Origin of the sequence: Nocardioides ginsengisegetis (genome assembly GCF_014138045.1) — a bacterium.
GTDB lineage: Bacteria > Actinomycetota > Actinomycetes > Propionibacteriales > Nocardioidaceae > Nocardioides > Nocardioides ginsengisegetis.
This window is the reverse complement of record NZ_JACGXA010000001.1, coordinates 307,501-762,460: the sequence shown is the minus strand read 5'-3', so window position 1 is coordinate 762,460 and position 454,960 is coordinate 307,501. Positions and strand designations below refer to the sequence as shown.

Annotated in this window: 426 protein-coding genes, 1 tRNA gene, 2 rRNA genes, 1 pseudogene and 1 riboswitch (2 of these 431 running past the window's edge); of the genes and pseudogenes, 151 read left to right on the top strand and 279 right to left on the bottom strand. The window is 71.6% G+C overall.

Annotated features, from left to right (window positions below):
- From cutA to FB382_RS03570, 5 genes are all read right to left on the bottom strand, one after another.
- Positions 1-2,067, bottom strand: the 5' portion of a protein-coding gene (gene cutA / locus FB382_RS03590; protein WP_182536875.1) for an aerobic carbon-monoxide dehydrogenase large subunit. 330 nt of this gene lie to the left of the window's left edge; the window shows 2,067 of its 2,397 coding nt (coding positions 1-2,067); its start codon is at positions 2,065-2,067; its stop codon lies beyond the left edge, outside the window.
- Positions 2,064-2,555 carry a (2Fe-2S)-binding protein gene (locus FB382_RS03585; protein WP_182536873.1) on the bottom strand — a complete coding sequence of 164 codons (492 nt, stop codon included), beginning with the start codon at positions 2,553-2,555 and terminating at the stop codon, positions 2,064-2,066. Before FB382_RS03585 ends, cutA begins: the two co-directional genes overlap by 4 nt.
- A complete protein-coding gene (locus tag FB382_RS22755; RefSeq protein WP_182536871.1) occupies positions 2,552-3,367 on the bottom strand; it encodes an FAD binding domain-containing protein in 816 nt (271 codons plus the stop codon). Before FB382_RS22755 ends, FB382_RS03585 begins: the two co-directional genes overlap by 4 nt.
- 27 nt (positions 3,368-3,394) lie before the next feature.
- Entirely contained in the window at positions 3,395-4,783 is a 1,389-nt protein-coding gene (locus FB382_RS03575; RefSeq protein ID WP_182541332.1) for a uracil-xanthine permease family protein, read from the bottom strand.
- A 227-nt stretch (positions 4,784-5,010) separates the two neighbouring features.
- The gene (locus tag FB382_RS03570; protein ID WP_182536867.1) at positions 5,011-6,294 is read right to left on the bottom strand and encodes a PucR family transcriptional regulator; all 1,284 of its coding nucleotides are present in this window, start codon (positions 6,292-6,294) and stop codon (positions 5,011-5,013) included.
- 75 nt (positions 6,295-6,369) lie between these two features.
- On the opposite strand from FB382_RS03570, the gene FB382_RS03565 reads away from it, so the two are divergent.
- The 3 genes from FB382_RS03565 to FB382_RS03555 are packed head-to-tail and all read left to right on the top strand — an operon-like array spanning position 6,370 to position 10,006.
- Complete coding sequence (locus tag FB382_RS03565) at positions 6,370-7,173, top strand: oxamate carbamoyltransferase subunit AllH family protein (protein WP_220481250.1); 804 nt, start codon at positions 6,370-6,372, stop codon at positions 7,171-7,173.
- Positions 7,170-8,615: an AllF/FdrA family protein gene (locus FB382_RS03560; protein ID WP_182536863.1), complete on the top strand. Its 1,446-nt coding sequence runs from the start codon at positions 7,170-7,172 to the stop codon at positions 8,613-8,615. Before FB382_RS03565 ends, FB382_RS03560 begins: the two co-directional genes overlap by 4 nt.
- Positions 8,612-10,006, top strand: a complete 1,395-nt coding sequence (locus FB382_RS03555; protein ID WP_182536861.1) for a YlbE family protein — start codon at positions 8,612-8,614, stop codon at positions 10,004-10,006. Before FB382_RS03560 ends, FB382_RS03555 begins: the two co-directional genes overlap by 4 nt.
- Before the next feature lie 101 nt (positions 10,007-10,107).
- Here the strand turns inward: FB382_RS03555 and FB382_RS03550 are convergent, their stop codons facing one another.
- The 9 genes from FB382_RS03550 to moeZ all read right to left on the bottom strand — a co-directional run bounded on the left by FB382_RS03550 (position 10,108) and on the right by moeZ (position 17,838).
- Complete coding sequence (locus FB382_RS03550; protein ID WP_182536859.1) at positions 10,108-10,437, bottom strand: MGMT family protein; 330 nt, start codon at positions 10,435-10,437, stop codon at positions 10,108-10,110.
- An 11-nt stretch (positions 10,438-10,448) separates the two neighbouring features.
- Positions 10,449-10,979, bottom strand: a complete 531-nt coding sequence (locus tag FB382_RS03545; RefSeq protein ID WP_182536857.1) for a hypothetical protein — start codon at positions 10,977-10,979, stop codon at positions 10,449-10,451.
- Positions 10,976-12,259: a DUF58 domain-containing protein gene (locus FB382_RS03540; RefSeq protein ID WP_182536855.1), complete on the bottom strand. Its 1,284-nt coding sequence runs from the start codon at positions 12,257-12,259 to the stop codon at positions 10,976-10,978. The genes FB382_RS03545 and FB382_RS03540 overlap by 4 nt, the downstream gene beginning before the upstream one ends.
- 11 nt (positions 12,260-12,270) lie before the next feature.
- The gene (locus FB382_RS03535) at positions 12,271-13,248 is read right to left on the bottom strand and encodes an AAA family ATPase (protein ID WP_343055472.1); all 978 of its coding nucleotides are present in this window, start codon (positions 13,246-13,248) and stop codon (positions 12,271-12,273) included.
- Positions 13,245-13,715: a hypothetical protein gene (locus FB382_RS03530; protein ID WP_182536853.1), complete on the bottom strand. Its 471-nt coding sequence runs from the start codon at positions 13,713-13,715 to the stop codon at positions 13,245-13,247. The genes FB382_RS03535 and FB382_RS03530 overlap by 4 nt, the downstream gene beginning before the upstream one ends.
- Positions 13,712-14,461, bottom strand: a complete 750-nt coding sequence (locus tag FB382_RS03525) for a DUF4129 domain-containing protein (protein WP_182536851.1) — start codon at positions 14,459-14,461, stop codon at positions 13,712-13,714. The genes FB382_RS03530 and FB382_RS03525 overlap by 4 nt, the downstream gene beginning before the upstream one ends.
- A 118-nt stretch (positions 14,462-14,579) precedes the next feature.
- The gene (locus FB382_RS03520; protein ID WP_220481249.1) at positions 14,580-15,449 is read right to left on the bottom strand and encodes a hypothetical protein; all 870 of its coding nucleotides are present in this window, start codon (positions 15,447-15,449) and stop codon (positions 14,580-14,582) included.
- A gap of 115 nt (positions 15,450-15,564) precedes the next feature.
- Positions 15,565-16,464: a hypothetical protein gene (locus FB382_RS03515; protein ID WP_182536849.1), complete on the bottom strand. Its 900-nt coding sequence runs from the start codon at positions 16,462-16,464 to the stop codon at positions 15,565-15,567.
- Between the two features lie 156 nt (positions 16,465-16,620).
- Positions 16,621-17,838, bottom strand: a complete 1,218-nt coding sequence (gene moeZ, locus FB382_RS03510) for an adenylyltransferase/sulfurtransferase MoeZ (RefSeq protein WP_182536847.1) — start codon at positions 17,836-17,838, stop codon at positions 16,621-16,623.
- A 229-nt stretch (positions 17,839-18,067) separates the two neighbouring features.
- On the opposite strand from moeZ, the gene FB382_RS03505 reads away from it, so the two are divergent.
- Both FB382_RS03505 and FB382_RS03500 read left to right on the top strand, forming a co-directional pair.
- Positions 18,068-18,700: a TetR/AcrR family transcriptional regulator gene (locus tag FB382_RS03505; protein WP_373994733.1), complete on the top strand. Its 633-nt coding sequence runs from the start codon at positions 18,068-18,070 to the stop codon at positions 18,698-18,700.
- Between the two features lie 73 nt (positions 18,701-18,773).
- Positions 18,774-18,995: a DUF3107 domain-containing protein gene (locus FB382_RS03500; protein WP_125038530.1), complete on the top strand. Its 222-nt coding sequence runs from the start codon at positions 18,774-18,776 to the stop codon at positions 18,993-18,995.
- On the opposite strand, the gene FB382_RS03495 is transcribed toward FB382_RS03500, so the two are convergent.
- Positions 18,992-19,705: a ferritin-like fold-containing protein gene (locus FB382_RS03495; protein ID WP_182536845.1), complete on the bottom strand. Its 714-nt coding sequence runs from the start codon at positions 19,703-19,705 to the stop codon at positions 18,992-18,994. The genes FB382_RS03500 and FB382_RS03495 overlap by 4 nt on opposite strands.
- A gap of 231 nt (positions 19,706-19,936) precedes the next feature.
- Between FB382_RS03495 and FB382_RS03490 the strand changes: the two genes are divergently transcribed.
- Positions 19,937-21,388: a DEAD/DEAH box helicase gene (locus FB382_RS03490; RefSeq protein WP_182536843.1), complete on the top strand. Its 1,452-nt coding sequence runs from the start codon at positions 19,937-19,939 to the stop codon at positions 21,386-21,388.
- Positions 21,389-21,460: 72 nt separating this feature from the next.
- Here FB382_RS03490 and FB382_RS03485 read toward each other — a convergent pair whose 3' ends face one another.
- Both FB382_RS03485 and FB382_RS03480 read right to left on the bottom strand, forming a co-directional pair.
- Entirely contained in the window at positions 21,461-22,132 is a 672-nt protein-coding gene (locus FB382_RS03485) for a L,D-transpeptidase (RefSeq protein ID WP_182536841.1), read from the bottom strand.
- A gap of 4 nt (positions 22,133-22,136) precedes the next feature.
- A complete protein-coding gene (locus FB382_RS03480) occupies positions 22,137-22,961 on the bottom strand; it encodes a ParA family protein (RefSeq protein ID WP_182536839.1) in 825 nt (274 codons plus the stop codon).
- A 61-nt stretch (positions 22,962-23,022) separates the two neighbouring features.
- Between FB382_RS03480 and FB382_RS03475 the strand changes: the two genes are divergently transcribed.
- On the top strand, positions 23,023-23,802 hold the full coding sequence (locus FB382_RS03475; protein WP_182536837.1) for an SDR family NAD(P)-dependent oxidoreductase: 780 nt from the start codon (positions 23,023-23,025) through the stop codon (positions 23,800-23,802).
- Positions 23,803-23,919: 117 nt separating this feature from the next.
- Here FB382_RS03475 and FB382_RS03470 read toward each other — a convergent pair whose 3' ends face one another.
- Entirely contained in the window at positions 23,920-26,877 is a 2,958-nt protein-coding gene (locus tag FB382_RS03470) for a penicillin acylase family protein (protein ID WP_182536835.1), read from the bottom strand.
- 79 nt (positions 26,878-26,956) lie between these two features.
- On the opposite strand from FB382_RS03470, the gene FB382_RS03465 reads away from it, so the two are divergent.
- Positions 26,957-28,525 carry a hypothetical protein gene (locus tag FB382_RS03465; RefSeq protein WP_182536833.1) on the top strand — a complete coding sequence of 523 codons (1,569 nt, stop codon included), beginning with the start codon at positions 26,957-26,959 and terminating at the stop codon, positions 28,523-28,525.
- A 49-nt stretch (positions 28,526-28,574) separates the two neighbouring features.
- Positions 28,575-29,183 carry an RNA polymerase sporulation sigma factor SigH gene (sigH, locus tag FB382_RS03460; RefSeq protein ID WP_182536831.1) on the top strand — a complete coding sequence of 203 codons (609 nt, stop codon included), beginning with the start codon at positions 28,575-28,577 and terminating at the stop codon, positions 29,181-29,183.
- A 102-nt stretch (positions 29,184-29,285) separates the two neighbouring features.
- On the opposite strand, the gene FB382_RS03455 is transcribed toward sigH, so the two are convergent.
- Both FB382_RS03455 and FB382_RS03450 read right to left on the bottom strand, forming a co-directional pair.
- On the bottom strand, positions 29,286-29,903 hold the full coding sequence (locus FB382_RS03455; protein ID WP_182536829.1) for a MarC family protein: 618 nt from the start codon (positions 29,901-29,903) through the stop codon (positions 29,286-29,288).
- Positions 29,900-30,790 (bottom strand): PHP domain-containing protein, encoded by an 891-nt coding sequence (locus FB382_RS03450; protein WP_182536827.1) that lies wholly within the window; start codon positions 30,788-30,790, stop codon positions 29,900-29,902. Before FB382_RS03450 ends, FB382_RS03455 begins: the two co-directional genes overlap by 4 nt.
- Positions 30,791-30,853: 63 nt before the next feature.
- Here FB382_RS03450 and FB382_RS03445 point away from each other — a divergent pair, with 63 nt between their 5' ends.
- Entirely contained in the window at positions 30,854-31,666 is an 813-nt protein-coding gene (locus FB382_RS03445; RefSeq protein WP_182536825.1) for an alpha/beta fold hydrolase, read from the top strand.
- A 6-nt stretch (positions 31,667-31,672) separates the two neighbouring features.
- On the opposite strand, the gene FB382_RS03440 is transcribed toward FB382_RS03445, so the two are convergent.
- A complete protein-coding gene (locus FB382_RS03440; protein ID WP_182536823.1) occupies positions 31,673-32,314 on the bottom strand; it encodes a DUF6758 family protein in 642 nt (213 codons plus the stop codon).
- Positions 32,315-32,345: 31 nt separating this feature from the next.
- Complete coding sequence (locus FB382_RS03435; RefSeq protein WP_182536821.1) at positions 32,346-32,921, bottom strand: histidine phosphatase family protein; 576 nt, start codon at positions 32,919-32,921, stop codon at positions 32,346-32,348.
- A gap of 426 nt (positions 32,922-33,347) precedes the next feature.
- Between FB382_RS03435 and FB382_RS03430 the strand changes: the two genes are divergently transcribed.
- The gene (locus tag FB382_RS03430) at positions 33,348-34,442 is read left to right on the top strand and encodes an IS110 family RNA-guided transposase (protein WP_182536692.1); all 1,095 of its coding nucleotides are present in this window, start codon (positions 33,348-33,350) and stop codon (positions 34,440-34,442) included.
- A gap of 25 nt (positions 34,443-34,467) precedes the next feature.
- Here the strand turns inward: FB382_RS03430 and FB382_RS03425 are convergent, their stop codons facing one another.
- The gene (locus FB382_RS03425; protein ID WP_182536819.1) at positions 34,468-36,432 is read right to left on the bottom strand and encodes a CASTOR/POLLUX-related putative ion channel; all 1,965 of its coding nucleotides are present in this window, start codon (positions 36,430-36,432) and stop codon (positions 34,468-34,470) included.
- Between FB382_RS03425 and FB382_RS03420 the strand changes: the two genes are divergently transcribed.
- Entirely contained in the window at positions 36,362-37,774 is a 1,413-nt protein-coding gene (locus tag FB382_RS03420; protein ID WP_343055471.1) for an MFS transporter, read from the top strand. The two genes, FB382_RS03425 and FB382_RS03420, sit on opposite strands and share 71 nt — an antisense overlap.
- On the opposite strand, the gene FB382_RS03415 is transcribed toward FB382_RS03420, so the two are convergent.
- The 3 genes from FB382_RS03415 to FB382_RS03405 all read right to left on the bottom strand — a co-directional run bounded on the left by FB382_RS03415 (position 37,734) and on the right by FB382_RS03405 (position 40,185).
- Positions 37,734-39,227 (bottom strand): peptide MFS transporter, encoded by a 1,494-nt coding sequence (locus tag FB382_RS03415; RefSeq protein ID WP_343055470.1) that lies wholly within the window; start codon positions 39,225-39,227, stop codon positions 37,734-37,736. The two genes, FB382_RS03420 and FB382_RS03415, sit on opposite strands and share 41 nt — an antisense overlap.
- 107 nt (positions 39,228-39,334) lie before the next feature.
- A complete protein-coding gene (locus FB382_RS03410; protein WP_182536815.1) occupies positions 39,335-39,880 on the bottom strand; it encodes a MaoC family dehydratase in 546 nt (181 codons plus the stop codon).
- 119 nt (positions 39,881-39,999) lie between these two features.
- On the bottom strand, positions 40,000-40,185 hold the full coding sequence (locus FB382_RS03405; RefSeq protein ID WP_125038547.1) for a DUF5302 domain-containing protein: 186 nt from the start codon (positions 40,183-40,185) through the stop codon (positions 40,000-40,002).
- 163 nt (positions 40,186-40,348) lie between these two features.
- Between FB382_RS03405 and FB382_RS03400 the strand changes: the two genes are divergently transcribed.
- Positions 40,349-40,831 (top strand): DUF6174 domain-containing protein, encoded by a 483-nt coding sequence (locus FB382_RS03400; RefSeq protein WP_182536813.1) that lies wholly within the window; start codon positions 40,349-40,351, stop codon positions 40,829-40,831.
- On the opposite strand, the gene FB382_RS03395 is transcribed toward FB382_RS03400, so the two are convergent.
- The 10 genes from FB382_RS03395 to FB382_RS03350 all read right to left on the bottom strand — a co-directional run bounded on the left by FB382_RS03395 (position 40,801) and on the right by FB382_RS03350 (position 52,772).
- On the bottom strand, positions 40,801-41,829 hold the full coding sequence (locus FB382_RS03395; RefSeq protein WP_182536811.1) for a hypothetical protein: 1,029 nt from the start codon (positions 41,827-41,829) through the stop codon (positions 40,801-40,803). The two genes, FB382_RS03400 and FB382_RS03395, sit on opposite strands and share 31 nt — an antisense overlap.
- A gap of 50 nt (positions 41,830-41,879) precedes the next feature.
- A complete protein-coding gene (locus FB382_RS03390; protein WP_125038550.1) occupies positions 41,880-43,076 on the bottom strand; it encodes an acyl-CoA dehydrogenase family protein in 1,197 nt (398 codons plus the stop codon).
- A gap of 122 nt (positions 43,077-43,198) precedes the next feature.
- Positions 43,199-43,432: a hypothetical protein gene (locus tag FB382_RS03385; protein ID WP_182536809.1), complete on the bottom strand. Its 234-nt coding sequence runs from the start codon at positions 43,430-43,432 to the stop codon at positions 43,199-43,201.
- Complete coding sequence (locus tag FB382_RS03380; protein WP_182536807.1) at positions 43,429-44,736, bottom strand: DUF6752 domain-containing protein; 1,308 nt, start codon at positions 44,734-44,736, stop codon at positions 43,429-43,431. Before FB382_RS03380 ends, FB382_RS03385 begins: the two co-directional genes overlap by 4 nt.
- Positions 44,733-46,331 carry a class I SAM-dependent methyltransferase gene (locus FB382_RS03375; RefSeq protein ID WP_182536805.1) on the bottom strand — a complete coding sequence of 533 codons (1,599 nt, stop codon included), beginning with the start codon at positions 46,329-46,331 and terminating at the stop codon, positions 44,733-44,735. Before FB382_RS03375 ends, FB382_RS03380 begins: the two co-directional genes overlap by 4 nt.
- An 11-nt stretch (positions 46,332-46,342) precedes the next feature.
- Positions 46,343-47,419 carry an endonuclease/exonuclease/phosphatase family protein gene (locus FB382_RS21980; RefSeq protein WP_182536803.1) on the bottom strand — a complete coding sequence of 359 codons (1,077 nt, stop codon included), beginning with the start codon at positions 47,417-47,419 and terminating at the stop codon, positions 46,343-46,345.
- Positions 47,416-49,611, bottom strand: a complete 2,196-nt coding sequence (locus tag FB382_RS03365; protein ID WP_182536801.1) for an RCC1 domain-containing protein — start codon at positions 49,609-49,611, stop codon at positions 47,416-47,418. The genes FB382_RS21980 and FB382_RS03365 overlap by 4 nt, the downstream gene beginning before the upstream one ends.
- Before the next feature lie 79 nt (positions 49,612-49,690).
- Positions 49,691-51,079: a phospholipase D-like domain-containing protein gene (locus tag FB382_RS03360; RefSeq protein ID WP_182536799.1), complete on the bottom strand. Its 1,389-nt coding sequence runs from the start codon at positions 51,077-51,079 to the stop codon at positions 49,691-49,693.
- Between the two features lie 160 nt (positions 51,080-51,239).
- Complete coding sequence (locus tag FB382_RS03355; protein ID WP_182536797.1) at positions 51,240-51,626, bottom strand: hypothetical protein; 387 nt, start codon at positions 51,624-51,626, stop codon at positions 51,240-51,242.
- A gap of 9 nt (positions 51,627-51,635) precedes the next feature.
- Complete coding sequence (locus FB382_RS03350; RefSeq protein WP_182536795.1) at positions 51,636-52,772, bottom strand: hypothetical protein; 1,137 nt, start codon at positions 52,770-52,772, stop codon at positions 51,636-51,638.
- A gap of 68 nt (positions 52,773-52,840) precedes the next feature.
- On the opposite strand from FB382_RS03350, the gene FB382_RS03345 reads away from it, so the two are divergent.
- The 4 genes from FB382_RS03345 to FB382_RS03330 are packed head-to-tail and all read left to right on the top strand — an operon-like array spanning position 52,841 to position 56,179.
- On the top strand, positions 52,841-54,127 hold the full coding sequence (locus FB382_RS03345) for a magnesium transporter MgtE N-terminal domain-containing protein (RefSeq protein WP_125038559.1): 1,287 nt from the start codon (positions 52,841-52,843) through the stop codon (positions 54,125-54,127).
- Positions 54,120-54,641, top strand: a complete 522-nt coding sequence (locus FB382_RS03340) for a DUF1003 domain-containing protein (RefSeq protein WP_182536793.1) — start codon at positions 54,120-54,122, stop codon at positions 54,639-54,641. Before FB382_RS03345 ends, FB382_RS03340 begins: the two co-directional genes overlap by 8 nt.
- 44 nt (positions 54,642-54,685) lie before the next feature.
- The gene (locus tag FB382_RS03335) at positions 54,686-55,840 is read left to right on the top strand and encodes an Mrp/NBP35 family ATP-binding protein (RefSeq protein ID WP_182536791.1); all 1,155 of its coding nucleotides are present in this window, start codon (positions 54,686-54,688) and stop codon (positions 55,838-55,840) included.
- Between the two features lie 3 nt (positions 55,841-55,843).
- Positions 55,844-56,179 carry a sec-independent translocase gene (locus tag FB382_RS03330; RefSeq protein WP_125038562.1) on the top strand — a complete coding sequence of 112 codons (336 nt, stop codon included), beginning with the start codon at positions 55,844-55,846 and terminating at the stop codon, positions 56,177-56,179.
- 339 nt (positions 56,180-56,518) lie between these two features.
- Here the strand turns inward: FB382_RS03330 and FB382_RS03325 are convergent, their stop codons facing one another.
- Complete coding sequence (locus FB382_RS03325) at positions 56,519-57,058, bottom strand: hypothetical protein (protein WP_182536789.1); 540 nt, start codon at positions 57,056-57,058, stop codon at positions 56,519-56,521.
- 113 nt (positions 57,059-57,171) lie between these two features.
- Here FB382_RS03325 and FB382_RS03320 point away from each other — a divergent pair, with 113 nt between their 5' ends.
- The 3 genes from FB382_RS03320 to FB382_RS03310 are packed head-to-tail and all read left to right on the top strand — an operon-like array spanning position 57,172 to position 58,974.
- Complete coding sequence (locus FB382_RS03320; protein ID WP_182536787.1) at positions 57,172-57,876, top strand: LysM peptidoglycan-binding domain-containing protein; 705 nt, start codon at positions 57,172-57,174, stop codon at positions 57,874-57,876.
- A gap of 12 nt (positions 57,877-57,888) precedes the next feature.
- On the top strand, positions 57,889-58,398 hold the full coding sequence (locus tag FB382_RS03315) for an Rv3235 family protein (RefSeq protein WP_182536785.1): 510 nt from the start codon (positions 57,889-57,891) through the stop codon (positions 58,396-58,398).
- Positions 58,399-58,416: 18 nt separating this feature from the next.
- The gene (locus tag FB382_RS03310) at positions 58,417-58,974 is read left to right on the top strand and encodes an SRPBCC family protein (protein WP_220481246.1); all 558 of its coding nucleotides are present in this window, start codon (positions 58,417-58,419) and stop codon (positions 58,972-58,974) included.
- Positions 58,975-59,222: 248 nt separating this feature from the next.
- Here the strand turns inward: FB382_RS03310 and secA are convergent, their stop codons facing one another.
- The 15 genes from secA to FB382_RS03235 form a co-directional block, all read right to left on the bottom strand.
- Positions 59,223-62,048, bottom strand: coding sequence for a preprotein translocase subunit SecA (secA, locus tag FB382_RS03305; protein WP_182536783.1), 2,826 nt, complete (start codon positions 62,046-62,048; stop codon positions 59,223-59,225).
- Positions 62,049-62,135: 87 nt separating this feature from the next.
- On the bottom strand, positions 62,136-63,335 hold the full coding sequence (locus FB382_RS03300) for a DNA glycosylase AlkZ-like family protein (protein WP_182536781.1): 1,200 nt from the start codon (positions 63,333-63,335) through the stop codon (positions 62,136-62,138).
- A 45-nt stretch (positions 63,336-63,380) separates the two neighbouring features.
- Positions 63,381-64,037 (bottom strand): response regulator, encoded by a 657-nt coding sequence (locus FB382_RS22750; RefSeq protein ID WP_260430946.1) that lies wholly within the window; start codon positions 64,035-64,037, stop codon positions 63,381-63,383.
- A 142-nt stretch (positions 64,038-64,179) separates the two neighbouring features.
- Positions 64,180-64,797 (bottom strand): ribosome hibernation-promoting factor, HPF/YfiA family, encoded by a 618-nt coding sequence (hpf, locus tag FB382_RS03290; RefSeq protein WP_182536779.1) that lies wholly within the window; start codon positions 64,795-64,797, stop codon positions 64,180-64,182.
- A gap of 467 nt (positions 64,798-65,264) precedes the next feature.
- Positions 65,265-66,005: a phosphoribosyltransferase family protein gene (locus FB382_RS03285; protein WP_182536777.1), complete on the bottom strand. Its 741-nt coding sequence runs from the start codon at positions 66,003-66,005 to the stop codon at positions 65,265-65,267.
- Positions 66,006-66,070: 65 nt separating this feature from the next.
- Positions 66,071-67,813 carry an LpqB family beta-propeller domain-containing protein gene (locus FB382_RS03280; RefSeq protein ID WP_182536775.1) on the bottom strand — a complete coding sequence of 581 codons (1,743 nt, stop codon included), beginning with the start codon at positions 67,811-67,813 and terminating at the stop codon, positions 66,071-66,073.
- On the bottom strand, positions 67,810-69,426 hold the full coding sequence (gene mtrB, locus FB382_RS03275) for an MtrAB system histidine kinase MtrB (RefSeq protein WP_182536773.1): 1,617 nt from the start codon (positions 69,424-69,426) through the stop codon (positions 67,810-67,812). The genes FB382_RS03280 and mtrB overlap by 4 nt, the downstream gene beginning before the upstream one ends.
- Before the next feature lie 24 nt (positions 69,427-69,450).
- Positions 69,451-70,164, bottom strand: coding sequence for an MtrAB system response regulator MtrA (mtrA, locus tag FB382_RS03270; protein ID WP_125038573.1), 714 nt, complete (start codon positions 70,162-70,164; stop codon positions 69,451-69,453).
- A gap of 102 nt (positions 70,165-70,266) precedes the next feature.
- The gene (gene ahcY / locus FB382_RS03265) at positions 70,267-71,697 is read right to left on the bottom strand and encodes an adenosylhomocysteinase (protein ID WP_182536771.1); all 1,431 of its coding nucleotides are present in this window, start codon (positions 71,695-71,697) and stop codon (positions 70,267-70,269) included.
- 371 nt (positions 71,698-72,068) lie between these two features.
- Positions 72,069-73,049 carry a cation diffusion facilitator family transporter gene (locus FB382_RS03260; protein WP_182536769.1) on the bottom strand — a complete coding sequence of 327 codons (981 nt, stop codon included), beginning with the start codon at positions 73,047-73,049 and terminating at the stop codon, positions 72,069-72,071.
- The gene (locus FB382_RS03255; protein ID WP_182536767.1) at positions 73,039-74,148 is read right to left on the bottom strand and encodes an acyltransferase family protein; all 1,110 of its coding nucleotides are present in this window, start codon (positions 74,146-74,148) and stop codon (positions 73,039-73,041) included. The genes FB382_RS03260 and FB382_RS03255 overlap by 11 nt, the downstream gene beginning before the upstream one ends.
- A gap of 87 nt (positions 74,149-74,235) precedes the next feature.
- Entirely contained in the window at positions 74,236-75,267 is a 1,032-nt protein-coding gene (locus FB382_RS03250) for an SIS domain-containing protein (protein WP_182536765.1), read from the bottom strand.
- A gap of 12 nt (positions 75,268-75,279) precedes the next feature.
- Positions 75,280-75,456 (bottom strand): Trm112 family protein, encoded by a 177-nt coding sequence (locus tag FB382_RS03245; RefSeq protein WP_246377082.1) that lies wholly within the window; start codon positions 75,454-75,456, stop codon positions 75,280-75,282.
- Complete coding sequence (locus FB382_RS03240) at positions 75,453-76,829, bottom strand: phosphomannomutase/phosphoglucomutase (protein WP_182536763.1); 1,377 nt, start codon at positions 76,827-76,829, stop codon at positions 75,453-75,455. The genes FB382_RS03245 and FB382_RS03240 overlap by 4 nt, the downstream gene beginning before the upstream one ends.
- 46 nt (positions 76,830-76,875) lie before the next feature.
- Positions 76,876-77,238 carry a DUF3499 domain-containing protein gene (locus FB382_RS03235; protein WP_125038579.1) on the bottom strand — a complete coding sequence of 121 codons (363 nt, stop codon included), beginning with the start codon at positions 77,236-77,238 and terminating at the stop codon, positions 76,876-76,878.
- 49 nt (positions 77,239-77,287) lie between these two features.
- Between FB382_RS03235 and FB382_RS03230 the strand changes: the two genes are divergently transcribed.
- Together FB382_RS03230 and FB382_RS03225 are read left to right on the top strand one after the other, a co-directional pair.
- Positions 77,288-77,752 (top strand): metallopeptidase family protein, encoded by a 465-nt coding sequence (locus tag FB382_RS03230; RefSeq protein ID WP_343055468.1) that lies wholly within the window; start codon positions 77,288-77,290, stop codon positions 77,750-77,752.
- A 731-nt stretch (positions 77,753-78,483) separates the two neighbouring features.
- Positions 78,484-79,578, top strand: a complete 1,095-nt coding sequence (locus tag FB382_RS03225; RefSeq protein ID WP_182536692.1) for an IS110 family RNA-guided transposase — start codon at positions 78,484-78,486, stop codon at positions 79,576-79,578.
- Positions 79,579-79,615: 37 nt separating this feature from the next.
- Here the strand turns inward: FB382_RS03225 and FB382_RS03220 are convergent, their stop codons facing one another.
- From FB382_RS03220 to FB382_RS03210, 3 genes are all read right to left on the bottom strand, one after another.
- On the bottom strand, positions 79,616-81,007 hold the full coding sequence (locus FB382_RS03220) for a DUF5719 family protein (protein ID WP_182536761.1): 1,392 nt from the start codon (positions 81,005-81,007) through the stop codon (positions 79,616-79,618).
- Positions 81,004-83,877, bottom strand: a complete 2,874-nt coding sequence (locus tag FB382_RS03215) for a glycosyltransferase (protein WP_182536759.1) — start codon at positions 83,875-83,877, stop codon at positions 81,004-81,006. The genes FB382_RS03220 and FB382_RS03215 overlap by 4 nt, the downstream gene beginning before the upstream one ends.
- Before the next feature lie 93 nt (positions 83,878-83,970).
- On the bottom strand, positions 83,971-84,225 hold the full coding sequence (locus FB382_RS03210; RefSeq protein ID WP_125038899.1) for a WhiB family transcriptional regulator: 255 nt from the start codon (positions 84,223-84,225) through the stop codon (positions 83,971-83,973).
- Between the two features lie 211 nt (positions 84,226-84,436).
- Here FB382_RS03210 and cofD point away from each other — a divergent pair, with 211 nt between their 5' ends.
- From cofD to FB382_RS03195, 3 genes are read left to right on the top strand one after another with little or no spacing between them, the layout of a single operon-like run.
- Positions 84,437-85,441: a 2-phospho-L-lactate transferase gene (gene cofD / locus FB382_RS03205; RefSeq protein ID WP_182536757.1), complete on the top strand. Its 1,005-nt coding sequence runs from the start codon at positions 84,437-84,439 to the stop codon at positions 85,439-85,441.
- Positions 85,438-86,403 (top strand): coenzyme F420-0:L-glutamate ligase, encoded by a 966-nt coding sequence (gene cofE, locus FB382_RS03200; protein WP_182536755.1) that lies wholly within the window; start codon positions 85,438-85,440, stop codon positions 86,401-86,403. Before cofD ends, cofE begins: the two co-directional genes overlap by 4 nt.
- A 45-nt stretch (positions 86,404-86,448) precedes the next feature.
- A complete protein-coding gene (locus FB382_RS03195; protein ID WP_343055467.1) occupies positions 86,449-87,207 on the top strand; it encodes a DUF3105 domain-containing protein in 759 nt (252 codons plus the stop codon).
- A gap of 44 nt (positions 87,208-87,251) precedes the next feature.
- Here the strand turns inward: FB382_RS03195 and FB382_RS03190 are convergent, their stop codons facing one another.
- Complete coding sequence (locus FB382_RS03190; RefSeq protein ID WP_182536753.1) at positions 87,252-88,331, bottom strand: mannose-1-phosphate guanylyltransferase; 1,080 nt, start codon at positions 88,329-88,331, stop codon at positions 87,252-87,254.
- Between the two features lie 38 nt (positions 88,332-88,369).
- Between FB382_RS03190 and FB382_RS03185 the strand changes: the two genes are divergently transcribed.
- Complete coding sequence (locus FB382_RS03185) at positions 88,370-89,104, top strand: TIGR03089 family protein (RefSeq protein ID WP_182536750.1); 735 nt, start codon at positions 88,370-88,372, stop codon at positions 89,102-89,104.
- Between the two features lie 6 nt (positions 89,105-89,110).
- Here the strand turns inward: FB382_RS03185 and FB382_RS03180 are convergent, their stop codons facing one another.
- The 10 genes from FB382_RS03180 to FB382_RS03135 all read right to left on the bottom strand — a co-directional run bounded on the left by FB382_RS03180 (position 89,111) and on the right by FB382_RS03135 (position 101,734).
- Positions 89,111-92,023: an FG-GAP-like repeat-containing protein gene (locus tag FB382_RS03180; RefSeq protein WP_182536748.1), complete on the bottom strand. Its 2,913-nt coding sequence runs from the start codon at positions 92,021-92,023 to the stop codon at positions 89,111-89,113.
- A 237-nt stretch (positions 92,024-92,260) separates the two neighbouring features.
- Positions 92,261-93,064, bottom strand: a complete 804-nt coding sequence (locus FB382_RS03175) for an ABC transporter ATP-binding protein (protein ID WP_182536746.1) — start codon at positions 93,062-93,064, stop codon at positions 92,261-92,263.
- Positions 93,064-93,975, bottom strand: a complete 912-nt coding sequence (locus tag FB382_RS03170) for an ABC transporter permease (RefSeq protein WP_182536744.1) — start codon at positions 93,973-93,975, stop codon at positions 93,064-93,066. Before FB382_RS03170 ends, FB382_RS03175 begins: the two co-directional genes overlap by 1 nt.
- A complete protein-coding gene (locus tag FB382_RS03165) occupies positions 93,968-95,968 on the bottom strand; it encodes a glycosyltransferase (RefSeq protein WP_182536742.1) in 2,001 nt (666 codons plus the stop codon). Before FB382_RS03165 ends, FB382_RS03170 begins: the two co-directional genes overlap by 8 nt.
- Positions 95,965-97,143, bottom strand: coding sequence for a UDP-galactopyranose mutase (gene glf / locus FB382_RS03160; RefSeq protein ID WP_182536740.1), 1,179 nt, complete (start codon positions 97,141-97,143; stop codon positions 95,965-95,967). Before glf ends, FB382_RS03165 begins: the two co-directional genes overlap by 4 nt.
- Before the next feature lie 55 nt (positions 97,144-97,198).
- A complete protein-coding gene (locus FB382_RS03155; RefSeq protein ID WP_182536738.1) occupies positions 97,199-98,113 on the bottom strand; it encodes a glycosyltransferase in 915 nt (304 codons plus the stop codon).
- Positions 98,110-99,030, bottom strand: coding sequence for a glycosyltransferase (locus FB382_RS03150; protein WP_182536737.1), 921 nt, complete (start codon positions 99,028-99,030; stop codon positions 98,110-98,112). The genes FB382_RS03155 and FB382_RS03150 overlap by 4 nt, the downstream gene beginning before the upstream one ends.
- A 190-nt stretch (positions 99,031-99,220) precedes the next feature.
- Positions 99,221-99,505 carry a GIY-YIG nuclease family protein gene (locus FB382_RS03145; RefSeq protein ID WP_182536735.1) on the bottom strand — a complete coding sequence of 95 codons (285 nt, stop codon included), beginning with the start codon at positions 99,503-99,505 and terminating at the stop codon, positions 99,221-99,223.
- Positions 99,506-99,703: 198 nt separating this feature from the next.
- A complete protein-coding gene (locus FB382_RS03140) occupies positions 99,704-101,056 on the bottom strand; it encodes an LCP family protein (protein WP_246377081.1) in 1,353 nt (450 codons plus the stop codon).
- A 222-nt stretch (positions 101,057-101,278) separates the two neighbouring features.
- Positions 101,279-101,734 (bottom strand): acyl-CoA thioesterase, encoded by a 456-nt coding sequence (locus FB382_RS03135; RefSeq protein WP_246377080.1) that lies wholly within the window; start codon positions 101,732-101,734, stop codon positions 101,279-101,281.
- A gap of 80 nt (positions 101,735-101,814) precedes the next feature.
- On the opposite strand from FB382_RS03135, the gene FB382_RS03130 reads away from it, so the two are divergent.
- Entirely contained in the window at positions 101,815-103,095 is a 1,281-nt protein-coding gene (locus tag FB382_RS03130) for an LCP family protein (RefSeq protein ID WP_182536728.1), read from the top strand.
- A complete protein-coding gene (locus FB382_RS03125; RefSeq protein WP_182536726.1) occupies positions 103,092-103,967 on the top strand; it encodes a crotonase/enoyl-CoA hydratase family protein in 876 nt (291 codons plus the stop codon). The genes FB382_RS03130 and FB382_RS03125 overlap by 4 nt, the downstream gene beginning before the upstream one ends.
- Here the strand turns inward: FB382_RS03125 and paaK are convergent, their stop codons facing one another.
- The 5 genes from paaK to FB382_RS03100 form a co-directional block, all read right to left on the bottom strand.
- The gene (paaK, locus tag FB382_RS03120; protein ID WP_182536724.1) at positions 103,968-105,233 is read right to left on the bottom strand and encodes a phenylacetate--CoA ligase PaaK; all 1,266 of its coding nucleotides are present in this window, start codon (positions 105,231-105,233) and stop codon (positions 103,968-103,970) included. It lies immediately after the preceding gene.
- Entirely contained in the window at positions 105,233-105,661 is a 429-nt protein-coding gene (paaI, locus tag FB382_RS03115; protein WP_343055466.1) for a hydroxyphenylacetyl-CoA thioesterase PaaI, read from the bottom strand. Before paaI ends, paaK begins: the two co-directional genes overlap by 1 nt.
- A gap of 36 nt (positions 105,662-105,697) precedes the next feature.
- Entirely contained in the window at positions 105,698-106,486 is a 789-nt protein-coding gene (locus tag FB382_RS03110) for a sigma-70 family RNA polymerase sigma factor (RefSeq protein WP_182536722.1), read from the bottom strand.
- A gap of 61 nt (positions 106,487-106,547) precedes the next feature.
- Positions 106,548-107,285, bottom strand: coding sequence for a dienelactone hydrolase family protein (locus FB382_RS03105; protein ID WP_182536720.1), 738 nt, complete (start codon positions 107,283-107,285; stop codon positions 106,548-106,550).
- Between the two features lie 639 nt (positions 107,286-107,924).
- Entirely contained in the window at positions 107,925-108,212 is a 288-nt protein-coding gene (locus tag FB382_RS03100) for a hypothetical protein (protein WP_182536718.1), read from the bottom strand.
- 143 nt (positions 108,213-108,355) lie between these two features.
- Here FB382_RS03100 and FB382_RS03095 point away from each other — a divergent pair, with 143 nt between their 5' ends.
- Positions 108,356-112,615 carry an nSTAND1 domain-containing NTPase gene (locus FB382_RS03095; RefSeq protein ID WP_182536716.1) on the top strand — a complete coding sequence of 1,420 codons (4,260 nt, stop codon included), beginning with the start codon at positions 108,356-108,358 and terminating at the stop codon, positions 112,613-112,615.
- An 18-nt stretch (positions 112,616-112,633) separates the two neighbouring features.
- On the opposite strand, the gene FB382_RS03090 is transcribed toward FB382_RS03095, so the two are convergent.
- A complete protein-coding gene (locus FB382_RS03090) occupies positions 112,634-113,806 on the bottom strand; it encodes an acyl-CoA dehydrogenase family protein (protein WP_182536714.1) in 1,173 nt (390 codons plus the stop codon).
- 109 nt (positions 113,807-113,915) lie between these two features.
- Entirely contained in the window at positions 113,916-114,821 is a 906-nt protein-coding gene (locus FB382_RS03085; RefSeq protein ID WP_182536712.1) for an Ig-like domain repeat protein, read from the bottom strand.
- Positions 114,822-115,008: 187 nt separating this feature from the next.
- Here FB382_RS03085 and FB382_RS03080 point away from each other — a divergent pair, with 187 nt between their 5' ends.
- Both FB382_RS03080 and arfB read left to right on the top strand, forming a co-directional pair.
- Positions 115,009-115,422: a CoA-binding protein gene (locus tag FB382_RS03080; protein WP_182536710.1), complete on the top strand. Its 414-nt coding sequence runs from the start codon at positions 115,009-115,011 to the stop codon at positions 115,420-115,422.
- Entirely contained in the window at positions 115,419-115,874 is a 456-nt protein-coding gene (arfB, locus tag FB382_RS03075) for an alternative ribosome rescue aminoacyl-tRNA hydrolase ArfB (protein ID WP_182536708.1), read from the top strand. Before FB382_RS03080 ends, arfB begins: the two co-directional genes overlap by 4 nt.
- An 81-nt stretch (positions 115,875-115,955) precedes the next feature.
- Here arfB and purE read toward each other — a convergent pair whose 3' ends face one another.
- The 6 genes from purE to FB382_RS03045 all read right to left on the bottom strand — a co-directional run bounded on the left by purE (position 115,956) and on the right by FB382_RS03045 (position 120,347).
- Positions 115,956-116,477, bottom strand: coding sequence for a 5-(carboxyamino)imidazole ribonucleotide mutase (gene purE, locus FB382_RS03070; RefSeq protein WP_182536706.1), 522 nt, complete (start codon positions 116,475-116,477; stop codon positions 115,956-115,958).
- Positions 116,478-116,479: 2 nt separating this feature from the next.
- On the bottom strand, positions 116,480-117,640 hold the full coding sequence (locus FB382_RS03065) for a 5-(carboxyamino)imidazole ribonucleotide synthase (protein ID WP_182536704.1): 1,161 nt from the start codon (positions 117,638-117,640) through the stop codon (positions 116,480-116,482).
- A 9-nt stretch (positions 117,641-117,649) separates the two neighbouring features.
- Positions 117,650-117,976 carry a winged helix-turn-helix domain-containing protein gene (locus tag FB382_RS03060; RefSeq protein WP_125039193.1) on the bottom strand — a complete coding sequence of 109 codons (327 nt, stop codon included), beginning with the start codon at positions 117,974-117,976 and terminating at the stop codon, positions 117,650-117,652.
- An 84-nt stretch (positions 117,977-118,060) separates the two neighbouring features.
- Positions 118,061-119,047 (bottom strand): adenylate/guanylate cyclase domain-containing protein, encoded by a 987-nt coding sequence (locus FB382_RS03055; RefSeq protein ID WP_182536702.1) that lies wholly within the window; start codon positions 119,045-119,047, stop codon positions 118,061-118,063.
- Positions 119,034-119,537, bottom strand: coding sequence for a PH domain-containing protein (locus FB382_RS03050; protein WP_182536700.1), 504 nt, complete (start codon positions 119,535-119,537; stop codon positions 119,034-119,036). The genes FB382_RS03055 and FB382_RS03050 overlap by 14 nt, the downstream gene beginning before the upstream one ends.
- A gap of 12 nt (positions 119,538-119,549) precedes the next feature.
- Positions 119,550-120,347: a biotin--[acetyl-CoA-carboxylase] ligase gene (locus tag FB382_RS03045; protein ID WP_182536698.1), complete on the bottom strand. Its 798-nt coding sequence runs from the start codon at positions 120,345-120,347 to the stop codon at positions 119,550-119,552.
- A gap of 43 nt (positions 120,348-120,390) precedes the next feature.
- Between FB382_RS03045 and FB382_RS03040 the strand changes: the two genes are divergently transcribed.
- The 4 genes from FB382_RS03040 to FB382_RS03025 all read left to right on the top strand — a co-directional run bounded on the left by FB382_RS03040 (position 120,391) and on the right by FB382_RS03025 (position 124,631).
- Positions 120,391-122,022 carry a carboxyl transferase domain-containing protein gene (locus FB382_RS03040; RefSeq protein WP_182536696.1) on the top strand — a complete coding sequence of 544 codons (1,632 nt, stop codon included), beginning with the start codon at positions 120,391-120,393 and terminating at the stop codon, positions 122,020-122,022.
- Positions 122,019-122,252 carry an acyl-CoA carboxylase subunit epsilon gene (locus tag FB382_RS03035; protein ID WP_220481242.1) on the top strand — a complete coding sequence of 78 codons (234 nt, stop codon included), beginning with the start codon at positions 122,019-122,021 and terminating at the stop codon, positions 122,250-122,252. Before FB382_RS03040 ends, FB382_RS03035 begins: the two co-directional genes overlap by 4 nt.
- A 151-nt stretch (positions 122,253-122,403) precedes the next feature.
- Positions 122,404-123,891 carry a glycosyltransferase family 2 protein gene (locus tag FB382_RS03030; RefSeq protein ID WP_343055465.1) on the top strand — a complete coding sequence of 496 codons (1,488 nt, stop codon included), beginning with the start codon at positions 122,404-122,406 and terminating at the stop codon, positions 123,889-123,891.
- Between the two features lie 26 nt (positions 123,892-123,917).
- On the top strand, positions 123,918-124,631 hold the full coding sequence (locus tag FB382_RS03025; RefSeq protein ID WP_182536694.1) for a hypothetical protein: 714 nt from the start codon (positions 123,918-123,920) through the stop codon (positions 124,629-124,631).
- A 24-nt stretch (positions 124,632-124,655) separates the two neighbouring features.
- Here the strand turns inward: FB382_RS03025 and FB382_RS03020 are convergent, their stop codons facing one another.
- The 3 genes from FB382_RS03020 to FB382_RS03010 all read right to left on the bottom strand — a co-directional run bounded on the left by FB382_RS03020 (position 124,656) and on the right by FB382_RS03010 (position 128,268).
- Positions 124,656-125,750, bottom strand: coding sequence for an IS110 family RNA-guided transposase (locus FB382_RS03020; protein WP_182536692.1), 1,095 nt, complete (start codon positions 125,748-125,750; stop codon positions 124,656-124,658).
- 264 nt (positions 125,751-126,014) lie between these two features.
- Entirely contained in the window at positions 126,015-127,151 is a 1,137-nt protein-coding gene (locus FB382_RS03015; protein ID WP_182536690.1) for a response regulator, read from the bottom strand.
- An 85-nt stretch (positions 127,152-127,236) separates the two neighbouring features.
- Positions 127,237-128,268 carry a glycoside hydrolase family 6 protein gene (locus tag FB382_RS03010; protein WP_182536688.1) on the bottom strand — a complete coding sequence of 344 codons (1,032 nt, stop codon included), beginning with the start codon at positions 128,266-128,268 and terminating at the stop codon, positions 127,237-127,239.
- A gap of 80 nt (positions 128,269-128,348) precedes the next feature.
- Between FB382_RS03010 and FB382_RS03005 the strand changes: the two genes are divergently transcribed.
- Positions 128,349-130,031, top strand: a complete 1,683-nt coding sequence (locus FB382_RS03005; RefSeq protein ID WP_343055464.1) for a DUF885 domain-containing protein — start codon at positions 128,349-128,351, stop codon at positions 130,029-130,031.
- Between the two features lie 10 nt (positions 130,032-130,041).
- Positions 130,042-130,641 carry a Maf family nucleotide pyrophosphatase gene (locus FB382_RS03000; protein ID WP_182536686.1) on the top strand — a complete coding sequence of 200 codons (600 nt, stop codon included), beginning with the start codon at positions 130,042-130,044 and terminating at the stop codon, positions 130,639-130,641.
- Here the strand turns inward: FB382_RS03000 and FB382_RS02995 are convergent.
- The 3 genes from FB382_RS02995 to FB382_RS02985 are packed head-to-tail and all read right to left on the bottom strand — an operon-like array spanning position 130,586 to position 133,459.
- Positions 130,586-131,164 carry a GtrA family protein gene (locus FB382_RS02995; RefSeq protein WP_182536684.1) on the bottom strand — a complete coding sequence of 193 codons (579 nt, stop codon included), beginning with the start codon at positions 131,162-131,164 and terminating at the stop codon, positions 130,586-130,588. The two genes, FB382_RS03000 and FB382_RS02995, sit on opposite strands and share 56 nt — an antisense overlap.
- Before the next feature lie 45 nt (positions 131,165-131,209).
- Entirely contained in the window at positions 131,210-132,382 is a 1,173-nt protein-coding gene (locus FB382_RS02990; protein ID WP_182536682.1) for an acyl-CoA dehydrogenase family protein, read from the bottom strand.
- 42 nt (positions 132,383-132,424) lie between these two features.
- A complete protein-coding gene (locus tag FB382_RS02985; protein WP_182536680.1) occupies positions 132,425-133,459 on the bottom strand; it encodes a metallophosphoesterase family protein in 1,035 nt (344 codons plus the stop codon).
- Between the two features lie 113 nt (positions 133,460-133,572).
- On the opposite strand from FB382_RS02985, the gene FB382_RS02980 reads away from it, so the two are divergent.
- The 4 genes from FB382_RS02980 (at position 133,573) to FB382_RS02965 (ending at position 137,974) form a co-directional block, all read left to right on the top strand.
- Positions 133,573-134,061, top strand: coding sequence for a cupin domain-containing protein (locus FB382_RS02980; RefSeq protein WP_182536678.1), 489 nt, complete (start codon positions 133,573-133,575; stop codon positions 134,059-134,061).
- Positions 134,062-134,181: 120 nt separating this feature from the next.
- Positions 134,182-135,981, top strand: a complete 1,800-nt coding sequence (locus FB382_RS02975) for an ATP-binding protein (protein WP_182536677.1) — start codon at positions 134,182-134,184, stop codon at positions 135,979-135,981.
- Positions 135,982-135,999: 18 nt separating this feature from the next.
- The gene (locus tag FB382_RS02970; protein WP_182536675.1) at positions 136,000-136,488 is read left to right on the top strand and encodes a PH domain-containing protein; all 489 of its coding nucleotides are present in this window, start codon (positions 136,000-136,002) and stop codon (positions 136,486-136,488) included.
- 7 nt (positions 136,489-136,495) lie between these two features.
- Positions 136,496-137,974: a PH domain-containing protein gene (locus FB382_RS02965; protein WP_182536673.1), complete on the top strand. Its 1,479-nt coding sequence runs from the start codon at positions 136,496-136,498 to the stop codon at positions 137,972-137,974.
- Positions 137,975-137,980: 6 nt separating this feature from the next.
- On the opposite strand, the gene FB382_RS02960 is transcribed toward FB382_RS02965, so the two are convergent.
- Positions 137,981-139,327, bottom strand: coding sequence for a calcium-binding protein (locus FB382_RS02960; protein ID WP_182536671.1), 1,347 nt, complete (start codon positions 139,325-139,327; stop codon positions 137,981-137,983).
- Between the two features lie 105 nt (positions 139,328-139,432).
- On the opposite strand from FB382_RS02960, the gene FB382_RS02955 reads away from it, so the two are divergent.
- Positions 139,433-140,302 carry a phosphotransferase gene (locus FB382_RS02955; protein ID WP_182536669.1) on the top strand — a complete coding sequence of 290 codons (870 nt, stop codon included), beginning with the start codon at positions 139,433-139,435 and terminating at the stop codon, positions 140,300-140,302.
- On the opposite strand, the gene FB382_RS02950 is transcribed toward FB382_RS02955, so the two are convergent.
- Positions 140,299-141,489, bottom strand: coding sequence for a calcium-binding protein (locus FB382_RS02950; protein ID WP_182536667.1), 1,191 nt, complete (start codon positions 141,487-141,489; stop codon positions 140,299-140,301). The two genes, FB382_RS02955 and FB382_RS02950, sit on opposite strands and share 4 nt — an antisense overlap.
- The gene (locus FB382_RS02945) at positions 141,486-142,433 is read right to left on the bottom strand and encodes an SGNH/GDSL hydrolase family protein (protein ID WP_220481241.1); all 948 of its coding nucleotides are present in this window, start codon (positions 142,431-142,433) and stop codon (positions 141,486-141,488) included. The genes FB382_RS02950 and FB382_RS02945 overlap by 4 nt, the downstream gene beginning before the upstream one ends.
- Positions 142,434-142,528: 95 nt before the next feature.
- Here FB382_RS02945 and FB382_RS02940 point away from each other — a divergent pair, with 95 nt between their 5' ends.
- A complete protein-coding gene (locus FB382_RS02940; protein ID WP_182536665.1) occupies positions 142,529-145,915 on the top strand; it encodes a pyruvate carboxylase in 3,387 nt (1,128 codons plus the stop codon).
- Between the two features lie 7 nt (positions 145,916-145,922).
- Here the strand turns inward: FB382_RS02940 and FB382_RS02935 are convergent, their stop codons facing one another.
- Complete coding sequence (locus FB382_RS02935; protein ID WP_182536663.1) at positions 145,923-147,182, bottom strand: SpoIID/LytB domain-containing protein; 1,260 nt, start codon at positions 147,180-147,182, stop codon at positions 145,923-145,925.
- Positions 147,183-147,293: 111 nt separating this feature from the next.
- Entirely contained in the window at positions 147,294-148,478 is a 1,185-nt protein-coding gene (locus tag FB382_RS02930; protein WP_182536661.1) for a SpoIID/LytB domain-containing protein, read from the bottom strand.
- Between the two features lie 80 nt (positions 148,479-148,558).
- On the opposite strand from FB382_RS02930, the gene FB382_RS02925 reads away from it, so the two are divergent.
- Positions 148,559-149,212 carry a hypothetical protein gene (locus tag FB382_RS02925; protein ID WP_182536659.1) on the top strand — a complete coding sequence of 218 codons (654 nt, stop codon included), beginning with the start codon at positions 148,559-148,561 and terminating at the stop codon, positions 149,210-149,212.
- Positions 149,213-149,221: 9 nt separating this feature from the next.
- On the opposite strand, the gene FB382_RS02920 is transcribed toward FB382_RS02925, so the two are convergent.
- Positions 149,222-150,628: an NAD(P)H-quinone dehydrogenase gene (locus FB382_RS02920; protein WP_182536658.1), complete on the bottom strand. Its 1,407-nt coding sequence runs from the start codon at positions 150,626-150,628 to the stop codon at positions 149,222-149,224.
- A complete protein-coding gene (lpdA, locus tag FB382_RS02915) occupies positions 150,628-152,037 on the bottom strand; it encodes a dihydrolipoyl dehydrogenase (protein ID WP_220481240.1) in 1,410 nt (469 codons plus the stop codon). The genes FB382_RS02920 and lpdA overlap by 1 nt, the downstream gene beginning before the upstream one ends.
- A 54-nt stretch (positions 152,038-152,091) precedes the next feature.
- On the opposite strand from lpdA, the gene FB382_RS02910 reads away from it, so the two are divergent.
- The gene (locus FB382_RS02910; RefSeq protein ID WP_182536654.1) at positions 152,092-152,544 is read left to right on the top strand and encodes a gamma-glutamylcyclotransferase; all 453 of its coding nucleotides are present in this window, start codon (positions 152,092-152,094) and stop codon (positions 152,542-152,544) included.
- 112 nt (positions 152,545-152,656) lie between these two features.
- Here the strand turns inward: FB382_RS02910 and FB382_RS02905 are convergent, their stop codons facing one another.
- Together FB382_RS02905 and FB382_RS02900 are read right to left on the bottom strand one after the other, a co-directional pair.
- Positions 152,657-153,562: a type IV toxin-antitoxin system AbiEi family antitoxin domain-containing protein gene (locus tag FB382_RS02905; RefSeq protein WP_182536652.1), complete on the bottom strand. Its 906-nt coding sequence runs from the start codon at positions 153,560-153,562 to the stop codon at positions 152,657-152,659.
- Between the two features lie 208 nt (positions 153,563-153,770).
- Positions 153,771-154,151 carry a VOC family protein gene (locus FB382_RS02900; RefSeq protein WP_182536650.1) on the bottom strand — a complete coding sequence of 127 codons (381 nt, stop codon included), beginning with the start codon at positions 154,149-154,151 and terminating at the stop codon, positions 153,771-153,773.
- Between the two features lie 114 nt (positions 154,152-154,265).
- Here FB382_RS02900 and FB382_RS02895 point away from each other — a divergent pair, with 114 nt between their 5' ends.
- From FB382_RS02895 to FB382_RS23060, 6 genes and pseudogenes are all read left to right on the top strand, one after another.
- Positions 154,266-155,072 (top strand): purine-nucleoside phosphorylase, encoded by an 807-nt coding sequence (locus FB382_RS02895; protein ID WP_182541319.1) that lies wholly within the window; start codon positions 154,266-154,268, stop codon positions 155,070-155,072.
- Positions 155,072-155,869: an NAD-dependent epimerase/dehydratase family protein gene (locus tag FB382_RS02890; protein ID WP_182536648.1), complete on the top strand. Its 798-nt coding sequence runs from the start codon at positions 155,072-155,074 to the stop codon at positions 155,867-155,869. The genes FB382_RS02895 and FB382_RS02890 overlap by 1 nt, the downstream gene beginning before the upstream one ends.
- Before the next feature lie 33 nt (positions 155,870-155,902).
- Complete coding sequence (locus FB382_RS02885) at positions 155,903-156,298, top strand: MerR family transcriptional regulator (RefSeq protein ID WP_343055462.1); 396 nt, start codon at positions 155,903-155,905, stop codon at positions 156,296-156,298.
- An 8-nt stretch (positions 156,299-156,306) separates the two neighbouring features.
- On the top strand, positions 156,307-157,317 hold the full coding sequence (locus FB382_RS02880; protein ID WP_182536644.1) for an aldo/keto reductase: 1,011 nt from the start codon (positions 156,307-156,309) through the stop codon (positions 157,315-157,317).
- 73 nt (positions 157,318-157,390) lie between these two features.
- Complete coding sequence (locus FB382_RS02875) at positions 157,391-157,756, top strand: hypothetical protein (RefSeq protein WP_182536642.1); 366 nt, start codon at positions 157,391-157,393, stop codon at positions 157,754-157,756.
- Between the two features lie 29 nt (positions 157,757-157,785).
- Positions 157,786-158,112, top strand: a pseudogene (locus tag FB382_RS23060) (VOC family protein); the annotation flags it as partial.
- A 140-nt stretch (positions 158,113-158,252) separates the two neighbouring features.
- Here FB382_RS23060 and FB382_RS02865 read toward each other — a convergent pair.
- Positions 158,253-158,687: an SRPBCC family protein gene (locus FB382_RS02865; protein ID WP_182536640.1), complete on the bottom strand. Its 435-nt coding sequence runs from the start codon at positions 158,685-158,687 to the stop codon at positions 158,253-158,255.
- Between the two features lie 69 nt (positions 158,688-158,756).
- Between FB382_RS02865 and FB382_RS02860 the strand changes: the two genes are divergently transcribed.
- On the top strand, positions 158,757-160,424 hold the full coding sequence (locus FB382_RS02860) for a phospho-sugar mutase (RefSeq protein ID WP_182536638.1): 1,668 nt from the start codon (positions 158,757-158,759) through the stop codon (positions 160,422-160,424).
- A 10-nt stretch (positions 160,425-160,434) separates the two neighbouring features.
- On the opposite strand, the gene FB382_RS02855 is transcribed toward FB382_RS02860, so the two are convergent.
- On the bottom strand, positions 160,435-161,016 hold the full coding sequence (locus tag FB382_RS02855; RefSeq protein ID WP_182536636.1) for a hypothetical protein: 582 nt from the start codon (positions 161,014-161,016) through the stop codon (positions 160,435-160,437).
- A gap of 76 nt (positions 161,017-161,092) precedes the next feature.
- On the opposite strand from FB382_RS02855, the gene deoC reads away from it, so the two are divergent.
- The 5 genes from deoC to FB382_RS02830 all read left to right on the top strand — a co-directional run bounded on the left by deoC (position 161,093) and on the right by FB382_RS02830 (position 165,688).
- On the top strand, positions 161,093-162,064 hold the full coding sequence (gene deoC, locus FB382_RS02850; protein ID WP_343055461.1) for a deoxyribose-phosphate aldolase: 972 nt from the start codon (positions 161,093-161,095) through the stop codon (positions 162,062-162,064).
- Positions 162,065-162,069: 5 nt separating this feature from the next.
- A complete protein-coding gene (locus FB382_RS02845) occupies positions 162,070-163,506 on the top strand; it encodes an aldehyde dehydrogenase family protein (protein WP_182536632.1) in 1,437 nt (478 codons plus the stop codon).
- Entirely contained in the window at positions 163,503-164,378 is an 876-nt protein-coding gene (locus FB382_RS02840; protein WP_182536630.1) for an aldehyde dehydrogenase family protein, read from the top strand. The genes FB382_RS02845 and FB382_RS02840 overlap by 4 nt, the downstream gene beginning before the upstream one ends.
- An 88-nt stretch (positions 164,379-164,466) precedes the next feature.
- The gene (locus tag FB382_RS02835) at positions 164,467-165,078 is read left to right on the top strand and encodes an ATP-binding protein (RefSeq protein ID WP_182536628.1); all 612 of its coding nucleotides are present in this window, start codon (positions 164,467-164,469) and stop codon (positions 165,076-165,078) included.
- Between the two features lie 4 nt (positions 165,079-165,082).
- Complete coding sequence (locus FB382_RS02830; protein WP_182536626.1) at positions 165,083-165,688, top strand: hypothetical protein; 606 nt, start codon at positions 165,083-165,085, stop codon at positions 165,686-165,688.
- Here the strand turns inward: FB382_RS02830 and FB382_RS02825 are convergent.
- Together FB382_RS02825 and FB382_RS02820 are read right to left on the bottom strand one after the other, a co-directional pair.
- Positions 165,678-166,148: a DUF3592 domain-containing protein gene (locus FB382_RS02825; protein WP_182536624.1), complete on the bottom strand. Its 471-nt coding sequence runs from the start codon at positions 166,146-166,148 to the stop codon at positions 165,678-165,680. The two genes, FB382_RS02830 and FB382_RS02825, sit on opposite strands and share 11 nt — an antisense overlap.
- On the bottom strand, positions 166,145-167,251 hold the full coding sequence (locus FB382_RS02820) for an adenosine deaminase (RefSeq protein WP_182536622.1): 1,107 nt from the start codon (positions 167,249-167,251) through the stop codon (positions 166,145-166,147). Before FB382_RS02820 ends, FB382_RS02825 begins: the two co-directional genes overlap by 4 nt.
- A gap of 53 nt (positions 167,252-167,304) precedes the next feature.
- Between FB382_RS02820 and FB382_RS02815 the strand changes: the two genes are divergently transcribed.
- The gene (locus FB382_RS02815) at positions 167,305-167,757 is read left to right on the top strand and encodes a MaoC family dehydratase (RefSeq protein WP_182536620.1); all 453 of its coding nucleotides are present in this window, start codon (positions 167,305-167,307) and stop codon (positions 167,755-167,757) included.
- A 65-nt stretch (positions 167,758-167,822) separates the two neighbouring features.
- Here FB382_RS02815 and FB382_RS02810 read toward each other — a convergent pair whose 3' ends face one another.
- From FB382_RS02810 to FB382_RS02760, 11 genes are all read right to left on the bottom strand, one after another.
- Positions 167,823-168,746: a sensor histidine kinase gene (locus tag FB382_RS02810; RefSeq protein WP_182536618.1), complete on the bottom strand. Its 924-nt coding sequence runs from the start codon at positions 168,744-168,746 to the stop codon at positions 167,823-167,825.
- Positions 168,743-169,603 carry an MEDS domain-containing protein gene (locus FB382_RS02805; protein ID WP_182536616.1) on the bottom strand — a complete coding sequence of 287 codons (861 nt, stop codon included), beginning with the start codon at positions 169,601-169,603 and terminating at the stop codon, positions 168,743-168,745. Before FB382_RS02805 ends, FB382_RS02810 begins: the two co-directional genes overlap by 4 nt.
- Positions 169,604-169,669: 66 nt before the next feature.
- Positions 169,670-170,956 carry a thymidine phosphorylase gene (locus tag FB382_RS02800; RefSeq protein ID WP_182536614.1) on the bottom strand — a complete coding sequence of 429 codons (1,287 nt, stop codon included), beginning with the start codon at positions 170,954-170,956 and terminating at the stop codon, positions 169,670-169,672.
- Between the two features lie 20 nt (positions 170,957-170,976).
- Complete coding sequence (locus FB382_RS02795) at positions 170,977-171,387, bottom strand: cytidine deaminase (RefSeq protein ID WP_182536612.1); 411 nt, start codon at positions 171,385-171,387, stop codon at positions 170,977-170,979.
- 4 nt (positions 171,388-171,391) lie between these two features.
- A complete protein-coding gene (locus FB382_RS02790) occupies positions 171,392-172,726 on the bottom strand; it encodes an ABC transporter permease (RefSeq protein ID WP_182536610.1) in 1,335 nt (444 codons plus the stop codon).
- On the bottom strand, positions 172,723-173,931 hold the full coding sequence (locus FB382_RS02785; protein ID WP_182536609.1) for an ABC transporter permease: 1,209 nt from the start codon (positions 173,929-173,931) through the stop codon (positions 172,723-172,725). Before FB382_RS02785 ends, FB382_RS02790 begins: the two co-directional genes overlap by 4 nt.
- Entirely contained in the window at positions 173,928-175,454 is a 1,527-nt protein-coding gene (locus FB382_RS02780) for an ABC transporter ATP-binding protein (protein ID WP_182536607.1), read from the bottom strand. The genes FB382_RS02785 and FB382_RS02780 overlap by 4 nt, the downstream gene beginning before the upstream one ends.
- A 123-nt stretch (positions 175,455-175,577) precedes the next feature.
- Positions 175,578-176,663, bottom strand: coding sequence for a BMP family lipoprotein (locus FB382_RS02775; RefSeq protein WP_343055460.1), 1,086 nt, complete (start codon positions 176,661-176,663; stop codon positions 175,578-175,580).
- A gap of 114 nt (positions 176,664-176,777) precedes the next feature.
- Positions 176,778-177,977, bottom strand: a complete 1,200-nt coding sequence (locus FB382_RS02770) for an amidohydrolase (RefSeq protein ID WP_182536602.1) — start codon at positions 177,975-177,977, stop codon at positions 176,778-176,780.
- A gap of 47 nt (positions 177,978-178,024) precedes the next feature.
- Entirely contained in the window at positions 178,025-179,992 is a 1,968-nt protein-coding gene (locus FB382_RS22745) for a right-handed parallel beta-helix repeat-containing protein (protein ID WP_182536600.1), read from the bottom strand.
- A complete protein-coding gene (locus tag FB382_RS02760; RefSeq protein ID WP_182536598.1) occupies positions 179,989-181,263 on the bottom strand; it encodes a glycosyltransferase in 1,275 nt (424 codons plus the stop codon). Before FB382_RS02760 ends, FB382_RS22745 begins: the two co-directional genes overlap by 4 nt.
- A gap of 175 nt (positions 181,264-181,438) precedes the next feature.
- Here FB382_RS02760 and FB382_RS21965 point away from each other — a divergent pair, with 175 nt between their 5' ends.
- Together FB382_RS21965 and FB382_RS02750 are read left to right on the top strand one after the other, a co-directional pair.
- Positions 181,439-182,422 (top strand): right-handed parallel beta-helix repeat-containing protein, encoded by a 984-nt coding sequence (locus tag FB382_RS21965; RefSeq protein ID WP_182536596.1) that lies wholly within the window; start codon positions 181,439-181,441, stop codon positions 182,420-182,422.
- On the top strand, positions 182,406-183,230 hold the full coding sequence (locus FB382_RS02750; RefSeq protein WP_182536594.1) for a response regulator transcription factor: 825 nt from the start codon (positions 182,406-182,408) through the stop codon (positions 183,228-183,230). The genes FB382_RS21965 and FB382_RS02750 overlap by 17 nt, the downstream gene beginning before the upstream one ends.
- Here the strand turns inward: FB382_RS02750 and meaB are convergent.
- The 4 genes from meaB to FB382_RS02730 all read right to left on the bottom strand — a co-directional run bounded on the left by meaB (position 183,203) and on the right by FB382_RS02730 (position 190,522).
- On the bottom strand, positions 183,203-184,198 hold the full coding sequence (meaB, locus tag FB382_RS02745) for a methylmalonyl Co-A mutase-associated GTPase MeaB (protein WP_182536591.1): 996 nt from the start codon (positions 184,196-184,198) through the stop codon (positions 183,203-183,205). The genes FB382_RS02750 and meaB overlap by 28 nt on opposite strands.
- Positions 184,198-186,360, bottom strand: coding sequence for a methylmalonyl-CoA mutase (scpA, locus tag FB382_RS02740; protein WP_246377417.1), 2,163 nt, complete (start codon positions 186,358-186,360; stop codon positions 184,198-184,200). The genes meaB and scpA overlap by 1 nt, the downstream gene beginning before the upstream one ends.
- 29 nt (positions 186,361-186,389) lie before the next feature.
- Positions 186,390-188,153 (bottom strand): methylmalonyl-CoA mutase family protein, encoded by a 1,764-nt coding sequence (locus tag FB382_RS02735; RefSeq protein WP_182536586.1) that lies wholly within the window; start codon positions 188,151-188,153, stop codon positions 186,390-186,392.
- A 74-nt stretch (positions 188,154-188,227) separates the two neighbouring features.
- Complete coding sequence (locus FB382_RS02730; RefSeq protein ID WP_182536584.1) at positions 188,228-190,522, bottom strand: CDP-alcohol phosphatidyltransferase family protein; 2,295 nt, start codon at positions 190,520-190,522, stop codon at positions 188,228-188,230.
- Between the two features lie 85 nt (positions 190,523-190,607).
- Here FB382_RS02730 and FB382_RS02725 point away from each other — a divergent pair, with 85 nt between their 5' ends.
- From FB382_RS02725 to FB382_RS02690, 8 genes are all read left to right on the top strand, one after another.
- Entirely contained in the window at positions 190,608-191,618 is a 1,011-nt protein-coding gene (locus tag FB382_RS02725) for a zinc-dependent alcohol dehydrogenase (RefSeq protein ID WP_220481237.1), read from the top strand.
- The gene (locus tag FB382_RS02720; RefSeq protein WP_182536582.1) at positions 191,606-192,001 is read left to right on the top strand and encodes a 6-pyruvoyl trahydropterin synthase family protein; all 396 of its coding nucleotides are present in this window, start codon (positions 191,606-191,608) and stop codon (positions 191,999-192,001) included. Before FB382_RS02725 ends, FB382_RS02720 begins: the two co-directional genes overlap by 13 nt.
- Positions 191,998-193,002, top strand: coding sequence for a glycosyltransferase family 4 protein (locus FB382_RS02715; RefSeq protein WP_343055459.1), 1,005 nt, complete (start codon positions 191,998-192,000; stop codon positions 193,000-193,002). Before FB382_RS02720 ends, FB382_RS02715 begins: the two co-directional genes overlap by 4 nt.
- Positions 193,003-193,043: 41 nt before the next feature.
- A complete protein-coding gene (locus FB382_RS02710; protein WP_182536580.1) occupies positions 193,044-193,880 on the top strand; it encodes a lysylphosphatidylglycerol synthase transmembrane domain-containing protein in 837 nt (278 codons plus the stop codon).
- A complete protein-coding gene (locus FB382_RS02705) occupies positions 193,873-194,565 on the top strand; it encodes a dihydrofolate reductase family protein (protein ID WP_182536578.1) in 693 nt (230 codons plus the stop codon). Before FB382_RS02710 ends, FB382_RS02705 begins: the two co-directional genes overlap by 8 nt.
- A 10-nt stretch (positions 194,566-194,575) precedes the next feature.
- Positions 194,576-195,115, top strand: coding sequence for a DUF1697 domain-containing protein (locus tag FB382_RS02700; protein ID WP_182536576.1), 540 nt, complete (start codon positions 194,576-194,578; stop codon positions 195,113-195,115).
- A gap of 69 nt (positions 195,116-195,184) precedes the next feature.
- Positions 195,185-195,460 carry a cyclase gene (locus tag FB382_RS02695; protein WP_182536574.1) on the top strand — a complete coding sequence of 92 codons (276 nt, stop codon included), beginning with the start codon at positions 195,185-195,187 and terminating at the stop codon, positions 195,458-195,460.
- A 119-nt stretch (positions 195,461-195,579) separates the two neighbouring features.
- Positions 195,580-196,038, top strand: a complete 459-nt coding sequence (locus FB382_RS02690) for a MarR family winged helix-turn-helix transcriptional regulator (protein ID WP_182536572.1) — start codon at positions 195,580-195,582, stop codon at positions 196,036-196,038.
- A 29-nt stretch (positions 196,039-196,067) separates the two neighbouring features.
- On the opposite strand, the gene FB382_RS02685 is transcribed toward FB382_RS02690, so the two are convergent.
- From FB382_RS02685 to FB382_RS02675, 3 genes are read right to left on the bottom strand one after another with little or no spacing between them, the layout of a single operon-like run.
- Positions 196,068-196,844 (bottom strand): succinate dehydrogenase/fumarate reductase iron-sulfur subunit, encoded by a 777-nt coding sequence (locus tag FB382_RS02685; RefSeq protein ID WP_182536570.1) that lies wholly within the window; start codon positions 196,842-196,844, stop codon positions 196,068-196,070.
- Between the two features lies 1 nt (position 196,845).
- Positions 196,846-198,729, bottom strand: a complete 1,884-nt coding sequence (locus FB382_RS02680) for a fumarate reductase/succinate dehydrogenase flavoprotein subunit (RefSeq protein WP_220481236.1) — start codon at positions 198,727-198,729, stop codon at positions 196,846-196,848.
- Between the two features lies 1 nt (position 198,730).
- Positions 198,731-199,513: a hypothetical protein gene (locus FB382_RS02675; RefSeq protein WP_343055458.1), complete on the bottom strand. Its 783-nt coding sequence runs from the start codon at positions 199,511-199,513 to the stop codon at positions 198,731-198,733.
- 182 nt (positions 199,514-199,695) lie between these two features.
- On the opposite strand from FB382_RS02675, the gene FB382_RS02670 reads away from it, so the two are divergent.
- The 4 genes from FB382_RS02670 (at position 199,696) to FB382_RS02655 (ending at position 204,337) form a co-directional block, all read left to right on the top strand.
- On the top strand, positions 199,696-200,769 hold the full coding sequence (locus FB382_RS02670; RefSeq protein WP_182536567.1) for a glycosyltransferase: 1,074 nt from the start codon (positions 199,696-199,698) through the stop codon (positions 200,767-200,769).
- An 88-nt stretch (positions 200,770-200,857) separates the two neighbouring features.
- The gene (locus FB382_RS02665) at positions 200,858-201,559 is read left to right on the top strand and encodes a succinate dehydrogenase/fumarate reductase transmembrane subunit (RefSeq protein WP_182536565.1); all 702 of its coding nucleotides are present in this window, start codon (positions 200,858-200,860) and stop codon (positions 201,557-201,559) included.
- Positions 201,560-201,578: 19 nt separating this feature from the next.
- Positions 201,579-203,597 (top strand): fumarate reductase/succinate dehydrogenase flavoprotein subunit, encoded by a 2,019-nt coding sequence (locus tag FB382_RS02660; RefSeq protein ID WP_182541315.1) that lies wholly within the window; start codon positions 201,579-201,581, stop codon positions 203,595-203,597.
- The gene (locus FB382_RS02655) at positions 203,594-204,337 is read left to right on the top strand and encodes a succinate dehydrogenase/fumarate reductase iron-sulfur subunit (protein WP_182536563.1); all 744 of its coding nucleotides are present in this window, start codon (positions 203,594-203,596) and stop codon (positions 204,335-204,337) included. The genes FB382_RS02660 and FB382_RS02655 overlap by 4 nt, the downstream gene beginning before the upstream one ends.
- Positions 204,338-204,444: 107 nt before the next feature.
- Here the strand turns inward: FB382_RS02655 and FB382_RS02650 are convergent, their stop codons facing one another.
- The 9 genes from FB382_RS02650 to FB382_RS02610 all read right to left on the bottom strand — a co-directional run bounded on the left by FB382_RS02650 (position 204,445) and on the right by FB382_RS02610 (position 212,646).
- Positions 204,445-205,518 (bottom strand): serine hydrolase, encoded by a 1,074-nt coding sequence (locus FB382_RS02650; RefSeq protein WP_182536561.1) that lies wholly within the window; start codon positions 205,516-205,518, stop codon positions 204,445-204,447.
- An 88-nt stretch (positions 205,519-205,606) separates the two neighbouring features.
- Entirely contained in the window at positions 205,607-206,029 is a 423-nt protein-coding gene (locus FB382_RS02645) for a rhodanese-like domain-containing protein (RefSeq protein WP_343055457.1), read from the bottom strand.
- Entirely contained in the window at positions 206,026-206,478 is a 453-nt protein-coding gene (locus FB382_RS02640; protein WP_182536559.1) for a cysteine dioxygenase, read from the bottom strand. Before FB382_RS02640 ends, FB382_RS02645 begins: the two co-directional genes overlap by 4 nt.
- A 242-nt stretch (positions 206,479-206,720) precedes the next feature.
- Positions 206,721-206,948 carry an SCO4848 family membrane protein gene (locus FB382_RS02635; RefSeq protein WP_182536557.1) on the bottom strand — a complete coding sequence of 76 codons (228 nt, stop codon included), beginning with the start codon at positions 206,946-206,948 and terminating at the stop codon, positions 206,721-206,723.
- A complete protein-coding gene (locus tag FB382_RS02630) occupies positions 206,945-208,003 on the bottom strand; it encodes a YihY/virulence factor BrkB family protein (RefSeq protein ID WP_182536555.1) in 1,059 nt (352 codons plus the stop codon). Before FB382_RS02630 ends, FB382_RS02635 begins: the two co-directional genes overlap by 4 nt.
- A 1-nt stretch (position 208,004) precedes the next feature.
- Entirely contained in the window at positions 208,005-208,526 is a 522-nt protein-coding gene (locus tag FB382_RS02625) for a 2'-5' RNA ligase family protein (RefSeq protein ID WP_182536553.1), read from the bottom strand.
- 10 nt (positions 208,527-208,536) lie between these two features.
- The gene (trpS, locus tag FB382_RS02620; RefSeq protein WP_182536551.1) at positions 208,537-209,595 is read right to left on the bottom strand and encodes a tryptophan--tRNA ligase; all 1,059 of its coding nucleotides are present in this window, start codon (positions 209,593-209,595) and stop codon (positions 208,537-208,539) included.
- Positions 209,596-209,682: 87 nt separating this feature from the next.
- Positions 209,683-211,065 carry an FAD-binding oxidoreductase gene (locus FB382_RS02615; RefSeq protein WP_182536549.1) on the bottom strand — a complete coding sequence of 461 codons (1,383 nt, stop codon included), beginning with the start codon at positions 211,063-211,065 and terminating at the stop codon, positions 209,683-209,685.
- Between the two features lie 99 nt (positions 211,066-211,164).
- Positions 211,165-212,646 carry a cellulase family glycosylhydrolase gene (locus FB382_RS02610; protein ID WP_182536547.1) on the bottom strand — a complete coding sequence of 494 codons (1,482 nt, stop codon included), beginning with the start codon at positions 212,644-212,646 and terminating at the stop codon, positions 211,165-211,167.
- A 73-nt stretch (positions 212,647-212,719) separates the two neighbouring features.
- Here FB382_RS02610 and FB382_RS02605 point away from each other — a divergent pair, with 73 nt between their 5' ends.
- Positions 212,720-213,871 carry a GNAT family N-acetyltransferase gene (locus FB382_RS02605; RefSeq protein WP_182536545.1) on the top strand — a complete coding sequence of 384 codons (1,152 nt, stop codon included), beginning with the start codon at positions 212,720-212,722 and terminating at the stop codon, positions 213,869-213,871.
- Here the strand turns inward: FB382_RS02605 and FB382_RS02600 are convergent.
- Complete coding sequence (locus tag FB382_RS02600; RefSeq protein ID WP_182536543.1) at positions 213,772-214,989, bottom strand: MFS transporter; 1,218 nt, start codon at positions 214,987-214,989, stop codon at positions 213,772-213,774. The two genes, FB382_RS02605 and FB382_RS02600, sit on opposite strands and share 100 nt — an antisense overlap.
- A 136-nt stretch (positions 214,990-215,125) precedes the next feature.
- Between FB382_RS02600 and FB382_RS02595 the strand changes: the two genes are divergently transcribed.
- Complete coding sequence (locus tag FB382_RS02595; RefSeq protein ID WP_182536540.1) at positions 215,126-215,764, top strand: DUF402 domain-containing protein; 639 nt, start codon at positions 215,126-215,128, stop codon at positions 215,762-215,764.
- A gap of 22 nt (positions 215,765-215,786) precedes the next feature.
- Here FB382_RS02595 and FB382_RS02590 read toward each other — a convergent pair whose 3' ends face one another.
- From FB382_RS02590 to FB382_RS02580, 3 genes are all read right to left on the bottom strand, one after another.
- Complete coding sequence (locus FB382_RS02590; RefSeq protein WP_182536538.1) at positions 215,787-216,374, bottom strand: hypothetical protein; 588 nt, start codon at positions 216,372-216,374, stop codon at positions 215,787-215,789.
- Positions 216,371-216,871 (bottom strand): SigE family RNA polymerase sigma factor, encoded by a 501-nt coding sequence (locus tag FB382_RS02585; RefSeq protein WP_182536536.1) that lies wholly within the window; start codon positions 216,869-216,871, stop codon positions 216,371-216,373. The genes FB382_RS02590 and FB382_RS02585 overlap by 4 nt, the downstream gene beginning before the upstream one ends.
- 67 nt (positions 216,872-216,938) lie before the next feature.
- Positions 216,939-219,149 carry an NADP-dependent isocitrate dehydrogenase gene (locus tag FB382_RS02580; RefSeq protein ID WP_182536534.1) on the bottom strand — a complete coding sequence of 737 codons (2,211 nt, stop codon included), beginning with the start codon at positions 219,147-219,149 and terminating at the stop codon, positions 216,939-216,941.
- Positions 219,150-219,339: 190 nt separating this feature from the next.
- On the opposite strand from FB382_RS02580, the gene FB382_RS02575 reads away from it, so the two are divergent.
- Positions 219,340-220,299, top strand: a complete 960-nt coding sequence (locus FB382_RS02575) for an aquaporin (protein WP_182536532.1) — start codon at positions 219,340-219,342, stop codon at positions 220,297-220,299.
- Between the two features lie 3 nt (positions 220,300-220,302).
- On the opposite strand, the gene FB382_RS02570 is transcribed toward FB382_RS02575, so the two are convergent.
- Positions 220,303-221,031, bottom strand: a complete 729-nt coding sequence (locus FB382_RS02570; protein WP_182536530.1) for a hypothetical protein — start codon at positions 221,029-221,031, stop codon at positions 220,303-220,305.
- 109 nt (positions 221,032-221,140) lie between these two features.
- On the opposite strand from FB382_RS02570, the gene FB382_RS02565 reads away from it, so the two are divergent.
- Positions 221,141-222,130 (top strand): malate dehydrogenase, encoded by a 990-nt coding sequence (locus FB382_RS02565; RefSeq protein WP_125039105.1) that lies wholly within the window; start codon positions 221,141-221,143, stop codon positions 222,128-222,130.
- A 340-nt stretch (positions 222,131-222,470) separates the two neighbouring features.
- Here FB382_RS02565 and FB382_RS02560 read toward each other — a convergent pair whose 3' ends face one another.
- The 5 genes from FB382_RS02560 to FB382_RS02540 form a co-directional block, all read right to left on the bottom strand.
- On the bottom strand, positions 222,471-222,827 hold the full coding sequence (locus tag FB382_RS02560) for a DUF3017 domain-containing protein (protein WP_343055456.1): 357 nt from the start codon (positions 222,825-222,827) through the stop codon (positions 222,471-222,473).
- Positions 222,828-222,864: 37 nt separating this feature from the next.
- Positions 222,865-223,710, bottom strand: coding sequence for a bifunctional methylenetetrahydrofolate dehydrogenase/methenyltetrahydrofolate cyclohydrolase (locus FB382_RS02555; protein ID WP_125039104.1), 846 nt, complete (start codon positions 223,708-223,710; stop codon positions 222,865-222,867).
- Between the two features lie 21 nt (positions 223,711-223,731).
- A complete protein-coding gene (gene purH, locus FB382_RS02550; RefSeq protein WP_182536528.1) occupies positions 223,732-225,300 on the bottom strand; it encodes a bifunctional phosphoribosylaminoimidazolecarboxamide formyltransferase/IMP cyclohydrolase in 1,569 nt (522 codons plus the stop codon).
- Between the two features lie 32 nt (positions 225,301-225,332).
- Positions 225,333-225,424, bottom strand: a riboswitch (ZMP/ZTP riboswitch).
- Between the two features lies 1 nt (position 225,425).
- Positions 225,426-226,061: a phosphoribosylglycinamide formyltransferase gene (purN, locus tag FB382_RS02545; protein ID WP_220481489.1), complete on the bottom strand. Its 636-nt coding sequence runs from the start codon at positions 226,059-226,061 to the stop codon at positions 225,426-225,428.
- A 27-nt stretch (positions 226,062-226,088) separates the two neighbouring features.
- The gene (locus FB382_RS02540; RefSeq protein ID WP_182536524.1) at positions 226,089-227,357 is read right to left on the bottom strand and encodes a cell division protein PerM; all 1,269 of its coding nucleotides are present in this window, start codon (positions 227,355-227,357) and stop codon (positions 226,089-226,091) included.
- Positions 227,358-227,448: 91 nt separating this feature from the next.
- Between FB382_RS02540 and FB382_RS02535 the strand changes: the two genes are divergently transcribed.
- The 3 genes from FB382_RS02535 (at position 227,449) to FB382_RS02525 (ending at position 231,341) form a co-directional block, all read left to right on the top strand.
- Entirely contained in the window at positions 227,449-229,302 is a 1,854-nt protein-coding gene (locus FB382_RS02535) for a SigE family RNA polymerase sigma factor (protein ID WP_182536522.1), read from the top strand.
- A gap of 118 nt (positions 229,303-229,420) precedes the next feature.
- Positions 229,421-229,933 carry an RNA polymerase sigma factor gene (locus FB382_RS02530; protein ID WP_182536520.1) on the top strand — a complete coding sequence of 171 codons (513 nt, stop codon included), beginning with the start codon at positions 229,421-229,423 and terminating at the stop codon, positions 229,931-229,933.
- Entirely contained in the window at positions 229,926-231,341 is a 1,416-nt protein-coding gene (locus FB382_RS02525) for a hypothetical protein (RefSeq protein WP_182536518.1), read from the top strand. The genes FB382_RS02530 and FB382_RS02525 overlap by 8 nt, the downstream gene beginning before the upstream one ends.
- A 115-nt stretch (positions 231,342-231,456) precedes the next feature.
- On the opposite strand, the gene sucD is transcribed toward FB382_RS02525, so the two are convergent.
- Together sucD and sucC are read right to left on the bottom strand one after the other, a co-directional pair.
- Positions 231,457-232,353, bottom strand: a complete 897-nt coding sequence (gene sucD, locus FB382_RS02520) for a succinate--CoA ligase subunit alpha (protein WP_125039097.1) — start codon at positions 232,351-232,353, stop codon at positions 231,457-231,459.
- 19 nt (positions 232,354-232,372) lie between these two features.
- Positions 232,373-233,533, bottom strand: a complete 1,161-nt coding sequence (gene sucC, locus FB382_RS02515) for an ADP-forming succinate--CoA ligase subunit beta (RefSeq protein ID WP_125039096.1) — start codon at positions 233,531-233,533, stop codon at positions 232,373-232,375.
- 154 nt (positions 233,534-233,687) lie between these two features.
- Here sucC and FB382_RS02510 point away from each other — a divergent pair, with 154 nt between their 5' ends.
- Positions 233,688-234,266: a dihydrofolate reductase family protein gene (locus tag FB382_RS02510; protein WP_182536516.1), complete on the top strand. Its 579-nt coding sequence runs from the start codon at positions 233,688-233,690 to the stop codon at positions 234,264-234,266.
- 258 nt (positions 234,267-234,524) lie between these two features.
- On the top strand, positions 234,525-235,532 hold the full coding sequence (locus FB382_RS02505) for a M23 family metallopeptidase (RefSeq protein WP_182536514.1): 1,008 nt from the start codon (positions 234,525-234,527) through the stop codon (positions 235,530-235,532).
- 114 nt (positions 235,533-235,646) lie between these two features.
- Here FB382_RS02505 and pcrA read toward each other — a convergent pair whose 3' ends face one another.
- On the bottom strand, positions 235,647-238,064 hold the full coding sequence (gene pcrA / locus FB382_RS02500) for a DNA helicase PcrA (protein WP_125039095.1): 2,418 nt from the start codon (positions 238,062-238,064) through the stop codon (positions 235,647-235,649).
- A gap of 58 nt (positions 238,065-238,122) precedes the next feature.
- Here pcrA and FB382_RS02495 point away from each other — a divergent pair, with 58 nt between their 5' ends.
- Complete coding sequence (locus tag FB382_RS02495; RefSeq protein WP_182536511.1) at positions 238,123-238,608, top strand: XdhC family protein; 486 nt, start codon at positions 238,123-238,125, stop codon at positions 238,606-238,608.
- A 15-nt stretch (positions 238,609-238,623) separates the two neighbouring features.
- Here the strand turns inward: FB382_RS02495 and FB382_RS02490 are convergent, their stop codons facing one another.
- Complete coding sequence (locus tag FB382_RS02490) at positions 238,624-238,983, bottom strand: hypothetical protein (RefSeq protein WP_182536509.1); 360 nt, start codon at positions 238,981-238,983, stop codon at positions 238,624-238,626.
- A 67-nt stretch (positions 238,984-239,050) separates the two neighbouring features.
- Between FB382_RS02490 and nicT the strand changes: the two genes are divergently transcribed.
- A complete protein-coding gene (gene nicT, locus FB382_RS02485; RefSeq protein WP_182536507.1) occupies positions 239,051-240,148 on the top strand; it encodes a Nickel transporter NicT in 1,098 nt (365 codons plus the stop codon).
- Here the strand turns inward: nicT and FB382_RS02480 are convergent.
- Entirely contained in the window at positions 240,135-241,208 is a 1,074-nt protein-coding gene (locus FB382_RS02480; protein WP_182536505.1) for a DNA glycosylase AlkZ-like family protein, read from the bottom strand. The two genes, nicT and FB382_RS02480, sit on opposite strands and share 14 nt — an antisense overlap.
- A gap of 268 nt (positions 241,209-241,476) precedes the next feature.
- On the opposite strand from FB382_RS02480, the gene FB382_RS02475 reads away from it, so the two are divergent.
- Both FB382_RS02475 and FB382_RS02470 read left to right on the top strand, forming a co-directional pair.
- On the top strand, positions 241,477-242,715 hold the full coding sequence (locus tag FB382_RS02475; RefSeq protein ID WP_182536503.1) for an HNH endonuclease signature motif containing protein: 1,239 nt from the start codon (positions 241,477-241,479) through the stop codon (positions 242,713-242,715).
- Positions 242,716-242,927: 212 nt separating this feature from the next.
- Positions 242,928-243,512 (top strand): hypothetical protein, encoded by a 585-nt coding sequence (locus FB382_RS02470; RefSeq protein WP_182536501.1) that lies wholly within the window; start codon positions 242,928-242,930, stop codon positions 243,510-243,512.
- Between the two features lie 9 nt (positions 243,513-243,521).
- Here FB382_RS02470 and FB382_RS02465 read toward each other — a convergent pair whose 3' ends face one another.
- Together FB382_RS02465 and FB382_RS02460 are read right to left on the bottom strand one after the other, a co-directional pair.
- A complete protein-coding gene (locus FB382_RS02465) occupies positions 243,522-244,214 on the bottom strand; it encodes a LuxR C-terminal-related transcriptional regulator (protein ID WP_182536499.1) in 693 nt (230 codons plus the stop codon).
- On the bottom strand, positions 244,207-245,517 hold the full coding sequence (locus tag FB382_RS02460) for an ATP-binding protein (protein WP_182536497.1): 1,311 nt from the start codon (positions 245,515-245,517) through the stop codon (positions 244,207-244,209). The genes FB382_RS02465 and FB382_RS02460 overlap by 8 nt, the downstream gene beginning before the upstream one ends.
- A 155-nt stretch (positions 245,518-245,672) precedes the next feature.
- On the opposite strand from FB382_RS02460, the gene FB382_RS02455 reads away from it, so the two are divergent.
- Genes FB382_RS02455 through FB382_RS02445 form a run of 3 tightly spaced genes read left to right on the top strand, consistent with a single transcriptional unit; the run spans position 245,673 to position 247,428 of the window.
- On the top strand, positions 245,673-246,884 hold the full coding sequence (locus tag FB382_RS02455) for a PspC domain-containing protein (RefSeq protein ID WP_182536495.1): 1,212 nt from the start codon (positions 245,673-245,675) through the stop codon (positions 246,882-246,884).
- Complete coding sequence (locus tag FB382_RS02450) at positions 246,884-247,216, top strand: hypothetical protein (RefSeq protein WP_182536493.1); 333 nt, start codon at positions 246,884-246,886, stop codon at positions 247,214-247,216. The genes FB382_RS02455 and FB382_RS02450 overlap by 1 nt, the downstream gene beginning before the upstream one ends.
- Positions 247,213-247,428: a PspC domain-containing protein gene (locus tag FB382_RS02445; protein WP_182536491.1), complete on the top strand. Its 216-nt coding sequence runs from the start codon at positions 247,213-247,215 to the stop codon at positions 247,426-247,428. Before FB382_RS02450 ends, FB382_RS02445 begins: the two co-directional genes overlap by 4 nt.
- A 6-nt stretch (positions 247,429-247,434) precedes the next feature.
- On the opposite strand, the gene FB382_RS02440 is transcribed toward FB382_RS02445, so the two are convergent.
- Positions 247,435-248,439, bottom strand: a complete 1,005-nt coding sequence (locus FB382_RS02440) for a glycerophosphodiester phosphodiesterase (protein ID WP_182536489.1) — start codon at positions 248,437-248,439, stop codon at positions 247,435-247,437.
- Positions 248,440-248,531: 92 nt separating this feature from the next.
- Here FB382_RS02440 and FB382_RS02435 point away from each other — a divergent pair, with 92 nt between their 5' ends.
- The 4 genes from FB382_RS02435 (at position 248,532) to FB382_RS02420 (ending at position 253,130) form a co-directional block, all read left to right on the top strand.
- Positions 248,532-249,074, top strand: coding sequence for a YbaK/EbsC family protein (locus tag FB382_RS02435; RefSeq protein WP_182536487.1), 543 nt, complete (start codon positions 248,532-248,534; stop codon positions 249,072-249,074).
- Between the two features lie 36 nt (positions 249,075-249,110).
- Positions 249,111-249,584, top strand: a complete 474-nt coding sequence (locus tag FB382_RS02430; protein WP_182536485.1) for a DUF6328 family protein — start codon at positions 249,111-249,113, stop codon at positions 249,582-249,584.
- Positions 249,585-249,651: 67 nt separating this feature from the next.
- Complete coding sequence (locus FB382_RS02425; RefSeq protein WP_182536483.1) at positions 249,652-251,376, top strand: ABC transporter transmembrane domain-containing protein; 1,725 nt, start codon at positions 249,652-249,654, stop codon at positions 251,374-251,376.
- Positions 251,373-253,130, top strand: a complete 1,758-nt coding sequence (locus FB382_RS02420) for an ABC transporter ATP-binding protein (RefSeq protein WP_220481232.1) — start codon at positions 251,373-251,375, stop codon at positions 253,128-253,130. The genes FB382_RS02425 and FB382_RS02420 overlap by 4 nt, the downstream gene beginning before the upstream one ends.
- Before the next feature lie 19 nt (positions 253,131-253,149).
- On the opposite strand, the gene FB382_RS02415 is transcribed toward FB382_RS02420, so the two are convergent.
- Entirely contained in the window at positions 253,150-253,524 is a 375-nt protein-coding gene (locus tag FB382_RS02415) for a hypothetical protein (protein ID WP_182536481.1), read from the bottom strand.
- A gap of 164 nt (positions 253,525-253,688) precedes the next feature.
- Here FB382_RS02415 and FB382_RS02410 point away from each other — a divergent pair, with 164 nt between their 5' ends.
- From FB382_RS02410 to FB382_RS02400, 3 genes are read left to right on the top strand one after another with little or no spacing between them, the layout of a single operon-like run.
- On the top strand, positions 253,689-257,966 hold the full coding sequence (locus tag FB382_RS02410) for an nSTAND1 domain-containing NTPase (protein ID WP_182536479.1): 4,278 nt from the start codon (positions 253,689-253,691) through the stop codon (positions 257,964-257,966).
- 27 nt (positions 257,967-257,993) lie between these two features.
- Positions 257,994-260,084 carry an acyltransferase family protein gene (locus tag FB382_RS02405; RefSeq protein ID WP_182536477.1) on the top strand — a complete coding sequence of 697 codons (2,091 nt, stop codon included), beginning with the start codon at positions 257,994-257,996 and terminating at the stop codon, positions 260,082-260,084.
- A gap of 42 nt (positions 260,085-260,126) precedes the next feature.
- Positions 260,127-261,155, top strand: coding sequence for an LLM class F420-dependent oxidoreductase (locus FB382_RS02400; protein WP_182536475.1), 1,029 nt, complete (start codon positions 260,127-260,129; stop codon positions 261,153-261,155).
- Here FB382_RS02400 and FB382_RS02395 read toward each other — a convergent pair.
- Positions 261,148-262,494 carry an aldehyde dehydrogenase family protein gene (locus FB382_RS02395; protein ID WP_182536473.1) on the bottom strand — a complete coding sequence of 449 codons (1,347 nt, stop codon included), beginning with the start codon at positions 262,492-262,494 and terminating at the stop codon, positions 261,148-261,150. The two genes, FB382_RS02400 and FB382_RS02395, sit on opposite strands and share 8 nt — an antisense overlap.
- Positions 262,495-262,551: 57 nt before the next feature.
- Between FB382_RS02395 and FB382_RS02390 the strand changes: the two genes are divergently transcribed.
- Positions 262,552-263,130, top strand: coding sequence for an isochorismatase family protein (locus tag FB382_RS02390; RefSeq protein WP_182536471.1), 579 nt, complete (start codon positions 262,552-262,554; stop codon positions 263,128-263,130).
- Between the two features lie 7 nt (positions 263,131-263,137).
- Here the strand turns inward: FB382_RS02390 and FB382_RS02385 are convergent, their stop codons facing one another.
- Entirely contained in the window at positions 263,138-263,539 is a 402-nt protein-coding gene (locus tag FB382_RS02385; RefSeq protein ID WP_182536469.1) for a hypothetical protein, read from the bottom strand.
- A gap of 110 nt (positions 263,540-263,649) precedes the next feature.
- Here FB382_RS02385 and FB382_RS02380 point away from each other — a divergent pair, with 110 nt between their 5' ends.
- The 6 genes from FB382_RS02380 (at position 263,650) to FB382_RS02355 (ending at position 274,089) form a co-directional block, all read left to right on the top strand.
- The gene (locus tag FB382_RS02380; RefSeq protein WP_125039076.1) at positions 263,650-264,798 is read left to right on the top strand and encodes an acyl-CoA dehydrogenase family protein; all 1,149 of its coding nucleotides are present in this window, start codon (positions 263,650-263,652) and stop codon (positions 264,796-264,798) included.
- A 417-nt stretch (positions 264,799-265,215) separates the two neighbouring features.
- Positions 265,216-266,352, top strand: a complete 1,137-nt coding sequence (locus FB382_RS02375; protein ID WP_246377079.1) for an HNH endonuclease signature motif containing protein — start codon at positions 265,216-265,218, stop codon at positions 266,350-266,352.
- A 292-nt stretch (positions 266,353-266,644) separates the two neighbouring features.
- A complete protein-coding gene (locus FB382_RS02370) occupies positions 266,645-267,349 on the top strand; it encodes a calcium-binding protein (RefSeq protein ID WP_182536464.1) in 705 nt (234 codons plus the stop codon).
- Between the two features lie 104 nt (positions 267,350-267,453).
- Positions 267,454-269,559 carry an MMPL family transporter gene (locus tag FB382_RS02365; RefSeq protein ID WP_182536462.1) on the top strand — a complete coding sequence of 702 codons (2,106 nt, stop codon included), beginning with the start codon at positions 267,454-267,456 and terminating at the stop codon, positions 269,557-269,559.
- A 59-nt stretch (positions 269,560-269,618) separates the two neighbouring features.
- On the top strand, positions 269,619-272,162 hold the full coding sequence (locus FB382_RS02360; RefSeq protein ID WP_182536460.1) for a bifunctional FO biosynthesis protein CofGH: 2,544 nt from the start codon (positions 269,619-269,621) through the stop codon (positions 272,160-272,162).
- 100 nt (positions 272,163-272,262) lie between these two features.
- Positions 272,263-274,089 (top strand): serine/threonine-protein kinase, encoded by a 1,827-nt coding sequence (locus FB382_RS02355; RefSeq protein WP_182536458.1) that lies wholly within the window; start codon positions 272,263-272,265, stop codon positions 274,087-274,089.
- Positions 274,090-274,163: 74 nt separating this feature from the next.
- On the opposite strand, the gene FB382_RS02350 is transcribed toward FB382_RS02355, so the two are convergent.
- From FB382_RS02350 to FB382_RS02340, 3 genes are read right to left on the bottom strand one after another with little or no spacing between them, the layout of a single operon-like run.
- Positions 274,164-275,417, bottom strand: coding sequence for a sugar ABC transporter permease (locus FB382_RS02350; protein WP_182536456.1), 1,254 nt, complete (start codon positions 275,415-275,417; stop codon positions 274,164-274,166).
- A complete protein-coding gene (locus tag FB382_RS02345) occupies positions 275,410-276,213 on the bottom strand; it encodes an ATP-binding cassette domain-containing protein (protein WP_125039069.1) in 804 nt (267 codons plus the stop codon). The genes FB382_RS02350 and FB382_RS02345 overlap by 8 nt, the downstream gene beginning before the upstream one ends.
- On the bottom strand, positions 276,213-277,304 hold the full coding sequence (locus FB382_RS02340; RefSeq protein ID WP_182536454.1) for a substrate-binding domain-containing protein: 1,092 nt from the start codon (positions 277,302-277,304) through the stop codon (positions 276,213-276,215). Before FB382_RS02340 ends, FB382_RS02345 begins: the two co-directional genes overlap by 1 nt.
- Positions 277,305-277,482: 178 nt before the next feature.
- Between FB382_RS02340 and FB382_RS02335 the strand changes: the two genes are divergently transcribed.
- Complete coding sequence (locus FB382_RS02335; protein ID WP_182536452.1) at positions 277,483-278,679, top strand: ROK family transcriptional regulator; 1,197 nt, start codon at positions 277,483-277,485, stop codon at positions 278,677-278,679.
- Between the two features lie 35 nt (positions 278,680-278,714).
- Here FB382_RS02335 and FB382_RS02330 read toward each other — a convergent pair whose 3' ends face one another.
- Positions 278,715-279,098, bottom strand: coding sequence for a VOC family protein (locus FB382_RS02330; protein ID WP_182536450.1), 384 nt, complete (start codon positions 279,096-279,098; stop codon positions 278,715-278,717).
- A 189-nt stretch (positions 279,099-279,287) separates the two neighbouring features.
- Here FB382_RS02330 and FB382_RS02325 point away from each other — a divergent pair, with 189 nt between their 5' ends.
- Complete coding sequence (locus tag FB382_RS02325; RefSeq protein WP_182536448.1) at positions 279,288-287,045, top strand: DUF4082 domain-containing protein; 7,758 nt, start codon at positions 279,288-279,290, stop codon at positions 287,043-287,045.
- A gap of 16 nt (positions 287,046-287,061) precedes the next feature.
- Here the strand turns inward: FB382_RS02325 and guaA are convergent, their stop codons facing one another.
- The 5 genes from guaA to FB382_RS02300 all read right to left on the bottom strand — a co-directional run bounded on the left by guaA (position 287,062) and on the right by FB382_RS02300 (position 294,743).
- Positions 287,062-288,639 (bottom strand): glutamine-hydrolyzing GMP synthase, encoded by a 1,578-nt coding sequence (guaA, locus tag FB382_RS02320; protein ID WP_182536446.1) that lies wholly within the window; start codon positions 288,637-288,639, stop codon positions 287,062-287,064.
- 382 nt (positions 288,640-289,021) lie between these two features.
- Positions 289,022-289,543, bottom strand: coding sequence for a hypothetical protein (locus FB382_RS02315; RefSeq protein ID WP_182536444.1), 522 nt, complete (start codon positions 289,541-289,543; stop codon positions 289,022-289,024).
- Positions 289,544-289,570: 27 nt separating this feature from the next.
- Complete coding sequence (locus tag FB382_RS02310; protein WP_182536442.1) at positions 289,571-291,304, bottom strand: GMC oxidoreductase; 1,734 nt, start codon at positions 291,302-291,304, stop codon at positions 289,571-289,573.
- Positions 291,301-292,917, bottom strand: a complete 1,617-nt coding sequence (locus FB382_RS02305) for a succinic semialdehyde dehydrogenase (protein ID WP_182536440.1) — start codon at positions 292,915-292,917, stop codon at positions 291,301-291,303. The genes FB382_RS02310 and FB382_RS02305 overlap by 4 nt, the downstream gene beginning before the upstream one ends.
- A gap of 98 nt (positions 292,918-293,015) precedes the next feature.
- Entirely contained in the window at positions 293,016-294,743 is a 1,728-nt protein-coding gene (locus FB382_RS02300) for a glycerol-3-phosphate dehydrogenase/oxidase (RefSeq protein ID WP_182536438.1), read from the bottom strand.
- Between the two features lie 158 nt (positions 294,744-294,901).
- On the opposite strand from FB382_RS02300, the gene FB382_RS02295 reads away from it, so the two are divergent.
- A complete protein-coding gene (locus tag FB382_RS02295) occupies positions 294,902-295,321 on the top strand; it encodes a pilus assembly protein CpaE (protein ID WP_182536436.1) in 420 nt (139 codons plus the stop codon).
- On the opposite strand, the gene FB382_RS02290 is transcribed toward FB382_RS02295, so the two are convergent.
- Positions 295,310-295,663, bottom strand: a complete 354-nt coding sequence (locus FB382_RS02290; RefSeq protein ID WP_343055455.1) for an MmcQ/YjbR family DNA-binding protein — start codon at positions 295,661-295,663, stop codon at positions 295,310-295,312. The genes FB382_RS02295 and FB382_RS02290 overlap by 12 nt on opposite strands.
- A 59-nt stretch (positions 295,664-295,722) precedes the next feature.
- Here FB382_RS02290 and FB382_RS02285 point away from each other — a divergent pair, with 59 nt between their 5' ends.
- On the top strand, positions 295,723-296,274 hold the full coding sequence (locus tag FB382_RS02285; RefSeq protein WP_182536434.1) for a GNAT family N-acetyltransferase: 552 nt from the start codon (positions 295,723-295,725) through the stop codon (positions 296,272-296,274).
- Between the two features lie 50 nt (positions 296,275-296,324).
- Positions 296,325-297,686: an MFS transporter gene (locus FB382_RS02280; protein ID WP_182536432.1), complete on the top strand. Its 1,362-nt coding sequence runs from the start codon at positions 296,325-296,327 to the stop codon at positions 297,684-297,686.
- Positions 297,687-297,696: 10 nt separating this feature from the next.
- Here FB382_RS02280 and FB382_RS02275 read toward each other — a convergent pair whose 3' ends face one another.
- The 4 genes from FB382_RS02275 to FB382_RS02260 all read right to left on the bottom strand — a co-directional run bounded on the left by FB382_RS02275 (position 297,697) and on the right by FB382_RS02260 (position 300,202).
- The gene (locus FB382_RS02275) at positions 297,697-298,218 is read right to left on the bottom strand and encodes a cupin domain-containing protein (RefSeq protein ID WP_182536430.1); all 522 of its coding nucleotides are present in this window, start codon (positions 298,216-298,218) and stop codon (positions 297,697-297,699) included.
- A gap of 55 nt (positions 298,219-298,273) precedes the next feature.
- Entirely contained in the window at positions 298,274-299,296 is a 1,023-nt protein-coding gene (locus tag FB382_RS02270) for a serine hydrolase domain-containing protein (protein ID WP_182536428.1), read from the bottom strand.
- 33 nt (positions 299,297-299,329) lie between these two features.
- The gene (locus FB382_RS02265) at positions 299,330-299,497 is read right to left on the bottom strand and encodes a hypothetical protein (RefSeq protein ID WP_182536426.1); all 168 of its coding nucleotides are present in this window, start codon (positions 299,495-299,497) and stop codon (positions 299,330-299,332) included.
- 264 nt (positions 299,498-299,761) lie between these two features.
- Positions 299,762-300,202, bottom strand: coding sequence for a VOC family protein (locus FB382_RS02260; protein WP_182536424.1), 441 nt, complete (start codon positions 300,200-300,202; stop codon positions 299,762-299,764).
- Positions 300,203-300,232: 30 nt separating this feature from the next.
- Between FB382_RS02260 and FB382_RS02255 the strand changes: the two genes are divergently transcribed.
- On the top strand, positions 300,233-301,348 hold the full coding sequence (locus tag FB382_RS02255) for a DNA glycosylase AlkZ-like family protein (RefSeq protein WP_182536422.1): 1,116 nt from the start codon (positions 300,233-300,235) through the stop codon (positions 301,346-301,348).
- A gap of 23 nt (positions 301,349-301,371) precedes the next feature.
- Here the strand turns inward: FB382_RS02255 and FB382_RS02250 are convergent.
- The 8 genes from FB382_RS02250 to FB382_RS02215 all read right to left on the bottom strand — a co-directional run bounded on the left by FB382_RS02250 (position 301,372) and on the right by FB382_RS02215 (position 306,337).
- Positions 301,372-301,445 (bottom strand) — tRNA-Gly (locus FB382_RS02250).
- A 75-nt stretch (positions 301,446-301,520) separates the two neighbouring features.
- Positions 301,521-301,724, bottom strand: coding sequence for a hypothetical protein (locus FB382_RS02245; protein ID WP_182536420.1), 204 nt, complete (start codon positions 301,722-301,724; stop codon positions 301,521-301,523).
- Positions 301,725-301,776: 52 nt separating this feature from the next.
- The gene (locus FB382_RS02240; protein ID WP_125039053.1) at positions 301,777-302,010 is read right to left on the bottom strand and encodes a DUF3099 domain-containing protein; all 234 of its coding nucleotides are present in this window, start codon (positions 302,008-302,010) and stop codon (positions 301,777-301,779) included.
- 208 nt (positions 302,011-302,218) lie between these two features.
- Entirely contained in the window at positions 302,219-303,046 is an 828-nt protein-coding gene (locus FB382_RS02235; RefSeq protein WP_182536418.1) for a GIY-YIG nuclease family protein, read from the bottom strand.
- 137 nt (positions 303,047-303,183) lie between these two features.
- On the bottom strand, positions 303,184-303,585 hold the full coding sequence (locus FB382_RS02230) for a PPOX class F420-dependent oxidoreductase (protein ID WP_182536416.1): 402 nt from the start codon (positions 303,583-303,585) through the stop codon (positions 303,184-303,186).
- A 25-nt stretch (positions 303,586-303,610) separates the two neighbouring features.
- Complete coding sequence (locus tag FB382_RS02225; protein ID WP_182536414.1) at positions 303,611-303,985, bottom strand: PH domain-containing protein; 375 nt, start codon at positions 303,983-303,985, stop codon at positions 303,611-303,613.
- 165 nt (positions 303,986-304,150) lie between these two features.
- Positions 304,151-305,869 (bottom strand): DEAD/DEAH box helicase, encoded by a 1,719-nt coding sequence (locus FB382_RS02220; protein ID WP_182536412.1) that lies wholly within the window; start codon positions 305,867-305,869, stop codon positions 304,151-304,153.
- A 78-nt stretch (positions 305,870-305,947) separates the two neighbouring features.
- Positions 305,948-306,337, bottom strand: a complete 390-nt coding sequence (locus FB382_RS02215) for a hypothetical protein (protein WP_182536410.1) — start codon at positions 306,335-306,337, stop codon at positions 305,948-305,950.
- A 347-nt stretch (positions 306,338-306,684) separates the two neighbouring features.
- Between FB382_RS02215 and FB382_RS02210 the strand changes: the two genes are divergently transcribed.
- Complete coding sequence (locus FB382_RS02210) at positions 306,685-307,404, top strand: FxLYD domain-containing protein (protein ID WP_182536407.1); 720 nt, start codon at positions 306,685-306,687, stop codon at positions 307,402-307,404.
- 310 nt (positions 307,405-307,714) lie between these two features.
- Here the strand turns inward: FB382_RS02210 and FB382_RS02205 are convergent, their stop codons facing one another.
- Genes FB382_RS02205 through FB382_RS02180 form a run of 6 tightly spaced genes read right to left on the bottom strand, consistent with a single transcriptional unit; the run spans position 307,715 to position 314,714 of the window.
- Positions 307,715-308,557 (bottom strand): PaaX family transcriptional regulator, encoded by an 843-nt coding sequence (locus FB382_RS02205; protein ID WP_343055454.1) that lies wholly within the window; start codon positions 308,555-308,557, stop codon positions 307,715-307,717.
- Positions 308,554-310,941, bottom strand: a complete 2,388-nt coding sequence (locus tag FB382_RS02200) for a bifunctional salicylyl-CoA 5-hydroxylase/oxidoreductase (RefSeq protein ID WP_182536405.1) — start codon at positions 310,939-310,941, stop codon at positions 308,554-308,556. The genes FB382_RS02205 and FB382_RS02200 overlap by 4 nt, the downstream gene beginning before the upstream one ends.
- Entirely contained in the window at positions 310,938-312,596 is a 1,659-nt protein-coding gene (locus FB382_RS02195) for an AMP-binding protein (protein WP_182536403.1), read from the bottom strand. Before FB382_RS02195 ends, FB382_RS02200 begins: the two co-directional genes overlap by 4 nt.
- Positions 312,593-313,513, bottom strand: a complete 921-nt coding sequence (locus FB382_RS02190) for an acyl-CoA thioesterase (protein ID WP_343055453.1) — start codon at positions 313,511-313,513, stop codon at positions 312,593-312,595. The genes FB382_RS02195 and FB382_RS02190 overlap by 4 nt, the downstream gene beginning before the upstream one ends.
- A complete protein-coding gene (locus FB382_RS02185; protein ID WP_182536401.1) occupies positions 313,510-313,995 on the bottom strand; it encodes a cupin domain-containing protein in 486 nt (161 codons plus the stop codon). Before FB382_RS02185 ends, FB382_RS02190 begins: the two co-directional genes overlap by 4 nt.
- A gap of 50 nt (positions 313,996-314,045) precedes the next feature.
- Entirely contained in the window at positions 314,046-314,714 is a 669-nt protein-coding gene (locus FB382_RS02180; protein WP_182536399.1) for a fumarylacetoacetate hydrolase family protein, read from the bottom strand.
- 57 nt (positions 314,715-314,771) lie between these two features.
- On the opposite strand from FB382_RS02180, the gene FB382_RS02175 reads away from it, so the two are divergent.
- The gene (locus tag FB382_RS02175; protein ID WP_182536397.1) at positions 314,772-315,203 is read left to right on the top strand and encodes a RidA family protein; all 432 of its coding nucleotides are present in this window, start codon (positions 314,772-314,774) and stop codon (positions 315,201-315,203) included.
- 5 nt (positions 315,204-315,208) lie between these two features.
- Here FB382_RS02175 and rnhA read toward each other — a convergent pair whose 3' ends face one another.
- From rnhA to FB382_RS02160, 3 genes are read right to left on the bottom strand one after another with little or no spacing between them, the layout of a single operon-like run.
- On the bottom strand, positions 315,209-315,673 hold the full coding sequence (gene rnhA / locus FB382_RS02170) for a ribonuclease HI (RefSeq protein WP_125039039.1): 465 nt from the start codon (positions 315,671-315,673) through the stop codon (positions 315,209-315,211).
- Between the two features lie 20 nt (positions 315,674-315,693).
- A complete protein-coding gene (locus tag FB382_RS02165) occupies positions 315,694-316,491 on the bottom strand; it encodes a nitrilase-related carbon-nitrogen hydrolase (protein WP_182536395.1) in 798 nt (265 codons plus the stop codon).
- A gap of 4 nt (positions 316,492-316,495) precedes the next feature.
- Positions 316,496-317,602, bottom strand: a complete 1,107-nt coding sequence (locus FB382_RS02160) for a GuaB3 family IMP dehydrogenase-related protein (RefSeq protein WP_182536393.1) — start codon at positions 317,600-317,602, stop codon at positions 316,496-316,498.
- A 57-nt stretch (positions 317,603-317,659) separates the two neighbouring features.
- Here FB382_RS02160 and FB382_RS02155 point away from each other — a divergent pair, with 57 nt between their 5' ends.
- Entirely contained in the window at positions 317,660-318,160 is a 501-nt protein-coding gene (locus tag FB382_RS02155; protein ID WP_182536391.1) for a DinB family protein, read from the top strand.
- 11 nt (positions 318,161-318,171) lie between these two features.
- Here the strand turns inward: FB382_RS02155 and guaB are convergent, their stop codons facing one another.
- Positions 318,172-319,674, bottom strand: coding sequence for an IMP dehydrogenase (gene guaB / locus FB382_RS02150; protein ID WP_182536389.1), 1,503 nt, complete (start codon positions 319,672-319,674; stop codon positions 318,172-318,174).
- Between the two features lie 70 nt (positions 319,675-319,744).
- Complete coding sequence (locus FB382_RS02145; protein ID WP_182536387.1) at positions 319,745-320,644, bottom strand: GNAT family N-acetyltransferase; 900 nt, start codon at positions 320,642-320,644, stop codon at positions 319,745-319,747.
- A 115-nt stretch (positions 320,645-320,759) separates the two neighbouring features.
- Here FB382_RS02145 and FB382_RS02140 point away from each other — a divergent pair, with 115 nt between their 5' ends.
- Genes FB382_RS02140 through FB382_RS02130 form a run of 3 tightly spaced genes read left to right on the top strand, consistent with a single transcriptional unit; the run spans position 320,760 to position 322,993 of the window.
- A complete protein-coding gene (locus tag FB382_RS02140; RefSeq protein ID WP_182536385.1) occupies positions 320,760-321,074 on the top strand; it encodes a YciI family protein in 315 nt (104 codons plus the stop codon).
- A 42-nt stretch (positions 321,075-321,116) separates the two neighbouring features.
- Entirely contained in the window at positions 321,117-321,662 is a 546-nt protein-coding gene (locus FB382_RS02135; RefSeq protein ID WP_182536383.1) for a SigE family RNA polymerase sigma factor, read from the top strand.
- A complete protein-coding gene (locus tag FB382_RS02130; protein ID WP_182536381.1) occupies positions 321,656-322,993 on the top strand; it encodes a hypothetical protein in 1,338 nt (445 codons plus the stop codon). The genes FB382_RS02135 and FB382_RS02130 overlap by 7 nt, the downstream gene beginning before the upstream one ends.
- 80 nt (positions 322,994-323,073) lie before the next feature.
- Here FB382_RS02130 and groL read toward each other — a convergent pair whose 3' ends face one another.
- Together groL and groES are read right to left on the bottom strand one after the other, a co-directional pair.
- Entirely contained in the window at positions 323,074-324,699 is a 1,626-nt protein-coding gene (gene groL / locus FB382_RS02125) for a chaperonin GroEL (RefSeq protein WP_182536378.1), read from the bottom strand.
- A gap of 80 nt (positions 324,700-324,779) precedes the next feature.
- Entirely contained in the window at positions 324,780-325,073 is a 294-nt protein-coding gene (groES, locus tag FB382_RS02120) for a co-chaperone GroES (RefSeq protein ID WP_125039210.1), read from the bottom strand.
- 227 nt (positions 325,074-325,300) lie between these two features.
- Between groES and FB382_RS02115 the strand changes: the two genes are divergently transcribed.
- Positions 325,301-326,458 (top strand): THUMP-like domain-containing protein, encoded by a 1,158-nt coding sequence (locus FB382_RS02115; protein ID WP_182536376.1) that lies wholly within the window; start codon positions 325,301-325,303, stop codon positions 326,456-326,458.
- A 6-nt stretch (positions 326,459-326,464) separates the two neighbouring features.
- Here FB382_RS02115 and FB382_RS02110 read toward each other — a convergent pair whose 3' ends face one another.
- Genes FB382_RS02110 through FB382_RS02100 form a run of 3 tightly spaced genes read right to left on the bottom strand, consistent with a single transcriptional unit; the run spans position 326,465 to position 329,154 of the window.
- On the bottom strand, positions 326,465-327,451 hold the full coding sequence (locus FB382_RS02110) for a cobalamin B12-binding domain-containing protein (RefSeq protein WP_182536374.1): 987 nt from the start codon (positions 327,449-327,451) through the stop codon (positions 326,465-326,467).
- A gap of 12 nt (positions 327,452-327,463) precedes the next feature.
- Positions 327,464-328,069, bottom strand: a complete 606-nt coding sequence (locus FB382_RS02105) for an MBL fold metallo-hydrolase (RefSeq protein WP_182536372.1) — start codon at positions 328,067-328,069, stop codon at positions 327,464-327,466.
- On the bottom strand, positions 328,066-329,154 hold the full coding sequence (locus FB382_RS02100; protein ID WP_125039022.1) for an S-(hydroxymethyl)mycothiol dehydrogenase: 1,089 nt from the start codon (positions 329,152-329,154) through the stop codon (positions 328,066-328,068). Before FB382_RS02100 ends, FB382_RS02105 begins: the two co-directional genes overlap by 4 nt.
- Before the next feature lie 77 nt (positions 329,155-329,231).
- On the opposite strand from FB382_RS02100, the gene FB382_RS02095 reads away from it, so the two are divergent.
- Together FB382_RS02095 and FB382_RS02090 are read left to right on the top strand one after the other, a co-directional pair.
- A complete protein-coding gene (locus tag FB382_RS02095) occupies positions 329,232-329,747 on the top strand; it encodes a SigE family RNA polymerase sigma factor (RefSeq protein WP_182536370.1) in 516 nt (171 codons plus the stop codon).
- A complete protein-coding gene (locus FB382_RS02090) occupies positions 329,744-330,913 on the top strand; it encodes a hypothetical protein (protein WP_182536368.1) in 1,170 nt (389 codons plus the stop codon). The genes FB382_RS02095 and FB382_RS02090 overlap by 4 nt, the downstream gene beginning before the upstream one ends.
- Positions 330,914-330,956: 43 nt before the next feature.
- Here the strand turns inward: FB382_RS02090 and tsaD are convergent, their stop codons facing one another.
- Entirely contained in the window at positions 330,957-332,003 is a 1,047-nt protein-coding gene (tsaD, locus tag FB382_RS02085) for a tRNA (adenosine(37)-N6)-threonylcarbamoyltransferase complex transferase subunit TsaD (RefSeq protein ID WP_182536366.1), read from the bottom strand.
- Between the two features lie 194 nt (positions 332,004-332,197).
- Here tsaD and FB382_RS02080 point away from each other — a divergent pair, with 194 nt between their 5' ends.
- Positions 332,198-333,778 (top strand): HAD family acid phosphatase, encoded by a 1,581-nt coding sequence (locus tag FB382_RS02080; RefSeq protein ID WP_220481227.1) that lies wholly within the window; start codon positions 332,198-332,200, stop codon positions 333,776-333,778.
- 52 nt (positions 333,779-333,830) lie between these two features.
- On the opposite strand, the gene rimI is transcribed toward FB382_RS02080, so the two are convergent.
- The 8 genes from rimI to glmS form a co-directional block, all read right to left on the bottom strand.
- Entirely contained in the window at positions 333,831-334,280 is a 450-nt protein-coding gene (gene rimI / locus FB382_RS02075) for a ribosomal protein S18-alanine N-acetyltransferase (RefSeq protein WP_182536362.1), read from the bottom strand.
- Positions 334,277-334,915: a tRNA (adenosine(37)-N6)-threonylcarbamoyltransferase complex dimerization subunit type 1 TsaB gene (tsaB, locus tag FB382_RS02070; RefSeq protein WP_182536360.1), complete on the bottom strand. Its 639-nt coding sequence runs from the start codon at positions 334,913-334,915 to the stop codon at positions 334,277-334,279. The genes rimI and tsaB overlap by 4 nt, the downstream gene beginning before the upstream one ends.
- Positions 334,916-334,935: 20 nt before the next feature.
- Positions 334,936-336,351 carry a tRNA (adenosine(37)-N6)-threonylcarbamoyltransferase complex ATPase subunit type 1 TsaE gene (gene tsaE / locus FB382_RS02065; RefSeq protein WP_182536358.1) on the bottom strand — a complete coding sequence of 472 codons (1,416 nt, stop codon included), beginning with the start codon at positions 336,349-336,351 and terminating at the stop codon, positions 334,936-334,938.
- Positions 336,348-337,430 (bottom strand): alpha/beta fold hydrolase, encoded by a 1,083-nt coding sequence (locus FB382_RS02060; protein WP_182536356.1) that lies wholly within the window; start codon positions 337,428-337,430, stop codon positions 336,348-336,350. The genes tsaE and FB382_RS02060 overlap by 4 nt, the downstream gene beginning before the upstream one ends.
- Positions 337,427-338,560 carry an alanine racemase gene (gene alr, locus FB382_RS02055; RefSeq protein ID WP_220481226.1) on the bottom strand — a complete coding sequence of 378 codons (1,134 nt, stop codon included), beginning with the start codon at positions 338,558-338,560 and terminating at the stop codon, positions 337,427-337,429. The genes FB382_RS02060 and alr overlap by 4 nt, the downstream gene beginning before the upstream one ends.
- A complete protein-coding gene (locus tag FB382_RS02050) occupies positions 338,557-339,981 on the bottom strand; it encodes an NAD(P)H-hydrate epimerase (protein ID WP_182536352.1) in 1,425 nt (474 codons plus the stop codon). Before FB382_RS02050 ends, alr begins: the two co-directional genes overlap by 4 nt.
- A 285-nt stretch (positions 339,982-340,266) precedes the next feature.
- The gene (locus FB382_RS02045; RefSeq protein ID WP_125039011.1) at positions 340,267-340,620 is read right to left on the bottom strand and encodes a holo-ACP synthase; all 354 of its coding nucleotides are present in this window, start codon (positions 340,618-340,620) and stop codon (positions 340,267-340,269) included.
- 2 nt (positions 340,621-340,622) lie between these two features.
- Positions 340,623-342,467 carry a glutamine--fructose-6-phosphate transaminase (isomerizing) gene (gene glmS, locus FB382_RS02040; RefSeq protein WP_182536350.1) on the bottom strand — a complete coding sequence of 615 codons (1,845 nt, stop codon included), beginning with the start codon at positions 342,465-342,467 and terminating at the stop codon, positions 340,623-340,625.
- 66 nt (positions 342,468-342,533) lie between these two features.
- Between glmS and coaA the strand changes: the two genes are divergently transcribed.
- On the top strand, positions 342,534-343,520 hold the full coding sequence (gene coaA / locus FB382_RS02035) for a type I pantothenate kinase (RefSeq protein ID WP_182536348.1): 987 nt from the start codon (positions 342,534-342,536) through the stop codon (positions 343,518-343,520).
- Here coaA and FB382_RS02030 read toward each other — a convergent pair.
- From FB382_RS02030 to rplM, 4 genes are read right to left on the bottom strand one after another with little or no spacing between them, the layout of a single operon-like run.
- Positions 343,507-344,511, bottom strand: a complete 1,005-nt coding sequence (locus tag FB382_RS02030; RefSeq protein WP_182536346.1) for a GNAT family N-acetyltransferase — start codon at positions 344,509-344,511, stop codon at positions 343,507-343,509. The two genes, coaA and FB382_RS02030, sit on opposite strands and share 14 nt — an antisense overlap.
- A 43-nt stretch (positions 344,512-344,554) precedes the next feature.
- Entirely contained in the window at positions 344,555-345,907 is a 1,353-nt protein-coding gene (gene glmM, locus FB382_RS02025; RefSeq protein ID WP_182536344.1) for a phosphoglucosamine mutase, read from the bottom strand.
- Between the two features lie 22 nt (positions 345,908-345,929).
- Entirely contained in the window at positions 345,930-346,436 is a 507-nt protein-coding gene (gene rpsI / locus FB382_RS02020; protein ID WP_125039006.1) for a 30S ribosomal protein S9, read from the bottom strand.
- 30 nt (positions 346,437-346,466) lie between these two features.
- Complete coding sequence (rplM, locus tag FB382_RS02015; protein WP_125039005.1) at positions 346,467-346,910, bottom strand: 50S ribosomal protein L13; 444 nt, start codon at positions 346,908-346,910, stop codon at positions 346,467-346,469.
- 300 nt (positions 346,911-347,210) lie between these two features.
- Between rplM and FB382_RS02010 the strand changes: the two genes are divergently transcribed.
- Positions 347,211-348,500, top strand: coding sequence for a citrate synthase (locus FB382_RS02010; protein WP_182536342.1), 1,290 nt, complete (start codon positions 347,211-347,213; stop codon positions 348,498-348,500).
- Positions 348,497-349,150: an HAD-IA family hydrolase gene (locus tag FB382_RS02005; protein ID WP_182536333.1), complete on the top strand. Its 654-nt coding sequence runs from the start codon at positions 348,497-348,499 to the stop codon at positions 349,148-349,150. Before FB382_RS02010 ends, FB382_RS02005 begins: the two co-directional genes overlap by 4 nt.
- A gap of 100 nt (positions 349,151-349,250) precedes the next feature.
- Here the strand turns inward: FB382_RS02005 and FB382_RS02000 are convergent, their stop codons facing one another.
- The gene (locus FB382_RS02000) at positions 349,251-349,817 is read right to left on the bottom strand and encodes a hypothetical protein (RefSeq protein WP_182536331.1); all 567 of its coding nucleotides are present in this window, start codon (positions 349,815-349,817) and stop codon (positions 349,251-349,253) included.
- A 136-nt stretch (positions 349,818-349,953) separates the two neighbouring features.
- On the opposite strand from FB382_RS02000, the gene FB382_RS01995 reads away from it, so the two are divergent.
- The gene (locus FB382_RS01995) at positions 349,954-350,172 is read left to right on the top strand and encodes a hypothetical protein (RefSeq protein ID WP_182536329.1); all 219 of its coding nucleotides are present in this window, start codon (positions 349,954-349,956) and stop codon (positions 350,170-350,172) included.
- Positions 350,173-350,372: 200 nt separating this feature from the next.
- Entirely contained in the window at positions 350,373-351,161 is a 789-nt protein-coding gene (locus FB382_RS01990) for an alpha/beta fold hydrolase (RefSeq protein ID WP_182536327.1), read from the top strand.
- A gap of 322 nt (positions 351,162-351,483) precedes the next feature.
- On the opposite strand, the gene FB382_RS01985 is transcribed toward FB382_RS01990, so the two are convergent.
- The 4 genes from FB382_RS01985 to FB382_RS01970 all read right to left on the bottom strand — a co-directional run bounded on the left by FB382_RS01985 (position 351,484) and on the right by FB382_RS01970 (position 355,180).
- Positions 351,484-352,191, bottom strand: a complete 708-nt coding sequence (locus FB382_RS01985) for a hypothetical protein (protein ID WP_182536325.1) — start codon at positions 352,189-352,191, stop codon at positions 351,484-351,486.
- 79 nt (positions 352,192-352,270) lie between these two features.
- Complete coding sequence (locus FB382_RS01980) at positions 352,271-353,062, bottom strand: DUF2127 domain-containing protein (RefSeq protein ID WP_220481225.1); 792 nt, start codon at positions 353,060-353,062, stop codon at positions 352,271-352,273.
- The gene (locus FB382_RS01975) at positions 353,059-354,624 is read right to left on the bottom strand and encodes a long-chain-fatty-acid--CoA ligase (RefSeq protein WP_182536323.1); all 1,566 of its coding nucleotides are present in this window, start codon (positions 354,622-354,624) and stop codon (positions 353,059-353,061) included. Before FB382_RS01975 ends, FB382_RS01980 begins: the two co-directional genes overlap by 4 nt.
- 37 nt (positions 354,625-354,661) lie before the next feature.
- The gene (locus FB382_RS01970; RefSeq protein WP_182536321.1) at positions 354,662-355,180 is read right to left on the bottom strand and encodes a calcium-binding protein; all 519 of its coding nucleotides are present in this window, start codon (positions 355,178-355,180) and stop codon (positions 354,662-354,664) included.
- A gap of 83 nt (positions 355,181-355,263) precedes the next feature.
- Between FB382_RS01970 and FB382_RS01965 the strand changes: the two genes are divergently transcribed.
- The gene (locus FB382_RS01965) at positions 355,264-356,517 is read left to right on the top strand and encodes a S1C family serine protease (RefSeq protein ID WP_182536319.1); all 1,254 of its coding nucleotides are present in this window, start codon (positions 355,264-355,266) and stop codon (positions 356,515-356,517) included.
- Positions 356,518-356,610: 93 nt separating this feature from the next.
- Here FB382_RS01965 and FB382_RS01960 read toward each other — a convergent pair whose 3' ends face one another.
- The 6 genes from FB382_RS01960 to FB382_RS01935 are packed head-to-tail and all read right to left on the bottom strand — an operon-like array spanning position 356,611 to position 361,900.
- Positions 356,611-357,630, bottom strand: a complete 1,020-nt coding sequence (locus tag FB382_RS01960) for a GNAT family N-acetyltransferase (protein ID WP_182536317.1) — start codon at positions 357,628-357,630, stop codon at positions 356,611-356,613.
- The gene (locus FB382_RS01955; protein ID WP_182536315.1) at positions 357,627-359,321 is read right to left on the bottom strand and encodes an ATP-binding cassette domain-containing protein; all 1,695 of its coding nucleotides are present in this window, start codon (positions 359,319-359,321) and stop codon (positions 357,627-357,629) included. The genes FB382_RS01960 and FB382_RS01955 overlap by 4 nt, the downstream gene beginning before the upstream one ends.
- Positions 359,322-359,364: 43 nt before the next feature.
- Positions 359,365-360,411 carry an L-glyceraldehyde 3-phosphate reductase gene (mgrA, locus tag FB382_RS01950; protein WP_182536313.1) on the bottom strand — a complete coding sequence of 349 codons (1,047 nt, stop codon included), beginning with the start codon at positions 360,409-360,411 and terminating at the stop codon, positions 359,365-359,367.
- A gap of 33 nt (positions 360,412-360,444) precedes the next feature.
- On the bottom strand, positions 360,445-360,867 hold the full coding sequence (locus FB382_RS01945) for an arsenate reductase ArsC (RefSeq protein ID WP_182536311.1): 423 nt from the start codon (positions 360,865-360,867) through the stop codon (positions 360,445-360,447).
- Positions 360,867-361,547, bottom strand: a complete 681-nt coding sequence (locus FB382_RS01940; protein WP_182536309.1) for an aquaporin — start codon at positions 361,545-361,547, stop codon at positions 360,867-360,869. Before FB382_RS01940 ends, FB382_RS01945 begins: the two co-directional genes overlap by 1 nt.
- Complete coding sequence (locus tag FB382_RS01935; protein WP_182536306.1) at positions 361,544-361,900, bottom strand: ArsR/SmtB family transcription factor; 357 nt, start codon at positions 361,898-361,900, stop codon at positions 361,544-361,546. Before FB382_RS01935 ends, FB382_RS01940 begins: the two co-directional genes overlap by 4 nt.
- A gap of 80 nt (positions 361,901-361,980) precedes the next feature.
- Between FB382_RS01935 and FB382_RS01930 the strand changes: the two genes are divergently transcribed.
- The gene (locus FB382_RS01930) at positions 361,981-362,454 is read left to right on the top strand and encodes an ArsI/CadI family heavy metal resistance metalloenzyme (RefSeq protein ID WP_182536304.1); all 474 of its coding nucleotides are present in this window, start codon (positions 361,981-361,983) and stop codon (positions 362,452-362,454) included.
- Between the two features lie 7 nt (positions 362,455-362,461).
- Here FB382_RS01930 and FB382_RS01925 read toward each other — a convergent pair whose 3' ends face one another.
- Both FB382_RS01925 and truA read right to left on the bottom strand, forming a co-directional pair.
- A complete protein-coding gene (locus tag FB382_RS01925; RefSeq protein ID WP_182536302.1) occupies positions 362,462-363,064 on the bottom strand; it encodes a class I SAM-dependent methyltransferase in 603 nt (200 codons plus the stop codon).
- The gene (gene truA / locus FB382_RS01920; RefSeq protein ID WP_182536300.1) at positions 363,057-363,893 is read right to left on the bottom strand and encodes a tRNA pseudouridine(38-40) synthase TruA; all 837 of its coding nucleotides are present in this window, start codon (positions 363,891-363,893) and stop codon (positions 363,057-363,059) included. Before truA ends, FB382_RS01925 begins: the two co-directional genes overlap by 8 nt.
- A gap of 196 nt (positions 363,894-364,089) precedes the next feature.
- On the opposite strand from truA, the gene FB382_RS01915 reads away from it, so the two are divergent.
- Positions 364,090-365,736, top strand: coding sequence for an NAD(P)/FAD-dependent oxidoreductase (locus FB382_RS01915; protein ID WP_182536298.1), 1,647 nt, complete (start codon positions 364,090-364,092; stop codon positions 365,734-365,736).
- A gap of 23 nt (positions 365,737-365,759) precedes the next feature.
- On the opposite strand, the gene FB382_RS01910 is transcribed toward FB382_RS01915, so the two are convergent.
- Entirely contained in the window at positions 365,760-366,671 is a 912-nt protein-coding gene (locus FB382_RS01910) for a carbohydrate kinase family protein (RefSeq protein WP_182536296.1), read from the bottom strand.
- Between the two features lie 56 nt (positions 366,672-366,727).
- Here FB382_RS01910 and FB382_RS01905 point away from each other — a divergent pair, with 56 nt between their 5' ends.
- Entirely contained in the window at positions 366,728-367,093 is a 366-nt protein-coding gene (locus FB382_RS01905) for a GntR family transcriptional regulator (RefSeq protein ID WP_182536294.1), read from the top strand.
- A gap of 7 nt (positions 367,094-367,100) precedes the next feature.
- Positions 367,101-368,060 (top strand): ketopantoate reductase family protein, encoded by a 960-nt coding sequence (locus tag FB382_RS01900; protein ID WP_182536292.1) that lies wholly within the window; start codon positions 367,101-367,103, stop codon positions 368,058-368,060.
- Between the two features lie 80 nt (positions 368,061-368,140).
- On the opposite strand, the gene rplQ is transcribed toward FB382_RS01900, so the two are convergent.
- The 33 genes from rplQ to rpsJ all read right to left on the bottom strand — a co-directional run bounded on the left by rplQ (position 368,141) and on the right by rpsJ (position 386,953).
- A complete protein-coding gene (rplQ, locus tag FB382_RS01895; RefSeq protein ID WP_182536290.1) occupies positions 368,141-368,686 on the bottom strand; it encodes a 50S ribosomal protein L17 in 546 nt (181 codons plus the stop codon).
- A 107-nt stretch (positions 368,687-368,793) separates the two neighbouring features.
- Entirely contained in the window at positions 368,794-369,810 is a 1,017-nt protein-coding gene (locus FB382_RS01890) for a DNA-directed RNA polymerase subunit alpha (RefSeq protein ID WP_125038986.1), read from the bottom strand.
- Positions 369,811-369,916: 106 nt separating this feature from the next.
- Entirely contained in the window at positions 369,917-370,525 is a 609-nt protein-coding gene (gene rpsD / locus FB382_RS01885) for a 30S ribosomal protein S4 (protein ID WP_125038985.1), read from the bottom strand.
- Between the two features lie 31 nt (positions 370,526-370,556).
- The gene (rpsK, locus tag FB382_RS01880; protein WP_125038984.1) at positions 370,557-370,964 is read right to left on the bottom strand and encodes a 30S ribosomal protein S11; all 408 of its coding nucleotides are present in this window, start codon (positions 370,962-370,964) and stop codon (positions 370,557-370,559) included.
- A 73-nt stretch (positions 370,965-371,037) separates the two neighbouring features.
- Positions 371,038-371,412, bottom strand: a complete 375-nt coding sequence (gene rpsM, locus FB382_RS01875) for a 30S ribosomal protein S13 (protein WP_125038983.1) — start codon at positions 371,410-371,412, stop codon at positions 371,038-371,040.
- A 228-nt stretch (positions 371,413-371,640) separates the two neighbouring features.
- Positions 371,641-371,754 (bottom strand): 50S ribosomal protein L36, encoded by a 114-nt coding sequence (rpmJ, locus tag FB382_RS01870; protein WP_004008316.1) that lies wholly within the window; start codon positions 371,752-371,754, stop codon positions 371,641-371,643.
- 27 nt (positions 371,755-371,781) lie between these two features.
- Complete coding sequence (gene infA, locus FB382_RS01865) at positions 371,782-372,003, bottom strand: translation initiation factor IF-1 (RefSeq protein ID WP_011757309.1); 222 nt, start codon at positions 372,001-372,003, stop codon at positions 371,782-371,784.
- A gap of 289 nt (positions 372,004-372,292) precedes the next feature.
- The gene (locus FB382_RS01860) at positions 372,293-373,348 is read right to left on the bottom strand and encodes an LLM class flavin-dependent oxidoreductase (protein ID WP_343055452.1); all 1,056 of its coding nucleotides are present in this window, start codon (positions 373,346-373,348) and stop codon (positions 372,293-372,295) included.
- Positions 373,349-373,375: 27 nt separating this feature from the next.
- Positions 373,376-374,356, bottom strand: a complete 981-nt coding sequence (locus FB382_RS01855; protein ID WP_182536288.1) for a TerC/Alx family metal homeostasis membrane protein — start codon at positions 374,354-374,356, stop codon at positions 373,376-373,378.
- An 82-nt stretch (positions 374,357-374,438) separates the two neighbouring features.
- Positions 374,439-375,251 carry a type I methionyl aminopeptidase gene (gene map / locus FB382_RS01850; RefSeq protein ID WP_425490130.1) on the bottom strand — a complete coding sequence of 271 codons (813 nt, stop codon included), beginning with the start codon at positions 375,249-375,251 and terminating at the stop codon, positions 374,439-374,441.
- A gap of 5 nt (positions 375,252-375,256) precedes the next feature.
- Positions 375,257-375,832, bottom strand: a complete 576-nt coding sequence (locus FB382_RS01845) for an adenylate kinase (RefSeq protein WP_182536283.1) — start codon at positions 375,830-375,832, stop codon at positions 375,257-375,259.
- A 1-nt stretch (position 375,833) separates the two neighbouring features.
- The gene (gene secY / locus FB382_RS01840; protein WP_125038979.1) at positions 375,834-377,129 is read right to left on the bottom strand and encodes a preprotein translocase subunit SecY; all 1,296 of its coding nucleotides are present in this window, start codon (positions 377,127-377,129) and stop codon (positions 375,834-375,836) included.
- 176 nt (positions 377,130-377,305) lie between these two features.
- Positions 377,306-377,746: a 50S ribosomal protein L15 gene (gene rplO, locus FB382_RS01835; RefSeq protein ID WP_125038978.1), complete on the bottom strand. Its 441-nt coding sequence runs from the start codon at positions 377,744-377,746 to the stop codon at positions 377,306-377,308.
- 1 nt (position 377,747) lies between these two features.
- On the bottom strand, positions 377,748-377,930 hold the full coding sequence (rpmD, locus tag FB382_RS01830; protein WP_125038977.1) for a 50S ribosomal protein L30: 183 nt from the start codon (positions 377,928-377,930) through the stop codon (positions 377,748-377,750).
- Entirely contained in the window at positions 377,930-378,553 is a 624-nt protein-coding gene (rpsE, locus tag FB382_RS01825; RefSeq protein WP_182536281.1) for a 30S ribosomal protein S5, read from the bottom strand. The genes rpmD and rpsE overlap by 1 nt, the downstream gene beginning before the upstream one ends.
- A 34-nt stretch (positions 378,554-378,587) precedes the next feature.
- Positions 378,588-378,971 (bottom strand): 50S ribosomal protein L18, encoded by a 384-nt coding sequence (gene rplR / locus FB382_RS01820; RefSeq protein ID WP_125038975.1) that lies wholly within the window; start codon positions 378,969-378,971, stop codon positions 378,588-378,590.
- Between the two features lie 2 nt (positions 378,972-378,973).
- The gene (gene rplF / locus FB382_RS01815) at positions 378,974-379,516 is read right to left on the bottom strand and encodes a 50S ribosomal protein L6 (RefSeq protein WP_125038974.1); all 543 of its coding nucleotides are present in this window, start codon (positions 379,514-379,516) and stop codon (positions 378,974-378,976) included.
- 29 nt (positions 379,517-379,545) lie between these two features.
- Positions 379,546-379,953: a 30S ribosomal protein S8 gene (gene rpsH, locus FB382_RS01810; protein ID WP_125038973.1), complete on the bottom strand. Its 408-nt coding sequence runs from the start codon at positions 379,951-379,953 to the stop codon at positions 379,546-379,548.
- A 94-nt stretch (positions 379,954-380,047) separates the two neighbouring features.
- Positions 380,048-380,233 (bottom strand): type Z 30S ribosomal protein S14, encoded by a 186-nt coding sequence (locus tag FB382_RS01805; protein ID WP_011757321.1) that lies wholly within the window; start codon positions 380,231-380,233, stop codon positions 380,048-380,050.
- 1 nt (position 380,234) lies between these two features.
- The gene (gene rplE, locus FB382_RS01800) at positions 380,235-380,807 is read right to left on the bottom strand and encodes a 50S ribosomal protein L5 (RefSeq protein WP_125038972.1); all 573 of its coding nucleotides are present in this window, start codon (positions 380,805-380,807) and stop codon (positions 380,235-380,237) included.
- Positions 380,807-381,169, bottom strand: a complete 363-nt coding sequence (gene rplX, locus FB382_RS01795; protein ID WP_220481223.1) for a 50S ribosomal protein L24 — start codon at positions 381,167-381,169, stop codon at positions 380,807-380,809. Before rplX ends, rplE begins: the two co-directional genes overlap by 1 nt.
- A 2-nt stretch (positions 381,170-381,171) precedes the next feature.
- Positions 381,172-381,540, bottom strand: a complete 369-nt coding sequence (rplN, locus tag FB382_RS01790) for a 50S ribosomal protein L14 (RefSeq protein WP_090849740.1) — start codon at positions 381,538-381,540, stop codon at positions 381,172-381,174.
- 94 nt (positions 381,541-381,634) lie between these two features.
- On the bottom strand, positions 381,635-381,904 hold the full coding sequence (rpsQ, locus tag FB382_RS01785; protein ID WP_125038971.1) for a 30S ribosomal protein S17: 270 nt from the start codon (positions 381,902-381,904) through the stop codon (positions 381,635-381,637).
- Entirely contained in the window at positions 381,901-382,140 is a 240-nt protein-coding gene (gene rpmC, locus FB382_RS01780; protein WP_125038970.1) for a 50S ribosomal protein L29, read from the bottom strand. The genes rpsQ and rpmC overlap by 4 nt, the downstream gene beginning before the upstream one ends.
- Entirely contained in the window at positions 382,140-382,559 is a 420-nt protein-coding gene (gene rplP / locus FB382_RS01775; protein ID WP_125038969.1) for a 50S ribosomal protein L16, read from the bottom strand. The genes rpmC and rplP overlap by 1 nt, the downstream gene beginning before the upstream one ends.
- 5 nt (positions 382,560-382,564) lie before the next feature.
- On the bottom strand, positions 382,565-383,404 hold the full coding sequence (rpsC, locus tag FB382_RS01770; protein ID WP_125038968.1) for a 30S ribosomal protein S3: 840 nt from the start codon (positions 383,402-383,404) through the stop codon (positions 382,565-382,567).
- Positions 383,404-383,829, bottom strand: coding sequence for a 50S ribosomal protein L22 (gene rplV, locus FB382_RS01765; RefSeq protein WP_125038967.1), 426 nt, complete (start codon positions 383,827-383,829; stop codon positions 383,404-383,406). Before rplV ends, rpsC begins: the two co-directional genes overlap by 1 nt.
- A complete protein-coding gene (gene rpsS / locus FB382_RS01760; protein ID WP_125038966.1) occupies positions 383,826-384,107 on the bottom strand; it encodes a 30S ribosomal protein S19 in 282 nt (93 codons plus the stop codon). Before rpsS ends, rplV begins: the two co-directional genes overlap by 4 nt.
- Before the next feature lie 5 nt (positions 384,108-384,112).
- Positions 384,113-384,949 carry a 50S ribosomal protein L2 gene (gene rplB, locus FB382_RS01755; RefSeq protein WP_182536279.1) on the bottom strand — a complete coding sequence of 279 codons (837 nt, stop codon included), beginning with the start codon at positions 384,947-384,949 and terminating at the stop codon, positions 384,113-384,115.
- Positions 384,950-384,976: 27 nt separating this feature from the next.
- Positions 384,977-385,282, bottom strand: coding sequence for a 50S ribosomal protein L23 (gene rplW / locus FB382_RS01750; RefSeq protein WP_125038964.1), 306 nt, complete (start codon positions 385,280-385,282; stop codon positions 384,977-384,979).
- Positions 385,279-385,971, bottom strand: coding sequence for a 50S ribosomal protein L4 (gene rplD, locus FB382_RS01745; protein WP_182536277.1), 693 nt, complete (start codon positions 385,969-385,971; stop codon positions 385,279-385,281). Before rplD ends, rplW begins: the two co-directional genes overlap by 4 nt.
- Positions 385,972-385,973: 2 nt before the next feature.
- On the bottom strand, positions 385,974-386,633 hold the full coding sequence (gene rplC, locus FB382_RS01740; RefSeq protein WP_125038962.1) for a 50S ribosomal protein L3: 660 nt from the start codon (positions 386,631-386,633) through the stop codon (positions 385,974-385,976).
- An 11-nt stretch (positions 386,634-386,644) separates the two neighbouring features.
- Positions 386,645-386,953, bottom strand: coding sequence for a 30S ribosomal protein S10 (gene rpsJ / locus FB382_RS01735; RefSeq protein ID WP_008360994.1), 309 nt, complete (start codon positions 386,951-386,953; stop codon positions 386,645-386,647).
- A 464-nt stretch (positions 386,954-387,417) separates the two neighbouring features.
- Between rpsJ and FB382_RS01730 the strand changes: the two genes are divergently transcribed.
- From FB382_RS01730 to FB382_RS01705, 6 genes are read left to right on the top strand one after another with little or no spacing between them, the layout of a single operon-like run.
- Positions 387,418-388,491, top strand: a complete 1,074-nt coding sequence (locus FB382_RS01730; protein WP_182536275.1) for a hypothetical protein — start codon at positions 387,418-387,420, stop codon at positions 388,489-388,491.
- Positions 388,488-389,093 carry a DUF4129 domain-containing protein gene (locus FB382_RS01725; protein ID WP_182536272.1) on the top strand — a complete coding sequence of 202 codons (606 nt, stop codon included), beginning with the start codon at positions 388,488-388,490 and terminating at the stop codon, positions 389,091-389,093. Before FB382_RS01730 ends, FB382_RS01725 begins: the two co-directional genes overlap by 4 nt.
- 17 nt (positions 389,094-389,110) lie before the next feature.
- Positions 389,111-390,208, top strand: a complete 1,098-nt coding sequence (locus tag FB382_RS01720) for a DUF4350 domain-containing protein (protein WP_182536270.1) — start codon at positions 389,111-389,113, stop codon at positions 390,206-390,208.
- Positions 390,205-391,200, top strand: a complete 996-nt coding sequence (locus FB382_RS01715) for an AAA family ATPase (RefSeq protein WP_125038958.1) — start codon at positions 390,205-390,207, stop codon at positions 391,198-391,200. The genes FB382_RS01720 and FB382_RS01715 overlap by 4 nt, the downstream gene beginning before the upstream one ends.
- Positions 391,200-392,492 carry a DUF58 domain-containing protein gene (locus FB382_RS01710; protein WP_182536268.1) on the top strand — a complete coding sequence of 431 codons (1,293 nt, stop codon included), beginning with the start codon at positions 391,200-391,202 and terminating at the stop codon, positions 392,490-392,492. Before FB382_RS01715 ends, FB382_RS01710 begins: the two co-directional genes overlap by 1 nt.
- Positions 392,493-392,547: 55 nt before the next feature.
- The gene (locus tag FB382_RS01705; RefSeq protein WP_182536266.1) at positions 392,548-395,745 is read left to right on the top strand and encodes an adenylate/guanylate cyclase domain-containing protein; all 3,198 of its coding nucleotides are present in this window, start codon (positions 392,548-392,550) and stop codon (positions 395,743-395,745) included.
- A 6-nt stretch (positions 395,746-395,751) separates the two neighbouring features.
- Here FB382_RS01705 and FB382_RS01700 read toward each other — a convergent pair whose 3' ends face one another.
- Positions 395,752-396,168 (bottom strand): cyclic nucleotide-binding domain-containing protein, encoded by a 417-nt coding sequence (locus FB382_RS01700; protein ID WP_182536264.1) that lies wholly within the window; start codon positions 396,166-396,168, stop codon positions 395,752-395,754.
- Between the two features lie 111 nt (positions 396,169-396,279).
- Positions 396,280-397,275, bottom strand: a complete 996-nt coding sequence (locus FB382_RS01695) for a stage II sporulation protein M (RefSeq protein WP_182536262.1) — start codon at positions 397,273-397,275, stop codon at positions 396,280-396,282.
- A gap of 23 nt (positions 397,276-397,298) precedes the next feature.
- On the opposite strand from FB382_RS01695, the gene FB382_RS01690 reads away from it, so the two are divergent.
- Positions 397,299-398,108, top strand: coding sequence for an RDD family protein (locus tag FB382_RS01690; RefSeq protein ID WP_182536260.1), 810 nt, complete (start codon positions 397,299-397,301; stop codon positions 398,106-398,108).
- Positions 398,109-398,124: 16 nt separating this feature from the next.
- On the opposite strand, the gene FB382_RS01685 is transcribed toward FB382_RS01690, so the two are convergent.
- The 3 genes from FB382_RS01685 to FB382_RS01675 all read right to left on the bottom strand — a co-directional run bounded on the left by FB382_RS01685 (position 398,125) and on the right by FB382_RS01675 (position 401,150).
- Positions 398,125-399,243: a hypothetical protein gene (locus FB382_RS01685; RefSeq protein ID WP_182536259.1), complete on the bottom strand. Its 1,119-nt coding sequence runs from the start codon at positions 399,241-399,243 to the stop codon at positions 398,125-398,127.
- Positions 399,240-399,743, bottom strand: coding sequence for a SigE family RNA polymerase sigma factor (locus FB382_RS01680; protein ID WP_182536257.1), 504 nt, complete (start codon positions 399,741-399,743; stop codon positions 399,240-399,242). The genes FB382_RS01685 and FB382_RS01680 overlap by 4 nt, the downstream gene beginning before the upstream one ends.
- 72 nt (positions 399,744-399,815) lie before the next feature.
- Positions 399,816-401,150 carry an MFS transporter gene (locus tag FB382_RS01675; RefSeq protein WP_343055451.1) on the bottom strand — a complete coding sequence of 445 codons (1,335 nt, stop codon included), beginning with the start codon at positions 401,148-401,150 and terminating at the stop codon, positions 399,816-399,818.
- A 96-nt stretch (positions 401,151-401,246) separates the two neighbouring features.
- Here FB382_RS01675 and FB382_RS01670 point away from each other — a divergent pair, with 96 nt between their 5' ends.
- Complete coding sequence (locus FB382_RS01670) at positions 401,247-401,957, top strand: tetratricopeptide repeat protein (RefSeq protein ID WP_182536254.1); 711 nt, start codon at positions 401,247-401,249, stop codon at positions 401,955-401,957.
- Positions 401,958-402,007: 50 nt separating this feature from the next.
- The gene (locus FB382_RS01665; RefSeq protein ID WP_182536252.1) at positions 402,008-402,406 is read left to right on the top strand and encodes a hypothetical protein; all 399 of its coding nucleotides are present in this window, start codon (positions 402,008-402,010) and stop codon (positions 402,404-402,406) included.
- A 16-nt stretch (positions 402,407-402,422) separates the two neighbouring features.
- On the opposite strand, the gene trmB is transcribed toward FB382_RS01665, so the two are convergent.
- From trmB to FB382_RS01625, 8 genes are all read right to left on the bottom strand, one after another.
- On the bottom strand, positions 402,423-403,145 hold the full coding sequence (trmB, locus tag FB382_RS01660) for a tRNA (guanosine(46)-N7)-methyltransferase TrmB (protein WP_182536250.1): 723 nt from the start codon (positions 403,143-403,145) through the stop codon (positions 402,423-402,425).
- A 135-nt stretch (positions 403,146-403,280) separates the two neighbouring features.
- On the bottom strand, positions 403,281-404,474 hold the full coding sequence (gene tuf / locus FB382_RS01655; RefSeq protein WP_182536248.1) for an elongation factor Tu: 1,194 nt from the start codon (positions 404,472-404,474) through the stop codon (positions 403,281-403,283).
- 70 nt (positions 404,475-404,544) lie between these two features.
- Positions 404,545-406,605 (bottom strand): elongation factor G, encoded by a 2,061-nt coding sequence (fusA, locus tag FB382_RS01650; protein WP_220481471.1) that lies wholly within the window; start codon positions 406,603-406,605, stop codon positions 404,545-404,547.
- 134 nt (positions 406,606-406,739) lie between these two features.
- Positions 406,740-407,210: a 30S ribosomal protein S7 gene (rpsG, locus tag FB382_RS01645; protein ID WP_125038947.1), complete on the bottom strand. Its 471-nt coding sequence runs from the start codon at positions 407,208-407,210 to the stop codon at positions 406,740-406,742.
- Between the two features lies 1 nt (position 407,211).
- Positions 407,212-407,586, bottom strand: a complete 375-nt coding sequence (gene rpsL, locus FB382_RS01640) for a 30S ribosomal protein S12 (RefSeq protein WP_011757353.1) — start codon at positions 407,584-407,586, stop codon at positions 407,212-407,214.
- A gap of 124 nt (positions 407,587-407,710) precedes the next feature.
- The gene (locus FB382_RS01635) at positions 407,711-409,003 is read right to left on the bottom strand and encodes an MFS transporter (RefSeq protein ID WP_182541305.1); all 1,293 of its coding nucleotides are present in this window, start codon (positions 409,001-409,003) and stop codon (positions 407,711-407,713) included.
- A gap of 5 nt (positions 409,004-409,008) precedes the next feature.
- The gene (locus FB382_RS01630; protein WP_182536244.1) at positions 409,009-409,458 is read right to left on the bottom strand and encodes a MarR family winged helix-turn-helix transcriptional regulator; all 450 of its coding nucleotides are present in this window, start codon (positions 409,456-409,458) and stop codon (positions 409,009-409,011) included.
- A gap of 88 nt (positions 409,459-409,546) precedes the next feature.
- Entirely contained in the window at positions 409,547-411,031 is a 1,485-nt protein-coding gene (locus FB382_RS01625) for an NCS2 family permease (protein ID WP_125039204.1), read from the bottom strand.
- Positions 411,032-411,105: 74 nt separating this feature from the next.
- On the opposite strand from FB382_RS01625, the gene FB382_RS01620 reads away from it, so the two are divergent.
- Positions 411,106-411,420, top strand: a complete 315-nt coding sequence (locus FB382_RS01620) for a DUF2530 domain-containing protein (RefSeq protein WP_343055450.1) — start codon at positions 411,106-411,108, stop codon at positions 411,418-411,420.
- Positions 411,413-412,039, top strand: a complete 627-nt coding sequence (locus FB382_RS01615) for a class I SAM-dependent methyltransferase (RefSeq protein ID WP_182536240.1) — start codon at positions 411,413-411,415, stop codon at positions 412,037-412,039. Before FB382_RS01620 ends, FB382_RS01615 begins: the two co-directional genes overlap by 8 nt.
- 4 nt (positions 412,040-412,043) lie before the next feature.
- On the opposite strand, the gene FB382_RS01610 is transcribed toward FB382_RS01615, so the two are convergent.
- Positions 412,044-412,817: a DUF3027 domain-containing protein gene (locus tag FB382_RS01610; RefSeq protein ID WP_182541304.1), complete on the bottom strand. Its 774-nt coding sequence runs from the start codon at positions 412,815-412,817 to the stop codon at positions 412,044-412,046.
- A 107-nt stretch (positions 412,818-412,924) separates the two neighbouring features.
- Between FB382_RS01610 and FB382_RS01605 the strand changes: the two genes are divergently transcribed.
- Complete coding sequence (locus FB382_RS01605) at positions 412,925-414,388, top strand: MFS transporter (RefSeq protein WP_182536238.1); 1,464 nt, start codon at positions 412,925-412,927, stop codon at positions 414,386-414,388.
- Positions 414,389-414,394: 6 nt separating this feature from the next.
- Here the strand turns inward: FB382_RS01605 and FB382_RS01600 are convergent, their stop codons facing one another.
- From FB382_RS01600 to larE, 3 genes are all read right to left on the bottom strand, one after another.
- Positions 414,395-414,790 carry a cold-shock protein gene (locus FB382_RS01600; protein ID WP_125038941.1) on the bottom strand — a complete coding sequence of 132 codons (396 nt, stop codon included), beginning with the start codon at positions 414,788-414,790 and terminating at the stop codon, positions 414,395-414,397.
- Positions 414,791-414,898: 108 nt separating this feature from the next.
- Positions 414,899-415,597: a M50 family metallopeptidase gene (locus FB382_RS01595; protein ID WP_343055449.1), complete on the bottom strand. Its 699-nt coding sequence runs from the start codon at positions 415,595-415,597 to the stop codon at positions 414,899-414,901.
- Between the two features lie 2 nt (positions 415,598-415,599).
- Complete coding sequence (larE, locus tag FB382_RS01590) at positions 415,600-417,033, bottom strand: ATP-dependent sacrificial sulfur transferase LarE (RefSeq protein ID WP_220481222.1); 1,434 nt, start codon at positions 417,031-417,033, stop codon at positions 415,600-415,602.
- Between the two features lie 108 nt (positions 417,034-417,141).
- Here larE and FB382_RS01585 point away from each other — a divergent pair, with 108 nt between their 5' ends.
- Complete coding sequence (locus FB382_RS01585; protein ID WP_182536236.1) at positions 417,142-419,283, top strand: S8 family serine peptidase; 2,142 nt, start codon at positions 417,142-417,144, stop codon at positions 419,281-419,283.
- 77 nt (positions 419,284-419,360) lie between these two features.
- Here FB382_RS01585 and FB382_RS01580 read toward each other — a convergent pair whose 3' ends face one another.
- The 3 genes from FB382_RS01580 to FB382_RS01570 form a co-directional block, all read right to left on the bottom strand.
- A complete protein-coding gene (locus tag FB382_RS01580) occupies positions 419,361-420,710 on the bottom strand; it encodes a TolB-like translocation protein (protein ID WP_182536234.1) in 1,350 nt (449 codons plus the stop codon).
- Complete coding sequence (locus FB382_RS01575) at positions 420,707-421,198, bottom strand: SigE family RNA polymerase sigma factor (RefSeq protein ID WP_343055447.1); 492 nt, start codon at positions 421,196-421,198, stop codon at positions 420,707-420,709. Before FB382_RS01575 ends, FB382_RS01580 begins: the two co-directional genes overlap by 4 nt.
- Positions 421,199-421,266: 68 nt before the next feature.
- A complete protein-coding gene (locus tag FB382_RS01570; RefSeq protein ID WP_281379803.1) occupies positions 421,267-422,889 on the bottom strand; it encodes an AMP-binding protein in 1,623 nt (540 codons plus the stop codon).
- A gap of 126 nt (positions 422,890-423,015) precedes the next feature.
- Between FB382_RS01570 and FB382_RS01565 the strand changes: the two genes are divergently transcribed.
- Both FB382_RS01565 and FB382_RS01560 read left to right on the top strand, forming a co-directional pair.
- Entirely contained in the window at positions 423,016-425,151 is a 2,136-nt protein-coding gene (locus tag FB382_RS01565) for a CARDB domain-containing protein (RefSeq protein ID WP_182536230.1), read from the top strand.
- On the top strand, positions 425,148-425,621 hold the full coding sequence (locus tag FB382_RS01560; protein ID WP_182536228.1) for a hypothetical protein: 474 nt from the start codon (positions 425,148-425,150) through the stop codon (positions 425,619-425,621). The genes FB382_RS01565 and FB382_RS01560 overlap by 4 nt, the downstream gene beginning before the upstream one ends.
- Before the next feature lie 90 nt (positions 425,622-425,711).
- On the opposite strand, the gene FB382_RS01555 is transcribed toward FB382_RS01560, so the two are convergent.
- From FB382_RS01555 to FB382_RS01530, 7 genes are all read right to left on the bottom strand, one after another.
- The gene (locus FB382_RS01555; protein WP_182536226.1) at positions 425,712-427,055 is read right to left on the bottom strand and encodes an MFS transporter; all 1,344 of its coding nucleotides are present in this window, start codon (positions 427,053-427,055) and stop codon (positions 425,712-425,714) included.
- 91 nt (positions 427,056-427,146) lie between these two features.
- A complete protein-coding gene (locus tag FB382_RS01550; RefSeq protein ID WP_182536224.1) occupies positions 427,147-427,908 on the bottom strand; it encodes a 3-hydroxybutyrate dehydrogenase in 762 nt (253 codons plus the stop codon).
- Positions 427,909-427,989: 81 nt separating this feature from the next.
- Complete coding sequence (locus FB382_RS01545) at positions 427,990-429,831, bottom strand: GAF domain-containing protein (RefSeq protein ID WP_182536222.1); 1,842 nt, start codon at positions 429,829-429,831, stop codon at positions 427,990-427,992.
- Between the two features lie 98 nt (positions 429,832-429,929).
- Complete coding sequence (locus FB382_RS01540; RefSeq protein ID WP_182536220.1) at positions 429,930-432,332, bottom strand: immune inhibitor A domain-containing protein; 2,403 nt, start codon at positions 432,330-432,332, stop codon at positions 429,930-429,932.
- 196 nt (positions 432,333-432,528) lie between these two features.
- Positions 432,529-433,611, bottom strand: a complete 1,083-nt coding sequence (locus tag FB382_RS21960) for an RDD family protein (RefSeq protein WP_281379882.1) — start codon at positions 433,609-433,611, stop codon at positions 432,529-432,531.
- A 50-nt stretch (positions 433,612-433,661) separates the two neighbouring features.
- Positions 433,662-434,831 (bottom strand): FHA domain-containing protein, encoded by a 1,170-nt coding sequence (locus tag FB382_RS21955; RefSeq protein ID WP_246377078.1) that lies wholly within the window; start codon positions 434,829-434,831, stop codon positions 433,662-433,664.
- Positions 434,828-435,661, bottom strand: a complete 834-nt coding sequence (locus FB382_RS01530; RefSeq protein WP_246377077.1) for a PP2C family protein-serine/threonine phosphatase — start codon at positions 435,659-435,661, stop codon at positions 434,828-434,830. Before FB382_RS01530 ends, FB382_RS21955 begins: the two co-directional genes overlap by 4 nt.
- Before the next feature lie 87 nt (positions 435,662-435,748).
- On the opposite strand from FB382_RS01530, the gene FB382_RS01525 reads away from it, so the two are divergent.
- From FB382_RS01525 to FB382_RS01515, 3 genes are read left to right on the top strand one after another with little or no spacing between them, the layout of a single operon-like run.
- Positions 435,749-438,022: a helicase C-terminal domain-containing protein gene (locus FB382_RS01525; RefSeq protein ID WP_182536216.1), complete on the top strand. Its 2,274-nt coding sequence runs from the start codon at positions 435,749-435,751 to the stop codon at positions 438,020-438,022.
- A gap of 9 nt (positions 438,023-438,031) precedes the next feature.
- Positions 438,032-438,559 (top strand): CGNR zinc finger domain-containing protein, encoded by a 528-nt coding sequence (locus FB382_RS22740; protein ID WP_182536214.1) that lies wholly within the window; start codon positions 438,032-438,034, stop codon positions 438,557-438,559.
- Positions 438,560-438,586: 27 nt separating this feature from the next.
- A complete protein-coding gene (locus FB382_RS01515) occupies positions 438,587-440,227 on the top strand; it encodes a DNA repair helicase XPB (RefSeq protein WP_182536212.1) in 1,641 nt (546 codons plus the stop codon).
- A 200-nt stretch (positions 440,228-440,427) separates the two neighbouring features.
- On the opposite strand, the gene FB382_RS01510 is transcribed toward FB382_RS01515, so the two are convergent.
- The gene (locus tag FB382_RS01510) at positions 440,428-441,087 is read right to left on the bottom strand and encodes a hypothetical protein (protein ID WP_182536210.1); all 660 of its coding nucleotides are present in this window, start codon (positions 441,085-441,087) and stop codon (positions 440,428-440,430) included.
- Positions 441,088-441,167: 80 nt separating this feature from the next.
- Between FB382_RS01510 and serA the strand changes: the two genes are divergently transcribed.
- Positions 441,168-442,370 carry a phosphoglycerate dehydrogenase gene (gene serA, locus FB382_RS01505; RefSeq protein ID WP_182536208.1) on the top strand — a complete coding sequence of 401 codons (1,203 nt, stop codon included), beginning with the start codon at positions 441,168-441,170 and terminating at the stop codon, positions 442,368-442,370.
- Between the two features lie 19 nt (positions 442,371-442,389).
- Here serA and FB382_RS01500 read toward each other — a convergent pair whose 3' ends face one another.
- Together FB382_RS01500 and FB382_RS01495 are read right to left on the bottom strand one after the other, a co-directional pair.
- Entirely contained in the window at positions 442,390-443,148 is a 759-nt protein-coding gene (locus FB382_RS01500) for a copper chaperone (RefSeq protein WP_220481221.1), read from the bottom strand.
- Positions 443,149-443,196: 48 nt separating this feature from the next.
- Positions 443,197-443,844 carry a DUF1326 domain-containing protein gene (locus FB382_RS01495; protein ID WP_246377076.1) on the bottom strand — a complete coding sequence of 216 codons (648 nt, stop codon included), beginning with the start codon at positions 443,842-443,844 and terminating at the stop codon, positions 443,197-443,199.
- Positions 443,845-443,951: 107 nt separating this feature from the next.
- On the opposite strand from FB382_RS01495, the gene FB382_RS01490 reads away from it, so the two are divergent.
- The 4 genes from FB382_RS01490 to FB382_RS01475 all read left to right on the top strand — a co-directional run bounded on the left by FB382_RS01490 (position 443,952) and on the right by FB382_RS01475 (position 448,879).
- Positions 443,952-444,824 (top strand): oxygenase MpaB family protein, encoded by an 873-nt coding sequence (locus FB382_RS01490; RefSeq protein ID WP_182536204.1) that lies wholly within the window; start codon positions 443,952-443,954, stop codon positions 444,822-444,824.
- A 68-nt stretch (positions 444,825-444,892) separates the two neighbouring features.
- Complete coding sequence (locus FB382_RS01485) at positions 444,893-446,917, top strand: HelD family protein (protein ID WP_182536202.1); 2,025 nt, start codon at positions 444,893-444,895, stop codon at positions 446,915-446,917.
- Positions 446,918-447,011: 94 nt separating this feature from the next.
- Positions 447,012-448,271 (top strand): carboxypeptidase-like regulatory domain-containing protein, encoded by a 1,260-nt coding sequence (locus FB382_RS01480; RefSeq protein WP_182536200.1) that lies wholly within the window; start codon positions 447,012-447,014, stop codon positions 448,269-448,271.
- 101 nt (positions 448,272-448,372) lie between these two features.
- Positions 448,373-448,879, top strand: coding sequence for an HD domain-containing protein (locus FB382_RS01475; protein WP_343055445.1), 507 nt, complete (start codon positions 448,373-448,375; stop codon positions 448,877-448,879).
- Between the two features lie 7 nt (positions 448,880-448,886).
- Here the strand turns inward: FB382_RS01475 and FB382_RS01470 are convergent, their stop codons facing one another.
- The 5 genes from FB382_RS01470 to FB382_RS01450 form a co-directional block, all read right to left on the bottom strand.
- Positions 448,887-449,804: an alpha/beta fold hydrolase gene (locus FB382_RS01470; protein WP_182536197.1), complete on the bottom strand. Its 918-nt coding sequence runs from the start codon at positions 449,802-449,804 to the stop codon at positions 448,887-448,889.
- Positions 449,805-449,825: 21 nt separating this feature from the next.
- Positions 449,826-450,635 (bottom strand): protein phosphatase 2C domain-containing protein, encoded by an 810-nt coding sequence (locus tag FB382_RS01465; RefSeq protein ID WP_182536195.1) that lies wholly within the window; start codon positions 450,633-450,635, stop codon positions 449,826-449,828.
- 185 nt (positions 450,636-450,820) lie between these two features.
- The gene (locus tag FB382_RS01460; protein ID WP_182536193.1) at positions 450,821-451,834 is read right to left on the bottom strand and encodes a tetratricopeptide repeat protein; all 1,014 of its coding nucleotides are present in this window, start codon (positions 451,832-451,834) and stop codon (positions 450,821-450,823) included.
- A gap of 86 nt (positions 451,835-451,920) precedes the next feature.
- Positions 451,921-452,037 (bottom strand): 5S ribosomal RNA (gene rrf / locus FB382_RS01455).
- Positions 452,038-452,215: 178 nt separating this feature from the next.
- A 23S ribosomal RNA gene (locus tag FB382_RS01450) occupies positions 452,216-454,960 on the bottom strand; it runs 387 nt beyond the window's last position.

Sequence of the window (454,960 nt, the reverse complement as noted above, 5' to 3'; positions counted from 1 at the left end):
GATCTGGCCCTCGACGATCATCGGGTTGATCAGGTGGCCGCAGTCGTGGACGACGGCGTACTTGAGGATCGTGATCTCGGCGGTCAGCGGGTCGGTCTCGACGATGACGGCGTGCATGCCGGAGGCGAACGTCGCGCGCTCGGGCGAGTAGAAGTCCTTGCCCTCCAGGCCCGGCTCGTCGTCCTCGGCGACCGGCGGCTTGCCCGGGTCGCCGACGGAGAACTGGGTGGCCGCCTTGGACGCCTCGTCGAAGGCGTAGCGCAGCGGGTTGGACAGCACCGACACGGTGCCGAGGTCGATCGACGTCCCGGGTGAGCCCTTGACGGAGACGACCCCGTCGACGATCTGCAGGTCGGCCGGGTCGGCCTCGAGCGCGTCGGCGGCGATCTTGAGGACCTTCTCCTTCGCCCGCTTGGCCGCGAGGTGGATCGCGGACCCGCTCATCACCGCGGCGCGCGAGGCGAACGTGCCGACGGCGTAGGGCATCCGGCGGGTGTCGCCGGTGACGACCTCGACGTCCTCGAAGCGGCAGCCGAGCTCGTCGGCGACGAGCTGGGCGAAGACGGTGGCGTGCCCCTGGCCCTGTGTGGTCAGGCCGGTCGCGACCTTGACCTTGCCGGAGGTCTCGATGTGCACGTGCGCGCCCTCGTAGGGGCCGACGCCGGTGCCCTCTACGTAGCAGGCCAGGCCGATGCCGACCTTGCGGCCCTGCGCGGCCATCGCCTTCTTGAACGCCGGGAAGTCGTCCCAGCCGACGAGCGCCTTGATCTTCTCCAGCGAGGCCGGGTAGTCGCCGGAGTCGTACTCCAGCTCGCGGCCGTCCTGGAAGATCATCCCCTGGTCGTAGGGGAACTCGTCGGGCTGGATGAAGTTCACCGACCGCACCTCGGTGCGGTCCTTGCCGAGGTAGTCGGCGATGGCGTCCATCGTCCGCTCCATCGCGTAGCAGCCCTGCGGGCGGCCGGCGCCCCGGTAGGGCGTCACGATGACGGTGTTGGTGTAGAGCGACTCGAAGACGACCCGGTAGTTCTGCGGCTTGTAGGGCCCCAGCAGCTGGGTCGAGGTGATGATCGGGACGATCAGGCCGTAGGGCGTGTAGGCGCCGTGGTCGTGCCAGAACTCGACGTCCAGGCCCAGGAGCCGCCCGTCGTCGTCGAAGCCGACCTCGATGTGGTGGGTCTGGGCCCGCTCGTGGGCCGAGGAGATGAAGTGCTCGCGGCGGTCCTCGGTGAACTTCACCGTGCGGCCCAAGGTGCGGGCGGCCAGCGGGACGAGCAGCTCCTCGGGCCACGGGTGGTTGATCTTGACGCCGAAGCCGCCGCCCACGTCGGGCGTGATCACGTCGACCTGGCCGAGGTCGAGCCCGAGCTTGACCGCGACGGCGGCGCGGACGCCGGTCGAGGTCTGCGTGGAGGTCCACACCTGGAGCCGGTTGATGTCGGCGTCCCAGCGGGCCACGGTGCCGCGGCCCTCCATGGGCATGCAGGCGCTGCGTTCGATGGTGAGGTCCAGCTCGAGGCGGTGCGGCGCCTTCGCGATCGCCGCGGGGGCGTCGCCGACGTTCTGCTCGAGCCGGGCGCCGACGTTGCCGGGCACGTCGTCGTGCACGAGGTGGGTGGCGGCGCGCGCGTTGTCGATGCCGACGACGGGCGGCAGCAGCTCGTAGGTGACCTTGATCCGGCCGACCGCGTCCTCGGCGACGTAGCGGTCCTCGGCGACGACGAAGGCGATCGCCTCGCCGACGTGGTTGACCTCGCCGCGGGCCAGGGCGTACTGCGTGCGGCCGTGGGTCAGGGCCGGGTGCGGGATCAGCAGCGGCAGAGGCTCGGCCATCGGGCCGGTCAGGTCGTCCCAGGTCCACACCGCGTGCACACCGTCGATGTCGAGCACCTCGTCGACGTCGATGTCGACGATCCGGGCGTGCGCGTGGGGCGAGCGCAGCACCGCGGCGTGCAGGAGCTCCTCGCTGGAGTCGACCCCGATGTCGTCGACGTAACGGCCGTGGCCGCGCAGGAAGCGCTGGTCCTCGACCCGCTTGACGCCCTGGCCCATCAGCTTGGTGGTCATCGGCTCAGCTCCGCCTGGATCTCGGCGGCGCGCTCGACGGCCTTGACGATGTTCTGGTAGCCGGTGCAGCGGCACAGGTTGCCGGCGATCATGTCGCGGCACTCCTCGTGCGTGGGCGTGGGGTTCTCGCGCAGCCCGGCGGTGATCGTGGTCAGGAAGCCCGGCGTGCAGAAGCCGCACTGCAGGCCGTGGCAGTCCGAGAAGGCCTGCTGCACGGGGCTGAGCGAGCCGTCCGCCTCGGTGAGCCCCTCGACGGTGGTGATCTCGGTGTCGACCGCCGAGACGGCGAACATCAGGCAGGAGCGGGTCGGACGCCCGTCGACCAGGACGGTGCAGGCGCCGCAGACGCCGTGCTCGCAGCCGACGTGGGTGCCGGTCAGGCCGCAGTCGTGCCGGATCGCGTCGGACAGCAGGCGCCGCGCCGGCACCTGCACGTCGTGGGTGGTGCCGTTGATGACGAGGCGTACGTCGTGGAGCTGCTCGGTCATGACTGGTTCTCCTTCGCGGCGCGGACGACGCGGGTGGTGAGCACGCGGACCAGCTGGGCGCGGTAGGCCGCGGTCGCGTGGATGTCGTCGGCGGGGTCGAGGTGCGCGAGCGCGGCCTCCCCCATCTGCTCGAGCGGGACGCCGGTCAGGTCGACCACGGTCGGGACGTCGGCGACGGAGACGTAGCCGACCCGCACCGAGTCGCCGTCGACCAGCGCGGCCACGCCGCACAGGGCGTAGTCGCCGTGGCGGCGGGCGATCTCCTCGAAGGCCACCCCGGCACCGGGCGCCAGCGCAGGGAAGAAGGCCGAGGTCGCGATCTCGTCGTGGGCGAGGGAGGACTCCAGCGGGCCGACGTACAGCTCGTCGGCGGGGATGGTGCGGGTGCCGCGGACCGAGGCCACGTCGACCGAGCCGCCGAGGAGGCTCAGCACGACGGGCATCTCGGCGGCCGCGTCGGCGTGGACGATCGAGCCGACGGTGGTGCCGCGGTTGCGGATGGTCGCGTGGGCGACGTTGGCCAGGGCCAGCGAGACGAGCGGCTGGACCCGGCGTACGTCGGGCGAGGCGAGGACGTCGGCGTGCCGGGCGAGCGCGCCGATGCGCACGCCCGACCCGTCGACGGTGATGTCGGCCAGGCCCGGGAGCCCGTTGATGTCGACGAGCATCGCGGGGGCCGCGAGCCGCATCGACAGCAACGGGACCAGGCTCTGGCCTCCGGCCAGCACCTTGGCGTTCGGCCGGCCGGCCAGGCTCTCGAGTGCTTCGGCGAGGGTCCCCGGGCGGTGGTAGTCGAACGGTGCTGGTTTCACAACTTCCTCAGTGCTTGGTGGTGCGGGTCAGTGCTTGTGTTCGGTGGGCTGGTGCACGGGGTGGTCACCGACGGTGATCACGTTGGTGCCGTGCGTGCCCCGGTTGACCAGGTGGAAGTAGAGGATCACCAGGATCGTGCCGAGGGCGATGCCGCTGAGCGAGAAGTTGTCGGTGAACTTCAGCGTGACGCCGCCGATGCCGGCGATGATGCCCGCGGCGAGACCCACGAGGTTGACCGGGTTGCCGAAGTCGACCCGGTTCTCGACCCAGATCTTGGCGCCGACGAGGCCGATCATGCCGTAGAGCACGACCGTGATGCCGCCGAGCACACCACCGGGGGTGGCGCTGACGATCTGGCCGAACTTGGGGCACAGGCCGAGCAGGATCGCGACCGCGGCGGCCACGTAGTAGGCAGCGGTCGAGTAGACCTTGGTGGCACCCATGACGCCGATGTTCTCGGCGTACGTCGTGGTCGGCGAGCCGCCGAACGCGCTGGCGAGCGCGGTGGCCAGGCCGTCGGCACCGATCGCGCGGCCCACGTAGGGGTCGAGGTCCTCGCCGGTCATCTCCGCGACCGCCTTGACGTGGCCGGTGTTCTCCGCGATGAGGGCGATGACACCGGGCAGCACGAGCAGGATGAAGGTCAGGGAGAAGCTGGGGCCGTGCACGACGGAGACGCCGTCGGACAGGGTGCCGCTGGGGAAGCCGATCCAGTCGGCAGCCTTCACGCCGGCCCAGCTGACGCGGTCGTGCGACACGGCGTCGGGACCGGTCGGGAGCACCGAGGTGATCTGGCCGAAGATGCCGTCGAAGAGCCACGACACGAGGTAGCCGAAGATCAGGGCCAGGAAGACCGCGATCCGCGACCAGAAGCCCGGGAAGAGGACCGCGGCGCACACCATGAACGTGGCGGTGAGCAGCGCGACCCACTGGTCCTGGGGCCAGTAGATCTGGGCCACGACCGGCGCCAGGTTGAAGCCGATCAGCATGACCACGGCACCGGTCACGGCGGGCGGCAGGATCTTGTGGATCAGGCCGGCCCCGGCGAAGTGCACGAGCACGCCCACCAGCAGCAGCACGATGCCGGCGACCATGATCGCGCCGGTGACGTCGGCGGAGTCACCCGCGGGGTTGGAGGTGCGGATCGCCGCCACGCTGGCCACGAACGACGCGCTGGTGCCGAGGTAGCTCGGCACCCGGTTGTTGCAGATGAGCAGGAACAGGATGGTGCAGATGCCCGAGAACATGATGGCGAGGTTGGGGTCGAGCCCCATCACCAACGGGAAGACGAACGTGGCGCCGAACATGGCGACCACGTGCTGGGCGCCGAGGCCGGCGGTGCGGCCCCAGCTGAGCCGCTGACGCGGTCCGACCGGCTCACCGGGGGCCGGGTGGACCACGTCCCACTTGAACATCGTTGACATTGACGTTTTCTCCTCGCTGAACGCTGGGGTGGCCCCGAGGCCCTCAACTTATGAGAGCCATGACACACCCTCGACGGCGACAGATGCCGAAGGAACACCGGTGCCGCTGGCAGGTGTTGTCGGCGCGGCACGGGACCGGATCGGCCTCGCCCGCGCGTCACGCGGGCGGAAAGGTGCTGGCCGGGCTTGGCGGACCAGGGGGGCCACGCCCCGCGACCTCAGCCGGTGATCTCCAGCACGCGCAGTGCCACGGCCACGTCCAGGCGCAGGTGCTGGTCGGCGGACAGCGGCCCGAGCAGCCGCTCGAGCTTGGAGACCCGGTAGCGCATCGTGTTGTAGTGGAAGAACTGCAGGCGCGCGGCCTCGGCCACGTTGAAGTTGGTGTCGAGCAGGACCTGCAGGGTCTCGCGGAGGTCCGCGGCCTCCGTGGTCTGCTCGGACAGCGGCCCCAGCACGTCCTTGGTGAAGGACTTCAGCTCGGCGTGGTCGGGCACCAGCGCGATGAGGCGGTGCAGGCCGAGCTGGTCGAAGAAGGTCGTGGACGCAGGCCCGTTGACCCGGCGCCCCACGTCGACGGCCCGACGGGCCTGGCCGTAGGCGTCGGGGAGCTCGTCGAGCGAGTGGGCGACCCGGCTCACCCCGACGGAGAACGGCCGGCGGCCGCCGCCCTTGTCGCCGGAGACCGCGGTCACCGCACGGCGTACGACGTCGTGGCCCGGGACCGGGTCGTCGTCCCCCTCCGCCAGCGGCAGCAGGGTGACGACCTCGGAGGAGAAGTCGACGGTCGGGATGCCGGTGTCGAGGTTGCGGCTGACCTGGCGCCAGGCCGCGGAGAAGCGCTCCTGCCACTGGCGCCGCTGCACCCGCGAGGCCGCGGCGTCCTCGCCGGTCGGCGGGTCGATCTCGGCCGCCACGACCACGACCGGCCGGCGCAGGTCCCAGCCGAAGGTGTCGGCGTGCTCGGCGACGTACTGCTCGTCGCCGGCCCGGCGCAGGAACAGGTCGCGCAGGAAGTCGCCCTGGTACTTGTTCTCGACCGCGGTCACGGCCTCCTCGCGGGTGAGCAGGAGGGCGGCCACGGCGGCGGCGCGCTCGAGGGCGTGCACGTCGTCGCTGGAGATCTTCTCGGTCGAGCGGACGCACACGAGGCGGGCCAGGTCGGTGCCGCCGGCGGCGACGCGGAGGCCGAGCACCTCGCCGGGGCCCATCGGGACGCCGTCGTTGCCGACCCGCTCGACCCGGATCCGGCCGGTGGGGTCGACGAGGTGGTGCTCCTCGAGCAGGGCCTGCAGGTCCTCGCGGATCGCCTGCGCGCGGACCCGCCCGTCGCTGGAGGTGAACAGCACCCCGACGTCGAGCACGCGGGCCACCTCGGCGGCGATCCCGTCGAGGTTGCCGCCCTCGAGGACGATCTGGGTCAGCCCGGTGTGGAGGGCGTCGACGCGCGCCAGCGCGGCGCTCGCAGCGTCGCGGTCGTTGCTCGGGCTACCGCTTATCAACATGTGCACCCTGTCCGGCCGATCGTTGGCACAACCTCACATCGGCAAACGGTAATCCTCCCCACTAGCGTCGACTCGGTGAGCCCCTCCCCCGGCCTGCCGGCCAGCCTCCCCGTGAGCGCCCCGCCGCGCGTCCGGGACCGGCTGCGGGCCGCCCCCGACGGCCCCGTCCGGGTCGTCCACCGGGGCCGCGACGCCGTCTACGTCGACCTCGACGGCTGGTGCCTCGGGGTGGTCTCCGCGGCCGCCTCGGCGGTGCCCTGCGCGCTCAGGTCAAGAAATGCCGATCTCGGAGCGGTCGCCGGACGCTCGGCGTACGTTCGAGCAGGGGTCCTCCACCTCGACGGCACGCCGCTGGTGGTCGGTCGGGTGCTCCGTGTCTCCGCACCGCGGCTCGATCCTCGGGCCTCCGGCACCACGGCGAGCCCGATCACCCAGGTCATCCCCCCGACCACGGTGGTCGGGCTCGTCGCACCCCTGGGCCTGGTCGGGCGCCCGCTCGGGCTCGACGACGTCGCACACCTCGTCGGCCGCGGCGACGGCCTGACCCCCTCCGGCGACGACCTGCTCTGCGGGTGGCTGGCCGCCCACCGGGCCACCGGCGAGCCGACCCCCGAGGTCGACGAGGCCGTCCGCGCGCTCCTGCCCGCCACCACCCTGCTCTCCGCGACCCTGCTCGACTGCGCCCTCCACGGCGAGGTGCTCCCGCAGTTCTCGGCGTGGCTCGCGGCGCTCGGCACCCCCGCCGAGGCCGACCGGGCGGCCGTCCTCGAGTCCGTCGGGCACAGCTCCGGCGCCGCCCTTCTGTACGGCGCCCGCCTGGCGCTGGCCAGCCTGCCCCGTCCCCCGATCTCGACCCACCCGAAGGAGGTGGCGGCATGAGCCGCCCCGACACCAGCGCCAGCACCAGCCACGTGGAGCTGCGCAGCGGCGCCTACGCCGACTCGGTCACCCTGCTGCAGGTCAGCCGCGCCGTCCAGGGCGTCGACGGCGTCGCCGCCGCCCAGGTCGCGATGGCGACCGGCCTCAACATCGAGGTGCTGACCGAGATGGGCTTCGAGGTCCCCCCGACCGCCACCGCCAACGACATGGTCGTGGCGATCAGGCTGGCCGAGGGCGGCTCCCTCGAGGCGGCCCTGGCGGGCGTCGACCGGGCCCTGGCCGACGCCAACCGCCGCTCGGACAGCACCGCCGAGGTGGCTCCGCACCGCACCACCGCCACGGCCGCCCGGGACACCGGCGACGCGATCGTCCTGGTCTCGGTGCCCGGCGCCAGCGCCCTGGTCGAGGCGATGGACGCGCTCGACGCCGGCCGCGACGTGATGGTGTTCAGCGACAACGTGTCGGTCGAGGACGAGCTCGCCCTCAAGCGGACGGCCGCCGAGCGCGGGCTGCTGGTCATGGGACCCGACTGCGGCACGGCCGTCGTCGGTGGCCTCGGCCTGGGCTTCGCGAACGCCGTCGACCCCGGCCCGGTCGGCATCGTCGCGGCCTCCGGCACCGGCTGCCAGCAGCTGCTCGCCCTGCTCGACCACGCCGGCGTCGGCGTCACGTCGGCGCTCGGCGTCGGCGGGCGCGACCTGTCCTCCGAGGTCCGCGGCCTCGCCACCCGCGAGGCCATGCGCCGCCTCGACGCCGACCCCGCCGTCGAGCTGATCGTGGTGGTGTCCAAGCCGCCGGCCGACGACGTCGCCGCCGAGATCCGGGCGTACGCCGACACGCTGGCCACGCCGGTGTCCTTCGCGCTCCTCGGCGCCGGCCAGCCCGACCTCACCGAGGCCGCCGAGGCCGTCCTGACCCGGATGGGCCGCGAGGTCCCGACCTGGCCGGTCTGCGGCGAGGCAGCTGCCCCGACCGGCGGCACGCTCCTGCGCGGCCTGTTCGTCGGCGGCACCCTCGCCAGCGAGGCCAAGCTGCTCGCGGCGGCCGCGCTGGGCACCGACGCCGGCCACACGTTCGTGGACTTCGGCGACGACGCCTACACCGCCGGGCGCGCGCACCCGATGATCGACCCGACGCTGCGCCTCGACCACCTCGCCAGGGCCGCCGCCGACCCCGACACCGCGGTGATCCTGCTCGACGTCGTCCTCGGCCACGGTGCCGAGCCCGACCCGGGCACCGTCCTGGCGCCCGTCCTCGCCGCGATCGACAAGCCGCTCGTGGTCGCCGTCATCGGCACCGACGGCGATCCGCAGGGCCTCGAGACGCAGGTCCGCGCGCTGGTCGGCGCGGGTGCCGAGGTGCACATGTCCAACGCCCGTGCGACCCGCCGCGCCATCGAGCTCGTCCAGTCCGTGCAGCCCAGCCAGGGAGCCTCCGCATGACCACCACGCCCACCCACGTCATCTCCGCCGGCGCCGACCTCTTCGCCGACGCCGTCGCGGCCCAGGCCGTCGACGTGACGCGCGTCGACTGGCGCCCGCCGATGACCGGCACCGAGTCCGACCTCGCCACGGTCGCGGCCGACCCGCTCCGCCGCGACGCCAACGCCCGTGCCCTGGCCGCGATGCTCGACGTCTCCGCGATGCTGGTCGACGTCGCCCCCGCCTCGGAGGTGCTCGGCCTCGAGCGCGGCCAGTTCCTGCACGCCGGCCCGCCGATCGAGTGGGCCCGCGCGTCCGGCCCGCTCCGCGGCGCGCTCATGGGCGGCGCCGCTCTCGAGGGGCTCGTCGACGACCCGGAGGACGCCGTACGCCTCTTCGAGACCGGCGACGGCGTCAGCCTCGACCCGTGCCACCACCACGCGGCCGTGGGCCCGATGGCCGGCGTCGTGACTCCGAGCATGTGGATGTTCGTCCTCGAGGACCCCGCGACCGGCCGCCGCACGCACTGTTCGCTCAACGAGGGCCTCGGCAAGGTGCTGCGCTACGGCGCCTACTCCCCCGAGGTGCTGACCCGGCTCCGCTGGATGCGCGAGGTCCTCGGGCCGCTGCTCCAGCGCGCGGTCCGCGGCACCGGGCCGGTCGACGTCACCGGCATCCTGACGCAGATGCTGCAGATGGGCGACGAGGCCCACAACCGCAACCGCGCCGGCACCCTGATGCTGCTGCGCGACCTCGCCCCGGCGATGGTGAGCAGCGGCATGGACAGCGCCGACGTGGCCGAGTCGCTGCGCTTCGTCGGCGGCAACGACCACTTCTTCCTCAACCTCGCGATGCCCGCCTGCAAGCTGGCGCTCGACGCCGCCCGGGGCATCGAGGGCTCCACGATGGTCGTCGCGATGGCCCGGAACGGCACCGACTTCGGCATCCAGGTCGCCGGCACCGGCGACGAGTGGTTCACCGGCCCGGCGCAGGTGGCCGAGGGTCTCTACCTCGGCGACTACGGCCCGGACGACGCCAACCCCGACATCGGCGACTCGGCCATCACCGAGACCGCCGGCATCGGCGGCTTCGCGATGGCCACCGCCCCCGCGATCGTGCGGCTGGTCGGCGGCTCGGTCCCCGACGCGCTGGCCACGACCCGCCGGATGCACGAGATCACGCTCGGCGAGAACCCCCGCTGGACCGTGCCGGTGCTGGAGTTCCAGGGCGTGCCCAGCGGCATCGACGTCACCCGCGTCTGCCGCACCGGGATCCTGCCCCAGATCAACACCGGCATGGCCGGCCGCGTCGCCGGCGTCGGTCAGGTCGGCGCCGGCCTGGTCACTCCCCCGGCCGACATCTTCCCGGCAGCCCTGGCCCGCCTGGCCGAGCTGACCCGTTCGCGCAGCTGAGGTCCGCGCAGCCCGGGTGCCGCGGGTGCCCCGGGGGGGCTCAGATCGTTCAATCCGACCGGCAGGCATCTACGAGGTCCAGCCGGTGATCTGAGCCGAGCTCAGCCGATCTCGGGCGGGCGCCAGAACGCCTTCCTGATGTCCACGCTGCCCGACGGGCGCAGCGGCGTGCCCTCCTCGAGGTAGGCCTGCCGCGCCTCGTCGTGGTGGCTGGGCGGCAGCGAGCCGTCAGCACGGACCACGCGCCACCACGGCACCGGACCGCCGTAGGACGCCATGATCGAGCCCACCTGGCGCGGCCCCCCGCCGCCCAGGTGGGCGCCGACGACCTCCGCGATGGCGCCGTACGTCGTGACCCGGCCGCGCGGGACCTGCTCGACGCAGGACAGGACGTGCTCGGCGTAGAGCTCGGGGTCGATCCGGTCGGACACGTGGGTTCCCTTCAGTCCGATTCCTGGCCCGTGAAAGCCACGGTGGCGGCGAGCACGGCGACCAGGGCCGCGGCGAGGCCGACGACCCAGACCCCGGGCGCCTCGTGGCCGCGGACCAGCACGGCCAGCACGTAGAGCGACGGCGCGAGCAGCAGGGCCAGCCCCGACCGGCGCAGCCACAGGAGAAGCAGCCCGCGGTCGACCGGCAGCGCGTCGGGTCCGTAGGCCACGAGGAGGCCGGCGACGTGCGCGGCGAGCAGGAGGGCCGCGGCCAGCAGGCAGGCCGGCTGGAGCCCGTCGCGGAGCCCGAAGCCCCACCAGACCACGACGAGCCCCATCGCCGTGGTCCCGAACGGACCCTCGGGCAGGCCGGCGTAGGTCAGCGACAGGGCCGCGACGATGACCACGAGGAGGACCCGCGGGGCCGTGCCCGCGAGTCCGGTCGCGGCCAGCGCCAGCACCGGGCCCAGCGCCATCGTCGCCCGCAGGGCCCACTGGCCCAGGGACCAGCGGCGCAGGAGCGCCCGGACGTCGTCGATCATCGGGCCCGCACCTGGGGCAGCTGGGAGCGCCGGGCCAGCCGGCGCATCACGTCGTCGAGGGTGCCGGGTCCGCTCCACGGCACGACCGGGCAGCCCATCGAGGAGAGCCGGGCGAGCACCTCCTCGCGCTCGAGCAGCCGCATCCGCCAGGCCAGGTCGGCGATCACCGGGTCGGTCCCCTCGATCACCGACGGGGCCAGCTCGCCGGGCAGGGTGTCGATGACGAGGACGGGCAGGCCGCGGCGGACCAGCATGCCCGTGATCGTGCCCATCAGGTCGGTGAGCATCGGGGACAGCACGATCACGACCGTGCCCGGGGCGACGCCGAGCTGGAAGCGCTCGGAGGAGAGGACGCGCGGCTCCGCGGCGTAGAGCTGGGCGAGCCGGGACTGGATGCGGCGCAGGTGACCGCGCCCGGCGGCCGCGGTGATCGAGGCCCCGGTGCCGCCGACGACCCGCAGACCGACGCGGTCCCCGGTGCGGACGTAGTGCTCGGCCAGTGCCGCGGCAGCCCGGACCGAGACGTCCAGGCTGCTTGCGGATCCGTCGACCCCGCGGGAGATCCCGTGGTCGGCGAGCGCGTCGAGGAGCAGCAGTACGCCGGCGTCCTCCTCGCCCCGGGCGGTGACGACGTGCAGGTCGCCGGTGCGCAGCGAGACCCGCCAGTTGATGCGGCGCAGGCGGTCGCCTGCGTGGAAGGGGCGGATCGCGGCGAACTCGCTGCCGTCCCCCAGCCGCCGGCTCCGGTGCGCGCCGACGAGGCCGATCGGCTGCGGCGCCTCGGCGCGTGAGTCGAAGGGCGCGCGGACCGGCAGCACCTCGAGCTGGCCGCCGACGACCTCGACGGGGCCGAGCCGGAAGCCTGCCCAGGCGCTCGTGACCATGACGTGCTCGTTGCCGAGCGGGCGCCGGCCCCAGCGGCGCGGGCTGACCTCGAGGACGGCGAGCTCGCGCTCGTCGGGGTCGACGCGGCGGGCGACCATCCCACTGGCGGGCCGGACGGCGACGTAGGGGACGCCGGCCACGACCCGGGTGACGCTCTCCAGCTCCGTGGCGTCCTCGAGGGTGAGCCGGGACCGGGTGCCCTGTCCCTCGTGCAGGACGCTGTGGTCCAGCCGGCTGTCGAAGCGCGGCACCACGCTCGGGCGCCCCAGCAGCCCGAGCGCGCCGAACACCAGGAACGGCGCCGTCATCACCATCAGCGCCGGCTCCCCGAAGAGCACCGCGGACGCGAGGCCGATCCCCGCCAGGGACAGGGCCCGGCTCAGGGCCGCGCTCACCCGCCATCCGGTCATGGGCGCCGACTGCCCTCGAGGGTCGTGGGGGTCGCCACCTGGCGCAGCACCTCGGTGACCACCCGCTTGCCGCTCGCCTCGGTCATCCAGAGCTCGGGCTTGACCGTGATCCGGTGCGCCAGCACGGAGGTCGCGACCGCCTTCACGTCCTCGGGCACCAGGTAGTCGCGACCGCGCAGCACGGCGAACGCGCGTCCCATGAGCACGAGCGCCAGCGAGCCACGCGGGGACGACCCGGTCAGCACGTCGGGGTGGCTGCGGGTGGCGGTCGCGAGCTCGACGCAGTAGCGGCCGACGCTCTCGTCCACGCGCACCGTCTCCACGGCCTCCTGCATCGCCAGGAGGCCGGCCGCGTCGGTGGCCGGCTCCAGCACGATCTCCTCGCGCCGACGCTCGAGGCGACGCTGCACGACGTCGTACTCCTCGTTGCTGGTGGGGTATCCGAAGCTGATCCGGACCAGGAACCGGTCGAGCTGTGCCTCGGGCAGCGGGTAGGTGCCTTCGTACTCGATCGGGTTGGCGGTCGCGAGGACGTGGAAGGGCGCCGGGAGCGCGAAGGTCTCGCCCTCGATGGTGACCTGTCGCTCCTGCATCGCCTCGAGGAGCGCGGACTGGGTCTTGGGCGGCGTCCGGTTGATCTCGTCGGCCAGCAGCAGCCCGGTGAACAGTGGCCCCTTGCGGAAGTCGAAGGTGCCCTCGCGCTGGTCGTAGAGGAACGAGCCGGTGAGGTCCGCGGGCAGGAGGTCGGGGGTGAACTGGGCGCGGGCGAAGTCCAGCCCGAGGGCCTGCGCGAAGGACCGGGCCGCCAGCGTCTTGCCCAGGCCGGGGAAGTCCTCCAGCAGGACGTGCCCCTTGGCCAGGACCGCCGCCATCACCAGCATCAGCGGCTCCCGCTTGCCGACGACGGCGGTCCCGACGCGGTCGAGCACCTCGCCCGCCAGCCGGGTCGTCTCGGCCACCTTGATGTCCGTCACAGCTCCTCGATTCTCCTCAGGTAGTCCTCGATCCGGGCCCGGGCGAGCCGGGTCGGCGGCGCGGCCAGGTCGCGCAGCAGGTCGGTGCCGAGCAGCTGCTCGGCGGCGGGGTCGGTGCGCCGCAGGCCGTGCCGGCGCAGCAGGCGCTCGTCGCACAGCGCGGCGAGCCGGAGCTGGAGACCGCGGTCGACGGTCGCGGAGGTCAGGTGTCCCTCGACGAGGCGGACGTACGACGACAGCCGGTGGTCGGCGCCCGGGGGCACCATCGGGCGGACCGGACGGACGTCCCAGCCCGGGCCGCTGTCGCCGAGCGTGTCGCGGACCAGCCCGGCCGCGGCCACGCACAGCGCGACGAGCAGCCCCAGGCGCAGCGCGTGCGGCTCGAAGTCGACGACGGTGAAGACCACCTGGAGCACGGCGAACAGGGTCACGGCGATCGCCACGCGTCCCCACCAGCGACGGTTCACGGACGGCCGCCCACGGAGTGACGGGCCCGGAGCTCGGCGTGCAGGGCGTCCAGGGCCTGCAGCGCGTCGTCGCGGTCCTGCTCGCGCAGGGGGTGGTCGGAGAAGCGCGCCTCGCGGTAGAGCGCGGCCAGCCGGGCCACGTCGTGGGAGCCGGCCACCACCAGGTCGAGCACCCGGAGGGTGAACTCCGAGGAGGTCTCCCAGTCCCGGCGGCGCAGCCCGACCTCGCCGGCCTGGACCTCGAAGCGGTGCCAGCACGCCACGATCGCGTTGCGCGGCTCGCCGTCCAGGAGCAGCGCCCGCTGCCGCTCGGCGTCGCGCCGGATCTCCTCCTCCACGAGCCGTGGCGTCTCGAGCACGTCGAAGTCGGCCTGCAGGACGTCCGCCGGGGGCCGGCGGCGGCCCTGCCACTCGTCGTACAGGCTCTTGAGGGCGAACCCCACGAGCAGGACGAAGCCGGCGACGACCGAGACGAGGAAGACGCTGAGCAGCGCCGAGCCGATGGTCCGGGCGACCGGGTTCACGTCGTGCCGCTGCACCGGGTTGGTCGCCGTGGCGGTCGGGCTGCCGCTGAGCGACTCCAGCTCGGAGGACTGCGTGGCCGTCACCCGGTGGGTCGCCGGGCCGTCGCCGGTGAGCACGTCGCCGGGCCCGATCGTGGCGGCCCAGGTGACCAGCACGGCGACGAGCAGCACGCACCCGACCACGGCCGAGACCGCGGTCGCCGTCGCTCGTCGGGCCCCCATGGCGAGGAACCTACACAGGGTTCGGCCCGAAACTGATCACGTGCCGCTAACACTTCCGGCGGGGGAAGTGCCGGCCCCGGGACCCCGGAGCGGTCCCGGAGCCGGCAGCTCGGGAGGGTCAGGCAGGCGGGCTGAACGGCTTGGTGCCCGGCGTCAGTCGCAGCCCCGCGATCCCCGAGTGGGCCTGGGCGTAGGCCAGCTCCTTGGCGAGGTCGCCGAGGCCGTTGGAGCCGGCGAGCGGCGCGATCGCCACGGTGGAGAGGACGCCGACGGCCCGGCCGGTGGCGTCGAGGAAGCCGCTGCCGGAGTCACCGGGGATGCCGGGCGTCGCGGTGTAGACGTCCCAGCTCCAACCGCCGCCGGACCCACCGAGGGACAGCCCGGTCTTGGGCGAGAGCGCGTCGCCGGGTCGCAGGCTGGACTGGCCCCACGACCAGGTCTGCGTCCCCGCGGGCAGGCCCCCGGTCGACAGGCCCACCGGACCGCCCCAGAACGGCACCGACGGGTTGACCTTGCCGACATCGGCGGCGTCGACCTTCACCAGGGCGAGGTCGTTGTAGGCGCAGGCGTTGGCGCCGGCGCCCGGGACGCGGTGCATCGTGATCCACGAGCTGTAGGCGAGGGTGCCGTGGCCCACGGTCGTGCCGCTGGTGGCGACGGTGGCACCGTTGGCGAACCGGACCGGGGTGCCGAGCGGCACCGAGTCGGTGGTGCAGCCGTTGGTGTCGGTCTGGCCGCCCTTGCCGGCGCAGTGCGCGGCGTAGCCGACGTATACGTCACCGACGGCGTCGGTGAAGACGAAGTTGGCGGTGCACTGGGCGCCGGCGGTGAACATCTGGGTGCCCGGGTGGATCGGCGCGGTGGCCGCGGGGGCCCACCTCGACTCGCGGTGCAGCCTCCCCGCCGTCGCGGGGGCAGCAGTCGAGAGGAGGGTGAGGAGAAGGGCGAGCACGCCCACGGCCGTGGCGAGGATCCGGGAAGGTCGCATGGTCCCCCAACGAACGACGGTCCCGTCCGGCTACGCCGGACGGGACCGTCATTTCTGTGAGACCGGCCGAGGTCGGCCGGGGTTCTGCTCCCCCTGGATCAGAGGCTTCCCTGGATCAGAGAACGGGTGCGAACGGCTCGGTGCCGTTCACGAGGGTGAGGCCGGAGATGCCGGAGTTCGCCTGGGCGAACGCCAGCTCCTTGGCCAGGTCACCGATGTTGTTCGACGCCGGCAGCGGGGCCAGGCCGATCGTGGAGAGGGTGCCGACGGCCTTGCCGCCCTCGGACAGGAAGCCCGAGCCCGAGTCACCGGGGATGCCCGGCGTCACGGAGTAGAGCGGGTGCGACCAGCCGCCGTCGGCCGGGTCGTCGCCGAGGCTCACGCCGCGGTGCGGCGACAGCGGCGAGAGGCCGGCACGGAGGCTGGAGTTGCCGTAGGTCCACAGGTCGTCGCCGGCGGCGGTGCCGTCGGTGTCGATGCCCGTCGGGCCGCCCCAGAACGGGACCGAGGGGTTGACCTTGGCGACGTCGGCCGCGTCGACCTTGACCAGGGCGAGGTCGTTGTAGGCGCAGGTGTTGGCGTCGGTGGTGCCGATCTGGTGCTCGGTGATCCACGAGGAGTAGACGAGCGTGCCGTGGCCGACGATGGTGCCCTCGTCGACGAGCGAGCCGTCGTTGGAGAAGTCGACCTTGGTGCCGAGCGGGACCGAGTCGTTGAGGCAGCCGTTGGTGTCGGTGGCCGAGCCGAGGCCCGCGCAGTGGGCGGCGTAGCCGACGTAGACGTTGGCGGCGCCGTCGGTGTAGACGAAGTTGGCGGTGCACTGGGCGCCGTCGGTGTACATCATCGTGCCGGGGTGGATCAGGGCGGTGGCCGCGGGCGCCCACGCGGTGGTCGCGCTCGCGTGGCGCACCTTGGCCTCGGCCGGCGGGGCGGCGACGAGGGCGGCGGACAGGACGGCCGAGCCGAGCACGGCCAGCGCGCCGCCGAGGCGGCGGGACTTCGATCCAACGGTCATGGGGTGGTTCCCTCCCGATAGGCGTCGGCACCAGGGGTCGCCGACGGCGAGTGTCGTGAAGCACAACGACACACCACCCGACCGGGTTACGCGGGCGTAGTCAATTCTGACTACGCCCGCGCTGGGGTCCAGCAGCGCTCAGGGAGCGCACCGAGGTCAGTACGACGGCTGGCTGGGGTCGATCTGGTTGACCCAGGCCACGACGCCGCCGCCGACGTGCACGGCGTCGGTGTAGCCGGCGCCCTTGACGATCGCGAGCGTCTCGGCCGAGCGCACGCCCGTCTTGCAGTGCATGACGATCTGCTTGTCGCTGGGCAGCTTCTCCAGGGCGGAGCCGTTGAGGAAGTCGCCCTTGGGGATCAGCACCGAGCCGGGGATCTGGTTGATCTCGTACTCATTGGGCTCGCGCACGTCGACGAGCACGAAGTCACGGGTGCCCTCGGAGCGCTCCTTGAGCATGTGCTCGAGCTGGACGACCGAGATCGTCGACCCGGCGGCCGCCTCGGCGGCGTCGTCGGAGATCGCGCCGCAGAAGGTCTCGTAGTCGATGAGCCCGGTGACGGTCGGGTTGTCGCCGCAGAGCGCGCAGTTGGGGTCCTTGCGGACCTTGAGCTTGCGGTACTCCATCTCGAGGGCGTCGTAGATCATCAGCTTGCCGACGATCGGGTCGCCGATGCCGGTGATGACCTTGATCGCCTCGTTGACCTGGATCGAGCCGATGCTCGCGCACAGGACACCGAGCACGCCGCCCTCGGCGCAGCTCGGGACCATGCCCGGCGGCGGGGGCTCGGGGTAGAGGCAGCGGTAGCAGGGCGCGTCGACCGACTGGCCGTTCTCGTCCTCGGCGTGCGGCCAGAAGACCGACGCCTGGCCGTCGAAGCGGTAGATCGAGCCCCAGACGTAGGGGATCTTCAGGAAGTACGCCGCGTCGTTGACCATGTAGCGCGTGGCGAAGTTGTCGGTGCCGTCGACGATGAGGTCGTAGCCCTCGAAGACCTGCAGCACGTTGTCGTTGTCGAGGCGCTCGTTGTGCACCACGACGTTGACGTAGGGGTTGGCCTCACGGATCGAGTCGCGCGCCGACTCCGCCTTGGGGCGGCCGATGTCGGACTGGCCGTGGATGATCTGTCGCTGCAGGTTGGACTCGTCGACCTCGTCGAACTCCGCGATGCCGATCGTGCCGACACCGGCGGCCGCGAGGTAGAGCAGGGCCGGGCTGCCGAGACCGCCGGCGCCGATCACGAGGACCTTCGCGTTCTTCAGGCGCTTCTGCCCGGTCATGCCCACGTCGGGGATGATCAGGTGGCGGCTGTAGCGGCGTACCTCGTCGATGGTCAGCTCGTCGGCCGGCTCCACGAGAGCGGGGAAAGACACTGCAGGCTCCTCGTTGGTTGCAAGGGTGACTGGTGGGGAATCGGGTCGTGCGCAGGTTGCCCTCGCACAACGTCACCGGTCCCCTCCATGTTCCCCGGCCGTGCCGTCCCGCCACGTCCACGTCCCGTCATCCGGACGGACCCAACTGGCGGGTAGGCTGCCTGTTCGCGGGTGCTACCGGCATCCGGGTCATCACATCGAGTCACCAGCCGTGGTCGAGGAGCATGAGTTGAGCGCAGGCCAGCACGACGCCACCGAGGCCCGGCCCCGGGGCGGCCGGATGCCCCGCCGCGAGCGCCGGGTGCAGCTGCTCGAGTCCGCCCTCGAGGTGTTCGTCGCGCAGGGCTTCCACGCCGCCGCCATGGACGACATCGCCGAGCGCGCCGGCGTCTCGAAGCCCGTGCTCTACCAGCACTTCCCGGGCAAGCTCGACCTCTACCTCGCGCTGCTCGACGCCTCGTGCGACACGATCATCGACAACTGCCGCGCGGCCCTGGAGTCCACCCACGACAACAAGCTGCGCGTCGCGGCGACCATGGAGGCGTTCTTCGAGTACGTCGCCGGCGACACCGGCGCGTTCCGCCTGGTCTTCGAGTCCGACCTGACCAACGAGCCGGCCGTGCGCGAGCAGGTCGAGCGGGTCACCACCGAGTGCGCGGCGATGATCGCCCACGTCATCCACGACGACACCGGGCTGCCCGACGAGGCGTCCCGCCTGCTGGCCGTGTCGCTGGTGGGAATGGCCCAGGTCAGCGCGCGGTTCTGGCTGACCGACGCGGGCGGCATCGGCAAGTCCGACGCGGCGGCCCTGGTCGCCGGCCTCGCCTGGCGCGGCATCCGGGGCTACCCGCTCGATCACTGAGCGCGACCGCTCCCGCCACCTGCACCGTCCCTGCACGCACCCCTGACTGAACCCCTGACTGAGGAGGCCCCCCATGGAGGTCAAGATCGGCGTCCAGCACGCCCCCCGCGAGCTCGTCTTCGAGACCGACGAGACGGCCGAGAACGTCGAGAAGCTCGTCACCGAGGCCGTGGCCTCCGGCGGCGTCCTCGCCATCACCGACAGCAAGCACCGCAAGGTGATGGTCTCCGCCTCGAAGATCGCCTACGTCGAGATCGGTGGCGGCGTCGCGGGCCAGGTCGGCTTCCGCTCCTAGGAGTCCAGCCCGAGCTCGGCCATCCGCTCGGCGTGCCGCTCGGTGATCCGGGCGAACATCCGCCCGATCGCGGCCAGGTCGAGCCCGGGCCGGTCCACGCCGCCGGCCAGCAGCGCGGACAGCGCGTCGCGCTCGGCGGCGACCCGCTGGGCCTGGGTGAGGGCCTCCCCCATCAGCCGGCGGCCCCACAGGGCGAGCCGGCCACCGAGCCGGTGGTCCGCGACGATGGCGGCCCGGACCCGGTCGACGACGAAGCGGGAGTGCCCGCCGTCCTCGAGCGTGGCGACCACGAGGTCGCGCGTCTCGGCGTCGAGGTAGGCCGCGATCTCGCGGTAGAAGTCGTTGGCCATGCCGTCGCCGACGTACGCCTTGATCAGGCCCTCGAACCAGTCGGAGGGGGCCGTGTGCGCGTGGAAGAGGTCGATCGCGCTGCGGAACGGCGCCATCGCGGCGAAGGGGTCCGCGCCGAGGGACTCGAGCCGCTCCCGCAGCGGGGCGACGTGGGCGAACTCCGCGGTCGCCATGGTCACGATCGCGACCTTGTCCTCGAGCGTCGGGGCGAGCCGGGCGTCCTCGGCGAGGCGCTCGAAGGCCGAGATCTCGCCGTAGGCGATCGCGCCGAGCAGGTCGACGACGGCCTCGCGGTACTCGGGGTCCTCGAAGGCCAGCGGGCCGTCGGGGTCGACGGTGCCGCCAGTCGATTCAGTCATGCACCGACCCTACCGATAGACTCGCCGTGATCGAGTGCCGCGCCCGCGCTCAGAAGCAGTCCGACCGAGTGCGGTCATCTCGACCTGTATGTGCGCGGCAGACCCGCTGAGATACTCCGTGATCCCGAGTGATCGTTGCCTTCGAGTCCGCCGCATCCGAATCTTCCTCGGCTGAACCCGGCTGAACTCACGAAAGCGACCAAGACACTGACCACGTTCCGAGAGCTCGGGGTGCTCCCCGAGATTTGCGACGCGCTCGAGCGCGCCGGCATCACCACCCCCTTCGCCATCCAGGAGATGACCCTCTCCGTCGCCCTGCTGGGCACCGACCTGATCGGCCAGGCCCGCACCGGCACCGGCAAGACCCTGGCCTTCGGCATCCCCGTCCTGCAGCGCAGCATCGCGCCGCACGACCCGGCGTACGCCGACATGCCGCAGGGCAAGCCGCAGGCGCTGATCGTGGCCCCGACCCGCGAGCTCGCGCTCCAGGTCTCCAACGACCTCCACCTCGCCAGCAAGGACATGGGCCTGCGCGTCCTCACCGTCTACGGCGGCGTCGGCTACGACACCCAGCTCGACACGCTCAAGGACGGCGTCGACATCGTCGTCGGCACGCCCGGCCGCCTGATCGACCTGGCCAACCGTCGCGCGCTGGACCTCTCCCACGTGCACGCGCTGGTCCTCGACGAGGCCGACGAGATGCTGGACCTCGGCTTCCTGCCCGACGTCCAGAAGCTGCTGTCGATGACCCCCGAGACCCGGCAGACGATGCTGTTCTCGGCCACGATGCCCTCCGCGATCGTCACGCTGGCCCGCACCCACATGCGGCACCCGATGAACATCCGCGCCGAGTCGTCGTACGACACCACGATGGTGCCGGCGACCGCGCAGTTCATCTACCAGGCCCACGACCTCGACAAGCCCGAGATCATCGGCCGCGTCCTGCAGGCCGAGGACGCCGGCAAGGTCATCGTCTTCACCCGCACCAAGCGCCAGTCGCAGCGGGTCGCCGACGACCTGTCCGAGCGCGGCTTCCTCGCCAGCCCGCTGCACGGGGACATGGCCCAGGTCGCCCGCGAGAAGGCCCTCGCGAAGTTCCGCGAGGACAAGATCCGCGTCCTGGTCGCCACCGACGTCGCCGCCCGCGGCATCGACGTCGCCGGCGTCTCGCACGTCATCAACTACACCTGCCCCGAGGACGACAAGACCTACGTCCACCGGATCGGCCGCACCGGCCGCGCCGGCGCGACGGGCACCGCGATCACCTTCGTCGACTGGGCGGACCTGCACCGCTGGAAGATGATCAACAAGACGCTCGACCTGCCGTTCGACGAGCCGCAGGAGACCTACTCGACCTCCGAGCACCTCTTCCACGACCAGGGCATCCCGCCGGGCACCAAGGGCCGCATCGTCGACGCCGCCCCGGTGGAGCGCAAGCCCCGCGAGGACCGTGGCGACCGCCCGGAGCGCTCCTCAGGCGACCGCCCCGCGCGCAACCGCAACCGCAGCCGGACCCGCTCGCGGTCCGGTGAGGTCGTCGGCGAGGCCGGCGCGGCCCCCGAGCCCAAGACCGAGGCCAAGACCGAGGGTGGCGAGCGCACCGGCGCCAGCCGCAACCGTCGTCGTCGTCGCTCCTCCGGCGGCATCGGCGGTTCGGGCGCTCCCGCCGCGGACAACGCCTGACCGTTCCGCATGCGACCCCGTCCCGGACTCGTCCGGGGCGGGGTCGTGCTGTGTCCGGGCTGGGTCCGGGGGTCAGGGGGTGACGACGACGGTGGTGCCGAGAGGCGCGAACTTCCACAGCGCGATCGCGTCGGACCGGAGCTGGCGCACGCAGCCGTGCGACTGGGGGGTGCCGAGCTGGGCGGGCGTCTGCACGAGCTTGCCGTCGTCGATCGGGATGTCGTGGAAGCCGATCGACGCGTTGTCGCCGTGGGCGAACCGGACGAAGTACTTCATCGTCCCGGAGTCGTCGATGCCCCACGCCTGCTCCGAGCGCGAGAAGACCTCGTAGGTGCCCGGGTCGAGGTTGTCGGTGAGGCTGCCGGAGACGAGGTAGGTGCGGACGACGTCGTCGCCGCCGTCGACCAGCCACACCCGCTGGCGGCTCTCGCTGAAGACCACGCGCTTGCCGGCCCCCGAGCCCTGCGGCAGCGCGGTGTCGCGCAGCTGCCGCGCGTGCCGTGCGGTCTCGTCGGGCGCCGGCTTGCCGGTCGAGGTCACGCCGGGGTCCGGCTGGGTGACCTGCGCGGCCCGAGCGGCCTGGTGGGCGACCTCGAGGATCGCGCCGGAGGCCTGCGGGGCCCCGGCGGCGGACGGCAGCACGCCGACCCCGCCGAGGGCCGCCACGAAGGTGACCGAGACCGACGAGCACAGCACCGCGATCCGCCCGTAGCGCGGCCGGACCTGGTGCTGGTGTCGGCTCATCGGCTCAGGCCTTGGCCTTCTTCTTCGGCGCGGCCTTCTTGCGCGGCCGCTGGGAGCGGGTCACGAGGTTGGCGGCCACCTCCCGGTAGGCGACGGCACCCTTGTTGCTGCGGCTGGTCGCGAGGATCGAGCGGCCGGCCGCAGGTGCCTCGGCGAACTTGATCGTCTTGGGGATCGGCGGCTCGATGACCTCGAGGTCGTAGGTGTCGCTGATCGTCTCCAGGACGGTGCGAGCGTGGTTGGTGCGGCCGTCGTAGAGCGTCGGCAGCACGCCCCAGACCTCGAGCTTGCGGTTGGTGAACCGGCGTACGTCGTGGACGGTGTCGAGCAGCTGGCCGACGCCGCGGTGCGAGAGCGTCTCGCACTGCAGCGGCACCAGCACGCCCTGGGCGGCGGTGAGCGCTGCGACCGTCAGCACGCCGAGCGAGGGCGGGCAGTCCAGCAGCACCCAGTCGTAGGCGTTGCCGTCCTCGGCCAGCTCCTCCTCGAGGGACTCGAGGGCCGACTTGATGACGTGCTCGCGCCCGGTGCGGGTGAGCAGGTCGGCCTCCGCGCGGGCGAGCTCGATCGTCGCCGGCAGGAGGTCGACGCCGTCGTCGGTCTCGATGATCACCTCGAGCGGGTCCATGCCCTTGGTCAGCACGTGGTGCACCGACAGCTCGAGGTCCTCGGGGTCGATGCCGAGGCTGAAGGTCAGGCAGGCCTGGGGGTCGAGGTCGACCAGGAGGACCTTGTGGCCCATCTCGGCCAGGGCAGCCCCCAGGGAGGCAACCGTGGTGGTCTTGGCGACGCCGCCCTTCTGGTTGGCGATCGCGAGTGTCGTGGTCATTGGTGCATATCATGCCGGACCGGGTTGCCGAGAACGCGACGACACCTGTTTGCTGACACGCATGTCTTCGAACGCCTCCTCCCCCGGGACCGCCCTGATCACCGGCGCGACGGCCGGGATCGGCCACTCCTTCGCCGTCCAGCTGGCCCGCCGCGGCCACGACCTGGTCCTGGTCGCCCGCGACAAGGCCCGCCTGGAGGCCGTGGCCGGCGAGCTGCGGTCGACGTACGGCGTCGCGGTGGAGGTGCTGCCCGCCGACCTGGTCGACCGGGCCGAGCTCGCCACGGTCGAGGCCAGGCTCGCCGACCGGGACCGACCGGTGGACGTGCTCGTCAACAACGCCGGCTTCGGCCTGAAGAAGCGCTTCCGCGACAACACCGTCGAGGAGGAGAACGCGATGCTCGACGTGCTGGTCACGGCCGTGCTGCGGCTGAGCCACGCGGCCCTCGGCGCGATGTCCGAGCGCCGGCGCGGCGGCATCATCAACGTCTCGAGCGTGGCGGCCTTCCTGCCGCGCGGCAGCTACAGCGCGGCCAAGGCGTGGGTGAACTCCTTCAGCGAGTGGGCCCACAACGAGTACCGCGACGAGGGCATCACAGTCACCGCGCTCTGCCCGGGCTTCACCAAGACGGAGTTCCACCAGCGGATGGACGTCTCGCGCGGCTCGGCCCCCGACTTCATGTGGCTCGACGCCGACGAGCTGGTCGAGGCGGCGCTCGACGACCACGCCAAGGGACGCGCCTACTCGATCCCCAGCGCGCAGTACAAGGTCATCGCGACCGCCGCCCGGCTGGTGCCCAACCGGCTGCTGCAGCGGTTCCAGACGCTCGGCCGCAAGTAGGCGGGAACCCCACCCGCCTCAGCCGTCACACCGACCGGGCACTGCCGGACGTTCTGGAGGGTTGCAACCCTCCAGAACGTCCGGGATCACCGGCCCACCGGTGATCCCGACCGCCGGTCACCGATGACCCGTGAACTGCACCACCTGCTGGAACGTCGGGCGGTTCTGCCAGTCGATCCGGCGTACGCCGACGACGCCACCGGACACCGACACGATGTCGTCGAGCGACTTGTCGTAGGTCAGGTCGGCGACGGACGAGACGCCTTGGGTCTCCAGCGCGGCCTGCACGGCCCGGTGCAGGGAGGCGCGCAGGGCCGTCCGGCACTGCGCGAGGGTGCCGCAGTAGCTGCGTGAGTAGTCGCCCCGGACGGGCAGGCCGAGCGTGGCGCGCAGGTCCTTGTTGAGGTAGCCGTACCAGCTGATCCCGTTGAAGGCCGACCCGATGTGCTCGCGCGGGTGGTCGTCGAGCGGCTCGGGGAGGGCGTCGACGTAGGCACCGAGACCGTGGCGCAGCGCGTCCTTCGGCAGCGCGAAGTCGCAGTCGGGCGAGCAGGAGGCCCCGATGTCGTCGGGGTCCCACCAGGTGTCGAAGACGTCGATCGCGGCCTGGTGGTCGTAGCCGCCGGCCCGGTCGCGGTCGACCCGGTGCGCTCCCCCGGCGACCCAGGCCCGCATCGCCCGCACGGCCGCGGCGTCCTGCGGGTCGTCGGGGGTGCCGAGCACCCTGAGCGCGTAGGGCAGCACGTAGGCGCCACGCAGGTCCACGGTCGCGGAGTCGATCATCACGCCGACCAGGTCGCTGCGGCGTACGGGCTTGCCGGCCTTGAGCAGCGCCTTGACCCGGTCGATGAGCGTCAGGGCGCGGTAGACCGGACCGTCGCCCCAGATCTGGGAGGACGAGGAGAAGCCGGGCGCCAGCTTGTTGTTCCAGTTGGCGAGGTAGCCCTGCGCCGGGTTGACCACGTGCGGGTGGGCAGCGAACGGCTCGTAGCCCTGCCAGTCGTAGCGCGGCGAGCCCCAGCGCGGCAGGTCGAGGTCGGTGCCCGGCGCCCGCTTCGGGAGCCGTGCCGAGGAGTAGTAGGCGATGTCGCGGTCGTCGACGTAGAACCAGTTGAAGGTGTACTGGATCCCCGAGGCGGCCTTCATGAAGCTCTGCGCATCGCGCACCCGCGAGGGGTCGTCGAGGTGGATGAACCCGAGCACGGAGTCGGCCTCGTGCATGTACGTCGACCGCTGTCGCACGATCGCCACCGGCTTGCCGTCCAGGGTCGTGCGGAGCCGGACGATGCCGTGGTCGGTGCGCAGCACCAAGAAAGAGATCTGCTGCGGCGAGCCCTGCGCGGCCAGCGAGGGCAGCCCGGTCTCGGTGTGCTCGTAGTTGACCATCGGGCGGCACTTCCCGCGCGCGACGTAGCCCGTCGAGTCGACGGTCGGCCGGCTGCCGTCGACGTTGCACAGCCGCTGGACCACGGTGTCGGTGATGTCGGTGTAGGGCGAGGTGGCCGACCAGGCGTAGTCGACGCCGCGGCCGATCTCGACCACGAAGTTGGTGCCCGCGAAGGCGACCCCGCGCGCCCGGGTGTGCGGGCCGTGCAGCTCCTCCTCCATCAGCAGCTGCGGGGCGTAGTAGCCGGTCTGCGGGCCGAAGACCGCCGTCGGGTGGTGGCCGGCCGAGTGCGCCGCGTCGACGATGAGCGCGTTGCTCATCCCGACCAGCTCGCCCTCCATCGCCCGCTCGAGGCTGCCGTGGATCTGGTGGGCCTCGGCGGCCGGGTCGACGCCGTAGGTCTCCATCATCTGCTGGTGGGCCGGGGTCGGCTTCGGGTCGGTGGTGCTGGCGTTGCCCTGGTTGCCGGCCGCGCCGGGCGGCGGCTCGGACAGCGACCCGTCGGGGTTGACGATCGCGCCGGTGCCGAGCTGCTGGGCCTTCGGGTGCAGGTCGGGAAGCGCCACGCCGGGCAGCCCGGGCTTCACGCCGCCGCTCCCGCCGTACGGCGCCCGCACCGGCGAGGTCACCGGCGCCTCCGGGTCGTTCTTCTCGCGGAAGTCGTCGTACATCCGGCGGCCGGCGGCGTCGCCGTACTTCTCCTGGAGCTGCTGGAGCCAGATCGCGTTGGTGTACTGCCCGCCGCCACCGGTGCCGAAGATGCCGCCGACGAGGGAGGCGATCGAGACGATGTCGGCGCGCGTGTACGGCGCCGGCGGGCGCTGCAGCGCGGCGTACTCCACCGGGCAGTGCTCGCCGTAGCCCATGCCGAGGGCGCCCGGCAGCGGCACGCTGGCGGTGCTGGCGGGGCAGAGCGTGTCCTGCTCGGCGTTCATGCCCTCGATGTAGGCGTCGAGGGCGTGCACCAGCCGGGCAGCCTCGGGCGAGCGCTTGACGAGGTTGGAGATCTGGCGCTCCAGCTGCGCGGGCCGGTACGGCGCCACCGCGAGCTGGGCCGCGTCCTGGGCGATGTCGGCGTCGGTGGGGCCGACGAACTGCGCCATGGTGGCCGCGCCGGTGTGGCGCAGCACGTCGGTGAGGAACATCCGGGTCTCGATGTTGGCCACGCCCGCGCCGTAGGCGAGGTCGGCGTCGGTCTTCCCGGTGATGTGCGGGACGCCGTCCTTGTCCCAGCGGATGGTGACGCCGGGCCGCGGGGTCTCGGTGCGGACCACGTCGTCGGGGTCGACCCCGAGCCGGGCGTCCTTGAAGTAGAGCGGCAGCTTCGCGTCGGTCAGGCTCGCCGGGTCGGTGGCGTTGAGGGCGTCGTACTGCTCGAGCTGGTCGGCGAAGTGTGGCGGGTTGGTCGGCGTCGCGGTCGTGAAGAACGCCTGCGGGTTGGCCAGCCCGGACAGCAGCGAGGTCGGGTCGCCGCCGGCCTGCCCCGGGCCGAGCGAGGCCAGGGTCTGGGCGTCCACGTTGCCGTCGGCGCCGGGCGGCAGGATGTTGAGGACGGTGCCGTAGTCGGGCGCCGGGGCACGTCGGGAGGCGGGCTCGCCGACGGTGGACGCCGAGGTGGGCGCGCCGATCAGGCAGGCGGCCGTGGCCGCGCTGAGCAGGGAGCTGAGGACGACGAGGGACCGGCGCATGCGGAGTTCTTCGCCGCCTGCGAGGCATTTCCTTCCACCGGCCGGGAGGAAATCCGCGGCGGCCGGCGAAGGAGTCCCCATGCGCCGCATCCTCGCCACCGTCGCCGTCGCCGCACTGGCGGTCGCCTCCCCCGCCGCGTCCGCGCCGACGGTCCCGGCCGTGCCGATCCCGCAGGACCCCGGCGCCTCCAGCGTGGTGCCGTTCCTCGGGTCGCCCCAGCCCGCGCACCCGGTCGCCGGCGCCCGCTTCGCGCCCCGCCACCCCCACATGGCGCGCAACGACCGCAGCAACCTGCACGACGACGCCTACCAGTCCGACGCCGGCTGGACGCCCGGCCCGCTCGGCCACGACCCGAGCGTCACCTCGACGCTGTTCACCCAGGAGTGCGCGTCGGTGACCTTCGACGCGCGCGGCCGGCTGCTGACCGTCTGCGTCGGGCTCGCCACCGTCGACCTGCGGCTCCTGGACCCCGACACGCTCGACGTGATCGCGGACTACCCGCTTCCCCCGCGGCCGGCCTCGTCGGCCGAGCACCCGTTCACGGCCTTCGGCGGGGGCGGCTACTTCTACCTCGACGACCGGGACCGGGTCGTCGTGCCGACCTCGGACGGCACCATCGACGTGATCGAGGAGACCGGCGACCCCGACTCCCCCACGCTCGCGCTGGCGAAGCAGTACGACGTGTCCGCGCAGGTCGGCGACTCCCTCATCCTCTCCGCCCTGCCCGACTGGGCGGGCCGGATCTGGTACGTCACCGGCTCCGGCGTCGTCGGCGTCGTCGACCCCGACTCCGGCGCGACCCGGGCCCGGAAGCTGCCCGGCGAGACGATCGGCAACTCGATCGCCGTCGACGAGACCGGCGGCGTGTTCGTCGTGTCGGACAAGGCGCTCTACCGCTTCGAGGCGCGCGACGGCAGCACGCGGCCCACGCCGTACGTCACCTGGCGCAAGCCGTACGACGCCGGCCACCGCCAGAAGCCCGGGCAGAGCCAAGTGGGGTCGGGCACCACGCCGACGCTGGTGCGGCGTGACGGGCACCGCTTCGTCGCCATCACCGACAACGCCGATCCGCGGATGCACGTGCTGGTCTTCCGCGCCGGGCCGCGCGACACAGGCACCCAGCCGGTCTGCTCGGTCCCCGTCTTCCCGCGGCACCGGGGCGACACCGACAACTCCCTCATCGCGATCGGCGGCGCCATCGTGGTCGAGAACAACTACGGCTACACCGGCCCGGAGCAGAACCCGCCGTCCGGCGACCCGGCCCGCAACACCCCCACCACCGTGCCCGGCCTGGCGCGGATCGACGTCGACTACGCGCACGGCACCTGCCGCAAGCGCTGGACCAACGACGAGGTCCGGGTGCCCTCCAGCGTCAGCAAGGCGTCGGCGGCGACCGGGCTGGTCTACGTCTACGAGCACCCGGCGGCCGGCGAGGTGCAGTACGTCGACGGCGAGCCCGCGGCCGGCCCGGAGGACCCGTGGTACCTCACCGCCCTGGACCTGCGCACCGGTAGACGCGTCTGGTCGCGCTTCACCGGCGTGGGCCTGGGCTACAACAACAACTACGCGCCGATCACGCTCGGCCCCGACGGGACGGCGTACGTCGGGGTGCTGGGCGGGCTGGTCGCCGTCCGCGACACGCCCTGACCAAACCTGACACCGCGTCACCTTTTCCCGACGGCCTCGTTGGGCCGGTGTGCCGCGCCCCGAGACCGACGAGGAGCTCGTCCACCGCGCCCAGGCCGGTGACGAGCCGGCGCTCGACGCCCTGCTGCGGCGCCACGAGACGCTGGCCCGGCGCCGGGCCCGCGCCTACTTCCTCATCGGGGCCGACCACGACGACCTCGTGCAGGAGGCGATGATCGGGCTCTTCCAGGCCGTCCGCGACTTCGACCCGGAGGCGGGTGCGTCCTTCCGGTCCTTCGCGGAGGTCTGCGTGGCGCGCCAGGTCGTCAGCGCCGTCCGCGCCGCGACCCGGCACAAGCACGCGGCACTCAACGCCTACGTCCCCCTGCACGCCCCCACGGGCGACGACGACCGCACGATCGGGGAGACGCTGCCGGCCCCGGCGCTGGCCGACCCGGCCGAGCACGTCGTCGCGACCGAGGGCCTGCACGACCTGCGCCGGCAGGTGCGCGGCCTGCTCTCCGACCTCGAGGTCGAGGTGCTGCGCCTCCAGCTCGACGGCGTCGGCTACCGCGACATCGCGGGCCGGCTCGACCGCGGCGCCAAGACCGTCGACAACGCGCTCCAGCGGATCCGTCGCAAGGTGAGTGGGCACTTGCAGGCACTCTCGGTCGCGTGAGCGGGCACTTGCAGGCACTCTCGGTAGCCCGAGCGGGCGATCCGTGCAGCGCGAGCGCCCGGTCACGCCCCTGAGAGTGCCCCCAACAGCCCTCTCGCGATCTCAACCCTGGCCGGCGATGAACGCGCGGACCGCGTCGGCCACGAGCTGGACCGCGATCGCGGACAGCAGCAGACCCGCGATCCGGGTCACCAGCAGGACGCCGCTCTCCCGGATCAGCCGCAGGATCGGCAGCGAGTAGCGCATCGCCGCCCACAGGCAGACGTGCACGAGCACGACACCGAGGGCGACGGCGGCGAAGTCGGGGAACGAGTGGACCTCGCGGGAGAAGACCATCGTGGCCACGATCGCGCCGGGTCCGGCCAGCAGCGGCGTGCCGAGCGGGACGAGGGCGACGTTGGTGCCGACCGCGGCCGTGGGCTCCTGCTCGTTGCCGGTCAGCAGCTCGAGCGCGACCAGGAGCAGCAGCAGGCCGCCGGCGCACTGCAGCGCGGGCAGCGAGATGCCGAGGTACTCCAGGATCTGCTGGCCGAAGAACGCGAAGACCGCGATCACGAAGAAGGACACGGCCACGGCCTGCCAGGCCGCGCGGCGCGAGACCGACGTCGAGCGCCCGGCGGTCAGCGACAGGAAGATCGGCACGGTGCCGACCGGGTCCATGATGACGAACAGCGTCACGAAGACCTCGGTGAGCAGGACGCCGTCGACGATGCCGTTCACAGATTGTTCTCCCGGTTGATCACGAGGGGGGCGGTGCGGGACGAGGCGGCCGCGGCCGCGTCGATGCGCGCGAGGAGGTCGGCGTACTGCTCGGGGTCGGTGGTGTTGCAGCCGAGCTCGTGGTCGACCTTGCCGGCGCCGTGGTGGTCGCTGGACCCGGTCGCGACCAGGCCGAGGTTGCGCGCGATCGCGCGCAGCTTGTCGCGGCTGCGCGGCCCGTGGTCCTGGTGGTCGACCTCGATGCCGGCGAGGCCCAGCGCGGCGAGCTCCTCGAGGGCCGCCTCGTCGGGACGCTCCTGGCCGTGCCGGCCCCACGGGTGGGCGATGACGGTGACGCCCCCGGCCTCGGCGACCACGCGGATCATCGTGCGCAGCGGCGCGGCGTAGCGGTTGGCGTGGGCGGGGCGGCCGCGGTCCAGGAAGCGGGCGAAGGCCTCGTTGCGGTCGGCGACCACGCCCAGGGTGACCAGGGCGTCGGCGACGTGGGGGCGGCCGGCCGCGGCGGAGTGGCCCGAGGCACGACGTACGTCGTCCTCGGTGATGTCGATGCCCAGCGACCGCAGCCGGGCGACCATGGCCGGCACGCGGGAGGTGCGGCCCTCGAGAACCTGGTCGAGCTCGCTGACGAGCTCGGGGTGCGTCGGGTCGGGCAGGTAGGCGAGCAGGTGGACCCCGTGGCCGTCGTGGCGGGTGCTGATCTCCATGCCGCGCACCAGCTGGAGGCCGGTCCGCTCGGCCGCGGCGGACGCGGCGGCCCAGCCCTCGGCGCTGTCGTGGTCGGTGATGCCGAGCACGTCGATGCCGGCCGCCACCGCCGCGTGCACGAGCTCCTCCGGCGACTGCGTGCCGTCGCTGGCCCGCGAGTGGGTGTGGAGGTCGATGCGCACCCGAGAACTCTAGATCCGGAGAGGTTCTGCCCCCGATTCCGCGAGGACTGCCAGACTCCGTGCATGAGCGCCGGATGGGGTCGGGTCGAACGGCCCGACGCGGAGATCTGGTACTACGACACGGCCGAGGACAAGCCGATCATCGTGCTGCTGCACGGACTGGCGGGCTACGCGCGCGAGTGGGGCGCCACCATCGAGGCACTCCGCGACGAGTGGTGCGTCGTGTCGGTCGAGCAGCGCGGCCACGGCAGCAGCACCCGCCGTCCCGACGACGTCAGCCGAGCGGCGTACGTCGAGGACGTGGTCGCGGTCCTGGACCACCTCGACGTCGACACCGTGCCGGTGGTCGGGCAGTCGATGGGTGCCCACACGGCCATGCTGCTCGCGGCCGCGCACCCCGAGCGGGTGGACCGGCTGGTCATGGTCGAGGGCGGTCTCGGGGGCGACTCCCCCGCCGCCACCTCGTCGGTGGGCGACTGGCTGGCGTCCTGGCCGGCGCCGTTCGCCGACCGCGACGAGTTCCTGGCGTTCTTCAAGACCACCCGGATGGTCGCCGAGGTCTGGGCGGACGGGCTCGACGAGCGGGCGGACGGCTTGTGGCCCCAGTGGGACCCGGTGACCCTGACCCGCGCGCTGACCCACGTGCACGAGCGGGAGCACCTCGAGGAGTGGTCGCAGGTGCACGCCCCGACACTGCTGGTGCGGGGCGAGCACGGCTCGCTGCCGGACCGGCAGGTCGAGAGCATGTGCGCGCTGCGTCCCGAGACCGAGGTGGCCGTGATCGCCGGCGCCGGGCACGACGTGCACCTCGAGGCCGTGGAGCCGTGGTTGCGGGTGCTCACCCGCTTCCTCGACCACGGGGACAGCGGGGACTGATCCGCGTCACCACAGGGGCGCCGGGCCCCCGAACGGCATCTCCAGCAGGGGCGGCCCCAGCCCCGACACGTCCCGCAGGATCCAGTCGTCCTGCAGCAGCAGCACCGCCGAGGCGGGCCGCAGCACGATCCAGAGCCACCGGCCGGCGGCCTCGCCGGCGACGACCGACCGGTCGAACTCGCCGCCTGTCGCGCTGATCGAGACCGGCCACAACGGCACCACCTGGTTGTCGATGCGCACCTTGACCGACGGCGGCCCCTCGGCGATGTCGGCCCCCGGGTCGTCGTGCACCGTCCCCGCGGCGCGGGAGCCCAGGCCGGTCCCGGCCTCCTCGGCCACCACGATCATCTCGACCGGACCGTCGAGCTCGCTCGTGCCGCAGGTGACCGTGAGCGTCGCCGCCGTCCGGTCCGGCCCGTCGCCCACGACCGCGAAGTCGCTGACCGTCCAGCCCGGGCTCATCGGCCACGGCAGGTAGGTCGGGAACGACGGCGAGGCGCGGAGGTGGTCGGCGAAGGCGTCGTACGACGCTTCCGGGGGGCGCCAGAGCGGCGAGATCAGACCGTGGTCCGGGCAGGACCAGCCGACGCCCTCCCCTCCGTGGGCCACGGGGGTCGAGCAACGCGGGCAGCCGGGCGCGAGCGCCATGCGTCCACGGTCCAAGCGCTGCAACGAAACGTCAAGAGTTCCAGCGCAGCACCACCGGCGACTCCCGCTCGAAGCCGAGCACCGACACGGTCGCCGTGTCGAGGCGGAAGAGGCGCCCGTCGGTCACCGGCAGACCCAGCCAGCGCGCCGTCAGGGCCCGCAGCGCGTGGCCGTGGGCGAACAGCAGCACCGGCCCGGTCGCCGCTCGGGCCCGCGCCACGACCCGGTCGAGGCGCGCCGCGACGTGCTCCGCGCTCTCGCCGCCCGGGCAGGTCCCGGTCCAGATCGTCCAGCCCGGCACCGTCCGGCGGATCTCCTCGGTCGTCACGCCTTCGTAGTCGCCGTAGTCCCACTCCACCAGGTCCTCGTCGACCTCGGCGTCGCCGTGCCCCGCGAGCTCCGCGGTCACCCGCGCCCGCTGACGGGGACTCGTCAGTGTGAGCGCGAACGGTACGTCGGCCAGCCGCGCCGCCAGCCCCCGCGCGACCTCCTCGCCCTCGGGCAGCAGGGGCAGGTCCGTCGTCGAGGTGTGCCGCCCCGAGCGGCTCCACTCGGTCTCGCCGTGCCGGACCAGCCAGACGGCGTCGTCGCCGAAGATGTCGACCATGCCGCGAGCCTAGGGGTGCTGCCGGGCTGGTGGGTGCGCAGCGGTGAGCCATCAACCGAACCCGATCTGGAAACGGTTCACCACCCACCGCCCGCCCGACCCGACGGTGAAGCATCAACCGAACCGGGCAGGGAAAGGGTTCACAGCTCACCGCTCCGGCCACGCGCGGGCGCCGGTCAGCCCCGGCAGCTGCGCCAGTGAGACTTGTCTCGGTGTCGTGGAGGACGTGCTGACCCGAGTTGCGCCCTGTCGTCGCTGACTGACTTTGAGTCGATTCGATCGCGCGTTCTCCACGACCCAGCTCGATGCGCATTCAGGGCGCGCCGGCCGGGCTCGTGACTTGATAGGAGCCTGGCTGAGGTCTCATCACTGGTTTGTCCGTGACCCGGCTCGGCGCGCTGTCCCTGTTGAAAGGACGGCACCAGCATGACTCACAACCACACACAGATCGAGTCCGCCCAGGTCGGGATCTACGGCGGCGTGGACACCCACCTGGACTTCCACGTCGCGGCCGCGGTCAACGCACTCGGCGCGCTGCTGGGCACCGCGGTCTTCGCGACCACGGTCCAGGGCTATGCCGAACTACTGGCCTGGCTCCGCGCCTGGGGACCACTGGCCCAGGTCGGGGTCGAGGGAACCGGCTCCTACGGCGCCGGCCTGGCCCGTCACCTGCACCGCCACGATGTCGAGGTTCTCGAGATCAACCGGCCCGACCGGGCCAGCCGCCGACGCCGCGGGAAGACCGACGCCTACGACGCCGAGGCAGCCGCCCGGACCGCGTTGGCCGGTCACGCCCGAGCCGCCAAGATCAACACCGGGGCCGTGGAGTCGCTGCGGATGCTGAAGCTGCAACGCGACTCCGCGGTCAAGCAGCGCACCGCCACGCTCAACCAGATGCACCAGCTCAGGGTCACCGCGCCCCAAGAACTCCGCGAACAACTGACCGGCCTGACCAAACACACCCTGGCCACCCACTGCGTGCGGTTCCGCGTCACCCGCGACACCAACAGACTCACCGACCCCGTCCAGGCCGCCAAGAAGGCCCTGCATGGACTGGCCCGCCGAGTCCTGGCGCTCACCGCGGAGATCACCGAACTCGACGCCGACATCGCGGCCCTGACCAGGGCCATCGCCCCGGCCACCAGTGCCGCGGCCGGTGTCGGGGCCCAGACCGTGGCACAACTGCTGATCGCCATCGGCGAGCAACCCGAACGGTTCCACAGCGAGGCCGGCTTCGCCGCCCTCTGCGGCACCAGTCCAATCCCGGCCTCCTCGGGGAAGACCCAACGTCACCGCCTCAACCGCGGCGGGAACCGACAAGCCAACAGTGCCCTGCACATGGCCACCCTCAACCGGCTCTGCCACCACCCACCGACCAGGGCCTACATCGCCGCCCGCACCACCGATGCCAAGTCGGACCCCCACCTGCGCCGCAAGCTCAAGCGCTACCTCGCCCGCGAACTCTTCACCCTGCTGCGACAAGACCTACGAGCCCTCAACACCCCCGACATCGCGGCTTGACGCGTCATAGGAGCATCGACTCGACCTAGTCGTCGGCGAGCACGACCACGCGGTCACCGGCCTGCACACGGAACACGTCGGACTTGGCGGGGTTGACCTTCACCCCGAAGTCGGTGCCCGGGTCGGAGGCGAGCGACATCGAGCGGTAGCCGATCGCGGTCTCGTTGCGGCGTACGGCGCCGGCGACGATGGTGGCGAAGGTGACCTCGTGGCCGGGCTGGACGTACCACTCGGCGGGGCGCAGGTAGATCTCGCTGCCCTCGTTGCCGAGCAGCTCGCTGAAGACCGACTCCAGGCGCTGGTCCTCGGAGAGCTGGGTGACCAGCAGGCTGACGATCTCGCCGCTGACGACGACGTCGTCGACGTGCGCGACCTGGGCGAGCACCCGGTTGCGGTCGTCGAGCATCTCGCTGACGACCGGCGTGAACGTGTCGAACTTTCCGAGGATGTCGCGCACGTGCAGCAGCGTCACGAGGGTGCGGGCGTCGGCGGCCTGGACCCCGAGGTCGTCGGAGTAGCAGAGCACGATGACCTGGTCGAGGCCCTCCACCACGTGCTGGGCGAGCGTCGCCCGGTCGGTGGTGTGGCCGTGCACCACGTGGACGTGGAGGTTGCGCAGCTCGGGGATCTCGGGGTTGCCCAGCGCCGTCAGCAGGGTGAGCGTCGACCCGGCGGGCGCGTAGTGGTCGAGCTCGCGCAGCACGATCGGGGCGCGTTCGTTCCAGCCGATCAGCAGCGCGCTGGTCGGGTGCTCGTCGCGGCCCTCCTCGGTGCCGAGCAGCGCCAGGTCGGGCTGGGCGAGGGAGGACGCCTGGCCCTCGAGCGCGGAGTCGTCCTCGGCCACCACGATCAGCGTCTGGCGGTCGATGAGGGTGTCGGGGTGCGGGTTCAGCTTGGCGACGCCTCCGTCGATCATGCCGATGATCGAGGCGTTCTCGAAGGCCAGCTGCGCCGAGCCGTACGTCGATCCCGCGAGGTCGTGCTCGTCCAGGAAGTAGATCTCGTCCCCGTCGTAGTCGAACAGCTCCACGTAGACCGCGGCCGCGCCCGACTGCCGCGACGTCTGGACGACCAGCTTGGCGACCGTCTCCCGGATGTCGAGCAGGACCGTGCGGTCGGCGCCGACGAGCCGGGCGGCCTCCAGGTTGCGGGGATTGCGGATCTCGGCGACGATCCGCGGCCCCTCGGGCCCCGCGTGCGTCAGCGCGAGCAGGGTCTTGATGACCTCGGCGTCCGGGTCCTCGGACTCCGGCGCCAGCAGGATCACCGAGCGGGCCGTGGTGTGGCTGCTCAGGGCGAGGTCGTCGATGTCCATCGGCGACCCGGACCGGCAGATGATCCGGGTGCCGCGGAGGTCGGGGACCTTGGCGGCGAGCTCGTCCTCCATCTCGACCTTGTCGCGGTCGGCGAGGACGACGATCACGGGCTTGCGGCGGCTCTCGTTGGCCAGCGTGAGCTCGCGGATGATCGTGAAGACCGAGTCGGACCAGCCGAGGACGACCGTGTGGTCCTGCTCGAGGACGATCGAGCGGCCGCGCCGCAGGTCGGCGAGCTTGGCGTCGATGCCGGTGGCGATCACACCGATCAGCGCGCTGACGATGAACAGGCCGCCCAGGGTGAGCAGCAGCATCATCAGCAGGAACGGCCAGGACCCGACGTCGCCCCCGATGTAGCCGGGGTCGAGCGCGTGCAGCAGGCTGTAGAAGAGCTCGTGGAAGAACCCAGTGCCGGTCACGTCGTTCGACCGGAGCCGGAAGATCGTGGTCAGGACCGTGAACACGACGATCAGCACCAGGGTGATCACCGAGAGCCACGCGATGAGCGCGGGGGTCCCCTTGGCCATCGAGTTGTCGAACCAGTAGCGGGCCCGGTCCCCGAAGCGGTGCTCGGCCGGAGCCGCCTTCGCCGCGGCCGGCTTCGTGGAGGTGGTGCCACCCTCCGCCATCGCCCTCGTGGTCCGCTGTCGCAGCTGCTGGCCGGTGCGCGCCATCCGTCCTCCTTGTGAACGTGACGGACCACGAGCGGTCCGAGGAGAATCGTTGCGCACGAGGCCCTCGCCGACACGCCTTTTGACCACACACGCAGGGTCCCGCGAGCAGGTTCTGTGCCACGATCCCGGCATGGCAGTCCCCCGCACCCTCGCCCGGGCCCGACTCGCCGCGGCGAGCGGCTTCTTCGCCCAGGGACTGGTCTTCATCAGCCTGACCAGCCGGCTGCCGGACATCACCGAGAAGTGGGACATCGGCGAGCTGCTGCTGTCGCTGCTGCTGCTCATGATGGTGCTGCTGGCCGGCGCCGGGTCGGTGCTGGCCGAGAAGGTGGCCGAGCGCCGCGACAGCGCCAGCATGCTGCGCCTGGGGCTGCTGCTCGTGATGGCCGGCGTGGCCGTCATCGCGCTGGCCCCCGACCGGGCCGTCTTCGTGGGGGCGATGGCCGTCTACGGCGTCGGGCTCGGCGTGGTCGACGCGACCACCAACATGCAGGCGGTTGCGCTCGAGCACCGCTACGGCCGCCCGATCCTCCCGTCCTTCCACGGCGCGTGGACGCTGGGCGGCGTGGCCGGCGCCGGGCTGTCCCTCGCGACCGGCTCGCTCCCCCTCGGCGTGGTCGCGGCCGTCGCGGTCGTCCCGCTCGCCGTCGTCTTCGCGCCGCTGCTGCCTCGCGTGCAGGCAGTGCCCGACACGGCGGCCGCCGCCGCGGTGCCGTGGCGCCCGATCCTGCTGGTCGGGCTCGGGATGGTGCTCTTCTACATGGTCGACACGGCCACCCAGACCTGGGGCCCGCTGTTCCTCGACGACACCTTCGACACCCCGTCCGGCCTGGTGGCGCTGGCGACGCTGCCCTACCTGGTCGCCAGCGGGATCCTGCGGATCGCCGGCGACGGACTCGTCGCGCGGTACGGCGCCGTGCTGGTCCTCCGGGTCGGTGCCGTGGCCGGCTCGGCGGCCCTCGCGGTGGTCGTCTTCGCCCCGACCTGGCCGGTCGCGGTGCTCGGCTTCACGCTGCTGGGCGCGGGCGTGGCGGTCATCGCCCCGCTGAGCTTCTCGGCCGCCGCCCGCATCGCGGGCGGCGGCCCCGAGGACACCGTGCTCGATCCCGACGCGCGCCAGGCGCGCGTCGACGCGGTGATCGCGCGGTTCAACCAGTTCAACTACGCCGGAGCCCTGCTGGGCTCCGTCATGACCGGGGTGGTCGGCTCGGGCTCGCTGCGGGTCGGCTTCGCCGTACCCATGGTGCTGATCCTGGGGATCGTGCCGCTCGCCCGAGCCTTCGCTCCGGTCGGGACCGGGGTCAGTGCACCCCGGCCATCAGACGTCGGATCGGCTTCGTGAACACCGCGAGCAGCGCACCCACACCGATCGAGATCAGCCCGAGGATGCCGAAGTACGACACCTCGTGGTCGGCGGAGTAGTACTTGCCGAGGTAGCCCGCGAGCACCGAGCCGAGCGCGATCGAGAGGAAGAACAGCGACACCATCTGGGTCCGGAACGCCTCGGGGGCCAGCTTCGTGGCCAGCGAGAGCCCGACCGGCGAGAGCAGCAGCTCGGCGATCGTGAAGACCAGCAGGATGCCGATCAGGCCGAGGAGCGGGGCGCTGTGGGCACCGCCGCCGGCCATCGGGATGAACAGCAGGAACGCCACACCCATGATCGCCGTACCGGCCGCGAACTTCAGCGGCGTCGAGGGCTGCCTGGGCCCGAGCTTGGTCCACATCGCCGCGAAGACGCCGGCGAGCAGGATGATGAAGACCGGGTTGACCGACTGCACCCACGAGACGGGCATCGTCCAGCCGAACAGGTCGCGGTCCAGGCGGCTGTCGGAGTAGATCGTCACGACGGTGAACTGCTGCTGGTAGAGCGTCCAGAACGCGACCGAGGCCACGAACATCGGCACGAAGGCCCACACCCGGCCACGCTCGACGGCGTTGACCTTCTTGCTGGTGACGATGGTCAGGAACAGCGCCACGGCGCCGACGACGGTGGCCCAGATGACCCAGGTCGCGAGGTTCTCGGCGGTGACGAGGCCGGTGAGGACCAGGGCCACGATCGCGAGGGCGACGAGGACCGCGAGGCCGAGCACCTTGGGGAGCTGGCCGGCGGGGAGCGGGTTCTTCACCTCGTGCGCGCTGGCGGGCAGCTTCGTGCGGCCCATCGTGTACTGCACCAGGCCGAGGAACATGCCGATCGCGGCGGCGGCGAAGCCGACGTGGAAGCCGACCTCCTGCTGCAGCAGGCCGGTCAGCAGCGGGCCGAACAGCGCACCCAGGTTGATGCCGAGGTAGAACAGCGAGAAGCCGGCGTCGCGGCGCTCGTCGCCCTCGGCGTAGAGGGTGCCGACCAGCGAGGTCGCGTTGGCCTTGAGGCCACCGGACCCGATGCCCACCATCAGCAGGCCGGCGATCACGCCGGCGTACCCGGGCAGGGCGCTCAGCGCGATGTGGCCCAGCATGATCAGGCAGGCGCTGTAGAACAGCGTGCGCTCCGAGCCGAGCACCCGGTCGGCGAGCCAGGCGCCGGGGATCGTGGAGAGGTAGACGAGGCCGCCGTAGGCCCCGATCACCGCGCTGGCGGTGCCCTCGTCCATCCCCAGTCCGCCCTGGGAGACCGAGTAGTAGAGGTACAGCAGGACGATGCCCTGCATGCCGTAGAAGCTGAAGCGCTCCCACATCTCGACGCCGAAGAGGTTGGCGAGGACGCGGGGCTGGCCGAAGAAGCCGTGGTCTGAAGTGCTGTCGCCGGGGGTGGTGGCCCGGTCGTTCGCGACAGTCTGGATCTGATCAGTCACTCGCTCGACCTTGCCAAAGCCGACACCGGGTCGCCAAACCCAACGGCGTGTGACCAATGTCCCGCCGGGTCTTCACCCGGCGGGATCCGTGCAGGTCAGACGGCGTTTCAGTCGGTCTTGGCGGCGCTGTCGGGGCCGGGCCAGTTCTTGTCCGGCTGGGGCACCGGACGACCGGGCTGCTCGCCGCCGCGCTCGGTCAGGTAGCTGTCCTTGGGCACCATCACCTTGCGGCGGAAGATGCACACGACCTTGCCGTCCTGGTTGTAGCCGATGGTCTCCACGTGCACGACCCCACGGTCGTCCTTGGACTTCGACTCCCACTTGTCGAGCACCGTCGTCTCGCCGTACAGCGTGTCGCCGTGGAAGGTCGGCGCGACGTGGCGCAGCGACTCGATCTCGAGGTTGGCGATCGCCTTGCCCGAGATGTCCGGGACGCTCATGCCGAGCAGGATGGAGTAGACGTAGTTGCCGACCACGACGTTCTTGCCGAACTGCGTGGTCTCCTCGGCGTAGTTCGTGTCGAGGTGCAGCGGGTGGTGGTTCATCGTCAGCAGGCAGAACATGTGGTCGTCGAACTCGGTGACCGTCTTGCCGGGCCAGTGCTTGTAGGTCGCGCCGACCTCGAACTCCTCGTAGCTACGACCGAACTGCATGCCCTGCTCCTGACTGACCGGCGGATACGTACGCGCCCATCCTGCCGAACCCGGCACTCGCCGAGCAGCGTCTGGACGCGTGCGTTATCTCACCCGTGGGAGCAGGGCTCGTTCGTCGCTCAGCTGCCGCCGCCACCGGCCTTGCGCCGGTGCATCTTGGGGGCGCCGCCGACGACCTCGGACCCGTGGGCCTTCTCCTTGACCGGCCCGTCCTGGTGGACGCCCTTCTCCTTGTTGTTCTTGGCGTCGAGGGCCGCGCGCATCTTCGCCTTCAGGTCCTCGTTGCTGCCGTTCGAGTCGGACATGCGTTCCTCCGTTGTTCGGGGCCGGGGCCGATCGGGTGCTGCGCCGGTGTTGCGCTGGTGCTGCCCCCACCCTCGCACCACGGGCAAGCCGGAGTCGACCGCAATTGCCGACCCGGAGTGTCGGCGGCGGGATCCACGAGGGCGGGTGACGCGTCTGACCTGCATGAGAGCCGCACTTCCCGCCGTCGTGGTCACCGTGGCCACCACCTTCCTCCTGTCCGCGTGCGGGCAGGGCACCCCGGTCGCCTCCGACCCCGGCCCGTCGGAGTCCCCCACGCCCACGGCCAGCCCGACCGTCGGCACCTACCCGGCCTTCGCCGCGGCCGACTACGCGTTCACGCTGAAGGTGAGCTGCTTCTGCGCCGACGCCGGGCAGCCGATCAGGGTCACGGTCGCCGGCGGCAAGGTCTCCGGCGCGGTCTGGGCCCGCACCGGTCGCGGACACGTCGAGGGCGACCCGGTCGAGAAGTACCGCTGGATCACCATCAACGACGTCATCGACGCGGCCAACGACACCGGAGCGGCCCAGGTCGACGTGACCTGGCCCGAGGGCCAGGACTGGCCGACGTCGGTCTACGTCGACCAGAGCAAGAACATGGCCGACGAGGAGGTCGGCTACACCGTCTCCGACGTGACGGTGGGCTGACGCCGCTCCCCCGCCCGCAGCACCACGCTCCCGCGCAGCGCGGCGACGGCGGCCGCGGCGATGGCCTCGGCCGGCAGCCCGTCGGGGTCCACTCCGGCGACCGACGTGGGCACGAGGTCGGCGAGGTCGCCGACGACCCGCGCGCCGGACGCGCCCAGCCGTACGACGATCTCGGCCGATCGGTCCCGCAGCCACTCGGGCGGCTCGAAGCCGATGGCCGGGGCGTCGGTGCGGCCGGCCAGCACCCGCTTGGCCAGGCCGAACTTCACCAGCGTGTGGTAGTCACCGGCCGACACCTCGTCCCCGGCGAGGGCCTCGTTGAGCGAGCGCAGCAGCACGGCCGAGGCGGCGTCCAGTGAGGTGTTCGCCGGCCGCACGTCGACGCAGCCCTCGCCGGGGATCCGGGCGGCCGCGCAGAAACGGTCCCACAGCACGCCGGCGGGCGCACCCGGTGGCGGCACGGTCACGATGGTGACCCGGTCGGGGCCGACCGCGGCGACCCAGTTGCCGACGATCCGGGCCATGCCCTGCTGGCGCCAGAACGCCTGGGCAGGTTTGCGCTTTCCGTGGAGGAGGTCGACGTACCCGTGCCAGGTGAGGGTGCCGCCGTTCTGGAGCGCCTCCTGCCACATGGCGGGGACGCCCCGGCCCAGGTCGCGCAGCGTCAGGACGACCTCGACGGGGGTCTCCCCGAACGAGCCCACCACCTCGGCGATCCGCTCGGGCCGCGCCGGCCCGAGGAACTCCATGCTGACCACGGCCGTGCCGTCGTGCTCGGCCACCTCGTCGACCAGGCCACGCCAGCGGCCGGCGGTCGCCGGGCCGGCCTGCTTGCGGCCGAGCACGTCGCTGACGGCCAGCACCTGGTCGCGCCAGACCTGCCCCGGAAACAGCACACCTCCCGCCGCGAGGAGGTCACGGTTGGCGGTGAGGCGCTGCTGGAGGTACGACGTGCCCGACTTCATCAGTCCCACGTGCAGGACCACCCGCTCCGCCATGGCGGCAGGTTATCTGCATGTGGGGCGTCCGGACGGGCACGCCGCGACGGTCAGGCCTTGAGCTTGTAGTCCTTGAGCAGGCTGCGGCCGATGATCATCTTCTGGATGTCGGCGGTGCCCTCGCCGATCAGCATGAACGCGGCCTCGCGGTAGAGGCGCTCGATCTCGTACTCCTTGGAGTAGCCGTAGCCGCCGTGGATCCGGAAGGAGTCCTCGACGACCTCGTTGCAGTACTCCGCGGCGAGGTACTTGGCCATGCCGGCCTCGACGTCGTTGCGCTCGCCGCGGTCCTTCATGCGGGCGGCGCGGACCATCATCGCGTGGGCGGTCTCGACCTTGGTGGCCATCTCCGCGAGGCGGAACAGGATCGCCTGGTGCTCGGCGATCTTCTTGCCGAAGGTCTCGCGCTGCTGGGCGTAGGCGATGCCGAGCTCGAAGGCCCGGTTGGCGATGCCGCAGGCGCGGGCCGCGACGTTGACGCGGCCGACCTCGACGCCGTCCATCATCTGGTAGAAGCCCTTGCCCGGCTCCCCGCCCAGGATCTGGTCGGCCGAGATCTTGTGGCCCTCGAAGATCGCCTCGGTGGTGTCGACGCCCTTGTAGCCCATCTTGTCGATCTTGCCCGGGATGGTGACGCCCTGGGCGGTCTCGCCGAAGCCGGGCTCCTTCTCCACCAGGAAGGTCGTCATGTTCTTGTAGACCGAGTCCGAGCCCTCGTCGGTCTTGCACAGCACCGCGACCAGCGTGGACGTGCCGCCGTTGGTCAGCCACATCTTCTGGCCGGTGATCTCGTAGCCCTCGTCCGTCTTCGAGGCCTTGGTCTTGATCGCCGAGACGTCCGAGCCCAGGCCCGGCTCCGACATCGAGAACGCGCCGCGCACCTCGCCGGTGGCCATCTTGGGCAGGTACTTCTTCTTCTGCTCCTCCGTGCCGTGCTGCATCAGCATGTAGGCCACGATGAAGTGGGTGTTGATGACACCCGAGACGCTCATCCAGCCGCGCGCGATCTCCTCCACGCACAGCGCGTAGGTCAGCAGCGACTCGCCCAGGCCGTCGTACTCCTCGGGGATCATCAGCCCGAAGATGCCGAGCTCCTTGAGCCCGTCCACGATCTCCTGCGGGTACTCGTCCGCGTGCTCGAGCTCGGTCGCGACGGGAAGGATCTTCTCCTCCACGAAGGTCCGGACCGCCTTGAGGATCTCGCTCTGGTCCTCGGTGAGTCCTTCGGTCTCGCAGAGACGACCCATGGTGTTGCTCCTTCGCTCAGGTCCCGGATCAGCCGGGGTACGACGTGCAGGTGGGGCCCGGCGAGGCTACCGGCCGGTAGCCAGCGGGGGCTATGTCCTGGGCCACAACCGGGCTCTGCTGTTCACGAGGCGTCCAGGCCGTGCTCGTCCCGGAAGCGCCGGCGCTGCTGCAGCGGCCCGACCAGGGCCTGCTCCAGCTCGGTCACCTTCGCGGCCAGCGGCTCGGCGAGGGCGGCGTTCTCCGCGACGGCGACGGCCAGCTCGTCAACCCGGCGCTGGAGGTGGATCACCTCGTCCAGGCCGATGCCGGCCACCACCCGCCGGGCGACGGTCCGGGGGCCGGGCACGGGCCTCACAGCGACTCGTTGCGGTAGGCGTTCAGCGCCCGGGCGGTGACCCGGCCGTCGCTGGAGCGCGGCGGCAGCAGCAGCTCGGTGACCACGTCGGTCAGCTCGGCCACGCGCAGGTGCAGCGACCGGCTCTCCGCGACCTGGGCCTCCAGCTCGGCGATCCGCTCCTGCAGCGCGACGGTCCGCTTCTCGACGCGCGGCGCGGTGACCCGTCGTACGACGCCCTTGCCGATCGCCAGGATCCGGGACCCGTCGTCGGCGAGGGCCTCGGGGGTGCCGGCCGCGTCGCGCTCGTGGGTGCGCTCCCGCACCAGGACCAGGAGCCGCACGATCGCCTCGACGGCGACCTCGAGCAGCTCGGCGTCGGTGGCCTGGCCGGGGGTCCGGGCGTCGGGGCGGGTGGCGGTGATGTCGGCGAGGTCGCCCTGCACGTCGTAGCCGGCGGCGCCCAGCGCGGCGACGGCCTCGTCGGCACGGCGGGTCGCGTCGGCGAGCTGCTCGTCGGTGAGCCCGATCGGCTCGCGGCCCAGCGGCGCGAGGATCCCGTGGGCGAGGGTGTCCCGCAGCCAGAGGGCCTGCTCGCGGTTGCCGGTGATCGGCTCGCCCACGTGCTCGTTGACCCGGCGCAGCAGCTCGGCGGCCGCGAGCCCCAGGGACTCGTTGACCCGCTCGACCGCCGGGTCGACGGCCGGGACGTCGATCGCGCAGGCGGCGGCGAACCGGCGCCACAGCTCGGTCTCGTCGCCGGCGTCGCGAGGCACCGTCACGACGTGCACGTGGTCGGCCGGCAGGGTGGCGCCCCACCGGGCGGCGACGCCCGCGGGGTCCATCGTCCGCCAGCCCCACTCGGCGCGGGCGCCGGCCTTCTCGGGCCGCGGCTTCCACTGCTCCAGCGGGGTGGTCAGGGCGAACTTCAGGCGCTCCTGCCAGGCCGAGGGGACGGCCCGGGCGAGGTCGCGAGCGGTGATCACGACGTGGACGTCGAGGCCCTCGAGGTCGGCCAGCGCCGCCTCGACCTGCTCGGCCGACGCGCCCGCGAAGAGCTCGTAGGACAGCACGGCGACGTCGCCCCGCCAGCCGCGGATCTGCTCGACCAGCCGGGACCAGGCCGTCGAGGCACGGGCCGGCAGGGACTCGAGCCGCGGGTCCTCGCGGACCACCATGGCCGCGTGGATGCGGTCGAGGTGGCGGTCGCCGACGACGAGCACCCCGGCGTCGGCCAGGACGCGACGGTTCTGCTCCAGCACGCGCTGGAGGTAGGTGGTGCCGGACTTGGGGGCGCCGACGTGCAGGTAGACGCGCTGGGTCATGCCTGTCCTTCCCGGTCGGCCCGGCTCGCGGGCCACTCGACGATCATCCTCCACCGCGCGGGCGGGCCGCCGTGGGCCGCGGCGCCGGCGGCCTGGAAGCCCTCACGGTGCACGACCCGGCCACCGGCCCTGGTCGCGTCGCCCTCCACGACCCGTGGGTCGACGGGGTGCAGCCGGCCGCCGCCGTGCTCGGCCCGGGCCTCGCCCGCGTCGTGCCGCGACAGCGAGCGGCCCTCGAGGTAGGCCCGCCCCCCGCCGCGCAGGGCCATGGCGGCCAGCCGCCAGAAGTTCTCCGCGCCGTCGGGGTCGAGGGTCTCCAGCAGGTCGCGGGCATAGACCGCCTGCTCGTGCTCACGGTCGCGCGAGACCAGGGCGCCGCGGGTCAGCACGTCACGCAGGTCGTAGAGGTTGAGGGTGTCGAAGGTCGCCGGCAGCTTGCCGCGACGGGCCAGGCGCGCCGGGCGGCGCAGGCTCTGGCGCGCGTAGTCCAGGGCGAGGACGTCGATCCCGCGGGAGGCGAGCAGCAGCGCATCCTCCCCGGTCCCGGCGCCGACCTCGACGACCCGGACGCGGCGCGACTCGCCGGCGAGCCGGCCGGTGATCTGGTCGGCGACCCAGCCGGCGAACTCCGAGGGGCCGTGGCCCTCTTCGCCGGCCAGGTCGGCGAGGTGCCGCTCCCAGTCGCGCCGCTGGCGCATCAACGAGGAGAACCAGCCGTCGAAGCGGGTGGTGATCTCGGGGCCGGGCTCGTGCCGGAAGGACGGGTCCGGGACCCGCCAGTTGGGACCGTAGGAGACGGCGAGCATGGCGTCGGGATCGGCCGGCGCGGGCAGCATGCGGCCCTCGAACATCATCTCGGTGAGCGGCAGGATCGCCGAGCGCGGCACCGGGGTCCGCACGGTGGCGGTCTCGTAGAGCAGGTCGCCGACGTAGAAGCAGGTGTAGATGTCGATGCTCGACATGCCACCGTCGGGCGAGGTGAACACGACGGTGATGAAGGAGCCGGACTTGTTCAGCACGTTCATGCCGTGCCGGCGCAGTGCCCGGCCGATCCGGTGCAGCTCGACGACCATCTCGGCGGGGGTGGGCTGCTCGCTGAGGTAGGCCAGGTCGACGTCGGAGTCGTGGCCGATGACCTTGCCCTCGCGGGCCGCGCCGAGCAGGGTGCCGAAGGCGATCCAGCCCTCGACGCCGCACTCCTGGCGCATCACGTCGAGGATCTGGTCGGTGATGTCGACCATCTGCTCGACCACGCTGGCGTCGCGGCCGGAGAAGGGGCGCTGCAGCAGGCCCCACTTGTCGATCATGACGGGGATGCCGTCCTTGTCGACGAACCGGACCCGGCCCTCGCCGCCGCCGAAGGAGACGTCGCCGGCGAAGAGCTCCTCCTCGCCCGCGACGACGCGCACGGCCGAGGCGCCGTCCAGCCAGCGCTTCATCCGCCTGGGCCACTCGACGTGGGTCTCGCCGGAGCCGTCGGGCTCGGCGGAGAACGACCAGGCCATGTGGTCGTCGAAGTAGACGTCGGCGGACCCCGAGAAGCCCGCGGGGAAGTGGAGTCCCGCGTCGTCGACCCTCGCGCCTGTCTCTGCCACGAGAGGGGAGGCTACGGCACCGAGACCTGCGCGGTGAGCACCGCGTGGTCGGTGATCCGGCGCACCTGCGGGCCCGTGTCGAACCGGAAGCCGGTGAACGCCGTATCGGTCGAGCCGAAGATCCAGTCGACCCGCATCTGGGTCGGCGGGTGGCACACGCCGTCGTTGGAGCCGCCCTGCGCCGCCTCCAGGTCGGTCTGCCCGGTGATCTTGCAGAAGGCTTCGGCGTGCTCGTTGAAGTCGCCCATGATGAAGACCGGGATCCCGTCCTCCTGGCGCAGCTTCTTGATCGCCGCGATCTCGATCGCGGTCGCCTTGTCCCGCTCCCCCTCGCGCCCCTGGGCGTCCTTGGGCGAGTTGTGGATGTTCAGGACGTAGAGCTCACGGCCGGTCGCGAGGTTCTGCAGCCGCACGATCGGCTGCGGACGGGTGCCGCCCATGAACGGCACGGTGATGGAGTCCTCGTAGGTCGCCTTCCACACGGAGGTGTCCCACATGACCGACTGCGGGATCCCCGAGCCGCCGAGCGCGGTGCCGGGCCAGAAGTCGAAGCGGCCGCCGGTGGCCCGGTTGATGGCGTCGAGCTGGTCGGCCTGGAGCTCCTGCATGCCCACGATCGTGGAGCCGTACGACGACAGCAGGGCCGCCGACCACTCGGCGCGGATCCGGCCCGGGGCGAACTCCTGCGCGTCGGCGCCCGGCGCGGTGTGCTGGCTGCCGAGGACGTTGAAGCTGGTGATGGTGAAGTCGTAGGGCTGGGCACCGGCGAGCTTCTGGACCTTGTCGCGGAACTTCGCCGTGCCGGGCAGCACCTTCTGGATCGCGATCTCGCCGCGGTCCTTCAGCGCGTCCGAGGCGATCTCCTCGGGCGACATCGTCGCGAGCTGCTCGGCCGGGATGCTGGTCGGGGCCGAGGGCGCCGGGCCCTGCGAGGCCGGGGGCTCGTCGCCGCGGAAGGTGCCGAGCAGGTTGGCCGCGATGATCACACCGACGATCGCCACGACGCCGCCGACGGTCGCCAGTGCCGTGACGCGCTCGGAGGAGGACCGGGGCTCCTCGGAACCCGGCTCCTGAGGACTCTGCGTCACTGGACCTCCTGTGGCACTGCTTGGTCGACGACGGTGCCGTTGCCGACCTGACCGGCCTCGTTGTTACCCCAGCATGCGGTCACTCCGGTGCTGAGGCCACCACAGACGTGCATCCAGCCGGACTCGACCGACACCCAGGACGAGCCGGACGACACCAGGGTGGGGTCCGAACGCTGCTGGTTGGTCCCGTCACCCAGCTGGGTGTAGCGGTTGGCGCCCCAGCAGTAGGCGTTGCCGGAGTTGTCGAGCCCGCACGTGGAGGCGTCGCCGGTCGAGATGCTGGTCCAGATGTGGCTGCCGTCGACCGGAGCGGGCGAGCGGCTCAGGTTGCGCGAGCCGTCGCCCAGCTGGCCCTTGTTGTTCAGTCCCCAGCAGCTGGCCCGGCCGTCGGTCGTGACGCCGCACGTGTGGGCCCACCCCGCGCTGAGCTGGTACCAGGAGGCGTCGGTGCCGACCTGGACGGGGACGGGCTGCGGGTCGAGGTTGGTGTTGCCGAGCTGGCCGAAGATGTTCTGGCCCCAGCACCACGCGGTGCCGTTGGTGCGGGTCGCGCAGGTGTGGAACCCGCCCGCCGTGACGTCCTGCCAATCCTTGTCGACGCCGACCCGGGTCGGGTAGCCCTTGACCTTCATGGTCCCGTCGCCGAGCTCGCCGCGGCTGTTCTGGCCCCAGCACCACAGGGTGCCGTTGGTGCGGGTGCCGCAGGTGTGGAACCAGCTGGTGCTGACGCTGGCCCACCCCGTCGACGTGCCGACCTGGACGGCGGCGAGCTGCGGCTTGCCGCGGCCGATGCCGAGCTGGCCCCAGTTGTCCAGGCCCCAGCACCACAGGGTGCCGTCGGACTTGACCGCGCAGGTGCTGGCGCCGCTCGTGCTGACCTGGGCCCAGTCGGTGTCGTGGCCGGCCTGCACCGGACGCGTCTGGTAGCCGGTCGAGCCGTTGCCGAGCTGGCCGAAGTTGTTGCGTCCCCAGCACCACACCGTGCCGTCGCTGCGGGTCTCGCAGCTGGATTGGCCCCCGGCGCTCACCGACGCGGACTCGGGCGTCGTGGTGAGCACCACGACCCCCGTCGAGCCGGTCGTGCCGGGGGTGGTGCCGCTGACGACGTACGAGATGTTCCAGGTGCCGGTCTCGGTGGGGGTGCCGGACAGCACGCCGTGCTCGTCGAGGGTCATGCCGGGCGGGAGGTTCTGCGCGTCACCCCACACGACGCCGGCCGCGGCCGCGGGGGCGACGGTGACGCCGAGCTGCTGGCTGAACGGCTGGCCGGTGCGGGTCGTGACCACCTGGATCTCCGGGCGGGGCAGCGGCCACAGGGTCGTGGCGGTCCACAGCCCCTTGGCCGCGCCGCGCACCGCGGCGGCGCCGTCGTCGAAGCGGTAGCTGCGGGCCGCCTTGAGGGCCGCCCTGACCGTGGTCCGGCTCGGGTCGCAGACGAGGTCGCCGGCGGTGCAGACGTTCCAGGTGGAGTACGTCGGGGTGCCGGCCGGGACGTCCGGCTGCGGCGGCGCGATCAGGCGGGTGAGCACGCCCGGGTGCCCGACGGGCGCGGCGGGGGCGCCGACGAGGTGGCTCGCGACGCTGTGCGCGCGGCGGTCGGGGTCGGAGACGAGCGCGGCGCCGACGACGCGGGACAGCCCCTCGGGGCGGTCCTGGAGGCGCAGCAGCACGCGGTGGACCACCGAGGCGCCCTGGGCGTAGCCGACGAGGACGACCTGCTGGTCGGGGCAGGAGTAGGCGGCCTGGTCGAGGGTCTCGAGCATGCTGCTCACCCCGCCGGGGACCGGGTTGCGCCAGGCGCGCGCCCGCTTGGCGTTGACGGCCTTGAGGGCGACGTCGGGGGTGTGCGCGCCCACGAGTGCGGCGGGGTCGGCGCCGCCGAACTCCACGCGGGCCATCTCCACCGAGCGGTCGCCCGCGACGGCGAGCCGGGTGTAGGCCTTGCGGAAGTTGCCGACGGTGCGGCCGAAGTCGGAGCCGTCGGTGGGGCCCTCTCCCCCGCCGTCGATCCCGACGAGCAGGATGTCGCGGCACTGGTCGACCACCGCGGCGGTCCCGGCGCCGAGGACGGCGCGGTCGCGGGTGCGCCCCGGCTCCGGGGTGCCGGCGACGTGCAGGACGGCGGCCACCATGGCCGCGGAGACCAGGGCACCGATGGCCAGGGCAAGCAGCTGCCCGGCCCGTCGTCTCACGCGTCACACCCTAGGTGAGCGAAATGCCAGAACCCGGGAACCGCGACGGCGCGGTCCCCGGGTTCTGGAGATGCCTGGGTCAGTCCAGCTGCATCTTGGCGTAGGGGTCGACGCCGTTGGCGATCGCGCGCTTGAACGCGAGCCGCACCGACTCCGGCTGGCCGGGGTTGTTGCTGAACTTCGGCGGGTTGGCGAAGAGGTAGTCGAACCACTGGCTGTAGGTCGCGCGCACCTTCGGGTCGAAGATCCGCATCACGACCTCGTCGCTGGCCAGGGCGACGCCGGTGTAGTTGGCCGAGCCGTTCCACACGACGTTGGCCGAGGTGTTGCCGTCGTAGACGCCGCTGACCGCGAGGGTCTTCATGTGGAGGTAGCGGTCGTAGACGCCGTCCTCGTCGAAGTCCTGGGCGATCTGCCTGATCGGGACCGGGCCGCGCGTGGTGTGGCGCAGGATGCTGAGCACCTCGTTGCCGAACACGGCGTAGACCATCTTGATGTCGCAGCCGCGCTGCCACATCTGGCGGATCCGCTCGGCTATCGCCTTGCCCCGCTCGCCGTGCATGGAGGTCTGCGCGAACCGCAGCTTGGTGAAGCCGTTGGTGCCGGTGCCGTTGGTGGCGCCCTTGCAGACCATCTTGTTCAGCTCGACGAGGAGCGGGTCCTTGGTGGTGCCGTTGGCGTACTTCGTTCCCTTGCCCTTGTAGGGGTAGAAGTACGACGTGAACCGGCCGTGGTGGTAGCTCAGGAACGGCTGGTCGACGTTCTGGTCCTTGCGCATCTGGTTGAAGACGCCGTTGAACTCGTTGTACATCTCCTTCTTGTTGCGCACGGTGTAGAGGTCGTTCCACTGCGCGTACGTCGCCAGGTCGGTGGCGTTGAAGGAGCCGTACTCGACCACGTGGTTGGCCTTGCCGGCGCGGCTGAACAGGTAGAACTTCACGTGGGCGATGCCGCCCGCGGCCCGGCAGGCGCTGACGCACTCGCGGGTGAAGCTCTCCATGTCCTTGCTGCGGTTGTGCTCGTGGTGCTTGAGCGCGTTGGTCAGCCGCTCGAAGGGCGGGTTGGGGTTGTCGGCGTTGGCGTTGAGCCGGTCGATGACGACGCGGACCGAGACGCCGCGGCGGTGGGCCGCGATGAGCGCGTCGGTGATGTCGGGGCTGCGGAAGTTCCAGGTCGCGATCCGGATCTTCGCGCGCGGCGGCACGCTGTTGATGGTGCGCAGCAGGTGCGTGACGATCGTGCGTCGGTGAGCCCGGTCGCCCAGCGGGTTGTTGACCTTCACGCCGGTCACCGGCGTGTAGTGGTCGGGCGCCGGCGGCGGCTTGGTCGTCGTCTCGCCCTGGCGCAGGGCCACGGAGGCGGTGGTGCTGCTGGTGGCGGTCGGGGCGGCTGATGAGGGGAAGGAGCCGAGCGTCCCCACCAGCAGCAGGCTGCTGGCCAGGACTCCGGCGGCAGTCAGTCGTCGCACGCTGTGGTCACTTCCGTTCCGGTGAGACATCGGGTTAAGGGGTGTCTCCCGGCCGTGCCGGTGAGCGGCGACGATCACGTGGTGCGCTGCGTACCCCCGGCTGGAACTCTAACAGGGGAGACCCTCCGGTCCGCGCTCCGTCGCGCGGGCCCCGGGTGTGTCAGCCGCTGCACTTGCGCAGCGTGTCCTGGTACTTGGCGTCCTGCGCGAACGGCTTCGTCGCGAGGTGCACGGTGCCGTTGCGGACGGCGAAGAAGCGCTCGTCGTAGGTGAACAGCGGCTTGCCGAACTCGCAGTAGCGACCGTCCGGCTTGATCCGCTTGGTGCCCTCGTAGCAGCCCTGGAAGCTGCCAGGCAGGGTCGCGCCCTCGACCCAGACGACCGTGCACTGGGGGGTCGGGAGGTCGGACGACGCGGAGGAGCTGCTGCTCGAGGTCGGCGTGGAGCTGCCCGCAGGGTCGGACGCCGTGGTCGCGTCGTCCCCGCAGGCCGACACGGCCAGCGCGAGCGGCAGGGCGAGTGCGGCCAGTGTTCCTCGCGTCCTCATGGGGCGAGTCTACGCGTCGGGACGGTCTCGCCGGGGCGCCTTGCGCAGCCCCGCGAGGCGTGCGCCCACCCGGCCGAGACGCTTCCGGGGCGGCGTGTCGCGGCGCGCCTCGGCGACCAGTCGCTCGGCCACGCCGGCCGCGTCGAGAGCCGCAAGCGCCGCCGCGTCGACCTCGTCGGGATGCGGCTCACCGGGGCCTGCGAGCACCGGCTCGAGGTCGGCGAGGTCGCCGTGCACCGGGTGGCCGGCGGCCCGGACCCGGTCGAGCACGCGGGCGGTCGCCGGAGCGAGGACGTCCCCCAGCGGGGCCGGGGTCCGGGGCCGCTCACCCGGCTGGCGGGCGAGCACGCCCTCGGCGTACTGCTTCTTGACGATGCGGTGGTAGACGCCGGCCTCGAGGCGCCCGTCCAGCGCCGCGTTGAGCTGGCGCAGGTGCGCGATCTGGAGCGTCCCGAGCGAGGCGTTGGCCCGGTCGGGAGTGTCCGCCTCGACGAGGGCCGCATCGATGCCGGCGGCGTCGGCGAACCGCTCCCACAGCGCCGTACGTCGATCGCCGGGGGCGGGGCACACCACGAGGTGCACGCGCTCCGGCGGCACCGCGGTCGACCAGCGGGCCAGCGCGTCGGCGGCGTCCTGCGCGTGCCAGAAGTGCGGCCGGGCCGGGTCGCCGGGCGCGGTGTCGGCGCGGAACTGGTCGCGCTCGAAGTCGGCGAAGGAGCGGGTGTCGCCGAGCTTGACCTCCTCCTGCCAGTGGGCCGTGGCCTGGCGGCCGAGGTCGCGGGCGGTGACGACGACGTGCACCTCGAGCCCGGCCAGCGGCGCGAGCGCCTGCGCGATCTCCTCGGGCGTGGCGCCGGCGAGCACCTCGTGGCTGATGACGGTCGTGCCCGGGAAGTCGCGGGCCCGGTCGCACAGTGCCTGCCAGGTGCCGGCGACCTGCTCGGCGGTGAGCCCGAACTTCGCGTGGCTGCCGCGCACCTCGACCGCACCGTGGAACATCGCGCCCGGCCGGAGGAACGGGTAGAGCACGCCCGCCTCGCGCAGCACGTCGCGGTGGTCGACGAGCAGGCCTTGCAGGTGGGTGGTGCCGGTCTTGGGCAGCCCGACGTGCAGGACGACGCGCTGGCCGGACAGGCGGGCGCTCACAGCGACATCACGCCGACATGGTGCCACTGGCGCCGGTGTGGGCACCGCGGCCGGTAGCGTGGGGGAACGTGAGCACCACCCCCTCCCGCGTCTTCGCAGCCAAGCTCGTCGGGCTGCCGATCTTCGACCCCCAGGGCGACCAGGTGGGCAAGGTGCGGGACCTCGTGGTGGCGCTCCGCTCGGAGGTCAGCCAGCCGCGGGTGCTCGGGCTGGTGGCCGAGGTCTTCGGCCGGCGCCGGATCTTCGTGCCGATGACGCGGGTGACCAACATCGACAGCGGGCAGGTCTACACGACCGGGCTGCTCAACATGCGCCGCTTCGAGCAGCGCTCCACCGAGACCCTGGTCATCGGGCAGATGCTCGACCGCACGGTCACGATCCCGTCCACGGGCGTGGTGGGCACCGTCTACGACGTCGGGATGGAGCAGGCCCGCAACCGCGACTGGGTGCTCAGCCGGGTCGCCGTGCAGGAGCCGGCCCGCGGCTTCCGCCGCCGCGGCCAGACCCACGTCGTGGAGTGGCGCGACGTCGAGGGGCTGACCCGCCGCGAGGACGCGCAGGGAGCCACCCACCTGATCGCGGCGCTCAACGAGATGCGGCCCGCCGACGCGGCCAACATGATCCACGAGCTGCCCTTCGAGCGCCGGACGGCCGTCGTGGCCGCCCTCGACGACGAGCGGCTGGCCGACGTGCTCGAGGAGCTGCCCGAGGAGGACCAGGTCGAGATCCTCGAGCACCTCGACTCCGAGCGCGCGGCCGACATCCTCGAGGAGATGTCCCCCGACGACGCGGCCGACCTGATCGCCGACCTGCCGCCGGACACCGCCGCCACCCTGCTGAACCTGATGGAGCCCGACGAGGCCGACGACGTCCGGCGCCTGATGTCCTACGCCGAGCACACCGCCGGCGCGATGATGACCCCCGAGCCGGTCATCCTCGGCCCCGACGCGACCATCGCCGACGCGCTCGCGCACGTCCGCAACCCCGACCTGACTCCCGCCCTGGCCGCGCTGGTCTACGTCTGCCGCCAGCCGCTCGAGGCGCCCACGGGCAAGTTCCTCGGCGTCGCGCACATCCAGCGCCTGCTGCGCGAGCCGCCCTCGACGCTGGTCGCCGGCGCGCTCGACGACTCGATGGACCCGCTGCGTCCCACGGCCAGCATCGAGCAGGTGGCCGCCCACCTGGCCACCTACAACCTCGTCGCGGCCCCGGTGGTCGACGACGACGGCCACCTCGTCGGTGCCGTCACCGTCGACGACCTGCTCGACCACATGCTCCCGGAGAACTGGCGCGACCTGGTCCTGCGACCCGGCGACGCCCGCCCCGGCCACCGCCGGGGGGTGAGCCGTGGCTGAGCCGCGCCAGCCCCGCACCCGCCTGGACACGCCCAAGGAGACGCGCCGCCCGCTCGTGCGGAGGCCGGCGTACGACGCGGACGCGTTCGGCAGCTTCGCCGAGCAGTTCGCACGGTTCATGGGGACCGCGCGGTTCCTGCTCTACATGACCGGCTTCGTCCTGGTCTGGGTCGGCTGGAACCTCCTCGCTCCCGAGGACGCGCGGTTCGACAACTACCCGTTCATCTTCCTCACCCTGATGCTCAGCCTGCAGGCGTCGTACGCCGCGCCCCTGATCCTGCTCGCGCAGAACCGCCAGGAGACGCGCGACAAGGTGATCGCCGAGCAGGACCGGCAGGCCAACGCCCGGGCCCACGCCGACATGGAGTTCCTCGCCCGCGAGGTCGCCTCGCTCCGGATGGCGGTCGGCGAGGTCGCGACCCGAGACTTCCTGCGCTCCGAGCTGCGCTCGCTGCTGCAGGACCTCGAGGAGCGCGCCCGCCTCCTGGACGAGGACGAGTCGGCCACCGCGTGACCTGCGGCGGGACGGTTCCGCACGACCATCTACCCTTGGGGATCATGAGCACCCCCTCTCTCGAGCAGGTCAACGCCGCTCTCGCGACCGTCAACGACCCCGAGATCAAGCGCCCCATCACCGATCTCGGCATGGTCGAGTCCGTCGAGGTCGACGAGGGTGGCCTGGTCCGGGTGACGGTGCTGCTCACCGTGGCGGGGTGCCCGCTCAAGGACACCATCAACCGTGACGTGACCGCGGCCGTCCAGCGGGTCGAGGGCGTCACCGGCGTCGACCTGACGCTCGGGGTGATGTCGGCCGAGCAGCGCGCCGGCCTCCAGGAGACTCTCCGCGGCGGCCAGGCCCAGCGCGAGATCCCCTTCGCCCAGCCCGGCTCGCTGACCAAGGTCTTCGCGATCGCCAGCGGCAAGGGCGGCGTCGGCAAGTCCTCGGTGACGGTCAACCTCGCGCTCGCGATGGCCAAGCAGGGGCTCAAGGTCGGCATCGTCGACGCCGACATCTACGGCCACTCGGTGCCCGCCATGCTCGGCGTGGCCGACCACCGGCCGACCCAGGTCGAGGACCTGATCATGCCGGTCCCCACGCCCAGCGGCGTCTCGGTCATCTCGATCGGCATGCTCAAGCCGCGCCGCGACCAGGTCGTCGCCTGGCGTGGCCCGATGCTCGACCGGGCCCTGGTCCAGATGCTCGCCGACGTCTACTGGGGCGACCTCGACGTGCTCCTCCTCGACCTCCCGCCGGGCACCGGCGACGTCGCCATCTCGCTCGGCCAGCACCTCCCGGGTGCCGAGGTGGTCGTGGTGACCACCCCGCAGGAGGCCGCGGCCGAGGTCGCCGAGCGCGCCGGCACGATGGCCTCGATGATGCACCAGCGCGTCGTGGGCGTCGTGGAGAACATGAGCTACCTGCCCTGCCCGCACTGCGGCCCCGAGCACAAGCTCGAGATCTTCGGCTCCGGCGGCGGCGACCGGGTCGCAGCCACCCTCTCGCAGCGGATCGGCTCCACCGTCCCGGTCCTGGGCCGGATCCCGCTCGACACCTCGCTGCGCGAGGGCGGCGACGTCGGCAAGCCGATCGTCGACGCCGACCCGACCGCCCCGGCGGCCGTCGAGCTCAGCAACATCGCCGCCACGCTGTCGGGGCGTGGCCGCGGACTCGCCGGGATGCAGCTCGGCCTCACCCCGACCAGTAAGTTCTGACCCATGTTCGGTGTCGGGCTCCCCGAGATGATGGTCATCGCCTTCGTGGCGGTGCTCGTGTTCGGGCCCGACAAGTTGCCCGACCTCGCTCGCCAGGCGGGTCAGATGATCCGCAAGGCCAAGGAGTTCGCCAACTCCGCCCGTGACGAGCTGCGCACCGAGCTCGGCCCCGAGTACGCCGACCTCGAGCTGCGCGACCTCGACCCCCGCACCATCGTGCGCAAGCACATCGTCGAGGCGATGGAGGAGGCCGACCGGGACGCCCGGTCCTCCCGCCGCCCCGGCCAGCGCCCGCTCGACGAGGGCGAGACCCCGCCGTACGACGCCGACGCGACGTAACCGGTCGAGTCGGCGCAACTGCCGGCCCGGGTCAGCTCGGGTGCGCCGCGTAGCCGTCGGGATCACCGGTTAACCGGTGATCCCGACCGCAGGAGTGCGCACGATCATCACCGAGCGCCCCAAAATGATGATCCTGCGCACATGCGACCCCCAGACCCAGCCAGGGCTCCAGGGCGCCCGCGCATGCGGGCGGCGCGGCGAAGCCGTGCCGACAAGCGCGCCGCCGGCCGACCGTCAGGGTCCCGGAGTCAAGGACGGCGAAGCCGCCGCGCAGCGGACCGAGCGAAGCGAGGGTCCTTGACGCCGGGAGACGGTCGGCCACGCGCGCGGGCGCACCAGCTAGCGGGACTGGACAGCAGCGACCGACTCGAACGCGACGAGCACCGTCCGGGCGCCGGGCCCGTCACCCACGGCCGCCTCGACGAAGTCGGCGCCGACCCGGCGCAGCACGGCCTCGTGAGCGGCACCGTCGACGAGGTGCACCACGCACCGCTCCCCCGCCTCGGCGAGCCGGCGGAGCGCCGAACCCAGGCCCAGCTTCGCGACGGGTGACCACGCCACCTCGGGCACCGAGCGCTCCGAGGCGCCGTGCACCAGCGCGACCGCGGCCGTGCGCACGACCCAGTCCTGGGCGGGCCCGGCGAGCAGGCACCAGCCGGAGGCGACCCGCTCCAGCACGCCGCTGATCCGTCCGACGCCGCGGACGTCGAGGACCACGTCGAGGCCCACCGACGCGGTCAGCCGGCTCTCGAGGGTGACGTGGTGGTACTCCGCCCGGCTGCGGTCGGCCAGCTCCAGCTCGCGCTCCGCGTCGTAGAGCGCCTCGGCCTGCTGCTCGAGGTCGTCGAGCACCGCGAAGAGCTCCTGCTCCCAGCTCATGCGGCGACCCTGCCATCCCCTCCCCTGACGCACAACGCCTGTGCACAACGCCTTGACGATCCGAGTAAAACGGCGTTTCCTAAAGCAAACAGAAGCAAACGCAAGGATCTCGGATGAACCACCACCCTGCGCGTCCCACCCGCTGTGCGACGGTCTGGCTGCTGGCCACGGCCGCGGCCGCCGGCCTGGTGGCCCTGCTCCTGCCCCTCGCCCTCCCGATGGCTCGCGCCGCCAGCCGCGGCGACCTCGCCGGCCGTCCGTTCGACGACCTGCTCGTCGGGCTCTGCGCCGCCGTCGCCGTCCCGGCCACGTGCTGGCTGTGGGCGATCACCACGCTCGCGACCCTCGAGGCGGCCCGGGGAGGCGCCCACGGCGACCCCCACGGCGTCCCCCACGGCGTCCCCCACGGCGTCCCCCACGGCGTACGACGCCTCGTGCTCGCCGCCTGCGGGGTCGCCCTGACCGGGGGCCTGACCACCACCCCCGCCTTCGCGGACACCCCGCAGGCCCCTCCGCAGGACCTGCGGGCCTCGGCGATCGTGGCCCGGGTCGTCAACGGGCTGCCACTCCCCGACCGCGCCACGACCACCACGGTGGTCGCCGCCCACCCGGTCCGACGGTCGGAGTCGGCCGGGCGGGTCACCGTCCACCGCGGCGACACCCTGTGGGGCATCGCCGCCCGCGACCTCGCGCCCGGCGCGAGCGACGCCGACATCAACACCCACTGGCAGGCGATCTACGCCGCCAACCGCGGCGTCATCGGCGCCGACCCCGGACTCATCCATCCCGACCAGCAGCTGCGCCTCCCGCGCGCGTGAACAGGAGCTCCGATGTCCCACCACCGCGTCGTCCCGTTCCGTGGCCCCGCCCCGGTCACCAGCGTCCAGGGCACCCTGGCGCTCGACCTGGTCCCCCGCCACGACCCGCCGCCGCGCCGTCCCGCTCGGGCAACCACGAGCGGCAGCGCCGACGTCATCCCGATCGACCTGCGGCTGCGCCGCGAGGTCGAGGCCTGGGCTCGCCGCTACACCCAGGCGGCCGTCGAGATCGTCGGCGGCGACCGGCCGGTCGCCCAGCTCGTCCGCTGGTCCTCCCGGGAGGTCCACGACGACCTCGCCCGTCGGGCCCTGCTCGTGGCCCGCGCGGGTGGCCACCGCCCGGGCCAGGGCCGGGTCCAGCCGGTCCGGCCGTCGGTCGTCGGCGTGCACACCTGCTTCCTGGACCGCACCACCGTCGAGGTGAGCGCCCATGTCCGCTACGGCGCCCGCTCCCGGGCCGTCGCAGCCCGCTTCGTACACCGCCAGGATCGCTGGCTGTGCACGGCCCTCGAATTTGCCTGACGGGTCGAAGATGGACGCGTGAGACTCGCGCCCGCCCGACCCGACGAGGTGACGGCCACCCGGCCCGGCGACGACATCGTCCCCGGCGACCCGGTCGTGATGGACCGCGGCTGCTCGTTCGACGCGCCGCCCGAGGTGGTCTGGCCGTGGCTGGAGCAGCTCGGCAAGGGCCGGGCCGGGTGGTACCTCCCGATCCGCGTGGAGCAGTTCCTGCCGCCGTCACGGCGGGCGATCCGGCACGTCGACGACCGCTGGCTCGGACTGGAGGTCGGCAGCGTCATCCCCGACTACGGCGGCCGGCACGAGACCTTCACCGTCGCCTCGATCGACCCCCCGCACTCCCTCGTCCACCGCTCGCGGCGCAGTCACACCGACGTCACCTGGAGCCTGACCCTCACCCCCGAGGACGGCGGCACGCGCCTGCACCTGCGGCTCCGCCTCGGGCCCGTCAAGCACCGGCGGCTCGCCGAGGTGGCGGGCGGGTTCTTCGACGCCCTCACCGTCGCCGGGATGGTCGCCGGGCTCCGCGAACGACTGCGCGAGGAATATCGACAGCGGTGTGGGCTCGCCGCGTAGCCAGAGCGGCCCCAGCGGTGAGCCATCAACCGAACCCGACTTGCAAACGGTTCACCACCCACCGCCGGGCCGACCCGGCGGTGAGCCATCAACCGAACCGGGCAGGGAAAGGGTTCACAGCTCACCGCTCCCGCCGCCAGGGCGCCCGCGCACGGGCGCCACACTTATCCCGACAGCAACACGCAAGAAGCAGCAAGGGCCGTGACCGGGATCGGTCACGGCCCTTGCCAGCGTCGCTGGACGAGCGTTCAGCTGATGCGCGCGGTCAGCCCGGTGGGGCCGCCCGGAGCACCGTGGCACTTCTTGAACTTCTTGCCCGAGCCGCAGGGGCAGTCCGCGTTGCGGCTGGCACCGGCGTAGGGGTCGTCGGCGTTGCTGGCCGTGGTGCCCTTGACCTCGACCTCGCCGTCCTCCGACGGGGCGGAGTAGGTCAGGGCTGCGGGCTGCTTGGGACGGTCCAGGCCCTTGGCGTGGATGTGCGGGGCCTCACGAGGCGCCTCGGCGGCGTCGGGCAGCACCCGGCGCAGCGGCTCCTCGACCTCGTCGTCGTCCTCCCAGCCGTCGTCGGTCTCGGTGTCGTCGATGGTGACCTCGAGGTTGAACAGGAACCCGACGGACTCCTCCTTGATGCCGTCCATCATGGCCGCGAACATGTCGAAGCCCTCGCGCTGGTACTCGACGAGCGGGTCGCGCTGCGAGTAGGCCCGCAGGTAGATGCCCTCGCGGAGGTAGTCCATCTCGTAGAGGTGCTCGCGCCACTTGCGGTCGAGCACCGAGAGGACCACGCGACGCTCGAGCTCGCGGAGGATCTCGTCGCCCATCTCGGCCTCGCGGGCGTCGTACGCCGCGTGGGCGTCGGCCTTCAGCAGCGCGATGAGCTCGTCGCGGTCGATGTTGGCGCGGTCGCCGTGCTCACGCTCGAGGTCGGCCAGCGAGATCGACACGGGGAAGATCTGGCGCAGCGCGGTCCACAGCGCGTCGAGGTCCCACTCCTCGGCGAGGCCCTCGGTCGAGCCGAGGACGTAGCCCTCGACGACGTCGTCGATGAAGGTCCGGATCTGGTCCTGCAGGTCCGCGCCCTCGAGCACCTTGCGGCGCTCGCCGTAGATGACCTCGCGCTGGCGGTTCATCACGTCGTCGTACTTGAGGACGTTCTTGCGCGACTCGAAGTTCTGCGACTCGACCTGGCCCTGGGCGTTGGCGATCGCACCCGTGACGCGCTTGTTCTCGATCGGGACGTCGTCCGGGATCTTGAGGACCTGGAGGACCCGGTCGACCCAGTCGGACTTGAACAGCCGCATCAGCTCGTCCTCGAGCGAGAGGTAGAACCGGGACTCGCCGGGGTCGCCCTGGCGGCCGGACCGTCCACGCAGCTGGTTGTCGATGCGGCGCGACTCGTGGCGCTCGGTGCCGACCACGTAGAGGCCGCCGAGCGCACGCACCTCGTCGTGCTCGGTGGCGACCTGGGCCTTGATCTTCTCGACCATGGCGGGCCAGGCGGCCTCGTAGGCCTCGGCGGTCTCGCCGGCGGGCTCGAGGCCCTGCTTGCGCAGCTCGTCGTCGGCGAGGAACTCCACCGAGCCACCGAGCATGATGTCGGTGCCTCGACCGGCCATGTTGGTGGCCACCGTGACGGCGCCCTTGTGACCGGCGAGCGCGACGATCTTGGCCTCGTTGGCGTGCGCCTTCGCGTTCAGGACGGTGTGCGGGATGCCGCGCTTGCGCAGCAGCTGCGAGAGGTGCTCGGACTTCTCGACCGACACGGTGCCGACCAGGACCGGCTGGCCGTTGGCGTGGCGCTCGGCGATGTCCGTGGCGACCGCGTCGTACTTGGCCTCCTCGGTCCGGTAGACGAGGTCGGGCCGGTCGATGCGCTGGACCGTCTTGTTGGTCGGGATCGGCACCACGCCGAGCTTGTAGATCTTGTCGAACTCCGACGCCTCGGTCATGGCCGTGCCGGTCATGCCGGACAGCTTCTCGTAGAGGCGGAAGTAGTTCTGGAGGGTGACGGTGGCGAGGGTCTGGTACTCCTCGCGGACCTCGACACCCTCCTTGGCCTCGATGGCCTGATGGAGGCCGTCGTTGTAGCGGCGGCCGGCCAGCATGCGGCCGGTGTGCTCGTCGACGATGAGCACCTCGCCGTTCATGACGACGTACTCCTTGTCGTTGCGGAACAGCTCCTTGGCCTTGATGGAGTTGTTCAGGAACGAGATGAGCGGGGTGTTGGCCGACTCGTAGAGGTTCTCGATGCCGAGGTGGTCCTCGACCTTCGTGATGCCGTCCTCGAGGACCGAGATGGTGCGCTTCTTCTCGTCGACCTCGTAGTCGACGTCGCGCTCGAGCTTGCGGACCAGGCGCGCGAACTCGTCGTACCAGCGGACCTCGTCCTGGGTCGGGCCCGAGATGATCAGCGGCGTCCGGGCCTCGTCGATGAGGATCGAGTCGACCTCGTCGACGACGGCGAAGTAGTGGCCGCGCTGCACGCACTCCTCGATCGAGCCCGCCATGTTGTCGCGCAGGTAGTCGAAGCCGAGCTCGTTGTTGGTGCCGTAGGTGATGTCGCAGTTGTACGCCGCGCGCCGCTCGTCGGGGCGCATCTCGGGCAGGATCACGCCGATCGTCAGGCCCAGGAAGTGGTGGATGCGGCCCATCAGCTCGGCCTGGTACTTGGCGAGGTAGTCGTTGACCGTGACGACGTGGACGCCCTTGCCGGCCAGCGCGTTGAGGTAGGACGGGAGGGTCGCGACGAGGGTCTTGCCCTCACCGGTCTTCATCTCGGCGATGTTGCCGAGGTGCAGCGCGGCGGCGCCCATCACCTGGACGTCGTAGGGCCGCTGGCCGATCACCCGGCGGGCAGCCTCGCGGACGGTCGCGAAGGCCTCGGGCATGATGGCGTCGAGGGTCTCGCCGTCGGCGAGGCGCTTGCGGAACTCCTCGGTCATTCCCTGGAGCTCGGCGTCGCTCATCGCCGTGAAGTCGTCCTCGATGGCGTTGACGGCCTGCGCGATGGCCTCGAGCTGGCGCAGGATCTTCCCCTCGCCGATGCGGAGGATCTTGTCAAGAATGGCAGGCACGACCGCGTAACTCCTTATGACGACACTGGCGGCGCCACTCTACCCAGCGAGCAAGGCGCGCCCTAACCCAGCGGGCTCAGGGCCCGGTCAGACCCGGAGGAACGGGGCGAGGTCGCCCCGCTGCTGCACCTCGATGTCGTCCAGCGCCAGCCACGCCGCGAGGTCGCGCAGCTCGGCGGAGAGCTCCTCGGCCGTCTCGGCGGGCGCGCCGGGCTCGGCGTACGCCGCCTTCACGACGAGCCGGCCGGCCTTGCGGTCGGCCTTGAGGTCGACCCGCGCCACGATCTCGTCGCCGAGCAGGAACGGCAGGACGTAGTAGCCGTGGACCCGCTGGTCGGCCGGCACGTAGATCTCGATCCGGTAGTGGAAGTCGAAGAGGTGCTCGGTGCGCTCACGCTCCCAGACCACGGGGTCGAACGGGCTGAGCAGCGCCCGGGCGCCGATCCGGCGCGGGACCCGCGCGTCGCGGTGGAGCCAGGCCGGCTTGCGCCAGCCCTCCACGCGGACCGGGGTCAGCTCGCCCGTCTCGACCATGGTGTCGACCGCGACCTTCACGTCGGCCACCAGCATCCGGTAGTAGTCGGCGAGGCTCTTGAGCGTGGCGACGCCGTGGGACCGGGCCGCCCGCCGCGTGAGCTCGAGGTCGGACTCGGTCTTCGAGGGCGTCGGCAGGGCCAGCACGTCGGCGGGCAGGACCCGCTCGGGGACGTCGTAGACCACCTCGAACTGGCTGTTGCGCTCCGCGATGGCCAGGTCGCCGCACATGTAGAGGAAGTCGAGGGCCTTGCGGACCTCCGACCAGTTCCAGCCCCAGTTGTCGCGGGCGCGGGGGCCGCCGTCGTGGAGGTGCTCGAGGTCGCGGGCCGTGCTCGGGCCGCGGTCGCGGACCGCGGCCAGCACGGTCGCGAGCAGGTCGTCGTCGACCGCCTTCCACCACTTGCCGCGCTCGGCGCGGTAGCGGTCCATCCGGTGCTGCATCACCGGCCACAGCTCGACCGGCATGAACGCCTGCACGTGGGCCCAGTACTCGACGAGGCGGCGCGGGCGGGCGGCCGAGGCGCGACGGAGCAGGTCGGTGTCGTAGGCGCCCATGCGGGAGTAGAGCGGCATGTAGTGCGCGCGCTGGAGCACGTTGACCGAGTCGACCTGGAGCACCCCGGTGCGGTCGAGGGTGCGCTGGACGGTGCGCAGGGTCGGCGCCGCGTGCCGCTGGTCGAGGAACCCCTGCGCCGCCAGCGCGATCCGGCGCGCCTGGGCGGTGGTCAGGGTCGGGGGACGCTCGCTCACGCGGCGTACTCAACCACGGGACACCGACAGCGACCCGTCAGCCCGTCAGGGCAGGTCGAGCAGCTTTTCCTTGACGGCGTACATGACCGCCTCCATGCGCGAGTGCAGCTGGAGCTTCTCCAGGATGTTGCGCACGTGGTTCTTGACGGTGTTCTCGCTGATGTAGAGCTGGCGCGCGATCTCGCGGTTGTTCAGCCCCTTGGCCACCAGGCGCAGCACCTCGAGCTCGCGCTCGGTCAGCCGCAGGCCGGGGACGTGGTCGCGCTCGGGGCGCGACATCTGCTTGAACTCGTCGATCAGCTTGACCGCCATCGACGGCGAGATCAGCGACTGCCCGTCGGCGACCACACGAACGGCCTGGGCGACCTCCTCGATCGAGGAGTCCTTGAGCAGGTAGCCCGAGGCGCCGCTCTTGACGGCTTCGTAGAGGTCGGCCTCCTCGTCGGAGACCGTCAGCATGATGATCTTGGCCGAGGGGACGGCCTCCTTGATCGCCAGGCATGCCTCGATGCCGGTGCGCTTGGGCATCCGGATGTCGAGGAGCACCACATCGGGCGCGGAGGTGGACGCGAGGGACGTGCCCTCGATCCCGTCACCGGCCTCGCCGATGACCTCGATGCCCGACTCGATCGCCAGCAGCATCGTCAGCCCACGCCGGAAGAGCTCCTGGTCGTCGACCACGAGCACGCGGATGGGTTCCACATCCGCTTCTTTCACCTGTTCGGCCACCTGCGCATCATGGCACGACCGGGCCCTCCGTGGGTGCCGGACGGGTGACGGGAACGACGGAGCGGGGTGGCCCGATCGGGCCACCCCGCTCACGGGACTCGATTCCGGACCGGTCCTACTCGGCGCCGAGGTCCAGCGAGATCACGCCGTAGTCGTAGCCGCGGCGGCGGTAGACGACCGCGGGACGGTCGTTCTCCTTGTCGACGAACAGGTAGAAGTCGTGGCCCACGAGCTCCATCTCGTAGAGGGCCTGGTCGAGGGTCATCGGGCTGGCCGGGTGGACCTTCTCGCGCACGACGAGCGGTCCGTCGCCGGTGACCGCGATCGGCCCGACGCGACGCTCGGTCACGACGTCCTCGGCGGTCGGGGCCTCGGCGAGGGCACCGTCGGCCAGCGCCTCGCCCACGGAGACGGGGGTCTTGTGCCCGTGGTGCACGCGGCGGCGGTCGGCGGCCTTGCGCATCTGCGAGGCCATCTTGTCCAGGGCGAGGTCCAGGGCTCCCATCTTGTCTTCCGCTGCCGCCTCGGCCCGGATGACCGGACCCTTCGAGAAGGCGGTGAGCTCGACGCGTACGGCGCGGTCGTGCTGCCTGGGGTTGCGCTCGTTCTCGACCTCGACCTGCACCCGCATGATGCGGTGGTCGTGCTTCTCGAGCCGCGACAGCTTCTCCGTGACGTGACTGCGGAACCGATCGGACAGCTCGCAGTGTCGACCCGTGACCACAACTTCCATGTTGAACCTCCCGTTGAACAGTTGGTTGCTAGCGCTCGAGCGGGCCCTCCGTTGGGCAGGCAGCAGCCCGGACCGCGCACGGCCCGCCGCTCGAGATGGAGAAAGGAGTCCGCCCGGCCGACCTGGTCTTCGACCCCACAATCGCCTGCGGAGGGGTTCGCAGCTTCTCTGCCACTACTGCCCTTCTCCCGACGGTCGCCGCATCTGACGGCGATGACGAGGCAGGACTTACGACTAAGCCGCACCGTGATCGGCGGCCCGGACGGACCGGACGCGCCTTACGTGGACCGTTTCGCCTGCGACTGGCATCGGCTTGCCGACCTGACACCCCGAGCCGGGGCGCCTCGTCGACGCAACCACGGACCCGGGCGGACTCCATACACAGACGTTAGAGGGTGTCGCTGTCCGACGAAAGGCCGCCACCTGACAATTCGCTGTGACACGCGGCCGACACGCCCGGCTCCGTCTCAGTCCGTGACCCTGCTGGTGGGCGCGGGCGTCACGGGAACCCGACGCCGGGTGGCCGCGACCGCCGCGACAGCCACCACCGGGAACCCGACCGCCTCGAGCGCCCGCTGGGCCTCCCGGGCGGTCGCGCCCGTGGTGAGCACGTCGTCGCAGACGAGCACGCGGGCGTCCGGGACCCTCCGGGCCAGGCGTCCCAGGGCCGGGCTCGGGCAGTGCATCGACCCGGCCAGGTTGGCGGCACGCTGACCCGCGTCCAGGCCCGACTGGTCCAGCACGCCCGGTCGCTGGCGGAGCAGCGGCCGCGCGAGGGCGACGTACCCGGACGCGCGGAGGAGGCGGGCGGCGCGGGCGGTGACGGCCCGCATCGGGTCGTGGCCGCGGGCCCGGACCGTGGCGGGCCGCGACGGGACCGGCACCAGCACGAGCGGCCCCTCGAGCTCCCCGGCGGCGGCGACCACGGCCTGGGCCAGCAGCCGGGCCAGCGCGGGCCGCAGCCCGAGCATCCGGTGCTCCTTGTGGCCCAGGACCAGGGCGCGGACGGTGCCGGCGTACGGCGCCGCCGCCCACGGGGTCACCAGCCCGGCCGGGGTCGGCGTGGGCCAGGCCGGGTGGGCGTCGGCGGGCAGCAGGGCGGCACAGACGGGGCAGAGCAGCCGGCCGGGGCGCGCGCAGCCGACGCAGGAGCCGCCCAGCAGCAGGTCTGCGGCCGCGTCGAGCAGTCCCCCGTCGGTCCCCGGCACCCCTCGATGCGACCAGAGCGGCGGGCCCGGATCAACCCCGGCGACCGGGCCTGTGGAGGACGGCCTCAGCCGACGTAGTCGAGGGAGGAGACCGACGCGTCGAGGCTGGTGGGACCGCCGACGGCGTTGGTCAGGTCGTAGAGGCTGGCGTTGAACACGGCGTAGAGCGGGGCGCCGGGCACGGCGGAGCCGGCGAGCGACCGCACCTTGCCGTCGAGCGTGAAGGACAGGCTCTCCAGGCCCGGCGGCGAGCCGTCGACCGAGATCGTGCGGACCTGCGCCAGCCGCTGGGTGAGCACGTCGAGCGCCGCCACCGTCGTGGGCGTCTGCCAGGCGATGTCCCCCAGGTGCAGGCGGTCGGGGCCCTCCCACGCGATCCGGTGGGCCCGGGTGGCGCGCAGGAAGCGGCCCTGGTCGTCGTAGAGCAGGCGGCTGATCATCAGGGCGTCACCGCTCCTGCGGTGCACGACGGCCACGAAGCGGGAGCCGTCGCGGGAGACGAGGAAGCTGCGCACGTCCTGGCCGCTGATGTGCGGGACGCGCACCCCCGTCGGTGACTGCCCTTCGACGAAGGACACCCGGGCACCGTCCGCCGCGTCGTCGACCAGCCAGAGCCGGTTGGCGAAGTCCCACGCCGGCCGGAGCAGGTGGCGCGCGCTGCTGACGACCTCGTGGACACCGACACCGGCCGGGCCGCGCACCGGGGCGAGCAGGAGGGCGCGGCCGCCGCCGGTCACCGCGGCGACCCGGGTGGCGTTGAAGTTCACGCCGATCTGCGAGACGCCGTAGTCGGCGGCGCCGAGCGGACCATCGACCGTGTCGAGCCCGTCGGGGGTGCCGGAGACCAGGCGGCCCTCGCGCAGGCCGTAGAGCAGGGAGCTGGCCTGGAAGCCGGTCGGGTCGTACTCGCTGCCCTGGTCGACGCTGAAGGCCCCCACCCCGCCGGGCAGGGTGACGGGCTGGCCGCCGATGGAGATGCGGAAGGCGCGGATCGTGGGCTCCTGGCGCAGCGTCCAGGCGAGCTGGGCGACCATCAGCTCGATCGCCTGGGGGGTCTGCTGGCCGATGTCCCCGCGCAGCGAGATGTCGGCAACGCTCTGGGCGGGCACCGAGAGCACGAGCTTGAGGCCGGGCGGGATGAACGTCCGCGACACCTTCGACAGGGAGCGCCCCGGGCCGCGCAGCAGGCCCTGGATCAGGGCGGTGGCGAGCTTCTCGCCGCGCGGGACGTAGACCGGCTCCGGCACGAGGACGTGGGCGGTGGGGTCGAAGAAGTAGAGGGAGGCCTGGCGGTAGCGCTGCTCGTACCAGGACTCCGGCACCACCAGGGCGTCCGGCGCCTCGGCGATGCGCCACTCGCCGTCGACCTGCTGCATCGGGAACTCGAGGATGTTCTGGTCGTCGGTCAGGGCGCCGCGCCACGAGCCGCGCCCGTCGAGGTGGTCGGCGCCGGGCAGCGTCACCGACACCGTGGCCTGGCCGCGGACCTCGGGGTTGTCGGAGTAGGTGATGGTCTCCTTCTCCGGCGCCCACGTGGAGGCGGCGTCGGGGCTGAGGAACTCCTTGGCCACGTCGGTGCTGATCGGGGTCGCGGTCATGGCGTCGAGGAAGCCGTTGACGATGTCGACCGGGAGCGCTCCCGGCTGCGGCGGCTTGGGGTCGATGTAGATCGGCGGCTCGGCGGGCGAGCTGCCGACCTGCGAGCGCGTCTTGACGACCGGGCCGCTCTCGGGCACCCGGATGCAGCCGGTGGGCAGGGCGAGCACGAGGCCCATCAGGACCGCCGTCACGAGTCGTCGACGCCTCACGAGACCGTCTCCTCGGCGTCGGTGGGGACCAGCGGCAGCGGGCTCTGGCGGAGCGGACCGCCGGCCCGCCGGGGCAGGGTCAGCCGGAACTGCGCGCCGCGGCCCGGGCGGCCCCACGCCTGCAGCCAGCCCCCGTGGAGGTGGGTGTCCTCCAGCGAGATCGACAGCCCCAGGCCGGTGCCGCCGCTGGTGCGGGCGCGGGCCGGGTCGGCTCGCCAGAAGCGGTTGAAGACCATCGCCGACTCCCCCGGCGCCAGGCCGACGCCGTAGTCGCGGACCGCGATCGCCGCGGCGTGGTCGTCGCCGGCGACGTGGACCACGATGCCCGGCTGCAGTCCCCGGGCGTCGGCGTGGTCGATGGCGTTGGTGACCAGGTTGCGCACGATCCGCTCCACCCGGCGTACGTCGGCCTCCGCCAGGCAGGGGTGGCCGGGCGCACGGACCTGCACCTGGACGTCGCGCTGGTCGGCGAGCGCCTTGGTCATGTCGACCACGCGGTGGGCCACGTCGACGAGGTTGACGTCGTCGGTCTCCAGCACGGCGGCGCCGGCGTCGAAGCGGCTGATCTCCAGCAGGTCGACCAGGAGGGTCTCGAAGCGGTCAAGCTCCACCTGCAGCAGCTCGGCCGCGCGGCCCGTGGCGGCGTCGAAGTCGCCCCGGGCGTCGTAGAGGACGTCGCCGGCCATCCGCACCGTGGTGAGCGGGGTGCGCAGCTCGTGGGAGACGTCGGAGACGAACCGGCGCTGGAGCCGGCTGAGCTCCTCCAGCTGGCGGATCTGCCGCTGCAGGTTGCTGGCCATCTGGTTGAACGAGGTCGCCAGCCGGGCCAGGTCGTCCTCGCCGGTGACGCGCAGCCGCTCCTGGAGCTGACCGGCGGCCAGGCGCTCGGCGACCTGGCGGGCGAGCCGGATCGGGGTGACGACCTGCCGGGTGACCAGCCAGGTCAGCCCGGCCACGAGGACGAGGAGCAGGACGGCCGCGGTGAGCAGGGCGCGGGTGACCAGGGCCAGGGTCTCGGCCTGCTCGTCGAGCGGGAAGAGGTAGTAGAGGGTGTAGGTCTGGCCGTCGGACGGCAGCTTCACCTGGGATCCGACCACCACGCCCGGCACCTCGTGGTGGACGCCCTCGGCGTCGGTGGACCGGATCGTGGTGTAGGTCCACGCGCTGCTGGCGATGTCGTCGAAGTGCGCCTCGAGCGAGGCCGGGACGCTCGAGGTGTCCAGGCCCGGGGTGAACTCCGAGCCGCCGTCGGCGATCCGGCTGCCCTGGTCGCCGACCGGGCCGGAGAGCACGACGCTGAAGCCGCGGGTGTCACCACGCTGGATGATCGGCTCGACGAGGTCGAGCTGCTGCGTGGCCGAGCCGGACGAGGCGCTCAGCGCCGCGTCGAGCCGGTTGCTGGCCTCGGTGGTCTCGTCCTGCGCCTCGGTGACGACCGCGCTCACCCGGTGGTCCAGGAGGCCCTCACGGGTCTGGTTGAGGAGGTACCACCCGACCACGCTGACGACCGCCGCCGAGAGCAACAGGGTGCTGACCACGACGCGTGCCTGGATGGACCTGCGCCAGAACGTCAGGCCGCGGCGGACCGCCGCCGGGAGACTGCGCGAGGCCACGGCGGCCTCAGTGCCGCACGGACATCACGCGTTGCCGGCCTTGTAGCCGACACCCCGGACGGTCACGACGATCTCGGGGTTCTCCGGGTCGTGCTCGACCTTGGACCGGAGCCGCTGCACGTGGACGTTGACGAGCCGGGTGTCCGCGGCGTGGCGGTAGCCCCAGACCTGCTCGAGCAGCACCTCGCGGGTGAAGACCTGCCAAGGCTTGCGGGCCAGGCAGACGAGCAGGTCGAACTCCAGCGGGGTCAGGCTGATCGGGACGCCGCGCCGCTGGACGGAGTGGCCGGCGACGTCGATCGAGAGGTCCCCGATCGCGAGCGACTCCTGCGCGGGGGCGTCGTACCGACGGACGCGGGCGCGGATCCGCGCGACGAGCTCCTTGGGCTTGAACGGCTTGACGACGTAGTCGTCGGCGCCCGACTCCAGGCCGACGACGACGTCGACGGTGTCGCCCTTGGCGGTGAGCATCACGATCGGGACGCCGGACTCGGCCCGGATCTCCTTGCACACGTCGATGCCGTCCTTGCCGGGCAGCATCAGGTCGAGCAGCACGAGGTCGGGGCGGTAGTCGCGGAACTCGTCCATCGCCAGGTCGCCCCGCGTGCACATCCGGCTGTCGAAGCCCTCCTGGCGCAGCACGATCGTGAGCATCTCCGCGAGCGACGCGTCGTCGTCGACGACGAGGATGCGTCCCTTCGGGGCGATGTCGGCCGGGGGGCCGGGGGTGTGCGTCATGCCTTCAATCTTGCCAGCAGGGGGTCCGGAATGTGGGCAGGCCCCGTCCCCGGCGCTCCGGGGACGGGACCTGCGGGTCGTGCGGTGGCTACCGGGTGGTGCTCAGTAGCGGTACTGGTCGGACTTGTAGGGGCCCGCCACGTCCACGCCGAGGTACGAGGCCTGCTCGTCGCTCAGCGTGGTCAGCTTGACGCCGAGGGCGTCGAGGTGGAGGCGGGCGACCTCCTCGTCGAGGTGCTTGGGCAGCACGTAGACGCCGACCGGGTAGTCCTGCGGCTTCGTGAAGATCTCGATCTGCGCCAGGACCTGGTTGGTGAAGGAGTTCGACATGACGAACGACGGGTGGCCGGTCGCGTTGCCGAGGTTCATCAGGCGACCCTCGGAGAGCACGATGATCGACTTCTCGTCGGGGAAGGTCCACACGTCGACCTGCGGCTTGACGTTCTTGCGGGTGATCCCGGCGTACGTCTCGAGGCCGGCCATGTCGATCTCGTTGTCGAAGTGGCCGATGTTGCCCAGGATCGCCTGGTGCTTCATCTTCGCCATCTGCTCGACGGTGACGACGTCCTTGTTGCCGGTCGCCGTGATGATGATGTCGGCGACGTCGAGGACGTTGTCGAGGGTGTCGACCTGGTAGCCGTCCATCGCGGCCTGCAGCGCGCAGATCGGGTCGATCTCGGTGACGATGACGCGGGCGCCCTGGCCGCGCAGCGACTCCGCGCAGCCCTTGCCGACGTCGCCGTAGCCGCAGACGACGGCGACCTTGCCGCCGATGAGGACGTCGGTGGCGCGGTTGATGCCGTCGATCAGGGAGTGGCGACAGCCGTACTTGTTGTCGAACTTGGACTTGGTGACCGAGTCGTTGACGTTGATGGCCGGGAAGAGCAGCGAGCCTTCCTTCATCATGTCGTAGAGACGCAGCACACCGGTGGTGGTCTCCTCGGTGACGCCCTTGATCTCGCCGGCGATCTGGGTCCAGCGGTCCTTGCTCTCGGCGAGGCTCTGCGCCAGGACCTGGAAGACGACCTTCTGCTCGTGGCTCTTGGCGGTGGCCGGGTCGGGCGCGATGCCGGACTTCTCCATCTCCACGCCGGAGTGGACGAGCAGGGTGGCGTCGCCACCGTCGTCGAGGATCATGTTGGCGAACTTGCCGTCGGGCCACTGCAGGATCTGTTGGGTGCACCACCAGTACTCCTCCAGCGTCTCGCCCTTCCAGGCGAAGACCGGCACGCCGGCGGGCGCGTCGACGGTGCCCTCCGGGCCGACCGCGATCGCGGCGGCGGCGTGGTCCTGGGTGGAGAAGATGTTGCACGACGCCCAGCGGACCTCGGCGCCGAGAGCGACGAGCGTCTCGATCAGCACGGCGGTCTGGATCGTCATGTGGAGGGAGCCGGCGATGCGGGCACCGGCGAGCGGCTTGCTGTCGCCGTAGCGGGCGCGCATGGCCATCAGGCCGGGCATCTCGTGCTCGGCGAGGGTGATCTCGGTGCGACCGTAGTCGGCAAGGGAGAGGTCGGCGACCTTGTAGTCCATCAGTTGTCTCCTAGTGATGTGGAGCCATCATCTGCGCCGCGCATCTGCGCGCTGTCGGGATCTCCCACGCGGACCGTCTCAGGGTAGGACGCCTCCCGCTCCCGCACGCAATCGTCGCGGGTTGGGTGCGCCGCGTAGCCAATCGCGTCTCGGCGTCAAGGACCTTCGCCCGCTGCGCTCCGCCGCCGCCCCGACCCTGGCGCACCCCCGAACGGCCCCAGCGGTGAGCCCGCAACCGAACCGGGCCCGGAAAAGGTTCACCAGCCACCGCCCGGCCGACCCAACGGTGAGCCATGAACCGAACCGGGCAGGGAAACGGTTCAGAGCTCACCGCTCCCCCACGACTCCAGGGCGCCCGGTCAGTGGTGCGGTCAGTGGCCGGCGGGGGCCGGGGGCTCGGGGCGCTCGGCGGGGACGTGGTCCTCGCGGTAGATGTCGGGCTCGAGGTAGATCACCTGGGCGCTGGCCTCAGCGCCCCGGATGGCGACCTCGGCGGCGTCGATCGAGGCGGCGACCTGCTCCGACGTCACGCCCGGGGGTACGCCGATCTTCGCGGCGACGAGCAGCTCCTCGGGGCCGAGGTGCATGGTCTTCATGTGGATGATCCGCTCCACGCCCGGCGTGGACTCCAGCGCGCCCACGATCCGCTTCTGGACGCCGGCGCTCGCCGACTCCCCCAGCAGCAGCGACTTGGTCTCGACGGCGAGCACCACCGCAACCACGACGAGCAGCAGGCCGATCAGGGCGGTGCCGGCGGCGTCCCAGTACTCGTTGCCGGTGATCAGGCTCAGGCCGACGCCGACCAGGGCGAAGACGAGGCCGAGGAGGGCGGCGAGGTCCTCCAGCAGGATCACGGGCAGCTCGGGCTGCTTGGCGCGGCGCACGAACGTCGCGAAGGAGGCCTGCCCGCGGATCTTGTTGGTCTCGGCGATCGCCGTACGGAAGGAGAGGCCCTCGAGCACGATCGCGACGACGAGGACGGCGACGGGGACGAAGCGGCGCCAGTCGTCGACCGGGTCGACGTGGCCGGCGTGGATCTCGTGGTACTTGTGCCAGGCCTCGTAGAGGGCGAACAGGCCACCGACGCTGAACAGCACGATCGAGACGATGAAGGCGTAGATGTAGCGCTCGCGGCCGTAGCCGAACGGGTGCTCCTCGGTCGCGTCCTTCTGCGACTTCTTGCCGCCCAGCAGCAGCAGGCCCTGGTTGCCAGAGTCGGCCACGGAGTGGATCGCCTCGGCCAGCATCGAGGAGAAGCCGGTCAGGAAGAACGCGACGAACTTGGTGATCGCGATGCCGGTGTTGGCCAGCAGCGCGGCGACGACCGCCTTGTTCCCACCCTCAGAGCTCATGCGCGGAAGGGTATCGGGACCCCTCCTGCTCCTCGACGACCCCGGGGAGCTCGAGCACCTCCTCGACCGCGCCCGCGACCGTCAGGTCGACCGCGTGGCGGGCATGCGCCTCGGCGTAGCCGATCGGGTCCACCAGCGGCTGGAGCCGCCGCGAGACCGGGTGCCAGGCCAGGAACAGCGCGAGCGCGACGGCGCCGAGGGTGGTGGGCACGAGGCCGAGGTAGGGGTGGGCGTCGAGCCAGTCGTCGTACGGCGAGTACTGGAAGCTCTTCACCACGAAGCCGTGGAAGAGGTAGACCACGAGGCTCGCCGAGCCCATCCGCGCGAACCAGCCACCGTTGCGCGGCACCAGCGTGAGGAAGGCCCAGGAGCCGACGGTGCCGAGCAGCAGCACGCCGGTGCGGACGAGCATCGCGTGCAGGTCGCTGTGCTCGAGGTCGCCGTACTGCGAGCGGTAGTAGAGCCACTCGGTGCTGGCCCACACCGGCGTCCAGTGCGCCACCACCAGCAGTCCGACCAGCGTGAGCCCGGCCGCGGCCTTGAGGGCACGGTTGCCGCGCAGCAGCTCGAGGCGCTCGGGGGTGGCCTTGAGGCCGGCGACGAAGAACGGCAGCAGGCCGAGGATGCGCGCCATGTCGAGGATGTCCCCCGCGCGCATGCCGGCGACCAGGCTGATGCCGATCGCGAGCAGCAGCCCACCGGGGAGCCTCTTGAAGATCGGGGTCATCAGCCGCCAGAAGAACAGCGCCGAGAGGTACCACATCGGCCAGTGCGGGTCGGCGAAGAGATCAGCCAGCTCCTCGCCCCCGACGTAGACCCGGAAGAACGCCAGCGCGGCCTCGAACAGCAGGTAGGGCACCACGACGGTCTTGAACAGCGCCCACATCCGCGGCCGGGTCCACTCGAAGGACCGGGAGAGGTAGCCGGTGACGAACACGAACGCCGGCACGTGCCAGGAGTAGAGGAAGTTGTAGAGCTGGTTGTCGACCGCGTTGTCGTCGGGGAACATCGTCCACGCGTGGCCGACCACCACGAGCGTCACCAGCGCCATCTTGGCGTTGTCGAACCAAGGGTCACGGACCTTCGGCTGGCTCGGCATCCCGCAAATCTAGCCGCGCGCGCGTGCTACTCCCCAGTCACCTGCGCGTGATGACGCCCACGGTTTGGCGGGCCGCTGGCGGGGTGGTCAGTCCTCGACGAGACCGAGGCGGAGGTACTCCGCCGCGTAGGTCCCCTGGAGCATGAGCGAGGCGTAGCGGGCGACCTCGGTCTGGGCGTCGGCGGTGAGCGTCTCGACGCGTACGCCGCGGCTCTGGGCGGCCGCCTTCAGCCGGCCCCGGTGCTCGCGGACGACCGGCTCCTCGGCGCCGTCGTCGAGGATGAGCAGCATCGGCCGGAGCTCTCCCCCGCCCTCGGCGAACGGATCGTCGAAGACGTCGCGCTGGCGCGCCGCCTCGATGACCGGGAGCAGGTGCTCGGCGTCGCCGGCCAGCGCCGTGCGGCCGCTGGCGCGGCGGATCGACTCCGCGACGCGGCGGGCCGCGCGGGCGGCCAGGACGGAGCCGCCCCACACGACGGGGTTGGCGTCGGCGAGCGCGATCGCCAGCATCTTGGCGGGGTTGACGGCGAGGTCCCGGTGCGGCGAGCAGGCGACCGCCACGGCGTCCAGCGCCTCCGCGACCTGGTCGGCGTCGGCGCGGGGACCGAGCGAGATCCGGTCGAGGTACTCCAGCATCACCACCGCCGTGGCCAGCTGGTCGCCGGTCACCGCGGGCAGCACGATGGTGTAGCGGCCGGCGGCGTGGTCGGCGACGAGCGAGGTCGGCGGGCAGGCCACCACGACCTGGCAGCCCCGGCGTACGGCCTCGGCGACCGCGGAGGCAGTGCCGGTGTCGTGCCCGTCGGGGGCGAGCACCACGACGAGGTCGAGGCTGCCCGCCCAGCCCGGGAGGGCGGGACCGGGCCAGGCCACGAACGGCACCGGGCACCAGGGCTCGAGCACGGCGCGGAGCAGGCGCGAGTCGGGCCCGGCGGCGATCACGGCCCGCGGGCGGGACTGGTCCTGCCCCAGGGCGACCGCCTCTGCGGCGGCGGCCGAGGCGTCGATGGACTCGCGACGTACGCGCGCCCCGGCCTCCGCCAGCGCGCGGAAGACGCGGTCGGCGTTGGCGAGGGCGGTCTCGTCGTCGAGACGGGACTCGTCGAACCAGGTGGCCATGGGGATCCTCCCTCAGGCCGGCTTGCGCGCCTCGTCGACGAGCAGGACCGGGATGTCGTCACGCACGGGGTAAGCCAGGCCGCAGCCGGTGCACACCAGCTCGGTCTCGGTGGGGGCGAGCGTCGCGTGGCACGCGGGGCACACGATGATCTCGAGGAGTGCGGGGTCGAGGTTCAGCGGCGGGGTCATCGGTCACTCCTGATCAGGCTGAGCACGGTGTCGCGCACGTCGACCATGGTGGCCTCGTCGCGACCTTCGGCATTGAGGCGCAGCAGCGGCTCGGTGTTGGACGGGCGGACGTTGAACCACCAGTCGTCATGGGCCACCGTCAGGCCGTCGAGGTGGTCGATCGTGATACCCGGCTGCCCGGCGTACACGTCGTGGATGTGGGCCGTGACCGTCGCCTGGTCACCGACGGTCGAGTTGATCTCGCCGCTGACGACGTAGCGCTCGTAGTCGGCGAGCAGCTCCGACAGCGGCCGCTCGGTCTCGGCGAGGGCGGCCAGCGCGTGCAGGGCCGCGAGCATGCCCGAGTCGGCCCGCCAGAAGTCGCGGAAGTAGAAGTGGCCGGAGTGCTCACCGCCGAAGATCGCGTCGGTCTCGGCCATCGTCGCCTTGATGAAGGAGTGGCCGACGCGGGTGCGGACGGGCGTGCCGCCGAGCTCCGTGACGAGCTCGGGCACGGCCCGGCTCGTGATCAGGTTGTGGATCACCGTGGCGCCCGGCTCCTTGGCCAGCTCGCGGGCGGCGATCAGGGCGGTCAGCGTGGACGGCGACACGGCCTGCCCGCGCTCGTCGACGAGGAAGCAGCGGTCGGCGTCGCCGTCGAAGGCCAGGCCGATGTCGGCCCCCTCCGCGACGACCCGCTTCTGCAGGTCGACGAGGTTGTCGGGATCGATCGGGTTGGCCTCGTGGTTGGGGAAGGAGCCGTCGAGCTCGAAGTACATCGGGACGACCTCGACCCGGTCCTCGCCCAGCCGGCCGAACACGGCGGGGGCGGTGTAGCCGGCCATCCCGTTGCCGGCGTCGACGACCACCTTGAGGCGGCGGCCCGTGACGGGCGCCAGGGCGACGAGGTGGGCGGCGTAGGCCTCGAGGACGTCGTAGTTCTCGATGGTGCCCTGACGTGCCGACGGGCTCGAGGCCCCGGCCGCCACCGCGTCGCGGATGTCGGCGAGACCGGTCTCCATGCCGATGGGGACGGCGTTGGCGCGACACATCTTGATGCCGTTGTACTGCGCCGGGTTGTGGCTGGCGGTGAACATCGCGCCGGGGTGGCCGAGGTGGCCGGAGGCGAAGTAGAGCTGGTCGGTGGAGGCGAGCCCGATCAGGATGACGTCCGCGCCGGCCTCGGTGGCGCCGTCGGCGAACGCGCCGGCCATGCCGGGCGAGCTGGGCCGCATGTCGTGGCCGACCACGACGGTGCCGGCCCCGACGACCTGGACGAAGGCGCGGCCCGTCGCGCGGGCCAGCTCCTCGTCGAGCTGCTCGGGCACGAGCCCCCGGACGTCGTACGCCTTGAAGATCGCGCCGAGGTTGGCGGGGTCCAGGGTGTCGGCCATGACCGGAGCGTATCGGGCCCCGTCGATGCTCAGGAGAGGAAGGCCGTCACTCGCTGCTGAGGATGCGCAGGTGGCCGCGGCGGCCGGTCTCGCGGCCCGTCTCCTCCGACGGCGCGGGGCGCAGCGGCTGGACCGGCGGACGCGCGGCCTCGCGGACGGCGTCGGCCAGCGCGAGCAGGTCGTCGCTCGAGGGACCCTGGGCGGCCGGGTCCGGGGCGAGGCGCAGCACCTCCCACCCGCGGGGCGCCGACAGCCGCTCGCTGTGGGCGTCGCAGAGGTCGTAGGCGTGCGGCTCGGCGTACGTCGCCAACGGGCCCAGCACGGCGGTCGAGTCCGCGTAGACGTACGTCAGCGTGTTGATCGCTGGACGGCCACAGGCGGTGCGCGAACAGCGGCGGACGGGACTCACGACGCAGACGGTACCCGCCGTTCGCGACTCTCCCGATTAGGCTCGCGGCGTGGATGACGTCAGCCCTGCGACCAGCCCGGCGACCGGCCCCCGCAAGCCGGCCTCGCGCGATCGCCGGGGCCGCGGGATGCGGGGTCCCGCGGTGTTGCCGCGGGTGCCCGGGCAGCCCGAGCTGCGCACCCGGCGGGAGCGCTTCGACGACCTCGCCCTCGGCATCGTCACCGACATCGACGCGCGCTGGCAGGACCGGCTCGGCCTGGTCGAGTACGCCGTCGAGGACGCCCCGCAGATCCCCGACGACTGGGACTCCGGCACCGTCCCGCTGTCCTCGCTCATCCGCGGCACCGGCTCCACCCCCACCCGACTCGTGCTGTTCCGGCGCCCGATCGAGCACCGCTGCGAGACCCGTACCGATCTCGAGGCGATGGTGCTGACGGTTGTGGTCGAGCAGGTAGCCGAGCTGCTCGGGATCGATGCGGAGATGGTGGATCCGCGGTACGAGTCCGACGACTGACTGCGGGCTGATGGGGTGCGCCGCGTAGCCGATCGCGTCTCGCCGTCAAGGAGCTTCGCCCGCTGCGCGGCGCCTTCGGCGTCCTTGACCCCGAGCCTCGCGCGATCGGCTTCAGGCGGCGGTCGGGGCGGGGCTCCGCTTCGCTCCGCCGCCGCCCCGCCCCAGGCGCACCCCTTCACGGCCACAGCGGTGAGCCAGCAACCAAACCCGACCTGGAAACGGTTCACCACCCACCGCCCGGTCGACCCGGCGGTGAGCCCTGAACCGACTCAGGCAGGGAAAAGGTTCACAGCTCACCGCTCCCACCGCCAGAGCGCCCGCGCATGCGGGCGGCGCGGGCGGAGCCCGTGCCGACAAGCGCGTCGTCGGCCGACCGTCCGGGTCCCGGAGTCAAGGACGGCCGCAGGCCGCCGCGCAGCGGCCGGAGCGCAGCGGAGGTCCTTGACGCCGGGAGACGGTCGGCTACGCGCGCGGGCGCCGGTCAGCACGGGCAGTTGCGCCAGTGAGACTTGTCTCGGTGTCGTGGAGGACGTGCTGACCCGAGTTGCGCCCTGTCGTCGCTGACTGACTTTGAGTCGATTCGATCGCGCGTTCTCCACGACCCAGCTCGATGCGCATTCAGGGCGCGCCGGCCGGGCTCGTGACTTGATAGGAGCCTGGCTGAGGTCTCATCACTGGTTTGTCCGTGACCCGGCTCGGCGCGCTGTCCCTGTTGAAAGGACGGCACCAGCATGACTCACAACCACACACAGATCGAGTCCGCCCAGGTCGGGATCTACGGCGGCGTGGACACCCACCTGGACTTCCACGTCGCGGCCGCGGTCAACGCACTCGGCGCGCTGCTGGGCACCGCGGTCTTCGCGACCACGGTCCAGGGCTATGCCGAACTACTGGCCTGGCTCCGCGCCTGGGGACCACTGGCCCAGGTCGGGGTCGAGGGAACCGGCTCCTACGGCGCCGGCCTGGCCCGTCACCTGCACCGCCACGATGTCGAGGTTCTCGAGATCAACCGGCCCGACCGGGCCAGCCGCCGACGCCGCGGGAAGACCGACGCCTACGACGCCGAGGCAGCCGCCCGGACCGCGTTGGCCGGTCACGCCCGAGCCGCCAAGATCAACACCGGGGCCGTGGAGTCGCTGCGGATGCTGAAGCTGCAACGCGACTCCGCGGTCAAGCAGCGCACCGCCACGCTCAACCAGATGCACCAGCTCAGGGTCACCGCGCCCCAAGAACTCCGCGAACAACTGACCGGCCTGACCAAACACACCCTGGCCACCCACTGCGTGCGGTTCCGCGTCACCCGCGACACCAACAGACTCACCGACCCCGTCCAGGCCGCCAAGAAGGCCCTGCATGGACTGGCCCGCCGAGTCCTGGCGCTCACCGCGGAGATCACCGAACTCGACGCCGACATCGCGGCCCTGACCAGGGCCATCGCCCCGGCCACCAGTGCCGCGGCCGGTGTCGGGGCCCAGACCGTGGCACAACTGCTGATCGCCATCGGCGAGCAACCCGAACGGTTCCACAGCGAGGCCGGCTTCGCCGCCCTCTGCGGCACCAGTCCAATCCCGGCCTCCTCGGGGAAGACCCAACGTCACCGCCTCAACCGCGGCGGGAACCGACAAGCCAACAGTGCCCTGCACATGGCCACCCTCAACCGGCTCTGCCACCACCCACCGACCAGGGCCTACATCGCCGCCCGCACCACCGATGCCAAGTCGGACCCCCACCTGCGCCGCAAGCTCAAGCGCTACCTCGCCCGCGAACTCTTCACCCTGCTGCGACAAGACCTACGAGCCCTCAACACCCCCGACATCGCGGCTTGACGCGTCATAGGAGCATCGACTCGACGGGAGCCAGTCGTCAGGGTAGGCCCGGACGGACTCCGGGGATCAGGCCGTTGCGGAGGAGGTCGGTGAGGGGCAGGACGGCCGTGCCGTTGCCGGAGGCCTCGACGGCCGCGACCACGGAGGCCTGGCTCGGGGCGATCGAGACGATGGTGGCCTTCGGGGGCAGCGTGACGATGGTGCCGGCGCCGGGCCGGACCTCGGCGCGGGTGCTGGACAGCTCCTCACCGGAGGCGGACGTCGCCACGACGGTGACCACGCCAACACCACTCGCACCGGCCAGCAGCAGCCGCTTGCCCCCGATGGGGACGACCGCCGCCGTGTCCTCGGTGACCGCCGAGCCAGGGGTGGCGTGCGACAGGTCGCCGCCGACGAAGGAGCGGAGTGTGGCCGTCACAGGAGAGGTGGACTCGACCTGGAGGCCGAAGCCGCCCTTCGTGATCGCCGAGGCGACCTGCTCGGTCAGCGACACCCGCTTGACCGAGCCGGGGGCCAGCCGGATCTCCTTCATGCCCTCGGGGGCGAACACGGAGCGTTCGCTGACGATCTTGAGGCTCACGCGAGTCTCGTCCTCGCCGGGGTTGGTGAGCACGAGGGTGCGCTTGCCGGCGCCGCCGGGGGTGCCGAGCAGGAGCGCGGAGGTGGCGGGGGCGGCCTGGGGGGCGAGCCAGTCGCTGCTCGGCGCGCCGCCGATGACGGCGTAGGTGTCGAGCACGGACGAGGCCAGGCGGCCGCGCGAGGTGACGACGTGCATGGTGAGCTCGTCGCGGCGCGGGACGATCTTGCCGAGGTCGAGGCGGAGGCTGCTGTGGCCGGGGACGGAGACACCGCGGAGGCGGGGTACGTCGATCGTCCCGGCGCGGCCGTAGAGCGTGATGTCGGCGACGGCCGGTCCGGCGTCGGGGTTGACCAGCTCGAGCTGCGAGGTGTGGCCGGCGCCGGCACCGACGCCGGTGAACCACTGGTCGGCCGTGGTGATCGAGCACGGCACCCCGGCGAGCTGCTTGCCGCCGAGGCGGGAGCCGAACAGGCCGGGGGCGAGGTCCCCGTGGCCGTTGACCACGACCGGGCCGTCGCCCGAGCCGGCCGGCGTGGCCCTGCCCTGGGCGACCTGGATGCGGGAGGAGTCCTTGCCGACCTCGACCTCGAGCTCGCCGGAGGCGCCCTTCTCGTCGGTGGAGACCAGGGCGTCGGGCGATCCGGTCACCGGCGAGGGGCACACGACCGAGGCGCTGGTGAGCGGGGTGCGGGTCGGGGCCTGGCGCGACAGGGTCACGTCGCCGGGCTGGACGAGCAGCACGGCGAGGACGGTGAGGATCGGCAGGCCCACGGCCAGCGCCGTGGTCACGTCGACCTTGACGCGCCTGCTCGAGCGCGCGCCGGGGTTGGTGGGTGCGGGGGTGCTCATGACTCGCGCCTCCTGTTGGTCGTCGGGGCGCAGAGCACGGCGACCACCACGATCCCGAGCGCCTGCACGACGAGCAGCACGATCCGCAGCCACGACCGGGGGCCGTCCAGGGCGTGCGGGTCGAGCGCGTGGCTGACCTTCCAGGCCCGCGTGGACCGGTCCTCGGCGCTGGCCTGCACGAGCCCGCCGGACGCGTCGAGGGCGGCCGCGACGTCGCCGTCGGCGGGTGAGGGCAGGACGACGTACTCGATGCCGCGCCGGGCCAGGCTGTCGACGACCGGGGGCGTCGGGCGCGAGGTGAGAGCGCGGACGGTCTTGGTGAAGGCGGGGTCCTCGGCGGTCAGGTCGATGACCTCGTCCTCGCCGAGGGTGACGCCGTCGCCGCGGCGCACGTTGTAGGTGAGGCCGTGGTCGAGGTCGCCGCGGATGACGAGGATGCCGTGCTCGGGTCCGGTCATCGAGCTCTGGACCATGTACTCGGGGATGTCGGCCCCGCCGCCCTCGTCGAGGCGGTCCTGGGTGCCGGCGACGAACCAGCCGAGGCTGGTGAGGGGTACGGCGACCGCGACGGCCGCGACGGCGACGGCGAGCACACGGCGCCACGACCAGTCGGCGCGGGCGACGCGCAGCGCCATGCCCTGCGCGCCGATCATGGTGGCCACCACGAACGTGCCCTGGAGGACCACGACGAGCGCGCCGAGCCCAACGTCGGTGGTGACGGCGGCGAGCGAGAGCTGGAAGGCACCGAGCACGACGGCCACGAGGGCCGTCACGAACGCGACCATCCAGCAGACGATGACGGGGATCCGGGTCACGCGCGGCAGCAGCGCGAGCACGGCCAGCACGAGCAGGACCACGCCCCACCACCACGGCGCGCCGAGGTCGCCCATCCGCCCGGTGAGCAGGTCGCGGGCGTCGACGACGGGCGAAGGGAGCCGTCCGGCCTCGAGCAGCAGGCCCTCCCCCGCCCCGTGGATGACGGCGGGGATCCACCACGGCGACAGCAGGACGGGTACGACGCCGAGCGACGCGGCAGGCGGGCCCCACACCGAGCGGTCGGCCATCACGCTGCGCACGATCGCGAACGCGGCGGCGACGACGACCAGCCCGAGCACGAGGGCCGCCAGCCAGATCACCGGCGCGAAGGCCGTGCCGAGCGCCAGCAGCAGCGACACCCGCCAGGCCGCGCGCCAGCGGCGGTCCGGGTCGGGGTCGGCGAAGCCCAGCGCGGCGTGCGCGAGCCACGGGAAGAGCATGGCGACCACGACGGTGCCGATCCGGCCGTCGCCCCAGGCCCCGGAGACGACCGGGAGCAGGGAGTAGGTGGTGGCGCCCCACAGCAGGATGCCGCGCGGCGCGCCGGCCGGGGCGACCAGGCGGCCGACCACCCGCAGGAACCGCCAGGCGCCCCACAGCGAGACGGGGACGGCGAGGACGAAGATCGTGGAGACGGCCGGTCCGGGTCCGCCGAGCAGGCTGGCGAGCAGGGCCAGGGGCAGCACGTAGGGCATCGGCGGCACGGCGGTGCCACCTCCCAGGGCGTGCCACGAGGAGAGGTGGAGCTCCCACCAGTCGCGGGTGTTGGCCGGCATCGGCGAGAGGCCGCCGCCGGCGACGTCGCCGAACGCCGCGCGGGCGCCGACCATCGCGAGCAGGCCGAAGAGGGTCAGGAACACGGCGACCGGGTTGGTCAGGAAGCGGGCCACCACGCCGGTGTCCTCGGCGAGCATGTCCTCGTCGTCGGGGGCGACCGGCCGGGTCGGGGTGAGCGAGGGCGGAGCGACGGCCGCCTTGGCCTCGCGGCGGCGCTCGGCCACGTCGGAGGCCTGGTTGGTCAGGGCGTTGGCCACGTCGCCGAGGAAGTCGAGGCCGTGGCGGTAGGGCAGCCACGCCGGCGCGAGCAGCGGCTTGACGCTCTCGGGGGGCACCACCGCCTTGCCCCGGCGGGCGCGGCGGGCCTTGAGGATCTCGCGCGGCGAGCCGTAGAGGGAGACCAGCGCGGCCAGCTCGTCGAGGGCCTCGCCGACGGAGCGGACCAGCAGGAAGCCGATCATGCGCAGGAGGGTGCCGAGCCCGAGCCGGAGCAGCTGGAAGGGCAGCGACCGGCCCTGGGAGTTGACCAGCAGCGTGTAGAGCGCGGCCCGGCGCTCCTGGTAGTGCGTGTGGCGCCCGGTGATCGGCGTACGACGGATGCCGCGGTGGGCCGCCTCCGCGTGGAAGACGACGGCACCCGGCACGATGATCGTGCGGTGCCCGGCCGCGGCGGCGCGCCAGCCGAAGTCGACGTCGTTGCCGAAGATCGGAAGCTGGGTGTCGAAGCCGCCGAGCTCCTCCAGCACGCGACGGCGCACCAGCATGCCGGCGGTGTTGACCGCGAGGACGGTGCGGATGTCGTCGTGCTGGCCCTGGTCGTACTCGCCCCGCTCGAGGCCGGTCTCGCGGCGGCCGGTGCCGGAGATCGTGATGCCGAGCTCGAGGAGCCGCTTGAGCGAGGGCCACTCGCGCAGCTTGGGGCCGAGGATGTCGGCGTCGGGGTGCTCGGCCGCGGCGGCCAGCAGCGCCTCGAGGGCGTCCGGCGCCGGGTTGGCGTCGTCGTGCAGGATCCAGATCCACTCCGGGGCCTCGGGGCCCTCCTCGGGGATCTGGTCGAGGCCGTGCCGGACGGCCTGGGGGAACGTCGTGGAGCCGGGCACTGTGTGGGCCGGGCCGAAGGCCTGCCGCAGCAGGTCGGGGCTCTCGTCACGGCTGGTGGTGTCGACCGCGACCACGCGGCGGACCGGGACTGTCTGGCTGCGCAACCCGTCGATGACGGAGGGGAGCCAACGCGCCCCGTCGTGGCTGACGAGCAGCGCGGTCACCGAAGAATTCACGATCCCAGACCATAACGGCCCGGGCCTGAGGGTGGGCCGCCCGTCACGGGCGACCCCCTCACGCGTGTGCGCCCCGTCACCGGGGCGCCCCGCTCAGACTGCGCGCTTCTTCAGCTTGCGGCGCTCTCGCTCGGAGAGACCGCCCCAGATGCCGAAGCGCTCGTCGTTCACCAGTGCGGACTCGAGACAGTCGTCTCGCACCTCGCACGTCAGGCAGACCTTCTTGGCCTCCCTGGTCGATCCTCCCTTTTCGGGGAAGAACGCCTCGGGGTCAGTCTGTGCGCAGAGCGCACGGTCCTGCCAGCCCGCTTCTTCGGCGTCCCCGTCCAGGAGAAATAGTTCTCTCACGGCACTCGCCCTTTCGACCCGGTGTTGCACCCATCCCCGTTGTCCTCGTCGCCCGGTCAGATCGGCAGATGGTAGGGCGACCTGACCTGTTGCGACCACGAAGAACACTGTGGGAATTACATGCCTGTCGTACCCCTCTAGTCAAGCCGCCGTCTGGTATGGGCCGCAACCACCCGATCGGGCTATTGCCGCCGTGCGGCAAGGTATCCACATGCAGAAGATCACGGTGCTCTCCGGGGGTATGGGCGGGGCGAAGTTCCTGCAGGGACTGCTCCACGGCATCGCCTCGGGCACCCTCCCCGGCGTGGCGTCCGACGCCGAGGTCACGGTGGTGGCCAACACCGCCGACGACATCTGGGTGCACGGCCTCAAGGTGTGCCCCGACCTCGACACGGTCATGTACACCCTCGGCGAGGGGATCGACCCCGAGCGCGGGTGGGGACGCCGGGAGGAGACGTGGAGCGCCAAGGACGAGCTGGCGGCGTACGGCGTGGAGCCGACGTGGTTCGGCCTCGGTGACCGTGACCTCGCCACCCACCTCGTCCGCACCCAGATGCTCGACGCCGGCTACCCGCTGTCCGACGTCACCGCGGCGCTCTGCCGGCGCTGGCAGCCGGGCGTGCGTCTCCTGCCGATGACCGACGACCGGGTCGAGACGCACGTCGCCGTCGCCGACGCCGACTCCCCCAGCGGGCGCCGGGTCATGCACTTCCAGGAGTACTGGATCAGGCTGCGGGCCTCGGTCCCCGCCGAGACGCTGGTCTTCGTCGGGCTCGACGACGCCACGCCGGGGCCCGGCGTCATCGACGCGATCACCGACGCCGACCTCGTCGTGCTGCCGCCGTCCAACCCCGTGGTGTCGGTCGGCACCATCCTCGGAGTGCCGCGGGTGCGCGAGGCGCTGGGCGCCACCCGCGCCCCCGTCGTGGGCCTCTCCCCCATCGTCGGCGGCACCCACGTGCGCGGCATGGCCGAGCAGATGCTGACCGCGATCGGCGTCGAGGTCAGCGCCGCGGGGGTCGGCCTGCACTACGGCGCGCGGTCGGCCGGCGGGGTGCTCGACGGCTGGCTGGTCGACGAGGCCGACGCCGAGCAGGTCGGCCGGCTGACCGACGCGGGCCTGGCCTGCGTGGCGGTGCCGCTGATGATGACGTCCCCCGACGCCACCGCCGCGATGGCCGCGGCCGCCGTCTCGCTGGTGACCCCCGTCCGATGACCACGCTGACCGTCGTCGCGCCCGACGGCGCGCCCGAGGTGCGCCCGGGTGACGACCTCGCCGCGCTGCTGCTGCCCCTCGTCGACCTGGTCGACGGCGACGTCGTCGTGGTGACCAGCAAGGTGGTCAGCAAGTCCGAGGGCCGGGTCCGCGCCGGCACCCGCGACGAGGCCCTGCCCGGCGAGACGGCCCGCGTGGTCGCACGGCGCGGGCCGACCACCATCGTGCGCACCCACCACGGCCTGACCATGGCCGCCGCCGGCATCGACGCCTCCAACGTCGAGGCCGGCACGGTCGTGCTGCTGCCCGAGGACCCCGACGCCTCGGCCCGCCGCCTGCGGTCCGCGATCCACGAGCGCACCGGGCTCAACGTCGGCGTGGTCGTCACCGACACCGCCGGCCGCGCCTGGCGCGAGGGCCAGACCGACATCGCCGTCGGCGCCGCCGGGCTGCTGGTCAGCGAGGACTTCGCGGGCCGCGTCGACGGCCACGGCAACGAGCTGGCGGTCACGGCCCCGGCCGTCGCCGACGAGATCGCCGGCGCCTGCGAGCTCGCCCAGGGCAAGCTCGGCGGCCGCCCGTTCGCGGTGGTGCGCGGTCGCTCCGACCTGGTGCTTCCCGCGGGCGAGCACGGCACCGGGGCGGTCGCCCTGGTCCGGGCCGAGGGCGGCGACCTCTTCGGGTACGGCGCCCGCGAGGCCGTGCTCCGGGCGCTCCGCGGCGACGCCGCAGACCGGGCTCCCTTCGGCGCCCCGGCCGCCCCCGCCGAGCTGGCCGCCGCCGTGGCGGCCGTGCTGGGCGTGCCGGCCGCGGAGGCGCCGTACGGGCTGGAGGTGGGGGTGGGCGCGGAGCACGCGCCGGTGCTCGCCGCGCTCGCCTTCGCGCACGGCTGGGAGCTCGTCCCCGACACGGCCGGCGCCCGAGTGGCCGGTCGGGTCGGAGTGCGCCCGGTCACTCCGTAGACTCTGCCCTCGACCCAGACCCGCCAGAACCGAGGAAGCCGACCCGTGGCAAAGAAGCAGGCCAAGTCCGACCGCCAGGCCGTGATCGCGGCGACCCTGAAGAAGCAGAAGACCGCCGACCAGCGGCGCGGCTTCATGATCGTGGGCGTCTGCACGGTGGTGGCGGTGCTCATCGTCGGTGCCGCCGCGTTCCAGCCGATCAAGGACTGGTGGGACCTGCGCCAGTTCAAGGGCAAGGACCTCGCCTCGATCGGCGCCCCGGCCTCGGTCTGCCAGAAGGTGACGACCAAGAAGGCCGACGGCAACCAGGACCACGTGCCGCAGACCCAGACGGTCGACTACAAGGACGCGCCGCCGGCGTTCGGCGCCCACTGGAACGTCGCCGGCCTCGCACCCGCGCCGATCTCGCGCAAGCTCTACACCGCTGACGACCGGCCGGCCCTCGAGGCACTCGTGCACAACCTCGAGCACGGCTACACGATCCTCTGGTACGACGACACCATCGCGAAGAACGACACCGACATGAAGGAGCTGCAGGCGATCGCGGACAAGCTCAGCAGCACCACCAACTACCGCGACAAGTTCATCGCCGCGCCGTGGACCTCAGCCGACGAGGGCGGCGCGAAGTTCCCCGCGGGCCAGCACGTCGCCTTCACCCACTGGTCGGCCGGCGGTTCGGGCAACACCGACACCAGCAAGCAGGAGGGTGTCTTCCAGTACTGCTCGGCGATCTCGGGCGAGAGCCTCAGCGACTTCATGCTGAAGTACCCCTACACCGACTCCCCCGAGCCCGGCGCGATGTGATTGCCGGGTGATCCGGCGCCGGCCTCGCGTGGCCCCTGAGAGGGCTACGTGAGGTCGGCGCGGTCGGCCTCCTTGAGTCCGGCCACCACGTCCTTGACCCGCTGGGCGTGCGCCCGCGTGGTCACCAGCAGGGCGTCCGGGGTGTCCACGACGACGACGTCGTCGAGCCCCACCACCGCCACGACGCGGCCCGACCGCGGGACGACGAGCCCGGTCGCATCCAGGGCGCGCACCAGGGCGTCGTCGCCGAGGACGGTCACGTCCTTGGCCTCGCCCTCCAGCAGCGTGGCGAGCGAGTCGAAGTCGCCGATGTCGTCCCAGCCGAAGCTCGCGGGCACGACGGCCACCCGGCCCGCCGCGGCGGCCGGCTCGGCCACGGCGTGGTCGAGCGCGATCTTCGGCAGGTCGGGCCACAGCTCGTCGAGCCGGGTCAGGTCGGCGGCGATGGTGCGCAGCGTCGCGGCGAAGTCGGGGTGCCACTGCGCCAGCAGGTCCAGCAGCACCCGCGGCCGCACCACGAACATGCCGGCGTTCCACCGGTAGGCACCCGTCTCGAGGTAGCCCTCAGCCACCTCGGTCGACGGCTTCTCCACGAACTCCAGCACCGACCGCGCGCCCGGACGGCCCGCGAGCTCCTCGCCGAGGTGGATGTAGCCGAACGCCGAGGACGGGAAGGTCGGCTCGATGCCGAGGGTGACCAGCCAGTCGTCCCGCGCGGCCTCGACGGCGGTGCGTACGGCGTCGGCGAACCGGTCGGGGTGGGCGATCACGTGGTCGGCGGCGAACGAGCCCATCACCGCGTCGGGGTCCTGCCGCTCGAGCACCGCGGCCGCCAGGCCGATCGCGGCCATCGAGTCGCGAGGCGAGGGCTCGGCCAGCACGGACTCCGGCACCAGCGCTGCCAGCTGGGCCGTCACGGCCTCGCGGTGCGGCCGCCCGGTCACGACCAGGAAGCGCTCCCCCACCAGCGGCTCGAGCCGGTCGTGGGTGTCCTGGAGCAGGGAGCGTCCGGTGCCGGTCAGGTCGTGGAGGAACTTGGGCGAGGAGGACCGGGACAGCGGCCACAGGCGCGTCCCGGCTCCGCCGGCGGGGATGACGGCCCAGAAGCTCTCGATGGCAGGCATGCCGAGGAGCCTAGGGTCTGGGCTCCTAGGGTGGGCGGGTGACCACCTTCGCCACCGTCCTGTCCGGCCTGCTGCGGACCGACCCGGGCCGCCCGCTCGTGACGTTCTACGACCACGCGACCGACGAGCGCGTGGAGCTGTCGGTGACGACGTACGCCAACTGGGTGGCCAAGGCCGCCTCGCTGCTCGCCGACGAGCACGACCTCGAGCGCGGCCAGACGATGTACGTCGACCTCCCGCCGCACTGGCTCACCCCGGTGTTCCTCGGCGCGGCCTGGACCGTGGGCCTCGTCGTGGGCGACGCCGAGGACGCCGACGTGGTCGTGACCGGACCCGACGGGGTCGCCTCGTGGGCCGGCCGGGCCGACGAGGTGGTGGTCCTGGCCTGCTCGCTGCGGCCGATGGGGGTCCGCTTCGCCGACCCGCTGCCGGCCGGCGTCCACGACGTCGGGATCGAGATCTGGGGCCAGCCGGACGCCTTCACGCCGTGGGACCCGCCGACGGGTGACGACGACGCGCTGCCCGGGGTGACCCAGGCCGAGATGTGGAGAACGGCCGCCGCCGGGAGTCTCCTCACCGACGGCGGCCGTCTCCTGTCGGAGGCGAACCCGGCTTCCCCACCGGGGTTCGCCACCTTCGTGGAACCGCTCGCTCGGAGCGGCTCGCTGGTCCTGGTCTCCCACGCCGAACCGGGGTGGCTGGAGGCGACGTACACCTCCGAGCGCGCCACGGCTCGCTTCCCTTGCGCGGACCAGGGGTCCGGGGCCGACTAGCTCCCGCTATCCGGCCAGGTCATAGGCCTGCATCCCCTCACCCATGAAGCGGCGCTTGGCGAAGCCGCTCTCGGTGCCCTGGAAGAGCCACAGGTAGCCCGTCGCCTTCTCGCGGGCCAGCACGTCCGGGTGACCTGTGAGGGACTCGTCGCTGATCCCGATGAACCAGTCGTAGGGCGTGAGGTCCAGGCCCACCGTCTTCGGCGAGGTCAGGCCGCCGGGGCCGTTGCCGGGGTAGAGCGTGAGCCGCGAGCCCTTGCGGAACAGGCTGTCCGGCGCGCCGTCGCCGTCCCAGCGGCCGACCGGGATCTGGGTCCCGGCGTCGATGGCGCCGTGGGCGACGTAGCTCATCTTGAGGCCCGCCAGCCCGTTGCCGGGGTAGATCCGGATGTCGTGCCCGGCCGGCTGCCCCATGAGGTCGGGGTAGCCGTCGCCGGTCATGTCGCCGACCGCGGCGAGCAGGCCGACCTGGCCGAAGCCGGTGCCGATCTGGATCGCCTTGCCGAAGTGGCCGGTGCCGTCGCCGCGACGGAGGTAGAGCACCCCGGTCGTGGCGTTGCGGGTGATGATGTCGCCGAAGCCGTCGCGGTCCCAGTCGCCGGCGTTGAGCAGCCGGTTGGCGCTGGAGACGTCGATCCCCGTGGGGATGGCCGGCCCGAGGTCGAAGGTGCCGTTGTTGGGCAGGATCGCCAGGGTGTTGCCGGTGCGGGTCAGCAGGTCGGGCGTCGGGCCGGCGGTCAGGTCGGCCCCGGCGAGCGAGTCGGGACCCATCGCCCGGTTGACCGGGCCCAGGGCGTGGCCGAACGTGCCGTCGCCGTGCGAGGGCAGGACGTACGCCGGCTCGCCGGCCGCGCGGACCAGCAGGTCGCCCAGCCCGTCGGCGTTGTAGTCGCCGTAGCCGGTGATGGTGTCGTACTTCCCCCAGCTGCCGGCCAGCGGGACCGCGGCGGCGAACGCCTTGGTGCCGGTGCCGGCGTACAGCCACAGCTTGCCGGTCCGGTCGCGGGCCAGCAGGTCGCCGAACCCGTCACCGTTGACGTCGCCGGTCGCCGCCAGCTTGTCGTAGCCGGCGAAGCCGGTGCCGACGTAGCGGCGCAGGAAGCCGCCCTGGCCGCTGCCGAGGTAGGTGTTGAGGGCGCCGTCGGAGGTGCGGCGGGCCACGAGGTCGTTGCGCCCGTCGCCGTTGACGTCACCGACGGCGGTGACCAGGTCGCGCCCCTGGAAGGCCGTGCCCGGCTTGATCGCGGCGCCGAAGCCGCCCTTGCCGTCGCCGGGCAGCACGCGGGACGTGCCGTCGGCCGCCTGCACCAGCAGGTCGCCCTCGCCGTCGCCGGTGATGTCGCCGGTCGGGGTGACGGTGTCGCCCGCGGCCACCTCGACCGGCACGGTCGCGGCGGGCGCGAAGCCCGTCATGCCGCCGGTCGGCAGGATGAACGCCTGGCCGTCGCTGGCCCGGCGCACGATGAGGTCGGGGTTGACCGTCGAGGCGAGGTTGGACTCGAGCTGGCGTCCGGCCCAGCCGCGCTGCGCCTCGGCGGCGAGCTTGCGGATGTCGGGGATCCGGGCGTAGAGGTAGCGGCCCGGGCAGGCGGTCTGGCCGGCGTCGCGGTGGCCGTTGATGGCCTGAAAGTACTTCGAGCCGACCCACTGCTTGGTGCTGGCGGCGTTGACGCCGTGCAGCGACAGCTTCCAGGCGAAGAGGGCGCCGTAGGCCTGCACCATCGCCTCGGACGGCTGCTTGATGTCGTAGTTGCCGATGGCCGACATCGCGAAGGAGTAGTCGTTGTAGCCCAGGGTGTGGGCGCCGACGACGGGGCGGTCGATGCCGCCGTACCGGGCCTCCCAGATGCGGCCGAAGCGGTCGACCACGAAGTTGTAGCCGATGTCGCTCCAGCCCTTGGACTGCGTGTGGTACGCGTAGATGCTCCGGATGATGCCCGGCACCTCGTTGCGCGTGTAGTCGTTGGCGTTGACCGTGTGGTGCACGAAGCCGGCGTGCACCTCGTAGTAGTGCAGCGAGCTCTTGTCGCGCATCGACTCGTCGGCACCCCACTGGGCACGGGAGTAGATGACGGGCTTGGGCGTGTACGTCGCGGCCGACATCGAGATCGCGCCGTCGCTGGACGTGGTGCCGGACGTCGTGTCCACCAACGTGTCGTCGGCGAGCGCCTCGGCCTCGACCAGCGACGCCGGGTCGCCGGTGCTGCCGTCCATGGTGTTGGTGTCGAGCGCGCCGCGCTCGGTGACCGTGCGGGTCGGGGTGCCCGGGTCGATCACGGCGAGCTTCATGTCGGCCGGCACGACGCCGCTCTTCGACAGCGCGCGGATCTGGACCTGGTCGACGTCACCGACGATGACGGGCTCGGTGCCGGGGCGGCTGTGCCGGCCCTCGGCGGAGTTCGGGTCGGGGGCGTGGTCGGCGTCGTAGGGCAGCAGCGACCAGTCGGTCCACGTGTCGCCCGTGCGGGTGCGCAGCTGGAAGCTGAGCGTCTGCTCGGTCATCTGCACGCCGTGCTCCCAGGTGACGCCGATGGCGCCGTAGCCGGTGACCGGCTCCGGGACGCTGGTGACCTGCGTGCTACCCGGCAGCATGCCCGGCTTGCTCCGGGCGTTGGCGGTGACGCGGCCCGGCACGAGGCTCGAGGTCTTGTGACCGGCGGCGGCAGGCGCCGCGGTCAGCGCGACCTCGGTGACGTCGGGGTCGACCGGCGCGGCCGGCAGCACCGACTCCTTGGCCTGGGCCTTCGTGTACGCCGACAGGCTGGCGGCCGGGTGGCCCGCCGAGGCGCCCCGGGAGGGCTCCTCGCGGACGACGTCGAGGCTGATGACGCTGGCGGCAGGGGTGAGGGCAGCCAGCACCAGGCCGAGGGCCAGCAGCTGCTGACAGGCGGTGACATAGCGGGTCTTGCTCGGTGGCATGGGCTGTTCTCCAGTGCGGGGGAAGTTCACACGTTGCGCAACTTTCACATGAGTCACACAGGCACCGGAAGGGAAAGTGAGTAACTACAACCGTGTAATTTCCACTCGACACGCCGCCACTATTCAGATTTGTCAATCCCGCTCAGGCTCACGTGCAGGTAACCGTTGCCCAACGGTGACCTGCACGCAGGCTGGAACGGGGGCTGGAACCGGGGCTGGAACGGGGCGACCCGCAGGTCAGATGTCCGCGCCGACCTCTTCGTCGGCGTCGAACTCGTCGGTCTGGTCCGGCTCGTTGCCGTCGTCCTCGTCGTAGTGCAGGTAGCGGATGCCGGCGTCGGTGTCGCCGTCGAAGCCGACCTTGCCCTGCTCGAGCACGATCACACGGTCGCACATCTTGCGGACCGAGGCGGTGGCGTGCGAGACGTAGAAGAGCGTGCGACCGCTGTCGCGGATCTCCTGCATCTTCTCCATGCACTTCTTCTTGAACGGGCGGTCGCCGACGGCGAGCACCTCGTCGGCCAGGAAGATGTCGGAGTCGACGTGCACGGCGACCGCGAAGCCGAGGCGGGCGAACATGCCGGAGCTGTAGTTGCCGACGGGCGTCTCGAGGAAGCGGCCGATGTCGGCGAACTCCACGATGTCGTCGAACTTCCGCTTGGTCTCCGCCTCGGACATGCCGAGGATGGCGGCGTTCAGGAAGACGTTCTCGCGACCGGTCAGCTGCGGGTGGAAGCCGGCGCCGGTGGCGATCAGGCCGGAGATCCGGCCGCGGGTGAGCACCTGTCCCCCGTCGGGGCGCATGACGCCCTGGACGAGCTTGAGCAGGGTGCTCTTGCCGGAGCCGTTGAGCCCCATCAGGCCGATCGACTCGCCCTGCTTGACCTCGAAGTTCACGCCGTCGAGCGCCTTGAACGTGTCGGAGACGTCCTGGCCCTTCATCATCGCCACGGTCACCTGCTTGAAGGTGCGGTGGTAGCGGAGCTTGAACTCCTTCGTCACGTTGTCGACGACGATGGAGGTGTCGGAGGAGTAGGTCATCAGAGGCGCTCCGGGATGCGGTTCTCGAGCCGCGAGAAGATCAGCTGGGCCACGACCAGGAGCACCGCCGACAGCACCAGCGCGTAGGCACCGTGCTGGAAGAGGTGGTCCGGCATGGCCGGTCCCCCGCTGGCCTGCTTGATCTGCTCGCCCTGGTCGCTGGGGATGCCGACCCAGAAGGCCCGCTGGAAGAGGATGACCGCGTCCGCGATCGGGTTGGCGAGGTAGGCCTCGACGTGCCCGTGGAAGCGCTGCGGGACGATCGAGAAGGGATAGATCATCGGCACGCCGAAGCGCACGAAGTTGGTCAGGATGTTGACCGCGCTCGCGAAGTCGCGGAAGAACACGTTGGCCGCGCTGAACATCAGGGCCAGCGCGGTGCCGAGCATCATGATGATGAAGATCGCCATGAGCCCCGCGAGCAGGCCGATCGCGTCCGGCCGCCAGCCGTAGAGCAGGTCGACGATCAGCAGGATGATGACCTGCGGGACGACGTGGTAGAGCGAGACCAGCATCGAGGCCACGGGGAACATCTCCCGGGGCATCGCCATCTTCTGCACCAGCCCCTTGTTGCGCACGATCGAGCGGGTGCCGGCGTTGAACGTCTCGATGAAGAAGTGCACGACGATCAGCGCGGAGAAGACGTGCACCGCGAAGTGCGGCACCGACTGGTGCAGCTGGAGCAGGTAGCCCATCACGAACCAGTAGATGAAGAACTGGCTCAGCGGGTTGATGTAGGACCAGATCAGGCCGAGGAACGAGCCGGAGTAGCGCGCGCTGACCTCACGGCGTACGAGCAACCGCAGCAGGTAGCGGCGCTGGAACACCGAGAGCAGGCCCATGTTGGCCGACGGCGAGCCGAGCTCGGCGTCGACCACCCGCACGGTGTGGCCGCCCGCGACGTCAGTCATCGGCGCCGGGCTTCCCCTCGGTCCAGGGGCGGAACGTCTCGTCCCACGCCTCGGGCGAGGTGATGTGGGCCAGGCTGGCGCGGTACTGCTCGGCCAGGCGCGGCCACTCACGGCGGTAGCGGTCGTGGATCGCGATCGTGCGCTTCATCAGGTCACGGAAGAGCTCGGGGTCACGCTGGTAGAACGCCGCGGAGGTGCCGTCGTTCATCGAGACGATCGCCGAGTCGTACGACGCCAGCCGGTACCACTTCGCGTCCATCGCCCGGACCTCGGCCTCGGGGTGCTGGCGCGACAGGGCCCGCGGCGGCTTCAGCTGGCGCAGCGGCTGGAGCCCGGCGCTGACCAGGGTGGACAGGCGGCCCGGGATCTCGTTGCCGTCCTTGCCCTTGCGCGGGGGCTTCTCGCGGCGCACGGCCGGGAAGGCGTCGGGGTCGGCCTCGAGCCGGGCGTCGGAGAACTGCTTGCGGAAGGCGTTGACGTCGGCCAGGCGCGTGGCGAGCAGCCCGTGCAGCCCCTCCGGGCCGGCGAGCACGTCCTCCATCGCCATCAGCCGCAGCTCGGCGGTGGAGTACTGCATCGAGACCAGGTGGGCGATCTGGTGGTTGAGGCTCTCGCGCACCATCCGGCCGCCCTTGGGGTAGGGCGAGTGCAGCAGCGCCGCGACGAGGCGGTTGCGGTGGTGGAAGTAGGCCTGCCAGTCCAGCGCGTCGTTCTTGTCGGTCCACGGGACGTGCCACACGGCGGCACCGGGGAACGTGACGGTCGGGTAGCCGGCAGCCTTGGCGCGCAGGCCGAACTCCGAGTCGTCCCACTTCAGGAACAGCGGCAGGGAGAGGCCGATCTCCTCCAGCACCTGGCGCGGGATCAGGCACATGAACCAGCCGTTGAAGTCGACGTCCACGCGCTTGTGCAGCCAGCGGCTCGAGCGCAGGTTGCGGGCGGCGAAGTCCCAGTCGGAGTAGGTGTCCAGCGGCGACTGCCACCAGAAGCGCCACGGCTGGACGATCTCGCCGAAGCTGTGCAGCCGCGAGCGGGAGTAGATCGAGAACATGTGACCGCCCACGATCGTGGGCCGGCGGGCGAGGTCGCCGAAGGTGACCGCGCGGATGACGCCCTCGGGCTCGCAGACGACGTCGTCGTCCATCATCATCGCGTAGGTCGCGGTGCCCTTGCGGACCGACTCGAGCTGGCCGCGGGCGTAGCCGCCCGAGCCGCCGAGGTTGCCCTGCTCGATGATCCGCAGGGTGGAGCCGAGGGACGCCTCCGCCTTGGCGAAGTCCGGGGAGTCGACGACCTTCTGGGTGCCCTGCTCCATGACCAGCACCTGGTCGAGGTAGGGACGCAGCACCTCGTCCTCGCCGAGCTGGCCGAGCAGCTTGGCGCAGAAGTCGGGGCGGTTCATCGTCGTGATCGCGATGTCGACGGTGCCGTGCTGGGCGCGGTCCTCGGGGACCTCCGCGGTCCACTCGGCCGACTCGACGACGGCGTCCTCGTCACCGGAGACGACGTTGTACCAGTACCAGCCGCCGTCGACGAAGGGCTTCAGCGTCAGCTCGAAGGTGAACGTGCCGGAGGCCTGGTCTCCGGTGCTGGCGGAGTCGACGCGCTGCGAGCGGCCGTTGGCCATCGACTTGTAGACGATCACCGACGCGCCGCGGCCGGCGAGCTTGACCGTCAGCGTCACGTCGGTGACGACGGTCCAGCGGCGCCAGTAGCTCGCGGGGAACGCGTTGAAGTAGGTGCCGAACGAGAGCCGCTCCCCCGCCTTGACGCGCATGGCGGTGCGGGACTCGATCTGGTCCGGGTGGATCGCCCGGCCGGTCGAGGTGGACTGCCGGATCGCCGCGTTGTTGAGGTCCTTGGCGGCGCGGTTGCCGCCGACCTCGTACTTGTCGGCGTCGAGCCGGGCCTCCTCGGGGTCGACGTACAGCGCGAGGACGTCGTAGTCACGGTCGAGGGGCAGGATCTGTCGCTGCAGGAGTCGGGTGCTCATTCGTCAACGCCTCCGCTGGTCAGGGCCGCGCCGTCGGCGAAGTGCGGCTTCAGCTTGTTCTCGTACATCGACAGCGCCGAACCGATCGCCATGTGCATGTCGAGGTACTTGTAGGTGCCGAGGCGGCCGCCGAACAGCACCATCGGCTCGGCCTTGGCCAGCTCGCGGTACTTCAGCAGCTTCTCGCGGTCCTCGGCGGTGTTGATCGGGTAGTAGGGCTCGTCGTCGTCCTCGGCGAACCGGGAGTACTCGTGGACGATGACGGTCTTGCCCGAGATGTAGGTGCGCTCGGGGTGGAAGTGCTTGAACTCGTGGATCCGGGTCCAGGGCACGTCCTGGTCGTTGTAGTTCATCACCGCGCAGCCCTGGAAGTCGTCGACCTCCTTGACCTCGGCCTCGAGGTCGACGGTGCGCCACGACAGGCGCCCCTCGGAGTTGCCGAAGTACTCGTCGACCGGGCCGGTGTAGACGATCGGGACCTTGCCCTTGAACTCGTCGGCGACGTCGAAGAAGTCGGTCTCGAGGCGGACCTCGATGTTGGGGTGGTCGGCCATCTTGGTCAGCCAGGCGGTGTAGCCGTCGACCGGGAGGCCCTCGTAGGTGTCGTTGAACCACCGGTTGTCGAAGTTGTAGCGCACCGGGAGCCTGGTGATGATGTCCGCGCTCAGCTTGGTGGGGTCGGTCTGCCACTGCTTGGCGGTGTAGCCCTTGATGAACGCCTCGTAGAGGGGGCGACCGATCAGGGAGATCGCCTTCTCCTCCAGGTTGGTCGCCTCGGCGGTGTCGATCTCGCTGGCCTGCTCCGCGATCAGCGCGCGCGCCTCGTCGGGCGTGTGGCTCTTGCCGAAGAACGTGTTGATCAGCGCGAGGTTCATCGGCAGGGAGTAGACCTGCCCGGCGTACTGGCCGAAGACCCGGTGCTGGTAGTTGGTGAACGACGTGAACCTGTTGACGTACTCCCAGACCTTCTCGTTGGAGGTGTGGAAGAGGTGCGCGCCGTAGACGTGCATCTCGATGCCGGTCTCGGGGTCGGCCTCGCTGTAGGCGTTGCCGCCCAGGTGGTGGCGGCGCTCGAGGATCAGGACCTTCAGGCCCAGCTCGTTGGCGCAGCGCTCCGCGACCGTGAGGCCGAAGAAGCCGGAACCGACGACGACGAGGTCGGGGGTGTCGGACACGGACAAGGGGTGCTCTCCTGACGGTTGGGCCCTCGGGATTGACGCGGCGGCAAGTCTAGCGACGGTGGGGCGGGGGCTCGGGCACGCGACGCATCCCCCGCGCGGAGCCGATGGCCCGGATCACATTGCGCGCCTCGGCCCTGCCGCCCCGGACCGGGCTCAGCAGGACGACGGCGAGCGCGATCAGGTAGGGCTTGAGGCGCACGAGGAGGTTCTCCCCGTAGCGGAAGTGCACGACGAAGAGGTTGCGGAACATGTAGAACCCCTTCCACCCGGCCAGGTCGTGCTGCTGGTCGAAGTCGAGCTGGCGGACCAGCACGGCGTCGCGCACCGCCCAGATCCGGTAGCCGGCCCGGCGGGCGCGGACGGCGAAGTCCACGTCGTCGTAGAAGATGAAGTACGACGGGTCCGGGAACCCGATCGTGTCGATCACGTCGCGGCGGACCATGAACCCCTCGAAGGCGACGTTCTGGATCTCGACCCGCTCCGGCATCGCCGCGCGCGTGCCGAACTCCGTCTCGACCATGCCGGTCTTGGGCTTGATCGCGAGCGGGTTGCGCAGGTCGAAGCGGGTCGCGGCCTTCTCGACCAGGTGTCCGTGGGTGTCCTCGCGGACCGACATCAGGCACGCCTCGTCCTGGGCCATCAGCGTGGCCAGGCAGTCGGGCGCGGGCACGACGTCGTCGTCGACCAGCCAGATCCGGTCGAAGCCGGCCTCGTAGGCCTGCTGCACGCCGAGGTGGAAGCCGCCGGCGCCGCCGAGGTTCTCCGGCATCGTGGTGATCCGCAGCGGCAGGTCGTTGCGGCCCAGCACCTGGGCGGTGTGGTCGCTGCTGGCGTTGTCGATGACGAACACCGCATCCGGGGGGTGCGTCTGCTGGGCGAGCGCGTCGAGCATCCCGACCAGCAGGTCGGCGCGGTTGAACGTGACGATGACGACCGCGACGCTCTCGGGGGTCCCGGGCGTCACCGCAGGAACCTCCGGTGGCCGGTGAAGTCGCCGCGGAGGCCGGCGTACATGGCGCGGGCGCTGAGGGCGAGACGCGCGGGGCGCGGGCGGGTGAAGGTGTAGAACCACACGGTCTTGGCGACGAACATCAGGGCGTGCGGCCAGCCGCGGTAGTCGCGCAGGTTGAGCAGGTTGTTGCGGGCCATGCAGTAGTGCTTGAGGTCGCTCGGGCTGTGGTTGTACGTCGTCCTGCCGAACATCATCGGCGTGCCGAGCTCGCCCACGCTGGGGTGGCACACCCGGGCGTCGACGATCGTGCCGATCCGACCGCCGGCGCGCTCGGCGCGGAGGCGGTACTCGTGGTCGTCGCCCCAGATGAAGAACTCCTCGCGGGGCAGGCCGATCCGGTCGACCAGGTCGCGGGTGACCAGCACGCCGTTGAACGGGATCACCACGTCCCGGATCACGCCGTCGGGGGCCGCGGCGGCGACGTCGGCCATCCGGTGCACGACGCGGGTGCCGCCCGGGAGCCGGATCGGGAAGACCAGGCGGCCGGGGTCGGCCTCGTCGACCACGACCGGGCCCCAGAAGTCGAAGTCCCCGCGGTGGGCCAGCAGGGTGCCCAGCGAGTCGGCGTCGGGGAGCCCGTCGTCGTCCATCAGCCAGGCCAGGTCGGCGCCGACGTCCATCGCCCAGGCGAGCCCGTCGTGGAAGCCGCCGGCGCCGCCGCGGTTCTCGGTCAGGGTGTGGGCCCGGACACCGTCCTGGGCCGCCAGCCACTCCCCCGTGCCGTCGGTCGAGGCGTTGTCGACCACCAGGATCTCGTCGACCCCCGGCACCTCGCGCAGCCGCGCGACCAGCCGCTGGAGCAGCTCGAGCCGGTTGAAGGTGACGACGACGGCGGCGATGCGCGGGCGCACGGTCGGCTGGTCGGTCACGGCTCACACCCTAGGGGGACCGTCGGACATCCCCGAAGTCGTGGTGAGGAGACCCTCACCACGGACGCCGCTGGTGCTCGGTGGTGAGGAGCGAGCGCCAGCGAGCGTCTCGAAACCCCCGAGCACCCGGCACCACACCACTCGGTGGTTGAGGAGCGAGCGCCAGCGAGCGTCTCGAAACCTCCGAGCGCTAGGTACGACGGCGTGCAAGGAACGGCAGCACGTCGAAGTCACCCCGGATGAGGGCTTCCTTCTTCGCCCGACTCCAGCCGGCCAGCTGCTTCTCGAAGGCGAAGGCCGCGCCCACGTGCTCGAACTCCCCCGACCAGACCAGCGTCACCGGCCGGCGTTTGCGAGTGTAAGCCGCGCCTTCGTCCGTGCAGTTGTGCTGCCACACCCGGTGCTCGAGGTTGCGCGTGCTGCCCACGTAGTAGGTCCCGTCACTGCAGCGGAGCATGTAGACGAATGCGGCCATGCCCCAGACCCTGCTGCCCGTCCGCACCGGCGGCAACCAACCCCTGGCTCGCCTGTGGACGGCCGCGTGGATCAGGTGTGGTTTCGAGACGGTTGCCAGCGCAACCTCCTCAACCACCGAATCGCGATCCCCCACCCTCGGAGGTTTCGAGACGGTTGCCAGCGCAACCTCCTCAACCACCGAGGGCAGCAGCCAGGGTCAGCAGGCGGCGCCGAGGTCGTCGGACTGGTTGGCGGCGTAGCCGTCGTGGAGGGAGCCGACCGAGCCGCCGGTGACGACGTCGCCGGAGTGGCTGCGAGCCTTCGTGGGTGCGGGGGCGGTGCCGTCGGCGCGGGCGATCGCCTCCTTGACCTTGCGGTGGATCAGCCCGATGTCCGGCTGGGAGGTGACGATCATCGGGGGCACCAGCGACAGGGTCGAGACCTTCTGGCCCTTGGCCTTCAGCGCCAGCTGCATGAACGTGTCGACCTCGCTGGCCGGGATGTCGGTGGAGATCATCGCGGAGCTCGCCTTGGCGATCTGCTCGAAGTTCCGGACCGCGACCTGCGGGCTGATCTGGTTGAGCATGGCGTTCATGACGCACTTCTGGCGCGCCATCCGCGAGTAGTCGTCCGAGCCGTCGCGGGCCCGGGCGAACCAGAGGGTGTCATGGCCGTTGAGCTTGCGGACGCCCGGCTGGATGTAGCCGGTGACGTCGGAGCCGAGGCCGCCGACCGGGATCGGCGAGCGGACGTTGAGGGTGACGCCGCCGACGGCGTCGACAAGGTCCTTGAAGCCCTCGAGGTTGACCATGGCCCAGTAGTTGATGCGCAGGCCGGTGATGCCCTCGATGGCCATGATCGTGGCGTCGACGCCGGGGTTCTCCGACTTGGGGAACAGCTCGGTGTTGTCGCCGGCCCAGGTGCTGACGCCGTTGAGGTAGTCGGCGTCGAAGCCGTCGGGGAACTGCTCGTCCATGACCGTCCCCTTGCGGAACGGGAAGTTCTCCATGTTGCGCGGCAGCGCGATGAGGACGGTGCGACCGGTCTTCGCATCGATGCTGGCGACGGTCATCGAGTCCGGACGCAGGCCCCAGCGGCCGGCACCGGAGTCGCCACCGAGCAGGAGCACGTTGAAGCGGCCGTCGTGGGCGTCGGTGACGTGGTTGCCGCCGAACATCGTCAGCATGAAGTCGCGCTGGACGCCGACGAGGTGCGCGCCGAACAGCAGCGACCCGGCGACGGAGAGGCACAGCACGCCGTTGAGGCCGACGGCCGCACGGCGGTGCTGGATCGCGAGGCTGAGCGGCTGCCCGATCCGCCAGGCGTCCATGAACAGCCCGGCCCAGCCGATCGCGACGAGCATCAGCGCGAAGCGGAGCAGCCCGAGCAGCACGGTGTTCGAGACGAGGTAGAAGAGGAGCTCGTGCCAGAGCAGTCCGACGGCGAGCGTCAGCACGATCGTGATCGCGGACACGAACCAGATGCGGATCGCCGTACGCCCCACCTTGCGGTTGCCGGCCACGAGCTGGGCCGACCCCGGGAGGACGAGGGTCATCAGCATCAGGGCCATGGCCCGACGGAAGCGCACACGGGCCGCGCGGTCACCCGTCGTGAAACGGGACTGTCCGTGGCGGTCGTGCAACCCGGGGGAAGAAACGGGTGGCATCGAGATGCCTCTCTGCTGGTCGTGCTGTGGGGAAGAGGACGCCGGGGCGTCGGGATCGTGCCCGGCAAGTATCACCAGTCACAGGCGTCACAGAGAGGTACGACGCGCCGACGGCGACCGATCGGCTCAGTCCCCGCGGTGGCGCCCCGACTCGATCTCCTGCCGCTTGGCGAGCCGGTGCGCCCGCCGGATCTCGGCCTCGCGCATCCGGCGCACCTCGTCGGGCGTCTCCGGGACGAGCGGCGGGACCTCCCGCGCGCGGCCGTCCGCGTCGATCGCGACGAACACGAAGTAGGCCGAGGCGACGTGGAGCGCGCTGGTCGAGGGGTCGTTCCACGGCTGGGTCTCGACCCTCACGCCGATCTCCATCGAGGACCGTCCGGCCCAGTTGACCTGGGCGAACGTGCGCACGATGTCACCGACGTGGACGGGCTCGAGGAAGGCCATCTCGTCCATGGCGGCGGTCACCGCCGGACCGCCGCTGTGGCGCTGCGCGACCGCCCCGGCCGTGGAGTCGGCGAGCTTCATGATCTCGCCGCCGTGCACGTTGCCGAGCAGGTTGGCCTCGCGTCCCGACGTCATGATGGCCAGCGACACGCGCGCGTAGGAGGGTGATCGAGGACTCGTATCGGACGGCATGGCGGCACGGTAGCGTCACCGCCATGTCTGACCGTCCCCGTGGCAATGGCGGTCCCGAGGACGGGACTCCTGAGTACAACTGGCTCTACGGCAAGAAGGGCCAGCAGCCCAACGACGCCGACGCGACGCGCGCCGTCCCGCAGCAGCCGCGCCCCGACGAGACCCAGGTCATGCCGGCCGCCTCGAAGGACGCCCGCGGCCAGCAGGCGCCGCGACCGACCGACCCGCCGCGCCAGTACCGCCCGACATCCCGCCCCACCCCTCCTCCGGTCGCGCCCGCGCCGGGTGGGTCCGGCGGCTCCGGCCGCGGCTCCGGCCGCCGGTTCGGCGGGGGCCTGCGTCGCCCCCGGATCCGGCCCGTCCGCTGGGTCATCCTGCTGGTGCTGCTTTACATCGCCTACCTGGTTATCGTGCCGTTCTTCGCGTGGAGCAAGGTGCACAAGGTCTCGTGGGAGCCCGACGGCAAGCGTCCCGACGACCAGCCCGGCACGACGTACCTCCTCGTCGGCAGCGACTCGCGCGCCGGCCTCAGCGCGGCCGAGCGCAAGAAGCTCGGCACCGGCAACGCCGCGGGCCAGCGCACCGACACGATCCTGATCCTGCACACCGGCTCGGGCCCCAACCTGCTGATGTCGATCCCGCGCGACTCGATCGTCGAGATCCCCGGGCACGGCACGACCAAGATCAACGCCGCGTTCGCGTACGGCGGCGCCAAGCTGCTGACCCGGACCGTCGAGCAGAACACCGGCATCCGCATCGACGACTACGTCGAGATCGGTCTCGGCGGCCTGGCCGGTGTCGTGGACGCCGTCGGCGGCATCACCATCTGCCCGACCGAGGACATGGACGACAAGCTCGCCAACCTGCACGTCAAGAAGGGCTGCCAGGAGGCCGACGGCACCACCGCGCTGGGCTACGCCCGCTCGCGGCACACCTCCAACATCGGCGACATCGACCGCGTGAAGCACCAGCGCGAGGTCGTCTCCGCGGTCGGCGACGCGGTCGTGTCGCCGTGGACGTTCCTCAACCCGTTCCGCTACTGGAACCTGCTGACGTCCGTGCCCGACTTCTTCGCCTTCGGCGAGGGCACCTCGACGGTGCGCGCGGCCATGTGGGCCTCGGCGATGACGCACGTCGACGGCAAGAACGGCCTCAGCTGCGTGGTCCCGATCGCGGACCTGTCGGTGCGCTGGGACCCGACGCGCAGCAAGCAGATGTTCAAGTACATCATCGAGGACAAGACGTCCGACATCCCCCAGAGCCTGTGCACGCCGACCGGCCTGCCCAAAGGCGTGACGGGATGACCTCCTACGAGACCCTCGACTGGTCCGTCGACCCCGACGGCATCGCGACCCTCACGCTGAGCCGTCCGGACGCGCTCAACGCGTTCAACGTGACGATGGCGCGGGAGCTGGAGCAGGTGTTCCTGACCGACGCCCGTAGCGACGACGTCCGGGCGGTCGTCGTGACCGGCGCCGGTCGCGCGTTCTGCGCCGGCATGGACCTCTCCGCCGAGGGCAACGTCTTCGGGCTCGACGAGTCGGTGCGGCCGACGCCCGCCGAGCTGCGCGAGCACCTCACGGAGGCGCCGTACCACGACGGCGTGCGCGACACCGGCGGCCGCGTGACGCTCGCGATACACGCCCTCCCGAAGCCCGTCATCGCCGCGATCAACGGCCCGGCCGTCGGCATCGGCGCCACGATGACGCTGGCGATGGACCTGCGGCTCGCGTCGACCAAGGCCCGGATCGGCTTCGTCTTCGGCCGCCTCGGCATCGTCCCCGAGGCCTGCTCGTCGTGGTTCCTGCCGCGGATCGTGGGCGTCCAGCAGGCGCTGGAGTGGGTGTACGCCGCGGACATCCTCACCGCCGAGGAGGCACACGCCGGGCGGCTGCTCCGGTCCGTCCACGAGCCCGACGACCTGCTGCCCGCTGCCCTCGAGCTGGCCCGGAAGTTCGTCGTCGACCGGTCCCCCGTCGCGCTCGCCCTGGCCAAGCAGATGATCTACCGCAACGGTGCCGCTGCCGACCCGCTCGAGGCGCACCTGTCCGACTCGCTGGCGATGTACTGGACCTCGATCGGCGACGGGAAGGAGGGCGTGGCGGCCTTCCTGGAGAAGCGCACCCCCGCCTTCACGGGCAGGGCGTCCGAGCTGCCGGACATCTTCCCGGGCTGATCAGCGCTCGTCACGGATCCGCCGGGCCTTGCCGAGCGACCGCTCGAGCGCGTGCGGCGACATCACCTCGACGCGCGCGGTCACACCGATGCGGTCCTTGATGCGGCGGGCGAGCACGTCGCCCAGCGCCGCGTCGTACAACGGCGTCGCAGCCTCGACCTGGACGGTGAGCTCGTCGAGGTTGCCCGGTCGCGTCAGCACGCAGACGTAGTGCGGGGTGAGCCCCTCGACCGCGAGGATCTGCTCCTCGACCTGGCTGGGGAAGACGTTGACGCCGCGGACGATCATCATGTCGTCGGTGCGGCCGGTGACCTTCTGCATCCGCCGGAACGCCGGGAAGGCCGTGCCGGGCAGCAGTCGGGTCAGGTCGCGGGTGCGGTAGCGGATGACGGGCATCGCCTGCTTGGTCAGGGAGGTGAAGACGAGCTCGCCCTCCTCGCCGTCGGGCAGCACCTCGAGGGTGACCGGGTCGATGACCTCGGGCAGGAAGTGGTCCTCCCAGACGTGCAGCCCGTCCTGGGTCTCCCCCGCCTCCTGCGAGACGCCCGGGCCCATCACCTCGGAGAGCCCGTAGATGTCGACCGCGCGGATCCCCGACCGCGCCTCGACGGCCCGCCGCATCTCGTCGGTCCACGGCTCGGCGCCGAAGATCCCGACCTCGAGCGAGGTGGTCCGGGGGTCGACGCCCTGGGCCTCCATCTCGTCGAGGATCGCCAGGAAGTACGACGGCGTCACCATGATCACGCGCGGCGCGAAGTCCAGGATCAGCTGCACCTGCCGCTCGGTCATGCCGCCACTGACGGGGACCACGGTGCAGCCGAGCCGCTCGGCGCCGTAGTGCGCGCCCAGGCCGCCGGTGAAGAGCCCGTAGCCGTAGGCGACGTGCACGAGGTCCCCCGGCCGGCCGCCGGCGGCGCGGATCGATCGGGCCATCACCTCGGCCCACGTGTCGATGTCCTCGGCGGTGTAGCCGACGACGGTCGGCTTGCCGGTCGTGCCGCTGCTGGCGTGCACGCGAGCGACCTGCCCGCGCGGCACCGCGAACATCCCGAACGGGTAGTTGTCGCGCAGGTCCGCCTTGGTGGTGAACGGGAACCGCGCGAGGTCGGCGAGGGTGTGCAGGTCGTCGGGGGTGACGCCGGCGTCCTCGAAGGCCCGCCGGTAGTGCGGGACGTGTGCCTCGGCGCGGCGGAGCGTGGCGCGCAGCCGCTCGAGCTGGAGCGCCTCCAGGGCCGCCCGGTCCAGGTCCGGGACCTCGCCGGCCATCAGGCCTCCCCTCCTGCGAAGGCGCCGCCGATCTCCCGGGAGCGCCCCACGAACGTCGCGACGACGGTGTCGCCGGCGGTCACGGTCACGTCGTACGTGCCGTCGCGGCCCTCGCGCTCGCGCTCGACGGCGCGGGCGACGAGCACGTCACCGAGATGGGTGGGCGCCCGAAAGCGGATCTCGGCGCCCGCTGCGACGGTGACCCGGTTGTAGGAGTTGCAGGCGAAGGCGAACGCCGAGTCGGCCAGGCTGAAGGTCAGCCCGCCGTGCCCGATGTCGTGGCCGTTGACCATGTCGGGCCGAACGGTCATCCGCACCGTGGCGGTGCCGGGGCCGACGTCGTCCACGACCATGCCGAGGGCCTGGCTGGCCCGGTCGCCGGTCCACATGGCCTCGGCGCTGGCGCGCGCGATCTCCTGCGGGGTCACGCGGTCAGGTTAGCGTCGGGGCGGCCGGCAGAGGTGTCACGCCGCGTCGGGCTCGAGGCCCTCGCGGAGCTTGGCCAGCACCCGAGCCAGGAGCCGGGAGACCTGCATCTGGGTGACGCCGATCTGCGCGCCGATCTCGGACTGCGTGAGGCCGCTGCCGAAGCGGAGCTCGAGGATCCGACGCTCACGCGGGCTCAGGTCGCGCAGCAGCGGGAGCAGCGCGACGCGAGCCTCGGCACCACCGAACGCGGCGTCGGGCCCACCCAGCCGGTCGGTGGGGTCGCCGTCACCGCTGGGCGACGGGGCGTCCAGCGACAGGGGGGTGAAGCAGCCGTTGGCGCTCAGCGCGTCGAGGACCAGCTCGAGGTCGACGCCGAGGTGGGCGGCGAGCTCGGAGGGCCGCGGCGACCGGCCGAGCTGCTGGATCAGCTCCGCCTCGGCGGCCGTCAGGCGCGGCTGGAGCTCCTGGACCGACCGGGGCGGCCGGATCGTCCAGCCGAAGTCGCGGAAGTAGCGCCGGATCTCGCCCCGCATCGTCGGCACGGCGAAGCTGAGGAAGTCGGTCCCCTTGGTGGGGTCGAAGCCGCGGACGGCCTTGGTCAGCCCGAGGTAGGCCACCTGGTCGAGGTCGTCGTTGGCGATGCCCCGGCCGTGGTAGCGCCGCGCGATCTCGGTGGCGACCTCCATGTTGAGCCGGATCGCCTGGTCCTCGAGGGCGGCGCGGGCGTCCCCCTCGGCCGCGCGGGCCTCGACGAGGAGCCGCGTGGTCTCGACCCGCCGCCGTTCCTGGGCGGTGAGAGGTCGTTCGACCACAGGGAGAGTCACGTTGCCGACCCTCGCACGCACTGGTCTGGAGCGGCTCACCCGCGCGGGTGACGGTCCCGGATCAGAGAACGCGGCCGAACAGGTCCCGGAGCGCCTCGAAGTGCCGCTCGGTGGCCGCCTCGTCGTACGGCGCGGTGTCGGCCATCGTGTAGCCGTGCGCCGCGCCGGCGTACACCTCGTTGGTGTGCGTCAGCCCCGCCTCCGTCAGCGCGGCACCGAGGGCCTCGACCGCCTCGGGCGGCATCGACCGGTCCTGGTCGGCGTGGCCGTAGACGAACTCGGCACGGGCGTCCGCGAGCATCCGGTGCGGGCTGTCGGGTCCGTCGGTGACGAGCCCGCCGCCGTGGAAGCCGCCGACCGCGGCGACCCGCTCCCCCGCGAGGCCGGCGGTCCGGGTCGCCAGCCGGGCACCCATGCAGTAGCCGGTCACCCCGAACGGCTCCGTGGCGTGCTCGGCGAGCGCGTCGAGCCAGAGCAGCGCGTCGGGGTCGGAGAGGTCCGGCGTCAACCCGCGCACGCGCGGCATCACGCCCTCGAAGAACTTCTCGCGGTTCGCCGGCACGGTGAGGTCGGTGGTGGGGGCAAGATCGGCGGCCCGACCGTCACGGTGGAAGACGTTGGGCGCGAGCACGACGTACCCCCACGACGCGATCCGGTCCGCCATCTCCTCGATCCGCGGCCGCAGCCCGATCGCGTCGATGTAGAAGAGGACACCCGGGTGCTCCGAGTCGTCGTCGGGGCGGGTCAGGTAGGCCTCGGCGGGGCCTGCGGGGGTGTCGATCTCGATCGTGTGTCCCATGTCGTTCAACTTAACGGGGCGGGTGTCGCCCGCTTCGCGGGCGGGTTGCCGCTGCGCGGGGCTGCCTTCCCGGAACAGTCTCGGCGCGTGGGTGGTGGGGCCGGACGGTCGCTCCCACGTCGACGATGCGAGTCCCTATGCTCGCCGCGTCGCTCGCCACGGCGTGGTTTCCTGCCGGGCCGCCGCTGGGCGGCGCCGCGCCTCCCTTTGACGGGACCTCGCATCGTCGCCGCGTGCGCGCCCGCCCGTCCCCACGGCTCGCCGCCCGGCTCCCGGGCGGGCGGGAAACAAGGTCGGTCGACCACCCGGTCCGCGCTGCCGCAAGACGAGGGACATGCCGCGTCAGCCCAGAACGGGTCAGCTGGCGACCCTTCACCCCCGCCCGCCCGAGAGCCCGGGGACGGCCCGGGGACGGCGGGGCGAGCACGCGGGCCCCTCGCGAGGTCCCGTAAAAGGTCGGCGTGGCGCCGCCGACGGCGAACACGGAAGGAAACCGCCTGTAGCGGCGACACGGCGACCCCAGGGACTCGCGAGGGGACCGTGGGAGCGCCCCGTCGGCCCCACCCCGAAGCCCGACCTCCCGGGAAGGCAGCCCCGCGCAGCGGCAAACCGCCCGCGAAGCGGGCGACACCCGGAGCCTCACCTGTGCTGAACGTGCTTCCACCACTGCGACACCTCCGGGCAGCCCGGGACGGTGTGCGCCCAGGGGCCGCCGACGAAGCGGGGGTCGGGGAGGGACGGGCAGCGGGTGGGGTCGAGGGGGGCGGTCACGGGCGGGGGCGTGCTCTGCTCGACGGGGATCGCCGCGGCCGGCGTGCCGGAGAAGGATCCGGCCAGCAGGGCGGTGATCGCCGCGGCGGCGGCTCCCGCCGAGGCGGAGGTCCAGCTCCAGCGGGGGTGGCGGCGGGTGGTGGTGTGGTGGTTCATGGCGGTGCTCCTCGGTGGTGCGGGGCCGGATGCCCCGGGCATGTCACCGGTGTGCCAGCGCCCGGTTCCGGACCGGGTGCCGTGCGGTATCGGCCCGGTATCGGGCGGGTTGACGACCCCCGGGAACCTGCGACTCTGGACGGGTGGGCATCACGGTCCTCGGTCCCCTGACCGTCGACGGCCAGCCGCGGTTGAGCCCCCGCGACCGGGTGGTCCTCGCCGCCCTGGCCACGGGTGGTGACCGGCCGGTGACCGCCGACCAGCTCAAGGACGCGCTCTGGGGCGACACGGTGCCGCCGTCGGGGACGAAGATCCTCCAGGGCTGCATCGTGCGGCTGCGCAAGGCTCTCGGGCCGGACGCCATCCAGACCTCGCCCGGTGGCTACCTGCTGCGGCTGTCCGCGGACGACGTGGACGCCCGCCGGTTCGAGGTGCTCGTCGAGCGGGGGCGGGAGCTGCTGACCCTCGGTGAGGCCGACCGCGCGGCGTACGTCCTGGGCGAGGCGCTGGCGCTGTGGCGCGGCGACCCGTTCACCGACGTCGAGGGGTGGGACCCGGCGACCGCCGAGGCCGCGCGGCTGGGCGAGCTGCTGCTCGAGGCCGAGGAGCTGCGGGTGGACGCGCTGCTGCGGGCCGGTCGGCACCGTGAGGTGCTCGCGGAGTGCCAGTCGCTGGTGCGGGCCGCTCCGCTGCGCGAGCGCCGGTGGGCGCTGCTCGCCTACGGGCAGTACCTCGCCGGGCGTCAGGGCGAGGCCCTCCGGACGATCCACCAGGTCAAGGTGCTGCTGGCCGAGCAGCTCGGCATCGACCCGAGCCCCGACCTGGCCGCGCTCGAGCAGGCGATCCTGCGGCAGGACGCGTCGCTGCTCGTCGACGACGCCCGCCCGGCCGGCGACGAGGCCTGCCCCTACCAGGGCCTGATGGCGTACGACGTCGGCGACGCCGACTCGTTCTTCGGGCGCGACGACGACGTGGCTGCGTGCCTGGACGTGCTGCGGCGTACCTCCAGCGTGGCGCTGGTCGGGCCGTCCGGCTGCGGCAAGTCGTCGCTGCTGCGGGCGGGGATCGGGGCGGCGCTGCGCCGGCAGGGCCAGACCGTGGTCGTGCTCACCCCCGGGGAGCATCCGATGCAGGCCCTCACGGCGTTGACCGCGGCCGGCGGACGGCGACCGGTGCTGCTCGTCGACCAGTGCGAGGAGGTCTTCACCCTGTGCGCCGACCCGGCCGAGCGGCACGAGTTCCTCGCCGCGCTGGTGCACGAGGCGACCACCGGCACCGTTGCCATCGCCCTGCGCGCCGACCGGCTGGCCGACGTCGCCTCGCACCCGTCCTTCGGCCGGCTCGTCGAGCGCGGCCTGCACCTCGTGGGCGGTCTGGACGACGACGGGCTCCGGGCGGCGATCGAGGGCCCGGCGCGCCAGGCGGGGTTGCTCCTCGAGCCCGGGCTGGTGGACCTGCTGGTCCGTGAGGTGCGCGACGACCCGGGAGCGCTGCCGCTGCTGGCGCACGCGCTGCTGGAGACGTGGAAGCGCCGCGAGGGCCACACGCTCACGGTCGCGGGCTACCAGTCGACCGGCGGCATCCACGGTGCGGTGGCGCAGTCGGCCGAGCGCCTCTATGCCCAGGTCGGCGCGGGTCGCCGTCACCTGCTGCGCGACCTGGTGCTGCGCCTGGTGGCCGCGGGCAGCGAGGGCGAGCCGGTGCGCAGCCGGGTGCCGCGCCGGCAGGTCGCCACCGACGACGAGCACGAGCGTCTCATCGAGATGCTCGTGGCGGCCCGCCTGGTCACCAGCGACGACGGCATCCTCGAGATCACCCACGAGGCGCTCGCCCGCGCCTGGCCGCGGCTGCGCGCCTGGCTCGACGACGACGTCGACGGCCAGCGGATCCTGCACCACCTCACTGCCGCCGCCGACGCCTGGGACTCCCTCGGGCGGCCCGACAGCGAGCTCTACCGCGGGGTGCGGCTGGCCCGCGCCGTCGAGTGGCAGGCCCGCAGCCGCAGCACCCTGACCGCCACCGAGGAGGAGTTCCTCGACGCCGGCCGGCGGGTGGCCGAGCTCGAGGAGCAGTCCGCGGCCGAGCGGGCCCGGGAGCAGGCCCGGCTGATCCACCGCCTGCGCGGGGTGCTCACGGGCGCCGTCGTGGTGACGGTGCTGGCCGTGGTGGCCGGCATGCTCGCGGTCCAGCAGAAGCGGAGCGCCGACGAGAGCTCCGTGGCCGCCACCGACGCCGAGACGACCGCGGTCGCGCGCCGGGCCGGTGCGGCTGCCCTGGTGAGCGACGACATCGACGAGTCGCTCCTGCTCGCGCTGAGCGGCGTGGCACTGCACGACTCCCCCGACACCCGCAGCAGCCTGCTGGCCGCGATGGGGCGCAACCCCCGGCTGATCGCCTCGACCCCGCTGCGCGAGGGTGATCAGATCCTGGAGGTCGCGACGAGCCCGGACGGCCGGTCGGTCGCGACCCTCGACGAGGCCCGCCTCGTGCGCCTGTACGACGCGGGAACCGGCGCGTTCGTCGCCGAGCACCAGGCCGGTGTGCCGCGGGTCGAGTGGAGCCGCAAGTGGGGACGGCGCCTGCTCGCCTTCAGCCCCGACAGCACGTTGCTGGCGGTCGGCGCGACCGCCAACGTGGGGCCACCGGCCCAGCTCCTCGACGCCCGCACGCTGGCGCCCGAGGACCGGCTCCGCGGGCTGCCCGACCGGGGCTGGGAGGTCCGCGACCTCGGGTTCAGCGCCGACGGCAGCCGGCTGGCGGTCGCCCTGCAGCGCAGCCGCGTCGAGGGCACCGGCCTCGAGCCCGTGGCGACGCGCGCGATGGTGTGGGACCTCACGGGCAGCCGGCCCCCGATCACCGTCCGCGTCCCGGCCGTCGACGGCCCGTCGGTCGCGCTCAGCGACGACGGCGGGACGCTGTGGACCAGCGATCCCCTGACCCGGCACGACCTCCGCACCGGGGCGGCCACCGTCGTGGACCACGGAGGATCGCCGCTGACCAGCCTGACCGTCACCCGCGACCCCGACGTACTGGCGGGCATCCGGGACTGGGGCGCCGAGCTCGTCGACACCCGGACGGGCCGGACCCTGTCGACGCTGCCCTCGAGCGGCAACCTGGTCGACCTGCGGATCTCGCCGGACCGTCGCTCGCTGCTCGGGATCTGCTGGGGCGACCGGATCGTGACCGAGTGGGACATCGCCCACGAGCGGCCGTCGGTGCAGGCCGAGTTCACCCTCGACCGGGGCAACGGCGGGTCGGTGGACTACGCGGCCGACGGCTCCTACCTCTTCGCCGCCGCCGCCGGCGGCGAGCTGCTGCGGCAGTGGGACCTCGCGGGCCACCGGCAGTACCTCCCTGTCGTGGACCTGCCGACCCCGGCGCCCAGCGGGTGGGGCGTCCTGGCCCCCGGAGGGCGCTGGTCGACGGTCCTCACCGGGGATGCCTGGAGCTTCCGCGACTACACGACCGGCGCAACCTCGGAGATCCCGATGCAGCCGGGCTACCGGCACACCGTCGGCGCCTGGCACCCGGACGGCGAGCACTACGCCACCGCGACCGGCAAGGACCTGATCGTCTGGGACATCGCCAGCGGGCACCGGGCCCGGAGCACGCGGGTCAGCAGCGGGAAGGTCACCGAGATCGCCTACTCCCCCGACGGCTCCCGGCTTGCCGTGGCCGAGCTGTCGGGTCGGGTCAGCCTGCTGGACGGCGAGACCCTGGCGCCGGTGGGGCGGCCGATCGAGGTCGGCGAGAGCGTGTCCTGGGTGGCGATGCGCCCCGACGACCGGACGGCGGTCGTCCTCATCGGCGGACCGGGGCCGAACGTCTTCTGGACCCGGCAGAACACCCGGTGGGCGCTGCTGGACCTCGAGTCCGGCTCCGTGCTCCGCGAGGGACCGCTGGGCCTGCGCTACAGCTTCTGGCTGGCGGTCTCCCCCGACGGGCGATACGCCGCCGTCACCGGTGGCACCGGCTCGGAGGAGGCGGGACCGACCGGCGCCGCGGGGCAGGTCCTGGTCCTCGACCTCGAGTCCGGTCGTCCGGTGCGTCCGCCCGGGCCCGGCCACGGCGGCATCCCCGGCCAGGCGAGCTTCTCGCCGGACAGCACCCGCCTGCTCACGTCGAGCTTCGACGGCTCCGTGACGCTGTGGGACGTGCGGACCGTGTCGGCGCTGGCCAGCGTCGCCGTGGAGGGCCGCCCCTACCTGGCCGCGGCGTTCCTGCCCGACGGTGGCTCGGCCCGCATCCTCGACCCGTCCACCGGCAGCGCGTGGACCTGGGACCTCGACCCGCAGCACGCCGTCGACGCCGCCTGCCGGATGGCCGGCCGGCAGCTGTCGGCCGAGGAGTGGCGGGCCAGCTTCGGCGACCGGCCGTACGTGTCGGCGTGTCCGGCGACCTGAGGGCGGCCGGACCGAGCGTCAGAGCTCGGACTGGATCCCGGCGAGGAGCTGGCGGGCCATCACGATCCGCTGGACCTGGTTGGTGCCCTCGTAGATCTGGGTGATCTTCGCGTCGCGCATCATCCGCTCGACGGGGTACTCGCGGGTGTAGCCGTAGCCACCGAGCACCTGCACCGCGTTGGTGGTGACCTCCATCGCCACGTCCGAGGCGAAGCACTTCGCGGCCGCGCCGAAGAACGTCAGGTCCTTGTCGCCCCGCTCGGAGCGGCCGGCGGCGGCGTAGGTCATCTGCCGGGCGGCCTCGACCTTCATGCCCATGTCGGCCAGCAGGAACTGCAGGCCCTGGAACTCCGCGATCGACTTGCCGAACTGCTTCCGCTCCTTGGCGTAGCCGAGCGCGTAGTCCAGCGCGCCCTGCGCGACACCGACCGCCTGGGCGGCGATGGTCACGCGGGTGTGGTCCAGGGTCTTCATCGCGGTCTCGAAGCCGGTGCCCTCGGCGCCGATCATCCGGTCGGCCGGGATCCGCACGTTGTCGAGGTAGACCTCGCGGGTCGGGGAGCCCTTGATGCCGAGCTTCTTCTCCGGGGCCCCGAAGGAGACGCCCTCGTCGGACTTCTCCACCACGAAGGCGGAGATGCCCTTGGAGCGCTTGTCGGGGTCGGTGACGGCCATGACGGTGTAGTACTCCGAGACGCCGGCGTTGGTGATCCAGCGCTTCACGCCGTTGAGGACCCAGTGGTCCCCGTCGCGGACGGCCTTGGTCTTCATCGACACCGCGTCCGAGCCGGCGTCGGGCTCGGACAGGCAGTAGGAGAAGCCGCCCTCACCCGCGGCGAGCTTGCCGAGGTAGTGCTTCTTGAGCTCCTCCGAGCCGGAGATCTGCACCGGCAGCGAGCCCAGCTTGTTGACCGCCGGGATCAGGCTGCTGCTCACGCACGCGCGGGCGACCTCCTCGATCACGATCACGGTCGCGAGCGCATCGGCCCCGGCGCCGCCGTACTCCTCGGGCACGTGGGGGGCGTGGAAGTCCGCGGCCAGCAGCGCGTCGTGCGCCTCCTGGGGGTAGCGGGCGTTCTCGTCGACGTCGGCGGCGTACGGCGCCACCTTCGCGTCGCAGACCGCGCGCACCGCCTCGCGGATCGCCTGGTGCTCCTCGGAGAGTGCGTAGAGGGGGAAGTCAGCGCTCATGGGCCGAATCCTACTTCCGGGTAACGGGACGCCGAACGCCCGCCCGGTGCGCGAGGCACCGGACGGGCGTCCAGGGTTGAACGGTGTGATTCAGGCCATCAGGCCGAGGTCACTTGACGGACTTGACCGTCAGCTTCTGCGTGGGCGCCGCGGTGGAGTAGGAGTCGCCCTTGTAGAGGACCTTCAGCGCGTGCTTGCCCGGGGAGAGCTTGCCCATGTTGACCACGGCCTTGCCGAGGCTGTTGAGCGCAGCCTTGCCGAGGGTCTTGGTGCCCTCCTTGACGATGACCATGCCGGTGGGCACGTGGTTGGCGGCGCCAACCTTGGTGACCAGCTTGGCGGCCTTGCTCGCCTTGTAGGGCGTGACGGCCGGCTTGATGCTGGTGAACGCGGCGTTGTTCTTGGTCACCGTGAGGTGCTTGATCGTGGCCGGGGCCGCGGTCGTGCAGTCGACCGGGATGTTCGGGAAGTCGGTGCTGGTGGTCGAGGCGATGAACTGGAACGCGCTCGGCATGGTGATGTCGTACTCACCCGCGGCCGGGACGGCGAAGGCACCGTTGCTGCCGGCGAGGTTGAAGATGGCGCTGCCGTCCGGCTGCACGGCCGGGGGACCCGTCAGGGCCAGGCCCGACACCGGCACGGAGCTCGAGCCGAGCGGGATGGCCAGGGCCGGGGCGCTGACACCGGTCAGGGTGCCGATGCCGGCCAGGGTCTGGACCACGATCGCGGGCGCGGTCATCGTCATGTCGATGGCGTGACCGGTGGAGCTCAGCGCGTCCAGCGCACCGGCCGGGAACGCCAGCCCGGCGGGAAGCGAGCTGACGAGGTCGAGCGGGGTGCTCGAGATCGTGACCGGGAACGTCTGGGCGCCGAGCAGCGGCACCGTGCACGTGTAGTCGTTGGACGCCGACGCCGCGCTGGCGGACGTGGCCGTCGCCCCGACCATGGCGCCCGCGGCGAGAGCAGTGGCGACACCGACGGTCGCCAGGCGCTTTGAAATAGCAGAAATCTTCATCTGGATGCTCCCTCCCGAGCACTCAAGGTGTCGCTACCTCCCAGTAGCAATCACGTCACGCTAACCGGCGAGTCCGGCCCCATGTGTGGATTCGGCGCAACTCGACCAAGCATGCGGGACGGTTCCCAAGGGTGTGGCAAGAATTCGGCAAGTCTTCCGCAAGATGGCCGGCCCCTAGGCTGGGGGCATGGCTGAGTGGCAGGACGCGGAGCACGTCCGCTTCATGCTCGACGACTGCGAGACGTGGGCGGTCGTCGGGCTGTCGGGCAACCCCGACCGCACGGCGTACGAGATCGCGGCGCTGCTGCAGCGGCGCGGCAAGCGCATCGTGCCCATCCATCCGTCCGCGCCCGTCGTGCTCGGCGAGCAGGGCTATGCGACGCTCGCCGACGTGCCGTTCCCGATCGACGTGGTGGACGTGTTCCGGCGCAGCGAGTCGGCCGGCGAGTTCGCTGACCAGGCCGTGGCCGTGGGCGCGCGGGGCGTGTGGTTCCAGCTCGGCGTGATCGACGAGGACGCCTTCCTGCGCACGGCCGAGGCCGGCGTCCCGATGGTCATGGACGCCTGTCCGGCCATCGAGTGGCGCCGACGGCGGACGTGAGCCGCCCCGGCGACGACCTCGCCGTCACGCCGGGACCGGGCCTGCCGCAGGGCCTGACGATCCCGGCCGCCGAGCTGGTCGAGCGGTTCTCGAAGTCCGCCGGGCCGGGCGGGCAGTCGGTCAACACCACCGACAGCCGGGTCGAGCTCGTGTACGACGTCCTGGGCTCCTCGGCCCTGTCCGACCACCAGCGGTCGCGGGCCCTGCGTCGCCTCGGCGGGCAGCTGGTCGACGGCCGGGTCGTGGTGGTCGCCTCCGAGCACCGCTCGCAGCACCGCAACCGGGTCGCGGCGCGCGAGCGGCTCGCCGACCTGCTCCGGACCGCGCTCGCTCCCCCGCCACCGCCCCGACGCCCCACGAAGCCCACGCGGGGCTCGCAGCGACGGCGGCTCGAGGCGAAGAAGCAGCGGGGGCAGACCAAGTCGCTGCGCGGCCGGGTCCGCGGCGAGTAGATCGGGATAGTCCCCACCGCAGTTGTCGTGAAATGGCCCGAACGACAGCAACTGCGGTGGGGACTATCCCGACGCGACTCGCTAGAAGCCGAGCTTGCGCGGGGCGGAGTCGCTGCGGACGACCGCGCCCTTCTCCTGGGCGATGGTACGGAGCTCGGCCTGGAAGTCGACCATCCGCTGCTGCAGGGTCGGGTCGGTCGCGGCGAGGATCCGGACGGCGAGCAGGCCGGCGTTGCGGGCGTTGCCGACGGCGACGGTCGCGACGGGCACGCCGGCGGGCATCTGCACGATGGAGAGCAGCGAGTCCATGCCGTCGAGGTGCTTGAGCGGGACCGGCACACCGATCACCGGCAGCGGGGTGACGGCCGCGAGCATGCCGGGCAGGTGGGCCGCTCCCCCGGCGCCCGCGATGATCACGGAGATCCCGCGGCCGGCGGCGTCGCGGCCGTAGGCCAGCATCTCGTCGGGCATCCGGTGCGCGGAGACCACGTCGGCCTCGAACGCGATGTCGAACTCGGCCAGCGCCTCACCGGCGGCCTTCATCACCGGCCAGTCGGAGTCGGAGCCCATCACGATGCCCACCCGGGGCTGCAGGTCAGACATGGTCACTCGCTCTCGTTGCCGAGGTCGCCGGCGAACCAGGCGGCGGCGTGCCGCGCCCGCTCCAGGCAGTCCTCGAGATCGTCGCCGTAGGCGTTGACGTGGCCGACCTTGCGGCCGGGGCGCAGCTCCTTGCCGTAGAGGTGCACGCGCAGGTGGGGGTCGCGCGCCATGGCGTGCGGGAAGCCGTCGTACAGGCGGCCGACCGAGGAGTCCGGCCCGCCGAGGATGTTGACCATCACCGTCCACCGGGCCCGCGGCGCCGGCGAGCCGAGCGGGAGGTCCATGACCGCACGGAGGTGGTTCTCGAACTGCGAGGTGACCGCGCCGTCCTGCGTCCAGTGGCCGGTGTTGTGCGGGCGCATGGCGAGCTCGTTGACGAGCACGCGTCCGTCGTTGGTCTCGAACATCTCGACCGCGAGGATGCCGGTGACGCCGAGGGCGCCGGCGACGCGCAGGGCGATCTCCTGCGCCTGCCCGGCCAGCTCGGGCGACAGGTCGGGCGCGGGGGCGACGACCTCGCGGCAGATGCCGTCGGTCTGGGTGGAGGCGACGACGGGGTACGCCGCGGCCTGGCCGCTCGGCGAGCGGGCCACGAGCGCGGAAAGCTCGCGCCGGAAGTCGACGAGCTCCTCGGCGAGGATCCGCACGCCCGACGCGGCGGCGGTCGCGAAGGCGTCGGCGCAGTCGTCCGCCGAGCGGGCGAACCAGACGCCCTTGCCGTCGTAGCCGCCCCGGGTCGTCTTGAGCACGCACGGGAAGCCGAAGGCCTCCACCTCGGCGACGGTGGTGACGATCGCGTTGCGCGGGCAGGGCACGCCGAGGTCGGCGAGCCGCTCGCGCATCGCGCCCTTGTCCTGGGCGTGCACCAGCGCCTCGGGCCCGGGGCGCACGGCGAGGCCGGAGTCCTCGAGCGCGTGCAGGTGGTCGGTCGGGACGTGCTCGTGGTCGAAGGTGACGACGGCACAGCCGTCGGTCACCTTCCGCAGCGTCTCGAGGTCGGTGTAGTCGCCGACGAGGTGGTCGGGGATGACCTGGGCGGCGGAGACGCCCTCGGCCTCGGCCAGCAGCCGGAGCGGCAGGCCCAGGGCGATCGCGGGCTGCGCCATCATCCGGGCGAGCTGGCCGCCACCGATGACGGCAAGGGTCGGAGCGAGCTCGGGCACGGGGAAAGGCTAGTGGCCGTCCGCGCGGCGGCCGCCGTCACCCTTCTCGAAGCGCAGCCCCTTGCCGCGGATCGTGGTGATCAGGTGCGGCCGGCGGCTGTCGTCGCCGAGCTTGCGGCGGACCCAGCCGAGGTGCACGTCGATGGTCTTGGACGAGGTCCAGAACGTCGTGTGCCAGACGTCGCGCATCAGCTCGTCGCGGGTCACGATGTCGCCGGCGCGCGAGATCAGCGCGAGCACCAGGTCGAACTCCTTGCGGGACAGGACGATCTCGTCGTCCCCACGCCACGCACGGCGGCTGTCGGGGTCGACCTTGATGTCCTGGACCTGAAACACAAGGACAAGGTAGGAACGCATCGGCAGGCGCGGAGGCTAATTGAGTAAAATCCCCAACCTTTTCCGTACCAGTTCGAGCGCCCGTCAGTGGCGGCGTACGGCGACCGGCTCCACGATCCCGAAGCCCCGGACCGGTCGCGCGGGCAGCAGTCGGGTCTCGAACTGGTCCTCCGGGAGGGCCTCCGCAGTGGCCGCGTCGATGATCACGCGGTTGCGCCGGGCCACCGCGGTGAGCCGGGCGGCGAGGTTGACCGGCGGGCCGAAGACGTCGCCCAGCCGCATCACCACAGAGCCACTGGCCAGACCGACCCGGACGTCGGGCATCCGGGAGTCGCGGCCGACGACGTTGATGATCCCCTCGGCGGTGTCGTAGGCCCGGATCGGGTCGTCGTTCACGAAGAGCACCGAGTCGCCGATGCTCTTGATGATCCGGCCACGCTGGATGGCGACCACGTCGGCGCAGCGGGACTCGAAGAGCTCGACGAGGTCGCCGATCCGCTCCTCGGTGATCTGGTTGGACAGCGCCGTGAAGCTCACGATGTCGGCGAAGCCGACGGTGATGTGCGTGGTGTGGAGGTCCTCCTCGTTGGCACCGAGTGCCTCCATCCGGGCGACGGCGGCCGCCAGGTGTCGCCGCCACGCGTAGAGGAGCAGCTGCTCGAAGGGCTCGCTGAACTCCTCGATGAACCGGAGTGCCGACCCGACCCGGCTCCCGGTCGCCTGGTCGCCGCTCTCGAGCTCCTCGACCCGCTGGACCAGCGAGGCGGTCTCCCAGTCGGCGAGCCGGGCCATCGTCTGGCCGACCGCCCGGGTCAGGTTGACGGCCATGTCGAAGTCGATCAGCCCGGAGGTCACGACACCCTGGAGGGTCCGGACGGCCTCGACGTCGGACTCGGTGAAGGCGGTCTCGGCGCCGTGCTCGGGGAAGCCGAGCGCGCGCCAGAGCCGTTGCGTCTCCGGGATGGTCACCCCGGTCTCGCGGGAGACCTCCTGGGCGTTGAAGACCGGCTGCTCGCCGAGGATGGCGCGTTCGAGCTGGTCCCGGGACGGCGTCGGCTCAGGTGCCGTCATGGTGTCCCGTCGGGTCGTTGAGGTCGTGCAGGAGCTGGTTGAGGCGGCGCTGGGTCTCCTCGACGTGCGGGATGTCGGGCAGCGAGACGCGTCCGTTGGTGCTCGCGTCGCTGATGACCAGCGTGCCGCAGCCGAGCATCCGGTCGACCAGCCCGAGCTCGTAGGCCACGTCGCTGATCCGCGACAGCGGGATGTCGTGGCCCTTGCGCACGATCACGCCGGTGCGGGTGATCAGGCGTCGGTTGGTGATGGTGTAGGACGCGCTGAGCCAGCGGACCACCGGAGGCAGCACCAGCCAGACGACCAGCACCGCGCCGATGCCCCAGGCGACGTACCCGGCGACGTCGTTGTCGATCTTCACGTTGGCGAACACCACCACCGCGAGGATCAGGACGAGCCACAGGAGCGGCGCGAGCAGTGCCTTGGGGTGGGTGCGGGTGCTGATGACGACGGACTCGCCGTCGTTGAGCAGTTTCTGCGAGATGGCCACGCCGGAATCATGTCACTGATCGAGCGCCCGCACATGGATCACGTCACCCGCGCCGACGGTGGTCTCGCCGTCCGCTCCGGCCACCACGAGACGTCCCGCGTCGTCGACGCCCGTGGCCCGCCCGGTCAGCGTCCGTCCGCCCGGCAGGTCGACCCGGACGTCCCGGCCGACGGTCACGCAGGCGGCCTCGTACGCCGGCCGCAGCACCGTCGAGCCCGCCGCCTGCCACGCGTCGTACTGCTGGCGCAGCTGGCCCAGCAGCCCGACGAGCAGCTCGGTCCGGTCGAAGGTGCCGCCGGTGGCCAGGGCCAGGGAGGTGGCGGTGTCGACGGGGAGCTCGTCGGCGGTGGTGCTGACGTTGAGGCCGATTCCGACGACGGCGGCCGCGCCGGTCGGGGTCTCGACCCGCTCGAGCAGGATGCCGGCGACCTTGAGGTCGTCCACGAGCACGTCGTTGGGCCACTTCAGCCCGGCCTCGACACCGGCAGCCGTCACGGCGGCCGAGACGGCCAGGCCGGTCAGCAGCGGCAGCCAGGGCCACTCGGCGACCACGACGGTGGGGCGCAGCAGCACCGAGAACGTCAGGGCTGCGCGCGCCGGGGTCTCCCAGGTGCGGTCGAGGCGGCCGCGGCCGGCGGTCTGGTGCTCGGCCACGACGACCAGCCCCTCCGCGGCGCCCTCACGGGCGCGGTCGGCCAGGATCGCGTTGGTCGAGGCGGCCTCGGGGACCACCTCCACGTCGAAGTCGGGGGCGCCGTCGGCGAGGCGTCGGCTGTCGAGGGGTGGGCGTGCGGCGAGGTCATCGGTCACGGGCACTACATTGGCCCACGAGTCGACGAGGAGGCCACATCACGTGAGTGCAGCACCGGGCGAGGGCACCGAAGTTCCCGCGGACATCGATCTCCACACCACCGCGGGCAAGCTCGCGGATCTCGAGCGACGCCTCGACGAGGCCGTCCACGCGGGATCGGCGAAGGCGGTCGAGAAGCAGCACGCCAAGGGCCGCCAGACGGCCCGCGAGCGGATCGAGCAGCTCTTCGACGAGGGCTCGTTCGTCGAGCTCGACGAGCTGGCGCGGCACCGCTCCACGGCGTTCGGCCTGGAGAAGACCCGCCCCTACGGCGACGGCGTGGTGACCGGCTACGGCACCATCGACGGCCGTCAGGTGTGCGTGTTCTCCCAGGACTTCACCGTCTTCGGCGGCTCGCTGGGCGAGGTCTACGGCGAGAAGATCACCAAGGTCATGGACCTGGCGATGAAGACCGGCTGCCCGATCATCGGCATCAACGAGGGCGCCGGCGCCCGCATCCAGGAGGGCGTGGTCTCGCTCGGCCTGTACGGCGAGATCTTCCGCCGCAACGTGCACGCCTCGGGCGTCATCCCGCAGATCTCGATGATCATGGGCTCGTGTGCCGGCGGGCACGTCTACTCCCCCGCGGTCACCGACTTCACGATCATGGTCGACGGCACCTCCAACATGTTCATCACCGGCCCCGACGTCATCAAGACCGTCACCGGCGAGGACGTCTCGATGGAGGACCTCGGCGGCGCGCGCACGCACAACACCAAGTCCGGCAACGCCCACTACATGGGCGCCGACGAGGCCGACGCGATCGAGTACGTCAAGGCGCTGCTGTCCTACCTGCCGCAGAACAACCTCGACGAGCCCCCGACCTACGACGCCAATGATGGGCAGAGTGCCGACACCGACTTCTCCGACCTCGACCGCGAGCTCGACGTCCTGATCCCGGACTCCCCCAACCAGCCCTACGACATGCACACGGTCATCGAGACCGTGCTGGACGACCAGGAGTTCCTCGAGGTCCAGCCGCTGTTCGCGCCCAACATCCTGATCGGCTTCGGCCGGGTCGAGGGCCGCTCGGTCGGCATCGTGGCCAACCAGCCGATGCAGTTCGCCGGCACCCTGGACATCGACGCCTCGGAGAAGGCCGCCCGCTTCGTGCGGACCTGCGACGCCTTCAACATCCCGGTCCTGACCTTCGTCGACGTGCCCGGCTTCCTGCCCGGCACCGACCAGGAGTGGAACGGCATCATCCGCCGCGGCGCCAAGCTGATCTACGCCTACGCCGAGGCCACCGTCCCGCTGGTCACGATCATCACCCGCAAGGCCTACGGCGGCGCCTACGACGTGATGGGCTCCAAGCACCTCGGCGCCGACATCAACGTCGCCTGGCCAACCGCCCAGATCGCGGTCATGGGTGCCCAGGGCGCGGCCAACATCGTGCACCGCAAGACCCTGGCCAAGATCGAGAAGGAGGGCGGGGACGTCGAGGCCAAGCGGGCCGAGCTGATCGACGAGTACGACACCACCCTGGCCAACCCCTACATCGCGGCCGAGCGCGGCTACATCGACGCCGTCATCTCCCCCCACGAGACCCGGGTCGAGATCGTCCGGTCGCTGCGGCTGCTGCGCTCCAAGAGGGAGACGCTGCCGCCCAAGAAGCACGGGAACATCCCCCTGTGAGCGGGGACGAGCCGGTGGTCGAGCCTGTCGAGACCCCGCTGCTGCGGGTCGTCAACGCCGACGCCACCCCCGAGGAGATCGCCGCGATCGTCGCGGTCTTCGCCTCGCTGGGCGGCCCGGAGGCGCCGCGGGAGCGGCGTACGCCCGAGTGGCAGGCCCACCACCGCAAGGTGCGGCCGTCCTTCGCGCACGGCCCCGGGGGTTGGCGCTCCAGCGGCATGCCGCGCTGACGCTCGGGAAACCCGGCCCCGCGGTCGCCGCTTGCGGATAATGACCGTGAAACTTGCGTCTTTGTTGAGGTGACCCTTGAGGTCGCCCCAGCAGACTCGTGTCCACGAACTCCGACCGTGGACGGCCGGGCGTCGATGAGGAGATCAGAGCGTGGACGCGAACGAGACGCGGTACGACCAGGGGCCGCAGCTCGCCCCGCCCGGGATGGGCGAGGACGCCTACCTGCGCACGCCCGACCCGCACCTGGCCGCCTACGCCGACCAGTTCCTCGACGAGCTGGCCAGCTCCCCGACGTACCGCCCCACCGTCGGCTGCATCATCCCGGCCTACAACGAGGCCGAAACCATCGCGGGCGTGCTCGACTCGCTGCTCCAGCAGACCCGGCTCCCCGACGTCATCCACCTGATCGTCAACAACACCTCCGACGACTCCGTGGAGATCGCCAGCCACTACGCCGGCCCGCACACGCGGAAGACCGAGCTCGGCGAGCAGAGCACGATCATCTACGTCCACGACATCGGCAAGAACCCCGACAAGAAGGTCGGCGCCCTCAACTACGGCTACAGCCTGGTCGAGCACATGGACTACGTCCTGGGCGTCGACGGCGACACCACCCCCGAGCCGGACGCCGTCGAGCACCTCGTCAACGAGATCGCCAGCGACGACCGGATCGGCGGCATCTCCGCGATCTACTCCATCGACGACTCGGCCATCGACGGGCCGGTCGCGAAGTTCCTCATCGCCGGCCAGCGCGCGCAGTTCTCGGCGTTCAACATGCAGAACATGCTCAAGGGCCGCAACATGGCGGTCCTCGGCGGCCAGTTCTCCATCTTCGCCACCCAGGCGCTCCGCGACGTGCTGCGCGACAGCCACCAGCGCACCCCCTGGGTCAACGACAGCGAGGTCGAGGATTCCCTGCTCTCGCTGCAGATCAAGAGCGCCGGCTACCTCACCAAGATCTCCGCCCGGGCCCGCGCCCACGTCGGCGGCATGACCACCCTCCGCTCGCTCGACGCCCAGCAGGTCAAGTGGAACTTCGGCGCCATCGACCTGATGTGGCCCGGCCAGCGCGGCGACACCAAGGGCCAGCCGTTCCACCCCAACCTCCGCCTGCGCTGGTTCGAGCACATGTCGATGGTCATCAACATGACCACCCGCCTGATGTTCTTCCTGCTGCTCTTCGGCGCCCTGTCGATCCACGCCTTCGTGTTCCGGGCGTGGTGGCTGGTCCCGCCGGCCGCGGCGGTGTGGCTGAACTTCCGGGTCGCGCACTCGATGGAGTTCCGCAACAGGCGCGACTATCTCTTCGCCCTGCTGGTGTTCCCGGCCGAGCTCTACATGCTGATCCGGATGGGCCACTTCGTCCGCGCCTGGCTGAAGTTCTTCAGCCGGCAGCAGACCGACAACTGGGCCGCCCAGGCCAAGGCCGAGCGCGGCAAGGGCACCGCGTGGCTCTACCCGTTCGCCGCCCTCGCCGTCTTCTTCGCCGGCGCGGCCGTGGGCTGGCGGTTCGTCCCGATCCAGACCCGCTCCGACATCCTGGCCGTCGGCTGGCCGATCCTCGGCGTCATCACCATCCTTCAGACCTGCTGGATGATCATGAAGGCCATGAAGCGCTACCGCGGCTTCAAGGCATGACCCCCCGACTCTCCCAGGAGCCCTCCATGCCCCGCGCGCGCCTCGGCATCGCCGCCGCCAGTGTCCTGCTCCTGAGCCTCGGTGCGTCCGGCTGCTCGGTCGTCAACGACCTGACCGGGCCCGAGCCCGTGGCCGCCAGCTCGGCGGTCCCGTCGGCCACGCCCACGCCGTACGACTCGCAGTTCACGCGCGACGGCACCTTCCAGTCGCACATCCGGATCGACGGGATGGACTTCGTCTACACGCTCTACCCGACCAAGTCGACGCCCCGCACCAACGAGTGGTACCCGCGGGGCAACAAGTTCTTCTCGTTCACCTTCCAGGCCTACGACCTCAACCGGAAGCTGCGCGACCGGTTCGCCACGAAGCGCAAGGTCTACCTCGAGCACATCGCCGTCACGTCGAAGACCATCACCACCGGCGGCGGCAGGACCCAGCACCCCTACCGGCTCGACGCGGTCGCCAAGGACATCACCTTCGACCCCGAGCCGGTCACCACGCGCTACGGCATGATCATCACCTCACCCAAGGGCGCCTTCGAGCTCCGCAACCAGCGGATCAGGGCGACGTCGCTGGACACCCGCGGGCTGGACCTGATGTTCACCGCCGTGGTCTGGGTCCAGGACGCCCCCGGCTCCGCGCACTTCTCGCGCCGGGAGATCAAGCAGACCGTGCCGATCGCGATCTTCGAGTCGAAGAAGCGGACCTCGGTCGCGTCGATCCCGGTCGACGCCAACTGATCGAGTCGATGCTCCTATGACGCGTCAAGCCGCGATGTCGGGGGTGTTGAGGGCTCGTAGGTCTTGTCGCAGCAGGGTGAAGAGTTCGCGGGCGAGGTAGCGCTTGAGCTTGCGGCGCAGGTGGGGGTCCGACTTGGCATCGGTGGTGCGGGCGGCGATGTAGGCCCTGGTCGGTGGGTGGTGGCAGAGCCGGTTGAGGGTGGCCATGTGCAGGGCACTGTTGGCTTGTCGGTTCCCGCCGCGGTTGAGGCGGTGACGTTGGGTCTTCCCCGAGGAGGCCGGGATTGGACTGGTGCCGCAGAGGGCGGCGAAGCCGGCCTCGCTGTGGAACCGTTCGGGTTGCTCGCCGATGGCGATCAGCAGTTGTGCCACGGTCTGGGCCCCGACACCGGCCGCGGCACTGGTGGCCGGGGCGATGGCCCTGGTCAGGGCCGCGATGTCGGCGTCGAGTTCGGTGATCTCCGCGGTGAGCGCCAGGACTCGGCGGGCCAGTCCATGCAGGGCCTTCTTGGCGGCCTGGACGGGGTCGGTGAGTCTGTTGGTGTCGCGGGTGACGCGGAACCGCACGCAGTGGGTGGCCAGGGTGTGTTTGGTCAGGCCGGTCAGTTGTTCGCGGAGTTCTTGGGGCGCGGTGACCCTGAGCTGGTGCATCTGGTTGAGCGTGGCGGTGCGCTGCTTGACCGCGGAGTCGCGTTGCAGCTTCAGCATCCGCAGCGACTCCACGGCCCCGGTGTTGATCTTGGCGGCTCGGGCGTGACCGGCCAACGCGGTCCGGGCGGCTGCCTCGGCGTCGTAGGCGTCGGTCTTCCCGCGGCGTCGGCGGCTGGCCCGGTCGGGCCGGTTGATCTCGAGAACCTCGACATCGTGGCGGTGCAGGTGACGGGCCAGGCCGGCGCCGTAGGAGCCGGTTCCCTCGACCCCGACCTGGGCCAGTGGTCCCCAGGCGCGGAGCCAGGCCAGTAGTTCGGCATAGCCCTGGACCGTGGTCGCGAAGACCGCGGTGCCCAGCAGCGCGCCGAGTGCGTTGACCGCGGCCGCGACGTGGAAGTCCAGGTGGGTGTCCACGCCGCCGTAGATCCCGACCTGGGCGGACTCGATCTGTGTGTGGTTGTGAGTCATGCTGGTGCCGTCCTTTCAACAGGGACAGCGCGCCGAGCCGGGTCACGGACAAACCAGTGATGAGACCTCAGCCAGGCTCCTATCAAGTCACGAGCCCGGCCGGCGCGCCCTGAATGCGCATCGAGCTGGGTCGTGGAGAACGCGCGATCGAATCGACTCAAAGTCAGTCAGCGACGACAGGGCGCAACTCGGGTCAGCACGTCCTCCACGACACCGAGACAAGTCTCACTGGCGCAACTGCCGGCCCGTACGACGTCGAGTCGGTCAGACGGGCTCGGCGAGGCGGTAGCCGACGCCGCGCACGGTCTCGATGAAGCGCGGGTTCTGGTCGTTGTCGTTCAGCTTGCGGCGCATGCTGGCGATGTGGACCTCGACGGAGCGCTTGTCGGCCTCGTTGACGAAGTAGGACGTGACGTACTGCTGGCCACGCATCGTCAGGACCAGGTCGGCCTTGCTGCGCACGCGGCGGCCGGTGCTGAGCAGTGAGGCGAGCAGGTCGAACTCGGTGCGGTTGAGGTCGATCGATCCGCCGCCCACGGTGACGACGCGGGTCTCCTGGTTGAGGGCCAGGCCGTTGAAGCGCACCCACGAGCCGTCGGGGCGCGGCACGCCCTCGCCCTGCAGGGCGGGCGGCACCGGCTGGCTGGCCTGCACGGGCGGGGTGGGCTGGGGCGCCTGCTCCGGCACGGGAGGCGCGTACGCCGGCTGGGGGGTCGACTGCGGGATCGGCTGGGGGATCGGCTGGGGGACGACGGGCTGCGCGGGCGGCTGGTGGGCCGGCGGCTGCTGGTACGCCGGCTGCGGAGCGGGCGGCTGGACGGGCTGCTGCACGGGAACGGGCACGGGAACGGGCGCGGCACGGTGCGGCGCGTTGGCCGTCAGGTCGCGGGCTGCACGGGCCGCCCACGACTCCTCCTTCACCGGCTCGGGAGCCGGCGGCGGCGGGACGGCGGCCGGCGCGGCGACGGGCGACACCGGGCTGTCGTCGGCTCCCTCGGACCAGCCGGAGGGGGTCTCCTGGCGGGCCCGGGGGCGGCGCAGCATCGAGTCGGCGCGGGCCCGGAGCTCGCGCGGGCGGAAGGGCTTGACGAGGTAGTCGTCGGCGCCGGCCTCGAAGCCCTGCACGACGTCGATCTCGTCGCCCAAGGCAGTGATCATGATCAGGTAGGTGTTGCTGAACTCGCGCAGCCGCTTGGCCGCAGCGAAGCCGTCCATGCCCGGCATGTTGACGTCCAGCGTGGTGATCAGGGGGTTGTGCGTGCGGACGGCCTCCACACCCTCGTAGCCGTCCTGGGTGACGACCGTCCGGAATCCGGACTGCGTGAGCACGATGTCGATGAGATCGCGCACGTCGGGGTCGTCCTCGATGATGACGGCGACCCAGTCCTCCCCCACTCCCATGGGGGGATGCTAACCAATGGCGGGCGGGCACCGTGCGCGGCACCGCTACTTGAGCACCGCCTGTTACCCAACTGTGGAGAAGTCCTCACCACCCGGAGAGCCGGGCCATCTCCAGGGCGCGCTGCGGCCAGAACTCGCCGGCGGGTGGTCCGCCCCCGCAGTCGCCGTCGCTCTCGCCGGGCGGCTTGACCCACAGGAACGCATCGAGGCCGGTGCCGTCGTCCACGAATCCCGGATCGGTGCCGACCGCCCGACGGGCCGGGTTGCACCAGTTCTTCGTGGAGCCGTTGCCGTTGCGGCCCGAGTCGATGACGTAGTGGGCTCCGCCGAGCAGCTTCGCGATCCGGGTCGCGTAGGCCCGCTCGTCGTCGTCGGTCTGGTAGTTGGCCACGTTGGTGGCGAAGCCGCGGACGCTCCCGACGCCCGACCGCTCCAGCAGCCGCGCGACCGCGGCGGCGGGCACCCAGTCGGAGTGGCCGGCATCGACGTACGTCGTGACGCCGGCGGTGCGCAGCCGGCCCACCGCGTCCTTCATCAGGCGGACCCGCTGGTCCTCGTCGTGGCACTCGATCGACGCGGCCAGTGCGTCCGGCTCCAGGACGACCGCGACCCGGTCGGCGGCGGCCGCGGCCGTCGCGATCTCCTGCACCCACGGGCCGTACTGCTCCTCGCTGAGCCCGCCGCTGGAGTACTGGCCGCTGCAGTCGCGGTCCGGGATGCCGTAGACGACGAGCACCGGGACGTTGCGGGCCGCGTCGGCCGCCGTCACGACCTCGGTCACGTAGGCGCCGACCCGGCCGGGTGGGTACTGCTCGGGGGTCAGCCAGATGCCCGCCGGGATGGCGGCGAGCCGCTCGAACACCGCCGCCGAGGCGGTGTCCCCGTCGGCGGTCGCCTGCGCGGCGGCCTGGGCGGCGCGGGACTGCGGGTCGACGTACTGCGGGCGCTGGCCGAAGGGGTTGACCTCCTGGGCGCCGAGGCGCCACGGCCCGAGATGGTGGCTGCGCGCGAAGAGGAACGCGCCGAACCCGGCGACCAGGGCGAGGACGAGGACTCCTGCGAGGGCGACGGCCAGACGTCGACGCGGCGTCGCGGCGTCGGTCACGCGGTCGGTCACACGGTCGTCCCCCCACTGGGCCGGCTGGATCTGGCCGCCATCATGCCCGACAGCCCGTGACAGCCCGTAGGCTCGCCCGCGTGACGAACGACCGACGCGTGGACGCGATCTCCGACCGATTCGTGGACGACTACACCGCCCTCGACCCGCTCGCAGCGACGTACTTCGGGGTGGCGGGCCAGGACGACCGGCTCACCGACCTCTCCCCCGACGGCTTCGCCGCCCGGGAGGAGCTCACCCGGCGGGCGCTGGGCGAGGCCACGGCCACCACACCCGTCGACGAACGCGAGGCCGTGGCCCGCGACGCGTTCCTCGAGCGGCTCGGGCTCGACGTCGACCGGATGGACGCCGGGCTGGTGCGCGCCGACTTCTCCGTGCTCACCAGCGGGCTGCACGAGATCCGCCAGATCTTCGACCTGATGCCGACCGAGGGCGAGGAGGCGTGGGTCAACATCGACGGACGCCTCGCCGCGATCCCCGCCACCCTGCAGGACTACCGGGTCACGCTGGCCGAGGAGGCGTCGAAGGGCAACGTCGCCGCCGCGCGCCAGTACGCCGAGGTCGCGACCCAGGTCAGCAACTGGACCGGGCAGACCGGCGAGGGCGGCGACTTCTTCGCGGGTCTCATCGCCCGCAGCGGGACCGACGGCGCCCTGCGCGCCCAGCTCGACCAGCACGCCGCGGGCGCCGCCCGGGCGTTCGCCGACTTCGGGCTCTTCCTCGAGGACGAGATGGAGCCGCGCGGGCGGGCGAAGGAGGCGGTCGGCCGCGAGCACTACGCGCTGGCCTCGCGCTACTTCCTCGGCGCGACCGTCGACCTCGAGCAGACCTACGCGTGGGGCTGGGACGAGCTCAAGCGGCTCGCCGACGACATGGACGCGACCGCCGACCGGATCCTGCCGGGCTCGAAGGTCGCGGAGGCCGTCGCCCACCTCGACGCCGACCCGGCGCGCCGGATCCACGGCCGCGAGGCCTTCCGCGACTGGATGCAGCAGCTGGCCGACCGCACCATCGAGGAGATGGCGGGCGTCCACTTCGACATCCCCGACCCGGTCCGCCGGATCGAGTGCTGCCTGGCCCCCACCAACGACGGCGGCATCTACTACACCGGCCCCTCCGAGGACTTCGAGCGTCCCGGTCGCATGTGGTGGTCGGTGCCCGACGGCATCGACGACTTCGCCCCCTGGCGCGAGGTGACCACCGTCTTCCACGAGGGCGTCCCGGGCCACCACCTCCAGGTCGCGCAGACCGCCTACCGCAGCGACGTGCTCAACCGCTGGCAGCGGCTGATGTGCTGGGTCAGCGGCCACGGCGAGGGCTGGGCGCTCTACGCCGAGCGGCTGATGGACGACCTCGGCTACCTCGCCGACCCCGCCGACCGGCTCGGCATGCTCGACGGCCAGAGCTTCCGCGCCGCGCGGGTCATCGTCGACATCGGGATGCACCTCGAGCTGGAGATCCCCCGGGACAACCCGTTCGGCTTCCACCCGGGCGAGACCTGGACGCCGGCGCTCGGCCGCGAGTTCATGGGCGAGCACTGCCAGATGGACCCGGCGTTCATCGACTTCGAGGTCAAGCGCTACCTCGGCTGGCCCGGCCAGGCTCCGTCGTACAAGGTCGGCGAGCGGATCTGGCTCGAGGCCCGCGACGCCGCCAAGGCCCGGCAGGGCTCGTCGTTCGACCTCAAGGCCTTCCACCGCGCCGCGCTCGACCTCGGCTCGCTCGGCCTGGACCCGCTCACCGCCGCGCTGGCCCGGATCTGAGGTGCCCGCGGTGACGACGTTCGTCCTGGCCTCGGCCTCCCCCGCCCGGCTCGCCACGCTGCGCAGCGCCGGCGTCGAGCCGGTCGTGATCGTGTCCGGCGTCGACGAGTCCCAGCTCGACGGGCTGCCGCCCGCCGAGCTGGCCCTCCAGCTCGCGGAGCTCAAGTGCGCCACCGTCGCCGCCCGCGAGGACCTCCCCGAGGACGCCCTCGTGCTCGGCTGCGACTCCGTCCTCGAGCTCGACGGCGACGCGCTCGGCAAGCCCGACGACGCCGACGACGCCGTACGCCGCTGGCGGGCCATGCGGGGTCGTTCCGGCGTGCTGCGCACGGGTCACTGCCTGCACGACACCGCCACCGGCAAGGTCGTCGCGGCCACGGCCTCCACGACCGTCCACTTCGCCGAGGTGACCGACGAGGAGATCCACGCCTACGTCGCCACCGGCGAGCCGCTGTGGGTCGCCGGCGCGTTCACCGTCGACGGACTCGGTGGGGCGTTCGTCCGCGAGATCGAGGGCGACCACCACAACGTGGTCGGCGTCAGCCTGCCGTTGCTCAGGGAGCTGGCGGCTGAGCTCGGCCACTCGTGGACCGATCTGTGGTCTCGCTGAGCGGGAGCCCGTCGGCCGGGGTGTCGAAGACCTCGTGCGGGTTGGTGTGCGGGTGGTGCGGCAGCGAGAGGTGCGGCAGGTGCACCGGCCGGCGGAACACGAACGTCCGGAAGAGGTAGAACCGCGCCCCGAGACCGAGCGCCAGGCCGACCACGTTGGCCGAGATGTTGTCGGAGAACGGGTCGTCGAGGCCCAGCAGGTTGCGGCTGACCCACAGGCACCCGATCGGGAGCGACATGGTGGCCACGTTGATGACCACGTAGGCCAGCCGGCCGCCGTCGGCCTGGCGGGGCGGACGGTCGCGGAAGGCCCAGTTGCGGGCGCCGCGGTAGCTGATCACCATGCCGACGGTGTTGGCCACGACGTAGGCGATGATCACGTGGTCGGCGAGCAGCGCGCGGTGGCCGGTGTTGAAGCCGTGCACCAGCAGGTTGAAGAGCACGAACGCCACCGCCGTGGCCAGCCCTCCGACTGCGAGGAACCGGCCCACCTCAGCGAGAACTCGCTGCCACCGGCTGCCCATGGGGTGAAGGCTAGCCGCTCAGGCCCACGAGATCTGTCAGGCCCGTCACTCGACGGGCAGGCCGAGCCCGCGCGCGATCAGCATCCGCTGCACCTCGGAGGTGCCCTCGCCGACCTCGAGCACCTTCGCGTCGCGGTAGAAGCGTGCGACGGGGTACTCCTCCATGAAGCCGTAGCCGCCGAAGACCTGGGTCGCGATCCGGGTCGCGGTGACCGCCGACTCGGTGGAGTAGAGCTTGGCGACCGCTGCAGCCTGCTTGAACTGCTGGTACGGCGCCCCCGCGTCCTTCATCGAGGCCGCGCGGTAGGTCAGCAGGCGGGCGGCGTGCAGCATCGTCTCGAGGTCGGCGATCTGGAACGCGACGCCCTGCTTGCGCCCGATCGGGCCGCCGAACGTCTGGCGCTCCCCGGCGTACTGGAGGGACATGTCGAGGCAGGCCTGGATGCAGCCGACCGACAGGGCCGAGATCGCGACCCGGCCGTCGTCGAGGGTGGCGAGGAACTGCGCGTAGCCGCGGCCCTGCTCGCCGAGCAGGTTGGCCGCCGGGACGTGGGCGTCCTCGAAGGAGAGCGGGTGGGTGTCCGAGGCGTGCCAGCCGAGCTTGTCGTAGGCCTTCTCGGCGGTGAAGCCCGGCGTGTCGGAGGGGACCATGATCGCGGAGATCTCGGGCCGGCCGTCCTCGCGCGTGCCGGTGCGGGCGGTGACCGTGACGAGGCTGGTGATCTCCGAGCCCGAGTTGGTGATGAACTGCTTGGAGCCGTTGACGACCCACTCGTCGCCGACGAGCTCGGCCTTGGTCTTGGTGGCGCCCGCGTCGGAGCCGGCGCCGGGCTCGGTCAGGCCGAAGCCGGCGAGCTGCTCGCCCGCGACGAGCGCCGGGAGCCACTGCTCCTTCTGCGCGTCCGTGCCGTAGGTCAGGATCGGGTTGATGCCCAGGCCGACGCCGGCCTGCAGCGTGATCCCCATCGACTGGTCGACGCGGCCGATCTCCTCGATCGCGACGCAGAGGCTGGTGAAGTCGCCGTCCTCGCCGGCACCGCCGTACTCCTCAGGGGCGGTGAGGCCGAACAGCCCGAGCTTGCCCATCTTCTGCACCACGTCCACCGGGAAGTGGTGGTCGCGGTCCCACTGCGCGGCGTGCGGGCCGATCTCGGCCTCCGCGAACTCGCGGACGCTGCGGCGGAACTCTTCGTGCTCTCGGGACAACTCGAACGTCATGGCACCCATGCTAGCCCGAATGGTTAGCGGTTGTTAACCGCCTCAGGAGGCGTAGGGGACCCGCTCCCAGCTGAGCAGCGGCGTGCCCGGCGCCCCCACCGTCACCCGCAGGTAGTCGGTGTTGTTGCTCGAGCCGTCGACGGTCACCCGGGTCAGGTTGTCGGCCGCGCCGTGGACGTTGTACGTCGTGAGCCAGGCCGAGCCGGTCGCCAGCGGCCGGTCGGTGTTGTAGGCGTGGCTGTCGCCGTCGAGCAGGTAGACCGGGCCCGAGAAGGCCGCGGCCTCGTCGACGAGCGCCTGCACCCACGGGCGGAAGGCGCTGATGTCGTTGTCGGTCGGCGTGTAGGTCGGGTCGAACATGTCCGCCTGCTGCATCACCACGACGCCGCGGTCGTGGCGGGCCCGCGCGGTCGCGAACGCCTGGCGCAGCTCGTCGATGTCGGCGGCCGTGCGGCCCTGCACCGCCTGCCGCTGCTCGGGCGTCGGCTCGGTGTTGCCGAGGCCCGACCACGGCTGCAGCCCGTTGTTGCTGCCGGTCACGTTGGCGGTCAGGAAGGTCAACCCGGCGCGGCGGTAGCGGACGTTCTCCGGGAAGCCGCGGTCGGCCTGCGAGGTCACCGGGAACGTCTCCCGGCCGAGGGTGCGGCCGGGGTGGTCGAAGAAGACCGCGCGCACCTTCGCGAGCCGCTCGAGCGGGTTGTAGGCGCCGTTGTTGGTGCGGTGGCAGTCGGTCCACTCGTTGTCGCCCGGCGTGTAGACGAGCGGGTCCTCGAACGTGTCGAAGTCGGAGCGGATCAGCGCGAAGTAGTCGTCGCTGCAGACGGTCGAGCCGTTCTTGATGTCGCCGAGGTGGACGACCGAGCGGACCGCCGGGTCGCGGTTGATCTGCTGGATCCAGCGCGGGAACGCCGCGATCTGGGCGTCGCCGTACGGGACGTCGCCGATCACCGCGAAGGAGTACGCCGCGTCGCCCGAGCCGCTGCCCGCGCGCGGGTCGGCGGGGGCGGCGCCGGCCGGGGCGGCCACCGCGGCGAGGGCCAGGAGGGGGAGCACGACGAGGGTCCGAGTCAGGCGCATGCCGCGAACCTGCCTCCCCGTGGTGAACCGCGGGAGACGCCCGGATGGCACGTGCCTGAACCCCGTGGGCCAAACCCGTTGAGCGCTCGGCCCCGCGGTCCTAACGTCGCTCCATGTCCTATCCCGACCCCGTCTACCTCGGCAGCGGCGGCGAGGCGACCTCGCGCTTCCGGCCGGCCGACACCGCCCCCGAGCTGCCACGCCCGGGCGGCGCCGCGAGCTACCTCGCCACCGGCGCGACCACCGACGGACGCTTCGGCCTCTACCGCTGGGACATGGGTCCGGAGCCGGCCGGCGCCAACCCACACTTCCACCGGACCATCAGCGAGTCCTTCTTCGTCCTCTCGGGCGTGGTCCGGCTCTACGACGGGAGACAGTGGGTCGACGCGCACCCCGGCGACTTCGACTACGTCCCCGAGGGCGGGCTGCACGGCTTCCGCAACGAGTCGGGCGAGCCGGCGTCGCTGCTCATCCTCTTCGCGCCGGGCGCGCCCCGCGAGGCCTACTTCGAGGGTCTCGTCGCCTTCTCGGAAGGCCGCTGGAAGCCGAGCCACGAGGAGCTCCAGGCGTTCCTCGAGGAGCACGACAACCACTACGTGTGAGGCACGGGACCCCGTGGGCCAGGTGCGGGTGGTGAGACCTGGCGAGGTCGCGGAGTGGGGTGGCGATACCCTGCCCCGCGGAGTCCATTCCGTGTAGATCCTTCAGGGCAGGAGTGTCAGGTGCCGGAGAGCAAGCCGCTGCAGAAGGTCCTCATCGCCAACCGCGGCGAGATCGCCGTACGCGTGATCAGGGCCTGCAAGGACGCAGGCATCGGGAGCGTGGCGGTCTACGCCGATCCCGACCGCGATGCGCTCTTCGTCCGCCTCGCCGACGAGGCGCACTCCCTGGGCGGCGCGACGCCGGCCGAGTCCTACCTCGACATCGCCAAGATCATCGCGGTCGCCGAGAAGTCCGGCGCCGACTCGGTCCACCCGGGCTACGGCTTCCTCGCCGAGAACGCCGACTTCGCCCAGGCCGTCATGGACGCCGGGCTGATCTGGATCGGCCCCCCGCCTGCCGCGATCGAGGCGCTCGGCGACAAGGCCAAGGCCAAGCACATCGCCGACAAGGCCAACGCCCCGCTCGCGCCGGGCACCAAGGACCCGGTCAAGGACGCCGACGAGGTCGTCGCGTTCGCCAAGGAGAACGGCCTGCCGGTCGCCATCAAGGCGGTCTTCGGCGGCGGCGGCCGCGGCCTCAAGGTCGCCCGCACGATCGAGGAGATCCCCGACGCCTACGAGTCCGCGGTCCGCGAGGCCGTCACCGCGTTCGGCCGCGGCGAGTGCCTGGTGGAGAAGTTCCTCGACAAGCCGCGCCACGTCGAGACCCAGTGCCTGGCCGACCAGCACGGCAACGTCGTGGTCGTCTCGACCCGCGACTGCTCGCTCCAGCGCCGCAACCAGAAGCTCGTCGAGGAGGCGCCCGCGCCGTTCCTCACCGACGCACAGGTCAGCGAGCTCTACGAGTCCTCCAAGCGGATCCTGCGCGAGGCCGGCTACTACGGCGCCGGCACGTGCGAGTTCCTGGTCGCCCAGGACGGCACGATCTCCTTCCTCGAGGTCAACACCCGCCTCCAGGTCGAGCACTGCGTCTCCGAGGAGGTCACCGGCATCGACCTGGTCCGCGAGATGTTCCGGATCGCGGCCGGCGAGGAGCTCGGCTACGACGACCCCGAGATCCGCGGCCACTCCATCGAGTTCCGCATCAACGCCGAGGACGGCGGCCGCAACTTCATGCCCGCCCCCGGCACCCTGACCCGCTGGCACGCACCCGCCGGCCCGGGTGTCCGCCTCGACGGCGGCTACGACCAGGGCGAGACGATCCCGGGCTCGTTCGACTCCCTCATCGCCAAGCTCATCGTCACCGGCCGCGACCGCACCCAGGCCCTCGAGCGGTCGCGCCGCGCCCTGGACGAGTTCGTCGTCGACGGCATGCCCACCGTCATCCCGTTCCACCGCGCGGTGACCCGCGACCCGGCCTACGTCGGCGCCTCCACCCCCACCGGCGAGGGCGAGTTCACCGTCTACACGCAGTGGATCGAGACCGACTTCGACAACCAGATCGAGCCCTACGCCGGCGACACCGCCGAGGCCGACGAGCCCGGCGAGCGCCACAAGGTGGTCGTCGAGGTCGGCGGCCGGCGCCTCGAGGTCGTCCTCCCCGCCGGACTGGGCGGCATCTCCGCCAGCGGTGGCGGCGGTGGTGGTGGGTCGAAGGGGAAGCCCAAGCGCGCCGGCGGCAAGAAGTCCGGCGCCGCAGCCTCCGGTGACTCCGTGACCAGCCCGATGCAGGGCACCATCGTCAAGATCGCCGTCGAGGAGGGCCAGCAGGTCGCCGAGGGCGACGTCATCGTGGTCATGGAGGCCATGAAGATGGAGCAGCCCCTCAAGGCCCACAAGGCCGGCACCGTCACCGGCCTCCAGGCCGAGGTCGGCGCCACGGTCACCAACGGCGCGGTCATCTGCGAGCTCAAGGACTAGGTCTCTAGGCTCCGGTGCATGACGGAGTCGAACCTGCGTGAGCCGGGTCAACGGGTCAGCCCGAATGCCCGGCTCATGTGGTTGCTGGGGGCCTGCGTGCAGAGCGCGCTGGTCCTGTTCCTGGTCGTCAGCGCCGGCACGTGGTGGGGCTGGTTCGACCTGCGCTGGTGGCAGCTCGCCGTGCTCGTCGCCGTGCTGGCGACGTACGTCGGCGTCGTGCCCGCGTGGCGCTACCGCGTCCACCGCTGGGAGGTCACCGACACCGCGGTCTACACCCAGACCGGCTGGTGGGCGCGCGAGCGGCGGATCGCGCCGATGTCGCGGATCCAGACCGTCGACTACGCCGAGGGCGCGATCGCGCGGCTGTTCGGGCTGGCCAGCGTGACGGTGACGACGGCCTCCTCCAAGGGCGCGCTCGAGATCGCCGGGCTGGACCGGCTGCGGGCGCGGGCGCTGGTCGACGAGCTGACGCTCAAGGCCGACGCGGTCGCGGGCGACGCGACGTGAGCGCCCCGTGAGCGACGAGCTCGCCCGCGACGACCACTGGCAGCGGCTGGACCCGCGGATGCTCCTCGTGCACCCGATCCGCGAGCTGGTCCGCTTCCTGCCGGTGCTCATCGGCATCTTCGTCGCGGGCACGGCCGCCGGTGGCGGCGACGCGCCCTGGCACCTGGTCGGCGTCGGCGTGCCGGTCGGGCTCGGCGTGCTGCGCTACCTGACGACGAGCTTCCGGATCACCGCTGGCCGGGTCGAGCTGCGCCGCGGCCTCCTCAACCGGCACGTGCTCTCCACCCGGCTCGACCGGGTCCGCACCGTCGACCTCACCTCCTCCCCCATCCACCGCGTCCTCGGCCTGACGACCGTGCGGATCGGGACGGGCACGTCCTCGACCGACGAGGAGGATCGCCTCGACCTCGACGGGCTGCCGATCGGACGAGCCCGGGACCTGCGGCTGGCGCTGCTGCACGTCGCCACCGGCGCGGACACGGCGTCGCCCGAGGAGGCTCCGCGCGAGCGGATCGTGGTGCGCTTCGACCCGTCGTGGCTGCGGTTCGCGCCGTTCACGAGCTCGGGCCTGGTCATCGCTGCCGCGGCGATCGGCGCGACCAGCCAGGGCGTCAACGCGCTGGGCGGCTGGGACCGGATCAACCTCGGCGGCGTCGTCGACACGACGTCGCGCCTCTCCCCCTGGGTGGCGCTCCCCCTGGGGGTCGTCGTCTTCGTCGTGCTCGTCTCGCTGCTGTCGGTGGGCGGCTACGTCGTGACCAACTTCGGCTTCACCCTCAGCCACGCCGCCGGCGCCTGGCACCTGCACCGCGGACTCCTCACCACCCGCGAGACCAGCCTCGACGACGAGCGGGTCGCCGGCGTCAGCGTGTGCGAGCCGCTCGGCCTGCGCGCCGTCGGTGGCGGTCGCGTCGCCGCGATCGTCACCGGTCTCGACCGCAAGCAGCAGGGCAGCTCCGTGCTGGTGCCGCCCGCGCCTCGGGACGTCGTGCGCGAGGTCGCCCGGCAGGTGATCGGGCGAACGGCTCCCATCGACGCGCCGCTGGTGGGACACGGTCCCCGCGCCCGGACCCGCCGCTACTCCCGGGCCCTGCTCCCGGCCCTCACCCTGGTGGCGACAGCCGGCGTGCTGGTCGCGACGGCCGGCGCCCCGTGGTGGCTGCTCGTCGTCTCCCTCGCAGCGCCGGCGCTGGCCGTCCCGCTCGCCGCCGACCGGGCGGCGGGGCTCGGGCACACGCTCGTCGACGGGTACGTCGTGGCGCAGTCCGGCAGCCTCAACCGGCACCGCCGCGCGCTCGCCACCGAGGACGTCATCGGGTGGAACTTCCGGGCGACCTGGTTCCAGCGGCGGGCCGGGCTCACCTCACTGGTGGCCACGACCGCCGGCGGCGACCAGGCCGTGCCGCTCCTCGACGTCCCCGAGGACGTCGCGGTCGACCTGGCCGAGGCGGCCCTGCCCGACCTGGTCGCGCAGTTCCGGGCCTGATCCGACTCAGCGCAGGTGGCGCGCCGCGAGCAGGTGCCGCAGCTGGGGGACCGCCGCGAAGACCCCGCCGGTGAGCACACCGGCGGCGCGCGTGGCCGTCCGGAACGGCCCCGGGTCGGCCTTCGCCGGGCACTCGCCCTGCTCGTAGTTCAGGCAGGTGTCGTCGCCGCCGCCGCCCTCGACCCGGTCGGTGCCGTCGCCGGCGTCGATCACGTCGTCGAAGCGGTCGGCGTAGACCTCGTCGTCGCCGCCCAGTGTGCGGGCGTTCAGCGGACCGCCCTGGGCGAGGACGAGGTCCTTGAGGTCGGTGCCGACGTAGTTCCAGCGGGCCCGGCCCAGGAGCTGCGCGCCGTCGAAGCCCGCGGCGCGGGTGACGCCGTCGTGGTCCGTGCCGACGACGCTGACGGTCTCCGTCCCGAGATCGGCCGTGACGACCGGGCGCTTGTCCCCGAACGACACCGAGATGACCTCGAGGAGGTTGAGCCCGGCGCCACCGTCCAGGAGGCTCGGCGCGCCCAACCCCGCGGGCAGGAAGACCTGGTCGGCGCCCGCGCCCCCGGTCACGATCGACCCGGAGCCGGACGACGGTGCGAGGATGTCGCCACCCGGGCCCCCGGCGACCACGTCGTCGCCTGCGAACCCGAAGGCCACGTCGACACCGCGTCCACCGTCGAGGGAGTCGTCGCCCTGACCGCCGCCATCGAGCAGCACGTCGCTGCTGCCACGACCCGAGACGGAGTCGTCGCCCTTGCCTCCCACGAGGAAGTCGGGACGTGCCGAGCCGAGCAGTACGTCGTCGTACGCCGAGCCGATGACGCCGAGCGGGCCGTCGCCCAGGATCGTGTCCTCGCCGGCCCCCGTGGCCGTGCCGGCCGCGAGGTCGACCCGGACCGGTCCCGCCGCGTGCTTGAAGGTGACCGCGTTGGGACGCACGAACGCCAGCATCCCCGTCCGGGCACCGGCTCCGGGAGCCAGCAGGTCGTCGCCGCGGCCGCCGTCGACGAGGTCGCCCTTGACGATCGTGAGGCCACCCTGCTTGACCTTCCGGCGCAGGTCGAGGCCGCCGTAGAGCGCGTCGTCGCCGTCGCCTCCCCTGAGCACGTCGGAGCCCACGCCGCCGCAGACGATGTCGTCGCCGGGACCCCCGAAGATCCGGTCGTTGCCGTCGAGACCGACGATCACGTCGGGGCCGTCGGTGCCGACGATCCGGTCGGAGCCCGGGGTGCCGACCATGGTCGCCGCATGGCCGTGGCAGGTCGGGGTCGAGGTGGCCTGGGCGGCGGTGCCAGCCAGGACGATTGCGGGGACGACGGCAGGGGTGACGAGGGCGAGCGCGAGGACGCGGTTGACCATGGAGTTCTCCCGGGAATGGTGCCGACCGGAGCGGCCGCGCGCGCAGATCCTAGGGCCCCGAGCCCCGCTCAACGAGTCCGGGGCACCTGCGACAGGATGGCCCGCGTGCTGACCGCCGAGGGCCTCGACCTGACCGCCGCACTCGCCTGGGCCACGACCACGACGGGCCCCCTCGCCGACACGCGCGAGCTGTCCGGCGGCTGGACCTCGACGATGCTCCGGCTGGTCCCCGACCAGGGAGATCCGGCCGTCCTGAGGCTGATGACCCGGGAGCCGTGGCGCACCCACGCCGAGGGGCTCACGACGCGCGAGCACGACGTCCAGCGCCTGCTCGAGGACGCCCCGGTGAGGGCCCCGCGCAGCCTGGCCCTCGACGCCGCCGGCGTCACCTGCGGCCACCCGGCACACCTGATGACGCTGCTCCCCGGCCGCGTCGACCTCGACCGCGTGGACGACGGCTCGCTGGAGCGGCTCGCGGACGTGCTCGCCACCATCCACGACGTCCCCGCCACCGTCGACGTCCGCACCTACCAGTCCTGGGCGTGGCAGGCGAAGTACGTCGTGCCGGACTGGGCGACCGACCCCGGGCCGTGGCGGGACGCGTTCGCGCTGCTGCGCACCGGCCCTCCGGCGTACGAGCCGTGCTTCATCCACCGGGACTTCCAGCTCCGCAACGTCCTGTGGTCGGGCGAGGAGGTCACCGGGGTCGTCGACTGGGTGGAGACGTCCATCGGCCCGGCCTGGCTGGACGTGGCCCACTGCTGCACCAACATCGCGCTCGGCCACGGCAGCGCGGCGGCCGACCGGTTCGCCGAGGCCTACGCCCGGCGCGCGGGTCGCGAGCCCCAGCCGTACTTCGACGTGATGGACGTCGTCGGCTTCCTCCCGCCACCGGGCCGCGAAGGCTTCGTCACCGACGCGGGTGAGCGTCTCCGGCTCGAGGAGCGGCTGGTCGCGGTGCTCGAGCGGGTCTAGCGCACGACCTCGCACGACGTACGTCGCTCGACGCCGACGCACGTGTCGCGCCCCTGCCCGCCGAGGGCCCGGTCATGGCCGGCCCCGCCGTCGAGCAGGTCGGCCTCGGCCCCGCCCTCGAGGTAGTCGTCGCCGCCGAGGGTGTGCGCGGTGAGCCGGGCACCGAACGGGTCGAAGACCTGCACCACGTCGGGCCCCGCAGTGCCCCGGAAGTCCCAGTGGGCGCTGGCACCCAGCCAGTACTTCTCGAACCCCGCAACGGGCCCCGAGCCGGCGTCGACGACGACCCTGGGTCGCGTCCCGCTCGGGTCCGGCCTCAGCAGGACGAGGGTGTCGGTCCCCGAGTCGCCGCGCGCGAACGCGCCGGGCGCCATCGCGACCTGCAGGAAGTCGTTGCCGCGCTGGCCGCGCACCGAGACGCCGGCAGTGCCGTTCGTGACGTACTGGTCGCGGCCCGATCCGAGCAGCACCCGGTCGTGGCCCGACCACGCGGTGACCATGTCGGATCCCGCGCCGGTCTGCACGACGTCGGCGGAGCGCTGGTCGCTGGTCCCCCGGTCGGGATGGATGTCGTCGTCGCCGGCACCCGCGTAGATGACGTCGGAGCCGCCGGCCGCATGGATCCGGTCCCGTCCCGGCGAGCCCTGGAAGGTGTCCGCGTGCGGGGACCCGACGACCAGCGGGCTCCCGGTCAGCACGAGGGTGTCGTGGCCGAGCCCGGTGGCGCTGCCGGTGACGCCGTCGCCCAGCTCGACCGTGACCCCGCGCGGTGCGTCGCCGAAGCGGAGGCTGTCCCGGTCCGGGTGGTCCGAGGAGTCGTAGCCCGGGTCGAGGTGGTCGTTCCCGGGCCCGCCGAAGAGCGCGTCGCCGCCCAGGTGCTCGTCGGGGTCGGAGTCCTCCAGGCCGCCGAGGAGCCGGTCGGCCCCGGGGCCGCCGCGCAGCTGGTCGGCGCCGTCGTCGCCGCAGATCACGTCGTCGCCCGCCAGGCCGTCGATGGCGTCTCCCCCGCCGAGGCCGGCGATCACGTCGTCGCCCGCCGTGCCGACGATCATGTCCGGACCGTCGGACCCGACGATCGTGGCCGTCAGCCCGTCACAGGTCGCCGTCGCCGCCATCGTGGGCGCGACAGGAAGCAGCAGTCCGGCGGCCAGCACGCCGGCGGCCAGCAGGATGGCCCGCCCGCTCACGGCGTCACCGGGTTGAGCACCACCGAGCCCGCGGGCGGCGCCGCGTCGCCGGCGACGTCGGGGACGACCTGGCCGGTGATCGACCGGAAGACCGCCCGGCCCATCTCGCGCTCGCCCACCTGGAAGGGGTGGAAGTCCAGGGCCACGTTGAGCTTGGCGACGCTGCCATTGATCCACGCGTCGCTGCCGCAGGCGTCGTGGCCGCGGGTGGCCGGGTAGAGGTTGACGTAGGTCGCCCGGTGGTCGGCCGCGGCCTGCTGCAGCGACGTGTTGAGCAGCCACTCGATGCGGCGGCCCCAGGCGTAGTCACCGGTGGCGAAGGGCACGGCGTCACAGGTGCCGGTGAGCGGCAGCAGCCGCGGGTAGCCCACGACGTACACCGCGGCGTTCGGGGCCGCCCGGTGGACGGCGATCAGCACGTGGGCGACGAGCCGCTCGATGTCGCGGGCGTCGCGCAGCTTGGTGTCGACCCCGTCCCTGGTGGTGAAGTGCTCGCGGCAGGGGCTGCCGGTCGGGTCGAGGTGCCGCACCTGCTGGCAGGTGGAGATCATCGAGCCGAACAGCCCGTGGTCGTTGCCGCCGATGCCGATCGTGACCAGGTCGGTGTCGGCCGACAGCGCGCTCAGCTGCGCGGCGGGCGCGTCGCCGAACACGACGGCCTGACGGGTGAAGAAGTCGTCGGTGCGGGCGCCGGAGCAGGTCATGTCGCGGTAGGTCGCGACGCCGAGGAAGCCCGCGAGGTAGGCCGGGTAGTTGTTGGTGGACCTGAAGCAGCCGACCGGGTCCTGCCGGATCACCGGGATCAGCGGGCCGGCGCTGTAGGAGTCGCCCAGCGCGACGTAGTCGATCGGGTCGGGCTCCGCGGCCTGGGCACCGCCCGCGGGCGGTGCGTAGCCGGCCCAGACGACGAGCAGGATCAGTGCGGACAGGGCGCGGCGCAGCATCGGTGTGGTTCCTCCCGTGGATCGACACCCCTCCCGGTGTCTCGCAGGAGCGTACGCCGTCCCCTACCGGCAGGTACGTCGCTAGCCTCGTGCGCATGTTCACCAAGGTGCTCGTGGCCAACCGCGGCGAGATCGCGATCCGTGCCTTCCGCGCTGCCTACGAGGTCGGCGCGCGGACCGTGGCAGTCTTCCCGCACGAGGACCGGTGGTCCGAGCACCGGCTCAAGGCCGACGAGGCCTACGAGATCGGCGAGCGCGGCCACCCGGTGCGGGCCTACCTCGACCCCGAGGCGATCGTCGCGGTCGCGGTGCGGGCCGGTGCCGACGCGGTCTACCCCGGCTACGGCTTCCTGTCGGAGAACCCTGCCCTCGCCGAGGCGTGCGCCAACGCCGGGATCACGTTCGTGGGCCCGACCAGCGAGGTGCTCGAGCTGACCGGCAACAAGGCCCGCGCGATCGCGGCGGCCAAGGCCGCCGGCGTACCGACCCTGGCCAGCGTCGAGCCGTCGACCGACGTGGACGCCCTGGTGGAGGCCGCGAACGAGCTGCCCTACCCGCTCTTCGTGAAGGCCGTCGCCGGTGGCGGTGGCCGGGGCATGCGGCGCGTGGACGACCCGAAGGACCTGCGCGAAGCGGTCGAGACCTGCATGCGCGAGGGCGAGGGCGCCTTCGGCGACGCGACCGTCTTCATCGAGCAGGCCGTGGTCGACCCCCGCCACATCGAGGTGCAGATCCTGGCCGACGGCGAGGGCAACGTCATCCACCTCTTTGAGCGCGACTGCTCCGTGCAGCGGCGCCACCAGAAGGTCGTCGAGATCGCCCCGGCGCCCAACCTCGACCCGGAGCTCCGCGACCGGATGTGCGCCGACGCGGTGCGCTTCGCCCGCGAGATCGGCTACCGCAACGCCGGGACCGTGGAGTTCCTGCTCGACCCCGACGGCAACTACGTCTTCATCGAGATGAACCCCCGCATCCAGGTCGAGCACACGGTCACCGAGGAGGTCACCGACGTCGACCTCGTCCAGTCGCAGCTGCGGATCGCCTCGGGCGAGACGCTCGCCGACCTCGGGCTCTCCCAGGACACCGTGACGCTGCGCGGCGCGGCGCTCCAGTGCCGGATCACCACCGAGGACCCGGCCAACAACTTCCGCCCCGACACCGGCAAGATCACGACCTACCGCTCCCCCGGCGGCGGCGGGGTCCGCGTCGACGGCGGCACCGTCTACACCGGCGCGGAGGTCTCGGCCCACTTCGACTCGATGCTGGCCAAGCTGACCTGTCGCGGCCGGACGTTCGAGAAGGCCGTGGAGAAGGCCCGTCGGGCGGTGGCGGAGTTCCGGATCCGGGGTGTCTCCACCAACATCGCGTTCCTCCAGGCGGTGCTCGAGGACCCCGACTTCGCGGCCGGCAACGTCACCACGTCGTTCATCGAGACCCACCCGCAGCTGATGAACGCCCGCGGCAAGGGCGACCGCGGCAGCAAGCTGCTCAACTACCTCGCCGACGTCACGGTCAACCAGCCGCACGGCCCGGCGCCGGTCAGCATCGACCCGGTCACCAAGCTGCCCCCGACCAACCTCGACGTGCCGGCCCCCGACGGGTCGCGGCAGCTGCTGCTCGAGGTCGGGCCCGAGGAGTTCGCCCGGCGGCTGCGCGCCCAGGACCGGGTCGCGGTCACCGACACGACGTTCCGCGACGCCCACCAGTCCCTGCTCGCGACGCGGGTCCGGACCCGTGACCTGCTCTCGGTCGCCGGCCACGTCGCCCGCACCACGCCCGAGCTCTGGTCGGTCGAGGCCTGGGGCGGGGCGACGTACGACGTGGCGCTGCGCTTCCTCTCCGAGGACCCGTGGGAGCGGCTGGCCGCGCTGCGCCAGACCGTGCCCAACATCTGCCTCCAGATGCTGCTGCGCGGGCGCAACACGGTCGGCTACACGCCGTACCCGACCGCGGTGACGCAGGCCTTCGTCGAGGAGGCCGCGGCGACCGGCATCGACGTCTTCCGGGTCTTCGACGCCCTCAACGACGTCGAGCAGATGCGCCCGGCGATCGAGGCGGTGCGCTCCACCGGCACCACGGTCGCGGAGGTCGCGCTCTGCTACACCGGCGACCTGTCCGACCCCGACGAGAAGCTCTACACGCTCGACTACTACCTGCGGCTGGCCGAGCGGATCGTCGACGCCGGCGCGCACGTGCTGGCGATCAAGGACATGGCCGGCCTGCTGCGGGTGCCGGCCGCGCGGACGCTGGTCACGGCCCTGCGCGCGGAGTTCGACCTGCCGGTGCACCTGCACACCCACGACACCCCCGGCGGCCAGCTCGCGACGCTGCTCGCGGCGATCGACGCCGGGGTCGACGCGGTCGACGCGGCCAGCGCCTCGATGGCCGGCACCACCTCCCAGCCGCCGCTCTCGGCGCTGGTCTCCGCGACCGACCACTCCGACCGCGAGACCGGCCTGTCGCTGGAGGCGGTCTGCGCGCTGGAGCCCTACTGGGAGGCGACCCGCCGCGTCTACGCGCCCTTCGAGTCCGGACTGCCGTCGCCCACCGGCCGGGTCTACACCCACGAGATCCCCGGCGGCCAGCTCTCCAACCTGCGCCAGCAGGCGATCGCGCTGGGCCTGGGCGAGAAGTTCGAGCAGATCGAGGACATGTACGCCGCGGCCAACGACATCCTCGGCAACGTCGTGAAGGTGACCCCCTCCTCCAAGGTCGTGGGCGACCTGGCCCTGCACCTGGTGGCGGTCGGCGCCGACCCGGCGGAGTTCGCGGACAACCCCGGCAAGTTCGACATCCCCGACTCGGTCATCGGCTTCCTCAACGGCGAGCTCGGCGACCCGCCCGGTGGCTGGCCCGAGCCGTTCCGCACCAAGGCGCTCGAGGGCCGCACCTGGAAGGCGCCCGCCGCCGACCTCACCGCCGACCAGGCCGAACGGCTCGCCGGCGGCAGCAGCACCCGCCGGCGTACGTTGAACGAGCTGTTGTTCCCCGGCCCGACGCGGGACTTCAACGAGGCCCGCGAGACCTACGGCGACGTCTCGGTGCTGCCCACCATGGACTACCTCTACGGGCTCCAGCAGGGCGAGGAGCACGAGGTCGAGATCGACGAGGGCAAGACCCTCATCCTCGGCGTGCAGGCCATCAGCGACCCCGACGAGCGCGGCTTCCGCACGGTCATGGCGACCATCAACGGCCAGCTCCGGCCGGTCAGCGTGCGCGACCGCAGCGTCGCCTCCGAGGTGGCGGCCGCCGAGAAGGCCGACACCTCCAAGCCCGGGCAGGTGGCCGCGCCGTTCCAGGGCGTCGTGACGATCGTGGTCGCCGAGGGCGACCAGGTGGCCGCGGGCGACACCGTCGCCACCATCGAGGCGATGAAGATGGAGGCCTCCATCACCGCGCCGATCGCCGGGAAGGTCGAGCGGCTCGCGCTGCCCGGCACCCAGGCCGTCGACGGCGGCGACCTGGTGCTCGTGCTGGCCTGAGCCGGGGTCAGCGGCGCGAGGCGGCGAGCCGGTCGACCGAGAAGTCGGTCCGGCTCTCGTGCCGCGCGGCGGTGCGCGGCGCGACCCGGAACGTCACCCAGGTCGAGCGCAGGCCGAGCTCGGCGCGGAACGTGTCGCCGGAGACGGTCACCCGGCCGGCCGAGCCGACCAGGGTGATCGAGACGATCCGGCCGCCCCAGTCGCCGTTGCCGTCGCGCCGGGTCACGACGATCTTCGTCAGGTTGCCGATCGCCGGCCAGGTCCGCTCGAGGAGGTCGTCCTGGACCTTCTCGCACCAGGTGTGGACCGGGTTGCCCGACCAGCCGTCGTAGGGGTCCTGGCGGGCGGGCAGGTAGGACACCGAGCCGGCCGAGGTCCAGCCGCCGCTGCTGGAGCCGAACTGCGTGAACGCCGGCTCGCCGCCGGCGGTCAGGATCTTGCCGCGGGTGTCGTCGACGGCCTTGTTGGAGGCGGGGTACTCCGCGTCGTACCCGCCGTAGACCTGGCAGGAGTAGGTGTCGCAGAGCTGGTACGTCGACCCGTGCGGGTGCTCGCGCTCGTAGGCCGCATAGGTCCGGGCGGCGACGGCCTGGGCCCGGACGGCCTCGGTGCTCCACGACGCCGGGATCTCTTGGGGCACCACGCCCTTGATGTAGCTCTCCAGGGTCAGGTCGTTGACGATGTCGCGCTCGGTCGAGCCGGGCGTCGGGATGGCGGCCCGGAGCCGGCCGCGGTAGGCGCGGGTGCCGTCGGGAGTGACCAGGCTGATCGGGTCGCCCCCGGCGTAGAACTCGCCGGCGCCCTGGAGGTCGGCGTAGCCGTGCCACCGACTGGTCTTGTAGGAGACGCGGTTGTCGCCGTTCGGGGCCGTCGCGATCCGCCAGCGGCTTGCCCCGTTGTCGGGCAGCGGCGCGCGGTCGCCGGTGGCGGCGTCCTTGATGGTCAGGCCCGGTCGCGCCAGCACCTCGAGGGTGTTGCTGGTGGCGCCGGTGAGCAGCACGGTGACCCGGCCGGTCGCCTGCCCCCAGTCGGTGCCGGGGTAGTAGAACTCGACGATCTTCGCGTAGCCCAGGCCCTGCCGCGCGGCCCCCTCGGCGCCGTACTGCGACATGCCGTGGCCGTGCCCGTAGCCGTGCCCCTTGATGGTGATCCAGGCCTGGGCCGGGACCTTCCAGGTGTCGCCGGTGCCGGCGTGCGCCGGGACGCCGATCGCCGCGGCGGCCAGGGCGCCGGAGAGCACCAGCGCGAGGCTGCGGACGGGTCGCATCAGGGTGCTCCGGTGGCGTGTGTGACGGCAGGGACGGGTGTGAACAATGAATCGCACCACGGCCGTCCGGCGAGCCGCAATTCCTCCCGGAGAACTACTGATCTGTAATTCTCAGCCCGGCTGGACGTCGGTGATCTCGAAGAGGGTGGACCGCAGCCCGAGGTTGCGGCGGAAGCTCTCCCCCGTGACGGAGTAGGTGTCCCCTTTCGCCGTGGTCAGCAGCACCGTCTCGACCCGGCCGCCCCGCGGTCCCTTGCCGTCGCGGGTGTTGATCTGGAGGTCCGTCAGCTGCTCGATGTTGTAGGCCTGCTCGATCTGCGCGTCGGTGACGGTCGCGGTCCAGCCGTAGTAGTCCGGCGAGGTGCCCTCGTAGGGGTCGGGCTGCGCCGGCAGGTAGGGGAACTGCCCGGCCACCGTGTAGCCACCGTTGCTGGCGGAGAACTGCGCGAAGGCCAGCCCGCCCTGGTAGGTCAGCACCCGGTGCGCGGTGGCGGTGACGGCGGCGTCTGAGGTGGGGTACTCCGCCGTCGCGCCGCCGTAGGCCTGGCACGCCGCGGTGTCGCACAGGTCGTAGTCGGGGTTGGCGGTGTGGGCACGCTCGTACGCCGCGTAGGTGCGTGCCGCGACCGCCTGGGCCCGGAGCGCCTGCTGCGGCCAGCGCGACGCCGCGACCTCACTGGGCACCACCCCGCGCACGTAGGCCTCCAGCGGCAGCACGTTGACGGTCACCCGGCGGCCGTCGTGGTGGGTCGAGCGGAGGGCGCCGCGGTAGGCCCGGGCGCCGACCGGCGAGCGCAGCGTCACCGGCTTGCCCCCGGCGGTGAGCTCGGCGTCGCCGCTGATGGTGCGCACCGTGTGCCAGGGGCTGGTCCCGCTCGCGCGGTAGGCGACGAGGCTCTTCCCGCCGGTCTGCTTGACCCGCCACGTCCGCGCGGCCTTCTCGGTCAGGGCGAAGACCTTGCCGGACCGGACCGCCCGCACCTCAAGGCCGTCGCGGTCCTCGACCACCAGGTCGGCGTCGCGGTCGCCGCTGATGAGGACCGTGATCGTGCCGCCGGCCGAGCCGGCGTGCGTGCCGGGGTAGTAGAAGTCGAGGATCTGCTGGGCGGTCAGTCCCTGCCGGGCCGCGCCGTAGGCGCCGTACTGCGACAGGCCCTTGCCGTGGCCGCTGCCGTCGCCGGTGATCGTGATCGTGGCCGGGCTCGGCACCGTCCACGGGTCGTCGGCGAGCGCGGGCGCGACCCCGACGAGCAGGAGCAGGGTGGTGGTGAGCAGGACGAGTGGGCGGCGCGGCATGTGGTTCTCCCCCGAGAGTGGACGCGAGCGTCGATCCGATCATGCCGTTTGCCTGCTTGGCAATCGGGCACGATGGGCGCATGGTGTGGTTCCTCTCGGCCCGCAAGGAACGCCGGCTCGCGATCATGGAGGAGTTCCGGCAGGCCCGGAGGCTCGCCGACGAGGACGTCACGGTCCTCGGTGAGCAGCTCGCCGAGCTGCACGTCGACACGTTGACCACGGAACTCGACGACGACATGCGCCGCGACTACCAGGACGCCCTCGACGCCTACGAGCGGGCCAAGGTCGCGTTGCGCGAGGCGGCCGAGACCCAGGACGTCGTACGCGTGACGTCGTTGCTCCAGGACGGCCAGTTCGCGCGGGCCTGCGTGCTCGCCCGCCGCGACGGCACCGAGCTGCCGCAGCGCCGCGAGCCGTGCTTCTTCAACCCCCAGCACGGCCCCGCCGTCACCGACGTGGCCTGGACCCCGCCGCACGGCGTCGAGCGCGAGGTCGCGGTCTGTCGGCTCGACGCCAACCGGCTGAGCGCCGGCGAGCAGCCCGACGTCCGCCTCGTGCGGGTCGGCGACCGCTACGTGCCGTGGTACGCCGCCACCGACGAGCGCGGGCTCTTCGTCGCCGCGGTCGCCTCCGTGGCGGTCACGGGCGTGCCGCCGGGCCTGATGGCGGAGGTCGACGCGCGTCGCGCCTCCAACAACATCTCCGGGATGACCGGCGGCGGCCTCGGGATCTGAGCGCGCGGCTCAGACGTGGTGGAGGCGGCGGGCTGCCTCGGCCACCGACCCGCTCATCGACGGGTACACCGTGAACGCCTGGGCGAGCTGGTCGGCCGTCAGCGACTCGGCCACCGCGATCGAGACCGGGTGGATGAGCTCGCTGGCCCGCGGCCCGACGACCACTCCCCCGACGACGATGCCGGTGCCGGGTCGGCAGAACAGCTTGACGAAGCCGTCGCGGACGCCCTGCATCTTGGCGCGCGGGTTGCCCGACAGCGGCAGCATCACGACCTCGGCCACCATCTCGCCGGAGTCGACCGACTGCTGCGACCAGCCGACCGTCGCGATCTCGGGGGCGGTGAAGACGTTGGAGGAGACCTTCTTGAGGTCCAGCGGGTGCACCGTGTCGCCGAGGAAGTGCCACATCGCGATCCGGCCCTGCATGGCGGCGACGCTCGCGAGCATCAGCACGCCGGTGCAGTCGCCGGCGGAGTAGACGCCGCGGGCCGACGTACGGGACACCCGGTCGACGTTGACGAAGCCGCCGTCCTTGAGGACGACGCCCGCCTCCTCGAGGCCGAGGTCCGCAGTGTTCGGGATCGAGCCCAGGGCGAGGATGCAGTGCGATCCCTGGACGGTGCGGCCGTCGGTCAGGGCGACCGTCACGACGTCGCCGTCGCGGGTCACCGACTCCATGCGCGACTTGGAGAGCACGTTCATGCCGCGACGCTTGAGCACCTCCTCCAGCACGGCGGCGGCGTCGGCGTCCTCGCCGGGCAGCACGCGGTCGCGCGAGGAGACGAGGGTGACGTCGATGCCGAGGGCGAGGTAGGCGCTGGCGAACTCCGCACCCGTGACGCCCGAGCCGACCACGATCAGCGACGTCGGCACCTCGGTGAGGTCGTAGACCTGCTCCCAGGTCAGGATCCGCTCGCCGTCGGGCTGGGCGGTGGGCAGGGTGCGCGGCGCGGCACCGGTCGCGACCAGGATCGCGTCGGCGTCGAGGCTCTGCTCGGTGCCGTCGACCCTCGTCGCGATGACCCGGCCGGGCCCGTCGAGGCGGCCGCGGCCCTGGACGACCTCGACCCCCTCCTTCGCCAGGCGACGCGCGATGTCGTCGGACTGGTCGGCGGCGAGCTTCTTGACCCGGGCGTTCACGCGAGCCAGGTCGACGCGGATCGTGGTGGCCGCGTCGCCCTCGTGGTCCTCGAAGTTGACCCCGAGCTCGGCGGCGGCCGAGACGTCGGTCATCAGCTCGGCCGTGGCGATCAGGGTCTTGCTGGGCACGCAGTCGGTGAGGACGGCCGAGCCGCCGAGCCCGTCGGTGTCGACGACCGTGACGTGCGCGCCGAGCTGGGCCGCGACCAGGGCGGACTCGTAGCCGCCCGGGCCGCCGCCGACGATGACGACGTGCTCGTCGCTGGTGTGGCCCATCAGAAGTTGATCATGTGGCCGGCGATGCCGTGGATGGCTTCCTTGACGGACTCACCCAGGGTCGGGTGCGCGAAGATGTTGCGCGCCACCTCGTCAGCCGTCAGGTCCCACTGCTGCGCCAGCGTCAGGGCCGGGAGCAGCTCGGTGACGTCGGGGCCGATCAGGTGGGCGCCGATGATCTCGTTGTACTCCGCGTCGGCCACGATCTTGACGAAGCCGGCGGTGTCGCCGAGCCCCTGCGCCTTGCCGTTGGCCGAGAACGGGAAGGTCGCGGTCTTGACGTCGTACCCCTTCTCCTTGGCCTGGGCCTCGGAGTAGCCGAAGGAGCCGATCTGCGGCTGGCAGTAGGTGGCGCGCGGGATCATGTCGAAGTTGATCTCCTGCGTCTCGGCGCCGGCGATCGTCTCGGCCGCGACGATGCCCATGGCCTCGGCGGCGTGGGCCAGCATCATCTTGCCCGTGACGTCGCCGATGGCGTAGACGCCCTCGACGTTGGTGCGGCCGCGGGCGTCGACCGCGATGGCGCCGCGGTCGGTGAGCTCGACGCCGGCCTTGTCGAGGCCGTAGCCCTCGACCCGCGGGGCGAAGCCGAAGGCGGCCAGCATCTTGTCGGCCTCGAGGACCTCCTCCTTGCCGTCCTTGCTCACGGTGACCTTGACGCCGGAGCCGGTGTCCTCGACGTTCTCGACCTTGGTCGAGAGCAGCACCTTCACGCCGAGCTTCTTGTAGTGCTTGAGCAGCTCCTTGGACACGTCGGCGTCCTCGGTGGGGACCATCCGGTCGAGGAACTCCACGATCGTCACGTCGACGCCGAAGTTCTTCATGACGTAGGCGAACTCGACGCCGATCGCGCCCGAGCCGCCGATGATGATCGAGCCGGGGAGGTTCTCGTCGAGGATCTGCTCCTCGTAGGTGACGACGTTCTTGCTGGCGCTCATCCCGGGCAGCATCCGGACCTTCGCGCCCGCGGCGACGATCAGGTTGTCGCAGGTGTAGGACGTCGTCTTGCCGTCCTTGTCCTGGACCTCGACGGTCTGCTTGCCGTCGACGGCGCCGTGCATCGTGCCCCAGCCGTCGATCTCGGTGATCTTGTTCTTCTTCATCAGGAAGTGGACGCCCTTGACGATGCCGGCGGACACCTGACGGCTGCGCTTGTGCGTCGGGCCGAACGACATGGAGGCGTCGCCCTCGATGCCGTACTTGTCCTTCTCGTGGGTCAGGACGTGGGCGAGCTCGGCGTTCTTGAGCAGCGCCTTGGACGGGATGCACCCGACGTTGAGGCAGACACCACCCCAGTACTTCTCCTCGATCACGGCCACGGACTGGCCGAGCTGGGCTGCGCGGATGGCCGCCACGTATCCACCGGGGCCGGCACCAAGGACGAGAACGTTGAAGTGGGTCACGCCCATCAGCCTATGAGTTGCGGCCACCCTGCTCCAAGGCAGGGACTAACGTTCGGTCACGTGACGCTGTACGCGGCCTACGGGACCAACCTCGATCCCACCCGGATGGGCGAGCGCTGCCCCCACTCCCCGCTCCAGACGACGGGGTGGCTGGAGGGCTGGCGGCTCACGTTCGGGGGCGAGGAGCACGGCTGGGACGGCGCCCTGTCCACCATCGTCCAGGACCCCTTCGACCAGGTCTTCGTCGCGGTCTACGACGTCACCCGCGAGGACGAGTCCCAGCTCGACGGCTGGGAGGCCGCCGACCTCGGGCTCTACCGCAAGACCAAGGTCCGCGTCTCGACCCTGGCCGGCGAGATCGTGGTCTGGACCTACGTCCTCGACGCCTACGAGGGCGGCCTGCCCTCCGCGTCGTACCTCGGGGTCCTCGCCGACGCCGCCGAGGCCGCCGACGCCCCGGCCGACTACGTCGCCGCCCTGCGCCGGCGCCCCTGTCGCTCGACCGGCCTGTAGGGCGGGCCGGCCACCGGTCGGGATCACCGGTGGACCGGCGATCCCGGACGTTCCCGAGGGTTGCAACCCTCCATTACGTACAGGAGTGCCCGGTCGCTGTGACTCATGTGGCTCAAGCGGCAGCCGGGTAGAGCGCCCGAAGGATGCGGGCGGCGAGACGCTCGGGGTCCTGAAGGTCCGCCCACGTGATGCGGATGCAGCGCCAGCCCGTCAGCTCCCGGATCCGGTCTTCCCGGAGCTTCTCGCGGACCACGACGCCCGACGGGTCCTGGCCATCCGCCCCGCCCTGGTACTTCACCAGACCATCGAACTCCAGGAACACTCCGAGGTCCGGCCAGGCGAAGTCGACCCGGGCGACGACACGTCCCCCGTCGCGGATCTCGTACTGCGGCACCGGTGCCGGCACGCCGTGCCGGAACATCGCGTACCACGCACGCACCTCACCAGGAGACTCGAGCCGGTCGTCGATCAGCCGCAGCACGAGGTCGGTGCGGAGCGTTCGGGGCCACATCTCCATGCCGCGTTCGTAGCGGCCCCGCAGCTCGTCGACGCTCGTCTCGCCGGCACGCACGAGGTGTGTGGCGACGACGAGACACTCCTCCGCCCCGGCCACGGTCGTCAGGTCGAGCACCGTCCTGCACGGGCTGGTCACGGGTACGCCGTTGCGCTCGACGATGTCTTCAGGCAGGAGGAGTCCCGCGTGCTGGCAGACGCCGCGCTCCCGGCGTCCCGAACGGCGATCGCGCCGGGTGACGTGCACCGTCGACAGATCGATGTTCCAGACAGGCACGTCGTACTCCGGCAGGGCCGAGGAGTGGGAGAGGAGCACGTCCGTCTCGGCCTGCCTGAGCACCGCGCGGGCGACCAGGGCGTGCCGCCCGACCGGGTCGAGCGAGTGGCACAGGGCGGCGTCGGCGTAGGCCCCGCGCCGTACCCGTGTCAGCGCGCCCTCACGGACGGCCCGGGCGATTGCCTTGTCGTTCCATCCGTCCGCCAGGAAGTCACGACGCAAGGTCACGCGGAACTTCTCGGGTGCAGTGGGTGGTCGCATCATGAGGATCTGATCCCCGGCCGGCGGACCGCCGAACCAGCGACGTCTCGACCCTGTGGAGAACCGCTCGCGGTGGCCGGGTTCTGGAGGTTTGCAGGACGTTCTGGAGGGTTGCAACCCTCCAGAACGTCCGGGATCACCGGTGGACCGGCGATCCCGACCACCGCCCGCCCGGCTACTCCCCCGTGTGGCAGACGGCCTCCACGTTGTTGCCGTCGGGATCGCGCACGAACGCACCGAAGTACCCCTCGTGGTACTCCGGCCACAGGCGCGGCTCGTGGAGCACCTCGGCCCCCTGGGCGACGGCGTGGGCGAAGAACTCGCGCACGGCCTCCGCGTCCTTGGCCCGGAAGCCGACATGGATCTCGCGGTTGGGTCCCGAGGCAGGGCCCTCGTCGGGCTGGGCGCTGATCCAGAAGTCGGGCGCCTCGTCGCCGTACCCGATGGCCACGCCGAAGTCGAGGACGCGTCGGTAGCCCAGGACGCCGAGCACGTCGTCGTAGAACGCGGCCGACCGGGCGAGGTCGGAGCAGTTGATGCCGAAGTGATCGATCATGTCCCGATCCTGCACCGAGATCCCGGAAGTTGCTCCGACTCGACGTCTCCAACGCCGGCAGTTGCGCCGACTCGGCAGTACGCCGCGTGCCCACTAGAGTCGGCCGACGTGACGATCGCGACCCAGACCACGGATCCCTTCGAGCTGGCCCAGCAGGCCGCCGCCCGCCTCGCCGAGCTGACCGGTGTGGAGAGCCACGACGTGGCCCTCGTCCTGGGGTCGGGCTGGCTCCCGGCCGTCGACGCGCTGGGCGAGGCGACCGCGGAGATCGACACGACCGACCTGCCCGGCTTCAACGCGGCCGCCGTGGCCGGCCACTCGGGCAAGATCCGCTCGATCCGCTCGGGCGACAAGAACCTGCTGGTCTTCCTGAGCCGCACCCACTTCTACGAGGGCAAGGGCGTCCGCGCCGTCGTCCACCCGGTCCGCACCGCGGCCGCGGCCGGCTGCCGCGCGATCGTGCTGACCAACGGCTGCGGCGGCCTCAAGGAGACCTGGACGCCCGGCACCCCGGTCCTGATCAGCGACCACATCAACCTGACCGCGACCTCCCCGATCGAGGGCGCCAACTTCGTCGACCTGACCGACCTCTACTCGCCGCGCCTGCGCGCGCTGTGCCAGCAGGTCGACCCGTCGCTCGACGAGGGCGTCTACGTGCAGTTCCCCGGCCCTCACTACGAGACCCCGGCGGAGATCAGGATGGTCCGCAACATCGGCGGCGACCTCGCCGGCATGAGCACCACCCTCGAGGCGATCGCGGCCCGCCAGTCCGGCATGGAGGTGCTCGGCATCAGCCTGGTCACCAACCTCGCGGCCGGCATGAGCGGCGAGCCCCTCAACCACGAGGAGGTCCTCGAGGCCGGCAAGGCCGCCGCCTCCCGCATGGGCGACCTGCTCGGCCAGATCGTCCCGCAGATCTGATGCGCCTCCTGGTGACCGGCGCCGCCGGGTCCATCGGCACCGTCCTCACCGACGGCCTGACCGACCGCGGCCACGAGGTCGTCGGCCTGGACCGGGTGCCCGCCCCCGACGGGTACGTCGGCCCGTGGCACCTCATCGACTGCGCCGACCCCGACGCGGTGGCCGCGGTCTTCGCCGAGGAGCGCGTCGACGCCGTCGTGCACCTGGCCGGCTACCCCGGCGAGGGCAGCCTCGCCGAGTCGCTGCGGTCGCACACCGTCACCACGGCGGCGCTCCTCGACGCGATGGTCGAGCACGGCGTGACCCGTCTCGTGTACGCCGGCTCCAACCACGCCGTCGGCCGGACCCCGCGCACCGACCTGCTCACCACCGCCGAGCGCCCGCGGCCAGACACGTTCTACGGCGTCGGCAAGGTCGCGGCCGAGGCCGTCATGAGCCTGTACGCCGACCGCTACGGCATCGACGCGGTCTCCTGCCGGATCGGCTCCTTCCTGCCCGAGCCGGAGACGGTCCGCAACCTGTCGACGTGGCTCTCCCACGACGACTGCGTGCGGATGGTCGAGGCGTCGCTGACGGCCACCAGCCCCGGCTTCGCGGTGCTCTACGGCATCTCCGCCAACACCCGCGCCTGGTGGGACCTCGAGCCCGGTCGGGCGCTGGGCTACGAGCCGCAGGACGACGCCGAGAACTGGGCCGACCGGATCGCGGCCCGCGACGAGGACGCGAGCGAGGCCGCGCACGTCGGCGGAGCGTTCGCGACCGAGACGTTCTACCGGCCGGCGTTCGACCGGTCTTGACCTGGAGTGCACTCCAACCCTGACACTGGGGTCGTGAGCTACTCCATCGCCGAGGCGGCGCAGGTCAGCGACCTGACGCCCGACACGCTGCGCTACTACGAACGCGACGGCCTGATGCTGCGCCCGGTCGGGCGCTCCGCGACGGGCCACCGCCGCTACACCGACGGCGACCTGCGCTGGATCAACCTGCTCACCTGCCTGCGCGGCACGGGCATGCCCATCCGCGACGTACGCCGCTACGCAGACCTGGTCCGGCAGGGCGACGGCAACGAGCAGGCGCGGCTCGACCTGCTCCGCGCCCACCGGCAGCACGTCCTCGCGCAGCTGGCCGAGGTCCAGGAGCACCTGGGCGCGATCGACCGCAAGATCGGCATCTACGTCGACAAGATCGAGACGGGGCTTGACCTGGAGCGCACTCCAAGCGTTTGAGTGGGGGCATGACCCAGCAGACGTCTCTCCAGCAGCGCACTCTCGGCACCGCCTCGCCCCTCACCGTCTCGACCCTCGGCCTCGGCTGCATGGGCATGTCGGAGTTCTACGGCACCGGTGACGAGGCCACCGGGATCGCGACCATCCACCGCGCGCTCGACCTCGGCGTGACCTTCCTCGACACCGCCGACATGTACGGCCCCTTCACCAACGAGCAGCTCGTCGGCAAGGCCATCCGGGGCCGCCGCGACGAGGTCCAGCTCGCCACGAAGTTCGGCAACGAGCGGCTCCCCGACGGCACCCGCGTCGGCATCAACGGCAAGCCGGAGTACGTCCGGGCCGCCTGCGACGCCTCCCTGCAGCGCCTCGGCGTCGACCACATCGACCTCTACTACCAGCACCGCGTCGACCAGTCCGTCCCGATCGAGGAGACGGTCGGCGCCATGGCGGAGCTGGTCGAGGCCGGCAAGGTCCGCCACCTCGGCCTGTCCGAGGCCTCGCCGGCCAACATCCGCAAGGCGCACGCGACGCACCCCATCACCGCCCTGCAGACGGAGTACTCCCTCTTCACCCGCGACCTCGAGGACGAGATCCTCCCGACCGTGCGCGAGCTCGGCATCGGCCTGGTCCCCTACTCCCCGCTCGGTCGCGGGATGCTCACCGGCGCGATCACCAAGGAGTCCGGCGCCGTCGGCGAGGGCGACTTCCGGCGTTCGGCGTACTTCCCGCGGTTCGCGGGCGACAACCTCGACGCCAACCTGGCGCTGGTCGACAAGGTCCGCGAGCTCGCCGCCGCCCACGGCTGCACGCCGGGCCAGCTGGCCCTCGCGTGGGTGCTCGCCCAGGGCGACGACGTGGCGCCGATCCCGGGCACCAAGCGGGTCGCCTACCTCGAGGAGAACGTCGGCGCCACCGACGTCGACCTCAGCCCCGCCGACCTCGCGGCGCTCGAGGCCGCCGTGCCGCGCGACGCCGTCGCCGGCGACCGCTACGGCGACATGAGCCACATCGACTCCTGACCCGGTCGGCATGCATGCCCCGGGCCCGACCGGTTACGGGCCCGGGGTACGCAACCGCGAGAGGAAGGTCGCCATGGCCACGTACGACGAGTCCCCCGAGCCCGACGGGCGCACCGACGGAGCCGTGCCGGCCGACATCCAGGCCGAGCGCGAACGCCGCCTCGACCCCGCCAACCGGCCGGAGAACGCCGAGGTGGACAACACCGGCAAGACGCTGCCGACCGTCGAGGAGTTCAAGGAGCTCAACGCGGGCGAGGACGTCGAGGGCGCCGCCGGCAGCTCCGACCCGGGTGCGGCGTTCCGCCGGATCCAGCCCTCGGAGGAGGAGATCGCCGAGATCGAGGCCGAGCGCGAACGCCGGCTCGACCCCGCCAACCGGCCCGCCAACGCCGAGGTCGACTACACCGGCGAGAACATGCCGGACGTCGCTCGGGACTGACCGTCCCCACCGCCCACTAGCCTGCCGCCATGGTGGACTGGCAGCTGACGATCGACGCGAACGACCCCGCCCGCATGGTGCAGTTCTGGGCGCCGGTGCTGGGCTACGAGGTGCAGCCCCCGCCCGAGCCCCATGCGTCCTGGAAGGCCTACTACCTCTCCCTCGGGGTCCCGGACGACGAGCTGCCCGACAGCGACTGGTCCGACCGGATCTGGGACCCGACGGGCGCTGGGCCGCGGATCTGGTTCCAGATCGTGCCGGAGGAGAAGGCCGGCAAGAACCGCCTCCATCTCGACATCTTCCCCACCGGCCGGGACCGGACGCTCTCCCTCGAGCGGCGCCGGGTGATCGTCGAGGCCAAGGTCGCCGAGCTCGTCGGCCGCGGCGCCCGGGTCCGCAACCGCAGCACGGACCTCGAGGGCTCCCGAGGGCGTCGACCACTACGGCGTCACCATGCTGGACCCCGAGGGCAACGAGTTCTGCGTGGCCTGACGGATCAGCCGGCCAGCCGGTCCCGCAGGCCGTCGAGGCAGCCGGCCATCATCCGATCGTGGTTCCAGGCGAGCAGCGGCCGCCCGACCCGCGACGCCATCCCCAGCCAGCGCCCCGCGACGCGGACGTCCTGCTCGAAGTCCATCCGGGTGCCGCCCTCGATCGGCGTCAGCAGCCAGCGCACCCGGCCCGTGAGGTCCCCGGACGTCTCGATCTCCAGGTGCCGCGGCTCGCGGTGCACGGCGTGCAGCACCAGGTCGAGGGTGTAGGGCAGCGCCGAGCGGCACAGCACCCGCGCGTCGTCGGGGCCCAGGCTCGCCACGGCCCGGACCTGCGGCCACCACTCGGGGTAGCGCTCGAGGTCGAGCAGCACGTCGCGCACGCGGTCGGGATCGGCGGCCACGGTCCAGGTGCCGCGGAAGGAGTACGACGGGCTCACTCCCCCATCATGGCGGGCCCCTGCCGGCGGTTTCCTCCGAGGGCCGGCGCACCCAGTAGCGTGCGCCCCATGACCTCTCCGGACAACGACGTCCTGCTCGACCGTGCCCGCGCCTGGGCCGCCGAGGACCCCGACGGCCACACCCGCGCCGAGCTGGAGCGGGTCATCGCCGACGTCGAGGCCGGCGGCGACCCGGCCGACCTCGCCGACCGCTTCGACGGCACCCTCGAGTTCGGCACCGCCGGCCTGCGCGGCGCCCTCGGCGCCGGTCCCAACCGGATGAACCGCAGCGTCGTGCTGCGCGCCGCGGCCGGCCTCGCGGCGTACCTCCGCGACCAGGACCGCGAGCCCGGCCAGGGTCGCGAGCCCTCGGTCGTGATCGGGTACGACGCCCGCCACAACTCCGACGTCTTCGCCCGTGACACGGCCGAGGTGATGACCGGCGCGGGCTTCCGGGCCCACGTCCTGCCGCGCCCGCTGCCGACCCCGATCCTCGCCTACGCGATCCGCGAGCTCGGCTGCGTCGCCGGCGTCATGGTCACCGCGAGCCACAACCCACCCCAGGACAACGGCTACAAGGTCTACCTGGGCGACGGCTCCCAGATCGTGCCGCCCGCCGACTCCGCCATCGCCGACCGCATCGCGGCCGTGGGGGCGCTCGCCGACATCCCGCGCGGCGCCCCGGGCACCGTCCTGGGCGACGAGATCGTCGACCGCTACCTCGACACCGCCGCCGAGCTGGCCGGCGACGGACCGCGCGACCTCGAGATCGTCTACACCCCGCTGCACGGCGTGGGCGGCACCTCGGTCGTCCAGGTCCTCGAGACCGCCGGCTTCGACGCGCCGAGCGTGGTCGAGCAGCAGGAGCACCCAGACCCCGACTTCCCGACCGTCGCGTTCCCCAACCCCGAGGAGCCGGGCGCGATGGACCTCGCCATGGCGCTGGCCGAGCGCCAGGGGGCCGACCTGGTCGTGGCCAACGACCCCGACGCCGACCGCTGCGCCGCCGCCGTCCCCGGCCCGCACGGGTGGCGGATGCTGCGCGGCGACGAGGTCGGTGCGCTGCTCGCCCACCACCTGCTCCGCTCCGGCCGGAAGGGCACCTACGCGACCTCGATCGTGTCCTCCTCGCTGCTCGGCAAGATGGCCACCGCGGCCGGACAGCCCTACGCCGAGACGCTGACCGGCTTCAAGTGGATCGGCCGCGTCGACGGACTCGCGTTCGGCTACGAGGAGGCGCTCGGCTACTGCTGCGACCCCGAGCACGTGAAGGACAAGGACGGCGTCTCAGCGCTGCTGCTGCTCTGCGAGATGGCCGCCGGCGCCAAGGCCGAGGGTCGCACGCTGCTCGACCTGCTCGACGACATCGCCGCCGAGCACGGCCTGCACGCCACCGACCAGCTCTCGGTCCGAGTCACCGACCTCGGCGAGATCGCCGCGGCCATGGACCGGCTGCGCAGCACTCCCCCGACCCGGCTCGGGGGCCTCGCGGTCGAGCGCGTCGACGACCTCTCCCTCGGCTCGGCGGACCTCCCGCCGACCGAGGGCCTGCGCTACCACCTGGCCGAGGGTGCGCGCGTGATCGTGCGGCCGAGCGGCACCGAGCCCAAGCTGAAGTGCTACCTCGAGGTGGTCATCACCGTGAACCCCGACGACGGGGTCGAGGCCGCCCGCTTCGCCGCGGTCGGCCGGCTCGACGCCCTGCGCGGGGACATCAAGGCCGCCGCCGGGATCTGAGCGCGACCGCTCAGGCCACGAGGGTCGCCACGAAGGCGACCAGGCTGCCGACGAGCACGCCGATCTCCGGCCAGGCGAGCGCCCGGTGGACGTCGTCGGCGAGCGCGGCCTGCTCGGGCGTGAAGCGCTGGATGCCGTGGCGGGCCCGGGCATCCTCGACGAGCCGGGTGATCCGGTCCTCCACGAAGACGGGGTAGGACTCGGTGGCGCTGGGCCGCTCGCTGGACCGGTTGGACTTGATCGTCTGCCGCCATGAGTGACCGATGGCCGACGAGACGTAGCGCGAGTCGCCGACGCCCACCGCCAGGACCTGGCGCACGACGACGGTGTCGATGGCGGCGAGCGGGATCGACACGGTGTCGAGCATGTTGCGCAGAACCAGCGCCTCAGGGGTCGCCCACACCCGGGGCCGGAGCATCGCGGCCCACACCAGCACGCCGAAGACGAGCGCGCCCGTCACGACCGCCGCGGGGAAGCCGTGGTCACGGTCCACGATGCCGATCACGACGATCGCGAGCACGCCCACGAGGGCGATCACGCCGAGGATCCGTCCACTCGTGGCGGCGAACTTCTCGACCTCGTGCTGCGTCATGCGTGATCTCCGTCGATCGCCGGGGTGTCCGACTGGTGGATTCTGTCCCTCGTCGCGACAACCCTATGCTGGACCGGTGACAAGCACCCCCACCCCCACGGCAACGGCGCCGCAGGCGGACTTCTCGGACATCACGCGTTCGGATGCCACGCTGCGTCGCTTCCTGCACGGTCTGCCGGGCGTCGACCAGGTCGGCGCCGAGGCACGCGCCGCGGCCCTCGGCACCCGCTCGATCAAGACGACGGCCAAGGACTACGCGATCGACCTCGCGATCCGCATGGTCGACCTGACGACCCTCGAGGGCCAGGACACCCACGGCAAGGTCCGTGCGCTCGCCGCCAAGGCGATGCACCCCGACCCGGCCGACCCGTCCTGCCCCATGACGGCCGCCGTCTGCGTCTACCCCGACATGGTCGCCACGGCCAAGGAGGTCCTCGGCACCAGCGGCGTCAACGTCGCCGCGGTCGCGACCGCCTTCCCCAGCGGCCGTGCGGCCCTGGACATCAAGCTGGCGGACACGCAGGACGCCGTCGAGGCCGGCGCCGACGAGATCGACATGGTCATCGACCGCGGCGCGTTCCTGTCGGGCCGCTACAAGGCCGTCTTCGACGAGATCGTCGCGGTCCGCGAGGCCTGTGGAGACGCGCACCTCAAGGTCATCTTCGAGACCGGTGAGCTCCAGACCTACGACAACGTACGCCGCGCCAGCTGGCTCGCGATGATGGCCGGCGGCCACTTCATCAAGACCTCCACCGGCAAGGTGCAGCCCGCCGCGACCCTCCCGGTCACGCTGGTGATGCTCGAGGCCGTTCGCGACTTCCGCGAGGCGACCGGGCAGATGATCGGCGTCAAGCCCGCGGGCGGCATCCGCACCACCAAGGACGCCATCAAGTACCTCGTGATGGTCAACGAGGTCGCGGGCCAGGACTGGCTCGACCCGGACTGGTTCCGCTTCGGCGCCTCCACGCTGCTCAACGACCTGCTCATGCAGCGCACCAAGATGACGACCGGTCGCTACTCCGGTCCCGACTACTTCACCCTGGACTGATTCCCATGAGCTCCCCCTTCGAGTACGCCCCCGCCCCCGAGTCGCGCTCCATCGTCGACATCAAGCCGTCCTACGGCCTGTTCATCAACGGTGAGTTCGTCGACGGCCACGGCAAGGCGTTCAAGACCATCAGCCCCTCGACCGAGGAGGTCCTCTCCGAGGTCGCCGAGGCCGACGAGGCCGACGTCGACGCCGCCGTCAAGGCCGCCCGCCGCGCCTACACCCGCGTCTGGTCCAAGATGCCCGGCCGTGAGCGCGCCAAGTACCTCTACCGGATCGCCCGGATCATCCAGGAGCGCGGCCGCGAGCTGGCCGTCCTGGAGTCGATCGACAACGGCAAGCCGATCAAGGAGTCCCGCGACGTCGACGTCCCGACCGTCGCCGCGCACTTCTTCTACTACGCCGGCTGGGCCGACAAGCTGGAGTACTCCGGCTTCGGCAACGGCAACCCCCAGCCCCTCGGCGTCGCCGGCCAGGTCATCCCGTGGAACTTCCCGCTGCTCATGCTCGCGTGGAAGATCGCCCCGGCGCTGGCGTGCGGCAACACCGTCGTCCTCAAGCCCGCTGAGACGACGCCGCTGACGGCGCTGCTCTTCGCCGAGATCTGCCAGCAGGCCGACCTGCCGCCGGGTGTCGTCAACATCGTCACCGGCGCGGGCGAGACCGGCCGGGCGCTGGTCTCCCACCCCGACGTGAACAAGGTCGCGTTCACCGGCTCCACCGATGTCGGCCGCGCGATCGCCAAGGCCGTCGCGGGCTCAGCCAAGAAGGTCACCCTCGAGCTCGGCGGCAAGGCCGCCAACATCGTGTTCGACGACGCCCCCATCGACCAGGCCGTCGAGGGCATCGTCAACGGCATCTTCTTCAACCAGGGCCACGTCTGCTGCGCGGGCTCGCGCCTGCTGGTCCAGGAGTCCGTGGCCGACGAGGTGCTCGAGCGCCTCAAGCGCCGGATGTCCACGCTGCGCGTGGGCGACCCGCTGGACAAGAACACCGACATCGGCGCGATCAACTCCGCCGAGCAGCTGGCCCGCATCCGCGAGCTCAGCGACATCGGTGAGGCCGAGGGCGCCGGCCGCTGGTCGCCCGCCTGCGACCTGCCGAGCAACGGCTTCTGGTTCCCGCCGACGCTGTTCACCGGCGTCACCCAGGCCCACCGGATCGCCCGCGAGGAGATCTTCGGCCCGGTCCTGTCCGTCCTGACCTTCCGCACGCCCTCCGAGGCGATCGAGAAGGCCAACAACACGCCGTACGGCCTGTCGGCCGGCGTGTGGACCGACAAGGGCTCGCTCATCCTGCACATGGCCAACCAGCTGCGCGCCGGCGTGGTGTGGGCCAACACGTTCAACAAGTTCGACCCGACCAGCCCCTTCGGCGGCTACAAGGAGTCGGGCTACGGCCGCGAGGGCGGCCGCCACGGTCTGGAGGCCTACCTCAAGTGAGCGACACTCGCATCGACGTCCGCAAGACGTACAAGCTCTACATCGGTGGCGCCTTCCCCCGCTCGGAGTCGGGCCACTCCTACGTCGTCAACGACACGAAGGGGACGTTCGTGGCCAACGCCGCCCTCGCCTCGCGCAAGGACGCCCGTGACGCCGTCATCGCCGCTCGCAAGGCGTTCGGCGGCTGGTCGGCGAAGACCGCCTACAACCGCGCGCAGATCCTCTACCGGATCGCCGAGGTCATGGAGGACCGCCGCCCGCAGTTCGTGGAGGCGCTCCGCCAGTCCGAGGGGCTCACCGCGGCCCGCGCGCAGAAGGCGCTCGACGAGGCCATCGACCGGCTCGTCTGGTACGCCGGCTGGGCCGACAAGATCACTCAGGTGGTCGGCGGCGCCAACCCGGTCGCCGGGCCGTTCTTCAACCTCTCGACGCCCGAGCCGACCGGTGTGGTGGCCGTCCTGGCCCCGCAGGAGTCCTCGCTCCTCGGCCTGATCAGCGTGGTGGCGCCCGCGATCGTCACGGGCAACACCGTGGTCGTCGTGTCGTCCTACGCGCGGCCGCTGCCCGCTGTCACGTTCTCCGAGGTGCTGGCCACCTCCGACGTGCCCGGCGGCGTGGTCAACATCCTGACCGGCTCCGCGGCGACCATCGCCCCGTGGCTGGCCTCGCACATGGACGTCAACGCCATCGACCTGACCGGCGTCGCCGGTGACGTCGAGCTCGCGACGGCGCTCGAGGTGGCCGCGGCCGACAACCTCAAGCGCGTGCGCCGTGCCCCCGCGGCCGAGCCCGACTGGTCGGTGGACCCGGGCATCGACGCGATGACGACCTTCCTGGAGACCAAGACGGTCTGGCACCCGATCGGCGTCTGACCGATCCACCCCGCACGACCGACGGCCCCGGCAGATCCTGCCGGGGCCGTCGTCGTGCCGGGGGTGCGGATTGGGGCAGAATGTCCCGGTGCGCGCCCGGGTGATCGTCCTCGCCGGCCCCTCCGGGGCCGGGAAGTCCCGTCTCGCTCACCGGATCGGCCTGCCGGTGCTGCGCCTCGACGACTTCTACAAGAGCGGCGACGACCCCACGCTCCCCCGCATCACCGAGGGCGCCAACGCCGGGCTCGTCGACTGGGACGTCCCGGAGTCCTGGCTGCCGGAGGACGCGATGGCCGCCATCACCGACCTGTGCCGCGACGGCGTCGCCGAGGTGCCGGTCTACGACATCGCCCACGACGGTCGCTGCGGCTGGCAGAAGCTCGACCTCGAGGGCCACGAGCTCTTCGTGGCCGAGGGGATCTTCGCCCAGGAGGTCGTCGGGCCCTGCCGCGACGCCGGGCTGCTCGCCGCGGCCTACTGCGTGCGCCAGCATCCCGTCGTCACGTTCTGGCGGCGGCTGACCCGCGACCTGCGCGAGCACCGCAAGCCGCCGCTGGTGCTGGTCCGCCGCGGCCTGGCGCTGCTGGCCGACCAGCGGCGGGTGGTGGCGGGTGCGGTCGAGCGTGGCTGCGTCGCCGTCACCCCCGACGAGGCCTACCACGCGCTGCGCGACCTCGCGGCGACCGACGTCCCCTGGTGACCCGGTGACCGACGCCGGCGCGGAGCTGTTCCGGGAGCGCCTGGCGCAGCCGGACCAGCGCTCGTGCGGCGCGTCCGTGCTGGTCGTGGCGCGGATGCTCCTCGACCCGGCGTACGCCGCGCTCGTGGCGACCGGCCGCCACCCCGGCACCGGCTTCGCGCTGCCGGGCACGGTGGCCAGCCGGTTCCGCTACGAGGTGCTCGGGATGCACGAGCGCGTGACCGGGATGGTGGACGCGGCCGGCCACCTCCAGCTGCCGTGGCCGCGCGCGATCGGGACGCCGCCGTGGGCGGTGGCCCACCAGCTCTCTGCCACGTCAGGGCCCGGCCACTCGGCCGTCCGCTACGAGGTCCACCAGGTCCGGACCTCCGGAGCCGAGGTGTACGACGACCTGGTCGCCGCCACCTCCGGCCACCGGCCGGCCGCGCTGTACGTCGGCAATGCCTGGCTGCCGCGGCACGTGGTGCTCGTCCTGGGCGAGGTCCAGGGACGGCTGCGCTGCTACGAGCCGGCCGCCGGGGCGCTCGTCGACGTGGACCGTGCTGCGTTCGCGACCCACCGGCTGGGGCTGGCCGGCTGGGACCAGGCGTGGTTGGTCGTCAGCCCGTGAACACCACGAGGGTCAGCACGCCCCATGCCGCCGGCAGGAGCAGGGCGAGGGCGAGCAGGACCCGCGCGATCGCGAACGACGTGAGGCCGGCGCCGTGGGCCTCACCCTCCACGTCGGCGAGCTCGACGCGCCGCGGCCGCCTCGGGTCGTAGCGGACCGTCACCTCGTCGTCGACCCGCGGGGTCGGCGGCTCGATGCCGGTGATGGTGTCGGTCTCGATCTCCTGGCCGTCCACGGTGAAGCGGACCTCGGTGAAGTAGATCGTCAGCGGCTCCCCCGCGACGGCGACGTCCTTGGGATGCACGGCGGTCACCACGGCCGTCGTCGCCACGGCCCGGTCCGCGAAGGCCGTCGCCGCCCGTCGCTGGAGGAAGCCCCGCACCACGAACCCGAGCCCCAGCACCAGCGCGACGACGGCGGCGGCCAGCGTGAGGTAACCGGGCCCGGGGTGGAGGGTCATGACGCCGACAACGCCGACAACGCCGCGTAGCCGGGCTTGACGACCTCGTCGATGATCGCGAGCCGTTCGTCGAAGGGCAGGAAGGCCGACTTCATGGCGTTGATGGTGAACCAGCGCAGGTCGTCCAGGGTGTAGCCGAACGCCTCGACCAGCGACCACATCTCGTCGGTCATCGAGGTCTGGCTCATCAGCCGGTTGTCGGTGTTGACGGTGACCCGGAAGCGCAGCCGCGTCAGCAGCCCGATCGGGTGCTCGGCGATCGAGGTCGCGGCGCCCGTCTGGATGTTGGAGGCGGGGCACATCTCGAGCGGGATCCGCTGGTCGCGGACGTAGGCGGCCAGCCGGCCCAGCTCGACGGTCCCGTCCTCGGCCACCTTGATGTCGTCGATGATCCGGACCCCGTGGCCGAGCCGGTCGGCGCCGCACCACTGGATCGCCTGCCAGATGGACGGCAGGCCGAAGGCCTCGCCGGCGTGGATGGTGAAGTGGGAGTTCTCGCGCTGGAGGTACTCGAAGGCGTCGAGGTGGCGGGTGGGAGGGAAGCCGGCCTCCGCGCCGGCGATGTCGAACCCGGCGACGCCGCGGTCGCGCCACGCCACGGCCAGCTCGGCGATCTCCATGGAGCGGGCCTGGTGGCGCATCGCGGTCAGCAGCTGGCGTACGACGATCCGGCCACCGGCTGCGGCCGTTCCCTCGTCGAAGCCCTGCTGCACGGCCGCCACGACCTCGTCGAGGGTCATCCCCTGCTCGACGTGCTGCTCGGGGGCGTAGCGCACCTCGGCGTACACCACCCCGTCGGCGACGAGGTCCTCGACGCACTCGCGGGCCACGCGGGTGATGGCCGGGCCGTTCTGCATGACCGCCACGGTGTGGTCGAAGGTCTCGAGGTAGCGCTCCAGGGAGCCCGAGTCGCTCGCCTCCTGGAACCACCGGCCCAGCGACTCCGCGTCATTCGCCGGGAGCTCGTGGCCGATCTCCGCGGCGAGCTCGAGGACCGTGGCGGGGCGTAGCCCTCCGTCGAGGTGGTCGTGCAGCAGCACCTTCGGCGCCCGCAGGACCTGGTCACGGGTGGGGACGGTAGGTTCCGTCGTGGAGGCGTTCATGGCCTCATCCTTCCATCGAGGCCCGCCTGCTGACCGAAAGAGACGGAGTCAACATGCGCGTGTTCACCACCCTGGACGAGGTCGCGGCCGCGACCGGCGAGGAGCTCGGCACCTCCGAGTGGGTGACGATCGACCAGGAGCGCGTCGACCAGTTCGCCGAGGCGACCGGTGACCACCAGTGGATCCACGTCGACGTGGAGCGCGCGAAGGACGGCCCGTTCGGCGGCACGATCGCCCACGGCTACCTCACCCTCTCGCTCGTCCCGTGGCTCGGCAGCACCGTCTTCTCCCTCGAGACCCCCGGCGCCAAGCTCAACTACGGCGTCAACAAGGTCCGCTTCCCCAACCCGGTCCGGGTCGGCTCGCGGATCCGCAGCACCATCACCGTCGGCGAGGTCACCGACCTGCCCGCCGGCAAGCAGCTCACCCTCAAGCACGTCATCGAGATCGACGGCGAGTCCAAGCCGGCGTGCGTCGCGGAGAGCGTCGTCCTGCTGCTGCCGTGAGGGTGTGGTGGTGACGCTCCACCATGTGAAGGTGTCGCAGCGTCACTTCTCATGGTGGAGCGGCGTCACCGTCGGGTGTGGAGCCGGACGTGGGTGCCGGAGCGGTCGTTGCCGACGTCGACGGCGGTGCACAGCTGCCGCGCCAGCCACAGCCCGTAGCCGTGGTCCGAGGGCTCGGCCGGTGGCAGCACGCCCGTGAGCGGGTCCAGCGGCCCCCGGCCGCCGTCGTGGACGTGGCAGACCCAGGTGGCTCCCTCGTCGTACATGTGCAGCCGGACGGGTGGTGCGCCGTGCAGCAGGGCGTTGGTCAGCACCTCGGTCACGGCCAGCGCCACGTCGTCGACCACAGTGGAATCGAGGCCGGCCGCAGTGCCACGCGCGTGGACCAGCCGTCGCGCAGCGGCGACGTCGGCGCGGGATGCGCAGTCGAGCGTGATGGCCCCCGGGGGCGGTGGGACGACCCTGGCCAGGTCGGCGAGCAGGTCACGCGGATCGTCGAAGCTGGCGTTGGGCTCCGGGCCGTCCATGGCGCGCACGGCGCCGTGGGTGCGCCAGCCGATCTCGAGCAGGTGGGGCGGGAGCGAGCCCGCGTCGTAGGGGCAGAGCAGGTCGACGTCGTGCTCGGCGAACACGACGTTGACGGCCGCCTCGAGCCGTCGGTAGTCGAGCAGCTCGGCCGGTGTCCGCTCGACCAGCGTCTGCTCGGCGATCACCGACGACCGGACGCCGGGCGCATCGGCCGCGAAGTCGATCAGGACGCGGTAGGCATTCCACTGGGGCGCATAGGCGACCGTGTCCTCGACGAACCTGACCTCATCGGCATCCCGACCCAGGACGGCCCGCAGCGCGTCGACGCGACGCGGGGGCGCCATGACCAGGCCCCGGTGCCCCTTGCCGAGCCCCTCGCGGAGGAACGCGCCGGCACCGGCGGCGTACTGCTGGGCGTCGCCGTAGAACAGGGACGTGTGCGTGGCGGGAGACGGGCTCATGACTCCAGCCTCAATCGGTCGTGGTGGAGTCCTGCGACGTCCAGGATGCGTCGGACGACGGCCGGGACACCGTGCAGCGCCAGCCACCCGGTCTCGGGCAGGCTCGCCGCGACCGAGCGCAGCCGGGACACGGTGCCGAGGTCGGCGAAGGCCAGTCCGTGCAGGTCGACGTGCATCCGGGGCATGACGGCCGCGCGCGACACGAGCACCCGGTGGAGCAGCTCGTGGTTGGAGATGTCGACCTCACCACTGATCCGGACGCCCCAGGGCTCGTCCACGGCCAGGAACCTGGCCAGCGGGCTCTCCGCCACCTCGGGGGCGAGGCCGGCGTGCTCACGCGTGAGCAGCTCCCGGTATTCCTCGTCGAGGGTGCCGGCGTCGTAGAGGCACACCGAGCTCACGCCCAGCTCGCGCTGCAGGCCCGTGCAGAGGCGCTCCCAGTTGAGGGCCTCCTCGGAGGACCCGAGCAGCGGAGCCAGGTCGTCCATCTCGGCGGCCACTCGCAGCCCCGGAAAGCCGTCCTTGCGGGCCTGGTCGGCCGCGGCCCGGAAGCCGTCCGCAACCGCGTCGAGGTCGTCGGGCCGACGGGTGCCGTAGGCGTCTGCGAACGAGAGGAGTCGGAGCTGCCCGGAGGCGACGGCGTCGCGGGCAGCCAGGTCCGGGAGAGCGTCGAGGAGCGCCTGGGCGCCGTCGTCGGTCGTGACGTAGAGCAGCTGGTCGCCGGCGGAGAGGCCGTGCCCGACGAACGTGGCGGCGATCCTGGTCAGCTCCCCGGGGTCGCGGTGGAAGGCGCACAGATGGGTCCCCGGCGGGAGGGCGCCCAAGGACGCGCTCGATCCGTCGTGCCCTTCGCTCATGCGCTCACTCTAGATCGCCGACCGGCGAAACGGGGCGATGAATGTGTGGCCCCGGTGTGCCCGCGGTCAGGCGATCCGGTCGATGACCAGCGGGCCCGGCGTGTACGTTGATCCGGCGGGCGAGATGTCGTAGCCGCCGTCGAGCGAGGCCAGGGCCCGCTCGAAGCGCTCCGGCTCGTCGGTGAGCAGCGTGAACAGCGGCGCGCCTTCGGTGACGTCGTCGCCGGGGCGCGCGTGCCAGATGACACCCGCACCGTCCTGCACGGCGTCGCCCGCCTTGGCGCGGCCGGCGCCGAGGCGCCAGGCGGCCATGCCGACGGCCATCGCGTCGAGACGGGTGAGCACCCCGGAGGCCGGCGCGGCCACGACGTGCGACTCGCGCGCGGTCGCCATCGGGGCGTCGGGGTCACCGTCCTGGGCGCGGATCATCGCCTTCCAGGAGTCCATGGCGCGGCCGGAGGCGAGCACCTCGGCCGGGTCGACGTCGGTCACGCCGGCACCGGCGAGCATCTCGCGGGCCAGGGCCAGGGTCAGCTCGACGACGTCGGCCGGGCCGCCACCGGCGAGGACCTCGACCGACTCGGCGACCTCGATCGCGTTGCCGGCGGTGTGGCCCAGCGGGGTGGACATGTCGGTGAGCAGCGCGACCGTGCGCAGCCCGGCGTCCTGGCCGAGCGAGACCATCGTCGAGGCCAGCTCGCGGGCCCGGTCGACGTCCTTCATGAAGGCGCCGGTCCCGACCTTGACGTCGAGCACCAGCGAGCCCGTGCCCTCGGCGATCTTCTTGGACATGATCGAGGAGGCGATCAGCGGGATCGCCTCGACGGTGCCGGTCACGTCACGCAGCGCGTAGAGCTTCTTGTCGGCCGGGGCGAGCCCGTCGCCGGCGGCACAGATGACCGCGCCTACCGACTCGAGCTGGGCGAACATCTCGTCGTTGCTCAGCAGCGCGCGCCAGCCCGGGATCGACTCGAGCTTGTCGAGGGTGCCACCGGTGTGGCCCAGGCCGCGGCCCGAGAGCTGCGGGACCGCCACGCCGCACGCGGCGACGAGTGGTGCCAGCGGCAGGGTGATCTTGTCCCCCACGCCGCCGGTGGAGTGCTTGTCGGCGGTCGGGCGGGACAGCGTGGAGAAGTCCATCCGCTCCCCCGACGCGATCATCGCGTCGGTCCAGCGCGAGATCTCGCGGCGGTTCATCCCGTTGAGCAGGATGGCCATCGCCAGCGCGGACATCTGCGCGTCGTCGACGGCACCGCGCGTGTAGGCGTCGATCACCCAGTCGATCTGGCTGTCGCTCAGCTCGGCCCGGTCACGCTTGGCCAGGATCACCTCGACGGCGTCGTGCTGCGGCATGGTTCCCTCTCGAAGGTGGTTCAGGTCAGGTCGTCGGGCCCGAACGCGTCGGGGAGGACCTCGTCCATCCGGCGCACGCCCGACACGGTCAGCAGCAGCAGGTCGCGCCCGCCCTGCTCGAACAGCAGCTGGCGGCAGCGGCCGCACGGCATGATCACGTCACCGGCGCCGTTGACGCACACGAAGTGCGTCAACCGCCCGCCGCCCGTTGCGTGCAGCTGCGAGACGACCCCGCACTCCGCACACAGCACGACGCCGTACGCCGCGTTCTCGACGTTGCAGCCGACCAGCAGGCGCCCGTCGTCGGCCAGCGCCGCGGCGCCGACGTGGAACTTGCTGTAGGGCGCGTAGGCGCGGGCGGCGACCACCACCGCCGCGGCCTTGAGCTCGTCCCAGTCGACGTCGCCGACGGCGGGCCCTGTGTCCGGCACGTCGTCAGCTCTTGGTGTAGGGCTCGCCGTCGGCGGCCGGCGGGCGGACCCGACCGACGAAACCGGCGACCGCGATGATCGTGGCGAGGTACGGGGAAGCGCGCAGCAGCTCCGGCGGCATCTTCCCGAGGAAGGCCAGCTGGCTCTGCAGGGTCCACATGAAGCCGAAGAACAGCGCGGACAGCGACGCCCACACGGGGTGCCAGCGGCCCATGATCACCGCGGCCAGCGCGATGAAGCCGTTGCCGGCCGAGGCGTCCTGGTCGAAGGACCCGGTCGAGCCGACGGTGAACCATGCGCCACCGAGGCCGGCGAACACGCCGCCCAGGAGGACGGCCTGCCAGCGCACCCGGTTGACCTTGATGCCGACGGTGTCGGCGGCCTTGGGGTGCTCGCCGACCGAGCGGACCCGCAGGCCCCACTTGGTCTGGAACATCAGCACGGTCACGAAGACGACCGAGACGTACATGATGTAGACGAGCAGCGTCTGGTTGAACAGCGTCGGACCGAGCACGGGGATCTTCGTCAGCGTCTCCGCGACCGGCGACAGGATCGGCATGTTGGCGTCCGGCATCGGCGCGAGGATCAGCGGCTCGTTGAGGTAGCCCTTGATCTTCGGGTCGTCGGGGATCTGGCTGAGGAGGAAGCTCGTCAGACCGGTCGCCAGCGCGATCAGCACGACGCCCAGCACGACCTGGTTGACGTGGTAGCGCATCGCGAAGACGGCCAGCAGCGAGGCGATGGCGACGCCGGCGAGGATGCCGCCGACCAGGCCCATCTCGGCGCTGTAGAACATGCTGGAGAAGACCGAGGCGAAGAAGGCGCCGGTGAGGAACTGGCCCTCGATGGCGATGTTGATGACGCCGGCGCGCTCGCACAGGCAGCCGGCCAGGGCGCCGAACACCAGGGGTGTGGCGAGCTTGACCGTGCCGGGCAGGGGGTTGGCGATGACCAGCGTCGTCTGGTCGGCATAGGACCAGACGATGAAGCCCACGAAGAAGGCGATGCCGACGAGGATCGAGATGACGGTCCCGAGGACCCCGCGCGGGATCCGGTTGACCGCGGCCAGCAGCAGCGCGATCACCGAGATGCCCAGGCAGCCCCACACGAGGTTGAGGCCGTTGAGCTCGGTGCCCCGGTCGTCGGCGGTGACCCGCTCACCGGTGATGTACTTGACCGTCGGGTCGTTGATGTCGAGCGCGAACCACAGCAGCAGCGCGGCCACGATCGCGAAGACCACGACGAGCTTGACCTGGCGCCGGACGTCGGCCCGGTCGCGGACGTCGACGACGTCGACCTCTCCCGGGCTGTCCTGCTCGGTCACGACTGCGGCGCTCATCCGCCCCATCCCTTCGCCATCACGGTCTTGTTGGAGTCGGTGTCCTTCATCCGCAGCATCCCCTGCACGAGGGCGGGAGCGGCGACGAAGAGGACGATCAGCGCCTGGAGCACCTGGGTGAGCTCCTTGGGCGTGGACGCGGCGCTGGCCTGCATGGCGACGCCGCCGACGCTCAGCGCGCCGAAGAGCAGGCCCGCGAGCACGGTGCCGAGCGGCGTGGCCCGGCCGAGCAGCGCGACCGTGATCGCGTCGAAGCCGATGGTGCCGGCCATCGTCGGGCTCAGCGAGTCGTGGTGACCCAGGATGCCCATGGTCGCGGCGAGGCCGGCGAGGCCACCCGCGATGACCATCGCGGTCGTGTAGACGGCCGGGACGTTCATGCCGGCGGTGCGCGAGGCGTCGGGGTTGGCGCCCACGGCGCGCATCTCGAAGCCGAGCGTCGAGCGGTTGAGCAACCACCACACCAGGCCGGCGGCGAGGAAGGCCACGATCACGCCGAGGTGCAGGTTGCCCACGGTCGGGAAGGTCGCGGAGTCGAAGACCGGCGGCGACTGGGTGTTGTCGCTGCCCGGGCGCTGGAAGGCGTTCTTGCCCAGGCAGTAGATCAGCAGGGCCGAGGCGAGGTAGTTGAGCATGATCGTGGTGATCACCTCGTGGGCGCCGGTGCGGGCCTTGAGGACACCCGCGATCGCGCCCCACAGGGCGCCGCCCGCGACGCCGGCGAGCAGCGCGACGAGCAGGTGGATGCCCGGCGGCAGGTGCCAGGTGAAGCCGACGTAGCCGGCCGCGAGGGCACCGAGCAGCAGCTGGCCCTGGGCGCCGATGTTGAACAGGCCGGCGCGGAAGGCCAGCGTGACGCCGAGGCCGGCGCAGATCAGCGGCGCCGAGCGGACCAGCGTGATGCCGATGGCGTGGCCGGAGCCGACCGAGCCGGTCAGCAGCGCCCAGTAGGAGTTGCCGACGGCCGAGCCCGCCTCGCGGAAGAAGTCCCACGGGTAGGAGAAGAAGTAGGGCAGCGACTTGATGACGGCCTCGTTGGAGAAGGCGATCAGCACCGCGCCGATCACCAGGGCCAGCGCGATCGCGGCGAGCGTCGTCCGGACCGAGGGCAGCCAGTCGGCGGCCGCCATCGGCGGCCGCTTGGCGGGCGCCTTCGGCTGCTCCGGGGCCTTCGCCGGCTCGGGGGTGGTCGTGTCGGTGCTCATGCGGAAACCTCCTCGGCCTCGGCCGGGCCGTGGGCGCCGGCCATCATCAGGCCGATGTCCTCGCGGGCGATGTCGGGGGTGACGGTGCCGACGATGCGGCCGTCGTACATCACCGCGATCCGGTCGGAGAGCGCGAAGATCTCGTCGAGCTCGGTCGACACGATGATCACGGCGGTCCCGTTGTCGCGCGCGGCGATGATGCGCTTGTGGATGAACTCGATCGAGCCCACGTCGACGCCACGCGTCGGCTGGGAGGCGATCAGGACCTTCAGCGGGCGGGAGAACTCCCGCGCCACGACGACCTTCTGCTGGTTGCCGCCGGACAGCGAGCTGACCGAGGACTCCATCGACTCCGTGCGGATGTCGAACTCCTCGATGCGCGCGGCCGCGTTGGCCTCGAGCGCGTCGAGCTTGAGGGCGAGCCCGCGGGAGAACTCGTCGTTGCGGTAGAGGTCGAGGACGAGGTTCTCGCGGACGCTGAACGCGCCGACGTAGCCGTCGTGCGAGCGGTCCTCGGGGATGTAGCCGATGCCGTCCTCGAGGCTCTCGCGCGGGCCGTGCTTGCGGATGTCCTTGCCCTCGAGGGTGATCTCGCCGGCGTCGGGCTTCATCAGGCCGAGCAGCGACTTGATCAGCTCGGTCTGGCCGTTGCCCTGGACCCCGGCGATGCCGAGGACCTCACCGGCGCGGGCCTCGAAGGAGACGTCCTTGACGACCTGCACGCCGCGGGGGTCGACGACGGTGACGTTCTTGACCTGGAAGACCGACTCGCCGGGCTCGGCGGCGGCCTTGTCGACGGTCAGCTTCACCGAGCGGCCGACCATCATCTCGGCGAGCTCGGCCTCGGAGGCGCTGGGGTCGGCGGTGCCGACGACCTTGCCGCGCCGGATCACGCTGATCCGGTCGCCGATCGCCTTGACCTCACGGAGCTTGTGGGTGATGAAGATGATCGAGGTGCCCTGCGCCTTGAGCTCGCGCATGATGCCCATCAGCTCGTCGATCTCCTGCGGCGTCAGCACCGCGGTCGGCTCGTCGAGGATCAGCACCTTCGCGTGGTTGGCCAGGGCCTTGATGATCTCGACGCGCTGCTGCACGCCGACCGGGATGTCCTCCACGAGGACGTCGGGGTCGACGGCGAGGCGGTAGGTCGAGGAGAGGTCCCGGACCAGCGAGGCGGCGGCCTTGCGGTTGAGGAACCCCAGGCCGCGCGTCTGCTCGCGGCCGAGCATGACGTTCTCGGCGACGGTGAAGACGGGGATCAGCATGAAGTGCTGGTGGACCATCCCGATGCCGGCGGCGATGGCGTCGCCCGGCGAGCTGAAGCTCACCGGCTCACCGTCGATCAGCAGCTCACCCTCGCTCGGCTCGAGGAGCCCGTAGAGCATGTTCATGAGGGTGGACTTGCCTGCGCCGTTCTCCCCGAGCAGGCAGTGGATCTCCCCCGGTTCGATCGTGAGGTCGATGTGGTCGTTCGCAGTGAAGGACCCGAACCTCTTCGTCAGCCCCCGGATCTCCAGCTTCATCGCTCTCCTTTGAACGGTGGTGGGGTGGCTCGCCACCCCGGTGTGCTCTCGCTGAGCCTAGACGCGGAAAGCCGGGTCGGTAACTTACCGACCCGGCTCTCAGCGTGTGTGATCGGGTGAGGGTCAGCCGACCTTCAGCGAACCGTCGATGATCTGCTGCTTGAGGTCATCGATCGCGCTCTTGGTGCTGTCGTCGATCAGCGAGTCGGCGTCGTGGTAGGGGGCCAGGCCCACACCACCGTTGGCCAGCGTGCCCACGAAGACCTCGTTGGAGAAGTTGCCGTCCACGGCGTCCTTGATGGCCTGCTCGACGGCGACGTCCATGCCCTTCATGACCGAGGTCAGCAGCACGTCGCAGTACTCGGCGGCCGAGACGCAGCCGTCGGTGTCGACCCAGATCGCGTGGATGCCCTTGTCCTTGGCGGCCTGGAGGCCACCGAGGCCGGCGGGACCGGCGACCGGGAAGATGATGTCAGCGCCCTGCTGGATCATGCCCTCGGCGACCGACTGGCCCTTGGACTTGTCGTCGAAGGTGTTCAGGAACGAGCCGTCCTTGCCGTTCCAGCCGAGCAGCTTGACGTCCGCGCCGTTGTCGGCGTTGTACTTCTCGATGCCCTGGCGGAAGCCCTCCATGAAGATGGAGACGGTGGGGATGTTGAGGCCACCGAAGGTGCCGACGATGCCGGACTCGGACTGCGACGCGGCGAGGTAGCCGGCCAGGAAGGAGGGCTCGGCGGTGTTGAACGTCAGGCCCTTGAGGTTCTTGGCGGGCTTGGCGTAGCCGTAGTCGACGATCGAGAAGTCGACCTTCGGGTTGGCCTTGGCGGCCGCCTCGGTGGCGTCACCGAGCAGGAAGCCGACGGTGGTGATGGAGTTGCAGCCCTGCTTGACCAGCGCGTCGATGTTGTCGGCGTACTCGGAGTCGGAGTTGGACTCGACCTGGGCGGTCTGCACGCCGAGGTCGGCCTTGGCGTCCGTCAGGCCCTTGAGCGAGGTCTGGTTGAACGACTTGTCGTCGAAGCCGCCCGAGTCGGAGACCTCGCAGGCCTTGAAGTCGGGGTGGCTCTCCGCCGGGGCGGAGCTGCTGGTCGACTCCGTCGGCGAAGCACTGGGGCTGTCGCTGGCGTTGTCCGACGGACGGCTGCCACAACCGGCAAGGACGAGTGCAGCGATGCCAACCATCGCGGCGGTGCGTGCCGTGTGCTTCACGGCGGCCTCCTGAAATGTGGGTGATGGTGCGTCAGCCGTTCCCGACGCACGCCGAGTCACCCTAATGGCCATGTTCGGGACACGTATGGGCAAAAGGTGACGAAACCCGAACCGTTACCTGTCAGTGACCAACGCATGGACGGCGGCGCCAGCCAGCACCTTCGCGCCGATGCCGGTGGCCCGCTCGTCGACGCGGAGGTTGCCCTGGTGGAGGTCGTACGACGGCCCGCCGGGCGTGCGGGTGCCGAGCCGGGCCATCGCCCCGGGCACCTGGTCGAGGTACCAGCCGAAGTCCTCGCCGCCCAGGCTCTGGTGGGCGATCACGTGGCCGTCCTCCCCCAGCACGTCGTGGACGGCCTGGGAGAAGACCTGGTGGGCGACCATCTCGTTGACCACCGGCGGGACGCCCTGCTGGTAGTCGACGTGCGCGACCACGCCGTAGGGGCGCACGATGTCGTGGACCAGCTCGCGGACCAGCGACTCGCACTCGGCCCAGACGACCGCGTCGAGGATCCGGACCGTGCCGGCGACGAGGCCGCGGTCGGGGATGACGTTGGCGGCCGCGCCGGCCGTGACGATGCCCCACACGAGGCTGACGCCCGAGCGGGGGTCGAGGCGGCGCGAGAGCATCGCCGGCAGCTCGGTGATGACCTTCGCCAGCGCGAAGGTCAGGTCACCGGTGAGGTGCGGCCGCGACGTGTGCCCGCCGGTCCCCTCGAGGCGCACCTCGAGGCGGTCGGCGGCGCTCGTGAGCGGGCCCAGCCGGAGACCGACCTGGCCGAGCTCGACGCCGGGGTCGCAGTGCAGGGCGAAGACGCGCTCCACGTCGTCGAGGGCGCCCAGGCTCATCAGGTGCAGGGCACCGCCGGGCATGACCTCCTCGGCGGGCTGGAAGAGCAGGCGCACCCGTCCGGGCAGCAGTCCCCGGGCGTGGACCTCGGACAACGCCAGCGCGGCCCCGACCAGGGCGGAGGTGTGCACGTCGTGGCCGCAGGCGTGGGCCACGCCCGGGACGGTGCTGCGCCAGGGGTCGTCGGTGGCGTCGTCGACCGGGAGGGCGTCGAGGTCGGCCCGGAGCGCGACCACGCGGGGACCCTCGCCGATCTCTGCGACGACTCCGGTCTGCGGGAGCCGGGACACCCGCCAGCCGGCCTCCTCGAGCCGGTCGGCCACGAGCGCGGTCGTGCGGGTCTCGGCCCAGGACAGCTCGGGGTGCGCGTGCAGGTCGCGGCGCAGCTCGACCAGCTCCGCGTCGTACTTCTCCACGACGGAGTCGATCAGGGCCGGAACGTTCACGGGGGCATCGGCAGGCATCACGGGAAGGTTAGTTGACGGTCGGGGCCACCACGCCCCGGTGTGTCTCAGGTGACCGCGTCCGCGAGCTCCCGGTCGGCGTCGACCGCTTCGGCGAGCCACTCCGACACCCGCGACGTGGGCAGCCGCAGGGCGCGCGCCACCTGGGCGGGCGAGTAGCCGGCCTCGGTGGCCGCCGCCACCGCGAACGCGCGGGCGTCGGCGAAGTGGCGGCCCGCGAGCACGCCGGGTCGGCTTTCGCCGGCGGCCGGTGCGGGCCGGGGGGCCGCCGGTCGAGGTGCCGGGGCCGGGATGTCCGGTCCGGCGCGAGCCGTGCCGCCCGAGGCGGCGTCGTACGACGCGATGGCGACCCGGCCCTGGGAGACCAGCGCGCGCTCGAAGAGCCGGCGCAGCTCGCCCTGCTGGCGCCGGCGGCGCAGCACGAAGGCGAGGCCGAGCAGGGGCAGGACCAGCACGCCGAGCATGGGGAGCGCGGCGGAGTGGGCCTCGGCCCACAGGAAGGCGGTGGGGCGGTAGGTCCACGAGCCGCCGGGCTGCTCGTCCATCGTCACGGTGGCGCCGTCGCGCCCGTCGACCGCGCCGGAGCCACGACCGTCGATGGTGTTGGCCCCGAGCACGATCTCGGCGTGCCGGCCAGACGCCCGCACGCCGTGCCCGGTGCCGACCGTGATGGCGTTGTCGTCCAGCGCGAGCGTGCTGTCGGTGACGTCGACGGCCACGGAGGCCCCGGTGACCGTGGAGCCGCTGAGCCGGGCGCCCCGGACACCCCCGGTGAGCACGAGGCCCGACCGCTCGCGGGAGTCGAGGGTGGAGTCGCGCACGTCGAGCCCGTTGGACGCGCCCTCGACGACCAGTGCGGAGCGGTCGCCCGTGAGCGTGCTGTCCTCCAGGCTGACGTGGTCCATCGACCGCACCAGGGCCGCTCCCCAGGCGTTGCCGGCCAGGCGCGCCCGGGTCACGCGCAGGCCGCCGTAGTTGCCGATCGCGTAGCCGGCGGAGTTCGGGCCGTCGGCGAGCGGGGAACCGTCCACGCGCAGGCCGTACTCCCCCGAGCGGTGCACCGTCAGCCCGACGAGGGTCACGTCGGAGGTGCCGTTGGAGACGCTGACCCCGTCCTCACCCGGCCGGGTCACCGTGACGCCCCGCAGCACGGCGGACGCCGAGCGGTTGGTGATCTCGACGCCGTGGCGCTCGGGTCGCACCACGTCGAGGTCGCGCACCACCACGTGGTGCGCCCCCGAGGCGTAGAAGCCCATGTGCACGTCGCCCGCGCGCACGTGCGTCACGCGACCGGAGGCCACGGTCTCGGCGGTCCCGGTCAGCGCGAGCCCGGACGTGCGTCCGCTCCAGAAGCCCAGGTGGTCCACGCGCACCCGGTCGACCTGCAGCGTGCCGTCCTTGACCAGCACGTAGGCGCGGCCGTCCGCGGTCTCGTCGTCGGCCGCCTTGGCGCGCGCGTCCCACCCCTCGACGGTGAGTGGAGCGCCGGGCTCCCCGGACAGCGCGATGGAGCCGCCCCACGCGACCAGGCTGGTGAAGCGGTCGTGGCCGCTGACCATCCGCAGCGTGGTCCCGGGCGCGTGCAGCACGAGGTGCGCGCCGCGGCGCGCGACGACCGGACGCACGAGCACCAGCCCGGTGGGCGAGGTGCGCACCATCGCGCCGCGGTCGACCAGGTCCTGCACGCCGTACGGCGCCCGCCGGGTGCCGAGCACGAGCGTCCCGTCGACCCAGCGCACGAGGTCCGTCCGGCCGACGCTGATCGCGCGGAGCCGGGCGTCCTCCCGGCCGAGCAGGTCGGCCTCGTGGCCGAGGTCGACCGGGGCGTCGACCCGGGGAGTCGAGGCGGCGGGAACCTTGTCGGGGGGCGCCATCTGCTGCCGCGCCAGCGCGATGGCGGCGGCGAGCGAGAGCAGCAGCGCGAGGGCGACGAACCGGATGACGTGGCGGACCCACCGCGGGACGGTGTCACCCCGCTCGTCGTGGGTGAACAGCACCGGCTCCTGCGCGGTCACGGGACGGCCACCGACTCCCCGACCTGCTCCTCGACCTGCTCCCCGACCGGCTCCCTCGACAGGCTGGCCTCGCTCTGGCCCTCGCCGCCGATGCTGTCGGCAGACCGGGTCAGCCAGCCCTGCCTGTTCATCGTGCAGAAGGCGTAGAGCTTGATCGGGCCGGCGATGAAGAGGACGACGAGCGTGATCAACGGCAGGATCCAGAGGTCCTCGGGCCGGCGCCACAGGTGGGAGAGGCCGCGGATGCCGCGGCCGACGAACAGCCAGACGACCGCGACCCCGAGCGCGGTCCAGTTGCTGCCCCAGTCGACGGCGACGACGACGTATGCGACGGCGAGCGTGCTGCTGACCGGGGTCAGCAGGATCTGCATGACGGTGATCTGCGAGATGATCGGGACCTTGAAGATCCAGCCGTTGCGGATCGCGGTGAGGTAGCAGCGGTAGGAGTTGCGGCTCCACCGCACGCGCTGCTTGACGAAGGCGCGGAACGTGTCGGGGAACATCGACAGCGCCCGGGCACTGTCCTGGTGGGCGACGCGGAAGCCCTGCGAGAGCACCAGCCACGTGAGCCGGCCGTCGTCCCCGGCCACGCACTCGCGGCCGAGGAAGACCTCGTGCTCGAGGTCCTCGATCCGGTCCTTGATCACCGACCAGCGGTAGGCGCTCGTGCGCCCGGACGCGCAGATGACGCCGCCGAAGCGGCCCATCGCCGGCGCGTAGTCGTAGTAGCGCAGGTCGATGATCCAGTCGGCGACGCGGCGCCAGATGCTGGTCTTGGGCAGGTAGACGTTCTGCCGGGTGCTGACGGCGCCGACCACGGGGTCCAGGAACGGCATCTGGATGGCGTCGTGCATCCCGTCGTCCCACACCGTGTCGGAGTCGACGAAGATCACCAGGTCGGTGTCGACCATCCGCATGCCACAGCCGAGCGCGGAGCGCTTGCCCCGGTGCCGGAACATCACCACCTCGACCCGCGGGTCGCCGATCGCCTCGATCCGCTCCTGAGCCTCGGTGTCGGCCACGTCGAGCACGATGATGACCCGCGAGGGGTCCTGCCGCAGCCAGGTGCCGAGGCAGCGCACGAGGACGGCGGGGTCCTCGTGGTACGACGGCACCACCACCGTGGTCGTGGTGCGGTAGTCGTTCACGGTGGGCCGGGCGGTCGCGGACAGGAGCTTGCGGACCAGCCAGAAGCCCCAGGAGACCATCCCGATGATGCCGAACGGCAGGAACCACGTCGGGTCCTCGGCGAGCGAGGGCACAGCATGCATCGCGCCCCAGCCCTCCCCTGTGGGGACCGACCACGGTCCCGAGCGGTTTTCGACCCCGAGCGCGGCGGGACGACCCGCGCCCCTCCAGGGGAGATCGTAGGGCGCGACAGGGGCAGCCTTCAGGATTTCAGCCAGATGCACGCGGACCGCGTCGTGGGCTGTGAGACTGCACCGCGTGCCCCGTCGCCGGCTAGTGGTGCCCCTCGCCCTGTTCCTCGGGGCCACGGCTGCCTGCTCCGCCGGGGACGCCACTCCGCCGTCGGCCGGGCCATCGGCCGTGCGGGGCTGTCCCTCCGGCGCCGAGGTCCTGTCCTCGGCCGAGGGGCTGCGCCGGGCGCTGGCCACGGCCGGTCCCGGCGACGCCTTCGCGCTGGCGCCCGGCCACTACGACGGGAACTTCGACGTCACCCGCTCCGGCACCGGGGCGTCCCCGATCCGCCTCTGCGGGACGCGCGACTCGGTGCTCGACGGTGGCGGCACGGACCACGGCTACACGCTGCACCTCGACGGGGCCTCGCACTGGGAGCTGCGCGGCTTCGCCGTGACCGGCGGCCAGAAGGGCGTGGTGCTGGACGGCTCGTCGGGCAACGTGCTCTCCGGGCTGCGCGTGACCGGTGTCGGCGACGAGGCCGTGCACCTGCGGTCCGGCAGCAGCGACAACCTGCTCGAGCGGTCGTTCATCGCCGACACCGGGCTGCGGGAGCCGGCGTACGGCGAGGGCATCTACGTCGGGTCCGCCGAGGGCAACTGGTGCGACGTGTCGGCGTGCGAGCCCGACCGGAGCGACGGCAACCGGCTGGTCGGCAACACCGTCACGCGCACCAGCGCGGAGGCGGTCGACGTCAAGGAGGGCACCACCGGCGGCACCCTGGCCGGCAACCGGCTGACCGGCCCCGGCGCGGACTCGGCGGTCGACCTGAAGGGCAACGGCTGGACGGTGCGCGGCAACCGGGTCGTGACCGGGCACGGTGACGCGGTCCAGGTCCACGTGGTGCTCGACGGCTGGGGCCGGGACAACCGGATCGTCGGCAATGAGATGACCGCACCGCGGTACGCCGTGTCCCTGGTCGGAGCGGCCCGGGACCATGGCAACGTCGTGGGGTGTGCACAGGTGGCCGGTGCCGCCGGAGGGGAGAACAGCAATGTCCGCTGTCGCTGAGCCGGGGGTCGTGCTGCCCGTCGCGGTCGTCATCGAGGACGAGCACGACGTCGCCCACCTGCTCGAGGTGATCCTGAGCCAGGCCGGCTTCCGGGTCGTGGTCACCCACGACGGGGACGCCGGGGTCGAGGCCGTGCGGACCTACCGGCCGCAGCTCACGACCGTCGACATCTCGCTGCCCGGCGTCGACGGTCTCGAGGCGACCCGCCGGATCCGGGAGTTCAGCAGCACCTACATCGTCATGGTCACCGGGCTGGCCGGCGAGGACGACATCATCGGCGGATTCGGCGCCGGCGCCGACGACTACGTCGCCAAGCCGTTCCGGCCCCGCGAGCTCCGCGCCCGCTTCATGGCCGGGCTGCGGCGGCCACCCGGACGACTCGGCACCGGCGCTCCTGAGCCGGAGCCGGAGCCCGCTCCGGCCACGGCGAACCCCTCCCCCGAGCCGGCCCCTCTCGCGGGCGTGCGCTTCACCGGCGAGTGGGTCGAGCTGCGCGGGCTGGCGCTCAACCCGCACCAGGGCCTGCTCACCGTCGACGGGCGGGCGCTCGAGCTGGACCGCCTCGAGTTCGACCTGCTCGAGATCCTGCTCTACTCCGGCGACCGGGCCCGCTCGTCCGGCGACCTCGCGATGAGCCTGCGCGGCGAGACCTACCTCGACTCCAGCCAGGTGGCCGAGCACGACCGGCGGCTCGTCACCCACGCGATGGCCAGCCTGGTCGCGCGGCTGGCCGACAACCGGCCCGACCCACGGTGGATCGAGCAGCTGCCCGGCGGCGCCTACCGGCTGGTGCCGCCGGTGTCGTAGGCCGCGAGGATCCGGTCGGCGGCGACCGTGGCGGGCAGCTCCCCCGCCAGGACGCCGTCGCGCACCTCGTCGCGGATCGCGCGCACACCCGGGGAGTCGCGGAGCCGCTGGGCGAGCTCGTCGCGGACCAGCGCCCAGGTGAACTCCAGCTGCTGGCGGGCCCGCTTGTCGTGCAGCCCCTCGGCCCCGAGGTGCTCGCGGTGCGCGATGACGCGCTCCCAGAGGTCGTCCACCCCGACGTCGTTGAGCCCGGAGCAGGTGACGACCGGTGGCGCCCACTCCCCCTTGCCGCGCACGAGACGCAGCGCGCCGGCCAGCTCGCGGGCCGCGGCGCGGGCCTCCTGCTCGCGGTCACCGTCCGCCTTGTTGACCGCGATCACGTCGGCGAGCTCGAGGATGCCCTTCTTGATGCCCTGGAGCTGGTCGCCGGTGCGCGCGAGGGTGAGGAAGAGGAACGTGTCGACCATCCCGGCGACGGTGACCTCGGACTGGCCGACGCCGACGGTCTCGACCAGCACCACGTCGTACGACGCCGCCTCGAGGACCGTCATCGCCTGCACGGTCGCGCGGGCGACGCCGCCGAGGGTGCCGGCCGACGGCGACGGCCTGATGAAGGCGTTCGGGTCGGCGGCGAGCCGAGCCATCCGGGTCTTGTCGCCGAGCACGGAGCCGCCGGTGCGCACGCTGGACGGGTCGACCGCGAGCACGCCGACCCGGTGCCCGGCGGCGGTCAGCCGCGAGCCGAGCGCCTCGATGAACGTCGACTTCCCGACGCCGGGCACGCCGGAGATCCCGACCCGCACGACGTCCCGCGACGTCGCGGCGGTGCTCAGCTCGGTGAGCAGCGCGCGTGCCTGCTCCCGGTGCTTCGCGCTCGAGGACTCCACGAGCGTGATCGCCTGGGACACGGCGGCGCGCCGCCCCGCCCGGATGCCCTCGACGAGGCCGGCGACCTTGTCGTCAGTCATCAGTGACGGAGCTGCTCCCGCAGCTTGGCCAGGAGGTCGAGCGCGGACTCGGCGATGACCGTGCCGGGCAGGAAGACCGCGGCCGCACCCATCTCCTGCAGCGTCGGGACGTCGTCGGGCGGGATCACGCCACCGATCACGACCATGATGTCGGGACGGCCCTGCTCCTCCAGCGCCGCCTTCAGCGCGGGGAGCAGCGTGAGGTGGCCCGCGGCGAGCGAGGAGACACCGACGATGTGGACGTCGGCGTCGACCGCCTGCTGCGCGACCTCCTCGGGCGTGGAGAACAGCGGGCCCACGTCGACGTCGAAGCCCATGTCGGCGAAGGCGGAGACCACGACCTTCTGGCCGCGGTCGTGGCCGTCCTGGCCCATCTTGGCGACCAGGATGCGCGGCCGGCGGCCCTCGGCCTCGGCGAACTCGTCGGTGGCGTCGAGGACCTGCTGCACCAGCGTGCTGCCCGCGGATCCCGCCTCGTCCCTGAACACGCCGCTGATCGTACGGATCGTGGCCTGGTGGCGGCCGTAGACCTTCTCCAGCGCGTCGGAGATCTCACCGACGGTGGCCTTCGCACGGGCCGCGTCGACGGCCAGGGCGAGCAGGTTGCCGTCGAGGGACGCCCCGGTGGTCGAGCCTGTCGAGACCGCGCCGCGGTCGGCGGAGTTGGTCAACGCCTCCAGCGCGCGGCGGACGTCGTCGTCGTTGCGCTCGGCCCGCAGCCGCTCGAGCTTGGCGACCTGCTGGCGGTAGACGTCGTCGTTGTCGACCTTGAGGACCTCGAGCTTGTCCTCGGCGGCGAGCCGGTAGGTGTTGACGCCGATGACCTTCTGCGTGCCGGAGTCGATCCGGGCCTGGGTGCGGGCCGCGGCCTCCTCGATGCGCATCTTGGGGATGCCCTGCTCGATCGCCTTGGCCATGCCGCCGGCCTGCTCGGCCTCCTGGATGTGGGCCCAGGCACGCTCGGCGAGGTCGTGGGTCAGGCGCTCGACGTAGTAGGAGCCGGCCCACGGGTCGATCGTCCCGGTGGTGCCGCTCTCCTGCTGGAGCATGAGCTGGGTGTTGCGGGCGATCCGCGCCGAGAAGTCGGTCGGCAGCGCGATCGCCTCGTCGAGGGCGTTGGTGTGCAGCGACTGGGTGTGGCCCTGGGTCGCGGCCATCGCCTCGATCGCGGTGCGGCCCACGTTGTTGAAGACGTCCTGGGCCGTCAGCGACCAGCCCGAGGTCTGGCTGTGGGTGCGCAGGCTGAGCGACTTGGGGTTCTGCGGCTCGAAGTCGCGCACCAGCCGGGCCCACAGGGCGCGAGCGGCGCGCATCTTGGCGACCTCCATGAAGAAGTTCATGCCGATCGCCCAGAAGAACGACAGCCGCGGCGCGAACTGGTCGATCGTCATGCCGGTGTCCAGGCCCGCGCGGATGTACTCGACGCCGTCGGCCAGCGTGTAGGCCAGCTCCAGGTCGGCCGTGGCTCCGGCCTCCTGGATGTGGTAGCCGGAGATCGAGATGGAGTTGAAGCGCGGCATCTTCGCGGCGGTGTAGCTGAAGATGTCGGAGATGATCCGCATCGACGGCGCCGGCGGGTAGATGTAGGTGTTGCGGACCATGAACTCCTTGAGGATGTCGTTCTGGATCGTCCCCGCGAGCTGTTCCGGCTTCACCCCCTGCTCCTCGGCCGCCGCGATGTAGAGCGCCAGCACGGGCAGGACCGCGCCGTTCATGGTCATCGACACCGACATCTCGTCGAGCGGGATGCCGTCGAAGAGGGTGCGGGTGTCGTAGATCGAGTCGATCGCCACGCCGGCCATGCCGACGTCGCCGCGGACCCGCGGGTGGTCGGAGTCGTAGCCGCGGTGGGTCGCGAGGTCGAAGGCGACGCTCAGGCCCTTCTGGCCGGCCGCGAGGTTGCGCCGGTAGAACGCGTTGGACTCCTCGGCGGTGCTGAAGCCGGCGTACTGGCGGATCGTCCAGGGCTGCGTGGTGTACATCGTCGGGTAGGGCCCGCGCAGGAACGGGCTCAGGCCCGGGAAGGTGTCCAGGGCGTCCAGGCCCTCGAGGTGCTCGGGGCCGTAGACCGGGAGGATGTCGATCCCCTCCGGGCTCGTCCACGCCTGCCCACTGCCATCGTTGGTTGAGGAAGGCGCGCCAGCGCCTGTCTCGAAACCCAGGGGCAGTCCGCTGAAGCTCTTCGGGATCGTCACTGCAGGTGTCCCCTCGTGCGGGTCAGGAAGTCGAGGGCGTCCACGCCCATGGCGGCCGCGTCGTCCGCGTAGTCGGTCGGCTTGCCGGCGATCACCACGTGGGTGGCCCCGGCACCGCGCAGCGCGGCGGCGGCCTCGGCGCCCCACTCGGCGTACGCCGCGTCGCTGCCGGCCAGGCACACGACCGGCTGTCCGGCGTACGCCGCCACGAGCTCGGCCACGTCGGCGGTCGCGCCGGCGACGTCGACGGCGATGCCGCCGGCGGCCAGCAGGTTGGACGCGAAGGTCGCGCGGGCGGTGTGGGCCGCGATCGGGCCGAGGGTGGCCAGGAAGACGTGCTGGGCGATCGGCTCGTCGCGCAGCGCCTCGAAGCTCGCGCCGTAGCGGCGGACGTTCGGCGCCATGGTGTCGGCGGGCCGCTCGGGGAGCGTCTCGCCGAGGTTGGGGAACTCGGTGACGCCGGTGATCGGGCGCTTGCGGCGGGCGATCTCCTGCTCGCGGCGGGCGACGGTCTGCTCGACCATCGCGTCGAGGGACTCACCGTCCTCCAGGCGCCCGAAGATCTCCCAGGCCGCGCGGGCCAGGTCGTCGGTGAGCTTCTCGACGGCGTAGGAGCCGCCGGCCGGGTCGGCGACCGTGGCGACGTGGGACTCCGAGATCAGCAGTGCGCTGGTGTTGCGCGCGATCCGGCGGCCGAACGCGTCGGGCACGCCCAGGGGGCTGTCGAAGGGCAGCACGGTGACGGCGTCCGCTCCCCCGACGCCTGCGGCGAACGCGGCGACGGTGGTGCGGAGCATGTTGACCCAGGGGTCGTACTTGCTCATCATCGGGCGGCTGGTCACCGCGTGCTGCCGCTGCACCCGCCCGCCCGAGCCGGTGGTCGAGCCTGCCGAGACCTCGCTGAGCTCGAGCACCCGCGCCCAGAGGCGCCGGGCCGCGCGCAGCTTGGCGATCGTGGGGAACTGCTCGGCCGTGGCGGCGTAGCGGAACTCGACCAGGCCGGCGGCGTCCTCGGCCGAGATCCCGGCGTCGGTCAGGGCCCGCAGCACCCGCACGCCCGCCACCAGCGAGTGCGCGAGCTCCTGGGCGTCCGAGGCCCCGCGGTCGTGGACCTTGGTGGCGTCGACGACGACCCCGAGCACGCCGGCGTCGAGGGCCAGGCGGGCGACGGCGACCAGCTCGGCCTCGTCCGCCCCGGCGTCGGCGCCGAGGTTGGTGCCCGGAGCCGGCGTGGTGCCGCGCTCCTTGAGCAGCGAGAGCAGGGCCCCGGCCGCGACGAGCGGCGCCGACGGCGCGTCGAGGACGACCGGCGCGAGGTCGAGCAGGACCTCGTTGAGCAGCGTCCTGAGGTCGGTGTCGGCGTCGACCGTGAGCCACAGCGAGGAGACCCCGCCGTTGAGGTCGACCAGCGCCGCCTCGTTGGCCGCCTTGGCGTCCGCACCCGAGAGGTGGGCGCGGATGTCCCAGTCCCCGCTGCGCTCGGGGCGTCCGGAGGTCTGCAGGTCCTGCAGCAGGTCCGGGGTCCCGAGCGGGGTGACGGCGATGCCGTCCAGCGTCGTGCGGGTCAGCTTCTGCCAGACCAGGTCGTCGGGGTCCTCGTCGGTCATCCGTCGCGACTTGCGCAGCACCGCGGCGGTGCTGCGCTCCCAGTCGGTGACGGACCAGTCGTCCTCGGGCGACGCGAGCCGGAGCGAACCCTGGTCGGGCTCGAGCTCCGTGGGCTCGGCGAGGCCGCCCTCGACGGCGGAGTCGTCAGTCATGGTGCGAACGATAGGAGGGCCTGCTGGGCGCGGCCACACTGTGTGACTTTTTCGTCGGTGCGTTCGGGTGCCGGTCACCGGCCGTAGGCGGTGAGGAAGCGGTCCCGGAAGGCGTCCATCCGCCAGACCGGGGCAGTGGGCGAGGGTCGCAGCCCGTCCTGCCAGCCCCAGCCGGCGATCCGGTCCAGCACGGCGGGGTCGTGCGCGACGATCGAGACAGGCACGTCGCGGCCGGGGTCCGCGCCCGTGACGTAGGAGTGGGGCTGGTGGTCGCCCAGCACGACCAGGACCAGGTCGGGGTCGGGCTGGTCCGCGACGAAGGACACCAGCGCCCTCAGGGAGTACTCGACCGACCGGCCGTACGCCGCGCGCACCCGCTCGGGGTCGCGGAAGAGGACGTCCGCGGAGGGGCCCTGCTCCGGCATCCCGGCGTACACCGACCCGTCCCCGACCCGTGCCCACGGCACCATCCGCGGCAGCGGCGTCCAGGGATGGTGGCTGGAGACGAGGTCGACCTCGGCCATCACCGGCCGCCGGTCCGATCCCGTCAGCTCCAGGCGGCGCAGGGCCGCCAGGGTGTACTGGTCGGGCATCGAGGCATACCCGAACGTGGGCCCCCGATAGCCCACGTCCCGGGAGTCGTACATCTGGTCGAAGTGGTAGAACGCCTGCCCCTGCGCCCACTCGTGGGTGTCGGCGGGGACGTCGGAGACCGTCCGCCACCCGGCGCGGCGGAACGCGTCGCTCAGGGTCAGCCGGTCGGAGGTCATCAGCTGGTCGTAGCGCTGCTGGCTGTCGACCCACAGGCCCGACTGGAGGCTCGCGTGCGCCAGCCAGCTGCCCGCGCCGAACGTGGGTGAGGTGAGGAAGGCGCTGCGGGCGGAGAAGCCGGCCGCTCGCAGCCGCCGGGTCCCGGCGTCGAGGACGGCGTCGACCCCGGGCGCGTACGTCGTGCCCTGGACCGCGACCCGGCCGTAGCTCTCGACGAACACCAGCAGCACGTCCTTGTCGCGCAGGCCGGCCAGCATCCCGTCGTTCTCCGTCGCGAAGGAGTCCGAGCCGATCTCCCGCGCGAACGTGCGCCGGTCGGCCAGGTCGGCCCGCACCTGGGCGACGGCGTCGACGGCCTGGTGCGCAGCGCTGGTCGAGGCGAGCTGGACGCCCGCGACCGCGAGCAACGCCCACGCGACACCGAGCGCGAGGACCGCACGCGCCGATCCTCGGCGGTGCCGGTGGACCGACCCGGCGACGCGCAGCGTGCTGGCGGGGAGGCCGACCGCGAGGGCGACCAGCAGCGCCCCCGCCCCGACGGTCACCGCCAGGGCGGCGGAGCCGCCGATCGAGTCGCGGAGCACGCCGAGGCCGGGGCCGAGGTAGTACCAGTCGTTGAGCACGTCGAAGGGACGGTCGAAGACCACGCGGAACCCCATGTCGAGGAGCCGGAGGACGACCAGCGCGGCCAGGATGAGCCCCACGACGACGGCCACCGGCCGGCGTGCGACGCCCGGAAGGAGCAGGGCCACCACCACGACCACGAGGCCCTCGATCGGGACCCGCAGCAGCCCGGCCGGGGTGAGCAGGTCGACGGTGTCGGGCAGCACCAGGGCCGCCCAGACCACGAGGAACGCGAACCCGGTGACCACGCGGTCGGTCGCCGGTGGCCGGAGCGCCAGCCGGCGCAGGTCGTGCACCTGGCGGCCGAAGGACTCGGCGAGCAGCATTGCCGCGACCGCGAGCGCCACCAGGGTCACCCGGTCGGGCAGCACCTCGGCCGCCGCGACGGCCAGCACGACGCCCTGGACCGCCGCCACGACCCGCGCCCAGCTCCGGCGCGGGAGCGGCGCCCGCAGCCACGGCCAGACCCACGTGGCCGCCACCAACGCGTAGCGGGCCAGGCCGATCCCCAGCACCCACCAGCCCGACGTCCGCGCCACGTGGAGGCTGAGCACCAGGATCAGGAACGCGTCGACCTCCATGTCGAAACGGGCCCCGAAGTCCGACGCGGTCCCGGTCCGCCGGGCCACCGGGCCGTCGACGCCGTCGAGGACGAGCGCCGTGGCCGCGAGTGCCACCAGGGTGATCCGGAGGGGGGCGGCGTCGCGCCCCGTCGCCGCCTCCGCCACGAGGGCGGCCACCGCGGCGGCGAGCAGCCCGCGCGCCAGCGTCACCCGGTCGGCCGGCATCAGCCCCGGCCGGTCGTGCCGTCCCATGGCCGCGGCGAGGAGACCCAGGAGGCCCACGCCGCACGCCAGGCCCACGCTCCAGGCGACCGGGCCCAGACCGACGGTCGCGGTGAGCCCGCCGAGGAGCACGACCAGTCCCGCGAGCGCGCTCGCGGGACTCGCGGGGGTGGTGTGAACCCGATGCACTGGTCCTCCGTGTCTCCCAGGGGTACGACTGTCACTACGAGGAGGATGGCGTCCCGGTTCACCCGGGCGGGAGCGGAGGGCATCGATGACGCCGATGACGAGCGGGGAGCGGGCGTTCTGGGTGCGCGAGCCCGGCCACGGCGAGATCCGGCCGGTGTCCGTGCCGCCCGCCGGCCCCGGCGAGGTCCGCGTGCGCACCCTCCGGTCGGCGGTGAGCCGCGGCACCGAGAGCCTGGTCTTCCGGGGCGGTGTCCCGCCGGACCAGCACGCCGTGATGCGCGCCCCCTTCCAGGACGGCGACTTCCCGGGCCCGGTGAAGTACGGCTACCTCAGCGTGGGACGGGTCGAGGAGGGTCCGCCGGCGCTGCTCGGCCGGACGGTGTTCTGCCTGCACCCCCACCAGACGGCGTACGTCGTCCCGGTCGAGGCGGTGACGGTCGTCCCCGACGACGTGCCCCCGGCCCGGGCGGTGCTGGCCGGCATGGTCGAGACGGCCGTCAACGCCCTGTGGGACGCCGCCCCGCTCGTCGGCGACCGGGTCGCGGTCGTCGGCGCGGGGCTGCTCGGCTGCTGCGTCGCCCGGCTGCTCACGGGGATCCCCGGCGTCGAGGTGACGCTGGTCGACGTGGACGCGGGAAGGCGGGGCGTTGCCGACGCGCTCGGCGTGGGCTTCGCCGGTCCCGGTGAGGCCGCCGGCGAGCGCGACCTCGTCCTGCACGCCAGCGCGACCGCCGCCGGGCTGCGGACGGCGATCGACCTCCTGGCGCCGGAGGGCACGGTCGTCGAGCTCAGCTGGTACGGCGACGCACCGGTCGAGGTGGCGCTCGGGGGCGCGTTCCACACGCGGCGGCTCACCCTGCGCGCCAGCCAGGTCGGCACCGTCTCGCCCGCGGTGCGCGGCCGTCGTACGACATCGGAACGGGTCGCCCTCGCGCTGGACCTGCTCCGCGACCCGGCCTTCGACGTGCTGCTCACCGGCAGCTCGCTCTTCGACGAGCTGCCCGACGTGCTCGCGCGAATCGCGGCCGGCGACCTGCCCGGGCTCTGCCACGGCATCGCCTACGACTGCCCCGAGGAGGAGCCATGTTCAGCGTGACCGTCCGCGACCACATGATGGTCGCCCACAGCCTGCCCGGCGAGGTGTTCGGACCCGCCCAGCGCCTGCACGGGGCGACGTACGTCGTCGACACGACCTGGTGCAGCCCGACCCTGGACGCGGACGGCCTCGTGGTCGACATCGGGCTCGCCACCGAGCAGCTGCGCGAGGTGCTCTCCGCCTTCACCTACCGCAACCTCGACGACCTGCCCGACCTCGCCGGCACCCCCACCACGACCGAGGTGATGGCCCGCGTGGTCGCCGACCGGCTCGCCGAGCGGGTGGCCGCGGGCGCACTCGGCGCGACCGGGCACCTGACCCGGCTGGTGGTGACCCTGCACGAGTCGCACGTCGCGTGGGCGAGCTACGAGCGGGCGCTGTGACGACGGTCCACGTGCTGATGCCGCCGGGGGTCGCCGACCCGCGGCGACCAAGTGGCGGCAACCGCTACGACCGGCGCGTCTGCGAGGGGCTGGAGGCCCTCGGCTGGCGGGTCCGCGAGCAGGCCGTCGACGGGGCCTTGGCGTCGGCGCTGTCCCGCATCGCCGACGGCGAGGTCGTCCTGGTGGACGGCCTGGTCGGCTGCGCGACGCCGGACGCGCTGGTGGCCGAGGCCGACCGGCTGCGGCTGGTCCTGCTGCTGCACATGCCGTTCGACGGCGGGGCGGCCGAGCTCCTCCGTCGCGCGGTCGTGGTCACGACGAGCAGCTGGACCCGGGGGCACCTCCTCGCGCGTGACGGCCTCGATCCCGGCCGGGTCCACGTCGCGGAGCCCGGCGTCGACGCCGCGCCGGCGGCCCCGGGCACCCCGGACGGCGGGCGGTTGCTGTGCGTCGGCGCCATCACCACCGCGAAGGGCCACGAGGTCCTGCTCGCTGCCCTGGCCCGGGTCGCGGACCTCCCCTGGAGCCTGCGGGTGGTGGGAGCGCTCGACCTGGAGACCGGCCTGGTGGACCGCCTGCGGGCTCAGGCGGCAGGTGACGGGATCGGCGACCGGGTGAGGTTCACCGGCCCGCTCACGGAGCCCGACCTCGACGAGGCGTACGCCGGCAGCGACCTGCTCGTGAGCGCCTCCCGTGCCGAGAGCTACGGCATGGTCGTCACCGAGGCGCTCGCCCATGGGATCCCCGTGGTGGCCGCCGGGGTGGGCGGGGTGCCCGAGGCCCTCGGCGGCGCCGACGCGGCGACCCGGCCGGGCGCGCTCGTGCCCGCCGACGATCCCGATGCCCTGGCCGGGGTCCTGCGTCGCTGGCTGACCGAGCCCGGCACCCGGGACCGCTGGCGCTCCGCGGCCCGGCTGCGGGCGGGATCGCTCCCGCGCTGGTCCACGACCACCGCCCGGGTCGCCGAGGCCCTGGCCCAGGCCCGGAGCGGGTCGGGGTGAACCCGGACCGGCGCAGCGACGTACCACTGGTGGGAGGACCGATGACGATCGACGCGCGATGGTGGCGCCGGGCCCGCCTGCTCGGCGGCGCCCTGGTCCTGGCCGCCCTCGTCGTCCGGGTCGGCACCGGCCCGTTCCTCGAGGGGCTGAGCAGGGCCGACCCCGTCACGCTGGCCTGCGCCGTCGCGCTGACCCTGCTCACCACGCTCTGCTGCGTCTGGCGGTGGCGGGCCGTCGCCCGTCGTCTCGGCGTCGACGTCCCCATGCGCGACGGACTGGCCGCCTACTACCGCTCCCAGCTCCTCAACGCGACGCTGCCGGGTGGTGTCGTCGGCGACGTGCACCGGGCGGTGCGGCACGGTCGCGATGTCGGCGACCGGCGCCGCGGACTTGCCTCCGTGGCCGTGGAGCGGGCGGCCGGGCAGGGCGTGCAGGTCCTCGTCGCCGTGGCTGTGCTGGGCGTCGTCCCCTCGGCGCTGCTCGTGCTCCTCCTCCTCATCGTGGTCGTCGGCGGCCTCCGGGCCGGCTGGCGCACAGCGGGTCCGGTCCTGCTGGCGTCGGTCCTCGCCGTGGTGGGGCACGTCGTGGTCTTCCTCCTGGCCGCACGCGCGGCCGGCGTCACCGCGCCGCTGACGACCCTGCTGCCGCTCGCCATGCTGGTCCTGCTCGCCGCCTCGATCCCGATCAACGTCGCCGGGTGGGGACCGCGTGAAGGGATGGCCGCCTGGGCGTTCGGGGCCGCCGGTCTGGGAGCGGCAGCCGGGGTCACCACGGCCGTCGTCTTCGGCGTCATGGCCTTCGTCGCGACCCTGCCGGGGCTGCTGCCGCTGCTGGCCGCCCCGGCCCGGCCGGTGGTGGAGGTGGGCTCCCGTGCGTGAGCGCCCCTACACGCTGCTCAGCTGCGCCATCTCGCTCGACGGCTACCTCGACCGCGCGTCGGGACCCCGGCTGATGCTCTCCAACGACGCGGACTTCGACCGGGTCGACGCCCTGCGGGCCCGGTGCGACGCGATCCTCGTCGGCGCGCGCACCATCCGTCGCGACAACCCGCGCCTGCTCGTACGCGCCCCCGAACGCATCGCCCAGCGGACGGCTCACGGGATGTCGCCCTCCCCCGTCAAGGTGACCGTGAGCGAGCACGCCCGGCTCGACCCCTGCGCCGCGTTCTTCACCGCCGGCGAGGCCGAGAAGCTCGTCTTCTGCCCCACCGGAGCCACCGCCGGGGCACGCGCCCGGCTGGGGGACGTCGCCACCGTCGTCGACGGCGGGCGGCACGTCGACATGGTCGGCCTCAGCGAAGACCTCCACGACCGCGGGGTACGCCGGCTCATGGTCGAGGGCGGGTCGTCGGTGCACACGCAGTTCCTGACCGCCGGCCTCGCCGACGAGCTGCACCTCGTCATCGCCCCGTTCTTCGTGGGCGACTCGCGGGCACACCACTTCGTCGGCGACGGCCAGTTCCCCTGGTCCCCCGACCGCCGCGCCCGGCTGGTCGAGACCCGGCAGATCTACGACGTCGTGCTGCTCCGCTACGCCCTGTCCGACCGGTTCACCGACCTCTAGCGTGGCCGCCATGGCCACCGCCGTCGCGTTCTTCCGCAACCTCAACCTCGGGCAGGGCTGGGCGCCCAACCGGACCCAGCTCGAGGACGCATTCGCCGCGACGGGCGCCACCGGGGTGCGCAGCGTGCGGAGCAACGGCACCGTCGTCCTGACCCACCCGGCGCCCGCACGGGCCGCCCGGGAGGTCCGGACACGGCTGCGGGAGCTCACCGGCTACGACGACGTGGTCGTCGTACGTCGTGCCGCGTGGCTGCGGGAGCTCGTCCGGCACACCCTCGCCCTCGGGCTGCCGGAGGACGTGCCGGTGGAGGTCGCGTTCTTCGACGCGGGCCGGGTCCTGCCGGTCCCGCTCCCGTGGACCTCGCCCGACGGCCGGCTGCGGATCGTGGCGGGCGACGGCCGCCACGCGGTCACGACGTTCCACGACGACTCCGGGCGCGGCAGCAACGCCACCGTCGTGCTCCAGGACCTCACCGGCGTCCGGGTCACCTCGCGCGGTCTCGACACGGTCCGGCGGGTGGTGGACCTGCTGCCCGGGAGTTTTACTTGACTTCTAGTAACTAGAGGTCTAGTAATAAACGTGTCGGGCAATCACCACCGAGAGAGAGGAAGGACCGACATGACCACACTCGCAGTGCGACACACGGTGCAGGACTTCACCACCTGGAAGGCCGGGTTCGACGGGCATGACCAAGCGCGTCGTAGCCACGGGTCAACCGGCTACCGAGTGCTCCAGGACGGCAACAGCGTGCTGGCCCTGATCGAGTTCCCCGACGCGGCGGCCGCGCAGGCCTTCCAGACCGACCCGAAGCTGGGCGAGGTCATGGCCAGCGCCGGCGTCATCGGGGCACCGGACATCAGCACCTGGTCCGAGGCATCCCGGGAGATGTACTGAGCACGGGGCGAACCTCCGGCCAGAAGGGCTCCCGGTCCGGGAGCCCTTCACAGCGTCACGTCGCGACCGACTTCGAGCGCGAGTTCCCGGGGGGCAGCGAGTCAGCGAACTCCTGCGCCATGGCTCTGGTCCACACGGGGGACAGACTTCTCGCGCTCATCGACCAGGCCCTCCGGCACCACCGGCTGTCCAGGGCCGGGCGCGAGGCCCTCGCCGTCCTCGACGGGGCCGGGCAACCCCTGTCGCCGACCGCCATCGCGGAGCGGCTCATCGTGACGACGGCGAGCATCACTTCCCTGCTCGACACCCTGGAACGCCGTGGGCTGGTCGAACGCCGGCCCGACCCCACCGACCGGCGAAGGCTGCTGATCGTGATCACGCAGGACGGGAAGGCCATCGTCGACCAGTTCCTGCCGGAGGTCGTCGCGCTCCAGACGGCCGCGCTGGCCACACTCACCGAGCCACAACGCCGACAGCTCGTCGAGCTGCTGGCCACGGTCGGGGCCACCATGACCACCCTCGACGCCGACGAGGTCATCCGCGCGGTGGCACCCCGGGGCGTCCCGCGGCGCGTCTGACGCTGCCGAGCCAGATCGCTGGCTCCCCCTCAGACCTCGGTGCGCCCGTCGTTGTCCTTGCTGCGGATCCCGATCCTGGCCCCGAGCCAGACCAGCGGGTCGAACTTCCGGTCCACCACGCGCTCCTTCATCGGGATGATCGCGTTGTCGGTGATCTTGATGCCCTCGGGGCAGACCTCGGTGCAGCACTTGGTGATGTTGCACATCCCCAGCCCGGCCGCGCCCTGCGCGAGCTCGCGCCGGTCGTGGGTGTCGAGCGGGTGCATGTCGAGCTCGGCGTACCGGAGGAAGAAGCGCGGGCCCGCGAAGGCCGGCTTGTTCTCGTCGTGGTCACGCACGACGTGGCAGGTGTTCTGGCACAGGAAGCACTCGATGCACTTGCGGAACTCCTGCCCGCGCTCGACGTCGACCTGGGCCATCCGGCGCTTGTTGTCGGCGTCGCGCGGCGGCGGCGCGAACGACGGCAGCTCCTTGGCCTTCTCGTAGTTGAACGAGACGTCGGTGACCAGGTCGCGGATGACCGGGAAGGTCCGCATCGGCGTGACCGTGATCGTCTCGGCCGGGTCGAAGTCGGAGAGCCGGGTCATGCACAGCAGTCGCGGCCGGCCGTTGATCTCGGCGCTGCACGAGCCGCACTTGCCGGCCTTGCAGTTCCACCGGATCGCGAGGTCCCCGGCCTGGGTGGCCTGCACCCGGTGCAGCGCGTCGAGGACGACCTCCCCCTCGGACACCGCCACGGTGTAGTCGCCGAGGTCGCCGCCCGTCTGGTCGCCGCGCCAGATCCGCATCTTCAGGTCGTAGCCCATGTCAGCTCTTCTCCTCGAAGTACTTCTTGAGCTCGTCCGGCATCACCGGGAGCGGCTTCTCGTGCAGGTCGACCCCGGTCCCCTCGGCGTTGAGGTTGACCACGAGGTTCTTGGTGCCCCACTCGGCGTTCGGGCCGGGGAAGTCGTCGCGGGTGTGGCCGCCGCGGGACTCCTCGCGGGCCAGCGCGGCCTTGGCGATGCACTCACTGACGATCAGCATGTTGCGCAGGTCGATCGCGAGGTGCCAGCCGGGGTTGTACTGCCGGTGCCCCTCGACCTTCATCGACTTCGCGCGCACCTTGAACGCCTCGACCTCGGTGAGCGACTCCTCGAGCTCCGCGGCGGTCCGGATGATGCCGACCAGGTCGTTCATGGACTGCTGGAGGTCGGACTGGATCGTGTAGGGGTTCTCCCCGCCCTCGACCTCGAAGGGGGCGAGCGCGCTCCGCTCGGCCGCCTTCACGTCGGCCTCGTCGACCCGCGGCCGGTTGTCGCCCAGCGAGGAGGCGTACGCCGTGGCCGCCTCGCCGGCCCGCTTGCCGAAGACCAGCAGGTCGCCGAGCGAGTTGCCGCCGAGCCGGTTGGAGCCGTGCATGCCGCCGGAGCACTCCCCCACGGCGTACAGGCCGGTGACCGCGCTCTCCTGAGTGTCGGCGTCGACCTCGACACCGCCCATCACGTAGTGGCAGGTCGGGCCGATCTCCATCGGCTCCGCGGTGATGTCGACGTCGGCCAGCTCCTTGAACTGGTGGTACATCGACGGCAGCCGCTTGCGGATGAACTCGGGCATACGCCGCGAGGCGATGTCGAGGTAGATGCCGCCGTGCGGTGTGCCGCGGCCGGCCTTGATCTCGGAGTTGATCGCCCGCGCGACCTCGTCACGGGGCAGCAGCTCGGGAGGTCTGCGGTTGTTCTTCTTGTCGTCGTACCACCGGTCGGCCTCCTCGACGGTGTCGGCCGTCTCCGCCTTGAAGAACTCCGGGATGTAGTCGAACATGAACCGCTTGCCCTCGGAGTTCTTCAGGATGCCGCCGTCGCCGCGCACCGACTCCGTGACGAGCAGCCCCTTCACCGACGGCGGCCAGACCATGCCGGTCGGGTGGAACTGCACGAACTCCATGTTGATCAGGCTCGCGCCGGCCCGCATCGCGAGCGCGTGGCCGTCGCCGGTGTACTCCCAGGAGTTGGAGGTCACCTTGAAGGACTTGCCGATACCGCCGGTCGCCAGGATCACCGACGGCGCCTCGAAGAGCACGAACCGGCCGGACTCGCGCCAGTAGCCGAACGCGCCGGCAATTCTCCCCGCCTGCCCTGAGCCTGTCGAAGGGTCCTTCATCAGGTCGGTGACCGTCAGCTCCATGAAGACGTCGATGCCCAGCGCCACCGCCCGCTGCTGGAGCGTGCGGATCATCTCCAGGCCGGTGCGGTCGCCGACGTGGGCGAGGCGGGCGTACTTGTGGCCGCCGAAGTCGCGCTGGGAGATCAGCCCGTCGTCGGTGCGGTCGAACAGGGCGCCCCAGTCCTCGAGCTCCATCACCCGCTCGGGGGCCTCCTGCGCGTGCAGCTGCGCCATCCGCCAGTTGTTGAGCATCTTCCCGCCACGCATCGTGTCGCGGAAGTGCACCTCCCAGTTGTCCTCGGGCCACCGGTTGCCCATGGCGGCCGCGATGCCGCCCTCGGCCATCACGGTGTGCGCCTTGCCCAGCAGGGACTTGCAGACGATGGCCGTCCGGGCACCGGACTCGTGGGCCGCGATCGCGGCCCGCAGGCCGGCACCGCCGGCCCCGACCACCACGACGTCGTACTGGTGGCGCTCCATGCCGCCGGCCGACTCGCCGGACATCTCGTTGCCGGTCATGGGGTGCCGCGTGGAGGACTCGGTCATGTCAGAAGAACCTCGGGTCGTCGAAGACGTTGGTCGCGAGCAGGTAGATGTAGAGGTCGACCAGCGCGACGGAGAACAGGGAGTACCACGCGTAGCGGGCGTGGTTGGTGTTGAGCTTCGAGACGAAGGTCCACATCCGGTAGCGGACCGGGTGCCTGGAGAAGTGCCGCAGCCGGCCGCCGGTGATGTGCCGGCAGGAGTGGCACGACAGCGTGTAGAGCCAGATCAGCACCACGTTGGCGACCATCAGCACGGTGCCGAGGCCCATGTGGATGCCGTCGGACTCGCCCTCGGCCGGCCCGAAGGCCAGGATCGCGTCGTAGCTGAGGATCAGCGCGACCACCACGGCGGCGTACCAGAAGTAGCGGTGGATGTTCTGGAGGATCAGCGGGAACCGCGTCTCGCCCGAGTAGGCGCCGTGCGGCTCGGCCACCGCGCAGGCCGGCGGGGAGAGCCAGAAGGCCCGGTAGTAGGCCTTGCGGTAGTAGTAGCAGGTCATCCGGAAGCCCAGCGGGAAGATCAGGATGACCAGCGCTGGCGACAGGCTCCACAGGCTCAGCGGCTGCCCGAAGTCCGAGGACCCGCTCACGCAGGAGTCGGTCAGGCAGGGCGAGTAGAACGGCGAGAGGTAGGGCTCGGCGTAGTAGTGGTGCCCGGCGAAGGCCCGCCACGTCGCGTAGACGACGAAGGCCGTGAACACCACGAAGGTCGCCAGCGGCGTGAGCCACCACCGGTCCGTCCGCAGGGTCTTGACGCCGATACGGGCCCTGGTGGGCCCGTTCACTCCTGTAGCCGTACGAGCGTCTGTCGACGCCATCGCCACCTCCGCTGGTCGGGTGCTGGAGGTGAGTCTGCACAGGTTGGGGCCAATGTGAAAGGGGCCACACCGCCCCGTCTCAGCGACAGTTCACGCCGACGTCACGGCGAAGCAGCGTGCGCGTCGCCTGCACCGCCCACGCTGGGAGCATGAGGATCGCACTGGTCACCGAGACCTTCTACCCGGCGGTGGACGGCACCACGACGACCGTGAAGGCCGTGGCCGATCACCTCATCGACACCGGTCACGAGGTGCGGATCATCGCGCCCGGGCCGGGTCTGTCGACCTACCGGCGCTGCCCCGTCGTGCGCACCCGCCCGCTGGAGAAGCCGGGCAGCCAGGTGCGCGACGCGCTCGTCGACTTCGCCCCCGACCTGGTCCACGTGACCTCGCCGGGCACGATCGGCCGCAAGGCCCTCAAGCACGCCCGCCGGCTGGGCATCCCCTCGGTCGTGGTCGAGCAGTCCTCGGTCCTCGACGAGACCGCGGACCACTGGCGCAGCAAGGTCGCCGACCGCGCCGACGCCGTCGTGGTCACCTCGCCGTGGATGGTGCAGCGGATGACGGAGTTCGGCGTCGCCGCCGACCTCTGGACGCCGGGCGTGGACACCGCCGCGTTCGCCCCGCAGCTCCGCGACCCGTGGCTGCACGCCAGCTGGTCCCGCGCCCGCTCGGCCAGCGGCCCGCTGGTCGTCGTGGGGTACGTCGGCTCGCTGCACCGGCGCCACGACGTACGCCGGCTGGCCGAGCTCGCGGCCGTGCCCGGCATCCGGCCGGTGATCGTCGGCGACGGCCCGCAGCGCGGCTGGCTGCAGGGCCGGCTCCCCCGGGCCCGCTTCACCGGCGCTCTCGAGACCGGCGACCTGACCGTCGCGATGCCCTCGCTCGACGTCCTGGTCCACCCGGGCCGCCACGAGACCTGCAGCCACGCGCTGCGCGAGGCCGCGGCGAGCGGTGTGCCCGTCGTGGCGCCGCGCTCGGGCGGCGCGCCCGACGTCGTGCGCAGCCTGGAGACCGGGCTGCTCTACGACCCCACGGACCCGCACGGGCTCCGCCGGGCCGTGGCCGCGGTGGCTGCGGACCCGCACCGCGGGCTGCTCGGCGACCGGGCCCGCGAGCTGGCCTCCGGACGCACCTGGCACGACGCCGTGGACGAGCTCGTGGCGGGCACCTACGCCCGGCTGGCACCCGTCGTACGGCCCCTTGCCGACGCCCACGCGTGACAAAACCGCGGCAACCGCCCGGTAACCGGGCATATGTCACACTCCCCGCGGCATGGGGCACGGCCCCCGGACGGTAGCGTGGCCTTTCGTGGCAACGACGACCCTTGTCAAGGGAGCGCGCTCGACGCGCTCGACCATCGCACTCAAGCTCCTGATGGCCGTCAGCGGCATCATCTTCATCGGGTTCGTGCTCCTGCACATGTACGGCAACCTCAAGGCCTTTGCCGGCCATGACGCCTACAACGAGTACGCCGAGCACCTGCGGACCATCGGCGAGCCGATGCTTCCGCACTCGGGTCTCCTGTGGGTGATCCGGCTGGTGCTGATCGTGGCGCTCGTGGTGCACGTCTACTCGGCAGCGGCCCTGTGGAAGCGCGCCAAGCGCGCCCGCACGGTCCGCTACCAGGTGAAGAAGAACCTCGCGTCGTCGTTCTCCTCGCGCATGATGCGCTGGGGCGGCCTGACGCTGCTGCTGTTCATCATCTGGCACCTGCTGAACTTCACCGTCGGCAAGGTCAACGTGCAGGGCGGTCCGACCAACGACCCCTACAACCTGCTCGTGGACAGCTTCGACACGTGGTGGCTGACGCTGATCTACCTGGTCGCGATGGCCGCGCTCGGCCTGCACCTGCACCACGGTGTGTGGAGCTCCGCGCAGACCCTCGGCCTGACCAACAACGCGAAGGCACGGCGCAACGCCAAGGGCCTCGGCTGGATCATCGCCGTGCTGATCGCCGGCGGCTTCTCGCTCGTGCCGATCTTCGTCCTCGTCGGCGTCATCTCCAAGTAAGGACTCGCACATGACCGACATGCCGGACACCACCCTCACGTCCGACCCCTCGCACGACGGACCGGGCGCCCAGAGCGACGACGCCGCGGGCTACTACACCCCCGGTGCCCCGATCGCCGACACCAAGGCGCCGGGCGGCCCGATCGCCGACCGCTGGCAGACCCGCAAGTTCGAGGCCCGCCTGGTCAACCCGTCCAACCGCCGCAAGCTGTCGATCATCATTGTCGGCACCGGCCTGGCCGGCGGCTCCGCCGCGGCCACGCTCGGCGAGGCCGGCTACAACGTGAAGTCCTTCTGCTACCAGGACTCCCCGCGCCGCGCGCACTCGATCGCGGCCCAGGGCGGCATCAACGCCGCGAAGAACTACAAGGAGGACGGCGACTCCGTCCACCGCCTCTTCTACGACACCGTCAAGGGCGGCGACTACCGCTCGCGGGAGTCCAACGTCTACCGCCTCGCCGAGGTCTCGACGAACATCATCGACCAGTGCGTCGCGCAGGGCGTCCCCTTCGCCCGCGAGTACGGCGGCCTGCTGGACAACCGCTCCTTCGGCGGCGTCCAGGTCTCCCGCACGTTCTACGCCCGCGGCCAGACGGGCCAGCAGCTGCTGCTCGGCGCCTACCAGGCCCTCGAGCGCCAGGTCGCGGCCGGCACGGTGGAGACCTTCACCCGCCACGAGATGCTCGAAGTGATCATCGTGGACGGCAAGGCCCGCGGCATCATCGCCCGCGACATGGTCACCGGCGAGATCGAGACCCACCTGGCCGACGTGGTCGTGCTCGCCAGCGGCGGCTACGGCAACGTCTTCTACCTCTCCACCAACGCGATGGGCTGCAACGTCACCGCGTCGTGGCGTGCACACCGCAAGGGCGCCTACATGGCCAACCCCTGCTACACGCAGATCCACCCGACCTGCATCCCGGTCTCGGGCGCGCACCAGTCGAAGCTGACCCTGATGTCGGAGTCGCTGCGCAACGACGGCCGGATCTGGGTGCCCAAGAAGGCCTCGGACTGCGAGAAGGACCCGCGCGACATCCCCGAGGAGGACCGCGACTACTACCTGGAGCGGATCTACCCCTCCTTCGGCAACCTGGTCCCCCGCGACATCGCCTCGCGGGCCGCGAAGAACGTCTGCGACGAGGGCCGCGGCGTCGGCCCGGCCGTCGAGGGCGTGCGCCGGGGTGTCTACCTCGACTTCAGCGCCGCGATCGAGCGCCTGGGCCGCGACGGCATCGAGGAGAAGTACGACAACCTCTTCGACATGTACGCCCGGATCACCGGCGAGGACCCCTACTCCACGCCGATGCGCATCTACCCGGCCGTGCACTACGTCATGGGCGGCCTGTGGGTCGACTACGACCTGATGTCGAGCATCGAGGGCCTCTTCGTCACCGGCGAGGCGAACTTCTCCGACCACGGCGCCAACCGCCTCGGTGCCTCGGCGCTGATGCAGGGCCTCGCGGACGGCTACTTCGTCCTCCCCCACACGATCCGCGACTACCTCGCGGACGGCCCGTTCGAGCCGGTCCCGGCCGACCACCCGGCGGTCGTCGAGGCCGAGCAGGCGGTGCGCACCCGCATCGACACGTTCATGAACAGCAACGGCACCCGCAGCGTCGACTCCTACCACCGCGAGCTCGGCAACATCATGTGGGAGTACTGCGGCATGGAGCGGACCGAGGAGGGCCTGAAGAAGGCCATCGACCTCATCCGCACCCTCAAGGACGACTTCTGGCGCAACGTGAAGGTCCTCGGCAGCGCCGAGAGCCTCAACCAGTCGCTGGAGAAGGCCGGCCGCGTGGCCGACTTCATCGAGCTCGGTGAGCTCATGTGCATCGACGCGCTCAACCGTCGCGAGTCCTGTGGCGGCCACTTCCGTGGCGAGTCGCAGACCGAGGACGGCGAGGCGCTGCGCCACGACGACGAGTTCGCCTACGTCGCGGCCTGGGAGTTCGCCGGCGACGGCGAGGCGCCGATTCTGCACAAGGAAGAACTGATCTACACGGCCATCGAGATGAAGCAGCGGAGCTACAAGTGAGACTCACCCTCAAGATCTGGCGCCAGGCCGACGCGGCTTCCGAGGGCGCCATGCACACCTACGAGATCGATGACGTGTCCGAGGACATGTCGTTCCTCGAGATGCTCGACGTCCTCAACGAGGAGCTTCAGGCCAAGGGCGAGGAGCCGGTCGCGTTCGACTCCGACTGTCGCGAGGGCATCTGCGGCATGTGCGGCCTGATGATCAACGGCCAGGCCCACGGCCCCGAGGTCACCACGACCTGCCAGCTGCACATGCGCTCCTTCAAGGACGGCGACGAGATCGTCATCGAGCCGTGGCGCGCCGACGCGTTCCCGGTGGTCAAGGACCTCTGCGTCGACCGCGGCGCGTTCGACCGGATCATCCAGGCCGGCGGCTACATCTCGGTCAACACCGGTTCGGCGCCCGAGGCACACGCCACCCCGGTCCCCCGCGACGACGCGCTGCGCGCGTTCAACGTGGCGACCTGCATCGGCTGCGGCGCCTGCGTCGCCGCCTGCCCCAACGGCTCGGCCTCGCTGTTCATGGGTGCCAAGATCACCCACCTCGGCGAGCTGCCCCAGGGCCAGCCCGAGCGCGACACCCGCGTCGTGGAGATGGTCGGCCAGCACGACCACGAGGGCTTCGGTGGCTGCACCAACATCGGCGAGTGCACCGCCGCGTGCCCCAAGGAGATCCCGCTCGACGTGATCTCCCGCCTCAACTGGGACCTGCACGCCGCCATGCGTCACGGCCTGTAGGTCGAGTCGGCGCACCTGCCGCGCTCAAGACCTTCGAGTCGGCGCACCTGCCCGGGACTCCTCCGGCAGTTGCGCCGACTCGACTCATTTCAGGGGGTCAGTCGTCGTCAGTCGAAGGTGGCCACGATGCCGTCCTCGACGAGGCTGATCAGCGCGCTGTCGGCCACGCCGAGACTGGTCGGGTCGGCGAGCCGCAGCTCGGTGGCAACGGCCACCACCAGGTGGCGGCTCGGGACGACTTCGATCAGTTGACCGCCGCTTCCCACCGCCCGGAACACGGGGTCACCGTCGACCTCCCCGGTCCACCACAGGTAGCCGTAGCCCTCTCCTGAGCCCTGGGCAGGCACCTGCGTCGTGGTGGCGTCGTGCACCCAATCGGCGGGAACCAGCTGCCTGTCCTTCCAACGGCCCTCAGCGAGGTACAGCAGCCCCAGGTTCACCATGTCCTTCGGACGAAGCTTGAGCAACGCCCATCCCAGGTTGAGGTCCTGCGGATCGACCGGCCAGGCGAAATCGGCCTTGTCGTAGGCAGCCACGCTGGATGCCTTCGGGGGTAGCTGGGCAGCCGGCCTGCTGTCGATGCCCAAGGGGTCGAAGAGCCTCGAACGTGCGTAGGTCAGGACGGACATGCCGGTCGCCTCCCGGAGGACGGCCGACAGCAGGTGAGCGTCCCCGTTGGAATAGGCGAAGTCCGCCCCCGGCGGGGAGACGGGGTTGGCCAGGATGCTCCGCACCCAATCCTTCGATCCGGTGAAGTCGGTGACCGTCGGGCTCATGGGGTTGCCGAAGCCCGCGGTCATCGTGAGCACCTGCCGGAGGGTGGTGGCGGCGATCGCTGGCGACATGTCGGAGGCATACGCGGGCAGCAGCTCGCCCAGAGTCTGGTCGACGCTCTGGATCAGTCCTTCGCCGATGGCAATGCCGACCAGGGTCGACATCACGCTCTTGGTGACGGACTGCGTGTTCCAGTAGGCCTCCCCCGACGTCCCGTAGTACTCCTCGAAGACCATGTCACCGTCGGCATGCACGACGATGGCCCGCACCTGGTCGAAGCCGTCGATCAGCGGCGCGAACTCGGCGATCCCGTCGGCGATCTCCGCGTGGCTCGGCAGCGGTCGGGCAGACGGCGGCGACTCGGTGCACGCGAGCAGCGTCACGAATCCGAGGATCACCAGTGCCACACGAGGCAGACCCTGTCGGGGCATCGCACTCCCCCTTCCGGACCCGTCTCACGGTTCCACGCGCGAATGCCGCCGTCAACGAGTCAGGTCATGGGTGGGGGTCGGCTGCGACGGGCAGGCCCGCCTCCCGCCACGCGGCGAAGCCCCCGACCACATCGGTGGCCCGGTGGATCCCCAGCTGCTGCAGCGCATGGGCGGCCAGCGACGAGGTGTAGCCCTCCTGGCACAGCACGATCACCCGGGCGTCGTACGACGCCTCCGGGACCCGCGCGTCGCTGCGCGGGTCGAACCGCCACTCGAGCACGTTGCGCTCGATCACCTGCACCGGCAGCCCAGGGTCCACCTCGCCCTCCGCCCGGCGCTGGGCGGCGGGCCGGATGTCGACGAGGAGGGCGTCTCCGGCGAGCAGCTCCCGGTGCGCCTCGGCCGCGTCGACGCGGTCGAGGTGGGAGCGGGCGTCGGCCAGCATCTCGTCCACGCCGTCGTAGCGGGGCGTCTCGTCACCGCTCACCAGCCCTCACCGGCCCTCTCGACCCCGATCGCCTCGATGCGGTCCCCCAGGAAACGGTAGCGCGTCATCGCCTCCAGCCGCGGGGAGTAGGCGTGCAGGGACACCGCCGGCCTCGCGGAGGTGTTGCGCACGTCGTGGACGTGGTCGGGGGCGAACTCGCGGGCGTCGCCCACGCCCAGGCGGCAGACCCGGAGCGCCCCCAGCCAGCTGTGCTCGACCAGCGTCCCCTCCAGCACGACGAAGGCCCCGGACGCCGGTCCGTGGTCGTGCCAGTCGGTGCTGGATCCGGCGGGCCAGGCGATCAGCCACATGGTCACGTCGTCGTGTGACGGCAGCTGGAGCCAGGACCTCTCGGTCGGGTGGCGCTGGACCAGGTCGAGGAGGCCGGGGTCCCGGGCCTGGGCGCGCAGGGTCTCGAGCAGGGGAAGCGTGACGGTGAGGTCGGACATGCGACCAATGTATATCAACTACATAGACTTACACCGCTAAGACATCTCACATGTCCTGACTGCGACGACATCACGGCCAAGGGCCCGAGTGCGCACGATCATCATTTCCGCGCGCCCCGTGATGATCCTGCGCACGCAGGAGGGAGGAATCGCCGGTGAACCGGCGATTCCGACCCACACAGCTCCCCCAGCCACCTCACCCGCGACCGCGCGGCGCCGGAGAGCGCCGGAGTCGGCAGGAATCAGGAGGACCGCGTCGCCCGGAAGGCCTTCGCGGCGAGGGCGCCGAGGACGCCAGCGATGACGAGGTCCACGACGATCAGGATCGTGTGGGCGACCCAGTAGCCGGTGGGGTGGGACTCGCCGCGGGAGTGCGCCGCCGAGAGGTTCTTGGCGAACGTCAGCCAGATGAGGACGTTCCAGAGGGCCACCACGAGGAGCAGCCAGGCGTGCTTGCGTTCGAACTTCACGAGTCCTTCTTCCGGAGTGCGGCGACGAGTCCGAGCGCGGTCACGCTCCCGGCCGCGAAGGGGCCGACCCAGGACCGGCCGGGCGCCGCCATCGTGGCCTCCTGCGGGACGTGGTCGACGGTCACCGGCGGCGACGGCGGGCCCTGCACGGGCTCGGCCGGGTCGGCGACGCGCTGGGCGCGCGCCTCGGGCGTCGTGTGCGCGAAGGCGGCGGCGTAGAGGACGACGCGCGAGAAGTAGTTGATCCAGACGAGCAGGATCAGCGCGATCCCGAAGGCCTGGAAGGCCGGCTGGCCCTTGGTCGAGGCGAGGAGGTACTGCGAGGCCTGCTTCAGCACCTCGAACAGCACCGCCCCGAGCAGGGCGCCCCGCCACAGGGAGCGGCTCGGCGTGGGCGGCTCGGCGAGCAGCTTGAACATGAGGAAGAACAGCAGGGTGTTGGCGGCCAGGCCGAGGACGACGGTGACCAGTCCGACCAGCCAGCCGAGCTCGGTGCCGAGGCCCAGCCAGTCCAGCAGGTTGCCCGAGAAGCCGCGGGCGAAGCCGGCCACCGCGACCGTGACCAGCAGCACCAGCCCGATCGCGACCAGGGTGAGCAGGTCACGCGCCTTGCCGCGCACGAACCCGGGCTGTTGCTTGGCCGGCAGCTCGAACACCACGGTCAGGGCGTCGCGCAGCGCCGAGACCCAGCCGAGGCCGGAGTAGAGGACACCGAGCACGCCGACGAGCCCGGCCCAGCCGGAGAAGGTGCGGATGTTGGCCAGTGAGATCTGGCCCTTCTGGTCGCCGATCAGACCGGGCAGCACGGACTCGATCGCGTCGCGGAGGTTGTGGTTGGCCGCCGGGTAGACCCACGACACGTAGCCGACCACGAACACCGCGAGGGCCAGGATCGGGAAGAAGGACAGGAAGCCGAAGTAGGTCACCGCGCCCGCCTGCTGGCCGGCCTTCACCGCGCCGTAGTGCTGCTGCATCCGCACCGCGTGGTCGACGGAAGGTCGACGGCGGCGCAGCTCGGCCAGTCGGGCGGTGGCCCGTTCCTTGAGTGATGCCATGTCAGGAGCGTGCCCCGCAGAGCGGGAAGTCACGCGTCGGCTGCCAGCCGATCTCCTCGTCGTGCACGTAGAGGTGGAAGTCGTCGACGTCGAAGGTGCAGTCGAAGCCCGCGAGCTCCTCGAAGGCCCGGTCGAGCAGGTCGTCCGCCAGGTGGTGGGCGACGGTGACGTGGGGGTGGTAGGGGAAGGAGATCTCGACGTCGAGCGGACCACGGCGTACGGCGGCCGCGAGCTGCTCGCACTGGGAGATGCCCTCGACCAGGGTCACGAAGACGACCGGCGAGACCGGGCGGAAGGTGCCGGTGCCGCGCAGGTGCACGCAGAAGCCCTCGGTCTCCCCCGCGACGTCGGCGAGGTGCTTCTCGATCTCGGTGAGGTCGTCGTCGGTCACGTCGGTCGGCGGGACCAACGTGATGTGCGTGGGGATCATCGCCGCGGTCGTGTCGCCGACAGCCGTGCGGTAGTCCTGGAGCTCGGTGGCCCAGGGCTCCGGGATCGCGACGGCTACTCCGATGGTCGGCATCTGGAAGACCCTACTGGCTCGCGGCGACGAAGCCGACCCGCTGGTAGACGTCGCGCAGGGTGGCCTCAGCCACCTCCCCGGCCTGCTGGGCGCCACGCTTGAGCACCTCGGTGAGGTAGGCCTGGTCGTCCAGCAGCTCGAGGGTGCGCTCGCGGAAGGGCGTCACGAAGTTGACGACGATCTCCGACAGGTCGCCCTTGAGGTCGCCGTAGCCGCGGCCGGCGTACTGCTCCTCGAGGTCGCTGATCGCCTCGCCCGTGAGGGCGGAGTAGATCGTGAGCAGGTTGCTGACGCCCGGCTTCTTGTCGGTGTCGAAGCGGACCTCGGCCTCGGAGTCGGTGACGGCCGACCGGATCTTCTTGGCGCTGACCTTGGGCTCGTCGAGCATCTCCACGATGCCGGCGGGCGAGGACGCGGACTTCGACATCTTCGACGTCGGATCCTGCAGGTCGGCGATCTTGGCCGTGGCCTTGAGGATGTAGGGCTCGGGCAGCCGGAAGGTCTTCTTGTAGCGGTGGTTGAAGCGCTGCGCGAGGTCGCGGGTCAGCTCGAGGTGCTGGCGCTGGTCCTCGCCCACGGGCACGAAGTGCGGGCGGTAGAGCAGGATGTCGGCCGCCTGGAGGACGGGGTAGGTGAACAGCCCGACGGAGGCCGCGCCCTCGCCGCCCTTGGCCGACTTGTCCTTGAACTGGGTCATCCGCCGCGCCTCGCCGAAGCCGGTCAGGCACTGCAGCACCCAGCCGAGCTGGGCGTGGGCCGGGACCTGGCTCTGGATGAAGATCGCCGAGCGGTCCGGGTCGATGCCCATGGCGAGCAGCTGGGCCGCGGCGCGCAGGCACCGCTCGCGCAGCACCTTGGGATCCTGCTCGACGGTGATCGCGTGCAGGTCGGCGATGAAGAAGAAGGGCTGGTAGTCCTGCTGGAGGTCCACCCACTGGCGCAGCGCGCCGAGGTAGTTGCCGAAGTGGAACGAGTCCGCGGTCGGCTGGATCCCGGAGAGCACACGCGGCCGGGCCGTCGCGGAGGCTGCCGCGGACACGGCGACCTGGGTTTCGGTCGTGGTGGACATGGCCGCCATTGTTCACGATCCGGCCGCGCCCGACCCGTGCGGGGTCTGGCGCGGGCGCGGGCGCGCGCGACGGTCTCGGCGGCGGGGTCAGACGGTGGACGCGGCGGGTGCCGTCGCGGGGACGATGTTCTGGTTGTGGCAGAACACGTTGGTGGGGTCCCAGACGGCCTTGATCTGCTGGAGCCGGGCGTACTTCTCGGGCCCGAAGGCCGCCTCGACGCGGCCGACCCCCTCGTCACCGATGAAGTTCAGGTAGGCGTTGCCGGTCGTCCAGGGCTGCATCGCGGCCACGAGGCGCCGGGTGAAGTCGATGTTGGCCTGGTCCTGGGCGTGGTCCGGCTCCCACATCGAGAGCAGGTGCAGGTTGAACGGCGCCTGCCGCTGGCCGAAGGCCATCGCGTCCTCCTCGACACGGGCCAGCACGCCGCCCCCGGCGACGACGATCATCTGGCTCATCGGGGAGACCGGCGGCTGGGAGTGGGAGACGAACGCGTCGATGGCCTCGTCGGGGAACTCGGCGAGGAAGTCGCCGCTCCAGTAGTTGTGCATGCCCGCCGGGTTCCCGGGGTCGAGCAGCTGCTGCACCGCGACGTACGGCATCGGCTGGAGCAGGTCGACCGCCGGGGGCCCGAACTCGCGCATCGGGGCCAGCACGTGCTCGGCCTCGTCGAGCGGGCCGGCGTAGCAGATGATCACGCCGACGGCCGGCTTGCCGCGGGCGGGCTCGGGCACGAAGTCGGCCGGCGGGGCGGTGATGAGGGCGACGCCGCTGCCGAGCGCGTCGGGGCCGTCGGTGACGAAGTCGCGCCAGAACGCGAGCACCTCGCGAGCCATGTGGCCGGGGTAGAGCAGCATGCCGCCGAGCACGATCGGGCCGACCTCGTGCAGGCGGAACGTGAAGTGGGTGACGATCCCGAAGTTGCCGCCGCCTCCGCGGATCGCCCAGAACAGGTCGGGGTTCTCCTTCTCCGAGGCCATCACGATCCGGCCGTCGGCGGTCACGATCTCGGCCTCGAGCAGGCTGTCGCAGGTCAGGCCGGCGTAGCGCTCGATCCAGCCGCTGCCCGAGCCGAGCGCGAGCCCCCCGACACCGGTCGTGGACACCCGGCCCCCGGTGACCGCGAGGCCGTGCTCCTGGGTCGCCGCGTCCACCTCGCCCCAGCGGGCGCCACCGCCGACCCGGAGCTCGCGCCGCTCCGCGTCGACCGCGATGTCGTCGATCAGCCGCAGGTCGAGGCAGACGCCGTCGTCGATGACGGCGGAGCCGGTGACACTGTGCCCGCCGCCGTAGACCGAGACCGGGAGGCCCTCGGCCCGGGCGGCCATCAGCCCCGCGGCCACCTCGTGCGCGTTCGTGCAGCGAACGATCCGTGCCGGCCGGCGGTCGATCATGCCGTTGAAGACCCTCCTCGCCTCGTCGTAGCCCTCGTCGTCGGGGGTCAGGGTCGGGCGCGTGGTCGGGATCTCCATGGGGCTCTCCTCCGGGTCGGGGTCGGCCTCCATTGCAGGGCGTGGCGCGAAGGCCCGGCAATGACCCGAACGTGCCACCCCGATCGGGTGGTGCCCGACTCAGGCCGGGTGCACGACCACGCGCACCGCCTCGGCGCCGGCATCCTGCGCCACCACGAGCGTGCGGGCCCCGGCGCGCGAGACGACGTGCCCGCCGGTGACGCGCACGGCGTACCCGCTCCTGTAGACGTACGCCGGCACCGAGATCGTGGTGCGGCTGCCGGCGGCGAAGCTGCCGGAGCCGCCTGCCCGCGCGGTCGACCACGCGGCGCGGAAGACCCGGGACTGCCGCGCGAACGAGTACGCCGTCGGCGTGCCGGCCACCGCGAGGGGGTGCGGGACGACCAGGGAGCGCATCTTGGCCCAGTCGACGTTGCCTCCCCGCGGCGCCTTCGACGGGTCGAGGACCAGCGCCTGGGTGGCGCCCGGGCCGGTGGTGGTCGGGTCCTCGCACCCGCAGTAGGCCCAGTACTGCCAGCCGGTCAGGTGCGCGGCCGCCCGGTCGACCATGGTCGTGATCGTCGACTGCTTGGTCGTCGCGCCGAACTCCGTCAGCAGCGGCGCGTCCCCGCTCGCGGCCACGTGGTCGTCGGCGTTGGTGAAGACCAGGTCGTCGAAGGTGCTGCAGCCCTCCTGGCCGCCGCTCTCCCCCGTGCCGGCGTCGGCGGTGAGGCAGTAGTCGTGAAAGGAGAAGCCGAGCCGGCTCCCGGTCGGGGTGACCGAGGTCTGGGAGCCGTTGTTGAACAGGACCTGCGGCTCGTAGAAGACCGCCGTGCGCCGGTCGACCGCGCGGATCGCGTCGATCGAGCGCTGCGTGAAGGTCTGCAGGGTGGCGTCGAAGGCGGGGCACCCGGCGGGGTTGGCGCACTGCTGCCAGCCGGTGCCGGGCCACGGCTCGTTGAAGAGGTCGACACCCAGGACCCGCGGTGTCCCGGAGAAGTACGACGTCACGTGGGCCCAGGCCGCGGCGTACCGGTCCTGGAGCCCGACGCCGCCGGGACCCGGGTCGTTGGCCCAGAAGTGGTCGAAGGCGCGGTTGAGGGCCTGCATGCCGAAGTAGTTGTAGGGGAAGCCGGTCTGCGGCTGCGCCGGCAGGCCGTCGTCCTGGACGGCCCAGTCGGGAGCGCCCTCGCCCTGGAAGCGCTCGTTGAACAGGTCCTGGTGGAAGTCGAGCAGGGTCCAGATCCCGGCGTCGGCCAGCAGGCGGGTGGTGTGCCGGACCCGCGCGAGGTAGGCGTCGTCGTACTGCCCCGGCTGCGGCTCCACGGCCTTCCAGATCAGGCCGAGCCGGACCGTGGTGAAGCCGTGGTGGGCGAGGAAGCGTGCGTCGTCACGGCCGAAGCCGGTCTCGTCGGGGGCGTAGGAGCCGCGCTTGTAGACCATGTTGAGCCCGTGCAGGACCAGCACGCGTCCCGCGGGGTCGAGGATGAAGCGGCCGTGCGGCCGTGCGCGCGACGGACCGCCGTCGGCGTGGGCCGGCACCGCTGTGAGGGCGAGGAGGCCGGCCACCAGGGCAGCGAGGGCGAGACGGACTGGGCGCATGGGCAGCCAACGAGCGGGGACCCCGCGGGGTTATCGGTTTGCCCCGAACCCCCGGCGTTGGCAGGGTTCGGCCATGACGACCGCCCCCACGCTCACCGACGGCACCGTGACCCTCCGCGCGCACCGGGCCGACGACATCCCGGGCGTCTACGAGCAGGGCACGGACCCCTTGTCACAGCGGTGGACGACGGTGCCGGTGCCCTACGAGCACCAGCACGCCGCGGGCTTCGTCGAGGAGGTGCTGCCCGCCGGCTGGCGCGAGGACACCGAGTGGGGCTTCGCGGTCGAGCACGAGGGCCGGTACGCCGGCACGATCTCGCTGCGCAACCGGGACTCCGGCCGAGCCGAGATCGCCTACGGCTCGCACCCGGCCGCCCGCGGCACCGGGGCGATGGAGCGCGGGCTGCGGCTGCTCCTCGAGTGGGGCTTCGCGGAGAAGAGCCTGGACACGGTCGTCTGGTGGGCCAACCACGGCAACTGGGCCTCGCGCAAGGTCGCCTGGCGACTGGGCTTCTCCGTCGACGGGACGGTCCGCCAGTGGCTGGACCACCGCGGTGAGCTGACCGACGCGTGGGTCGGCACCCTGCTCCGCGGCGAGGCGATGGCGCCGCGCACCACGTGGCTCGACAACCCCGTGGTCGAGGGCGAGAGCGTCCGGCTGCGGCCCTTCACCGAGGCCGACGTGCCGCGGGTGGTCGAGGGCATCGGCGACCCGCAGGTGCAGTACTGGCTGGCGTTCATGCCGCGCGACCCCGACGAGGCCGCCGGCCGCGCCTACGTCGACCGGGTGACCGAGCGGCTCGCCACCAACCACACGATCACGTGGGCCTTCTGCGACCCGGCCGACGACCTGCTGCTCGGCGTCGTGGGGCTCTACCGCATGGAGGATCCCGAGCTGGGCTACTGGACGCACCCGGACGCCCGCGGCCGCGGCCTGACCCAGCGGGCGGCCGCCCTGGCCGTCGACCACGCCTTCGGCACCCTCGGCCTCGACCGGCTCGTGGCCTACGCCTCGGCCCCCAACGTCGCCTCGCGGCGCGTCCTGGAGGCCGTCGGCATGCGACCCACCGGCGTACTGCGTGATGCGGCAAGGACCGGGGCCGGTGAGGTCGTGGACCTGGCGGGCTACGACCTGCTGTCGCGGGAGTGGAGGGCGGCCGAGGCCAGGATGACGACGAGCCCCCCGACGGACAGCGCGACACCGACCAGCGCCGGGGCCCGGTAGCCGTAGCCGCCGGCGATCACGAGCCCGCCGAGCCAGGCGCCCAGCGCGTTGGCGACGTTGAGGGAGGCGTGGTTCATCGCCGCGCCCAGGGTCTGGGCCTCGCCGGCGACGTCCATGAGGCGGAGCTGGAGGTTCACGACGAGCACCGAGCCGAGCACGGTGATGAGGAAGACGACGGGCAGCGACCACCAGCCGTGGGGCGCGGCGAACCAGAACAGCAGCAGGACGGCGCCCATGCCCACCGAGCCGATCAGCAGCGAGCGGAAGATCGACCAGTCGGCGAGCTCGCCGGCCACCCAGGTGCCGGCGACCATGCCGAGGCCGAAGACGAACAGCGCGACCGGGATCGAGGACTCCGACAGGCCGCCCACGCCCGTCAGCGTCGGGCTGATGTAGGTGTAGACCGCGAACATGCCGCCGAAGCCGACCGCGCCGGCCAGCAGGGTCAGCCAGACCTGCGGCGTGGAGAACGCCTTGAGCTCACGGCGCCCGGTCGCCTCGGGGTCCCCGGGGCAGGCCGGCACGAAGGCGAGCACGAGCGCCACGGTCAGCAGCGACAGCGCCGCGACGCCCCAGAAGGCCGAGCGCCAGCCGAGGTGCTGGCCCATCCAGGTCGCGGCGGGGACGCCGACCACGTTGGCGACCGAGAGGCCGAGCATGACCAGCGCGACGGCGCGGCCCTTGCGCTCGGGCGGGGCCAGGCTGGCCGCGACCAACGACGCGACGCCGAAGTAGGCGCCGTGGGGCAGGCCGTCGAGGAAGCGGGCCGCGAAGAGCAGGTGGTAGTCGGTGGCCAGCGCGCTGGCCGCGTTGAAGACCGCGTAGGCCAGCATCAGCGCCACCAGCAGCCCGCGTCGCGGCCACTTGGCGCCGAAGAAGGCGAGCACCGGGGCGCCCACGACCACGCCCAGCGCGTACGCCGAGATGACGTGGCCGGTCGACGGGATGGAGGCACCGACGCCGTCGGCGATCTCGGGCAGCAGCCCCATCGTCACGAACTCCGTCGTGCCGATCGCGAAGCCGCCCATCGCGAGCGCGAGCACCGCGAGGAGGAAGTGGGACGCGCGCGGCTGCCGGGTCTCGGTGGGGGCCAGCTCGGTGGTCGCGGTCGTCGTCATCGTCACTCTCGGCTTGTCTCTGGGGCGTCACCAGTCTCCAAGGAGCGGCGCCGCCGGCCTATTCCTCGGACAGCTGCCGTGTGACCACAACGACCACTAGTCCGCGGATGACCGCGTTCGACTATCGTCCGCGGGCGTGAGCCTCTCGGACGCCCGCCCCTCCGGCACGCCCCCGTTCTGGGAGCCCGGCACGCAGATCATGTGGCGCTACGGCGACCCGACCGCCCCCCACTGGGCGACGCCGATGACGGTGGTCCGCGACGACGCGGACGCGCTCGTCGCGTGGCTGCCGGCCGGGACGCCGATCCTCAAGGTGGCCAGGGCCGACGGGCTCGACTTCCGCGGGCACCCCTCGACCATGTTCACCGCCGAACGCGCCCAGGCCGTCGGCACGTGGGACGACTACGACGTCCTCCGGGTCGCGCCGACCGGCCGGCCCTGGTCGGTGTGGGCGTTCTTCCCGGCGGGCGAGGCGTCGTTCGAGGGGTGGTACGTCAACCTCGAGGACCCGCACGTCCGCGACGCGGACACGACGTACTCCAGGGACCACGTCCTCGACGTCTGGGTCGATCCCGACCGCACCCACAGCCGCAAGGACGAGGACGAGCTGGTGCTCGCCGTCGAGCAGGGCCGCTACTCCCCCGACGAGGCCGCCCGGATCACCGCCATGGCTGCCGAGGTCGAGGCGGTCATCCGCGCCTGGGGGCCGCCGTTCTGCGACGGTTGGGAGACCTTCCGACCGGACCCGTCCTGGCCGGTGCCGCAGCTGCCCTGAGGGCGGTCGCGACCGGGGTCGGTCAGTCGACGACGGTCGGCGCCTGCCGGACCAGGAACGACTTCTGGTCCGCCGGGATGCAGAGGTCGTCGCCCGACCAGGACGCGGGGTCGAGGAAGGTCCCGCCCAGCTCTACCCGGTCGCCGACCTCCGCCACGACCTCGCCGCGGCCGTCCAGGAGCGAGAAGCCGGACCCGTCGTGGACCAGACCCTCGTAGCCGTCCGGCCAGAACACCGGCACCACGGCGTCGCCGCTCTCGAGGACCAGGCAGCGGTCGTCGTGGGTGGCGACCAGCCGTCCGGTGAGGACGGTGAGCTTCAGGTCGTGGGCGCCGCCGAGCACCTCCGGCCCGGTCGGCAGGAACACCGGCACCTCGTCGCGCCGGTAGTCCTTCGTCGGCGCGGCCGGCCCGGCCCCGTGGTGGCCCGCGACCACCTGCGCGACTCCCACGCCGACGCCAGCGGAGAGGACGACCGCGGCCGCGGCCCCGGCGACGAACGACGTACGACGCCTCCGCGCGCGACGCCCGATCGCGGCCAGCGGGACCGGCCCGACCTCGACGCCCGAGGCGCCCTCGTCCAGCAGCCGGCGCAGCGTGTCCTCGCTCATCGTCCCTCTCCTCTCACGAGCTGGCCCAGGGACGGGTCCGCCTCCAGGACGGCCAGGCCGCGCGCGGCCCGGCTCTTCACGGTCCCCACGGGGATGCCGAGCGCCGCGGCGACCTGTGCCTCGGTCAGGTCGGCGTAGTAGCGCAGCACCAGCACCTGTCGCTGGGGCAGGGCGAGCTGCCGCAGCGCGGCGCGCAGGGCGTCGCCGCTCGCGCGCTCCTCCGCGCCGTCCGCGACCGACGGCTCGGGGAGCTCCGCCGCGGGGCTCTCGCCCCACCAGCGCCGGCGTCGGCTGTCGGTCAGCGTGTTGATCAGGACCCGGTGCACGTAGGCATCCGGGTCCTGGGCGCGACTCACCCGCGCCCACGCGAAGTAGCACTTGGCGAGGGCGGTCTGGACGAGGTCCTCGGCAGCGTGGGGGTCTGCCCCCATCAGCACCGCCGACCGGACCAGGCGCGACCAGCGGGCCGCGGCGTACTCCTCGAAGGTCCCGATCATGCCCACGAGACGAAGCGGGCCCGGGAAATGGTTCCCGGGCCCGCTTGCGTGTTCATCGACGTGGTGCTCAGAGGCTGGCGAGCGCCTCGTTCAGCGTCTGCGACGGGCGCATGACCTTGTCGGCCTTGGCGTCGTCGGGCTGGTAGTAGCCACCGATGTCCGCGGGCGAGCCCTGCACGCCGTTGAGCTCCGCGACGATCGTCTCCTCGTCACCGGCGAGCCGCTCGGCCAGCGCCTTGAAGTCGGCGGCCAGCTCGGCGTCCTCGGACTGCGCCGCGAGCTCCTGGGCCCAGTAGGTCGCGAGGTAGAAGTGAGAGCCGCGGTTGTCGATGCCGCCGATGCGACGCGTCGGCGACTTGTCCTTCTCCAGGAACGTGCCGGTCGCCTTGTCGAGCGTGTCAGCGAGGACCTTGGCCCGCGCGTTGTCGGCGTAGCCGGCGAGGTGCTCGAACGACGCGGCCAGCGCGAAGAACTCGCCCAGGCTGTCCCAGCGCAGGTAGTTCTCCTTGACCAGCTGCTGCACGTGCTTGGGCGCCGAGCCGCCGGCGCCGGTCTCGAACAGGCCGCCGCCGTTCATCAGCGGGACGACGGAGAGCATCTTCGCCGAGGTGCCGAGCTCGAGGATCGGGAAGAGGTCGGTGTTGTAGTCGCGCAGCACGTTGCCGGTGACCGAGATGGTGTCCTCGCCCTTGCGGATCCGCTCCAGGGAGTACGCCGTGGCCTCGGCCGGCGCCATGATCTCGATCGTGAGCCCGTCGGTGTCGTGCTCCGGGAGGTATTCGTTGATCTTGGCGATCAGGTTGGCGTCGTGGGCGCGGTGCTCGTCGAGCCAGAAGACGGCCGGCGAGCCGGTGGCGCGGGCGCGGGTGACGGCGAGCTTGACCCAGTCGCGGATCGAGGCGTCCTTGGTCTGGCAGGCGCGCCAGATGTCGCCGGGCTCCACGTCGTGCTGGATGAGCACGTCGCCGTTGGACGCCACGACCTGGACCTGGCCGGCGGCCGGGACCTCGAAGGTCTTGTCGTGCGAGCCGTACTCCTCGGCCGCCTTGGCCATCAGGCCGACGTTGGGCACCGAGCCCATCGTCGACGGGTCGAAGGCGCCGTGGGCGCGGCAGTCGTCGATGACGGTCTGGTAGACGCCGGCGTAGGAGGAGTCCGGGATCACCGCGAGGGTGTCGGCCTCCTCGCCGTCGGGGCCCCACATGTGGCCGCTGGTGCGGATCATGGCCGGCATCGAGGCGTCGATGATGACGTCGGAGGGGACGTGCAGGTTGGTGATGCCCTTGTCGGAGTCGACCATGGCCATCGCCGGGCCGTCGGCCAGGCCCGCCTCGATCGCCGCCTTGATCGCGTCGCCCTCGGGGAGCGAGGCGACCGAGCCGAGCAGGGCGCCGAGCCCGTCGTTGGGCGAGATGCCCGCGGCGGCCAGCTGCTCGCCGTACTGCTCGAACAGCGTCGGGAAGAACGCCTGCACCACGTGGCCGAAGATGATCGGGTCGGAGACCTTCATCATCGTGGCCTTGAGGTGCACCGAGAACAGCACGTCCTCGGCCTTCGCGCGGGCGATCTGCTCGGTGAGGAAGCGGCGCAGGGCGGCGACGTTCATGAACGTGCCGTCCACGACCTCGCCGGCCAGCACCTTCACGCCCTCCTTGAGGACGGTCTCGGTGCCGTCGGCGGCGACGTGCTTGATCGTCAGGGAGTCGTCGGCGGGGATCACGACGGACTTCTCGTTGGAGAAGAAGTCGTCCTTGCCCATGGTGGCGACGTTGGTCTTCGAGTCGCTGCTCCAGGCACCCATGCGGTGCGGGTGGGCCTTGGCGTAGTTCTTCACCGACGCCGGCGCGCGGCGGTCGGAGTTGCCCTCGCGCAGGACCGGGTTGACCGCGGAGCCCTTGACCTTGTCGTACTTCGCGCGGGTCTCCTTGTCCTCCTCCGACTGCGGGTTCTCCGGGTAGTCGGGGAGGTCGTAGCCCTTCTCCTGCAGCTCCTTGACCGCGGCCTTGAGCTGCGGGATGGAGGCGGAGATGTTGGGCAGCTTGATGATGTTCGCCTCGGGCTTGGTGGCGAGCTCGCCGAGCTCGGCGAGGGCGTCCTCGACACGCTGCTCGTCGGTGAGGCGCTCGGGGAACTGGGCGAGGATGCGCCCGGCGAGGGAGATGTCGCGCGTCTCGACCTCCACACCGGCCTTGGCGGCGTACGCCTGGATGATCGGCAGGAAGGAGTACGTCGCCAGCAGGGGCGCCTCGTCCGTGTGCGTGTAGATGATCTTGGCCATGGGTTTCGCGACTCCTGAACGGTCTGCGGATGCCTAAAAAGTTGCTTGACGTCAAGATACCTGACGGGTGGTCCGGAGGCCGGACCCGCCCAGCCTCGCACCCGGGCGTGATCCCGGCAACGGGCCGTTCACGGGACTACGATCCGAGGTGTTCCCCGGACTCGCGGGGACCCGGTCACAGGGGGTCGGCATGGCAACCACGTCCACCACAGCGCAGAAGGTCGCGGCCGAGGTCCTCGGCACCTTCGTCCTCGTGTTCATCGGCTGCGGCACCGCCATCGTCAGCGGCGACTACGTCGCCACCGGCCTCGCCTTCGGCGTGGCCGTGCTGGTCATGGCCTACGCCGTCGGCCGGGTCTCGGGCGGCCACTTCAACCCCGCCGTCTCGGTCGGCGCCGCGATGGGCGGGCGGATCGCGTGGAGCGAGGTCGTCGTGTACGTCGCGGCGCAGCTCGCCGGCGCACTCCTCGCCGGCACCGTCCTCTTCACGCTGCTGCAGGGGCTGGAGGGCTTCACCGCCGAGGGCCACTTCGCGCAGAACTCCTACGGCGACCAGGGCAGCGGCTACGCCTGGTGGGCGGCGTTCCTGCTCGAGGCCGTGCTGACCGCGATCTTCGTCTGGGTGATCCTCGCGGTCACCGACGCCCGCAACGAGCACCCCTCGATGGCCCCGCTGACGATCGGCCTCACCCTGGCGATCATCCACTTCGCCTCGATCCCGCTGACCGGCACGTCGGTCAACCCGGCCCGCTCGATCGGGGTCGGCGTCTTCGCCGGGACCGACGCGATCGTCCAGCTGTGGCTCTTCATCCTGGCCCCGCTGCTCGGCGCCGCGGCCGCGGGAGCGACGTACGCGATGTTGTTCGGGCAGGTCGACGAGCCGGTGCCGGGCTCCGGGCTCACGTTCGGCCGGCGGGCGCCGGCGGCCGTGCCCGGGTACGGCGCTCCCGACGCCTACCAGCAGGAGTGGAACCAGCAGGCCGCCGCGCCGGTGACCCAGCAGGAGCAGGCGTGGACGGTCGAGCAGGCCGCCGCGGCCGGCTGGCAGTGGAACGCCGCCGCCCACCAGTGGGAGCGCATCCCGGGCTACGACGAGGTCTGGCCCGGCGAGGGTGACGGCGGCACGCAAGTCCGTCCGCCCGCGGAGTAGCGCTCAGCCGCTGGCGACGAGCTCCACGAGCTCGGTGCCGCCGGCCACGGTCTCCTGGAAGACCAGCCCGACCCCGGCCGCGTAGTAGGCGCGCCGGACCAGGCCGGTCTGGTGCGGCGTCGTCTGCTCCACCTCGAGCAGGTCGTCGAACGAGCCGGCGGGCACGTCGCGCTTCGCGTCCAGCGCCAGCACCTCCGCCCGGTCCTCGGCAGTGCCGGGGCCGGCGTCCACGACGAACCCGTCGCCGAGCCGGGGGTGCGCGGGCATCGCGAGGCCCGCCTCGGCGCCGGCGACACCGGCCTCCCAGTCCCCGGCGATCCCGAAGAACCACACGTTGCCCAAGTTGTCCCGGGCGTAGTAGCGCTCGTGGGAGGACACGACCCGCTGCGCGGTGTCGACGAGCTCGTCGCTCACCACCCGGGTGGTGACCCCGTCGACGACGCGGGTCCGGTCGGTGACCGTGACCCGCTCGACGTAGGTGTCCTGGAGCTCGTGGCGGCGGTAGGTCCACACCCGTCCGGGCTCGAGCGGGAACCACGGGTTGGCCGCGGACTCGTCGGCGTCGGGGTCCACGAAGTCCGAGGGGTCCGGCATCGGGGTCGGGATCGTCAGCTCGTCCACGCCCGTCGGTGCGACCGTCGGCGGCCCGCCCGCGCACGCCGCGAGGCCGGCGGGCAGCACGAGGAGGAGGGACAGCGCAGCCAGCACGCGTCGTACGCCGGAGCCGTTCATGGGCGCCAGCATGGCGCATGCACACCTGTCGAACCCTCCGTCGCCGGGGGCGCGACACGCTGCTAGCGTCGCCGGGGAACCACCCAGCCTTTGTCGACAAGGAGTCGTCGTGAGCTCTACCCCCCTCAAGGTGGCCGTGACCGGCGCCGCCGGCCAGATCGGTTACAGCCTCCTCTTCCGCCTCGCGAGCGGTTCGCTGCTCGGGGCCGACCGCCCGATCGAGCTGCGCCTCCTGGAGATCACCCCCGCGCTGAAGGCACTCGAGGGTGTCGTGATGGAGCTCGACGACTGCGCCTTCCCGACGCTCGCCGGCGTCGAGATCGGTGACGACGCCGAGAAGATCTTCGACGGCGTCAACCTCGCCCTGCTCGTCGGCGCGCGTCCGCGCGGCCCGGGCATGGAGCGTGGCGACCTGCTCTCGGCCAACGGCGCGATCTTCACCGCGCAGGGCAAGGCCCTCAACAACGTGGCCGCCGACGACGTACGCATCGGTGTCACCGGCAACCCGGCCAACACCAACGCGCTCATCGCGATGACCAACGCCCCCGACATCCCGCAGGAGCGGTTCTCGGCGCTGACCCGCCTCGACCACAACCGCGCGATCTCGCAGCTGGCGGCCAAGACCGGCGCGTCCGTGACCGACATCAAGAAGATGACGATCTGGGGCAACCACTCGGCCACGCAGTACCCCGACCTGTTCCACGCCGAGATCGGCGGCAAGAACGCCGCCGAGGTCGTGGGCGACCAGGACTGGCTGGAGAACACCTTCATCCCGACCGTCGCCAAGCGCGGCGCCGCGATCATCGAGGCCCGGGGCTCGTCCTCGGCCGCCTCGGCCGCGTCCGCCACCGTCGACGCCGCCCGCGACTGGCTGCACGGCACCCCCGAGGGTGACTGGGTCTCGATGGCGGTCGTCTCCGACGGCTCCTACGGCGTGCCCGAGGGCCTCATCTCGTCGTTCCCGGTCACGACCAAGGACGGCGACTGGTCGATCGTCCAGGGTCTCGACATCGACGACTTCTCGCGCGCCAAGATCGACGCCTCCACCGCCGAGCTCGCCGACGAGCGCGCCGCGGTCACGGAGCTCGGCCTGATCTAGGTTCGTCCGCTCTGACGCGACAGGGCCGTCACCGATCAATTGAACGGTGACGGTCCTGTTGTGCGTCCGGGGTGGTCCCTACGCCAGCAATGGAACGATTGCGACCGCGACCCAGGGCCGGTCGACCGCGTGGCGGTGAGCTGTGAACCGTTTCCGCGCGAGCCCGCTCGGGAGCGGTGAGACAGCAACCGTCCGAGCGTCGGTTTCGGTTCACAGCTCACCGCTCCCCCGCGATCCCGCCCACGTTCGGTTCACAACACACCGCCCCCGGGAGACGGCCGGCTACGCGCGCGGGCGCCAACCGAGCGCGAGCAGTTGCGCCGGCTCGACGACGGGTCGGTCAGAGGCCGGGCTGGTTGGGGATCGTCGTGGCGAGGAAGATCAGCGCCGCCCCGACCCCGGCCAGCAGGATGCAGTCGAAGGCCCGGTGCCGGACGGCGAGCATGCCGGCGTCCTTGCTGGGCAGCACGAGCCGGAGCAGGGCCGCGAAGATCAGCGCACCGGCGACCCAGCGCGTGCCGAGCCGCCAGTTGCCGGTCCACACGATCCCGATGCCGACCGCGGTGATCGCGAGGACCACGAGGTAGAAGATGCCGCCGATCGTGGAGGGGTAGCGCCGCCCGTCGATCGGGAACAGCTCGGGCTCGTCGAGGGGTACGTCGAGCGGTGGGACCAGGTCGGGCTCGGTCTGCTCCACGGGTTCGGGTGACTCCTCGGGATCGGTCACGGGCGGGTCAGCCTGCGGCCTTCTCGGCCATCTGCACGATGTTGGACAGCAGCATGGCGCGCGTCATCGGACCGACGCCGCCCGGGTTGGGCGAGACCCAGCCCGCGGTCTCCCACACGTCGTCGGCGACGTCACCGGCGATCTTGCCGTCGACCCGCGAGACCCCGACGTCGAGCACCGCGGCGCCCGGCTTGACCATGTCGCCGCGGATGATGCCGGGCACGCCGGCGGCGGCGACGACTATGTCGGCGGTGCGCACGTGGGCGGCCAGGTCGCGGGTGCCGGTGTGGCAGAGGGTCACCGTGGCGTTCTCGGAGCGACGCGTGAGCAGCAGGCCGAGCGGGCGGCCCACGGTCAGGCCGCGACCGACCACGACGACCTCGGCCCCGGCGATCTCCACGCCGTGCCGACGGAGCAGCTCGATGCAGCCGACCGGCGTGCAGGGCAGCGAGCCCTCCTCGCCGAGCACGAGCTTGCCGAGGCTCACCGGGTGGAGCCCGTCGACGTCCTTGTCGGGGTCGACGCGGGACAGCAGGGCGAACTCGTCGAGCCCGGTCGGCTGCTGCACGAGGAAGCCGGTGCAGGCGGGGTCGGCGTTGAGGCGGTCGATCTCGGCCTCGACCTCGGCCTGGGTGGCCGTGGCGGGGAGGTCGACCCGGATGGACTCCACGCCGATCTCGGCGCAGTCCTTGTGCTTGGCGCCGACGTACCAGTGCGAGCCCGGGTCGTCGCCCACCAGCACGGTGCCGAGCCCGGGCACGATGCCCTGCTCGCGCAGCTTGGCGACGCGTTCGGTGAGCTCAGCCTTGATCGCCTTGAGGGTCGCGGTGCCGTCGAGCTTCTGTGCAGTCACGGGGGTCATCCTGTCAGTCGCTCAGTGGAAGAAGTGCCGGGTGCCGGTGAAGTACATCGTCACGCCCGCGGCCTTGGCGGCCTCGATCGTGAGCTCGTCGCGCACCGACCCACCCGGCTGGACGATGGCCGTCACGCCGGCGTCCATGAGGATCTGCGGGCCGTCCTCGAAGGGGAAGAAGGCGTCCGAGGCCGCGACCGAGCCGGCGGCCCGCTCCCCCGCCCGCGAGACCGCGAGCTTGCAGGAGTCGACGCGGTTGACCTGGCCCATGCCGACACCGACCGAGGCGCCGTCCTTCGCGAGCAGGATCGCGTTGGACTTCACCGCACGGCACGCCTTCCAGGCGAAGGCGAGGTCGGCGAGCACCTCCGGCGAGGCCGCCTCGCCGGCGGCCAGGGTCCAGGAGGAGGGGTCATCGCCAGGGGCGTCGACGCGGTCGACCTGCTGCTGCAGCACTCCCCCACTGACCTGGCGGAACTCGAAGGCGGGCCCCTCGGACCGCTCCGCCGCACAGACCAGGATCCGGATGTTCTTCTTGCCCTGGAGCACCTCGACGGCGCCGTCCTCGTACGCCGGCGCCACGATCACCTCGGTGAACACCTCGGCCACCTGCCGGGCCATCTCGACCGACACCGGGCGGTTGACCGCGATCACGCCGCCGAAGGCCGACACGGGGTCGCACTCATGGGCCCGGCGGTGCGCCTCCGCGACGTCGGCGCCGACCGCGATGCCGCACGGGTTGGCGTGCTTGATGATCGCCACGGCCGGCTCGTCGAAGTCGTTGGCGGCACGGCGTGCGGCGTCGGTGTCGACGTAGTTGTTGTAGGACATCTCCTTGCCGTGCAGCTGCTCGGCGCCCGCGAGCCCGCCCGTGCCGTCGGTGTAGAGGGCAGCCACCTGGTGGGGGTTCTCGCCGTAGCGCAGGTCCGCGGACTTGGTGAAGGTGGCGCCTGCGAACTCCGGGAAGCACGACTCGCCCTCGGGCTCCATCAGGGTCGAGCCCATCCACGAGGCCACCGCGACGTCGTACGCCGCGGTGTGGGCGAAGGCCTCGGCGGCCAGGCCCTTGCGCTGCTCGAGCGTGAAGCCGCCGGCGGCCGCGGCCGCGAGCACGTCGTCGTAGCGGTCGGGCGAGGTCACGATCGCGACCGAGGGGTGGTTCTTGGCGGCGGCGCGGACCATGGAGGGGCCGCCGATGTCGATCTGCTCCACGCACTCGTCAGGCGTCGCGCCGGAGGCGACGGTCGCCGTGAACGGGTAGAGGTTGGACACGACGAGGTCGAAGGGCTCGACGCCGAGGTCGGCCAGCTGCTTGACGTGGGACTCCAGGCGGCGGTCGGCGAGGATGCCGGCGTGCACGCGCGGGTGCAGCGTCTTGACCCGGCCGTCGAGGCACTCGGGAAAGCCGGTGAGGTCCTCGACCTTGGTGACCGGCAGGCCCAGGCCCTCGATCAGCTTCGCGGAGCCGCCGGTGGAGACCAGCTCGACACCGGCGTCGTGCAGCCCGCGGACCAGGCCCTCGAGGCCGGCCTTGTCGTAGACCGAGACGAGCGCCCGCTTGATCGGGATGCGTGCGTCGGTGGCAGTCATGTACTTCTCCTCATCGAGTGGTTCGTTGTCGATGAGGGCACCCAGGCGTTCGATGCGCGCTCTTCCCCGGTCTCCCGGGGCACTCCCTGGTGGTGGCCCACCTGCGCCAGTCGTGAAGCCCCAGCCTAGTGGACGGGGGCGCCGTACCTCACCTTGCGGCCCTCGATCCGGAATCCCTCGCGGGACATCCGGCCCACGGCGTCGACGAGCATCTCCCGCTCGGCGCCCTTGATGCGTTCGTGCAGCGACTCGACGGTGTCGTCGTCCTCGACGGCGACGACCGTCTGGGCCAGGATCGGCCCGGTGTCGACCCCGGCGTCGACGATGAAGAGCGTGGCGCCGGTGACGCGCACGCCGTAGTCCAGCGCGTCCGCGGCCCCGTGCATGCCCGGGAACGACGGCAGCAGCGCCGGGTGGGTGTTGACGTAGCGGCCCCCGAACCGCGCCAGGAAGTGCTCGCCGGCCAGCTTCATGAAGCCCGCGGAGACGACGAGGTCCGGCTCGAAGCCGGCCACGGTCTCGGCCATGGCCCTGTCCCAGCTCTCGCGGCTGGAGAACTGCCCGACCTTCTTCACGAACGTCGGGACGCCGGCCCGCTCGGCCCGGGCCAGTCCCTCGATGTCGTCACGGTCGGCGCCGACGGCGACCACGCGGGCGCCGTAGGAGGGGTCCGCGCACGCGTCGAGCAGGGCCTGGAGGTTGGTGCCGGCGCCGGAGACGAGCACGACGAGGCGCGCGGGAGAGGTCGACACGCCCGGCAGTCTAGCGACGGCGCGGGTCGCCCCGGTCTACGCGGTCTCGGCCGCCGACAGCCGGGCCGCGCGACGCTGCCACCACGTCATGGCGAGGCCGCCGAGGAGGCCGCCGATGCCGAACGCGGTGATCGCGTGGACGAGCACGTCGAAGGCCAGCGGCCCGATGTCACGCATCCGCCCCGGCCCGACCGCGCCACCGGACAGCCCGGCGAGGCAGGCGAACAGGACACCGGCCACGACCCCGCCGACACAGCCGCGCAGGGCGCCCTCCTCCCAGCGCAGGGTGGGCAGGCGGCGCTGGGTGCGGGCCGCCGCCACCGCGGCGGTGAGCGGGGGCAGGGCCATGAGGTACGGCGTCCACGCGCTGCTGCCCGCGTCGGGGAGGGCGGCCAGCATCGGGAACATCGGCAGCGGGCCGAGCACCACGACCGCGGGCGAGACGAGCGTCTGCGCCCCGACCGCGAAGCCCGGGCCGAGCAGGTAGGAGCCGGAGAAGGCGACGGCGTTGGGCACCACCACCGACATGAGGCCGATCAGCAGGGTGGCGTCGCCGGCGTCGGCGTGAAGCTGCGAGAGCACGTTGGCCGCGGAGCCGAAGTCGACAGCCAACGCGGCCACGAAGACGACGGCCGAGACGAGCAGGTAGGCGCCCAGGATGCGGAGCGCCGTCGAGGCTCCGGCGCGCAGCGACATCGGCAGGAACGACGCCCAGATCGCGGCGCGGCCGGAGCCGATCGCGATGGCGGGTCCGCCGAGCAGCAGGCACAGGAGGATCGCCCAGAGCACGACGCGGCCGATCGAGGGTGCTGTGTCGGGCGAGGAGGCGAGGCGGGCCGTGACGATCGCGGTGGCGACGTACCCGATGGTGAAGAAGGCGGTGGCCACGGGCACCGTCCAGTCGCGTTCGCCGTCGGCGATGCGGTCGGCGTCGGGCCCGTGGCCGGAGACCGAGTCGCCCACGCGGTGGCCGATCCGCCAGACCGCCCACGCGCAGAGCAGGGTCAGGCCGAGCGGCACGGCGGTGATCGCGACGTGCTCGACGTGGATGCCCGAGCCGTGCGCCATCAGCCACCCGAGGGCGCCGGTCCGCAGGCCGTCCCGGGGCGTCCCGTGGGCGCCGGCGTCGGTGACGAACCAGCCGACGACGCCCACGGCCAGGCAGACCAGGAGCAGGCTCGCGGCCGCAGCCACCCCGCCCAGCGTGGCCAGCAGGACCAGTGGTCGGCGGTGTCCCGCGTCGGTCCCGGAGTCGCGGGAGGGACGGGTGGACGCCGTGGTCGACCGAGGGAGCAGCGAAGTCATGGCCCCGCCATCATGACCCGGGCTGGAAGGCGATCCGCGCTCCCACGCCGGTTGGCCCGGCCCCCCGCAACTCCCGTACCGTGGACGGGCCATGAGGAATCCCGACCAGTTCGACGCGTTCTACAAGGACGCCCGTTCGCGGCTGCTCCTGCAGACCTACGCGCTCACCGGAGACCTCGGCGCCAGCCGGTCCGCCGTCCGGGACTCCTTCGTCGTCGCCTGGCACCACTGGCGCAAGATCACCCGTCAGTCCGACCCGGAGACCTGGGCCCGGCCGCACGCCTGGGCGCACGCGCAGCGTCGGCACACCGCCCGCATCTGGCACCGCGAGAAGGGCCTGGACCCCGAGGTCAAGGCCACCCTCGACGCGCTCGGCAAGCTGCCGGTCACCCAGCGCAAGGCGCTGCTGCTCAACCACCTGACCAACCTGCCGATGGGCGAGATGGCCCGCGAGGTCGGGCTCCCCCTCGACGAGGCCGAGCGCACCCTCCAGAACGCCGCCGCGCAGTTCGCGGTGCACCGCGACGTGCTCACCACCGGCATCCAGCCCCTCTTCGAGCCGCTCCGCGAGCACGTCGAGGACACCCGCTGGCCGCGGGCCACGATCATCCGGCGGGCCGGGGCCGCGCGCCGGCGTACGCACACCGCCGTCGGGGCGGCCCTCGCCGTCGCCGTGCTCGTCGTCTCCGGGAGCCTGATCACCGACACCGCCGGTGTGCACCCGACGCTGTCGCGCGACGGGGCGGGCCTCACCGACGCGACCTTCGACCACCGCGCCCCCTCCGCGGACGCCCCGCGCGCGGAGGTGCCCCAGGAGGCGATGCTGACCGCCGACGAGGTCGGGTCGTTCGCCCACAGCCGGCACTGGAAGGTCACCTCCACCGACGACAACACCGCCGGCGACGGGATCGTGCTGCCCTGCCAGCAGGAGCGGTACGCCGACCCAAAGGGCACCGCCGCCCTCTTCCGCCGCTTCCAGGCCCCGGGCAAGGGCAAGGCCCCCGGCTCCACGGCCGGCCAGGAGGCCGAGGTCTCCGCGACGGAGGACCGCGCGAAGGCCGCCTACGACAGTGCGCTCGGCTGGTACGCCGGGTGCACCGACGAGCGCGCCCAGCTGCTGTCCACCCGCCGGGTCGGCCAGGTCGGCGACGAGGCCATGCTGTTCGTGCTGCGCGACTGGGACGCCCCGGTCACCACGACGGTCGTCGGCGTCGCCCGCACCGGCGTGCTCACCACCACGACGCTGACCAGCGTCCCCGGCGACGCGACGCCGGACTTCGGCGCCAGCGCCCGGATGCTCGCGACGGCCGTCGGCGGCCTCTGTCACCTGCCCGGTGCCGGCGCGTGCGCCGAGGACGGCCCGAAGCTCGAGGTCGTCGCCCCGCTGCCGGTCGGCCAGGTCCAGGCCATGCTGGGCGAGGTCGACCTGCCGCCGGTCAACGGGATCGACAAGCCGTGGGTCGGCACGGAGCCGCGCAAGGCCGTCTCCAACGCGGCCTCGACCGGCTGCGACCAGGCCGACTTCAACTCCGCCGGCATCTCCAACAACGTGACCCGGACCTTCCTCGTCCCGGGCGCGAAGCTCGCCGACGCCTTCGGGCTCACCGAGACCGTGGGCTCGCTGCCCGAGAGGCGCGCCCGGGCCTTCGTCGAGCAGGTCCGCACCCGGCTCGCCGCCTGCCACGACAAGAACCTCGGCACCGACGTCACCCGGATCGCCCAGGCCGCCACGAAGGGCCAGGACCTCACGGTGTGGCGGGTGACGACCGAGCTCAGCGACAAGTCCAAGGTCGACTTCTTCATGGGCATCGCCCGCGACGGCACGTCGGTCGCCCAGGTCGGCTTCGTCCCGGACGGCCGGGCCACCATGCCGCCGGCGACGTTCGTCAACCTGGTCCGCCGCGCCCTCGAGCGGCTCCCGGAGCTCCCCGCGCCGAAGTCCTGACGGACCCCGCTCGCACGACCCCGCCCGGGTGCGGAAGATTTCTGCCGATTCCGTGCAACCGTGGGTGCACCCGGTGCGTATCCCTCCCGACACCACACACCGGACGGGGAACGAGGAGATGGACGAGCGCGAGTTCGACGACTTCTACACCGCGTCGTTCGAGCGGATCACGGCCCAGGTCTACGCCATGATCGGCAACCGCGACGAGGCGCAGGAGTGCGTCCAGGAGGCCTTCGTGCGGGCCTGGGCCCATCGGCGCACGCTGAAGAAGGCCGAGTACCCCGAGGCGTGGGTGCGCACCACGGCGTACCGCCTGGCGGTGAGCCGCTGGCGGCGTACGACGCGTGGCCGCCGCCCCGCCGACCGCGCCGTCGCGCTGCCCACGGCCGCCGCACCGCCGAGCGAGGCGCACGTGGCCGTCGTCGCGGCGCTGAAGAAGCTGCCCGAGCCGCAACGCCGTGCGCTGGTGCTGCACCACATGTGCGACCTGCCCGTGCAGGCCGTGGCACACGAGATGGGGGTGCCCGAGGGCACCGTGAAGGCCCGCCTCAGCCGCGGCCGCGCGGCGCTGGCCGCTCTGCTCTCCGACGACACCAACGGTGGCCTCCAGGAAGGAGCAAGCCATGTCTGACCCCTTCGAAGAGCTCCGCCACCTCCAGCAAGGAATCGACGTGAACCCGCTCCCCGCCTCCGAGGTGCGCCGCCGGGGTGACCGGATGCGGCGCCGCAACACGGCCGTGGCCGTCGCCGGCGGCATCGCCGCGATCGCCCTGGTCGCCGTCCCGCTGTCCATCGCCGCGGGCGGCAGCAACCACTCCGCGCCCCAGCCCGGCCCTGCCACCACCAGTCCCTCGGCCTCGGCCGACGCCGGCGCCAAGGTCTCCTGGCGCCAGAGCATCCCGGCCGACTTCCCGCTGACCCAGGGCTTCCCGAAGACCAACGGCAACGACGGCTCGCCCGTCACCGTCCAGAAGCCGACCGACGTCGAGGTGTTCCCGCCCTGCCTGGGCTACGGCACCCAGCGCTCGGCCCCGGCGCCGACGGCCGACCGGGCCAGCGTGACCTACCTCGGCGAGTCCGAGGACCGTCGCGAGGCGGTGCTCGCGGTCTATGACGACGAGGACGCCGCGATCGCAGCGATGCAGCAGCTCGAGGACGACGTCGCCGGCTGCCCGAGCCAGACCCACCAGGGCACGACGTACCTCTTCGACGCCGTCCCCTCCGACTACGGTGACCAGTCCTTCACCTGGATCGCGCGGGTCGAGCAGGGCGGCGAGCTCAGCTCGGAGCTCACGGTCGTGCAGAACGTGCGGGTCGGCAACGCGATCCACGCGCTGTCCTACTACGGGGCCGGCGGTGCGACCCAGCAGGTCATCGACTACACCCGCCAGCTGATGGCCACCGACTCGGCGCCGGTGCTCAGCGACCTGTGCATCTTCGCCGCGAACCCCTGCGCCGAGCCGCCCCAGGGCGCCACGGCCATCCCCGCGGACTTCCCGATCCTCGACGGCTACCCGGAGGACAGCCAGGCTGAGAGCGAGTCCTACGGGCGCTCCGGCCCGGACACCGCGCAGCCCGCGCTCCGTCTCGAGGCCTGCGGGACGAAGTCCCCGGCGCCGGAGGCCACCGCGACGCTGACCGGCGGCTGGACCAACCCCGAGGACTTCCGGACCCGCCAGCTGGTCACCTTCGCGACGCCGGCCGCCGCCGCCGCGTGGGTGCGGTCGCTGACCGGGCTGTGGGCCGACTGCCCCGAGGAGCAGACCAGCGACGGCTACACCACGGTCCGCACGGTCCTCGAGGGCGAGGAGCACGCCACGCTCGTCACGCAGTACCGGCAGCAGGGCGGCTTCACCCCGGGTCTCATGGTGACCACCCTCGTGCAGCGCGGCAACGCCGTACTCCTCTCGGAGACCTACAACGAGGGCGGCGCCGGCCAGCACCCCGACCAGGAGGTCAACTTCCAGGTCGACGAGGGCCTCTCGTCGGTGCAGGGCATCGTCGACGCGATGTGCCTCTACATCGACCGGGGCTGCTGACAGGGCACTGGGAGGGACTCTGAAATGGCCGAGAGGGCACTTCGTGCGGCATCAGCCGCAGGAAGTGCCCTCTCGGTGCGTTGAGAGTCGACGCGAACGCCCTCTCACGCGTGGATCAGAGGTTCTGCAGGATCTCCCGCATCAGGGCCGCGGTCTCGGACGGCGTCTTGCCGACCTTCACGCCGACGGCCTCGAGGGCCTCCTTCTTGGCCTGCGCGGTGCCGGACGAGCCCGACACGATCGCACCGGCGTGGCCCATCGTCTTGCCCTCGGGGGCGGTGAAGCCCGCGACGTAGCCGACGACCGGCTTGGTGACGTGGTCCTTGATGTACGCCGCGGCCCGCTCCTCGGCGTCGCCGCCGATCTCGCCGATCATCACGATCGCCTTGGTGTCGGGGTCCGCCTCGAACGCCTCGAGGGCGTCGATGTGCGTGGTGCCGACGATCGGGTCGCCGCCGATGCCGATGGCGGTCGAGAAGCCGAAGTCACGCAGCTCGAACATCATCTGGTAGGTCAGCGTGCCGGACTTCGACACGAGGCCGACCGGACCCGAGCCCGAGATGGTGGCGGGCGTGATGCCGGCCAGCGCCTCGCCCGGCGTGATGATGCCGGGGCAGTTGGGGCCGATCATCCGGGTGGACTTGCCCTGCAGGTAGGACCACACCTCGGCGGTGTCCTGGACGGGCACGCCCTCGGTGATGACCACGAGCAGGCCGATGCCGGCGTCGATCGCCTCGATGCAGGCGTCCTTGGTGAAGGCCGGGGGCACGAACGCCACGGACACGTCCGCACCGGTCTCGCTCATGGCCTCCTTGACGGAGCCGAACACGGGGAGCTCGACGTCGTTGCCGTCGGCGTCCTGGTGGGTGACGGTCGTGCCGGCCTTGCGGGCGTTGACGCCGCCGACGACCTGGGTGCCGCACTTGAGCATCAGGGCGGTGTGCTTGGTGCCTTCGCCGCCGGTGATGCCCTGGACGATGACCTTGGAGTCCTTGTTCAGGTAGATAGACATGTTGTTCTCAGTCCCGTTCTCAGGCGTTCGCCAGCTCGGCGGCCTTGTCGGCCGCACCGTCCATCGTCGCCACGAGGGTGACCAGCGGGTGGTTCCGCTCCTCGAGGATGCGACGACCCTCCTCCACGTTGTTGCCGTCGAGGCGCACGACCAGCGGCTTGGTGGCCTCGTCGCCGAGGATGTCCAGCGCGCCGACGATGCCGTTGGCGACCGCGTCGCAGGACGTGATGCCACCGAAGACGTTGACGAACACGGACTTGACCTGCGGGTCGTGCAGGATCACGTCGAGGCCGTCGGCCATCACCTGGGCGGACGCGCCGCCACCGATGTCGAGGAAGTTGGCGGGCTTGACGCCGCCGTGGGCCTCGCCGGCGTACGCGACGACGTCGAGGGTGCTCATCACGAGACCCGCGCCGTTGCCGATGATGCCGACGGCGCCGTCGAGCTTCACGTAGTTGAGCCCCTTGGCCTTGGCCTTCGCCTCGAGCGGGTCGGCCGCGGCCTTGTCCTCGAACTCGGCGTGGTCGGCGTGCCGGAACTCGGCGTTCTCGTCGAGCGAGACCTTGCCGTCGAGCGCCTCGAGCTTGTCACCGGCCAGGCGGGCCAGCGGGTTGACCTCGACGAGGGTGGCGTCCTCCTCGACGAAGACCTTCCACAGGTTGAGCACGGTCGTGACGGCCTGCTCGGTGAGGACCTCGGGGAAGCCGGCCTCGGCCACGATGGCGCGGGCCTTCTCCTCGTCGACGCCGGTGCCCGGGTCGATCGGGATCTGCTTGACGGCGTCGGGGTTGGTCTTCGCGACCTCCTCGATCTCGACACCGCCCTCGACGCTCGCGATGCAGAGGTACTGGCGGTTCGCGCGGTCGAGCAGGAAGGAGAAGTAGTACTCCTCCTCGATGCTGGCGGCGGGCGCGATGAGCACCCGGTGGACCGTGAGGCCCTTGATCTCCATCCCGAGGATGGCCGTGGCGTGCGCCTCGGCCTCGTCGGGGGTCTTGGCGAGCTTGACACCGCCGGCCTTGCCGCGGCCGCCGGCCTTGACCTGGGCCTTGACGACGCACACACCGAGCTTCTCGGCGGCGGCGCGGGCCTCGGCGGGCGTGGTCGCGACAATGCCAGGGGTACCCGGCACGTCATGCTTGGCGAAGAGCTCCTTCGCCTGGAATTCCATCAGATCCACTGATTCACCCAGTTCTGTTCGAAGCTGCCGGTCGTTGGACTGCGACCGCACGTATCTCCCCGGCACCTTAGTCCCGACCGCTCGCGGGCGACGAGGCCGGGACTGTCGACGTGACGCACGGCATACGGCCGTCGAATCGGCGTAGCGTCGGCGCATGGCCCGGGTCGTCTACTTCACCGCCTGCACCCTGGACGGCTTCATCGCCGACGCCGACAACGGGCTGGACTGGCTCTTCGAGGTGCCGCACGCCGAGGACGACGGCGACTGGGACGCCTTCATCTCCCGGATCGGTGCGCTCGTCATGGGGGCGACCACCTGGGAGTGGCTGCTGGCACACGAGGACGTCCTCGGCGTACGAGGTCCCTCCGCGTGGCGCACCTACTACGACGACCGTCCCGGCTGGGTCTTCAGCCACCGCGACCTGCCGATGGCTCCGGGGCTGACGACGCTCGTGTCCGGGGACGTCCGACCGGTGTACGACGAGATCTGCGCCCGGCTCCCCGCGGACGGCCCGGGCAGCGACATCTGGGTGGTCGGCGGCGGCGACCTGGTCGGCCAGTTCGACGACGCCGGCCTGCTCGACGAGCTGCACCTCGGACTCACGCCGGTCACGCTCGGCGCGGGAGCCCCGCTGCTGCCGCGGCGCATCACCTCGGCGCGGATGTCGTTCCGCAGCGTGCACCAGGCGGGCCAGCGGGTGCGACTGGTCCTCGACGTCGTGCGCGGCTCCTGAGCAACAGGTCCCCGGACGGACTACCCGTGTTGGTTGACACCACCCGAACGGACTAGTTCGAACGCGCCAGGCGGGCGTGAGTCTCGCCACGAGGCGTGTCCGCTGGGCGATGACGGCACCTCCGGACACGCCGCATTCCGCCTGAATTTGCCTCAGATCGCCGGAAATGGCCCGATCGGGCCCCTCGTCGGGCACACTCCTCGACTGGTCCTGATTTTCAGGGTCGTGACCCGTCCGTTACAGTCATGGCTCGCTGAAATGACCCCCCCGACGACCAGCGGAGCACTCTTCATGGGCAACCACCGAGCGGAACGCCGCGGCTCCAGCCGCCGTCCCTCGGAGACCCCGACCGCTGAGCTCCCGGTGGTCGAGGCGGTCGCTCCGGCCGCCCCCGCGCGGTCCCGTCGGGCCGCCGTCGAGGCCACCACCGCCAGCCGCCGCGCCACCGAGCAGGCTCCTGCCAGGCCGGCCGCGGGCAAGCGCCGTGCCGAGAAGGTCTCCCCGCGCCGCTCCGGCTCGCGCGGCCCCCTTTTCCGCGGGCTGCCGTCCGCCCCCATCCTCATCGGCATCACCGCCCTGGCCGTCTCGGCCGGCGGCGCGGTCGTCGCAGCCGACCCGGCCCTGACCGGCTCGGACACCGCGCGCCTGAGCCAGGCCAGCGCGCTGAGCGGCCTGAGCGGCACCGACTCCAGCAGCCTCCTCGACGGCCGCAAGGCCACCGTCAGCCGTGACTCGCGCCGCGATGCGCAGGCCGACGCCGCCAACGCCGAGCTCGTGCAGCAGGCCGAGGCGCAGATGAAGCAGCGCAACGCCGCGCTCGCGCAGTTCGCCAAGCTGGCCGAGGCGCAGGCCGCCAAGCTCAAGCTCAACGCCTGGGTGCTGCCGGTGCAGGGCTACCACCTGACCGCCCGCTTCGGCGAGTACAGCGGCCTGTGGTCCCACTTCCACACCGGCCTCGACTTCGCGGCGCCCAGCGGCACCCCGATCGTCGCGGTCGCCGGCGGCGTCGTCACCTCCACCGGCTACGACGGCTCCTACGGCAACAAGACCGTCATCACCCTCGACGACGGCACCGAGCTGTGGTTCTGCCACCAGACGTCGTACGCCGTGAGCGAGGGCGAGACCGTCCGCGCCGGCCAGCTCATCGGCTACGTCGGCTCCACGGGCAACGTCACCGGCCCGCACCTCCACCTCGAGGTCCGCCCCGGCGGAGGCGACCCGGTGGACCCGTACCAGGCGCTGGTCGTCCACGGCCTCCAGCCCTGATCTGAGCCGCGCCAGCGGATCAGATCGTTGGTGGTTGAGCAGCGACCGCGGCTGAGCTTGCGAAGCCGCGACGGAGCGTGTCGAAACCCGGTGGGATGCCCGGGGCGGTGACCGCTACAACTTCTCCACCGGCGCGTAGCGCAGCAGCAGCCGCTTGACGCCCTCGGACCCGAAGTCGATCGACGCGACGGCCTTCTCGGCGACCCCCTCGAGCGCGACGACGGTGCCCATGCCGAACGAGTCGTGGATGACCCGGTCTCCGGGCTCCAGCGACGGGATCGCCCGGGCCGGCTTGGCCTTCGAGGCAGCGTCCGCACGCAGGGCCGCGGAGGAGAAGTTGCGGCGGCCGGCGGCGGTGGGCTCGCCCATCCGGACCGAGCCGGACAGGTCGGGCCGGCCCCAGCGGGTCTGGGAGGCCTCGGTGCGGCGCCAGTCCACGAGGTCGATGGGGAGCTCGTCGAGGAAGCGTGAGCCGGGGTTGTGCGAGGGCGCGCCCCAGGCGGAGCGGACGACCGCGCGGGAGATGTAGAGGCGCTCGCGGGCGCGGGTGACGCCGACGTAGGCGAGCCGGCGCTCCTCCTCCAGCTCGGGCTGGTCGCCGAGCGCCCGCGCGTGCGGGAAGACGCCGTCCTCGAGACCGGTCAGGAAGACGACCGGGAACTCCAGGCCCTTGGCGGTGTGCAGGGTCATCAGGGTGACCACACCGGCGTCGTCGTCGGGGATCTGGTCGGTGTCGGCGACCAGGGCGACCCGCTCGAGGAAGTCCGAGAGCCCGGGCGCGACCTGACCGGCGTCGACGTCCGAGGGGTCGGCGGACGGGCCGGCGACGGGGTCGTCGGAGAACTCGCGGGCGACGGCCACGAGCTCGGCGAGGTTCTCGACGCGGGTCTCGTCCTGCGGGTCGTCGGAGGCCTCGAGCTCGGCGAGGTAGCCCGAGCGGGACAGCACGCTCTCGAGCACCACGTCGGCACGCTCCCCCGCGTCGACCATCGACTGGAGCTCCTCGACCATCGCGACGAAGCCGCGGATGTTGGTCAGCGACCGGGTCGCCAGACCCGGGGCGTCGTCGGCACGGCGCAGCGCCTCCCAGAAGGTCAGCCGCTCGCGCTCAGCCAGCGCCTGCACGCACTCCACGGCGCGGTCGCCGATGCCGCGCTTGGGGGTGTTGAGGATCCGGCGCAGCGAGACCTGGTCGGCCGGGTTGACCAGCATCCGGAGGTAGGCCAGCGCGTCGCGCACCTCGCGACGCTCGTAGAAGCGCACCCCGCCGACGACCTTGTAGGGCTGGCCGGTGCGGATGAACACCTCCTCGAACACGCGTGACTGGGCGTTGGTGCGGTAGAAGACCGCGACGTCGGCGGCCTTGTGGGCGCCCTCGTCGGTGAGCTTGTCGATCTCCTCGGAGACGAAGCGGGCCTCGTCGTGCTCGTCGTCGGCGACGTAGCCGACGATCCGCTCCCCGTCGCCGGCCTCGGACCACAGCCGCTTGGGCTTGCGGCCCTTGTTGTGCCCGATCACGGAGTTGGCGGCGTTGAGGATCGTCTGGGTGGAGCGGTAGTTCTGCTCCAGCAGGATCGACGTCGCGTTGGGGAAGTCCTGCTCGAAGTCGAGGATGTTGCGGATGTTGGCGCCGCGGAAGGCGTAGATCGACTGGTCGGCGTCACCCACGACCATCAGCTCGGCCGGCTCGACCCGCTCCTGGGGCTCGTCGCCGGCGGCGACCGGCTCCTCCATCTGGTCGGCACAGAGCTGGTGGATGAGGGCGTACTGCGCGTGGTTGGTGTCCTGGTACTCGTCGACGAGCACGTGCCGGAAGCGGCGCCGATAGGTCTCGCGCACCTCCGGGAACTGCTGGAAGAGGTGGACGGTCATCATGATCAGGTCGTCGAAGTCCAGCGCGTTGGCCTCGGTCAGCCGGCGCTGGTAGAGGGTGTACGCCGCGGCGTACGTCTCCTCGAGCTTGTTGTGCGCGTCCTTGGTCGCCTCCTCGGCGTCGCGCAGCTCGTTCTTGTGGTTGGAGACCCAGTGCAGCAGCGCGTTGGGCTGGTAGCGCTTGGGGTCGAGGTCGAGGTCCTTGGCGACCAGGGCCATCAACCGCTTCTGGTCGGCGGCGTCGTAGATCGAGAAGTTGGACTTGAAGCCGAACTTGTCGATCTCCTTGCGCAGGATCCGCACGCACGCGGAGTGGAACGTCGAGACCCACATGATCCGGGCGCGCTTGCCGACGAGATCCTCGACGCGCTCCTTCATCTCAGCCGCGGCCTTGTTGGTGAAGGTGATCGCCAGGATCGAGCCGGGGTGGGCCCGGCGCTCGGAGATCAGCCACGCGATGCGGCGGGTGAGCACCCGGGTCTTGCCCGAGCCGGCACCGGCGACGACCAGCAGCGGCGCCCCCTCGTGGACGACCGCGGCACGCTGCGGCTCGTTGAGCCCCTCGAGCAGCTCCTCGCGGGACGGACCGCGGCGCGTGGTCCGGGGCTCGTCGGTCGCGGTCAGGTGCTCGAGGCCGGGGATCGGGAAGGGGGTGCTCATCTCCCGCCCAACCCTACGTGCCATGACGGACAGCCGGATCGGGCGGATACTGCCCCGTATGACGCAAGCGACGAACGTGCTGGTGGTCGGCGACGGACCCGTCGCCACCGCGCTCGTGCCGATGCTGGAGACCCTCGGCTGGTCACCCGTCGTCGCGACCACGATGGAGGAGGTGTGGACGGGCCTCGCGGGCGTCGATGCCGTCGTCGTGCTCAGTCACCACGACGAGGTGGACGCGCCGGCCATCAAGGCGGCACTGACGTCCGGGACGGCGTACGTCGGGGCGATGGGCTCCCGCAAGACCCAGGCCCGCCGCCGGGAGTGGCTCACGGAGCACGGCGTGACCGAGGCGGACCTGGCCACGCTGCGGGCGCCGATCGGTCTCGACATCGGCGCCGACGAGCCGGGCGAGATCGCGGTCTCGATCCTCGCCGAGATCGTCGCCGTACGACGGGGCGCCGCCGGCGCGGGCGCGATCAGCGGCCGTGAGGGCCCGATCCACCCGGACCTGGATCCGGGCACGGCCTTCTGCCCGGGAGGCTGACCGCGCTCCTGTCCGTCAGGACGAGTGGACCGGCGACCAGAAGAGCGCGACGGCGATGTTGGCCAGCGTGAGCAGGAGGATCCCGGCCCACAGGCCCTGCGGGATCCGCTCCTTGCGCATGTTGGCCATGACCAGCACCAGGATCACCAGGCCGATCGCGAACTTCACCGCGATCTTGGCGTGGTTGACCGGGTCGTCACCGGACTCGAGCACGCCGACGAGCAGCAGGCCGGCGAGGAACGCCGTGCCGATGCCGTCGCGCATGGGGGCGTTGACGACCTTCTCGGGGAGCCGGGCCTGGACCAGCAACCCACCGAGGAGTGCGGCGAAGCCGACGATGTGGAGGAAGAGCAGCACCAGCCGGAGCGTTTCCATGGCCAGATCCTAGGGGTACGCCGACCTCCTTATTGCACATTGTTTGCAAGTGGGTACGCTGGGCAACATGACGCCCACGACGATCGACCGCCCGGTCCGTCGGCCGCTCTCGGCCGGCGAGAAGCGCAGTCTCGTCCGCACCCTCGGCTTCGTGCTCCTGCTCCACGTCGTGGGCTGGGGCCTGCTGGTGGGCGTCGTCGCGCCGCACGACTACGAGGTCGGGGGCAAGGTCCTCGGCGTCGGCCTGGGCCTCACTGCCTACACGCTCGGCATGCGGCACGCCTTCGACGCCGACCACATCGCCGCGATCGACAACACCACCCGCAAGCTGATGGCCGAGGGCAAGCGCCCGATGAGCGTCGGCTTCTGGTTCAGCCTTGGCCACTCGTCGGTCGTGTTCGTGATGGTGATGGGGGTGGCGCTCGGCGTCCGCGCCCTCTCCTCGGGCATCAACGACCAGAACTCCGCGCTCCAGCAGCTCAGCGGCGTCTGGGGCACGCTGATCAGCGGCGGGTTCCTGCTCGCCATCGGCCTGATCAACCTCGCCGCGCTCATCGGCATCGTGCAGGTCTTCCGGTCGATGCGCCGCGGCCACTTCGACGAGGCCGAGCTCGACCGCCAGCTCGACCAGCGCGGCTTCCTCAACCGCATCCTGGGTCGCGTCACCCGGGCGGTCACCAAGCCGTGGCACATGTACCCCACCGGCTTCCTCTTCGGCCTCGGCTTCGACACCGTCACCGAGATCGGCCTGCTGGTCATCGCCGGCGGCGCGGTCGCGGCCAGCCTGCCGTGGTGGGCCGTGATCACGCTGCCGATCCTGTTCGCGGCCGGCATGAGCCTGCTCGACACCCTCGACGGCGCCTTCATGACCGTCGCCTACGGCTGGGCCTTCGCCCGCCCGGTGCGCAAGATCTACTACAACATGACCGTCACGGCCCTCTCGGTCGCCGTCGCCCTCATCATCGGCGGCATCGAGATCGTCGGCCTCCTCGCCGACAAGGCGGGCGTCACCCACGGCCCCCTCGCCGCGGTCGCCCACGTCGACCTCGAGTACGTCGGCTACGGCATCGTGCTGCTCTTCGTCGTCACCTGGGCCGCCTCGGTCGCCATCTGGAAGCTCGGGCGGATCGACGAGCGGTGGAGCGCCCACCTCACCCGCAGCTGATCTCCAGCTCCAGCTCGAGCCAGTCGGCGAGGTCCTCGATCTCCTCACGCACCTCGGCCGCCAGCCGCTTGCCGAACGGCTCGTCCTCGTGCACCGCATCGACGCGCAGGACCCCGGCCCGGCGGTCCGCTGTCGCGTCCAGCTTCCCGACCAGCCGGTCGCCGTGCAGGATCGGCATCGCCCAGTATCCGAAGCGCCGCTTGGCCGCCGGCTTGTACATCTCGAGCTGGTAGTCGAACTCGAACAGGTCCTCCATCCGCTTGCGGTCGAAGACCAGCCGGTCGAGCGGGGACAGCAGGACGGTGCGCCCGGTGAAGGCGTCGTCGAGGTACGACGGGTCGACGCGCCACGTCCCGCGCAGCCCCTCGACGACGGCACGCTCCCCCGCCTGTCCGGCGCGCCGGGCGATCCCCAGCGAGCGCAGGTGGCGCTCGTCCCGGATCCGCAGCGCCTTGTCGAGCGGGACCACCGGTACGTCCGGATAGACCCGCTCGGCGAGGTCCCAGAGCCGGTCGCGACCCTCGTAGCCGGCGGCCGCCACCTCCCCGCGGCGGACCAGCAGTCCGAGCAGCATCCGCACGTTGCGGTCGTTGTTCCAGCCGCTCGACTCCCACGGCAGCACGGTCGTGTCGGGCAGCGCGCTCGAGGGCAGCGGCCCCTCGTCGTACAGCTTGTCGAGGATGTCGCGGCGACACCCGTCGTTGGTCTCCAGCCAGTCTCGGGCGTCGCGCTGCCACTCGATCAGGTCCCCGGTCCCCGGCCACACCGCCATCTCCGCCCGGAAGAGCGCGATGTCCTCGGCCGGCCGGAGCATCCCCTGCAGCTCGATCAACGAGCCCGCGGCCACCGCGTCCTCGAGGTCACCGCGCCGGTGCTCCGCCCCCAGCCGCGACCACACCACCAGGTCGGCGCTCGGCGCCACCGCCGCCGTCGGGTCGGCCTGGAGCACCGTCAGGTGGCGAGCCACCTCGTGCAGACCGGTGGGGCGGGGCAGGTCGAGCAGCTGGGCGCGGACCGCGATGCGCCGGGCGTCGGCGCGGGTCAGGTGGTGCACGTCCATCCCGACATTCTCGCTTCGCTGGTTGACGTGGGGACCTGTTCGCCGACGTTGGGTGCGGGGCCTCGCGCCTTCGGCGCGTATTTCTTTGACTTCCGTGGTCACCGCAGGGTTCGCACGAGGTGCCTCCGGGCCCTGATTCCTTGCTTTCGGCTTCTTCACTCGACCGTTCGATCGAGGCTTCAAGATTCTCTCGATTCTTTACCTTTCTCTAGTCGAAATAGAGGCTCTGGCCTGCGGTTTTGTCGGTGGTCCCTGCTGGAATTGACCCATGACAGCGATGGTCACCCAGCCGCCTCGACACCAGGTGTCGCGAGCTGTCGAGGCCATGCAGTCGCAGCTTGCGGAGCTGGCGGATGTCTCGTTGTGGTCGATGTCGCCGGACGAGTCCGCTGCCACCCTCACGGCGGCGACCCGGCTGTCCGCCCAGCTCGCGGAGCTGGAGATGCGGGTCGCCGAGCACGCCAAGACCGTCGGGGTTGGGGAGTCCGTCGGGGCGACCTCAACCTCGAACTTCTGGGCGCACGCGACCAACCAGACCCGTACTGCGGCGCACGGGAAGATGCGCCTCGCGGTCGCGCTCGCGGCGCGGCCCGCGTTGCGTACGGCGGTGGCCGCGGGCGACGTCCTCGTGGAGCAGGCGAGGGTGATCGTCGATGCGGTCGAGGTCCTCCCGGTCGAGCACCGCGACGAGGCCGAGGCGATGCTGATCAAGTTCGCCGCCGAGCACGACGCCAAGGCGTTGAAGAGGCTGGGCCGACGGATCCTGGAGCTGCTGGACCCCGAGGCCGCCGAGGCCCACGAGGCCAAGCAACTCGAGGACGAAGAACGCGAGGCCGCCCGGTCCACGAAACTCACCATGACCGACGACGGGCACGGCAAGGTCCATGGCCGGTTCACGCTGCCGTCCGCGCAGGCCGCGATGTTGAAGAAGGCGCTGCTCGCGTTCGCCGCCCCGAAGCACCGGGCCGCCGTCGACGGTTCAGTTGGCGAACGGCGGCCCAGTGCGGAGCGGATGGGGCAGGCGTTCGTCGAGCTGATCGAGCGCTACCCGACCAAGAAGCTCCCCAAGGCGGGCGGCGTCAACGCAACCGTCGTGGTGACGATGGACATCTCCACCCTGATGGGCGGCCTCAAAGCAGCCTCCTTGGACACCGTTGAGCGGATCACCGCCGGCCAGGCGCGGCGGCTGGCCTGTGAGGCCGGGATCATCCCCGCCGTGCTCGGCGGCAAGTCCCAGGTGCTGGACCTGGGCCGCAAGCGCCGCTTCCACACCGAGTCCCAACGGATCGCGATGGCCATCGAACAGGGCGGCTGCAACGCCGAAGGATGCGACTGGCCACCAGGCCTGTGCCACTGCCACCACGAAATCCCCTGGCACCTCGACGGCGAGACCTCCGTGGAGAAGGGCATGCTCCTCTGCCCCCACCACCACGCCCGGGCCCATGATCCGAAGTTCACGATGACCAAACAGGCCGGCGGGAAGGTCGCCTTCACCAGGCGGACATAGACCGCTCTCCCCCTGTCCTCACGTGGTCGCCGACAACGGCATGGTGAACGGCTGGACCCCGCGCGCGTCGGTGCACGGCGTCCTCGACTGAGCGCCGCTCTGGTCCAGAAGGGCGATCTTTCGCGGGACCCGTCCGGGCGCCGGCCGGGTCAGATCAGGCCATGTCCCCGTCCGGGACGGCGCGTGTAGGAAGGGTCGAAGGAGGTAGAGCCATGACCAGAATCCGCGTGGCCGTCGTCGCCACGATCGCAACTGTTGCCGCCGCCCCCGCACTCCTGCCCATCCAGGCGGAGGCCAAGATCTTCGCCAAGGACCGCTTCCACGACGTCTATGTGTCCGACCCCTACGACTGCGACGGCACCCCCGCCATCGACTCCGGCGACGTCGTCGGCCACGTGACGGCAGTCCTGAAGGGGAACAGCAAGTTCCCGTTCTTCCGGCTGCACGTCGCCGGCACCGGGGTGACCACCAACACCGACACGGGTGGCACCTACACCAACATCTTCGCCGTCAACAACATCGACCAGAAGATCGTCGACAACGGCGACGGCACCATCACGATCACCGGCCAGTCCCAGGGGAGCTCCCGTTACTACGACCAGTACGGCAACTTCGTGCTCAAGGACCCCGGCATGATCCGGATCTCCGTCGTCATGGACTACCACGGGACGCCGGGCAACCCCGACGACGACACCGAGGTGCCCGGCACGTTCCGGATCGTGAAGCCGTCGACCGGGAACTCCGACTTCTCGACGCGTGACTTCTGCGCCGACCTGCGCCAGTTCACGACCCCGTAGCAGCGGGGATCAGAGGAGCCGCCGGTCCGAGGCCCAGCGGGTGAGCTCGTGGCGCGAGGACAGCTGGAGCTTGCGCAGCACGTTGGACATGTGGGTCTCGACGGTCTTGATGGAGATGAACAGCTCCTTCGCGACCTCCTTGTAGGCGTAGCCGCGCGCGATCAGCCGCATCACCTCGCGCTCCCGCTCCGTCAGGCGGTCGAGGTCCTCGTCGACGGCGGAGACCTCGATGGTGCCGGCGAAGGCGTCGAGCACGAAGCCCGCCAGCCGGGGGCTGAAGACGGCGTCGCCGGTCGCGACCCGCTGGATCGCCTGGACGAGCTCGGGGCCGGTGATGGTCTTGGTGACGTAGCCGCGGGCTCCCCCGCGGATCGTGCCGATCACGTCCTCGGCGGCGTCGGACACGCTGAGAGCCAAGAAACGCGGCGGAACCCCGGACGTCGACATCGTCGGGGACGTCGCCAACCTCCGCATCACCTCGACACCGCCGCCCCCGGGCAGGTGCACGTCGAGGAGGACGACGTCGGGGTGGTGCTCGGCGATCGCGGCGACGGCCTCGTCGACGTCCGCCGCCTCGGCGCGTACGTCGATCTCCGATGCCCCGGCTGACTCGAGCTCGGCCCGGACGCCGCGGCGGAACATGCCGTGGTCGTCGACGATCACGATCGTCACCGGGCCCACCGGGGTCGGTGCGTCAGTCATCGGAGTCCTCCTGTCGGGGCGCCTCGGCGCCGGGGTGGCGGGGCAGGTGCAGGCGCACCTCGGTGCCCTCGCCCGGGGTGGACCGCACCTCGGCACTGCCGCCGTGTCGGTCCATGCGGTCGATGATGCTGTGGCGGACGCCGTAGCGGTCGGCGGGGGTGTCCGCGGGGTCGAAGCCGTGGCCCCGGTCTCGCACGAACACGTCGACGGCGGTGGGCGTCACCTCGGCGTAGACGTCGACCCGGCCGGTGCCAGCGTGCTTGGCAGCGTTGGTGACGGCCTCGCGGGCGGCCGAGACCACCGCCCGCAGGCTCTCGTCGAAGTCGCAGTCGCCGACCGTGACCACGTCGACGGTGACGCCGTGGGCGTCCTCGATCGCGGCCGCTGCGCCCCGCAGCGCGCTGGCCAGGGTCGAGTCGTCGGTCGACTCGCCGGCGTAGAGCCAGGACCGGAGGTCCCGCTCCTGGGCGCGGGCGAGACGGGCGACGGTCGTGCCGTCGTACGCGTTCTTCTGGATCAGCGCCAGGGTCTGGAGGACCGAGTCGTGCAGGTGCGCCGCCACGTCGGCCCGCTCCTGGGTGCGCACGCGCTCGGCCCGCTCCGCCGTCAGGTCGGAGGCGAGGCGGTAGACCCAGGGACCCACCACGATGCCGATGCCGACGACCCCGAGCGCCGCCGCGACCGTGACGTCGCGCGCCATCGCGAGCGAGCCACCGCGGAAGGCGAACAGCGAGAGCGCCGTGATGACCATGCCGACCCCGGCGGCGAGCCGCGCCCAGGCGGCCCAGCCGCCCGAGCCGAGGACCACGCGCACCGGGTCGATCCGGCCGGTCGTGTCGAGCCACCGCTCCCGCTGTGCCTCGTCGGCCTGCCGCCACAGCAGCGCGACGCCGACGACGCCGATGAAGAGCGGCCAGAAGACCGCCCCCTGGCCCAGCACCGCCTCGGCCAGCAGGATCAGGCCGAAGCACAGCGCCGCGACCGCGACCGCCGGACCGGCGTCGGCGAGCCGGCGGATCCGGCCCGGCCGCATGCCGGCACGGCTGGCGCTCTCCAGGCCCGGGGCCCCGGTGTCGAAGCGGCTGTCGGACGGCAGCACGAGCCAGAGGCCGGCGTACAGCGCGATGCCGAGGCCGCCGAGCACGCCGGAGACGACGAAGAAGATCCGCACCCAGAGCACCGGCACGGCGAGGTGCCGCGCGAGGCCCCCGGCGACGCCGCCGATCATGGGGTCCTGCGCGTTGCGCGTGGCGCGGCGGGTGGCGCGGTTCGCGTCGGCCGCGGTGGGTGCGGTGGTCGTCATCTCGCCGCAATCGTCACACAGCGCGGGGCCGCCAACCATGAGGCATGACCCCGAGACGACCCTGACCGCCTCCCGGGGTCGAGCCGGGCCGAACGGCCCACAGATCAGGTATTTCCCCGATGGTGCGCGGACCCGCGGCGGACGAGGCTGGTGCCATGACAACGACACCGCCCGATGCACCCTCCGGCCCGGCGCCCGGCGCCGACCACGGACCCCGCGTCAACCGCGACGACGTCCGTGACCTGAGCCGCCTGCGCCGCACGGTCGACGACCGCAAGGTCGCCGGCGTGGCGGGCGGCATCGCACGTCACCTCGACATCGACCCCCTGGTCGTGCGGGTGACGTTCGTCGTGACGGCGTTCTTCGGCGCCGGGCTGATCTTCTACGGCGCCTGCTGGCTGCTGCTGCCCGAGGAGGGCAGCCCGCGCCGGCCCTTCGGCCTCGACGACCGCAGCCGCGCCGTCGCGCTCATCATCGGTGGCGTCATCGCGGCGCTGACGCTGATGGGCAACACCTGGTCGGGCGTCTGGTACCCGTGGCCGCTCGTCATCATCGCCCTCGCGGTGCTCTTCTTCCTCACCCGGAAGAACCGCCGGCCGTCGGTGCCGCCCGCGGCCGGGCCCACGCCGTACGCAGCGCCGTACGAGGCCCCCAGCCCCGCGCCGTACACCGCGCAGTACGCCGTCCCGCCGAGCGCCCCGCAGTACTCCGACATCCGCTGGGTGCCGCCGGCCTCCACCGTCGCCCCGGTGCGGCCGTGGCCGCCGAAGCGGCGTGGGCCGATCCTCTTCTGGTTCACGCTCGCGCTGATCGCCCTGGCCGAGGGGACCCTGGGGATCGTGGACGTCGCCGGCCTGCACGTCGTGCCGTCGGCCTACCCGGCGCTGGCCGTCGCGATCACCGGCGTGATGCTGCTGGTCGGTGCGTTCTTCGGACGGGCCGGGGGCCTGATCCTGGTCGGCCTGATCGGTGCGGCCGCCCTCGCCGGCACCACCGCGGCCGGTGAGTTCGACGGCACCCAGCTGCACCCGACGCCGACGTCGTCGGTCGCCCTCCCGGACGGCTACGAGATCTCCAACGGCGAGGTGGTCCTCGACCTCCGGCAGGTGCGTGACCTCGGAGCCCTGGACGGCCGCACCATCTTCCTGGACGCGAAGTTCGGCCGGATCGAGGTCATCGTGCCTCCGGGCCTGAGCACCTCCGTCACCGCCCGTGTCCACGGCCCCGGCGACATCCAGCTCTTCGGCGAGGAGTCGGGCGGCATCGACGTCCAGATGTCCCGCACCCACGAGGCCGCCCGCCAGGGTGCGCCCCAGCTGACCATCGACGCCGAGCTCAGCGTCGGCTCGATCGAGGTGCACCAGTGATGAAGGAGCAGACCATGGACACCGACCAGCTCGGGCAGCCCGAGCGCATCTCCGGCCGCCACCCCGTCAGCATCGGCCACCTCGTCATGGGCCTGGCCTTCGTCGGACTCATCGGCGTCTGGGCGCTGGTCCAGGGCGACGTCGTCCAGGGCGACGACATCCGCTGGCTGCTGCCGGTCCCGTGGGTGGTCGCCGGCTTCGCCGGACTCATCGCCACGACCATGACCAGCCGCGACCGCTGGTCCAGCCGCAGCACGGGTTGGGTGGGCACGAACGACACCACCGACCCGACCACCGAGACCACCCCCATCACCCACGAGGAGACCCGATGACCACCCAGCCCCAGCCGTCCCCGATCCCCACGCGGCGGCTCGTACGCCGCACCGACAACCGGATGATCGGCGGCGTCTGCTCCGGCGTCGCGGACTACCTCGGCATCGACGTCACGCTCGTGCGGGTGCTGACCGTGCTCGGCGCGATCTTCGGCATGGGCTCGCTCGTCGTGGCCTACGCCGTCATGTGGCTGCTGCTGCCCGAGGAGTGAGCCCGGTCAGACCAGGACGCGTGCCGCCTCGACCCAGAGGCGGCGCGCTTCCGCCACGGTGTCGCTGGCGTCGGTGAACACGCCGTCGACACCCGCCTCGAGGAACGCCCGGGCCTCGCCGAGGGCGTTGCCGCGGACTCCCGCGGAGCCCGGCACCCGGAAGTTGGTGCCGAGGAAGTGGTTCTCGTCGCGGAGCGTCCACACGTGCACGACCAGCCCCGCGGCGTGCGCGTTGCCCACCAACGTCGACGGCTCCCCCGTCGCCCCCGTCGCCGGGTCACGCGGCAGCACGAGGTCCTTGTGGACGCCCACGCCGGCGGCGTACGTCGCGATCGTGGCCAGGCCCGCGCGGGTGAGCATCCCGGCGTCCGGCGCGTCGACCAGCTGGATCAGCGGCAGCTCGGTGCGCCGGGCCAGAGCCCGCAGGTTGCCCTCCTCGAACGACTGCAGGAAGACCCGCGAGCCCGGGTGGTCCAGGCCGTGGCGTCGCAATGCCGCGAGCATCGGCTCCTCGAGCGCCAGCCCCAGACCGGCGAAGTACGACGGGTGCTTGGTCTCCGGGTAGACGCCGATCCGGCGGCCGGTGCGACGGGACTCCGCGGCGACCAGCTCCAGGATCTCGTCGAAGGTCGGGACCTCGAACAGCCCGTCGTACCGGGTGTTGCCGGGGCGCAGCTCGGGCAGCCGCTCGGTGGCGCGCAGGGTCTTGAGCTCGGCGAGCGTGAAGTCCTCGGTGAACCAGCCGGACACCACGACCCCGTCGACGCTGCGGGTCGCCCAGCGGTCGGCGAACTCCGGGTGCTCGGCCACGTCGGTCGTGGCCGCGATGTTGTTCTCGTGACGCGCGACGAGCACCCCGTCGCGCGTGGAGACGAGGTCGGGCTCGACGTAGTCGCAGCCGAGCGCGATCGCGAGCCGGTAGGAGGCGAGGGTGTGCTCGGGCCGGTAGCCGCAGGCCCCACGGTGGCCGATCACCAGGGGCAGCTGCTCGGGGAGACGGCGGGTCGTCATGACCTCCAGCGTCCGGGGGCATCGTGACGGTGCGACGGGGTGCACGTGAACCCCGGGTGACCATCGGGGGACGAGCCCGTCAGGATGGGCGGGTGACGATCCCGAGCCTCGGCACCCTGACGTCCCTGCCCGTCCTCGAGCACCTCGACCTCGTCGGTGCACCCGTCGCGGCCGCGCTCCGCACCTGGCCCGGCGCCGCGGAGGTGGCGGTGGTCGAGATCGACCCCGACCTCGCCGACACGGCCGCGATGACCGAGGCCTACGGCCTGTCGATGCTCGACAGCGCCAACTGCGTGGTCGTCGCCGGCCGCCGCGGTGGCGAGGAGCGGGTCGCGGCCTGCGTCGTACGCGCCGACACGCGCGCCGACGTCAACAGCCTCGTCAAGCGGACCCTCGACGTGCGCAAGGCGTCGTTCCTGTCCACCGACCGCGCCGTCGAGGAGTCCGGCATGGAGTACGGCGGCATCACGCCGGTCGGCCTGCCCGACGACTGGCGGCTGCTCGTAGACGCGCGGTGCGTCGACATCGACGTGGCGATCGTCGGTGCCGGGGTCCGGAGCTCCAAGCTCCTCCTGCCCGGGCGGCTGCTCGCCGAGATCCCCGGCGCCGAGGTGGTCACCGACCTCGGCGTGTGACCCGCGGCGGAGCCCGATCAGGTCCAGACTGTCGCCATGAGTGACGACCAGGGTGATGCCGAGGAGACCGACAAGGAACGTCTGGACCGCAAGTGGGAGGAGCTCCTCCAGGAGCTCCGGGTGATGCAGACCGGGGCACAGCTGACGGCTGGCTTCCTGCTCACGCTGCCGTTCCAGCAGAAGTTCGCCACGCTCGACGACTTCCAGCGCACCCTCTACCTCTTCCTTGTCGCGGTCGCCGCCCTCACCACCGCCACCGTCATGGGGCCGGTGGCCGTGCACCGGCGACTCTCCGGTGAGCACGTCAAGGAGCGCGTCGTCGTCACCGCGCACCGGCTCGTCCACGTCGTGCTGCTCGGCGTCTCGACCCTGATCGCCGGCATGGCGCTGCTGATCTTCGACGTCGTGGTGGACCGCTGGGTCGCGGTCGCGGTGGCCGGCGCCCTCCTGGCCTACCTGGTCACGGTCCTCGTGCTGCTGCCCGCACGGCTGTCGGACGAGAAGTTCTGACCCCACCGCCGACCGGTCGGCGATAAACGATTCGCTCCGACCACCTGGAGATCCGTACCGTTCGAGGGTGCGCCAGCTCCCCCTCGACCATCCCGGCACCGCCGACCACCGGTCGCCGGGGCGGTTCCTGCTGTGGATGGCGAAGGGGCAGTGGCACACCCTTGCCCTCGGCATGTTCTTCGGCATCGTCTGGATGAGCTCGCAGGCGGTGCTGCCGGCCGTCATCGGCCGCGCGATCGACCGCGGCGTCGCCGCCCGGGACGGCTCCGAGCTGCTCAAGTGGGCGACGGTGATGTTCGCGATCGGACTGGTCCAGGCGGTCAGCGGCATCATCCGGCACCGGTTCGCGGTGACCAACTGGCTCACCGCCGCCTACCGGACCGTGCAGCTCGTCGGTCGCCAGACCGTCCACCTCGGCGGCACGCTCCCCCGCAAGGTCTCCACCGGCGAGGTCGTCGCGATCGGCACCAGCGACCTGTCCCACCTGGGCCAGGTCATGGACGTGTCCGCACGGTTCGCCGGCGCCGTCGTGTCGTTCCTGCTCGTGTCGGTGATCCTGCTGTCCACCTCGGTCACGCTCGGCCTGGTGGTCCTGGTCGGCGTACCCCTCCTGATGCTGCTCGTCGGGCCCCTGCTCTCCCCTCTCCAGGAGCGCTCGGCCACCCAGCGCCACCTGATGGGCGAGCTCTCCAACACCGCCAGCGACATCGTCGGCGGCCTGCGTGTGCTGCGCGGGATCGGCGGCGAGCAGGTCTTCCACGACCGCTACCGCCGCGAGTCCCAGACCGTACGACGCGCCGGCGTCGAGGTCGCCCGGCTCCAGTCGGTGCTCGACGCGCTGCAGGTCTTCCTGCCCGGCGTGTTCGTCGTGCTGGTCGTCTGGCTCGGCGCCCGCTACGCCGTCGAGGGCCGGATCACGCCCGGCGAGCTGGTCGCGTTCTACGGCTACTCGGCGTTCCTGATGATCCCGCTGCGCACCGCCACCGAGTACGCCAACAAGATCATCCGCGCCCGGGTCTCGGCGCGGCGCGTCTGCCGGGTCCTCGCCCTGACCCCCGACGTGGTCGACCCGGAGGTCCCGGCCGCGTCGCCGCCGCCCGGCTCCGACCTGCTCGACGCGCGCACCGGCCTCCACGTCCGCGCCGGCCGCCTGACCGCCGTAGTCAGCGAGCAGCCCGACGAGTCGGCCGCGCTGGCCGACCGTCTCGGCCTGTGCGCCGCCGTGGTCGACGACGAGGTCACGCTCGGCGGGGTGCCGCTCACGTCGCTGCTGCGGGCCGAGGTCCGCGACCGGGTCGTCGTCTCCGACACCGGCGCCATCCTCTTCTCCGGACGCCTCGGCGACCGGCTGGACACCACGGGCACCGGCACGGTCGACCGCGCGCTCGACACCGCCTCGGCCGACGACATCCTCGAGGCCCTGCCCGACGGCCTGGACACCCTGGTCGCCGAACGCGGCCGGACGTTCTCGGGCGGCCAGCGGCAGCGGCTCGTGCTCGCGCGCGTGCTCACGGCGGACCCCGAGATCCTCGTGCTGGTCGAGCCGACGTCCGCGGTCGACGCGCACACCGAGGCCCGGATCGCCTCACGGCTGCGCGCGCACCGCGCCGGCCGCACGACCGTCGTGACGACGTCGAGCCCGCTGATGCTGGACGCCGTCGACGAGGTCGCGTTCCTGCGCGACGGGCGGATCGTCGCCACGGGCACCCACGGCGACCTGCTCGCGACCAACCCCGACTACCGGATGGTCGTCACCCGCGAGTCCGCCGACCAGATGGAGGCGGTCCGATGAGCGTGGGCACCAAGCTCCCCGTCGCGGACACCCGCGCCGTCCGGCGGTACGCCGCCCGGCTGGCCCGCCAGCACCCGCGGATGCTCTGGGGCGCGGTCGTCCTGCACGTCGCGGCCGCCCTGACCGGGCTGGCCGCCCCGCGGCTGCTCGGCAACCTGGTCCAGGAGGTCCAGAGCGGCACGACCACCGGCCACGTCGACCGGATCATGCTGTGGCTGGCCGGCTTCCTCGTCGCGCAGACGGTGCTCACCCGCTACGCCCGCTACGTCAGCACGGTGCTGGGCGAGCAGGTCCTGGCCGAGCTGCGCGAGGACTTCGTCGGCAACACCCTGGCCCTGCCCGTCGGGGTCGTGGAGTCCGCCGGGTCGGGCGACCTGCTCACGCGCACCAGCCGCGACGTCGACCAGCTCGGCTGGTCGGTGCGGATGGCGCTGCCCGAGTGGGTGATCGCCGTGATCACCGCGATCGTCACCTTCGTGGCCGCGATCAGTGTCGGCTGGTGGGTAGCCCTCCCCTGCCTGCTCGGCGTCCCGCCGCTCGTGATCGGGCTGCGCTGGTACCTCGCTCGCGCCAAGGACGGCTACCTCCGGGAGAGCGCGTCGTACTCCGCCATCAACGCCACCCTCACCGAGACCGTCGAGGGCGCCCGCACGGTCGAGGCGCTGGGCCTGGGCGACGAGCGGGTCCGCGCCATCGACGACGACATCCGGGAGTCCTACGCGGCGGAGCGCTACACGCTGTTCCTGCGCACGGTGTTCTTCCCCAACATGGAGATCGCCTACCTGATCCCCACGGTCGCCACGCTGCTCTTCGGCGGCTGGCTGCACATGCACGGCCACGCGTCGCTGGGCGACGTCACGGCCGCGACGCTCTACGTGCAGATGCTGATCGACCCGGTCGACCGGATCGTCTCGATCCTCGACGAGCTCCAGATGGGTGCGGCGTCGCTGGCGCGCCTGCTCGGCGTCGCGCAGGTGCCCGACGACCGCGAGGTCTCGGGCTCGACCCCCGACGGCGAGCAGCTCGACGCCTCCGACGTCCGGTTCTCGTACGTCGACGGGCGCGACGTCCTGCACGGCGTGGACCTGTCGGTCGGCGTCGGCGAGCGCATCGCCATGGTCGGCCCGTCGGGTGCGGGCAAGTCGACCCTCGGCCGGCTGCTCGCCGGCATCCATCCCCCGCGGACCGGCCAGGTGACCGTCGGCGGGGTCGGCCTGGTCGAGCTGCCCCTGGCCGACCTGCGCGGGCACGTCGCGCTGGTCACCCAGGAGCACCACGTCTTCGTCGGGACGCTCCGCGAGAACCTCGCGCTCGCGGCTCCCCCGGGAGCCACGGACGACGACATCCGGGCCGCCCTCGCGGCCGTGGACGCCCTCGACTGGGTCGACGCGATGCCGGAGGGCCTGGACGAGGTCGTCGGCTCGGGCGGGCGACCCGTCACGGCCGCGCAGGCCCAGCAGATCGCCCTGGCCCGACTGGTGCTCGCCGACCCGCACACGCTCGTCCTCGACGAGGCGACGTCGCTGATCGACCCGCGCGCCGCCCGCCACCTCGAGCGCTCGCTGGCGGCGGTGCTGCACGGCCGCACCGTCATCGCGATCGCCCACCGGCTCTTCTCGGCGCACGACGCCGACCGGGTCGCGGTGGTCGAGGACGGCGTGATCTCGGAGCTCGGCTCCCACGACGAGCTCGTCGCGGCGGGCGGGTCGTACGCCGCCCTCTGGGACAGCTGGAACGGCAAGCACCAGGCCTGACCCGGGGCGAGGGTCGGCATCAAGGCAGGTAGTCGAGGTTCAGCCGGATCACGTGGTCCGGCTCGTCCCGGTAGCCGCCCGAGAGCGAGCCGGTGGCCACGCGCTCGGCCACGGGGTCCGACACCTGCGTGAGGCAGGTCGGCTGCGGGCCGTCCAGCCCGGTGTTCCAGTGCGGCTGGAGGATGAAGCAGGGACGCTCGACCCCGGTCGTGGCGGCGGAGGAGAACGGCACCAGCGAGGCCGGGGCCTCGGAGCGGGTCGTCTCGACCGGCATGGCCACGGCCACCGGCGTGGAGAGCGCGACGAGGGCGACCGCCGTCGCCCCGAGCGATCCGGCTGCGGCCGAGGGGCACCACCAGGTGCGGGACTCGGCGGCGAGTGAGTAGCGGTTCATGACTTTCCCCTGTCGGAGTTTCTGTCGGGCCGGACGGTCTGGCCGGCCTCACCCACTGGTCTGACACCCCCCGGTTCCACGACCTCGCCGCATCGGTATCGCCCTGGTATCGCCGCCCATCCGCGTCATTGACGGGCGGTCTGGACGGGGTCGACGGTGGACGAGTGGGAATCGCGGTTCTCGGCCCGCTCTCCGTGGACGGTGCCGAGCGCATCGGCCGCCGCGACCGGGTCGTCCTCGAGACGATGGCGACGCGCCTCGGTCGTCCGGTCAGCGCCGACCTGCTGATCGACGCGCTGTGGGGCGACACCCCTCCCAGCTCGGCCCACAAGGTCCTGCAGGGCTGCATCGTGCGGCTACGGAAGGTGCTCGGCCCCACCGCGATCACCACCTCCGACCACGGATACGTGCTCGTCCTGCCGCCGGACCAGGTCGACGCCCGACGCTTCGAGCGGATCGTGGTCCGTGCACGGGAGCTGCTGTCCCTGGGCGAGAGCGACCGGGCCGGATTCCAGCTGACCGAGGCGCTCGCCCTGTGGAACGGGGACCCCTTCGCCGACCTCGACGGCTGGGCACCTGCGGAGGCCGAGGTCCGGCGGCTGGTGGAGCTGCACCTCGAGGCAGAGGAGCTCCGGGTCGACGCGCACCTGCGGTCCGGGCGCCACGGGCACGTCCTGGCCGAGGCCCAGACGATGGTCCGGGCGGCCCCGCTGCGCGAGCGCCGCTGGACGCTGCTCGCCCTCGCGCAGTACCAGGCCGGCCAGCAGGCCGAGGCGCTGCGCACCCTCCACCGTCTCCGCAGGGTCCTGGCCGAGCAGCTGGGCATCGACCCCGGCCCCGACGTCGCGGCGCTGGAGCAGGCCATCCTCCGGCAGGACGCGGCGCTGCTGACGGAGGGACCGGTCGTCACCAACGGCGAGTGCCCCTACCAGGGGTTGATGCCGTACGACGTGGACGACGCGGACCGGTTCTTCGGCCGCGCCGAGGACGTGGCCGCCTGTCTGGGCGTGCTCGCCCGCACCCCGGTGCTCGCCCTGGTCGGACCCTCGGGGTCGGGCAAGTCGTCGCTGCTCCGGGCCGGGGTGGCAGCGGCTCTGCACCGCGACGGCCGCGCCACCCGCCTGATCACCCCGGGCCGGCACCCGATGCGGGCACTGACGGCCGCCGACGGACTGCCCCGCGGGACGGTCCTGCTGATCGACCAGTTCGAGGAGGTCTTCTCGCTCTGCGCGGACCCGCACGAGCAGCAGGACTTCCTCCAGGCCCTCGTCGACGAGGCCGCCGACCGGACGATCGCCCTCGCGCTGCGGGCCGACCGGCTCGCCGACCTGGCCGCGCACGCGTCGTTCGCGCGGCTCGTGGAGCAGGGCCTCTACCTCGTCGGCGGTCTCAGCGAGGCGGGGCTGCGCGAGGCGGTCGAGGCCCCGGCCCGCCAGGCGGGGCTGATGATCGAGCCGGGCCTGGTCGACGTGCTGGTGCGTGAGGTCGAGGACGACCCCGGGGCCCTCCCCCTGATGTCGCACGCCCTCCTGGAGACCTGGAAGCGGCGCGAGAGCAACACGCTCACGGTGGCCGGCTACCGGGCGTCCGGCGGCATCCACGGAGCCGTCGCCCAGTCGGCCGAACGGCTCTACGGCCAGATCGAGCCGGGGCTCCGGCACCTGATGCGCGACCTGGTGCTCCGGCTCGTCGCCCCCGGCCACCAGGGCGAGCCCGTCCTCAGCCCCGTCCCCACCCGTCAGGTCGCGACCGACCCGGACATGATGCGGCTCATCGACATGCTCGTCGCCGCCCGTCTGGTGACGAGCGGCGACGGGGTCCTCGAGATCACCCACGAGGCACTCGCCCGCGCCTGGCCGCGACTCCGGTCCTGGCTCGACGACGACGTCGAGGGGCAGCGGATCCTGCACCACCTCTCCGCCGCCGCCGACGCGTGGGAGACGCTCGGCCGCCCGGACAGCGAGCTCTACCGCGGCGTGCGCCTGGTGCAGGCCCGGGACTGGCGGCGACGTGGTTCGATCGCCCTCACGGAGGTCGAGCGGGACTTCCTGGAGGCCTCCCGGGCCACCTCCGAGGCCGAGGCCGACCTCGCCGCCGAGCACGCGCGGCGGCAGGCGCGCCTCATCGGTCGGCTGCGGCTGGTCCTGGCCGGCGCCGTCGTCCTGCTCGTGCTGGCGCTGGCGGCCGGCGGCGTCGCCGTCGTCCAGTCCGACCGTGCGGGCCGCAACGCCACCACCGCCGTACGCGCGGAGGCCACGGCACAGGCGGCCGCGCTCTCGGCGCGCGCCCAGCGCGCCGGCGCCCAGGCCGTGGTGACCGAGGACATCGACCTCGCGCTCCTGCTCGGCGTCGCGGGAGTCCGCCTGCAGTCGTCACCTCAGACCCTCAGCAGCCTCACCCAGGTCCTGGCCAGGCGACCCGCGTTGGTGCGGTCCTGGCACCTGGACGGCGCCGAGGCGCTCGCGGTCGACATCAGCCCCGACGGCCGCCGCGTCGTGACCGTCGACGCGACCCACGAAGTGCGCCTCGTGGACCTGGCCACCGGCCACCAGGTCGCCACCCGCCAGGTCGGGGCCCCGCGCACCGAGATGGAGCAGATCCGCAACGTCGAGTTCGCCCCCGACGGCCAGATGGTCGCCGTCGCCAGCACGGCCCTGAGCCGGCACCCCGTCGTGCTCCTGCGCGGCAACGGCCTCGCCCCTGTCGCCCCCGCGCTCCCCCGGGTGCCCGGCGGGCCCTGGCGGGTCACCGACCTCACCTTCAGCCGGGACGGCACCACCCTCGCGGCCGTCCTCGTCCGGGTCACCCGCGGGGACCGCGGCGGTCCTGTCACCGCAGTGGTCTGGCACCTGAGGTCGCAACGACCGCCCACGCTCGTCGACCTCACGAGCCATTGGGGCTGGGCCTCGGTGGCGCTCAGCCCGGACGGTCGGCTGCTCTACTCCGCCCCCGGTCTGGCGGTGCACGACCTGACCACCGGCGCGGTCCGCCCGCTCGCGTCGCTGGACTTCGACCCGGGGGACGGTGACGGTTCCGGTCTCGAGGTCAGCCCCGACGGTCGGTTCCTCGCGGTCGCCCTGGGCACGACCCGGGCGGTGGCCCTCGTCGACGCCCGGACCGGCCGCGTGCGGCGGCAGGTCCGGACCACCGCCGAGGTCGACGTCGTCCGCTTCGACCGGTCCGGCGAGCGCCTGCTGACGACGACCTGGCCGGATCGGGAGACCACCGTGTGGGACACCCGCTCCGGGGCACGGGTCGCCCAGTTCCCGCTGGGCTTCGGCGCCGGTCCGGCCGTGGCGCTGACTCCCGACGGCGCCACCGTCGTGAGCGGTGGCCACGACCACGCGCTGCGCAGCTGGGACGTCGACGGCGACCGTCGCTTCCTCCGGCGCATCCCGGTGCAAGGCCTGCCGTGGACCGCGACCAACCGGGAGGGCGCCTGCTTCGCCACCCCGTCACCCTCCGGGGGGTACGTCGCCTTCGCGCTGTGCCGTGGGTCGGCGCCGCGTCAGACCTACGTGCTGCTCGACGTCGCCCGGCGACGCGCCCACACGGTCCGGGCCGCCCGTGAGGGCTTCTCCTTCGGTGGGGGCAGCTGGTCGCACGATCGCTACGTCAATGCCGACGGGGGCACGGTCGAGCTCTTCGACGGGCGCCGGGGCCGCCTCGTCCGTTCCTTCCGTCCCGGCGGGCCGCGGGTCGTCGAGACCGACTTCTCCCCCGACGGCAGTCGCCTGGTCGTGGCCGAGCTCGACGGACGCATCTCGATGGTCGGCGCCGACACGCTGTCGCCGCTCGGCAAGCCGGTCGACCTGGGCAAGCACGTGTGCTGTGTGGCCGCCGGGCCGGACGACTGGACGGCCTTCGTGCTCATGGGTGGGCCCAGTCCCGACCCGCTGTGGAACGACCCCTCGACGGAGTGGGCGCTCGTCGACCTCGAGCACGGCACCAGGCTCGCGACCGGACACCTCTCGATGGGCAACGGGATCTGGGCGGCGTACTCCCCCGATGGTCGCTACGCGGCGGCGACCGGCTTCGACGGCGAGGTCGAGGTGATCGACCTCCACACCCACCAGCCCGTCCGTCCACCCCTGCGGGTCCACGACGCAGGTGTCTTCTGGGGCGCCTTCTCGCCTGACGGCTCCCAGCTGGTGACCACCGGGGCCAACGGCTCGGTCGTGGTGTGGGACAGCGCGACCGGCACCCCGGTCAGCGAGATCACCGCCCCCAACAGGTTCCTGGTGTCCGCCGAGTTCCGCCCCGACGGCCACTCTCTGCTGGTCGCTCCCTGGTCCGGCGACCCCGCGGTCTACGTCTGGGACCCCAGCGCCCAGCACGCCATCGCGTTCGCGTGCCGGGCCGTGGGCCGCGACCTGTCCGGTGCGGAGTGGCAGGAGTACTTCGGGGACGAGCCCTACCGCTCGACCTGCCCCACACCCTGACCCGACCCCCTTGGGTACGGTCTGCGCGTGGCGAACCGGGTGCGCGGAGACATCCAGGGCCTGCGCGCGGTCGCGGTCCTGACCGTCATCGCTGCCCACGCCGGCATCCCGGGCCTCACCGGCGGCTACGTCGGCGTCGACGTCTTCTTCGTCGTCTCGGGCTACCTGATCTCGCGCCTGCTCTTCGCGGAGGTCGAGCGCACCGGCCGGCTGAGCCTCGCCGGCTTCTGGGCCCGCCGGGCCCGCCGGATCCTGCCCGCCGCGACCCTGGTGACCGTCGTGACCCTGGCCGCCTCGCTGGTCTACCTGAGCCTGGTCGACGCCCGCCAGGTGGTGACCGACGCGGGCTGGGCCACGGCCTTCGCCGCCAACCTGCACTTCGCCGCCGACGGGGTCGACTACTTCGCCCAGGACCAGGGCCCCTCACCGCTCCAGCACTACTGGTCGCTGTCGGTGGAGGAGCAGTTCTACCTCGTCTGGCCGTTGCTCCTCGCCGCGGTCGTGCTCACCGCGCGGGGCGAACGACGCCGCACCCCGCTGCCCCGCCGGGACCTCGCCGTCGTGCTGGCCGTCGCCACCGTCGCGTCGTTCACGTGGTCGGTCGTGCAGACCGGCAGCGACCCGGTGGCGGCCTACTTCTCCACGCTGACGCGCGCCTGGGAGCTCGGCCTGGGCGCCCTCACCGCGCTCGTCGCGCCGCGGCTCGTCCGCGCGCTCAGCCCGAGGGCGCTGGCCCTGCTCACCGGCGCCGGGCTCGCCGCGATCGCGGTCGCCTGCCTGACCTTCACCACGGCCACGCCGTTCCCCGGCTCCGCGGCCGCCCTCCCCGTCGTCGGGACCGCTCTGGTGCTCCTCGCCGGCGCGGGACGGCACGAGCCGACCCCCAACCGCTGGCTCGGCCTCCAGCCGCTCCGGACCGTCGGGGACTGGTCCTACTCGCTCTACCTGTGGCACTGGCCGGTGCTGGTCCTCGCCGAGCGCCACCTCGGCCGCTCCCTGACCGGCCTCGAGACCGCGTCGGCGCTGCTGGCCACGTTCGCGCTCGCGGGAGCGACGTACACGTTCGTGGAGACGCCGTTCCGCACCGGCCGCCCCGCCCGGGTGCTGACGGTGCCGCGGGCCGTCGCGCTCTACCCCGCCTGCGTCGCGCTGGTCGCGGTCGCCTGCACCGGCTCGTGGTGGTGGACCGAGTGGCGCGGCGGCGAGCTCGGGCACGACCCGGCCGTCACCGTCGGGGAGTACGGCGCCCCGCCGGGCGCCGACCGGACCGTCGCGTTGGTCCGGGCCAGCGTCCTGGCCGCCCGCGACCACCGGCCCGTGCCCAGTGACCTGACGCCTGACGTGCTCAGCCTGCGCGACTCCGTGGCCGACGTCGGCGACTGCGACTACACGGACTTCCCCGACACTCGGGACCTGTGCCCTCGCGGGAACCCCGACGGGGAGCGCACCCTCGTCGTCACGGGTGACTCGCACGCCCGCGCCTGGATCCCCGCCTTCGAGGAGATCGCCCGGCACGACGGCTGGAAGGCCTACTACCTCGTCAAGCCGCAGTGCACGGCCGCCCGCGTGACCGTCGGCGACCTCGAGGAGGGGAAGCCGTGGGCCGACTGCGACGAGTTCCACGACTGGGTGCTGCAGCAGGTCGCGGACCTCGACCCCGACCTCGTCGTCGTCGCCTCCTCTCCTCCGGTCAACGGCGTCTGGGTCGACGGCAACCACCTGCTGGAGGAGGGCGCCGTGAGCCGCGTCCTGACCGCCGGCTACGACGAGCTCTTCGACCGGCTCACCGACCTGGCCCCCCACGTCGCCCTGATCCGCGACGTGCCCAAGTCGCCCGAGGACCCGGCGACCTGCCTGACCACCGGCGACCCCGACCTCGGCGACTGCCTCTTCCGGCCGCTGGACCGGTCCCGGACCCTCGGCGCCGTCCCGGTCCGCCGCGCCCGCGCCCACGGCGTGGAGGTCACCGACCCGACCCGCTGGCTGTGCTGGGACGGCTCCTGCCCGATCGTGGTCGGCTCGACGATCACCTACCGCGACGTCGACCACCTCACCACCGAGTACGCCGCCACCCTGGCCGAGCCGCTCGGCCGTGACCTCGGTCTCTGGAGCCGGTGAACCCATTGCCACTGTGACAGCGCCGGTGTCAGAGTGACCGCCATGAAGCTCTCGATGCCCCTGACCTACGCCGGCAACCCGCGCGAGACCGCCGACCAGCTGGCCGGACTCGAGAAGGCCGGCCTCGACCGGATCTGGGTCGCCGAGCCCTACGGCTTCGACTCCCCCACGCTGATGGGCTACCTGGCCGCGAAGACCGAGACGGTCGAGATCGCCGCCGGCATCCTGAACATCTACTCCCGCACCCCGGGCGCCCTGCTGCAGACCGCGGCCGGACTCGACAACGTCTCCGGCGGCCGCGCCGTCATCGGTCTCGGTGCCTCGGGCCCGCAGGTCATCGAGGGCTTCCACGGACTCCCCTACGACAAGCCGCTCGGCCGCACCCGCGAGATCCTCGACATGCTCCGCCGCGGCCTGCGCCGCGAGGCGCTGACCAGCGACGGCATTTACAAGATCCCGCTGCCCGCCGACCAGGGTCTCGGCCTCGGCAAGCCCCTCAAGCTGCTCAACAAGCCCGAGCGCGCCGACGTGCCGCTCTGGGTCGCCGCCCTGGGCAGCAAGAACGTCGAGATGACCGCCGAGTGCGCCGACGGCTGGCTGCCGTTCCTCTTCCACCCCGACAAGGCCAAGGACGTCTGGGGCGAGGCCATCGCGGCCGGCGTCGCCAAGCGCGCCCCCGAGCTCGGGCCGCTGCAGATCAGCGCCGGCGGCATGGTCGCGATCGGCGAGGACGTGAAGGGGATGCTCGACTTCATGCGCCCGATGTACGCGCTCTACGTCGGCGGCATGGGCGCCCGCGGCAAGAACTTCTACAACGAGCTCGCCTGCCAGTACGGCTACGAGAAGGAGGCCAAGGAGATCCAGGACCTCTACCTCGGCGGCAACAAGCGGGACGCCGAGGCCAAGGTCCCGCTCGAGTGGCTGGAGGCGGGCAACCTGGTCGGCCCCGCGTCATACGTCAAGGAGCGGATCGCGGCCTTCCAGGAGGCCGGCTGCACCGAGCTCTCCGTCATCCCCGCCTCCGACGACCCGGCCGCCACCGTGGCGCAGGTCAAGGAGTGGATCAGCTGACGGTGCGGATCAGCTTCTTGTTGACGAACTCGTCGATGCCGTAGCGGCCCAGCTCCCGGCCGAAGCCGGAGCGCTTGACGCCGCCGAACGGAAGCTCGGCGCCGTCCAGCAGCACCCCGTTGACGAACACCATGCCGGCGTCGATCGCGTCGGCGACGCGGGCAGCCTGCTCGGCGTCGCTGGTGAAGACGTAGGAGCCGAGGCCGAACGGGGTGTCGTTGGCGATGGCGACGGCCTCCTGCTCGGACGCGGCCCGGAACACCGTCGCGACCGGGCCGAAGAGCTCCTCGCGGTAGGCGTCGTTGTCGGCGGTGACGCCGGTGAGCACCCCGGTCGGGAAGAACGCGCCCCGGCGTGCTCCGGACGACGCCAGGGACGCGCCCTGCGCGACGGCCCGGTCGACCTGCTCCTGGAGGCGCTCGGCAGCGGCGACCGACGACAGCGGCGCGATGCCCTCGGCGTACGCGAGGACGGCGGCGGTGAACTTCTCCACGAACGCGTCGTAGAGGTCGTCGACCACGATGAAGCGCTTGGCGGCGTTGCAGGACTGCCCGGTGTTGTCCATCCGCGCGGCCACCGCCTGCTCCACGACCGCGTCGAGGTCGTCGGTCGACAACAGGATGAACGGGTCGGACCCACCGAGCTCGAGCACGACCTTCTTCAGGTGCCGGCCCGCGACCTCGGCGACCGCGGCGCCCGCGCGCTGGGAGCCGGTCAGCGAGACCCCGGCGACCCGGTGGTCCGCGATGATGGCGGCGGCCTGGTCGTTGCTGGCGTAGACGTTGACGTAGGCGCCGGCCGGGAAGCCCGCGTCGTCGAAGATCCGCTGGAGCGCCGCCGCCGACTCGGGACACTGCGGTGCGTGCTTGAGCAGCACGGGGTTGCCGATGCACAGGTTGGGCCCGGCGAACCGGGCCACCTGGTAGTAGGGGAAGTTCCACGGCATGATCCCGAGCAGCACGCCGTACGACGACTTCCGGATCAGCGCGTCCCCCTCCCCGTGGAGCAGCGCGATCGGCTCGTCGGCCAGGAGCGCCTCGGCGTTGTCGGCGTAGTAGGCGTGGATGGCGGCGCTGAAGGCCACCTCGCCGCGGGCGTCCTGGAGCGGCTTGCCCATCTCCCGGACGATGGTCGCGGCGAGCTCGCCCTGGCGCTCGAGGTGCAGCTCTGCGACGCGCCGTACCAGCGCGGCGCGCTGGGCCACGATCGTCGTCCGCGACCAGTCGCGCGAGGCGGCCGCCGCAGCGGCGAGGGCCACCTCGATCTCGGCGTCCGTGGCGGTCGGGTACTCCCGGACGACCTCGCCGGTCGCCGGGTCGGTCACGGCGTAGTCGCTCACTTCTTCGCCCCCTTCACGCGCGGGTCGATGCCTCGAGATTACGCCTAGAGTGGGGGCGTGACCGACCCGTACGCCGGCTGGGCACTCATCGTCGTCGACGCCCAGCAGGGCTTCGACGACCCGGTCTGGGGCGCCCGCAACAACCCGGCCTGCGACGACAACATCGCGGCTCTCGTCGACGACTGGTCCAGCCACGGCCGGCCGCTCGTCTACGTCCGCCACGACAGCACGGAGGAGGGGTCCGCGCTCACCCCGGGCACGCCGGGTAACGACCTGCGCGACTACCTCGGCCGCGCCGAGCCCGACCTGCTGGTCTCCAAACAGGTCAACTCGGCCTTCCTCGGCAGCCCTGACCTGCACGCCTGGCTGCTCGAGCAGGAGGCGGCGGGGATCGTCGTCTGCGGCATCACCACCAACCACTGCTGCGAGACGACCGTCCGGATGGGCGCCAACCTCGGCCATCCCGTGCTCTTCCCCATCGACGCGACCTTCTGCCACGACCGGCGCCACCCCGACGGCACCCTCCTGTCGGCCGACGAGCTCAGCCGGGCGACGGCGGCGAGCCTCCACGAGGAGTTCGCCAACGTGACCACGACCGCCGAGGTCCTCGCCGGGCGCGCCCGCCCGATCGACTGATGCGTCGTCAGTCGCCGGTCGGCAGCGACTCCGGGTCGACGCCGCGGCGTACGAAGACGACGTAGGTGTGCGTCCCCTCGCGCAACCCGATCACAGCCCGCGTGGGATCGACCCCGTCGAGCTGCCACACATCGGTCGCGCCGAACCCCTCGAAGGGGTCACCGCCGCAGGTCGTGACGTTGCACGCCGGGTACGTCGAGTTGCCGACCTCCGCGAGGATCGCCGGCCGGTCGACCGGGCGCCACTCGTCGTAGAGCCGCCCTCCGAACAGGAGGTCGGCGCAGGGGCCGGTCGGTGTCGGCGGGGTCGGGCACGAGCTCGTCGAGCTGTCCGAGGCGCACGACGCCGCGAGCAGGGCCGTGGCTGCCGCGACGGCCCGGCTGACGCGCGAGGGACGACGCCGGTCCATGTCCCCTTCACGGTAGACCCGGCAGGGCGACGCGGCCGAACACCTCCTTGAATGCTGACAGTGGAACTGTCACAGTGGTTCCGCCCACCCCTGCATCCTCCGGAGGACCCATGAGCAAGCCGACGTCGATCTTCGAGCAGGAGCACGAGGACTTCCGGCGTACCGTCCGCGCCTTCCTCGACAAGGAGGTCGTGCCCTTCCACGACCAGTGGGAGGCCGACGGCCAGGTCAGCCGCGAGGTCTGGACCAAGGCGGGCGAGGCGGGGCTGCTCTGCTTCGACGTCGACGAGGCCTACGGCGGCATGGGCGCGAAAGACTTCCGCTACAACATGGTCGTCAGTGAGGAGATCTCGCGGGTCGGGGCGAGCGGGCTCGGCTTCGCCGTGCACACCGACATCATCGTCCCCTACATCAGCAGCCTCGGCACCGAGGAGCAGAAGCAGCGCTGGCTCCCCGGACTGGTCAGCGGCGAGCTGATCTCGGCGATCGCGATGACCGAGCCGGGCGCCGGGTCCGACCTGCAGGGCATCCGGACCACCGCGGTCGACAAGGGCGACCACTACGTCCTCAACGGCTCCAAGACCTTCATCTCCAACGGCATCATGAGCGACCTGGTCATCGTGGTCTGCCGCACCAACCCCGACGCCGGCCACCAGGGCATCAGCCTGCTCGTCGTCGAGCGCGGGATGGCCGGCTTCGAGCGCGGCCGCAACCTCGACAAGATGGGCCTCAAGGCCCAGGACACCTCCGAGCTGTTCTTCGACAACGTCGAGGTGCCCAAGACCAACCTGCTCGGCGAGGAGGGCTCGGGCTTCATCAGCCTGATGGTCAACCTGCCGCAGGAGCGGATCTCGATCGCTGCGATCGCCGTCGCCGCCTGCGAGCACGTCCTCCAGCTCTGCCTGGACTACGCCAAGGAGCGCGAGGCGTTCGGCCGGCCGATCGGGAAGTTCCAGCACAACCGCTTCCTGCTGGCCGAGATGGCCACCGAGGTCCACATCGCCCGCGTCTTCGTCAACGACTGCGTGCTCAAGCTCAACGCCGGCGAGGTCGACACCTCGCTCGCCTCGATGGCGAAGTGGTGGACCACCGAGCTGCAGAAGAAGATCGTCGACCAGGGCGTCCAGCTCCACGGCGGCTACGGCTACATGATGGAGTACCCCATCGCCAAGGCGTACGTCGACAGCCGCATCCAGACCATCTACGGCGGCACCACCGAGATCCAGAAGGAGATCATCGGCCGGTCCCTCGGCATCTGACTTTCGCTGGTTGAGGTGCGAAGGCGTGCAACGCCTGAGCCTCGAAACCCGGTGAGCCAAGGTGGGGCCTTGAGTGGGGCTAGCGCGCCGACGCTTCGCTGCGGGACGTCGCGCCTTCGGCGCGTATTTCCAGAATTTGGGTGGTCACCGCAGGGTTCGCACGAGGTGCCTCCGGGCCCTGATTCCTGGCTTTCGGCCGCCTGGCTCGACCGTCGTGATCCAGGTTTCAAAATTCTCTCGATTCTTTACCTTTCTCGATCGCAAATAGGGGCTCTGGCCTGCGGTTTTGTCGGTGGTCCCTGCTGGAATTGATCCATGACAGCGATGGTCCAGCAGCCTCCTCGACACCAGGTGTCGCGCGCTGTTGCCGCTGTCCACGCAAGCTTGGACGAGGTCTCGGATGCGTCGTTGTGGTCGATGTCGACGGAGGAGGCCGCCGCGACTCTGGCTGAGGCCACCCGGATGGTCGCTCGGGCGCAGGAGATCGAGATGCGGGTCGCCGAGCACGCCAAGACCGTCGGGGTTGGTGAGTCGGTCGGGGCGACCTCGCCTTCGAACTTCTGGGCGCACGCCACCCACCAGACTCAGACCGCCGCGCACGGGAAGATGCGGCTAGCCGTCGCGCTGGCGGCGCGGCCGGCTCTGCGGACGGCGGTCGCCGCTGGGGACGTGTTGGTCGAGCAGGCGCGGGTGATCGTGGACGCCGTGGAGGTCCTCCCGGTCGAGCATCGCGACGAGGCGGAGGCGATGTTGATCACGTTCGCCGCCGAGCACGACGCGCAGGCGTTGAAGAAGCTGGGCCGGCGGATCCTGGAGTTCCTGGACCCCGACGCCGCCGAGGCGCACGAGGCCAAGCAGCTCGAGGACGAGGAGCGCGACGCGGCCCGGTCCACCAAGCTGACCATGACCGACGACGGACACGGCAAGGTGCACGGCCGGTTCACGTTGCCCTCGGCGCAGGCCGCGATGCTGAAGAAGGCACTGCTGGCGTTCGCCGCACCCAAGCACCGGGCCGCCGTCGACGGCGGCCTCGGTGAGCGCAGGCCCAGTGCCGAGCGGATGGGGCAGGCGTTCGTCGAGCTCATCGAGCGCTACCCGGTCAACCGCCTGCCCAAGTCTGGCGGGGTGTCCGCCACGGTCGTGGTGACGATGGACATCTCCACCTTGATGGGCGGCTTGAGGGCGGCGTCGCTGGACACGGGTGAGCGGATCACCGCCGGCCAGGCCCGCCGGCTCGCGTGCGAGGCCGGGATCATCCCCGCCGTGCTCGGCGGGAAGTCCCAGGTGTTGGACCTGGGCCGCAAGCGCCGCTTCCACACCGAGTCCCAACGGATCGCGATGGCCATCGAACAGGGCGGCTGCAACGCGGAAGGATGCGACTGGCCACCAGGCCTGTGCCACGGCCACCACGAAATCCCCTGGCACCTCGACGGCGAGACCTCCGTGGAGAAGGGCATGCTCCTCTGCCCCCATCACCACGCCCGGGCGCACGACCCGAAGTTCACGATGACCAAACAGGCCGGCGGGAAGGTCGCCTTCAACCGAAGGACATAGGCCGACGTACGACCAATCTGTGAACCTTGATCACGACGGTCGAGCCAGGCGACCGAAAGCCGGCAAGCAGGGCCCGGAGGCACCTCGTGCGAGCCCTGCGGTGACCACGTAAGTCTCTGAACCGCGCCGCAGGCGCGGCCACCTGCACCCGACCCTCTACGTCACCGCGTCCCCAAAACAGGTCACCCGCGAGCGATCGCCGCTCAGCCTCCCCTCATGTCTGATAGGCGTCACAGGTCGCGCTTGGCCACGGACGTGGCGGATGACGGAGGAATCACAGAGGGAGACGCTCATGCACAAGGTTGCCGCAGGACTCGCCGCAGCGACGCTGCTGCTGCTCAGCGCACACGTCACCGGGGTCGCCAGCGCCGAGGGCACACCGGTCTGTGGACCGCCCGGTGGTGAGCTCCCCGCCACGATCGTGGGGGCAGGCGTCATCAACGGCACCAGCGGCGACGACGTCATCGTGGCGAGCGCCGGGAACGACGTCGTGAACGCCGGTGGTGGCGACGACGTCGTGTGCGGCCAGGGCGGCAACGACGTGATCAGCGGTGGCATGGGCAACGACACCCTCATCGGGGACGACCCGCTCACCACGGACCCGTCGGTCCCGTCGAACGGGGCGAACGACGACACGCTGAGCGGCGGTCAGGGTGACGACTTCCTGGCCGGCCTGGGCGGCAACGACACACTGGACGGTGGCATGGGCGCCGACGAGATCATCGGGTTCGGTGGTGTCGACACGATCAACGCCGGTCCCGGTGATGACGAGGCCTTGGGTGGTCCGCTCAACGACGTGATCGCCGGCGGTCCGGACAACGACACCCTCTACGGCAACTTCGGCAGCGACAACATCGCCGGAGGTCCGGGCGACGACTTCATCGACGGCGACAACCCGAACCCCGGCACTCCGCCCTTCCCGCCCGGCGGCAACAACGACGTCTGCAGCGGCGGTCCGGGCACCAACGTCGTCCAGAACTGCGAGGTGACCTCCTGACGGGGAGCCGGCAACGGCTCCACCGATGAGTCGAGGTCACAGTTCGGGTCTGATCAGGGAAAACCCCGATGCCGACTGTCCCCGCCCCGTGATGGAGTTCTCCCATGCATCGTCAGATCGCCGGCAAGCTCACCGGCAGAGTCACCAAGTGGATCGTCCTCGTCGCCTGGATCATCATCTTCGGCGTCGCCGGCGGCTTCGCCTCGAAGCTGACCGATGTCCAGAACAACGAGGCCTCCTCCTGGCTGCCCGCGTCGGCCGAGTCGACGCGCGCGCTGGAGAAGCTCGCCCCCTTCCAGGACCAGAACGACATCCCCACCGTCCTCGTTTACACCCGCTCCGGCGGCCTGACCCCCGGCGACCTGTCCGCGATCAAGGAGCAGGTCGCCGAGATCCAGGACATGAAGGGCGTCGTGGGCCAGGTCCAGGGCCCGATCCCGTCCCAGGACGGTGAGGTCGCCCAGACCGTCGTGACCTACAACTTCGGCCAGAACGGCTGGAACGACCTCCCCGCCACCGCCGACAAGCTCCGCGAGATCATGGCGATCGACGGGGTCACCACCCACATCGCCGGTCCCGGTGGCCAGGCCGCCGACTCGGCCGAGGCCTTCGCCGGCATCGACGGCACCCTGCTGTTCGCCACGCTCGGCGTGGTCATTCTGATCCTGCTCTTCACCTACCGCAGCCCGGTCCTCTGGCTGCTGCCGATCATCAGCGCCGTCTTCGCCCTGTTCACCTCCGAGGCGGTCATCTACTTCCTTGCCAAGTACGCCGACCTCACCGTCAACGGCCAGTCCCAGGGCATCCTGACCGTCCTGGTCGTCGGCGCCGGCACCGACTACGCCCTGCTTCTCGTGGCCCGCTACCGCGAGGAGCTGCGCCGCCACGAGGACCGGCACGAAGCGATGGCCTTCGCGCTGCACCGCGCGGCCCCGGCCATCTTCGCCAGCGCCGGCACCGTCGTGGTCGGCATGCTCTGCCTGATGCTGGCCGAGATGAACTCCACGGCCGGCCTCGGCCCGGTCAACGCGATCGGCGTCGGCATCACCCTGCTGGTGATGGTCACCCTGCTGCCCGCGCTGCTGGTCATCTGCGGCCGCTGGATCTTCTGGCCGGCGCGCCCCCACATGGGCTCGGCCGAGCCGACCGCCTCGGGCCTGTGGGCACGCGTCGGACGCCGGATCTCCCCGCGCCCGCGCGCGGTCTGGGTCGGCACGACCGTGGTGCTGCTCGTGGCCTGCCTGGGCCTGTTCAAGCTCGACGCCCACGGCCTGTCCACCGAGGACCAGTACACCAAGGAGTTCGACTCGGTGAAGGGACAGAAGGTCCTCATCGAGCACGGTCTCGTCGACACCTCGACCCCGATCATGGTCGTCGCCAACGCCGACAAGGCCCAGGACGTCGCCGCCGCGATGGCCACGGTCCCCGGGCTGAGCACCCCCGACACCTCGGTCCCGCCGGTCGACGGGGTCGCCCTCGTGACCGCCACGGTTCCGGGCGACGTCGCCGCGCAAGCGGCCTTCGACAAGGTCACCGAGGTCCGCACCGCGGTCCACGGCGTGAGCGGGGCCGACGCCCTCGTGGGCGGCACGTCCGCGCTCTACCTCGACATCGAGAAGGCCTCCACCCGCGACAACAAGGTGATCATCCCGGTCGTCCTGATCGTCGTGATGCTCATCCTGATGGTGCTGCTGCGGGCCCTGCTCTCGCCGCTGCTGCTGATGCTGACCGTGGTGCTGTCCTTCGGGGCAGCGCTGGGCATCTCCACGCTGCTGTTCGAGTACGTCTTCGGCTTCAACGGCGCCGACGCCTCGTTCCCGCTCTTCGTGTTCGTCTTCCTCGTCGCCCTGGGCATCGACTACAACATCTTCCTGATGACCCGGGTCCGCGAGGAGACGATGACCAAGGGCACCCGCCAGGGCTCGCTGATCGCCCTGTCGGCCACCGGTGGCGTGATCACCTCGGCCGGCCTGGTGCTCGCGGCGACCTTCGCCGTCCTCGGCTCCATCCCGCTGGTGTTCCTCGCCGAGATGGGCACCGCGGTCGCGCTGGGCGTCATCCTCGACACGATGATCGTCCGGTCGGTCCTGGTCACCGCGCTCAACCTCGACCTGGGCAGCAAGATCTGGTGGCCGAGCAAGCTCGATCGCGGCGACCAGCCGACCGAGGTCACCGCACCCGTCGACGAGTGGGAGCCCGCCTCCCGCTGACCAGACCAACCTGCGGGCCCGGGGGTCCACCTCCCGGGCCCGCGGTTAGCCTGAGCACGATGAGCGAGCAGCCGACTCCCCAGCAAGTACGCCGGGCGTTGGCGCGCGCCGAGCGCGGTGCCGCCCTGGACGTCGCCGAGGCCACCGTCCTGCTGGCCACCCGCGGTGAGGACCTCGACCGGCTGACCGCGGCCGCCGCGCAGGTCCGTGACGCCGGGCTGGCCGGGGCCGGTCGCCCGGGGGTCGTCACCTACTCTCCCAAGGTCTTCATCCCGGTCACGAAGCTGTGCCGCGACCGCTGCCACTACTGCACCTTCGTCGAGTCGCCGGGCCAGCTGAAGCGGGCCGGGCACGGGATGTTCCTCTCCCCCGACGAGATCCTCGAGATCGCCCGCCAGGGCGCCGAGCTCGGCTGCCTCGAGGCCCTCTTCACCCTCGGCGACCGCCCCGAGGACCGCTGGCCCGAGGCCCGCGCCTGGCTCGACGAGGAGGGCTACGACTCCACGCTGGCCTACGTCCGTGCGATGGCGGTGCGGGTGCTCGAGGAGACCGGCCTCCTGCCCCACCTCAACCCCGGCGTCATGTCCTGGGAGGAGATGAACCGCCTCAAGCCGGTCTCCCCCTCGATGGGGATGATGCTCGAGACCACCTCGCGCCGGCTCTTCGAGGAGAAGGGCGAGGCCCACCACGGTTCCCCCGACAAGGATCCCGCCGTCCGGCTGCAGGTGCTGGAGGACGCCGGTCGGCTCTCGATCCCCTTCACCACCGGGCTGCTCGTCGGCATCGGCGAGACGCTGACCGAGCGGGCCGAGACGATCTTCGCGCTGCGCGCCACGCTGAAGCGCTACGGCGCGGTGCAGGAGGTGATCGTCCAGAACTTCCGGGCCAAGCCCGACACCGCCATGCGGCACGCCGACGACCTCGCCCTCGACGACTACCGCGCCGCCATCGCCGTCACCCGCCTCGTCCTCGGGCCCAAGGCGCGCGTCCAGGCGCCGCCCAACCTGGTCGACCTCTCGGAGTGCCGCGCCCTACTCGGTGCCGGCGTCGACGACTGGGGCGGCGTCTCCCCACTGACCCCTGACCACGTCAACCCCGAGCGGCCCTGGCCCAGCCTCGACCGGCTCCGCGACATCACCGCCGAGTGCGGTTTCGAGCTGCGCCCCCGGCTCACCGTCCACCCCGAGTACGTCGTCCGCGGCGAGCCGTGGCTGGACCCCCGGGTCTCCGCGCACGTGGCCGCACTGGCCGACGAGGACGGGCTCGCGCAGGTCGGCGTACGTCCGGTCGGGCTGCCCTGGCAGGAGCCCGACGGCGGGTTCGCCAGCGTCGGACGCACCGACCTGCACGAGGCCGTCGACCGTGAAGGACCCGGCGGGGGCCGCACCGAGGACCGCCGCTCGGACTTCGGCAACGTCTACGGCGACTGGGACTCGGTCAAGGACGCCGCCGCCCTGACCGGTGGACCCGCCGTGCTGCACGCCGAGGGCCGCGAGGCCCTGGCCGCGGCCGAGCGCGACCCGGGCAACCTCGCCGACGAGCACGCCCTCACCCTGATCACCGCCGAGGGAGCCCTCCTGGAGCAGGTGGTCCGACTGGCCGACGACCTGCGCCGCGACACCGTGGGCGACGACGTCACCTACGTCGTCAACCGCAACATCAACTTCACCAACGTCTGCTACGTCGGCTGCCGCTTCTGCGCCTTCGCCCAGCGCCGCACCGACGCCGACGCGTTCTCACTGTCGCTCGAGCAGGTCGCCGACCGCGCCGAGGAGGCCTGGCAGCTCGGCGCCACCGAGGTCTGCATGCAGGGCGGCATCGACCCCGAGCTGCCCGGCACCGCCTACTTCGACCTCGCCACGGCCGTGAAGCAGCGCGTCCCCGGCATGCACGTGCACGCCTTCTCCCCCATGGAGATCGTCAACGGCGCCACCCGCACCGGCCTGTCCTTCGAGGACTTCCTCATCAAGGCCCGCGAGTCCGGCCTCGGCTCGATCCCGGGCACCGCCGCCGAGATCCTCGACGACGAGGTCCGCTGGGTGCTCACCAAGGGCAAGCTGCCCACCCGGACCTGGGTCGAGATCATCAGCACCGCCCACCGGGTGGGCATCCCCACGACCAGCACGATGATGTACGGCCACGTCGACAACCCGCGCCACTGGGTCGGCCACCTCCGGGTGCTCTCCGGCATCCAGGACACCGCACGCGAGCACGGCAACGCCGGCTTCACCGAGTTCGTGCCGCTGCCCTTCGTGCACCACTCCGCGCCGATCTACCTCGCCGGCGTCGCCCGCCCCGGCCCCGGCCACCGCGACAACCTCGCCGTCCACGCCCTGGCCCGGATCCTGCTGCACGGCCGGATCGACAACATCCAGACCAGCTGGGTCAAGCTCGGCGTCGACGGCACCCGCGCCATGCTCCGCGCCGGCGCCAACGACGTCGGCGGCACCCTCATGGAGGAGACCATCTCCCGGATGGCCGGCTCCGAGCACGGCTCGGCCAAGACCGTCGAGGAGCTCACCGAGATCGGCGCCGGCATCGGCCGCCCGGTCCGCGAACGCACCACGACCTACGGCTCGCCGGGGTCGCTGCCCTCGCGCTGAGCGTCGAAACGGGGCATCATGCGGGAGCCCGGCGAAAACAACGTAAAATCCGCCGGGTACATGGGGGCGGCACGCCGCCGACGACGGGGCTGAGGCGGGGATGGCGGGATTTCCTAAGGCGGGCGACGAGTACGGCGGTCGCTACCGCATCGTGCGCCAGCTCGGGCACGGCGGCATGGGCGTGGTCTACGAGGCCGTCGACAAGGTGCTCAACCGGTCGGTGGCGCTGAAGATCGTGCTCCCCTCGTTGCCGGACCGCGAGGACTACCAGCAGCGGTTCGCCCGGGAGGCCAACGTGCTGGCCCGGATCCGCTCGCGCAACATCGTGGGCATCCACGAGTACGGCGAGCACGACGACACCGTCTTCTTCGTGACCGAGCTCTTCCCCGACGGCGACCTGCACAGCTGGATCGCCCGGAACGGTCCGCTCGACCGCCGCGCCGCCCTCTCCCTCGTCGCCCAGGTGTGCGAGGCGCTCGCCGACGCGCACGCCCACGGCGTCATCCACCGCGACGTCAAGCCCGGCAACGTGCTGCTGTGGAGCCGGCCCGAGGGGCTGATCCCCTACCTGTGCGACTTCGGCATCGCCGTGGACGGCCAGGACGAGAAGCGCGCCAGCCTGACCCGCACCGGCACCCTGATCGGCAGCCCCGCCTACATGGCGCCGGAGCGGCACTTCGGGCACGCCGCCGACGAGCGCGGCGACATCTACTCCATCGGCTGCCTGCTCTGGGCCGCGTTGACCGGCGACGCGCCCTACAGCGGCACCGACTTCCAGATGATGAACGCCCACATCAACGGCCAGGTCCCGCAGCTCGACACCGGCCACCCCGTCGACGACCGCATCGACGCCGTCCTGGCAGGCGCGCTCAACAAGGACCCGGAGCGCCGTACGCCGTCGGCGGCCCAGCTGCGCGCCGAGCTGCTGGCGATCATCAAGGACATCGACGCCGCCGTCGTGCCGCTCCCGATCCCGCCCCAGCAGGCCGCCGGCGCACCCGTCGACCAGGACGAGGACCGCACCCGCGCCACCTCGATGCCGCTGGTCGACGTCCCGGCCGAGCCGATTGCCGAGCTGGCCGCCGCACCGATTGCCGCCGAGCCGGCCGCCGAGCCGCCGCTCGACAGCACCGTGATCCGCGACCTCCCCGCAGTGCCGCCGGTCGTCCCGCCCGGGCCGCCGGCGCAGCACGCCGCGACCGCGTCGCGGGGTCGCCGCTGGCTGGTCCCCGCCCTGGTCGCCGCGGCACTCGTGGCCGTGGGGACCACCGCGGTCGTCGCCGCCGCGGGTGGCGACGACGAGAAGGCTCCGACCTCCAGCGAGCCGACGACCAGCACCTCCCCGTCGCCCTCGGCATCGACGCCGGTGACCCCGCTCGCCGCTCCGAAGCCGCCGCAGGTGCGGGCTGCCCCGGCCTACCGCTCGGTGGCCTTCGTCCTGGCCGCGCCGAAGGCGAAGGCCGGGCTGCACCCCGTCGTCCAGGTCAACACCGGCGACGGCTGGACCGACGCCTCCGGCAAGCGGGTCACGGTCCCGACCCGCCAGGGCGGCGACCGCGGCTGCCTGTCGGCGCGCACGACGGTGGCCGACGGCGACCAGCAGGCGGCCAGCGACCCGGTGCGCGCCTGCGGCACCGCCGCGCCCCGCGTGGTCCGGCTGGTCCGCACCGCCGACGCGTGCAGCAACGGCACCGGCTGCCACTGGTACAACGTCTACGCCGAGGGCTTCGCCTCCGGCACCTCACCCAAGGCGTTCATCTACGACAGCCCGGGTCACCCCTGGTGCGACTGCACGTTCAACCCGATCCGGATCGGCAAGGACGGCCGCGGCGCGCAGGTCCACGAGTGGCAGGTCGCCCCGGGCGCCTTCGCGCGGAACGTCACGCTCTCCATCGACGGCGTCACCCAGGTCGTCTACGTCCCCTGACCCGCCCGGACGCACCGAGGCCACCCGCGCTTCGCAGCAACGGGTGGCCTCGGGACTGATGACCTCGGGGTCGGTCAGCCGCGTCCGCTCGAGGAACGGATCCGGCGCGACACCGAGTCGATCGCCACGGCCAGCAGGAGCACGGCACCGGTCACCATGAACCGGACCGAGGAGTCCACGCCGACCAGGTTGAGGCCGGTCTGGATGGCCTGCAGCACGACGATGCCGAGCAGGGCGGAGTACGCCGAGCCGCGGCCACCGAAGAGGCTGGTGCCACCGATGACGGCCGCCGCGATGGCGGTCAGGTTGGTGTCAGTCGTGCCGGACGCCTGCGAGACCGAGGTCTGCAGACCGGCGGCCAGCAGGCCACCCACCGCCGCGAGCATCGAGCACAGGGCGAAGACCGAGAAGTAGACCCGGCCCACCTTGATGCCCGAGCGGCGCGCCGCCTCGACGTTGCCGCCGACCGCGAAGACGTGCCGTCCCCAGCGGGTCCGGCGCAGCGCGAAGTCCATGGCCACCACGAGCAGCACGAAGAACAGCCAGAGGTAGCTCCAGCCGCGATCGATGTTGATGTAGTAGGTCAGGAACCCGAGCCCGGCACCGAGGAGCACCGTCTTGAGCACGATCAGCGGCACCCACGGAGTGCTGAGGCCAGCCTGGGCGCGGGTGCGCGAGCCCCACAGCTGAGCGCCGAGGAAGGCCAGCGTGATGAGCGCGACCAGGAGGTACGACACCGGGTGCGAGACGAACTTGAAGCGCGTCCACTGCACCAGGAACCCGTCCGAGGGCAGGTTGATGGTGCCGTTCTTGCCCAGCACGTAGAGCAGCAGGCCCTGGAAGCTCAGCAGTCCCGCGAGGGAGAAGACGAACGACGGGACGCCGACCCGCGTGTAGAGCACGGCGTAGAGCGCACCGATCGCGAGGCCGATCAGGATTCCCGCGATCAGCCCCAGCACCGCCGAGTGGCCCTTCTCGACCGTCAGCACGGCCATCGAGGCGGCTGCGAGGCCGCTGACCGAGCCGACCGACAGGTCGATCTCGCCCAGCAGCAGGACGAGCACGATGCCGAGGGAGATCGTCCCGACGGGCGCCGCGAACTGCATGATCGAGACCAGGCTCCGCGAGGAGAGGAAGACCGGCTCGGCGGAGTAGAAGCCGATGCAGATCACGATCAGGCCGACCACGACCGGCAGGCTGCCGAGCTCGCCGGACTTGAGCCGGTCGAGCAGCACCTTGGCGTAGCCCGCGAAGCCCTCGGCCTTGATCAGCCGCTCGTCGGTGAGGTCGGTCGCGACCGCCGGGGCGGGGGTGTCCGTGTCAGCCATCGTGGCTCTCCTTCCGGCGCTCGGCACGAGCCGCCACGACGTTGTCCGAGGCGCCGGTGATGGCGGCGACCAGCTGTTCGGTAGACGCCTCCTCGACGCGGAACTCCGCCGCGTTGCGACCCAGGCGCATGACGACGATGCGGTCGGCGACCGCCTGGACGTCGGCCATGTTGTGGCTGATCAGGATGACCCCGAGCCCCGTCTCGCGCAGCCGCTCCACGAGGTTGAGCACCTCCGCGGTCTGGGCGACGCCCAGGGCGGCCGTCGGCTCGTCGAGCATGACGACCTTGGGGTTGCCCACGAGGCTGCGGGCGATGGCGACGGTCTGGCGCTGACCACCGGACAGTGCGGCGATCGGGATCCGGACCGAGGGGATCTTGGCAGACAGGGTGCGCAGCAGGCGCCACGCCTCCTTCTCCATCTCGACCTCGTTGAGGACGTGGGCGTTGGCCCGCTCCTGGCCCAGGAACAGGTTGGCCACCACGTCCAGGTTGTCGCACAGGGCGAGGTCCTGGAAGACCGTGGCGATCCCGAGCGCCTGGGCCTGTGAGGGCCCTCCCACCGAGACCTTGCGGCCGGCGAAGGTGATGTCGCCGCCGTCGGGCTGGTAGACGCCGGAGATCACCTTGACCAGCGTGGACTTGCCGGCACCGTTGTCGCCCACGAGGGCCACGACCTCACCGGCCCGCACCTCCATGTGCACGTCGGTCAGGGCCTGCACGGCGCCGAACCTCTTGTTCACGCCGGTCAGGGACAGGACCACGTCCCCGACCGGCGCTTCCGTCATGGTGCTCATCAGGAGATGCCAGCCGCCTTGCAGGCGTCGGCGTACTCGCTCGTGCAGATGTCCGAGGCGGAGTAGAAGCCGTCCTTGATGACGGTGTCCGCCACGTTGTCCTTCGTCACCGCGATCGGGGTGAAGATGAACGACGCGACGCCGTTGTAGTCGCTCTGGTCGATGCCGGTGTCCGTGGTGCTGCCGACGTCGTCGCCGTTGGCGAGCTTGACGGCCACCTCGGCGGCCGTGTTGGCCTCGATCGGGATCGGCTTGTAGATCGTCACGGTCTGCTCACCGGCGATGATCCGCTGCACGGCAGCGAGTTCGGCGTCCTGACCCGTGATGGGCGGGAGCGCGTCGGCGGGGACGCTGGCACCGGTCAGCGCGGCGACGACGCCGCCGGCCTGGCCGTCGTTGGCGGCGTAGACCCCGTTGATCTCCTTGGGGTCGTACTTGCTGAGCTGGTCGGTGACGAACTTCTGGGCGTTCTCCGGGCTCCAGTCGGGGTTGTCGTACTCCTGGAGGATCTTCACGCCGCTGGCGTCGATCACCGAGTGGGCGCCGGCCTTGAACTGCGCGGCGTTGGGGTCGGAGGGGGCACCGTTGAGCATCAGGATGTTGCCCTTGTTGCCCATCGCGTCGACGAGGGCCTGGCCCTGCATCTTGCCGACGGTCTCGTTGTCGAAGGACATGTAGTAGTCCGCGCCCTCGATGAACCGGTCGTAGGCGATGACCTTCGCGCCGGAGTCCTGGGCGGACTGGACCATCGCGCCCGCGCCGGCACCGTTGACCGGGTCGAGGACGATGACGCTCGCGCCGTCGCTGATGGCGGTGTCGACCTGCTGGGACTGCTTGGTCTCGTCCTGGTCGGCGTTGTAGTAGGTCACGTTGCAGTCGCTGCAGAGCTTCTTGACCGCGGCCTCGAAGAGCGGCTTGTCGAACGCCTCGTAGCGGGTGGTCTTGGACTCGGGGAGGAGCAGGGCAATGGTCTTGCCGGAGTCGCTGCTGCCGCTCTTGGTGGAGTCGTTGGCGCCGCAGGCCGCGAGCCCACCGGTGCCGATGATGAGCGCGAACCCGAGGGCTGCGACGCGGTGAAGGGGTGTGGACACGTATCTCTCCTCGACTGGGGGCCGGCGCGGCGGCGCATGCCCGACTGATCTGGGTCCGAGTGTTGACCGTCACATGCTTGTCGTCAAGACGTGAACGCAAAAATGATCATTCCGGTACATGGAGCGAGTTATTCATCACGTCTTGACCACAAGGCCGTCGTGCGTCATGGTTCCTGCCATGCGTCATCACCGCACCGACGCGGCGCCCGGGTCGACCTCCACGCTGCGTACGGCGAACCAGCAGCGGGTGCTCGACGTACTCCGCAGCGGGTCCGCCCCGGGCCCCACGGCGGACCTCACCGGGGGCGACTTCACCCAGGCCGAGCTGGCCCGGGTGACGGGCCTGGCCCCGGCCACGGTCTCCAACATCGTGCGGGAGCTGGTCGCGTCCGGGCTGGTCGAGACCGAGGCCGGCAGCGGCCGACGGGGGTCGGCGATCCGGCTGGCCCGCGCCGCGGGCATCGTGGGAGGCGTCGACTTCGGGCACAGCCACGTCGCCGTGGCGATCGGCGACCTGACCGGACGTCTGCTCGCCGAGGAACGCCAGCCCCTCGAGCAGGGCCACGCCCACATCGAGGCCCTCCGGCTCGCCTCGTCCATGCTCGACGCGATGACCTCGAAGTTCGACCCTGCCGGACCCATCCGCCACATCGGCCTGGGCCTGCCCGCGCCGGTCACCAACGACGTGGTCCGCTCCTCCGCGATCTTCCCCGGCTGGGACGGCGTCAACACGCGGGCCGCCGCCGAGGAGCACTTCGGGATCCCCGTGCACGTCGAGAACGACGCCAACCTCGGCGCGCTCGCCGAGCACCGCCAGGGCGTCGCGCGCGGCCACGACAGCTCGGTCTTCGTGAAGATCTCCTCCGGCGTCGGCGCCGGCATCATCATCCACAACGAGCTGTTCCACGGCTCGGGAGGCACCGCCGGCGAGATCGGCCACCTCACCCTCGACGACGCCGGCCCGCTGTGCCGCTGCGGGAGCCGCGGCTGCCTCGAGGCCTACGCCTCCACCGGCACCGTGCTCGCCATGATGGCCGGCCAGCTTCCCGACGCGACGCTCGACGACCTGCTCGACGCGGCCCGCACCGGCAACGTGTCGGCCCAGCGCGCCCTCGAGGATGCCGGGCTCCACCTCGGCAAGGGCATCGCCTCGGTGGTCAACCTGATCAATCCCTCGGTCGTCGTCATCGGCGGCGACATGGCGCGCGCAGGCGACCTCCTGCTGGAGTCCGCCCGGATCGGCCTGCGCCGGCACGCGCTCGACTCGGTCGCGCTCACCCCGATCCTGGCCAGCGAGCTCGGGGAACGCGCCTCGCTCGTGGGCGCCGTGCTGCTGGCCGCGGAGCGGACGGTCCTCGTCGTCGAGCACGCCTGAGGCGGGGGTTTCGAGACGGTTGCTGCGCAACCTCCTCAACCAGCGAGAACGATCTCGACCTCGAAGCCCTCGGAGCTCTCGAGGTAGAGCGCCGTGTGCTGGTCGCCGCCGGCGTGCGGGTAGCGATCGGCGAACAGTTCGTGCCAGCCGTGCGAGGAGGACTCCGCGCGCATCCGGTCGAGGAGCGTGCGGTCCTCGACGGTGAAGGCGAGATGGTTGATGCCGGCGCGCATCCGGTCGAACGGCGCGTCGACCTGGTCCGGGGAGCGCTCCATGAACAGGTAGGTCCCGTCGGGGTGCGCCCAGGAGCGGCCGTCGTCGGAGACGTCCCACTCGAGCTCGCCGAGCAGCCACCCCCACTCGGCAGCAGCGACGACGGGGTCGCCGACCCACAGGTCGAGGTGGTGGAGGGCCCGCATGCGGGCCACTCTACGGAGACTGTCCTTCATCTTCGGTAATCCACCGGCCGAGCCCGTTTCGAGGGCGTTTCCGCTCCTACGCTCCGGCGATCAGCGGAGTTCTTCCCGCGCCGCCGGCGCACGCCGGACGACGCTCACGACGCACATCGGGGCGGGGAGCCGAGGGACCGTCAGTCAGTAGGTGCGCACATGCTCATGACCCGGACGCGCAGGCAAGGGACCACCCCACGACGCACCCGCCGACGGGCCGCGACCTGGCTGGCCGTCCTCGCCGGCGCCCTGGTCACGGCGTTCCTCACCGTGATCCCCGCGCAGGTCGCGGTCGCGGCGCCCTGCGACGCGCCGGTCGTCAGCCCCGTGGCGTGCGAGAACACCAAGACCGGCAACCCGCAGAGCGAGTGGGGCATCACCGGAGCGGGCAGCGGCTCGATCCAGGGCTTTGCCACCCAGATGAGCGTCAACGTGGGCGAGACCGAGGGCTTCAAGATCGACACCCCGGCGACGTCGTACCGCCTCGACATCTACCGGATGGGCTACTACGGCGGCATGGGCGCCCGGCTGGTCGCGACGGTCAACCCGACCACGATCGTGACCAACCAGCCCAACTGCCTCAACGACACCACGACCGGCCTGATCGACTGCGGCAACTGGACCCAGAACGCGTCGTGGACCGTGCCGGCCACCGCGGTCTCGGGCATCTACTTCGCCAAGCTGAACCGCACCGACGGGACGGCCGGGGCGAGCCACGTCTTCTTCGTGGTGCGCAACGACAACTCGAGCTCCAAGATCCTCGTGCAGACCTCCGACACGACCTGGCAGGCCTACAACCAGTACGGCGGCAACAGCCTGTACGTCGGCTCCCCCGCCGGGCGCGCCTACAAGGTCAGCTACAACCGGCCGTTCACGACCCGCGACACGAGCCCCGAGGACTTCGTCTTCAACTCGGAGTACCCGATGGTGCGCTGGCTGGAGTCCAACGGGTACGACGTCAGCTACACCTCCGGGGTCGACACCGCCACCCGCGGGGCCGAGCTCCTCGAGCACAAGGTCTTCATGTCCGTCGGGCACGACGAGTACTGGTCCGGCCAGCAGCGCGCCAACGTCGAGGCGGCCCGCGCCGCCGGGGTGAACCTCGCGTTCTTCAGCGGCAACGAGATCTTCTGGAAGACCCGCTGGGAGCCCAGCATCGCGGGGCCGAGCACGCCGAACCGGACGCTGGTGACCTACAAGGAGACACACGCCAACGCGCCCATCGACCCGCAGGACCCGACCACGTGGACGGGCACCTGGCGCGATCCACGCTTCAGCCCGCCCGCTGACGGCGGGCGGCCGGAGAACGCCCTGAGCGGGACGATCTTCACGGCCAACTGCTGCGCGATCAACATGGTCGTCGGGTCGGCCGACGGCAAGATGCGCTTCTGGCGCAACACGCGCGTGGCAACGCTGGGCACCAACGCGACCACGACGATCGGGTCCAGCGTGATCGGCTACGAGTGGGACGAGGACGCCGACAACGGGTCTCGCCCCGCGGGTCTGTTCCGCGTCTCCCAGACGACCGGCAGCGCCCAGGTGCTGCAGGACTACGGAAGCAACTACAGCAACGGCACCGCCACCCACGCGATGACGATGTACAAGGCGCCGAGCGGCGCCCTCGTCTTCGGTGCCGGCACCATCCAGTGGCCCTGGGCCCTGGACGCCAACCACGACCGCGGCTCCGCGGCCGCCGACACCGCGGCCCGCCAGGCGACGGTCAACCTGCTGGCCGACATGGGCGTCCAGCCCACCACCCTGCAGAGCGGCCTGGTCGCCGCGACGGCCTCGTCCGACACGACAGCGCCAACCTCGACGATCACCGGACCGGCCAACAACACCAACGTGCCGGTGGGCGCCCAGATCACCGTGACCGGCACCGCGGCTGACACGGGCGGCGGCCGCGTGGGCGGCATCGAGGTCTCCAGCGACAACGGGGCGACGTGGCACCGCGCCACGGGCCGGGAATCGTGGACCTACTCGTTCACACCGCCGTCGGCAGGCACACTCAACATCCGCAGCCGAGCCGTGGACGACAGCGGCAACATCGAGGCCCCCAAGGCCGGAATCACCGTGACGGTCGGGTCCAGCGGCGGCCCGGTCAGTTGCCCCTGCTCGATCTGGCCCAGCACCGCGACCCCGGCGGGCACCGACCCCGACACCAGCTCGGTCGAGCTCGGAGTGAAGTTCCGCGCCTCCCAGGACGGCTTCATCACCGGGATCCGCTACTACAAGGCCTCGGCATCCACCGGCACGCACGTCGGCACCCTCTGGAGCGGCACGGGCACCAAGCTCGCCACCGTCACGTTCACCGGGGAGACGGCCAGCGGCTGGCAGCAGGCGACGTTCTCCTCCCCCGTCCCGGTCACGGCCAACACCACCTACGTCGCGTCCTACTTCACCCCCTCGCGGTACGTCGTCAGCGGGGCCTACTTCGCCAGCTCACCGGTCATCAACGGGCCCCTGACCGCGCTCCGCGACGGCTCCGACGGCGGCAACGGGCTCTATCGCTACGGCAGCACCGCCGGCCAGTTCCCCACGAGCACCTACAACAGCGAGAACTACTGGGTCGACGTCGTCTTCCAGCCGGGCACCGACACCACCAAGCCCACGCTGACCGGCCGGACCCCTGCCGCCGGCGCGACCAACGTCTCGGTCGGTGCCACGCCGACGGCCACGTTCAGTGAGGACGTCACGCAGGCGTCGATCGCCTTCACGCTCAAGAACCCTGCGGGCACCACGATCGCCGCGACGACGGCCTACGACGCGGCGACCCGCACGTCGACGCTCACGCCGAGCGCCGCCCTGGCACCGTCCACCACGTACACCGCCACCGTGAGCGGTGCGAGCGACGCCGCGGGCAACGTGATGGACCCGGCCACCTGGACGTTCACCACGGCGGCCGCCGACACCACCAAACCCACCCTCACGGGCCGTACGCCGGCTCCCGGCGCCGCCAACGTGCTGGTGACGACGGCGGCGACGGCGGTCTTCAGCGAACCGGTCACGGCCGGGTCGATCACCTTCACGCTCAAGAACCCGGCCGGCGTCGCCGTCGCGGCCACGACCTCCTACAACGCCGGCACCCAGACCGCGACGCTCACGCCGAGCGCCTCGCTGGCGACGAGCACGACCTACACCGCCGCGGTCAGCGGCGCGACCGACCCGTCGGGCAACGTGATGGACCCGGTGAGCTGGACCTTCACGACGGCGCCGCCGAGCAGCAACAACTGCCCCTGCACGATCTGGCCCAGCACCGCGACCCCGGCGGGCACCGACCCCGACACCAGCTCCGTCGAGCTCGGAGTGAAGTTCCGCGCCGCCCAGGACGGCTTCATCACGGGCATCCGCTACTACAAGGCCTCGGTATCGACCGGCACCCACGTCGGCACCCTCTGGACCGGCACGGGCACCAAGCTCGCCACCGTCACGTTCACCGGGGAGACGGCCAGCGGCTGGCAGCAGGCAACGTTCGCGAGCCCTGTCCCGGTGACAGCGAACACCACCTACGTCGCGTCCTACTTCACCCCCTCGCGGTACGTCGTCAGCGGGGCCTACTTCGCCAGCTCACCGGTCATCAACGGGCCCCTGACCGCGCTCCGCGACGGCTCCGACGGCGGCAACGGGCTCTATCGCTACGGCAGCACCGCCGGCCAGTTCCCCACGAGCACCTACAACAGCGAGAACTACTGGGTCGACGTCGTCTTCCAGCCGGGCACCGACACCACCAAGCCCACGCTGACCGGCCGGACCCCTGCCGCCGGCGCGACCAACGTCTCGGTCGGTGCCACGCCGACGGCCACGTTCAGTGAGGACGTCACGCAGGCGTCGATCGCCTTCACGCTCAAGAACCCTGCGGGCACCACGATCGCCGCGACGACGGCCTACGACGCGGCGACCCGCACGTCGACGCTCACGCCCAGCGCCGCCCTGGCGGCGTCCACCACCTACACCGCCACCGTGAGCGGAGCGAGCGACGCCGCGGGCAACGTGATGGACCCGGCCACCTGGACGTTCACCACGGCGGCCGCCGACACCACGAAACCCACCCTCACGGGCCGCACGCCGGCTCCCGGCGCCGCCAACGTGCTGGTGACGACGGCGGCGACGGCGGTCTTCAGCGAACCGGTCACGGCCGGGTCGATCACCTTCACGCTCAAGAACCCGGCCGGCGTCGCCGTCGCGGCCACGACCTCCTACAACGCCGGCACCCAGACCGCGACGCTCACGCCGAGCGCCTCGCTGGCGACGAGCACGACCTACACCGCCGCGGTCAGCGGCGCGACCGACCCGTCGGGCAACGTGATGGACCCGGTGAGCTGGACCTTCACGACGGCGCCGCCGAGCAGCAACAACTGCCCCTGCACGATCTGGCCCAGCACCGCGACCCCGGCGGGCACCGACCCCGACACCAGCTCCGTCGAGCTCGGAGTGAAGTTCCGCGCCGCCCAGGACGGCTTCATCACGGGCATCCGCTACTACAAGGCCTCGGCATCGACCGGCACCCACGTCGGCACCCTCTGGACCGGCACGGGCACCAAGCTCGCCACCGTCACGTTCACCGGGGAGACGGCCAGCGGCTGGCAGCAGGCAACGTTCGCGAGCCCTGTCCCGGTGACAGCGAACACCACCTACGTCGCGTCCTACTTCACCCCCTCGCGGTACGTCGTCAGCGGGGCCTACTTCGCGACCTCGGCCACGACGCGTGGCCCCCTCACAGCGTTGCGGGACGGGACGGACGGCGGCAACGGGCTCTACCGCTACGGCAGCACCGCCGGGTCGTTCCCCAACAACACCTACAACAGCGAGAACTACTGGGTCGACGTCGTCTACCAGGACAGCGCGACGGACACGACCCCGCCGAGCCTGGTGGCCCAGACCCCGACCCCGGCCGCAACAGGCGTGCCCACCAACACGCAGGTGACCGCGACCTACAACGAGCCGGTCAAGGTCGGCAGCGCCACCGTCGCGCTGCGCAACCCGGCCGGAACGCTCATCCCGGGCACCACGACGTACGACACCAGCGGGACCCGGGTGGTCTTCGAGCCGGGGACCGCCCTGCAGGCCTCGACGACGTACTCCGTGCAGGTCACCGGCGTCTCGGATGCCGCCAACAACGTGGCGCCGACGGCGAGCTGGTCGTTCCAGACGGCCGCACCCGCCCCACCGGCGCCCGACCAGGGCCCGGGTGGCCCGATCGCCGTGGTCACGAGCAGCACGGCGCCGATCTCGACCTACCTCGCCGAGATCATGCGCGGGGAGGGTCTCAACGAGTTCTCGACCATGGGCGCGGCCGCGCTCACCGCCGCCAACCTGGCCGCGTTCCGGGTGGTGGTCCTCGGCGACGTGCCCGTCACCGATGCGCAGGTCACCGCCCTGAGCGACTGGGTGACGGCCGGCGGCGACCTGATCCTGATGCGCCCGGACCCCCGGTTCCTGTCTCTCGCCGGACTGACCGCGCAGACCGGCAGCGTCTCTGACGGCTACCTCGCCGTCGACGCCAGCACCGCGCCCGGCGCCGGGATCACGACCGACACCATGCAGTTCCACGGGACCGCCAACCGCTACGCGCTCTCGGGAGCCACCACCGTCGCGACCCTCTACACGACGGCCACCGCGTCGACCGGGCTGCCGGCCGTCACCTGGCGCACCGTCGGCACCAGCGGGGGCCAGGTCGCCACCTTCGCCTTCGACCTGGCCAAGTCGATCGTGCAGACCCGTCAGGGCAACCCTGCCTGGGCGGGGCAGGAGCGGGACGGAACGTCGCCGGTGCGATCCGACGACCAGTACTTCGGCGGTACGAGCACCGACTGGGTCAACCTGTCCAAGGTGCAGATCCCCCAGGCGGACGAGCAGCAGCGGCTGCTGGCCAACCTGATCACGGTGATGAGCCGCGACAAGCTGCCGATGCCGCGCTTCTGGTACTTCCCCGACACGACCAAGGCCGTCGTCGTGGCCACCGGCGACGACCACGGGAACGGCGGCACGAAGGGTCGCTTCGACGCCTACCTGGCGGCCAGCCCGCCCGGCTGCTCGGTGGCGGCCTGGACCTGCCCGCGGTTCACGTCCTACATCTACCCGTCCACCCCGTTCACCAGCGCCGACGCATCGGCGTACACCGCCCAGGGCTTCGAGGTCGCCCTGCACCCGCAGAACCAGTGCAACGACTACGGGACCCTGACCGACCTGCAGGGCACCTACAGCGCAGACCTCGCCGCCTGGCGTGCGAAGTACACGGGCATCGCCTCGCCGACCACGAGTCGCTACCACTGCATCGTGTGGAGCGACTGGTCCTCGCAGCCCAAGGCGGAGCTCGCCAACGGCATCCGGCTGGACACGAACTACTACTACTGGCCCGGCACGTGGGTGCAGGACCGGCCGGGCTTCATGACCGGCTCCGGCATCCCGCAGCGCCTCACCGACACCGACGGGTCGCTCATCGACGTCTACCAGGCACACACCTTCATGACCGACGAGTCGCAGCAGAGCTACCCGGCCACACCCAACGCCCTGCTCGACCGGGCGCTCGGCCCGCTCGGCTACTACGGCGCATTCACGGCCAACGTGCACACGGACTACTCCACGACCTACGAGGACAGCCAGCTGCTCGCCTCCGCCCAGGCCCACGGCGTGCCGGTCATCACGGCGCGCCAGCTGCTCACCTGGACCGACGGTCGCAACGGCTCGTCGTTCGGCAACCTCGCCTGGTCCGGCGGCAACCTGACCTTCACCATCGCCGTCGGGACCGGGGCTTCCCGGTTGACCGCGATGCTGCCGACGACCGGACCCGGTGGCCTCCAGATCGCCACCCTGTCGCGCGGCGGCACGTCCGTCGCCTTCACGAAGATGACGGTCAAGGGTCAGGAGTACGCCGTGTTCCCGGCCTCCGCGGGCTCGTGGACGGCGACCTACACGACGACCGGCTCCCTGACGGCGGGCCCCGCCCGGGTCACCGCCACGCGCGAGACCGGGGCGACCGTTGCCTGGTCGACAACTCGGGCCGCGACCTCCACCGTGCTGGTCGGCGCGGGCGCCGGCTCGCTCTCACCGGTGGAGCGGGCCGACCGCACCACCCAGCACCGGGTCGTCCTCTCCGGGCTGCGACCCGGGGCCACCTACCGCTACCGCGTGGTCTCGCGGCTGCCCAACGGCACGACCCGCGCCTGGCCCGCCTACGGCCGGCCCGCCGCGACGTTCCGCACCAGGGCCGTGGACACGCTCGCACCCACCATCAGCAGGCTGCGCACGATCTCCCTGCCCGACGGCACGGCCCGGGTCAGCTGGCAGACCTCCGAGCCGTCGGACTCGCTGGTCAGCTTCGGGCAGACCGCGCTCCCGCTGCTGGGAGCCGAGACCCGGCGCGACGGCGAGCTGGTGCGGCGGCACACGGTCGTGCTGACCGGCCTCGACCCGAGCGCGGCGTACTGGCTGTCGGCGGAGTCGGCCGACGCCGCCGGGAACAGCGCCTCCACCTCGGTGGTCGCGCTGGACACCGGCAAGGCCGGGGTCGCGCTGCAGTCGAGCCAGTTCCTCACCGGGACGCTCAGCGGCGACCTGCGGCTCGGCGACGGCGGGTTCGGCGCGCTGACCCTGCCGGGCGGCGGGCGCGGCACGTTCGAGTCCACCACCCAGGACTCGCGGCTGAAGGGCGACTGGCGCCAGGCGCTCGTCGAGGACTCCGGCGCCACCGGGGCGCGCACCGTCGTGGCCGTTCGCACCGGCAGCTCACCGGAGCCCAACGGCTCGTGGACCGGCTGGCGGACCGTCGCGACCGACGGCTCGACCTTCCGCTCCCCCGGCCGCTACCTGCAGTTCCGGGTCACGATGGTCGCGCCGACGGGCACGGCGTACTCCGTCACCGCCGTCGGCTTCACCCACGACGGCACCCCGCCGGAGGTGGTCGGCGAGGGCGACTAGGCCGACCGAGAGGGGGTCACTCCCACTCGATGGTGCCCGGCGGCTTGGAGGTGACGTCGACAGTGACGCGGTTGATCTCGGCGACCTCGTTGGTGATCCGCGTGGAGATCCGCTCCATCACCTCGTAGGGCAGGCGGGCCCAGTCGGCGGTCATGGCGTCCTCGGAGGTGACGGGCCGCAGCACGACCGGGTGGCCGTAGGTGCGGCCGTCACCCTGCACGCCGACGGAGCGTACGTCGGCCAGCAGCACCACCGGCATCTGCCAGATGTCGCGGTCCAGGCCGGCACGCGTGAGCTCCTCGCGGGCGATCGCGTCGGCCTCGCGCAGGATGTCGAGCCGGTCGCGGGTGACCTCGCCGATGATCCGGATGCCCAGGCCGGGGCCGGGGAACGGCTGGCGGTGCACGATCTCGGCGGGCAGGCCGAGCTGCTCCCCGACGAGACGGACCTCGTCCTTGAAGAGCGTGCGCAGCGGCTCGACGAGCTCGAACTCGAGGTCCTCGGGCAGGCCGCCGACGTTGTGGTGGGACTTGATGTTGGAGGTGCCGGCGCCGCCGCCCGACTCGACCACGTCGGGGTAGAGGGTGCCCTGCACGAGGAACGCGACCTTCTCGCCCTCCTGCGCCGCGGCGCCCAGCACCTCGGCCTCGGCGGCCTCGAAGACGCGGATGAACTCGCGGCCGATGACCTTCCGCTTCTCCTCCGGGTCGGTCACGCCGGCCAGCGCCGTGAGGAAGCGGTCGGAGCACTCCACGACGTGGAGCTTCACACCGGTCGCGGCGACGAAGTCGCGCTCGACCTGCTCGGCCTCGCCCTTGCGGAGCAGGCCGTGGTCGACGAAGACGCAGTCGAGCCGGTCGCCGATCGCGCGCTGGACGACCGCCGCGGCGACCGCGGAGTCGACGCCGCCGGACAGTCCGCAGATGGCCCGGCCCTCGGTGCCGATCTGCTCGCGGATCCGCTCGATCTGCTCCTCGACGATGTTGACCATCGTCCAGGTCTGGCGGCAGCCGGCGATCCGGTGCAGGAAGTGCTCGAGGACCTGCTGGCCGTGCTGGGTGTGCATGACCTCGGGGTGCCACTGCACGCCGGCCAGTCCGGCCGCGACGTTCTCGAACGCCGCCACCGGGGTGACCGTGGTCGAGGCCAGGACCGTGAAGCCCTCGGGGGCCGCGCTGACCGAGTCGCCGTGGGACATCCACACGGTGTGCTCGGCGGGGATGTCGGCCAGGAGCGTGCCGGGCTCGGAGACGGCGACCGGGGTGCGGCCGTACTCGCGCGCGCCGGTGTGGGAGACCTCGCCGCCCAGGCCGCGGGCCATCAGCTGGAAGCCGTAGCACATGCCGAACACCGGGGTGCCGCTCGTGAAGATCGAGGGGTCGATCGACGGGGCGCCCTCGGCGTACACGCTCGAGGGTCCGCCCGACAGGATGATCGCCTTCGGGCGGCGGGCCAGCATCTCCTCGACGGGCATCGTGTGCGGCACGATCTCGGAGTAGACGCGGGCCTCGCGGACGCGGCGGGCGATCAGCTGGGCGTACTGCGCCCCGAAGTCCACCACGAGGACGAGGTCATGGTCGGGGAGGTCCGTCATGGGCCGACTCTATCGGCGCGGGTGGCTCCGCCTCGAACCGCGCCCGGCGTGATCCGTGCCGCTCCGACCCCACCGATTGGTTTCGAGACGGCCTGGACAGCCCGTCGCTGCGCTCCGGCCTGTCCGGGCCTCCTCAACCTCCCGCCCTGGTCCATGCCTGTGCGCTGGCGCGCTCAGGCAAGGGGGCGTGAAAACTAATCAGGGCCCGACCGGGGAGGGAGGGTGGTCGGGCCCTGATCGTCCACGCATCTGATGGACAGTGCCTGGACCTGGGAACCCGGCCTACTGGGAGGGAGCATGACTGCCGGGTTCGCAGGCTCAACGAGCCGTCCGGACGGGGGTTACGGGATGTTCTAGACAGGTTTTCGGTGACGGGTGTGAGTCAGCCGACAGGCACGAGCGGGTCGCGCGAGGACTGGACCATCAGCACGATGAAGCAGACGAAGACGGTCAGCCCCGCGAGCACGAGCAGGACGACGGCCGGGGTCGATCCGGGGCCTGCCGTCCACGCGACCAGCGGCACCAGGACCGTCAGCGCCACGTCGGCCCAGCGGATGGTCTGCGCCCCCGAAGCCCGGTGCGGGACGAGGGCGATCAGGGCCGTGCACACCGCGAAGACGAAGCCGGTCGAGGCGACGTACGACGCCACCGAGAGCACCGCACCACTGACCCCGACCCACGACGGGAGCGAGACGAGGAGCGCGAGCCCGGCGGCCCCGGCCGCCCACCGGAACCCGGCGTGGCGGGAGGCGAGACGCAGGGCCGCCATCAGCGCCAGCGCCCACCCGATCGGGTCCGGCACCAGGTCGAGCCCGTTGATGTTGAAATCGATCGCGACCAGCCCCATGCCCCAGGCGGCCATGAGCAGCGGTCGCAGCGGGCGTGCGTCAGTCGTGTCCCCCATGGGGCGGGATCATGCCACGCGGACCCCTCAGCTGACCCCGACGATCGGCAGCCGCAGCGCGCCGGGCGCGCTCTCCGGCACCGCCGGGCGCGCGGGCGCCACCGGCTCGATCCGGACGTACGTCGCTCCCAGCTCCGGACGCTGGTCGGCGTCACCCTTGTTGGGCCAGAACGACATCGCCCGCTCGGCCTGCGCGGTGATCGTCAGCGACGGGTTGACCCCGAGGTTGGCGGTGATCGCCGACCCGTCGGCCACGTGCAGGCCGGGGTGTCCGTAGACGCGCTGGTAGGGGTCGATCACGCCCGTCTCGGCCGAGTCGCCGATGGCGCAGCCGCCGATGAAGTGGGCTGTCAGCGGCATGTTGAAGGGCTCGCCGATGTTGCCGCCGGCGGTGCCGCCGAAGACACCGGCCATCCGGCGTACGGCGTCGTTGCCGGCGGGGATCCACGTCGGGTTGGGGGCGCCGTGCCCCTGCTTGGACGTCATCCGCCAGCGGCCGGTGAGCGGGTTCTTCTTGGGGTACGTCGTGATCGAGTTGTCCAGGCTCTGCATGACCAGCGCGATGACGGTCCGCTCGGACCAGTGCTTGAGGTCGTAGAGGTCGCGGACGTTGCCGCGTTGGGTCCACAGCTCGCGCAGCCAGGTCTTCCAGCGAGGCCGGTCGCCGTCGCCGTCGGTGAGCACGGTCTGCATCATCGCCATCGTGTTGTGGCCCTTGCCGTAGCGCACGGGCTCGATGTGGGTGTGCTCGTCGGGGTGGAAGCTCGAGGTGATCGCGACGCCCTGGGTGTAGTCCGTGGTGTCGGACTTGGGCGCGATCGCCCCCAGGATCGACTCGGAGTTGGTGCGGGTCAGGTGGCCGAGGCGGTCCGAGAGGCCGGGCAGGTCCCCGTCGGCCTTCATGGCGTGCAGGAGCTTCTGGGTGCCGAGCGAGGCGGCGGCCATCACGACGTGCTGGGCGGTGAGGACCCGGGTGTTCTTGGCGGTGGCGCGCCGGGCCTTGGTCCAGCGGACGTGGACGTCGTAGCCGCCCCCGGACGACTCGGCCCGCGGCACGAGCCGGGTGACCGTGGTCATCGGCAGGACCCGGGCGCCGTTCTTCTCGGCGAGGTAGAGGTAGTTCTTGACCAGGGTGTTCTTGGCGTTGTGCCGGCAGCCCGACATGCACTCGCCGCAGTTGAGGCAGGTGTTGCGGGCCGGGCCCTCGCCCCCGAAGAACGGGTCCTCGACCTTCTCCCCCGGCGCCTGGCCGGGACCGCCGAAGAACACGCCGACGGGGGTCGGGTGGAAGGTCTCCCCCACGCCCATGTCGTCGGCGACCTGCTTCATCACCTTGTCGGCGTTGGTGTGGACGGGGTTCTCGACGACGCCGAGCATCCGCTTGGCCTGGTCGTAGAACGGGGCGAGCTCGGAGCGCCAGTCGGTGATGTGGGCCCACTGGCGGTCGGTGTAGAACGCCGGGAGCGGCTCGTAGAGCGTGTTGGCGTAGACCAGCGAGCCGCCACCGACACCCGCGCCGGCCACGATCATCGTGTCGCGGACCGCGTCGATGCGCTGGATGCCGTAGCAGCCGATCGCGGGCGCCCACAGGTAGCTCTTGAGGTCGGTGGTGCCGGTGGAGAAGTCCTTGTCCTCGAACCGCGCGCCGGCCTCGAGCACGGCCACCCGGTAGCCCTTCTCGGTGAGCCGCAGCGCGGTCACGGACCCGCCGAAGCCGGACCCGATGACGATGACGTCGTAGTCGAACTCGGTCTCGCTCATGCTCGTCCCAGCTTCTTCATCAGGCGGAGGTTGGCGGTCATCACCTTCGCGTAGGTCTCGTCGGACATGCCCAGCATCGGGGCGAAGCGGACCAGCCGCTGGGTGGCGACCGACTGCGACTCGGTGTAGCGCAGGATCCCCTCGCTGCCCTGGCGGCGGCCCATGCCGGACTCGCGCATGCCGCCCATCGGGCTGTCGATGCTGGCGAAGGTCGCGCCGAAGGCCTCGTTGATGTTGACCGTGCCGCACTTGATCTCACGGGCGATCGCCCGGGCCCGGGCGCCGTCCTGGCTGTAGATCGAGGCGTTCAGGCCGTAGGACCCCTCGTTGGCGCGGGCGACCGCGTCGGCCTCGTCGTGGAAGCGGTAGAGCGCGATGACCGGCCCGAACGTCTCGTGGCCGAAGCAGGTCATGTCGGGGGTGACGCCCTCGAGGATCGTCGGCTCGTAGAAGAACGGCCCGAGGTCGGGTCGGGCCCGACCGCCGGCGAGCACCCGCGCGCCCTTGGCGACGGCGTCGTCGACGTGGGCGACCACCGTGTCGAGCTGGTCCTGGGAGATCAGCGACCCCATGTCGTTGCCCCAGTCGAGCGTCGCGCCGAGCGTCATCGCCTGCGTGCGCGCGACGAACCGCTCGACGAACCGGTCGTAGACCTGGTCGGCGACGAACATCCGCTCCACCGAGACGCACAGCTGGCCGGCGTTGGAGAAGCTCGCCCGGACGGCGCCCTCGGCGGCCTTCTCCAGGTCTGCGTCGCGGAGCACGAGGAGGGGGTTCTTGCCGCCGAGTTCGAGCGAGCAGCCGATCAGCCGGTCGGCGCAGCCCTTCGCCACGATCTTGCCGGTGGCCGTGGAGCCGGTGAAGCAGACGTAGTCGGCGCGCCCGATGATCGACGTACCGACCTTGGAGCCGGGTCCGGCGACGACCTGCCAGAGGTCCTTCGGGAAGCCCGCCTGCTCGAGCAGCTCGGCGGCCAGCAGCGCGGACAGCATCGTCTGCGCATCGGGCTTGGCGACCACGGCGTTGCCGGCGAGCAGGGCCGGGAGGCCGTCGCACAGCGCCATCGTGAAGGGGTAGTTCCACGGCGAGATGATGCCGACGACGCCCTTCGGGATCCGGTTGAGCTCGACCCTGGTCAGGCCGGGGACCACGCCGAGCTTGCGCTGGGTGTCGAGGTGGTCGTGGGCCGTGCGCGCGTAGTAGCGGGCGGTCAGCGCGATGTGCAGCGGCTCGTCGAAGGCGTGCTTGCGGGCCTTGCCGGACTCCCACACGATCAGGTCGATGATCTCGTCCTGGCGGTCGAGCACGAGGTCGTGCAGCCGCATCAGGATCGCGCTGCGCCGGTCGATCGGGGTCCGCGCCCAGGCCTCCTGCGCACGCCGGGCCCGGCGGAACGCCTCCTCGACGTCGGCGTCGCTGGACTGCGGGATGTGCGCCAGCGGGGCGCCATTGAGCGGCGAGCGCACCTCCACCGTCTCGCCCGTGGTGGACAGCACCCGGCTGGTCAGGGCCGCGGTGCGCGCGGGCTCCAGCGCGTACGACGCCGTCGGGTCGTGCTCGGGGTCGTGCGGGCCCTCGACGAGGGGGCCGGAGGAGGGGGTGGGGTCATTCATGTACCGAGAGTATGTGACCCGGGTCTCGCTCACTACCCTCCGGTAGCCAACTGAGACGATTGACACATGGGCTTGATCTGTCAAGCAAACCCGGTGGGCTACACGATGTCCGGCGCCTGCACCCGCGCCTCGTCGGCCTCCCGGTCGGTGCGCTGCTCCTGGGAGACCCGCTCGGCCTCGACCCGCCGCAGGTAGTGGTCGACCTCCTCGGCGGTGCGCTCCTCCGACCAGCCCAGCACCTCGGCCATCAGCCGGGCGGCCGGCGCGGCCGCCTTCACTCCGCGGTCGAAGGTCTCGATCGAGATCCGGGTCCGGCGGGTCAGCACGTCGTCGAGGTGGCGGGCCGCCTCGTGGGTGACGGCGTAGACGACCTCGGCCGCGAGGTAGTCCTCGGCGCCCTCGAGCGGCAGGCCCAGCACGCGGCGGGACGCGATCAGGTCGAGGACGTCGTCGACCATCCCGCCGAACCGGCCGAGCAGGTGGTCGATCCTGGCCACGTGCAGCCCGGACCGCCGGGCGAGCAGGACCCGCTGGTTGGACCGGGTCTCGAAGTCATCGGCCCCGACCAGCGGCACCCGGTCGGTGATCGAGTCACGCACGGTGATGTTCACCGTGGTCCGCAGGGAGTGTCCCGCCGCGTCGATCGCGTCCCGGGCCATCACGCGGTAGGTGGTGAGCTTGCCGCCGGCGATCATCACCAGCCCCGGGACCGGGGTGACGACGGTGTGCTCCCGCGAGATCTTGGAGGTCGGCTCGGACTCGCCGGTGAGCAACGGGCGGAGGCCGGCGTACACGCCCTCGACGTCGTCGTGGTCGAGGGGCTCGCGCAGGATCGTGTTGACGTGGGCGAGCACGTAGTCGATGTCGGTGCGGCTGGCCGCCGGGTGGGCCTTGTCGAGGTCCCACGGGGTGTCGGTGGTGCCGATGATCCAGTGCCGGCCCCACGGGATCACGAACAGCACCGACGTCTCGGTCCGGGTGATGAAGCCGGCGTCGGAGCGGATCCGGTCGCGCGGCACCACGAGGTGGATGCCCTTGGAGGCCTGCACGTGCAGGGCGCCCCGGCCGCCGACCATCTCCTGGATCTCGTCGGTCCACACGCCCGCAGCGTTGACCACCACGCGGGCCCGCACCTCGAGCTCGCGCCCGGACTCCAGGTCCACGGCGCGTACGCCGACCACGCGCTCCCCCTCGCGCAGGAAGCCCGTGACCTTGACCCGGGTCGCCACGTGGGCGCCGTGCTTCGCTGCGGTCCGGGCGATGGTCACGACCAGGCGGGCGTCGTCGACCTGGCAGTCGTAGTAGCGGATCGCCCCTGTGAGCTTGTCGGCCTTGAAGTCGGGAGCGATCCGGGCGACCTGCTTGCGGAAGAGGTGGCGGTGGCGCGGCAACCCCATCTCGTACTTGCCGAGCATCGCCATCGCGTCGTACAGCGCGAGGCCGGCGCCGACGTAGGGGCGCTCCCAGCCCTTGTGGGTCAACGGGTAGAGGAACGACACCGGCCGGACCAGGTGCGGCGCGAGCCGGGTGTAGAGCAGGCCGCGCTCCTGGAGGGCCTCGCGGACCAGCCCGAAGTCGAGCATCTCGAGGTAGCGCAGGCCGCCGTGGATCAGCTTGCTGCTTCGCGAGGAGGTGCCGCTGGCGAGGTCGCGCTGCTCGAGCAGGCCGGTGTTGAGGCCGCGGGTGACCGCGTCGAGGGCGGTGCCGGCGCCGACCACTCCCCCGCCCACGACCAGCACGTCGAGCTCCGTCTCGCCCCCGGTGCCGGTCATCGTGGCGATGGCCGCGTCGCGGGACTCGGGGCTCAGTGCGCTCGAGTGCGTCATGCCGCCAGTCTCGCAGGCCGGCGTGGCGGGGAGGTGTCGTGCGGGCCGCGGGTGCACGTGATCGTTCAATTGCTGGGAAAAGCACCTGTTCGCGGCCGAACCAGGTGCCAAACCGTTCAATTGCGCGATCACGACCGGCACCCGCGCACACTGGACGCATGATGACCCGCGAGCTCGCGCTGGCCCTCAGGGACGCCGGCGTGGAGTGGGCGCCCGCGAAGGGTGACCGCTTCGTCGTCTTCGACCGCGACTTCGACACCGACGTCTTCGTTGTCAGCGACATGGTCATCGAGGTGCTCGACGTCCCGCAGGGCCGGCAGGTGCTCGCCTTCAACGGCACGACCGAGTGGGCGCTGGACAGCTTCGAGGCCGAGGTCGCGGTCTGGGTGCCGCGCGAGGACCAGTTGCGCGACCTGCTGGGCGAGGCGTTCGTGTCGCTCGAGAGGCTCGACGGTGCGGCCGACGGCTTCGCCGTGACCGTACGCCGCGGTGCCGGCCTCGAGCGCCACGTCGACGTCGACGCGGAGTCGGCGTACGCCCGAGCGGTGCTGGCCGTGCTCGACGGCTCAGCGCGGTAGCCGGTCGGCCCGCTCCTCGACGAGCGCCGCCGGCGCGGTCAGCCGCCACGCCTCGAAGGTGAGCTCGGCCAGCTCGTCGCGCTCGACCCCCTCGAGGTGGACCACGACCCACCCGAAGCCGGCGGTGGTGAACTGCACCTCGAACGTCTCGGGCCGCTCGGCCACCAGCGCCAGCTGCTCGGCGATCGTCTGCTTGAGGCCGATGGTCCGGGTCGGCTCCCAGACGTAGCCGAAGGTCCTGCTCCCGATGCCCAGCCGCCAGTAGCGGCCGTTGTCCTCGCGCGTCGCCCCGGGCAGCTGGTCGAGCAGGGCGAAGGCGTCCTGGAGGGTGCACCCGGTCACCGGGCCATCCTCGCACCGGCTCCGGGAATCCGGTTGCCGCGGCTGCCACCATGGGCCGCATGGCGCTGCCCACCCCCACCCTGCAGACCGACCGCCTCCGGCTGCGTCCCTTCGAGGACGGCGACGCGGGCGACCTGTGGGCGCTGCACAGCGACGCCCACGTGCTGCGCTACTGGGACTCCCCGCCGTGGACCGAGCCCGCCCGGGCCGAGAGGTTTCTCGCAGCGTGCCGGCAGATGGCGGACGACGATGCCGGGGCGCGGCTGGCCGTGGAGCGCGTCGCCGACGGGGTGTTCCTCGGGTGGTGCAGCCTCAACCGCTGGAACCCCGACCACCGCAGCGCGTCGCTCGGCTACTGCTACGGCGAGGCCGCGTGGGGCCATGGCTACGCGACGGAGGCCGCGGGCGCCCTGCTCGACTGGGCCTTCGCGACGCTCGACCTCAACCGCGTCCAGGCCGAGACCGACACCCGCAACCTCGGCTCGGCGCGGGTGCTGGAGAAGCTCGGGTTCCTGCGCGAGGGCACCCTCCGCGAGGACTGCGTCGTCGACGGCGACGTCTCCGACTCGTGGGTCCACGGGCTGCTGCGCCGGGAGTGGCGGGCTTCCTGATCCGGAAACTCGGGCGACAAGCCACCCCACTTTCCGGACAATTGCACCCGATGTTCACCGCACTCCTCCGCCACGCGCGCCCGCCGTCCCCGCTCGCCGGGCGACTCTCCGCCCAGTCCCTCCTCTTCGCCCTCGGCGAGGGCACGTTCATGACCGGATCGGCGGTGTTCTTCACCCAGATCGTCGGGCTGAGCGCCGCCCAGGTCGGCCTCGGCCTCACCATCGCCGGCATCGCCTCGTTCCTCGCGGCCCTGCCGATGGGCAAGCTCGTCGACCGGTTCGGGCCCAAGAAGATGTGGGCCGTCAGCGCCACCGGCCAGGCGGCGATGTTCTCGGTGTGGCCCTTCATCCACGACTTCCACGGGTACGTCGCGATGGCGGTCGGCATGGAGGTCATCGGCGCCCTGGGCGGGGCCGCGTTCGGCACCTACACGATCGACGTGCTGCCGCCCGACGAGCGGGTGAAGTCGCGGGCCTACATGTACTCCGCGCTCAACGTGGGCTTCACCTTCGGATCGACGGTCGGCGGCGTCGCGCTGGCCTTCCACTCCAACAACGTGCTGCACATGCTGCCGTGGTTCACCACCCTCGCGTTCCTGGTGAACGCCCTCGCGATCACCCGGCTGCCGCGGGCCACGCACGACGACCGCACCGCCGACGAGCGCAAGGTGAAGGTCCCCGGGCCGGGGCCGCTGCGCAACCCCGGCTGGCTGCTGACGGAGTTCTTCACCGGGGTCTTCTGGACCAACCAGGTGCTGCTCAACGTCGTCATCCCGCTGTGGCTCGTGCAGGAGACCGATGCCCCACGCGTGCTGCTGGCCTTCCTCTTCGGCACCAACACGGTGATGTGCATCTTCCTGCCGATGGCGGCCGCCCGCGGGGTCAAGGACCTGCGAACCGCGCTCAAGGCCGTGCGGATCTCCTCGTCCTTCTTCGTGCTGTCCTGCCTGATCACGCTGGCCACCCACGACACCGTCGGCCTGCTCACGATCGCCCTGGTCTGGCTGGGTCACGTGACCGTGACCGGTGCCGAGCTCTACCTCTCGGCGGCCAGCTGGACGTTCGAGGCCGAGCTGATGGACCCGCGCCAGCGCGGCGCCTACCAGGGTGCGGCCGGTCTGAGCGCCACCCTCGGCAAGGTGTGGGCGCCCGCCGTCTACACGTTCCTCGCGATCAACTGGGGCGCCGCCGGATGGCTGGTCATCGCCGGGGTCATCGCGCTGGCCACGATCGGGGTGCACCCCTCGACCCGCATGGCGCGACGCTTCCTCGAGAAGCACGTCCCCGCCGACGTGCTGGCCGACGCCCGTGCGTCGTCGCCGGAGGCCGAGGAGGGGCTGGCCGTCGGGCCGCCGTCGCTCATCGACACCGACGCGCCGGTCCCGGACCACGAGCCCGACCCGGTCCACTGACCGGCAGGCGTCAGGAGCCGGGGATCAGCCGGCTGACGCCGACCAGCACGCGGAAGGCCGCGCGCTGGAGCGGCACGGGCGGGCCGGCGAGGTAGAGGTCGTGGGCCAGCCCCAGCCGAGCGCTGGTCGTCAGCGGGGGCATGCCCTTGGCGTTCATCCGGCCCTCGCGGGCCAGGCGGAAGAAGTCGTCGAAGAACTGCTCGATGCCGGCGCCGGGCGTGAAGGTCAGCCGGACCCGCGCCCCGGCACCGCCGTACGGCGCCCACGAGTGCGGCGACCCGGGAGGCACGACGACGCTCTCCCCCGGCCCGCTGACCGTCTCGACGCCCGCGCAGCGCAGCAGGATGCGGCCCTCGACGACCTCGAACTTCTCCTCCTGCGAGCGGTGGATGTGCTCCGCGGCCAGGAACGCGGCCGGGCTCAGCTCGAGGTCCATCTCGGCGAGTGCGCCGCCGGTCTGCTCGCTCGTGCGCACGAAGGTGATGCGCTCGCCGGACACCGGATTCTCGATCGCGTCGCCCGCCCTCACCATCCGGCGAAAGTAGCAGCGCGTCGGGGCCTGACTGTCGATCGCGGAAACCCCGGGGTCAGCTGCCGAACCAGTCCCGGAGCACCCGCACGATCGGCCAGGCGCCGTCGGTCCAGTTGGAGATGACCGTCCAGGTCACCGACGACGCGGGGTCGTGCAGGCTCGCGAACGACACGCCCGCGTCGTACCCCTCGAGCCAGACCTGGTCGCCCGTCGCGTGCAGGTGGAAGCCGAGGCCGTAGCGCCGGTGGTCGCGCGAGCTCACGTAGGACAGGTCCGGCCAGTGGCTGCGCGGTCGCACCATCTCGGCGAGGGTTTGCGGAGAGACGATCCGGCCGGCGACGAGGGCCGTCCAGAAGCCGCGGAGGTCGGTGACCGTCGAGTAGATGCCGCCGTCGCCGCTCCCGCGCACCGGCAGGTGGAGCCCGTTGGTGCGCAGGCCGTCGACCGAGAGGTAGCCCCGGGCGGCGCGTCCGGGCAGCTCGTCGGAGCGGAGGAACGCGGTGTCCACCATGCCCGCGGGCTCGCAGACGAGGGTCCGCACCAGGTCGGGGAACTCAACGCCCGACGCCCTCTCGGCGAGCAGCGCGAGCAGGACGTAGCCCGCGTCGTTGTAGGCGAACCGCGCGCCTGCCGGGAACACGGTCGGGTGCCCCTCCAGCACCGCGACGTACTGCTCGGTCGTCGCGAGCTCGTGCACCGGCACCGGCATGAGGTGGTCGCTGAGGTCGGCGCCGTCCTCGTCGAGGTAGTCGCCGATCCCGGACCGGTGCGCCAGCAGGTGCTCGACCGTCACGTCGTCGGCCACCAGCGGCAGGTCGTCGCCGAGCAGCGAGCGGGCGGTGGTGTCGAGCCCGAGCGTCCCGCGCTCGACCAGGCTCATCACCACCAGCGCCGTCAGGCCCTTGGTGCCGCTGGCGATCCCGAACTGGGTGTCCACCGTGTTGCGCACCCCGTGGGCGCGGTCCGCGAATCCGTACGCCGCGCAGAGCTCCGTCTCGTGCGCGCGGTCCACGCGGACCACCCCGGAGAACCAGCCGTCCTCCGCCGCCCTGTCCACCTCGTCGTGGAGCGACTGCATGGCGTTGACGTTACCCACAGGGCAGGCGGCGCCTCAGGCGTGATGGCCCCGCTGGCGGTTGCGGAAGGCCACGATCGCGACCAGGGCGATCCCCACCGTGATCGTGGCGATCCAGAAACCGGGCGCACCGACGTCGGCGATGAGCAGGAAGGCGCCCGCGAGCATCAGGACGACGGCGATTAATGTCAGTGTCTCGTTCACGGCGAACACCTCCGGAGGACTTCGTTCCTACCCCTTCAGGTTGCGGGGCGGCGTCGCTGGTGACCAGATGCTTTGGTCCCGGAACCGCGAACACCGCCACGATCCGTGACTAGGTTCGCGGGATGGATGACGGGACCCAGCCGGACGAGAAGCAGATGCGCGCGTCCTTCCCGGCCGTCTGAGGCCCGGCGGCCCGGCCCGATCGGCAGGATCGTGGAGTCTGCGGCGTACCGGGTGCGCCGCAGACTCCACGATGACGGCACCTCAGCCGATGCGCTCGGCCAGCGACACGATGATGCCCTCGGGGCCGCGGACGTAGGCCATCCGCCAGGTGTTCTCGTACTCACCGATGCCGCCGACCAGGCCGTAGCCGTCGGCGGCCAGTTTCTCGACGGTCGCGGGGAGGTCGTCGACCTCGAACGAGACGTTGCGGATGCCCAGCTCGGTGGCCATGGCGTCGGGCGAGCCGGGCTGGTGGTCGGGACGGACGAAGGTGGCGAGCTCGATCCAGGTCCCGCCGCCGGGCGCCTGCAGCCCGACGATCTCGGTCCGTGAATCCGGGATGCCGCACACCGTGTCGAGGAACTCGCCCTCGACGAACATCCTCCCGGTGACCTCGAGCCCCAGCCCGACGAAGAACTCCGTCACCAGGTCGAGGTCGGCGACGGTGATGCCGACGTGGTCGAAGCGCTTGATGACTCCCATGGGCCCCATCCTCGGTGCGAGGCTGCGCAGATGAGCGCATCGACACAGGCCTCGATCACGTGGGCGCAGGCGCTGGCCTGGCGGCTGGAGCGGCACCTGCTGGATCCCGTCGGCGACGGGTCCGTCGCCGACGTCGTACGTCGTCTCGGTGCGGTGCTCTCGATGGACGACGCGCTGGCCGAGCTGGCGGTCCGCACCCGCCAGAAGGAGTCGGAGCCGGGCGAGTTGGCGGCGGCCCTCGTCAGTGGGGAGGTGATCCAGGCCTTCTCGTTCCGCGGGTCGATGCACTACCTCTCCCCCGAGGACGGCGGCCTCTACCTCGCCCTGCGGTCGGCCGGCCGGCAGTGGGAGCTGCGGAGCTGGGTGGAGTACTACCGCCTCGGCCCCGCCGACTGGCCCGACTTCCGCGCCGCCGTGCGCGCGGCGCTGGACGACGGGCCGCTGACCGTCCCCGAGCTCGGCCAGGTGCTGGCGACGAACCCGGCGTACGCGCACCTGGCGCCGGTGTTCGAGGAGGGCGCGGGCACCCTGGTCAAGCCGCTGTGCTGGCAGGGGGACGTGAGCCTGGGCCCCCGCCGCGACGGGCAGCGCACGCTCCAGCGCCTCGACGCCAACCCGCGCTGGCAGGGCGTCCCCGAGCTCGACGACGCGGGTCCGCGGGCCGTGCTGGCGTACTTCCGGACCTACGGTCCGGCGACGACCGACAACCTCCACCACTGGCTGGGCGAGGGGCTGAGCGCGGGACGCAAGCGCCTCACGACCTGGTTCGCCGGGCTCGGCGACCGGCTGGTCGCGGTCGACGTCGAGGGCACGACGGCGTACGTCGCGCGCGAGGACGTCGACAGCCTGCTGGCCGCGACTCCCTCGGAGGCCGTGCGCTTCCTCCCCGGCCACGACCAGTGGCTGATGGGCCCGGGCACCAAGGACGTGCACGTCACCCCGCCGTCACGACGGGACCTGATGACCCGCAAGGCCAACCCGGTCGTCGTCGGGGGCGTCGTGTGCGGGACGTGGGCACGGACCGGCGACGACCTCACGGTCACCTGGCTCGACGAACGAGCACTCCCCCGCGAGGCCGTCGAGCGGGAGGCCGACCGGCTGGGAGCGATCCTAGGGAGGGAGCTGCAGCTCCGCCTGACGACGTAGGCGCTGCGAGGCTCTGCAAGAAGTGGAGCGGACGCGAGGATTTGAACCTCGACCCCTTCCCTGGAAGGGAAGCGTGCTGCAACTACACCACGTCCGCGTGGGCCAGCCTCTGACGACGCTGACGCGTCCGAAGTATGCCCCACCCGCAGGACCCGCCGAGCGGCGGCCCGGATCAGTGTCGCTTCTGGATCAGTGCGACATAGGCCAACGCCACACCGAGACCGGCGACGATCGGACCGAACGAGTGGGCGGCGCCCGTGCCCGCGAAGGTCCAGATCGCTCCGAGGACGATCATCGCCAGCGCGACCAGTGACCACAGGATCTTGATCGCGACGTTCGAGCTGCCGTAGCGGTCGCCCAGATCTGGCTTGTTCATCGCGGCAACGCTAGCCCAGTCAGCCAGGTCAAGCGCCGTCGACCGCTCGTCGTCAGCGGTCCTCGCCCCAGTTGGCGACGATCACGGCGATCGGTGGGAGCACGGCAGCGACGACCGACATGGCCACGGCTGCCGTGGTCGACCACAGCCGGACCAGGTTCCACGCGAGCACGATCAGCACCAGGCAGGTGCCCATCAGGGTGAAGTACCACCGTCGGCGGCGGCGCAGCCGCTCGCTCTGCGGTCGGCGCACCCCGGCGGCCGTGATGCGTTGGCGTCGTCTCATCGCCTCCACCTTGCCACTCTGGTCGTCAGGAACGCTCGACCCAACGAGCTCGCCATCGGGAGATCGCCCGGACCTGGTTTCGGGGCGTTCGGCGCAGGACACTTGAGGTGGTCGGACGGAGGGAGCTGCGGATCCAGCACTCCGTGTCCGCCTGAGGGCCGCGGCGGACCGACGCGGGTCGCACGATCGGCCCGTCGTGGGCAGTCAGTCAGTTCTTGTTGTGTCCCAGCGATCGCGCATGGAGCACGTCCTTCCAGTACGACTCGCGCTCGAGGACGTGGTCGTCGTCGGTGCGCATCGACCAGTACTCCAGGAGTGCGAACCGCATGTTGGTCCGGTAGTACTCATCGCCCTTCTCCTCGAGCAGTGCCTTCAGCCCGACGTTCCCGCCGTGCAGCGTGGAGGCGTACGTCGCCCACCGTTGCCAGATGCCGGTGTCGCCGTACGCCGAGCCGACGTACCGCTGCCCGGTCTCCCTGTCGTGGATGACGTAGACGCCCTTCATGCTCTCCAACGCGATCCGCCAGTCGGCCCGGGCCTGACTCACCACAGCCTGGAGATCGGCGAGGCTGTGGTTGATCCGATCGTGCCCCGGGAACGGGTCACCGGCGAACGGCTCCTCGAGGATCGACGCCACTGTCATGGTGGGCAGCACGGACTCCATCGTCCGGCGAATGTTCCGACCGGACCTCTTGTGGCGGATCCACAGGCGGCGGACGAACGGGCCCATCAGGTCCTCACGCAGCGCCACGGTGTACGCGCGAGCGTGCGGCGTGGGCCTGCGCTCCAGCACCTCCCAGATCCCACCGAAGAGCCACAGCGTCGCGTCATGCTTGTCCTGGGCCACCGAGAAGATGAACTCGCGATTGAAGTCGTCCTTCACACTCCGCCAGGAGTTCCACCCCTGCCACTCCTCCTGGTTGCTCGCCAGGACGTCGATCGGGTGCTTGACCTGGTTCCAGACGGCGAAGTGCACCTTGTGCTGCTTCGGCTCGAAGCCCTCGGGGAGCAGCGCGGTCAGCGGGATGGCCTCCATGAGGCGACCGTAGCGGGGTGCAGCTCTGCGCCAAGGCTGACGTGGTTCGGGCTGCCGTGGCGGCCGCCCAGATCTGGCTTGTCCATCGCCTCAACGCTGGCGAAGCCAGCGAGGTTCACCCAATCACCTGGCCCCACCTAGGGCTTCCGGATACGGATCCCGATCGATGCCTCGGATCCCCGGAGCCGGCTGAACAGACCGCCGATCGTGCCCATGACCCGATACTTCCGGTTGACGATTCGGCGCACGCGGGGAGTGTCGGCGTGCTCGAGCACCTCCGCCAGGCCGGCGACCAGCGGGGCGCCGTCCTTCACACGGCCGCGCACGTCGCACGGCTGAAGGCTGACCGCTGGGTTGTTGCGGATGCGCTTGACCTTGAATGCCGTCGCGTCGGAGATGAAGTAGAGGTCGTCGCCATCGGGAGCGATCCACACCGGTGTCGAGACCGGCGTGCCGTCCTTGCGAAAGCTCGTGAACGAGACGTACGACGCGCGTCCGACCTCCACCCATGACTGGGGATCCGGGCTCTCGGCCTCCATCAGCTTGTTCCTTGAGCAGCAAGCGCTACTGCAACACGGCCCACGCGATGAGCTTGTCGAGGCGCCGGATGTCGAGCTTCTTGTGAAGCTTGACCTTGATGTGCCCGGCCCGAGTCCACAGCTCGAGCTCGGCATCGCGATCCAGCATGCCGCCGGCGTTCTCTGAGGACCACATGTTGATCGCGCTGTAGGGCAGCGAATAGATCTCCACCTTCTTGCCCGTCATACCTTGTGCGTCGCGGACGATGAGGCGCTTGGTCGTAAAGACGGCGCTGTCACGAAATGTCTTGAAGGCCGCCACCGCCTTTTCGCCCTCGACGAGCAAGTCGTTGACGTCACCGGGGACTGGAATCTCTTCGACCAGCGTCCAAGCCGTGATCGTGCTGACACTCGTGTCCACGTGCAAACAACTCCTCGTGCCCGAGAATGGGATACGAAGAACGTATCCGAACTGAGTGCACCTGTCTTCATGTACTCATCCGTGCAGCGGGTGCGCAGCTCGCCCGCCAACTGCGTGAGGTCTCCACACTGCTGGTGAGGGCTTCGTCAGTCGAGCCCGGCCCAGTCAGCCCTCGGTCAGGCTAGTGGCGGGGAGCCAGTCGGCTCCGAGGAGCTGGGCCAGGTCGACGAGACCGGTGGTGTCGCCGCCCACGGTGTCGGATGCCGCGGCGATCCGCTCCACCATCACCTTGCCGACCTGCTCCTCGACGGTGCCCTCGGCGTACGCGATGTGCCACGGCGAGACCTGGTGGTCGCGGTGGGTGCGGCCGGTCACCTGCCGTCCGGCGATGCCCGAGAAGCGGGCCTGGTGAAAGACACCGACCCGCGGCTCCGTGCTCGCCCGGCGGCCGTCGGCGAGGGTCTCGCCGGCGTGCAGGCTGATCGAGGCGACGGTGGTGAAGACGCAGACCTTCGCCTGCCCGGTCTGGAATCGGAGCCGCTCGGCCTCCGGGTCGAAACGGTCGCGGCCGTAGATCGTGGCGACGTCGATGCCGGAGTCGCGCAGCCGGTCGGCGATCGGGTCGGCGGCGGTCGTGACGAACTCGACCGAGCACGCCACCTGTCGCTCGGCCTCGACCTGCTGGGCGATCCAGGCGACCGTCGAGTCGACGCGGATCAGCCCGGCCTTCTGCCGGAAGCGCAGCAGCGCGGCCCGCCCCTTCGCCACGTTGCGGCCGCGCCGGGCGATGTCCATCTCGCGACAGAACTCTCCCCATTCGGCCTCGTACGCCGTGCGCTCAGCCGGCGTGAGCGCCACGGGCATGCCGGAGATCGGCACCGGCCCCCACGGCGCGGCCCGGTGCAGCATCGCCGGGGGCCGCTCCTCGTCGAGCCAGCCGCGCACGAGCTTGAGGTCCGCGGCGCGCCGTGCCGGATCGGTGGTCCACGTCGCGCCGTACCGTCCCTGCTCCACCCCGACGCCGTGGCGCTCGAGCGCGCTGGCGAACGCCTGCCCGGGCTGCGTCGCCGAGGTCCACTCCTTCATCGACTCGCCCAGCACCTGCGCATAGGCCGGAGCAAGGTACGGCAGCTCAAGCGGCGTGTGCCCGGGCGTCGCGGTGGTCGCGATGACGAACGGCGCCTTGTCGTGCGGCCGCCCGTGTCCCGAGATCCGCGCCCAGAGCTTCCACCGCTTCGTCGTCGTACGACGCAGGGCATGAGCCTCGTCCGCGATGATCACGTCCCACGCGTGGTCCTTGACCTTCTCCAGCCGGTCCCACGTGATCACGACCCACTCCAGGCCGCCATCCCCCAGGGCCGTGATGGTGCGGCACCAGTGGCCGATCGTGATCGCGGCGGGCCGGTCGGCCACGACGAGCACCCGTCGCGCAGCGCGGAGGTCACCCACCGCCGTCGCCCCGAGGACCGCGGCGATCGTCTTGCCCACGCCGGGCTCGTCGGCGAGCAGGAACTGCCGTCCACCCGCCGCGGCGCGCGCCGCGATCGCATCGGCCGCTTCGAACTGGATCCTCCGGGGCTCGAGCGCGTCGGTCGGCTCGGGGCTGGGCGTCGGATCGTCGGGATTGAGGGTGTTCTCGATGAACCGACCGAGCGTGTAGGGCCCTGGAGCGTAGGGCGCGAGGTGCGCGGGCAGGACGCGCCCGACGTAGAGGTGGGTCTTGACGGCAGGGTGCCATGTGGCGCCGTCGACCTGCGTCCCGTAGGGGACGTCGAGCACCCACAGCCGCTCGCCCGGCCCCGCGTACGGCAGCGGCCGCTGTCGCGTCCCGCTCCGGCGCGCTGACGCGCTGCGTCGACGAGCACTGGCTGCGCGACTGGGCATCCCCGGACGCTATCGGGGTATCCGAGTCGAGGAGACCCGGCTCGCCCACGTCCGTTGCGCGGCGAAGGCGCTGATTGATCAGACGGTCGCGGGCGGGGTCTCTGGGGTCGACGGCACGAAGGCCGACGTCTGGTTGACCACCCCGGCGGCCTGCTGGCGCACAGCCCAAGCGTTGTTGAGGGCCTGGGTGCCGCGCTTCATCCGCTTCTTCGCACCGATGAAGGGCCAGCCGTTGAGCAGGAAGCAGAGGATGGGCGACTCGCGGTGGCCAGACCCAGCGGCGGCGAGGGCGTTGTTCATGCGGTCCACCACGCCGTAGTTGGCGAACGGAGAGAAGAACCAGGCAAACATGAACCCAGCGCCACCAGCACCGAGCAGCCGGTTCGTCTCCGCAATCCACTTGGCGCGGGCAATGCCGAGCGTAAAGACGGTGACGAGGGTGCCAGGGAAGTCCTTCAGATGCGTCATGCGGTCGAAGGTAGGGCGAGGCCGAGGCGACTGTCCGACGAACGATGAATGTGTGTATCGCTGTCTAGGCCCGCCGCGTCAGGTCACGAAACGTCCGCTCGTCAGCAGAGTGGTGCTGCTCAATTACGCCGAATGGCGGCGGAATGCTTCGTCTACCGGTGCGGCGGAATGGGGCAGTTCAGCGGGTCCCGATTCGTGCAGCAGACCCTCGGTCCGATCGGTCGGCGTAAGGAGTCGAGCATCGACGAGTGCGCTGCGGGCCTTGGCGTCACATGCGCACCGTTGCGGCGCCGCCTGGCTTCTTCAATCGCGATCGCAGTGTCAGTGGCGCACGTTAGCCTGCGCCCATGCGCCTCCGCCTTCTCGCTTGCCTTGTCGTTGTCGTCTCGCTGTTCGGTGCGTGCGCCAGCAGTAACGACGAGCCCACCTCGCAGTCTCCTGCTGGTAGCGACGGCGGCGAGCAGAACGCGTCGTCGGGTGAAGAAGACGACTCGTCGCCGGCGGTGGAGATCCTGGACTCCGGTTTCGGCCAGTCGGACATCACCGCCGAGGCGATGGTCATCGTGACGACCGACAGCGAAGCAGCACTTGGTGAATCAGTCACCGTGTCGGTCAACTTCCTTGACGCGAAGGGCCAGATCCTCCAGACGGAGGAGCAGATCGAGAGTTTCAACTGGGTCGGGCAGGAGCTCGCGCTCCCGGTCACGCCGTACGACATCAACCCCAAGCAGAAGATCGCCAGCATCGAACCGTCGGTGTCCTTGAGCGACTACGGAATGTCGCAGGAGCCGAAGGCCCCGCTCCCCGTGCTGGACGCGACCGAGGTCAAGAAGGGTGAGTACGGCGGTTACACGGCGTCGTTCGCGTTCACGAACGAGACGGACACCGATCTTCGGAACCTGCGCGTCGGCGTGGTCTGCTATGACGCGAGCCAGAAGATCATCGGCGGCACATCGACCTACCCCGAGCTGGCGCCGGCTGGCAAGACCATCCGGATCGACGCGGACCCGACTGTCTCGGCCAAGCCTGCGACGTGCAAGGCGTTCGTGAACTACGACGTCAGCTGAGCCGCGAGGACCAGTGCGGGTTCGCTACTCCCGGGGTTTCAGGACCCGCAGAGTGAGCGATGTGGTCGCCGGGGTCGCGACACCTGACCCGGGTAGTTGAAGAGCAGCTAGTGGCCGCCAGGTCTGTGGGGCGTGAGCTTCATCCGCGGCCGCAGTGCGGCGAACTGACGCGGTTGCGTCGTGCGCCGCCATCGCCTTACAAGGGCGTCCGAAGGGCCGACCCGCGAGGTCAGCTCGCGACGCCGGAGGCCGAGGCCTCCTCGGCCGCCTCGGCCGCCTCGGAACGAGACGAGGGGACGAACGGTGACCCTCACTCGGGCGTGGTCCCGAGAGCCGGCCAGTGGGTGCGGGCATGGACCAGGGCGGGCCGCTCCAACGTCGAGACGAGCCTCTCGAACACCGCAGTCGCCTGGGGGCCGTGCCAGCTCGATGCCAGGACCTCGGCGGGAAGTCCGGGGTCCATGTAGGGCAGCTTGCGCCACTGGTCCAGCGCCTGGAGGTAGGTGACGAAGGCGGATGCCTGGTCGGGCTGCCTGCGCTCGGCGGCGGCGACGCCCGGTTCGTACGTCGCGACGAACTCGCGATACGCCTCATCGATCGCCGCCAGGTCCCAGCTGCCGTAGAGGAGCGCGGTGAGGTCCTGGGTGCCGTGGTAGGCGCCGACGAAGACGGCGGTGTAGGCCTCCAGGCCGAGCTCGGCGACCGCGCGTTCGGCGGCAGCACGCATCCGGGCGGGCGCGATCCACAGCGCGGTGCCGACGTTGCCGAAGCCGAGCGACGACAGGTGGGCGCGAAGCTGTTGACGCTTTGCCCGCATGGTCTCCGGCACGCCGAAGTGGACGATGCACCAGCCGTCGGCGAGGTCGGCCGGGGTGCGTGCATGCCAGATCACCTCGTCCCCGGCGGCCAGCGTGTCGAGAGCGGCGGTGGTGAGGGCGTAGCCGCGGGCGCCGTCGCGCGCCTCGGACGCCAACCAGCCCTTGCCCTTGAGCCGGTGCACCGCGGTGCGGACGGCAGGCGCGTCGAGCCCGGCCTGGGTGAGCAGCTCGACGGTGCCGGCGATCGGCATCCACGACCCCAGCGGCCGCACCACCGCTCCCAGGAAGGTGATCACGGTGGAGCGGGACTGGCGGTTGGGCTGGGTGGCACTCACGTCCGCACCGTGCCCTCCGGGGTCCAACGGAGGTGCACCCGGTTGTCCTCGCCCTCGCGGAGCAGCTGGAGCCGCGGCGGGATCTTGTCGGTGCGCGAGGTGGGCGGGCGCCGGCGACCCGCGGCCCACATGTCCGGCCAGTCCGCGCCGGGGCCGGCGTACTCCTGCTCGGCGGCGGCGTGCAGCGCCCAGTTCGGGTCGTAGAGGTGAGCGCGTCCCAGCGCGCACAGGTCGGCGCGCCCGGCGAGCAGGATCGAGTTGACATCGTCGTAGCTCGAGATCGCGCCGACCGCGATCACCTTCACCCCGGCGGGGGCTGCGACCCGGTGGCGGATCTTGTCGGCGAACGGGGTCTGGTAGGACCGCCCGAAGGCGGGCTTCTCGTCCTTGCTGACCTGGCCCGTGGAGACGTCGATCGCGGCGGCACCGTGCTCGATGAAGGCGCGCGCGATCTCGATCCCGTCCTCGTCGGTGTTGCCGTCCGGCATCCAGTCGGTCGCCGAGATGCGGACGGTGACCGGCACGTGGCCGGGCACGGCCGCCCGGACGGCGTCGAAGACCTCGAGCGGGAAGCGAAGCCGGTTCTCCAGTGAGCCGCCGTAGTCGTCGGTGCGCTGGTTCGAGACGGGCGAGAGGAACGAGCTCAGCAGGTAGCCGTGCGCGGCGTGCAGCTCGATGAGGTCGAAGCCGGCCTGCACCGCACGCTCCGCCGAGGCGACGAAGTCGGTGAGGACGGCATCGAGATCGGCGCGGGTGGCCTCGCGCGGCACGTGGCAGCCGGCACCGTAGGCGATCGGCGACGGCGCGATGACCTCCCAGTTGCCCTCGTCCAGGGGCTCGTCCATGCCCTCCCACATGAGCTTCGTCGAGCCCTTGCGGCCGGAGTGGCCGAGCTGCATCCCGATGCGCGCGGTCGTTCGCTCGTGGACGAACGCGGCGACCCGGCTCCACGCGTCGCGCTGCGCGTCGTTCCAGATCCCGGGGCAGCCGGGACTGATCCGGCCCTCGGGGGACACACACGTCATCTCCGTCATCACCAGGCCGGCGCCGCCGAGTGCCTTCGAACCGAGGTGCACCAGGTGGAAGTCGTCGGGCATCCCGTCGGTGGCGGAGTACATGTCCATCGGCGAGAGGATGACGCGGTTCTTCAGCTCGAGATCGCCGATGCTCACCGGCTGGAACATCGCCGGTGCTCCGTCCTCGCCGTGCTGGCTGCGCGCGAACTCCGCCTCCATCCGCGCCGCGAAGTCGGCGTCGCGCTCCCGGAGGTTCTCGAAGGTGATCCGTCGGGACCGGGTGAGCAGGTTGAACACGAACTGCGCGGGGGCCTGGTCGGCGTACATCCCGATGTTCTCGAACCACTCCATGGACGCCTGGGCAGCGCGCTGGGTCGACTCCACGACCGGCTTGCGCTCGGTCTGGTAGGCCTCCAGCGCCGCCTCCAGCGTCGGGTGCTCGTGCAGGCAGGCGGCGAGGGCGAGGGAGTCCTCCATGGCGAGCTTGGTGCCGGAGCCGATGGAGAAGTGGGCGGTGTGCGCAGCGTCGCCGAGCAGCACCACGTTGCCGTCGTGCCAGCTCTCGTTGCGCACGGTGTGGAAGTTGAGCCACTTGGAGTTGTTGGTGAGGATCTCGTGGCCCTGCAGCTCGTCGGCGAAGATCGCGGCGATCCGCTCGACGGCGTACTCGTCGGACGTGCCGGGCGGGAAGGTCTCGGACTCCGTGCGGTCGAGTCCTGCGCGACGCCACACGTCCTCGTGCATCTCGACGATGAAGGTCGAGCCCGACTCGGAGAACGGGTAGCCGTGGATCTGCATGGTGCCCCACTCCGTCTGCACGACGTTGAACTGGAACGCCTCGAAGACCAGGTCGGTGCCGAACCAGATGTACTTGTTGTGCCGCCGGTCGAGCGAGGGCCGGAACCGGTCGGCGTACTTGGTGCGGATCTGGGAGTTGAGCCCGTCGGACGCGAGCACCAGGTCGTACGACGACCGCAGCTCGTCGGGGTCGGGAGTCTCGGTGCGGTAGTGGACGGTCACCCCGAGCTCGGCGACCCGCTCCTGGAGGATCTGGAGCAGCTCCTTGCGCGACATCGCCGCGAAGCCCTGGCCGCCGACGGTGAAGGACTGCGTGTCGCCCGCCCTGTCGGTCACGGCGACGTCGATGTCTGTCCACCGCGCGAAGCGCTTCTCCATCCGCTCGTGCACGACTCGATCGGCGCCTTCGATGCTGCCGAGCGTCTCGTCGGAGAACACGACGCCGAAGCCGAAGGTGTCGTCAGGGGCGTTGCGCTCCCACACGGTGATGTCGTGCGCGAAGTCGAGCGTCTTCATCAGCGTCGCGAAGTAGAGGCCTCCGGGTCCGCCACCGGCGATGGCGATCTTCATGCCGACCCCTCCGGTCCCTCGGACTGGGCCATCTGGCGCAGCTTGAAGTGCTGGAGCTTCCCGCTGGTGTTGCGCGGCATCGCGTCGAGGAAGCGCACGTCGCGGGGGTACTTGTAGGGGGCCAGCCGGCCCTTGACGTGGTCCTGGAGCTCGGTGACCTTGCCGGCGTCCCCCTCGACGCCCTCGCGCAGCACGACGAAGGCGCAGACGATCGCCCCGCGCTCCTCGTGGGGGGCCGCGACGACCCCGACCTCGACGACGTCGGGGTGGGTGGCGAGCGCCTCCTCGACCTCCGGGCCACTGATGTTGTAGCCCGATGAGACGATCATGTTGTCGGTGCGCGAACGGTAGAAGTAGTAGCCGTCGGCGTCGCGGACGAAGGTGTCACCGGTGACGTTCCACCCGTTGACGACGTAGCCGCGCTGGCGCTCGTCGTCGAGGTAGCGGCACCCGACCGGACCGATGACGCCGAGCCGGCCCTCCTGTCCGTCGCCGAGCTCGTGGCCATCGAGGTCGAGAATCGCGGCACGGTAGCCGGCGACCGGCCTTCCGGTGGCGCCGGGGCGGATGTCGTCACCGGCGGCCGAGATGAAGATGTGGAGCATCTCGGTGGCGCCGATCCCGTCGATCACCTTCAGGCCGATCTCCTGCTCGATCCGCTCCCACGTCGCCTGTGCCATGTGCTCGCCGGCCGACACCGCGACCCGCAGGCCGCTGAGCTTCTCGATGCGGCCCGAGGCGAGGATCTGCTTGTACGCCGTCGGCGCGGTGGCCAGCGCGGTGACGCCGTGCTCGGCGACCAGGTCGGCGAGCTGTGCCGGCGTGGCCGACTCGGTGAGGAGCGCGCACGCCCCCGCCCGGAGCGTGAAGACCACGAGCATCCCGAGCCCGAAGGTGAAGGCGAGCGGGGCGGTGCAGGCGACGAGGTCGTCGGGCTCGAGCCTGAGCACGGCGCGGCCGAAGGTGTTGTCGATCGAGAGCACGTCGCGGTGGAAGTGCGTCGTGATCTTCGGGACGCCAGTCGTGCCGGAGGTCGGGCCGAAGAGGGCCACGTCGTCGGCGGCCGTGTCGACGGCGTCGAAGTCGCCGGGGTGGCCCTCGAGGCGACGGGTGAGGTCGTCCTCGTCGTCGCCTCCGTAGGCGACGACGACCAGGTCGGGTGCGACGCTGTCGCGCACCGTGTGCACGTCGTCGACGAAGCGGTGGTCGACCAGCGCCAAGGCCGGCCGGGTCTTCTGCACGATGGGAGCCAGCTCGGTCGCGCGGAGCGCGGCCATGGTGGTGACGACGATGCCGCCGGCCTTGAGGACACCCAGCCAGGCGGCGACGGTCCACGGGTTGTTGGGAGAGCGGAGCAGGACGCGGTTCCCGCTGACCAGACCGAGGTCGTCGACCAGCACGTGGGCGATCTGGTTGGTGCGGGTCAGCAGCTGGCTGTAGGTCCAGACCTCTCCGTCGGGCGTGCGCAGGGCCGGCCGATCGGGTCCGTGCCTGGCGATGACCGCATCGAGGAGCTCGGCGCCGGCGTTGAGGCGGTCGGGGTAGTGCAACCAGTCGGTGGTGAACTCCAGCGTCGGCCACTGGTCGGCCGGCGGCAGGTGGTCGCGCGCGAAGGTGTCGGCGTAGCCCGATGGGCCCAGGTTCGGCGCGCTCATCGGCCACTCCCGGCGCGCAGCATGCCCTCCTGGACGACGGTCGCGACGAGGGTGCCGCCGGTGTCGAAGAAGCGGCCGACGGCGGAGCCGCGGCCGTCCTCGACCGACATCGCCTCCTGCGCGTAGAGCAGCCAGTCACCCATCGACACCGGCCGGTGGAACCACATGGCGTGGTCGAGGCTGGCGGTCACGAGCCCCTCGTCGGCCCAGGCGAGTCCGAGGACCCGCAGGGCGGGCTCGAGGATCGTGTAGTCGCAGACGTAGGCGAGGGCGGCCGTGTCGCGCTGGGCCTCGGTGAGCCCCTCGACCGGGCGCAGGGCGTCGTACGGCTTCACCCAGATCGCCTGGTGGGGCGACTGCCCGCCCTCGACGGTGAGGTAGACCGGCCCGGGGACGTGGCGCATGTCGAAGCTGCGCCCGCTCGACCAGTAGGTCTTCGACGCCCCGGTCATCGTGCCGCCGGTGCGGCCCTCGAGGCAGGCGGCCGAGGTCGGCAGCTCGTCCGGGCCCGGCAGGTCGGCGGGGGCGGTCGCCTGGAAGCTGCCGCTCGGCTCGCCGGCGGCGAAGCTCGCCAGGCAGACGTAGACCGGCTTGCCGTTCTGGAAGCCGCGGACCTGGCGGGTGCTGTAGCCGCGGCCGTCGCGCAGCAGCTCGACCTCGTAGCGGACCTCGGCGCCGATGTCGACGGGCCGCATGAAGTAGGAGTGCATCGAGTGCATGGACTTGCCGTCGGTCACGGTGAGCGAGGCGGCGACGAGCGCCTGGGCGACCATGTCGCCGCCGTAGGCCTTGGGCCACGGGCAGGGCTGGGTGGTGGCCGTGAACGCGCGGTCGAAGACCTCCGCCTCGCACTCGCGCAGCGCGACGGCGTCGGTGAAGGTCCGCGAGGTCGGCGCCGTGGTGGACCTGGCGCTCACGGGCGGTCCGCCCAGTCGGGCAGGTCGGCGTCGTCGACCTGCGGCAGGTTGACGACGATGTTCTCCGGCGTCCGGGCGGTCATCCAGGTGAGCGGGTTGTTGCGATCGAGGTTGCACTCCACGTGGGGCATGAACGGCGGGACGAAGACCCAGTCGCCCTCCGACATGTCGAGGTAGTCCTCGAAGCGCTCGCCGAAGTAGATCCGCGCCCGGCCGGAGAGCACGAAGCCACCGGTCTCGGCCTCGCCGTGGTGGTGCGGGACCGAGCGGTAGCCGGCCAGGTTGCGCACCTGGCCGAACCACAGCTTCGTCGCCGGCGTGTGCTGGATGCTGACGCCGCTGACGCGGGTGGCGCCCTCGCTCTGCCCGGTGAGGTCGGGCTCCTGGCCGGCGCGGGTGACGAACGGGACGACGAGCCCCGACTCGTTGGCGTACATCGAGGCGTCGCCTTCGAGCACGTAGTTGTCGAGGTTGGGATCCATGGGAGTCCTGTTCTGTGCTGGATCTGGGCGGACGCTGGTCGAGCCGGGTGTCAGCCCGTGAGGCGGACGGTGTTGGTGAGGGTCCCGATGCCGGGTATCTCGGTCTCGACGACGTCGCCGTCGGCCAGGAAGGTCGGCGGGGTCATGCCCATGCCGACTCCCCCGGGTGTGCCGGTGAGGACGACGTCGCCGGGGCGCAGCACCGTGAAGGTCGAGATGTAGGCCAGGAGATCGGGGCAGTCGAAGACGAGCGTGCGGGTGTTGCCGCGCTGGCGCTCCACGCCGTTGACGCGGCAGATCACCTCGACGCCCTCCTTCGGGTCGAGGGCGTCCGGCGGGACGACGACGGGGCCGATGGGCGTGGTGGCGTCCCAGGCCTTGCCCTGGAACCACTGGATCGTCCGGTTCTGCCAGTCGCGCACGGAGATGTCGTTGGCGACGGTGTAGCCGCCGATGGCCCGCTCGGCCTCATCGCGGCTTGCGCCGCGGATCTCGGCCCCGACCACCACGGCCAGCTCGGCCTCCCAGTCGACCTGGACGCTGCGAGGAAGCACGATGTCGGCGCCGTCGGGGAGGAGCGTGTCGGCGTACTTCGCGAAGAGCGTCGGGTGGGTCGGGAGCTCGCGGCCCATCTCGGTGATGTGGTCGGCGTAGTTGAGGCCGCAGCAGATGACCTTGCCCGGGGAGGCGAGAGGGAGGGCGTGCGCGCCGGACGACATATTTCATTCTGCTCACGAACGTTGCGCGATTGTCAATAGACGTCCTAGTGTCCCGGCATGGCCTCCCACCTCGCGCCGATTCCCGTCAATCCCCCGTCGCTGCCGGTGCCGAGCGGCTACTCCCACGGCACGTTGAGCGGGAACACGCTCTACCTGGGAGGGCAGACGGCGCTCGACGCCGACATGCGCATCGTCGAGGGCGGCATCGTCGAGCAGTTCCGCCAGGCCTTCGGCAACGTGTTGACGACGCTGCGCGAGGCAGGCGGGGTCCCGGAGGACTTGGTCTCGATCACGATCTACCTCACCGACATCCCCGACTACCAGGCCCACGGCCGGGAGATCGGTGCCGTGTGGCGCGAGCTGGCCGGGCCGGTCTATCCCGCGATGGCGGGCATCGGCACGACGGCTCTGTGGCAGCCGGAAGCGCTCATCGAGATCCTCGGCGTTGCCGTCATCCCCGACGAGCGGTTGTCGCGTCCGGCAAGCTGACCGAGTCAGCTCGCGACGCCGGAGGCCGCGGCCTCCTCGAGACCCTTGGCGGCGAGGCGGTCGGCGCGCTCGTTGCCCTCGTCGCCGGCGTGGCCCTTGACCCAGTGCCACTCGACGGTGTGCTTCTCACAGGCGGCCTGGAGCTGCTTCCAGAGGTCGACGTTCTTGACCGGCTGCTTGGCCGAGGTCATCCAGCCGTTGCGCATCCAGCCCGGCACCCACTTCATGATGCCGTTCCGGACGTACGTCGAGTCGGTGTAGAGGTGCACGACGACCGGCCGCTTGAGCATCTCGAGGGCCCGGATCGGAGCGGTGAGCTCCATCCGGTTGTTGGTGGTCTCGCCGGGGTCGCCGCCGCACAGCTCGAGCTCGTGCGGGCCCTGCCGGAGCAGGGCGCCCCAGCCACCCGGACCCGGGTTGGGGACGCACGCGCCGTCGGTGTGGATGACGACCTCGTCCTCGCTGCTCACGGGCGTGATCCTCCCACGCGTCAGGCGCGTTCCCGCACCCGCGGGCCGAGCGTGGCGCGCCGGTCGGCGTGCATCCGGCGCACGGCGCGGGTCTCCTCGACCAGGGCCGGGTCGAGGTCCGCGATGGCCAGCCCCTCCTCGGTGTCGAGGCGGGCGAGCGGGCGGCCCTCGGGGTCCAGGACGACCGAGCCGCCGATGAAGTCGTAGGGCCCGCAGCGGCCGGTCATGGCGGCGAGCACGACGTACATGCCGTGGTCGAGGGCGCGGGCCGCCAGGGCCGTGTCGCGACGGTGCGCGCTGCCCGGGAAGAACGCGCTGGAGCTGAGGTAGCCGACCGCTCCGGCGTCGGCCGCGTCGCGGGCGTGCTCGGGGAAGGAGCTGTCGTAGCAGATCGACAGGCCCAGCTCGAGGCCGTCGACGGTGATCGAGGCGCCGTGGTCGCCGGGCACGAAGAAGGGGGTCTCGTCGGCGTCGAGGTGCTGCTTGTCGTACGGCGCGGTCACCTCGCCGCCCGGCCGGACCACCAGCATCGAGAGGGTCTTGGCGGACCCGCGGGCCAGCGGCGTGCTGGCCACGACGACGGCGCCGGTCTCGGTCGCGGCCTCGCGTAGCGGGTCGAGCCAGGAGCCCTCGAGGGCCGGGACCTCACCCAGGAAGACGCCCGGGTCGTAGCCGGTCAGGAACGCCTCGGGCAGCAGCACGAGCCGCACGTCCTGGCTGCCGGCGAGCCGGACCAGCCGGGCCGCGGTGGCGACGTTGGCGGGCACGTCCCCCGAGGTGCAGGTGGCCTGGGCGGCGGCGACCCGCAGGACAGTCACGCCGTCACTCGACGACGACCTCGACCCGCTGGAACTCCTTGAGCTCGGTGTAGCCGGTGGTGGCCATCGAGCGCTTGAGCGCGCCGATGAGGTTCATGGTGCCGTCGGCGACGCGGGAGGGGCCGAAGAGGATCTCCTGGAGCGTGCCGACGGTGCCGAACTCCACCCGCTCGCCGCGCGGCAGCTCGCCGTGGTGCGCCTCGGCGCCCCAGTGGAAGCCGTGGCCGGGGGCGTCGGAGGCGCGCGCGAAGGGCGAGCCCACCATGACCGCGTCGGCGCCGCAGGCGATCGCCTTGGCGATGTCGCCCGAGCGGCCGATCGAGCCGTCGGCGATGACGTGCACGTAGCGGCCGCCCGACTCGTCCATGTAGTCGCGGCGGGCCGCGGCCACGTCGGCGACGGCCGAGGCCATCGGCACGGCCACGCCGAGCACGGTGCGGGTCGTGTGGGCCGCGCCGCCGCCGAAGCCGACCAGCACGCCGGCGGTGCCGGTGCGCATGAGGTGCAGCGCGGCCTGGTAGGTCGCGCAGCCGCCGACGATGACCGGGACGTCGAGCTCGTAGATGAACTCCTTGAGGTTCAGCGGCTCGGCCTGGCTGGAGACGTGCTCGGCGGAGACGGTGGTGCCGCGGATGACGAACATGTCGACGCCCGCCTCGACGACGGTCTTGAAGAACTCCTTGGTGCGCTGGGGGGACAGCGACCCGGCCACGGTGACACCGCCCTCGCGCATCTCCTTGAGGCGCTCGGTGATCAGCTCGGGCTTGATCGGCTCGGCGTAGATCTCCTGCATCCGGCGCGTCGCCTCGGAGCCACGCAGACCGGAGACCTCGTTGAGCAGGGGCGTGGGGTCGTCGTACCGCGTCCAGAGACCCTCGAGGTTGAGCACCCCGAGGCCGCCCAGCTTGCCGAAGGCGATCGCGGTCTCCGGCGACATCACCGAGTCCATCGGCGCGGCCATGACCGGGAGGTCGAAGCGGTAGGCATCGATCTGCCAGGCGACGCTGACCTCCTCCGGGTCGCGGGTGCGGCGCGACGGCACGATGGCCACGTCGTCGAAGGAGTAGGCACGGCGGGCGCGCTTGGCACGGCCGATCTCGATCTCTGTCACCGACACAGCCTAGCGAGGCGCCGCCCCGGCACGGCGCCCGCTTCGTAGGGTGGTGACGTGACCTACACCTGGCATGCGGTCGACGGCCGCCTCGCCGAGCTCTGCGACGAGTGCGGCTTCGACGCCCGCGACCTCACCGACGGCCGCGACGAGACCGAGCGGCTGATCACGGCGTACGCCGACCTCGAGCGCCTCCTCGCCCACCCCGACGCCGACCGGAGGCCGGAGCCCGAGACCTGGTCGGCGCGCGAGTACGTCGACCACTGCGTCGAGGTGTGCGGCGCGCTGTTCGAGTACGTCGCCCAGGTGCTCGGCACGCCCGCGCCCGCCACTCCGGCCGACCTGGCCGGGTGCCGCGACCTCGTCACCGCGACCGTGCCACCGCTGACCGGGGACGAGCGGGCGGCCGTGCTGCACGACGTCTACCGGCAGCCGGTCACCGTCGAGTGGGTGGTGCGCCACCTGCTCCACGACACCGAGCACCACGTGCTCGACCTGCGCCGCGGCTACGCCAAGCTCGGCATGGCAGACCACCCCGAGGTGTCCTTCCGCGGCTGAGCCGCAGCGGCTCAGCGACCGGTGTAGTTGGGGGCCTCGACGGTCATCTGGACGCCGTGGGGGTGGCTCTCGGTCAGCGAGGCGGAGGTGATCCGCACGAAGCGGCCCTTCTCCTGCAGCTCGGCGATGGTGCGGGCGCCGGTGTAGAACATCGACTGGTTGAGCCCGCCGATCAGCTGGTGGCTGACCGCGGCGAGCGGGCCGCGGTAGGCGACCTGGCCCTCGATGCCCTCGGGCACGATCTTGTCGTCGCTGGTGACCTCGGCCTGGAAGTAGCGGTCCTTGGAGTAGGACTTCTTGCCGCGGCTCGACATCGCGCCCAGCGAGCCCATGCCGCGGTAGGACTTGTACTGCTTGCCGTTGACGAAGACCAGCTCGCCCGGCGACTCCTCGCACCCGGCGAGCAGCGAGCCGAGCATCACGGAGTCGGCGCCGGCCACGAGGGCCTTGGCGATCTCGCCGGAGTGCTTCATGCCGCCGTCGGCGATGAGCGGCACGCCGGCGGGCTTGGTCGCCAGGCTCGCCTCGTAGACCGCGGTGACCTGCGGGACGCCCACGCCGGTCACGACACGGGTGGTGCAGATCGAGCCCGGTCCGACGCCCACCTTGACGGCGTCGGCGCCCGCGTCGACGAACGCCTGCGCGCCCTCGCGGGTCGCGACGTTGCCGCCGATCACCTGGACGTGGCGGGTCGCCGGGTCGGTCTTGAGGCGCTGGACCATGTCGAGCAGCATCCGGACGTTGCCGTGGGCGGTGTCGGCCACGAGCACGTCGACCCCGGCCTCCACGAGCGTGGTCGCGCGCTGCCAGGCGTCGCCGAAGTAGCCGATCGCCGCACCGACGAGCAGGCGCCCGTCGGCGTCGTACGACGCGTTGGGGAACTGCTCGGACTTCACGAAGTCCTTGACCGTGATCAGGCCGGCGAGGCGGCCCTCGTCGTCGACCAGCGGCAGCCGCTCGCGCTTGTGCTTGCGCAGCAGGAGCGTCGCCTCGTCGCGGTCGATGCCGACCGGGCCGGTGATCAGCGGCATCGGGGTCATCACCTCGTCGACCTTGGTGGTGGCCCACTCCGCGACGGGGGTGAACCGCAGGTCGCGGTTGGTGATGATGCCGAGCAGGCGCATGTCGGGGTCGACGACGGGGAGGCCGGAGACGCGGTATTCGCCGCAGATGCGGTCGAGCTCCTCCAGCGTCGCGTCGGGGCCGATCACGACGGGGTTGGAGATGATGCCGGTCTGGGTCCGCTTGACGAGGTCGACCTGGTAGGCCTGGTCCTCGATCGAGAGGTTGCGGTGGAGGACGCCCACGCCACCCTGGCGGGCCATCGCGATGGCCATCCGCGACTCGGTGACGGTGTCCATCGCGGCGCTGATCAGCGGGACGTTGATCGAGATCTCGCGGGTCAGGCGAGTCGTGGTGTCGATGTCCGCGGGCGCGAGGTCGGAGTGACCCGGCAGCAGCAGGACGTCGTCGTAGGTCAGGCCCAGGGCGGCGAACTTCTCGGGTACCTCCATGCGCAGATCCTACGGGGCACCCCCGCAGCTCAGGGAGCCGCCATGAGCACGAAGCCCGCGATCGGCGCGCTCAGCGCCGGACCGGGCGCAGCTCCCTCACGGGCACCCGCACGGTCAGCACGTCGGCGGCCATCCGGATCCGGCCGCGGAGGCCCGCCGCGAGCACCATCGGCAGCACCGCCTGGTTGTCGGCGCGGGTGGTCAGCACGATCTCCGAGGCCCCCATCGTGTTCGCGAGCCGTGCCGCCTCCACGAGCAGGCGGGTCCCGATGCCGCGGCGCTGCCAGGCGGGGTCGACGCGCAGCGTCACGGGCCGCACCTCGGGGTCCTCGACGGGCGGCCGCACGACGGCCAGGCCGACCGGCGTGCCGTCGATGAGGGCCGAGACGGCGTCGCCCTCCACGACGTACTCCGGAGTGGCGCCGGCGCCGACCCGGCGGCCCAGGGTCGGGGCCAGCGCGGACTCGCGGCCGCGGGCCAGCACGTCGCTGACCAGGTCGGCCATCGAGGCGCCGCGGGCGTGCTCGGTCGCGGTGAAGGGCGCCGTACGGCGCACCTGGACCTGGACCTCCCCCACCGTCATGTCCATGACGTCCTGGACCGGGGTGAGCGTGCCCTCGACCGGGTCCGCCTCGGCGTCGAAGAGCAGGGCGACGATCTCGGGGAAGGACGCGGGCTGGGCGAGGATCTGGCGGGCGGCCTGCACGTAGCGGGTCGGCTGGTCGGTCAGGGCCGCCTCGGTGCACGGCGAGGCACTCACCGACTGCCCGCCGGAGGCCTCGATCAGCTCGGCGATCTCCGGCAGCCCCCAGGCGTCCGGCACGCGCAGCACGAGCTCGTCGGTCACCGTCTCGATGCCGGGGAAGATCTGCAGGCCCAGGATGTTGACGCCCGCGGCGCCGCAGCTCTGCGCGAGCACGGCCAGGGCGCCCGGTCGGTCGGGCAGGGTGGTGCGGACTCGCCACAGCATGGGTGATCTCCCCCTCGAGACGCGCCGGCGCCGGTCGCCGGTCGACCCAGCGAGCCTGACCCGGACGTGTTGCCGGATCGGGTCCGCGGTGTTTCGGCGGTGGAACAATGGCCGGATGGCCGAGTGGATCTACTTCCTGCACCCTCCGCGGACCGACTTCGCCGAGACGATGACCGAGCAGGAGGGCGAGGTGTTCGGCGACCACTTCAGCCACCTCCAGCAGCTGCTCGCCGACGGCGTGCTGGTGCTGGCCGGCCCGACGCTGGGTCCGACCAACACCGGCATCACGGTCTTCGAGGCCCCGGACGAGGACGCGGCCCGCGCCATCATGGAGTCCGACCCCGCCATCGCGCGCGGGGTGGTCACCGGCGAGCTGCGGCCGTTCCGGGTCTCGCTGCTCCGGGATCGCGTGCAACCGATCGCCGACTGACCTCGTTCAGAGGGACATGGAGACTCGGGGGAAGAACCGCTGATGAGGCGCAGGGACGAGGCCGGGGACGAGGCGTTCACGGAGTTCGCGGCCGCCTCGCGGGCCCGGCTGCGCCGGACGGCCTACCTGTTGTGCGGCGACTGGGACCGCGCGTCGGACCACGTCCAGGAGGGCCTGGTCCGCGTGTACGTCGCGTGGCCGCGGCTGGTGCGCAACGGCGGCGAGCTCGCCTACGCCCGCAAGGCCGTCGTCAGCGCCTTCCTGGACTCGGCCCGGCGCCGGTCCAGCACCGAGCTGCCGGTGGCCGAGCACCACGAGGGCGCGACGCCCGACGACGTGGCGGGCGCGGTCGCCGACCGGGCCGCCCTGATGGCCGCCCTGGCCCGGCTGCCCGAGCGGCAGCGGGCCTGCGTGGTGCTGCGCTACTTCGAGGACCTCGACGTGCACGCCACGGCGATCGCCCTCGGCTGCAGCGAGGGCACGGTCAAGAGCCAGACGTCCCGGGCGCTCGCCAGTCTCCGGTCCATGTTCGAGGCGGCGGCCCGCGACGAGCTCGCGGTCGCCGGAGAGAGGAGCCTGCCGTGGTGAACGAGCTGCGCACGCTGTTGCGCGAGAACGTCGAGCACGCCCCCGAGGACCACGCCGACCTCGGCGAGGTGCTGCGCCTGGGCCGGTCCCGCGTACGCCGCCGGCGGACCCTGGTCGGCTCCGGGGCCGTCTCGGCCGTCGCCGTCGCGGGTCTCGTGACCGCGCTGGCGCTCGGCGGTCCCGGCACCGACCACGCCACCGGACCAGCCTCGCGGCCGTTGCCGGACGCGCCGACCACCAGCCTCGCCGACGCGGTCCCGGCCGTGGCCGGACGCGACTACACCGAGCTGGCGTCGTACACCAACGACAACCTCGACGCCGACAACGGGCAGTACTTCGACGGCGTCACCGACGACGGGCTCATCCTCTTCCGCGACGGGCCGCGGTCCGACCAGCTGCGGCCGCGGTTCGCGCTGCTCGACCCCGCGACCGGGACCAAGGACTGGCTGCCGGACCTGCGCATCGGCCAGACCCAGACCTGGCCGGCCGAGCTCGGGTCCGACCGCCTCATCCTCGTGGGTCCGTCCGGCAGCAAGGCCTCGACGCTGACGGCCTGGGTCTTCGACCGCGGCAGGCGCACGTGGTCGGAGCTGACCTGGCCCGGCCTGCCCGCGGTGGGCTTCCCCGGAGCGGCCCAGGTCGGCCCCGACGAGCGCCTCTACGTCGGGGTGCCCGCCACGCAGGGCAAGATCCCCGAGGGCGGCTGGCCGACCCAGGCGGGCGGCGACGCCGAGGACGCCGACGCCCAGGGCGACTCCTTCGAGCTGTGGTCGGTCTCGCTGACCGACGGCTCCGACGCCCGCGACGAGGGCCTGCGCTTCGGCGAGCTGGCCTTCACGCCGCACTCGATGGTGTGGACCGACCGCAGCAACGGCGACGCCGGGCAGGTGCACGTGCGCGACCTCGCGACCGGCGAGGAGCACGCCTTCGACCCGCACTCCGGCGACCGGTGCAACCTGCTCGGCTTCGGGGCGACCGACGACCGGGTGGTGCTCAGCCAGTACTGCGGCACCTACGGCGACGTCCGCGACGACCGGGTCCAGGTGCTCACCACCGACGGCGACCAGGTCGTCACGATCCAGGACAGCAGCATCGACGGCATGCTGGCCGGGGCCGGCGGCGACGGCAGCCTCGTCGAGATCACGGCGTACGAACGCGGCCAGGCGGGGACCTACATCTACGACCTCGCGTCCGGGCGGCTGCTGCGGATCAGCGACGCGATGGCGAAGTGGGGCAACGGCGGTCCGGCACCGGACGGCACGTTCCTGTGGTGCACCCCGACCAACCGCGGCCACGGCCAGGTGCAGCACGTCGGAGAGCTGACCCCCTGACCCGACCCCTGAAATGACACCGACCCGTCGTCAGCTGACGACGGGTCGGTGTTGTGTCGCGTCAGGACGCGACGGGTGGATCAGTGGCCGTGGCCGTGCCCGTGGCCGGCGCCCGCGGGGGCGTCGTCCTCTTCCTCGGGCTTCTCCACGATCAGCGTCTCGGTCGTCAGCAGCATGGCCGCGATCGAGGTCGCGTTGACCAGCGCGGAGCGGGTGACCTTGACCGGGTCCAGGACGCCCTGGGCGACCAGGTCGCCGTACTCCTCGGTGGCGGCGTTGTAGCCGTTGCCGATGCCGAGCTCGCGGACCTTGGAGGTGACGACGTAGCCGTTGACACCGCCGTTCTCGGCGATCCAGCGCAGCGGCTCGTCGGCGGCCTTGCGCACGATGCGCACGCCCGCTGCCTCGTCGCCGGTGAGGCCGAGGTCGCCGTCGAGGACGGAGACCGCGTGGATGAGCGCGGAGCCACCGCCGGGGACGATGCCCTCCTCGATCGCGGCGCGCGTCGCGGAGACGGCGTCCTCGATGCGGTGCTTCTTCTCCTTCAGCTCCACCTCGGTGGCGGCGCCGACCTTGATCACGCACACGCCGCCGGCCAGCTTCGCGAGGCGCTCCTGGAGCTTCTCGCGGTCCCAGTCGGAGTCGGTGTTCTCGATCTCGGCCTTGATCTGGTTGACGCGACCCTCGACCGCGGCGGCGTCACCGGCGCCGTCGATGATCGTGGTGTTGTCCTTGGTGATCACGACGCGACGGGCCTGGCCCAGCACCTCGAGACCGACCTGGTCGAGCTTGAGGCCGACCTCGGGGGCGATGACCTGACCACCGGTCAGGGTCGCGATGTCCTGCATCATCGCCTTGCGGCGGTCACCGAACGCGGGGGCCTTGACGGCGACCGCGTTGAAGGTGCCGCGGATCTTGTTCACGACCAGGGTCGAGAGGGCCTCGCCCTCGACGTCCTCGGAGAGGATGAACAGCGGCTTGCCGGCGGCGATGACCTTCTCGAGCAGCGGCAGCAGGTCGGAGATCGCGGAGATCTTGCCCTGGTGCAGCAGGATGTAGGGGTCGTCGAGGACGGCCTCCATGCGCTCGGGGTCGGTGACGAAGTAGGCCGAGATGTAGCCCTTGTCGAACTGCATGCCCTCGGTGAACTCCAGCTCGGTGCCCATGGTGTTGGACTCCTCGACGGTGATCACGCCGTCCTTGCCGACCTTGTCGAAGGCCTCGGCGAGCAGGTCGCCGATGACGCTGTCGCGGCTGGAGATCGTGGCCACGGAGGCCATGTCCTCGCGGGACTCGACCTCGCGGGCCGCCTCGCGCAGCGCGTCGCCGACGGCCTCGGCCGCGGCGTCCATGCCCCGCTTGAGACCCATCGGGTTGAAGCCGGCAGCCACGGCGCGCAGGCCCTCGTGGACCATCGCCTGGGCCAGCACGGTGGCGGTGGTGGTGCCGTCACCCGCGACGTCGTTGGTCTTGGTGGCGACCTCCTTGGTGAGCTGCGCACCGAGGTTCTCGAACGGGTCGTCCAGCTCGATCTCCCGCGCGACGGTCACACCGTCGTTGGTGATCGTGGGGGCGCCCCACTTCTTGTCGAGGACGACGTAGCGGCCCTTGGGGCCGAGCGTCACCTTGACGGCGTTGGCGAGCTTGTCCACGCCGCGCTCGAGCGAGCGGCGGGCGTTCTCGTCGAACTCCAGGATCTTGGGCATTGGTCTCCTCTAGAAACGAGTTCGGGTCGTGCCGCCCAGGGTGCGCAGGAGCGCACCGTGGGCAGCACGACCCGGCGAAATCAGGAAACGACGGCGAGGACGTCGCGGGCGCTCAGGATGAGGTACTCGGCGCCGGCGTACTTGACCTCGGTGCCGCCGTACTTGCTGTAGATGACCTTGTCGCCGACGTTGACGTCCAGCGGGACGCGGTTGCCGTTGTCGTCGATGCGACCCGGACCGATGGCCAGGACCTCGCCCTCCTGGGGCTTCTCCTTGGCGGTGTCCGGGATGACCAGGCCGGAGGCCGTGGTCTGCTCGGCGTCGAGGGGCTTCACGACGAGGCGGTCCTCGAGGGGCTTGATGTTGACCGACACGATGTCGACCTCCACTTTCTCCACTTGTCTGACTCTGGGTGAAGGCGCGGGACGCGCCTCCGGACGTTGGGGCCTGCTGGGAAGGGCGCCGTCGCGGGGGTCGCTCTTCGTCGCAAGCACTGGCACCCTCATGGCGAGAGTGCCAGATCAGACGTTAGCACTCGCCCCAGCGGAGTGCCAGAGAAGCCCACCTGAACGTTCGCCCAACGCTCTGCGAGGATCGCCTCGTGGACCTCGACGACTTCCGGTGGCTGCTGACCGACGACGGCCAGCAGCTGCTCGCCCGCGCCGCCGACGCCCCGGCCGACCCCCTGCACGCCCAGACCCAGCTCCGTCGTACGGCGGATCCGGGGCACGTCGCCGCCGCGCTCACCCAGGTCGGGCTTCGTCGGAAGGCGGAGGCGAAGTTCGGCGACCTCGCGGCCCGGATGTACTTCACGCCGGACGGCCTCGAGCAGGCGACCCGGCTGCCGGTCGCCACGCACCGCTCCGCCCGGTTGCAGGCCGCGCAGATGGAGACCCTCGTCGACCTCGGCTGCGGCATCGGCGGCGACCTCATCGCGTCCGCCCGCGCCGGCCTGACCTGCGCCGGCGTGGACCTCGACCCGGTGCGCGTGGCCGTCGCCGAGGCCAACCTGGCCGCCCTCGACCTGCCGGGCGCGGTCATGGTCGCCGACGCCACCGGGGTCGACCACTCCCCCTTCGACGTGGCGTTCGCCGACCCGGCGCGACGCACCGGACGCGGCCGCACGTTCGACGTCGACGACTGGACCCCGCCGTGGCCGTTCGTCGAGGGGCTGCTGCGCCGCGACGCCTGCGTCAAGGTCGCGCCCGGCATCCCGCACGCGATCATCCCCGCCGGGGTCGAGGCCGAGTGGGTCAGCGACCACGGCGAGGTCAAGGAGGCCGCGCTCTGGTCAGGCCGGCTGGCCACCACCGAGCGCCGGGCCACCGTCATCGGCGACGGTGGGCTGGCCACCCTCACCGAGGAGGACGACCCGGGCGCCGGCGTGGTGCCGGTCGGTCGCTTCCTCTACGAGCCCGACGGCGCCGTGATCCGGGCCGGGCTGGTCACCGCGGTCGCCGCCGGGGTGCAGGGCGGCCTGGTCGACGCCCACATCGCCTACGTCACCTCCGACGAGGCCATGCGCACGCCCTTCGCCCGTGGCTACGAGGTGCTCGAGGAGCTGCCCTACCGCGAGAAGGCACTCCGGGCCGCGCTCCGGGAGCGCAACGTCGGCGCCCTGACCATCAAGAAGCGCGGCGTCGAGGTCGTGCCCGAGCAGCTGCGCAAGCGGCTCGACCTCTCCGGCGACGAGACCGCCACCGTCGTGCTCACCCGGGTCGCCGGGAGCGGCACGGCCCTGCTCGTCCGGCCGTTCTGAGGGCTTCTATGCCGAGGCCAGCAGCAGCCGGGCCATCGGGTGGCCGCGGACCCGGCCAGCGAGGGTGTCCCAGGTCAGCTCCATGACCGTGGGCGGGGCGTCGCGGCGCGTGAGCATCCGGGCCATCCACTCCCGCACCTCGAGCATGATCGTGTCGTCCCCGGTCACCAGCGCCGCGCCCAGACAGCCGACCAGGTGGTCGACGTTGCTCTCGTAGTCGGTCCACCAGTCCGGGGTGCCGCCCTCGTCGCCGACCCGGCGGCGTACCTGCCGGACGACGTACGCCGCCAGCTCGGGCCGGGCGTCCTCCAGCCAGGCGCCCTCGGCCTCGCCCGGCACCGTCTCGAGGTCGGGCAGCCGTGGGAGGCGGGCGGGCAGCCGGTCGAGCACCTCGACGACGGCCTCGATGCTGGGGGCGTACGCCGTGGCCCCGAGCGAGCGCGCCCGGCGGGCGTCGAGGCCGAACGCCTGACCGCCCACGACCACGGGCACCCCGAGCGCACGGAGGCTGACCAGCATGGACTTCTGCGTGCCGAGGGCCGACGTGAGCGACCCGCTGAACAGGACGGCGCGCGGGCCGAGGTCCAGCACCTCGCTCAGCAGCGAGGACGGCTCGGGGTCGGCGCCGAGGTAGTGCACGCGGTGGCCCTCCATCCGCAGCCCCTCGGCCACGACGAGCGCCGGCAGGGCGTGCCGCTCGCCGGGGAGGCAGGACACCAGGAGGGCGCGCCCGTCGAGGGTCGGCGACCTCGAGGTGACCGAGGCCAGCCAGTGCACGAGGCTCTCGCTGACCGCCGTGGCCTCGTGCTCCTGGGCCACCGTCCACTCGCCCTCGAGCCAGAGCTCGCCGATCCGGTGCTGCGCCTCGAGCACGAACTCGTCGAGCACCTCGCGCGGTGCGGCCCCCTCGTCGAGGGCTCGCTGGATGAAGGTGATCGCCAGGTCGCGATCACCTTCCGCGAGAGCCGTCCAGTAGTCATCCCACCCGGACATGGGCCCACTGTGTCAGAGTCCCGACGCGCGCTCGGCCCCAATTGTGGTGTCGTCGCCGTGCCCGGTGTGGACGACGGTGTCGTCGGGGAGGGCGAAGAGCCGGGCCCGGATCGACTCCTTGATGAGGTCCTCGTCGGAGAAGGACCGCCCGGTCGCCCCCGGACCGCCCTGGAAGAGGGTGTCGCCGGTGAAGACGCAGCCCAGCTCGGGGGCGTGGAAGCAGACCGCGCCGGGCGCGTGGCCCGGCGTGTGGATCACCCGGAGCGGGGTGCCGCCGACGGTCAGCTCGAAGCCGTCGGCGAGGTCGAGGTCCCACAGGTGGTCGGTGTGCGTGAGCTCCCACAGCGGCCGGTCGTCGGGGTGCAGCATGATCGGCGCGACGACCCGCTCGCGCAGCGCCGGCGCGACGCGCACGTGGTCGTCGTGGGCGTGGGTGCACAGGATCGCCTTGACGGTGCGGTCGCCGACCACGTCCATGATCGCCTCGACGTCGTGGGGCGCGTCGATGACCACGCACTCGCGGTCGTCGCCGACCACCCAGATGTTGTTGTCGACCTGGTGCGTCTCCCCGTCGAGGCTGAACGTGCCGGACACGACCGCGTGGTCGACGCGGGTCACTTGAGGATCACCACGCTGCGGAGCACGTCGCCGTCGTGCATGCGCGCAAAGGCGGCCTCCACGTCGTCGATGCCGATCTCCTCGGTGACGAACGCGTCGAGGTCGAGCCGGCCCTGCTGGTAGAGGTCGACGAGCATCGGGAAGTCACGGCTGGGCAGGCAGTCGCCGTACCAGCTGGACTTCAGCGACCCGCCGCGGCCGAAGACGTCGATGAGCGGGATGTCGGGGAGCGTCATGTCCGGCGTCGGGACGCCGACCAGGACGACGGTGCCGGCCAGGTCGCGGGCGTAGAACGCCTGCTTCCAGGTCTCGGGACGGCCCACGGCCTCGATCACGACGTCGGCGCCGTGGCCGCCGGTGAGCTCCTGGATCGCGGCGACCGGGTCGGTCGTCGAGGAGTCGACGGTGTGCGTCGCGCCCATCTCGGTGGCCTTGGCGAGCTTCTTGGGGTCGATGTCGACGGCGATGATCGGGCTCGCACCCGCCAGCGCCGAGCCCGCGACGGCGGCCACGCCGACACCGCCGCAGCCGATGACGGCCACGGACTTGCCGCGCGTCACCTGGCCGGTGTTGATCGCGGCGCCGATGCCGGCCATCACGCCGCACCCCAGCAGGCCGACCGCGGCCGCCCGGGCCGACGGGTCGACCTTGGTGCACTGGCCGGCGGCGACCAGGGTCTTCTCGGCGAACGCGCCGATGCCCAGGGCCGGCGAGAGCTCCGTCCCGTCCTCCAGCGTCATCTTCTGCGTGGCGTTGTGGGTGGCGAAGCAGTACCACGGCTCACCCCGGTCGCACGCCCGGCAGTCACCGCACACCGCGCGCCAGTTGAGGACCACGAAGTCGCCGGGCGCCACGCTGGTCACGTCGTCACCCACGGCCTCGACCACGCCCGCGGCCTCGTGGCCCAGCAGGAACGGGAAGTCGTCGTTGATGCCGCCCTCGCGGTAGTGCAGGTCGGTGTGGCAGACCCCGCAGGCCTGCACCTTCACCAGCGCCTCCCCCGGGCCCGGGTCCGGCACGTTGATGGTGGTGACCTCGACCGGCTGACCCTTGCCGCGCGCGACGACGGCCTTGACCTGCTGCATGCGTGCTCCCTCTCGTCGGTGGCTTCCCATGCAACCGTAGGGGCAGGGTGTGCGTGTAGGCGGGTGTGGAGGTCAGGGTGGCGGCTCGGTCCGACTTCGAGGAGTGGCTCGTCGCGCGCGAGCCGTCCCTCCAGCGGCTCGCGCTCCTGCTCACCGGCGACCCGCACTCCGCGCAGGACCTCGTGCAGACCTCGCTCGCGAAGCTCTACCTCGCCTGGGACCGGCTCGAGGACCGCGAGCACCTCGACGGCTATGCCCGCCGGGTCCTGGTCAACGAGCACCGGAGTGCTTGGCGGCGCCCATGGCGGCGGCGCGAGGTCGTCACCGCGGAGGTGCCGGACGTTCCCGCGTCGTCGCGCAGCGGCCCCGACGTGCATGCCGAGGTGTGGGCGTTCGTCGCCACCCTGCCGCCGCGGCAGCGGGCCGTGCTGGTGCTGCGCTACTACGAGGAGCTCACCGAGGCCGAGACCGCCGACGTCCTCGGCATCTCGGTCGGCACCGTGAAGTCCCAGGCCAGCCGCGCCCTCGCCGCGCTGCGGTCCCGCCTCGCGGACCACCCCGAGATCGCGCACCCCGGACAGGAGGAGTCATGACCGACCCCGCCGAGCGGCTGCTCACCGAGGCGCTCCACCGCCGCGCCGACCACGCGTCGTACGACGTGACGGGGGTGGGTGACGTCGCCTCCACCGCGCGGGGAATCCGGCGCCGCCAGCTCCGCAACCGGACCGTCCTCGCCGCCGCGGCCGTGCTGGTGGTGACCGTGCCGACGGCGGTGTTCGTGCGCGGCCACGGGGCGTCGCCGGCGCCCGGACCGACGCACCCGGTGCCGTCCTCGATCGACCTGCGCGACCTCGCCCGAGGTCCCGCCCCGCGGATCTCCTACGTCGAGGGGCACGACTTCATCGGGACCGACGGGTCCCGGCACGCGCTGCCGATCGCGGGCGGGATCACCGCGATCACGCCGTACCACGGGGGCTTCCTGGTCGCCGATGACCACACGGTCGGGGCGTCCGTGGGGCTGCACCAGTACGACGGGCAGGGGCACGAGATCGCCTCGTCCTGCACCACGGGGTCGCCGGTGCTGAGCCCCGACCAGCTCGACGCCGTGTGGGTGCGGTTCCCCTGCTCGGAGGCCACCGGCAGCCCCTCCAGCGTGGTCGTGCGCGGCATCGCCAGCGGCATGGGTGACGGCGAGACCAGCCAGGACACCGGCCTGTTCGCGCGGGTGGTCGGCCTGCTGGGCGAGCGCGTCGTGCTCACGGTCGACTCCGGCGACAGGGGCGCCTTCGTGACCGACCTGCAGCGTCCGCCGGTGCGGATCCCCGGGCTGGCGAGTGCCGGTGGCGTGAGCCCGACGACCGGCCAGGTCTCCGGGCAGGTCGTCGGCGACACGTCGACCGCCGTGGTCGTCGACCCGGACACCGGCGCCGTGGCGTGGCGCGCGGAGCACACGGTCCTGCAGGGGTTCAGCCCCGACGGCCGGCACGTCCTCGGACTCGTCGACCACGGCAGTGGCTTCTGCTGCCAGGCGGTGTACGACGCCGCCACCGGCCACCCGGTCACCGACGTGGAGGGCATCCTCAACCGGATCGGGGCGACCAGCGTGCCGGTCACCTGGGAGGACGACCGCCACCTGCTCGCCGGCGTCTTCGACGGCCGCCGGGTCGTGCTCGTCCGGATCGGCCTCGACGGCTCCCTCGAACGGGCCGGCACTCCCGTCCCGGCGTCCGAGCAGTTCGTGCTGGCGGCGACTCCCTGACCGTGCGACGCCGCTTCATGGTGACGCGGGCAGCCGACGGGACTCAGCCCGCCAGCACCTCGGTGACGGGCATCGACGAGTCGGCGGGCAGGTCGAGCGAGGACGGCGTACGACCCCGGGCGACCATCTCCGAGCCCAGCGCGGCCACCATGGCGCCGTTGTCAGTGCAGAGGCCCGGCCGCGGCACCCGCACCCGGATCCCGCGGGCAGTCGCGCGCTCCTCGGCCATCGCCCTGAGCCGGGAGTTGGCGGCGACCCCGCCGCCGATCAGGATGTCCTCGATCCCCTCGCTGACCGCGGCGTCGATCGCCTTGCGGGTCAGCACGTCGCAGACCGCCTCCTGGAACGACGCCGCGACGTCCTCCACCGGCACCGGTTCCCCCGCCCGCTCGCGTGCCTCGACCCAGCGCGCGACGGCGGTCTTGAGACCGGAGAAGGAGAAGTCGAAGCGGTGCCGCTCCAGGTCCCGGCGCGAGGTCAGCCCGCGCGGGAAGTCGATGGCCACCGAGGACCCGGACCGCGCCGAGCGGTCGATGTGCGGGCCGCCGGGGAACGGCAGCCCGAGCAGCCGGGCCACCTTGTCGAAGGCCTCACCGGCCGCGTCGTCGATCGTCGCTCCCATCGGCTGCACGCCGACGGTCACGTCCGAGACCCGCAACAGCGAGGAGTGCCCACCGCTGACCAGCATCGCCAGGCAGGGCTCGGGCAACGGGCCGTGCTCGAGCTGGTCGACGGCCACGTGCGAGGCGAGGTGGTTGACGCCGTAGATCGGCTTGCCGAGCCCCAGCGCCAGCGCCTTGGCCGCCGCCACACCGACGAGGAGCGCGCCGGCCAGGCCGGGACCTGACGTCACGGCGATCGCGTCGACGTCGTGCAGCCGGATACCGGCGGTCTCGCAGGCCCGCTCGATCGTGGGGACCATCGCCTCGAGGTGTGCCCGCGAGGCCACCTCGGGCACGACGCCGCCGAACCGCGCGTGCTCCTCGACGCTGCTCGCCACGGCGTCGGCGAGCAGGGTGTGGCCGCGCACGATGCCCACGCCGGTCTCGTCGCAGGAGGTCTCGATCCCGAGCACCAGCGGTTCGTCCATGGGTGCATTGTGCCGACTTCTCCGAATCCGTTCCCAACGGCCCCCATCGGGATTAGGTTGTGCGCGTTTCTGTCGGCATCCACCTCCATCGGAGCAACTCCATGCGACTCTCGGGACACACCCGAACCCGCGCTGCCCTCGCAGCCACCGCATCCGCCGCCCTCCTCATCGGTCTCCCCGCCACCGCGGGCGCCATGACGGACGACTCGACCCTGACGCCCGCCACGCACTTCGTGATGGCGGCCGACGGCTCGAGCGGTCTGACCGCTCACGGCAAGGGCATCCCCAACATCGACTCGGTCAAGTCGACGATCCGCACCTACTACGGCGTCGCCAACCCGTCGAGCCCGAGCGCCAACGGCATCGCGAACAGGGCCTCGTCGCCCTACATCACCGAGATGCAGGCCATCGAGGCCCACATCCTCGCCAACATGCCCACGGCTCCCGCGCCGCACCTCGCCGTCGTCTTCGACGCCGACGACACGACGCTGTGGACCTACGACATGGAGGACGGGGCGATGCACTTCAACTTCGACCCGAAGCTCCAGAACGACGAGTGGGTGCAGAAGGCCAAGTTCCCCGCCACCCCGGGCATGGTCGACTTCGTGGCGGCCGTCCAGGCCAAGGGCTACGACGTCTACGGCATCACCGGTCGCACCAACGACCAGGAGGCCGCGACCCTCACCAACCTGACGAACGTCGGCTACACCGCGTTCAACGCCGACAACTTCTACACGAAGTGGACCGCCCAGCCGGGCGGCGTCGCGCTCCCGCAGCCCGACTACGTCAACTGCGCCGCCGACAGCGACCCGGTCAAGTGCTCGACGGTCGAGTACAAGGCCGCGACCCGCAAGCACATCGAGAGCCTGGGCGAGACCATCGTCCTGAACATCGGTGACCAGTGGTCCGACCTCCAGGGCGGCCACGCGATGAACTCCGTCAAGCTGCCGAACCCGACGTACTACCTGCCGAGCCTCGACGTGGCCGACGCCCCGGCGACCGACGCGCAGATGACACCGAAGACCGAGTTCGACATGCTCCCCGACGGCTCCAGCGGCCTCACCGTGGGCGGCGAGAACATCCCGAACATCGACTCGGTGAAGTCCACGATCCGCACCTACTACGGCGCCCCGGCCGGCATCGCCAACACCGAGACGTCGCCGTACATCTCGGACCTGACCAACATCGAGAACCTCTGGACGAAGCGGCTCACCAACCGCTGCGCCCGCGGAGTCGCGCACGGCACCAAGCCGGCCGTCGTCTTCGACGCCGACGACACCACGTTGTGGACCTACAACATGGAGGACGCGGCGATGCACTTCAACTTCGACCCGACCCTCCAGAACACCTGGGTCCAGGAGGGTCGCTTCCCGGCCGTCCCGGGCATGCCCGCCGTCGTCAACGCCGCCAAGGCCGCCGGCTGCAAGATCATCGGGCTCACGGGTCGCAACAACGCCCAGCGCGTCGCAACCCTCGACAACCTGGCGAAGTACTACTACGACGACAACGACAACCCGCTGTTCAAGTCGCAGTACTACTTCACGAAGTGGAACAGCGCCACGGGCGACACCCAGCCGGCCTACGTCGACTGCGCGCAGGACGCCGACGCCACGAAGTGCTCGACCATCGAGTACAAGTCGTCGACCCGCAAGTACGTCGAGGACCACTTCGGCTTCCACATCATCGCGAACTTCGGTGACCAGTTCAGCGACCTGATCGGTCAGCACGCCGACAACGTGATCAAGCTGCCGAACCCGACGTACTACCTGCCGTAAGGCACCCGGCACCACCCAGCACCATCACGAACGACAGCACCAGGTGACGGCGTCACCGCCCCGGTCCGAGAGCCTTCTCGAGGACCACGGCGGTGGCGCCGTCGCCGTAGTAGCGGGGCCGTCGTGCCAGCTCGGCGAAGCCGCGGGCGGCGTAGAACGCCAGCGCGCCGGCGTTGTCCTCGCGCACCTCCAGCAGCAGCCGCTCCGCACCGCCCTCGCGCGCCAGGGCCACGACCGCGTCGAGCAGCTCGCTGGCCAGCCCCGTGCGTCGTACGCCGGCATCGACCGCGATCCGCTGCAGCTCCGCGACGTCGGCGACGACGCTGGCCACCGCGTGGCCGACGAGGGTGCCGTCCAGCTCGGCGACGAGGTAGTGGACGGTCGGCAGCCGGTCGTTGATCCCCTCGGCCACCAGCCCCTCGGACCAGGCGTCCGCGCCGAGGTTGTCCCGCTCGAGCTCGGCGACGGCCTCGACGTCCCGCGGCCCGGCGGGACGGATCACGAGACTCTCTTGGGCTTGCCCGGGGCGACCGCGTCGGGACGGCGCAGGTACATCGGCTCAGGGTCGTGCAGCTCGGCGCGCTCCTCGGTCACCACGCGGGCCAGCCAGCCGGCGCTCGGCCGGGTCGGGCCCATCGGGGTGCTGAACGCGTCGGGGTAGAGCAGGGCGCCCTCGCCCACGGCCGGAGCCGCGGTCGCCACGTCGGCCGGCCGCTCGACCACGGGACCGTCGATGCGCCGGCCGTCCTCGTCGTAGTGGGCGAGGTAGACCTCCTTGCGCCGGGCGTCGGTCGCGACCACGAAGTCGCCGACGACCGCACCGGTGTCGGCGGCCTCGACCGCCAGCACGTCGAGCGAGCACACGCCGTAGACCGGGATGTCGAGGACGAAGCCGAGGGTGCGGGCGGTGACCAGCCCGACGCGGAGGCCGGTGAAGGGGCCGGGGCCGATGCCGACGGCGATCGCAGTGAGGTCCTGGCGGACGATGCCGGCGCGCTCGAGGGCGTCGGCGATGAGCGGCGCGAGCTGCTCGCCGTGCTTCATCGGCCGGTCCGAGCTGAGCTCGACCACGACGTCGTCCCCGTCGTGGAGGGCGACGCTGACCAGGGGCGTGGCGGTGTCGAAGGCGAGCAGCACGGGACGAGGCTAACGGGAGGCTAGGCGGGCTCGGAGGCCGACTCGACCGCGATCTGTGCCAGGTGGGCGTCGATGGCGGAGAGCCCGGGGAGGTCCGAGGCGAGGTCCCACGCGGTCATCTGGTCGATCTCCTCGTGCGGGGCGAGCTTCGCGACCGCGTCGAGGGTGGTCCGGTAGAGGGCGGCGAACTGGATCGTCCGCTCGTGGCCGACCTGGACGGTCGCGACACCCACGAAGTCCACGTCCGCTCCCGGCGCCATGCCGGTCTCCTCACGGAACTCGCGTACGGCGGCGTCGCGCGGCGTCTCCCCCGCCTCGATCTCGCCGCCGGGCAGCTCCCACTCGCGCCGCCAGGCGTTGTGCACCATGACGACCCGGCCGTCGTGCTCGGCGACCATCAGCGACAGCGGCAGCGGGATCGTGGGGTCGAGGTCGCCCAGCTCGGACTCCTCGCAGCGGAAGAAGTCGAGGAGGAGGTTCTCGTTGAGCTTCTCGGCGAGCGGCGGCCGGTGGGTGCCGGGCACCTCCATCTCGTACCAGCGGGGCCCGATCGGGGTCATCAGCACGCGGCGCGGGTCGAGGTCCTCGCCGTCGGGCTCCTCGTCGGCGAGGGCCCGGATGATCCGGATCTCCAGGCGCGACTCGGCCAGCCCCTCGGCGACGCCCTCGCCCCACTCGACCACGGTGACGACCTCGTCGAGAGAGGTGTCGAGGTCGAGGTCGTCCAGCTCGTCGATCCCGGCGAGCCGGTAGGCGTCGACGTGCACGAGCCCCGGCCCGGACTCCAGTGACGGGTGCTCACGGGCGATCACGAACGTCGGCGAGGTGACGTCGCCGCGCACGGCCAGGCCAGCGCCGATGCCCTGCGTGAACGTCGTCTTGCCCGCGCCGAGCTCGCCGCTGAGCACGATCAGGTCGCCCGCGCGCAGCTGCTCGGCGAGCGCCACGCCCAGGTCGCGCATGGAGTCGGGGTCGGGCGCGTCGAAGATGAAGGTGCGCAGCGGGCGCCGCAGCTCGACGTTGGGCGGGTCGCGGTAGACCTCGCGGAAGCCCTGCCGCTCCCAGAAGCGCCGGGTCTTCGGCAGCTCCTCGCGGGTCACCACCGTCAGGTCGTCGTAGCCGTCGGCCGCGTCGACCGCCGCGTCGATGAGGACCCGGGCGATGCCGTGCCCCTGCGAGGCGGGGGTGACGCCGAAGCGGCGCAGGTACATCGTCGTGCCGACGGGGTCGAGCACCAGCGCGCCGACGTCGACCCCGCGGTGGGTGACGAGGATGCCGCCGTCCCCCGCCTCGAGCATCCGGGCCAGCGACTCCTCGGTCTCCGACAGCGCGGCGGCCGGCGGGTCGAGCGGAGGCCGTGCCGCGAAGGCCGCGCGGATGACGGCCACCAGTCGGCCGGCCGACTCGGCACCGACGCGTCGTACCTCCAGACTCACGGCAGCTCCACCGTCGCCGCGGCCGCGGCGATGAGCTGGTCGAGGGCCGCGTTGACCTGGTCGTGGCGCTCCAGGATGACCATGTGGCCGGCGCCCTCGCACTCGAGGAGGCTCGCGCCGTCGATGAGCGACTGGAGCTTGCGGCTGTGCCCGACCGAGGTGAGCCGGTCGGCGGTGCCGCAGATGATCGTCGTCGGGATCTCGCCCAGCACGTCCACGGCGTGGAACTTGTCGAGCGACCGGAAGCTCGGGAAGAACTCCGCGACCACCTCGAACGGCGTCGCGGACAGCATGCCGTCGACGAAGTCGACGTACGACGCCGGGACGTCGTCGCCGAACGCGAACCCGTCGGTGACCACCGTGGCCACGGCCTTGCCGATCCGGCGCAGGCCGTCGACGGCGCGGTGCCCGCGGGCCAGCGTGGCGACGACCCGGTGGGTGAGCTCGCCGCCGAGCGGCACCGGGATCATCGGGAAGAGGATGCGGTGCGGGTCGAGGCCGCCGGCCGTGGTGGAGATCAGGCCGGCGCCGACGATCCGGTCGCCGAAGAGCTCGGGGTAGTGCTCGGCGAAGGCGATGATCGTCATGCCGCCCATCGAGTGGCCGACCAGCACGATCGGGCCCTCGGGCACGACCTCGTCGATGATCCGCTTGAGGTCGTGGGCGAGCTGGTCGATGGTGGCGTGGCCCAGCGTCGAGCGGCCCGAGCGGCCGTGTGAGCGCTGGTCGTAGAAGACGGTCCGGACCAGCCCGCGGTAGGCCGCGCGCTGGAAGTGCCAGCAGTCCAGGTTGAGGGCGTAGCCGTGGCAGAACACGACGGTCAGTGGCGCCTGCGCGGGCTCGCCGCGGCGCGGGGCGGTGCCGCTGTCGTCGTGCTCGTCGACCTCGACGTGCAGCGGGACGCCGTCGTCGGCCACGACGGTGCGCGGCTTGGAACGCAGGCTCCCGAACTCGAAGGTCTCCCCCGCACCGCGGCGCGCGATGACCCGGCGCTGCCGGGCGACCCCGACGGCGGTGCCGGCGGCCGCGACGCCGAACGCGCCCGCGGCCACCCCCAGGATCCTGCGCCTGACGCTCATCCGGGCTCCTCCTGGTCGACGTACGTGCGGGTCATCCGGCCTCCGATGCGGGTGACGATCTCGTAGGAGATGGTGCCGCAGGCCTCGGCCCAGTCCTGGGCGGTGGGCGCGCCGTCGCGGCCGGTGCCGAAGAGGACGACGTCCTGCCCGGCCGGGGGCAGCTCGCCCCCGAGGTCGACGACGAACTGGTCCATGCAGATCCGGCCGCGGACCGGTCGGCGCTTGCCGGCCACCCAGGTCTCGGCGACGTTGCTGGCGTGGCGCGGGACGCCGTCGCCGTAGCCGACCGGCACCAGGCCGACGGTCGTGGCGTGGTCGGCCACCCACGTGTGGCCGTAGGAGACGCCGGCGCCGGTGGCGACGTGCTTGACCATCGCGAGCCGGGCGCGCACGGTCATCGCGGGGACGAGGCCGAGGTCGCTGGTGTGGCCGGGCGCGGGGTCAAGGCCATAGGACGCGAGCCCACACCGGACCAGGTCGAAGCGTGCCGAGGGCCGCAGCAGGGCGCCCGCGGAGTTGGACAGGTGGCGCACCTCGGGCCGCAGGCCGGCCTCGTCGGCGACCGCCAGCGCGTCGCGGAAGGCCCGCTCCTGGGCGTCGTTGGCGGGGTGCTCGGGCTCGTCGCTGCACGCGAAGTGGGACCAGATGCCGGTGACCGTCCAGATCCGGGCGTCCTCGCCCGCGCGGGCCTCCGCGACGACGTCTGCCCACCGGTCGGCGGGCGCCCCGCCGCGGGACAGGCCGGTGTCGACCTTGAGCTGGACCCGGGCCGGCCGGCCGACGGCGACCACCGCCATCCGGATCTCGTCGAGCTCGGCGACGGAGTAGGCGGTCACGTCGACGTCCGCCTCGATCGCTGCGGCGTAGTCCTCGCCCGGCACGCCCAGCCAGCACAGCACCGGACCGGTGTCACCGGCGGCGCGCAGCGCAAGGGCCTCGTCGATCGTCGCGACGCCGAGCCAGTCGGCGCCGCCCTGCCGGGCCGCGGCCGCGACCTGCGCCATGCCGTGGCCGTAGCCGTCGGCCTTCACCACGGTCATCATGGCGACCCCGGTGGCCGCCTTCAGCGTCGCCACGTTGTGCCGCACCGCCGCCAGGTCGACGACGATCTCGGCGCGTGCGGGGGTCATAGCGGTCGATTCTCCCATCCGCCCGATCCGGCCCCGATCAGGTCTCGCACCACGTGCGGCACCAGCCGCGCCACGTCGCCCGCGACGAGCGGTCCGCCGCCGGACGCCAGGGTCGCGGCGGCGCCGTGCAGCCAGGAGCCGACCGACGCCGCGTCGTACGGCGTGAGGCCGGCGGCGAGCAGCGCGCCGATGAGCCCGCCGAGCACGTCGCCGGCGCCGGCGGTGGCCAGCCAGGGCAGGCCGGTCGTGGTCACGCGGACCCGGCCGGCGGGGGTGGCGACGAGCGTGTGGCGGCCCTTGAGCAGCACCACGGCGTCGTACCGCTCGGCAGCGCGGCGGACGTGCGCGAGCGGGGCGACCTCGATCGCGGCACGGTCGGCGCCGGTCATCGCGGCCAGCTCGCCGGCGTGTGGGGTCAGGACCGCCGGGACGCCGAGGGGGCCGTCGACGTGGGCGAGGGCGTCGGCGTCGACGACGAGGGGTACGCCGTCCTGGCGTGCTGTTGCGAGGGCGTCGCCGGCGCTCTCGCCGCCGCCCGACCCGACGACCCAGGCTTGGACGCGACCCTCCCCCACGACCTCGGGATGCGCCTCGCGGACCCGGTCGGCGACCTCGCCGACGTAGCGGACCATGCCGCAGAGCCCGGTCGAGGCGCCGGCGACACTGAGCAGACCCGCGCCCGGATAGGCGGCCGAGCCGGCGCGGATCCCCACCACGCCGCGGGTGTACTTGTGCGCGTCCGGATCGGGACGCGGGATCAGCTGGGCGACGTCGGCGGCCTGCAGCGCCTCGACCGGCGCCTCGGGCAGGTCGAGGCCGATGTCGACGAGGTGGACCGCCCCGCAGGCCCGGCTGGCCGGGTCGACCAGGTGCGCGACCTTGTGCGTCCCGAAGGTGACCGTGACCGCCGCCTCGACGTGCGGTCCGTCGAGCTCGCCGGTGTCGACGTCGACCCCCGACGGCACGTCGACCGCGACGATCGGCACCCCCGCGCACGCGGCCAGCGCCTCGACCGCGTCGGGTCGGAGCCCGGGCCGTCCGCCGATCCCGACGATCCCGTCCACCACCACCTCGGGTCGTGCTGCTGAGAGTGCGCCGGGGCGCTCGGTGGGCGGCACGACCCGACCGCCGGCGGCCCGGAACGCCGCCAGGCCGGCCTCGTGGACCCGCTCGGAGAGCAGCACCGCGTCGACGGCCGCACCCCGCCGGGCGAGCAGCGCGCCGGCGTACAGGGCGTCCCCGCCGTTGTCGCCCGACCCCACCAGCAGCCGCACCCGTCGACCGTACGCCGATCCCAGCAGGTCGATCACCGCGTAGGCGAGCCCGGCCGCGGCCCGCTGCATGAGCGCGCCCTCCGGCAGCTCGGCCAGCAGCACGGCCTCGGCCGCCCGGACCTGCTCGACGGTGTGCGCGCGCCTCATGCCCCCAACCTAGCGAGAGGGCTCTTGGGGGCAATCTGAGACCCGCGACAGGGCACCCAGGGGCACTCTCACTCCCGCGAAAGGGCGATCCGGGGCACTCTGAATCCCGCGAGGCGGCACTTCAGGGCACTCTGAATCCCGCGACACGGCACTTCCCGGAACGATCAGTGCCCCCAAGTGCCCTCTCGGCCCGACCGGAGTGCCTCGAAGTGCCCTCTCGACCCGCGCTGAGTGCCCCCGAATGCCCTCTCGGCCGGCACGGAGTGCCCCCAGCTGCCCTCTCGCTCAGGACTCGAGGACCACCATGGCCGACGCGATACCGGCGTCGTGCGAGAGGGACAGGTGGACCGAGACGACACCCAGCTCGGACGCCCGCGCGAGGACGGTCCCCCGCAGCTCGAAGCGCGGCCGCCCCGACGACTCCGAGACCACCTCGGCGTCGTGCCAGGCCATGCCAGTGGGGGCGCCGAGGGCCTTGGCCAGCGCCTCCTTCGCCGCGAAGCGCGCGGCCAGGGACGCGATCGGCCGCTCCCGCTCGGCCGGGGTGAACAGCCGGTCGCGGAGGCCGGGGGTGCGGGCCAGCGACGCCTCGAACCGACCCAGGTCGGCCACGTCGATCCCGACGCCGATGACGGGCACGCCTACTCCACCGTGACGGACTTGGCGAGGTTGCGGGGCTGGTCGACGTCGTGGCCCATCGCGGTGGCCAGCTCGCAGGCGAACAGCTGGAGAGGTACGACGGCCACCAGCGGCTGCAGCAGCACGGGCACCTTCGGCAGCCGGATCAGCACGTCGGCGTACGGCCCGATGGCGTCGTCGCCCTCCTCGACCAGGCAGATCGTCCGGGCACCGCGCGCCCGCACCTCCTGGATGCCGCTGATCATCTTGTCGCGCAGCTGGTCCCGACCCTGGGGAGGTACGACGCAGAGGACCGGCAGTCCGTCCTCGATCAGCGCGATGGGACCGTGCTTGAGCTCGCCGGCCGCGAACCCCTCGGCGTGGATGTAGGCCAGCTCCTTGAGCTTCAGCGCCCCCTCGAGGGCGACCGGGTAGCCCGCGTGCCGGCCCAGGAACAGCACCGACCGGGTCTCGGTGTGCTGGCGGGCCAGCTCATAGACGGCCTCGGCCCCGTCGAGCACCTGCTGGATCTGGTCCGGCACGCGGTCGAGCTGGTCGAGGATCTCGGCGATCTCGTCGCCGTAGCGGGTGCCCTTGACCTGGGCGAGGTAGAGCGCGAGCAGGTAGCAGGCGACCAGCTGGGTCAGGAAGCCCTTGGTCGAGGCGACGCCGATCTCCGGGCCGGCGTGGGTGTAGATCACCGCGTCGGACTCCCGCGGGATCGTCGAGCCGTTGGTGTTGCAGATCGCCAGCACCCGCGAGCGCTGGAGCCGCGCGTGCCGGATCGCCTGCAGGGTGTCGGCGGTCTCGCCGGACTGGCTGATGGCGACGACGAGGGTGGAGGCGGTGAGGATCGGGTCGCGGTAGCGGAACTCCGAGGCCAGCTCGACCTCGACCGGGATCCGGGTCCAGTGCTCGATGGCGTACTTCGCGACGAGGCCGGCGTAGAACGAGGTGCCGCAGGCGATGATGATGACCTTGTCGACGTCGCGCAGGTCCTGGTCGGACAGCCGCATCTCGTCGAGGTGCAGCAGTCCGGCGGCGTCCCGGCGCCCCAGCAGCGAGTCGGCGACCGCCCGCGGCTGCTCGTGGATCTCCTTGCGCATGAACCAGTCGTGGCCGTCCTTCTCGGCGGCCGACAGGTCCCAGTCGACGTGGTAGCGCCGGCCCTCGGCCGGGGTGCCGTCGAAACCGGTCACCGACACCCCGGAGCGCCTGATCGTGACGACCTGGTCCTGGCCCAGCTCCAGCGCCTCGCGGGTGTGCTCGATGAAGGCGGCGACGTCCGAGCCGAGGAAGTTCTCCCCCTCGCCGATCCCGACGACCAGCGGCGAGTTGCGGCGCGCGGCCACCACGCAGGACGGGTCCTCGGCGTCGACCGCCACCAGCGTGAAGGCGCCCTCGAGCACCCGGCAGACGTTCTGCATGGCGGTGGTCAGGTCGTGCCCGGACCCGAGCTCGATCTCGAGCAGGTGCGCGGCGACCTCGGTGTCGGTCTCGGACTCCAGCTCGTGCCCCGCGTCCTCGAGGCCGGTGCGCAGCACGTCGAAGTTCTCGATGATCCCGTTGTGCACCAGCGCAAGCCGGCCGGTCCGGCCGAGGTGGGGGTGCGCGTTGACGTCGTTGGGCGCGCCGTGGGTGGCCCAGCGGGTGTGGCCGATGCCGGCCGTGGACTCCGGGAGCGGGCTGTCCACGATGGCCTTCTCCAGGTTGGCCAGCTTGCCGGCGCGCTTGGCCGAGGCGATCGAGCCACCGACGACGAGGGCGATGCCGGCGGAGTCGTAGCCGCGGTACTCCAGCCGTCGCAGGCCCCCCACCACGACGTCCTGTGCCTGCTTCTCACCGACGTAGCCCACGATTCCGCACATGGTCGCGAGTGTATCGACGCCGGACCGGACGCCGTTCCGCCCGCAGCGGCTGCAACAATCTCCCGCATGTCTCCCCACGGCGGCGCCCCCCACGGTGGGCCCGAGGACAACGGCCGCGAGACGTCGCCGTACATCGAGCTGGACCGCTCGGCCTGGGCCGCGCTCGCCCAGGAGACCGAGAACCCCCTCACCCCCGAGGAGATCGCGCGGCTGCGCGGCCTCGGCGAGGAGCTGAGCATCGAGGAGGTGCAGGAGGTCTACCTCCCGCTGTCCCGGCTCCTCAGCCTGTACGTCGAGTCCGCGGGCAAGCTGCACCGCCAGCAGGAGGACTTCCTCCACCGCCAGACCCCGCCGCGCACCCCGTTCGTCATCGGCCTGGCCGGCTCCGTGGCCGTCGGCAAGTCCACGACGGCGCGCGTGCTGCAGCAGATGCTGGCCCACTGGCCGGCCCACCCCAACGTCGCGCTGGTGACCACCGACGGCTTCCTCTACCCCAACGCCGAGCTCGAGCGCCGCGGCATCCTGCAGCGCAAGGGCTTCCCGGAGTCCTACGACCGCCGGGCGCTGCTCCGCTTCGTCGTCGACATCAAGTCGGGCAAGGACGAGGTCGAAGCGCCGACCTACTCCCACCTCGTCTACGACGTGGTGCCCGGCGAGAAGATCACCATCAAGCGGCCCGACATCGTCATCATCGAGGGCCTCAACGTCCTCCAGCCCGCGCGCGTCCGCGAGGACGGCAAGACCGGCCTGACGCTGAGCGACTTCTTCGACTTCAGCGTGTACGTCGACGCCGGCACCAGCCACATCCGCGACTGGTACGTCTCCCGGTTCCTGCGCCTGCGCGAGACCGCCTTCCGCGACCCGGGCTCCTACTTCAGCAAGTACGCCGCCCTCACCGAGGACGAGGCGGTCGCGGAGGCCGAGCGCATCTGGGACACCATCAACGGCCCCAACCTCACCCAGAACGTCCTGCCGACCCGGTCCCGCGCGACCCTGGTGCTGCGCAAGGACCGCGACCACTCGGTGCGCTACATCCGGGTCAGGAAGCTCTGACCTTCTTCTGCACGTCCAGCAGTCGCTCGACGATCCGGTAGCCCATCCGCTCGTTGATCGCGTTCATCCAGGCGTTGACGTCGGCGTTGGTGGTCTCGATCGACCCGCAGTCCGGGAAGAGCTCGCGCACCCGGCGGTGCGTCGCCAGCTTCATGCCCAGCCCGAGGGCGTGCCCGCGGTGGCCGGGCAGCACCAGCGTGCCGCCGATCCGCCCCAGCCGCGGGTCCTGGCGGGAGACCCCCACCTCGGTGAACCCGCACAGCGACCCGTCCGGCGCCACGGCCACGCCCACCACCCAGGCCCGGTCGGTGTCCCGCGTCCGCGCCTCGTGCTCGCGCAACCGCTCGGGCGTCCAGTTCGCGGCCTCCAGGTCGAGGTCGCCCGCCGGGACCTCGCCGATGAACGCCCCCAGCATCGTGCAGACCCCGTCGACCCATTGGTCGGGCGTGACGTCCTCGAAGACCTCGATCCGGTAGTCGCCGAGCCGGGCCGCGACGTCGGCGTCCAGGGCCGCCCACCCCGCCGTGTCGTCGAGGTCGACGAGCTTGGTCTCCTCGCGGCTCGCGACCGGGTAGGCGTGCGCGGCCGCGAACGGCACGCCCGCACCGTCGCCGTCCACCGGTGTCGGCACGCTCATGAAGTACGTCGAGCGGCCGGCCGACGCGGCCCGCTCCTCGAGCTCGGTGAGCAGGGCGGTCCCGATCCCCCGCCGGCGCTCGGCGGGGGCGACGTACACCTCCAGGTCGGCGAGGTGGGTGTTGTCGGTCAGGAAGCACACGAGCCGCCCGGCGCCGACCGCGCGGCCGTCCACCTCCGCCAGGAGGAACACCTGGTCGATGTCCGTCCGCGCCTGCGACCAGGTCACCTGCGACACCTCCCACGAGGCCCACGCGGGGAAGGGCCGCTCCGCTGATGCGGCCGCCCCCACCTCCCACCAGGCGTGCAGCGCGGCCGGGTCCTGGGGCGTGATCTCGCGGATCGTGATGGTCACGGGCCACGACCCTAGGGGTCCGCCCCGCGCCCCCGCGACCGGATTACGCCAGGCTCAGCTGGCGCTTGACCACGTCGGCCAGCCGGTCCGCGACCGCCTGCGCCTCGTCCTGCGTCTCGGCCTCGACCATCACGCGCACGAGCGGCTCGGTGCCGCTGGGCCGCAGCAGGATGCGGCCGCTGTCGCCCAGCGCCGCCTCCTCCTCGGCCACGGCGGCCGCGACGACCGCGTCCTCGTCGGTCCGGCTCTTGTCGACGTCGGTGACGTTCACCAGCACCTGCGGGAGCCGGGTCACGACGCCGGCCAGCGACTGCAGCGACTGCCCGGTCGCGGCCATCCGCTCGAGCACGTGCAGCGCCGTCAGGATGCCGTCGCCGGTCGTGGCGAAGTCGCTCATGATCACGTGGCCGCTCTGCTCCCCGCCCAGGGAGTAGCCCGAGACCCGCATGGCCTCCAGCACGTAGCGGTCCCCCACCTTGGTCTGGCGGACCCCGAGCCCGGCGGACTTCATCGCCTTCACGAAACCGAGGTTGCTCATCACGGTGGCCACGACGGTGTTGCGGACCAGCCGACCGCTCTCGGCCAGGGCCAGCGCCAGGACCGCGAGGATCTGGTCGCCGTCGACGACGTTGCCCTCGTGGTCCACCGCCAGGCACCGGTCGGCGTCGCCGTCGAGGGCGAAGCCGGCGTCGGCGCCGTGCGCGAGCACCGCCTGCTGGAGCGGGCCGAGGTGGGTGGAGCCGCACCCGTCGTTGATGTTGAGGCCGTCGGGCTCGGCGTGGATGGCGATCACCGTGGCGCCGGCCGCCTCCAGGGCCCGCGGCCCGGCCTCGAAGGCCGCGCCCTCGGCGCAGTCGAGGACGACGGTCAGCCCGGTCAGCGGCCGCGTGATGGTCTGGTCGAGGTGGGCGGCGTACTCGTCGACGGCCGTGGGGTGCGGGCGGACCCGACCCACGGACCCGCCGGTGGGCCGGTCCCAGTCCTCGTGGAGGTGGCGCTCGATCTCGGCCTCGATGGCGTCGTCGAGCTTCAGCCCGCCACGGGCGAGGAACTTGATGCCGTTGTCGGGCATCGCGTTGTGCGAGGCCGAGAGCATCACGCCGAGGTCGGCGCCCAGCGAGCCGGTCAGATGGGCGACGCCGGGCGTCGGCAGCACCCCCAGGAGGAGTACGTCGACCCCCGCGGAGGCGAGTCCGGCCACGACGGCCGACTCGAGGAACTGGCCGGAGATGCGCGTGTCCCGACCGACGACGGCGAGCGGGCGGTGGCCCTCGAACTCGCCCCGGTCGGCCAGGACACGGGCGGCGGCAACGGAAAGGTCCAGGGCCAGCTCAGCGGTGAGAACACCGTTGGCCAGGCCCCGGACCCCGTCCGTGCCGAAGAGTTTGGGTGACATGCGACCCAAACTATAGAACTGGTTAGCGCTTGCTGAACTGCGGCGCCTTGCGGGCCTTCTTGAGACCGGCCTTCTTGCGCTCGATGACGCGGGCGTCACGCGTGAGCAGCCCGGCCTTCTTGAGCGAGGGACGGTTGGCCTCGACGTCGATGGCGTTCAGGCAGCGGGCCACGCCGAGGCGCAGGGCGCCGGCCTGACCGGTGATGCCACCGCCGTGGATGCGGGCGATGACGTCGAAACGACCCTCGAGCTGGAGGTTCGCGAACGGCTCGTTCACGACCTGCTGGTGCAGCTTGTTCGGGAAGTAGGAGTCCAGGGTGCGTCCGTTGACGGTCCACACGCCGGTGCCGGGGACGATGCGCACGCGGGCGACCGCCTCCTTGCGACGGCCGGTGGCCGCAGCGGGGGCGATGGTCGCGGGGCGGGCGGGAGCGTCGGCCGACGGCGCGCTCTCGGAGCTGTAGGCAACGCCCTGCTCGTTGGTCTCGAAGGTCTCCTCGACCTCGGTGCTTTCGGTGGTCTCAGCCACGGTATTCCTCACTCAGTCTTTCTTCGCGGATTACTGGGAGACCTGGGAGATCTCGAAAGGGACGGCCTTCTGGGCCTGGTGCGGGTGGTTCGGACCCGAGTAGACCTTCAGCTTCTTCAGCATCTGGCGGCCGAGGCGGTTCTTGGGGAGCATGCCCCAGACGGCCTTCTCGATGGCCTTGCGGGCGTCCTTCTCGAGGACCTCGCCGATCGGGGTGGCCGAGAGGCCGCCCGGGTAACCGGAGTGGCGGTAGGCCATCTTCGTGGTCTTCTTCGTGCCGGAGAGGGAGACCTTCTCGGCGTTCACGATGATGACGAAGTCACCGGTGTCGACGTGGGGGGCGAACATCGCCTTGTGCTTGCCACGCAGCAGGTTGGCGGTCTGGACGGCGAGACGGCCGAGGACCACGTCCTCGGCGTCGATCACGAGCCATTCGCGCTGGATGTCAGCGGGCTTGGGGCTGTACGTACGCACGGCTGTTGAACCTTCTTCGTTCGTAGGGCCCGGGGGAACGTCTCTCCCGGGTGGTGGTGCGGCGGCTTCTGACGAACACGGCCCGGCTTGCCAAGGATCTGGCTTCCGGGGCTGCACCCCGACGTCACAGCAGTTGGTCGGGACGCGGCAGGAGTCGCGACCGTCAAATGTACGGGCACGCGTGGGCACGGGTCAAAACGAGGTGCAGCCCCCAGCACAGCCGGTCCGGGAACGGCCCACGTGCGCACAGTGCGGACACCGGATTCGCCCGGCGTGGCGACGCCGACTAGGTTGGGGCGCGTGACTGATTCCCTCACCGTCCGCGACAACCGCACCGGACAGGAGTACGACGTCCCGATCGTCGACGGCACCATCAAGGCCGCCGACCTGGGCAAGATCAAGGCCGCCGAGGAAGCTCCCGGCCTGGCTGTCTACGACCCGGGCTTCGTGAACACCGCATCGTGCCGCAGTGCCGTCACCTTCATCGACGGCGACAAGGGCATCCTCGAGTACCGCGGCTACCCCATCGAGCAGCTGGCTGAGAAGTCCAACTTCCTCGAGGTTGCCTATCTCCTGATCCACGGCGCGCTGCCCACCAAGGTGGAGTACGAGACCTGGGTCCACGAGATCACCTACCACACGTTCGTGCACGAGAACGTCAAGAGCTTCATGGAGGGCTTCCGCTACGACGCCCACCCCATGGGCATGCTGATGGCCTCGGTCGGCGCGCTGTCGACGTTCTACCCGGACGCCCGCAACATCACCGACGCCGAGAACCGGCACATGCAGATCGTCCGCATGATCGCCAAGATGCCGACGCTGGGTGCCTGGTCCTTCCGCCACGCGCAGGGCAAGCCGTTCGTCTACCCCGACAACGACCTGGGCTACACCGCCAACTTCCTCTCGATGCTGTTCAAGATGAGCGAGCGGAAGTTCGAGGCGGACGAGCGCCTGGTCAAGGCCCTCGACGTGCTCTTCATCCTGCACGCCGACCACGAGCAGAACTGCTCGACCAACGCGGTCCGCTCGGTCGGCTCCTCGCAGGTCGACCCCTACTCCGCGGTCGCCGCGGGCGTGGGCGCCCTCTACGGCCCGCTGCACGGTGGCGCCAACGAGGCCGTGCTGCGGATGCTGCGCCGGATCGGCTCGAAGGAGAACATCCCCGCCTTCATCGAGGGAGTGAAGGCCGGCAACGAGAAGCTCATGGGCTTCGGTCACCGCGTCTACAAGAACTTCGACCCGCGCGCGACGATCATCAAGAAGGCCTGCGACGACGTCTTCGAGGTCACCGGGGTCAACCCGCTCCTGGCGATCGCCAAGGAGCTGGAGAAGATCGCGCTCGAGGACGAGTACTTCATCAAGCGCAAGCTCTACCCCAACGTGGACTTCTACTCCGGCCTGATCTACGAGGCCTTCCAGTTCCCGCCGGAGATGTTCACCGTCCTCTTCGCGATCGGCCGCACCCCGGGCTGGCTGGCCCAGTGGCTCGAGCTGGTCCAGGACAAGGAGCAGAAGATCGCTCGTCCGAAGCAGATCTACACGGGTGACCGGACCCTCGACTTCGTGCCGGCCTCCGAGCGCTGGGCGTGACCCCAGGCTCCACCCCGTCCACCACGACCCCCGTCGGCTCGCCGGCGGGGGTCGTGTGGGATCTGGGCAACGTCCTCGTCGACTGGCAGCCCCGGCTGGCCATCGCGGCGGGCGTCGGCGAGGAGGAGGCCGCGCGCTTCCTGGCCGCGGACGACTTCGACTTCCACGCCTACAACCACGGCCCGGACAGCGGCCTGGACTGGGACGAGGCGGAGGCCGAGGTCGCGCGGACCCGTCCGCACTGGCTCGAGCACGCCCGCGCCTACCGCCGGCACTTCCCCGCCTCCCTGGCCGGCGAGGTTCCCGGGTCGGTCGACCTGGTCCGTGAGCTCGCCGCGGCCGGGGTCCCGATGTGGGGCCTGACCAACTGGTCGGCCGAGCTGTTCCCCCACGGCCGCGCCGCCCACCCCTTCCTCGACGAGCTCCTGCTCGACGTCGTGGTCAGCGGGGAGGAGGGCGTCGCCAAGCCCGACCCGGCCATCTTCGAGGTCGTACGCCGGCGCACGGGGCTGCCGCTGCACACCCTCGTCTTCGTCGACGACCGGGCCGACAACGTCGCGGCCGCCGACGCGGCGGGCATGGACGCGCTGCTGTTCACCGACGCCGCCCGGCTCCGCGTCGACCTGCGCGAGCGCGGCCTGCCCGTCTGACAACTCCCGGGACCTGCCCTCAGTGCGTGTGTCCCATTTCCCGGGTGATTGAGCCCGTGAGAAACGCACTCTATGCCGATGAGCGGATGCTGCCGCGCAGTTAGGAGTAGGTGACAGCGGCGTGCAAGCGAGTGCTGTCTGTGCCCCGTCGCCACAGCCCTGACCTGTCGAGCCGGTAACTGATTGTGGCTGACCTCAGCACATAGATGCCGGGCACTTCGGGCGTTAGGACGGCCACGAGTTGGTCCTGGCCGCCCATGAGCGTGCCGTCGACGGCTGGGATGCAGTCGTACTTCGCCGACGGTCGTTCGTCTCCGAAGCCGACTGAAAGGTGGCCACCGTCGTCGGTTGCGATGGCCGTGCAGCGCAGCACCTCAATCGTTGCTTCGGTCTCATGCCGTTCGTCCAAGCGAACATCAACAGAACGCAACGTCAGCACGCCTTCCGATGGAAAGTGGCCGGGAGCCGTCAGTTCAGCCGTCCAGACGACCCCGGTTCGATAAGGCCGTGGGTCGGCTTCGACCGACGCGCCGTACGCGGAGGGCAACGCGTCGGGATGAGTCCACCACCATCCCGCGCCCACAAGCACGGCGACACCAACAACCGTGCTTGCGACTGGCCGCCAGATGGCCCGCGTCTTGCTCGGCGGCTGCTTGATGTCGGTCATGCTGTGGCAACGAAGCAACGTCGACCGAAATACGCACGCTCATGCTGCAGAGCGTGCGCTCGGAGATGCACGCTCCTGCCGCGATGCAAGCGGACGAGCCGATGACTGGGCGCGACCGCTGCGTATGCTCAGTGGCGTGGAGTCTGACCGCCCAACCCGCTCCCGCCTGACCATTCTTGGGATGGTTCCCATTGTGGTGCTTCTGGTGAGTTTGAACGTCGCGCCTCGACTAGCCGGCCTGCTAGGGCTATCGAAGGCGCTCGGCATCATCGTCGCGGGTGTCCTCACGGTCGTCGGATTCTTCGTCTCTCGCGCCATCCTTCGACGCGAGTTCTCGCAAGGTGAGTCGGCGTAGAGCCAGCATCCATTGCTCGCTCCCGAACGCACGCTCCTGCCGCGATTCGCCCGATCGAGCAGTAGAGCGCCCGTGACCGCCACGGCACGGACGGCCCACGCAGTCCTGTACACGCGATTGAGGTCATGCGAGCGGTACGTCCCCGCGAGCAGCGGGTCTCCGGCTGCGGCGCGGTCGTGACGCGGGGTAGCGTCGAGGCCATGGACACCGTCGAGGTGGACGGACTCCGCTTGGCGTACCGCCGTACCGGTCACGGTCGAGCAGTCGTGTTCGTGCATGGCGGGGCTGAGGACGGCCGTGTCTGGGCACCACAGCTCGACGCACTCTCAGACGAGTTCACGGTGATCGCCTGGGATGAGCCCGGCGCCGGTGGATCCGACGACGTGCCCGACGGGTTCGGCCTGTCCGACTACGCCGACTGCCTCGCCGGGCTGATCCGCGCGCTCGGCGTCTCCCCGACGCCGGTGGTCGGACTTTCGTGGGGCACCACCGTGATCCTCGAACTGTATCGACGCCACCCCGAGGTGGTCCGCAGCATCGTCCTGGCCGACGGGTACGCCGGGTGGCGCGGGTCCCTGGGCGCTGAGGAGGCCGATGCCCGATTGGCCGGCGTGTGCGCGGCGCTGGCTCAGCCGGAGGAGCGGTTCGATCCGACGCTGCCCGGACTCTTCGCGGCTGATCCACCTGCACGGTTCGTGCCCTTGCTGGAGGCGATGGCGGCTGACGTCCGACCCAGCAGCATCTTGACTGCCCTGACCGCGATGGCGCGGGCGGATCTCTCGCATGTCCTGCCGACCGTCGGGGTGCCGACACTGCTGATTTGGGGTGCGCTCGACGCACGGTCACCACTGTCGGTGGCGTACGAGTTCGAGCGTCGGATACCCGGAGCGAGTCTGGCGGTCATCCCCGATTGCGGACACGTCAGCAACCTCCAGGCACCGGGACCGTTCAACGATCTGGTTCGCGGCTTCCTCCAACGCCATGGCTAACTGCTGAGCCACCGAGCATGCGGACCGGGCCACTTCACTGCATCTTGTGTTCTGCTCTTGGCTCGGCCATGTCGTCTCACCCTCCGCGATGGACGCACGGATCTGCCGCGATCCGTGCCCGAAACGCCCGAGACGAGGGCACGTCACGTAAGACCGACGGAGGTAACGGCATCGGCGGCGGCACGGCTGAGCGTCGACCGCGCTTCGAGGAGCTCGTTTCCTCTGTTCGTCGACGGCGCGGCGATCCGGAACTGCCGCGCTCCGCCCTGCCATGGCTCCCTCTGTGTCGCCAGCACAGTCCAACCGAATGGGACACACCCAGTCAGAAGGGCATCGTCACGACGACCCAGACCAGGGGCAGGAAGACAAGGGCCAGCATGAGGGCCGGGAAGCCCGTCACCCGCCGGTCCGGGCCCTCCGGGACCGGGTCGCGCGGACGACCCAGCACGAGGTACGCCGGCACGCCGAACGGCGGCGCCAGCGCCATGGTCCAGAACCAGCCCCATCGGGTCGCCCATCGGGGCTCGGGACCGCGGGCGAGCAGCACGAGGGTGAGCGCGACGAGCGCGAACCCCGAGATCGCGACCCAGTCCGGCACCCACCACTTGCCCAGGGTGGACCCGGCGTAGCGCACCGGCACCCGCGTGACCTCGACGTCCGGGGACCGCTGCGCCAGACGCTCACCGATGTCCTGCCGCACGACAGGCACGCCGGAGGGCAGGTCTCCCCCCGCCGCATCGCCGGGACTGCGCTGGACGACCTCCGCGACGTACGGGACGAAACCGCTCCGCCAGCGCACCTGCTGGGTGGCGAAACCGGTCGACCCGGGACGCAGACCCCCGGCGACGGTGACCTCGTGGACGTGGCCGTCCGCGATCGCCGCCGCGAGGTGGTCGATCGAGGACTCCCGCTCACCGAGGGCGAGCGTCACGCACGCGACGACGGTCCAGCCGACCGCGAGCAGGACGCGCAGCACCAGGAAGAGATCGACGGGACGACGCCCCCGCGGGACGAGCACTTCCGTGGTCACGACTCCCCCAGCACGCGCAGCCCCGGACGACGCCCGAGGTCGGAGCGAGAGCCTAGGCAACGGGGAGTCGCCAACCCAATCAGCGCGCCCGCGGGGCGTCCACGGAGGCCCGCTCGACCTCCAGCAGCGACGCACTGTGCCGCTCGGCCTCGAAGGCCTCCTTGCCGCCGCGGAAGCCGAAGAGCCGCTTGGTCCACAGCAGGTAGAAGACGGCGAAGAGGTTGAGCACCAGCGCGCCGATCTTGAACGGCGTGACCGTGTGCAGCAGCTCGTAGACCTCCAGCGGGATCAGCGCGGACGTGCCGACCATGGCGACGTACTCGCCCCAGCGCTGCATCGACCAGAGCCCGACCGCCTCGAGCAGCTGCAGCGCCCCGTAGGCCGCGACGCCGAGGATGACCAGCTTCAGGGTGGAGTGCTGCGCCTTCAAGGCCTCCTCGATCAGCTTGACCGGGCCGGCGTTCTGCAGGTCGATGCCGGCGCGCTCGGCCAAGGGCTGGAGTCGCGGGAGGTACTCCGCGAACACCTGCTGGAGCGAGTCCTTCGCGCCGTCGAAGCGGTAGATGCCGTAGGCGAGCGCGACGAGGAGGACCCCGCGGACCAGCCGCTCGGCGGCCAGCAGCCGCAGGATCACGGCGTCCTTGAGCGCCTTGTCCTTGAGCACGATCGGGGCGTCCTCGGCCGGGCCCGAGCCGTGCGGCGGCCCGGGCACGAAGTCCTCGCAGCGCAGGCACCGCCAGGCCTCCCCCACCGCGGTCTCGGTGTGCAGGCGTTCGGCGAGGTCCTTCTCGTCGGGCTTGTAGGTGACGTGCCCGCGGATGCCACAGGAGCGCAGGCTCCAGCTGAAGTGGCGCAGCGGCCGGAGGTTCACACGACCGTCCGGTCGTGGCCCTGCCAGTAGGGCGCCCGGAGCTCCCGCTTGAGGATCTTGCCGGTGGGGTTGCGCGGCAGCGCGGGGATCACGTCGACCGTGCGCGGGCACTTGAACTTCGCCAGGTGCTCGCGGCAGTAGGAGATCAGCTCCTCCTCCGTGGCCTCGGCGCCCGGGTGGAGGGAGACGACCGCCTTGACCGACTCGCCCCAGGTGTCGTCGGGGACGCCGATCACGGCGACCTCCATGACGGCCGGGTGCTCGGCCAGGACCCGCTCGATCTCGGGCGAGTAGATGTTCTCCCCGCCGCTGATGATCATGTCCTTGAGCCGGTCCTCGACGTAGACGTAGCCCTCGGCGTCGACCTTGCCCATGTCGCCGGTGCGGAACCAGCCGTCGTCGGTGATCACCTTGGCGGTCTCCTCGGGCTTGCCGAGGTAGCCCTTCGTGAGCTGGGCGGTGCGCAGCCAGATCTCGCCGTGCTCGCCGACCGGCAGGTCCTCGAGGGTGGCGGGGTCGACGATCCGCAGCTCGCAGCCGGGGATCGGCCGGCCGGCCGAGACCAGCCGCTCGGGGTGCTCGGCGTCGCGGTGGGCCTCGGGCAGCAGCTGGGTGGCCACACCGGACACCTCGGTGAGGCCGTAGACCTGGATGAAGTCGGTGTCGGGCCAGGCCTCCATCGCCGCGCGCAGCAGCGGCAGCGGCATCGGCGAGGCGCCGTACGTGTAGGTCTTGAGGGCACCGAACAGCTTCACCGCGTCGGGGCCGGCCTGCAGCACCTGGGCGAGCACGGCGGGCACGAGGAACGTGCGGTTGGCGCCGGCCAGGATCGCGCCGGCCAGCGAGGCGCCGTCGGGGTCGCGGGTCATGACGCTCGGGATGCCGTCGTTGATGCCGAACAGGACGTAGGACGAGCCCCCGACGTGGAAGAGCGGCATCGCGACCATGCTCTTGTCGCCGGGCTCGAACTCCCAGCCGTCGTGGGCGTTCTGGGTGTGCGCGACCATGTTGGCGTGCGTGAGCATCACGCCCTTGGGGTGGCCGGTGGTGCCGCTGGAGTACATCACCAGGCACACGTCGTCGGGGTCCACGTCGGCCGGCCGCGAGACCGGGGTGGAGGCGGCCAGCCATGCTTCGTACTCGTCGCCCTCGGCCCCGTCGGGCGTCACCTCGATGACCTTCTCGACGTGGGTCAGCCGGTCGCGGATCTTGTCGACCAGCGGCATCAGCTCGGTGCCGACGATCAGCACCCGCGCGCCGCTGTCGTTGACGGCGTAGTCGACCTCCTCGCCGGCCAGCCGCCAGTTGATGATCGCGTTGGCCGCCCCGAGCGACCCTGCCCCCAGCGACGTCTCGACGCAGGCCGGGTGGTTCTTGTCGAGGAACGCGACGACGTCGCCGCGCCCGATCCCCAGCGCCTGCAGGCCGCCGGCGTTGCGGCGCACACGGTCGTTCCACTCCGCCCACGTCCACGTGCGGGAGCCGTAGGTGATCGCCTCACCGTCGGGCTCGGCGCCCGCCCAGTGGGCGAGGCGGTCGTCCATGAAGCGCGGGGAGTCCATGGGGCCCGATTGTGTCCGGCGCCACACCGCCGCACAACTACCCGGCCGGGATCACCTTCACGTGCTCGCAGTCCTTGCGCTTCGCGCCCGGGCTCGGCTGGTTGAAGATGACCGTGTCCTCCCCCGCGCCGCACTGGATCTCCATGCCGTCGCCGGCGTACGACGCGAAGAACCTGTCGTCCCCGGTGTCGCCGAACGCCGTGTCGTTGCCGGTCATGAAGATGACGTCGTTGCCGGCCCCTCCGTGCACGAAGTCGGCCTGGTCGTCGTGGCCGGTGTTGATCCGGTCGTTGCCGTCCTGGCCGTTGAGCACGTCGGCGCCCGGGCCGCCCTTGACCTTGTCGTCGTCGGTGCCCCCGGCCATGGTGTCGGGACCCTGGAGCCCGTAGAGCCGGTCGTTGCCGGCGAAGGCGCGGATGCTGTCGGCGTGGGCCGTGCCGCGCAGCACGTTGTCGTGGTCGTCGCCCCGGACCACGGCGGCCTGCGCGGCGGCGCCGTACGCCGTGGTCGCGAGCAGGACGGCGCACCCGAGCGCTGTTGCGAGTCTCTTCGTCATGCCCGCCAGCATCGCCCGACTTCTTCGGCGACGCCAAGGGCGGTCTCAGGAACGTCACAGGCACGCCGGACAAGGTTCATGACATGAACGACACCCCCTCCGTCCCGCCCGCGGGCGATCGGCCCGACGACACCTCGCGTTACGCGCACCCGGTCTTTCCCCCCAGCGGCCCGCCGGCCCCGGCAGCCCCGCCCCCGACCGGGACCGTCACCGAGAAGCGACCGCGCCGTGGCGCGTTCGCCGCGTCCGTCGTGGCCGCATCCCTGCTCGTGGGCGGGGCGGCGGGGGTGGGCGGCGCCGCCGCCTGGACCTCCTGGCACCCGGCGGACGGCACCACGTCGTCCTCGTCGAGCGCCCCGACGAGCTCGCAGGTGGTGGACACCCCTTCGTCCTCCAGCAACGAGAGCGTCGAGCAGGTGGCCCAGCAGGTGCTGCCCTCGGTGGTGAAGATCGAGGTCTCCGGCCCCCAGGAGTCCGGCTCGGGCTCGGGCATCATCCTGAGCTCGGACGGCCAGATCCTGACCAACAACCACGTGGTCGAGATCGCCGGCAGCTCCGGCTCCATCACCGTGTCGTTCAACGACGGGTCGTCGGCCAAGGCGAAGGTGCTCGGCACCGACCCGCTGACCGACACCGCAGTGATCCAGGCCGAGGGCGTCGACGGGCTCACCCCCGCGACGATCGGCAAGTCCGGCGACCTCGCGGTCGGCCAGAGCGTCGTGGCGATCGGCTCGCCCTTCGGCCTCGAGTCGACGGTCACCAGCGGCATCGTCAGCGCCCTCAACCGTCCCGTCGACGTCGGCTCCGACGGCCAGGGCAACAGCACCGTCTATCCCGCGGTCCAGACCGACGCGGCGATCAACCCCGGCAACAGCGGCGGCCCGCTGGTCGATCTCCACGGGCACGTCGTCGGGATCAACTCCTCCATCCAGACCTCGTCCTCCTCTGCCACCGAGCAGGGCGGCTCGATCGGCCTCGGCTTCGCCATCCCGATCGACGAGGTGATGCCGATCGTGCAGCAGATGATCAAGGGCGAGACGCCCACGCACGCCCGGCTCGGCATCTCCGTCTCCGACGTGCGCAGCAACAGCGACGTCTCCGAGGGTGCCCAGGTCCAGGAGGTCACCAGCGGCTCGACGGCCGACAACGCAGGCCTGTCGTCCGGCGACGTGATCACCAAGGTCAACGACGAGCCGATCACCGGCGCCGACTCCCTCGTCGCGACGATCCGGTCCTTCCGGCCCGGCGACGACGTCACCGTGACCTACGACCACAACGGCGCCACCAAGACGGTCAAGCTCGCGCTCGACTCCGACGCCAACACGAGCAACTCCTGAGCCAGCCGGTCCAGCCCACACCTGGACCGGTCCCCCAGATGTGACGGGGGTCCCGCGGCCATCGGTCCGTCTCCCGCCGGCCGCGGGACCCCGTCACGCCAGCTTCTTCTCGAACTCCCCGAGCCGCGCCACCGGCCGGTAGCCGAGCATCTCGTTGACGCCGATCATGTGCGCGTTGACCTCGGCGTTGTACGTCGTCAGCCGGGTGACGCCCGGGCACTCACGCTGCAGCAGGGCGAGGTTGGCGGCCTTGACCGCCAGCCCGAGCCGGTGCCCGCGGTGCGCGCCGGCCACGAGCGTCCCCCACTGGTAGGCGCGGTCCGGCTCGTGCACCGTGGTCGCGATGTCGGTGTAGGCCACGACGGTGCCCTCGGCGTCCAGGGCGACGCTGTTGTACTTCGTGCGGCCCTGCCTGGCCACCATCTCCTCGTGGACCCGCATCTCCGCGACGTCCACGACCTCCGGCTCCAGCTCCATCTCGCCGGTGGGTGCCTCGGTCATCAGGGTGGTGGACAGCGCGAGCCAGCTCTCGGCCAGGTCGTCGGGCACCGGTCCGACCCACGACCGCAGCGTGTACGCCGCGTGGTGACCCGCCGCGCTCGCGGCGAGCTCGTCCAGCAGCCCGTCGGCGACCGGCAGGTCGAGCTGCCGCTGCACGTCACCGAGCATCAGCGTGTAGTCGTGGGCGACGAGGAACTCCCGTCCGGGGTCGCCCTCACCCTCGGCGCCGGACTCCAGCCCCCACGAGGTCTCGGCCCCGATCACGGTCCGGCCCTCGGCCAGCGCCAGCTGCTCCAGGTGGGCGAGCATGGCCGCCCCGTGGCCGCTCCGTCGGTCCCCGGGGGCCACGTCGACGGCGAGGTAGGCACGGTCCAGGTTGTCGCGCAGCGGCATCGCCAGCCAGCCGGCGCTGACCAGTCGTCCGGCCGACCACCCGGCGTACACGGTGTTGGAGCGGAGCGTGCTGGGCGCCTGCACCTGGGCGCGGAGCTCCTCGCGCTGCCACGGCGAGGCCCAGTCGCCCCGCCCGTGCAGCTGGGAGGCGAGGTAGACCTCGTGCCAGGCGTCGAAGGCCGCGTCGTCGTGGGGGTCGACGGGTCGGATGTCGCTCATCGGGCTCGCTTCACTCTCGCCTCGTCCCACACGGGACCGTTGGACTCGTAGACCTCGCCGTCGGCGCCGTAGACCAGGAAGCGGTCGAAGCCGCGGGCGAACCACCGGTCGTGGGTGACCGCCAGGACCGTGCCGTCGAAGGCCTCGAGGCCCTCCTCGAGCGCCTCGGCGGACTGGACGTCGAGGTTGTCGGTCGGCTCGTCGAGCAGCAGCAGCGTGGCGCCGCTGAGCTCGAGCATCAGGATCTGGAACCGCGCCTGCTGGCCACCGGACAGCGACTCGAACTTCTGCTCCGAGGCGTGCGCGAGCTCGTAGCGGTCGAGCACGCGCGCGGCAGCCTCCCGGCCCAGGCCGGCGCGGCCGTTGGCCGAGCCGTCGCCTCGGTGCAGGATCTCGAGCAGCGTGCGGCCCATCAGCTCGGGGTGCTCGTGGGTCTGGACGAACCAGCCCGGGCGCACGCGGGCGCCGAGCTTGGCCTTGCCGGTGTGGTCGACGTGCTTGACCACGACGTCGCCGACCGGCCGGTGCTCGACGTCGGGGTCGCTGCCGCCGGCGGCCAGGAGCCGCAGGAAGTGCGACTTGCCGGAGCCGTTGGACCCGAGCACGGCGACCCGCTCGCCGTACCAGACCTCGAGGTCGAACGGCTTCATCAGCCCGGTGAGCTCCAGCCCCTCGCAGACCACCGCGCGCTTGCCGGTGCGGCCGCCCTTGAGCCGCATCGAGACCTGCTGCTCGCGCGGCTGCTCGGTCGGCGGACCGGCCTCCTCGAACTTGCGCAGCCGGGTCTGGGCGGCGCGGTACTGCGACGCCATGCCGTCGTTGTACTCCGCCTTGATCTTGTAGTGCAGCACCAGCTGCTTGAGCTTGGCGTGCTCCTCGTCCCAGCGCTTGCGGAGCTCCTCGAAGCGCGCGAAGCGGTCCAGGCGCGCCTGGTGGTACGACGCGAAGCCGCCCGGGTGCGTCCACACCGTGTTCCCCGCGGCGCCCAGCTCGACGGTCACCACGCGGGTGGCGGTGTTGTTGAGAAGCTCCCGGTCGTGGCTGATCATCAGGATCGTCTTGTCGGACTCCCGGACCCGCCCCTCCAGCCAGATCTTGCCCGGCACGTCGAGGAAGTTGTCCGGCTCGTCGAGCAGCAGCACCTGGTCGGGGCCGCGCAGCAGGAACTCCAGCACCAGCCGCTTCTGCTCGCCGCCCGACAGGGTCTTCAGCGAGCGGTACTTCGCGCGGTCGTAGGGCAGCGCCAGCGCCGCCATCGAGCACACGTCCCAGGTGACCTCGATGTCGTAGCCGCCGGCGTCGGCGAACTCCGAGAGCGCGTGCGCGTAGGCCATCTGCGTCTTCTCGTCGTCGGTCTCCATCAGCGCCAGCTCCCAGCGCTCCACGTCGGCCGCGGCCGCCCGGACGCGTGGCGGGGAGACGCTCAGCAGCAGGTCGGCGACCGTCGGGTCCTCACCCAGGCCGGCCCCGACCATCTGCCGCATGACCCCGAGCCCGCCGCTGCGCGTGACCGCGCCGGCGTGCGGCACCAGGTCGCCGGTGATGATCCGGAGCAGGGTCGTCTTGCCCGCGCCGTTGGCCCCGACGAGGGCGACCTTGGCCCCCTCGCCGACCCGGAACGACACGTCGTCGAGCAGCACCCGCCCGTCGGGGAGCTCGTACCGGACTCCGGCGACATCCACATGACCCACGTCGAAGGATTCTCCGTCATGGGCGGTGGCGCTGGCGAACCGTTTAGTCCTCGGTCGCCTTCGCCCAGAGGTTGATGCCGGCCTCGACCGCGTCGTCGTCGATCGCCTGGAGCTCCTCGGCGGTGAACGCCGGCCCCGACAGCGCGTCGAGGTTGGTGTCGAGCTGCTCGACCGAGCTGGCGCCGATGACCGCGGAGGTGACGCGGGGGTCGCGCAGCGCCCACTGCACCGCCATCTGGGCCAGCTTCTGCCCACGTCCGGCCGCGATCTCGTTGAGGCGGCGCACGTGCCCGAGCGTTTTGTCGTCGAGGTGGTCGCCCGGGATGGTCGAGCCGGTCCGCGCGGCCCGCGAGTCGGCCGGGATGCCGTCGAGGTAGCGGTCCGTCAGCAGGCCCTGCGCCAGCGCCGTGAAGACGATGCAGCCCATGCCCTGGGCCTCGAGCTCGTCGAGCAGGCCGCCCTCGATCCAGCGGTTCAGCAGGGAGTACGACGGCTGGTGGATCAGCAGCGGGGTGCCCAGCTCGCGGGCGATGGTGGCCGCCTCGCGCGTCTTGTCGGCCGAGTAGGACGAGATGCCGGCGTACAGCGCACGACCGGAGCGCACCGCCTGGTCCAGCGCCATCATCGTCTCCTCGACGGGGGTGTCGGGGTCGAAGCGGTGGCTGTAGAAGATGTCGACGTAGTCCAGCCCCATCCGGGCCAGGGACTGGTCGAGCGAGGCGAGGACGTACTTCCGCGAGCCGCCGCCCTGGCCGTAGGGGCCCGGCCACATGTCGTAGCCGGCCTTGGTCGAGATCACCAGCTCGTCGCGGTAGGGCGCGAGGTCGTCCTTGAGGTAGCGACCGAAGTTCTCCTCGGCGCGGCCGTAGGGCGGGCCGTAGTTGTTGGCGAGGTCGAAGTGCGTGACCCCCCGGTCGAAGGCCCGGCGCAGGATCGCGCGCTGGTTGTCCTCGGACCGGTCGTCGCCGAAGTTCTGCCAGAGGCCCAGCGAGAGCGCGGGCAGCTGGAGTCCGCTGCGGCCGGTGTGGCGGTAGTGCATGCCGGTGGCGGCGGTGTCGTAGCGGTCCTCGGCGGCGGTGTAGCTCGTCATGGCGCCCAGCCTGCCACCCGCCGCCGGCGCGGATCAGGCCGGGAGCAGCTCGCGGACCAGCGCCTCGACCCGGGCCCGGATCTCGTCGCGGATCGGGCGCACGGCCTCGATGCCCTGCCCGGCCGGGTCGTCGAGCTTCCAGTCCTCGTAGCGGGTGCCGGGGAAGACGGGGCAGACGTCACCGCAGCCCATCGTGATGACGACGTCGGAGACCTGGACCGCCTCGTCGGTGAGCACCTTCGGCGTGGCCGCGGTGATGTCGATGCCCTCCTCAGCCATCGCCTCGACGGCGACCGGGTTGATCGAGTCGGCGGGCGCCGAGCCGGCCGAGAGCACATCGATGCGACCGGCCCCGAGGTGCTGCAAGTAGCCGGCCGCCATCTGGGAGCGACCGGCGTTGTGGACGCAGACGAACAGGACGGTGGGCAGGTCGGTGGGGTTGGCGGTGGGGGCCATCAGGCGCCTTCCTCGGTGGGGAGCGTGGGATCGGGGTGCAGCAGGAGGACCAGGCCGAGCCCGAGGGCGCCGCCGACCAGCTGCATGAGGACGAAGACCGGCACCGACCCCGGCGCGATGCCGGCGAAGGTGTCGGACAGGGTGCGGGCCACGGTGACGGCGGGGTTGGCGAAGCTCGTCGAGCTCGTGAACCAGTAGGCCGCGGTGATGTAGCCGCCCACGGCGTAGGCGACGCTGTCGCTGCGGCCGCGGCGGACGCTGCCGAAGATGACGGCCACCAGGCCGAGGGTCGCGACCACCTCCCCCAGCCACAGGCCGCCCCCACTCCGGTCGTGGGTGGCGACGGTGACCGCGTCGAGGCCGAACATCAGGTTGGCGACCACCGCGCCCACCGCGCCGCCGACGAGCTGCGCGACGACGAGGGCGACGGCGTCGGAGGTCGTGACGAGACCGAGCACCCGCTCGACCAGGGTCACCACCGGGTTGAACGCCGCCGAGACGGGCTGGAGGGCCAGGATCAGGGCGACCAGGGCGGCGCCGGTCACCAGGCTGTTCTCGAGGAGCTGGAGGCCCACGTCGTCGGGCGAGAGCCGCGTGGCGGCGATGCCCGAGCCGATGACGGCCATGACCAGGAACGCCGTGCCGACCAGCTCGGCCGCGGCGCGTCGTACGAGCGTCACCGGGCGACGCCGCCGAGCAGGAGGCCGACGTCGGAGAGCGCCGTTGCGTTGAGCCGGTAGTAGACCCAGACGCCGCGCTTCTCGCGGTCCAGGAGCCCGACCTCGTGCAGCACCTTGAGGTGGTGGCTGATCGTGGGCTGGGACAGGTCGAAGGCGTCGTTGAGGTCGCAGACGCACGCCTCGCCGCCCTCGTGGCTGGCCACGATCGAGAGCAGTCGCAACCGCACCGGGTCGGCGATCGCCTTGACCAGCGGCGCGATCCGCTCGGCCTGCTCGATCGAGAGCGGCTCGGAGGTGAGCGGTGAGCAGCACGCCACCGTCTGCACCGGCGTCAGCTCGAGTGAATTCGACATGCGTGAATATTGACAGACGTCGATATGTTGTTGCAAGGTGAGAACACATCGACAGTCATCTATGTCTCAGTGGAGGAACCATGTCCCGCATCCAGCTCGCCCTCAACGTCGAGGACCTCGACGCGTCCATCGCCTTCTACACCACCCTCTTCGGCACCGCCCCGGCCAAGACGAAGCCCGGTTACGCCAACTTCGCGATCACCGAGCCGCCGCTGAAGCTGGTCCTCATCGAGAACCCCGGGCACGGCGGCTCGGTCAACCACCTCGGCGTCGAGGTCGCCGACACCGACACCGTCGACGCCGAGCAGTCGCGGCTCGCCGCCGCCGGGCTCGCCTCGGTCGACGAGCGCGACACGACCTGCTGCTACGCCCGCCAGGACAAGTTCTGGGTCGAGGGTGCCCCCAACGGCGAGCGGTGGGAGGTCTACACCGTGCTCGAGGACTCCGCCACCTTCGCCGCCGAGCCGGCCGAGGACGCCGAGGGAGCCACCTGCTGCGGCACGGAGCGGGCCGAGGAGGCCGAGCTCCAGCCGACCGCCACGGCCTGCTGCTGAGGCCGGGTCAGTCGCCGGCCCGGCGCGTCTCCAGCACCCGGAACCCCTTGGCCGAGGCGAGCCGGGTCGTCGGGAAGCCCTGCTCCCCCAGCCAGCGCTGGAGCGAGTCGGCACCGAGGTTCTTGCCCACGACCATGACGGCCCGGCCGCCCGGCGCGAGCCGCGGCAGCCAGGTCAGCAGCAGCTCGTGGAGGGCCTCCTTGCCGATCCGGATGGGGGGGTTCGACCAGATCTCGTCGTACGTCGCTCCCGCGTCGACACCGTCCGGCGTCGAGGCGGCGTAGCGGTCGGCGACGCCGAGCGTCGCGGCGTTCTCGTTGGCGAGCAGGACCGCCCGCTCGTTGACGTCGACGGCCGTGACGACCGCGTCCGGCACGGCGACGGCGACCGCCAGGCCGATCACGCCGTAGCCGCAGCCCAGGTCGAGGACCCGCCCGGCCGCCGGCGGCTCGGTCTCGCGGAAGAGGATCGCCGTGCCGATGTCGAGGCGGCCCTGAGCGAACACCCCCGAGCCGCTCACGAGCGCCAGGTCGTGGCCCCACACCTGCGCCGAGACGGGTGCCCGCTTGAAGGCCACCGACGGGTCGGCGCTGAAGTAGTGGTCATCCATGGGGCGCTCCTCGCTTGGCGCGGGTCTGGTCGGCACGGCCGGCGAGCTCGGCGTCCGCGGGGTAGCCGACCTCCTCCAGGGTCAGCCCGTGCGCGTGCACGACGGCCACGGCGGGGTCGCGCCGCCCGGCAGCCAGCACCTCCTCGGCCCACGCGACCGGCCGGCGCCCCTCGCCGACCGCCAGCAGGCAGCCGACCAGCGCACGGACCATGCTGTGGCAGAAGGCGTCGGCGACGACCGTCGCCTCCAGCACGCCCGGCTCGGTGCGGACCCAGGACAGCTCGAGCAGCGTCCGGATCGTCGTGGCGCCCTCGCGCTTCTTGCAGAACGACGCGAAGTCGTGGTGCCCGACCAGCAGCGCGGACGCCTCGTTGAGCGCCTCGAGCGAGAGCGGTCGGGGCCAGGCCAGCACGTGCGAGCGGACCAGCGGGTCGAGCCCGGCCGGGTCGTCACACACGCGGTAGACGTAGCGCCGCCACAGTGCGGAGAAGCGGGCGTCGAAGCCCGGGGCGGCCTCCGCGACCGCGCGCACCCGGACGTCCGGGTCCAGGATGCCGTTCAGACGACGCAGCAGCGCCTCGAGCGGTGGCTCGCCGGAGCGGCCCGCCGCCACCGCGAGTGCCTCGGGGTCGACGTCGACGTGCACGACCTGCCCGCGCGCGTGGACCCCGGTGTCGGTTCGTCCGGCGCAGACGACGGCGACCGACGGCACCCGCAGCACCGTGGCCAGGGCCTGCTGGAGCTCGCCCTGGACGGTGCGCAGCCCCGGCTGGCCGGCCCATCCGTGGAAGTCGCCCCCGTCGTAGGCAAGGTCGATCCGGATCCGCACCCGGAGATTCTGTCAGGCGGCCTCCGGCGCGTCTCCCCACCCCGTGGCCTGCTGCGCGCCGCCCCCCGGGCGCCTGGACTGCGTTGTCGTCAGTCGCCGGGACTCCGTCCCGCCTCCCTCCTCCGCCTTGCCAGGCACTCCAGGGGACGACGCTCGCGACGGCCGAGGGTGGGGAGGCACGCCCTAGGCTCGCGACATGCAGCCCGCGCTGATCCTGATGTCGGCCGAGCACGCCGACTTCCTCCTCGACGAGTTCGGCCGCTACGCCCGCGACTACGACCTGCACACCGCGACCGACGTGGCGGGGGCCGAGGCGATCGCGCGCCGGATCCGGGAGAAGGGCGGTCAGGTCGCGCTCTTCGTCTCCGACTCGGCCCCGCAGGACGCCCCCGTGTTCGAGGCCTTCGCCCGGTGGCGGCAGGTCGTCCCGACCGCCCGCCGGATCGTCGCGGCCCACTGGTCGCGGTTCCTCACCGACGCCGACAGCCTGCGTGCCGGGCTCGCCAAGGGCAAGTTCGACGCCTACCTCCTGATGCCCCGAGGCGTCCGCGACGAGGAGTTCCACACCGCGGTGTGCGAGCTGCTCAGCGACTGGGGCTCGACGGTCGCCGCTCCCGAGGTCGACACGGTGCAGATCGTCACGCCCGGAGGCGACGCGCTCACCGGCGCGATCCGCGACTTCCTCGACCGGATGGGCATGCCCAACCGCGTCTACGCCCCCGACAGCGACACCGGCCGCGCGATCGTGGAGCGGTACGACGGCGAGCCGGCGTACCCCCTCGTCGCGGCCATGCAGCGCCCACCCATCGCGCCGCGCACGGTCCGCGACGTGGCCATCACGATCTACGGCCAGCCGGCCGACATCGACGTCGAGGCCGTCGTCGACCTGGCCATCGTCGGCGGAGGTCCGGCCGGGCTCGCGGCGGCGGTCTACGGCGCCTCCGAGGGGCTCTCGACGGTCGTCCTCGAGGCCGAGGCGATCGGCGGCCAGGCCGGCACCAGCTCGATGATCCGCAACTACCTCGGCTTCCCGCGCGGCATCTCCGGCATGCGACTGGCCCAACGCGCCCGCAACCAGGCCATCCGGTTCGGCACCCGCTTCTTCACCGGCTGGGAGGTGCTGGCCCTCGAGCCCGGCGCCGACGGCGCGCCCCACGTGCTCCGCACCGACGGTGGGGACGTGCGCGCCCGCGCGGTCGTGGTCGCGACCGGGGTCTCCTACCGCAAGCTCGGCGTGCCCGCGGTCGAGGAGCTCACCGGCCTCGGCGTCCACTACGGCAGCGCGATGACCGCGGCCCGCGAGATGGAGGACTACGACGTGGTGGTCGTCGGCGGCGGCAACTCCGCCGGCCAGGCCGCCATCCACCTCGCCCGCTTCGCCCGGTCGGTGACGATCCTGGTCCGCAGGCCCGGGCTGGCCGAGACGATGTCGCAGTACCTCATCGCCGAGATCGAGCACAGCCCGCGCATCACGGTGCTCCCCTGCTCCGAGGTCGTGGACGGCGGCGGCGAGGGACGTCTGGAGTGGCTCGGGGTCCGGGACACCACGACGGGCGACGTACGCCGCCTTCCGGCTCGCGGGCTGTTCCTCCTGCTGGGCGCCGAGCCGCACTGCGACTGGCTGCCCGACGAGGTCGTCCGCGACGCCAAGGGGTTCGTGCTGACGGGCCGCGACGTGCCGAGGGAGCGCTGGGCCGACGGGCTGCCGCCGGCCAACCTCGCCACCACGCTGCCCGGCGTCTTCGCGGTCGGGGACATCCGGTCCGGCTCGATGAAGCGGGTCGCGGCGGCCAGCGGCGAGGGCGCCTCGGTGGTGCCGCTGGTCCACACCTGGCTGGAGTAGTCCCAGCCTCGATCCGCGGCGGGTCAGCCCAGCTCGTGGCGGAAGGGCGGGTCCGCCCCGGGCCGGGACACCGTCACGGCGGCCGCGCGGGCGGCGTGGGCCAGCACGTCGGCGACCTCCTCGGCGGCCAGGTCGCGCAGCGCCTCGCGCAGCGCCCCACCCAGCCGGCCGCGCTCCCACAGCGCATCGACGAGCGCCGCCCCGAAGGTGTCCCCCGCCCCGATCGTGTCCGCCACGTCGACCGGCAGCGAGGCGATCTCGATCTCGCCGTGGTGGCCGACCCAGGTCGCCCCCTCGCCGCCGCGAGTGACCACGACCGCGGCCGGACCGCGGGCCAGCAGGTCCCGGGCCGAGGACACCGGGTCCTGGCCGGGGTAGAGCGCCTCGAGGTCCTCGTCGGAGGCCTTCACGAGGTCGGCCACCGACACCATCCGCTCGACCCGGGCCACCAGGTCCGGGCCGGTGCCGGTGATCGCGGGCCGGGCGTTGATGTCGTAGCTGATCGTCGCGTGGGGCCGCAGCCGCTCCAGCAGCGCCAGCACGTCGTCGGCCCCGGGCAGCAGCACGGCGCCGAGCGAGCAGGTGTGCACCACGAGCGGCGGAGCGGCGTCGGCGATCGGGTTGAGCCGCCACTCGAGGTCGAACTCGTAGCGCGCGGCCCCGTCGGGGCCGATCGTCGCCAGCGCGGTGGACGTGCGGGCCACGGCAGCCGGGTCCACGGCCAGCACGACGCCGGCCGCCGTCAGGTGGTCCACGATCAGGCGGCCGTGAGGGTCGTCGGCATAGCTGGTCGCGAACCGCACCGACCGGCCGAGCCGCGCCAGGGCGACGGCGACGTTGGCCGCGCTCCCGCCGGCGTACTCGACCGTGCTCCCGTCGGACCCCCGGACGATGTCGACCAGGGACTCACCCACCACCAGCACGTCGTGTTCCATGGGGAGTTGTCTATCGAATCTCGGCCCCGGGCGGAACCGCGCGTAGGGTCCGTCTCATGCACGTCGCTCCCCCGGACCCCGCGTCGGACCGGCCGCCCTACGAGCAGCTCCGGGTCCAGATCGCGCGGCGGGCCGCCTCGGGCGAGCTGGCCCCCGGGACCCGCCTGCCCACGGTCCGGGCGCTCGCCGCCGAGCTGCACCTCGCGGCCAACACGGTGGCCCGCGCCTACCGCGAGCTGGAGTCCGACGGGGTCGTGGTCACCGAGGGCCGCCGCGGCACCTCCATCGCCCCGTCCCGCGTCGCCTCGTCGGGGCAGGCCGGCACCGCGGCAGCGTCGTACGCCCACACCGCACGCCGACTCGGCCTCGGGCTGGAGGAGGCCCAGGACCTCGTCGCCCGCGCCTGGCCGAGCGGCCGGTGAGGCGCCGATGAGGTACGTCGTCCTCGGCGCCGGTGCGGTCGGTGGCGTGATCGGGGCGCGGCTGCACCTGGCCGGGGTGCCGACGACCCTGGTGGCTCGCGGCGCCCACCTCGACCGGGTCCGCGACCAGGGCGGCATGGTCCTCGACACCGCGGACGGCCGGCTCCTGGCCGATGCGCCGGTCGCCGGCAGCGCGGCGGGCGTCGCCTGGACCGACGACACCGTCGTCCTGCTCGCCGTGAAGTCCCACCAGACGCCGGCGGCCCTCGACGACCTGGTCGCCCACGCACCGCCCTCGACCCCCGTCGTCTGCGCGCAGAACGGCGTCGCCAACGAGGCGGTCGTGCTGCGCCGGATGGAACGCACCTACGGCATGTGCGTGATGCTGCCCAGCACCCACCTCGAGCCGGGCGCGGTCGTCCAGAAGTGCCACCCGGTCCCCGGCATCCTCGACCTGGGCCGCTTCCCCACCGGCAGCGACGAGGTGGCCGAGGCGGTCGCGGCGGACCTCCAGCGCGCGGGGTTCGAGTCCGTGCCGCGGCCCGACATCATGGCCTGGAAGCATCGCAAGCTGCTGATGAACGTCGGCAACGGGGTCGATGCCGCCTGCCTCCCCGACGGCGACGCCGAGAAGCTGGCCGACCTGGCCCGCGACGAGGGCGAGCGGGTCCTGGCCGCCGCCGGCATCCCGGTCGTGACCGACGCCGAGGACCGCGCCCGTCGGGGCGACACCCTGCGCCGCCGTACCGACCGTCCGCCCGCCGGCGGCTCCACCTGGCAGAGCCTCACCCGCGGCCTCGGCACCGTCGAGACCGACTACCTCGCCGGCGAGATCGTGCTGCTGGGCCGCCTGCACGGCATCCCCACACCCGTGAACGCCCTGGTCCAGCAGGTCACCGCCGACCTCGCCCGCCGCCGCGGCCCGGCCCGCAGCATCCCCGCCGCGGACCTGCTCGCGCGCTTGTGACGCAGGGTCCTCCCCGGCATGCAGAACGGCCCGCCACCCTCGCGGGTGACGGGCCGTTCGACTGACTCAGAGCGAGATGCTCAGGCCTTGTCCTCGGTGTCCTCGGTGGTCTCCTCGGCGGGAGCCTCCTCGGCGGCCGGGGCCTCGGTCTCGAGAGCCTCGGTCGGCTCGGCCTCGGTGACGACGTCCTCGGCCGGGGCCTCCTCGACGGGGGCAGCCGGAGCAGCCTCGGTCTTGGCGGGCTTGGCAGCCTTCGGGGTCGGCTTGTAGGCCTCGGTCACGAGCTCGATCACGGCCATGGGGGCGTTGTCGCCCTTGCGGGGACCGATCTTCGTGATCCGGGTGTAGCCACCGGGACGCTCGGCGAAGGTCGGCGCGATCTCGGTGAAGAGGATGTGGACGACACCCTTGTCGCGGATGGTCTTGAGGACCTCGCGGCGGTTGTGCAGGTCGCCCTTCTTGGCCTTGGTGATCAGCTTCTCGGCGTGGGGGCGCAGGACGCGCGCCTTGGCCTCGGTGGTCGTGATCCGGCCGTGCTCGAACAGCGCGGTCGCCAGGTTGCTGATGATCAGCTTCTGGTGGGCGGGGCTACCGCCGAGGCGCTTGCCCTTCTTGGGAGTAGGCATTGCTCTCTCTTTTCTCTCCGGCCGTGTCAGGTACCGGGGTAGACGACCGGCGGGCGCCGGTCGGTTTGGTGGGAGGGGAGGCCGGCCGGCCTCCCCTCACCGGGTGATCAGTACTGCTCGTCCTCGACGAAGGCGTCGTCGTCGTCGTCGCCGTACGCCGCGAGGGCAGCGTGCGGGTCGAAGCCGGGCGCGCTGTCCTTGAGGGACAGGCCCATCTCGACCAGCTTGGCCTTGACCTCGTCGATCGACTTCGCACCGAAGTTGCGGATGTCGAGCAGGTCCTGCTCCGAGCGGCTGATGAGCTCACCCACGGTGTGGATGCCCTCGCGCTTGAGGCAGTTGTAGGAGCGGACGGTCAGCTGCAGGTCCTCGACCGGGAGGGCGAGGTCGGCCGCGAGCTGCTCGTCGACGGGCGACGGGCCGATGTCGATGCCCTCGGCCTCGACGTTGAGCTCACGGGCCAGGCCGAACAGCTCGACCAGGGTCTTGCCGGCCGAGGCGATCGCGTCGCGGGGACGGATCGACGGCTTGGTCTCGACGTCGATGACGAGCTTGTCGAAGTCGGTGCGCTGCTCGACTCGGGTGGCCTCGACCTTGTAGGTCACCTTCAGCACGGGGCTGTAGATCGAGTCGACCGGCATCCGGCCGATCTCGTTGTCGGCACCCTTGTTCTGGACGGCCGAGACGTAGCCGCGGCCACGCTCGACGACCAGCTCCATCTCGAGCTTGCCCTTGTCGGACAGGGTCGCGATCTTGAGGTCGGGGTTGTGCACCTCGACGCCGGCCGGCGGGGCGATGTCGGCAGCGGTGACGTCACCGGCACCGGACTTGCGCAGGTACATCGTGACGGGCTCGTCGTGCTCGGAGGAGACGACCAGGCCCTTCAGGTTGAGGATGACCTCGGTGATGTCCTCCTTGACGCCCTCGATCGTCGAGAACTCGTGGAGCACGGTGTCGACCTTGATGCTCGTGACCGAGGCACCGGGGATCGAGGAGAGGAGGGTACGACGCAGCGAGTTGCCGAGGGTGTAGCCGAAGCCGGGCTCCAGCGGTTCGATGACGAACCGCGAGCGGAACTCGTCGACGGACTCTTCCGACAGAGTGGGGCGCTGTGCGATGAGCACTGATTCTTTCCTTTCCGGGCCCACCCGCTATTTGACGGACCCGAACTGCGTGGTTGAAAAGGAAGCGGAGCACCGCGCCGGTCTGCGACCGGCGCGGTGACCCGGATTACTTCTTGGAGTAGTACTCGACGATCAGCTGTTCCTGGACCGGGATGTCGATCTGGGCCCGGACCGGGAGCTGGTGCACGAGGATCCGCATGCGCGTCGGCAGCGCCTCGAGCCAGGCCGGGACGACGCGCTCGCCGTGGGTCTCGCGAGCCACGATGAACGGGGTCATCTCCAGCGACTTCTCCCGGACGTCGATGACGTCGTGGGCGGTGACCTGGAAGGACGGGATGTCGACCTTCTTGCCGTTCACCTTGAAGTGGCCGTGGACGACCAGCTGGCGGGCGTGGCGACGCGTGCGGGCGAAGCCGGCGCGGTAGACCACGTTGTCGAGGCGGCACTCGAGCAGCTGCAGCAGGTTGTCACCCGTCTTGCCCGCACGACGCGAGGCCTCGACGTAGTAGTTGTGGAACTGGCGCTCGAGGATGCCGTAGGAGATACGCGCCTTCTGCTTCTCACGAAGCTGGAGGAGGTACTCGCTCTCCTTGATGCGGCCGCGGCCGTGCTGGCCGGGGGGGTACGGGCGACGCTCGAAAGCCTGGTCGCCACCAACGAGGTCGACACCGAGACGGCGCGACTTCTTGGTCATGGGGCCGGTGTAACGGGCCATAGCTCAAAGTCTCCTGTTCAGTCTCGGGTGATCAGACGCGACGGCGCTTGGGCGGCCGGCATCCGTTGTGGGGCGTGGGCGTGACGTCCTGGATGGTGCCGACCTCGAGGCCGATCGCACCCAGCGAACGAATCGCCGTCTCGCGGCCCGAGCCCGGGCCCTTCACGAAGACGTCGATCTTCTTCATGCCGTGCTCCATCGCCCGACGACCCGCGGCCTCGGCGGCCATCTGCGCGGCGAACGGGGTGGACTTGCGCGAGCCCTTGAAGCCGACGGTGCCGGCCGAGGCCCACGAGATCACCGCACCAGTGGGGTCGGTGATCGTGACGATCGTGTTGTTGAACGTGCTCTTGATGTGGGCTTCGCCCTGAGCGACGTTCTTCTTCTCCTTGCGACGCACCTTCTTGGCGCCGGCCGCTGCGCGGCTCTTGGGAGGCATTCAGTTTCTCCTGGGGTAGCTGGAAGCTGTGAGTTCGAGTGAGGGGCTCAGTGGGTCGCCGTGAGGCGAGCCGTCACTTGGCCTTCTTCTTGCCGGCAACCGTGCGCTTCGGGCCCTTGCGGGTGCGAGCGTTGGTCTTGGTGCGCTGACCGCGGACCGGGAGGCCCATGCGGTGGCGACGACCCTGGTAGCTGCCGATCTCGATCTTGCGGCGGATGTCAGCCTGGACCTCGCGACGGAGGTCACCCTCGATCTTGAAGTTGGCTTCGATCGCGTCGCGGAGCTTGACCAGCTCTTCGTCTCCCAGCTGGTGGACGCGGAGGTCCCCGCTGACGCCGGTCTCGGCGAGCAGCTGCTGGGCGCGGGTACGGCCGATGCCGTAGATGTAGGTGAGTGCGATCTCGATCCGCTTGTCACGCGGAAGATCCACACCAACGAGGCGTGCCATTGACTGGCCCTTTCTTGAAGAGCGGTGCTCTTCGGTTTTCACAGAGGTTTCTGGTCGTGTCGCGCCCCGCCCCTCGTCGGGCGGGCTCCGGCCTTCTGCTCCGGAGGTGGTTCGGTCTCGTCCACTCGGTGGTCGAGCTTGTCGAGACCTAAGCGATCACGTTGAGGTGTGTTCAGTTGTGCAGGATCCGGTGGTCGAGGAGGTTGCTCTGCAACCGTCTCGAGACCCTCAGCCCTGGCGCTGCTTGTGGCGCGGGTTCTCGCAGATGACCATGACGCGGCCGTGGCGACGAATCACCTTGCACTTGTCACAGATCGGCTTCACGCTCGGGTTGACCTTCACGAGGAGGTCCTTTCAGGTGTCGGCTGCTTACTTGTAGCGGTAGACGATCCGACCCCGGGTGAGGTCGTACGGCGAGAGCTCCACCACCACGCGGTCCTCGGGGAGGATCCGGATGTAGTGCTGGCGCATCTTGCCGCTGATGTGGGCGAGAACCTTGTGCCCGTTGCTCAGCTCGACGCGGAACATGGCATTCGGCAGGGCCTCCACGACGGTGCCCTCGATCTCGATCACGCCTTCTTTCTTCGGCATGTCCTCCACAATCTGTTGTTCGGACGGCCTCAGGAAGAGAGCCGACGGTCTACCGTTCCTTGCACCGGACCGGTGTCGACCGGATCCGGGTGGCCCGGGAACCTCCGGTCCGGGGACCGGTGGACCTCGTGAAGCCGCTGTGTGGTCCTCATTCCCGGGCGCACGACCGAACCCTCGAATGAGCGTTCTGGTTGTGGTCCGGGCAGCCGCGAGGCGCCACGCAACAGACCCACGTTGGGCCGACACGCCAGTTTAGTGGGAAACGGCCCGGAAACACGAATCGGTTCCGCTAGGCACCCGCAGCGGCCAGCAGGCGCAGGGTCTGCTCGCGGGCGGGGCTCCGGCCGGGTTCGGTGCCGGTCCAGCTGCCCGCGACGGGGTGGACCATCACCTCGTCCACACCATACGTCGCGGCGAGCATTTCCAGTCGATCGCGGGCGCTCGCCGGGTCGCCGATCACCCAGCGGGACCGCATCGCGTCGAGCAGGCCCCGGTGCGCCTGCGGCACCTCGACCTTCTCGGCCTCCTCGACGAGCTGCTGCGGAGCGAGCCGGCCCCCGGTGCGCAGGGCCAGCATCGCGAGCAGCTGCGGGAGGGCCAGACGGTCGGCATCCTCCTGGGTGTCGGCGACGACGGCGTTGACGGTCAGGAAGGTGCGCGGCTCGGCCAGCTCGGCCGAGGGACGGAACTGCGACCGGTAGAGCTCGAGCGCCTCGGCGGTCCCGCTCCCGCTGAAGTGGTGCGCGAAGACGTACGGCATCCCCTTCTCGGCCGCCAGGCGGGCGGAGTAGTCGGAGGAGCCGAGCAGCCAGATCGTCGGGACGGACGTGGCGAGCGGCGTGGCCCGCAACGGGTGGCTGCGGCCCTGGACCGCCACCTGCACTCCCCCGGCGTCCATCATGGCCAGCACGTTGTCAACGTACTCGGGGAAGCGCGTGACCGCCTCGTCGCTGACGCCGCCGGCGCCGTGGCGCAGTGCGTAGCTGGTGACCGGGTCGGTGCCGGGGGCACGGCCGATGCCGAGGTCGATCCGGCCGGGGTAGGCCGCCTCCAGCAGCGCGAACTGCTCGGCGACGACGAGCGGCGCGTGGTTGGGCAGCATCACGCCGCCGGACCCCACCCGGATCCTCGAGGTGGCGCCCGCGACCATCCCGATCAGCACCGGCGGGTTCGTGGCGGCCACGGCCGGCATGTTGTGGTGCTCGGCGAGCCAGTAGCGGTGGTAGCCGAGATCGTCGGCCGTCCTCGCCAGGGCCAGGGTCGCGGCCAGCGCGTCGCCCGTGGACTGGTCGCTGCGGACCGGCACCAGGTCGAGCACGGACAGGGTCAGGGGTCGGGTGCTCACCCCGACCCAACCCCGTCGCCGGAGTGGCTATTCCGAGCGCGCGACGGCGCGGTCCCTCAGCACGCTGGCGACGGTCGTGACGGCCAGGGTGCCGACGATCACGAGCAGCGACACCCAGATCGGGATGTCGGGCGCCCACTCGATGTGGTGGCCGCCGTTGATGAACGACAGCTCGTTGTCGTGCATGGCGTGCAGGATCAGCTTCAGGCCGATGAAGAGCAGCAGGAACGCCAGTCCGTAGGACAGGTAGACCAGGCGCTGGAGCAGGTCGCCGATCAGGAAGTAGAGCTGGCGCAGGCCCATCAGCGCGAACACGTTGGCGGTGAAGACGAGGTAGGGCTCGCTGGTGAGGCCGTAGATCGCGGGGATCGAGTCGAGCGCGAACAGCAGGTCGGTCATGCCCAGCGACAGGACCACGACGAACATCGGCGTGAAGACCCGCGAGCCGTTGATCCTGGTCGAGAGGTGCACCCCGCTCCACTCGTCGGTCATCGGCACGTGCCGGCTGGCCCAGCGGACGATCCGGGGCTGGTCGTACTGGTCGCCGTCGTGGTCGTCGTCGCGGGCGAGCTTGACCGCGGTGTAGACGAGGAAGAGCCCGAAGAGGTAGAAGATCCAGCTGAACTGGCTGATCGCCGCCGCGCCCAGCCCGATGAAGATGCCGCGCAGCACGAGCGCCAGCACGATCCCGATGAGCAGGGCGGTCTGCTGGTACTGCCGCGGGACGTTCAGCTTCGCCATGATCAGGATGAAGATGAACAGGTTGTCCACGGAGAGGGAGTACTCCGTGAGCCAGCCGGCGAAGAACTCTCCGCCGTACTGGGCGCCCGAGAACCACCACACACCGAGGCCGAAGACCACGGCCAGCACGACGTACATCGCCAGGTGCCGGCCCGACTCCCCCATCGTGGGCTCGTGCGGACGGCGCCCGATCACGAACACGTCGACGAGCAGCAGCGCCGTCGTCAGGAAGACGGTGGACCACCAGATCCAGGGAGCAACATCCACGGCGTCGGCCTCTTCAAGGTCGGTGTCGGGTCAGGGGGAGGAGCCGGCCAACCTGCCGACTCCCTGCAATCGCTCCCCCAACCTACCTGCCGCCCCAAGGGACCCCGAGCGCCGCGAGGGCGGCCTCGCCGCCGTCGAGCGCGGTGAGCACCCAGGTGCCCTGCGGGGTTAGCGTGAACGTGTGCTCGAAGTGCGCGGCCCAGGTGCCGTCGGCGGTGATGACCGTCCACTCGTCCTCGAGCACCTCGGTGTCCTTGGTGCCCAGGGTGATCATCGGCTCGACCGCGAGCGCCAGGCCCTCGACCAGCTTGGGGCCCTTGCCCGGACGGCCGTAGTTGGGCACGTTGGGCGGCTGGTGCATCTGGGAGCCGATGCCGTGTCCGACGTAGTCCTCCAGGATGCCGTAGCGACCCTGGGAGCGGACGTGCCGCTCGACGGCGTGGGAGATGTCGGTGACCCGACCCCCGAGGTGCGCGGCGGCGATGCCGCGCCACATGGCCTCCTCGGTGACCCGCATCAGCTCGGTCACCTCGGCCGGGACGGTGCCCACCGGGACCGTGATCGCCGCGTCGCCGTGCCAGCCGTCGACGATGGCGCCGCAGTCGATGGAGATGACGTCGCCCTCGGCCAGCATCCGCTCCCCCGGGATGCCGTGCACGACCTCGTCGTTGACCGAGGCGCAGATGGAGCCCGGGAACCCGTGGTAGCCCTTGAACGAGGGCGTGGCCCCCGACGACCGGATGTTGTCCTCGGCGATCGCGTCGAGCTCACCCGTGGTGATCCCGGCGCGCACGGTCGAGCGCATCAGCTCGAGGGTCTGCCCCACGACCAGGCCGGCGCGACGCATGGCGTCGATCTGGTCGGGGGTCTTGATCTCGATCCCGCGGTCCAGCAGTCCCATCAGCTCTGGGCGACGGTGTCCAGCGCCGCGAAGATCCGCTCGGTGACGTCGGCGACCTCGCCCATGCCGTCGACCTCGATGAGGAGGCCGCGGCCGCGGTAGACGTCGATGAGCGGCTCGGTCTGCTCGGTGTAGATCTCCTGGCGACGGCGGATGACGTCCTCGGTGTCGTCCGCGCGACCCTCGACCTCGGCGCGCTGGAGGAGCCGCTGCACGATCTCCTCGGCGTCGACGGTCAGGACGACGACGGCGTCGAGGGAGTGACCGGTGAACTTGATCATCCCGTCGAGCTCCTCGACCTGGGCGAGCGTCCGCGGGTAGCCGTCGAGCAGGAAGCCGGGGGCGGCGTCGTCCTCGTCGATGCGGTTGCGCACCATCAGGTTGGTGACCTCGTCGGGGACGTACTCGCCGGCGTCCATGTAGCCCTGGGCCTTGACGCCGAGCGGCGTGCCCTGCGAGACGTTGGCGCGGAAGATGTCTCCGGTCGAGATCGCGGGGATCCCGAAGTGCTCGGCCACGAACTTGGCCTGGGTGCCCTTACCGGCCCCGGGCGGGCCCATCATGATCAGCCTCATGTCAGCGCAGGAATCCTTCGTAGTTGCGCTGCTGGAGCTGGCTCTCGATCTGCTTCACCGTGTCCAGCGCGACGCCCACCATGATCAGGATGGAGGTGCCGCCGAACGGGAAGTTCTGGTTCGCGTTGATGAACACGAACGCGATGAGCGGGATGAGGGCGATCAGACCGAGGTAGAGCGCGCCGGGCAGCGTGATGCGGGACAGGACGTAGGACAGGTAGTCCTCGGTCGGCTTGCCCGCCCGGATCCCGGGGATGAAGCCGCCGTACTTCTTCATGTTGTCCGCCACCTCTTGGGGGTTGAAGGTGATCGAGACGTAGAAGTAGGTAAAGAAGACGATGAGCAGGAAGAACGACAGCATGTAGAGCGGGTGCGAGCCACGGACCAGGTAGTCGTTGATCCACGTGACCCACTTGGAGTCGCTGTTCTGGTTGAACTGCACAGCCATGGCCGGCAGGTAGAGCAGCGACGAGGCGAAGATGACCGGGATGACGCCGGCCTGGTTCACCTTGAGGGGAATGTACGTCGAGGAGCCGCCGAACATCTTGCGTCCCACCATGCGGCGGGCGTACTGGACCGGGATCCGGCGCTGTGCCTGCTCGATGAAGATGACCGCGGCGATGATCACGAGACCGATCGCGATGACGACGGAGAAGACCCACCAGCCCTTCTCCTTGCCGACCGCCCACAGGGAGGTCGGGAAGCGGGAGACGACCTGGGTGAAGATCAGCAGCGACATGCCGTTGCCGATGCCCCGCTCGGTGATGAGCTCGCCGAGCCACATGATCACGGCGGTGCCGGCGGTCATGGTGACGACCATGACGAGGAAGGTCTCGGTGCCGTTGCTGTGCAGCAGCGGCTTCTGGCAGCCCTGGAGCAGGTTGCCCGAGCGGGCCAGCGCCACGATGCCGGTCGCCTGGAGCAGCGCCAGGCCCAGCGTGAGGTAGCGGGTGTACTGGGTGATCTTGGTCTGGCCGGACTGGCCCTCCTTCTTGAGGGCCTCCAGCCGCGGGATCACCACGACGAGCAGCTGCAGGATGATGCTCGCCGTGATGTACGGCATGATCCCGAGCGCGAAGATGGTGAGCTGGAGCAGCGCACCACCGGAGAAGAGGTTGATCAGGCTGTAGACGCCCGAGTTGCCCACGTCCTTGATGCAGGACTGGACGTTGGCGACATCGACGCCCGGCGTCGGGATCTGAGATCCGAGCCGGAAGATCGCGATGATCAGCAGGACGAACAGCAGCTTCTTGCGCAGGTCCGGAGTCCGGAATGCGTTCGCGAACGCGGCTAGCACGAGATCCTCTTTCTCCAAGCGGGGTGCGGCCCTCGCACGTCACCCGCGAAGACCCGGGGAAGCCTAACAGGCTCCCCACAGGGTCCGATGGTGCCCAGATGAAGCAGACGGGGCGCGGCCGGCTCACGCCGCCCGCGCCCCATCGGTGCTGTCACTGAAGCCAGGTCAGGAGACCGTCACACCACGGTGGTGGTGCCGCCGGCCGCCTCGATCTTCTCCTTGGCCGAGCCGGAGAACGCGTTGGCGCTCACCTCGACCTTGACGGACAGGTCGCCCTGGCCGAGGACCTTGACCGGGTGGCCGTCGCGCACAGCGCCACGGGCAACCAGCTCGTCCACGGTCACGACGCCGCCCTCGGGGAACAGCTCGTTGATGCGGTCCAGGTTGACCACCTGGAACTCCACCTTGAAGGGGTTCTTGAAGCCCTTCAGCTTGGGGAGACGCATGTGGATCGGCATCTGGCCACCCTCGAAGGCGACCGGAACCTGGTAGCGAGCCTTGGTGCCCTTGGTACCGCGGCCCGCGGTCTTGCCCTTGGAGGCCTCACCACGACCAACACGGGTCTTGGCGGTCTTGGCCCCGGGGGCGGGACGCAGGTGATGCAGCTTGAGCGTCATGTCACTCCACCTCCTCGACCGTCACGAGGTGACGGACGGTGTTGACCATGCCCCGGATCTCCGGGCGGTCTTCCTTGACGACGACGTCACCGATGCGCTTGAGACCGAGCGTCCGCAGGGTCTCGCGCTGGTTGGACTTGATGCCCACGGTGCCGCGCTTCTGCTGAACCTTCAGCTGAGCCATCAGGCCGACACCTCCTGGGAGACACCAGCCGGGATCTCCAGGCGCGCCTTGAGGAGCGCCGCCGGGGCGACGTCCTCGACGGGGAGACCACGACGGGCGGCCACGGCCTCGGGCTGCTCCAGCATGCGGAGAGCCTCGACGGTGGCGTGCACGATGTTGATCTGGTTCGACGAACCGAGCGACTTGCTCAGGATGTCGTGGATACCGGCGCACTCCAGGACGGCACGCACCGGACCACCGGCGATGACGCCGGTACCGGGCGCGGCCGGGCGCAGCATGACCACGCCGGCGGCCTTCTCACCCTGGACGGGGTGCGGGATGGTGCCCTGGATGCGGGGGACGCGGAAGAAAGCCTTCTTCGCCTCCTCGACACCCTTGGCGATGGCGGCGGGAACTTCCTTCGCCTTGCCGTAGCCGACGCCGACCAGACCTTCACCGTCACCGACGATCACGAGGGCGGTGAAGCTGAAGCGACGACCACCCTTCACGACCTTCGCAACACGGTTGATCGCAACGACGCGCTCGATGTTGGCGGTCTTGTCAGCACCCTGGTTTCCGCGACGGTCGTCGCGGTTTCCACGGCGCTCGCCACCCGAACGCTGTCCGCGCTGGGCTCCGCTCATGAGTGTTTCCTCTTCTCTCTCTCGCGTACTGCGATCAGAACGTCAGGCCGCCCTCGCGGGCGCCATCAGCAAGGGCCGCGATGCGGCCGTGGTACTTGTTGCCTGCACGGTCGAAGACCACACCGGCGACGCCGGCGGCCTTGGCGCGCTCGGCGACGAGCTCACCGACCTTCTTGGCCTTGGCGGTCTTGTCGCCCTCGAAGGACCGGAGGTCCTTCTCGGTGGTCGACGCGAACGCCAGGGTCTTCCCGACCAGGTCGTCGACGACCTGGACGGTGATGTGCTTCGAGGAGCGCGTGACCACGAGGCGAGGGCGCTCGGCAGTGCCGGACACCTTCTTGCGGCCACGAACCTGACGACGCAGGCGCGACTTCACCCGAGCAGCGGTGTGCTTGTTGTTGTTCAGCGAGATCGCCATGGTCACTTACCAGCCTTTCCGACCTTGCGGCGGATGTGCTCGCCGGCGTAACGGACGCCCTTGCCCTTGTAGGGCTCGGGCTTGCGCAGCTTGCGGATCTTCGCGGCGGTCTCGCCGACGAGCTGCTTGTCGATGCCCTGGACGCCGAGCTTGGTCGGGCCTTCCACGGTGAACGTGATGCCCTCGGGCGCGTCGAACACGATCGAGTGCGAGTAACCGAGCTGGAACTCCAGCTGGGTCGGGCCCTTCGACAGGACGCGGTAACCGACGCCCACGATCTCGAGCTTCTTCTCGTAGCCGTCGGTGACACCGACGACCATGTTGTTGATCAGCGTGCGGGTCAGGCCGTGCAGCGAGCGCGACTCACGCTCGTCGTTCGGACGCTTGACCTCCAGGATGCCGTCCTCGCCCTTCTCGACGGTGATCGGCTCCGCCACGGAGTGCGACAGGGTGCCCTTGGGGCCCTTGACGGTCACGAGGCTCTCGGCGATCGCGACGTCCACACCGGACGGGACCGGAATGGGGAGCTTGCCAATGCGCGACATAGCTGTGTTTCTCCTTCTCGGTCTCGTCGTTACCAGACGTAGGCGAGGACTTCCCCACCCACGCCCTTCTGGTTGGCCTGGCGGTCGGTCAGCAGGCCCTGGCTCGTCGAGATGATCGCGACACCCAGGCCGCCGAGCACCTTCGGGAGACCCGTGTGCTTGGCGTAGACCCGGAGACCGGGCTTGCTGATGCGGCGAACACCCGCGATGGAGCGCTCACGGTTGCGGCCGTACTTGAGGGTGATGGTCAGCGTCTTGCCGACCTCGCCCTCGGCCGGGTCCGTCACGTCGTACGACGTGATGTAGCCCTCCTGCTTCAGGATGTCGGCGACACCCTGCTTGAGCTTGCTGTACGGCATGGAAACCGCGTCGTGGTACGCCTGGTTGGCGTTGCGCAGACGAGTGAGCATGTCTGCGATCGGGTCAGTCATCGTCATGGCCGCGAGGCCCTTTCTCCACCGTGGTTTCGCACCTGAACCTCAGGTGCGACCTGCAGCGATCGTTGGTTGTGAAAAGAGTGGAAGTTCGAGGTCACCAGGAGGACTTGGTGACGCCCGGCAGCTCGCCCCGGTGCGCCATCTCCCGCAGGCAGATGCGGCACAGGCCGAACTTGCGGTAGACGGCCTTGGGCCGGCCGCAACGCTGGCAGCGCGTGTAGCCACGCACCGCGAACTTCGGCTTGCGGGCGGCCTTGACCTTCAGTGCGGTCTTCGCCATGTCAGTTCTCCTTGAACGGGAAGCCGAGCTGCTTGAGCAGCGCGCGGCCCTGGTCGTCGTTGGTCGCGGTGGTCACGACGGTGATGTCCATGCCGCGCGAACGGTCGACCTTGTCCTGGTCGATCTCGTGGAACATGACCTGCTCGGTCAGACCGAACGTGTAGTTGCCACGGCCGTCGAACTGCTTGGGCGAGAGGCCGCGGAAGTCGCGGATACGCGGCAGCGCGAGCGACAGCAGGCGGTCCAGGAACTCCCACATCCGGTCGCCGCGCAGCGTGGTGTGCGCACCGATCGGCATGCCCTCGCGCAGCTTGAACTGCGCGATGGACTTGCGGGCCTTGGTCACGAGCGGCTTCTGGCCGGTGATCGCGGTGAGGTCCTTGATGGCACCCTCGATCAGCTTGGAGTCGCGAGCAGCCTCGCCGACACCCATGTTGACCACGATCTTGGTCAGGCCGGGAACCTGCATGACGTTCTTGATCTCGAACTCCGCCTGCAGCGCGGGGAGGATCTCCTCGCGGTAGCGGGTCTTGAGCCGCGGGGTCACCGCGGCGGAGGCCTGGGTCTCGGTCATCAGATTTCCTTGCCGGTCTTGCGCGAGATGCGGACGCTGCGCGTCGACGTGTACGTCGAGCCGTCCGGGCGGCGCTTGGTGACCTCGTCACGGCGGAAGCCGATGCGGGTCACGCCGTCGCCCTCGACGAGCATGACGTTGGAGACGTGGATCGGAGCCTCGGCGGTGATGATGCCGCCGGTGTTGCCGGCGCGACCGCCCTGGTTCACGACCTTGGTGTGCCGCTTGATGCGGTTGACGCCCTCGACGATCACCCGGTTCTCCTCACGGAGCACCTGGATGACCTTGCCCTCGGCACCCTTGTCCTTGCCAGCGATCACCTTGACGGTGTCGCCCTTCTTGATGTTCACGCTCTTGGCCATGTTCAGAGCACCTCCGGTGCGAGCGAGATGATCTTCATGAACTTCTTCTCGCGCAGCTCGCGGCCCACGGGGCCGAAGATGCGGGTGCCACGCGGCTCGCCGTCGTTCTTGAGGATCACCGCGGCGTTCTCGTCGAAACGGATGTACGAACCGTCGGCACGGCGGCGCTCCTTGACGGTGCGCACGATGACGGCCTTGACGACGTCACCCTTCTTCACGTTGCCACCGGGGATCGCGTCCTTCACGGTGGCGACGATGACGTCGCCGATACCGGCGTAGCGCCGACCCGAGCCACCGAGAACACGGATGCAAAGGATTTCCTTCGCACCGGTGTTGTCGGCGACCTTGAGTCGCGACTCCTGCTGGATCATTGTCTCTCCTGGTTGTCGAGCCGGTTCTCAACGCATCACGTGCTGTTGAGCCTGGCCGAACTGATGTGGTTGTCCTCGCCGCAAGGCGAGAGGGTTACTTCGCCTTCTCGAGGATCTGCACGACGCGCCACCGCTTGGTGGCGGACAGCGGACGCGTCTCCATGAGGAGGACGCGGTCACCGATGCCGCACTCGTTCTGCTCGTCGTGCGCCTTCAGCTTGCTGGTGCGGCGCATGACCTTGCCGTACAGCGCGTGCTTGACGCGGTCCTCGACGGACACGACGACGGTCTTGTCCATCTTGTCGCTGACGACCAGGCCCTCACGGACCTTGCGAGCGTTGCGCTCGACTGCCTGCTCGCTCATGCGGCACCATCCTCATTGCTGGAGCCCGGGGTGGTCCGGATGCCGAGCTCGCGCTCACGCACCACGGTGTAGATCCGGGCGATGTCCTTCTTGACCGTGCGAAGCCGGCCGTGGCTCTCCAGCTGGCCGGTGGCCGCCTGGAAGCGGAGGTTGAACAGCTCCTCCTTGGCCTCGCGGAGCTTGGCCTCGAGGTCGATGTTGGTCATCTCGTCGAGCTCGTGGGCGAGGGTAGCCATCAGAATTCACCCGCCTCTCGCGAGATGAAGCGGCACTTCATCGGAAGCTTGTGCATCGCGCGGCGCATGGCCTCGCGGGCAACTTCCTCCGAAACACCGGAAAGTTCGAACATGACGCGGCCGGGCTTGACGTTCGCCACCCACCACTCGGGGGAACCCTTACCGGAACCCATGCGGGTCTCGGCGGGCTTCTTGGTCAGCGGGCGGTCGGGGTAGATGTTGATCCACACCTTTCCACCGCGCTTGATGTGGCGGGTCATCGCGATACGCGCCGACTCGATCTGACGGTTGGTCACGTAGTGACCCTCGACCGCCTGGATGCCGAAGTCGCCGAAGGCGAGCTTCGTGCCACCCTTGGCCGCACCGGTCCGCTTGGGGTGGTGCTGCTTGCGGTGCTTGACACGACGGGGCATCAACATGGGGCTCAGGCCTCCTTACCGGAGTCAGCGGCGGGAGCAGCGGCCTCGGCCGGAGCCTCGGTCGCCGGAGCGTCGGTGCCACGGTCCGAACGGGTCGGACGGTCGCCACGCGAGCCACGGCTGGGGCGCTCGCCGCCACGCTCGTTGCCACGGGTCGGACGGCCGCCGCGACCGGGGACACCGGCGCGAGCAGCGGCCTGGGCCTGGCGCTCGGCACGGGAGCCGGACACCTCGCCCTTGTAGATCCAGACCTTCACGCCGATGCGGCCGAAGGTCGTGCGGGCCTCGTAGAAGCCGTAGTCGATGTCGGCACGCAGCGTGTGCAGCGGGACGCGGCCCTCGCGGTAGAACTCGGTGCGCGACATCTCGGCGCCGTTGAGGCGGCCCGAGCACTGGATCCGGATGCCCTTGGCACCCGAACGCATCGAGGTCTGCATCGCCTTGCGCATGGCACGACGGAACTGCACGCGGCCGGACAGCTGCTCGGCGACGCCCTGGGCAACCAGCTGCGCGTCGATCTCGGGGTTCTTGACCTCGAGGATGTTCAGCTGGACCTGCTTGCCCGTGAGCTTCTCGAGCTCGCCACGGATGCGGTCGGCCTCGGCGCCACGGCGACCGATCACGATGCCGGGACGCGCGGTGTGGATGTCCACACGGACTCGGTCACGGGTGCGCTCGATCTCGACCTTGGAGATGCCGGCCCGCTCCATGCCCTTGGAGAGCAGCTTGCGGATGGCGACGTCCTCGCCGACGTACGACTTGTAGAGCTTGTCGGCGTACCAGCGGGACTTGTGGTCCGTGGAGATGCCGAGGCGGAAGCCGTTCGGGTTGATCTTCTGGCCCATCAGGCCTTCCGTCCCTTCTTCAGTGCCACGGCACCGGCGGGCTGAACCGCCAGGGTGATGTGGCTCGTGCGCTTGTTGATGCGCGTCGCGCGGCCCTGGGCACGCGGACGCCAGCGCTTCATGGTCGGACCCTCGTCCACCTGGGCGACGGAGACGACCAGGTCGCCGGCGTCGAGACCCTCAGTGGTCTCGGCGTTGGCGATCGCGCTCTCGAGCACCTTGTAGACGGTCTCCGAGGCGGCCTGCGGCGCGAACTGCAGCAGGGCCAGGGCCTCGTCGACGTGCATGCCGCGGACCATGTCCACGACCCGGCGGGCCTTCATCGGCGTGATCCGCACGAAGCGGGCGGACGCGAAGGCTCCCGGCTGGTCGCCGAGGAGAGACTCGCGGCGCGCGCTGACGCGGTTGCGCTCAGTGGTGCTCATCGACGACGTCCCTTCCTGTCTTCCTTCACGTGCCCGCGGTAGGTGCGGGTGGGAGCGAACTCCCCGAGCTTGTGGCCGACCATCGCGTCGGTCACGAACACGGGAACGTGCTTGCGACCGTCGTGCACGGCAATCGTGTGACCGATCATGTCGGGCACGATCATGGAACGGCGCGACCAGGTCTTGATGACGTTGTGAGAGCCCTTGTCGTTCTCCGCGTCCACCTTCTTCTGCAGGTGGCCGTCGACGAAGGGGCCCTTCTTCAGGCTGCGAGGCATCTCGTTTACTTCCTACCCTTGCCGGACTTGCGGCGACGGATGATCTGGGAGTCGGAGGCCTTGCGCTTGCGCGTGCGGCCCTCGGGCTTGCCCCAGGGGGACACGGGGTGACGTCCACCGGACGTCTTGCCCTCTCCACCACCGTGCGGGTGGTCGACCGGGTTCATGACGACACCGCGGACGGTCGGGCGCTTGCCCTTCCAGCGCATCCGGCCGGCCTTGCCCCAGTTGATGTTCGACTGCTCGGCGTTGCCGACCTCACCGATGGTGGCGCGGCAGCGCACGTCGACGAACCGCATCTCGCCCGAGGGCAGACGCAGGGTGGCGCGCGAGCCCTCCTTGGCGACGAGCTGGGCGCTGTTGCCGGCCGAGCGGGCGATCTTCGCACCGCCACCGGGACGCAGCTCCACGCAGTGGATCGTCGTACCGACGGGGATGTTGCGCAGCGGCAGGTTGTTGCCGGGCTTGATGTCGGCGCCCACGCCGGACTCCACGGGGGTGCCCTGCTCCAGGCCCTTCGGCGCGATGATGTAGCGCTTCTCGCCGTCGGCGTAGTGCAGCAGCGCGATGCGCGCGGTGCGGTTGGGGTCGTACTCGATGTGAGCGACCTTCGCCGGGACACCGTCCTTGTCGTAGCGACGGAAGTCGATGATGCGGTAGGCCCGCTTGTGACCGCCACCCTGGTGCCGGGTGGTGATCCGGCCCTGGTTGTTGCGGCCGCCCTTCTTGGGCAGCGGACGCGTCAGCGACTTCTCCGGAGTGGTCCGGGTGATCTCGACGAAGTCGGCCACCGAGGAGCCACGACGGCCCGGGGTGGTCGGCTTGTACTTGCGGATAGCCATGTCTTCAGTCCTCAGTCAGGAGCCCGGTCAGGAGACCGGACCTCCGAAGATGTCGATGCGGTGGCCCTCAGCGAGGCTGACGATCGCGCGCTTGGTGTCGGCACGCTTGCCCAGGCCGTTCTTCGTGCGACGCGTCTTGCCCTGGCGGTTGATCGTGTTCACCGAGGTGACCTTGACGCCGAAGATCTTCTCGACCGCGATCTTGATCTCGGTCTTGTTGGCGTCGGGACGCACGATGAAGGTGTACTTGTTGGCGTCGAGGAGGCCGTAGCTCTTCTCGGACACGACCGGCGCGAGCAGGATGTCGCGGTGGTCCTTGTGCAGGGTGCTCACTTGGAGGCCTCCTCGTCAGTCACAGCGTCGGCGGCCGGAGCCTCGACGATGCTGGCCTTGCGCTCGGTCGCCGAGGCGGTGCCGGAGACGAGTGCGTCGTACGCGCCCTTGGTGAAGACCACGTCGTCGGACACGAGCACGTCGCGGGTGTTGAGCTGGTCGACGGCGACGATGTGGACCTGCGGCGCGTTGCGCAGCGAGAGCCAGGTGATCGCGTCGGTGCGCTCGAGCACCACGAGGACGTGGGCACGGGTCGAGATGTCCGCAAGAGTGGCCAGCGCCAGCTTGGTCGACGGCTTGTCGCCGGAGACCAGGCTGTCGACCACGTGGATGCGGTCGTTGCGGGCGCGGTCGGTGAGGGCACCACGCAGGGCGGCGGCCTTCATCTTCTTGGGGGTGCGCTGGTCGTAGTCGCGCGGCTTGGGGCCGTGCACGACGCCACCGCCGGCGAACTGCGGAGCGCGGGTCGAGCCCTGACGGGCGCGGCCGGTGCCCTTCTGCTTGTAGGGCTTGCGGCCACCACCGCGGACTTCACCGCGGCGCTTGGTGGAGTGCGTGCCCTGACGAGCAGCAGCCTGCTGCGCGACGACGACCTGGTGCATCACGGCGATGCTGACGTCGACGTCGAAGATCTCGGCGGGGAGGTCGACCTTGACGGTCTTCGCACCCTTGGCGGTCTTGGTAGCCATGCTCAGGCCTCCTGAGTCTTCTTGGCGGCCGAGCGGAGCACGACGAGACCACCCTTGGGGCCGGGAACGGCACCCTTGAGCAGGATCAGGCCCTTCTCGGCGTCGACCGCGTGCACGGTGACGTTCTGGGTGGTGACGGTGTCGTTACCCATCCGGCCGGACATGCGCATTCCCTTGAAGACGCGGCCCGGCGTGGCGCAGGCACCGATGGAACCGGGCTTGCGGTGGTTGCGGTGCGCACCGTGCGACGCGGACACGCCGGAGAAGCCGTGACGCTTCATCGTTCCGGCGAAGCCCTTGCCCTTGCTGGTGCCGGTGACGTCGATCTCCTCGCCAGCGGCGAAGGTGTCGACACCGAGCTCCTGGCCCACCGAGTAGGTGGAGGCGTCAGCGGTGCGGATCTCGACCAGGTGACGACGCGGGGTCGTACCGGCCTTGGTGAAGTGACCGGCCTGCGGCTTCGTCACCTTGCGGCCCTCGATCTCGCCGAAGCCGACCTGGACGGCGTTGTAGCCGTCGGTCTCGGGCTGGCGGACCTGGGTGACCACGTTGGTGCTCGCGGCGATCACGGTCACGGGGACGACGCGGTTGTTCTCGTCCCAGAGCTGGGTCATGCCGAGCTTGGTGCCCAGCAGGCCCTTCACGTTACGTTCGAAAGTCATCTCGTCAGACCTCAGAGCTTGATCTCGATGTCGACACCGGCAGGCAGGTCGAGGCGCATGAGCGAGTCGACCGTCTTCGGCGTGGGGTCGATGATGTCGATGAGGCGCTTGTGGGTGCGCATCTCGAAGTGCTCGCGGCTGTCCTTGTACTTGTGGGGCGAGCGGATGACGCAGTACACGTTCTTCTCGGTCGGCAGCGGCACAGGGCCGGCGACCTTGGCACCCGTGCGGGTGACGGTGTCCACGATCTTGCGCGCCGAGGTGTCGATCACCTCGTGGTCATAGGCCTTGAGCCTGATGCGGATCTTCTGTCCCGCCATAGGTCTCTCTCGTCCTTAGTCAGTCTGTACCGGGTGGTACCGCGTGCTGTGCCTTCTCGACAGGCCCCCGGGTGAGGCCCTGCCGCCCTGCTCCGCCCGTGAAGCGCCAGCCTTTCGGCCGACCCCCGCGGTCGGGCGTGTCGCACCTGGTGGAACTGAAAAGGCGCAACACAAGACCGCGGTCCTGCTTCATTCGTTGTGGGCGCCCGACGGGTTCGTCGGGCTCATCGGGTCTCCCCCTGCATCGCTGCAGGAACGGTGCGGCCGCACGCCAACCACCGATTCAGTCCAGGAGACGCGATTCAGTAGTCAAGATGTGCCGCACTCCGACAACCCGCCGGAGCAACCGGACTATCTTGGCAGACATCCCGCCTCAGGCCAAATCCGATCGGTGGCGCCCGAAAGGGCCCGACCTGACAGGATGTGGGCCCGCCGGAAAGGCGCACGTCACGAGGGGGAATCCTATGTCCGGGCACGAGTGGTACCCGCCTCCGGGAGGCAGCACCCCGGGCCAGGAACCGCCCCCGCCGCCGCCCCGCTGGGGGCCGCCCGTCGGCCCGCCGCAGCCGGGCTGGGCGCCCGGGATGCTCGGCGCCGCGCACAAGCCCGGCGCCATGCCGCTGCGACCGCTCGGGCTCTCGGACATGTACGACGCGGCGTTCCGGATCATCCGGTTCAACCCGAAGGCGACCGTCGGCAGCGCCGTGCTGGTCGCCGCGGTGTCGATGGCGATCCCGGTGCTCGTCACCGCGGTGCTGACCTGGACCGTCGACCTCTCCCTCGACCGCACCGACGGCTCGACCTCGACCGCCGACATCGCGGGGCTGATCGGGTCCTTCGGCTCGCTCGGGCTCGGCTCGATCCTGCAGACGATCGGCCTGGTGCTGGTCACGGGGATGATCGCCCACGTGACCGCAGCGGCGGCGATCGGCCGGCGCCTGACCCTCGGCGAGGCGTGGGCCGCGACCCGCGGCAAGCGCTGGCGCCTGATCGGGCTGACCGTGCTGCTCGGGTTGATGGTCACCGGGATCTTCCTGGTCTACGCGCTCAGCTGGGTGCCGGTCGTCCTCTTCCTCAAGACCTGGCAGATCGTGGTCTACGGCCTGGTCAGCGTGCCGCTCTTCCTGGCCGGCATGTGCTGGTTCTGGATCCGCGTCTACTACCTGCCCGTCCCCGCGCTCATGCTCGAGGACGTCGGCATCGGCGGGGCCATCGGTCGCGGCTTCCGGCTGACCCGCAGGCAGTTCTGGCGGACCTTCGGCATCGCCCTGCTGACCGTGGTCATCGGCCAGATCGCCGGCGGCATGCTGGCCATGCCGGTCTCCCTCGTCGGGCAGGGCATCCTCGCGGGCGCCGGGTCGACGAAGTTCGCCGTGCTCGGCCTGGTGCTCACCAACGCGCTGACCTCGGTCATCTCGGCCGCCTTCGTCGCCCCGTTCACCACCGCGGTGGCCTCCCTGCAGTACCTCGACCAGCGGATGCGCAAGGAGGCGTACGACGTCGAGCTGATGACCCGGGCAGGGCTGACCGCCTCGTGATGCTGCCCGCCCCGCCGCTGGACCCCTCGGCCGACGAGGCCCGGTCCTGGCTGCGCCGCGAGCTGCTGCACGCCGAGTACCACCGCACGAACGTCGTCGAGCAGGTGATCGGCTGGCTGCAGCGCCAGGTCGGGCGCGGCATCGACGCCGCGTCGCAGGCCCCGCCGCTGTCGACGTTCGCCGCGATCGTGGTCTTCCTGGCCCTCGCGCTCGGGCTGGGCTGGCTGGTGTCCCGGGCCCGGCGGGCTCCGCAGGCGGAGCCGGAGTCGCGGTCGGTGCTGACCGACGAGGCCGTGACGGCGGCCGAGCTGCGCCGCCGGGCCGAGGAGGCCCTGGCGCAGGGCCGCCACGAGGACGCCCTCGTCGACGGCTTCCGGGCCCTCACGGCCCGGGAGGTCGAGCGGGGACGGCTCGATGACGCCCCCGGCGCGACCGCGCACGAGGTCGCCGGGCAGCTGGGATCGACGTACCCCCTGCAGCGGGAGCGGGTGGACGGCTCCGCGCTGCTGTTCGACTCGGTGCTCTACGGCCACCGGTCGGCCACGGCCGACCAGGTGGGCGGCGTGCTGGCGCTCGACGACGAGCTGGCGGCGGTCCGGTGACCCGGGCCGGCACATGGGTGCGCGAGCGACGTACCTCGTTCCTGATCGCGGGTGGGCTCGTGGCCGCGGTGGTCGTGGTCGTCCTGCTCGGCTCGGGCGTGCGCACCACCACGCCGCTCGACCCCGACAACCCCGACCCGGCGGGCGCCCAGGCCCTGGCCCGGGTCCTGGCCGACCACGGCGTCGACGTGTCCGTGGCGCGCGGCGCCGACGCGCTCGACGCCGCCGACACCGGGCCCGGCACGACCGTGCTCGTCACCTCGACCGAGCAGCTCGGCGCGAGCACGACCCGGCGGCTGCTCCGCGCGACCGGCGACGCCGACCTCGTGCTCGCCGGCCCGGGGCCGGGCACGACCAAGGCGTTCGGCGTGAGCCAGCTGCCCTACCAGGTCTCGCTCGGCTCCCCGCGTGCCGCGGACTGCTCCGACCCGACGTACGACGGGCTGCGGCTGCAGGTCGACCACGCCCTGGAGTACCCCGTCGACGGGGGCTGCTTCCCCGGGAAGCACGGCACGCTGCTGGCCGAGGCCCGGCCGGGCGTGGTCCTGCTGGGCGCCGCCGACGCGCTGGACAACGACGAGATCCTCCGGGCCGACAACGCGGCGGTGGTGCTGCGCCTGCTGGGCGGGCACGACCGGCTCGTCTGGTACGTCCCGAGCGTCGACGACCTCGTCGGCGACGACGGCGTGAGCCTCCAGACCCTGCTCCCCCGCTGGATCCGGCCCGGGCTGTGGCTCGGCGCCATCACCGTGGTGGCTCTGGTGCTGTGGCGGGCGCGCCGGCTCGGGCCGCTGGCCACCGAGCCGCTGCCGGTCGTCGTGAAGGCCATCGAGACCACGCGGAGCCGCGGCCGGCTCTACCGCAAGGCCGGCGACCGCACCCACGCCGCCGAGGCGCTGCGCAGCGCCGCCCGGACCCGGGCCGCCGAGCGGCTCCGGCTCGGCCATCCCGATCCCGCCACGCTCGTCCGTGACGTGGCCCGGCACACCGGTCGCCCGGTCGCCGACGTCGAGGCCCTCCTCGGGCCGGGCGCGCGAGCCCCGGGCAACGACCACGACCTGATCGCCCTGGCCACCCAGCTGGCCGCACTCGACAGAGAGGTACGCCGTTCATGAGCGAGCAGCCATCCCCCACCACCACCGTGGCAGCCCCTGCCGGCGAGGCGGCCCGCGAACGGCTGGCCGCCGTCCGCGCCGAGGTCGCCAAGGCCGTCGTCGGGCAGGACGCTGCGGTCTCCGGCCTGCTCGTGGCGCTGCTCTGCGGCGGTCACGTGCTGATGGAGGGCGTGCCGGGCACGGCGAAGACCCTGCTGGTGCGGACCCTGGCCGCGTCGCTGTCGGTGGACACCCGTCGGGTGCAGTTCACCCCCGACCTGATGCCCGGCGACATCACGGGGTCGATGGTGATCGACAGCCGGCAGGGTGAGCTGACGTTCCGCGAGGGGCCGGTCTTCACCAACCTGCTGCTCGCCGACGAGATCAACCGGACGCCGCCGAAGACCCAGTCGGCGCTGCTCGAGGCGATGGAGGAGGGTCAGGTCTCGGTCGACGGGGTCTCGCGTCCGCTGCCGCGACCGTTCCTGGTCGCGGCGACCCAGAACCCGGTCGAGTACGAAGGCACCTACCCCCTGCCCGAGGCACAGCTGGACCGGTTCCTGCTGAAGGTGGTGCTCCCCATCCCGGAGCGCACCGCCGAGCTCGAGATCCTGCGGCGGCACGCCGACGGCTTCGACCCGCGCGACGTCGCGGGGGCCGGCGTACGCGCCGTGGCGGGGGCCGACGACATCGCGGCCGGGCGGGCAGCCGTCGGGCAGGTGCAGGTGTCCCCCGAGGTGGCCGGCTACATCGTCGACATCGCCCGGGCCACGCGCGACTCCCCCTCGCTCAGCCTGGGCGTCAGCCCGCGCGGCGCCACCGCGCTGCTCCGGGCCGCGCGGGCCTGGGCGTGGCTGACGGGGCGCGACTTCGTGACGCCCGACGACGTGAAGGCGCTCGCGCACGCCACCCTGGTGCACCGGCTGGGGCTGCGGCCCGAGGCCGAGCTCGAGGGTGTCGACGTCGGCCAGGTGCTCGCCAGCGCCCTCGGCTCGGTGCCGGTCCCCCGCTGATGGCACTCTCCGGCCGCGTCCCCCTCCTGCTCCTCCTGGGCCTGGTCCCGGTGGTGCTGCGACCGTCCCTGGGCACGGTCTGGCTGTGGGTGCTCGCGGTCGGGGTCGCGGTCCTCGTCGACTGGGTGGTCGCGCCGCCACCGGCGTCGGTCACGATGCACCGCCGGCCGGTGGGCACGGTCCGGATGGGGCACCCGACCGAGACCCTCGTGGTGGCCACCAACGACGGTCGCCGCACGGTGACCGCCCTGGTCCGGGACGCGTGGCAGCCGACCGCCGGCGCCAGCGACAACCGGCACCGGGTCCGGCTGGGGCCGGGTGACCGGGTGCTGCTGCGCACGCCGCTGCAGCCCCGTCGGCGGGGCGACCTCCGCGCGATCGGTGTGACCGTCCGCAGCCGCGGACCGCTCGGCCTGGCGGCACGGCAGCGGACGATCGAGGTCGCCGGCGCGGTCCGGTCGCTGCCGCCCTTCGAGTCCCGCAAGCACCTGCCCAGCCGACTCGCCCGGCTGCGCGAGCTCGACGGCCGGGCGGCGGTCCGGGTGCGCGGGCAGGGAACGGAGTTCGACTCGCTCCGGGAGTACGTCCGCGGGGACGACGTGCGCTCGATCGACTGGCGGGCCAGCGCCCGCAACCGCAACGTCGTGGTGCGGACCTGGCAGCCCGAACGCGACCGGCGGGTGGTGCTCGTGCTGGACACGTCGCGGACGTCGGCCGGCCGGGTCGACGACGTGCCGCGCCTCGACTCCGCCATGGACGCCGCTCTGCTGCTCGCCGCGCTCGCCGCCCGGGCCGGCGACCGCATCGACTTCGTCGCCGGCGACCGCCGGGTGCGCTCGCGACTGCGGTCCGCCGGGGCCCGGGACGTATCTGCCAACCTGCAGGAGGCCATGGCCGACCTGGAGCCGGTGATCGCCGAGGCCGACTGGACCTCCCTGGCGGGTGCGGTGACCGGCTTCGGCCGCCAGCGGGCCCTGGTCGTCCTGCTCACGCCGCTCGAGCCGTCGGCCGTCGAGGAGGGGCTGCTGCCGGTGCTCCCGGCGCTGACCCGGCACCACCGGGTGGTGCTGGCCTCGGTCAAGGACCCGGCGCTGGAGCAGCTCGCCGCGACGCGCGGCACCGTCGACGAGGTGTACGACGCCGCCGCGGCCGAGCAGGTCCTGGTGCGGCGCCGGCACACGGCCGACCTGCTCCGGGCGCTCGGTGTGGACGTCGTCGACGCCGACGCGGAGCGGCTGCCGCCGGCGCTGGCCGACCACTACCTCGCCCTGAAGGCTCGCGGCCTGCTCTGAGGCCGAACTCCGACAGGGGACGCCACGGGCGGCGTTCGGGCCTACGATCCGATGCATGGCGGTCGGGCAGCCACCGGACCCCGGTGGTCTCAGCTGTGCCCAGTGCGGGGAGGAGCTCCCCGCGAAGGCGCGCTTCTGCCTGTCCTGCGGCACGCCGGTCCCGACCGGCGCCGAGCGGGAGACCCGACGCACCGTCACGCTGCTCTTCACCGACGTCACCGGCTCGACCGCGCTGGGCGAGGAGCTGGACCCCGAGGCCTACCGGGGCGTGATGACCCGCTACTTCGAGGTGGCCCGGGCGGCCGTCGAGCGGCACGGCGGGACGGTCGAGAAGTTCGTCGGCGACGCCGTGCTGGCCGTCTTCGGGGTGCCGGAGGTGCGGGAGGACGACGCCCTCCGTGCGGTCCGGGCGGCCCAGGAGCTCGGCGAGGCCGTCGCGGCCCTCTCGGACGACCTGGCCGCGGAGATCGGCGTACGACTGGTGATCCGGACGGGCGTCAACACGGGCTCCGTCGTCACCGGTGCCGCCCGGGCCGGTGGCTCGTTCGCCACCGGCGACGCCGTCAACACCGCGGCCCGCCTGGAGCAGGCCGCTCCCCCGGGCCGGATCCTGCTGGGTGCGGACACGTGGGCGCTGGTGCGGGACGCCGTCGACGTGGAGCCGGCCGAGCCGGTGCTCGCGAAGGGCAAGTCGGAGCCGGTCGCGGCGTACCTCCTGCGCGAGGTCCTCGACGTCGAGCGAGGACGCCGACGTCACCAGGACGCCCAGCTCGTGGGCCGCCTGCAGGAGACGCGCGCCCTCGACGACGCCCTCGAGCGCACCCTGAGCAGCGGCCGCAGCCACCTGGTGACCGTGCTAGGACCGGCCGGGATCGGCAAGTCGCGGCTGGTGACCGAGTTCCTCGCCCGGGTCGGGGACCGCGCGGCCGTCGCGTCCGGGCGCTGTGTGTCCTACGGGCAGGGCATCACCTACTGGCCGCTCGTGCAGGCCCTCCGCGGCGCGCTGCACCTCAGCGGCACGGAGTCCGACGAGATCACCCGGCACGCGCTCGAGCAGGCGCTCACGGCGGCCACCGACGGTGCCGACGTGGCCGACCTCCTGATGCCGCTGCTCGGCAAGTCCGGCACCCCGGGCGGCACGTCCGACACCGTCTGGGCCGTACGACGCCTCCTCGAGGAGCTCGCCTCCCGGCATCCCCTCGTGCTGACCGTCGATGACCTGCACTGGGCCGAGCCCACCCTCCTCGACCTGCTCGAACGGGTCCGCGACGAGGTCGCCGACCTGCCCCTCCTGCTGCTCTGCCAGGCTCGCCCCGAGCTGCTCGAGGACAACCCCGGCTGGGGGTCGGGGGCCCTGAACTCCCTGACGTTCGGGCTCGACCCGCTCACGCCGAGCGAGACCGACGAGTCCGTCGCGGCGCTGCTGGGTGCCGACCTGCCCGGGGGCCTCGGTGACACCGTCGCCGCGTGGTCGGGAGGCAACCCGCTCTTCGTGGAGGAGATCGTCGCGCACCTGGTGGAGTCCGGCGTGCTCGCCCGCGACGGGGACGGCTCCTGGCTGCTGACCGGCGAGCTGAGCCTGACCGACATGCCGCCGACCGTTGCGGCCCTGCTCGCCTCCCGGCTGGACCGGCTCCCCGCCGAGGAGCGGGACCTGCTCGAGCGGCTGTCGGTGATCGGCCTGGAGTTCAGCACCGAGGACGCGACCCTGCTGGTCGAGCCCGACGCCGTCGCCCACCTGGGCACGCGGCTGGCCTCGCTCGCCCGCCGCGACCTGCTGCGCCGGGTGCGCGGCACCGGCGGCGACACGTGGGCCTTCAAGCACCTCATGGTGCGCGACGCGGCGTACGACGGGTTGGCCAAGTCCCTGCGCGCGGAGCTGCACGAGCGCTTCGCCACGGGGTTGGAGGCCGGGGGCGACCAGGCGGCCGGTGAGACGATGACGTTCGTGGCCCACCACCTCGAGCAGGCCGCGCGCTATCGGCGCGAGCTCGGTGCGCGGGGGCCGGAGGTGGAGGCACTCGTCGACCGGGCCACGACCGCGATGGCGCGCGCGGCCCGCCTGGCCCGCGACCGGGAGCAGCACGAGGCCGGGGCGACGCTGCTCCAGCGGGCGCTGGAGCTGCGCCCGGCGACCTCGGCCCAGCGCCGTGACCTCCTCGAGCGACTCGCCGAGCTCCAGCAGGACCTGCTGGAGCTGGAGAAGCTCGAGCCGACCCTCGCCCTCCTGGAGGCGGAGCTCGACGAGACCGCCACGGACCTCGACCGTGCCTTGTTCACCACGCTGCGGCGCCTGGTCACCATGGATGCCAGCGGCGCGATCGACCCGGCCGAGGTGGTGGAGGCGGCCGACGCGCTCGTCGCCCTGGCCCGGGCGGCCGACAACCCCCGGCTGGTGATCCGCGGCCTGCGCGCCAAGGCCGACACCTGCATGATGCGAGCGAGGTGGGGCGAGGCGGCGGAGATGGTCGAGGAGATCCTGCACTTCGGTGAGCCCGAGGACGTGCGGATGGCGCACATGCAACGCGGAGCCGCCCTCTTCTACGGCCGCGCCCCGCTCCGCGCGGCCGCCGCGGTGATGGACGGGCAGGCCACGCACGGCGGCCTGACCGAGCGCGCCCTCGTGCGTGCCGAGTGCATGCGCGCCATCGTCGAGGCCGCGGCCGGCTCACCGGGGGCCGGGGCCATCTGTGCAGCGGCCCTCGCCCGGATCGACGCATTGGAGGCCGATGGCCGATCCTTCGCGCACCCCTTCCTCGCGCACGCCTACTTCATCAACGACGACCTGGACAGCGGGATCGCGTTCCTCCAGCGGGTGAACGACGAGTTCCGGACGCTGGGCGACCTGTCCCACGCGTCGACGTACATCGCGATGCAGTGCGCCGCGATGCTCGAGCGGGGCGACCCGGTCGAGGTCGTCGCGCCGCTCGTCGAGGAGGCGGAGCGCTACACCGCGGAGCACGACATCATCTCGGTGGTGCTGCTGGACTGCACGCGCGCGATCGTGACCGCGCGATCGGGCGACCTGGACGCGGCGTGGGCCGTTGCCCGGGAGACCCTGGAGCTGGTCGACCGGACCGACCAGGCCTGGCAGCAGGCCGACTGTCGCCGCTGGCTCAGCGAGGTGCCGCGGCTGCGCGGGGACCGCGACGCCGAGCGGCGGCTGCTCGAGGAGGCGCGAGAGCTCTACCGGGTCAAGGAGATCACGCTCTACGACCCGCGGCTGGCGGCCCGGATCGCGGAGCTGACCTGAGGGTCGTCAGGCGGACTCGGCCTCGCGGAGCCGGGCGCACAGCAGCTTGAGGAGCTCGGCGGCGAACTTGGCGTCGTCCTCGAGCATCTTCTCGAACACGACGTGCTGGACCGCGAGCGTCGTCATCGGGGTGACGGCCGTGACCGTGGCCGAGCGGCGCTTGCCGTCGATCATGCTGATCTCGCCGAAGTAGTCGCCCTCACGCAGGGTGCGCTTGCTCTCGCCCCGCAGGGACACCTCGGCCTCGCCGGAGACGATCAGGTGCAGGGCGAGCGCGCCCTCGCCCTCGGTGGCCACCTCGCGGCCGGCCTGGTGGTCGACGGTGCGGGACTGGTCGACGAGCTTGGCGACCTTGCGCTTGCTCAGGCCCGCGAAGATGGGGAGTGCGGCGAGCTTGGACTCGAGCTCGGACTTGTCGCTCATGGGTTCCCTCTCGAAGTCGGCCGGGACACGGTGCGTTGCGCGCGAACCTATCCCGCTCCGCTCGGCACGGTCCAGAGAACCGCCGGACTGGCACCAAGCGGCAACCACCCGTCAGGACTGCGTGGCGACCCGGTCCTCGAGCAGCGCGGCGTCGAGGTCCCCGGTGTGCCCACGGTTGTACGCCGACCTGCCGACGACGAAGACGTAGGCGAGGAAGCACGACTCCGCGAGCACCCCGATGCCGATGCGCGCCCAGGTCGGCAGCGGCGAGGGGGTCACGAACGCCTCGATCAGGCCGCTGACGAACAGCACCGCCACGAGTCCGAGCGCCACGGTGCCGGCCGTGCGTCCCTCACGCGCCAGCGACTGGCCGCGCGTCAGCTCGCCCGGCTCGACCCACGACCAGAAGAGCCGCAGCCCGACCCCGCCGGCGACGAAGACGGCGGTCAGCTCGAGCAGGCCGTGCGGGAGGATCAGCCCCCAGAAGTGCCCGCCCTGGTGGTGCCGGGTCATGATCGAGCCGATCACCGCCAGGTTGGCGATGTTGCGGAACAGCGCGATGACCACCGGGAAGCCGAGCACCCCCATCGCCAGGCACAGCGCGGAGACCCAGGCGTTGTTGATCCAGACCTGCGCGGCGAAGTGCCCGGCGGCGTACTCGCTGTAGTAGCCCTCGAAGTCGTGGTTGACCAGCTGGTCGATCTCGGCCGGCGACAGCATGCTCTGCTCGACGTTGGGGTGGTCGAGCAGCCACAGCATCATCACCGCGGTGACCGCGACGTTGGCCGCGAGCGTGCCGAGCCACCACCAGCGCAGGCGGTAGAGCGCGGCCGGGAAGCGGTGCACGAAGAAGCCGGCCAGGCCGTGCCAGGTGCTGACGCGGGTGCCGGCGGCGCGGTTGCGGGCGCGGGCGAGCAGCGAGGAGAGGTGCGCGATGAGCGAGGCGTCGGGTGCCGAGGTGCGCACGACCGAGAGGTGGGTGGCGACCTGCTGGTAGCGCTCGACGAGCTCGTCGCTCTCCGCGCCGGTGAGCCGGCGCTTGCGCGTCAGCTTCTCCAGGCGCTCCCACTCGTGGGCGTGCGCCAGCACGTAGGCATCCAGGTCCACGTCGTCACCCTATTGTGGGACCGATGTCGACACCGGAGTTCGCGACGCTGACGACCGACGACCTGGTGACGGGCGAGGCGGTCGCCCTCGACCTGCCCCCCGCCGGGCTCGGCCCGCGGATCGCGTCCGGCCTGATCGACGTGGTCGTGACCGTGCTGCTGCTGGTCGGGGTGGTGCTGCTGCTGACCGTGGCCGCGCTCCAGACCGACGAGGCGCTGCTGTGGGTCGCGTTCGTCAGCACCATGATCCTGGTCTTCCTGGTCTTCCCGACCACCGTCGAGACCGTCACCCGCGGCAAGTCGCTGGGCAAGTGGGCGTTGGGCCTGCGCACCGTGCGCGACGACGCCGGCCCGATCTCCTTCCAGCACGCCTTCGTCCGGGCGCTGATCGGGGTCGTGGAGATCTACCTCTTCTCCGGTGCCCCGGCGTTCTTCTCGGCCCTGCTCAGCGGGCGGGGCAAGCGGCTCGGCGACTACGCCGCCGGCACCTACGTCGTGCGCGAGCGGGTCCGGCTGCGACTGGCCCCGCCGCCGCTCATGCCGCCGCCGCTCGCGCAGTGGGCCGCCGGCGCCGACATGGCCTCGCTGCCGACCGGGCTGGCGCTCGCGGTCCGCCAGTTCCTGTCGCGGCTGCCGCAGATCGACCCGGCGTCGCGCGCGTCCCTCGGCGGGCGGCTGGCCAACCAGGTCAGCGAGTACGTCGCTCCCCCGCCGCCGCCCGGCACGCCGCCGGAGGCGTTCCTCGCGGCGGTCGTGGCGTCCCGCCGTGAGCGGGACCGGGCCCGGCTGGCCCGTGAGGCCGACCTGCGCGCCCGGCTGACCGCTCGCCGGTGAGCCCGACCCCGACGGGTCAGCCGGCGTCCGGGACGGTGAGCTGGTCCTGGGAGCCGAGGGTGAGGGTGCCGGTGGGGTCGTCGTACCGCTCGGTGCACTGCCGAGCCGCCACCGAGCAGTCGAGGAGGACGTGGTTGCCGGTGCGCGCCTGGCTGGTCGCGACCACCAGGAAGCGGTCATCGTCCTGCCAGGACATCTCGACCGGGGTCAGGTCCGCGTCGAGCGGGACGATGACCGCGGTGTCGAAGACGCGGTGCGAGGACTGGCGGACCACGGCGAGACCGTGCCCGTCGGGCGTCACGAACGACCCGTCGGGCGCCAGCGCCCCGCCGCCGTCGAAGTGCGCGGCCGGCTGGGGGGCGTCACCGTCGCCGACCCACCAGAGCTCGGTGCCGTCGTACGTCGCGACCGCGAGGACGTCGGCCGCCAGCCGCGCGGACAGCGGGTCGCCCTGGGTGCGCACCCCCCACGACTGGTCGGGCGTCCGGTAGGACAACCGGTCTCCCTCGTCCTCGACCCAGGCGGTGCCGTCGGTGGCGGCCAGCTGGCTCTGCTGCGAGAGCAGCGGCACGGTCTCGAGGTCCGTGTCGCCGCCGATCCGACGGACGTGCAGGGTGTTGCCGAGGTCGACCCACGCCACGAACCGCCCCGTGGCGTCCACCCAGGCACGCTGGACCGGCTTGCCGTCGGCGAGGCTGGTCGTCTCCCCCAGCGACCCGTCGTCGGCCAGGTGCCGGACCACGAGGCCGCTCTCGTCGTCGACGAGCACGGCGCCCTGGGGGCCGGTGCCGAGCAGCTCCTCGTAGCGCGTGTGGTCGTCGCTGTAGCCGCCGTCCTGCGGCGGCACGAGGGTGGTCAGCCGGTTCTCGACCAGCGTCACGGCCGTGCCCATGTCCGTGGCACGGCCGGTGGGGGCGGTCGCGACGGGAGTGCTCGGCGCGGGCGCGCTGCCGTGGACGACGCTGCCGACGACCGTGACGGCTGCGACCGCGGCGACGGCGGCCAGCCCACGGCTCGCCGTACGGCGGCGGCGCTCGGCGCGCACCCGCCGCTCGAAGGCCAGCCGGTCGATCGGCGGCGCCGGGACGGCGTGGGCGACCTCGGTCAGGGACTCGCGGATCTCGGTGGTGGTCATGACATCTCCTCGACGAGGCGCAGCTCGGGCAGGGCGGCACGGAGCCGCTTCAGGGCGTGGTGGGTCTGGCTCTTGACCGAGCCGATCGAGCAGCCGAGCTCGCGCGCGGTCGCCTCCTCGGTCAGGTCCTCGACGTAGCGCAGGACCAGGGTGGCGCGCATCCGCGGCGGCAGCCTGCGGATCTCCTCCCAGAGCGCGAGGTGGTCCGCCCGCACGTCGAGGCCGCCGCCGTGGCCGGCGTCGGGCAGCTCGTCGGTCGCGATCTCGCGACCGCGGCGGCGCCACCGGCTGGTCAGATCGTGCACCATCGCCTGCCGGACGTAGGCGTCGGCGGCGCGCTTGTCGCGGATGCCGTCCCAGCGCACGCAGGTGCGGGCCAACGCCCCCTGGAGCAGGTCCTCCGCCTCGTGGCGGTCCCCCGTCAGGAGGTACGCCGTGCGGTACAGCGGCGTCCAGCGCGCCGCCATGAACTCGCTGAACTCGATCCGTGGTCCTGCCATCCGCGTGATTCCTCCCCGAGGTCCGGTGCCGTCAGGAGAGAAGACCGTCGACGGCCCGGAAAGGTTGAGAACCTACATCGAGTCGGTCACGCAGTCGCCGACCTCGGCGTCCTCGTGGGCCGGCGCCACCTCCACCGGCCGCCGCGGGATCGTCAGGCACACCACGGCCGCGGCGACGCAGAGCCCGCCGGCGGTCATCCAGGCCGCGAAGTAGTCGCCGTTGACCTGGCGGACCCAGCCCGCGAAGCTCGCGGCCACGCCGGCCCCGACCATGTGGCTGGCGAAGACCCACCCGAAGACCACGCCGGCCTTCTCCACCCCGAAGTGCTGGCGGCACAGCGCCACCGTCGGGGGCACCGTGGCCACCCAGTCGAGCCCGTAGAACAGCACGAACAGGAACAGGCTCGGGTGCACGTGCGGCCCCAGCAGCGCGGGCACGAAGAGCAGCGAGAGGCCACGGAAGAAGTAGTAGCCGAACAGCAGGTAGCGGCTGTCGACGCGGTCGGTGAGCCACCCGCTGGCGATGGTGCCGACGATGTCGAAGACACCGATCAGCGCCAGGAGGCTCGCGCTCGTGGTCTCGGGCATGCCGTGGTCGTGGGCAGCGGGGATGAAGTGCGTGCCGATCAGCCCGTTGGTCGACCAGCCGCAGATCCAGAACGTCGCGAACAGCGCCCAGAAGGTCCGCGACCGCGCACTCTCGGCCAGCGTCCCCAGCGCGACCCGGGCGGCGCCGCGCTCCACCGCCGGCGCGGGCGGCGGGGTCCAGCCCGCGGGGGCGCCGTACGGCGTGGTGCCGAGGTCGGCGGGGTGGTCGCGCAGCACCAGCCAGACCAGCGGGGCCAGCAGCAGCGCGAACGCCGTCACGAGGCCGGCGGCCCAGCGCCAGCCGGGCCCGTCGGCGAGGTGGGCGATGGCCGGCAGGAACACCAGCTGGCCGGTCGAGCTCGCGGCCGAGAAGACGCCCACGACCAGGCCACGGTGCGCCACGAACCACCGGTTGGCCACGATCGCGCCGAACACCAGCGCCAGCGACCCGGTGCCGATCCCGACCGCGAAGCCCCAGAGCACCCACAGCTGCCAGGCCTGCGTCATCACCAGGGTCAGGCCGGACCCGAGCGCCACGAGCGCGAGGCTGGCCGCCACCACCCGGCGTACACCGAAGCGCTCCATGAGCGCGGCGGCGAAGGGCGCGGTGAGTCCGTAGACCACCAGGTTGAGGCTGACGGCCCCGCTGGTGGTGGCCCGGCTCCAGCCGAAGTCGGCCTCGAGCGGCTCGAGCAGCGCCCCCGTCGAGGACCGGAAGCCGGCCGCGGCGATCAGCGCGCCCATCGTGATGGCGGCGACGAGCCAGGCCCGGTGGAGACCGCGCGTGGGAGACGGGGACATCGGGGCGTGCACGGTCACCCGGCGATCCTAGGGACGGCAGCTCTCGGCCAGGAGCCCACCGGCAGCCACCGGGCGCCGAGTTCCCGCCAGCCTCCGGCTGTCAGGATGGTCGGCATGATCGACCCGACGCCCCTGTGGGACTTCGACGACCCGACCGGCTCCGAGCAGCGCTTCCGCGCCGAGGCGGAGGCTGCCGACCCCGAGGACCGCCTGGTGCTGATGACCCAGGTGGCGCGGGCCCTCGGCCTCCAGGAGAAGTACGACGAGGGGCACGCCGTCCTCGACGACCTCTCCCCCACCGAGGACGAGGTCGCGGTCCGGATCGTGCTGGAGCGTGGCCGGCTGTTCCGCTCGGCCGGCTCGCCCGACGAGGCGCGGCCGTCGTTCGAGGCGGCCGTGGCGACCGCGTCGCAGGCCGGGCTCGAGGCGCTGCACGTCGACGCGCTGCACATGCTGGCCCTGGTCGCCGACCCCGCCGAGCAGCTCGCCGTCAACGAGCGTGCCCTGGCCGTCGCCCGCAACGCCTCGGACCCGGCGGCGCGCGACTGGGACGCCTCCCTGCTCAACAACATCGGCATGGTCCACGCGGACGCCGGGCGCTGGGGGGAGGCGCTCGACGCCTTCGAGCAGGCCCTCGCCGCGCGCGAGCGGATCGGCGTGGAGACGCGCACCCGCACCGCCCGCTGGATGGTCGCCTGGGCGTTGCGCAACCTCGGCCGCACCGAGGAGGCGCTGGCGATGCAGCGGGCCCTCAAGGCCGACCTCGAGGCCGCCGGGCAGCACGACCCGTACGTCGACGAGGAGCTCGCCCTGCTCGAGGGCTGACCCGGCCCGATCCGTTGCCGGTGGGCGGTGGCGGACGTACCGTTTTCGGCATGGGCTCCACCGTGGGCGTCCTGGTCCTCGTGGCCTTGCTGGTGGCGCTGCACGTGGGTGTCGCGCACAGCGAGGACGTGGCGCGCGCCTGCGGGCGGCTGAACGACCGGCTCCACCGCGCTCGTCGCCCCGAGCCGGCGGGGCGCCCGATCGAGCTGATCGCCGTGGATGCCCGTCGGCTACGGGTGCGCTACCGCTACCCGCCCCGGGGGCTCCGGTTCGCGAAGTACGAAGGACTGCGGTGCGCCTACGACGCGGTCCTCGCCGAGGCGTGCCGGGCGCTGGGCCACGAGCACCTCTTCGACGTGCTGCCCCCGGGCAGCGAGCGCGACGCCGAGCGCTGCCGGATCGAGCTCCTGCTCGACGACTTCGGATTCCACCTGGACGACGCGGCCTAGGGCTCCCGAGAGCGCGTCACACCCTGCGGTAGCAGAGGTCGGTGATGTCGCGGCCCTTGTCGAGGCCCTTGCGCTCGAAGCGGGTCAGCGGCCGCTCGTCCCAGCGCTCGGTGACGCCGCCCTCGAGGAGCGGCTCGGCGTCGAGGACCTCCACCATCTGCTCGGCGTAGTCGGCCCAGTCGGTGGCCAGCCGCCACTCGGCGCCGACCTCGAGGCGGCTGGCGACCACGGCCGCGAACGTGGCGTTCACGAGGCGGCGCTTGTTGTGCCTCTTCTTGTGCCACGGGTCCGGGAAGAACGTCCACACGCCAGCCAGCGAACCGGGCTCGAAGAGGTGCTCCATCGACCACGCGGCGTCGACGCCGATCATCCGCACGTTGTCCAGGCCCGCCTCGCCGACCTTGCCCAGGGTGTCGGCGATGCCCGGCACCCAGACCTCGATGCCCAGCACGTTGGTGCCGGGGCGGGTCGCGGCCAGCGCCGCGGTCGACTCCCCGATGCCGCAGCCGATCTCGACGACGAGCGGGGCCTCGCGGCCGAACCACGCGGTGAGGTCGAAGTCGTCGCGGTCCACGACGTCGTCCGGGACCCACCACGCCTCGTGGTGGGCGTCCCAGGCCGCCTGCTGGTTGGGGGTGAAGCGGCTGCCGCGCCGGGAGTAGCTGAGGACCTCACGCATCGGCCGGCCGTCCTCGGTCAGCTTGTGGTGGGGGCGCGCGGGGCGCACTCGCTCGTTCATCGGTCCCATTCTCCTCGGGGCGCGGGGCACAGCAGGGGCAGGCGGGGGGGCATGCAGAACGGCCCCGGACCGAGGTCCGGGGCCGTTCTGGTGGATCAGCTGGTGGTCTCGACAGGCTCGACCACCGGGGTCAGATCACTTGGTGATCTTGGTGACCCGGCCGGCGCCGACGGTGCGGCCACCCTCGCGGATCGCGAAGCGGAGACCCTCGTCCATGGCGATGGGCTGGATGAGCTCCACCGACATCTCGGTGTTGTCACCCGGCATGACCATCTCGGTGCCCTCGGGCAGGGTCACAACGCCCGTCACGTCCGTCGTACGGAAGTAGAACTGCGGACGGTAGTTGTTGAAGAACGGCGTGTGGCGGCCGCCCTCCTCCTTCGAGAGGATGTAGACCGAGGCCTCGAAGTTGGTGTGCGGGGTCGTGGTGCCCGGCTTGATGACGACCATGCCGCGCTCGATGTCCTCGCGCTTGGTGCCACGAAGCAGGAGACCGACGTTCTCGCCGGCCTGGCCCTCGTCGAGCAGCTTGCGGAACATCTCGACACCGGTGACGGTCGACTTCTGGGCCTTCTCGCGGATGCCGATGATCTCGACCTCCTCGTTGACCTTGACGATGCCGCGCTCGATACGACCGGTGATGACGGTGCCACGGCCGGTGATCGTGAAGACGTCCTCGACCGGCATGAGGAACGGCTTGTCCGTCTCACGCGCGGGGGTGGGGATGGCCTCGTCGACCGCGTCCATGAGCTCCATGATCGAGTCGCCCCACTTCGCGTCGCCCTGGAGGGCGGGGAAGGCAGCAACGCGGACCACGGGGATGTCGTCGCCCGGGAACTCGTACTCGGAGAGGAGCTCGCGCACCTCCATCTCGACGAGCTCGATGAGCTCGTCGTCGTCGACCATGTCGCACTTGTTGAGCGCCACGACCAGGGCCGGCACGCCGACCTGGCGGGCGAGCAGCACGTGCTCACGCGTCTGCGGCATCGGACCGTCGGTGGCGGCGACAACGAGGATCGCGCCGTCCATCTGGGCCGCGCCGGTGATCATGTTCTTGATGTAGTCCGCGTGACCCGGGCAGTCCACGTGCGCGTAGTGGCGCGACTCGGTCTGGTACTCGACGTGCGCGATGGAGATGGTGATACCGCGCTGGCGCTCCTCGGGGGCCTTGTCGATGTCCTCGAACGCCGAAGCAGCGTTGAGGTCCGGGTGCTTGTCGTGCAGCACCTTGGTGATCGCCGCGGTCAGCGTCGTCTTGCCGTGGTCGATGTGACCGATGGTGCCGATGTTGACGTGCGGCTTGGTCCGCTCGAACTTCGCCTTAGCCACTGTGGGCTCCTCCTGGTGTGGTTGTTACTTGACTCGTACTTGCAAGGGGTGGTGCCGAGGGTCCGGACGATTACTCGCCGCGCACCTTCTTGATGATCTCGTCGGCGATGTTCGTCGGAACCTCGGCGTACGAGTCGAACTCCATCGAGTACGAAGCCTGGCCGGAGGTCTTGGACCTCAGGTCGCCAACGTACCCGAACATCTCGGACAGCGGCACGAGGGCGTTGATGACCATGTCACCGTGACGCTCCTCCTGTGCCTGGATCTGGCCGCGGCGGCTGTTGATGTCGCCGATGACCGTGCCGAGGAAGCTCTCGGGGGTGGTCACCTCAACGGCGAACATCGGCTCCAGCAGCACCGGCTTGGCCATGCGTGCGGCCTCCTTGAAGGCCTGGTTGCCGGCGATCTTGAACGCGAGCTCGGACGAGTCGACGTCGTGGTAGGCGCCGTCCTCGAGCGAGAACTTCACGTCGACCATGGGGTAGCCGGCGAGAACACCGAACTCCATGGCGTCCTGGCCGCCCTGGTCGACCGAAGGGATGTACTCCTTCGGCACGCGACCACCGGACACGTTGTTCTCGAACACGTAGCCGGCACCCGTGCCGGTCTCCGGGTCGATGTTGGGGCCGAGGGAGATGACGACCTTCGCGAACTGACCCGAACCACCGGTCTGCTTCTTGTGGGTGTAGCTGTGGTTCTTGACCTCCTTGCGGACGGTCTCGCGGTAGGCCACCTGCGGCTTGCCGACGGTCGCCTCGACGCGGAACTCGCGCTTCATGCGGTCGACGAGGATCTCCAGGTGGAGCTCGCCCATGCCGGCGATGATCGTCTGGCCGGTCTCCTCGTCGGACTTGACCGTGAAGGTCGGGTCCTCGTCGGACAGGCGCTGGATCGCCATGCCCAGCTTCTCCTGGTCGGACTTCGTCTTCGGCTCGATGGCGACCTCGATCACCGGGGCCGGGAACGTCATCGACTCGAGGATGACCTGGTTCTGCGGGTCGCACAGCGTGTGACCGGTCTTGGTGTCCTTGAGGCCCATGACGGCCACGATCTGGCCGGCGCCGACCGACGCGATCTCCTCACGCTTGTTGGCGTGCATCTGGTAGACCTTGCCGATGCGCTCCTTGCGGCCGTTGACCGAGTTGACCACGGTCGAGCCGGCCTCGAGCTTGCCGGAGTAGACGCGGACGTAGATCAGCTTGCCCAGGTGCGGGTCGGAGGCGATCTTGTACGCCAGGCCGGAGAACGGCTCGTCGTCGGAGGGCTTGCGGACGATCTGCTCGTCCTCGTCCTTCACCGAGTGGCCGATGATGCCCTCGATGTCGAGCGGGGACGGGAGGTACTTGACGACCGCGTCGAGCAGGGGCTGGACGCCCTTGTTCTTGAACGCGGTGCCGCACAGGACCGGGTTGAGCTTGTCGGCGAGCGTGGCGCGACGGATCGCAGCCTCGAGCTCCTCGACGGTGAAGTCCTCGCCCTCGAGGTACTTCTCCATGATGGCGTCGTCGGCCTCGGAGAGGGTCTCGAGGAACTTCTCGCGGTACTCGGCGGCCTGCTCGGCCATCTCCGCGGGGATCTCCTCGACGGTGTAGTCCTCACCCATCGTGGTCTCGCCGCGCCAGGTCAGGGCGCGCATGCCCACCAGGTCGACGACTCCGAGGAAGTCCGACTCGGCACCGATCGGCAGCTGGAGGACCAGCGGGGTGCTGTTGAGGCGGTCGACCATCATGTCGACGCAACGGAAGAAGTCGGCACCCGTGCGGTCCAGCTTGTTCACGAAGCACATGCGGGGCACGGAGTACTTGTTGGCCTGACGCCACACCGTCATGGTCTGCGGCTCGACACCGGCGACACCGTCGAACACCGCCACGGCGCCGTCGAGGACGCGCAGCGAGCGCTCGACCTCGGCGGTGAAGTCCACGTGGCCGGGCGTGTCGATGATGTTGATCTGGTGGTTCTTCCACCAGCAGGTCGTCGCGGCCGACGTGATGGTGATGCCGCGCTCCTGCTCCTGCTCCATCCAGTCCATCGTGGCCGCGCCCTCGTGGACCTCACCGATCTTGTAGGTGATACCGGTGTAGAAGAGGATGCGCTCGGTGGTGGTGGTCTTGCCGGCGTCGATGTGCGCCATGATGCCGATGTTGCGGACCTTGTTGAGGTCCGTGGTGATGTCGACAGCCACTGTGGTCAGCGTCCTTAGAAAGTTTGTGGAAAGTCAGGTGGAGCGGGACGGCGCACCGCACGGGTGAACCGCCCCGCCCGTGGTCACCAGCGGTAGTGCGCGAAGGCCTTGTTGGACTCGGCCATCTTGTGGGTGTCCTCGCGCTTCTTCACAGCGGCACCAAGGCCGTTGGAGGCGTCGAGGATCTCGTTCATGAGGCGCTCGGACATCGTCTTCTCGCGACGGTCCTGGGCGTAGCCGACGAGCCAGCGCAGCGCGAGCGTGGTGCCGCGCGTGCCCTTGACCTCGATCGGGACCTGGTAGGTCGCGCCACCGACGCGGCGGGACTTGACCTCGATGGCCGGCTTCACGTTGTCCATCGCACGCTTGAGCGTGACGACGGGGTCGGTGCCGGTCTTCTCGCGGCAGCCCTCGAGCGCGGTGTAGACGATGCGCTGAGCAACCTGCTTCTTGCCGTCCATCAGGACCTTGGAGACGAGCTGGGTGACCAGCTGCGACCCGTAGACCGGGTCGACGTCGATAGGCCGCTTGGGAGCGGGACCCTTGCGCGGCATATCAGCTCTTCTCCTTCTTCGCGCCGTAACGGCTGCGGGCCTGCTTGCGGTTCTTCACGCCCTGGGTGTCGAGCGTGCCGCGAATGATCTTGTAGCGAACACCGGGGAGGTCCTTCACACGACCGCCGCGGACGAGCACGATGGAGTGCTCCTGAAGGTTGTGACCGACACCCGGGATGTAAGCGGTGACCTCGACGCCACTCGACAGGCGCACGCGGGCGACCTTGCGGAGAGCGGAGTTCGGCTTCTTCGGGGTGGTGGTGTAGACGCGCGTGCAGACGCCGCGACGCTGGGGCGAACCCTTGAGGGCAGGCGTCTTGTTCTTCGACACCTTGTCCTGGCGGCCCTTGCGGACCAACTGCTGAATGGTGGGCACCTTGTTGGTTCCCCTTCTTTTCCTCTAGTCAGAACCCGACGCCTTGCCGGGCACGATGATGAAGCGATCTGTGTGCCTGAAGTGAGTGCTGGACGCCTCTCGGCGACCACGATCTGGCCGCTGGCTATTTCCGAGCACGCGCAACGGTCTGGTTGTCCCAGACACGAGGAAAGAGATTACTCGGGCCTGCGTCGGGGGTCAAAACGCGCCGACCGCGCAGGTAGAGCAGTCCGGAGACGCCCGCGCCGAGCATCGTCAGGGCCCCTCCGACCAACAGCGTCCAGCGGGCCCCGAAGGCCTCCCCGACCCAGCCGATCAACGGCGATCCGAGCGGCGTGCCGCCGATGAAGATCATCATGTAGAGGGCCATCACCCGGCCGCGCATCCCGGCGTCGGTGTGCAGCTGCATGAACGCGTTGGCGCTGGTGATCATGGTCAGCGCACTGATCCCCAGGAGCGGGCACAGCAGCGCGAAGACGACGTACGACGGAGCGAGGCCGGCCACCACCTCGACCGCGCCGAACATGATCGCCGCGCCCACCACGAGCCGGTGCCGGACCCGCTCGCGGCGGGCCGCGATGAGCGACCCGGTGAGCGAGCCGATCGCCATGAACGTGCCGAGCAGGCCGTACTCCGTCGAGCCCTTGTGGAACACCTGGGTGGCCATCAGCGCCGAGGTCATCTGGAAGTTGAGCCCGAAGGTGCCGGTGAAGAAGACGATCCCGAGGATCAGCAGCAGGTCGGGCCGGCCCCTGACGTAGGCGACGCCGGCGAGGATCTGGCCCTTCTCGCGCTTCACCAGGGCCGGGGTCGCCAGCCGGGACGCGTCGAGCGTGTGCAGGGTGAAGATCGGGGCGGCGTAGCTCAGGCCGTTGAAGAGGATGACGAGCCCGGTCGCCCCCACTCCCCCGCCGAACGCCGCGATCAGCACGCCGGCGACCGCCGGGCCGACGATGCGGGCGGCGTTGAAGCTCGCCGAGTTGAGGCCGACCGCGTTGGTCAGGTCGTCGTGGTCGACCATCTCGGACACGAACGACTGGCGCGCCGGGGCGTCGAACGCCGCCGCCGTGCCGAGGACCAGGGCGAGGACGTAGACGTGCCAGATCTGGACGGTGCCGGTCAGGGCGAGCGCGGCCAGCACGAGGGCCGGGACGGCCATGCCGAGGTTGGTCAGCTGGAGCAGGCGGCGCTTGGGGATCCGGTCCGCCACGAGGCCGGCCCACGGCGAGAGCAGGAGGAACGGCAGGAACTGCAGACCGGTGGTGATGCCGATCGCCGTGCCGGAGTTGTCGGTGAGGAGGAGGACCAGCCAGTCCTGGGCCACGCGCTGCATCCAGGTGCCGACGTTCGACACGACACCACCGGCGGCGTAGCGCCGGTAGTTGGCGTTGGAGAGCGAGCGGAAGGTGGGGCTCAGGCCGATCAGTCCTTCTGGGCGAGTCGTTCGAGGATGGGGGCGGCGGCGCGGAGGACGGCGCGGTCCTCCGGGGAGAGGTCGGTGAGGCGGCGGGCCAGCCACGCGTCGCGGCGGGCGCGGTCGGCCAGGACGGTCGCGCGGCCGGAGTCGGTCAGCGTCACCAGCACCTGGCGGCCGTCGGTCTCGTGGGGGCGGCGGGCGACGTACCCGTCCCCCTCGAGGCAGTTGACCGTCCGGGTCATGCTGGGCGGCTGCACCCGCTCGTGGCCGGCCAGCTCGCCGATGGTGAGGTCCCCGGCGCGGTAGAGCGCCCCCAGGACGGCCATCTGGTTGAGGCTGAGCTCGTTGTCGGGGTGCCGCTCGTTGGCGAGCCGGCGACGCAGGCGCATCACGGACAGCCGGAGCTCCGACGCCAGTCCGGCGTCGGTGCGGGCAACCTTCTCCACGGTGGGCATGTCGTTACCTTAACTCATTACCCTTGCTAAGTATTCCAGCGAAGAGAGCGCCCCGCGGCCGCCGCGGGGCGCTCTCGTGGGCTCGGGGTCAGCTCAGCCAGTCGGTGATCGGGCTGATCGCGAAGTAGACGACGAAGAGCGCCGCGACGACCCACAGGAGCGCGTGGACCTCGGAGGCCTTGCCGCGCACCAGCTTGATCAGGACGTGGGCCAGGAAGCCCGCGCCGATCCCGACGGTGATCGAGTAGGTGAACGGCATCAGGACGATGGTGAGGAACGCCGGGATGGCGACCTCCAGGTCGTCCCAGTCGATGCCCTTGACCTGCTGCATCATCAGGAAGCCGACCAGGACCAGGGCCGGGACGGCGGCCTCGGACGGGATCATCGCCACGAGCGGCGCGAGCAGGATCGAGAGCAGGAACAGCACGCCGGTGACCACGGAGGCCAGGCCGGTGCGGGCACCCTCACCGACGCCCGAGGCCGACTCGATGTAGGAGGTGTTCGACGAGACGCCCGCGGCGCCGCCGGCCGCTGCGGCGATGGAGTCGACGACCAGGATGCGCTGGCTGTGGGGCGGGGTGCCCTCCTCGTCGAGCAGGCCGGCCTCGGCGCCGATGGCGGTCATCGTGCCCATGGTGTCGAAGAAGTCGGCCAGCATCAGCGTGAAGATGAGCAGGACCGAGGTGACCACGCCAACGGACTGGAACGAGCCGAGCAGCGAGAAGTGGCCGAGGGTGTCGAAGTGCGGGGTGTCGAAGACCTTGTCGGGGAAGCTCGGGACGCTCAGGCTCCACCCGAGCGGGTTGTCCGAGGACTTCTGGCCCAGGTCGCCGATCGCCTCCACGACCACCGCGACGACGGTGGTGGCGATGATCGAGATCAGGATCGCGCCCTTGACGTGGCGCACCCACAGCGTGATGACCAGCAGCAGGCCGACGATGAAGACCACGACCGGCCATCCGGCCAGCTCTCCGGTGGGGCCGAGCTGCACCGGCGTACCGGCGCCGGGACGGACGAAGCCCGCGTCGACGAAGCCGATGAGCGCGATGAACAGGCCGATGCCGACCGAGATCGCGACCTTGAGGTGGGCCGGCACCGCGTGGAAGACCGCCTGCCGGAAGCCGGTCAGAACGAGGACCAGGATGAGGAGGCCCTCGATCACGACCAGGCCCATCGCGTCGGCCCAGGTCATCTGGGTGGCGATGGAGAACGCGACGAACGCGTTGAGGCCCAGGCCCGTGGCCAGCGCCAGCGGGTAGTTGGCCACCACGCCCATGAGGATCGTCATCAGGCCCGCGACCAGGGCGGTGCCGGCCGCGATGATCGCGAGGTTCTCGCCGTGGCCGGTGCCGCCGCCGAGGAACTTGCCGTCGGCGTCGGCTGCGAAGCCGAGGATCAGGGGGTTGAGCACGATGATGTAGGCCATCGTGAAGAAGGTGACGAGGCCGCCGCGGACCTCGCGCGCGACGGTCGAGCCGCGCTCGCTGATGTGGAAGAAGCCGTCGATGCCGGTGGCCCTGGGGCTGCTGCTGACCGCTGCGTCGGTCTCGCTCTGGTTGGTCACGCGCGGCATCTTGGCACGACGACGTTGCACGACGCATGCCCGCGACGTTTCACGGACGTGACCGGTCGACTAGCGTGCATCCCGTGGAGCTCCGCGACGACCAGCCGACCCAGCACGAGATCGGCAAGCGCACGTTCATCGTGGCCGATGTCGAGCCCCTCGACGTCGACGGGGTCCGCACGGTCGAGGTCGGCGTCGCGCTGTGGCTGATCGGCTTCATCGCCCTGCTCCCCTTCTACTCTCGCCTCGAGGACTCCGGCCGCCTGTGGTGGCTGTGGACCTGCCTGGCCGGCTTCGGGCTCGGCCTCTTCGGCCTGGAGTACTGCCGGCGCCGCCGCAAGGTGCGCACCGAGATGCGGGACGAGCCGCGCGACGGGCTGCCCGGGGACGATGTCTGAGTCCGAGCCCCGTCCCGGTGCGGCGCCGCTGACCCGCTGGGCCGTGGGCGGCGCCGGCAACGACGGCTACGGCCGGATGTTCGGCGAGCTGGTCTCGGCGGGGACCGACGTCGACGGCGAGGCCCGGCTGGCCGACGCCCTCCTCCCCCGGGACGCTCGTGTCCTGGACGCCGGCTCGGGGATGGGCCGCGTGTCCGCCGCGCTCGCCGCCCGCGGGCACCGGGTGGTCGGGATCGAGCCCGATGCGGCCCTGGTGGCGCAGTGCCGGCACACCTTCCCCGGGCTCGAGGTCGTGGAGAGCGACATCCTCGGCGTCACGGCCGAGCAGCTGGGCCTGTTCGACCTCGTGGTGTGCGTCGGCAACGTGATGATCTACCTCGCAGACGGCACCGAGCGGGCCGTGCTGGCGCGGCTCCGGTCGCTGCTGGCACCCGGTGGGCGGATCCTGGTCGGCTTCCACCCGGTGGACGGTCCCACCAACAGCCGGACCTACCCGCCGGAGGAGTTCGTCGCCGACGCCGAGGCGTCGGGACTGCGGGTGGACCTGCGGTTCGGGACCTACGAGCTGCACCCGCCCCTGGAGACGTACGCCGTGTGGGTGCTGTCGCCGGAGGCGTGACGGGTCAGAACTGCTCGAGGTCGTCGAGCGTGATCGTGTCGACGACCGGCTCGGGCAGCGGCACCGGCTCGTGCTTCTTGGCCAGCCGGACCTCGGAGTGGGCGCCGCAGCCGTGGTCGAGGGAGACCACGCGACCGTCGTCGTTGGCGTCACCGTTGGCGCAGACGCCGAACATCTCCGAGAGGGGTCCCGCGATCCGCATCAGGAAGCCGCACGTCGTGCAGCTGTCGGGAGCCGACTGGGCGAGCGGGGCCTGCGGGCCGCCGTCGCCGTCGTACCACCGCTGCGCGGCGAGCTCGCGACCCTCGAGCGACAGCGTCCGGACCCGGCCGAGGCCGAGGTCCTGGGCGACCCGGCGGACCTGGGCCTGCTCGTCGGGGTCGAGCGGGTCGTCGCCGAAGGAGTAGGTGGGGACCAGACGCGGGTCGTCCTCCTCGACGGGGAGGAGGTCGCCGGGCGAGAGGTCGCCGGGCTTGATCCGCTCGCGGTAGGGCACCCACTCGGGGGCGACGATCGCCTCGTCGCCGGGGATCAGCACGACCTCGTCGACGGTGACGGTCTTCTGCCGCGGCGCACGGGCGATCGTGACCGACCAGCGCCAGCCGACGTATCCGGCGCGCTCGCAGGCGAACAGGTGGGTGACGAGGCGCTCGCCCTCGACCACGTGGCCGAGGTGGGCGCCCACGTCCGCGGCGTCGACCTCCTCGAGGAGGGCGGCACGGGCCGCGTCCACGGCCGCGACGGCTGCGGTGTCGGGCTTGGCGCGCACGATGGTCATCACGGGCGAAATCATGGCCCATGACCGGGTGCGCTGTCAGGTCGGGGCGGTTCGCGGCCCTCGTGTTGCTGGCCGTGGGTGTCGGTCGCAGGGGGCAGGATAGGGACATGACGACGTCCCGCCCCGACTCCTCCGCCGAGGAGCAGCGCTGGCGGGACCCCCATCCGACCCGGCCCGACGAGGCCCCGGATCCCACCGTGCGGGTCGGGCGCGCCGACCGGGCGAAGGCGGTCGGCCGCGGCCTCGGGACCGGCGCCAGGGCGGCCGGCAGGGGCCTGCGTGGCGTGGCGCGGGTGACCGGCCGGGCCGGCGGCTTCACGCTGCGCCAGGCCCGACGGGCGGCCCGGGCCGAGGGCGCCGGCGACTCGGGGCTCTTCCGGCTGATCGAGATGCACGCCTTCAACACCGCCGGCGACGCCGCCCTGGCGATCTCCCTCGCCGGCACGCTCTTCTTCCAGGTGCCGACCGGCGAGGCGCGCGGCCAGGTGGCGCTGTTCCTGGGCCTGACGATGCTGCCGTTCGCGATCGTCGCGCCGCTCATCGGCCCCTTCCTCGACCGCTTCAGCCACGGCCGCCGGTGGGCGATCGGCGCGACGATGGCGATCCGGGCCTTCCTGTGCTGGGTGCTGGCCACCGCCGTGATCGACAAGTCGGCCTGGCTCTTCCCCGCCGCCCTCGGGGCGCTGGTCGCCTCGAAGGCCTACGGCGTCACGCGGGCCGCGGCCGTCCCGCGGCTCGTGCCCGCGAGTTTCACCCTGGTCAAGGCCAACGCCCGGATCTCGCTGTCCGGCATCGTCGGCGCCGCCGTGTCCGCGCCGATCGCCGGCCTGGCCTCGACCTTCGGACCCGAGTGGTCGCTGCGCTACGCCTTCGTGCTGTTCGTGATCGCCACGGTGCTGGCGATCCTGCTGCCGCCCAAGGTCGACGTCAGCCAGGGCGAGGTGCGCCTCGCGCTGGGTCCGGGGCCGAGCTCACGCACCGCGTCCTCGACCAAGGTCCGGGCCCACGTGCCGCCGGCCGTGGCGTTCGCGCTCCGCGCCAACTGCGGGCCGCGCTGGCTGTCGGGCTTCCTCATCATGTTCATGGCGTTCCTGCTGCGCGAGAACCCCATCGGCGACTGGCGACCCGAGGTGCTGCTCGGCATCGTGGTCGGCGCTGCCGGGCTCGGCAACGCCGTCGGGATCGGGCTCGGCTCGGTGCTGCGCCAGGTCAACCCGGCCGTCACGGTGGTGCTGGCCCTGGCCGCCGACGCCGTGCTGGTGCTGCTCGCCGCCCTGTTCTACGGCGTGGTCACCGTCGCGCTGCTGGGCCTCACCGCCGGACTGGCCCAGTCGCTGGCCAAGCTGTCGCTGGACGCGACGATCCAGCGCGACGTGCCCGAGCGGGTGCAGTCGAGCGCGTTCGCACGCTCGGACACCACGCTCCAGCTGGCGTGGGTCCTGGGCGGCTTCCTGGGCATCGCCCTGCCGCTGTGGCCCCGGCTCGGCCTGGGGGTGGCTGCCGCCGTGCTGACCGCGTGGTTCGTGTTCGTCCTGGTCACGCGACCGCGGTCGGTCGCGGCCCGAGCCTGACCTGCGTCAGAGCTCGAGCTCGTCGGCCAGCGCGCGGAGCAGCTTGGCCGTCGGCTTCGCCGTACGCGCGTCGGGGTGACGACCGTGGCGGTAGCCCTCGCCGACGTCGTCGAGCAGGCGGATGAGGTCCTCGACGATCGAGACCATCTCCTCCGGCTTCTTGCGGCGGGCCGCCGACTGGCTGCGGGAGACCGAGGCCGGGGCGTCGATGATCCGGACCTGCAACGCCTGGTCGCCGCGGCGGCCCTGGGCGATGCCGAACTCGACGCGGGTGCCGGCCTTGATGGTCGTGGTGCCCTCGGGCAGCGCCTCGGAGCGGACGTAGACGTCGGGGCCGCTGTCCTGGGACAGGAAGCCGAAGCCCTTCTCGGCGTCGTACCACTTCACCTTGCCAGTGGGCACGGTCTCGACCTCACAACCTGCTCGTGCGCGCGGCCGGGTGCCGCGTGCGACGGCAAAGCCTAGGGGACGCCGCTGTGGGTGGCGAACGGGATTGCCCCCGGGGCCGGCTCAGAGCAGGCGCGGGGCGAGCGTGCCGGCGCCGACGACGAGCCCGGCGAGGTTGGCGGCCAGCATCAGCAGCATCCAGACGACCGCAGGGACGTGGGTCAGCCGGGCGACCTGGTCGGGGTCGGAGGTGCGCGAGCGGCGCCGGTCGGCGAGCAGCTCGACCAGCGGGCGGGGCGCCGCGAGGAGCAGCAGCCACGCGATCAGGTAGGCCACGACGGACTGCTGGTCGGGCTGGGCGTACCAGCTGACGAGGCCGACGGCGCCGCCCGTGACGAGCACCGCCAGGACGCCGTACAGGTTGCGCACCCAGAGCAGGATCAGCACCAGCAGGGCGACCAGGCCCCAGAGCAGGGCGACGCTGTGCCCGGCGGCGAGGAGCAGGGCCGCGCCGAGCCCGAGCAGGCCGGGCGCGAGGTAGCCGGCCAGCAGCATCACGACCATGCCGGGGCCGCGGGGCTTGCCGCGGGTGACGGTGACGCCGGAGGTGTCGGAGTGCAGGCGGATGCCGGTGAGCTGCCGACCGACGAGTACGCCGATCGCCGCGTGGCCGGCCTCGTGCACGATGGTGACCCCCATCCGCACGCGCGGCCAGGTACCCGGCGCGAGGACCAGCGCGAGGGCGACCAGACCGGTCAGCAGCACGACGGTCGCGGACGGGACGGGCTGCTCGGCCAGGACCCGGTGCCAGATGCGCTCCACGGTCAGCGGAGGGCGTCGTTCAGGGAGCCGGAGCGGAAGCCGCGGGCGTCGACGGCGGCGTCGGGGAAGCCGATCGCGCGGGCCGCGTCGAGCACGGCGGCCTCGAGGGCCGGGGCGAGCGGGAGCAGGGCGGCGTCGATCTCGATGCTGGCCCGCCCCCCCAGGTCGCGCACCCGCAGGTTGAGCAGGCCGGTGCCGGCGAGGGCCGCGCGGACGGCGGCCTCGGCGCGCTCGACCCGGGCGAGACGGTGCGGGGTGACCTCGATGCCGTAGGCGACCCGGCTGGACAGGCACGCGGCCGCGGGCTTGTCCCACGTCGGCAGGCCCCAGGCCTGCGAGGCGGCCCGGATCTGGTCCTTGGTCAGGCCGGCGTCGCGGAGAGGCGTGATGGCGCCGCGCTCGGCCGCCGCGCGAATGCCGGGCCGGAAGCCCGCGACCGCGTCGTCGGCGTTGGTGCCGGTGGCGACATGGGCGATGCCACGCTCGGCGGCGATGGGGGTGAGCACGTCGAGCAGCTCGGCCTTGCAGAAGAAGCAGCGGTCGCCGGCGTTGGCGCGGTAGCCCTCGCGCTCCATCTCGTGGGTCTGCGGGGTGAGCACGTCGACGCCCAGCGACTCGGCGAACGTTCGGGCCGGGTCGCGCTCGACCTGCGGCAGCGAGTCGGAGTAGCCCGTCGCGGCGGCGACGCGCTCGGGACCGAGCGCCCGGACGGCGGCGGCCAGCAGGAAGGCGCTGTCGGCGCCGCCGCTGTAGGCGACCAGCACCGAGCCCCGTTGCTCGAGGTCGGCGAGCAGGGCGCCGACCCGGCGCTCGAGGAGGTGGGCGTCGAGCCAGGCCGGGAAGTCGGCGAGGTCGTCGAGCACGACGTGGGTGCCGGCGGCGAGCAGCTCCTCGCGGGTGCACCCGCCGGTCAGCACGCTCACGCTGGTCACGCCCGCGGCGAGCGCGCCCTCGACGTCGTGGACGTGGTCGCCGACGTAGATGCTGGCGCCCTCGCGGCGCAGCGCGTCTGCCTTGCCGACGCCCCAGACCCAGCCCTCGAGGTGGTCGACGTCGAGGCCGAGGTGGTCGACGTGGCGGCGCGCGTTGGCCGGGAACTTGCCGGTGACCACCACGACCCGCCCGCGGTGGCGTCGTACGGCGGCGAGGGCGTCGTGCGCGCCGGGCAGGGCGGGGACGGACTCGATCGCGTGGTCGGGGTAGAGCTCGCGGAAGCGGTCGGACGCGCTCGGGATGCGCTCCTCGGCGAGGTGGTCGGCGAGGAGGAGGTCGAGCGGCGGACCCAGCTTGCTGGTCATCTGCTCGACCGGGAAGTCGACGCCGAGCTCGCCGCCGAGGGCGACCAGCACCCGGGCGAAGCCGGGCACCGTGTCGATCAGGGTCATGTCGAGGTCGAACCCCACCACCAGCGGCTCGGTCGAGGGGGTCTCCTGCATGGTGTCAGGGTAGGCAGGAGCGTCGAAGGTGACCCAATCGACTGCCACGTCGTTGTCGGGTGGGTCAGAATGTCGGCTTCGATGCGGATGGGACGGAAGGGGAACGTGGTGGGACGGACCGGGCTGGTGGCTGCGGGTGCGGCCGCGCTGGCCTGCGCCCTCCTCGGTACGTCGATCGCCGTGTCCGCACCGGCCGGCGCGGCCCACGCGGCCCCGGCCACCCGCGACGCCCTCTACCTCGTGACCCTCGACGGACCCGGCACCGCCGGCTACCGCGGGGTCGTGCCGGTCGGGATCGAGCAGCTCGCGATGCGTCACCAGCAGGACGTGGTGCTCGCCTCGGTCGGCTCGCCGGCGCCGGTCTACCGGTGGACGACCGCGCTCAACGGCTTCGCCGTGCGACTCACCCGCGCCGAGGCCGAGACGCTGAACACCCAGCCGCACGTCGCCCTGGTCGAGAAGAACTCCGTCCGCCGGCTCGCCGGCACCGCGAGCCACACCGCCTCCGGGATGGTGGGTCCGGGCCGCCAGCGCGGCGGCGCAGGCGTGGTGATCGGCGTCGTCGACTCGGGGATCTGGCCGGACAGCCCGCTCTTCTCCTCCGTGCCGCGGCTGGGCCACCGGCCTGCCGGGTTCACCGGCGGCTGTGACGGGGCCACCGACTTCCCGGCGTCGTCGTGCAACCGCAAGCTGGTCGGGGCGCGCTGGTTCGTCGAGGGCTTCGGCGCCGACCGCGTGCGGTCCTCGGCCTCGCTGTCGCCGCTCGACGACGACGGGCACGGCACCCAGGTCGCCTCCATCGCCGCCGGCAACGCCGGGGTCTCGGTCGAGGTCAACGGCCAGCGGCTGGGCAGCTACGGCGGCGTGGCACCGCAGGCGCAGCTCGCCGTCTACAAGGCCTGCTGGACCGCCCCGGACCCCGACGACGACGGCTGCGCGACCGCCGACCTGGTCACCGCCATCGACAAGGCGACCGCCGACGGTGTGGACGTCCTCAACCTCTCCGTGGCCGGCTCGCCCGGCCTCGACACCGTCGAGCGGGCCCTCCTGGGTGCGGCCGAGGACGACGTGGTCGTCGTGGCCGCCGCCGGCAACGGCGCCCGCACCTTTGCCGCCCACACGACGCCGTGGGTGACCACTGTCGGTGCCACCACGGGTGACGTGCGCCGCGGTCGCGTGCACCTGGCGCCCGGCGGGCCGACCTTGACCGGCGCGATGGCATCGACCCGCGGCACCCGCCCGGCCCGGCTGGTCCTCGGCGCCGACGTGGCCGCCCCCGGCGCGAGCCGGCGGGACGCGCGCGTGTGCACGCCCGGGAGCCTCGACGCCGCGCGGGTGGCCGGGGCTGTCGTGCTGTGCGAGCGCGGCGAGATCGGCCGGGTCGACAAGTCGCTGGCCGTCCAGCGCGCCGACGGCGTCGGCATGGTGCTGGCCAACGTCCGGCCCGGGTCCGTCGACGCCGACTTCCACAGCGTGCCGACCGTGCATGTCGACCGGGTCGCCGGCCGGACCTTGCGCCACTGGCTCGCAGCCCACCCCCAAGGTCGCGTCTCGCTGCAGCCCCTTGGCACCGAGGAGGCCCCGGTGCGGGTCACCCCCTGGTCGAGCGGCGGCGACCCGACCGCCGGTCTGCTGAAGCCGGACGTCGTGGCACCGGGAGCCGGCGTACTCGGTGCGGTGCCGCCGTCGGTCCACGGCACCCGCTGGGACTTCACGTCCGGCACGAGCGCGGCCACGGCGTACACCAGCGGAGCGGCGGCCGTGCTCCTCGCCCGCCACGACTGGTCGGCCGACGTGGTCCGGTCCGCGCTCGCCACGACCGCGGCGCCCGTCGACCGCGCGCCCACCCTGCTACGCGAGGGCGCCGGCCGGGTCCGCCCGCTCGTCGCCGACCGGCCGGGCGTCGCCTACGCCGTCCGCCCCGGCGACTACCGGCGCTGGCTCGACGGGCGGCTGATGTCGCGGGCGGTCAACACCCCCTCGCTCGTCCTCGCCGGCACGGCGCGCGTCGCCCACCGGACGATCACCAACATCGGCGCGCGGCCGATGTACTTCTCGAGCGCCGTCGCCGGTTTCACCCGGCACGCCGTCCGGGTCACGCCCGCGGCCGTGCGGCTCGGGCCCGGCGAGAGCGTCACCTTCACCGTCCGCGTCTCGGGACCCGGCGTCTCGCCCCTCGACGACGGCTGGATCACGTGGGCCGGGGCCGACGGGTCGCGCGCCCGGATCCCGGTGCTGGTCACGCGCTGAGGCTGGCGGCGACCGGTCGGGATCACCGGTCCACCGGCGATCCCGGACGTTCCGGAGGGTTGCAACCCTCCAGAACGTCAAGGAGTGCCCGGTCGGTGGGACCCGTGTGACGCGTGTGGTCCTCGACGCCGCCTCCGGAGCAGGACCAGCCCCGTCGCCAGGACGAGGGCACCAACCAGGGCTTCGGACGTCTCGCGCCAGTGCCACGACAACCAGCTGGTGGAGTCGCCGAAGAGCCATCCCCCGACGCCCCGATGGGGTGCCCCGGTGAGCGCGTCGGTGGCCCACACCGAGCACGTCACGTGCAGGCGTGGGTCGGCGAGGACGGTCACGCCGCCGTTGACGGAGACCAGCGCCGCGTCGCGGTAGCTCTCGGCTGCGGGCACCTGGAGCTCGTCACCCCACGACGGCGGACAGTCGGCGGCCCCGTCGACCACCGCCGGCATCGTCCCGCGCAGGTGTCCGGTGGTCGGGCCGGTCAGCGAGTAGAAGCGGATCTGGACGCCCTCCTGCGCCAGGTCCGCCCCCAGGGCGAGGGTGCCGCCGTCCGGAGAGATGGAGGCCGATGTGGTGGCCAGGTGGCCGGTGTCCCCGTCGACGGTCACGGGGACGGTCCGCGGGTCGTGCCCCCGCCGGTCGGTCACGATCGCCTTCAGCCCGGTCGCGGGGACACCCGACCCGTCGCGCCACGCCAACCAGACCAGGCGACGCGGCCCCTGCCAGCCCACCACCGAGACGTGCTGCGGGGAGGGGTAGCGCTCCTGGACGCTGCGCAGACGCCCGTCGACGTCCAGCACGACGGCCGCGGGGTTGGGCGGTGTCATCATGAACCGCCGACGGGCCGGGACGAGCACCTGCCGCGAGTCGGGCGACCACACCATCCGCGCACCCTCGGCGACGATCCACTGGCTGTTCGAGCCGGCCAGCCCCACGTCGTGCGACGAGGTGCTGCCCGTCGTCAGGTCGGTGACCTCGATGCCCGCCTGCCCGTAGCCGGTGTCGAGCCACGCAACGTAGCGACCGTCCGGGGAGATCGCCGGCGCGACCTGCGTGCCGGCGTGGTCCATGCGCCGCAGCGCACCGTCGGGCGAGACGACGTACCAGGTGCCGCCCGAGCGCAGGAGCCCCGCGCCGAGGCCGTGCACGTCCGACCACGACCGGGTCCACTGAGGCCGGTCGATCCGGGTCGGGTAGGACCCGACGCCGCCCCGCGGAGAGGCATCGGTGGGTCCCGGGTCGAGGACGCGCGGGACCCCGGCCGCGACCGCCGAGACCAGCGCGAGGACCGCGGCCGCCGTGGCCACGACACCTGCCCGACGACGGTTGCGGCGACGGGCACCGGCTGCCCAGGCGCCGCGTACGTCGGGCGCCACGTGGGTCGGGACGTCATCGACCAGGTCGTCCAGCCGGGTGCGCAGATCGCTCATCGGCGTACCTCCTCGATCAGGTCGGGCGCGAGGGCACGCAGCCGCTCGAGCGCCACGCGGGTCTGGGACTTCACGGTGCTGACGGAGCAGCCGAGCACGGCCGCGGCCTGCACCTCGGTGAGGTCCTCGTAGAAGCGCAGCGAGACGACGGCCCGCTGCTTCGGCGTGAGGCGGAGGAGCGCCTCGCGCAGCACCAGGCGGCGTTCGAGGTCCGGCCCGCTGCCACCGAGCTCGGGGTGGGCATCGGTCAGGACCTCGCGCGGCCGGGCCCGGCGACGACGCCACCGGTCGATGGCCAGGTGGTGCATGACCTGCCGGGCGTAGGCGTCCGGCGCACCACGGCGGCTCACCCTGCGCCAGCGGTCCGCCACCCGGGCGAGCGTGTCCTGGACGAGGTCCTCGGCGAGGTGCACGTCGCCCGTGAGGAGGTACGCCGAGCGCGCGAGCGACGCACCACGCGCCAGCACCCAGGCCTCGAAGTCCTCCACACCCCTATCCACGCACGAAACACTCGCCGCGGGTGGGGGTTCGCGCCCGGCAGTTGCGTCGACTCGACTCAGAGGCCGAGCTTCGTCGCGGTCTCCTCGCGCATCTGGACCTTGCGGATCTTGCCGGTGACGGTCATCGGGAACTCCTCGACGACCATGACGTAGCGCGGGATCTTGTAGTGGGCCAGCTTGCCGGTCGCGAAGGCCCGGACCGCGTCGGCGTCGAGCGGAGTGGCGCCAGCCTTCATCTTCACCCAGGCGCAGAGCTCCTCGCCGTACTTCTCGTCGGGGACGCCGATCACCTGCACGTCCTCGATGTCGGGGTGGGCGTAGAGGAACTCCTCGATCTCGCGCGGGTAGATGTTCTCGCCGCCGCGGATCACCATGTCCTTGATCCGGCCGACGATGTTGCAGTAGCCGTCCTCGCGCATCTCGGCGAGGTCGCCGGTGTGCATCCAGCCGTCGGCGTCGATCGCCTCGGCTGTCTTGTCCGGGTCGTCCCAGTAGCCCAGCATCACCGAGTAGCCGCGCGTGCAGAACTCCCCGGGCTCCCCGCGCGGCACGGTCTCGCCGGTGACCGGGTCGACCACCTTGATCTCGACGTGCGGGTGGACCCGGCCGATGGTCGACGTACGCCGGTCGAGGTCGTCGTCAGCCCGGGTCTGGCACGAGACCGGCGAGGTCTCGGTCATGCCGTAGGCGATGGACACCTCGGCCATGTGCATGTCGTTGACGCAGTGCTTCATCACCTCGACCGGGCAGATCGAGCCGGCCATGATCCCGGTGCGCAACGAGGTGAGGTCGTGGTCCGCGAAGGTCGGGTGGTTCTGCATCGCGATGAACATCGTCGGCACGCCGTAGACACCCGTGCAGCGCTCGGCCTCGATCGTGCGGAGCGTGACCTCCGGGTCGAAGCCGGGCGCCGGGATCACCATCGTCGCGCCGTGGCTGGTGCAGCCGAGGTTGGCCATCACCATCCCGAAGCAGTGGTAGAAGGGCACCGGGATGCAGAGCCGGTCCTGCTCGGTGAAGTTGATCAGCTCGGTCGTGAAGTAGCCGTTGTTCAGGATGTTGCGGTGGCTCAGCGTCGCGCCCTTGGGCCGGCCGGTCGTGCCCGAGGTGTACTGGATGTTGATCGGGTCCTGCGGCGACAGCGTGGCCATCCGCTGGGCGAGCTGCGCGGCGTCGACCGACTCCCCCTCGGCCACGATCGCGGCGAAGTCGTCGGTGTCGACGTAGACCGTCCGCTCCAGCGAGGGGCACTCACCCGCGACCTCCTCGACCATGCCGCGGTAGTCGCTGGTCTTGAAGCCGGTGGCGGCGAAGAGCATCCGCATCCCCGACTGGTTCACGGCGTAGGCAAACTCGTGGGTGCGGTACGACGGGTTGACGTTGACCAGGACGATGCCGGCCTTGGCCGTGGCGTACTGGACGAGCGTCCACTCCGCGCAGTTGGGCGCCCAGATCCCAACTCTGTCGCCCTTCTCGAGGCCGGCCGCGATCAGCCCGCGCGCCAGGGCGTCGACGTCGCGGTCCAGCTCGGCCCAGGTCCAGCGGCGGCCGCTCGCGACCTCCACCAGGGCCTCCCGGTCCGGATGCGCCGCCGCGGTGCGGGCGAAGTTGTCCCCGACGGTCTCCTCGAGCAGTGCGGGCTCGGTCTCGCCCCGGGCGTAGGACTCCATGGCCACCATGCGCAGAGCCTAGTCAGCGCCCGGTCCGCCGGGCGAGCGTGACGTCGACGGGTTTCGCTCGTTGCCCGGACGGGCACCATCTGCGGTGCTCGCCCTCCCCCGCCGTGCTCTCGGAAGGACCCGTCCGTGTTCGGTCGCCCCCACCTCTCCTCCCCCCGCGTGCGGCTGCTGGCCGCCACCGTCCTCCTCGCCGGGGCCGCCGGCAGCGCGGGCACCGCTGGCACCGCCGACGCGGCGACCCCCACCGAGGGGACGCTGACCGACTCCGGCTCCCCGGTCACCTGGACCGGCGGGCCCTTCGCCACCGACAACGCCTCCGCGCTGGTGCTGTCGCCGCCCCAGTGCGACGCCCTGCTCGACCCCTGTGACGACTTCACGCTGCACGTCTCGACGCCCGCGGGCTACGGCACCGACCACGCGCTCAAGGTCAGCGTGAGCTGGGCCGACCCGAGCGCCGACTTCGACGTCTACGTCCTCGACGCCGCCGGTGACGTCGTCGGCTCGGCCGCCTCCGTCGCCGACCCCGAGACCGTCAGCGTGCCGCCGACGAGCGGCGACTACACCGTCCGGGTCGTCCCCTACGCCGCCACCGGCTCCACCTACTCCGCCAGCGCGTCGATGGTGGCCACCACCGGTGGCACCGGCGGCGGCACGGGCGGTGGCACGGGCACGGGCACGGCCGGCGCCGGACCGGCGTACGACACCTTCGCCGCCCCCGCGTCGTTCCCCGACGCGAACAACGCCGGCGAGCCGTCGATCGGCGACAACTGGAACACCGGCACCACGACCTACCAGTCCAGCCTCTCCACGTACGCCGTCACCTGGGACGACACGACCTCGCCGGCGACCCCGCACTGGTCCGACGTCTCGGCCAACGCGGGCAACGGCTGCCCCCAGGGCTCGACGATCAGCCTCGACCCGATCCTGTTCACCGACCACGCCACGGGGCGCACCTTCGAGTCGCAGCTCACCGGCGTCGACTCCTTCACCTGCTACACCGACGACGACGGCGCGACCTGGCACCCCAGCACCGGCGGCGGCATCCCCAGCGGCGTCGACCACCAGACTCTCGGCGGCGGCGCGTTCTCGGCCAACGGCGTGGGCGCACTCCCCACCTCGAGCTACCCGAACGCCGTCTACTACTGCTCCCAGGACATCGCCACCGCCTTCTGCGCGGTCTCGCGTGACGGCGGGACCACCTTCGGCGCGGGCGTTCCCACCTACAGCCTCCTGGACTGCGACGGGCTGCACGGCCACGTCAAGGTGGCCCCCGACGGCACGGCGTACTTCCCCAACAAGGCGTGCGGCGCCAACCAGGCCGTCATCAGCTCCACCGACAACGGGACGACGTGGACGGTCAACCCGGTCCCGGGCACGACCCCGAGCGACTCCGACCCGAGCGTGGCCACGGGCGCCAACGGCACGCTCTACTTCGGCTACGTCGACGGCAGCGGCGTCCCGGGCGTGGCTGTGAGCCACGACCAGGGCAAGACCTGGACCGACCGCCAGGACGTCGGCACCGCCTTCGGCATCAAGAACGCCGTGTTCCCCACCATCGTGGCCGGTGACGACGACCGCGCCGCGTTCGCCTACCTCGGCACCCCGACGGGCGGCAACTACCAGGACCAGGCCAATTTCCACGGCGAGTGGCACCTCTACATCGACACGACGTACGACGGCGGCAAGACCTGGGTGACCAGCGACGCCACCCCGAACGACCCGGTCCAGGTCGGCTCCATCTGCACCGGCGGCACGGCCTGCGGCAACGACCGCAACCTGCTCGACTTCATCGACGTCACGACCGACGACCACGGCCGCGTCGAGGTCGGCTTCGCCGACGGGTGCATCAACGCCTGCGTCACCGACCCGCAGCACGTCGGTCGCGACGCCTACGCCACCATCGCCCGCCAGGCCGGCGGCAAGACCCTCGACGCGACCTACGACCCGGCGACGACCAACGTGACGCTCTCCTCGCTGACGGTCACCAAGCAGAGCGACGGCCGCTTCAGCGCCCTGGTCGAGCTGACCAACACCGGGAACCGCGCCCTCAGCGGGATCCAGGCCGAGGTCCTCGACGGTCGCAAGCAGGTCGGCATGACCCCCGCGACCACGCTGGCCCCGGGCGAGTCGCGCACCTTCACGGTGACCTGGAAGCCCAGCGGGACGCGCAGCCACACCGTGACCGCCGTCGTCGATCCCACCAACACGTTGGTCGAGACCAACGAGACCGACAACAAGGTCGCCCAGTCGGTGCTGCGATGAGGGGTGGCTCCCGCCTGCTGGCGGCGCTGGCGACGGCTGCCCTCCTGGCCGGCACCGCGGGCTGCGGCTCGGACTCCTCGCAGGAGAGCGACAAGGACGCCGGGGAGAAGTTCTCCAGCGTCGCCGACCAGTCGACCTGCCTGGCCGACGCCACGGCCGCGGCGACCCCCTGGCCCGACGGGTTCCCGGACGACTGGCCGTTCCCGGCCAGGACCACGGCGTACAACGTCGAGGACCGGGGCGCCGACGGCGTCATCGTCACGGCCGTCACGGGCAGCGTGTTCAAGGACGTCCTGGCATTCATGAACAAGGACGTCGCCGACGCGGGCTACGAGGTGGAGTCCGGGGAGACCGAGGAGCACGACGCCGAGGCCGAGTGGACCGGCAACGGCTATCGCGGCCGCTGGGCGATCCGGGAGTCCGCCCAGTGCCCCGGCGAGACCGTCATCCAGGTGCTCTCCACCCACTGACCCGTCGCTCCTTCACGCAGAAACGCGCCGACCCGTCGTCAATTGACGACGGGTCGGCGCGTGTGACCGTCAAGAAACGACGGGTCGGCGTTACTTGAGGACGCGGTCGTGGCGCAGCGAGGACGCCTTCGTCTCGTGGGCGAAGAGCACCGCGACGATGGTCAGCGCCGAGGCGATCGCGACGTAGATGCCGACCGCGGTGGTGTTGCCGTCGTTGACGTCGCCGAGCAGCTTCAGGGCCAGGATCGGGGCCAGCGCGCCGGCGAAGATCGAGGCGAGCTGGTAGCCGACCGAGGCGCCGGTGTAGCGGACCGAGGTGCCGAAGAGCTCGGAGAAGAACGCCGCCTGCGGGGCGTACATGAGCGAGTGCAGGATCAGCCCGACCACGACGCCGAGCAGAATCTTGGACGGCTCCTTGGTGTCGAGCAGGTTGAAGAACACGAACGTCCAGATCGCCACGCCCACCGCACCGGCGAGGTAGAGCGGCCGGCGGCCGACCTTGTCCGAGAGCGCACCGAACGCCGGCACCACGAAGAACTGGATCGCCGCACCGATGAGCAGCGCGCGCAGGATGACCGGCTTGTCCACCGCGATGTAGGTCGTGGCGTAGGTGATCGAGATGACCGTGAAGATGTAGTAGCTGATGTTCTCGGCCAGGCGCATGCCCATCGCGACGAAGACCTCGCGCGGGTACTCCTTGATGACCTCGAGGATCGGCAGGCCGCGGTCCTTCTTCTCGACCTGGTCGGCGACCTCCTGGAAGACCGGCGACTCCTCGACGGTCAGGCGGACCCACAGGCCGACCGCGACGAGCACGGCGCTCAGCAGGAACGGGATGCGCCAGCCCCAGTCGAGGAAGGCGGACTCGGACTGCACGGCCGCGAGGACCCACAGCACACCGGTGGCGAGCAGGTTGCCCAGCGCCACACCGGCCTGCGGCCACGAGGACCAGAAGCCGCGCCAGCCGTCGCTGCCGTGCTCGGCGGCCATCAGCACCGCGCCACCCCACTCGCCGCCGACCGCGAAGCCCTGGAGCAGGCGGCAGAAGACCAGCAGCATCGGGGCCGCGATGCCGATCGAGGCGTACGTCGGCAACAGGCCGATCGCGAACGTCCCGATGCCCATCATGAGCAGCGAGGCGACCAGCATCTTCTTGCGGCCGACCCGGTCACCGAAGTGACCGAAGACGACGCCGCCGATGGGCCGCGCCACGAAGCCCAGCGCGTAGGTCATGAAGGCGTACAGGGTGCCGGTGGTGCCACCGATCTGGCCGAAGAACACCTCGCCGAAGACCAGCGCGGCGGCCGATCCGAACAGGAAGAAGTCGTACCACTCGGTCGCGGTGCCGATCAGGCTGGCGAAGACGACCTTGCCGACGGAACGGCTGCCGGAGCCGGTCCCCCGGTCCTCGGTCGGGATGGTCTGGGTGGTCATGCGGTGGTCCTTTCGAATCCTGCACGGGTGATGGGTGCTGCGGTGCTGCGGGAAGTGCGGGTGGTGCGGGTGGTGCGGGGCCTGGGTGGTCCTACTGGGCGGTCCAGCCGCCGTCGAGGAGGAAGGAGGAGCCGGTGACCGACGCGGCGTTGGTGCCGCAGAGGTAGGCGACCATGTCGGCCACCTCCTCGGGCTCGACGAGCCGCTTCACCGGGGTGCGGGCCAGCAGCACGTCGTCGAGGACGTCGTCCTCGGCGATGCCGTGGGTCTCGGCCTGCGCCGCGATCTGCCCCTCGACGAGTGGGGTGCGCACGTAGCCGGGGCAGACGGTGTTGCTCGTGACGCCCTTGCCGGCGGCCTCCAGGGCGATCACCTTCGACAGGCCCTCGAGGCCGTGCTTGGCGCTCACGTAGGCGGCCTTGTACGGCGACGCACGGTGCCCGTGGACGCTGGAGACGTGCACGATCCGGCCGAAGCCGCGGTCGTACATCCCCGGCAGCAGCCGGCGTGCGAGCCGGAACGGCGCCTCGAGCATCAGCTTCTGGATCAGCACCCACTGGTCGGGGTCGAAGTCCTCGATCGCCGCGACGTGCTGGACGCCGGCGTTGTTGACCAGGATGTCGGCCTCGACGTCGAGGGCGTCGATCGCGGCGCCGTCGGTCAGGTCGATCGCCCGGTGGTCCCCGCCGATCGAGGCCGCCACCTTGGCCGCTCCCTCGTCGTCGCGGTCCAGGACCGTGACGGCGGCGCCGAGCTCGGCGAGCTTGGTGGCCACGGCGGCGCCGATGCCGCTGGCGCCCCCGGTGACGAGGGCGGTGCGGTGGGCGAGCGGTGTGACAGCGGTCTCCTGCATGCCCGCCACGCTAGGCGCGGCAGCACAGCACCGCCCATGTGCGCGCAACACACCATTGGGCCCGATCAGTGTCCCCGAGGGCTACCCGTCGCCGTGGCTGCGGCGCAGCCGATGGACCCGCAGCGCCAGCTGCAGTTCCAGCCCGCGGCCCGGGTCGCGCCAGTCGGCCCCGAGCAGCTCCCCGATCCGGTCGAGCCGCTGCACGACGGTGTTGGGGTGCACGTGCAGCGCCTCCCCGGTGTCCTTGACCCGGCTGCCCGAGGCGAACCACGCCTCGAGCGTCTCCAACAGGCTGGTCCCGCGCTGGGTGTCGTAGGAGAGCACGGGGCCGAGCGTCGTCTCGACGTACGCCCCCAGCTGCTCGGGGCCGTTGTCACCGAGCAGCAGCCGGGTCAGGCCGAGCCCGGCGGGATCGCTCACGTCACCGGTCCGGCCCAGGGTGACCAGCGTGTCCAGGCAGCGCCGTGCCTCGGCGTACGACGTCGGCAGCGTCTCCGGGTCGGCCGCCTCCACGCCCACCGTGGCCACGCCACCCGCCTCGGCGACCGCGTCGGCGAGCCGCTGCCCCACGGCGACCGGGTCCGCGCCGGGGACGAGCAGCACGACGGCCCCGCGATGCTCGCCGGCGAGGCCTCGCAGCTGGGCGGCGAGCCGGGAGGCGACCCGGACGCCGGCGTGCCGCTCGAGCCCGCCCGTGGCCGCGACCGCGAACGCCAGGGGCGCCTCGAGGACGACCCGCTGCCGGCGGGCCCGCTCCCGCAGCTGCAGGGCCGGCGCGTCCCCCTCGACCAGGTCGATGAGCAGCTCGCCGCCGAGGCGCTCCTCGGTCTGGGCGACGGTGCGGGCGAAGAGCAGCACCAGCGCGGTGACGAGGGCACCCCGCTCGAGCGTGCGCCGCTCGGCCAGCTCCAGGGGCCGGTCGTGACCGTGCAGGACGAGAGTGGCGAGGTGCTCGGTGCCGGCCAGCGCCGCGGCGACGTACGACGCCCCCGCCGCGACCGACCGGCCGGACGTGACCGCCTCGGCGACGGCGTCCTGCCAGCCCTCCGGTGCCGCCTCGCCCGCGAGCAGCTCACCCGTGTGGTCGTGGACGGCCAGCCGGGCCCCGAGGACCTCGGCCAGCACGCGCGCGACCTCGTCGACCCCACCCTCGTGCAGCAGCAGGTCCGTGAGCTGGTCGTGGGCGCTCGCGGCGCTCTCCACGGCCGCGGTGTGCGCCCGCATCGTCTGGTTGGCCTCGTCGATCTCGGCGAACAGCCGGGCGTTCTCCAGGGCCACCGAGGCGTGCGCGGCGAACGACGTCAGCAGGCTGACCTCCGCGGGTGGGAACGGGCGCACGGTCCGGTGCACGGCGAGCAGGGCTCCGATCACCCGGCCGTCGACCACCAGCGGCACCCCGAGGATCGCGCGGATCCCCTCGCCGTCGACCGCGGCGTCGATGTAGCCGCGGTGCAGGAAGCGCAGGTCGGACTGGTAGTCCTCGGTGAAGTACGGCGCCCCGGTCTGCGCGACCAGGCCGAGCAGGCCGGTGCCGAGCGGCAGCCGCAGCGTGCGGAACTCCTGGGTGAGGGCGCCGTCGGTCACCCTCATGTACGACGCCCCCTCCTCCTCGTCGTTGAGCGAGAGGTAGGTCATGTCGGCGTTGAGGAGCTGCCGGGCCCGGCGGACGATCGCGGCCAGGATCGCGTCGACGTCGCGGATCGCGGTCAGGTCGCTGGCGGTGTCGTAGAGCGCGGACAGCTCGGCCTCGCGGGCCCGCTGCCGGGCGATCAGCTCGCGCAGCCGCAGCGCGACGTCGCACTGGCGCCGGATCTCGGCGAGCTCCTCACGGCCGGCCCCGGACCGCTCCGCCTCGGCCACCACCTCGTCGAACGCCGCGCGCGGTGCCTGGCTGTGCAGGAGGTCGAGGAAGGAGCCGGACACGGGGCGAACGTACGCGAGCGCGGCCACACATGCGACGGACCCCGCCGATCCGGAGGGATCGACGGGGCCCGTCGGTGGTGCGGTGGATCAGTCGTGCGTCAGCTCGAGGTGCCGACCCGGACCGTCATGGTGCCGTTGTCGGCGACCTTCAGGACCCGGATGGTGGTGCCGGTCTTCGGCACGTTCACCGAGAACCAGCCCGGCTGGTAGAAGCCCGGGTGCGGGCTGCCGCCGTGCTCGTCGCTGTCGAACCACCAGTCCTGCATGTCGTCGAACAGCGGCTGGGCCGACTGCGCTGCGAGGGTGTAGGCCTCACCGTTGATGTGCAGGGTCTGCTTCTTGCTGTACGCCAGGCCGAACGTGGAGTCGGCGGTGTTGGCGCGGGTCCGGGCGATGCTGCCGTCCGGGTAGTGGTTGAGCATCGTGTGCGCGTCGACCGGCAGGATCTCGCCGCCGCCCGGGTGGTCGCCCACGTTGTTGTCGGTGTACGACGTGTCCCAGTACGAGATCAGGGCGCCCGGGTTGAAGTGGAAGAACTCCACCATGTTCGGCTGGTGCGCGGCGTCCTTGAAGTTGTACAGGTGCTTGAGCAGCCTGTCGCGGCCGACGTACTGGCGGTTGTCCACGAAGTAGGCGTTGAGGTACGACGCCGACTCGCTGCCGCTGGTCGTCTTGAAGCCGTCCATCGTCCAGCCCTCGTCACCGGTCTCGGCGGTGCCGAGGTCGGTGCCGTCGATGGCGATGTTGTCGACCTGGAAGCCGGCCAGGGCGACGCCACCGTCGGTGGCGTAGCGGAACCGGATGGCGTTGGTGCCCGCGGGCACGTCGGCCGTCAGGTCGACCCAGGCGCCGTCGGTGGTGCCGGAGATGCCCGTGCCGTCACCGGCGCCGGACTGGTCCTCACCGGTGAAGCTCTGGCTGGTCGGGATGGAGGCCCAGGTGGCGCCGCCGTCGCTGGAGGTCTCGAGGTAGGCGTAGTCGTAGCCCTCCTCGATGTCGTAGCGGACCTTCGCGGTGAGGGCACCGCCCGCGGTGACGTCGCGCGTCATCGTGTTGTTCAGGTCGTCGCCCGAGCCGCTGAAGTAGTAGCGCTCGCCGCAGGTGTCGCACGGCGCGCCCAGGTCGGTGACGACCGTCTTGTTGGGCAGCAGCACGACCAGGCCGTTGGAGGCCGAGCCCGTGGTGGACTGGCCGGGACGGATGACGTGCGTCGAGGTGTGACCCGCGCGCTCCACGTCGTAGTCGAGCCAGCCGAGCTGGAACTTCTCCCAGGCGCCGAACGGCATGGGCCGGTCACCGATGCCGGTGTCGCCCGGCGCGGTGCCGCGGGACTGGCTCATCAGCGACCAGAACTCGACGCTGTTGGACGCGCCACCGGTGTTGCCGGAGGTGTCGTAGAGGTCGGGCAGGCCGAGGTCGTGGCCGAACTCGTGCGAGAAGACCGACAGGCCGCCGTTCTCGGGCTGGATGGTGTAGTCACCGACCCAGACGCCGGTCGGGTTGTTCGGGATCTCGACCTTCGCGCCGTTGGGGTCGGAGATGCCACCCGAGCCGACGTTGACGCCGCCGAACTGGGCGCCGTCCGTCGGGCCGGTGCCGAACGGGGAGATCTGGGCGTACCAGCGGTGCGACCAGATGGCGTCCTCGCCGTACGTCGGGTCGCCGTCCGCCTCGTCGCCGCCCGCGTGGACGATCTGGAAGTGGTCGATGTAGCCGTCGGGCTCGTCGAAGTTGCCGTCGCCGTCGAAGTCGTAGCGGTCCTGGTGGTCGAACGTCTTCAGGTAGCTCTGGATCCGGGTCATGGTCCAGCCGTCGTCCAGCTTGGCCTGGGTCCACTCGGCCAGGGCGTCGCGGATCAGGAACCAGGTGTTGTTGCAGACGATGCCGCCGCAGACGTTGCGGCCGTAGCGGGCCTCGTTGAAGGGCACGCGCACCCAGTCGGCGACCTTGCCGTCGACGGTGTACTTGCCGTGCGACTCCTGGCTGTAGAAGCTCGCCATCCGGTTGAAGTACATGTCCTGGTAGTGCGACTGGTTGTAGTCGCTCTGCCAGTTGGTGGAGTTGTCCGTGGTCCGGTCCGGACGCGGGATCTGGTTGTGGCGCGGGCCGTTGACGCGCAGGGCGTCGGAGTCGCCGTCGGGGTAGGCCGAGTGCTCGGTGTCACCGAACTCCGCCAGGACCACGAAGATCCGGTCGGTGCCGTGCTGCGCGACGCGGCCGTAGGCGTTCTTGCCCACCTTGACCGAGTCGCCCGTGCTCCGGCCACCGGAGCGCAGCTGCTTCTCGAGGGCCGCCTGGTTGCGGGCCTCGAACTTCTTCTGCCACGGGCGCGTCAGCGAGTCGGAGCCCACCTTCACGCTGGCCGCGTCGGCCTGGGCGTTGCCCGGGGCGGCGTGCGGCGCGGCGGACGTGGCGCCCGCCTCCATCGACGTCAGCGGCAGCGTGATCGCCGCGCTGATCAGAGAAGCCGTCGCGAGCGCGACGAGCTTGGTCCTTCTCATGCATGCCTCCCGTTGAGCCGCTGGTCGCGGCAATGAGCACAACATCCCGAAATCGCGATCCGTCCCCCGCACCCCACGGATCTCAGGGGTGACTCAGGTCACGGATGCCGGAGCAGTTGACTCCGAAAAGGCCGCATGCAGAACGCTCGCCACGGCATCGTTATCGCTTCGTTACCGAAGTGTCCGAAAGCCGGAGTCAGGCCTCGCGGGCCACCGTCATCGTGCGGTCGCCGAAACGGACCCGGTCGCCGTCGACCAGGGTCGTCGGCTTGCCGGCCGCGAGCTCGCGGGTCACCCCCTGGCGCAGCAGGATCGAGCCGTTGGTGGAGCCACGGTCCATCACGACCAGCACCCCGTCGGCCGCGACCTGGAACTGCGCGTGGGTCTTGGAGAGCGACATGTCGCTGCTGCGCAGCGGCACGAGGTGGCGCACCGGCTCACCCGGGCGCGGCTCGGGACGCCGGCCGACCAGGGCCAGGCCCTCGACGAGGAACGACTCCCCCGAGTCGAAGGAGACCCGCCACCGGGCCAGCGCCTTCCCGTCGGTGCGGATGACCGTGCGCTCGGCCGTGGGCGGGCCCATCGCCGCCGGCGGGAGCGGAGGCGGAGCGGTGGGCGGCGTCGACGGCGGGGCCACCAGCGGCTCGCCGATCTGGAGCTTCCGGGCGGGCGGTGCCGCCGGGGGTGCGGCCGGCGGCAAGGGCGGCGGCTGCGGTGGCTGCTGCGGCTGCTGCGGCGTACGCGTCCGTGGCCGCGACGGCGTCGGGACCGGGGCCGCCTGGGGAGCGGGGACCAGGCGCATCGCGGTCAGGTTGACGATGTGCCGCGGCCCGCTGGGGGTCTCCTCGACGAGCTCGGGGATCGGGCGTACGTCGACCACGATCCCGTGGGTCAGGTGGTCGTGCCAGCCCCGGCGCTGGCGCCCCGGGTCCATCACCGCGGTCCAGGCGAGGGTGGCGACGCCCAGGCCGAACGTCGGCAACGTCGAGATCCCCAGGACGAGCTGGCGCAGCAGTGCCGCGGGCACGCCGATCGGCGCGCCGGTCGCGTCCGAGACCACCCGCAGGCCGAGGGCGGCCTTGCCCGGCGAGGTGCCCCGCAGTCCGAGCAGGACCGAGAAGCCCAGCCCCACCAGCAGGACCACGGCGAGGATCACCGCGACGCCCGCCCCCACGTGGTCGCGGTCGATGAGGAGTCGCCAGGCCACCACGGCGGCGAGCCCGTCGAGCGTCCACGCGATCAGCCGGTCGAGGGTGAAGGCGTAGAAGCGTCGGTCCAGCTCCGCGGCCGGGAACGTCGAGGCCTCGGGGACGATGTCGGTCAGCGCGCTCAGGGGTTGCTCACCTGGATCGAGACCCCGTCGCCGAGGTCGATGACGGCGCCCGGGATGAGCTGGACGGCGATGCCGGGCTGGAGGTTCTCCGGCGGCAGGCCGGGCTGGACGACGACGGTCCCGTTGGTCGAGCCCATGTCGGTGACGACCGCCGAGCCGTGGTCGACGCCGGAGCCGGGCCGGATCTCCAGGTGGGTGGAGGAGATCTCCTGGTTGGGGCTCGGCACGGTCACCAGCCGGGGTTGCTCGGTCGAGGTGAACCGTCGTGCCTCGGGGGCACGACCCACGAGGACCGCGCGGTCGACGTCGACGGTCTCGCCGCTGGAGAAGGTCAGCCTGGCGACCGGACGGGAGGTCACCGGGGGCGCCGGCGGCTGGCCGGGGATCCCGGGCTGCGGGCGACCGAGCTCGTCGGCGTCCCAGCCGACCGCCTGGGTCTCGCCGTCGTGGTCGCCGTCGTGGGTGGGAGGTTCGGCCGGGAGCGGGGGGAAGCCGGGGAGCCACGCCTCGGTGGCGGGTCCGTCCTCGGGCTCCGGCTCGGGCTCCGGCTCGGGCTCCGGCTCGGTCTCCGGCTCGGGCTCCGGCTCGGGCTCCGGGTCGAACGGCGACTCGACGACAGCCACCGCGTCGGTGTCCGGCTCGTCGTCGGCCACGGGCACGGGCTCGGGCTCGGGCTCGGGCTCGGCACGGTGCTCGCCCGCCTGCACGGCGAGGTGGGGCGGCTGGTCCACGCGGCCGACCCGCACCAGGCCGCCGCCGATCACCAGGTCCACGCCCCCGGCGCCGCCCTCCGCGTCGGCCACCTCGACGACCATTGCGGTGACGCCGCGCAGCGACCGCTCCACCCAGGTGCTGGCGCTGGAGCCCTCGACCACGACGGGGGCGCCCTCGACGGTGAACGTCGCCGTGGCGGCGCCCCGGAGCACCACCTTGGTCTCGCCGTCGCCCTCGCTGACCAGCACGAAGCCCGGGAGCTCGCGCAGGCCCGAGGCGATGAGCGCGTCGAGCGCCTCGTCGAACCCGGCACCGGCGTCCAGCAGCTCCCAGAGCGCGGCGACGCGCGGCTTCTCGGTCGGGGGCAGGATCACGGTCGCGTTCGCGCCGAAGATGCCGAACCAGTCACCGGGTCGGTAGGACCGGGTGGTGGCGTCGTGGTCCTCGCTCATGGCAGGGCTCCCAGCTTCTGTTCGAGACTCACTCGCTGGCGCTCGGAGTCGTAGGAGGTCGCGGTCATCAATCCCACCACATCGACGACGACCGCCGTCGCGTTGTCCTTGCCACCGGCCTGCACCGCAGCGGCCACCATCCGGTCGGCCGCGTCGCGGGGGTCGGAGACCTCCCCGAGGATCGCCGCGATCACGTCGTCCTCGATCATCCCCGTCACGCCGTCGGAGCACAGCACGAGCCGCTCGACCGAGGCCAGCGGGAAGAGGAAGTAGTCGGCCTCGACCCGCTCGGGCCCACCGAGCGCCCGCGTGATGACATGCCGTTCGGGGTGGGTGGCGGCGTCGTCGGCGGTGATCGCCCCGGCCTCGACCAGCTCCTGGACGACGCTGTGGTCGACGCTGACCTGCTCGAGCAGGCCGTCGTTGAACCGGTAGATCCGGGAGTCGCCGAGGTTGGCCAGCAGCCACTTGGGGCCGTCGTCGTCCTCCACGAGGAGAGCGACGACGGCGGTGGTGCCGGCGTGGAAGCGTGAGGCGCCGCGGGCGCGCTGGGCTGCGCCGTACTCCGCGATGCGGTCCTGGCAGGCCGCCAGCGTGGACGCGACGACGTCGGCGCCGCGACGCGGGTCGTAGCCCGCGTCCGCGAGGCGCCCGAACTCCTCGACCACGATGGCGCTCGCCACGTCGCCGCCCTCGTGCCCACCCATCCCGTCGGCCACGACGAACACCGGCGGCGCGGCGAGGTAGCTGTCCTCGTTGACCTCGCGCACCAGTCCGACGTCGGTCGCCGCTCCGTGATGGAGCTCGACGTTGCTCATCCCCGTTGCCATCCCACCTCCTGAGTGGGCGGCAGCGTAGGCCTTTGAACACCGGCGAGGAACAGGGCGCGCCCCCGGATCCCTAGTAGCGTGGGAGGGATGTCCGGATCTGCCGCCCGAGACGGGTTCCGCACCCTCGCCGACCAGCTGCGCGCCTGGTCGGACGATCGGCTGTCCCGACTGCTCGTCGAGCGTCCCGATCTCGCCACTCCGGCCCCCCACGACTTCGGCCAGCTCGCCTCGCGAGCGGCCACCCGGTCTTCGTTGCTGCGTGCGCTCGACCACCTGACGCGTCTCGAGCTCTGCGTCCTTGATGCCCTCGTGGTTGCGGGTCAAACCACATCGGAGGAACTCGCCTCGATCGTGCGGGCCGCGCCCGAGGCCGTCGAGGCGGCTGCCGAGCGGCTGCTCGCGCTCGCCCTGGCCTGGGAGTCACCCCAGGGGTTGCGCCCGCTGAGCGGCGTGGCCGACGGGCTGATGGGCAGTCCTGGCGTGAGTGGCCTGCGAGCGATGTCGGCCGAGCCTCCGTCCGACGTGGCGAGCCTGCTCGGGGAGCTCTCGGAGCCCGCGCTCGCACTGCTCCGGCACGTCGCCGACCACGGGGGCGAGGCCACGACCGGCACCGCCCGGCACACGGTCCTGCCGGAGGACGCCGCGACGCCGGCCGAGGAGCTGCTGGCCCGGAGGCTGCTCGTGCCCCGCGGCGGTGGTGTCGTGGTCCTGCCCGGCGAGGTGGGCATCGCGCTGCGCGGCGGGCGTACGACGACCGAGCCCGTCGACGACCTGCCCGAGCTCATCACCAGCGACCGCGACCGGGCCCAGGTCGACCGGACCGCAGCCGGGGCGGCGTTCGAGGCCGTGCGGCGGATCGAGCTGCTGCTGGACCAGTGGGGCAGCACGCCCCCGGGCGAGCTGCGCAGCGGTGGCCTCGGCGTGCGCGACCTGCGGGCGACCGCGCTGGCCCTGCACGTCGACGAGCCGACCGCCGCCCTGGTGGTCGAGGTCGCCCACGACGCCGGTCTGCTCGGCACCACGTCCGACCCCCAGGGCAACCCGGTCTGGGTCCCGACCGACGCCTTCGACCTCTGGACGGCCAAGCCGATGGCCGAGCGGTGGGCGGCGGTGGTCCGAGCCTGGCTCGACAGCCCGCGGATGACCGGGCTCGTCGGGCAGAAGGACCCGGCCGGCAAGACCTGGAACGCCCTGTCCCCCGAGCTCGCCGGCATCACCCAGGTCGAGAGCCGCCGAATGACCCTCGAGGCCCTGGCCGACCTGCCGCCGGGCCAGGTGCTGGCCAGCGGGACCGGACTCCCCTCCCTCGTCGCCCGGGTCGAGTGGCTGCGGCCGCGCCGGCCCCGCACCCGCGCGGACCAGCTCGTGTGGGCCGTCACCGAGGCGGCCACGCTCGGCGTCACCGGCCTGGGCGGGCTGGCGTCGTACTCCCGCTCGCTGCTGGCGGGCGACACCGCGGAGGCCGTCGCGACCCTCGCGGACCTGATGCCCGCCCCGGTCGACCACGTCCTCATCCAGGCCGACCTCACCGCCGTCGCACCCGGGCCGCTCGAGTCGTCGCTCGCGCGGACCCTCCAGCTGCTGGCCGACGTGGAGTCGCGCGGCGGTGCGACGGTCTACCGCTTCACGCCCGGCTCCGTCCGCCGTGCCCTCGACACCGGCTGGACGGCCGTGGAGATCCACGACTTCGTCGGGACGGTCTCCCGCACCCCCGTCCCGCAGCCGCTGACCTACCTCGTCGACGACACCGCCCGGACCTTCGGCACGGTCCGGGTCGGGCACGCCGAGGCGTTCCTGCGGGCCGACGACGAGCACGCCCTGACCGAGCTGCTCCACCACCCGAAGGCGGCCACCCTGGGGCTGCGCCGGCTGGCCCCGACGGTGCTGATCTCGACGACGCCGATCGAGGTTCTGCTGCCCCGGCTGCGCGACCTCGGCGCGGCCCCGGTCGTGGAGGCGGCCGACGGCTCCGTCCGCGTCGCCCGGCCCGACCTGCTGCGGGCCCGGACCCGCCGGGACCGCCGCGGCAGCGCCGTCCGGGCGGCCCACGAGAGCGCTCACGTCTCCCAGGTGCTGACCGCCGTGCGGGCCGGCGACCGCGTCGCCGCGACCCGGCCGGTGGCGCCCGCCGCGGCGCTGACCCCGAGCGGCTCGATGGCCGCGCTGCGGGAGGCGGTCGAGGCCGGGGCGACCGTCCTGATCGGCTACGTCGACAACCACGGGTCCAGCTCGGACCGCCTCGTCGACCCCCTGCGCGTGGAGGGCGGGCAGCTCACCGCGCACGACCACCGCAGCGACGACACCAGGACCTTTGCCGTGCATCGCATCACGACCGTCAAAGTCGTGGACACCCAGCCGTAGAATCGGGTCGTGGATTTCATCCGGTACGCCGAGGCGTCGGCCAACCTCCTCAACACGGAGATCGACGACGTCGACGCCCTCGTCGGGCACCTCGTGGGTCGTGAGTGGCTGCACGAGTCGTGCACCGACCGCGACTGCATGCTGCTGCGCAAGTTCCAGCGCGAGCTGCGGCCGGTCTTCGAGGCCTCCGGCGCCGGCGACACCCAGGGCGTGATCGACGGGCTCAACGAGCTGATGGTCCGGCACCCGATCACCCCGCGCATCTCCGACCACGACCCGTCCGACCTGCACCTCCACGTCGCCACCGAGTCCGCCTCGGTCGCCGAGCTGCTCGTGGGTGAGTCCCTGCTCGGCCTCGCCACCCTGGTCTGCGACCTCGGGCCGTCGCGGCTCGGCGTCTGCTCGGCCACCCCCTGCACCAACGTGTACGTCGACACCTCCCCCAACCAGTCCCGGCGCTACTGCTCGGACCGGTGCTCCTCGCGGGCCAACGTCGCGGCCTACCGCGCCCGCCAGAAGGCCGTCGCCACCGCGTGACCCGCGACTCCGTACGCTGGGCCACCTATGAATGACGGCCCGCTCATCGTCCAGTCGGACAAGACGCTCCTGCTCGAGATCGACCACGAGCGCGCGCCCGACTGCCGCAAGGCGATCGCGCCGTTCGCCGAGCTCGAGCGCTCCCCCGAGCACGTGCACACCTACCGGCTCACGCCGCTCGGCCTGTGGAACGCCCGGGCCGCCGGCCACGACGCCGAGCAGGTCGTCGACACCCTGCTCGAGTACAGCCGCTACGCCGTCCCGCACGCCCTGCTGGTCGACGTCGCCGAGACGATGGCCCGCTACGGCCGGCTGCGCCTCGAGAAGCACCCCGTCCACGGCCTGGTCCTGGTCTCCAACGACCGGCCGGTGCTCGAGGAGGTGCTGCGCGCCAAGAAGATCGCCGGGATGCTCGGCAACCGCATCGACGACGACACCGTCGTCGTGCACGCCTCCGAGCGGGGCAACCTCAAGCAGGCGCTGCTCAAGCTGGGCTGGCCGGCCGAGGACTTCGCCGGCTACGTCGACGGCGAGGCCCACCCGATCGCCCTCGACGAGACCGCCTGGCACCTGCGCGACTACCAGCGCGACGCCGCCGACTCGTTCTGGCACGGCGGCTCCGGCGTGGTCGTGCTCCCCTGCGGCGCCGGCAAGACGCTGGTCGGTGCGGCCGCCATGGCCCACGCCCAGGCCACGACCCTGATCCTGGTCACCAACACGGTCTCGGCCCGCCAGTGGAAGGACGAGCTGGTCCGGCGCACCTCCCTGACCGAGGACGAGATCGGCGAGTACTCCGGGTCCGTCAAGGAGATCCGGCCGGTCACCATCGCGACGTACCAGTTGATGACCACCCGCCGGAAGGGCGTCTACTCCCACCTCGAGCTGCTCGACGCCCGCGACTGGGGGCTGATCGTCTACGACGAGGTGCACCTGCTGCCCGCGCCGATCTTCCGGATGACCGCCAACCTGCAGGCCCGGCGCCGGATCGGGCTGACCGCGACGCTCGTGCGCGAGGACGGGCGCGAGGGCGACGTGTTCTCCCTGATCGGCCCCAAGCGGTACGACGCCCCCTGGAAGGACATCGAGGCGCAGGGCTGGATCGCGCCCGCCGACTGCATCGAGGTCCGGGTCACGCTGCCGACCAACGAGCGGCTCGTCTACGCGACCGCCGAGCCGGAGGAGCGCTACCGGCTGGCGTCCTGCACGCACCACAAGATCGATGTCGTGCGCGAGCTCGTGGCCGCCCACCCCGGCCAGCCGACGCTCGTCATCGGCCAGTACATCGACCAGCTCGACGAGATCGCCGCCGCCCTCGACGCTCCCGTGATCAAGGGCGAGACACCGGTCAAGGAGCGGCAGCGGCTCTTCGACGCGTTCCGCACGGGTGAGGTCGGGCTGCTGGTGGTCTCCAAGGTCGCCAACTTCTCCATCGACCTGCCCTCGGCCGAGGTCGCGATCCAGGTGTCCGGGTCCTACGGGTCGCGCCAGGAGGAGGCCCAGCGCCTCGGCCGGCTGCTCCGCCCCAAGTCCGAGGGCAAGACCGCCCACTTCTACACGATCGTCTCCCGCGACACCGTGGACGCCGACTTCGCCCAGAACCGGCAGCGGTTCCTCGCCGAGCAGGGCTACGCCTACCGGATCGTGGACGCAGAAGACCTGCCTGCCTGAGTCGGTGGATCGGTGCGCCGCCGAGCCCCGAACTGCCCAGCGGTGAGCCATGAACCGAACCCGACCTGGAAACGGTTCACCACCCACCGCCCGGCAGACCCGCCGGTGAGCCTTGAACCGAACGGGGCAGGGAAGGGTTCACAGCTCACCGCTCCAGGCGCCCGCGCGCGGGCGCCACAGTGACCGGCAGTTGCGCCGACTCAACCGGCGGACACGATGTCGTTCTCCAGCCAGGGCGCACCGGTCCCGCCGACGGGGTGGCTGCGGACGACGATGCCGGTGACGGCGTCCAGCGCGACGTCGTACGCCGACGGGTAGTCGCGCCCGCGCCAGGCGGCCGGCACGTCGTCGTCGGACGGGAAGTCCGCCCGGAGACCGGCCTCCGACCACAGCAGCTCGCAGCAGTTGCCACCGCACCGCGGGTCGTAGCCGAGCCGCGGCACGAGCCGCGCCGCCCACGCCTCGCGACCGGCCACCTCGACGACCCGCAGGTCCGACACGTCCACGTGGTGCGACAGCTCGACCGGGTCGAGCATCGCCAGCCACGAGTAGTTGGTCCAGTAGAGCCCGTCACCGTGCTCGCACGCGGCGTACGTCGAGTCGCCCGGACGCGTGGCCACCAGCCCGTCCGGGCGGAACGTCGCCCCGGCGGGCGGCGACCACGGGCCGCTCGGGCGATCCGTCTGCCCGACGAGGGTCCGCGGCACGGGCGCGCCGTCCGGGCCCACGAGGCGCACCCCGTCGGGCCGCGTCAGCCAGGCCTCGACCGTCCCCGCCCACGACGACCGGTGCCGCAGGTGCACGGCCGTCCAGCGCCACGGCGAGGACCGGGCGAGGGCGTGGAAGGCGTCGGGGTGCACACCCTCGATGGTGCCCCAGCGGGTGTCCGTCCGTCGTCGCGATATCGGGGCGGCCGCGCATCCCACCTAGGCTGACGACCGTGAAGGTGCTGCTGCTCGAGAACATCCATCCGCTCGCCGTCGAGGTCCTGGAGGCCCGCGGCTTCGAGGTCGAGCTGCGCGCCGGCTCCCTCAGCGAGGACGAGCTGGTCCACGCCCTGTCCGAGGGCGTCGCCATGCTCGGCATCCGGTCCAACACCAAGGTCACCCAGCGGGTCCTGGACAGCGCCCCCGACCTGCTGGCCGTCGGCTGCTTCTGCATCGGCACCAACCAGGTCGACCTCGACGCGGCCGCGGCCCGGGGCGTCGCGGTCTTCAACGCGCCCTACTCCAACACCCGCAGCGTCGTGGAGCTCGTGATCGGCGAGATCATCGCGCTGGCCCGCCGCCTGCCGGAGAAGACCCAGCGCATGCACGACGGCGTCTGGGACAAGTCGGCCAAGGGCAGCCACGAGGTGCGCGGCCGCACCCTGGGCATCGTCGGCTACGGCAACATCGGCACCCAGCTGTCCAACCTCGCCGAGGCGCTCGGCATGCGGGTCATCTTCTTCGACACCGCCGACCGCCTCGCCCACGGCAACGCCCGCAGCACCGCCACGCTCGACGACCTGCTCGCCGAGGCCGACGTCGTCAGCCTCCACGTCGACGGCCGCCCCGGCAACGCGGGCCTGTTCGGCGCCGAGCAGTTCGCCAAGATGAAGCCCCGGAGCCTGTTCATCAACGCCGCCCGCGGCATGGTCGTCGACGACGTCTCGCTGCGCGAGCACATCCTGTCCGGCCACATCGCCGGCGCGGCCCTCGACGTGTTCCCGGTCGAGCCCAAGGCGCAGGGCGACGAGTTCGAGTCGGCCCTCCGCGGCCTCGACAACGTCATCCTCACCCCGCACGTCGGCGGCTCCACCCAGGAGGCCCAGGAGGAGATCGGCTACTTCGTCGCCACCAAGCTCGCCGGCTTCGCGCTGGGCGGCAGCACGGCACTGACGGTCAACCTCCCGGAGGCGCAGGCCCCCGAGCTGACCGAGGGCTTCCGGGTCGGCTACCTCCACGTCAACGTCCCCGGTGTGCTCGCCGGGGTCAACCAGCTGCTCGCCGACCACGGCGTCAACGTGCGCGCGCAGTACCTCTCCACGCGCGGCGAGCAGGGGTACGTCGTCACCGACGTGACCGAGCCGCTCCCCGAGGAGACCCTCGAGACGCTGGCGAAGTCCGAGCACACCATCTGGCTGCGCACCTGGACGTCCTGACCGGGCTGCCGGCCATTCGTCAGCCGACGGCCGTTGCGCCCATCATCGGCGTGCCGCCCATGTCCGGCGCCTCGTAGAGCCCTGCGGCCAGCGCCGGCCGGAAGGCGACGGCCAGGGCCAGCGCCAGCGCGAGGACGCCCACCACGCGGCTGAACCGCTGCCCCCACGCCCAGGTCTTCTCGGCGAGCACCACCGCGGTCAGGACCAGCATCGCGACCGGGTTCATCAGGCCGACCACGATGAGCACGACCATCAGCGCCCAGCAGCAGCCCAGGCAGATCGCGCCGTGGTCGAGGCCGACCCGCAGCTCGCGCAGCCGCCCCCGGTAGCCGCCGTACTTGAAGAGGTAGCCCAGCGGCGAGCGGCAGCGGGCGAGGCAGCGCTCCTTGAGGGGCGTGAGCTGGTAGGCGCCGGCCGCCGCGAGCGCCACCACCGCGACCACGCGCGCGGCGTTCGGGCGGTGGGCGGCGAGGTCGCCGCCGGCCCGGACCAGGACGTACGCCGGGAGGCCGGCCAGCGTCCACACCAGCAGGTAGCCGGCGGCGAGCTCGGCCACCCGCGCGGAGCGGTTGCCGGTGAGCGTGCGCGTCCAGAGTGCGGCGAAGGGCGCCACGGTCGGCAGCATCATCGCCGCCATCATCAGGCCCCAGACCAGCACGAACCCGCCGAACGAGAGCCCCATCGTGCCCGGCATCCCCTGCATCTCCGGGGCGACCTGGGCCACGCCCACCCAGCCGACGGCCGCGGCGAGGAACAGGAGCGAGGACGACAGCGTCACCTGCCTCAGCGTCGGTGCGGAGGCGGGCACCGTGGGCGGGGCCATCGCTCAGGCTGACCAGGAGAAGGGCGCGCTGTGCCCGTTCTTGCCCTCGTTGGCGAAGTCCAGCCCGAACACCGAGACCCGGGAACGCGTCGCGCTCGCCACCGTCAGCGTGGAGTTGGCCGGGTGGAACATCCCGGTGAGCATCTCGACGTCACCGTCCGGCAGCAGCTGCGGCGCGACGAAGTCCTCGATCTCGATGTCGATGAGGTCGCCCACGTGCAGCGAGTGCCGTCGGCCGTCGTCGACGTACTCGATGGCGGCGGTCTCCATCCCCATCATCTCGCCGACCAACGGCGCCAGGCCGGCCATCGGGCCGCCCGCCTGCCCGCCGAACACGGCTCCCAGCGCCGACGCCTGCTCGGCCGAGGCCTTCGCGTCCATGACGACACCGAGGCGCCAGTTGCCCTCAGCCATCACCTGGGGGGTGTCGGCGACGACCACCACCGTCCGGTCGCCGACGTCCAGGCCGTCGACCTCACCCCGGTCGACGTGGAAGGCGAGCACCACCCGGCAGCGTTCCTGGTCGGCGGGTCTCGTCAGCCCGGACGTGGTGCACGGGCATACCATGTCGCACGAGCAGTTCTCGAAGTACGTCCCCTGCAGCGTCCAGGCCATGGCGCCTCCCTCGTGGTTCGCAAGCAGGACCAGCATGTTGGGGGCCTTCCACCACGGTCAATGACCCGGACGGGCTCGCCCGGGACCCGGTCCTTGGCCCCATCGGTCAGGATGGCGGTGTGACTCCTCCGGGGCTGGGTGCCGTGCGCACCGCACGCGAGCGGCTCGGCCACGCCCTGTTCCTGCGCGTCGCCGGCCCCGACGGAGCCGTGCATCGCGAGCGCATCCACGGCCGCCCGGGCCCGCGCTGGTTCGAGCCCGGCAGCCCGATCACCCGGGTCCACGGTGACGCGTCGATGTTCGTCGGCGGCATCCGCGCGATCCTGCTGCAGACGCTGCACCCGGCGGCCATGCAGGCGGTCTCCGACCACTCCGGCTACCGCGGCGACATGTGGGGCCGGCTGGCTCGCACCAGCCGCTTCCTCGCGGTCACCACCTTCGGCACCGCCGACGACGCCGAGCGGGCCGTCGCGGCGGTCCGTGCCATCCACGAGCGGGTGACGGGCACGATGCCCGACGGGACGCCGTACGCCGCCTCCGACCCGCACCTGCTCGCGTGGGTGCACGCCGCCGAGGTCGAGAGCTTCCTCCTCGCCCACCAGGTCTACGGCCGGCACCCCCTCGACCAGGCGGAGCGCGACACCTACGTCGCCCAGGCCGCGGAGGTGGCACGCCGCCTCGGCGTGGTGGACCCGCCGACCACCGAGGCGGAGCTCGCCGCGGTGATGGCCGCCTTCCGGCCCGAGCTGCGCGGCACGCCGGCCGCCCGCGAGGCGGTCGCGCACGTCGTCCTCAAGCCGCCGCTCCCGCTGGCCGCGCGGGCGCCGTACGCCGTGCTGGTGGCCGCCGCCATCGGGCTGATGCCGCGATGGAGCCGGCGGCCGCTGCGGCTGCCGTGGCTGCCCGTGTCGGAGCGCACCGTCGTCCGTGCGCTCGGCACCGCCGCGACCTCGACGATCCGGTGGGCCATGTCGCCGGCGCGCGAGGACGTCCGGGCCCTGCAGCAAACCCGGTGACCCTCGCGCCGCCGACCTGTTAGCGTCACGGTCCCCCCACCCACGACCGCGACCGCGGAGGTTCCTGCATGTCCGCCGACCCGTCCGCCGACCCCGAGCTCCTCGCCGAGCAGGCCCACCTCGCGGAGTCCCGGCGGCAGCTGACGCGGATGCGCGAGCGCACGGAGTCGATGGACTCGGCCGCCGCCGGCGACTGGGTGAGCCGCGAGTACCTCGAGTCGACGTTCGCGCTCCGGATGAAGCAGCTCGCCGACGACCCGACGATCCCGCTCTTCTTCGGCCGCCTCGACTTCGGCTCCGACGACGGCGAGTCGTTCCACATCGGGCGCCGGCACATCTCCGACCCGACCGGCGAGCCGATGGTGATCGACTGGCGGGCGCCGGTGAGCCTGCCGTTCTACCGGGCCTCGCGGACCGAGCCGATGGGGGTCGGGCTCCGGCGCCGCTACGGCTACCAGCATGGCCGCCTCACGGCGTACGAGGACGAGGACCTGGCCGGCGGCGAGGCCGAGGACTACTCCGCGATCCTCGAGGCGGAGATCGAGCGGCCGCGCGTCGGGCCGATGCGCGACATCGTCGCCACCATCCAGCCCGAGCAGGACGTCATCGTGCGCTCCGACCTGTCCCTGTCGATCTGCGTGCAGGGCGCGCCGGGCACCGGCAAGACCGCGGTCGGCCTGCACCGGGCGGCGTTCCTGCTCTACGCCCACCGCGAGCAGCTCACCCGCCAGGGCGTCCTGGTCGTCGGTCCCAACGCCAGCTTCCTGCGCTACATCCGCGACGTGCTGCCGGCGCTCGGCGAGATCGACGCCAAGCAGGCCACCATCGAGGAGCTCGTCTCCGAGCGCCACCCCGTCCGCGGCGAGGACTCCGCGGCGGTCGCGACACTCAAGGGCGACGCCCGGATGGCCGAGGTCCTGCACCGCGCCCTGTGGTCCCACCTCCGCCCGCCCACCGACGGCCTCGTCGTGCCGCGCGGCGCGCGGCGCTGGCGGGTCGCGAGCTACGAGGCCGAGGAGCTGGTGGCCTCGCTGCGCGCCCGCGGGGTCCGGTACGGCGCCGCGCGGGCGATGGTGCCGCAGTCGCTGGCCCACCAGGTGCTGGTCAGGATGGAGCTGGCCGGGGACTCCCCCGACGACCGCGTCCAGAACGCGGTCGCGCGCAGCAAGCCGGTCAAGGACTACGCCAACCAGCTCTGGCCGGCCGTCGACCCGGCCCGGCTCGTGCACCGGCTGCTCGCCGACGCCGACTTCCTCGCGGCGGCCGCCGACGGGATCCTCGACGAGGACGAGCAGGCCGCCCTGCTGTGGGACAGGCCGAGCAAGGCCCCGGGGTCGGCCCGCTGGTCGCTGGCCGACACCGTGCTCCTCGACGAGGCCGCCGACCTGGTCGAGCGGACGCCCTCGGTCGCGCACATCGTGGCCGACGAGGCGCAGGACCTCTCGCCGATGATGCTGCGGGCGCTGGCGCGGCGTTCCTCCACCGGCTCGCTCACCGTCCTGGGTGACCTCGCGCAGGCCACCACCCCGTGGGCGACCCGTTCCTGGGCTGAGGCGCTGGGCCACCTCGGCAAGCCCGACGCCCACATCGAGCAGCTCACCCGCGGCTTCCGCGTGCCCGGCGAGGTGATCGAGTACGCCGCCCGCCTGCTGCCCCACATCGCCCCCGACCTCGAGCCCCCCACGTCGGTGCGCCGCTCCCGCGGCGACCTCGAGGTCGTCGACCGCGACCCCGTCGAGGCCGTCCGGGCGGCCGTGGCCCGCGAGGGCAGCGTGGGGCTCATCGCCCCCGACGCGGCCGTGCCCTCCCTCGCCGCGGCGCTCGGCGAGGCCGGGATCGTGCACACGCTGCTCGGCGAGGAGGGGGACGTCGACGCCCACCTCGACCTGGTGCCGGCCAGCCTGGCCAAGGGGCTGGAGTTCGACCACGTCGTACTCGTCGAGCCGGAGGCGATCGTGGCCGGCGAGCACGACCGGGTGACCGGCCTGCGTCGGCTCTACGTGTGCCTGACCCGGGCCGTCACCTCGCTGGTCGTGTGCCACACCCTGCCGCTGCCCGAGGAGCTCGGCGCTCCCGCCTTGCAGGATTCCTGAAGAGATCTTGCGGTCGCGGCCCGAGTCCGCGACCTACGATGTGGGGGCCGATCGGGTGCCGTGGGGTCCCGACGCCCCACCTCGGAGTCCTCCCATGTCCTTCCTCGCCCGCCGCGGCGGCGCCGTCCTGCTGGTGCTCGTCGGCCTCCTGGCGTCGCTCGTGCTCGTGGGTGTCTCACCCGCCACAGCCGCCACTGGGCAGGTTCGGGGAGTCGTCTACGGCCCGCAGAAGATCAACCTGCACGTGCAGATGCTGTGGTTCACCAAGGACTGGAAGTTCCTGGGGAAGGCGAAGGTCCCGTCGACGAACATCTATTCATTGACGCTGCCGGCGGGCAGTTACCACCTGCAGTTCGTTGATCTCCGGCCCAGTTACGACATCAACAAGTACGCACCGTCGGACATCTTTGTCACCGTTCGGGCCGGTAGCCCGACCCAACATGACGTGAAGATGCACCGCGGCGCCGCAATCACGGGCACCGCAAAGGGCGGCGACCACCGCATTCTCCCCGGGGCACGTCTGGTGGCGGCGAACACCCACCAGCAGTCCTATGAGACCAAGGCCAACGGGCGGGGACAGTGGGCGATCGGCGGGCTCCCCGACGGCAACTACTCCGTGTTCACCTTCGACAGGGATCGGATCTGGGTCGGCAAGAGCCTGTGGGTTCCGAAGATCGAGCGTGGCCAGATCCGCAACGTCAGTGTCACCCTGAAGCAGCACGGCGGTCGGCTGCTGGTCGACCTCCATCAGGGCGACGGGCGGCCCATGCTGGGCAAGTTCTTCGTCACGGCCGTGAGCAAGGCGTCTGGCCAGTTCTGGACCGAGCAAGCCAAGGGCGGTGAGGTCTCGTTCGACGACCTGTATCCGGGCAAGTACAAGCTCGTTGCCCCCGGGCACGGTCGATATCTCGCACAAACGGGCACGATCCAGGGCGCCTACGTCAAGGCCGGCGGTTCCGACCTCGCCAGCACGTTCACCTGGACGCGGCTGGGCGCCAAGGTGCAGGGCATCGTCGTGGACTATGAGGACCCGTCCTACCCCCTGTCCGGCGCCGAGGTGATGCTCTTCAACGCCGACGGCGACAAGCTCGGCAGCACCACCTCCAACGCCAACGGCTTCTTCAGCTTCGGTGGCCAGCTCGACACACAGGACGGCCTCAAGGTGGTCGCCGGCCCCGGTCCCTATTCCGACTATCTCGGCGAAGAGCCGCACCGCTGCAAGTTCGGCCACCGTACGAGCGACGCATTCGCCGTGACACGTGGTCAGACCAGCGACATTGGCGCTGTCGAGCTGCCCCACCTCCCGGCGGCGCAGCAGACGAACCCGAGCTGCGACCCCTCGGACGGCTCCTGAACCCCGGGGACCTCACGGGCTGGTGGCCGCTGGCCACCGCCTCCGACCTGCGTGACCGCCTGGTCGCGGCCTGGTCCGAGCCGGGCCGCAGCTACCACGACGTGCGCCACCTCGCGGAGGTCTGCACCCGCCTCGACGAGCTCGGGGCCGGCGGTGAGTCCTTCGACCGGCTCGCGGTCCTGCTGGCGGCGTGGTTCCACGACGCGGTGTACGACGGGCAGCCCGGCGCCGAGGAGCGCTCGGCGCAGTGGGCCGAGACCGCCCTGCCGGAGGCGGCCGTGCCCGCGACGGTCGCGACCGAGGTCGCCCGCCTGGTCCGGATGACCGAGAACCACCGCCCCGCGGATGACGACCCCGACGGCTGCGCCCTCTCCGACGCCGACCTGGCGATCCTCGCGGCAGCACCGGAGCGCTACGCGGAGTACGCCACCGCGATCCGGCAGGAGTACGCGCACGTGCCCGACGACGCGTTCCGCGCCGGCCGAGCCGCGATCCTGGCTGACCTGCTGGCCAAGAGGCACCTCTTCCACACCACCCACGCGCGCGAGCGCTGGGAGGCGACGGCCCGCGCCAACGTCGCGGCGGAGCTCGAGCGACTGCGCGCCTGACCCCGGCTCAGCCGGAGGCGGCCGCCCGCCGCGGGCCGAGGTCCATCAGCGTGGAGATCACCTGCTCGGCGATGCCGAGCCCGCCGAGGTGGCTCTCGCCGTCGATCACGCTCATGGTGGCGTCGGGCAGCCGATCGACCAGGTGCTGCCCGTGCCGGAACGGCACGATGTGGTCGTCGTCGCCGTGCCACCAGCGCACCGGGACCCGCACGTCGGCGGCCGTGAAGCCCCAGTGGCGCGTGAACAGCAGCAGGTCGTTGAGCGGCGCCGAGGTCTGGAAGCGGCTTCCGTTGAGCAGGTCGTCGAGGAACATCGCCTTGAACTCCGGTCGCGCCAGCAGGTTGCGGTCGCCGGGCGGCTGGAGGGCGGCGTAGAGGTCGAGGCCCGGCCCGGCCAGCGGGCGCACCAGCCGGATCGCCTGGGTCAGGGCCACGCCGAGCGGCACCCGCGCGACCCGGAGGAGGGGCGCGGCCCACACGGCGAGCTGGATGACCCCGCCGTCCGCGGCGTCGACCCCGCGGGTCGGAGCGACCCCGCCGAGCACCCCGACACCGTGGACCCGATCGGGCAGGGCAGCGCCCGCGGCCAGGACGTAGGGACCACCGCCGCTCAGACCGATCAACCGGACCGTGTCGACGGCCAGCGCGTCGAGCAGGATCTCGAGGTCACCGGTCCAGTCGAGGACGTCGGAGTAGAGGTGCGGCGTCGAGGACCCGATGCCGGGACGGTCGATCCCGATGATCCGCAGACCGTGGCGCTCGGCGTGGGCCCGCGCCTCGAGCGGGATCTGCCGCCGGGCGCCGGGGGTGCCGTGCATCCACACGATCGCGGGGCCGCGGGGCGAGCCGTACTCGGCGAAGCTCAGCCGGCGGCCCCCGCGCACGGCAACACTGCCCTCGAGGGCGGGACGCTTGACGTCGACCATGCGGCCGAGTGTGACACGGAGTTACACCCGCCGGAGGTCATCCCGGCCGGTGGGCAGCCCCAGGCTCGCGCGAACGGAGCCGGGATCGACCACGTGGGTCCGGGGGTCGCGCACCGCGCCGAGCAGCAGTCCGTCCCCGACCACGAGCGGGCCGTCGACGACGTCGAGCACGAGGCAGGTGATGTTGTCCTTGCCCCCGGCGACCAGCGCCGACTGGGTGAGCACGGCGGCGGCGGAGTGCGGGTCGTCGAGGAAGAGCACCTCGGCGATCCTCAGGTCGGTCACCAGGTCGGTCAGCCCGTCGCTGCAGAGCAGCAGGCGGTCGCCGGGCCGCACGTCGAGGTCCACCACGTCCACCTCGGCCGGCGGCACCGCCGGGTTGCCGTCGAGCGATCGCAGCACGACGTTGCGCCACGGGTGTCGCCGGGCTGCCGAAGCAGACAGCTGCCCGCTGTCGACCATGTGCTGCACCCACGTGTGGTCATGGGAGAGCTGGGTCAGGGCGCCGTCGCGGAAGAGATAGGCGCGGGAGTCGCCCACGTGGGCGAGCAGCACGCGCGTCCCGTCGCAGACCACGGCGGTGGCGGTGGTCGCCATCCCGTCGCGCTCGGGGTCCTGGCGCACGCCGAGCCGGAGGTTCTCCACCGCCGCGACGAACGCCTCGCGGACGATGCTCTCGAGGTCGTGGCCGAAACGGGCCAGGGCGGTGGCGCTGACGACGTACGCCGTGGTGGCCGACGCGACCTCACCGGCCGCGGCTCCCCCGACACCGTCCGCGACCAGCGCGACGTAGGGACCGACGAACGCCGAGTCCTCGTTGTGCGGCCGCACGCGGCCCACGTCACTGACTCCGGCTCCCGAAAACCGCAGCATCCGACCTCCTCGAGGCTGAGTTGGCAGTAGACCCTGCCACCTGCACGGCGGTCAAGGCTCGACGCGACGCTCACGCACCCTGCCCGCCCGGGCGGGTGCTCAATCCTCGGTGGGACGACAGAAGTCCCCGGTTGGTTGCCGAGTCAGGCCTGCTTCTTCTCCAGGGCCTCGGCACGGTCGGCGGCGTCGGTGATCTCGTCGCTGTCGATCGCGTGAGTGCGGTGGAACCACATCAGTGCGTCGTTCTCCCGACCGGCCGCCTCGAGGGTGTCGGCGTAGGCGTAGCGCAGGCGGACGACCCACGACGCGCGGCTCTTCGACATCAGCGGTGCGAGCTCGAGCGTGCGGAGTGCGGCGTCCAGCTGCCCCATGTCGCGGCGGGCGCCGGCCTCGACCAGCGTCATCTCCGCCTTCGCCTCGGGGACGAAGTTGGCCACGGACGGGCTCTTGGCCAGCTTGAGCGCCTGCTCGGGGTGGCCCAGCGCGCGGTGGCAGTCGGCCATGATCGGGAGGTACTCGGTGGCACCGTTCATCCGCTTGGCCGCACGCAGCTCCGCGAGCGCCTCGGCGTAGTGACCCGCGGCGTACGCCGCCTCGCCGGTCGCCTCACGGACCACCGCGAGTCGCGGGGCACGCGAGCGGGCGGCCAGCGTGTGCTGGTAGGCCGTCTCCGGGTCGTCGTCGATCAGGGTGCCGGCGGCCGCCAGGTGGCGGGCGACGCGGGCGGCCAGCTTCTCGGGCAGGCCCTTGAGCTGACCGGTGATGGAGCGGTCGAGCTCCTTGCCGGTGATCTCCTCGGGCAGCTCGGGTCCGTCGTAGCGGGCCTGCGCCTCGGTGCGCGACTCCTGCTTGTCGACGGGGCGCTTCCAGTCGTTCTTGCGGCCGGGGCGGTCGCCGCCCCTGCTGTTGTCACGACGATCGCTGCCGCGCGCGTCCTTGCGGTCGTCGCGCCGGTCGTCCCGGCGGTCCGGGCGCTCACCGGTGCGGCTGGGGCGGGAGTCCTTGCCGGCCGGCCGCGAGTCCTTGCCGACGGGGCGCGACGAGCGCCCCTGGCCTCCCGAGGCTCCGCGACCGGAGGGCGCCCCTCCGCTGCGCCCGCCCGACGACGGACGGCCTCCGCCACGTGCGGGACGCTCGTTACGACGATCCTCGGCCACGACTCTTCACCTCTCGAACGGGACAGATCACGACTACCCCTGAAATAGCGTAGAGGCCACCTTGCGGTGGCCTCTACGAAGTGTATGTCCGGCGGCGTCCTACTCTCCCACAGCCTCTCGGTTGCAGTACCATCGGCGCTGAAAGGCTTAACTTCCGGGTTCGGGATGGGACCGGGTGTTTCCCTTTCGCTATGGCCGCCGTAACTCTTGCGGTGACCAGTCCCGGGTACGTTCACCGGTTGACTGGTCTCCAAGCCATTATTTTTTTGAGTGTTGCATGTGGATCTACATGGAGATCTCTCTCCAGGTGATCTGATTCGTGGACGCGAACATCGCAGCAGCTAACAATTGTTAGTCGTTGTGGTTTCAGTAAAGTGAGTGTAAGACAAGCCCTCGGCCTATTAGTACCGGTCGGCTGGGCATTGCTGCTGTACACCTCCGGCCTATCAACCCAGTGTTCTGCTGGGGGCCTTACCCACTTACGTGGTGGGAAACCTCATCTTGAAACGTGCTTCCCGCTTAGATGCATTCAGCGGTTATCACTTCCGAACGTAGCCAACCAGCCGTGCTCCTGGCGGAACAACTGGCACACCAGAGGTTCGTCCATCCCGGTCCTCTCGTACTAGGGACAGCCTTTCTCAAGTTTCCTGCGCGCGCGGCGGATAGGGACCGAACTGTCTCACGACGTTCTAAACCCAGCTCGCGTGCCGCTTTAATGGGCGAACAGCCCAACCCTTGGGACCTACTCCAGCCCCAGGATGCGACGAGCCGACATCGAGGTGCCAAACCATCCCGTCGATATGGACTCTTGGGGAAGATCAGCCTGTTATCCCCGGGGTACCTTTTATCCGTTGAGCGACGCCGCTTCCACCTGCTGGCGCCGGATCACTAGTTCCGACTTTCGTCCCTGCTCGACATGTCTGTCTCACAGTCAAGCTCCCTTGTGCACTTACACTCAACACCTGATTGCCAACCAGGCTGAGGGAACCTTTGAGCGCCTCCGTTACATTTTAGGAGGCAACCGCCCCAGTTAAACTACCCATCAGGCACTGTCCCTGATCCAGATAATGGACCTAGGTTAGACATCTAGTACGACCAGAGTGGTATTTCAACGTTGACTCCACAAACACTGGCGTGAATGCTTCACAGTCTCCCACCTATCCTACACAAGCCGAACCAAACACCAATACCAAACTATAGTAAAGGTCCCGGGGTCTTTCCGTCCTGCCGCGCGTAACGAGCATCTTTACTCGTAGTGCAATTTCGCCGAGTCCACGGTTGAGACAGCGCCCAAGTCGTTACTCCATTCGTGCAGGTCGGAACTTACCCGACAAGGAATTTCGCTACCTTAGGATGGTTATAGTTACCACCGCCGTTTACTGGGGCTTAAGTTCTGAGCTTCGCTACCGAAGTAGCTGACCCGTCCCCTTAACCTTCCAGCACCGGGCAGGAGTCAGTCCGTATACATCGTCTTACAACTTCGCACGGACCTGTGTTTTTAGTAAACAGTCGCTTGGGCCTGGTCTCTGCGGCCCTTCACGCTTCCCCAGCAAGTGGGTACACGATCCGGGCCCCCCTTCTCCCGAAGTTACGGGGGCATTTTGCCGAGTTCCTTAACCATGGTTATCTCGATCGCCTTGGTATTCTCTACCTGATCACCTGAGTCGGTTTGGGGTACGGGCGGCGCATAGCTCGCTAGAGGTTTTTCTCGACAGCATAGGATCATCCACTTCACCCATACGGGCTCCCCATCACATCTCAAGCTCGACATCAAAGTCAGAGATCCGGATTTGCCTAGATCTCGCCCTACATGCTTAGCCGTACACAACCATCGGTACGGTTGGACTACCTTCCTGCGTCACCCCATCGCTTGACTACTACCAGTTCGGGTCCCACGCTCTGCCACATCCGCTCACCCCGAAGGGATCGCTAAACGTGGTTTCGGATGGTTAGCATCACCAGGTTCGTCATGGGCGCTACTTTGCCGGTACGGGAATATCAACCCGTTGTCCATCGACTACGCCTGTCGGCCTCGCCTTAGGTCCCGACTTACCCAGGGCAGATTAGCTTGACCCTGGAACCCTTGATCATTCGGCGGAGGAGTTTCTCACTCCTCATTCGCTACTCATGCCTGCATTCTCACTCGTGTGGCGTCCACGGCTGGATCACTCCGCCGCTTCACCCCCCACACGACGCTCCCCTACCCATCCACGCACCTGAACCAACCCTCAAGGGGCGGCTTGGCTAACGCATGAATGCCATAGCTTCGGCGGATGACTTGAGCCCCGCTACATTGTCGGCGCGGAATCACTTGACCAGTGAGCTATTACGCACTCTTTCAAGGGTGGCTGCTTCCAAGCCAACCTCCTGGTTGTCACTGCGACTCCACATCCTTTTCCACTTAGTCACCGCTTAGGGGCCTTAGCTGATGGTCTGGGCTGTTTCCCTTTCGACTACGGAGCTTATCCCCCGCAGTCTCACTGCCACGCTCTCACTTACCGGCATTCGGAGTTTGGCTAACGTCAGTAACCTTGTAGGGCCCATTAGCTATCCAGTGCTCTACCTCCGGCAAGAAACACGTGACGCTGCACCTAAATGCATTTCGGGGAGAACCAGCTATCACGAAGTTTGATTGGCCTTTCACCCCTATCCACAGGTCATCCCCTCAGTTTTCAACCTAAGTGGGTTCGGTCCTCCACGCGGTCTTACCCGCGCTTCAACCTGCCCATGGATAGATCACTTCGCTTCGGGTCTTGATCGTGCTACTCAAACGCCCTATTCGGACTCGCTTTCGCTACGGCTTCCCCACACGGGTTAACCTCGCAACACAACGCAAACTCGCAGGCTCATTCTTCAAAAGGCACGCCGTCACCCCCACTTACGTGTAAGGCTCCGACGGATTGTAGGCACACGGTTTCAGGTACTATTTCACTCCCCGCCAGGGGTACTTTTCACCTTTCCCTCACGGTACTTGTCCGCTATCGGTCATCAAGGAGTATTTAGGCTTAACGGGTGGTCCCGCCAGATTCACACGGAATTTCAGGGGTTCCGTGTTACTTGGGATACCGCTCGACAGTCACAGACTTACACTTACGGGGCTATCACCCTCTACGGCGCCACTTTCCA

What these genes read in the sequence shown, in the direction of transcription:
- trpS (WP_182536551.1), bottom strand. Translation starts at nt 209,595, where the DNA reads ATGTCCACCACGACCGAAACCCAGGTCGCCGTGTCCGCGGCAGCCTCC.
- FB382_RS02710 (WP_182536580.1), top strand. Translation starts at nt 193,044, where the DNA reads ATGACGATCGACGCGCGATGGTGGCGCCGGGCCCGCCTGCTCGGCGGC.
- rpsC (WP_125038968.1), bottom strand. Translation starts at nt 383,404, where the DNA reads ATGGGCCAGAAGATCAACCCGAACGGCTTCCGCCTCGGCATCTCCACG.
- FB382_RS02240 (WP_125039053.1), bottom strand. Translation starts at nt 302,010, where the DNA reads ATGAGACGACGCCAACGCATCACGGCCGCCGGGGTGCGCCGACCGCAG.
- rplE (WP_125038972.1), bottom strand. Translation starts at nt 380,807, where the DNA reads ATGACCGAGACCCAGGCCTCCGCCGCGGTGACCCCGCGGCTCAAGACC.
- FB382_RS03405 (WP_125038547.1), bottom strand. Translation starts at nt 40,185, where the DNA reads ATGTCCGACTCGAACGGCAGCAACGAGGACCTGAAGGCGAAGATGCGC.
- ahcY (WP_182536771.1), bottom strand. Translation starts at nt 71,697, where the DNA reads ATGGACTACAAGGTCGCCGACCTCTCCCTTGCCGACTACGGTCGCACC.
- FB382_RS01470 (WP_182536197.1), bottom strand. Translation starts at nt 449,804, where the DNA reads ATGGTCGACGTCAAGCGTCCCGCCCTCGAGGGCAGTGTTGCCGTGCGC.
- FB382_RS01605 (WP_182536238.1), top strand. Translation starts at nt 412,925, where the DNA reads ATGACGACGTCCCGCCCCGACTCCTCCGCCGAGGAGCAGCGCTGGCGG.
- FB382_RS02195 (WP_182536403.1), bottom strand. Translation starts at nt 312,596, where the DNA reads ATGAGCGCGCCGAACCTGGGCCCATCGGGCTACGCCGACACCTTCGCG.
- FB382_RS02785 (WP_182536609.1), bottom strand. Translation starts at nt 173,931, where the DNA reads ATGAGCACCGACACGACCACCCCCGAGCCGGCGAAGGCCCCGGAGCAG.
- purH (WP_182536528.1), bottom strand. Translation starts at nt 225,300, where the DNA reads ATGACTGCCACCGACGCACGCATCCCGATCAAGCGGGCGCTCGTCTCG.
- mgrA (WP_182536313.1), bottom strand. Translation starts at nt 360,411, where the DNA reads ATGACGAGCTACACCGCCGCCGAGGACCGCTACGACACCGCCGCCACC.
- FB382_RS02370 (WP_182536464.1), top strand. Translation starts at nt 266,645, where the DNA reads ATGCACAAGGTTGCCGCAGGACTCGCCGCAGCGACGCTGCTGCTGCTC.
- FB382_RS02815 (WP_182536620.1), top strand. Translation starts at nt 167,305, where the DNA reads ATGCGCGTGTTCACCACCCTGGACGAGGTCGCGGCCGCGACCGGCGAG.
- FB382_RS02805 (WP_182536616.1), bottom strand. Translation starts at nt 169,603, where the DNA reads ATGAGCGAAGGGCACGACGGATCGAGCGCGTCCTTGGGCGCCCTCCCG.
- FB382_RS02760 (WP_182536598.1), bottom strand. Translation starts at nt 181,263, where the DNA reads ATGCATGCTGTGCCCTCGCTCGCCGAGGACCCGACGTGGTTCCTGCCG.
- rpsS (WP_125038966.1), bottom strand. Translation starts at nt 384,107, where the DNA reads ATGCCTCGCAGCCTGAAGAAGGGCCCCTTCGTCGACGGCCACCTGCAG.
- FB382_RS02970 (WP_182536675.1), top strand. Translation starts at nt 136,000, where the DNA reads ATGACGGAGTCGAACCTGCGTGAGCCGGGTCAACGGGTCAGCCCGAAT.
- trmB (WP_182536250.1), bottom strand. Translation starts at nt 403,145, where the DNA reads ATGAACGAGCGAGTGCGCCCCGCGCGCCCCCACCACAAGCTGACCGAG.
- FB382_RS03410 (WP_182536815.1), bottom strand. Translation starts at nt 39,880, where the DNA reads ATGCAGTTCGGTCGTAGCTACGAGGAGTTCGAGGTCGGCGCGACCTAC.
- FB382_RS01485 (WP_182536202.1), top strand. Translation starts at nt 444,893, where the DNA reads ATGTCCGCCGACCCGTCCGCCGACCCCGAGCTCCTCGCCGAGCAGGCC.
- glmS (WP_182536350.1), bottom strand. Translation starts at nt 342,467, where the DNA reads ATGTGCGGAATCGTGGGCTACGTCGGTGAGAAGCAGGCACAGGACGTC.
- FB382_RS03545 (WP_182536857.1), bottom strand. Translation starts at nt 10,979, where the DNA reads ATGATCGACGACGTCCGGGCGCTCCTGCGCCGCTGGTCCCTGGGCCAG.
- FB382_RS03390 (WP_125038550.1), bottom strand. Translation starts at nt 43,076, where the DNA reads ATGGGTCGTCTCTGCGAGACCGAAGGACTCACCGAGGACCAGAGCGAG.
- FB382_RS01685 (WP_182536259.1), bottom strand. Translation starts at nt 399,243, where the DNA reads ATGACCACCACCGAGATCCGCGAGTCCCTGACCGAGGTCGCCCACGCC.
- FB382_RS01495 (WP_246377076.1), bottom strand. Translation starts at nt 443,844, where the DNA reads ATGCTGGTCCTGCTTGCGAACCACGAGGGAGGCGCCATGGCCTGGACG.
- FB382_RS02860 (WP_182536638.1), top strand. Translation starts at nt 158,757, where the DNA reads ATGACCTCTCCGGACAACGACGTCCTGCTCGACCGTGCCCGCGCCTGG.
- FB382_RS01900 (WP_182536292.1), top strand. Translation starts at nt 367,101, where the DNA reads ATGAGGTACGTCGTCCTCGGCGCCGGTGCGGTCGGTGGCGTGATCGGG.
- cofE (WP_182536755.1), top strand. Translation starts at nt 85,438, where the DNA reads ATGACCACGCTGACCGTCGTCGCGCCCGACGGCGCGCCCGAGGTGCGC.
- FB382_RS02820 (WP_182536622.1), bottom strand. Translation starts at nt 167,251, where the DNA reads ATGAACGCCTCCACGACGGAACCTACCGTCCCCACCCGTGACCAGGTC.
- FB382_RS02345 (WP_125039069.1), bottom strand. Translation starts at nt 276,213, where the DNA reads ATGAGCACCATGACGGAAGCGCCGGTCGGGGACGTGGTCCTGTCCCTG.
- FB382_RS02540 (WP_182536524.1), bottom strand. Translation starts at nt 227,357, where the DNA reads ATGACTTCGCTGCTCCCTCGGTCGACCACGGCGTCCACCCGTCCCTCC.
- FB382_RS02925 (WP_182536659.1), top strand. Translation starts at nt 148,559, where the DNA reads ATGGTGTGGTTCCTCTCGGCCCGCAAGGAACGCCGGCTCGCGATCATG.
- FB382_RS02470 (WP_182536501.1), top strand. Translation starts at nt 242,928, where the DNA reads ATGACCAGAATCCGCGTGGCCGTCGTCGCCACGATCGCAACTGTTGCC.
- fusA (WP_220481471.1), bottom strand. Translation starts at nt 406,605, where the DNA reads ATGGCGCACATCGACGCCGGCAAGACCACCACCACCGAGCGCATCCTC.
- FB382_RS02880 (WP_182536644.1), top strand. Translation starts at nt 156,307, where the DNA reads ATGACCCAGCAGACGTCTCTCCAGCAGCGCACTCTCGGCACCGCCTCG.
- alr (WP_220481226.1), bottom strand. Translation starts at nt 338,560, where the DNA reads ATGACCCCCGCACGCGCCGAGATCGTCGTCGACCTGGCGGCGGTGCGG.
- rplQ (WP_182536290.1), bottom strand. Translation starts at nt 368,686, where the DNA reads ATGCCTACTCCCAAGAAGGGCAAGCGCCTCGGCGGTAGCCCCGCCCAC.
- FB382_RS03380 (WP_182536807.1), bottom strand. Translation starts at nt 44,736, where the DNA reads ATGACCCAGCGCGTCTACCTGCACGTCGGCGCCCCCAAGTCCGGCACC.
- FB382_RS03425 (WP_182536819.1), bottom strand. Translation starts at nt 36,432, where the DNA reads ATGGCGCGCACCGGCCAGCAGCTGCGACAGCGGACCACGAGGGCGATG.
- FB382_RS03090 (WP_182536714.1), bottom strand. Translation starts at nt 113,806, where the DNA reads ATGAGCGCTGACTTCCCCCTCTACGCACTCTCCGAGGAGCACCAGGCG.
- rplR (WP_125038975.1), bottom strand. Translation starts at nt 378,971, where the DNA reads ATGGCGATCTCGCTGAACAACAACAAGCACACCGCTGCTCGGGTGAAG.
- FB382_RS02995 (WP_182536684.1), bottom strand. Translation starts at nt 131,164, where the DNA reads ATGGGCAGCCGGTGGCAGCGAGTTCTCGCTGAGGTGGGCCGGTTCCTC.
- FB382_RS02940 (WP_182536665.1), top strand. Translation starts at nt 142,529, where the DNA reads ATGTTCACCAAGGTGCTCGTGGCCAACCGCGGCGAGATCGCGATCCGT.
- FB382_RS03355 (WP_182536797.1), bottom strand. Translation starts at nt 51,626, where the DNA reads ATGAGGACGCGAGGAACACTGGCCGCACTCGCCCTGCCGCTCGCGCTG.
- FB382_RS03485 (WP_182536841.1), bottom strand. Translation starts at nt 22,132, where the DNA reads ATGAGCCGACACCAGCACCAGGTCCGGCCGCGCTACGGGCGGATCGCG.
- rplP (WP_125038969.1), bottom strand. Translation starts at nt 382,559, where the DNA reads ATGTTGATGCCCCGTCGTGTCAAGCACCGCAAGCAGCACCACCCCAAG.
- FB382_RS01805 (WP_011757321.1), bottom strand. Translation starts at nt 380,233, where the DNA reads ATGGCGAAGACCGCACTGAAGGTCAAGGCCGCCCGCAAGCCGAAGTTC.
- hpf (WP_182536779.1), bottom strand. Translation starts at nt 64,797, where the DNA reads ATGGAAGTTGTGGTCACGGGTCGACACTGCGAGCTGTCCGATCGGTTC.
- rplC (WP_125038962.1), bottom strand. Translation starts at nt 386,633, where the DNA reads ATGACTTTCGAACGTAACGTGAAGGGCCTGCTGGGCACCAAGCTCGGC.
- FB382_RS02530 (WP_182536520.1), top strand. Translation starts at nt 229,421, where the DNA reads ATGGACGAGCGCGAGTTCGACGACTTCTACACCGCGTCGTTCGAGCGG.
- FB382_RS02230 (WP_182536416.1), bottom strand. Translation starts at nt 303,585, where the DNA reads ATGGAGGCCGAGAGCCCGGATCCCCAGTCATGGGTGGAGGTCGGACGC.
- FB382_RS01665 (WP_182536252.1), top strand. Translation starts at nt 402,008, where the DNA reads ATGGGCTCCACCGTGGGCGTCCTGGTCCTCGTGGCCTTGCTGGTGGCG.
- FB382_RS01625 (WP_125039204.1), bottom strand. Translation starts at nt 411,031, where the DNA reads ATGCCGCGCGTGACCAACCAGAGCGAGACCGACGCAGCGGTCAGCAGC.
- FB382_RS03335 (WP_182536791.1), top strand. Translation starts at nt 54,686, where the DNA reads ATGAGCACCCCCTCTCTCGAGCAGGTCAACGCCGCTCTCGCGACCGTC.
- FB382_RS02360 (WP_182536460.1), top strand. Translation starts at nt 269,619, where the DNA reads ATGAGCGAGCAGCCGACTCCCCAGCAAGTACGCCGGGCGTTGGCGCGC.
- FB382_RS02585 (WP_182536536.1), bottom strand. Translation starts at nt 216,871, where the DNA reads ATGATCGGGACCTTCGAGGAGTACGCCGCGGCCCGCTGGTCGCGCCTG.
- FB382_RS01670 (WP_182536254.1), top strand. Translation starts at nt 401,247, where the DNA reads ATGATCGACCCGACGCCCCTGTGGGACTTCGACGACCCGACCGGCTCC.
- FB382_RS02280 (WP_182536432.1), top strand. Translation starts at nt 296,325, where the DNA reads ATGTTCACCGCACTCCTCCGCCACGCGCGCCCGCCGTCCCCGCTCGCC.
- FB382_RS02510 (WP_182536516.1), top strand. Translation starts at nt 233,688, where the DNA reads ATGGCCCGGGTCGTCTACTTCACCGCCTGCACCCTGGACGGCTTCATC.
- FB382_RS02300 (WP_182536438.1), bottom strand. Translation starts at nt 294,743, where the DNA reads ATGACGCACTCGAGCGCACTGAGCCCCGAGTCCCGCGACGCGGCCATC.
- FB382_RS02450 (WP_182536493.1), top strand. Translation starts at nt 246,884, where the DNA reads ATGAAGGAGCAGACCATGGACACCGACCAGCTCGGGCAGCCCGAGCGC.
- FB382_RS02090 (WP_182536368.1), top strand. Translation starts at nt 329,744, where the DNA reads ATGACCGACCCCGCCGAGCGGCTGCTCACCGAGGCGCTCCACCGCCGC.
- rplF (WP_125038974.1), bottom strand. Translation starts at nt 379,516, where the DNA reads ATGTCGCGCATTGGCAAGCTCCCCATTCCGGTCCCGTCCGGTGTGGAC.
- FB382_RS02200 (WP_182536405.1), bottom strand. Translation starts at nt 310,941, where the DNA reads ATGAAGATCGCCATCGCCGGTGGCGGACCCGGAGGCCTCTACTTCGCG.
- FB382_RS01965 (WP_182536319.1), top strand. Translation starts at nt 355,264, where the DNA reads ATGAACGACACCCCCTCCGTCCCGCCCGCGGGCGATCGGCCCGACGAC.
- FB382_RS03515 (WP_182536849.1), bottom strand. Translation starts at nt 16,464, where the DNA reads ATGACCGTTGGATCGAAGTCCCGCCGCCTCGGCGGCGCGCTGGCCGTG.
- FB382_RS03240 (WP_182536763.1), bottom strand. Translation starts at nt 76,829, where the DNA reads ATGGCCGACACCCTGGACCCCGCCAACCTCGGCGCGATCTTCAAGGCG.
- FB382_RS02610 (WP_182536547.1), bottom strand. Translation starts at nt 212,646, where the DNA reads ATGCGCCCAGTCCGTCTCGCCCTCGCTGCCCTGGTGGCCGGCCTCCTC.
- FB382_RS01705 (WP_182536266.1), top strand. Translation starts at nt 392,548, where the DNA reads ATGGCGGTCGGGCAGCCACCGGACCCCGGTGGTCTCAGCTGTGCCCAG.
- lpdA (WP_220481240.1), bottom strand. Translation starts at nt 152,037, where the DNA reads ATGGGCGTGACCCACTTCAACGTTCTCGTCCTTGGTGCCGGCCCCGGT.
- FB382_RS02330 (WP_182536450.1), bottom strand. Translation starts at nt 279,098, where the DNA reads ATGCGGGCCCTCCACCACCTCGACCTGTGGGTCGGCGACCCCGTCGTC.
- FB382_RS02935 (WP_182536663.1), bottom strand. Translation starts at nt 147,182, where the DNA reads ATGCGACCCGTCCGCAGCCTCGCGCTGGTGCTCTCCGGCGCCCTGGCC.
- FB382_RS02235 (WP_182536418.1), bottom strand. Translation starts at nt 303,046, where the DNA reads ATGGAGGCCATCCCGCTGACCGCGCTGCTCCCCGAGGGCTTCGAGCCG.
- FB382_RS02310 (WP_182536442.1), bottom strand. Translation starts at nt 291,304, where the DNA reads ATGAGCGAGACCGAGTTCGACTACGACGTCATCGTCATCGGGTCCGGC.
- FB382_RS02930 (WP_182536661.1), bottom strand. Translation starts at nt 148,478, where the DNA reads ATGCCGCGCCGCCCACTCGTCCTGCTCACCACCACCCTGCTCCTGCTC.
- FB382_RS03255 (WP_182536767.1), bottom strand. Translation starts at nt 74,148, where the DNA reads ATGCCGAGCCAGCCGAAGGTCCGTGACCCTTGGTTCGACAACGCCAAG.
- FB382_RS02175 (WP_182536397.1), top strand. Translation starts at nt 314,772, where the DNA reads ATGGCCTCCCACCTCGCGCCGATTCCCGTCAATCCCCCGTCGCTGCCG.
- rpsG (WP_125038947.1), bottom strand. Translation starts at nt 407,210, where the DNA reads ATGCCGCGCAAGGGTCCCGCTCCCAAGCGGCCTATCGACGTCGACCCG.
- FB382_RS03260 (WP_182536769.1), bottom strand. Translation starts at nt 73,049, where the DNA reads ATGAGCTCTGAGGGTGGGAACAAGGCGGTCGTCGCCGCGCTGCTGGCC.
- FB382_RS02640 (WP_182536559.1), bottom strand. Translation starts at nt 206,478, where the DNA reads ATGTCCGACCTCACCGTCACGCTTCCCCTGCTCGAGACCCTGCGCGCC.
- FB382_RS02985 (WP_182536680.1), bottom strand. Translation starts at nt 133,459, where the DNA reads ATGCGCCTGACTCGGACCCTCGTCGTGCTCCCCCTCCTGGCCCTCGCC.
- larE (WP_220481222.1), bottom strand. Translation starts at nt 417,033, where the DNA reads ATGCAGGAGACCCCCTCGACCGAGCCGCTGGTGGTGGGGTTCGACCTC.
- FB382_RS01550 (WP_182536224.1), bottom strand. Translation starts at nt 427,908, where the DNA reads ATGCAGGAGACCGCTGTCACACCGCTCGCCCACCGCACCGCCCTCGTC.
- purE (WP_182536706.1), bottom strand. Translation starts at nt 116,477, where the DNA reads ATGTCTGACCTGCAGCCCCGGGTGGGCATCGTGATGGGCTCCGACTCC.
- FB382_RS02810 (WP_182536618.1), bottom strand. Translation starts at nt 168,746, where the DNA reads ATGAGCCCGTCTCCCGCCACGCACACGTCCCTGTTCTACGGCGACGCC.
- FB382_RS03320 (WP_182536787.1), top strand. Translation starts at nt 57,172, where the DNA reads ATGAACCACCACCCTGCGCGTCCCACCCGCTGTGCGACGGTCTGGCTG.
- FB382_RS02505 (WP_182536514.1), top strand. Translation starts at nt 234,525, where the DNA reads ATGACCCCCCCGACGACCAGCGGAGCACTCTTCATGGGCAACCACCGA.
- FB382_RS03330 (WP_125038562.1), top strand. Translation starts at nt 55,844, where the DNA reads ATGTTCGGTGTCGGGCTCCCCGAGATGATGGTCATCGCCTTCGTGGCG.
- rpmD (WP_125038977.1), bottom strand. Translation starts at nt 377,930, where the DNA reads ATGGCTCAGCTGAAGGTTCAGCAGAAGCGCGGCACCGTGGGCATCAAG.
- FB382_RS02960 (WP_182536671.1), bottom strand. Translation starts at nt 139,327, where the DNA reads ATGGTCAACCGCGTCCTCGCGCTCGCCCTCGTCACCCCTGCCGTCGTC.
- FB382_RS02630 (WP_182536555.1), bottom strand. Translation starts at nt 208,003, where the DNA reads ATGGCATCACTCAAGGAACGGGCCACCGCCCGACTGGCCGAGCTGCGC.
- FB382_RS01970 (WP_182536321.1), bottom strand. Translation starts at nt 355,180, where the DNA reads ATGACGAAGAGACTCGCAACAGCGCTCGGGTGCGCCGTCCTGCTCGCG.
- FB382_RS01935 (WP_182536306.1), bottom strand. Translation starts at nt 361,900, where the DNA reads ATGTCGAATTCACTCGAGCTGACGCCGGTGCAGACGGTGGCGTGCTGC.
- rpsE (WP_182536281.1), bottom strand. Translation starts at nt 378,553, where the DNA reads ATGAGCGGAGCCCAGCGCGGACAGCGTTCGGGTGGCGAGCGCCGTGGA.
- glmM (WP_182536344.1), bottom strand. Translation starts at nt 345,907, where the DNA reads ATGTCACCCAAACTCTTCGGCACGGACGGGGTCCGGGGCCTGGCCAAC.
- FB382_RS02670 (WP_182536567.1), top strand. Translation starts at nt 199,696, where the DNA reads ATGAGGATCGCACTGGTCACCGAGACCTTCTACCCGGCGGTGGACGGC.
- FB382_RS03495 (WP_182536845.1), bottom strand. Translation starts at nt 19,705, where the DNA reads ATGACTGAATCGACTGGCGGCACCGTCGACCCCGACGGCCCGCTGGCC.
- FB382_RS02305 (WP_182536440.1), bottom strand. Translation starts at nt 292,917, where the DNA reads ATGAATGACCCCACCCCCTCCTCCGGCCCCCTCGTCGAGGGCCCGCAC.
- FB382_RS03575 (WP_182541332.1), bottom strand. Translation starts at nt 4,783, where the DNA reads ATGTTCAAGTGGGACGTGGTCCACCCGGCCCCCGGTGAGCCGGTCGGA.
- FB382_RS03445 (WP_182536825.1), top strand. Translation starts at nt 30,854, where the DNA reads ATGAGCGCCGGATGGGGTCGGGTCGAACGGCCCGACGCGGAGATCTGG.
- FB382_RS02475 (WP_182536503.1), top strand. Translation starts at nt 241,477, where the DNA reads ATGACAGCGATGGTCACCCAGCCGCCTCGACACCAGGTGTCGCGAGCT.
- FB382_RS03140 (WP_246377081.1), bottom strand. Translation starts at nt 101,056, where the DNA reads ATGGCCCTGATGCTGATGACCCTCGTCCTCCCGGGGTCGGCCCAGCTC.
- FB382_RS02605 (WP_182536545.1), top strand. Translation starts at nt 212,720, where the DNA reads ATGACGACCGCCCCCACGCTCACCGACGGCACCGTGACCCTCCGCGCG.
- FB382_RS02695 (WP_182536574.1), top strand. Translation starts at nt 195,185, where the DNA reads ATGACCACACTCGCAGTGCGACACACGGTGCAGGACTTCACCACCTGG.
- FB382_RS03145 (WP_182536735.1), bottom strand. Translation starts at nt 99,505, where the DNA reads ATGGCCGCATTCGTCTACATGCTCCGCTGCAGTGACGGGACCTACTAC.
- FB382_RS03555 (WP_182536861.1), top strand. Translation starts at nt 8,612, where the DNA reads ATGACCACCACGCCCACCCACGTCATCTCCGCCGGCGCCGACCTCTTC.
- FB382_RS03125 (WP_182536726.1), top strand. Translation starts at nt 103,092, where the DNA reads ATGACCTCCTACGAGACCCTCGACTGGTCCGTCGACCCCGACGGCATC.
- FB382_RS03475 (WP_182536837.1), top strand. Translation starts at nt 23,023, where the DNA reads ATGTCTTCGAACGCCTCCTCCCCCGGGACCGCCCTGATCACCGGCGCG.
- FB382_RS01615 (WP_182536240.1), top strand. Translation starts at nt 411,413, where the DNA reads ATGTCTGAGTCCGAGCCCCGTCCCGGTGCGGCGCCGCTGACCCGCTGG.
- FB382_RS03250 (WP_182536765.1), bottom strand. Translation starts at nt 75,267, where the DNA reads ATGGCCACCTGGTTCGACGAGTCCCGTCTCGACGACGAGACCGCCCTC.
- rpsK (WP_125038984.1), bottom strand. Translation starts at nt 370,964, where the DNA reads ATGCCTCCCAAGAGCCGCGCAGCGGCCGGCGCCAAGAAGGTGCGTCGC.
- FB382_RS02790 (WP_182536610.1), bottom strand. Translation starts at nt 172,726, where the DNA reads ATGAGCGCCGCAGTCGTGACCGAGCAGGACAGCCCGGGAGAGGTCGAC.
- FB382_RS03130 (WP_182536728.1), top strand. Translation starts at nt 101,815, where the DNA reads ATGTCTGACCGTCCCCGTGGCAATGGCGGTCCCGAGGACGGGACTCCT.
- FB382_RS01905 (WP_182536294.1), top strand. Translation starts at nt 366,728, where the DNA reads ATGCACGTCGCTCCCCCGGACCCCGCGTCGGACCGGCCGCCCTACGAG.
- FB382_RS02575 (WP_182536532.1), top strand. Translation starts at nt 219,340, where the DNA reads ATGGCAACCACGTCCACCACAGCGCAGAAGGTCGCGGCCGAGGTCCTC.
- FB382_RS02680 (WP_220481236.1), bottom strand. Translation starts at nt 198,729, where the DNA reads ATGACCGAGTCCTCCACGCGGCACCCCATGACCGGCAACGAGATGTCC.
- FB382_RS02890 (WP_182536648.1), top strand. Translation starts at nt 155,072, where the DNA reads ATGCGCCTCCTGGTGACCGGCGCCGCCGGGTCCATCGGCACCGTCCTC.
- FB382_RS03100 (WP_182536718.1), bottom strand. Translation starts at nt 108,212, where the DNA reads ATGAACCACCACACCACCACCCGCCGCCACCCCCGCTGGAGCTGGACC.
- FB382_RS02420 (WP_220481232.1), top strand. Translation starts at nt 251,373, where the DNA reads ATGAGCGTGGGCACCAAGCTCCCCGTCGCGGACACCCGCGCCGTCCGG.
- rpsM (WP_125038983.1), bottom strand. Translation starts at nt 371,412, where the DNA reads ATGGCACGCCTCGTTGGTGTGGATCTTCCGCGTGACAAGCGGATCGAG.
- FB382_RS03480 (WP_182536839.1), bottom strand. Translation starts at nt 22,961, where the DNA reads ATGACCACGACACTCGCGATCGCCAACCAGAAGGGCGGCGTCGCCAAG.
- FB382_RS02000 (WP_182536331.1), bottom strand. Translation starts at nt 349,817, where the DNA reads ATGACCGACATCAAGCAGCCGCCGAGCAAGACGCGGGCCATCTGGCGG.
- FB382_RS02430 (WP_182536485.1), top strand. Translation starts at nt 249,111, where the DNA reads ATGAGTGACGACCAGGGTGATGCCGAGGAGACCGACAAGGAACGTCTG.
- FB382_RS03135 (WP_246377080.1), bottom strand. Translation starts at nt 101,734, where the DNA reads ATGACGTCGGGACGCGAGGCCAACCTGCTCGGCAACGTGCACGGCGGC.
- FB382_RS02580 (WP_182536534.1), bottom strand. Translation starts at nt 219,149, where the DNA reads ATGGCCAAGATCATCTACACGCACACGGACGAGGCGCCCCTGCTGGCG.
- FB382_RS03525 (WP_182536851.1), bottom strand. Translation starts at nt 14,461, where the DNA reads ATGGGGGCCCGACGAGCGACGGCGACCGCGGTCTCGGCCGTGGTCGGG.
- FB382_RS02590 (WP_182536538.1), bottom strand. Translation starts at nt 216,374, where the DNA reads ATGAGCGAGGACACGCTGCGCCGGCTGCTGGACGAGGGCGCCTCGGGC.
- FB382_RS01610 (WP_182541304.1), bottom strand. Translation starts at nt 412,817, where the DNA reads ATGACCATCGTGCGCGCCAAGCCCGACACCGCAGCCGTCGCGGCCGTG.
- FB382_RS02990 (WP_182536682.1), bottom strand. Translation starts at nt 132,382, where the DNA reads ATGACGTTCGAGTTGTCCCGAGAGCACGAAGAGTTCCGCCGCAGCGTC.
- guaB (WP_182536389.1), bottom strand. Translation starts at nt 319,674, where the DNA reads ATGGAGGTACCCGAGAAGTTCGCCGCCCTGGGCCTGACCTACGACGAC.
- FB382_RS02570 (WP_182536530.1), bottom strand. Translation starts at nt 221,031, where the DNA reads ATGAACGGCTCCGGCGTACGACGCGTGCTGGCTGCGCTGTCCCTCCTC.
- FB382_RS03085 (WP_182536712.1), bottom strand. Translation starts at nt 114,821, where the DNA reads ATGAAGATTTCTGCTATTTCAAAGCGCCTGGCGACCGTCGGTGTCGCC.
- FB382_RS02700 (WP_182536576.1), top strand. Translation starts at nt 194,576, where the DNA reads ATGGCCACCGCCGTCGCGTTCTTCCGCAACCTCAACCTCGGGCAGGGC.
- FB382_RS01960 (WP_182536317.1), bottom strand. Translation starts at nt 357,630, where the DNA reads ATGAGCGACATCCGACCCGTCGACCCCCACGACGACGCGGCCTTCGAC.
- FB382_RS01690 (WP_182536260.1), top strand. Translation starts at nt 397,299, where the DNA reads ATGTCGACACCGGAGTTCGCGACGCTGACGACCGACGACCTGGTGACG.
- FB382_RS02220 (WP_182536412.1), bottom strand. Translation starts at nt 305,869, where the DNA reads ATGCCCAGTCGCGCAGCCAGTGCTCGTCGACGCAGCGCGTCAGCGCGC.
- FB382_RS02535 (WP_182536522.1), top strand. Translation starts at nt 227,449, where the DNA reads ATGAGGAATCCCGACCAGTTCGACGCGTTCTACAAGGACGCCCGTTCG.
- FB382_RS03430 (WP_182536692.1), top strand. Translation starts at nt 33,348, where the DNA reads ATGACTCACAACCACACACAGATCGAGTCCGCCCAGGTCGGGATCTAC.
- rpsH (WP_125038973.1), bottom strand. Translation starts at nt 379,953, where the DNA reads ATGACGATGACTGACCCGATCGCAGACATGCTCACTCGTCTGCGCAAC.
- FB382_RS02295 (WP_182536436.1), top strand. Translation starts at nt 294,902, where the DNA reads ATGATGACCCGCGAGCTCGCGCTGGCCCTCAGGGACGCCGGCGTGGAG.
- FB382_RS01570 (WP_281379803.1), bottom strand. Translation starts at nt 422,889, where the DNA reads ATGGTGGCCATGGAGTCCTACGCCCGGGGCGAGACCGAGCCCGCACTG.
- FB382_RS02440 (WP_182536489.1), bottom strand. Translation starts at nt 248,439, where the DNA reads ATGACGACCCGCCGTCTCCCCGAGCAGCTGCCCCTGGTGATCGGCCAC.
- FB382_RS01730 (WP_182536275.1), top strand. Translation starts at nt 387,418, where the DNA reads ATGTCCGGGCACGAGTGGTACCCGCCTCCGGGAGGCAGCACCCCGGGC.
- FB382_RS02140 (WP_182536385.1), top strand. Translation starts at nt 320,760, where the DNA reads ATGGCCGAGTGGATCTACTTCCTGCACCCTCCGCGGACCGACTTCGCC.
- FB382_RS02600 (WP_182536543.1), bottom strand. Translation starts at nt 214,989, where the DNA reads ATGACGACGACCGCGACCACCGAGCTGGCCCCCACCGAGACCCGGCAG.
- FB382_RS02350 (WP_182536456.1), bottom strand. Translation starts at nt 275,417, where the DNA reads ATGGCTGACACGGACACCCCCGCCCCGGCGGTCGCGACCGACCTCACC.
- tsaD (WP_182536366.1), bottom strand. Translation starts at nt 332,003, where the DNA reads ATGGACGAACCGCTGGTGCTCGGGATCGAGACCTCCTGCGACGAGACC.
- FB382_RS03055 (WP_182536702.1), bottom strand. Translation starts at nt 119,047, where the DNA reads ATGACGGCACCTGAGCCGACGCCGTCCCGGGACCAGCTCGAACGCGCC.
- FB382_RS03570 (WP_182536867.1), bottom strand. Translation starts at nt 6,294, where the DNA reads ATGTTGATAAGCGGTAGCCCGAGCAACGACCGCGACGCTGCGAGCGCC.
- FB382_RS02980 (WP_182536678.1), top strand. Translation starts at nt 133,573, where the DNA reads ATGTCCTATCCCGACCCCGTCTACCTCGGCAGCGGCGGCGAGGCGACC.
- FB382_RS01700 (WP_182536264.1), bottom strand. Translation starts at nt 396,168, where the DNA reads ATGAGCGACAAGTCCGAGCTCGAGTCCAAGCTCGCCGCACTCCCCATC.
- FB382_RS02825 (WP_182536624.1), bottom strand. Translation starts at nt 166,148, where the DNA reads ATGACCCTCCACCCCGGGCCCGGTTACCTCACGCTGGCCGCCGCCGTC.
- FB382_RS02060 (WP_182536356.1), bottom strand. Translation starts at nt 337,430, where the DNA reads ATGAGCGTCAGGCGCAGGATCCTGGGGGTGGCCGCGGGCGCGTTCGGC.
- FB382_RS02480 (WP_182536505.1), bottom strand. Translation starts at nt 241,208, where the DNA reads ATGGACGTGCACCACCTGACCCGCGCCGACGCCCGGCGCATCGCGGTC.
- FB382_RS02365 (WP_182536462.1), top strand. Translation starts at nt 267,454, where the DNA reads ATGCATCGTCAGATCGCCGGCAAGCTCACCGGCAGAGTCACCAAGTGG.
- guaA (WP_182536446.1), bottom strand. Translation starts at nt 288,639, where the DNA reads ATGACGGACCTCCCCGACCATGACCTCGTCCTCGTGGTGGACTTCGGG.
- FB382_RS03560 (WP_182536863.1), top strand. Translation starts at nt 7,170, where the DNA reads ATGAGCCGCCCCGACACCAGCGCCAGCACCAGCCACGTGGAGCTGCGC.
- infA (WP_011757309.1), bottom strand. Translation starts at nt 372,003, where the DNA reads ATGCCGAAGAAAGAAGGCGTGATCGAGATCGAGGGCACCGTCGTGGAG.
- FB382_RS02770 (WP_182536602.1), bottom strand. Translation starts at nt 177,977, where the DNA reads ATGCCTGCCGATGCCCCCGTGAACGTTCCGGCCCTGATCGACTCCGTC.
- FB382_RS03500 (WP_125038530.1), top strand. Translation starts at nt 18,774, where the DNA reads ATGGAGGTCAAGATCGGCGTCCAGCACGCCCCCCGCGAGCTCGTCTTC.
- FB382_RS02900 (WP_182536650.1), bottom strand. Translation starts at nt 154,151, where the DNA reads ATGATCGATCACTTCGGCATCAACTGCTCCGACCTCGCCCGGTCGGCC.
- FB382_RS02625 (WP_182536553.1), bottom strand. Translation starts at nt 208,526, where the DNA reads ATGCCGACCATCGGAGTAGCCGTCGCGATCCCGGAGCCCTGGGCCACC.
- FB382_RS02285 (WP_182536434.1), top strand. Translation starts at nt 295,723, where the DNA reads ATGGCGCTGCCCACCCCCACCCTGCAGACCGACCGCCTCCGGCTGCGT.
- FB382_RS02255 (WP_182536422.1), top strand. Translation starts at nt 300,233, where the DNA reads ATGAGCGCATCGACACAGGCCTCGATCACGTGGGCGCAGGCGCTGGCC.
- nicT (WP_182536507.1), top strand. Translation starts at nt 239,051, where the DNA reads ATGACGCCCACGACGATCGACCGCCCGGTCCGTCGGCCGCTCTCGGCC.
- rplB (WP_182536279.1), bottom strand. Translation starts at nt 384,949, where the DNA reads ATGGCTATCCGCAAGTACAAGCCGACCACCCCGGGCCGTCGTGGCTCC.
- FB382_RS02750 (WP_182536594.1), top strand. Translation starts at nt 182,406, where the DNA reads ATGTCCGCTGTCGCTGAGCCGGGGGTCGTGCTGCCCGTCGCGGTCGTC.
- FB382_RS03395 (WP_182536811.1), bottom strand. Translation starts at nt 41,829, where the DNA reads ATGGCGGAGCGGGTGGTCCTGCACGTGGGACTGATGAAGTCGGGCACG.
- FB382_RS01555 (WP_182536226.1), bottom strand. Translation starts at nt 427,055, where the DNA reads ATGACCACCCAGACCATCCCGACCGAGGACCGGGGGACCGGCTCCGGC.
- FB382_RS01525 (WP_182536216.1), top strand. Translation starts at nt 435,749, where the DNA reads ATGTCCGGATCTGCCGCCCGAGACGGGTTCCGCACCCTCGCCGACCAG.
- FB382_RS01515 (WP_182536212.1), top strand. Translation starts at nt 438,587, where the DNA reads ATGAATGACGGCCCGCTCATCGTCCAGTCGGACAAGACGCTCCTGCTC.
- FB382_RS02495 (WP_182536511.1), top strand. Translation starts at nt 238,123, where the DNA reads ATGACGCAAGCGACGAACGTGCTGGTGGTCGGCGACGGACCCGTCGCC.
- FB382_RS03165 (WP_182536742.1), bottom strand. Translation starts at nt 95,968, where the DNA reads ATGAGCACCCGACTCCTGCAGCGACAGATCCTGCCCCTCGACCGTGAC.
- FB382_RS02660 (WP_182541315.1), top strand. Translation starts at nt 201,579, where the DNA reads ATGCCGGACACCACCCTCACGTCCGACCCCTCGCACGACGGACCGGGC.
- pcrA (WP_125039095.1), bottom strand. Translation starts at nt 238,064, where the DNA reads ATGAGCACCCCCTTCCCGATCCCCGGCCTCGAGCACCTGACCGCGACC.
- rplD (WP_182536277.1), bottom strand. Translation starts at nt 385,971, where the DNA reads ATGGCTACCAAGACCGCCAAGGGTGCGAAGACCGTCAAGGTCGACCTC.
- FB382_RS03585 (WP_182536873.1), bottom strand. Translation starts at nt 2,555, where the DNA reads ATGACCGAGCAGCTCCACGACGTACGCCTCGTCATCAACGGCACCACC.
- paaK (WP_182536724.1), bottom strand. Translation starts at nt 105,233, where the DNA reads ATGGCCGGCGAGGTCCCGGACCTGGACCGGGCGGCCCTGGAGGCGCTC.
- coaA (WP_182536348.1), top strand. Translation starts at nt 342,534, where the DNA reads ATGTCTCCCCACGGCGGCGCCCCCCACGGTGGGCCCGAGGACAACGGC.
- FB382_RS02385 (WP_182536469.1), bottom strand. Translation starts at nt 263,539, where the DNA reads ATGGACCGGCGTCGTCCCTCGCGCGTCAGCCGGGCCGTCGCGGCAGCC.
- FB382_RS03175 (WP_182536746.1), bottom strand. Translation starts at nt 93,064, where the DNA reads ATGACCTACTCCTCCGACACCTCCATCGTCGTCGACAACGTGACGAAG.
- FB382_RS02455 (WP_182536495.1), top strand. Translation starts at nt 245,673, where the DNA reads ATGACAACGACACCGCCCGATGCACCCTCCGGCCCGGCGCCCGGCGCC.
- FB382_RS03435 (WP_182536821.1), bottom strand. Translation starts at nt 32,921, where the DNA reads ATGGTCGACATCTTCGGCGACGACGCCGTCTGGCTGGTCCGGCACGGC.
- FB382_RS02180 (WP_182536399.1), bottom strand. Translation starts at nt 314,714, where the DNA reads ATGTCGTCCGGCGCGCACGCCCTCCCTCTCGCCTCCCCGGGCAAGGTC.
- FB382_RS02215 (WP_182536410.1), bottom strand. Translation starts at nt 306,337, where the DNA reads ATGACGCATCTGAAGGACTTCCCTGGCACCCTCGTCACCGTCTTTACG.
- FB382_RS02920 (WP_182536658.1), bottom strand. Translation starts at nt 150,628, where the DNA reads ATGGGCCACACCAGCGACGAGCACGTCGTCATCGTCGGCGGCGGCCCG.
- rpsQ (WP_125038971.1), bottom strand. Translation starts at nt 381,904, where the DNA reads ATGAGCGAGCAGGCAGTCGAGCGCAACGCTCGCAAGGTCCGTGAGGGC.
- sucD (WP_125039097.1), bottom strand. Translation starts at nt 232,353, where the DNA reads ATGTCTATCTACCTGAACAAGGACTCCAAGGTCATCGTCCAGGGCATC.
- FB382_RS01710 (WP_182536268.1), top strand. Translation starts at nt 391,200, where the DNA reads ATGGCACTCTCCGGCCGCGTCCCCCTCCTGCTCCTCCTGGGCCTGGTC.
- FB382_RS02100 (WP_125039022.1), bottom strand. Translation starts at nt 329,154, where the DNA reads ATGCAGCAGGTCAAGGCCGTCGTCGCGCGCGGCAAGGGTCAGCCGGTC.
- FB382_RS01680 (WP_182536257.1), bottom strand. Translation starts at nt 399,743, where the DNA reads ATGGCAGGACCACGGATCGAGTTCAGCGAGTTCATGGCGGCGCGCTGG.
- FB382_RS02735 (WP_182536586.1), bottom strand. Translation starts at nt 188,153, where the DNA reads ATGACTGACGACTCCGCCGTCGAGGGCGGCCTCGCCGAGCCCACGGAG.
- FB382_RS02465 (WP_182536499.1), bottom strand. Translation starts at nt 244,214, where the DNA reads ATGACTGACGCACCGACCCCGGTGGGCCCGGTGACGATCGTGATCGTC.
- FB382_RS01845 (WP_182536283.1), bottom strand. Translation starts at nt 375,832, where the DNA reads ATGAGGCTGATCATGATGGGCCCGCCCGGGGCCGGTAAGGGCACCCAG.
- FB382_RS01910 (WP_182536296.1), bottom strand. Translation starts at nt 366,671, where the DNA reads ATGGAACACGACGTGCTGGTGGTGGGTGAGTCCCTGGTCGACATCGTC.
- rplX (WP_220481223.1), bottom strand. Translation starts at nt 381,169, where the DNA reads ATGGCCAAGAGCGTGAACATCAAGAAGGGCGACACCGTCAAGGTGATC.
- FB382_RS02445 (WP_182536491.1), top strand. Translation starts at nt 247,213, where the DNA reads ATGACCACCCAGCCCCAGCCGTCCCCGATCCCCACGCGGCGGCTCGTA.
- FB382_RS03190 (WP_182536753.1), bottom strand. Translation starts at nt 88,331, where the DNA reads ATGCCTGCCATCGAGAGCTTCTGGGCCGTCATCCCCGCCGGCGGAGCC.
- FB382_RS02720 (WP_182536582.1), top strand. Translation starts at nt 191,606, where the DNA reads ATGTTCAGCGTGACCGTCCGCGACCACATGATGGTCGCCCACAGCCTG.
- FB382_RS03105 (WP_182536720.1), bottom strand. Translation starts at nt 107,285, where the DNA reads ATGGGACACACGATCGAGATCGACACCCCCGCAGGCCCCGCCGAGGCC.
- FB382_RS01540 (WP_182536220.1), bottom strand. Translation starts at nt 432,332, where the DNA reads ATGAGAAGGACCAAGCTCGTCGCGCTCGCGACGGCTTCTCTGATCAGC.
- meaB (WP_182536591.1), bottom strand. Translation starts at nt 184,198, where the DNA reads ATGACTGACGACAAGGTCGCCGGCCTCGTCGAGGGCATCCGGGCGGGG.
- FB382_RS02780 (WP_182536607.1), bottom strand. Translation starts at nt 175,454, where the DNA reads ATGAAGCTGGAGATCCGGGGGCTGACGAAGAGGTTCGGGTCCTTCACT.
- rplN (WP_090849740.1), bottom strand. Translation starts at nt 381,540, where the DNA reads ATGATCCAGCAGGAGTCGCGACTCAAGGTCGCCGACAACACCGGTGCG.
- FB382_RS02145 (WP_182536387.1), bottom strand. Translation starts at nt 320,644, where the DNA reads ATGCTGTGGCGAGTCCGCACCACCCTGCCCGACCGACCGGGCGCCCTG.
- FB382_RS01715 (WP_125038958.1), top strand. Translation starts at nt 390,205, where the DNA reads ATGAGCGAGCAGCCATCCCCCACCACCACCGTGGCAGCCCCTGCCGGC.
- FB382_RS01930 (WP_182536304.1), top strand. Translation starts at nt 361,981, where the DNA reads ATGTCCCGCATCCAGCTCGCCCTCAACGTCGAGGACCTCGACGCGTCC.
- rpmC (WP_125038970.1), bottom strand. Translation starts at nt 382,140, where the DNA reads ATGGCTACCCTCGCCCACGAGCTCGACGAGATGACCAACATCGACCTC.
- FB382_RS02460 (WP_182536497.1), bottom strand. Translation starts at nt 245,517, where the DNA reads ATGACGACCACCGCACCCACCGCGGCCGACGCGAACCGCGCCACCCGC.
- FB382_RS03020 (WP_182536692.1), bottom strand. Translation starts at nt 125,750, where the DNA reads ATGACTCACAACCACACACAGATCGAGTCCGCCCAGGTCGGGATCTAC.
- FB382_RS01560 (WP_182536228.1), top strand. Translation starts at nt 425,148, where the DNA reads ATGAGGGGTGGCTCCCGCCTGCTGGCGGCGCTGGCGACGGCTGCCCTC.
- FB382_RS02490 (WP_182536509.1), bottom strand. Translation starts at nt 238,983, where the DNA reads ATGGAAACGCTCCGGCTGGTGCTGCTCTTCCTCCACATCGTCGGCTTC.
- FB382_RS01945 (WP_182536311.1), bottom strand. Translation starts at nt 360,867, where the DNA reads ATGGCCCCCACCGCCAACCCCACCGACCTGCCCACCGTCCTGTTCGTC.
- FB382_RS01630 (WP_182536244.1), bottom strand. Translation starts at nt 409,458, where the DNA reads ATGCCCACCGTGGAGAAGGTTGCCCGCACCGACGCCGGACTGGCGTCG.
- FB382_RS03400 (WP_182536813.1), top strand. Translation starts at nt 40,349, where the DNA reads ATGAGAGCCGCACTTCCCGCCGTCGTGGTCACCGTGGCCACCACCTTC.
- FB382_RS03470 (WP_182536835.1), bottom strand. Translation starts at nt 26,877, where the DNA reads ATGCGCCGGTCCCTCGTCGTCCTCAGCTCCCTGCTCAGCGCGGCCACG.
- FB382_RS02800 (WP_182536614.1), bottom strand. Translation starts at nt 170,956, where the DNA reads ATGCCGCAGCACGACGCCGTCGAGGTGATCCTGGCCAAGCGTGACCGG.
- cofD (WP_182536757.1), top strand. Translation starts at nt 84,437, where the DNA reads ATGCAGAAGATCACGGTGCTCTCCGGGGGTATGGGCGGGGCGAAGTTC.
- FB382_RS01480 (WP_182536200.1), top strand. Translation starts at nt 447,012, where the DNA reads ATGTCCTTCCTCGCCCGCCGCGGCGGCGCCGTCCTGCTGGTGCTCGTC.
- mtrA (WP_125038573.1), bottom strand. Translation starts at nt 70,164, where the DNA reads ATGACGCACACCCCCGGCCCCCCGGCCGACATCGCCCCGAAGGGACGC.
- rplO (WP_125038978.1), bottom strand. Translation starts at nt 377,746, where the DNA reads ATGACGCTCAAGCTGCATCACCTGCGTCCCGCCCCCGGGGCCAAGACC.
- FB382_RS02855 (WP_182536636.1), bottom strand. Translation starts at nt 161,016, where the DNA reads ATGACGCAGCACGAGGTCGAGAAGTTCGCCGCCACGAGTGGACGGATC.
- FB382_RS02380 (WP_125039076.1), top strand. Translation starts at nt 263,650, where the DNA reads ATGAGCAAGCCGACGTCGATCTTCGAGCAGGAGCACGAGGACTTCCGG.
- FB382_RS02725 (WP_220481237.1), top strand. Translation starts at nt 190,608, where the DNA reads ATGACGCCGATGACGAGCGGGGAGCGGGCGTTCTGGGTGCGCGAGCCC.
- FB382_RS03170 (WP_182536744.1), bottom strand. Translation starts at nt 93,975, where the DNA reads ATGACTGACGTCGCGGGCGGCCACACCGTGCGGGTGGTCGACGCCGAG.
- FB382_RS03465 (WP_182536833.1), top strand. Translation starts at nt 26,957, where the DNA reads ATGCGCCGCATCCTCGCCACCGTCGCCGTCGCCGCACTGGCGGTCGCC.
- FB382_RS03440 (WP_182536823.1), bottom strand. Translation starts at nt 32,314, where the DNA reads ATGGCGCTCGCGCCCGGCTGCCCGCGTTGCTCGACCCCCGTGGCCCAC.
- FB382_RS02685 (WP_182536570.1), bottom strand. Translation starts at nt 196,844, where the DNA reads ATGGGCTACGACCTGAAGATGCGGATCTGGCGCGGCGACCAGACGGGC.
- FB382_RS02110 (WP_182536374.1), bottom strand. Translation starts at nt 327,451, where the DNA reads ATGTCCGGGTGGGATGACTACTGGACGGCTCTCGCGGAAGGTGATCGC.
- FB382_RS02185 (WP_182536401.1), bottom strand. Translation starts at nt 313,995, where the DNA reads ATGGATCCCAACCTCGACAACTACGTGCTCGAAGGCGACGCCTCGATG.
- FB382_RS02415 (WP_182536481.1), bottom strand. Translation starts at nt 253,524, where the DNA reads ATGAACCGCTACTCACTCGCCGCCGAGTCCCGCACCTGGTGGTGCCCC.
- FB382_RS01915 (WP_182536298.1), top strand. Translation starts at nt 364,090, where the DNA reads ATGCAGCCCGCGCTGATCCTGATGTCGGCCGAGCACGCCGACTTCCTC.
- rpsD (WP_125038985.1), bottom strand. Translation starts at nt 370,525, where the DNA reads ATGGCCCGTTACACCGGCCCCATGACCAAGAAGTCGCGCCGTCTCGGT.
- FB382_RS03180 (WP_182536748.1), bottom strand. Translation starts at nt 92,023, where the DNA reads ATGCCACCGAGCAAGACCCGCTATGTCACCGCCTGTCAGCAGCTGCTG.
- rplV (WP_125038967.1), bottom strand. Translation starts at nt 383,829, where the DNA reads ATGAGCACCACTGAGCGCAACCGCGTCAGCGCGCGCCGCGAGTCTCTC.
- FB382_RS02845 (WP_182536632.1), top strand. Translation starts at nt 162,070, where the DNA reads ATGAGCTCCCCCTTCGAGTACGCCCCCGCCCCCGAGTCGCGCTCCATC.
- FB382_RS02335 (WP_182536452.1), top strand. Translation starts at nt 277,483, where the DNA reads ATGCGTCATCACCGCACCGACGCGGCGCCCGGGTCGACCTCCACGCTG.
- FB382_RS03325 (WP_182536789.1), bottom strand. Translation starts at nt 57,058, where the DNA reads ATGAGCTGGGAGCAGGAGCTCTTCGCGGTGCTCGACGACCTCGAGCAG.
- FB382_RS02615 (WP_182536549.1), bottom strand. Translation starts at nt 211,065, where the DNA reads ATGGAGATCCCGACCACGCGCCCGACCCTGACCCCCGACGACGAGGGC.
- FB382_RS03220 (WP_182536761.1), bottom strand. Translation starts at nt 81,007, where the DNA reads ATGAGCACCCCCGCACCCACCAACCCCGGCGCGCGCTCGAGCAGGCGC.
- FB382_RS03015 (WP_182536690.1), bottom strand. Translation starts at nt 127,151, where the DNA reads ATGGGAGTGGGGGAGGACTGGGTCGCCGTCATCATCGAGGACGACCCC.
- rpsJ (WP_008360994.1), bottom strand. Translation starts at nt 386,953, where the DNA reads ATGGCGGGACAGAAGATCCGCATCAGGCTCAAGGCCTATGACCACGAG.
- FB382_RS03025 (WP_182536694.1), top strand. Translation starts at nt 123,918, where the DNA reads ATGCCCCGCGCGCGCCTCGGCATCGCCGCCGCCAGTGTCCTGCTCCTG.
- FB382_RS01925 (WP_182536302.1), bottom strand. Translation starts at nt 363,064, where the DNA reads ATGGATGACCACTACTTCAGCGCCGACCCGTCGGTGGCCTTCAAGCGG.
- FB382_RS02875 (WP_182536642.1), top strand. Translation starts at nt 157,391, where the DNA reads ATGGCCACGTACGACGAGTCCCCCGAGCCCGACGGGCGCACCGACGGA.
- FB382_RS03225 (WP_182536692.1), top strand. Translation starts at nt 78,484, where the DNA reads ATGACTCACAACCACACACAGATCGAGTCCGCCCAGGTCGGGATCTAC.
- FB382_RS02270 (WP_182536428.1), bottom strand. Translation starts at nt 299,296, where the DNA reads ATGCAGTCGCTCCACGACGAGGTGGACAGGGCGGCGGAGGACGGCTGG.
- FB382_RS02260 (WP_182536424.1), bottom strand. Translation starts at nt 300,202, where the DNA reads ATGGGAGTCATCAAGCGCTTCGACCACGTCGGCATCACCGTCGCCGAC.
- FB382_RS01990 (WP_182536327.1), top strand. Translation starts at nt 350,373, where the DNA reads ATGGACACCGTCGAGGTGGACGGACTCCGCTTGGCGTACCGCCGTACC.
- FB382_RS02275 (WP_182536430.1), bottom strand. Translation starts at nt 298,218, where the DNA reads ATGGTGAGGGCGGGCGACGCGATCGAGAATCCGGTGTCCGGCGAGCGC.
- FB382_RS02690 (WP_182536572.1), top strand. Translation starts at nt 195,580, where the DNA reads ATGGCTCTGGTCCACACGGGGGACAGACTTCTCGCGCTCATCGACCAG.
- FB382_RS02355 (WP_182536458.1), top strand. Translation starts at nt 272,263, where the DNA reads ATGGCGGGATTTCCTAAGGCGGGCGACGAGTACGGCGGTCGCTACCGC.
- FB382_RS02400 (WP_182536475.1), top strand. Translation starts at nt 260,127, where the DNA reads ATGAAGCTCTCGATGCCCCTGACCTACGCCGGCAACCCGCGCGAGACC.
- FB382_RS01580 (WP_182536234.1), bottom strand. Translation starts at nt 420,710, where the DNA reads ATGAGCGATCTGCGCACCCGGCTGGACGACCTGGTCGATGACGTCCCG.
- FB382_RS02050 (WP_182536352.1), bottom strand. Translation starts at nt 339,981, where the DNA reads ATGAGGCGCGCGCACACCGTCGAGCAGGTCCGGGCGGCCGAGGCCGTG.
- FB382_RS21955 (WP_246377078.1), bottom strand. Translation starts at nt 434,831, where the DNA reads ATGAGCGAGGACCACGACGCCACCACCCGGTCCTACCGACCCGGTGAC.
- FB382_RS02945 (WP_220481241.1), bottom strand. Translation starts at nt 142,433, where the DNA reads ATGCTGCGCCGCGCCCTGTCCGCACTGATCCTGCTCGTCGTCTGGGCC.
- FB382_RS02525 (WP_182536518.1), top strand. Translation starts at nt 229,926, where the DNA reads ATGTCTGACCCCTTCGAAGAGCTCCGCCACCTCCAGCAAGGAATCGAC.
- FB382_RS03080 (WP_182536710.1), top strand. Translation starts at nt 115,009, where the DNA reads ATGGCTGAGTGGCAGGACGCGGAGCACGTCCGCTTCATGCTCGACGAC.
- FB382_RS02245 (WP_182536420.1), bottom strand. Translation starts at nt 301,724, where the DNA reads ATGAACAAGCCAGATCTGGGCGACCGCTACGGCAGCTCGAACGTCGCG.
- groL (WP_182536378.1), bottom strand. Translation starts at nt 324,699, where the DNA reads ATGCCCAAGATCCTGGAGTTCGACGAGAACGCCCGCCGCTCGCTCGAG.
- FB382_RS02080 (WP_220481227.1), top strand. Translation starts at nt 332,198, where the DNA reads ATGACGGACGACTCGACCCTGACGCCCGCCACGCACTTCGTGATGGCG.
- FB382_RS03315 (WP_182536785.1), top strand. Translation starts at nt 57,889, where the DNA reads ATGTCCCACCACCGCGTCGTCCCGTTCCGTGGCCCCGCCCCGGTCACC.
- FB382_RS03245 (WP_246377082.1), bottom strand. Translation starts at nt 75,456, where the DNA reads ATGACCCCGCCGCTGAACCTCGACCCCGCACTCCTCGAGATCATCGTG.
- FB382_RS02210 (WP_182536407.1), top strand. Translation starts at nt 306,685, where the DNA reads ATGCGCCTCCGCCTTCTCGCTTGCCTTGTCGTTGTCGTCTCGCTGTTC.
- FB382_RS02375 (WP_246377079.1), top strand. Translation starts at nt 265,216, where the DNA reads ATGTCGACGGAGGAGGCCGCCGCGACTCTGGCTGAGGCCACCCGGATG.
- FB382_RS02315 (WP_182536444.1), bottom strand. Translation starts at nt 289,543, where the DNA reads ATGGGGGACACGACTGACGCACGCCCGCTGCGACCGCTGCTCATGGCC.
- FB382_RS02135 (WP_182536383.1), top strand. Translation starts at nt 321,117, where the DNA reads ATGAGGCGCAGGGACGAGGCCGGGGACGAGGCGTTCACGGAGTTCGCG.
- FB382_RS01530 (WP_246377077.1), bottom strand. Translation starts at nt 435,661, where the DNA reads ATGGCAACGGGGATGAGCAACGTCGAGCTCCATCACGGAGCGGCGACC.
- FB382_RS02325 (WP_182536448.1), top strand. Translation starts at nt 279,288, where the DNA reads ATGCTCATGACCCGGACGCGCAGGCAAGGGACCACCCCACGACGCACC.
- FB382_RS03520 (WP_220481249.1), bottom strand. Translation starts at nt 15,449, where the DNA reads ATGCGACCTTCCCGGATCCTCGCCACGGCCGTGGGCGTGCTCGCCCTT.
- FB382_RS01975 (WP_182536323.1), bottom strand. Translation starts at nt 354,624, where the DNA reads ATGGACTCCCCGCGCTTCATGGACGACCGCCTCGCCCACTGGGCGGGC.